This window comes from Dolichospermum sp. DET69, from assembly GCA_017355425.1.
In the GTDB taxonomy this organism is placed as follows: Bacteria; Cyanobacteriota; Cyanobacteriia; order Cyanobacteriales; family Nostocaceae; genus Dolichospermum.
Map to the genome: position 1 here is coordinate 2,678,604 of CP070233.1, position 461,373 is coordinate 3,139,976.

The 461,373-nt window shown below is 37.9% G+C and carries 388 protein-coding genes and 30 pseudogenes (2 of these 418 running past the window's edge); 186 read left to right on the forward strand and 232 right to left on the reverse strand.

Annotated features, from left to right (window positions below; all coding sequences use genetic code 11):
• Together EZY12_12300 and EZY12_12305 are read left to right on the forward strand one after the other, a co-directional pair.
• Positions 1–140 carry the 3' portion of a hypothetical protein gene (locus EZY12_12300; GenBank protein ID QSX70875.1) on the forward strand. It extends 10 nt beyond the left edge of the window, so 140 of the gene's 150 nt are visible here — the last part of the coding sequence; the start codon falls outside the window, past its left edge; it ends in the stop codon at positions 138–140.
• A 36-nt stretch (positions 141–176) separates the two neighbouring features.
• Complete coding sequence (locus EZY12_12305) at positions 177–362, forward strand: hypothetical protein (protein QSX70272.1); 186 nt, start codon at positions 177–179, stop codon at positions 360–362.
• Positions 363–408: 46 nt separating this feature from the next.
• Here EZY12_12305 and EZY12_12310 read toward each other — a convergent pair whose 3' ends face one another.
• Together EZY12_12310 and EZY12_12315 are read right to left on the reverse strand one after the other, a co-directional pair.
• The gene (locus EZY12_12310; protein QSX70273.1) at positions 409–1,743 is read right to left on the reverse strand and encodes a hypothetical protein; all 1,335 of its coding nucleotides are present in this window, start codon (positions 1,741–1,743) and stop codon (positions 409–411) included.
• The gene (locus tag EZY12_12315; GenBank protein ID QSX70274.1) at positions 1,724–2,170 is read right to left on the reverse strand and encodes a hypothetical protein; all 447 of its coding nucleotides are present in this window, start codon (positions 2,168–2,170) and stop codon (positions 1,724–1,726) included. The genes EZY12_12310 and EZY12_12315 overlap by 20 nt, the downstream gene beginning before the upstream one ends.
• Before the next feature lie 280 nt (positions 2,171–2,450).
• Here EZY12_12315 and aspS point away from each other — a divergent pair, with 280 nt between their 5' ends.
• On the forward strand, positions 2,451–4,238 hold the full coding sequence (gene aspS, locus EZY12_12320) for an aspartate--tRNA ligase (protein QSX70275.1): 1,788 nt from the start codon (positions 2,451–2,453) through the stop codon (positions 4,236–4,238).
• Between the two features lie 280 nt (positions 4,239–4,518).
• Here the strand turns inward: aspS and EZY12_12325 are convergent, their stop codons facing one another.
• The gene (locus tag EZY12_12325; protein QSX70276.1) at positions 4,519–4,902 is read right to left on the reverse strand and encodes a hypothetical protein; all 384 of its coding nucleotides are present in this window, start codon (positions 4,900–4,902) and stop codon (positions 4,519–4,521) included.
• Positions 4,903–4,905: 3 nt separating this feature from the next.
• Entirely contained in the window at positions 4,906–5,229 is a 324-nt protein-coding gene (locus EZY12_12330) for a hypothetical protein (protein ID QSX70277.1), read from the reverse strand.
• A gap of 216 nt (positions 5,230–5,445) precedes the next feature.
• On the opposite strand from EZY12_12330, the pseudogene EZY12_12335 reads away from it, so the two are divergent.
• From EZY12_12335 to EZY12_12350, 4 genes and pseudogenes are all read left to right on the forward strand, one after another.
• Positions 5,446–5,880: pseudogene (locus tag EZY12_12335) on the forward strand (restriction endonuclease).
• Between the two features lie 21 nt (positions 5,881–5,901).
• Positions 5,902–7,074 (forward strand): DNA (cytosine-5-)-methyltransferase, encoded by a 1,173-nt coding sequence (dcm, locus tag EZY12_12340; GenBank protein ID QSX70278.1) that lies wholly within the window; start codon positions 5,902–5,904, stop codon positions 7,072–7,074.
• A gap of 7 nt (positions 7,075–7,081) precedes the next feature.
• A complete protein-coding gene (locus EZY12_12345; GenBank protein QSX70279.1) occupies positions 7,082–7,264 on the forward strand; it encodes a hypothetical protein in 183 nt (60 codons plus the stop codon).
• Positions 7,265–7,282: 18 nt separating this feature from the next.
• The gene (locus tag EZY12_12350; GenBank protein ID QSX70280.1) at positions 7,283–7,717 is read left to right on the forward strand and encodes a hypothetical protein; all 435 of its coding nucleotides are present in this window, start codon (positions 7,283–7,285) and stop codon (positions 7,715–7,717) included.
• A 177-nt stretch (positions 7,718–7,894) separates the two neighbouring features.
• Here the strand turns inward: EZY12_12350 and EZY12_12355 are convergent, their stop codons facing one another.
• Positions 7,895–10,213, reverse strand: a complete 2,319-nt coding sequence (locus EZY12_12355; protein QSX70281.1) for a fimbrial biogenesis outer membrane usher protein — start codon at positions 10,211–10,213, stop codon at positions 7,895–7,897.
• A 6-nt stretch (positions 10,214–10,219) separates the two neighbouring features.
• On the opposite strand from EZY12_12355, the gene EZY12_12360 reads away from it, so the two are divergent.
• Positions 10,220–10,732 carry a spore coat protein U domain-containing protein gene (locus tag EZY12_12360; GenBank protein ID QSX70282.1) on the forward strand — a complete coding sequence of 171 codons (513 nt, stop codon included), beginning with the start codon at positions 10,220–10,222 and terminating at the stop codon, positions 10,730–10,732.
• A gap of 283 nt (positions 10,733–11,015) precedes the next feature.
• Here EZY12_12360 and EZY12_12365 read toward each other — a convergent pair whose 3' ends face one another.
• From EZY12_12365 to EZY12_12380, 4 genes and pseudogenes are all read right to left on the reverse strand, one after another.
• Entirely contained in the window at positions 11,016–11,690 is a 675-nt protein-coding gene (locus EZY12_12365; GenBank protein QSX70643.1) for a molecular chaperone, read from the reverse strand.
• A 231-nt stretch (positions 11,691–11,921) separates the two neighbouring features.
• Positions 11,922–12,470 carry a spore coat U domain-containing protein gene (locus EZY12_12370; protein QSX70283.1) on the reverse strand — a complete coding sequence of 183 codons (549 nt, stop codon included), beginning with the start codon at positions 12,468–12,470 and terminating at the stop codon, positions 11,922–11,924.
• 310 nt (positions 12,471–12,780) lie between these two features.
• Positions 12,781–13,069 (reverse strand): annotated as a pseudogene (locus EZY12_12375) (transposase family protein).
• 500 nt (positions 13,070–13,569) lie between these two features.
• Positions 13,570–13,773, reverse strand: a complete 204-nt coding sequence (locus tag EZY12_12380) for a hypothetical protein (GenBank protein QSX70284.1) — start codon at positions 13,771–13,773, stop codon at positions 13,570–13,572.
• Between the two features lie 259 nt (positions 13,774–14,032).
• On the opposite strand from EZY12_12380, the gene mnmG reads away from it, so the two are divergent.
• From mnmG to EZY12_12410, 6 genes are all read left to right on the forward strand, one after another.
• Positions 14,033–15,946 carry a tRNA uridine-5-carboxymethylaminomethyl(34) synthesis enzyme MnmG gene (gene mnmG / locus EZY12_12385; GenBank protein ID QSX70285.1) on the forward strand — a complete coding sequence of 638 codons (1,914 nt, stop codon included), beginning with the start codon at positions 14,033–14,035 and terminating at the stop codon, positions 15,944–15,946.
• Between the two features lie 247 nt (positions 15,947–16,193).
• Positions 16,194–17,456, forward strand: a complete 1,263-nt coding sequence (locus tag EZY12_12390) for a hypothetical protein (protein ID QSX70286.1) — start codon at positions 16,194–16,196, stop codon at positions 17,454–17,456.
• Positions 17,457–17,876: 420 nt separating this feature from the next.
• Complete coding sequence (locus EZY12_12395; protein QSX70287.1) at positions 17,877–19,514, forward strand: alpha/beta hydrolase; 1,638 nt, start codon at positions 17,877–17,879, stop codon at positions 19,512–19,514.
• A gap of 490 nt (positions 19,515–20,004) precedes the next feature.
• Positions 20,005–20,190, forward strand: coding sequence for a hypothetical protein (locus EZY12_12400; protein ID QSX70288.1), 186 nt, complete (start codon positions 20,005–20,007; stop codon positions 20,188–20,190).
• 7 nt (positions 20,191–20,197) lie between these two features.
• Positions 20,198–20,668 carry a type II toxin-antitoxin system VapC family toxin gene (locus EZY12_12405; GenBank protein QSX70289.1) on the forward strand — a complete coding sequence of 157 codons (471 nt, stop codon included), beginning with the start codon at positions 20,198–20,200 and terminating at the stop codon, positions 20,666–20,668.
• Positions 20,669–21,161: 493 nt separating this feature from the next.
• On the forward strand, positions 21,162–21,809 hold the full coding sequence (locus tag EZY12_12410) for a DUF2281 domain-containing protein (protein QSX70644.1): 648 nt from the start codon (positions 21,162–21,164) through the stop codon (positions 21,807–21,809).
• Positions 21,810–21,892: 83 nt separating this feature from the next.
• On the opposite strand, the gene EZY12_12415 is transcribed toward EZY12_12410, so the two are convergent.
• The 3 genes from EZY12_12415 to EZY12_12425 form a co-directional block, all read right to left on the reverse strand.
• The gene (locus tag EZY12_12415; protein ID QSX70290.1) at positions 21,893–22,909 is read right to left on the reverse strand and encodes a GUN4 domain-containing protein; all 1,017 of its coding nucleotides are present in this window, start codon (positions 22,907–22,909) and stop codon (positions 21,893–21,895) included.
• Between the two features lie 136 nt (positions 22,910–23,045).
• Positions 23,046–24,449: a UDP-N-acetylmuramoyl-L-alanine--D-glutamate ligase gene (locus tag EZY12_12420; protein ID QSX70291.1), complete on the reverse strand. Its 1,404-nt coding sequence runs from the start codon at positions 24,447–24,449 to the stop codon at positions 23,046–23,048.
• A gap of 81 nt (positions 24,450–24,530) precedes the next feature.
• Positions 24,531–26,681, reverse strand: coding sequence for a glycine--tRNA ligase subunit beta (locus EZY12_12425; protein QSX70292.1), 2,151 nt, complete (start codon positions 26,679–26,681; stop codon positions 24,531–24,533).
• A 752-nt stretch (positions 26,682–27,433) separates the two neighbouring features.
• Here EZY12_12425 and EZY12_12430 point away from each other — a divergent pair.
• The 3 genes and pseudogenes from EZY12_12430 to EZY12_12440 all read left to right on the forward strand — a co-directional run bounded on the left by EZY12_12430 (position 27,434) and on the right by EZY12_12440 (position 28,722).
• Positions 27,434–27,706 (forward strand): hypothetical protein, encoded by a 273-nt coding sequence (locus tag EZY12_12430; GenBank protein QSX70293.1) that lies wholly within the window; start codon positions 27,434–27,436, stop codon positions 27,704–27,706.
• A gap of 534 nt (positions 27,707–28,240) precedes the next feature.
• Positions 28,241–28,333, forward strand: a pseudogene (locus EZY12_12435) (prevent-host-death protein).
• Positions 28,330–28,722, forward strand: coding sequence for a type II toxin-antitoxin system VapC family toxin (locus EZY12_12440; protein QSX70294.1), 393 nt, complete (start codon positions 28,330–28,332; stop codon positions 28,720–28,722). The pseudogene EZY12_12435 and the gene EZY12_12440 overlap by 4 nt, the downstream one beginning before the upstream one ends.
• 345 nt (positions 28,723–29,067) lie before the next feature.
• Here the strand turns inward: EZY12_12440 and EZY12_12445 are convergent.
• A pseudogene (locus EZY12_12445) lies at positions 29,068–29,514 on the reverse strand (HNH endonuclease).
• Positions 29,484–29,753, reverse strand: coding sequence for a hypothetical protein (locus EZY12_12450; GenBank protein QSX70295.1), 270 nt, complete (start codon positions 29,751–29,753; stop codon positions 29,484–29,486). The pseudogene EZY12_12445 and the gene EZY12_12450 overlap by 31 nt, the downstream one beginning before the upstream one ends.
• Positions 29,754–30,274: 521 nt before the next feature.
• Between EZY12_12450 and EZY12_12455 the strand changes: the two genes are divergently transcribed.
• The 5 genes from EZY12_12455 to nth all read left to right on the forward strand — a co-directional run bounded on the left by EZY12_12455 (position 30,275) and on the right by nth (position 40,054).
• Positions 30,275–33,442 carry a hypothetical protein gene (locus EZY12_12455; GenBank protein ID QSX70296.1) on the forward strand — a complete coding sequence of 1,056 codons (3,168 nt, stop codon included), beginning with the start codon at positions 30,275–30,277 and terminating at the stop codon, positions 33,440–33,442.
• Positions 33,443–33,516: 74 nt separating this feature from the next.
• Positions 33,517–37,338: a helicase gene (locus EZY12_12460; GenBank protein ID QSX70297.1), complete on the forward strand. Its 3,822-nt coding sequence runs from the start codon at positions 33,517–33,519 to the stop codon at positions 37,336–37,338.
• Positions 37,339–37,424: 86 nt separating this feature from the next.
• Complete coding sequence (locus EZY12_12465) at positions 37,425–38,063, forward strand: Uma2 family endonuclease (protein QSX70298.1); 639 nt, start codon at positions 37,425–37,427, stop codon at positions 38,061–38,063.
• Between the two features lie 66 nt (positions 38,064–38,129).
• Positions 38,130–39,224, forward strand: a complete 1,095-nt coding sequence (gene rseP, locus EZY12_12470) for an RIP metalloprotease RseP (protein ID QSX70299.1) — start codon at positions 38,130–38,132, stop codon at positions 39,222–39,224.
• A gap of 149 nt (positions 39,225–39,373) precedes the next feature.
• Entirely contained in the window at positions 39,374–40,054 is a 681-nt protein-coding gene (gene nth, locus EZY12_12475) for an endonuclease III (GenBank protein QSX70300.1), read from the forward strand.
• Positions 40,055–40,361: 307 nt separating this feature from the next.
• Here the strand turns inward: nth and EZY12_12480 are convergent, their stop codons facing one another.
• The 4 genes from EZY12_12480 to EZY12_12495 form a co-directional block, all read right to left on the reverse strand.
• Positions 40,362–42,656: a pentapeptide repeat-containing protein gene (locus EZY12_12480; protein QSX70301.1), complete on the reverse strand. Its 2,295-nt coding sequence runs from the start codon at positions 42,654–42,656 to the stop codon at positions 40,362–40,364.
• A gap of 13 nt (positions 42,657–42,669) precedes the next feature.
• On the reverse strand, positions 42,670–43,665 hold the full coding sequence (locus EZY12_12485; GenBank protein ID QSX70302.1) for a zinc-dependent alcohol dehydrogenase family protein: 996 nt from the start codon (positions 43,663–43,665) through the stop codon (positions 42,670–42,672).
• Positions 43,666–43,815: 150 nt separating this feature from the next.
• On the reverse strand, positions 43,816–44,481 hold the full coding sequence (locus EZY12_12490) for a biopolymer transporter ExbD (protein QSX70303.1): 666 nt from the start codon (positions 44,479–44,481) through the stop codon (positions 43,816–43,818).
• Positions 44,471–45,277: a MotA/TolQ/ExbB proton channel family protein gene (locus EZY12_12495; GenBank protein ID QSX70304.1), complete on the reverse strand. Its 807-nt coding sequence runs from the start codon at positions 45,275–45,277 to the stop codon at positions 44,471–44,473. The genes EZY12_12490 and EZY12_12495 overlap by 11 nt, the downstream gene beginning before the upstream one ends.
• 186 nt (positions 45,278–45,463) lie before the next feature.
• Here EZY12_12495 and EZY12_12500 point away from each other — a divergent pair, with 186 nt between their 5' ends.
• Positions 45,464–45,778, forward strand: a complete 315-nt coding sequence (locus EZY12_12500; protein ID QSX70305.1) for a DUF1232 domain-containing protein — start codon at positions 45,464–45,466, stop codon at positions 45,776–45,778.
• A gap of 276 nt (positions 45,779–46,054) precedes the next feature.
• Here the strand turns inward: EZY12_12500 and EZY12_12505 are convergent, their stop codons facing one another.
• Positions 46,055–46,285 carry a hypothetical protein gene (locus tag EZY12_12505; GenBank protein QSX70306.1) on the reverse strand — a complete coding sequence of 77 codons (231 nt, stop codon included), beginning with the start codon at positions 46,283–46,285 and terminating at the stop codon, positions 46,055–46,057.
• A gap of 123 nt (positions 46,286–46,408) precedes the next feature.
• Here EZY12_12505 and EZY12_12510 point away from each other — a divergent pair, with 123 nt between their 5' ends.
• On the forward strand, positions 46,409–47,281 hold the full coding sequence (locus EZY12_12510) for an S-methyl-5'-thioadenosine phosphorylase (protein QSX70307.1): 873 nt from the start codon (positions 46,409–46,411) through the stop codon (positions 47,279–47,281).
• 176 nt (positions 47,282–47,457) lie between these two features.
• Here EZY12_12510 and EZY12_12515 read toward each other — a convergent pair whose 3' ends face one another.
• From EZY12_12515 to EZY12_12570, 12 genes and pseudogenes are all read right to left on the reverse strand, one after another.
• Positions 47,458–49,587 (reverse strand): caspase family protein, encoded by a 2,130-nt coding sequence (locus EZY12_12515; GenBank protein QSX70308.1) that lies wholly within the window; start codon positions 49,585–49,587, stop codon positions 47,458–47,460.
• Between the two features lie 77 nt (positions 49,588–49,664).
• Positions 49,665–50,846 (reverse strand): sulfate adenylyltransferase, encoded by a 1,182-nt coding sequence (gene sat, locus EZY12_12520; protein QSX70309.1) that lies wholly within the window; start codon positions 50,844–50,846, stop codon positions 49,665–49,667.
• A gap of 73 nt (positions 50,847–50,919) precedes the next feature.
• Positions 50,920–51,203, reverse strand: a pseudogene (locus EZY12_12525) (DUF2887 domain-containing protein).
• Between the two features lie 317 nt (positions 51,204–51,520).
• Positions 51,521–57,133 (reverse strand): hypothetical protein, encoded by a 5,613-nt coding sequence (locus EZY12_12530; protein ID QSX70310.1) that lies wholly within the window; start codon positions 57,131–57,133, stop codon positions 51,521–51,523.
• A gap of 1,629 nt (positions 57,134–58,762) precedes the next feature.
• Positions 58,763–59,236: a calcium-binding protein gene (locus tag EZY12_12535; protein ID QSX70645.1), complete on the reverse strand. Its 474-nt coding sequence runs from the start codon at positions 59,234–59,236 to the stop codon at positions 58,763–58,765.
• Positions 59,213–59,458: pseudogene (locus EZY12_12540) on the reverse strand (hypothetical protein). The gene EZY12_12535 and the pseudogene EZY12_12540 overlap by 24 nt, the downstream one beginning before the upstream one ends.
• Positions 59,459–59,491: 33 nt before the next feature.
• Positions 59,492–60,406, reverse strand: a pseudogene (locus tag EZY12_12545) (calcium-binding protein).
• A gap of 129 nt (positions 60,407–60,535) precedes the next feature.
• Positions 60,536–60,859 (reverse strand): annotated as a pseudogene (locus tag EZY12_12550) (calcium-binding protein).
• A gap of 228 nt (positions 60,860–61,087) precedes the next feature.
• Positions 61,088–61,354: pseudogene (locus tag EZY12_12555) on the reverse strand (hypothetical protein).
• 210 nt (positions 61,355–61,564) lie between these two features.
• Positions 61,565–62,134, reverse strand: a pseudogene (locus EZY12_12560) (cadherin-like domain-containing protein).
• Between the two features lie 666 nt (positions 62,135–62,800).
• A pseudogene (locus tag EZY12_12565) lies at positions 62,801–63,958 on the reverse strand (SdiA-regulated domain-containing protein).
• Positions 63,935–68,515 (reverse strand): annotated as a pseudogene (locus EZY12_12570) (ExeM/NucH family extracellular endonuclease). The pseudogenes EZY12_12565 and EZY12_12570 overlap by 24 nt, the downstream one beginning before the upstream one ends.
• Before the next feature lie 1,144 nt (positions 68,516–69,659).
• Between EZY12_12570 and EZY12_12575 the strand changes: the two are divergent.
• Positions 69,660–70,235, forward strand: coding sequence for a Uma2 family endonuclease (locus tag EZY12_12575; protein QSX70311.1), 576 nt, complete (start codon positions 69,660–69,662; stop codon positions 70,233–70,235).
• A 214-nt stretch (positions 70,236–70,449) separates the two neighbouring features.
• Here the strand turns inward: EZY12_12575 and EZY12_12580 are convergent, their stop codons facing one another.
• The 3 genes from EZY12_12580 to EZY12_12590 form a co-directional block, all read right to left on the reverse strand.
• Positions 70,450–71,196 carry a creatininase family protein gene (locus EZY12_12580; GenBank protein QSX70312.1) on the reverse strand — a complete coding sequence of 249 codons (747 nt, stop codon included), beginning with the start codon at positions 71,194–71,196 and terminating at the stop codon, positions 70,450–70,452.
• Positions 71,197–71,307: 111 nt separating this feature from the next.
• On the reverse strand, positions 71,308–71,523 hold the full coding sequence (locus tag EZY12_12585) for a DUF2839 domain-containing protein (GenBank protein ID QSX70313.1): 216 nt from the start codon (positions 71,521–71,523) through the stop codon (positions 71,308–71,310).
• 86 nt (positions 71,524–71,609) lie between these two features.
• Complete coding sequence (locus tag EZY12_12590) at positions 71,610–73,157, reverse strand: ATP-dependent DNA helicase (GenBank protein ID QSX70314.1); 1,548 nt, start codon at positions 73,155–73,157, stop codon at positions 71,610–71,612.
• A gap of 114 nt (positions 73,158–73,271) precedes the next feature.
• Here EZY12_12590 and EZY12_12595 point away from each other — a divergent pair, with 114 nt between their 5' ends.
• On the forward strand, positions 73,272–74,225 hold the full coding sequence (locus EZY12_12595; GenBank protein QSX70315.1) for a M48 family metallopeptidase: 954 nt from the start codon (positions 73,272–73,274) through the stop codon (positions 74,223–74,225).
• Positions 74,226–74,294: 69 nt separating this feature from the next.
• Here the strand turns inward: EZY12_12595 and EZY12_12600 are convergent, their stop codons facing one another.
• The gene (locus EZY12_12600; protein QSX70316.1) at positions 74,295–75,221 is read right to left on the reverse strand and encodes an AAA family ATPase; all 927 of its coding nucleotides are present in this window, start codon (positions 75,219–75,221) and stop codon (positions 74,295–74,297) included.
• Between the two features lie 307 nt (positions 75,222–75,528).
• Here EZY12_12600 and EZY12_12605 point away from each other — a divergent pair, with 307 nt between their 5' ends.
• A complete protein-coding gene (locus EZY12_12605; GenBank protein QSX70646.1) occupies positions 75,529–76,401 on the forward strand; it encodes a Uma2 family endonuclease in 873 nt (290 codons plus the stop codon).
• Positions 76,402–76,612: 211 nt separating this feature from the next.
• Here the strand turns inward: EZY12_12605 and EZY12_12610 are convergent, their stop codons facing one another.
• Positions 76,613–79,744: an efflux RND transporter permease subunit gene (locus EZY12_12610; GenBank protein ID QSX70647.1), complete on the reverse strand. Its 3,132-nt coding sequence runs from the start codon at positions 79,742–79,744 to the stop codon at positions 76,613–76,615.
• A 120-nt stretch (positions 79,745–79,864) separates the two neighbouring features.
• On the reverse strand, positions 79,865–81,169 hold the full coding sequence (locus EZY12_12615; GenBank protein ID QSX70317.1) for an efflux RND transporter periplasmic adaptor subunit: 1,305 nt from the start codon (positions 81,167–81,169) through the stop codon (positions 79,865–79,867).
• A 420-nt stretch (positions 81,170–81,589) separates the two neighbouring features.
• Here EZY12_12615 and EZY12_12620 point away from each other — a divergent pair, with 420 nt between their 5' ends.
• The 4 genes and pseudogenes from EZY12_12620 to EZY12_12635 all read left to right on the forward strand — a co-directional run bounded on the left by EZY12_12620 (position 81,590) and on the right by EZY12_12635 (position 84,278).
• Positions 81,590–81,994 (forward strand): hypothetical protein, encoded by a 405-nt coding sequence (locus tag EZY12_12620; GenBank protein ID QSX70318.1) that lies wholly within the window; start codon positions 81,590–81,592, stop codon positions 81,992–81,994.
• A 457-nt stretch (positions 81,995–82,451) separates the two neighbouring features.
• A pseudogene (locus EZY12_12625) lies at positions 82,452–83,372 on the forward strand (hypothetical protein).
• 243 nt (positions 83,373–83,615) lie between these two features.
• Positions 83,616–83,804, forward strand: a pseudogene (locus EZY12_12630) (hypothetical protein).
• A gap of 186 nt (positions 83,805–83,990) precedes the next feature.
• Positions 83,991–84,278 (forward strand): annotated as a pseudogene (locus EZY12_12635) (hypothetical protein).
• 215 nt (positions 84,279–84,493) lie between these two features.
• On the opposite strand, the gene EZY12_12640 reads toward EZY12_12635, so the two are convergent.
• Positions 84,494–85,090 (reverse strand): glyoxalase-like domain protein, encoded by a 597-nt coding sequence (locus tag EZY12_12640; protein ID QSX70648.1) that lies wholly within the window; start codon positions 85,088–85,090, stop codon positions 84,494–84,496.
• Positions 85,091–85,415: 325 nt separating this feature from the next.
• Here EZY12_12640 and EZY12_12645 point away from each other — a divergent pair, with 325 nt between their 5' ends.
• The 3 genes from EZY12_12645 to EZY12_12655 all read left to right on the forward strand — a co-directional run bounded on the left by EZY12_12645 (position 85,416) and on the right by EZY12_12655 (position 89,442).
• On the forward strand, positions 85,416–86,039 hold the full coding sequence (locus EZY12_12645; GenBank protein ID QSX70649.1) for a sigma-70 family RNA polymerase sigma factor: 624 nt from the start codon (positions 85,416–85,418) through the stop codon (positions 86,037–86,039).
• A 565-nt stretch (positions 86,040–86,604) separates the two neighbouring features.
• On the forward strand, positions 86,605–87,675 hold the full coding sequence (locus tag EZY12_12650; protein QSX70319.1) for a tetratricopeptide repeat protein: 1,071 nt from the start codon (positions 86,605–86,607) through the stop codon (positions 87,673–87,675).
• 306 nt (positions 87,676–87,981) lie between these two features.
• Positions 87,982–89,442, forward strand: coding sequence for an efflux RND transporter periplasmic adaptor subunit (locus tag EZY12_12655; protein ID QSX70320.1), 1,461 nt, complete (start codon positions 87,982–87,984; stop codon positions 89,440–89,442).
• A 14-nt stretch (positions 89,443–89,456) separates the two neighbouring features.
• Here the strand turns inward: EZY12_12655 and EZY12_12660 are convergent, their stop codons facing one another.
• Positions 89,457–90,305, reverse strand: coding sequence for a hypothetical protein (locus EZY12_12660; GenBank protein ID QSX70321.1), 849 nt, complete (start codon positions 90,303–90,305; stop codon positions 89,457–89,459).
• Between the two features lie 189 nt (positions 90,306–90,494).
• Between EZY12_12660 and EZY12_12665 the strand changes: the two genes are divergently transcribed.
• The gene (locus EZY12_12665; GenBank protein QSX70322.1) at positions 90,495–91,712 is read left to right on the forward strand and encodes an ABC transporter permease; all 1,218 of its coding nucleotides are present in this window, start codon (positions 90,495–90,497) and stop codon (positions 91,710–91,712) included.
• A 90-nt stretch (positions 91,713–91,802) separates the two neighbouring features.
• Complete coding sequence (locus EZY12_12670) at positions 91,803–92,507, forward strand: ABC transporter ATP-binding protein (protein ID QSX70650.1); 705 nt, start codon at positions 91,803–91,805, stop codon at positions 92,505–92,507.
• 32 nt (positions 92,508–92,539) lie between these two features.
• Here the strand turns inward: EZY12_12670 and EZY12_12675 are convergent, their stop codons facing one another.
• Positions 92,540–93,157: a hypothetical protein gene (locus EZY12_12675; GenBank protein ID QSX70323.1), complete on the reverse strand. Its 618-nt coding sequence runs from the start codon at positions 93,155–93,157 to the stop codon at positions 92,540–92,542.
• An 82-nt stretch (positions 93,158–93,239) separates the two neighbouring features.
• Here EZY12_12675 and EZY12_12680 point away from each other — a divergent pair, with 82 nt between their 5' ends.
• The gene (locus EZY12_12680; protein ID QSX70324.1) at positions 93,240–93,413 is read left to right on the forward strand and encodes a hypothetical protein; all 174 of its coding nucleotides are present in this window, start codon (positions 93,240–93,242) and stop codon (positions 93,411–93,413) included.
• A gap of 73 nt (positions 93,414–93,486) precedes the next feature.
• Positions 93,487–94,926: a GTP-binding protein gene (locus EZY12_12685; protein ID QSX70325.1), complete on the forward strand. Its 1,440-nt coding sequence runs from the start codon at positions 93,487–93,489 to the stop codon at positions 94,924–94,926.
• A gap of 41 nt (positions 94,927–94,967) precedes the next feature.
• Here EZY12_12685 and EZY12_12690 read toward each other — a convergent pair whose 3' ends face one another.
• Positions 94,968–95,423, reverse strand: a complete 456-nt coding sequence (locus tag EZY12_12690) for a DUF29 domain-containing protein (protein ID QSX70326.1) — start codon at positions 95,421–95,423, stop codon at positions 94,968–94,970.
• A 48-nt stretch (positions 95,424–95,471) separates the two neighbouring features.
• Positions 95,472–96,287, reverse strand: coding sequence for a SirB1 family protein (locus EZY12_12695; GenBank protein QSX70327.1), 816 nt, complete (start codon positions 96,285–96,287; stop codon positions 95,472–95,474).
• A gap of 227 nt (positions 96,288–96,514) precedes the next feature.
• Here EZY12_12695 and EZY12_12700 point away from each other — a divergent pair, with 227 nt between their 5' ends.
• Positions 96,515–96,769, forward strand: coding sequence for a TIGR03643 family protein (locus EZY12_12700; GenBank protein QSX70328.1), 255 nt, complete (start codon positions 96,515–96,517; stop codon positions 96,767–96,769).
• A gap of 180 nt (positions 96,770–96,949) precedes the next feature.
• Here EZY12_12700 and EZY12_12705 read toward each other — a convergent pair whose 3' ends face one another.
• Positions 96,950–97,894: a hypothetical protein gene (locus EZY12_12705; protein QSX70329.1), complete on the reverse strand. Its 945-nt coding sequence runs from the start codon at positions 97,892–97,894 to the stop codon at positions 96,950–96,952.
• Between the two features lie 45 nt (positions 97,895–97,939).
• Positions 97,940–98,113 carry a hypothetical protein gene (locus EZY12_12710; protein ID QSX70330.1) on the reverse strand — a complete coding sequence of 58 codons (174 nt, stop codon included), beginning with the start codon at positions 98,111–98,113 and terminating at the stop codon, positions 97,940–97,942.
• Between the two features lie 15 nt (positions 98,114–98,128).
• On the opposite strand from EZY12_12710, the gene atpD reads away from it, so the two are divergent.
• From atpD to EZY12_12740, 6 genes are all read left to right on the forward strand, one after another.
• A complete protein-coding gene (atpD, locus tag EZY12_12715; protein QSX70331.1) occupies positions 98,129–99,577 on the forward strand; it encodes a F0F1 ATP synthase subunit beta in 1,449 nt (482 codons plus the stop codon).
• Between the two features lie 108 nt (positions 99,578–99,685).
• Positions 99,686–100,099: a F0F1 ATP synthase subunit epsilon gene (locus EZY12_12720; GenBank protein QSX70332.1), complete on the forward strand. Its 414-nt coding sequence runs from the start codon at positions 99,686–99,688 to the stop codon at positions 100,097–100,099.
• A gap of 161 nt (positions 100,100–100,260) precedes the next feature.
• On the forward strand, positions 100,261–102,357 hold the full coding sequence (locus EZY12_12725) for a hydantoinase/oxoprolinase family protein (GenBank protein QSX70333.1): 2,097 nt from the start codon (positions 100,261–100,263) through the stop codon (positions 102,355–102,357).
• Between the two features lie 83 nt (positions 102,358–102,440).
• Positions 102,441–103,121, forward strand: coding sequence for a Uma2 family endonuclease (locus EZY12_12730; protein ID QSX70334.1), 681 nt, complete (start codon positions 102,441–102,443; stop codon positions 103,119–103,121).
• Positions 103,122–103,196: 75 nt separating this feature from the next.
• Entirely contained in the window at positions 103,197–104,738 is a 1,542-nt protein-coding gene (locus EZY12_12735) for a hydantoinase B/oxoprolinase family protein (GenBank protein QSX70335.1), read from the forward strand.
• A gap of 401 nt (positions 104,739–105,139) precedes the next feature.
• A complete protein-coding gene (locus tag EZY12_12740) occupies positions 105,140–107,233 on the forward strand; it encodes a flotillin family protein (GenBank protein QSX70336.1) in 2,094 nt (697 codons plus the stop codon).
• A 184-nt stretch (positions 107,234–107,417) separates the two neighbouring features.
• On the opposite strand, the gene EZY12_12745 is transcribed toward EZY12_12740, so the two are convergent.
• A complete protein-coding gene (locus EZY12_12745) occupies positions 107,418–107,870 on the reverse strand; it encodes a DUF29 domain-containing protein (GenBank protein QSX70337.1) in 453 nt (150 codons plus the stop codon).
• Between the two features lie 351 nt (positions 107,871–108,221).
• Here EZY12_12745 and EZY12_12750 point away from each other — a divergent pair, with 351 nt between their 5' ends.
• The 3 genes from EZY12_12750 (at position 108,222) to fabG (ending at position 109,708) form a co-directional block, all read left to right on the forward strand.
• Positions 108,222–108,485 carry a type II toxin-antitoxin system Phd/YefM family antitoxin gene (locus EZY12_12750; protein ID QSX70338.1) on the forward strand — a complete coding sequence of 88 codons (264 nt, stop codon included), beginning with the start codon at positions 108,222–108,224 and terminating at the stop codon, positions 108,483–108,485.
• Complete coding sequence (locus EZY12_12755) at positions 108,460–108,804, forward strand: type II toxin-antitoxin system RelE/ParE family toxin (protein QSX70651.1); 345 nt, start codon at positions 108,460–108,462, stop codon at positions 108,802–108,804. The genes EZY12_12750 and EZY12_12755 overlap by 26 nt, the downstream gene beginning before the upstream one ends.
• Before the next feature lie 163 nt (positions 108,805–108,967).
• Entirely contained in the window at positions 108,968–109,708 is a 741-nt protein-coding gene (gene fabG / locus EZY12_12760) for a 3-oxoacyl-[acyl-carrier-protein] reductase (protein ID QSX70339.1), read from the forward strand.
• Positions 109,709–109,748: 40 nt separating this feature from the next.
• On the opposite strand, the gene EZY12_12765 is transcribed toward fabG, so the two are convergent.
• Positions 109,749–110,897 carry an undecaprenyl/decaprenyl-phosphate alpha-N-acetylglucosaminyl 1-phosphate transferase gene (locus EZY12_12765; GenBank protein QSX70340.1) on the reverse strand — a complete coding sequence of 383 codons (1,149 nt, stop codon included), beginning with the start codon at positions 110,895–110,897 and terminating at the stop codon, positions 109,749–109,751.
• Between the two features lie 163 nt (positions 110,898–111,060).
• Between EZY12_12765 and groL the strand changes: the two genes are divergently transcribed.
• Positions 111,061–112,752, forward strand: a complete 1,692-nt coding sequence (gene groL / locus EZY12_12770; protein ID QSX70341.1) for a chaperonin GroEL — start codon at positions 111,061–111,063, stop codon at positions 112,750–112,752.
• 199 nt (positions 112,753–112,951) lie between these two features.
• Here groL and EZY12_12775 read toward each other — a convergent pair.
• Together EZY12_12775 and EZY12_12780 are read right to left on the reverse strand one after the other, a co-directional pair.
• Positions 112,952–113,176 (reverse strand): annotated as a pseudogene (locus EZY12_12775) (flagellar assembly protein H).
• A gap of 420 nt (positions 113,177–113,596) precedes the next feature.
• On the reverse strand, positions 113,597–113,809 hold the full coding sequence (locus EZY12_12780; GenBank protein ID QSX70342.1) for a hypothetical protein: 213 nt from the start codon (positions 113,807–113,809) through the stop codon (positions 113,597–113,599).
• A 279-nt stretch (positions 113,810–114,088) separates the two neighbouring features.
• Between EZY12_12780 and EZY12_12785 the strand changes: the two genes are divergently transcribed.
• Together EZY12_12785 and EZY12_12790 are read left to right on the forward strand one after the other, a co-directional pair.
• Positions 114,089–117,445 (forward strand): Eco57I restriction-modification methylase domain-containing protein, encoded by a 3,357-nt coding sequence (locus EZY12_12785; protein ID QSX70343.1) that lies wholly within the window; start codon positions 114,089–114,091, stop codon positions 117,443–117,445.
• 131 nt (positions 117,446–117,576) lie between these two features.
• Positions 117,577–118,026, forward strand: coding sequence for a DUF29 domain-containing protein (locus EZY12_12790; protein ID QSX70344.1), 450 nt, complete (start codon positions 117,577–117,579; stop codon positions 118,024–118,026).
• A gap of 4 nt (positions 118,027–118,030) precedes the next feature.
• On the opposite strand, the gene EZY12_12795 is transcribed toward EZY12_12790, so the two are convergent.
• The 7 genes from EZY12_12795 to murG form a co-directional block, all read right to left on the reverse strand.
• Positions 118,031–118,168 carry a hypothetical protein gene (locus tag EZY12_12795; protein QSX70345.1) on the reverse strand — a complete coding sequence of 46 codons (138 nt, stop codon included), beginning with the start codon at positions 118,166–118,168 and terminating at the stop codon, positions 118,031–118,033.
• The gene (locus EZY12_12800; protein ID QSX70346.1) at positions 118,165–118,476 is read right to left on the reverse strand and encodes a hypothetical protein; all 312 of its coding nucleotides are present in this window, start codon (positions 118,474–118,476) and stop codon (positions 118,165–118,167) included. The genes EZY12_12795 and EZY12_12800 overlap by 4 nt, the downstream gene beginning before the upstream one ends.
• Positions 118,477–118,582: 106 nt before the next feature.
• The gene (locus EZY12_12805; GenBank protein QSX70347.1) at positions 118,583–119,968 is read right to left on the reverse strand and encodes a PP2C family protein-serine/threonine phosphatase; all 1,386 of its coding nucleotides are present in this window, start codon (positions 119,966–119,968) and stop codon (positions 118,583–118,585) included.
• A gap of 1,182 nt (positions 119,969–121,150) precedes the next feature.
• Entirely contained in the window at positions 121,151–122,638 is a 1,488-nt protein-coding gene (ftsY, locus tag EZY12_12810) for a signal recognition particle-docking protein FtsY (GenBank protein ID QSX70348.1), read from the reverse strand.
• Between the two features lie 119 nt (positions 122,639–122,757).
• Positions 122,758–123,405: a transcription antitermination protein NusB gene (gene nusB, locus EZY12_12815; protein QSX70349.1), complete on the reverse strand. Its 648-nt coding sequence runs from the start codon at positions 123,403–123,405 to the stop codon at positions 122,758–122,760.
• Between the two features lie 112 nt (positions 123,406–123,517).
• A complete protein-coding gene (locus tag EZY12_12820; GenBank protein QSX70350.1) occupies positions 123,518–124,219 on the reverse strand; it encodes a DUF502 domain-containing protein in 702 nt (233 codons plus the stop codon).
• A 520-nt stretch (positions 124,220–124,739) separates the two neighbouring features.
• On the reverse strand, positions 124,740–125,813 hold the full coding sequence (murG, locus tag EZY12_12825) for an undecaprenyldiphospho-muramoylpentapeptide beta-N-acetylglucosaminyltransferase (protein QSX70351.1): 1,074 nt from the start codon (positions 125,811–125,813) through the stop codon (positions 124,740–124,742).
• A gap of 85 nt (positions 125,814–125,898) precedes the next feature.
• Here murG and EZY12_12830 point away from each other — a divergent pair, with 85 nt between their 5' ends.
• The 3 genes from EZY12_12830 (at position 125,899) to EZY12_12840 (ending at position 128,393) form a co-directional block, all read left to right on the forward strand.
• Complete coding sequence (locus EZY12_12830; GenBank protein QSX70352.1) at positions 125,899–126,711, forward strand: nuclear transport factor 2 family protein; 813 nt, start codon at positions 125,899–125,901, stop codon at positions 126,709–126,711.
• Positions 126,712–126,980: 269 nt separating this feature from the next.
• Positions 126,981–127,745 carry an SDR family oxidoreductase gene (locus tag EZY12_12835; protein QSX70353.1) on the forward strand — a complete coding sequence of 255 codons (765 nt, stop codon included), beginning with the start codon at positions 126,981–126,983 and terminating at the stop codon, positions 127,743–127,745.
• Between the two features lie 162 nt (positions 127,746–127,907).
• Positions 127,908–128,393 (forward strand): DUF2996 domain-containing protein, encoded by a 486-nt coding sequence (locus EZY12_12840; GenBank protein QSX70354.1) that lies wholly within the window; start codon positions 127,908–127,910, stop codon positions 128,391–128,393.
• A gap of 15 nt (positions 128,394–128,408) precedes the next feature.
• Here the strand turns inward: EZY12_12840 and EZY12_12845 are convergent, their stop codons facing one another.
• Positions 128,409–128,900 carry an NINE protein gene (locus EZY12_12845; protein ID QSX70355.1) on the reverse strand — a complete coding sequence of 164 codons (492 nt, stop codon included), beginning with the start codon at positions 128,898–128,900 and terminating at the stop codon, positions 128,409–128,411.
• Between the two features lie 110 nt (positions 128,901–129,010).
• Here EZY12_12845 and dusB point away from each other — a divergent pair, with 110 nt between their 5' ends.
• Positions 129,011–130,066 carry a tRNA dihydrouridine synthase DusB gene (dusB, locus tag EZY12_12850; protein ID QSX70356.1) on the forward strand — a complete coding sequence of 352 codons (1,056 nt, stop codon included), beginning with the start codon at positions 129,011–129,013 and terminating at the stop codon, positions 130,064–130,066.
• 143 nt (positions 130,067–130,209) lie between these two features.
• Here dusB and EZY12_12855 read toward each other — a convergent pair whose 3' ends face one another.
• The 10 genes from EZY12_12855 to EZY12_12900 form a co-directional block, all read right to left on the reverse strand.
• A complete protein-coding gene (locus EZY12_12855) occupies positions 130,210–130,872 on the reverse strand; it encodes a Na(+)/H(+) antiporter subunit B (GenBank protein QSX70357.1) in 663 nt (220 codons plus the stop codon).
• A complete protein-coding gene (locus tag EZY12_12860) occupies positions 130,869–131,435 on the reverse strand; it encodes a DUF4040 domain-containing protein (protein QSX70358.1) in 567 nt (188 codons plus the stop codon). The genes EZY12_12855 and EZY12_12860 overlap by 4 nt, the downstream gene beginning before the upstream one ends.
• Positions 131,428–131,706 (reverse strand): monovalent cation/H(+) antiporter subunit G, encoded by a 279-nt coding sequence (locus EZY12_12865; GenBank protein QSX70359.1) that lies wholly within the window; start codon positions 131,704–131,706, stop codon positions 131,428–131,430. The genes EZY12_12860 and EZY12_12865 overlap by 8 nt, the downstream gene beginning before the upstream one ends.
• Positions 131,703–131,960, reverse strand: coding sequence for a hypothetical protein (locus EZY12_12870; protein ID QSX70360.1), 258 nt, complete (start codon positions 131,958–131,960; stop codon positions 131,703–131,705). The genes EZY12_12865 and EZY12_12870 overlap by 4 nt, the downstream gene beginning before the upstream one ends.
• A 2-nt stretch (positions 131,961–131,962) precedes the next feature.
• Entirely contained in the window at positions 131,963–132,343 is a 381-nt protein-coding gene (locus EZY12_12875) for a Na+/H+ antiporter subunit E (protein QSX70361.1), read from the reverse strand.
• Positions 132,340–133,773 (reverse strand): cation:proton antiporter, encoded by a 1,434-nt coding sequence (locus EZY12_12880; GenBank protein ID QSX70362.1) that lies wholly within the window; start codon positions 133,771–133,773, stop codon positions 132,340–132,342. Before EZY12_12880 ends, EZY12_12875 begins: the two co-directional genes overlap by 4 nt.
• Positions 133,770–134,105, reverse strand: a complete 336-nt coding sequence (locus EZY12_12885) for a cation:proton antiporter subunit C (protein QSX70363.1) — start codon at positions 134,103–134,105, stop codon at positions 133,770–133,772. Before EZY12_12885 ends, EZY12_12880 begins: the two co-directional genes overlap by 4 nt.
• A gap of 711 nt (positions 134,106–134,816) precedes the next feature.
• Entirely contained in the window at positions 134,817–136,463 is a 1,647-nt protein-coding gene (locus EZY12_12890; protein QSX70364.1) for a lipoxygenase, read from the reverse strand.
• A gap of 256 nt (positions 136,464–136,719) precedes the next feature.
• A complete protein-coding gene (locus EZY12_12895; GenBank protein ID QSX70365.1) occupies positions 136,720–137,895 on the reverse strand; it encodes an ISH3 family transposase in 1,176 nt (391 codons plus the stop codon).
• Positions 137,896–138,169: 274 nt separating this feature from the next.
• Positions 138,170–138,739, reverse strand: a complete 570-nt coding sequence (locus EZY12_12900; GenBank protein ID QSX70366.1) for a Uma2 family endonuclease — start codon at positions 138,737–138,739, stop codon at positions 138,170–138,172.
• 128 nt (positions 138,740–138,867) lie between these two features.
• On the opposite strand from EZY12_12900, the gene EZY12_12905 reads away from it, so the two are divergent.
• Positions 138,868–139,536: an ATP-dependent Zn protease gene (locus tag EZY12_12905; GenBank protein ID QSX70367.1), complete on the forward strand. Its 669-nt coding sequence runs from the start codon at positions 138,868–138,870 to the stop codon at positions 139,534–139,536.
• A 12-nt stretch (positions 139,537–139,548) separates the two neighbouring features.
• On the opposite strand, the gene EZY12_12910 is transcribed toward EZY12_12905, so the two are convergent.
• A complete protein-coding gene (locus EZY12_12910; protein ID QSX70368.1) occupies positions 139,549–139,776 on the reverse strand; it encodes a type II toxin-antitoxin system HicB family antitoxin in 228 nt (75 codons plus the stop codon).
• A gap of 501 nt (positions 139,777–140,277) precedes the next feature.
• On the opposite strand from EZY12_12910, the gene alaS reads away from it, so the two are divergent.
• On the forward strand, positions 140,278–142,920 hold the full coding sequence (gene alaS, locus EZY12_12915) for an alanine--tRNA ligase (GenBank protein ID QSX70369.1): 2,643 nt from the start codon (positions 140,278–140,280) through the stop codon (positions 142,918–142,920).
• A 42-nt stretch (positions 142,921–142,962) separates the two neighbouring features.
• On the opposite strand, the gene EZY12_12920 is transcribed toward alaS, so the two are convergent.
• Together EZY12_12920 and EZY12_12925 are read right to left on the reverse strand one after the other, a co-directional pair.
• Complete coding sequence (locus tag EZY12_12920) at positions 142,963–143,178, reverse strand: type II toxin-antitoxin system HicB family antitoxin (GenBank protein QSX70370.1); 216 nt, start codon at positions 143,176–143,178, stop codon at positions 142,963–142,965.
• Positions 143,178–143,369 carry a type II toxin-antitoxin system HicA family toxin gene (locus tag EZY12_12925; protein QSX70371.1) on the reverse strand — a complete coding sequence of 64 codons (192 nt, stop codon included), beginning with the start codon at positions 143,367–143,369 and terminating at the stop codon, positions 143,178–143,180. The genes EZY12_12920 and EZY12_12925 overlap by 1 nt, the downstream gene beginning before the upstream one ends.
• Positions 143,370–143,498: 129 nt before the next feature.
• Here EZY12_12925 and EZY12_12930 point away from each other — a divergent pair, with 129 nt between their 5' ends.
• The 5 genes and pseudogenes from EZY12_12930 (at position 143,499) to EZY12_12950 (ending at position 146,478) form a co-directional block, all read left to right on the forward strand.
• Complete coding sequence (locus EZY12_12930; protein ID QSX70372.1) at positions 143,499–143,942, forward strand: pentapeptide repeat-containing protein; 444 nt, start codon at positions 143,499–143,501, stop codon at positions 143,940–143,942.
• A 97-nt stretch (positions 143,943–144,039) separates the two neighbouring features.
• Entirely contained in the window at positions 144,040–145,134 is a 1,095-nt protein-coding gene (locus EZY12_12935; protein QSX70373.1) for an AAA family ATPase, read from the forward strand.
• Between the two features lie 2 nt (positions 145,135–145,136).
• Positions 145,137–145,412: pseudogene (locus EZY12_12940) on the forward strand (hypothetical protein).
• Positions 145,413–145,560: 148 nt separating this feature from the next.
• Positions 145,561–146,145, forward strand: coding sequence for a Uma2 family endonuclease (locus EZY12_12945; GenBank protein QSX70374.1), 585 nt, complete (start codon positions 145,561–145,563; stop codon positions 146,143–146,145).
• A 72-nt stretch (positions 146,146–146,217) separates the two neighbouring features.
• A complete protein-coding gene (locus tag EZY12_12950; protein ID QSX70375.1) occupies positions 146,218–146,478 on the forward strand; it encodes a hypothetical protein in 261 nt (86 codons plus the stop codon).
• Between the two features lie 20 nt (positions 146,479–146,498).
• Here the strand turns inward: EZY12_12950 and EZY12_12955 are convergent, their stop codons facing one another.
• Positions 146,499–147,437, reverse strand: a complete 939-nt coding sequence (locus tag EZY12_12955) for a 1-aminocyclopropane-1-carboxylate deaminase/D-cysteine desulfhydrase (protein ID QSX70376.1) — start codon at positions 147,435–147,437, stop codon at positions 146,499–146,501.
• A gap of 69 nt (positions 147,438–147,506) precedes the next feature.
• Here EZY12_12955 and EZY12_12960 point away from each other — a divergent pair, with 69 nt between their 5' ends.
• From EZY12_12960 to rnhA, 3 genes are all read left to right on the forward strand, one after another.
• Complete coding sequence (locus EZY12_12960) at positions 147,507–148,070, forward strand: pyridoxamine 5'-phosphate oxidase family protein (protein ID QSX70377.1); 564 nt, start codon at positions 147,507–147,509, stop codon at positions 148,068–148,070.
• 103 nt (positions 148,071–148,173) lie between these two features.
• A complete protein-coding gene (locus EZY12_12965; protein ID QSX70378.1) occupies positions 148,174–148,581 on the forward strand; it encodes a GNAT family N-acetyltransferase in 408 nt (135 codons plus the stop codon).
• Positions 148,582–148,614: 33 nt separating this feature from the next.
• Entirely contained in the window at positions 148,615–149,523 is a 909-nt protein-coding gene (gene rnhA, locus EZY12_12970; GenBank protein ID QSX70379.1) for a ribonuclease HI, read from the forward strand.
• 193 nt (positions 149,524–149,716) lie between these two features.
• Here the strand turns inward: rnhA and EZY12_12975 are convergent, their stop codons facing one another.
• Together EZY12_12975 and EZY12_12980 are read right to left on the reverse strand one after the other, a co-directional pair.
• On the reverse strand, positions 149,717–151,597 hold the full coding sequence (locus EZY12_12975; GenBank protein ID QSX70380.1) for an ABC transporter ATP-binding protein: 1,881 nt from the start codon (positions 151,595–151,597) through the stop codon (positions 149,717–149,719).
• 47 nt (positions 151,598–151,644) lie between these two features.
• On the reverse strand, positions 151,645–152,109 hold the full coding sequence (locus EZY12_12980; GenBank protein QSX70381.1) for a hypothetical protein: 465 nt from the start codon (positions 152,107–152,109) through the stop codon (positions 151,645–151,647).
• A 641-nt stretch (positions 152,110–152,750) separates the two neighbouring features.
• Here EZY12_12980 and bchI point away from each other — a divergent pair.
• On the forward strand, positions 152,751–153,869 hold the full coding sequence (bchI, locus tag EZY12_12985) for a magnesium chelatase ATPase subunit I (GenBank protein QSX70382.1): 1,119 nt from the start codon (positions 152,751–152,753) through the stop codon (positions 153,867–153,869).
• Between the two features lie 16 nt (positions 153,870–153,885).
• Here the strand turns inward: bchI and EZY12_12990 are convergent, their stop codons facing one another.
• Positions 153,886–154,209 carry a hypothetical protein gene (locus tag EZY12_12990; protein QSX70383.1) on the reverse strand — a complete coding sequence of 108 codons (324 nt, stop codon included), beginning with the start codon at positions 154,207–154,209 and terminating at the stop codon, positions 153,886–153,888.
• Between the two features lie 13 nt (positions 154,210–154,222).
• On the opposite strand from EZY12_12990, the gene EZY12_12995 reads away from it, so the two are divergent.
• On the forward strand, positions 154,223–154,540 hold the full coding sequence (locus EZY12_12995) for a hypothetical protein (protein QSX70384.1): 318 nt from the start codon (positions 154,223–154,225) through the stop codon (positions 154,538–154,540).
• On the opposite strand, the gene EZY12_13000 is transcribed toward EZY12_12995, so the two are convergent.
• The 6 genes from EZY12_13000 to EZY12_13025 form a co-directional block, all read right to left on the reverse strand.
• Positions 154,535–155,218 (reverse strand): Uma2 family endonuclease, encoded by a 684-nt coding sequence (locus EZY12_13000; GenBank protein QSX70385.1) that lies wholly within the window; start codon positions 155,216–155,218, stop codon positions 154,535–154,537. The two genes, EZY12_12995 and EZY12_13000, sit on opposite strands and share 6 nt — an antisense overlap.
• 21 nt (positions 155,219–155,239) lie before the next feature.
• Positions 155,240–156,004, reverse strand: coding sequence for a Uma2 family endonuclease (locus EZY12_13005; GenBank protein ID QSX70386.1), 765 nt, complete (start codon positions 156,002–156,004; stop codon positions 155,240–155,242).
• Positions 156,005–156,024: 20 nt separating this feature from the next.
• Positions 156,025–156,735, reverse strand: a complete 711-nt coding sequence (locus tag EZY12_13010; GenBank protein ID QSX70387.1) for a Uma2 family endonuclease — start codon at positions 156,733–156,735, stop codon at positions 156,025–156,027.
• Positions 156,736–156,755: 20 nt separating this feature from the next.
• The gene (locus tag EZY12_13015; protein ID QSX70388.1) at positions 156,756–157,487 is read right to left on the reverse strand and encodes a Uma2 family endonuclease; all 732 of its coding nucleotides are present in this window, start codon (positions 157,485–157,487) and stop codon (positions 156,756–156,758) included.
• Between the two features lie 102 nt (positions 157,488–157,589).
• Positions 157,590–161,531: an Eco57I restriction-modification methylase domain-containing protein gene (locus EZY12_13020; protein QSX70389.1), complete on the reverse strand. Its 3,942-nt coding sequence runs from the start codon at positions 161,529–161,531 to the stop codon at positions 157,590–157,592.
• Between the two features lie 353 nt (positions 161,532–161,884).
• Complete coding sequence (locus EZY12_13025; GenBank protein QSX70390.1) at positions 161,885–162,601, reverse strand: Uma2 family endonuclease; 717 nt, start codon at positions 162,599–162,601, stop codon at positions 161,885–161,887.
• A 188-nt stretch (positions 162,602–162,789) separates the two neighbouring features.
• Here EZY12_13025 and EZY12_13030 point away from each other — a divergent pair, with 188 nt between their 5' ends.
• The 3 genes from EZY12_13030 to EZY12_13040 all read left to right on the forward strand — a co-directional run bounded on the left by EZY12_13030 (position 162,790) and on the right by EZY12_13040 (position 166,393).
• On the forward strand, positions 162,790–165,225 hold the full coding sequence (locus EZY12_13030) for a phenylalanine--tRNA ligase subunit beta (protein QSX70391.1): 2,436 nt from the start codon (positions 162,790–162,792) through the stop codon (positions 165,223–165,225).
• A 51-nt stretch (positions 165,226–165,276) separates the two neighbouring features.
• The gene (locus EZY12_13035; protein ID QSX70392.1) at positions 165,277–165,438 is read left to right on the forward strand and encodes a hypothetical protein; all 162 of its coding nucleotides are present in this window, start codon (positions 165,277–165,279) and stop codon (positions 165,436–165,438) included.
• Positions 165,439–166,123: 685 nt separating this feature from the next.
• The gene (locus EZY12_13040) at positions 166,124–166,393 is read left to right on the forward strand and encodes a YciI family protein (GenBank protein ID QSX70393.1); all 270 of its coding nucleotides are present in this window, start codon (positions 166,124–166,126) and stop codon (positions 166,391–166,393) included.
• Positions 166,394–166,723: 330 nt separating this feature from the next.
• On the opposite strand, the gene EZY12_13045 is transcribed toward EZY12_13040, so the two are convergent.
• On the reverse strand, positions 166,724–166,912 hold the full coding sequence (locus EZY12_13045) for a hypothetical protein (protein QSX70394.1): 189 nt from the start codon (positions 166,910–166,912) through the stop codon (positions 166,724–166,726).
• Between the two features lie 274 nt (positions 166,913–167,186).
• Here EZY12_13045 and EZY12_13050 point away from each other — a divergent pair, with 274 nt between their 5' ends.
• Entirely contained in the window at positions 167,187–169,715 is a 2,529-nt protein-coding gene (locus EZY12_13050) for a mannose-1-phosphate guanyltransferase (GenBank protein QSX70395.1), read from the forward strand.
• 134 nt (positions 169,716–169,849) lie between these two features.
• Here EZY12_13050 and EZY12_13055 read toward each other — a convergent pair whose 3' ends face one another.
• Positions 169,850–171,265: an LCP family protein gene (locus EZY12_13055; protein ID QSX70396.1), complete on the reverse strand. Its 1,416-nt coding sequence runs from the start codon at positions 171,263–171,265 to the stop codon at positions 169,850–169,852.
• Between the two features lie 166 nt (positions 171,266–171,431).
• Positions 171,432–171,791 carry a hypothetical protein gene (locus tag EZY12_13060; protein QSX70397.1) on the reverse strand — a complete coding sequence of 120 codons (360 nt, stop codon included), beginning with the start codon at positions 171,789–171,791 and terminating at the stop codon, positions 171,432–171,434.
• Between the two features lie 328 nt (positions 171,792–172,119).
• On the opposite strand from EZY12_13060, the gene EZY12_13065 reads away from it, so the two are divergent.
• Positions 172,120–173,250 (forward strand): AI-2E family transporter, encoded by a 1,131-nt coding sequence (locus tag EZY12_13065; protein ID QSX70398.1) that lies wholly within the window; start codon positions 172,120–172,122, stop codon positions 173,248–173,250.
• A gap of 347 nt (positions 173,251–173,597) precedes the next feature.
• Here the strand turns inward: EZY12_13065 and EZY12_13070 are convergent, their stop codons facing one another.
• From EZY12_13070 to EZY12_13080, 3 genes are all read right to left on the reverse strand, one after another.
• A complete protein-coding gene (locus EZY12_13070; protein ID QSX70399.1) occupies positions 173,598–174,806 on the reverse strand; it encodes a NupC/NupG family nucleoside CNT transporter in 1,209 nt (402 codons plus the stop codon).
• 1,263 nt (positions 174,807–176,069) lie between these two features.
• Positions 176,070–177,779, reverse strand: a complete 1,710-nt coding sequence (locus EZY12_13075) for a protein kinase (protein QSX70400.1) — start codon at positions 177,777–177,779, stop codon at positions 176,070–176,072.
• Between the two features lie 216 nt (positions 177,780–177,995).
• Positions 177,996–179,600, reverse strand: coding sequence for a carboxylate-amine ligase (locus EZY12_13080; protein ID QSX70652.1), 1,605 nt, complete (start codon positions 179,598–179,600; stop codon positions 177,996–177,998).
• Between the two features lie 209 nt (positions 179,601–179,809).
• On the opposite strand from EZY12_13080, the gene EZY12_13085 reads away from it, so the two are divergent.
• Together EZY12_13085 and EZY12_13090 are read left to right on the forward strand one after the other, a co-directional pair.
• Entirely contained in the window at positions 179,810–180,067 is a 258-nt protein-coding gene (locus tag EZY12_13085) for a hypothetical protein (protein QSX70401.1), read from the forward strand.
• A 556-nt stretch (positions 180,068–180,623) separates the two neighbouring features.
• Positions 180,624–182,099: a site-2 protease family protein gene (locus tag EZY12_13090; GenBank protein QSX70402.1), complete on the forward strand. Its 1,476-nt coding sequence runs from the start codon at positions 180,624–180,626 to the stop codon at positions 182,097–182,099.
• 337 nt (positions 182,100–182,436) lie between these two features.
• Here EZY12_13090 and EZY12_13095 read toward each other — a convergent pair whose 3' ends face one another.
• Positions 182,437–183,654: a glycoside hydrolase family 10 protein gene (locus EZY12_13095; GenBank protein QSX70403.1), complete on the reverse strand. Its 1,218-nt coding sequence runs from the start codon at positions 183,652–183,654 to the stop codon at positions 182,437–182,439.
• A 203-nt stretch (positions 183,655–183,857) separates the two neighbouring features.
• Here EZY12_13095 and EZY12_13100 point away from each other — a divergent pair, with 203 nt between their 5' ends.
• The 6 genes from EZY12_13100 to EZY12_13125 all read left to right on the forward strand — a co-directional run bounded on the left by EZY12_13100 (position 183,858) and on the right by EZY12_13125 (position 188,567).
• The gene (locus EZY12_13100) at positions 183,858–184,109 is read left to right on the forward strand and encodes a DUF4365 domain-containing protein (protein QSX70404.1); all 252 of its coding nucleotides are present in this window, start codon (positions 183,858–183,860) and stop codon (positions 184,107–184,109) included.
• The gene (locus tag EZY12_13105; protein ID QSX70405.1) at positions 184,106–184,360 is read left to right on the forward strand and encodes a DUF4365 domain-containing protein; all 255 of its coding nucleotides are present in this window, start codon (positions 184,106–184,108) and stop codon (positions 184,358–184,360) included. Before EZY12_13100 ends, EZY12_13105 begins: the two co-directional genes overlap by 4 nt.
• Entirely contained in the window at positions 184,357–185,538 is a 1,182-nt protein-coding gene (locus EZY12_13110) for a hypothetical protein (protein ID QSX70406.1), read from the forward strand. The genes EZY12_13105 and EZY12_13110 overlap by 4 nt, the downstream gene beginning before the upstream one ends.
• Positions 185,539–185,574: 36 nt before the next feature.
• Entirely contained in the window at positions 185,575–185,799 is a 225-nt protein-coding gene (locus tag EZY12_13115; GenBank protein QSX70407.1) for a type II toxin-antitoxin system HicB family antitoxin, read from the forward strand.
• An 873-nt stretch (positions 185,800–186,672) separates the two neighbouring features.
• Positions 186,673–188,244 (forward strand): reverse transcriptase N-terminal domain-containing protein, encoded by a 1,572-nt coding sequence (locus EZY12_13120; GenBank protein ID QSX70408.1) that lies wholly within the window; start codon positions 186,673–186,675, stop codon positions 188,242–188,244.
• A gap of 62 nt (positions 188,245–188,306) precedes the next feature.
• Entirely contained in the window at positions 188,307–188,567 is a 261-nt protein-coding gene (locus EZY12_13125) for a prevent-host-death family protein (protein QSX70653.1), read from the forward strand.
• A gap of 255 nt (positions 188,568–188,822) precedes the next feature.
• On the opposite strand, the gene coaBC is transcribed toward EZY12_13125, so the two are convergent.
• The 7 genes from coaBC to nagA all read right to left on the reverse strand — a co-directional run bounded on the left by coaBC (position 188,823) and on the right by nagA (position 196,076).
• Entirely contained in the window at positions 188,823–190,031 is a 1,209-nt protein-coding gene (gene coaBC, locus EZY12_13130; protein ID QSX70409.1) for a bifunctional phosphopantothenoylcysteine decarboxylase/phosphopantothenate--cysteine ligase CoaBC, read from the reverse strand.
• Between the two features lie 23 nt (positions 190,032–190,054).
• Positions 190,055–190,852 (reverse strand): hypothetical protein, encoded by a 798-nt coding sequence (locus EZY12_13135; GenBank protein ID QSX70410.1) that lies wholly within the window; start codon positions 190,850–190,852, stop codon positions 190,055–190,057.
• Positions 190,853–190,869: 17 nt separating this feature from the next.
• Entirely contained in the window at positions 190,870–191,967 is a 1,098-nt protein-coding gene (locus EZY12_13140) for a DUF3696 domain-containing protein (protein QSX70411.1), read from the reverse strand.
• Complete coding sequence (locus tag EZY12_13145) at positions 191,961–193,100, reverse strand: DUF262 domain-containing protein (protein QSX70412.1); 1,140 nt, start codon at positions 193,098–193,100, stop codon at positions 191,961–191,963. Before EZY12_13145 ends, EZY12_13140 begins: the two co-directional genes overlap by 7 nt.
• A 375-nt stretch (positions 193,101–193,475) precedes the next feature.
• Entirely contained in the window at positions 193,476–193,688 is a 213-nt protein-coding gene (locus EZY12_13150; GenBank protein ID QSX70413.1) for a DUF2555 domain-containing protein, read from the reverse strand.
• Positions 193,689–194,192: 504 nt separating this feature from the next.
• Positions 194,193–194,819, reverse strand: a complete 627-nt coding sequence (locus tag EZY12_13155; protein ID QSX70414.1) for an alpha/beta hydrolase — start codon at positions 194,817–194,819, stop codon at positions 194,193–194,195.
• Positions 194,820–194,912: 93 nt separating this feature from the next.
• Positions 194,913–196,076, reverse strand: a complete 1,164-nt coding sequence (nagA, locus tag EZY12_13160; protein ID QSX70654.1) for an N-acetylglucosamine-6-phosphate deacetylase — start codon at positions 196,074–196,076, stop codon at positions 194,913–194,915.
• 65 nt (positions 196,077–196,141) lie between these two features.
• Here nagA and purE point away from each other — a divergent pair, with 65 nt between their 5' ends.
• From purE to sppA, 3 genes are all read left to right on the forward strand, one after another.
• Entirely contained in the window at positions 196,142–196,654 is a 513-nt protein-coding gene (gene purE / locus EZY12_13165; GenBank protein QSX70415.1) for a 5-(carboxyamino)imidazole ribonucleotide mutase, read from the forward strand.
• Between the two features lie 200 nt (positions 196,655–196,854).
• Positions 196,855–197,901, forward strand: a complete 1,047-nt coding sequence (locus tag EZY12_13170; GenBank protein QSX70416.1) for a type 2 isopentenyl-diphosphate Delta-isomerase — start codon at positions 196,855–196,857, stop codon at positions 197,899–197,901.
• Positions 197,902–197,985: 84 nt separating this feature from the next.
• Positions 197,986–199,803 carry a signal peptide peptidase SppA gene (gene sppA, locus EZY12_13175; protein QSX70417.1) on the forward strand — a complete coding sequence of 606 codons (1,818 nt, stop codon included), beginning with the start codon at positions 197,986–197,988 and terminating at the stop codon, positions 199,801–199,803.
• A 144-nt stretch (positions 199,804–199,947) separates the two neighbouring features.
• Here sppA and EZY12_13180 read toward each other — a convergent pair whose 3' ends face one another.
• From EZY12_13180 to EZY12_13225, 10 genes are all read right to left on the reverse strand, one after another.
• A complete protein-coding gene (locus EZY12_13180; GenBank protein ID QSX70418.1) occupies positions 199,948–203,190 on the reverse strand; it encodes a type 2 lantipeptide synthetase LanM family protein in 3,243 nt (1,080 codons plus the stop codon).
• Between the two features lie 570 nt (positions 203,191–203,760).
• Positions 203,761–204,927, reverse strand: coding sequence for a hypothetical protein (locus EZY12_13185; protein QSX70419.1), 1,167 nt, complete (start codon positions 204,925–204,927; stop codon positions 203,761–203,763).
• 23 nt (positions 204,928–204,950) lie between these two features.
• Complete coding sequence (locus tag EZY12_13190; protein QSX70420.1) at positions 204,951–205,334, reverse strand: 2OG-Fe(II) oxygenase; 384 nt, start codon at positions 205,332–205,334, stop codon at positions 204,951–204,953.
• 241 nt (positions 205,335–205,575) lie between these two features.
• The gene (locus EZY12_13195) at positions 205,576–206,823 is read right to left on the reverse strand and encodes an RRXRR domain-containing protein (protein QSX70421.1); all 1,248 of its coding nucleotides are present in this window, start codon (positions 206,821–206,823) and stop codon (positions 205,576–205,578) included.
• Positions 206,824–207,026: 203 nt separating this feature from the next.
• Positions 207,027–207,284: a hypothetical protein gene (locus EZY12_13200; GenBank protein QSX70422.1), complete on the reverse strand. Its 258-nt coding sequence runs from the start codon at positions 207,282–207,284 to the stop codon at positions 207,027–207,029.
• 65 nt (positions 207,285–207,349) lie between these two features.
• Complete coding sequence (locus EZY12_13205) at positions 207,350–208,228, reverse strand: phytanoyl-CoA dioxygenase family protein (GenBank protein ID QSX70423.1); 879 nt, start codon at positions 208,226–208,228, stop codon at positions 207,350–207,352.
• 16 nt (positions 208,229–208,244) lie between these two features.
• Positions 208,245–209,144, reverse strand: coding sequence for a phytanoyl-CoA dioxygenase family protein (locus EZY12_13210; protein ID QSX70424.1), 900 nt, complete (start codon positions 209,142–209,144; stop codon positions 208,245–208,247).
• Entirely contained in the window at positions 209,137–210,219 is a 1,083-nt protein-coding gene (locus EZY12_13215; GenBank protein QSX70425.1) for a hypothetical protein, read from the reverse strand. Before EZY12_13215 ends, EZY12_13210 begins: the two co-directional genes overlap by 8 nt.
• Positions 210,220–210,233: 14 nt before the next feature.
• Complete coding sequence (locus tag EZY12_13220; protein QSX70426.1) at positions 210,234–211,310, reverse strand: hypothetical protein; 1,077 nt, start codon at positions 211,308–211,310, stop codon at positions 210,234–210,236.
• Positions 211,311–211,480: 170 nt separating this feature from the next.
• Positions 211,481–211,777 carry a hypothetical protein gene (locus tag EZY12_13225; GenBank protein ID QSX70427.1) on the reverse strand — a complete coding sequence of 99 codons (297 nt, stop codon included), beginning with the start codon at positions 211,775–211,777 and terminating at the stop codon, positions 211,481–211,483.
• Positions 211,778–212,459: 682 nt separating this feature from the next.
• Here EZY12_13225 and EZY12_13230 point away from each other — a divergent pair.
• Complete coding sequence (locus tag EZY12_13230; GenBank protein QSX70428.1) at positions 212,460–213,422, forward strand: GNAT family N-acetyltransferase; 963 nt, start codon at positions 212,460–212,462, stop codon at positions 213,420–213,422.
• Positions 213,423–213,519: 97 nt separating this feature from the next.
• Complete coding sequence (locus EZY12_13235) at positions 213,520–214,083, forward strand: Uma2 family endonuclease (protein ID QSX70429.1); 564 nt, start codon at positions 213,520–213,522, stop codon at positions 214,081–214,083.
• Between the two features lie 61 nt (positions 214,084–214,144).
• Here EZY12_13235 and EZY12_13240 read toward each other — a convergent pair whose 3' ends face one another.
• Together EZY12_13240 and EZY12_13245 are read right to left on the reverse strand one after the other, a co-directional pair.
• On the reverse strand, positions 214,145–215,014 hold the full coding sequence (locus EZY12_13240) for a GDYXXLXY domain-containing protein (protein ID QSX70430.1): 870 nt from the start codon (positions 215,012–215,014) through the stop codon (positions 214,145–214,147).
• 128 nt (positions 215,015–215,142) lie between these two features.
• Complete coding sequence (locus tag EZY12_13245; GenBank protein ID QSX70431.1) at positions 215,143–217,194, reverse strand: DUF2157 domain-containing protein; 2,052 nt, start codon at positions 217,192–217,194, stop codon at positions 215,143–215,145.
• Positions 217,195–217,426: 232 nt separating this feature from the next.
• On the opposite strand from EZY12_13245, the pseudogene EZY12_13250 reads away from it, so the two are divergent.
• Both EZY12_13250 and EZY12_13255 read left to right on the forward strand, forming a co-directional pair.
• Positions 217,427–218,194: pseudogene (locus EZY12_13250) on the forward strand (RsmB/NOP family class I SAM-dependent RNA methyltransferase).
• Positions 218,195–218,526: 332 nt separating this feature from the next.
• Complete coding sequence (locus EZY12_13255; protein ID QSX70432.1) at positions 218,527–219,765, forward strand: peptidase C2 calpain; 1,239 nt, start codon at positions 218,527–218,529, stop codon at positions 219,763–219,765.
• 594 nt (positions 219,766–220,359) lie between these two features.
• Here EZY12_13255 and EZY12_13260 read toward each other — a convergent pair.
• From EZY12_13260 to EZY12_13270, 3 genes are read right to left on the reverse strand one after another with little or no spacing between them, the layout of a single operon-like run.
• On the reverse strand, positions 220,360–220,725 hold the full coding sequence (locus tag EZY12_13260; GenBank protein ID QSX70433.1) for a clan AA aspartic protease: 366 nt from the start codon (positions 220,723–220,725) through the stop codon (positions 220,360–220,362).
• Positions 220,722–220,994: a hypothetical protein gene (locus tag EZY12_13265; protein QSX70434.1), complete on the reverse strand. Its 273-nt coding sequence runs from the start codon at positions 220,992–220,994 to the stop codon at positions 220,722–220,724. Before EZY12_13265 ends, EZY12_13260 begins: the two co-directional genes overlap by 4 nt.
• Before the next feature lie 57 nt (positions 220,995–221,051).
• Positions 221,052–221,342 carry a DUF3349 domain-containing protein gene (locus tag EZY12_13270; GenBank protein ID QSX70655.1) on the reverse strand — a complete coding sequence of 97 codons (291 nt, stop codon included), beginning with the start codon at positions 221,340–221,342 and terminating at the stop codon, positions 221,052–221,054.
• A gap of 42 nt (positions 221,343–221,384) precedes the next feature.
• Here EZY12_13270 and EZY12_13275 point away from each other — a divergent pair, with 42 nt between their 5' ends.
• The 3 genes from EZY12_13275 (at position 221,385) to EZY12_13285 (ending at position 222,736) form a co-directional block, all read left to right on the forward strand.
• Entirely contained in the window at positions 221,385–221,633 is a 249-nt protein-coding gene (locus tag EZY12_13275) for a DUF4160 domain-containing protein (protein QSX70435.1), read from the forward strand.
• A 13-nt stretch (positions 221,634–221,646) separates the two neighbouring features.
• Entirely contained in the window at positions 221,647–221,952 is a 306-nt protein-coding gene (locus EZY12_13280; GenBank protein QSX70436.1) for a DUF2442 domain-containing protein, read from the forward strand.
• A gap of 478 nt (positions 221,953–222,430) precedes the next feature.
• Positions 222,431–222,736, forward strand: a complete 306-nt coding sequence (locus EZY12_13285) for a hypothetical protein (protein ID QSX70437.1) — start codon at positions 222,431–222,433, stop codon at positions 222,734–222,736.
• A 170-nt stretch (positions 222,737–222,906) separates the two neighbouring features.
• Here EZY12_13285 and EZY12_13290 read toward each other — a convergent pair whose 3' ends face one another.
• From EZY12_13290 to EZY12_13360, 15 genes and pseudogenes are all read right to left on the reverse strand, one after another.
• Positions 222,907–223,464 (reverse strand): SocA family protein, encoded by a 558-nt coding sequence (locus tag EZY12_13290; GenBank protein QSX70438.1) that lies wholly within the window; start codon positions 223,462–223,464, stop codon positions 222,907–222,909.
• Positions 223,465–223,631: 167 nt separating this feature from the next.
• The gene (locus EZY12_13295) at positions 223,632–223,901 is read right to left on the reverse strand and encodes a hypothetical protein (protein QSX70439.1); all 270 of its coding nucleotides are present in this window, start codon (positions 223,899–223,901) and stop codon (positions 223,632–223,634) included.
• Positions 223,902–223,910: 9 nt separating this feature from the next.
• The gene (locus tag EZY12_13300; GenBank protein ID QSX70440.1) at positions 223,911–224,180 is read right to left on the reverse strand and encodes a type II toxin-antitoxin system YafQ family toxin; all 270 of its coding nucleotides are present in this window, start codon (positions 224,178–224,180) and stop codon (positions 223,911–223,913) included.
• Positions 224,180–224,386, reverse strand: coding sequence for a hypothetical protein (locus EZY12_13305; GenBank protein ID QSX70441.1), 207 nt, complete (start codon positions 224,384–224,386; stop codon positions 224,180–224,182). Before EZY12_13305 ends, EZY12_13300 begins: the two co-directional genes overlap by 1 nt.
• Before the next feature lie 129 nt (positions 224,387–224,515).
• On the reverse strand, positions 224,516–224,806 hold the full coding sequence (locus EZY12_13310; protein QSX70656.1) for a hypothetical protein: 291 nt from the start codon (positions 224,804–224,806) through the stop codon (positions 224,516–224,518).
• Between the two features lie 103 nt (positions 224,807–224,909).
• Positions 224,910–225,203: a DUF3349 domain-containing protein gene (locus EZY12_13315; GenBank protein ID QSX70442.1), complete on the reverse strand. Its 294-nt coding sequence runs from the start codon at positions 225,201–225,203 to the stop codon at positions 224,910–224,912.
• A 27-nt stretch (positions 225,204–225,230) separates the two neighbouring features.
• Complete coding sequence (locus EZY12_13320; GenBank protein ID QSX70443.1) at positions 225,231–226,292, reverse strand: hypothetical protein; 1,062 nt, start codon at positions 226,290–226,292, stop codon at positions 225,231–225,233.
• A gap of 15 nt (positions 226,293–226,307) precedes the next feature.
• The gene (locus tag EZY12_13325) at positions 226,308–227,501 is read right to left on the reverse strand and encodes a DUF262 domain-containing protein (protein QSX70444.1); all 1,194 of its coding nucleotides are present in this window, start codon (positions 227,499–227,501) and stop codon (positions 226,308–226,310) included.
• A 526-nt stretch (positions 227,502–228,027) separates the two neighbouring features.
• Positions 228,028–228,207 (reverse strand): annotated as a pseudogene (locus EZY12_13330) (hypothetical protein).
• A 3-nt stretch (positions 228,208–228,210) separates the two neighbouring features.
• Positions 228,211–228,393, reverse strand: a complete 183-nt coding sequence (locus EZY12_13335; GenBank protein ID QSX70445.1) for a hypothetical protein — start codon at positions 228,391–228,393, stop codon at positions 228,211–228,213.
• A gap of 165 nt (positions 228,394–228,558) precedes the next feature.
• On the reverse strand, positions 228,559–231,030 hold the full coding sequence (locus tag EZY12_13340) for an ATP-dependent Clp protease ATP-binding subunit (protein QSX70657.1): 2,472 nt from the start codon (positions 231,028–231,030) through the stop codon (positions 228,559–228,561).
• A gap of 608 nt (positions 231,031–231,638) precedes the next feature.
• Entirely contained in the window at positions 231,639–232,373 is a 735-nt protein-coding gene (locus EZY12_13345) for a DUF4276 family protein (GenBank protein QSX70446.1), read from the reverse strand.
• The gene (locus EZY12_13350) at positions 232,361–233,674 is read right to left on the reverse strand and encodes an AAA family ATPase (protein QSX70447.1); all 1,314 of its coding nucleotides are present in this window, start codon (positions 233,672–233,674) and stop codon (positions 232,361–232,363) included. The genes EZY12_13345 and EZY12_13350 overlap by 13 nt, the downstream gene beginning before the upstream one ends.
• Before the next feature lie 158 nt (positions 233,675–233,832).
• On the reverse strand, positions 233,833–234,783 hold the full coding sequence (locus EZY12_13355) for a protoheme IX farnesyltransferase (GenBank protein QSX70448.1): 951 nt from the start codon (positions 234,781–234,783) through the stop codon (positions 233,833–233,835).
• 93 nt (positions 234,784–234,876) lie between these two features.
• Positions 234,877–235,836 carry a heme A synthase gene (locus EZY12_13360; GenBank protein ID QSX70449.1) on the reverse strand — a complete coding sequence of 320 codons (960 nt, stop codon included), beginning with the start codon at positions 235,834–235,836 and terminating at the stop codon, positions 234,877–234,879.
• A gap of 416 nt (positions 235,837–236,252) precedes the next feature.
• Here EZY12_13360 and EZY12_13365 point away from each other — a divergent pair, with 416 nt between their 5' ends.
• The 3 genes from EZY12_13365 (at position 236,253) to EZY12_13375 (ending at position 239,912) form a co-directional block, all read left to right on the forward strand.
• Positions 236,253–237,218 (forward strand): cytochrome c oxidase subunit II, encoded by a 966-nt coding sequence (locus tag EZY12_13365; GenBank protein ID QSX70450.1) that lies wholly within the window; start codon positions 236,253–236,255, stop codon positions 237,216–237,218.
• Between the two features lie 266 nt (positions 237,219–237,484).
• Entirely contained in the window at positions 237,485–239,149 is a 1,665-nt protein-coding gene (gene ctaD, locus EZY12_13370) for a cytochrome c oxidase subunit I (protein ID QSX70451.1), read from the forward strand.
• 145 nt (positions 239,150–239,294) lie between these two features.
• Positions 239,295–239,912, forward strand: coding sequence for a heme-copper oxidase subunit III (locus tag EZY12_13375; protein QSX70452.1), 618 nt, complete (start codon positions 239,295–239,297; stop codon positions 239,910–239,912).
• A gap of 156 nt (positions 239,913–240,068) precedes the next feature.
• Here EZY12_13375 and EZY12_13380 read toward each other — a convergent pair whose 3' ends face one another.
• From EZY12_13380 to EZY12_13405, 6 genes and pseudogenes are all read right to left on the reverse strand, one after another.
• Entirely contained in the window at positions 240,069–240,254 is a 186-nt protein-coding gene (locus EZY12_13380; protein QSX70658.1) for a hypothetical protein, read from the reverse strand.
• Positions 240,255–240,409: 155 nt separating this feature from the next.
• On the reverse strand, positions 240,410–242,011 hold the full coding sequence (locus EZY12_13385; protein ID QSX70453.1) for an HlyD family efflux transporter periplasmic adaptor subunit: 1,602 nt from the start codon (positions 242,009–242,011) through the stop codon (positions 240,410–240,412).
• 272 nt (positions 242,012–242,283) lie between these two features.
• A complete protein-coding gene (locus EZY12_13390; GenBank protein QSX65866.1) occupies positions 242,284–245,283 on the reverse strand; it encodes a peptidase domain-containing ABC transporter in 3,000 nt (999 codons plus the stop codon).
• 56 nt (positions 245,284–245,339) lie between these two features.
• The gene (locus EZY12_13395; protein QSX65867.1) at positions 245,340–246,044 is read right to left on the reverse strand and encodes a peptidylprolyl isomerase; all 705 of its coding nucleotides are present in this window, start codon (positions 246,042–246,044) and stop codon (positions 245,340–245,342) included.
• A 689-nt stretch (positions 246,045–246,733) separates the two neighbouring features.
• Positions 246,734–247,495, reverse strand: coding sequence for a COP23 domain-containing protein (locus tag EZY12_13400; protein ID QSX65868.1), 762 nt, complete (start codon positions 247,493–247,495; stop codon positions 246,734–246,736).
• 251 nt (positions 247,496–247,746) lie between these two features.
• Positions 247,747–247,878 (reverse strand): annotated as a pseudogene (locus EZY12_13405) (transposase).
• A gap of 408 nt (positions 247,879–248,286) precedes the next feature.
• Here EZY12_13405 and EZY12_13410 point away from each other — a divergent pair.
• Both EZY12_13410 and EZY12_13415 read left to right on the forward strand, forming a co-directional pair.
• The gene (locus EZY12_13410) at positions 248,287–249,102 is read left to right on the forward strand and encodes a type 1 glutamine amidotransferase (GenBank protein QSX65869.1); all 816 of its coding nucleotides are present in this window, start codon (positions 248,287–248,289) and stop codon (positions 249,100–249,102) included.
• Between the two features lie 267 nt (positions 249,103–249,369).
• A complete protein-coding gene (locus EZY12_13415; protein ID QSX65870.1) occupies positions 249,370–249,933 on the forward strand; it encodes a GAF domain-containing protein in 564 nt (187 codons plus the stop codon).
• A gap of 1,256 nt (positions 249,934–251,189) precedes the next feature.
• Here EZY12_13415 and topA read toward each other — a convergent pair.
• Positions 251,190–253,355, reverse strand: coding sequence for a type I DNA topoisomerase (topA, locus tag EZY12_13420; protein QSX65871.1), 2,166 nt, complete (start codon positions 253,353–253,355; stop codon positions 251,190–251,192).
• Between the two features lie 257 nt (positions 253,356–253,612).
• Between topA and EZY12_13425 the strand changes: the two genes are divergently transcribed.
• On the forward strand, positions 253,613–254,920 hold the full coding sequence (locus EZY12_13425; protein ID QSX65872.1) for a GUN4 domain-containing protein: 1,308 nt from the start codon (positions 253,613–253,615) through the stop codon (positions 254,918–254,920).
• Positions 254,921–255,480: 560 nt separating this feature from the next.
• Here the strand turns inward: EZY12_13425 and EZY12_13430 are convergent.
• On the reverse strand, positions 255,481–255,819 hold the full coding sequence (locus tag EZY12_13430; protein QSX65873.1) for an XRE family transcriptional regulator: 339 nt from the start codon (positions 255,817–255,819) through the stop codon (positions 255,481–255,483).
• Between the two features lie 4 nt (positions 255,820–255,823).
• Positions 255,824–256,186: a type II toxin-antitoxin system RelE/ParE family toxin gene (locus EZY12_13435; GenBank protein QSX65874.1), complete on the reverse strand. Its 363-nt coding sequence runs from the start codon at positions 256,184–256,186 to the stop codon at positions 255,824–255,826.
• 158 nt (positions 256,187–256,344) lie between these two features.
• On the opposite strand from EZY12_13435, the gene EZY12_13440 reads away from it, so the two are divergent.
• From EZY12_13440 to EZY12_13470, 7 genes are all read left to right on the forward strand, one after another.
• A complete protein-coding gene (locus EZY12_13440) occupies positions 256,345–256,842 on the forward strand; it encodes a hypothetical protein (GenBank protein QSX65875.1) in 498 nt (165 codons plus the stop codon).
• Positions 256,843–256,845: 3 nt separating this feature from the next.
• Complete coding sequence (locus EZY12_13445; GenBank protein QSX65876.1) at positions 256,846–257,748, forward strand: GUN4 domain-containing protein; 903 nt, start codon at positions 256,846–256,848, stop codon at positions 257,746–257,748.
• A gap of 424 nt (positions 257,749–258,172) precedes the next feature.
• A complete protein-coding gene (locus tag EZY12_13450) occupies positions 258,173–258,523 on the forward strand; it encodes a hypothetical protein (protein QSX65877.1) in 351 nt (116 codons plus the stop codon).
• Positions 258,520–258,921 carry an HNH endonuclease gene (locus EZY12_13455; protein QSX65878.1) on the forward strand — a complete coding sequence of 134 codons (402 nt, stop codon included), beginning with the start codon at positions 258,520–258,522 and terminating at the stop codon, positions 258,919–258,921. The genes EZY12_13450 and EZY12_13455 overlap by 4 nt, the downstream gene beginning before the upstream one ends.
• Positions 258,922–259,100: 179 nt before the next feature.
• Positions 259,101–259,664, forward strand: a complete 564-nt coding sequence (locus EZY12_13460; GenBank protein ID QSX65879.1) for a Uma2 family endonuclease — start codon at positions 259,101–259,103, stop codon at positions 259,662–259,664.
• A 61-nt stretch (positions 259,665–259,725) separates the two neighbouring features.
• Positions 259,726–260,934, forward strand: coding sequence for a class I SAM-dependent methyltransferase (locus EZY12_13465; protein ID QSX65880.1), 1,209 nt, complete (start codon positions 259,726–259,728; stop codon positions 260,932–260,934).
• Between the two features lie 483 nt (positions 260,935–261,417).
• A complete protein-coding gene (locus EZY12_13470; protein ID QSX65881.1) occupies positions 261,418–262,296 on the forward strand; it encodes an NAD(P)-dependent oxidoreductase in 879 nt (292 codons plus the stop codon).
• Positions 262,297–262,343: 47 nt separating this feature from the next.
• On the opposite strand, the gene EZY12_13475 is transcribed toward EZY12_13470, so the two are convergent.
• Positions 262,344–262,865: a single-stranded DNA-binding protein gene (locus EZY12_13475; GenBank protein QSX70659.1), complete on the reverse strand. Its 522-nt coding sequence runs from the start codon at positions 262,863–262,865 to the stop codon at positions 262,344–262,346.
• Between the two features lie 529 nt (positions 262,866–263,394).
• Here EZY12_13475 and EZY12_13480 point away from each other — a divergent pair.
• Positions 263,395–263,826, forward strand: coding sequence for a hypothetical protein (locus tag EZY12_13480; GenBank protein QSX70660.1), 432 nt, complete (start codon positions 263,395–263,397; stop codon positions 263,824–263,826).
• 142 nt (positions 263,827–263,968) lie between these two features.
• Complete coding sequence (locus EZY12_13485; protein ID QSX65882.1) at positions 263,969–264,406, forward strand: helix-turn-helix transcriptional regulator; 438 nt, start codon at positions 263,969–263,971, stop codon at positions 264,404–264,406.
• Between the two features lie 7 nt (positions 264,407–264,413).
• Here the strand turns inward: EZY12_13485 and EZY12_13490 are convergent, their stop codons facing one another.
• From EZY12_13490 to EZY12_13510, 5 genes are all read right to left on the reverse strand, one after another.
• Positions 264,414–265,163 (reverse strand): DevA family ABC transporter ATP-binding protein, encoded by a 750-nt coding sequence (locus EZY12_13490; protein ID QSX65883.1) that lies wholly within the window; start codon positions 265,161–265,163, stop codon positions 264,414–264,416.
• Positions 265,164–265,270: 107 nt separating this feature from the next.
• Positions 265,271–266,452 (reverse strand): FtsX-like permease family protein, encoded by a 1,182-nt coding sequence (locus EZY12_13495; protein ID QSX65884.1) that lies wholly within the window; start codon positions 266,450–266,452, stop codon positions 265,271–265,273.
• Positions 266,453–266,487: 35 nt separating this feature from the next.
• Positions 266,488–267,777, reverse strand: coding sequence for an ABC exporter membrane fusion protein (locus EZY12_13500; protein QSX65885.1), 1,290 nt, complete (start codon positions 267,775–267,777; stop codon positions 266,488–266,490).
• Positions 267,778–267,814: 37 nt separating this feature from the next.
• Positions 267,815–268,417 (reverse strand): TetR/AcrR family transcriptional regulator, encoded by a 603-nt coding sequence (locus tag EZY12_13505; GenBank protein QSX65886.1) that lies wholly within the window; start codon positions 268,415–268,417, stop codon positions 267,815–267,817.
• 97 nt (positions 268,418–268,514) lie between these two features.
• Positions 268,515–270,134, reverse strand: a complete 1,620-nt coding sequence (locus EZY12_13510; GenBank protein QSX65887.1) for an RluA family pseudouridine synthase — start codon at positions 270,132–270,134, stop codon at positions 268,515–268,517.
• Between the two features lie 89 nt (positions 270,135–270,223).
• Here EZY12_13510 and EZY12_13515 point away from each other — a divergent pair, with 89 nt between their 5' ends.
• Positions 270,224–271,054 (forward strand): GUN4 domain-containing protein, encoded by an 831-nt coding sequence (locus EZY12_13515; GenBank protein ID QSX65888.1) that lies wholly within the window; start codon positions 270,224–270,226, stop codon positions 271,052–271,054.
• Positions 271,055–271,389: 335 nt separating this feature from the next.
• Here the strand turns inward: EZY12_13515 and EZY12_13520 are convergent, their stop codons facing one another.
• From EZY12_13520 to EZY12_13530, 3 genes are all read right to left on the reverse strand, one after another.
• The gene (locus tag EZY12_13520) at positions 271,390–271,578 is read right to left on the reverse strand and encodes a hypothetical protein (protein QSX65889.1); all 189 of its coding nucleotides are present in this window, start codon (positions 271,576–271,578) and stop codon (positions 271,390–271,392) included.
• A gap of 393 nt (positions 271,579–271,971) precedes the next feature.
• Positions 271,972–273,123, reverse strand: a complete 1,152-nt coding sequence (locus tag EZY12_13525; protein QSX65890.1) for an alanine--glyoxylate aminotransferase family protein — start codon at positions 273,121–273,123, stop codon at positions 271,972–271,974.
• Between the two features lie 171 nt (positions 273,124–273,294).
• Complete coding sequence (locus EZY12_13530; GenBank protein QSX65891.1) at positions 273,295–274,653, reverse strand: NACHT domain-containing protein; 1,359 nt, start codon at positions 274,651–274,653, stop codon at positions 273,295–273,297.
• A gap of 435 nt (positions 274,654–275,088) precedes the next feature.
• On the opposite strand from EZY12_13530, the gene EZY12_13535 reads away from it, so the two are divergent.
• The 5 genes from EZY12_13535 to EZY12_13555 all read left to right on the forward strand — a co-directional run bounded on the left by EZY12_13535 (position 275,089) and on the right by EZY12_13555 (position 281,344).
• Entirely contained in the window at positions 275,089–275,760 is a 672-nt protein-coding gene (locus tag EZY12_13535) for a hypothetical protein (GenBank protein ID QSX65892.1), read from the forward strand.
• Positions 275,761–275,771: 11 nt separating this feature from the next.
• Positions 275,772–276,860 carry a hypothetical protein gene (locus tag EZY12_13540; GenBank protein ID QSX65893.1) on the forward strand — a complete coding sequence of 363 codons (1,089 nt, stop codon included), beginning with the start codon at positions 275,772–275,774 and terminating at the stop codon, positions 276,858–276,860.
• Between the two features lie 16 nt (positions 276,861–276,876).
• Positions 276,877–279,756, forward strand: a complete 2,880-nt coding sequence (locus EZY12_13545) for a hypothetical protein (GenBank protein QSX65894.1) — start codon at positions 276,877–276,879, stop codon at positions 279,754–279,756.
• A 29-nt stretch (positions 279,757–279,785) separates the two neighbouring features.
• Complete coding sequence (locus EZY12_13550) at positions 279,786–280,298, forward strand: hypothetical protein (GenBank protein ID QSX65895.1); 513 nt, start codon at positions 279,786–279,788, stop codon at positions 280,296–280,298.
• Between the two features lie 191 nt (positions 280,299–280,489).
• Entirely contained in the window at positions 280,490–281,344 is an 855-nt protein-coding gene (locus tag EZY12_13555; protein ID QSX65896.1) for a lipase family protein, read from the forward strand.
• Between the two features lie 229 nt (positions 281,345–281,573).
• On the opposite strand, the gene EZY12_13560 is transcribed toward EZY12_13555, so the two are convergent.
• From EZY12_13560 to EZY12_13570, 3 genes are all read right to left on the reverse strand, one after another.
• The gene (locus EZY12_13560) at positions 281,574–281,924 is read right to left on the reverse strand and encodes a DUF4263 domain-containing protein (protein QSX65897.1); all 351 of its coding nucleotides are present in this window, start codon (positions 281,922–281,924) and stop codon (positions 281,574–281,576) included.
• 162 nt (positions 281,925–282,086) lie between these two features.
• Complete coding sequence (locus EZY12_13565) at positions 282,087–282,506, reverse strand: PIN domain-containing protein (GenBank protein QSX65898.1); 420 nt, start codon at positions 282,504–282,506, stop codon at positions 282,087–282,089.
• On the reverse strand, positions 282,496–282,753 hold the full coding sequence (locus EZY12_13570; protein QSX65899.1) for a hypothetical protein: 258 nt from the start codon (positions 282,751–282,753) through the stop codon (positions 282,496–282,498). Before EZY12_13570 ends, EZY12_13565 begins: the two co-directional genes overlap by 11 nt.
• A gap of 219 nt (positions 282,754–282,972) precedes the next feature.
• Between EZY12_13570 and EZY12_13575 the strand changes: the two genes are divergently transcribed.
• From EZY12_13575 to EZY12_13585, 3 genes are all read left to right on the forward strand, one after another.
• Positions 282,973–283,119, forward strand: coding sequence for a type II toxin-antitoxin system HicB family antitoxin (locus EZY12_13575; protein ID QSX65900.1), 147 nt, complete (start codon positions 282,973–282,975; stop codon positions 283,117–283,119).
• Positions 283,120–283,371: 252 nt separating this feature from the next.
• The gene (locus tag EZY12_13580; protein ID QSX65901.1) at positions 283,372–284,205 is read left to right on the forward strand and encodes a peptidoglycan-binding protein; all 834 of its coding nucleotides are present in this window, start codon (positions 283,372–283,374) and stop codon (positions 284,203–284,205) included.
• An 88-nt stretch (positions 284,206–284,293) separates the two neighbouring features.
• Complete coding sequence (locus EZY12_13585; protein ID QSX65902.1) at positions 284,294–285,298, forward strand: peptidoglycan-binding protein; 1,005 nt, start codon at positions 284,294–284,296, stop codon at positions 285,296–285,298.
• Positions 285,299–285,333: 35 nt separating this feature from the next.
• On the opposite strand, the gene EZY12_13590 is transcribed toward EZY12_13585, so the two are convergent.
• The 5 genes from EZY12_13590 to EZY12_13610 form a co-directional block, all read right to left on the reverse strand.
• Positions 285,334–285,816 carry a DUF3368 domain-containing protein gene (locus EZY12_13590; protein ID QSX65903.1) on the reverse strand — a complete coding sequence of 161 codons (483 nt, stop codon included), beginning with the start codon at positions 285,814–285,816 and terminating at the stop codon, positions 285,334–285,336.
• 5 nt (positions 285,817–285,821) lie between these two features.
• Positions 285,822–286,106 carry a UPF0175 family protein gene (locus EZY12_13595; protein ID QSX65904.1) on the reverse strand — a complete coding sequence of 95 codons (285 nt, stop codon included), beginning with the start codon at positions 286,104–286,106 and terminating at the stop codon, positions 285,822–285,824.
• Between the two features lie 271 nt (positions 286,107–286,377).
• Positions 286,378–286,782 (reverse strand): type II toxin-antitoxin system VapC family toxin, encoded by a 405-nt coding sequence (locus EZY12_13600; protein ID QSX65905.1) that lies wholly within the window; start codon positions 286,780–286,782, stop codon positions 286,378–286,380.
• On the reverse strand, positions 286,763–287,026 hold the full coding sequence (locus tag EZY12_13605) for a hypothetical protein (GenBank protein ID QSX65906.1): 264 nt from the start codon (positions 287,024–287,026) through the stop codon (positions 286,763–286,765). Before EZY12_13605 ends, EZY12_13600 begins: the two co-directional genes overlap by 20 nt.
• 142 nt (positions 287,027–287,168) lie before the next feature.
• Positions 287,169–288,338 carry a glycosyltransferase gene (locus tag EZY12_13610; protein QSX65907.1) on the reverse strand — a complete coding sequence of 390 codons (1,170 nt, stop codon included), beginning with the start codon at positions 288,336–288,338 and terminating at the stop codon, positions 287,169–287,171.
• Between the two features lie 679 nt (positions 288,339–289,017).
• On the opposite strand from EZY12_13610, the gene fbp reads away from it, so the two are divergent.
• The 3 genes from fbp to opcA all read left to right on the forward strand — a co-directional run bounded on the left by fbp (position 289,018) and on the right by opcA (position 293,449).
• Entirely contained in the window at positions 289,018–290,055 is a 1,038-nt protein-coding gene (gene fbp / locus EZY12_13615) for a class 1 fructose-bisphosphatase (protein ID QSX65908.1), read from the forward strand.
• A gap of 365 nt (positions 290,056–290,420) precedes the next feature.
• Positions 290,421–291,950 (forward strand): glucose-6-phosphate dehydrogenase, encoded by a 1,530-nt coding sequence (locus EZY12_13620; protein QSX65909.1) that lies wholly within the window; start codon positions 290,421–290,423, stop codon positions 291,948–291,950.
• 125 nt (positions 291,951–292,075) lie between these two features.
• Complete coding sequence (opcA, locus tag EZY12_13625) at positions 292,076–293,449, forward strand: glucose-6-phosphate dehydrogenase assembly protein OpcA (protein QSX65910.1); 1,374 nt, start codon at positions 292,076–292,078, stop codon at positions 293,447–293,449.
• A 482-nt stretch (positions 293,450–293,931) separates the two neighbouring features.
• Here opcA and EZY12_13630 read toward each other — a convergent pair whose 3' ends face one another.
• Entirely contained in the window at positions 293,932–294,306 is a 375-nt protein-coding gene (locus EZY12_13630) for a hypothetical protein (GenBank protein ID QSX65911.1), read from the reverse strand.
• A gap of 583 nt (positions 294,307–294,889) precedes the next feature.
• On the opposite strand from EZY12_13630, the gene EZY12_13635 reads away from it, so the two are divergent.
• From EZY12_13635 to EZY12_13675, 9 genes are all read left to right on the forward strand, one after another.
• Complete coding sequence (locus tag EZY12_13635; GenBank protein ID QSX65912.1) at positions 294,890–296,092, forward strand: type IV pilus twitching motility protein PilT; 1,203 nt, start codon at positions 294,890–294,892, stop codon at positions 296,090–296,092.
• 62 nt (positions 296,093–296,154) lie between these two features.
• Positions 296,155–296,925 (forward strand): circadian clock KaiB family protein, encoded by a 771-nt coding sequence (locus EZY12_13640; protein ID QSX65913.1) that lies wholly within the window; start codon positions 296,155–296,157, stop codon positions 296,923–296,925.
• Positions 296,926–297,883: 958 nt separating this feature from the next.
• Positions 297,884–298,246, forward strand: a complete 363-nt coding sequence (locus tag EZY12_13645; GenBank protein QSX65914.1) for a CTB family bacteriocin — start codon at positions 297,884–297,886, stop codon at positions 298,244–298,246.
• A 521-nt stretch (positions 298,247–298,767) separates the two neighbouring features.
• Positions 298,768–300,273: an HlyD family efflux transporter periplasmic adaptor subunit gene (locus tag EZY12_13650; protein ID QSX65915.1), complete on the forward strand. Its 1,506-nt coding sequence runs from the start codon at positions 298,768–298,770 to the stop codon at positions 300,271–300,273.
• A 139-nt stretch (positions 300,274–300,412) separates the two neighbouring features.
• Positions 300,413–302,581 carry a peptidase domain-containing ABC transporter gene (locus tag EZY12_13655; GenBank protein ID QSX65916.1) on the forward strand — a complete coding sequence of 723 codons (2,169 nt, stop codon included), beginning with the start codon at positions 300,413–300,415 and terminating at the stop codon, positions 302,579–302,581.
• Positions 302,582–302,862: 281 nt separating this feature from the next.
• A complete protein-coding gene (locus EZY12_13660) occupies positions 302,863–303,117 on the forward strand; it encodes a hypothetical protein (GenBank protein ID QSX65917.1) in 255 nt (84 codons plus the stop codon).
• Between the two features lie 263 nt (positions 303,118–303,380).
• A complete protein-coding gene (locus EZY12_13665) occupies positions 303,381–303,617 on the forward strand; it encodes a hypothetical protein (protein ID QSX65918.1) in 237 nt (78 codons plus the stop codon).
• Positions 303,618–304,398: 781 nt separating this feature from the next.
• Positions 304,399–304,602, forward strand: coding sequence for a hypothetical protein (locus EZY12_13670; GenBank protein ID QSX65919.1), 204 nt, complete (start codon positions 304,399–304,401; stop codon positions 304,600–304,602).
• Positions 304,603–305,449: 847 nt separating this feature from the next.
• Positions 305,450–305,605, forward strand: a complete 156-nt coding sequence (locus EZY12_13675) for a hypothetical protein (GenBank protein QSX65920.1) — start codon at positions 305,450–305,452, stop codon at positions 305,603–305,605.
• A 41-nt stretch (positions 305,606–305,646) separates the two neighbouring features.
• On the opposite strand, the gene EZY12_13680 is transcribed toward EZY12_13675, so the two are convergent.
• The 6 genes from EZY12_13680 to EZY12_13705 all read right to left on the reverse strand — a co-directional run bounded on the left by EZY12_13680 (position 305,647) and on the right by EZY12_13705 (position 312,963).
• Positions 305,647–306,549 carry an alpha/beta fold hydrolase gene (locus EZY12_13680; GenBank protein QSX70661.1) on the reverse strand — a complete coding sequence of 301 codons (903 nt, stop codon included), beginning with the start codon at positions 306,547–306,549 and terminating at the stop codon, positions 305,647–305,649.
• 52 nt (positions 306,550–306,601) lie between these two features.
• Entirely contained in the window at positions 306,602–307,201 is a 600-nt protein-coding gene (gene kdpC, locus EZY12_13685) for a K(+)-transporting ATPase subunit C (GenBank protein QSX65921.1), read from the reverse strand.
• A 69-nt stretch (positions 307,202–307,270) separates the two neighbouring features.
• Entirely contained in the window at positions 307,271–307,489 is a 219-nt protein-coding gene (locus EZY12_13690) for a potassium-transporting ATPase subunit F (GenBank protein QSX65922.1), read from the reverse strand.
• 448 nt (positions 307,490–307,937) lie between these two features.
• Entirely contained in the window at positions 307,938–310,037 is a 2,100-nt protein-coding gene (kdpB, locus tag EZY12_13695; GenBank protein ID QSX65923.1) for a potassium-transporting ATPase subunit KdpB, read from the reverse strand.
• A gap of 68 nt (positions 310,038–310,105) precedes the next feature.
• Positions 310,106–311,791 carry a potassium-transporting ATPase subunit A gene (gene kdpA / locus EZY12_13700; protein ID QSX65924.1) on the reverse strand — a complete coding sequence of 562 codons (1,686 nt, stop codon included), beginning with the start codon at positions 311,789–311,791 and terminating at the stop codon, positions 310,106–310,108.
• Positions 311,792–312,465: 674 nt separating this feature from the next.
• On the reverse strand, positions 312,466–312,963 hold the full coding sequence (locus EZY12_13705) for a hypothetical protein (protein ID QSX65925.1): 498 nt from the start codon (positions 312,961–312,963) through the stop codon (positions 312,466–312,468).
• A 56-nt stretch (positions 312,964–313,019) separates the two neighbouring features.
• Between EZY12_13705 and EZY12_13710 the strand changes: the two genes are divergently transcribed.
• From EZY12_13710 to EZY12_13745, 8 genes and pseudogenes are all read left to right on the forward strand, one after another.
• A complete protein-coding gene (locus EZY12_13710; GenBank protein ID QSX65926.1) occupies positions 313,020–314,096 on the forward strand; it encodes a hypothetical protein in 1,077 nt (358 codons plus the stop codon).
• A gap of 1 nt (position 314,097) precedes the next feature.
• Positions 314,098–314,940: a hypothetical protein gene (locus EZY12_13715; protein ID QSX65927.1), complete on the forward strand. Its 843-nt coding sequence runs from the start codon at positions 314,098–314,100 to the stop codon at positions 314,938–314,940.
• Between the two features lie 18 nt (positions 314,941–314,958).
• On the forward strand, positions 314,959–316,080 hold the full coding sequence (locus EZY12_13720) for a DNA cytosine methyltransferase (GenBank protein QSX65928.1): 1,122 nt from the start codon (positions 314,959–314,961) through the stop codon (positions 316,078–316,080).
• 120 nt (positions 316,081–316,200) lie between these two features.
• Complete coding sequence (gene deoC, locus EZY12_13725) at positions 316,201–316,887, forward strand: deoxyribose-phosphate aldolase (protein ID QSX65929.1); 687 nt, start codon at positions 316,201–316,203, stop codon at positions 316,885–316,887.
• A 259-nt stretch (positions 316,888–317,146) separates the two neighbouring features.
• Positions 317,147–318,046 carry a DNA repair protein RecO gene (recO, locus tag EZY12_13730; protein ID QSX65930.1) on the forward strand — a complete coding sequence of 300 codons (900 nt, stop codon included), beginning with the start codon at positions 317,147–317,149 and terminating at the stop codon, positions 318,044–318,046.
• Positions 318,030–319,652, forward strand: coding sequence for an MFS transporter (locus EZY12_13735; protein ID QSX65931.1), 1,623 nt, complete (start codon positions 318,030–318,032; stop codon positions 319,650–319,652). Before recO ends, EZY12_13735 begins: the two co-directional genes overlap by 17 nt.
• Before the next feature lie 296 nt (positions 319,653–319,948).
• Positions 319,949–321,091, forward strand: coding sequence for a glycosyltransferase family 4 protein (locus EZY12_13740; protein QSX65932.1), 1,143 nt, complete (start codon positions 319,949–319,951; stop codon positions 321,089–321,091).
• Between the two features lie 233 nt (positions 321,092–321,324).
• Positions 321,325–321,834, forward strand: a pseudogene (locus tag EZY12_13745) (transposase).
• Between the two features lie 207 nt (positions 321,835–322,041).
• On the opposite strand, the gene EZY12_13750 reads toward EZY12_13745, so the two are convergent.
• A complete protein-coding gene (locus tag EZY12_13750; GenBank protein QSX65933.1) occupies positions 322,042–324,693 on the reverse strand; it encodes a DUF3536 domain-containing protein in 2,652 nt (883 codons plus the stop codon).
• 218 nt (positions 324,694–324,911) lie between these two features.
• Between EZY12_13750 and cax the strand changes: the two genes are divergently transcribed.
• Positions 324,912–325,997, forward strand: a complete 1,086-nt coding sequence (cax, locus tag EZY12_13755; protein QSX65934.1) for a calcium/proton exchanger — start codon at positions 324,912–324,914, stop codon at positions 325,995–325,997.
• A gap of 1,239 nt (positions 325,998–327,236) precedes the next feature.
• Positions 327,237–327,773, forward strand: a complete 537-nt coding sequence (locus tag EZY12_13760; GenBank protein ID QSX70662.1) for a peptidoglycan-binding protein — start codon at positions 327,237–327,239, stop codon at positions 327,771–327,773.
• A 271-nt stretch (positions 327,774–328,044) separates the two neighbouring features.
• Here the strand turns inward: EZY12_13760 and map are convergent, their stop codons facing one another.
• The 5 genes from map to EZY12_13785 form a co-directional block, all read right to left on the reverse strand.
• The gene (map, locus tag EZY12_13765; GenBank protein ID QSX70663.1) at positions 328,045–328,872 is read right to left on the reverse strand and encodes a type I methionyl aminopeptidase; all 828 of its coding nucleotides are present in this window, start codon (positions 328,870–328,872) and stop codon (positions 328,045–328,047) included.
• A 162-nt stretch (positions 328,873–329,034) separates the two neighbouring features.
• On the reverse strand, positions 329,035–329,514 hold the full coding sequence (locus tag EZY12_13770) for a cupredoxin domain-containing protein (GenBank protein ID QSX65935.1): 480 nt from the start codon (positions 329,512–329,514) through the stop codon (positions 329,035–329,037).
• A gap of 53 nt (positions 329,515–329,567) precedes the next feature.
• Entirely contained in the window at positions 329,568–332,423 is a 2,856-nt protein-coding gene (locus EZY12_13775) for an insulinase family protein (protein ID QSX65936.1), read from the reverse strand.
• Between the two features lie 146 nt (positions 332,424–332,569).
• Positions 332,570–332,998: a VOC family protein gene (locus tag EZY12_13780; protein QSX65937.1), complete on the reverse strand. Its 429-nt coding sequence runs from the start codon at positions 332,996–332,998 to the stop codon at positions 332,570–332,572.
• A gap of 103 nt (positions 332,999–333,101) precedes the next feature.
• Positions 333,102–333,617: a TIGR02652 family protein gene (locus tag EZY12_13785; protein ID QSX65938.1), complete on the reverse strand. Its 516-nt coding sequence runs from the start codon at positions 333,615–333,617 to the stop codon at positions 333,102–333,104.
• A gap of 236 nt (positions 333,618–333,853) precedes the next feature.
• On the opposite strand from EZY12_13785, the gene EZY12_13790 reads away from it, so the two are divergent.
• Positions 333,854–334,357 (forward strand): gamma carbonic anhydrase family protein, encoded by a 504-nt coding sequence (locus tag EZY12_13790; protein QSX65939.1) that lies wholly within the window; start codon positions 333,854–333,856, stop codon positions 334,355–334,357.
• A 97-nt stretch (positions 334,358–334,454) separates the two neighbouring features.
• Here the strand turns inward: EZY12_13790 and EZY12_13795 are convergent, their stop codons facing one another.
• Entirely contained in the window at positions 334,455–335,663 is a 1,209-nt protein-coding gene (locus tag EZY12_13795) for a transposase (protein QSX65940.1), read from the reverse strand.
• A gap of 426 nt (positions 335,664–336,089) precedes the next feature.
• Here EZY12_13795 and EZY12_13800 point away from each other — a divergent pair, with 426 nt between their 5' ends.
• Together EZY12_13800 and EZY12_13805 are read left to right on the forward strand one after the other, a co-directional pair.
• Positions 336,090–336,215: a photosystem II protein Y gene (locus EZY12_13800; protein QSX65941.1), complete on the forward strand. Its 126-nt coding sequence runs from the start codon at positions 336,090–336,092 to the stop codon at positions 336,213–336,215.
• 156 nt (positions 336,216–336,371) lie between these two features.
• Entirely contained in the window at positions 336,372–337,631 is a 1,260-nt protein-coding gene (locus EZY12_13805) for a bifunctional folylpolyglutamate synthase/dihydrofolate synthase (protein ID QSX65942.1), read from the forward strand.
• A 396-nt stretch (positions 337,632–338,027) separates the two neighbouring features.
• On the opposite strand, the gene EZY12_13810 is transcribed toward EZY12_13805, so the two are convergent.
• Positions 338,028–339,323, reverse strand: a complete 1,296-nt coding sequence (locus EZY12_13810) for a sugar ABC transporter substrate-binding protein (GenBank protein ID QSX70664.1) — start codon at positions 339,321–339,323, stop codon at positions 338,028–338,030.
• A gap of 26 nt (positions 339,324–339,349) precedes the next feature.
• The gene (locus tag EZY12_13815; protein QSX65943.1) at positions 339,350–339,679 is read right to left on the reverse strand and encodes a hypothetical protein; all 330 of its coding nucleotides are present in this window, start codon (positions 339,677–339,679) and stop codon (positions 339,350–339,352) included.
• On the opposite strand from EZY12_13815, the gene EZY12_13820 reads away from it, so the two are divergent.
• The 6 genes from EZY12_13820 to EZY12_13845 all read left to right on the forward strand — a co-directional run bounded on the left by EZY12_13820 (position 339,663) and on the right by EZY12_13845 (position 345,680).
• Positions 339,663–340,769 (forward strand): pilus assembly protein PilM, encoded by a 1,107-nt coding sequence (locus tag EZY12_13820; protein ID QSX65944.1) that lies wholly within the window; start codon positions 339,663–339,665, stop codon positions 340,767–340,769. The two genes, EZY12_13815 and EZY12_13820, sit on opposite strands and share 17 nt — an antisense overlap.
• A 4-nt stretch (positions 340,770–340,773) precedes the next feature.
• Positions 340,774–341,580 (forward strand): PilN domain-containing protein, encoded by an 807-nt coding sequence (locus tag EZY12_13825; GenBank protein ID QSX65945.1) that lies wholly within the window; start codon positions 340,774–340,776, stop codon positions 341,578–341,580.
• Positions 341,577–342,353 (forward strand): pilus assembly protein PilO, encoded by a 777-nt coding sequence (locus EZY12_13830; protein QSX65946.1) that lies wholly within the window; start codon positions 341,577–341,579, stop codon positions 342,351–342,353. The genes EZY12_13825 and EZY12_13830 overlap by 4 nt, the downstream gene beginning before the upstream one ends.
• Before the next feature lie 161 nt (positions 342,354–342,514).
• Positions 342,515–344,815 (forward strand): AMIN domain-containing protein, encoded by a 2,301-nt coding sequence (locus tag EZY12_13835; GenBank protein ID QSX65947.1) that lies wholly within the window; start codon positions 342,515–342,517, stop codon positions 344,813–344,815.
• A gap of 315 nt (positions 344,816–345,130) precedes the next feature.
• The gene (locus EZY12_13840; GenBank protein QSX65948.1) at positions 345,131–345,451 is read left to right on the forward strand and encodes a BrnT family toxin; all 321 of its coding nucleotides are present in this window, start codon (positions 345,131–345,133) and stop codon (positions 345,449–345,451) included.
• Positions 345,426–345,680, forward strand: a complete 255-nt coding sequence (locus EZY12_13845) for a CopG family transcriptional regulator (GenBank protein QSX65949.1) — start codon at positions 345,426–345,428, stop codon at positions 345,678–345,680. The genes EZY12_13840 and EZY12_13845 overlap by 26 nt, the downstream gene beginning before the upstream one ends.
• A gap of 17 nt (positions 345,681–345,697) precedes the next feature.
• Here EZY12_13845 and EZY12_13850 read toward each other — a convergent pair whose 3' ends face one another.
• The 4 genes from EZY12_13850 to EZY12_13865 form a co-directional block, all read right to left on the reverse strand.
• Positions 345,698–346,030: a XisI protein gene (locus tag EZY12_13850; protein QSX65950.1), complete on the reverse strand. Its 333-nt coding sequence runs from the start codon at positions 346,028–346,030 to the stop codon at positions 345,698–345,700.
• The gene (locus EZY12_13855; GenBank protein ID QSX65951.1) at positions 346,021–346,428 is read right to left on the reverse strand and encodes a XisH family protein; all 408 of its coding nucleotides are present in this window, start codon (positions 346,426–346,428) and stop codon (positions 346,021–346,023) included. Before EZY12_13855 ends, EZY12_13850 begins: the two co-directional genes overlap by 10 nt.
• Before the next feature lie 216 nt (positions 346,429–346,644).
• Positions 346,645–347,181: a bifunctional pyr operon transcriptional regulator/uracil phosphoribosyltransferase PyrR gene (pyrR, locus tag EZY12_13860; GenBank protein ID QSX65952.1), complete on the reverse strand. Its 537-nt coding sequence runs from the start codon at positions 347,179–347,181 to the stop codon at positions 346,645–346,647.
• Between the two features lie 763 nt (positions 347,182–347,944).
• Positions 347,945–348,910, reverse strand: a complete 966-nt coding sequence (locus EZY12_13865; GenBank protein QSX65953.1) for a cobalamin biosynthesis protein — start codon at positions 348,908–348,910, stop codon at positions 347,945–347,947.
• Here EZY12_13865 and EZY12_13870 point away from each other — a divergent pair.
• Positions 348,880–349,029, forward strand: a complete 150-nt coding sequence (locus tag EZY12_13870; protein QSX65954.1) for a hypothetical protein — start codon at positions 348,880–348,882, stop codon at positions 349,027–349,029. The genes EZY12_13865 and EZY12_13870 overlap by 31 nt on opposite strands.
• Before the next feature lie 13 nt (positions 349,030–349,042).
• Here EZY12_13870 and EZY12_13875 read toward each other — a convergent pair whose 3' ends face one another.
• Positions 349,043–349,486, reverse strand: a complete 444-nt coding sequence (locus EZY12_13875) for an Rrf2 family transcriptional regulator (GenBank protein QSX65955.1) — start codon at positions 349,484–349,486, stop codon at positions 349,043–349,045.
• A gap of 384 nt (positions 349,487–349,870) precedes the next feature.
• Here EZY12_13875 and EZY12_13880 point away from each other — a divergent pair, with 384 nt between their 5' ends.
• Positions 349,871–350,281, forward strand: coding sequence for an AbrB family transcriptional regulator (locus EZY12_13880; GenBank protein ID QSX65956.1), 411 nt, complete (start codon positions 349,871–349,873; stop codon positions 350,279–350,281).
• A 61-nt stretch (positions 350,282–350,342) separates the two neighbouring features.
• Here the strand turns inward: EZY12_13880 and EZY12_13885 are convergent, their stop codons facing one another.
• Positions 350,343–352,211, reverse strand: a complete 1,869-nt coding sequence (locus tag EZY12_13885; GenBank protein ID QSX70665.1) for a chloride channel protein — start codon at positions 352,209–352,211, stop codon at positions 350,343–350,345.
• Between the two features lie 527 nt (positions 352,212–352,738).
• Between EZY12_13885 and EZY12_13890 the strand changes: the two genes are divergently transcribed.
• On the forward strand, positions 352,739–353,116 hold the full coding sequence (locus tag EZY12_13890; protein ID QSX65957.1) for a hypothetical protein: 378 nt from the start codon (positions 352,739–352,741) through the stop codon (positions 353,114–353,116).
• Positions 353,117–353,295: 179 nt separating this feature from the next.
• Here the strand turns inward: EZY12_13890 and EZY12_13895 are convergent, their stop codons facing one another.
• The 5 genes from EZY12_13895 to EZY12_13915 all read right to left on the reverse strand — a co-directional run bounded on the left by EZY12_13895 (position 353,296) and on the right by EZY12_13915 (position 362,689).
• Complete coding sequence (locus EZY12_13895) at positions 353,296–354,087, reverse strand: flagellar motor protein (GenBank protein ID QSX65958.1); 792 nt, start codon at positions 354,085–354,087, stop codon at positions 353,296–353,298.
• 54 nt (positions 354,088–354,141) lie between these two features.
• Entirely contained in the window at positions 354,142–355,770 is a 1,629-nt protein-coding gene (locus EZY12_13900; GenBank protein ID QSX65959.1) for a hypothetical protein, read from the reverse strand.
• 65 nt (positions 355,771–355,835) lie between these two features.
• Entirely contained in the window at positions 355,836–359,084 is a 3,249-nt protein-coding gene (locus tag EZY12_13905) for a hypothetical protein (protein QSX65960.1), read from the reverse strand.
• A 16-nt stretch (positions 359,085–359,100) separates the two neighbouring features.
• On the reverse strand, positions 359,101–360,246 hold the full coding sequence (locus EZY12_13910) for a VWA domain-containing protein (GenBank protein ID QSX65961.1): 1,146 nt from the start codon (positions 360,244–360,246) through the stop codon (positions 359,101–359,103).
• A gap of 835 nt (positions 360,247–361,081) precedes the next feature.
• Entirely contained in the window at positions 361,082–362,689 is a 1,608-nt protein-coding gene (locus EZY12_13915; GenBank protein QSX65962.1) for a glycosyltransferase family 39 protein, read from the reverse strand.
• Between the two features lie 246 nt (positions 362,690–362,935).
• Here EZY12_13915 and EZY12_13920 point away from each other — a divergent pair, with 246 nt between their 5' ends.
• Positions 362,936–364,462, forward strand: coding sequence for a hypothetical protein (locus EZY12_13920; protein QSX65963.1), 1,527 nt, complete (start codon positions 362,936–362,938; stop codon positions 364,460–364,462).
• Positions 364,463–364,509: 47 nt separating this feature from the next.
• On the opposite strand, the gene EZY12_13925 is transcribed toward EZY12_13920, so the two are convergent.
• The 14 genes from EZY12_13925 to EZY12_13990 form a co-directional block, all read right to left on the reverse strand.
• Positions 364,510–365,802, reverse strand: a complete 1,293-nt coding sequence (locus EZY12_13925) for a recombinase family protein (protein QSX65964.1) — start codon at positions 365,800–365,802, stop codon at positions 364,510–364,512.
• Between the two features lie 27 nt (positions 365,803–365,829).
• Positions 365,830–367,047 (reverse strand): thioester reductase domain-containing protein, encoded by a 1,218-nt coding sequence (locus EZY12_13930; protein QSX65965.1) that lies wholly within the window; start codon positions 367,045–367,047, stop codon positions 365,830–365,832.
• 56 nt (positions 367,048–367,103) lie between these two features.
• Positions 367,104–367,961: a sulfotransferase domain-containing protein gene (locus tag EZY12_13935; protein QSX65966.1), complete on the reverse strand. Its 858-nt coding sequence runs from the start codon at positions 367,959–367,961 to the stop codon at positions 367,104–367,106.
• Between the two features lie 340 nt (positions 367,962–368,301).
• Positions 368,302–370,080, reverse strand: a complete 1,779-nt coding sequence (locus tag EZY12_13940) for a thiamine pyrophosphate-binding protein (protein ID QSX65967.1) — start codon at positions 370,078–370,080, stop codon at positions 368,302–368,304.
• Between the two features lie 50 nt (positions 370,081–370,130).
• On the reverse strand, positions 370,131–370,868 hold the full coding sequence (locus EZY12_13945; GenBank protein QSX65968.1) for a sulfotransferase family 2 domain-containing protein: 738 nt from the start codon (positions 370,866–370,868) through the stop codon (positions 370,131–370,133).
• A 51-nt stretch (positions 370,869–370,919) separates the two neighbouring features.
• Entirely contained in the window at positions 370,920–372,278 is a 1,359-nt protein-coding gene (locus EZY12_13950) for a flippase (protein ID QSX65969.1), read from the reverse strand.
• A 122-nt stretch (positions 372,279–372,400) separates the two neighbouring features.
• Positions 372,401–373,765, reverse strand: coding sequence for an aminotransferase class III-fold pyridoxal phosphate-dependent enzyme (locus EZY12_13955; protein ID QSX65970.1), 1,365 nt, complete (start codon positions 373,763–373,765; stop codon positions 372,401–372,403).
• Positions 373,766–373,775: 10 nt separating this feature from the next.
• Positions 373,776–374,348, reverse strand: coding sequence for a DUF98 domain-containing protein (locus EZY12_13960; GenBank protein QSX65971.1), 573 nt, complete (start codon positions 374,346–374,348; stop codon positions 373,776–373,778).
• Between the two features lie 264 nt (positions 374,349–374,612).
• A complete protein-coding gene (locus EZY12_13965) occupies positions 374,613–374,885 on the reverse strand; it encodes a hypothetical protein (GenBank protein ID QSX65972.1) in 273 nt (90 codons plus the stop codon).
• Between the two features lie 103 nt (positions 374,886–374,988).
• The gene (locus EZY12_13970; protein ID QSX65973.1) at positions 374,989–376,164 is read right to left on the reverse strand and encodes an ISH3 family transposase; all 1,176 of its coding nucleotides are present in this window, start codon (positions 376,162–376,164) and stop codon (positions 374,989–374,991) included.
• Between the two features lie 198 nt (positions 376,165–376,362).
• Positions 376,363–377,424, reverse strand: coding sequence for a sulfotransferase (locus EZY12_13975; protein ID QSX65974.1), 1,062 nt, complete (start codon positions 377,422–377,424; stop codon positions 376,363–376,365).
• Between the two features lie 6 nt (positions 377,425–377,430).
• Entirely contained in the window at positions 377,431–378,720 is a 1,290-nt protein-coding gene (locus EZY12_13980; GenBank protein QSX65975.1) for a coproporphyrinogen III oxidase family protein, read from the reverse strand.
• Between the two features lie 104 nt (positions 378,721–378,824).
• Positions 378,825–379,094 (reverse strand): hypothetical protein, encoded by a 270-nt coding sequence (locus tag EZY12_13985; GenBank protein QSX65976.1) that lies wholly within the window; start codon positions 379,092–379,094, stop codon positions 378,825–378,827.
• 1 nt (position 379,095) lies between these two features.
• Positions 379,096–380,526, reverse strand: a complete 1,431-nt coding sequence (locus EZY12_13990) for an AMP-binding protein (GenBank protein ID QSX65977.1) — start codon at positions 380,524–380,526, stop codon at positions 379,096–379,098.
• Positions 380,527–380,708: 182 nt separating this feature from the next.
• Between EZY12_13990 and cysC the strand changes: the two genes are divergently transcribed.
• The gene (gene cysC, locus EZY12_13995) at positions 380,709–381,248 is read left to right on the forward strand and encodes an adenylyl-sulfate kinase (protein ID QSX65978.1); all 540 of its coding nucleotides are present in this window, start codon (positions 380,709–380,711) and stop codon (positions 381,246–381,248) included.
• Positions 381,249–381,444: 196 nt separating this feature from the next.
• Here the strand turns inward: cysC and EZY12_14000 are convergent.
• A pseudogene (locus EZY12_14000) lies at positions 381,445–381,672 on the reverse strand (recombinase family protein).
• Between the two features lie 439 nt (positions 381,673–382,111).
• On the opposite strand from EZY12_14000, the gene EZY12_14005 reads away from it, so the two are divergent.
• The gene (locus EZY12_14005) at positions 382,112–383,485 is read left to right on the forward strand and encodes an MFS transporter (GenBank protein QSX65979.1); all 1,374 of its coding nucleotides are present in this window, start codon (positions 382,112–382,114) and stop codon (positions 383,483–383,485) included.
• Positions 383,486–383,903: 418 nt separating this feature from the next.
• On the opposite strand, the gene EZY12_14010 is transcribed toward EZY12_14005, so the two are convergent.
• The 4 genes from EZY12_14010 to leuB all read right to left on the reverse strand — a co-directional run bounded on the left by EZY12_14010 (position 383,904) and on the right by leuB (position 387,500).
• Positions 383,904–384,857, reverse strand: coding sequence for an acetyl-CoA carboxylase carboxyltransferase subunit beta (locus EZY12_14010; protein QSX65980.1), 954 nt, complete (start codon positions 384,855–384,857; stop codon positions 383,904–383,906).
• A 354-nt stretch (positions 384,858–385,211) separates the two neighbouring features.
• Positions 385,212–386,033, reverse strand: a complete 822-nt coding sequence (locus EZY12_14015) for a prepilin peptidase (protein QSX65981.1) — start codon at positions 386,031–386,033, stop codon at positions 385,212–385,214.
• A gap of 26 nt (positions 386,034–386,059) precedes the next feature.
• Positions 386,060–386,320 (reverse strand): hypothetical protein, encoded by a 261-nt coding sequence (locus tag EZY12_14020; GenBank protein QSX65982.1) that lies wholly within the window; start codon positions 386,318–386,320, stop codon positions 386,060–386,062.
• 85 nt (positions 386,321–386,405) lie between these two features.
• Positions 386,406–387,500, reverse strand: a complete 1,095-nt coding sequence (leuB, locus tag EZY12_14025) for a 3-isopropylmalate dehydrogenase (protein ID QSX65983.1) — start codon at positions 387,498–387,500, stop codon at positions 386,406–386,408.
• Positions 387,501–387,671: 171 nt separating this feature from the next.
• On the opposite strand from leuB, the gene EZY12_14030 reads away from it, so the two are divergent.
• Complete coding sequence (locus EZY12_14030) at positions 387,672–388,526, forward strand: mechanosensitive ion channel family protein (GenBank protein ID QSX65984.1); 855 nt, start codon at positions 387,672–387,674, stop codon at positions 388,524–388,526.
• A gap of 36 nt (positions 388,527–388,562) precedes the next feature.
• Here EZY12_14030 and EZY12_14035 read toward each other — a convergent pair whose 3' ends face one another.
• The 5 genes and pseudogenes from EZY12_14035 to EZY12_14055 all read right to left on the reverse strand — a co-directional run bounded on the left by EZY12_14035 (position 388,563) and on the right by EZY12_14055 (position 392,166).
• The gene (locus EZY12_14035; protein QSX65985.1) at positions 388,563–388,787 is read right to left on the reverse strand and encodes a DUF167 domain-containing protein; all 225 of its coding nucleotides are present in this window, start codon (positions 388,785–388,787) and stop codon (positions 388,563–388,565) included.
• Positions 388,788–389,108: 321 nt separating this feature from the next.
• Complete coding sequence (locus EZY12_14040; protein ID QSX65986.1) at positions 389,109–390,047, reverse strand: hypothetical protein; 939 nt, start codon at positions 390,045–390,047, stop codon at positions 389,109–389,111.
• A gap of 151 nt (positions 390,048–390,198) precedes the next feature.
• Positions 390,199–390,513 carry a chromosome segregation ATPase gene (locus EZY12_14045; protein ID QSX65987.1) on the reverse strand — a complete coding sequence of 105 codons (315 nt, stop codon included), beginning with the start codon at positions 390,511–390,513 and terminating at the stop codon, positions 390,199–390,201.
• Between the two features lie 176 nt (positions 390,514–390,689).
• Positions 390,690–391,877: an amidohydrolase gene (locus tag EZY12_14050; protein QSX65988.1), complete on the reverse strand. Its 1,188-nt coding sequence runs from the start codon at positions 391,875–391,877 to the stop codon at positions 390,690–390,692.
• A gap of 202 nt (positions 391,878–392,079) precedes the next feature.
• Positions 392,080–392,166, reverse strand: a pseudogene (locus EZY12_14055) (TetR/AcrR family transcriptional regulator).
• 87 nt (positions 392,167–392,253) lie between these two features.
• Here EZY12_14055 and EZY12_14060 point away from each other — a divergent pair.
• Positions 392,254–392,460: pseudogene (locus EZY12_14060) on the forward strand (ABC transporter).
• 34 nt (positions 392,461–392,494) lie between these two features.
• Here the strand turns inward: EZY12_14060 and EZY12_14065 are convergent.
• On the reverse strand, positions 392,495–393,337 hold the full coding sequence (locus EZY12_14065; GenBank protein QSX65989.1) for an acyltransferase family protein: 843 nt from the start codon (positions 393,335–393,337) through the stop codon (positions 392,495–392,497).
• A gap of 347 nt (positions 393,338–393,684) precedes the next feature.
• Here EZY12_14065 and EZY12_14070 point away from each other — a divergent pair, with 347 nt between their 5' ends.
• Positions 393,685–394,113: a hypothetical protein gene (locus tag EZY12_14070; protein QSX65990.1), complete on the forward strand. Its 429-nt coding sequence runs from the start codon at positions 393,685–393,687 to the stop codon at positions 394,111–394,113.
• 448 nt (positions 394,114–394,561) lie between these two features.
• A complete protein-coding gene (locus EZY12_14075) occupies positions 394,562–395,053 on the forward strand; it encodes a cytochrome c-550 (GenBank protein ID QSX65991.1) in 492 nt (163 codons plus the stop codon).
• A 65-nt stretch (positions 395,054–395,118) separates the two neighbouring features.
• On the opposite strand, the gene EZY12_14080 is transcribed toward EZY12_14075, so the two are convergent.
• The gene (locus tag EZY12_14080; GenBank protein ID QSX65992.1) at positions 395,119–396,270 is read right to left on the reverse strand and encodes a DNA polymerase III subunit beta; all 1,152 of its coding nucleotides are present in this window, start codon (positions 396,268–396,270) and stop codon (positions 395,119–395,121) included.
• A 167-nt stretch (positions 396,271–396,437) separates the two neighbouring features.
• Entirely contained in the window at positions 396,438–397,172 is a 735-nt protein-coding gene (locus EZY12_14085; protein QSX65993.1) for a DUF1995 family protein, read from the reverse strand.
• A gap of 154 nt (positions 397,173–397,326) precedes the next feature.
• Here EZY12_14085 and EZY12_14090 point away from each other — a divergent pair.
• The 3 genes and pseudogenes from EZY12_14090 to EZY12_14100 all read left to right on the forward strand — a co-directional run bounded on the left by EZY12_14090 (position 397,327) and on the right by EZY12_14100 (position 399,983).
• Positions 397,327–397,791 (forward strand): annotated as a pseudogene (locus tag EZY12_14090) (hypothetical protein).
• Positions 397,792–397,910: 119 nt separating this feature from the next.
• Positions 397,911–398,408: pseudogene (locus EZY12_14095) on the forward strand (DUF4351 domain-containing protein).
• 234 nt (positions 398,409–398,642) lie between these two features.
• The gene (locus EZY12_14100) at positions 398,643–399,983 is read left to right on the forward strand and encodes a DEAD/DEAH box helicase (GenBank protein QSX65994.1); all 1,341 of its coding nucleotides are present in this window, start codon (positions 398,643–398,645) and stop codon (positions 399,981–399,983) included.
• Between the two features lie 289 nt (positions 399,984–400,272).
• Here the strand turns inward: EZY12_14100 and EZY12_14105 are convergent, their stop codons facing one another.
• The 3 genes from EZY12_14105 to EZY12_14115 all read right to left on the reverse strand — a co-directional run bounded on the left by EZY12_14105 (position 400,273) and on the right by EZY12_14115 (position 401,129).
• Entirely contained in the window at positions 400,273–400,590 is a 318-nt protein-coding gene (locus EZY12_14105; GenBank protein QSX65995.1) for a hypothetical protein, read from the reverse strand.
• 66 nt (positions 400,591–400,656) lie between these two features.
• Positions 400,657–400,866: a hypothetical protein gene (locus EZY12_14110; protein ID QSX65996.1), complete on the reverse strand. Its 210-nt coding sequence runs from the start codon at positions 400,864–400,866 to the stop codon at positions 400,657–400,659.
• Positions 400,867–400,931: 65 nt separating this feature from the next.
• Complete coding sequence (locus tag EZY12_14115) at positions 400,932–401,129, reverse strand: hypothetical protein (GenBank protein QSX65997.1); 198 nt, start codon at positions 401,127–401,129, stop codon at positions 400,932–400,934.
• 476 nt (positions 401,130–401,605) lie between these two features.
• Between EZY12_14115 and EZY12_14120 the strand changes: the two genes are divergently transcribed.
• The 3 genes from EZY12_14120 (at position 401,606) to EZY12_14130 (ending at position 406,122) form a co-directional block, all read left to right on the forward strand.
• Positions 401,606–404,014 carry an exonuclease gene (locus EZY12_14120; protein QSX65998.1) on the forward strand — a complete coding sequence of 803 codons (2,409 nt, stop codon included), beginning with the start codon at positions 401,606–401,608 and terminating at the stop codon, positions 404,012–404,014.
• 9 nt (positions 404,015–404,023) lie between these two features.
• Positions 404,024–405,235 (forward strand): acetate kinase, encoded by a 1,212-nt coding sequence (locus EZY12_14125; GenBank protein ID QSX65999.1) that lies wholly within the window; start codon positions 404,024–404,026, stop codon positions 405,233–405,235.
• A 101-nt stretch (positions 405,236–405,336) separates the two neighbouring features.
• On the forward strand, positions 405,337–406,122 hold the full coding sequence (locus EZY12_14130; GenBank protein QSX70666.1) for a hypothetical protein: 786 nt from the start codon (positions 405,337–405,339) through the stop codon (positions 406,120–406,122).
• An 80-nt stretch (positions 406,123–406,202) separates the two neighbouring features.
• Here the strand turns inward: EZY12_14130 and EZY12_14135 are convergent, their stop codons facing one another.
• Positions 406,203–407,324 (reverse strand): transposase, encoded by a 1,122-nt coding sequence (locus tag EZY12_14135; protein QSX66000.1) that lies wholly within the window; start codon positions 407,322–407,324, stop codon positions 406,203–406,205.
• A gap of 51 nt (positions 407,325–407,375) precedes the next feature.
• On the opposite strand from EZY12_14135, the gene tnpA reads away from it, so the two are divergent.
• The 4 genes from tnpA (at position 407,376) to EZY12_14155 (ending at position 411,431) form a co-directional block, all read left to right on the forward strand.
• A complete protein-coding gene (gene tnpA, locus EZY12_14140) occupies positions 407,376–407,774 on the forward strand; it encodes an IS200/IS605 family transposase (GenBank protein QSX66001.1) in 399 nt (132 codons plus the stop codon).
• A gap of 314 nt (positions 407,775–408,088) precedes the next feature.
• Positions 408,089–409,933 (forward strand): ATP-dependent zinc metalloprotease FtsH3, encoded by a 1,845-nt coding sequence (gene ftsH3, locus EZY12_14145; protein ID QSX66002.1) that lies wholly within the window; start codon positions 408,089–408,091, stop codon positions 409,931–409,933.
• Positions 409,934–410,104: 171 nt separating this feature from the next.
• Positions 410,105–411,274 carry an NDP-sugar synthase gene (locus EZY12_14150; GenBank protein ID QSX66003.1) on the forward strand — a complete coding sequence of 390 codons (1,170 nt, stop codon included), beginning with the start codon at positions 410,105–410,107 and terminating at the stop codon, positions 411,272–411,274.
• A gap of 4 nt (positions 411,275–411,278) precedes the next feature.
• Positions 411,279–411,431: a hypothetical protein gene (locus tag EZY12_14155; protein QSX66004.1), complete on the forward strand. Its 153-nt coding sequence runs from the start codon at positions 411,279–411,281 to the stop codon at positions 411,429–411,431.
• Between the two features lie 17 nt (positions 411,432–411,448).
• Here the strand turns inward: EZY12_14155 and speA are convergent, their stop codons facing one another.
• Entirely contained in the window at positions 411,449–413,461 is a 2,013-nt protein-coding gene (speA, locus tag EZY12_14160; GenBank protein ID QSX66005.1) for a biosynthetic arginine decarboxylase, read from the reverse strand.
• Between the two features lie 237 nt (positions 413,462–413,698).
• Here speA and ndk point away from each other — a divergent pair, with 237 nt between their 5' ends.
• Complete coding sequence (gene ndk / locus EZY12_14165; GenBank protein QSX70667.1) at positions 413,699–414,148, forward strand: nucleoside-diphosphate kinase; 450 nt, start codon at positions 413,699–413,701, stop codon at positions 414,146–414,148.
• A gap of 131 nt (positions 414,149–414,279) precedes the next feature.
• Here ndk and EZY12_14170 read toward each other — a convergent pair whose 3' ends face one another.
• Positions 414,280–415,002, reverse strand: coding sequence for a TerC family protein (locus tag EZY12_14170; GenBank protein QSX66006.1), 723 nt, complete (start codon positions 415,000–415,002; stop codon positions 414,280–414,282).
• Between the two features lie 694 nt (positions 415,003–415,696).
• Between EZY12_14170 and EZY12_14175 the strand changes: the two genes are divergently transcribed.
• Positions 415,697–415,891, forward strand: a complete 195-nt coding sequence (locus EZY12_14175) for a DUF2811 domain-containing protein (protein QSX66007.1) — start codon at positions 415,697–415,699, stop codon at positions 415,889–415,891.
• Between the two features lie 579 nt (positions 415,892–416,470).
• Here the strand turns inward: EZY12_14175 and EZY12_14180 are convergent.
• On the reverse strand, positions 416,471–417,169 hold the full coding sequence (locus EZY12_14180) for a response regulator transcription factor (protein ID QSX66008.1): 699 nt from the start codon (positions 417,167–417,169) through the stop codon (positions 416,471–416,473).
• A 911-nt stretch (positions 417,170–418,080) separates the two neighbouring features.
• On the opposite strand from EZY12_14180, the gene EZY12_14185 reads away from it, so the two are divergent.
• A complete protein-coding gene (locus EZY12_14185; GenBank protein ID QSX66009.1) occupies positions 418,081–418,704 on the forward strand; it encodes a CPP1-like family protein in 624 nt (207 codons plus the stop codon).
• A 46-nt stretch (positions 418,705–418,750) separates the two neighbouring features.
• On the opposite strand, the gene EZY12_14190 is transcribed toward EZY12_14185, so the two are convergent.
• The 5 genes and pseudogenes from EZY12_14190 to EZY12_14210 form a co-directional block, all read right to left on the reverse strand.
• Positions 418,751–419,431 (reverse strand): HAD family hydrolase, encoded by a 681-nt coding sequence (locus tag EZY12_14190; protein ID QSX66010.1) that lies wholly within the window; start codon positions 419,429–419,431, stop codon positions 418,751–418,753.
• A 108-nt stretch (positions 419,432–419,539) separates the two neighbouring features.
• Positions 419,540–422,566 (reverse strand): SMC family ATPase, encoded by a 3,027-nt coding sequence (locus EZY12_14195; GenBank protein ID QSX66011.1) that lies wholly within the window; start codon positions 422,564–422,566, stop codon positions 419,540–419,542.
• Positions 422,567–422,880: 314 nt separating this feature from the next.
• A pseudogene (locus EZY12_14200) lies at positions 422,881–423,378 on the reverse strand (IS200/IS605 family accessory protein TnpB-related protein).
• 109 nt (positions 423,379–423,487) lie between these two features.
• The gene (gene ltrA, locus EZY12_14205; protein ID QSX66012.1) at positions 423,488–425,176 is read right to left on the reverse strand and encodes a group II intron reverse transcriptase/maturase; all 1,689 of its coding nucleotides are present in this window, start codon (positions 425,174–425,176) and stop codon (positions 423,488–423,490) included.
• A 707-nt stretch (positions 425,177–425,883) separates the two neighbouring features.
• A pseudogene (locus EZY12_14210) lies at positions 425,884–426,393 on the reverse strand (transposase).
• Between the two features lie 96 nt (positions 426,394–426,489).
• Here EZY12_14210 and EZY12_14215 point away from each other — a divergent pair.
• Positions 426,490–427,173 (forward strand): conjugal transfer protein TrbI, encoded by a 684-nt coding sequence (locus tag EZY12_14215; GenBank protein QSX70668.1) that lies wholly within the window; start codon positions 426,490–426,492, stop codon positions 427,171–427,173.
• 445 nt (positions 427,174–427,618) lie between these two features.
• On the opposite strand, the gene EZY12_14220 is transcribed toward EZY12_14215, so the two are convergent.
• A complete protein-coding gene (locus tag EZY12_14220) occupies positions 427,619–428,992 on the reverse strand; it encodes a sensor histidine kinase (protein ID QSX66013.1) in 1,374 nt (457 codons plus the stop codon).
• Positions 428,993–429,351: 359 nt separating this feature from the next.
• On the opposite strand from EZY12_14220, the gene EZY12_14225 reads away from it, so the two are divergent.
• A complete protein-coding gene (locus EZY12_14225; GenBank protein QSX66014.1) occupies positions 429,352–429,669 on the forward strand; it encodes a DUF3155 domain-containing protein in 318 nt (105 codons plus the stop codon).
• A 455-nt stretch (positions 429,670–430,124) separates the two neighbouring features.
• On the opposite strand, the gene EZY12_14230 is transcribed toward EZY12_14225, so the two are convergent.
• Complete coding sequence (locus EZY12_14230) at positions 430,125–430,658, reverse strand: cofactor assembly of complex C subunit B (protein ID QSX66015.1); 534 nt, start codon at positions 430,656–430,658, stop codon at positions 430,125–430,127.
• A gap of 123 nt (positions 430,659–430,781) precedes the next feature.
• On the opposite strand from EZY12_14230, the gene EZY12_14235 reads away from it, so the two are divergent.
• Positions 430,782–431,363, forward strand: coding sequence for a DUF3611 family protein (locus tag EZY12_14235; GenBank protein ID QSX66016.1), 582 nt, complete (start codon positions 430,782–430,784; stop codon positions 431,361–431,363).
• A gap of 186 nt (positions 431,364–431,549) precedes the next feature.
• Here EZY12_14235 and EZY12_14240 read toward each other — a convergent pair whose 3' ends face one another.
• On the reverse strand, positions 431,550–432,128 hold the full coding sequence (locus EZY12_14240) for a Uma2 family endonuclease (GenBank protein ID QSX66017.1): 579 nt from the start codon (positions 432,126–432,128) through the stop codon (positions 431,550–431,552).
• 427 nt (positions 432,129–432,555) lie between these two features.
• On the opposite strand from EZY12_14240, the gene serS reads away from it, so the two are divergent.
• Together serS and EZY12_14250 are read left to right on the forward strand one after the other, a co-directional pair.
• Positions 432,556–433,836, forward strand: coding sequence for a serine--tRNA ligase (gene serS / locus EZY12_14245; protein QSX70669.1), 1,281 nt, complete (start codon positions 432,556–432,558; stop codon positions 433,834–433,836).
• Between the two features lie 336 nt (positions 433,837–434,172).
• Positions 434,173–434,613 (forward strand): hypothetical protein, encoded by a 441-nt coding sequence (locus EZY12_14250; GenBank protein QSX66018.1) that lies wholly within the window; start codon positions 434,173–434,175, stop codon positions 434,611–434,613.
• A gap of 415 nt (positions 434,614–435,028) precedes the next feature.
• Here the strand turns inward: EZY12_14250 and EZY12_14255 are convergent, their stop codons facing one another.
• Positions 435,029–435,430: a transcriptional regulator gene (locus EZY12_14255; protein ID QSX66019.1), complete on the reverse strand. Its 402-nt coding sequence runs from the start codon at positions 435,428–435,430 to the stop codon at positions 435,029–435,031.
• Between the two features lie 122 nt (positions 435,431–435,552).
• Positions 435,553–435,840, reverse strand: a complete 288-nt coding sequence (locus tag EZY12_14260) for a type II toxin-antitoxin system HigB family toxin (protein QSX66020.1) — start codon at positions 435,838–435,840, stop codon at positions 435,553–435,555.
• A 474-nt stretch (positions 435,841–436,314) separates the two neighbouring features.
• Between EZY12_14260 and EZY12_14265 the strand changes: the two genes are divergently transcribed.
• From EZY12_14265 to EZY12_14295, 7 genes and pseudogenes are all read left to right on the forward strand, one after another.
• On the forward strand, positions 436,315–436,788 hold the full coding sequence (locus EZY12_14265) for a type II toxin-antitoxin system VapC family toxin (protein ID QSX66021.1): 474 nt from the start codon (positions 436,315–436,317) through the stop codon (positions 436,786–436,788).
• Positions 436,789–436,791: 3 nt separating this feature from the next.
• A complete protein-coding gene (locus EZY12_14270; GenBank protein ID QSX66022.1) occupies positions 436,792–436,959 on the forward strand; it encodes a hypothetical protein in 168 nt (55 codons plus the stop codon).
• A gap of 320 nt (positions 436,960–437,279) precedes the next feature.
• The gene (locus EZY12_14275; protein ID QSX66023.1) at positions 437,280–437,507 is read left to right on the forward strand and encodes a type II toxin-antitoxin system HicA family toxin; all 228 of its coding nucleotides are present in this window, start codon (positions 437,280–437,282) and stop codon (positions 437,505–437,507) included.
• 2 nt (positions 437,508–437,509) lie between these two features.
• Positions 437,510–437,731, forward strand: a complete 222-nt coding sequence (locus tag EZY12_14280; protein QSX66024.1) for a type II toxin-antitoxin system HicB family antitoxin — start codon at positions 437,510–437,512, stop codon at positions 437,729–437,731.
• A gap of 368 nt (positions 437,732–438,099) precedes the next feature.
• Positions 438,100–438,186, forward strand: a pseudogene (locus EZY12_14285) (DUF2281 domain-containing protein).
• Positions 438,175–438,309, forward strand: a pseudogene (locus EZY12_14290) (hypothetical protein). Before EZY12_14285 ends, EZY12_14290 begins: the two co-directional pseudogenes overlap by 12 nt.
• An 831-nt stretch (positions 438,310–439,140) precedes the next feature.
• Complete coding sequence (locus EZY12_14295) at positions 439,141–439,530, forward strand: DUF1815 family protein (GenBank protein QSX66025.1); 390 nt, start codon at positions 439,141–439,143, stop codon at positions 439,528–439,530.
• Positions 439,531–439,668: 138 nt separating this feature from the next.
• On the opposite strand, the gene EZY12_14300 is transcribed toward EZY12_14295, so the two are convergent.
• Positions 439,669–440,496, reverse strand: coding sequence for an alpha/beta hydrolase (locus tag EZY12_14300; protein QSX66026.1), 828 nt, complete (start codon positions 440,494–440,496; stop codon positions 439,669–439,671).
• Between the two features lie 731 nt (positions 440,497–441,227).
• Here EZY12_14300 and EZY12_14305 point away from each other — a divergent pair.
• The 3 genes from EZY12_14305 to lptC all read left to right on the forward strand — a co-directional run bounded on the left by EZY12_14305 (position 441,228) and on the right by lptC (position 444,910).
• Positions 441,228–442,823 carry a methionine--tRNA ligase gene (locus EZY12_14305; protein ID QSX66027.1) on the forward strand — a complete coding sequence of 532 codons (1,596 nt, stop codon included), beginning with the start codon at positions 441,228–441,230 and terminating at the stop codon, positions 442,821–442,823.
• A gap of 213 nt (positions 442,824–443,036) precedes the next feature.
• The gene (locus tag EZY12_14310; GenBank protein QSX66028.1) at positions 443,037–443,666 is read left to right on the forward strand and encodes an NYN domain-containing protein; all 630 of its coding nucleotides are present in this window, start codon (positions 443,037–443,039) and stop codon (positions 443,664–443,666) included.
• Positions 443,666–444,910: an LPS export ABC transporter periplasmic protein LptC gene (lptC, locus tag EZY12_14315; GenBank protein ID QSX66029.1), complete on the forward strand. Its 1,245-nt coding sequence runs from the start codon at positions 443,666–443,668 to the stop codon at positions 444,908–444,910. Before EZY12_14310 ends, lptC begins: the two co-directional genes overlap by 1 nt.
• Before the next feature lie 125 nt (positions 444,911–445,035).
• On the opposite strand, the gene EZY12_14320 is transcribed toward lptC, so the two are convergent.
• From EZY12_14320 to trxA, 3 genes are all read right to left on the reverse strand, one after another.
• Complete coding sequence (locus tag EZY12_14320; GenBank protein QSX66030.1) at positions 445,036–446,358, reverse strand: D-alanyl-D-alanine carboxypeptidase; 1,323 nt, start codon at positions 446,356–446,358, stop codon at positions 445,036–445,038.
• Between the two features lie 768 nt (positions 446,359–447,126).
• Positions 447,127–448,197, reverse strand: a complete 1,071-nt coding sequence (locus EZY12_14325; GenBank protein QSX66031.1) for an LOG family protein — start codon at positions 448,195–448,197, stop codon at positions 447,127–447,129.
• Between the two features lie 513 nt (positions 448,198–448,710).
• Complete coding sequence (gene trxA, locus EZY12_14330) at positions 448,711–449,034, reverse strand: thioredoxin (GenBank protein QSX66032.1); 324 nt, start codon at positions 449,032–449,034, stop codon at positions 448,711–448,713.
• Between the two features lie 224 nt (positions 449,035–449,258).
• On the opposite strand from trxA, the gene EZY12_14335 reads away from it, so the two are divergent.
• Complete coding sequence (locus tag EZY12_14335; protein QSX70856.1) at positions 449,259–449,432, forward strand: hypothetical protein; 174 nt, start codon at positions 449,259–449,261, stop codon at positions 449,430–449,432.
• 85 nt (positions 449,433–449,517) lie between these two features.
• Here the strand turns inward: EZY12_14335 and EZY12_14340 are convergent, their stop codons facing one another.
• The 3 genes from EZY12_14340 to EZY12_14350 form a co-directional block, all read right to left on the reverse strand.
• Positions 449,518–450,681, reverse strand: a complete 1,164-nt coding sequence (locus EZY12_14340; protein ID QSX66033.1) for a GuaB3 family IMP dehydrogenase-related protein — start codon at positions 450,679–450,681, stop codon at positions 449,518–449,520.
• Positions 450,682–451,487: 806 nt separating this feature from the next.
• Entirely contained in the window at positions 451,488–452,018 is a 531-nt protein-coding gene (locus EZY12_14345; protein QSX70670.1) for a YdcF family protein, read from the reverse strand.
• Between the two features lie 266 nt (positions 452,019–452,284).
• On the reverse strand, positions 452,285–453,499 hold the full coding sequence (locus EZY12_14350; GenBank protein QSX66034.1) for a transposase: 1,215 nt from the start codon (positions 453,497–453,499) through the stop codon (positions 452,285–452,287).
• Between the two features lie 279 nt (positions 453,500–453,778).
• On the opposite strand from EZY12_14350, the gene EZY12_14355 reads away from it, so the two are divergent.
• Together EZY12_14355 and EZY12_14360 are read left to right on the forward strand one after the other, a co-directional pair.
• The gene (locus tag EZY12_14355) at positions 453,779–453,991 is read left to right on the forward strand and encodes a hypothetical protein (protein QSX66035.1); all 213 of its coding nucleotides are present in this window, start codon (positions 453,779–453,781) and stop codon (positions 453,989–453,991) included.
• Positions 453,992–454,454: 463 nt separating this feature from the next.
• Positions 454,455–455,555, forward strand: coding sequence for an AI-2E family transporter (locus EZY12_14360; protein QSX66036.1), 1,101 nt, complete (start codon positions 454,455–454,457; stop codon positions 455,553–455,555).
• 36 nt (positions 455,556–455,591) lie between these two features.
• On the opposite strand, the gene EZY12_14365 is transcribed toward EZY12_14360, so the two are convergent.
• From EZY12_14365 to EZY12_14385, 5 genes are all read right to left on the reverse strand, one after another.
• A complete protein-coding gene (locus tag EZY12_14365) occupies positions 455,592–456,710 on the reverse strand; it encodes a geranylgeranyl reductase family protein (GenBank protein QSX66037.1) in 1,119 nt (372 codons plus the stop codon).
• A 384-nt stretch (positions 456,711–457,094) separates the two neighbouring features.
• A complete protein-coding gene (frr, locus tag EZY12_14370; GenBank protein QSX66038.1) occupies positions 457,095–457,643 on the reverse strand; it encodes a ribosome recycling factor in 549 nt (182 codons plus the stop codon).
• Positions 457,630–458,358, reverse strand: a complete 729-nt coding sequence (locus tag EZY12_14375) for a UMP kinase (GenBank protein ID QSX66039.1) — start codon at positions 458,356–458,358, stop codon at positions 457,630–457,632. Before EZY12_14375 ends, frr begins: the two co-directional genes overlap by 14 nt.
• Before the next feature lie 487 nt (positions 458,359–458,845).
• Complete coding sequence (locus tag EZY12_14380; protein QSX66040.1) at positions 458,846–459,964, reverse strand: transposase; 1,119 nt, start codon at positions 459,962–459,964, stop codon at positions 458,846–458,848.
• Positions 459,965–460,239: 275 nt separating this feature from the next.
• Positions 460,240–461,373 carry the end of a PAS domain-containing protein gene (locus EZY12_14385; protein QSX66041.1) on the reverse strand. It continues 3,087 nt past the right edge of the window, so 1,134 of the gene's 4,221 nt are visible here — the last part of the coding sequence; its start codon lies off the right edge, out of view — the gene reads right to left on this strand; the stop codon is at positions 460,240–460,242.

Consider the following 461,373-nt stretch of genomic DNA (forward strand, 5'->3'; position numbering starts at 1 on the left):
ACTATTGCGGCGAACTCCGAAAAAAACATATTGGTGAAACTGTTACCTTTTACGGATGGGTAGACCGTCGCCGCGATCACGGTGGTGTGATATTCTTAGATTTGCGCGGTTCAGTTCTTAGTTGGGCTTACACTATTTAATCCATATCAAAATCCTTAACTAAGGAGATAAATAAAATGTCAGAAGAAGAGTTTCAACAAAAAATATTAAATTCACTGGAAGAATTAAAAACTGATGTGGCAAAATCAAATGAGAAATTTGAGGTATACAGGCAAGCTACACAGTCACTGGTTAATTTGGCTTTCGGTTTGATTGCCAGCGCCACGATAATTACGGTGGTGTCGTCGGTTTTTAAGAGGTAATTTCTGAACGCGTTCTGAACACCAAGAAGGCATCGTTAAAAATAAGCTAATAGGGAACACTAGATTCTAAATCATTGACTCCGTGTGAGGAGAAAATTAAGCCGTTATTAATTAGGATTGTTTCGATTGTTTGTTGACTCACCATGAAATATTCGGATGCGTCTTCTATCGCAGATTCTGAGTAGTCGTTATTCAAATAAGTCTGCAAGCTATCAATGGGACAAAGAAACTCTGCTGCAAAAGCTCGCTGATATTTTTGCCTTGATGTTCTGATGTCAGTGCTGGCAAGCCATGATTTCCCACAGTTGCCATAAAGCAAATAATCACCAATAAGCCTGGCAAATTCAAATCTTTTAGCCAGTGGATGGCTTTTTCTCGGATGATAGTGAAACCCATTGTTCTCTAATGGGACTGCAACTGAGATAGGTTGTCGCTTTTGAGGCTGCCAGGCATCATATTCAGATTCCTGTAAACCAAGCAAATCGCAAAGGATCTTGTTGGTGAGAGGTTTTTCTTCGTTGTCAATTTTCTTGTGCACAAAAGATACAACTCCCTTTGCTCGTTGCCAAGGCGCTTTTACCGTATCTTGATTTACAGGCAAATTACTCCAATTAACGGGCTTTCCTTTGAGTCCAGTGGATTCGATGAGTTCTTTAATTGCGCTGAAAGGTTTGGTTTCTAATGATTCTTTACCGCAAGTGGGAGCTAGTTCAGAAAGCGTTTCATTTCCAACTCGTTTAGCGAGATCCAGAGCATCTTTCACGATCTCATCGGGACATTCATCGGCATCAAAGCCTAATTCTGCTTCACGACGACGGTACATTGTTGAATATGGGTCAGATCGTTCTTCCTGAACTTCTTCCCAAAGGTGAGCTAAAGACGTTCCATAAACTCCTGTTTCATTAAGACGGGATATAACAGACTCAATAAATGCTGCTGCTATGCTATCAAATTCAAGGAAGTTTTCGGAAACTGCGCGCTCAAGACCATTTATGTATCTAACTGACTGTTTATCAGTAGGATGTGATGGAGTAGCCCATATTTGCATAGATTCAGTATCTGAAGCGCATAAGACCCTCGGACAAATAAACCCTTGATTGGATGCAGTTAGTTCATGCGCCATTTTCCAATCAACTGAGGGTTTGATTCCTGGGGGTGGAAGAGGCTCGAAAAGTAATCGCCACCATGACGATGCCATCCATAATGCAAGGGGATAGGCAGAAAGTAAAACGGTAGGGCAAATCTTTTGAGACCAAATATTCTCATTCTCCGTCAGATTAACTTCTCCCACTTGCAAACTAAACATCCCCATAGTTTGCTGAATTTCGGGCGAATTATTACCATTAGGCGACCAGTCAAAATTAAGATTTAGCTTTTTCACTCCGAATCCCCCATTGCTTAATGACCTCTTCACAGAAAGGATCTTCTTTTTGCATAGGATAACCATGATACGATCCTTGCTCAGACGACTCAAGCTGTGCTTCTAGTGGAATTCCATCATCCATGACAGACCAAACGTTTTTTGGCCACAAACCTGTAAAGCGATCGCTAACTAATCCGTTTTCAATGCCTTGCCTGAGCAGAGCTAGAGCCTCCTTTTTGGTGAAAACCTTAACGGAGTCACAAAGGGACTTACCGGGTCTAGGATAACTAGGGGGCGTAAGATTGAAATCACCTGGATTCATTTTATGTTCAGGATTTCCGCCATATTGCGCTTGTGATGCAAGGTTTAAAAGGTCTTGAAAATCACATTTCTCCAAATCAAGCATTTTGCGTTTGGGGTTGAATCTGCCGTTACGTTTTTTCATAAAAATAAAGTTATGGCTAAACTTTAGCACATTTCAGTCATCCAGTAGCTATCTCACGGTACTTTCAGTTTTAAACTCTCTTTAAGTATGGATTATACAGAAATTTTTCAGATAATACCCCTAAAGGGAAGATTATAAACACTGAACTGCCATTTTCGACATAATCCATAATGTCGTTGATTTTTCTTCAACTAAAACTACTACAATGACTGTTGATGCTAGATAATGGGAAAGCCTTGACATTTACCCAACCTAGCCCGGAACCAAAGAACTAATAACTATGCGAACTCACTATTGCGGCGAACTCCGAAAAGAACATATTGGTGAAACTGTTACCTTTTACGGATGGGTAGACCGTCGCCGCGATCACGGTGGTGTGATATTCCTAGATTTGCGCGATCGCTCTGGTATTGTCCAAATCGTTAGCGACCCCCAGCGCACCCCAGACTCCTACGAACAGGCTAACTCACTCCGAAACGAATACGTTGTCGCAATCACCGGTACAGTTAGCCAACGTCCCCCAGAATCACTAAATCCCAGGCTACCCACAGGCGAAGTGGAAATCTATGCTGATAAAATAGAACTCCTCAACGCCGTCCGCAAACAGTTACCTTTCCAAGTTTCCACCGCAGACACGGAAAATGTGCGCGAAGACTTGCGGTTAAAATATCGTTATTTGGACTTACGACGGGAACGTATGGCGCAAAATATGCAATTGCGTCACCAAGTCATCAAATCCATGCGGCGCTACCTGGAAGACTTAGAAGGTTTTATCGAAATCGAAACCCCTATTCTCACCCGTTCTACCCCCGAAGGGGCGCGAGATTATATTCTTCCCAGTCGCGTCAATGAAGGTGAATGGTTTGCTTTACCGCAATCACCCCAACTATTCAAACAATTATTGATGGTATCGGGAATGGATAGATACTATCAAGTAGCGCGATGTTTCCGGGATGAAGATTTACGCGCAGACAGACAACCGGAATTTACCCAATTAGACATGGAAATGAGTTTCATGTCTGAAAATGAAATTATTGAACTCAACGAAAAGTTAGTTTGTCATATTTTCAAAACTGTGAAAGGAATTGATTTACCTCGTCCTTTTCCTCGTCTTCCCTACGCCGAAGCCATGAATCGCTATGGAAGCGATAAGCCTGACACCCGCTACGATTTAGAATTAGTTGATGTTTCCGACGTTTTAAAAGATTCGGGTTTTAAAGTGTTTCGAGAAGCTGTTGCTAATGGTGGGATTGTAAAAATTCTCCCCATTCCTAACGGTAACGATGCAATTTCTAATGTTCGCATTAAACCAGGTGGCGATATTTTCCGAGAAGCCGCAGAAGCTGGTGCAAAAGGTTTAGCTTATGTCCGCGTCCGGGAAAATGGCGAAATTGACACTATTGGCGCAATTAAAGACAATTTAACACCGGAACAAAAGCAGGAAATTTTAACAAGAACAGGTGCAAAAGCTGGACATTTGTTATTATTTGCGGCTGCTGATACGGTCACTGTCAATAAAACTTTGGACAGAATTCGTCAATTTGTGGCTAAGGAATTTAAGTTAATTGAAAAAGATAAAATTAACTTCCTCTGGGTGACAGAATTCCCCATGTTTGAATGGAATGCAGATGAAAAACGTTTAGAAGCATTACATCACCCTTTTACAGCACCTCATCCTGATGATATCAGCGATTTAAAAACCGCCCGCGCTCAAGCTTATGATTTAGTTTTAAATGGGTTTGAAGTTGGTGGTGGAAGTCTGCGAATTTATCAGCGAGAAGTTCAAGAACAGGTGTTTACAGCCATTGGTTTATCAACGGAAGAAGCACAAAGTAAATTTGGCTTTTTGTTAGAAGCTTTTGAATATGGTACTCCTCCTCATGGTGGTATTGCTTACGGTGTAGATCGTTTAGTAATGTTGTTATCTGGAGAAGAATCTATTCGTGATGTGATTGCTTTCCCCAAGACTCAACAAGCTCGTTGTTTGTTAACAGATGCTCCTGCAAATGTGGACGTAAAACAATTGAAGGAGTTGCACGTTGCTTCGACTTTTAAACCTAAGGTGTAATTCAATGTTATATTAAACCCCCTGCTAAGTTTTAGTAGGGGGTTTAATTTTGGTTGGGAAATTTCCCATATACAATTTTTTGATTATTAATCTTACTCGTACTTACAAAACCCGTAGTTATACTTCGTGTTAATAGAAGTTCAACTACGGTATTATTTGATTCAGTTTATGAAAAGTTAAGGCTGGTAATGGGTGATGAAATCCTTCTTTTCATCCTGTTCATCCTTTAATCGGTGGACATCCTGATTCTGACATTTTACCTAATTAGCAACTTACGTTATTAAATTAATTCTTTTTCAATAACTTCAATTAATTCCAGAATATTATGAGATTGGCTAGGTTCTACATTAGACTCTTCAATTATGTGGACATGATGGGGAAAATTAGGTAAATTTGGAAAATGCTGCACATTATCCCAACGTTTTCTTAATTTTTCCTTTTGTTCATCCATCCACTGATAACGATAACCCAGGGTTACAAAATGTCCCTCAATAATAGTAAAGGACTCTGCTATTTCTAAGAAATCATTATTAACTAAAGTTAGTCTAGCACGAAAATAGCCACGATCCAATAAAATCTTTTCTTCCACAATAGCGATTTTAATAATGATGCGGCTAGTTGCTAACTTAATTTTTACTGTATTAATATAATCTTGTATTTCCATTGTTTAACCAGCTATTAAATTTGTATTTATCTGCATATTATTTTGAGCATTAGTCCACATTTCATAAAATACGCTCCATTCAAAAAAATCTATTTCATCTCCTAATTTACCTGCTTTAAACTCTTGATAAAAGTCACTAGAAGACATTTGATATTTTGTCTCAAAATTCTTTAGCCGTTGTTCTAAATCTGAAATATCTTGTTGTATTGAATTTGCTAAATGCGAAGATGATTTGACATTATTAATTTTGCTTTCTAAAAGCTGCCTTTCTTCTGGAGATAAAGAGAGGATGATTTGAGTGATAGATTCAACTAGTTGGGTATTCATAAGACCTCGCGGTATGCGGGAAACTCAGTGTCTTTAGACCTGAGAGGGAAGCGACACGGGCGGTTTTAACCGCATTGAGTCTTATTTATTATAATATATTTCTTTAGCACGGTGATGTAAAAATACTGCAAAAAAAATACAAAAGTATGGTATAAAAAAGTAATACATTAATTTGGGAAAAATGACTATTCCTGATTTTCAAGCTATTATGCTTGTTCACCTGATTTTTTTGAAAGATTAGTGGTAGATTTACTCGTAAAAATGGGTTATGGTGGCTCAAGACGTGATGCTGGCAGAGCAATTGGTAAAAATGGTGATGGTGGAATTGATGGTATAATCAAGGAAGATAAATTAGGTTTAGATATTGTTTATATTCAAGCTAAAAGATGGGATAATACTGTTGTCGGTAGACCAGAGATTCAAAAGTTTGTCGGGGCTTTACATGGACAAAGAGCAAGAAAAGGTGTTTTTATCACTACTTATAGATTTTCCCAAGAAGCTAGAGAATATGTATCTATTATAGATAGTAAAATTGTGTTAATAGATGGACAAGAATTAGCCCAATTAATGATTGATAATCATGTAGGGGTTTCCACTGTCTCTATTTACGAAATTAAAAAAATAGATTCTGACTATTTTACAGATGAATAATTATTAAACAATATACAATACATGAGAACAAACAATTTAAAAGCTGTAGAATTATTTGCTGGTATCGGTGGTTTTCGCTTAGGGCTGACAAATGCTAATATTGAAACTATATGGGCTAATGATATTAATGAATTGAGTTGTCAAGTTTATGAAAGCAATTTTGGTAAAGATTCTATAGTTTTAGGAAATATTAATAAAATTCCGATATCAGATATACCCAATCATGATATTTTAATGGCTGGTTTCCCTTGTCAACCATTTAGCCCTGCTGGTAAAAAATTGGGTGTGAGAGATAGTGTTAGAGGAACTTTATTTGAACGTATTGTAGAAATTATAGCCGAAAAACAACCCCAATATTTTTTCTTAGAAAATGTTAAAAGACTTTTAACAATGGAAAATGGCTATCATTTTCGAGTTATTTTAAATGCGCTATCGGAATTGAATTATTTTATAGAATGGAGAATCATTAGTCCCATTAGCTTTGGTATTCCTCAAAATAGAGATAGGATTTTTATTTTCGGAACTAAGTTGAATGAAGATAATATAAATTCTCAACTTTTACAAAATAAATCAGTTTTCTTAACTCAATCAGATTTAATTAATTTACAAAATATAGAAATATTAACAGAAAAAGATATGATGCCTATAGTTGCAAATCAAGGTAAGAATTATAATTGGGGAATTGCTTATAAAAATAAAATGTTAACTTTGAATCTTCCTGCTTTACCGGATATCAAACCTAGACAAAAATTAAAAGATATTCTCCAAGATGATTTAATGGTAGATGCTCAATTTGATTTTACATCTGATACTTTAGAACGAATTAAGCAAAGTAAAGCTGTAAATCGTTATTGTCAAGGTGTGGAATTATTATATAATCAAGATGGAGGTGCAAGATTAGGTTATACAATATTTGGAATTAATGGAATTGCATCAACTTTAACTGCTTCTACATCAAGACATTATGAACGTTATCAAGTAGGTGATAAATATCGGCGTTTAACGAATATTGAATATGCGAGATTGATGGGGTTTCCTGATGATTGGTGTCGGGTAGCTAGAATTTATGATCAATATGCTTTATTTGGTAATGCAATTGTTCCTACTTGTGTAGAATGGGTATGTCAAAGAATTGGTAAAATAAATATCGAATTTACTAAATCTTCTTGGCAACAATTAAGTTTGGCTATTTAATTTAAAAATGGAATTACTAACACTAGAATCTTTAAAAACGGCAGCACGTAATTTTTGCTCAGAATTAAGTGTAACACAAATTCATAATCTGTATGGGGTTACAGATGGTAAAGCAGTCGGTACTTATGTTGAGTCTACTTTTAATCAATATTTATCTACAAGGTATGAATACACTCTTGGTAGTGCTTAATACATTAATTTGGGAAAAATGACTATTCCTGATTTTCAAGCTATTATGCTTCCTTTATTGCAATATGCAAGTGATGGTAAGGAACATTCTTTAAGAGACGCTATTACATTTTTAGCTGATGTTTTTAATTTAACTGATGACCAAAGAAAGGATTTATTACCTAGTGGACAACAAACTGTTTTTGATAATAGAGTAGGATGGGCTAGAACTCATTTAAAAAAAGCTGTTTTATTGGAATATCCCAAAAGAGGCTTTTTTCAAATTACTGACAGAGGTAAGGATTTATTAATTCAAAATCCTACGAAAATCAATATTAAGTTTCTTAATCAGTTTCCAGAGCATATAGAGTTTCTAAATTCTAAAAAAGATAATAATAAACAAGAAACGGAAATTATAGAAATAGCGGAAACTACACCCCAGGGGAAACGCATCTTATCAATAAGGACTATTTAATCTCAATAATGACCCAAAAATTCGCATTAACGTCTACTTATTGACAATAATTTAAACCATCACGATGACTCTGAAAAAATCAATCAAACGATAAATACCGATTCCTTCCTTTATACACAAAAATGGTGTTTTGTCAATAAAATTTAGATGCGTTTCCCCTGTACAATACTGTAATCGTTAAGGAATAATACACTTTAAATTACCTAAATTAACCATTTGTTCCTGAGACTGGGGAATAGTTAGCTCAAAATTACAAATACCCCCTTCATAGTCCACATTAGCTGGATATTTTCCCGGAGAAACACTGTCTAAATAGAAATCTCCTTCCTTACCAATAGGTGAGTTAATAATTTGATTATTCACAGTTATATTTAATTGACCATAGGACGGAATCACAGTTTTTCCTGATGTTTCTACCGACAAAGTACCGACAAGACTCTGAATTAGTCGCACAGGAAAACGCACAACCGCCCCACCTCGAAAAGGCGGAGTAATTACTTTTTCATTAGCATCAATTTTGTAGTTTAAAGGAATATCCTGATCTTGGATTTTCAAATTATTACCATTGTAGGGGCGCAGATTAGTAATCATTAAATTACCCTTAGAACCAGTGCGTCCAACTTCCTGATTATTACTGTAACCACGCACACCCCTCACCCCTGGAACTTGTATGAGTGCAAAGCTTTGGGTAACAGGAGGGGCAAAGAAGACATTATTCCCTATGCCGATAATACTACCAGAGACATTAACAGAGCCGCTATTTGTACCATTACTGCGGTTGAGGTTTAACTCATAAACGCCAAAAGGAGCGCGATACTGGATATTACCATTGGCGGGAATTTTTTCCCCGTTGGGGTTAACCTGAAGACGGTAGCCCAAGCCATTACCAGCCGGTGGAGATTTCTGCACAGATACAGTTGAGTTAATTGCAGTTTTACCATTGGTATTTTGCCGATTAATACTAGCTCTAGCATTACCTAAAGTATAATTGAAACCTAGAAATAGTTCATTTGTGGTTGGTTGTGTAGGTTGGTCAGACCGGCTGAGATTCATAGATAAATCTGCATGGGAATTGAGACGCAAACTACTAGTGAGAGCTAGGCGGTTACTGTGTCCTTTATCACGGAAGTCAGAGGACGCATACTGCAAACCTAAGCTTAAATTACGGGTGGGAGAGACAGAAACAAAAGCATTATTTTCTAACTTGGCTCTGTCATCTAATGCTGTCAAACTTAAATTAGCATATCGGTCACTCAACAGCCGCACCGAACCACCAAAACCGATATTACGACGAGAATAGCTATAAGTCAGAGCAGCCGCAGCCCCCGGTATTCCTGATTCACTACTGGCGGCTAGGGATAGTCCTAAAGCCCCAAAGGGCAGGGTAGTGGTTAGACTAGAACCACCACTAATTAAATTACTAGCAACCTCCAAGCGCCCGCCCAGGGTCAGGGAGTTGGTAATACCCTGACGATAGCGACCGAGAAAAGCCGGAGAACCATAATTAAAATTATCAGAGTCTAGTTTAAATCGCCGTAAACCTAAATTAAAACTGTAGTCAGATAAACCGGGTTTTAGCAACCCCGCAGCAAAATAAAAAGGTGAAGTAATTACCTCTTCTCGACCTAAAGCATCACGAATTACAACTTTTGTAGAACCACTACCAGTGGGTAGGAGTAAATTATCAAATTGAAAGCGACCGGGGGGTACTTCTATTTGATTTACTCTTTGTCCATTAACAAAAACCTCTACTTTGGCAGGTGTTAAGGCCGCACCAGATAAACTAAAAGTTGGTTGTTGGATGACATTAGGATTTAGGCCAAAATCCCGTGACCCACTCACACCAGCCATAAACATTCCTCCCCCTAAATCGCCAGTGCTGACAAAGGAATCACCAACTACCCATTTAGTCAATTTGTGGGGATTATCTAAGGTGAAATTTGTTAAACCTCGCAGCCAAGAACCATCAGTTTTGCGGGAAAAACTGCTATAAAGTAAATTTTTATGAATGCTTAATCCTGATTCTCCAAAAAATGTATAATTGTTGAAGTTGAATTTTTCAATGTCAACAGGTAAGTTAAAAGCATAATTAAAGAAAACACTAGTGTTTTGACTATAAGTAATATTTTTCGCTGACTCCCGACCTAAATTAAATGAATTACTGCTTAATAATTCAGGTTGGGCTGTTATCTTTAAAGTTAAGGCTTTTTCATCAAAAATATAGCTCACCTGGGGAGATAATGAAACCAGAGAAACATAAGTTTCATTATTAATAGTTTCTCGACTACCAGCGAAACCTTGTAACCCGGCTTTTTCTAAATCGGAACGAGTAATAAGAATATCCTGGGGGCGTAAAATCACAAAAATTGCTTCTTTAGCTACCTGATTAACGGTAAGTTCCAAAATGGCATTTTGTTCTTGTGCTGCAACCTGAGAACAGACTACAAAACTCCAAGCAGAAACCAACAGCAACAACCAGCCATTATTTACAGACATAAAACCATGAAAGTGCGCCCTTCTTTATTAACTGTTTTGCTACTTATGGCTAGTTCCTCTGCTCCCGTAATGGCAGGTAGCGCAAATGCTAATTTGAATGTTTCTGCTTCAGTAGTTCCTAGTATTATAATTACCCCACCTGCTGCTCCTGTGCCAATACCAGTGGAGAACATAACTAATCCGTCTACTCCGGCAACGGCAACAATACCAATTGCTATCACTTTACCGAGTAATACTACTGGGAAAATTACCCTTGGACAAGGACAAAATGCCTCTTCTGTCTCCAATGACACTAACCCCGTGCGCCGCATGACTGATGGTGCAGGAAATTACTTATTGTATGAATTATATCAAGATGAATCTAAGACAATAATTTGGGGCAATACTGATAACACTGGTTTGTCATTGACTGGTACGGGTTCAGCCAGTAGTATCAATGTTCATGTTAAAATTCCGGCGGGGCAAAATGTGCCAGCGGGAAATTACCAGGACACGGTGCAATTGAAGGCGACTTTGTAAGTATTTTTAAATTAACCCCACCCTAACCCTCCCCTTGCTAAGGGGAGGGGACAAGATTCCAGTCTCCCCCCTTGGCAAGGGGGGACTAAGGGGGGTAATTCCCACAAACAATACCCCACCCTAACCCTCCCCTTGCTAAGGGGAGGGGATAAGATTCCAGTCTCCCCCCTTGGCAAGGGGGGACTAAGGGGGGTAATTCCCACAAACAATACCCCACCCTAACCCTCCCCTTGCTAAGGGGAGGGGATAAGATTCTCCAGTTTCCCCCCTTGGCAAGGGGGGACTAAGGGGGGTAAGCAGCAGCACAAGCGCCCTGGGGAGTGTCTAGGGTTTCTTTAAAGGTGGTTTTTGCGGTTTTGACTTCCACTACCAGTTTCTTGACCCCATTACATTTTTCTTTAGGTGGTAATTCTACACTGTAGGATTTAGTATTACCCGCTAAAATATACCAACTATTAACAGCAGTTTCAATAATTTTTTCCCCTGTGGCACTTACTCCTTGCACTGTAATTTGCTGTGGACGAAGATTGACATTACCAGTATTATTAATCTCAAAAGATAAATTACCTTTTTTGATTGCTAGTTGTCCCATTTTTCCTGACTGGTTGATTTGGCTCGGTTGTAGAAAAATAGGAATACTTAAATTAGTTAAGACTTGGATGGCATTCTGAGTGGATTGACTGGTTTTTATCGGTAGTTCTTCCACAATCAGTCGGTAAGTCTTTTCGACATTATTAATGGGAACTTTAGAACCGAGTCTAATTTGCCGTTCTGCCTGGGATTCTACGGAAAGTAGAGATGGAAACAGAATAATATCTTCAGTAGGAGTGAGTTTGTCTTCTCCTTGGGCATTTTGTTCCCATTTGAATACTTTGAATTGAAAACTGCCAGCAGTGGTATCCTGATTACGTAATTTCAGCAGCACAGTGGAAACTTTGGGAGAAAGAACAACATTAATTGGATTAACGCCATAATTTCCCGCGTCGGCTTGGGATGTTTTAAAACATAAGCCCAGGAATAGGCTGAGAAACAGCAGTAATTTTAAGCGGGAACTGAGGGTAAACACGAGAATTAACCTTATTTGTAAGGTGCGTTAAGACAAAAGCCCGTAACGCACCAAGATTTTGCATCGTGGGTTACGGATATCGCTTGCGTAATTTTTACCAGATGTCTTTTGGATGATCAGGGCTTAGAAAGTAATAGTAGCTACTACAGTATCATAATAATTACCCGATGCAACGGTCTGACCTGCGGGAATTACACCGTAAACAGATTTAGATTTATCAAAACCCTCACCCGTAATGTCTACACCAGTGCTGGAACTATTTCCCCAAGTCGTAGTCTTTTGGTTATCTTGGTAAAGGGCATAATTGAGATGAAAATCGGCATAACTATGTTTAAGCCTACGCTGTGATTGTTCAGGATAGACGCCTAGACTTAACGTAATTACTGCATTAGCCAACACAGTACAATTTGTTGTCACAGTTCCAGTTACACTTGAACCCGTTCCTGGATCATAAGAACCAAAATTCAGCGCACTAGTTGAAATAGTGCAGTTACTAGGTACATTAGATGAGATACTAAGGTTTGAAGTAGCAGTATCAGCAACAGCCATTGAGGGAGCAGCAGAACCAACAGCGACAAAGAGCGCGGAGGCTAAGGCTAAACGACGCATCATAGTGTAAGTTCCTTGGAAAAAATATTGAGTTAATAAAATCTGTCTTTTGGTAGATGACAAAATTTAAAAATTTTATCTATCTACTGTATCTGTATCATGCTACCCCCCCCCAAAAAACAGTATATATACTTAAATTAAATAGTACATATATTTAAGCTATGGATATATTAAATACATATTTTTGTGGACACATCCTACATATATAGTAAGGACAAAATACTTTATTTATGAAGACTTGTGGCGATATTTACCTCTCCCCATTTTTGACAAATAAATATTTGCGTATATTGTCAAATAAGTGACATAGCTTGCATTGTCTATCATAATGTAACAGCTTAATCGCTACATCATAGATACGGAATTAATTCCCTTTTCCATAGGTCTCTATCAATACCCAACTATCTACCCCACAAATTACTGCACAAATCGCAATGGTAACTATAGGAATCCTAAATTATTTTTGAACAATATCTAAGTATTGTAGGGTGGGCAATGCCCACCAATAGTATATGTTCAAAAATCAAATAGGAGTCCTATATATCTATTAATTTATGCCTTTTTGTTCTCTCAACTCTTGTGTCTTCTAAATCTTTAAAGTGATCTACTATTGTGATTTTTGGGTGAACAGCATCAACAGAACCTGATTGATCACTATATATTATTTTATTAAAGCTATCCTGTACAGGCGAAATATCTTCTTCTTCACTTAATATTGATACTGCACTTTGAAATGGAGACAGCTTTGGTAGTGGTTGATTCTTGAATTTTATTTCTTTATCATTTCTTTCAATCAAAATTTTACCATCAATTGATAAAACTTCATTGATTATTTTGAATTTATCTTTTTCATTCTCTCCGTCATCTAAAATGAGAGGAGCGATTTTCTTAGTTTCAAATTCTCCATACCAATGGTATTCCAGATTATTATTACCTATAAAATAAATATCCCATTGTACATTGATTTTTGAACATATACTATTGGTGGGCAATGCCCACCAAAACCCGGATATTGTGGGCATTGCCCACCCTACAATACTTAGATATTGTTCAGAAATAATTTAGGATTCCTATAGATGTCTAGTAAATTTGATTACCCATTACTACAGTTCAACCATCAAGAAACCTTATATTTGCTACAATTAAACAATAACTGATACTTTTAACCGAGACATTCCCCGACATCTGAGATATCGTGAATATCCAGTATAACATCACCAACTGAGTTAGTGAAGGTGGTATCCCACATTGCCACAGAACATAATTCTAAGGCTCTTGATTGTCTATCAACGAGTTCAATACCCAAATTTTCTCTAGAACTACCAAGTTTTCTAAGGAAAGGTTTATTTTCTTTGTAGCCATTCAAGTCTATTCGGAACCATTACAGTTACTCAAAATATTTATTGACTTTAAATTAACTACAAAACTCTCGTATATTTATAATATTATGAACCTATTGTCGGGAAATGTCAATAGATGCCTGAAGATTTGATGTCCTATTCTTTGCTCTCTCGTCACTACCTCTGTAACTAAGCTAGTAAAAACTGCGATCGCCTCTAAATATACGCTAAAATACTGAACGTAACTAGCTTTTTAAACTTTTAATTTTTAATTCTTAATTGGTTATGACCATGCACAATTCCCCTGAATTCCGAGACGCTTATGATGTGATTGTCGTCGGTGCAGGTCACGCCGGTTGCGAAGCAGCACTTGCTACTGCCCGCCTCGGTTGTCGGACACTGCTATTGACCCTAAACTTAGATAAAATCGCTTGGCAACCTTGTAACCCCGCAGTGGGTGGTCCGGCCAAGTCTCAATTAACCCATGAAATAGATGCTTTAGGTGGGGAAATTGGTAAAATAGCAGACCGGACATACCTACAAAAACGCATCCTCAATTCTTCACGGGGTCCTGCGGTATGGGCATTACGGGCGCAAACTGATAAACGGGAATATGCGGCAGTAATGAAAGGAATTGTCGAAAATCAAGAGAATTTGACAATTCGAGAAGGCATGGTAACAGATTTAATCTTAGACGCTAATGATGAAATCATTGGTTTAGAAACTTATTTTGGCGTATCTTTTCACTGCAAAGCCGTCATTCTCACCACAGGCACATTTTTAGGTGGCAAGATTTGGGTCGGGAATAAATCAATGGCCGCAGGCCGCGCAGGAGAATTTGCAGCGGAAGGATTAACACAAACTTTGAATCGTTTGGGATTTGAAACCGGCAGACTCAAAACCGGCACACCCGCACGGGTTGATAAGCGTTCCGTTGATTACAGTAAAATGGAACTGCAACCAGGAGACGAAGCGGTGCGTTGGTTCAGTTTTGACCCGGAAGTCTGGGTAGAACGGGAACAAATGCCTTGTCACATGACCCGCACTACTACAGAAACTCATCGTTTAATTAGAGAGAATTTGCATCTGTCCCCAGTTTATGGTGGTTGGGTAGAAGCAAAAGGACCCCGCTATTGTCCGAGTATTGAAGATAAAATTGTTCGCTTTGCCGATAAAGAAAGTCACCAAATCTTTATTGAACCAGAAGGCAGAGATATTCCTGAATTGTATATTCAAGGTTTTTCCACTGGTTTACCCGAAACGCTGCAAATTTTCATGTTGCGGAGTTTGACCGGTTTAGAAAACTGTGTCATGTTGCGTCCTGCCTATGCGGTAGAGTATGATTATTTACCCGCAACTCAGTGTTATCCTACTTTGATGACCAAGAAAATACCAGGGTTATTTTGTGCGGGACAGGTAAATGGGACTACCGGTTATGAAGAAGCTGCTGCTCAAGGTTTGGTAGCGGGAATTAATGCAGCGCGGTTTGTACAGGGTGAGGAAATGATTATTTTCCCCCGTGAACAAAGTTACATTGGCACTTTAATTGATGACCTGTGTACGAAGGATTTACGCGAACCTTATCGAATGCTTACCAGTCGCTCAGAGTATCGTTTGTTACTGCGTTCTGACAATGCTGATATCCGCATGACACCGTTAGGAAGGGAAATTGGTTTAATTGACGACCGCCGCTGGGATTTATATACTAAAAAACAAGAACAAATTACAGCAGAGAAAAAACGCCTGCATTTAACTAGAATAAAAGAGAATGAGGAAGTTGGGAAAGCGATCGCTCACGATACCCAACAAGCCATTAAAGGTTCTGTCACTCTGGCTGATTTACTGCGTCGTTCCGGTATTCATTACGTTGACCTAGAACGTCATGGACTCGACAACCCCACCCTCAAACAAGCGGAAAAAGAAGGAGCAGAAATTGATATTAAATACGCTGGTTATTTAGCAAGGCAGCAACAACAAATTGACCAAGTTGCCCGTCAAGCAAATCGCCAACTACCTGGTGATTTAGACTACTCAACCATTGAAACTCTATCTAAGGAATCTAGAGAAAAGCTCAACAAAGTTAAACCCCTCACTATTGGACAAGCCGCAAGAATTGGAGGAGTCAACCCAGCCGATATCAATGCTCTCTTGATATATTTAGAAATATCTAAAAACAAGACTCTGCTATATAAAACATAGATAAAGAAGTAGGGGCGTATTGCAATACGCCCCTACTTTGCCCCTACTGACTCGGTGACTCCTCCTATAAATTTTTTTAACTAATTTCACCAAAATTTCCATAACAGAGTACAATCTAATACCATCAGCTAATCAAATCCTGAACTCTGGCAAGAAAAATCAGCTGTTTAATTAAAAAAGGTAGTTGATTTCCACAGCAGTAGCGACTTTGTTTCCCCATTATTTTTAGCTACAACCGAAAAAGCCTATGTTACCCAAGTCCAGCACTGATTTACTTGTTTCAGAAGCATCTGATAGCACCAGCATGGCCTTAGCCATAGATTTCGTCAACAACGAGCCTTGGACGATAGAAAACTATGCTGAAGGCTTAATGGACGAACTTTTTAATGATATTGACAACATTTTAGATGGTCGAAGTAAGCGGAATCATCATAGGGACAGGAACGAATCTATCCCCGTACAAACCATGACATTTCAAATGCCAGATGTAATTTTACCATCAAAACTTAATCGCCCATTACAGTCTGCTGAACCTATTAAAAACGTTCAAACCACAACACTGGTAGTTAATTCGCCTACTGTCAGAGCAATTACGACCACAACAAAACAACAAACTAGTGATTTAAGTAAACTCATATTCGTGGGATTAGGCTTAACTGTGGCCTCCTTCGGTATGCTCTACTTAACGGAGTCTGGTTTATTAACTACAATAAATGCCCAATTAACTTCCCAAAGGTTGCCAAATTCCCAAATACCATCACCAGTGTCTGTAACAACAGATCCTCAGTTGGAACTGGTAAATTATATGTTAGAAGCCTTGGCAGTTATAGAACAGCAAGGGACCACTAATGATAAAACAATTACCAAGCCAGGATTTCCTACTGTTAATCTCAACCAAACAACTGCCTTAGCTTTACCAAATACCCAACCAACTGAAACTTTGCCTTTGCCTATAGCAGCAAACAATATACTAACTGCTACTAGTCGGCTAACTCCCCCTAATGTGGTTGAGCGCATATATATTCCAGTTTATCAGTCTTCTACGCCCCAATATCAAATACCAACTGTTCCCGCAGTCCCCATACCACCAACTTTACCTTCATCTTCATCTTTAGTAGTGAATCATTTCCCTATCAATACTATACAACCAGCAACTAGACCTATAGCAAAAACGACACAGGTTAATTTAAAACCAGCAGCGGTTAATTCTCAATCGCTGAAAGTTGCACCACCAAAATTGCCTATTGTTGTACCTGCACCAGTAAAAGAACCTGAGAACAAACCACAACAGGTTTCGACACCAATGATCTACTCCGCACAATTAGACGGATTATTGGAGTCGGGTAATAAATCTGTAGCTTTGTTTAAAGTAGATGGTATTAGTCGCCGGATTAATCTAGGTGAAAATATTGGTGCTACAGGTTGGACATTAGTAGAAGTCAGTAATGGGGAAGCTATTATTCGTCGTAACGGTGAGGTGCGATCTATTTATACAGGACAAAAGCTTTAACTCTCCTCTAGCTTTCTTCAGTACCTTAATAAGCTCTAATTATACATTTTTCAAGCAATAAGAATCTCTGTATTCATTGACTACTACCTTGAAAATTTCCCAAAAAGCCTATGTAATTTGCTTTGTTAGTTTTTAGTACCGGACTGGGGTGCTATCTTTTTATAATCTTTCAATAAGAATCAATTAAAACAAGATTGTGAAAATTATGTGAAAATTTAAAGATTTCAATAAAAGTGATTACAGTCGCGCCCGCCATAGTAGAGATAATTGGGAAACCTATCGGTATTAAGATAATTAATAGCCGGACTCTATGTAGTCTATTGTATCTATAGGAGTTGCTGATTCACAAATGGGGTTTCTGAATTCAGGGTAAAAGCCGTAAAATCAGGTAGAATCTCCTAAGTTGAGATGCAATAAAAGATGTTCACAGAGAAAAGCTGGAAGAATTTTAAAGTATTTGCAGGTGTATTTTGTACTGTTGCTCTGACACCATTTTTTGGAGTTAACACCTCTGCACGTGCCGCAGATACAGTTGTGATTCGCTATGGGTCTTTAGAGGAATCTGTATCTTTAGAAGAGTTAAAAAAGTCGATAGAAACTGGCAAATTACCAGATAGTTTAGGAACTTATACCAAAAGAATGACGGAAGAACAACGTCGTTTCTTGGTGGAGGGACTAAAAATCCGCATCCCCATAAATGTTGTTACTTTAGATAGATTAATCAATACCCAAATTGGCACTACGATTCTGAGTGATATCTCTACAGCTATTACCCGTCGGGATCAAGCTGGGTTACAAGCTATGAGAAGCGGATTGATTTTAGGTGCTAATTCTCCACAGGGTTTATCTGTGCTGAGTTTTATTGCTGCATATCCCAGCAAACAGCTAGGAATTAACTTACCCCAGGCTATCACCGTAGCACGGAGTATGAACAGTGCATTTATCCGCACTCAGCGGTTTATGTTTGGTCTTTCACCTCAAGTGAACCCCAAAGATATCAAAGTTGCCTCTTCTCTAGATCCCACTCAAGCGGGAAGCGCACAGGTACAGACAATCAAGTTAAATTTCAATGACCAAAAGCGTCAACGGCAAATTCCCCTAGATGTTTATTCCTCCACCGCTGCAACTGCAAACAAACCTCTAATTGTCTTTTCTCACGGTTTCGGTTCGGTGCGGACTGACTTGCGCTACCTAGCCGAACATTTAGCCTCTCATGGTTATGTTGTGGCTGCTTTAGAACATCCTGGTAGTAATGAAACCAGTTCTAAAGTAGTCAGCAAAGGTAAAAAACTACTGGTTGAACCCCAAGAATTTTTAGACCGTCCGCGTGATATCAGTTTTATTCTTGATGAATTAGAAAAACTTAACCAAACAGCTAATAATCCTTTACAGGGAAAACTGGCAACTAATAATGTTATGGTTGTGGGTTATTCCTTTGGTGGGGGAACGGCTTTAGCATTAGCTGGGGGTGAATTACAAATCGAAAACCTCAAACAACGCTGTCAACAGAACTCAGCTAAGACTAATTTGAGTCAAGGTCTTCAGTGTGTAGCGCAAGCATTACCAGAAAAAACTTATCAATTGAGAGATTCTAGAATTAAACAGGCGATCGCTCTCAATCCTACCACGTCTTTAATGTTTGGGGAAACTGGTTTAACAAAAGTACAAATCCCCACATTAATTCTCTCCAGTTCCGCAGATAAAATCACCCCACCATTAACTGAACAAGTCATGGGTTTTGCCAAAATTCCCTCTCCAAAATGGTTAGTGGGTGTAGTTGGTGCTTCTCATTTAAGTGTGATAGATCCTAGTATCACCCCATATCAAGAAGGGAAACCACCTATCTTGAATAAAGAAGTAACTGGAGAAAAAGCTAAAGACGTGCGGAAGTTTCTCAAAGGTATTACCCTAGCAATGGCAGCACAGTTAACCCCTGAAGCTAGTCAATATGCTCCCTTTCTGACTTCCGATTATGCTCAAATTTCCTCAACTCGTCTATTTCCATTGCGGACAGTGAGAGAACTTTCTCCTGAGATGATAGAAGGAATGGGTAATTGATAATGGGTAATTGGTAATAGCAAAAGAAATAAAAAGGCTTGGAGGGTAAGCCAAGCCCAACTTCACTCAGGGTAAAATATACAATCCATCTTATAGATTATTTATATTTTCAGAATCCTTCTCAAGAGAGAAATTTGAAAATCTCAACCTCTGCACCTGAAGCACTAAAATTATTGGGTGAGTATACTAGAGACTGTGACACGCTTATTTAATATATTGATATTCATTTAATATACTGCAAACGGTTTATAATTTAACCAAATATGGAACCCCTCTTGTAAACCTCTCCCCGTTGCGGGGAGAGGCTTTGAGCCTGTTCGTTGTATTATAAAAAAGTCCAAGTTCTAGCCGTTTTGAGTATAAATAACAGGATTAATAAATTGAAATTTAATTTACTCTCTATTACGGATAGCAACATAATTTAGCTACCAAAGTGAAAGTTAATGTACAATAATATAATAATCTGTAAATTAACAAAGTGGTGATAATTATGTTAGAACAAGTGTTGTTAGTGGCTTTTGCTCAAGCTCAAGCAATTTTAGAAATTGAACAACAAAAAAAACAGTATCAAAATACTGTAGAATCATTGTTAGATTTCCTAAAAACATCCCCAGAATGGGCAGGAGACGATTTTGAAGAATGTTTAGAATATGTCAATCAAGTGAGAAGAGAGTGAGGTTGGGGTGTATTTGCTAGACACAAATCATTGTAGTTTTATTATTATTCAAAAAGACTTAACCTGCATACAAAAGTTAGCTTCGCTACCCAAAGAAACCAGAATATTTATCAACGCCATTATATACGGTGAATTGATATTAATGGCGGAAAAGTCAAACCAGAGAGAAGAAAATATCCAAATAGTTAATCGGTTTAGTCAAAGTTTAACAAAGATACATCCCATAGATGAAGAAACATCTCAAATATATGGTCAATTTCATGCAGAAATAATTCATACTTATGCACCTAAAGAAAAGGAAAAAAGAAGAAAATTTAAAATCAAAGATGCAGGAATACATCCCAATGATTTATGGATAGCTTGTACAGCAATACAACACGATTTAATTATTGTATCTCAAGATAACGATTTTAAACAGATGAGTAAAGTAAGACATCTAAAATTAGAATGTTGGAAACCTGAAAATACATCAATTTGATTGATGTTGGGTTGCGCTTTGCTTAACCCAACCTACGGTACTAATTTCCGAAAATATTTGCTTTTGGAATGTTATATTTTAAAAATAGATTACATAGAAAATAAACATGAAACCTAATAGCCAATTTGAAGAAAGGGAAATAACAAGTTTTTGCGCTTTAAGATTTGATGGGTACAAATACGAACGAGAAACAGCTTTTAATCAAGACTTAACATTTGACAAACTTTTTTTGGGTGAAGAGGTAGGAGAGTTAGACGGTTTAGCAGCAATGTTTTTTCTTCAGCGAGGGCTTTGTAAATGGGGTTTAGTATACGAAACAGAGGACAGTAAATATTACAAACTTTACAGAAAGTTATTTCTTGAATATGTAGATTCAGAAATTCCAGCACAATACAGAAACGAAGAATGGTATAAAAGATGGCAAGATGAGTATAAACCTCATATTGTAGAAATTAAAAAATTTGTACAAAACATTTATCTAAATAGCATGAAAATGAGCATGGAAGAAATCATCATAGATAAGGTGAAAATGTTATCTCCTAACAAACAACAAGAAGTATTGGATTTTGTAGAATTTTTATTAGTAAAACATCAAAAATCAATGATTAAAAAAGGCAAGTTTATTGATTTTTATCTCCCTTATAGCCAAGATGGTAATCATATTTCTGCGAAAAGCCAAGCGGAAAAAATTTTGCAGGAAGCCGATACTTTGCTGAAAAAAGGTTCTTTTGGAGTTGCTATCATATATTCTGCCAATTATGACCAGACTAAAACTATTAGAAAAACCTACACAGAAGGTAAATATAAAACAGGAACTTCAGGAGCAAATCAGGCTAATGTGATGACTGAGATGGAAAAACTGTTAGATACTCCAAATTATCAGCATTTACAAGGTAAAATTCGCATAGCTCCTATTACTACTATGACCAATTTAAACTTTGATGGAAAAGATCATATAACAGTGGTAAAAGATGATTTAGCTCAGATTAAACAAATGCTGGAAAATGGATGGGATATACTGGGATGGCAAAATCAGACTACTAAGAAATACGCTGTGGGTGGCGGTATTGCCAACTTATCTCACGATATTTCAGATAAAATTCAATCTACTTTGCTTTCCCTATCCTCTCAATACAAATAAAATAAATTGTGGGTCAGAATAATTCAGTTAGCTGAACTTGGTTAAGACTGTCCTACAATTATCAGAAAACTTGCCAACTATATTTAAAGATTACATTCTTCACATCGAGAAAAAAGACGGATGTAAGTTTTTATAGCGTTTCTTGGACTAGTTGCAATGCCCCAACGCACAATAGCAGGAAGATGACCAATAGGAGCTTTGAGTGTAAAATTTAAAACAGAAGTACCTGTATTCCATTTTATTTTGTCCATAAAATTTTCTAAACATTGTGACATTTGCTCATCATTTCCATTTTTTTGAAAACCAAGTTTTCTTAAAATATTTAACTGAACGCTGTAACCAAAACGCCCCTTACTGTATTGAACCCAAAGATTATTAATAGTATGTAGATGTGAGCATGGTATATTAACGATTTCCTCTATATTTAACGACCATGCAGGATGTTGATCAGTCTCATAACCGCATAAAGATTTCAAAATTTCAAATGTTTCTAGGTCAGCTTCCCGCCATTTCTTGGCTGCTAATAAATTTTCTAAATTGTTGTAGTTTACATAATTTTTCAATTCAAATAAATGAGATACATGATTACCACCATTAGACTGTAGAGTGGCGATATGAATTAAATCTGTATAACCTATAGGTTCTCCTGTCCGAAACCAGCAAAATGTCCTTTTTTTACCATATATATCATCATCATCTTTTTCCTTTTGAGAGTCAATCAACATCCATAAACACGGTTTATCCTTTTGCATTTGTACCGCAAGAATTTGAGCATCAATGGGGATATCAAGGTCAAATTCACCACTATCAGGTAATTCATATTTTTTAATAGTTTTTAAATTTTGTGTAATTTTTTTTGGCTTGTCATAAAAAACGTATTCATCTGGAACATAGGAAAATTTTAGTAATGACCAAAGTTCGATAGGGTCTAAATCTTCATTAATTGGATTATCTGTCTTAGCAAATGCAACTATAGGACAATCACCGTCTGTACCGATTTGAATAATTTTTTCCCCCGTGTTTCTAGTTCCTAACTCTAAGAAATTATTTGGACTAAAAAATACGCTATCTGGCCATTCATCTCTATTGATTATCGGCATCTTATCTCTCCAATGCTTCTTCTACTAATAAATCATATCAAATCCGTTAGAACAAATACACTAAAAACGAGCTACAAACCCTGTTATTACAAGATTGAAACTGTCTGCAATTACCCGGATTTGATGTAATTATACCCTATGGAAGTAGATACTTTTGACACAATTGCCGAAAGTCTTCGCCCCGCATTTCAAAGTTAGGATACTGGTCAAAACTAGCGCAAGCTGGAGATAGTAATACTACTGAGGCTTGATGTTTTTTAGCTAATTCCGCAGATATGGATACGGCGTTTTCCATTTTTTCAACTATATGATAATTGCTATATCCCACCTCTTGCAGTCGTTTCGCAAATGCTGGTGCTGCATTGCCAATCAGTAAAACAGCGGCGGCTTTGGCTTGAATTTGGGCTAACCAAGCGCTATCATCTCCGGCTTTGGCTTCTCCACCAGCGATTAAAATGGCAGGACTTTGCACAGATGCTAGTCCTACTTCCGCTGCATCGTAGTTGGTAGCTTTGCTGTCGTTAATAAAATCAATGCCTTGCCAATTGCAGATATGTTCTAAGCGGTGAGGAACGCCGGGAAATTCACGGACAGCCTGAGAAATAGCAGTAACATCTATGTCTGCTAATCTAGCAGCAGCGACAGACATGAGGAGATTTTGCTGGTTATGTTCCCCTACCATTCGCAATGCAGATACTTCAACAATTGGTTGGGCTGTATCACTAATTTTTTCTATTACCCAGCCGTTTTCTATATAAAAGCCTTTTTCACCTATTAGGAATTGTTGACCTTTAACGCTTGTCCAATAGGCGTTCGGCCAATGATTTAAACCTAATTTGCTCAAATAAGCATCATCACCGTTAAATATTTGAATTTGGGAATTATGTAATAATTTGGCTTTGATATTATAGTAATTTTCTAAGGTTTTGTGTCGGGCTAAATGATCTGGCGTGAAGGTTGTCCAAATCCCGATTCGTGGCGCTAGAGTAACAGAAGATTCAATTTGATAACTACTAACTTCACCAATTATCCAATCAACGGAATTTTTTTCTGTATTCCCTCTTGCCTCTTGCCTCTTGCCTCTTGCCTCTATTGCTACCTCACAAGCCGCGTAACCGATATTACCACAGGCGGGAGCGTTCAATCCTGCTGTTTGGAAAATGGCCGCAGTTAAAGCGGTGGTGGTAGTTTTACCATTTGTACCGGTGATTCCTACCCAGGGGATATCCTGCATAAATCGCCAAGCGAGTTCCATTTCGCCAATAGTTTCTATGCCTATTTCTCGCGCTTTGGCTAGGATAGGAATATCCCAGGGGACTCCGGGACTGACAACTATTAGTTTGGATAAATCAGAATTAGTAAATTCTGGTGTGTTTCCTAATTTGACGGTAATTTGTTCGCTGGCGAGTTTTTGTTGTTGTTCGAGGAGGGTTGGGGAGGTGCTACTATCGCAAAGTTCAACCTCCCAGCCTTCCTGTTTCAACAATCTTGCCGCAGCAACACCGGACTTTCCGAATCCAATAATTAACGCTTCTGGCATAGACTGTATAAGCATCCCTGGTTAAGCTTTCCTATAGTAGCGTTAATTGGTGCAAATTACACAACTTTTTGTTGCTTTAGGCTACAAATTTTTAACGATTGCGCCAAAATCCGCTAAAACACGGGCGTTATTTCGCAGTAATCCCAGCAAATTTAAGCGATTTTGCTTAATATCTGGATTTGCGTCCATGACTAAAACGCTGTCTTCACCATCAAAAAAGGTGCTAACGGTAGGGGCGATTTTTGCTAGTGCGGTTACTAACAGTTGGTAATCCCGGTTTTGTTGTGCTGCTTGGGTTTGAGGAACTAACTCAATTAAGGCGTTATAAAATGCAGATTCGGATTTTTTCTGGAAGAGTTCGGGATTAATTAAAGACTGTGGTTCTAGGGTTTGAAAGTCTAGATTTCCCTGTGCTGCTAACCTTGTAGAACGGTTGACGGTTTCGTAAATTTTATCTAATGTACCATCTTTGCGGATTTGTTGTAAATAAAGAGAGCGATCGCGCACATCTAATAAATCCGTTAATGCCCGTTCTGTATATTCTGGATCATTTTCTCCCAAAACCGCATTTACCAAATCGTAATCTATCTGTTTTTCATCTTGTAATAAGGTGCGAATCCGTTGCAGGAAAAATTCTTGCAAGGTTTTAATTAAGGATTTGGCATCTTTATTAAAAGCTGTAGCGAAATCTGTGGCAATTTCTTCTAACAAGGATGATAAATTTATTTGCAAATTCGCCAACCAGGTAATATTAATTATCGCATTTGCAGCGCGACGTAATGCAAAAGGATCTGATGAACCGGAAGGAATTAAGCCTAAGCCGAAGATACTAACTAAAGTATCTAATCTATCAGCTAAACCAACAACTTGACCTGTGAGAGTTTGGGGGAAAATATCATCAGCATTTCTAGGTAAATAATGCTCAAAAATCGCTTGAGATACTTCTGGATTTTCGCCGTTAGCTAGGGCATATTTTTGCCCCATAATTCCCTGTAATTCGGGAAATTCATAAACCATTTGCGTGACTAAATCGGCTTTACAGAGTAATGCAGCTCTTTTGATATTTTGGGTTTGGTCTGGATTTAGTTGTAATTGAGTAGTAATTTTTTCGGCGTTTTTAACAACTCTTTCAACTTTGGCACGAACCGAACCTAAATCTTCTTGGAATGTGACTTTTTCTAATTGGGGTAAATAGCTTTCTAAGGGTTTGACTAAATCAGCTTCGTAGAAAAATCTGCCGTCAGCTAACCGCGCTCGAATGACTCTGGCATTACCGACAGCAATAATATCAGATTTAGCTGGATCTCCGTTACTAATTGTGATAAAATTGGGTAATAATTCCTGACATTCCGCATTTTTGAAAACAGGAAAATAACGCTGATGACTTACCATGACTTCGGTAATTACTTCCGTTGGTAAGTTGAGAAATTCTGCTTCAAATTGTCCGATAACTGCGGTGGGATATTCAACTAAATTGATAACTTCTGCTAGTAACTCGGGGTAAATTGGTGTATATCCGCCTAACTTTTCTGCGGATGCTTTGACTTGATTTGTGATGATTTCGGCTCGGTTTTCTGGAGTTACATTAACATAACCAGAAGCCAAGGTATTTACATATTCTGTAGCGTGGTCAATGCTGACAGGTTCGGGGTGTAATACTCTATGGGTGCGAGAAATGCGATCGCTCTTGACAACTTTTGCCCCATTCTCTAATTGTAATGGTAAAATTTCCCCATCTAACAATGTGACTAAAGTGCGAATTGGCCGGGAAAATCGTCCGTCACCATGTCCCCAGCGCATTAACCGCTTACCTTCTAAGTTCCAGACCCATTGGGGAACAAGTTCGGTTAAAATATCAGCTATGGGACGACCGGGAATTTGTTTGTTAACAAAGACGAAATCCCCTTTGTCTGTAGGACGAATTTCTAAAGCAGAAATATCTACACCTTGCTTAGTCGCAAAACCAATGGCGGCTTTAGTGGGTTGTCCATCTTTAAAAGCTGCTTGTGCGGGTGGTCCTTTAATTTCTTCTTCTCTGTCTGCTTGTTGGGAAGGTAAACCGGTAATCAGAACCGCTAACCGTCGGGGTGTTCCATAGACTTCAATAACAGTGTCAGAGAGACTGTGAGCTTCTAAACTTTGGGGAATGCGCGATCGCCATTGTCCAATAGCATCACTCAAAAAACCTGCGGGTAATTCTTCTGTACCGACTTCTAATAAAAATGCTGGCATAAGATACTGTTTTTAACTTGATGTGGCTTCATCTTAATCAATTCCAGCATTGTACGCTAAGTCAGACCCCATATTGTATGTAAGATGGCAGAGAATCACGACATCCATCTTTATCTGCGTTCAATTATTTGTCTGAATCAGGATGTCCAGGATTTTAGGATTTACAGGATGATAATTCAAATATTATAAACTTCCGTAAGTTTTTGGTTTTATCGGCAGACAGGTTTTAGGGTATGTTTAGGTTCGCGGGAGGTTTCTGCGATGTTACCACTTGTCAGAATCAGGATGTCCAGGATTTAAGGATGTAGAGGATTAAAACTGGTATTTTATTACCAATCACTAAACTCACTTGGGTTAATATTATCTCATAAATGAGATAAAAAAAGAGGTGAGGCGTTAATCAATTTTTTTATCATCTATGAATAATTATTTGATTTGTTAATTCTCAGAGATATCCTAATTATGACAAATTAAATTTTTTTATCCTGAATCTGCACCTCCCATATATCTGGAAATAAATAATATAGAAGTACATCCTACCAGTCGAGGAGATGCTACTGTAAGGTCAATTGAACCTATTGGTAAATGGTTAATTTGGTATGCAATTAAGGTTGCTTTCGAGTTTTGTAAACCAAAGACAGAATCACCGCTAGTTATACTAGATGCTTTAGATAAAGCTGTGCCATACTATAGAGATAAGATACAAATGGAGTATCTTGGCTTATCACGTAGCACTCCTGGAGAAGATTTATATGGCTTCAGATTTTCACGAACCGCAGCAGCAGAATTTTGTCAGCGACATGAAACAAGATGGGGAGAACCCAAGCTATATGAGTAGTGAGGAAATAATGGCAGGGTCAAAACAGATAATGACTCATGCTCAAAGACAAGCTTTTCTGAAAACATCTTATGCAGGAAAGTTATTTGGTGTTGCACATTTACTTCCTGAAGTTATAGAGGTAACAGAAGAAAGATCAGAAAATTTACCACACTTAAAACGAGTGCTTACATCGGAAACAACTTAATCTCTTGGCATAAAGATTTAAAGCTATTTTTATTTGATGATTATAACTCAAAATATTTGTATCTATAAAAATCGCTTTATCTATCATATAAATCTTCTCTATTAAATGTGAAATTATCAGCAACCAACCCCACAGGATAAGCTGAAAATTTCAATGTTTTTATTTCATTTTTTGCATTATCAAATCGCGTTGCTAATTTGCATGAACAATTACCAAGATTTTGGTAGAAGCGGCAAAAAATGCGATTCCTGCGGAGCGCTTCGCTATCGCTTCTGGTGTGTATAAAAACAATATTGGGGAATAATAAAAAGTAAAAGAAAGCACAACTTCACATTTGTTTATGAGATTCAGAAGTAAATCAGGCGAGAATGGGTTTAAAAGCAAAGGAGATAATTAACTATGCTACAAACTGTTAAAGGAATCTACCGCAATGGAAAAATTGAGTTAGCTGAAATTCCTGCAAATATTTTGGAAAGCCAAGTTTTAATCACTTTTATAGAAACTAAAACTTCAGAAAATATGGATGTAAAAAGTTCAACAGAAAAATTATTTAATCCCCTACGTGGTAAAGTCAAATATTTTGAAGATATAACCACACCCACAACTGAAGAATGGGGCGAAATATGACCTTTGTTTTAGATACTTGTGCCTTAATTTGGTGGAGTCTTGATCCAGATCAACTTTCTATTTCCGCAAAAGCAGCTTGTGAAAAAATGGAAGTCGAAAAAAATGGTTTAGTTGCTTCGATTTCACTTTGGGAAATTGCTATTAAAATTAAAAATCAAAAGTTAGATTTAGGAGTTTCTGTAACAACTTATCTGGAGGCTTTACAAAAATCTGATGTGATTACAATAATTCCCATTGATGAAAATTTATGGTTAGAAAGTGTTGCTTTAGAATGGAGTCATAAAGACCCCGCAGATCGGGTTATTGTTGCTTTAGCTCAAAAATATCAGGCTGATTTAATTACAGCAGATAAAATAATCATGGGATTTTATGATTCTGTTATTTGGTGAATTTTAATATTTTGTTTCTAGCATTACCCCTATGGTTTTGTATGTTAATTAGGATTATAAAATTAAATTCAGTAATTTAATTGTCAGAATCAGGATATCCAGGATTTAAGGATGTACAAGATGTTTGTTTGAGTTGTGTTTTTAGGATTTGAGGATTCTATACTTTTCAGTTAGACTCAAAATACTGCAATGTGATCTAGATTAGTGCTTTTTGCTGCTTGATAGGGAGGACAACTATTATGTCAGCAAAAATCCTGTAAATCCTCAAATCCTGGACATCCTGATTCTGACAAATTAAATATCCGGTTCAACATCAAGCACTCTCAAACAAAAATCTGATAAATTTTATTCTTGACGAGGATCTGATTGTGGTGGATGCCAACCCGCTTCTACCCAAAAGTTACGAGCAACTTGAATAGAAGGCTCATCACGTCGTTCATCATTGAAGTCAAGGTGACTAATAGTAGCTCTACCTGTAATAGTTATACCTACAATTTTTATACCATCTTTTGTCCATATAAAATGTTCAGACCATTCTTGTTGACGGGGATGAAATAAAAAAACCTGTTCTTGGGTTTTGGGATCAATACCCACTATAAAATTATAATGACGCTCATTACAGCGATGACAAGCTAAAGCCAAATTATCCAGTTCATCTGAACCTCACAAAGACTGCGGCATAATATGGTCAATGGTAAAACGGTCTGGACTCAGGTATTCTGGAGAGTCGCAGTATTCACAGAGTAATTTAGCTCGTTTTCTTACAAATTTTCTAATTTGTTCGGACACCATTTACTTTTTGCTGCTAATTGAGCGTTAATTAAGGTAAATATCCGCTGTAACTCCGAAATACCTGTATATTCAGCTTCTTCTTCCAGAGTGAGCGTATCAGCTTTTTTCTTATCTAAAAGTTCTTCAAAACGGGACTGTAACTCATCGGTAAATCTAAATAGATAAATATTACCAAATTCACTCATCTTCATCCCAGCAGATATTAAAGATGAAGGTTGAACCATTAATTGAGTAGTCATTGTGTTTTCACAGTGTCTTTATTTCCATTGTGCCAGAAAAAATCCTGTAAATCCTCAAATCCTGGACATCCTGATTCTGACAAATTAAATATCCGGTTCAACACCAAGCACCCTTAACTAGCGCAGAGAGAGGAATATGAGTACAATAGCATCACTCAAAAAACCTGCGGGTAACTCTCCTGTACCGACTTCTCATAAAAATGCCAGCATAAGATACTGTTTTTAACTTGATGTTGCTTAATCTTAATAAATCCCAGCATTGTACGCCAAGTATGACCCTTGCGGAAACCCCCATAATGCAGTATTTCTGCTTGGGAAATTATTATAAACTTCAATATCTCTCAAGACAGGAAACACGGTAATCAAAATTGATTAAAGTTGATAACTATTAATTTTTATGTTCTTAGTCTTGACAAATCAGGTATAGTTGACTTACCTCTAAGAATGATTCCATTTGTTTAAACTATACGACTTGAACAGGTGAAGCAGTAAAAAACTGGTGTTAAGGAAAAAAACAAATTATGTCTTCACAAAACAATGGTGGTGCTAAAATTGAAGCACGTTCACCAAAGCCTTGTATTGATTTAGCAACCCTTGTAGAATTACTAGCTAAAGCTATTCCTCCCAAAAATAATAGTACAACTCCTAATAAATTGCATCCTGATGATAGAGAAGCATTTATTTTTGATGATAAAAATAAACGTCTTAGAATATGTACCTCAGCAATTATTCGGAGATTATTTGGAAATAAAGATTTCAAAGCAGCTTTTAATCCCAGTGAAGGTGGGGGTTTTATTCAAGATTTCCCAACTTCTCGTTATGGTTCTAGGATGCGAATTGGTGGTACTTTAAAAGAAGATAATGCAGATAGATTACCAAAAGCTTTAGATAAATTAATTTCCGCTATTGACGCAGCATTACCTCCAGAAACTCAATTATCAGCTTTGTTGTTAGATGAAACTCTACAAAAACTTCAACAACTAGCCAAACAAACAGGCACTTATTTTCAGAATAAAGCTCATAGTGCGACTCTTGTACCTATAGCATTTCCTAATCAAGAGAAAAATCCTGAAAATAAACCCGTTGCTAAAGTAATTTCTGCATTAGAAAAAATAGATGCTAATGATTACTTTTTGCGAATGTCAAATGCAGTTAAAGAATATTTAGAAAAGCGAGCAGAAGATGATGATGATATTGAAATAGCTCTTGATAGTCTCAAAGCAGCAAAAAATGGCTTAGAAAGTCAGTTAAATCGGTTTTTGACCTTTTTAGATGACGAAGCATTAGCGCGAGTAAGATTGTTAATAACTTTGCGGATAATGGAAGCAATTTCACAATACAGTTCCGCTAAATATACAGTATTAACAGAATATGTTCATCGAGTCAATACTTTATTTAATACTGCAAAAGAAGATATTTTTGAAGTTGATTTATCTACTCATTTTGGTAGTGGTGGTGAATTTAAACTATCGGAATATTTGAATACAGCAGGTTTCTATTTTTGTCTTCCAGTTTGGCCAGAATGTCAAGCACAACTATTTGAAGATAAAATTTATGATGAAGAAAAAACTAGCTTTGGTGTTATGCGCGAAGTTAGTTATCATTTTCGGATAAATGGAGAAAATCCTATAGCAGGGAAACCTGCTTTTGATGCACGACTTGGTAAAATTGTTGAAGAATTAATTCCAGAAGATGAAGACTTATTTATTAACGAAAATGTAGTTAGTCGTAGGTTAGCTGAATTGATATTTTTAGCAATTGTTGTTCCTGATGAAAATTCAGAACATTTAAGTTCAGAAGATTTATCAAATTCAGTAGAAAAAATTTTGCAAAGATTAAAAACAGATGGTAAGAAAGCTATTAAAGAAATTATAGATGATTTGCAGAAACGTACTAAAGTAATGCAAAAGATAGCCTCATCTTTAATTACTGTTATTAGTACCAAAGGTGAAAAAATAATTTCTCAAGTGCAGCGTGAATCTTCCCAACAATTTATCTGTGTGAAACGTGGTATTATAGAATGGTCAAGATTAACTGGAGGAGGATCTGGCAATTTGCTTGTTGGTTCAGAAAATCCTGGACGAGAAACAATGGAATGGTTCAAAAATATTGAGATTTGTGATACTCCAGAAACACCAGGACTTTTATTTTCTGTTCAGGTAAATATTCAACTTTCTGAACATAATTTAATTCCTAAAGGTGATCAATATTCAATTCAAGCACAAAGGATATTACCAAAACATATTTTACAGATTTTTTGGATGCCATCTTTTTTTATAAAAGATAAAAATAATCAATGGGATTATCAATATTCTCTAAATACTCCTCAATTAAAAGAACAAACCCAAAAATGGATATTACCAGCATCAATTTTTGTAGAGTATGAAGTTAAAACTCTAACTCGACAAGAGAATAATAAAGGAAGTGAAGAAAGTAAACAATATCATGCGGCTGCGGTTGCAGCTTTTGAAGTATTAGTTTATTGTTGTTTATGGCGGATTATTAACAGATTGAAACAAGAAGTTAGTGATGATTTTACAACTTTAATGTTGCGATTACAAGAACAGGGAAGAGAAAGTGATGATAAAAGTGGAGATGCTTATGTTTATGCAGCCGCGCAAACTTTAGAAGCGATATTAGCGGAAGATACTAATATTAGAATGCAAGGAATTGTGCTAAAAAACTTAGCTAAAGCATCATATATTAAACAAGGAGTTTTTAATGCTTTATTGAGTGCATTTCCTTTAGTTACAAGTACACCAAAACCGCCAGAAATTCCTAAAATTGGTTTGATTTCTTACTCAACTCGTCCCTGTGATGAATCTGGTTTATTGAATGCAGATGAAAAAAGTTATCTTTTTCTCACACAAAGCTATATTGCTACTGCTGTAAATCAACCATTTTCAGGTTATGAAATTAAAGCAGATAGGAAACAATCTGATATTGTTGATACTCTCGAAAATTTGCGAAAACAAAGATTAGTTCAAGAAGAAATCCGTTATTTAGAAAAACAAGGATGTCAACATATCATTTTACTTTCTCATGCTTATGGTGGTAGAAGATTTAACCGCGTTGCTGATTATAATTCTTCTTTAACACCAAAAGAATTTTTGGAAGATATTTCTGAAACTTTTCCAAATTCAACTATTTATACTTTACTCCGTGATGTTTTTCCTGGTACAAGATTGCGTAAACGTGATACAAATGAAGCTGCATTTGAAATTTCCCAAGCAGGAGATTATACTAATTTTTTACATTCTGTGGAAAAAATATTTACTCGTGAATTGATTCCAGTTTATACTTTCGCTACATTGTCTGCAATTCAAGAAGATAAACGGCCACAATCAGGTTTTTGTGTTTATTTCCTAGTCTCAGATAAGCGTGTGAGTGATTTGAATTGGACTGAACGCGCACGTCAAAATTTAGTTGTTCCTGAACCAAATACATCTAATATTCATCCTTGTTTAATTTCAGTATTGCGTGGGTTGCATTTTATTGAAGCTGAACGTGGAGTTAATAAATCTGGACAACTTCTCCCTGTTTTAGATCCCTTTTCTTGGATATCTCCTGATACTGTAGAAGCTGCGGGAGATGTGCGAATTTTGCATACTCGTCGTGGTGGTAAAGTATATTTGAGTTATCCGGCTTTGCTTACTCACGTTTCACAAGTTTTACATCGAAGGAAATAATACCAATACCAGAATACCAGATCCCCGACTTCTTGAAGAAGTCGGGGATATAAATCTCTTAGGAAATTAATTAAATGCAAATATCATTTTTAGATCAAGCTTCTTTATGGGGACAGGTATTTGAAATTGCTGTAAAACGTGGTGTTTTACGAAAATTAGTCCATGCAAAATTACTTTTAGAAAATCATCCAGTTGTTGAAGAATGGCAAAAATATAAAAATGCTGATATTAAAAACAATTTAATAAAAAGCCTGAAATTAACAGATCAAAATTCCCAAGAATGGGTAGAAAGTATGCTCAGTCATCTGTTAGTTTTAGGTTATGGTTTAGGGTGGACAACTACAAGGGAATGTCTGAAAAAAACTCCAGTTGCTAAACTGAAATTAGAAGCTATTTGGTGTCCATTATTATTTCCTGGACAGGAACAAAAACCTGATGTAGAACCAGAAGTAACTGCTAGGGAATTTAAACAAGCTTTTAATTTATCAGGAAATCCAGATTCAGGATTAGTTAAACAAGGAAAACCAGCAAGAGCCGATTTTTTGTTATGGTTATCTCCAAATCAAAATTCAACTTCCAAAAAATGTAGTGATTTTATTTTCTGTTTTGAATTTTCTTATAATGCTCCTAGAAAATTAGCAGATTTTAGAAATGAAACTGCTCATAGAGAAGAAGTAAGTCGTTATGCTCGTTATATTGATTCTAGGGGAGTTTTTTCTAGGGTTTGTGCTGAAGTAGAAGGTGAGGAATTTTCTATTTCTTCAGATATAAAAAATCACTTATTACCTTTTAGTGGCTCTGATAAAACTTTGTACAAACTTTGTCAAGCATCCTCTTATACTGAAAATTTAGTTAAATTATTAAAAAGTCAGGAAAAATTAGAAAGCGGTTGTATTGCTCGCGCAATAGCCATAACATCAAATGGATGTGAAAGTATCGCGGCTAATTTTTCTAATCCGTTGGATACTAGAGTTAAATTAATGACATCTTTAGGTGAAGTATATCATAAGTTTCCGAAATCAGATAATGACCCACCTGATAAATTTGCAAAAGAAACTCTATCTGCATTTAAAACATTAATAAAATCACTTCCCGCTGATTTCAGAAAACAAGCAAAGCAACTTATTCCAGAACCTGATTTAGCCGCAGATATTAACTATAGATTTGAGGAAAATATAGAGGAATTTTATAATCCTACTCAGGAAATATTACGGGAAGATGCAATTTTAGCAGTTGAAGAAACAGAAGCATTACATAAATTCTTCTCTGGTAGTCCTCAAAGTCATTTCACTAAAGAACTTTTATCAGCAGAAAAAATACCTTTAAGAGAAATTCATCAAGCAGCAGTCACCGCAGGTTTAAATTCTGCTCAAATCGGAAAAATTAATGTCATTGCTTTAGAAGGAAATCCAGGAATTGGTAAAACGACTGCGGTGATCAAATTTCTAGAAAAACAGTCTCAAGGTTTTATGTTTTTATATATTAGTCCGCGAGTTGTCATTAATAGAGATGTGACTGATAAATTATCTAAAAAAGGTGGTATTTTAACTCTAACAACAAATTCAAATTTGATTAATTTAGCTTCTAAATGGTTTAAACAACAAGGTATACAAAGTTATATTGATAGTGCTGTGGTTGTTGATGGTGTTGAAAGTCTCAATTATCCTGATGGGACTACAAAATTCATTACACCTGCACAAGAAAATGAAATTATTGATAATACTATTTCCGCTAGTAAAACTAAAAATTCCCTCAATGAACGTGATGATAAATTAGAATCAATTCGTCGTCCAGGAGTGTTAAAAACCCTCGCAACTTCTGCTAAAAAATTACTAGAAGTTAACCCCAAAATCAATCAATTAGTAATGACTGCTGCTACTCAAGGTTATCGTTCTCTTGATGACAAAACCACAATTGATGCTTTAGGAAAGTTATTTAAAAATAAAGCTAATACTAAACCAGGACAAAAAGAACGTTCAGAGTTTGCAAAGCGTATTCCTACTATTATTGCAATGGTTGATGAAGTAACTGGTGATGGTGCAGGAGCATTATTTGTCCATAAATTAGGAGAATGGTTACATCAACAATTTATTGAACCTTTTGAGGGGATAAAATCACCTTTTAAAGTTGTTTTAATTTTGGCTGATGCTTCTTTAAGTAATGAAGTAGTTTTAAATAATTATTTAAGTCATAAAAAAGCCCCTGATAAAGTTTTGTTAAGTAAAAGTAGGGGTAATGAACCATTTAGAATAACAGGAACTGATGTAAAAGTTGGACTAGGAAAATATCCAACTTTGCATATTATGACTAATAGTTATCCAGCTTCTCAACTTACTGTTGAATATAGTATCCAATTGGCAAAAGTTAATCCTGGATTAACAAAAGATGGTAAAAAACAAACTATTCGTCAAGCAATTCGAGAACAATTAGAGCAAAAAAATTTAAATAATGCTTATAGAGAAATTGAACGGGGTTTAAAACAAGGATCTGAACAATTGATTTTCTTTGCTCAGGATAAAGCGTTTTTGAGACAATTACGAGAAAAGTTAATTTCAGGAAAAGATGCTCTTTGTCAACAGCAGGAAGTAGCAGTTTTAGATCAAAGTGTACTTGCTAATAAACGATTAGAATTAGTTCAAGAAAAGACTAGAGATAAAAAGCGAGTTTTCTTGATGACTTCTTCAGGTTCAAGAGGTGTTTCTTTTCCAAAAACTGATTATATAATTGCCACAATTCCCCGATTTAATATTGAATCTGCTTTAATGGAAGTTGCACAACTTATTTATCGTGGGAGAGGAATGTACACAGATTCAGAAACGGGTTTACAAGTTTCTGGAGATAATCAAGCTAGAACATTAGTAATGTTGATTAATGATTATATTATTGAAGATGAAGATAGTGATTTTCCTAAACGTTGGTTACGTCAATCAAGTGATTTATTGACTTTATTAATGATGTTACGTTCGACCATTCATACACGCATTAAAGGTGATGCAGGACTCAAAAGACAACGGATTGCATTTGTTCCAGTTGGTTCTATTGGAGATGAAGAATTATTAAATTTAATGTCTGATGATGTGCAAAGTTTTTTACAGGAAGCACGAGTTTTTATCTTTGATAGTCACTCTGATGAGTCTAAAAGAACTGTGAAAAAAACACAACAGCTAATAGAGGAAATATTTGCTGATTTTAAATTAACTGGTAAAGCAGCAGATAGAAATACTAAATCTTATACTGATTATCGCACTTTAGACACATTCATACAAGTGGTTTCCAGAATTTCTAGTCAATTATTACCATCTTTAGAAAATGCAGATTTAATAATTCCTGAAAATTTAACTTGTCTTGGTGCTTTTTGGATAGAAGATTGGGGACAAAGAAAAACAGAAGAAGCATTCATTTTTGAAGCATGGCGTAAAAATATTGGACAAAAAATTGAAAATCTTGGAAAGTTACTTTATGTAATTTATAAAGATGATCAAAATAAGTTTCCTCCTAAACTTAGACATCCAGCGGGGGAACTATATACAATTTTAAAGAAAGAACAGGAAGATTTAACTCAAGAATATTCAACTTTACAAAATCTAAAAACAGAGAATATTTTAGTCAGTATTCCTTTAGATTATCCTCATTTTTGGCGTAAATTTGAAGATGAAAATAGTCCCAACCTAAGATTAGAAGAACCAGATTCATGGCAAAAATCTTTAGGAAGAAGTTTAACACCTCAAGGTTTAATAATGCCTGTAATTCCCCAATATAATGATATTCCTTGGGTAGCTGTGGCTGGTAGAAGGGTTTTAAATCAATGGGAAACTATTTTTAGCGATCGCTATTTTATGGCATCAAGTGAATTAAATTTACTCAATACCATCTTATTAGAAGATAATTTAGAATAACACATACAGATCCCCAACTTCTTCAAGAAGTCGAGAATCTAAATGAATGAAATGATATACTAATAAAAAATACAAGGTGAAGTCTCATGCTAACTATAGCACCTGCTAATACCCATCACGCTATACTTCCTAACATTTCTTGGCAGACTTTTGAAACCATTTTAACAGAGATGGGGAATCATCGTACCACCCGTCTAGCTTACGATATGGGAATACTAGAAATTATGACTCCTTTAATGCCTCATGAACATAATAATCGTCTTTTAGAACATTTAGTTTTTGCTTTAGCACAGGAACTTAACCTCAATTTAAAAAGTACAGGTTCGGTCACTTGTAAACGTCAAGATTTAGCTAAAGGTGTAGAACCAGATTCTAGTTTTTACATCCAAAATGAACCGATAATGCGAAATAAACAAAATCTGGATTTGACACAAGATCCACCACCAGATTTAGTTATAGAAGTTGATTATACAAGTGCTTCTATTGATAAATTACCTATTTATTTAGCTTTAGGAGTTCCTGAAGTTTGGCGTTATGATTACCCGGTAATGCAGATTTATCAAATGGGTGATGGCGTTTATATTCCCTGTGATGTTTCCCCTACCTTTGCAAATTTGCCCTTAACCACGGAAATTCCCCATTTTCTGGCTCAAAGTTTGGAAATTGGCGAAATTCCCATGATTGAAGCCTTTCGGGATTGGGTGAGACAAATAAAAGCCGATTAAGTCTCTAAGTCCATTCCCAAACTACAATAAGGATATATATCTCAATATTTTGATTTAATTTGCTCTATGTCAGTTTTAGCAGCGATCGCAGTTTTGGCTATTTTGATCTTAGTACACGAGTCTGGACACTTCATAGCCGCCCGTTCTCAAGGCATTTACGCTAACCGCTTTTCCTTGGGTTTTGGTCCAATTCTGTTAAAGTACCAAGGATCAGAAACGGAATACACTCTCCGCGCTTTCCCCTTGGGTGGCTTTGTCGGCTTTCCCGATGATGATCCAGATAGCGAAATTCCCCCCAATGACCCGAATTTGCTGCGTAACCGCCCAGTTTTAGACCGTGCTATTGTTATTAGTGCCGGTGTAATCGCTAATTTAATCTTTGCTTATTTAATGTTGGCTTTACAACTGGGAATCGTCGGTATACCCCAAGAATTTCAGTATCAACCCGGTGTACTTGTCAAACCCGTAAATGAACAATCCGTTGCTTACCAAGCAGGGATTCGGGAAGGAGACATCATTCTCGCAGTGAATGGCCAGGAAATTCCTCTTGGTAAAGATGCAACTACATTATTAACCAAAGAAATCCAAACCCATCCTAATCAAGAAATTGACCTCAAAATTCAACACGAAACCCAACAAACCAACCTGAAACTAACACCAAAACAAGGTGCTGATGGTAAAGGTGTGGTGGGAATTGAATTAGGCCCAAATGGTAAACCAGTTTATCGCCGTCCCCAAGATATTGTGGAGATTATCAAAGTTGCTGCTAATCGCTTCCAACAATTAGTAGTGGGTACATTTCAAGGTTTTGGGCAGTTAATTACTAACTTTGGGCAAACTGTAGGACAAGTTTCAGGTCCCGTGAAAATCGTCCAAATTGGCGCACAATTAGCCGCTAGTGATACCACTAATTTATTGTCTTTTGCAGCAATTATTAGTATTAACTTGGCAGTTATTAATATTTTGCCTCTTCCCGCTTTAGACGGTGGACAATTAGCATTTTTACTAATTGAAGGTTTATTTGGTAAACCTTTACCTAATAAAATTCAAGAAGGTGTGATGCAAACTGGTTTAGTCTTACTTTTAGGATTAGGTATTTTTCTAATTGTCAAAGAAACAACCCAGTTAGAATGGATACAACAATTATTGCAGAAATTGTAACTCCATTAAATCGGCGGTTATAAACCTCATCTACACAGGCAAAACCCACCTACGTGGGTTATTAATTAGTCCGCGAAGGCGGACTTTGTTTGAATAGCTGCGACTGACCGTCGCCCCAACTAGAAAATAAATCCAAAATCTAAAATTAATTGACTCGTAAATCATTAACTAAAAAACAACGGGCTTTAGAAATTCTTTCCCGTATCCAGAATCTTTATCCAGATGCAACCTGCTCCTTAGATTACTCAACTCCTGTACAATTATTAGTAGCAACAATTCTATCCGCTCAATGTACAGATGAGCGTGTGAATAAGGTAACACCAGGATTATTTGGGCGCTTTCCTGATGCTGAAAGTTTAGCAAATGCAGATTTAACAGAATTAGAAGAATTGGTACATTCGACGGGTTTTTATCGCAATAAAGCCAAGAATATTCAAGGTGCTTGTCGCATGATTGTTAGTGATTTTAATTCCGTTGTTCCTAACACCATGACAGAACTATTAAAGCTGCCAGGAGTAGCCAGAAAAACGGCAAATGTAGTTTTGGCACACGCTTATGGTATCAATGCTGGAGTCACTGTAGATACTCACGTAAAGCGATTAAGTCAGCGTTTAGGGTTGACAAAAAATACTGAACCTGTGGGAATTGAAAAAGATTTAATGGCATTATTACCCCAACCAGATTGGGAGAATTGGTCAATTAGATTAATTTATCATGGTCGCGCTGTTTGTAAAGCCCGTTCTCCTGGTTGTGATATTTGTGAGTTGGCTGATTTGTGTGATATGAATTTGTCTCACGCAAAGTCGCAATCTCTCTTAGAGGGTGTTTAAAAAGTATTAAATAAAACCAGTAATCTCCAAAAACCTAACCCCCCTACCCCCCTTCCCTACGAGGGAAGGGGGTTTTCAAAGCCTCACCCCGCTTCGGGGAGAGGTTTGGAGAGGGGTTAATTTATACCTTGAAAACTTTTAAAACATCCTCTTAGAGATATCGAAGGGTAGTCGCAAAGAAAAGGCTTAACGCACTATTTGAACTTCGGAATAAGTTGGGTTTCCCTTTCTCAACCCAACATTATCAAAACTTTGTTGGGTTTGGTCTTCGTTCTACCCAACCTACAATTTTCGTTTTCTATTAGACTTATTTCAAATAAATCAATAGATTTAATCCCGGAATTGTGCGCGAGAGAGTCCAACCAGCGAGAATAATATAAAGTATACCTAAGCTCCATTGATACCAAGCTAAAGTAGAGATAATTCCTGGTAAATGTTCATCTCGTAAACGAATATCATTAAATCCTAATCTCACTAAATTATTCAAACTAAAATCATAATAATTCAGCCAATTCCAGCGTCTATCCCATAATAGCGGCATATATCTTTCCCGAAAACTAGGATTTCTAGGAATAACTGGTAATCTCCCAATTAATAATCTTAGCTGTCTTAATGTTCCATCTTCTCTAAAATAGGAAATATCCATTAAATCATGATAACGTCCTTGTTCATAAAGTTGCCATAATAAAATCCCAGGTAGGGGGAAAATGATAAAGAATAAGCACAGCAAAGTTAACCAAGGACTACCAGAATTACGAAAAATTGCTAACAAACTACCAGATATTAAACAAGTAAAACTAACTAATATACAAACAGTTTCATAATATTTAGGAATAATTGCTACAGGAGACAAACGACGATAGCGATCAACTAACCAAAAGAATACACCAAAACAAGAAATAACTACACCACCTACGCCGAATACTAACCAAAAGTTTGTACCATAACCACTTAATAATAATAACAAACTCAATAACAACCAATTTAAAGATTTAAATAACCACCCACTTAAAACTAGAGGTTCAGTGGCAATAATTCTATCACTTAACTGATTATATATTTCTAAATCCACATCTGCTAAAATCAATAGTTCACTAATATTCCGAAAATATTGGATTTGACGATATTTACTAATCTCAACCGCTTGAGTTGCTGAAAAACCCAAATTTATCAACCTATTAATAGAAGCAGTATTAATATTAATAGCTGTTAACTGATGACTCAATTCAATTAATCTTAAACGTTGTTTTGTATATTCCAACTGATTTGCATCACTAACCTGCTGCTGTAACCGGAAATTTTGACTTAAATTCCGCAAAATATTTTGATTACCTCGTAATGTCGGGACAATCAACTTTCTACCAATTTCTCCCACATTACCTAAAATTTTCGCTTGATTAGAATTAAATACCAACCCGGACACATTTAAAAATGCTCTATCTGCAAACTTGACATCACTAAAATCAGCTTGATTCAGAATACTTGCACTTTGTAAATCGACAGATTGATTAAACTCAGATTCTCGAAAAATTAGCACTTGTTTAAAAATCGTATCTTTCATAAATAAAAATTTATGAAAATTAACTTTATTGAAATTTACTTGATTATTAAAAATTACACTAGAAAAATCAACATTTCCTTGCCAAGAACTACTATTAAACTTAACTACTTGTTGAAATTTTCCTTTTGTAAATTTTGCATCATTACAGAATATATCACCTTGAAAATCAGCAGAATCTAGAAATTTTACTTCTTGAAAATTAGCCTTATCAAAAAAAATACTCCCTTGAAAACTACTAGGAGCGTGAAAAATAGCCCCACTCAAGCTCACAGTTCTACCAAATCTAGATTCATCCCAATTAGTGGATTTTAGAAAATTTGCTCCTTGAGCATTTACAGATTGAAGAAAGAACGTATTAGAGAATTTAACTTCCCCATTAAAACGACTTTCTACCATGATTAAAGCTCCACGAAATACGGAAATACTACTAGAATTATTTGACTGATTATTTAACAAAGATTTACAATCTTTAGAATTAGGAACAGCCTTTGATAAAGACTGCAAACATACAGAACGTAAACCTTCTAACTGTTCCTGTTCAATAGGTGTAAAAATTTGAGCTATACCTTGAGCATAAAGAGGAGTTCTTAAACCCAAATCATTCCCATAAAAATCACCTTCAATTACGGAATTACTCAAATCTAAACCCAAAGCTTTTGCACCAGTTTTTTGCAATTCTTTTCTGAGTAATTGGTAAAAATTATCGCGGAAAACGGCATTTTCAGGACGTAAATCAATTACCATCTTCCTTAAATCTACCGTCAAATTACCATCTCGTAAAATTGGGGCTTTAACCCTTTCTTGTAATAATTCCCAAGTTAAAATTATGGGTTCGTTCTGTACTGCAAAGGTAGGAACAGGAAATAAAAACAAAACCGTAACAAATATACAAATAAACCATATTACCGCGAATTTAGATATGATGCTTTTTCCTAATTCCACAGATAATAAATTTATTTGTTTAACTATGGTTCTTATTTGCCAAAGTGGAGTAAATTCCCATCTTTGTAAATAGCTAAATTGACAAAATAATCTCAACAAATTCCCTACTTAATTATGAATTCAATAAAACAACCTTACCCAACATAGAACCAGCTTCAATTAAAGCGTGTGCTTTGGCTGCTTCCGCTAAAGAAAACGTCTGACTAACTGCAATTTTTAATTTACCTTCATCTATCCAATTAGCGCACTGTTGGAGAATATCTCCATGATGTATTAATGCTTCCACATTTCCTAATAACATTGGTGTGAGCATTAATTCCAAACTAATGCGGAGATTTTTATTTCTAGCAACTTTCCAAACAGTATTAGCTTTGGGTTCAAGAATAGTCACAATATCCCCATAAATTCGCACTGCGGGAAAAGATTTTTCAAAAGTATCACCACCAACAGTATCAAAAACTAAATCTACACCTTCACCATTAGTCCACTCTAATATAGATTCGACAAAATCATTTTCTTGATAAAAAATTACCTTATCAGCACCAATTTGAGTGACAAAATTGGCTTTTTCTGGAGAACTAACTGTAGTTGCTACTTCTGCACCCTTGAGTTTAGCTAATTGAATAGCCACATGACCAACGCCACCCGCACCAGCATGAACTAATACCTTTTCTCCTGGTTCAAGTCTGCCGCGTTCATATAAAGCTTCCCAAGCAGTAATTAAAACCAGAGGTGCTGCTGCTGCTTCGGTGAAAGAAACTGATTTGGGTTTAAAAGCCACAAATCTTTCATCAACAATCGTATATTCAGCATAATTTCCGGGATTTGCACCCAAACCACCATAGCAAAAATATACTTCATCCCCAACGCAAAATTTCTCCACACTACTACCCACAGCTTCCACTATACCCGCACCATCACATCCTAAAATAGCCGGCATTTGTTCCGGGTAAAATGTCCCCCGTTGACGTAACTTAGTATCAATGGGGTTAACACCAGCCGCTAAAATTCTCACTAAAATTTCTTTATTTGCTGGTATGGGTTGGGGAACTTCTTGTAACTCTAAAACTTCCGGTTTACCCGCTGCTGTCATTAATATTGCTTTCATGATTTTTTCTCCTAAATGCAATTATAGAACTAATATTTGAAATCTACGTAGGGTGGGCATTGCCCACCCTACTAAAAATATCCCCATAACTTCCTATAAAATTGAGGAAAGTATGGGGAGAAAATAGCCAAAATTTCTCACAAAATGTTTTTAATTTTGCGGAGAAGAATTATTTGTGCCTGGTGTTACAGGTGTTACAGGTGTTACAGGCAAAGTGTTATTAGGAATTACAGGTAAAGTCCCTGGATTAATTCCGCTCCCTGGTACAGGAAATGGATTTGGATTAGCTGGTGGTAAAGACCTCAAGTTTCCTAGTGGGTTAACTTCTGGGTTGGTAGGATTATTAGGTATGGGAGGAATAGGGAAACTGGGTGCATTCATTCCCGATTGAGATGAACCGGGGATAATTCCCAAAGAAACACGATTTCCGCCTACTTGTCGCAGCAAATCCAATGTTTGAATCACGTCGTTGTAAGTAGCTGTCCGCGACGCATTCAATACTAAAATCCCATCTGGATTTGCTTGGATATATGTCTTTAAACGTGTTTCTAATTCCTCCCGTTTCACAGGTTCTTTTTCTATGTAAATCAACCCAATAGCATCAATTGTTACGGGTAATATCTTGTTTTTACTTTGAGCATTAGCAGCAGAATTTTCACCTGTACTAGCTTTGGGTAAGTTAACATTAATTGCTTGTTGACGAGTAAATTGTAAAGCTGCCAATAGAAAGAATGTCAGAATACAAAAAACAACATCAATTAAGGGGATAATTTGAATCTGAAGGTCTTCACCGGAGTTATCTAGCTTAACTTTCATTTTCTTGTTTTTCTACAGAGTGCAAACTAGAATGATCAATTGTATCATCTGATTCAATTATGTCATCTGCTGAAATTGTCGGTTCTTGAATAACTGTTTTTGATTCTAAGTGAGAAGATGAATCGAAGTTTTCAGGAGTACGTTTTGAGAATTTTCTGGGGTTAATTGTTTTAGGTTCAGGAGGATATTGACGGTAGAGCAGTTCCATTTCATTGCCGGCTTTGTTGAAAACTTTGACTTGGTTAACAACAAAACTTTGAAATAGGCGATAGAATACCAAACTAGCGATCGCTACTATTAATCCTGCTGCTGTACTAATCAGCGATTCCCCGATTCCTGTAGTCACACCGGCTGTAGATTCAGTTCCCAAATCACCAATGCGAATTGAACCCAAGGAATGAATCAAACCGAGAACAGTACCCAACAATCCTAAAAGTGGTGAAAGAGCAATCACAGCCTCTAGCAGTTTTTCACCCCGGCGCATTCCGGCTATCTCGTCGGCTGCGGTTGATTCTAGGGCTAATCTAAAGGTTTCTGGATCACCTTTTTGTAGGCGTAAAGGTGCGTATAAAAATCTGCCAATGGGCTGATTTACCGCTTTTTCCGCGATCGCTTCCGCTATTTCCCAATCTTCACCAGCAGCATCAAGCACACGATTGACGATTTCTTTTTCCTGGGTCAGAATTCTTACCCAGAACCACAGACGTTCAAAAATCACACTTACTGATAGAACGGATAAAACCAGCAAAGGCCACATGGAGGGCCCGCCCTTCTTAAATAAAACTAAAATATCCACTGTGTGGGTTTCCTCTCTCCATTCCTAGTAGTCAAAGCATTTTCATTTTAGAGAGTAATGCAAAACTCACAACATTTTCTCATTAATTACTCAGGAGTAACATCTTCTATACACAATATGACGGTTATTCCCACCGGGAGTTTAGAGGATTATTTGCCAAAATAAAAAAATCACTGGAGGTTAAAAATGAACTTCTCAATTCAATCCCTGTATACATGGTATCGGAACACGCTACGCAATCCTAAATACCGTTGGTGGGTAATTATCGGCACAGTAGCCTATTTAATTAGCCCTTTAGATATTTCTCCAGATTTTATTCCTATTATTGGCCAAATTGATGATGTTTTACTGTTAACTTTATTCGTTTCTGAAGTTTCTAGTTTAGTGCTTGATGGTTGGAAAGCTAAAAAAGGGACTGTAGAAAATAGTACCAGTAATCCAGCTAATCATCCGCCTTCCCCTGGCGAAACTGTGGATGTTGATTCTATCCCTGTTAAATAGTATTACAGTAGGTTGGGTTGACGCTCATGTTACCCAACAAAATCTTGAATAATATTGGGTGATGCCGATGGAAAGTTGAGAATGAAGAGAATAAGGTTCTGAAATTTTAGATTTAGTCAATGATATTTATCAAAAAGTTCGTGAGTTACGCCGAATATCTTCATTATGTTGAATGGTATAACCCTGGAATCTAAATCTAAAAATCCAAAAAGTTTTTGCAATTTAATCTGCTGAATGTGGGTTACATAATTTTCTTGATTTATCCAGCCATAAAAATTAATCTACTACTTTAATAAATCCACTGCATAACCCGTCAAATACACGGGTGATTTGTTTACGTTCATCTTCGTCTAATTCTTCTTTTGATAGGAGAGTAGACATGAGTAGCTGCTGATCTTGTCTAGTAATTCTGCGAATAGAAAATATGCGTTGCAATACCGTTTCCAATAGCATTTGACCTGAATTACTATTATCGCCTATCAAACTAAGGTATATTAATTTAGACATTTTTTGTACTCGTATCTCTACGGAATTGTCAAAAATAAGTATTTTTATATTTTGTGCATCTTTAATTAAGAAGATTTCCAGTAAAATTACTTGTTAGTTCAATTAATCATCGGTTGATAATTTATGACAGTAGCTAGAATTGGGATCATTGGTGGAAGTGGTTTGTATAATATGGAAGCACTGAAAAATGTGGAAGAAATAGAAGTTTCCACACCTTTTGGTTCACCGTCAGATGCAATTATTCTGGGAACTTTAGAAGAAACAAGAGTTGCCTTTTTAGCGCGTCATGGTCGTAATCATACCCTGTTACCTTCAGAGTTGCCGTTTCGGGCGAATATTTACGCAATGAAGCAGTTAGGTGTGGAATACTTAATCTCTGCAAGTGCTGTGGGTTCTTTGAAGGCTGAAGCTAAACCCCTAGATATGGTAATTCCCGATCAGTTTATTGATCGAACTAAGAATCGTGTTTCTACGTTTTTTGGTGAGGGGATTGTGGCACATATTGCTTTTGGTGAGCCGATTTGCCACAATTTAGCTAAGGTTTTGGCTGAAGCGATCGCATCTTTAAGTTTACCAGATGTTACATTACATCAGGGTGGTATTTACGTATGTATGGAAGGCCCCGCATTTTCCACCAAGGCTGAATCTCATCTCTATCGCAGTTGGGATGCAACGGTAATTGGCATGACAAATGTACCTGAAGCGAAGTTAGCACGGGAAGCAGAAATTGCTTATGCAACGTTGGCGCTGGTGACAGATTATGATTGCTGGCATCCAGATCATGATGGTGTGACGGTGGAAATGGTGATTGGTAATTTACATAAAAATGCGGCAAATGCTCAAAAGGTAATTCAAGAAACTGTGAAGCGCTTGAGTGCAAATCCCCCTGTTAGTGAGGCTCATTCGGCTTTGAGGTATGCAATTTTAACTAATTTGGAGAAAGCACCGGCAGCAACGAAAGAAAAGCTAAGTTTGTTATTAGACAAGTATTTGTAAAAATATCTTTGTCTAGAAAACTGGGGCTATTTAAATCAAGCCTGCTTATGCAGGCTGAAGTTTTTTACCTTTGAGTGCTTTTTTAAGAAAGAGAATAAACGAACCACTCCAGGCACAGAGAAAAGAAGATAGAGAAGTAAGTGTCATCTACATATATAGAATACCGCATTGCGTGTTTACACTACTTGAAAACTAAAATTCAAACTTGCCCAATTATTGACATCCAAAATATAGGCATCATTAGCAGTAACATTAATATCTGTTGTTACCTGACTAGCATTATGTAAATCTTGTAATAAGGCTTGGGCAACTTCTAAAGGATTGACAATGGGACTAATAGCTTGTTGATCTGTGGTGGGATATTTAGCGATCGCTAATGCCGTGAGAGTTTCCTTAAATGGTGCTGTACTCAGAATAATTTGGTGTTCACAAAAGGTATAACGAGTAGGAAGCAACCAACCAGCTATCGGGTGATTTTCTGGGATTTTGAGAGTTTTACCACCAGGAATGAGAATTTCTATTAACTGAGGTTTTGTAGGTGGAATATCAGTCTCTGGAAAAACTTCCCAAGGATAAAAAGCAAAGGCATTTTGATTATTATTTAAACCTACTAAAATTAAATATACAGGGCGATCGCTCAAATTTTCAATTTTATATTGCAAGCGACTACCTACGGGAATTGTCGGCATAGCTATTTCGTCATAGCTAGGTGTTTGCCAAGTATTATCTTTACTAGCAGTTCCTAAAGTGTCCCTCACCATAAAAACTCGGGGTAAAACGTTATTAACAATCTCTAAAGTCGCCCTCACTGGTAAACGCGAAGAACCTTTGTTTTCTGTAAGTTGCCACAACTTTGATGCTAACAAAGTCGAAAATGTTGGTTTTAATCGCTGTACAGCCACTTTCACCGCTTCCCCAACTTCCCCAATAGTATTAATAATCAGTTCACCACCCAAGCAAAACAGACCATAACGGCTGGGTAATTGGGCAACTTTACCAAACACATAATCAGCAGTTTCTTCTATAGTAGTAATATTCGCAATGCGGCTAATCCCTGAAAAAATACTAGTAGCATCTACCCGTTCAATTCTTTCCAAACCCTGATCTAAAGCCACATTAATATGAATATTTCGGGGTAATACACGCACAACTTCTTGAACTAATTGCCCCACTGAAGGTAAGTTAGTAATTTCTTTACTTGTAAATTGGGCTTTAGCGATTAATCCATTCCGTGATCTGATAATTAATTCCTCTCCCGTATCCAGAATTAAACGAGAATTTACCCCATAATTTGTCAGCACTTGGGGAGGTAATCCTCCTAGCCATAACTGGATAGTTTTTCCATCCTCTTCTATAGCTTTAACTACACCAATACTTCTTAAATTATCAATAGGGAAATAATTAGTAACTAAAGTATTTTGAGATTTGTTTTGCTCACTTAATAAACTTGGTTGTTGTTTTCCACCTAGCTGATACATGGAAGTAGCAACACTAGAAAGAAACACTTGGATGGTTTTAGCAGGGATAGTTTCCCACAAATATTGAGTTAAAGCATAAGTCAATAATCCCGCAGTCCAATTAGAAAAAATAAATTCTCCGGCTTGCTGATTTAGTTCTGAAGTAGCATTGATAATTAGAGGATTATTAGGGGATGCTTGCTGATTTTTTAGTTGCGATAGAAATTCTAATTCTGCTATTTGTAAAGTTGCTGTTGATAATTCTGGACGGCTACGAGATTTTAAACCAGTGAGTTTTAATTCACGAGGATGATAATAACTAGTATCTAATATTGCTGTAACTTGATTTGTAGGGAGCGATCGCAATAATAATAACAGCGTTTCTTCTAATAAATAATTAACAGATTTTGTCCCTAGTAAATTATTTTCATCAACAGGAACTATGGCATTTTGGAATATTCCCCCTCCCAAATTCATGCGAGTACCATAACCGGAAAAATGGAAAATCACCACATCTCCAGATTTGGCTTGCTTACCCAAGTGATCTAAAAAAGCATTTTCAATAAATTGTCTGCTGGCTTGTTCATCAGTTAAAGTTAGAATATCTGATGCTACAAAGCCACAGCGATTAATTAACAATTCTGTTTGCAATTCCACATCAGTTACACAACCACCAAGGGCAGGACTTTGTGGATACTGATTAATACCTATCAGTAATGCTAACTTACGCTGGTTAGATTGTGCTAAAGCTTGGTAATAGGGATTCCCCAAACTTAACCACTCAGTTTCCGCTAACCCCAATGCCGCTAATAAGCCGCTAATCTTTTGTAAAAACCTACGCCGTTTCATAATTAACAGTCAGACTCCAGCCTACTAGCTAATAGCTTAAAGGCTAAAGTCCGGAGAGTAAAGTTTCTAATTTTAAACTAAACTAAGACAGGTGCAATTTTCATAGCCCTTGTCAACTCTGCCGCTACCTCTGGACGAGAAAATTCTGGTGGTGGTAACTCACCCCGACGTAACATTTCCCGTACCTTTGTTCCAGACAAGTGAACCCGTTCCTCTGGTTTGCTAGGGCTGGTTTTAGTTGTAGCCATTTGTTTGGTGCGCTTACAGTAGAAAGCGTGTTCAAACTTCATAGGCACAATCCCCAACTCTTCAGCGGTAAACTCATCAAATATATACTGAGCGTCATAAGTGCCGTAGTAGTCACCTACACCAGCATGATCACGTCCCACTATAAAATGTGTACAGCCGTAATTTTTTCTGACTAAAGCATGGAAAATTGCTTCTCTAGGACCAGCATAACGCATTGCAGCCGGGTTAATTGCCAAAATGACTCTATCTACAGGGTAATAGTGTTCTAGTAAAATTTCATAACAACGCATCCGCACATCAGCAGCGATGTCATCTTCTTTAGTTGCCCCTACCAGTGGGTGCAAAAAGAGACCATCTACAGTTTCTAGAGCGCACTTTTGAATATATTCATGGGCGCGGTGGATAGGATTACGAGTTTGGAAACCAACAATTGTTTTCCAACCTTTTTCTCGAAACATTTCCCGTGAAGCCGCAGGATCAATTTGATAGCTGGGAAAATGGGGATGAGAGTCACGTTGTAATAACCAGATATCACCAGCCAGGTTAATAGAACCTTGGTTATAAACTACCTGCACCCCAGGATGTTTAGCATCATCAGTGCGATAAACATTGATGGCTTCGTGTTGTTTGTCGTAAGTATACTTTTGGGTCAGTTCCAATACCCCAATAAACTCGCCGTTGGAGTTATCCAGACGGACTAAACCGCCTGTTTGTAGAGGGGTTGCTACTGCTTCAGTGACAGACAGTGTAATCGGAATTGACCAGACAATACCGTTAGCTAACCGCATTTCGGTTACTACTCGGTTGTAGTCTGCTTGGTTCATGAAACCTTTAAGAGGACTAAAACCACCAATGGCAATCATTTCTAAATCAGAAACTGCTCGCTCATCAAGTTCCACACGCGGTAAAAAGTCAGCTTTAGAGATAAATATTTCTCTTTGTGCTGAAGAAGCAACCCGGTTAATTAACTCTCCACCGTGGGGGGCAATGGCATCTGGATGGTAACTCAACGTAGTTTTTCCCTAATTGTTGCAAACTATGTATATAAGTTATCAAATTGTTGGGACAAAAACTTAAATTTCTCTAAAATTTTTTCCCTTGCCGGTCGGAAAGGGTGAGATTGGGAAAATCAGTAAGTCCAAATCTTTTTTCGCCAGACAATACTATTTTAAAATCTTCAGAATAATTAACCGTAGATAATAAAAAGAGTAAAACCCTTAAAATACCATTAAATCTAAATGCTTTTCCTTGACTTCTACTGATGTAAATTGATAGCGTTTGGCTTTCTTTAATGGTTGACCAATTAGTTCAAACAATAGACTATGAAAGGTTAAAAATAACTGATAGAAAATGGTGTCAGTTCGCACGGAATTATTTTTTTATAGGCTGCATTTCTGCATTTAATTGGGTTACACCTAGCCTCTAATAATAACATAGAAATCAATATTTTGCACTCATGGAGCGAGAAGCAAGCTAGGTTTCGTCGCTGTAGCCTTCTTTGTTTTCGCTATGCTCAAAGACAATTTGGGCTACGCAACTCAACTCACGCGTATTCATGAGCCAGTGCTGTAGACGGGTTTCCCGTCGCAGGCGACTGGCATCCCCACGCTCCGGTATAGTGAGACGTGGGGATTCTGCTGATTAAGCTAACCAGATGTTTTCATCTGGTTAGTCTCCTAAAAAATTAGCTGAAGAAGAAATTAGCACCAAACAAGTTTTGATTTACATCAGCGCTGGTAAAGCCAGATGTACCAGATAAAGTAACTAACAATGAACCTGTTGTCCCAAAACCAGTATTACCAGTAATACCATCGCTAACTCGTAATTGGGTACTTGTTCCAGATGTAATTACATCAATATTGGTAATGCCAGTGAACTTTAGTTGATCACCCAAAACAGTTCGCTCAAATTGGTAAATAGTATCTGCACCATTACCAGAGGCATAATTGACAATATCAACAGCACCATCATGCAAACCTAAGTAGAGGGTATCATTACCCAAACCACCTGTAAAGGTATCTGCACCACTGCCACCATTTAGGATATTGATACCAGCATTACCTGTAATGATGTTATTCAAGCTGTTGCCAGTACCATTAATACTGCCAATACCAGTTAAAGTCAGGTTTTCAACGTTATCACTCAATGTATAGGTAACACTGGAGTTTACAGTATCAGTACCTTCGTTCAATAACTCAAAAACGTTATCACTGGCATTATCCACAATGTAAGTATCATCACCAGCACCACCAATCAGATTGTCTGCTCCAGTACCACCATTGAGGATATTATTACCGCTGTTACCAGTTAAGGTGTTATTGAGGGTATTACCAGTCCCATTCAGATTGTTAATCCCTGTGAGGACTAGGTTTTCTACATTGGTTGCCAGTGTATAAGTTACAGATGATTGAACAGTATCTATTCCAGCATTAGCAGCTTCAGTCACAACATCATCAACAGAATCAACGATGTAAGTGTCATTTCCTGCACCACCAATCAGGGTATCGTTACCGACCCCTCCGTCAAGAATGTTACTGCCAATGTTAGCAGTAATGATGTTATTCAAACTGTTGCCAGTACCATTAACACTGCCACCACCAGTTAAAGTCAGGTTTTCAACGTTATCACTCAATGTATAGGTAACACTGGAGTTCACAGTATCAGTACCTTTGTTATCTAACTCAACAACGGTATCACTGGTATTATCCACAATGTAAGTATCATTACCATCATCACCAATCAAGGTATCTGCTCCAGTACCACCATTGAGGATATTATTACCGCTGTTACCAGTTAAGGTGTTATTGAGGGTATTACCAGTCCCATTCAGATTATTAATCCCTGTGAGGACTAGGTTTTCTACATTGGTTGCCAGTGTATAAGTTACAGATGATTGAACAGTATCTATTCCAGCATTAGCAGCTTCAGTAATGGTATTGGTTAAGGTACTAATGATATAAGTATCATTACCAGCACCACCTGCTAGAATATTTGTTCCCGCCCCACCATCAAGGGTATCGTTACCAGCACCACCAGTAATAGTGTCATTACCTGTGCTACCAGTAGCGTTGAGATTTCCCAAGAAGTTAGCAAAATTGAAGCTCTCAAAGTTTTGAACTACCAGTCCTGAAATACCGCTTAATTGATTGCTAGTATTGGCAACATTCAATGTTAAAGCGGTTGATGCTATTCCACCAGATATTACTAAGGTATCTGTTCCGTCTCCACCATCGAAAAGGTCATTTTGTCCAGCGTTAGCAACAGTTGAGGTGATAGTATCATTACCTGCTTTACCGAAGATGCGATCTGGGTTAGTAGTAGCTATGAGACTATTGTTACCACTTGTACCATTGATTAAATTGTAGACGGTTAAAGCGATCGCTTTACTATCAGTCAACGCACCACCACTGCCCGTATTGCCCTGATCATTTACAGAAAGATTAATGGTGTCATTACCAAAGAAACCAAAATTACTGCGATAAGACAAGTTATTCAGTGCAGTATTAATAGCACTCAGTGAACCACTAAAGTTCATATATGTGTCTTGATTTCCATCACCTACTGCAAAGTTCAGCCCGCTAGTTGAACCAAGAGTCGCTGAACCATCATTGAGAGCAAGAGTTACTTGCAAAGAACTATTGCCTGCATCTACATCTGTTAAACTAATACCCGAAATAATTTGGCTAATGTTGGAATTTGCTGTTTGGGTAGCTGGTGCTATCAACACAGGTGCTTCGTTGACATCATTAAGGGTGACAGTGAAAGTTTTATCAGTGTAGAGTCCACTTGAATCTGTTGAGCGTACCTTGATGTTGTAGTTGTTCTTAGCTTCATAGTTGAGAGAAGCATTGGACTGGAGTTGATTTCCGACAATCTGAAAAGCTGTATTATCCGCGTAGTTTGTGTCATCAACTAAGGTATAGGTGAAGGAATCATCTACATTCGGATCAGTAGTGTTGAAATTGCCAATTACAGTCCCAGTATTAACATTCTCATTGACACTGAAGGAACTGAGACTAATCTCTGTTGGAGGGAGTTCATCATTAACAATTGTTAGTACAGCGTTGGGTTGATTCGTTCCTACTAAACTGCCTGTACTAGGATTGGTTAAAGTGAGGTTGACAGTTTCATTACTTTCTACATTCGTATCTCCGGCAACTGAAATCTGTACATCCTTGTAAGTTTCACCAGGAGCGAATGTAACGGTAATTGGACTATTGATGTAGTCTGCTTGGTAAGATTTGTAGGTATCTGGATTGAAAAGTGCTTGTAATTGACCACCTTCTACCAATTCCCCAGAAATACCGTAGTGTGCTTGGGTATTCAACAAGAACCAACCGGGACCGAGGATATCTTGAGCATCAATAATCCCAGAAGATTCTTCATCGTTGCTGAACGGTGCAGTTGCTGCAACCCCAATATCACCAAAGCGGGCTGGATCATGTTTAGCCAAAAGTTTCAAGCTATCAGTAGCGATGTCGTACTGCCAAATTTTGCCGTTGTGAGCAGCACCCCCCACATCTTCCTGGAGCAAAATGTGACCATATTTATCAACAGTCATGTTGTCGAACATATTGCCACCCTCAGTACCATCGAGCAACATATCAATGGTACCGCCAGCATCAGGATTGGTAATATCGCTGAAATTCAAGCGCCAGAGGCGAGTACGACCAATCTGACTACCAATACCGTCGTTCACGTCATCACGACGGTCTGTGGTGACAAAAAAGTATTGACTAGGATTAAGGGGATTCCATGCACCATCTTCGGGACGTGAGAAGGCGGTTGAGGCTGTACCACTAAGAGTGAAGGCTGTGCCACTGGTGATATTGGTAGCGCGGGTTGTGGTGTTGACAATTTCCGCAGGGCTGCCTGTTACATTCACAAACTTGAGAATGCCATTAGTTAAACCAGCTTTATCAATCTCAGTGCCAGTGTTCGTCTTTGTGCCGACATAAACTGCTAGGGATTGGCTCATGATGCCCGTACCACCATCATTGTTGCCGATAACGATGGTCTTATCTTGGACATAAGGATTGGCCAGGGCGTTTTCCCAACCACCAACACCTGTTAAACCAGAGCCATTGGTGCTGAGATTGAACTTGCCAAGGACATAAGTATTTCCTTTGTTAGCACCAGTAGCGACTATGGCTAGTTGATAACCATTACTACCACCTTCTTCCCCACTCATAAAAATCCGTTCTTGAGAGCCGAGTCCAGTTGCAGCGTTGTAGTAAGCTGTGGGATTCGCCAAATCAGCAGAGCAGAAGCGGTTAAAGTTGATGATGCTAGTGGTGGTGTTGGATTGCTGGTTGGAAGCATCCCAGTTGTAGACATTTTTGATCAGATCATCGCCACTGACAACTGATAAATCGGACTTGTTAATTATCCAACTAGAAACGAATGCTCCTTTACCACCGTGAGCGCGGGTAATGCCAGATGTACTGCCAATTTCTTGGTTCATCAATAAGGTGAATGTGCCATTACCATTGTCGAAGGCTCCCAAACCATCGGGAATACCTACCATCTTATAGGGTGTGCCGTCTGATTTGTTGTTGACTGAATCTCCAACTGTGAAGATGGAGGTTAAATTCACACCTGACCCTGGTGTTGTGGGGATGATGTAAGGGGTTGCAGAACTGCTTAGTCCTTTGATTGTGTCTTGGGTGGGAGCAGTAGCACTACCTTTAGCTGTACCATCAGTCAATTGTAGTGTTACTGTGTCTGTACCAGTAGTATTGCCTGTGCGAGTTACTCTGACAGTGGCATTGGTGTTGAAACCAGAGGTATTACCTTCCACAGTGGCATAATTAGCATTATCAAAATTGAAGGTAGCAAATGAATTTTGATAAGCATTATAGGTGTCAGGATTGAAAAGCGCTTGTAATTGACCACCTTCTACCAATTCCCCAGTAATACCGTAATGTGCCTGGGTGTTGAGTAAGAACCAACCTGGACCCAAGATATCTTGAGCATCAATAATCCCAGAAGATTCTTCATCGTTGCTGAACGGTGCAGTTGCTGCAACCCCAATATCACCAAAGCGGGCAGGATCATGTTTAGCCAAAAGTTTCAAGCTGTCAGTAGCGATGTCGTACTGCCAAATTTTGCCGTTGTGAGCAGCACCCCCCACATCTTCCTGGAGCAAAATATGACCATATTTATCAACAGTCATGTTGTCGAACATATTGCCACCCTCAGTACCATCGAGCAACATATCAATGGTACCGCCAGCATCAGGATTGGTAATATCGTTGAAATTCAAGCGCCAGAGGCGGGTACGACCAATCTGAGTACCAATACCGTCGTTCACGTCATCACGACGGTCTGTGGTGACAAAAAAGTATTGACTAGGATTAAGGGGATTCCATGCGCCGTCTTCGGGACGTGAGAAAGCGGTTGAGGCTGTACCACTAAGAGTGAAGGCTGTGCCACTGGTGATATTGGTAGCGCGGGTTGTGGTGTTGACAATTTCCGTAGGGCTGCCTGTTACATTCACAAACTTGAGAATGCCATTAGTTAAACCAGCTTTATCAATCTCAGTGCCAGTGTTCGTCTTTGTGCCGACATAAACTGCTAGGGATTGGCTCATGATGCCCGTACCACCATCATTGTTGCCGATAACGATGGTCTTATCTTGGACATAAGGATTGGCCAGGGCGTTTTCCCAACCACCAACACCTGTTAAACCAGAGCCATTGGTGCTGAGATTGAACTTGCCAAGGACATAAGTATTTCCTTTGTTAGCACCAGTAGCGACTATGGCTAGTTGATAACCATTACTACCACCTTCTTCCCCACTCATAAAAATCCGTTCTTGAGAGCCGAGTCCAGTTGCAGCGTTGTAGTAAGCTGTGGGAGTCGCCAAATCAGCAGAGCAGAAGCGGTTAAAGTTGATGGTGCTAGTGGTGGTGTTGGATTGCTGGTTGGAAGCATCCCAGTTGTAGACGTTTTTGATCAGATCATCGCCACTGACAACTGATAAATCGGACTTGTTAATTATCCAACTAGAAACGAATGCTCCTTTACCACCGTGAGCGCGGGTAATGCCAGATGTACTGCCAATTTCTTGGTTCATCAATAAGGTGAATGTGCCATTACCATTGTCGAAGGCTCCCAAACCATCGGGAATACCTACCATTTTATAGGGTGTGCCGTCTGGTTTGTTGTTGACTGAATCTCCAACTGTGAAGATGGAGGTTAAATTCACACCTGATGCAATGGGAACAATATAAGATGTTGCAGAACTGCTTGGTCCTTGGATTAACGCTTGGTTGGGAGCAGTATTACTTGGCATTTTTAAGTAGTCCTTGAATGTTGCAATAGTGAATACGTAAAAATTAAAGCTAGAGAAAGTTATAATGATGGCTCAATGGCTTAATATTCGGTAATTTGCCAATAGACAAACCTGTATTAAAGTCTATAGTAAAAATCAGTGATGAAGGTTAAGGTCTATTTAGCAATTATTTAAGATTGTTTATATTTTGTATTATTTAAATCCCCGACTTTTTCAAGAAGTCGGGGATCTGGCGGCTTTAATGCAGTTTGTTGAGGACTATAAAGTTACCAAAGGGTATAAATCGCGCTTTCAAGTAACCTACTTGGTATGGGAAACGAGTTAAGGGGTTTACACCGTAAACCCCTACGACTGACAAATTAAGGAATATGAATTAAATAAAGTGCAAAAGTAGGGTGTGTTAGCGACAGCGTAACGCACCATTTCAGGTGAAGTGCGGAATGTGGGATTAAATTTGCGTTCCTTACCTGCTTAAATCAAATAATTAAGCCGTTTTGAGTATAGATCCCCGACTTCTTGAAGAAGTCGGGGATCTGGCGGCTTTAATGCAGTTTGTTGAGGACTATAAAGTTACCAAAGGGTATAAATCGCGCTTTCAAGTAACCTACTTGGTATGGGAAACGAGTTAAGGGGTTTACACCGTAAACCCCTACGACTGACAAATTAAGGAATATGAATTAAATAAAGTGCAAAAGTAGGGTGTGTTAGCGACAGCGTAACGCACCATTTCAGGTTAAGTCAGAATTGCAGGTTATTAAATTTGCGTTCCTTACCTGCTTAAATCCAATAATTAAGCCGTTTCGAGTATAGATCCCCGACTTCTTGAAGAAGTCGGGGATCTGGCGGCTTTAATGCAGTTTGTTGAGGACTATAAAGTTACCAAAGGGTATAAATCGCGCTCTCAAGTAACCTACTTGGTATGGGAAACGAGTTAAGGGGTTTACACCGTAAACCCCTACGACTGACAAATTAAGGAATATGAATTAAATAAAGTGCAAAAGTAGGGTGTGTTAGCGACAGCGTAACGCACCATTTCAGGTTAAGTCAGAATTGCAGGTTATTAAATTTGCGTTCCTTACCTGCTTAAATCCAATAATTAAGCCGTTTCGAGTATAGATCCCCGACTTCTTGAAGAAGTCGGGGATCTGGCGGCTTTAATGCAGTTTGTTGAGGACTATAAAGTTACCAAAGGGTATAAATCGCGCTCTCAAGTAACCATAAGAATGTCACTGTCGGAATATAAAAACTTGAAACTCTTATTCATCAAGGCTTTTACTGATTTAACAAGGTTTTGTTTTTTCTATGAGAAATAAAATGTTGAAACCTTGAACAAATCTAGATTTCAAAATTAGGGAATAATTTTTTCCTACCTGGATCGACAAAAAACGAGTAATTATACTGCGAACGGTTCATAGTTTAACCAAATATGAAACCCCTCTTGTAAACCTCTCCCTGACCCTCCCCTACAAGGGAGGGAAAAGGAGCAGCTTTTATGATTGGAGAGGCTTTGAACTTGGTTGTTTGTATGATAAAAAAGTCCAGCTTCTAGCCGTTTTGAGTATAACCAAGTAGCAAGATATGTTGATCCCATTTTGGGAATGGCTAGGCTTTGCCTAGCCAAATTAGCAATTAAACAGTCAGAAAATTGCTAGTGATGAGAGTTGTGGTATTGAAACCAGTTAAAGTTGCGAGAACTTCATTAGTAGAAGTTAACAGGATGTTGTTACCAGAGAAAGACAGTTGACCAAAGGTTAAACCTCCTGACAAACCAATCTTGTCATTCTTAACAACAAAATCAGTAAAGGTATCTGTTCCTTGCCCAGCAGCAATCACGAAGGTATCATTGCCATTACCACCAGTGAGGATATCGTTGCCAACACCACCAGAGAGGATGTTATTGCCAGCGTTGCCAATAATGGTGTTATTCAAGCTGTTACCAGTACCATTAATACTGCTACTGCCAGTTAAAGTCAGGTTTTCTACGTTCTCACTCAATACATAAGTAACACTGGTACTAACAGTATCAGTACCTCCGTTCAATGACTCAAAAACGCTATCATTGGCATTATCCACAATGTAGATATCATTACCAGCACCACCCATCAGGATATCTGCTCCAGTACCACCATTGAGGGTGTTATTACCACTGTTGCCAGTCAGGGTGTTATTGAGGGTATTACCAGTTCCATTCAGGTCGGTAGTTCCTGTAAGAACTAGGTTTTCTACATTGGTTGCCAGTGTGTAAGTTACAGATGATTGAACAGTATCTAATCCAGCATTAGCAGCTTCGCTAATGGTATTAGTTAAGGTACTAATGATATAAATATCATCACCAACACCACCTGCTAGAGTATTTGTTCCTGCACCACCATCAAGGGTATCGTTACCAGCACCACCATTGACAGTATCATTGCCATCATCACCATTGAGAGCATTGTTACCACTATTACCAGTGAGGATGTTATTGAGGCTATTGCCTGTGGCATCAATATTATCAGTACCTGAGAGGGTAAGATTTTCTAGTTCTGCACCTAATCCCCAACTAATACTAGCGTTGACAGTATCAGTACCCTCTCCTGCGAACTCAGTCACAACATCATTAACAGAATCAACGATGTAAGTGTCATTTCCTGTGCCACCAATGAGACTATCGTTACCAATACTACCATTGAGGGTGTTATTACCACTGTTGCCAGTCAGGGTGTTATTGAGGGTATTACCAGTTCCATTCAGGTTGTCAGTCCCTGTAAGAACTAGGTTTTCTACATTGGTTGCCAGTGTGTAAGTTACAGATGATTGAACAGTATCTACTCCAGCATTAGCAGCTTCGGTAATGGTATTAGTTAAGGTACTAATGATATAAGTATCATCACCAACACCACCTCGTAGAGTATTTGTTCCTGCACCACCATCAAGGGTATCGTTACCAGCATCACCATTGAGAGTATCATTGCCATTATCACCATTGAGAGCATTGTTACCACTATTACCAGTGAGGATGTTATTGAGGCTATTGCCTGTGGCATCAATATTATCAGTACCTGAGAGGGTAAGATTTTCTAGTTCTGCACCTAATCCCCAACTAATACTAGCGTTGACAGTATCAGTACCCTCTCCTGCTAACTCAGTCACAACATCATTAACAGAATCAACGATGTAAGTGTCATTTCCTGTGCCACCAATGAGAGTGTCGTTACCAATACTACCATTGAGAATATTATTGCCAGTGTTGCCAGTAATGATGTTATTCAAGCTGTTGCCAGTACCATTAATACTGCCACTGCCAGTTAAAGTCAGGTTTTCTACGTTCGCACTCAATGTATAAGTAACACTGGTGCTAACGGTATCAGTACCTCCGTCAAATAACTCAGAAACGCTATCATTGACATTATCCACAATGTAGATATCATTACCAGCATCACCCATCAGGGTATCTGCTCCAGTACCACCATTGAGGATGTTATTACCACTGTTACCAGTTAAGGTGTTACTGAGGGTATTACCAATTCCATTCAGGTTGTCAGTCCCTATAAGCTCCAGGTTTTCTACATTGGTTGCCAGTGTGTAATCTATAGATGATTGAACAGTATCTACTCCAGCATTAGCAGCTTCGGTAATGGTATTAGTTAAGGTACTAATGATATAAGTATCATTACCTTTACCACCTACTAGAATATTTGTTCCTGCACCACCATCAAGGGTATCGTTACCAGCACCCGCAGTAATAGTGTCATTGCCTGTGCTACCAGTAGCGTTGAGATTTCCCAAGAAGGTAGCAAAATTGAAGCTCTCAAAGTTTTGAACTACCAGTCCTGAAATACCGCTTAATTGATTGCTAGTAGTGGCAACATTCAATGTTAAATCGGTTGATGCTGTTCCTTCAGATATTACTAAGGTATCTGTTCCGTCTCCACCATCGAAAAGGTCATTTTGTCCAGCGTTAGCAACAGTTGAGGTGATAGTATCATTACCTGCTTTACCGAAGATGCGATCTGGGTTAGTAGTAGCTATGAGACTATTGTTACCACTTGTACCATTGATTAAATTGTAGACGGTTAAAGCGATCGCTTTACTATCGGTTAACGCACCACCACTACCTGTATTGCCCTGATCATTCACAGAAAGAGTAATGGTGTCATTACCAAAGAAATCAAAATTACTGCGATAAGACAAGTTATTCAGTGCAGTATTAATAGCACTCAGTGAACCACTAAAGTTCATATATGTGTCTTGATTTCCATCACCTACTGCAAAGTTCAGCCCGCTAGTTGAACCAAGAGTCGCTGAACCATTATTGAGAGCAAGAGTTACTTGCAAAGAACTATTGCCTGCATCTACATCTGTTAAGCTAATACCCGCAATAATTTGACTAACGTTAGAATTTGCTGTTTGCGTAGTTGGTACTATTAACACAGGTGCATCATTAACTGCTGTCACCGCAAAGGATTGAGTTGCATTTACAGAACCACCTTGACCATCAACTACTGTGTAAGCAAGGTTCACAGTGCCGTTAAAGTTAGCTGTAGGGTTGAAGGTGTAAGTGCCGTTATTGTTAACGAGTGTGCCGTTAGTAGCAGTTAAACCAGTTACAGCCAGGGTGCCTCCATCTACATCACTGAATCCGGTCAAGAGATTAGCAACGTTGATGGTGTAAACTGTGTCTTCTGTTCCTGCTGTCAATGTAGCATTTGCAGTTCCTGTGGGTGGTTGATTCGGATTTGCAATCTTTCCAGGAGAGCCAATTAGTTGACTTGTTACAGCACTAGCACCAGTGCCAACGGTATCGGTAATACCATAAGCACCCTTAGTTCCGACGATACTCAGGGTCGAAATTGTGGTGTTGGCCAGACCGACTGAATTATCAAAGGTGGGGAATGTTCCTGTTGGCGATGCGCCAAAGCTAACTCCTGTAATCTTCGTACCAGAAGGGTTAAAGAGATTCACCGCATCGCCACCGGTACTTAGACCCACGCCCGATCCAGTGTAGTTGCCGATTTGCAGTCCAGCGGGTTGGTTTCCACCAAACCAAACATTGACGAATTTAGCCTTCGTAGTAGCGAGATCGGAAGTTTCCAGGAAGATCACAGACTCCCCAGCAGCAATGGTGGTGATGCCACTCAAAGCAACTGATAAGGCAAAGGAGTTTGAGTTGTCGTCCATCTTCCAGCCAGTTATGTTCACAGCACTGGAGCTACTATTTGTTACCTCGAACCAATCTGCCGCAACGGAGCTATTACCGCTAGACCAAGCTGATACTTCAGAGATAATCAGCGGAGAAGAAGCTTCATTTAAATCGTTTACAGCTAAAGTAAAGGCGGTGGTTGCATCAGGTGTACTGCCAACGGTTGTGTCGTCTACATTGACATTGATTTTGTAGCTGGTTTGGGTTTCATAATCTAGAGTAGTTCCAGCTTTGAGATACAATTCTCTGCCAGAAATCTCAAAGAAACTGGCATCTGCTCCAGTCAGAGTCAGGTTATTTGTTCCCAGAGCGTCATCACTGATGATAATGTTGCCGACTTTGATGCGGGTCGCCGTACTGGTATTTTCCGCGAAGCTGGCATTAGTGATATTCAAACTAACGGCAATGGGAGCTTGGTTTGTATAGGTAAAATTAGCCGGTGCATAAACCCAAACCTGTGGGTGATCGATGTCACCGCCGCCATTTTCACTGACTACATAAAGCAGTCCGTTGTTATCCATTGTCAAACCTTCATACTGCTGGTCTGCAACGGACAATGGATTACCTGTATCGGATGTAATTGTCAGGGAACTGGAGATATTTCCAGAACGATCTATATTGACAATCTTGCCTGATTCTTGACTGAGTACCAGCAGTTTGCTGTAATCGGGTAATCCGTTCAGGAAGGACAGATTTGACAATGCGTAAACATCAGCGAAGTCTGCAAGGTTAGCTAATGCTGGATCAAAAAGGTTAGTGGAGTTAACTGTAGTAGATGAACCATTGGTAGCAGTACCTGCGGCAAAATCAATGCCAGTTTGAAAAATCCCTTGTGGTGATATTTCCTTAACTGCGATGAATCCACCTGTCAAGGGGTCATAAGATATGCCTTCAATCCCAATGTTTCCGATTGTCGTACCAAGCTTGACAGTTTGGACATCGCTCTTAGTCAGGGTAGTACCTGGAGCATAAGTGAATAAGTTAGCCTGGCGATCGCGCTCTTCTACTAATACAAATTTACCACCACCGACATAAGTAAGTCCTTCTAGATCATAGAAGGCTGTTCCTTGAGGACTGGTTCCCAGAGCCAAGGTCATGGAATTGATTAATTGCCCGTTCTTGGTTACTTGAACGATGGATCTACCACCGTCACCAACTACAAACAGAGTATCAGTATCCCAGTTGTAGGTAACAGCAGAAGCTTCTTGAGCCAATAAACTGTTGGCAGGTGCTGTACTTCGTTTGGGTTCTGGCAGATCATACCGACCAATGCGGGTATAGGTGGATAAATCCACGTTCTCAACTTTTTGATCCTGGAGGGTTAGAGTATAGGCAGTAGTAGCATCTGGTGTAGAACCGACGCTGCTATCATCCACTGCTACATCAACGTTGTAAATGGATTTGGTTTCATAGTCCAATACTGTGTTGGCTTTGAGATATAACTCAGTTCCAGATATCTCAAAGAAACTAGCATCCGTCCCAGTCACACTCAGAGTATTTGTTCCCTTTCCATCATCGGTAACGGCAATGTTTGCCACCTTAATCCGTGTTGCAGTGTTGGTATTTTCTACCAAAGTGCTGATGGTGTTGCTGAGAGTTACCGCTGTAGGAGCTTGGTTGCTATTAAGATTCAACCCAATAATTACGGGGTCGTGGTCGGAAGTACGGAATTGATTAGCACTATATAAACTGCTGATTTGTCCCGTTGACTTGAATTCGGTATTGTAGTCCAGCACACTGGGTTCATCGGCATTGATGTGCCATTTATCGGCGACCGTTACTTGTCCTGCTAAACTCGAATTTCCTAAAGCATGATCAAGAGCACCTACTTGACCATCAAAGACGTAGGAATAGGAACTATTTGGCAACAGATTTCCATATCCTGCACTGGCCAAGGTTGTCAGTGGGTTTTCTTGGGCATAAGCATTAAAATCACCAAGCAACAGATAATCAGGATCAGTTGTACCTGTGGGATTTGTCCCTAACCATGTTGCCAAATCTTGTGCTTGACGAGTCCGAGTCCCATTAGACAAGCCTTGACCGTCCCCAGCATCAGCATCACCAACACCACCGGAACTAGAACCTTTAGATTTGAAATGATTGACAACGGCAGTAAATCTTTCACCATTGGCAATTTGTTGGAATGTCTGCGCTAGAGGTCTGCGTCCCACTAGATCAAATGCTGCTGAATATCCAACAGTCATGGTTGCGGCAGAGCCAACTGGGGTAACTTGGCTGGCTTTGTAGATAATGCCAACAGTAATGGCATCAGTGGAGATATTGGTTCCTGGATTAATGAAGCTATAAGTTCCAGCACCAGCAACTGCATTCAATCCATTGACTAAATCTTGAATCGCACTGGTAGATCCAAAACCATTATTTTCAATTTCATTCAGTCCTAAAACATCAGCACCAGAGTTGATGATGGCTTGAATCGTTTTGTTGCGCTGACGGGTAAATTCAGTAGCAGTGTTTGCACCACGAGGCTCAAAAGTGAGTCCGTTCGGGGTGTTAATGTTGACATTTGTGTCTAAGTCGTTAAAGTAGTTGAGAACGTTAAAACTGGCAACTTTTAGGGTCGCACTACTACCTAAATCTGGTGGTGTATCAGGGCGGGGATTGCTGGCTGTAAAGTTAACAGGTGTGTTAGTTTGGATGCGATAACCTTCAAATCGCTGGTCTAAAATTCCTGTAATGTTATTTACGGTGTCACCACTGCGTAAGGTATTAGTAGCACTGAGAGAATTACCGCCACGACCAAAAAGAATTGGGTCTAAGTTTTGTGTACCGCTACCGTCATCAAGATAGATCTTGCGTTTGGCAAGTTCGGCTAGATAGGCAGCATTTCCACTGACGCTAGGAGCGTTAAATTGGGTGTATTGGTCAAGTCGAGCATCTGTTCCAGTTTGATTGCTTGCACCTGTAGCAGCCAGAACTACTTGTCCATAACGTCCTAACTGGTAATTTTCGGTAACGGTGAGGTCGCCGCTGCCAGCACTGATATTAACCAACATTCCTTCGTAGCGTTCTAGGTCGCTGACGCTATTTACAGGTAACTGGATATTTGTAACTGTCGGTAAAGTGCTTGCACCTAAATTGACAACGCTGGTAATGCTAGAAAGTTGAGTTAAGCTGCTACCTGTAGTTCCAGTGGTAAATTCTCCAGCAGTTCCAGTCACGCGGACTTTATCGCCTACATTGCCAGTAAATAATCCTGATGGGTCATAAACAAAGATAGCTTCTGAAGTGGTAGCGTCGTTATCAGCATCAGCATCTTCTTCTTGAACATAGAAGCCATTGAGTTTGGTAGAACCTTGGAAAGCGCGGGTAACAATACCTTCAATGGTTTGTGTCCCTGTCAACGCTGCTGTTGTACCGCTACCTTGAATGTCGTGGATGTAAGTAGGTACTTTAACTTCAAATATTGCAACGGTTTTACTAACTTCGCTGGCAGTTACTAACAGGGGTTTACCTGTGGGACTGTCTGCTGCGGAAATAAAAGTTAATCCTTCAGTGCCAGTATCTTCCGGCGTGTTGATGTACTGGACAAATGTTGGCTGATTAGGATTGGTTACATCATAAACAACTACGTCCCCTGTACGTTCTAGACCTATAAAGGCATAGGTAAGACCGTTAATAACTCCAACTACAACACCTTCTGGTTCTGGTCCTTTGTTATCGCTACGAGTGTTAAAGGTTGCGGCTGTACCATCGGAGTTAAAGAGGGTGGGTGTTTTGGCTGCGGTAATTTGTTCAAGTTGATCACCACTATCAAAAACCTGTGTCCCGTTAGCATTCCAAATGGAGAAGGAACGCGCCCCAAATGATTCTATCCGATCAATATCTCCATCTCCGTCAATATCACCTGTGGCGTTAGTGAGTTGCAATCTTCCCAAATTGGCGTTTTGTTTAAGGGTGGTTGCATTGGGAAAAGCTGTTGGATCTAATACATATCCGGCTGCACCAACCCGAATTTCTTCGTTAAATCCTGTATAGGCACGAGAATCACCTTCGTTAGCAGTGATGTAGTAGGCTTGTCCGTTGATGCTGAAGCTGGCGATCGCATCTGGTTGATATAATCCAAATACAGGCCAGTTCTGAATATTAATCCCACCATTGATGGTGCTATCCTGATCACTGGCATCTATGCCATTACCAGGGAGATTATAATTCTTTGCACCCAAAGGTAAAATTTGGGTAATAGTCGCACTGGCAATATCCAGAATAGCGATCGCATTATTTTCCTGTAAAGTAATTGTTGCTGTTAAACCGTCTGGGGATACAGCAATGTATTCTGGTTCTAAATCTTGGGCAACCGTTGAACCGGGTCCAGTAATTCTCACACCAGCCGCTTTTAAGGATGCAATCTGACTGTTAAAGCTGGTGAAATCAGCAGTTTGGACTGTAGCGCTGGCAACACCACCAGCTATGTTAATGATACTAACAGAACCTTCTGGATCAACGGAGTTGCCTTGTCCGTAGCTGTTGGGTTCACCTTCATTAGCTACTAATACCTTTGTGCCGTCGGGTGTAAAGGTGAGCATATCAGGCAATGCACCCACATCTACAGCATTGATAAAGCTACCATTTCCAGCATTAAAGAAGGCAACTTTACCAGTTAGTTGGGCAAGGGTTGTACTGTTTTGCACTGCATAAGCTACAGCAACAACGCCATTTTTTACTGCCACGCTGTTGGGAATTAATACTGTACCCGCAGAAGGTATAATTGTAGGAGTTAAACTACCAGCTAAAGCGAGAGTCCCTGTAGTGCTGACGGTATAAAATTCAATGGTATTGCCAGCAACGACGAATAGCCGATTACTTCCCGAATCAAAAGCCGATATTTCTGCACCATTAGCACTGGTAGCACCACCGACTTTAGTTAAAAAGCTGTTGTTGTTGTTGGTAATGGTGATATTTTGGGTAGTCGTCCCACCCAAACTTAGACCTGTAGAGGGATTAGAAATAGTTAATGTGGCGGTTTCTGTTCCTTCAGCTATAGCGTCATCAGCAACAATGAAGTTAACTGAACCTGTGGTTTGTCCACTGGGGATGGCAATTGTGGGATTGCTGAGGTAGTAATCACTGGTGGTGATACCTGTTCCTGATACTGCCAATGCAACAGTTTGATTACTAGAAACTGCACTAGAAGCCGTTGCTGTGACGGTGATTATTGTTGTTCCTGCTTCTGTACCAGCGTTGGAACTTACAGATAAGTTAACTGTAGGTGTTGCAGGAGTATCGTTATCAGCGATAGCAATATTTTGAGATGTAGTGCCACCTAATGTAATTCCAGAAGAAGGGCTACTGATGGTTAATATTGCGGTTTCTGTTCCTTCTACTAAAACATCATCAACCACAGTAAAAGTAACAGAACCTGTGGTTTGTCCATTGGGGATAGTAATTGTGGAATTGCTCAGGTTGTAATCCCCTGCGGTGATGCCTGTTCCAGTTACACCTAAGTTAACTGTTTGGTCGCTGGAAACTGAACTAGAAGCTGTAGCAGTGACAGTAATTACTGTTGTACCTGCTTCTGTGCCAGCATTGCTACTGACGCTTAGGTTAACTGTAGGAGTTGCTGCGGTGATCGTGAAATTTGTAGTATTTGGAACAGTGTTAGTATAAGTACCATCATTTTGATCGACAGTCCAGTTGGCAACATTAAAGACTGAGGATTTATAATTTGCAAAGCTTGATTGTCCAGTTCTAGAGCCAGTATATTCACCATAGTCAGCACTAGTTCTTAATAATATCGCGTTAGTTCCAACTGTTAATCCTGCATTTGTAATTGGATCGCCAGGAGTTACAGTATCTCCTGATGATACAGCAGTTAAAATCTTAGTTGGACTAGCCGCGCTAGAGCCAAGAAAAGCGTAGACAATTTCACCACTTGCAGAGAGACCATAGTTAGTGCTATTTGAGACTGTAGCACGAGAGAGAGTTCCAACTGATGAAGCAAGCAATGTAGAACTATCAACTGCACTAAAACGAATTACCGTACCAGCACTTATTGTACTAGTTCCTGATACCCATTGTAAATAAGATTCACCAGTATTAAAAGCTGTGGTGCTAGTAGCTTCGTTATCTGTGAAATAAATACTTGTATTTGGATCTATGTCTACAAATGTGACAATCGCCCATCCATCTTCATCGGCATTGAAGGATATAAATGCAATATCCCCTGTTGTTAAAGTTGCCATAAATAAAATTCCCTAGAATTGTAGTTGTGAGAAAACTTAGTCTCGAATTGGATACGACTACTTTTAGTAATCATCCCAAATTACTCCTACTTTTTGATTTGCTATGTGATATTCTCGACTAGCGAGTTATATCAACAGAAATCAGAGTCATGTTGTTTTAAAAAGCAAAAAACAACTGCAAAAACGAGCTTTGCAGTTTGAGAGAGCGATCAGTGTGCCGATATTCGTAATTTTTGGTAAAAACTATTAATTAGGATGATAAAATTTTTACCAAACTATTTAGTAATTTATATTAAAAACCTTAAAAACAAGCTATGAGATAGTTAAAACTAAGTTAAATAACATTTTTATTACGTAATTCATTAAAGACACCCTATTTTTTAACCATAATTATTGATTACTATATCTTATACAACTTAATGAAAAGGTTTAAGTAATATGACAGAATTAATTACACAATGTTATTGCGAATGCAGCAAAATGAAGCAATCTCAGTTCTTGCCATTGCTTCGATACACCTTGTTTCGCTGGCAATGACTGTTTGCAAAGAATTGGGTGATTGAAAGCTGAATGAATTTGTAGGGGTTTAGAGGATGAATGAACAAGTTTTTAATGTATAAACAAACCCCTCTTGTAAACCTTTCTCCGAAGCGGGGAGAGGCTTTGAAACCCCCCTTCCCTCCTAGGGAAGGGGGGCAGGGGGGTTAGGTTTTTGGAAATTATCGGTTTCATCTAATACTTTTCAAACAACCTCTTAGCAGTACTGATATGTGTCAACTTAACGTAAAATCATGGATCACCTGGGAATGAATTCCCAGTCTAATAGCCAAAGTTATCTAAAGATAACTAAATATAAAAAAAATCTTTAGTCCACTTCAGTAGACTTTGGTTATTATACTCAAAACGGCTAGAAGCTGGACTTTTTTATCATACAAAGAACCAAGTTCAAAGTCTCTCCAATCATAAAAGCTGCTCCTTTTCCCTCCCTTGTAGGGGAGGGTCAGGGAGGGGTGCGGGGAGAGGTTTACAAGAGGGGTTTCATATTTGGTTAAACTATGAACCGTTTGCAGTATACCCTTGAAATATGGCTTACGCCACGCTACGCTCACGCGAACAACCCAACCTACAAATCAAGCATAAAAAAATGATTGTTTCACCCGAAATCTATATTACCCCAGAACAATACTTGGAACTGGAAGAAAAAAGCCCCATTAAACACGAATATATTAATGGTTATATTTACGCAATGGCTGGCGCACTTGATCCTCATGTGACTATAGCTCTAAATACAGCAATGCTACTGCGGAATCATCTCCGTGGGTCTGGTTGTCGTGTTTATATTTCTGATATGAAAGCCCGAATTGAATCTTTAAATCGTTTTTATTATCCTGACGTGATGGTTACTTGCGACCAAAAAGATCAAGCAACACCTGGATATAAAAGATTTCCCTGTTTAATTATTGAAGTGCTTTCTAATTCTACCCAAAGTTTCGATAGAGGCGATAAATTTGCAGATTATCAAAAACTAGATACTTTACAAGAATATGTTTTAATTAATGCTAAAAAGCAAAAGATTGAATGTTTCCGTCGCCAAAATGATGGACTATGGCTATTACAAAATTATACAGAAGAACAAACAGCTTTTAATTTCCAAAGCATTAATTTTGAAGGTAAAATAGCTGAATTATACGAAGATGTGAGTTTTGATTTACTTTCCTAAGAGTCAGATTAGAGAACTCCACAAAAAAAATTATCCAATCTTGTGGGATGGGCATCTGGTCCCTCCTTGTATTATTAGGGGACCAGATGCCCGCACCACAAGAAATTTTAGGATATTTTTTTTAGTTGGAAGTCTCTTAAATAATGAGGTGGATTAAAAAACCCACCCTGATTTCTTCAAGTCTAACTAAAGATAAACTGACACATTTATATTTTTACTCGGCTTTCACAAATTCCAAATATCCTTTACTCAATTCTTCTACAGACAAATCATAAAACTGTTTACCATGTTCGGGAGTTGCTAAATCTGGATTTGAACCCATGCGGCCATCTGGATAACGGGAACGAAAATCAACAGCACTATAAATTTTATGTCCACCAGCAATTTCTGGAGAAAGATAGGCTTTTTTAATTGCTTCTGGATAAATATATTGAGTAACTGCTACTTCACTAGGAGTAGCATGAGAACCTTCTTGATCACCATACAATTCTTTGGCAAGTTTGTACACAGAACCACCCATAAACCAATTAGCAATTTGACATTGTACTTTTGCAAAATTGGGAATTTGTAAATCTTCTAAATGAGCATAAGTTTCAGAAAAAGCAGCTTTGAGGGTAGCGATATTTCCCCCATGTCCATTGATAAAATAGAACTTGGTAAAACCAGCTTTTGTTAAACAAGTGAGATAATCTTTTACTACTAAAATTAAGGTGCTAGGACGCAAACTAATTGTGCCTGGAAAGGCAGTATGATGTAGTGCCATTCCTACATTAATTGTTGGTCCTACCATTGCTTGTGTTGCTTCACCTACACCTTTTGATATAGATTCTGCACAAATTGCATCAGTCCCAATTAAACCAGTTGGTCCATGTTGTTCTGTCGAACCAATTGGTAAAATTATTCCTTGAGATTTTTGTAGATAAGTTTCAACTTCCGGCCAAGTGCTTAAATGTAAGAGCATTTTGAAGAATTTAGAATTTAGAAGGAAAGAAATAAGGAAATAAGGAAAGAAGGAAAGAAGGAAGAAGGAAAAAAATTACCTAATGACAACTGACAACTGACAACTGACAAATTAACCAACAATTTCCCACCAATGGAAAGCGGGACCAATAAAGCGGATTATTATCCACGCGACAACCATCATGCCAATGCCTATCCAAGCACCACGAGTAGTGATAGCTACAAATTGTCCAGCTTGGGTTTTAGTGATGGGAACCCAAGGTAATATTTTTGTAGTGTCTTCCCCGTATTCTTCTGGTGAGTTTTTACGGCGTTTTGCTTCACCCATAATTTTAATAATTTAGTTTCTTCAGAGTGCAATTTAAATTTTAATAGAAATTAGCCATGAAAAATGAATAACGCAAAAATATTGAATTAAGCAGAATCATCCTCATTATGAGCAGAAAATAAACTAGGATCAAGATAGTTTAAGCGGGCTAAGGGACTGAGAGCGGAGAGAATTTGCACGCCATAGCTGCGGTTAACGACACGACTATCTAGTAAAGCGACAATACCTTGATTTTCGCGTACAGGTGCGATCGCTCTTTGTAATTCATTCATGGCTGTGGGTAACAAGTACAGACGAAACCAGTCTTGGTGCGATCGCTTATAATGAGCTACTCTACCAGCGACCAAAGGATTTTCTAAAGATGGTAAAGGTAAAGTGGCAATAATTAACAATCTGGGTGATGGTAAAACACTTTGATTTTCTCGCCAAAATTCCCAACCAGTAATCAAAATGCCGTTTTCATCTAAACAAGTTTTTTCCACCTGTACCCGTGAACCAAATTCAGAAGCTAAAATTGCCCCTACCCTAGCCTTTAGCGGCACATCTCCGATTAATATTACAGTCATTCCCGGTGCAGTTGCACTCAAACAGACCAAAGTGCGAACTTGATGAATTAAGGCTGGTTGAAATTCCGGTGTATTCGGTAAAGGTAACTTATAAGGGACATATAATTGAATTGCTTCCCCTTGACTATCAGCGGCAAACTTTAAGCAAGTAACATCTTCTAAACCCAAACGTTGACGGAAAAGAGGCGCTTCCGTTTCGGGTTCTAAAGCACTACCAATTAATACTACAGGTTGACGTTGCCAAATGGGGGCGAGAATTTTACCCAATTCAATGGGAGCATAATTTAAAGAAAATAACCCTTGACGACGGGCAATAGTAGACCAAAACAGGGGATACTCGGCAGAAGAATCTTCTAGATTTGGGAATTGTTGCCAAAAATTTCGCCAAGCATCTGGGAGATTATTTTTATCCAAAGCCAAATATAGACGTTGTAAAATCTCAATTTCCGGCTGGGAAATTAGATAACAGTGATATGGATTTTCTGGATGCTGAAATAATTCGTGAGTGAGTTGTACTTTAGCTTCCCGAATTATGTCCGCTTCGTAGGGATAAGCCAGCATTAAATGATCCCAATCTTGGGGTTGAATCGTTTGCGTAAGCTGAGAACGCACCCACTTTTCTAAATCGTCAACACCATCAATAATTGTGGGAATATTGGCAGGAAATGAATTGTTATCAGCTAATTGTCCTTTTAACCAAGCTTCAGGAGAAGTCAACAGCAAACCCTGAAAATCAGGACTTGGCCAAGTGTCACCGGTTCTAATCGGCTTATTCGCTGGTAGCCATTGCTGTAGTCGGGGAATTTCTACCTTTAACAACCGTTGTTGTCCAGTTTCCGAAGCGACAATAATTACAGAACCATGCCACATTAAGGCAGAAGCGATAAAACTGGTGCGATATCGCCCTTGATGTCCACAAACTGCCCCTACTTGAATTAAAGCACTACGCCCCAAACGCAAAGCGCGTGCCACCAATCTAGCCATTGTCAAATGATGTGGCCAGGAAGGGAAACCCGCCTGCGATCGCAGGAAGTTATGTAATGATAAATGAACTTCTGCTTCAATCACGCACTTTTAATTCCATAAAAATTTGTCAGTTGTTAGTTGTCAGTGGTCAGTTGTTCGTTGTTTTATCTTTAACACTAACCAATCACAAATTACAAATTACCTCTTCCCTAAATTATGCCAAGTTATCCAGGAATTTCCAGCGAAGCCTTTAGACATCCATTAGATCGTCAAGCAGAGGAAGCTTTACGCAGTTTACCGGGATTTGATTTAATCGCCCGTAAGTTTGTGGAATTTGTCTATGAACGCCCTCAATTTGTCTATCTCATGGGTAACTCCATTCAAGTTGGCCCCCGCCAATATTCCACCATTTACCAGATATTCCGGGAATGTGTCCGAGATTTGGACATCAGTGGTGAACCGGGATTATTTATCGCTCAAGATGCCCAAGTTAACAGTTATGCGCTAGGACAAGAACATCCTTACATAGTTGTCAACACGGGGTTACTAGAGTTACTCAATGAAGATGAACTGCGGACGGTGTTAGCTCATGAACTGGGACATATTAAATGTGGTCATACTATTTTAATTCAAATGGCGATGTGGGCGATGAATGCCGCTTCTGTAATTGGTGAATTAACCTTTGGTTTAGGTAATTTTGTCAGTCAAGCCTTGATTTATGCCTTTTTTGAGTGGAGACGCAAAGCTGAGTTATCGGCAGATAGAGCGGCTTTATTAGTCATGGATGATTTAAACCCAGTTATGTCATCTATGATGAAACTGTCTGGAGGTAGTAACAAATATGCCCATGAATGTAGTTTACAAGAATTTATTCAGCAGTCGGAAAAATATCAGGAACTAAATGATGATGGGCTGAATCAAGTATATAAATTTCTGCTATACAATGGCGCACAAGGAATGATGCTAAGTCATCCTTTTCCGGTTGAGCGCTTACATTATTTACGCGGTTGGGCAGTATCAGAAGAATATCAGCAAATTAAAAAAGGAAACTATCAGCGTTCTGCTGCTGGCTCGGTTAATGTTACACCAGAAACACCTGATTATGAAGCGGAAACACTACGCCAAGAAATTGAAAAATTACAAGCAGAAATTAACAAAATGAGAAAATAAATCACAAGAGGGGCAACCACAGGGGGATTGCCCCTACTCCTGTTCGGGGATCTGAAAATCTGAATTTAATCAACTTTCTGTCTCGCAATCAGGAACACCTTCTCTAAATACTCGACTAGCAAGAATATCTACTGCTTCAATGGTAATTAAATCTTGCTTGTTTAAGAGTTTACCACTGCTTAATAAACGATTTGCTTGACGTAAACGCGCTCTATCTATAGCATTACGCACACTTCTAGCATTAGCAAAATGGGGCATAATTTTCCGTTTAATTAGATATTCGCGGAAGGCTTTTTCAGCATCGGGACTAAAGCAATAGTTTTGCGCTTGAACTATGGATTGGGCAATAGTCATTAAACTATCAACACCATAATCGTTAAATTCAATATGTAGTCCAATGCGGGAATTCATCCCTGGATTACTGTGAAAAAATCTGTCCATGTGGTCTTTATAACCAGCCAGAATGACGACTAAATCATCACGCTGATTTTCCATGACCTGCATGAGAATTTCTATGGCTTCTAAACCAAAATCTCCTGGATAATCTGGACGGTATAAAGTATATGCCTCATCAACTAATAAAACTCCGCCCATGGCATTATTTAATACTTCCCTAGTTTTTGGCGCTGTTTGCCCCATACCTTGCCCAACTAAGTCATCTCGCGTCACCAACATGACATTTTCTTTACGGATATATTCTAACCGGTAGAGGATTTCTGCCATTCGCATGGCTACGGTGGTTTTACCCATACCGGGATTACCCAAAAATGTCATGTGTAGACTGGGCGCACCTGCATTTAATCCCAAACCTTTGCGGATACGGTCAACTAACAATAAAGCTGCCATTTCTCTAATTTTGTTTTTGACAGACTTTAAACCAACTAACTCCTGGTCTAATTTATCCAGAATTTCTTGAATATGAGATTCTTGGAAAGCTGCTTCCAAATCTATTCCATCATTTTGATCTATTTGTTTTTCTAATATCTTTTCCGTCATGACTATCACCTTTGCTAATGAATTTGATGATAGCGTTAAGTCGGGAAATATAAAAGAACATAATGTTTATATGTCCGATACATTTTTCTTTCTTATCAATTCCTGAGTTTAGTCATAGAGAAAACATTATGGCAGGAAAAGCCATACAGTAGGGATGCGTTAGTGCCAGCGTAACGCACCGTTAATCGAGTTTAAGGTGCGTTACGGCTATGCATAACTCACCCTACGAATACTTAGAGTTTTCAATATTGAAATGTTATTACTATATATAATAGAAATAGAAATTCTATCTTTAGGATTGTCAAAAATGTATCAAATAGACCCACCACTTTCTCCTAAAGAAACATTACCAACAATGTATGATCTTCCTAGCGAAGACCCGGAGGAACCTGGTTTGCCAGATCAATTTCATCTATTACAACCACAATTATTAGCAGACACATTCCAACCAGTAAATTATCCCAGTCAAGAGATATTTACAGGAAGTGATCTAAATCTTTACTATGATTTGCGTCATCCTTCATGGTATAAACGCCCAGATTGGTTTGCAGTTGTCGGTGTTTCATCTCTGTACGAAAAGAGGGATTTACGGTTAAGTTATGTAGTATGGCAAGAAGCAGTTAATCCTTATATTGTCGTTGAATTACTTTCACCTGGAACAGAAAAGGAAGACTTGGGAAAAACATTAAGAGATGTCGAAAAACCTCCTGGTAAATGGGAAGTTTACGAACAACTTTTAAGAGTCCCCTATTACGCCATTTTTGATCGTTATAAATCTAAATTTAGAATGTTTCAGTTAAATGGCGCTCGTTATACTGAAGTAAATTTATCAGATTTGCGTTTTTGGCTTCCCGAAATAGAATTAGGTTTAGGAGTGTGGCAAGGAAGTTATAAAAATGTGGAAATGCTTTGGTTACGTTGGTATGATCAAGACGGTAATTGGATTTTAACTCCCACAGAACAAGAAAGGCAAAAAGCTGAACAAGAACGACAAAAAGCTGAACAAGAACGACAAAAAGCTGAACAAGAACGACAAAAAGCTGAACAAGAAAGGCAAAAAGCTGAACAAGAACGACAAAAAGCTGAACAAGAAAGGCAAAAAGCTGAACAAGAACGACAAAAAACAGAAAGATTAATTGCCCAACTGCGAGTGCTTGGCGTTGAACCTGATTTAGACTAGATGCAATCTCTCATCCTCTCGTTCCCAGTCTCCGGCTGGGAATGCCCTATAGAGGCTCTGCCTCAGTTTTGATGCTAAAATAAAACGACCACTTATTACGAAGAAAGACATCAATACAGGTTGATTTGATTGATTTGTGAGGTTTGAGGCAGAGCCTCTTGAAGGCATTCCCAGTCAGAGACTGGGAACGAGTGAAATCCTGTTTACAGATTTATGAATGCGGATACTTATTAATAGGTTGCAAACGCTGACGAATTGTACCAACGATGATGTAGAGAATGGGGACAATAAATAAACTCAAAAAAGTCGCCACAAACATTCCCCCAAATACAGCAGTACCCAGAGATTGACGACTTGCTGCACCTGCTCCTGTGGCAGTTGCGAGGGGAAAAATCCCCAACAAAGTAGAAAAAGCCGTCATGAGAATGGGACGTAAACGACCTTGTGCTGCTTCTACTGCGGCTTTAGTAATTGATAAACCTTGCTCTTGTAATTGGTTAGCAAATTCCACAATTAAAATCGCATTTTTACTAGCTAAACCTATTAACATTACTAACCCTACTTGGCAAAATACATCATTATTTAAACCTCTTAATGATTGTGATGCTAAAGCTCCCATAATCGCTAAAGGAACTGAAAGCATAATAATTAAAGGATCAACATAATTTTCATATTGAGCAGCTAAGACCAAAAAGACGAAAAGTAATCCCAAACCAAAAATGATTGGTGCTTGTCCACCAGATTGTTTTTCCTCAGCAGTAATACCTGACCATTCATATCCCATACTTGTGGGTAATATCTTTTTAGCTAGTTGTTCCATAGCCAGGGTTGCTTGTCCAGAACTAGCACCAGGAGCAGGAGAACCGTTAATTTCAATGGAACGAAATAAGTTGTAGTGATTGATAGTTTGCGCTCCTGTTGTGGGAGTTAATTTCACTAAACTACTCAAAGGAATCATCTGATTAGTTGCAGAACGCACATTTAATAAACCGATATCATCAGGGTTAGAGCGAAACTGAGCATCTGCTTGGATATATACTCGATATGTGCGAGACAGGAAATTAAAATCATTGACATATCGTGAACCTAAGTAAGTTTGTAGGGTTTTAAAAATATCGTCAATGGCAACTTGCAGAGATTTAGCTTTATTGCGGTCAACTTCAATTAAAATTTGTGGTGTATTGGCTGTAAAAGTGCTAAATACAGCTTGCAGTCCGGGGGTTTTATTACCCTGCATCATGAACTGTCCAACCGTTTGCAGCATCGAATTTAAGCTGTTTGTTCCTGCTATATCTTGTAACTGGAATTGGAAACCACTAAAACTACCTAAACCGCGAATTGCGGGGGGATTCACTGGGAAAACTCTGGCTTCGGTAATTCCTGAAAAGCTTTTTCTTAAATTACCAATAATGGCTTGTACAGATTGATTGGGTTGTTTCCGTTCATCCCAGGATTTGAGGGTTGTAAAAATTATGCCACTGTTAGCGGTACTACCACTAAAACCAAAACCACCAATGGCAAAAGTACCTGTAACTTCGGGTAATTTGAGAATTTTGGCTTCTACTTCACTCATAACTTTACTGGTGTATTTGAGTGAAGAACCTTCTGGACCTTGGATAATGGTGATGAAATAACCTTGGTCTTCGTCGGGAAGAAATGCTGTGGGTACAGTCATATAAAGCCAAGCTGTGAAACCCAATAAACCAATAAATGCGAGAACAACTATTGCTTTAATTTTTGTCAAAAATTTTAAAGATCTTTCATATCCCCCACGCATGGCTTCTAAAAACCAGTTAATTCTCCCAAATACCCAACCAATAATCCCTTTAGGTGCGGGTCTTTGCCTTAATAACAAGGCAGAAAGAGACGGTGTGAGGGTGAGAGCCAAAAATGTGGAAATGGCAATAGAAAAGGCAATTGTCAGCGCAAATTGTTTGTAAATTTGTCCCGTTGAACCAGGGAAAAAGGCGACAGGGACAAATACTGCCATTAATACCAATGAAGTCGCAATTACAGCCCCAAATAGCTCTTGCATGGAGACTGAAGCCGCTTCACGAGGTGACATTCCTTTTTCTTGGATTAAGCGGGAGATATTTTCCACTACAATAATTGCGTCATCAACTACCATTCCCGTTGCTAGGGTTAAACCAAACATGGTTAAGGTGTTGACAGAAAATCCAAAGGCTTTGACAAAGGCAAAAGTCCCAACTAAAGATAGAGGAATGGTGATAACCGGAATTAACGTTGTGCGCCAATCTTGTAAGAAGATAAAGATGACAAGAATTACCAGAGCGATCGCTTCTAAGAGAGTTTTTACTACTTCTGCCAGAGATTCTTCTACAATGGTAGTGGTGTCAAATGCCACTTGATATTTCATCCCTGGAGGAAAGCTTTGGGACAATCGCGCCATTTCCTTTTTGACTAAATTAGCAACGTCTAAAACATTACTTCCCGGTGTCGGAAATATCCCTAACCCTACACCTTCATTACCCTTAAAGCGAAGAAATGAGCTATAGTTTTGAGCGCCTAGTTCTGCTCTTCCCACATCTTTTAACTTAATCAAACTACTGTCAGCAGCAGTTTTAATGACTAAATTATCAAATTCCTCAACTTCTGTCAGCCTACTAACTGCCCTCAAATCAATTTGATACATTTGACCATCTACGGCTGGCTGTTGTCCAATTTGCCCCGCACCTATCTGTAAATTTTGTTCATTAAGGGCATTAATTACATCACCAGTAGTTAAATTCCGACTAGCCAGTTTATTGGGGTCAAGCCATAGCCGCATTGCATAGCGGCGTTCACCAAAAATCCGCGCTTCACTGACACCTTTGATGCGTTTGAGGGAGTCTACTAAATATAAATCTGCATAATTACTTAAAAAGATATTATCTAAGGCTTTGTTGTCACTGTATAAACCCATCGCTAACAGAATGTTATTAGACTGTTTACTCACAGTCACTCCCGTTTGCTTGACACTATCTGGTAATTGGGGTTCAGCGGAGGTAACGCGATTTTGCACGTCAACAGCAGCAATATCCTTATCCTTTGAGGCATCAAATGTCACAGTAATTATGCTACTACCATCATTACTACTGCTCGAAGTCATATATTTAATGCCTTCAACACCGTTAATTTGCCGCTCTAAAATGGTTGTTACGGTACTTTCGACAATTTCCGCACTAGCGCCAACATAATTAGAACTGACAATAATCTGCGTGGGACTAATTTCTGGATACTGGGCTGTGGGTAATGTGGGAATACTGATTGCCCCGACTAGCAAAATGATAATAGCGCAGACACTAGTAAATACAGGTCGCTTAATAAAAAAGTCAACAAACATAAATTGGTAATAGGTAATAGGTAATAGGTAATAGGTAATAGGTAATAGGTAATAGGTAATTGGTAATTGGTAACTGAACAACTGACCACTAACAACTGACCACTAACAACTGACAACTGACTAATTCTCAGGAATTACTGGAAGTCCATCTCTGAGATTTTGGATTCCCGAAATAATCAGTTTTTCATCTTGTTGTAATCCTTCAATCACTTGGTAATCATTACCTCTAATATTGCCTAACTTTACTTGTTTTTGTTTAGCTATTAATTGAGAAACACCTTGAGGAGATTTTTCTGTTTTGGCGACAAATACAAAGGTTTCTCCAGCTATGCGAGATATGGCTGTAGTCGGAACTACTACCCCAGAACGTTGATTCCAAATTACTTTAGCCCGAATTATTTGATTTGCTCGTAGTAGTCCGTTGGAGTTGTTGTAAAGGGTTTTAACTAATATTGATTGAGAGTTATTTGTGATATTGGGAGAAATAAAGAATACGCTAGTATTAGCAATGATTTGACCTTGGGCGTTAATTAATTCCACTGGTAATCCTTGGCGCAATTGCGTGCCTTTTTCCAAGGGAACAGGAATTTTAACTTCTAAAGGTTGGTTTTGGGTAATAGTAGCTAATGGTGTGGAAGTATTGACAAAATCACCAACTTTAACGGGAATATCACCAACAGTTCCCGCAAAGGGAGCAGTAATTTTATAATATTGAAGTTGAACTTGTTGTTGTCTAATATTAGCATCAGCTTGTTGTAAGGATTTTTGTACCTGGGATATGGTAGCTATTTGCGCTTGAATGCGGGAATCTATCGCCCCTAGTTGGGCTTTTGCTGTAGCCAGTTTGTTGGCATATAAATCTTGAGTTTGACGCGATACAGCCCCTTGTGCGGCTAATTCAGAATAGCGATTATAATCTTGTTGGTTTAAGCGGACATCTGCAATATTTGCTAACCGTTCTGCTTGCAAAGATTTCAGGGTAGCGCGAACATTTTCTAATTGCGCTTGTGAACCTTGACCAGCAGCAGATAAACTACTAACTGCGGCTTGTTGTTGTCGAGAATCTATTTGCAGAATTGCAGTACCAGGGGTAACTGAATCTCCTGACTTGACGAATATTTGCGAAACTTGACCTTGAATTCTGGGTTGAAGATTGACTGAACGCCGAGATTCCAAACTGGCTATATATTCTGTACTATCTTCGACTGTACCTGTTTGTACTGGTGATAGTTTAACTTTAACTCCTGGAGGTGGAGCATTAGCCACTGCTGGATTTGGTTTTTCAGGAGTTAGCAATTTCCAAGCAATTCCACTCACACCCCCAATCAATAATAGTGCAGCTAATAGTAAGCGCGGCCACCGTCTTGATTTAGGGAGAGACGGAGAAATTTTTTTAACATCAGTTTGAGGCTCAGGTAATGTCATAGTTGATAATAATTTGAAGTAATAAATAGTTAAAACTCTATCTCTATCTGTAATGATGTTGATTTGGCAATTCCTCATTGAAAAGAATCGCAGTGCCAAAAATAATGTGTTAACTAATTTTAATATACAGGTTTTACAATTTTTTACAATTTATGGGAAAAATAATTATTTTCTGAATTTAGTCATAGAGAAAACATTATCTACTTTAGCTCACCTTCAATATAGAAACAGCCTGATTTGGTTGTTAGTGTCTTAAATTGCTGGATTTTTGCTGTTTTGTACTAGTAGAACTATTCTATAAATAAGTAGGGATCAATATTTTTATCTGTGGAACTTTGTAACCATAAGTAGGAAAATTATTGCAGCTACTATTTCCCCGACTAAAATTTGAATCAAGCTGTTATTAACATCAAAATCAACATGATTAATAAATTAACACAACGGTTATTGACTTTGGCTCTGATTTTTGCTATTACTTTTTTCTCCTGGGAAGTTCCTGTTGCTTGGGCAAATCACTTTTTCAGTAACTCTGGAGAAATTAGCGATAATATCAAATTATCTGAATATGATTTTACTCCCCAAGAAAATCAAGCACTGCAAGCTATTCGTCAGCGTCGAAATAAAGAAATTGCCGCAATTTTAGATGTATCTCAACGTAATTTACTGGCACATGAATTACACGATGGTAATAATATTGATCAAGCTTTAGAAGCAATAAATTTAAGTTCTGAACAACGAGAATTAGTAAGTTCTATAAACGTATTCACTAATTTAAAATTGAAGGGAATTTTTTCTCGGCATGATTTACTTGATAGTCATAGATAAGGTTAGAGATTGGCAATGATCAATTATGCCAGTTGTGGGAAATATGACTTTTCTACAACTGGTAATATTAGGTAAACTGTCTGAATCAGGATGTCCAGGATTAAAGGATGAACAGGATGAAAGCAATCAATTGTAAAGTATTTATTTATAGAATTTAGTTCTTTATTAATCGCACCTTAATTATCCAAGTAGGCGCAAATTAAATTACTTTTTGTTACAGCCAGTCTGTGTCATATAAAGCAAACATCCCACCGTTTAGGTATAGATGGCTTCCCAGATTTATAGTAATTTTTATACAAAGTTTCTTTCCGTTAATCCATATTGTAATAAAATATATGAATCAACAACATACTTCACTGGTATAATGTTTTAATACTTGTAAGCAAAATGACTTTCAACCATATCATCTGCTACACCAAAACATTTGATATAAAAATCCCATTATTAATTAAATTAAATGACCCGTCAATCTCATGACCAATTTGCCAAAGAATATTTAGAGGAATTACTAACACCTCTAGGGACAATTAAGAAAAGCGAAAAAGTCAAAAGTGAAATTCAAGAAATAGATGTATAGTTTGAACCATTTTCTCCACAACCTCAAAAAAATCTACCTTTAGGGTTATTAGGAAAAATGGCAACAACTCCCTGTTTGTTTGAGCCTTTTCGCAACCCACCATTTGAGGTAGAAATTCGTAGTTGTTTCCTGAAACTATATGCTGTTCATGGTGATGTATTAAGGAAATCTAAACGGGAAAATAGAACTATTCCTGAAGCTGAATTACCAATATTATGGATTTTAACACCAACATTTTCACCTCGGATGATCGCAGAATCAGGGGCAATTGAGCGTGAAGAAAATTGGTGTAAAGGAGTTTATTTTCTGCCAAATATTATGAAAACAGCAATAGTTGTTATTCATCAATTACCAGAAAATGAAGATACATTATGGTTGAGAGTATTAGGAAAAGGAGGAACACAAAAAAAAGCGGTAGAAGAGTTAACTCAAATACCAGAACAGAACCCTTTTAAGGAGAATTTATTGGTAATTTTAGCCGATTGGCGCAAAAACTTAGAATTGAGAGATAATTTAAGTAGAGATGAAGAGGAAGTAATTATGAACTTATCACCAGCTTATTTACAACAAATAGAAGATTGGAAGCAAGAAGGAAAGCAGGAAGGAAAGCAAGAGGGAAAACAAGAGGGACAACTTTTAATGATCACTTTTCTTCTAGAAGGGAGATTTGGTACTTTAGATTCTGAATTATCTAGTTTAGTAGAAAAGATTGCCCAAATGCCTATTTTAGAACGCACTCAGTTACTACTTTCTTTGGTGAATTTATCTCGTGAGGAATTACTAGAAAGATTGAAGAAATAACGTAAATTTAATCAAATCCCCCTTTTTAGGGGGATTTAGTGTCATCAAAAAACCTGATAATTATAACTAATTTTACTCCTGATTTCTCAACTTTGCTTATTTCTGCAATTGTTAAAAATAGTAGTCAGGCAAATAGCACATTGCCACTGCTAATAGGCATTTATGAGAAATTGAAGTTATAGTTTTGATTCAGTTGGATTGATGGTTTTTGTAGAATGATTCTTTTAAAAGAGGTGAGTGATTATGGTTAATCAACAAATAAATGACCGTCAACAGAGATTAGAGAATTTTTTACAATCTGTAGAAGCAGCCCGTCAATTAGAGCATGATATTATGAAACATGGGCTAGATGCAGCCTATTTGTATTGTGATGATGTTGAGGGTGATTGGTTAGATACTTGGGGAGATGATAATGATGAACCAACTTATATCCTATCTTCCGCACCCTCAACTGTCACAATCGGTTTTTACTGTTTTTTATGATGAAATGAGGATGTATTGTATACCGAATCTCGATGAATTAACGGATACATGATGCCGACAAGGCATAATTTGTATCCAAAAATCAAGAGAAAATCAAGTGATAATACTATGTGACACCCCAGGGTGCGGAATGTGGGTTATATTGAAAAAATGACAACTTTCTTAGAAAGTGATGATGCAGTTGCGGTAAAGGTGCGGGAAAAGTTACAGAATAAATCTGTTTCAGAAATTATAGAAGGCTTAGAATATTGTTTGAGTCAATTAACAGAGAATAAGAGAATTTTTGCTGCTAAGGATTTGTTATTTGGTGGTGTTGCAGTTGCAGGAAGTAATCGTAGTTCTAGTGATACTAATATTGATGAGATTGAGTTGTTAGATTTAGCGGAAGATTTGTTAGAGAAGTTGACGAAGATTTTGGGGTAATTATTATTTAAGGGTGCTGGAATAAATATGGCTAAGGGATTTGGTATTAAACAGAAAAAATGCCACGGGTTACGATAAAACTCTCTTCTTCCCTTCTTCCTTCGTGTCCTTCGCTCCTTCGTGGTTAATTAAATCAAAAATTTAGGGTGCGTCAGGAAAAACCCCAACGCACCCTAATAACTAATGACTGGGCGCAGGCCCTGCGCCCCTACTGACTAATTAGCAACTTCAGCCATTTCAATTACCCTGCCGTCATAATCCTTAACTAAAAAATTCAAAGGCTTTTGGTTGCGAATTTTGAACTTCAAACCTCGCAATTCTACCCGCATTAAAATTAATTCTAGACAATCATGATCAAAACAAACATGACGATGTTGATCTTTTTTGCCTAAACTTGCACCTGTAATGATATGTAATTGTGTATTTTTCTTGAGTTGATACCACAGCCCGTCATTAGCATTATTCATAGTGCTGTTAGACCAACTCGGACTAGCGGACATATAAAGCGGGTCAATACCTGTTGCACCAATGGTTTGCTCGTAGTTGTAATAGTAGTGCAAAGGTACTTCAGCTACTGGTAAATCTAGCAATCCTGCATATAACTGTCGGGCAACTTCTAAATCCGATACCATAACAGTATAAACTTTAGGTGCGCTACTCAGGAACATCCACATAGCACCAGCGTAAGCTGCCAGCAACATAATCATAATCCCCTGGGTGGAGAACAGACTATCCAAGGGCAGGGAAGGCAAGAAAGAGCCTAAAGTAAGTGGACTCAGCAGGGACATTATGGAACTAGTTTCTATAACCATGAACACAGAGGATAAAAATAAAGGAACTGCTTTTATATTGTCAGTTAAGACTAACATTAAGTCCTTGCTTCTAGTTTATCAATAGTCTAGTAGTCTGAACATTTACAAACTAACTGACTTCTGGATATTATTTAGCCATAGCATTAACCATTCCCTAGTATATTTTAACAACTATCTAAGTAGGTGAACCGAAAAAATTTAAATGTATGTGAAGAAAAGTAAAATCGCCCAAAACTCTCTTCCTCTTCCCTGTTCCCTGTTCCCTGTTCCCTGTTCCCTTGCCCCAACGACAATTTTTAACGCCAACCTACTTAGTCCAGAGATTGTGCAAATTCCCCATTTTCCCGAAGCTAATCACCCATTGGTGAAGTCGCTATTTCATCATAGTGATCAAGAACTACTGAGTTTATTTCAGCAATATCCAGATTATGGCAAATATTTTACGGTGATTTTTTGCCGTTATAGCCCTATAGTCTACACCTTAATTCGACATTCTGCGCGATCGCCTGTACAAGCTGATTATTTATTTGCCCTCATTTGGCGAAATATCTATTATGAATTAGGTGGACTGGATTTAAACCAAGCAACCACAGAGACAGAATCCTTAACCCTACAAAACTGGTTAATTAACATCACTGCATTTCATATTAACGAGATTAAACTACCACCCACAGAAGCCATTCATTATGCCCTCAAGGATACATCACCACCACTCTGGTGCTATGTAGAACAAGCGTTAGATCAATTACCACCAATATCACGGTTAATCGTCTTAATGGCGCAAACTTTCCATTGGAGTGAAACCAGAATTGCTGCGTATTTACAAGCTGAAGGAGAACAAATTTCCCCGGCTGAAGTCGCCAGTTCTCTTCAAGAAGGTTATGAGATGCTAGAAGATAAATTACCTGCGGATATTCGAGCTATTTACTTAGGCGAAGAGGGGATTTAGTTATAACTTCAACTATAATAATTACCATAGCTCATCTACGGCACAGAACCAAGGATTAAATCCTGATTCTGCTTACTCCCATAAAATTGGTATTATACCATTTATTTACAGCCGGAATTGCACGGTTATATCTTGTCAGTAACTCAGCCCTAAAGGGACTGAGCTTGTAAGAAATTGCAAGCTGTACTGACCAGTCTAAGTCTTAACTGACTACGTTTTTTGAGTCACGACACCCACCGAATGCGAAGCTAGTTCCCTGCCCTGTCGCTTGTGATTAAACAGTTTCAAAGTCACTGAAACAGTGTTGCAAGCCTAACAAGCTCTTAAAACATTGACGAAGCTAACATTACCCCAGAAATGGGAGGCTCTTTGGAGCAAAACATTATGCGTACAGAGTTGGAAAATTTGAATCGGTAATTGTCCCGCTGAAAGTACATCACAAAAGTACCCCGAATTTCCCAACTCCAAGGCGGTAATGAAAAAATATTCAAGGCGGTTAAAACCGCACGAGTCGTTTCCCTCTCAGCCCTAAAGGGACTGAGTTTCCCACTTACCGGGTATTCTTATGAAACAGCGGCATTTGTTATCAGGAAATCCGATTAATCTAGCCAATTTCCCAAAATTGCCAGTTTTGACTTTTTATATGGTACTATTCACCTGTTTATTGACTACTACAGGTGTAAAAGCAATTGATATTACCCAACAAATTCACCGTCCTTTAAATAGTTCTGCTGGTAAATCATCACGAGATGTAGCGGATAGATTACTCAGAAAAGGTAGACAGCAATTATCCCAAGGGTTTCCCGAAAAAACTCTAAAATTATCTTTAGCGGCCTTAGAAATTTATCACTCATTGGGTGATTTAAAAGCCCAAGGTTCAGCTTATGATTTACTAGCTAATACCTATCTGAAATTACGTGATACCAAAAACGCTGAAGATGCTATCCGGCGACAGTTAGCAATTGCCCGCGATAATCAAGATTTTCAAAATCAGATTTTTGCCCTAAATAATCTAGCTACCTTATTTCTAGAAAAAGGTGAAAATATTGCCGCCGAAGAAACTCTGGAAGATGCTTTAGTAGTTGCCCGGAATATTATTAACATTGAGGGACAGGGGTTATCTTTAAGTAATTTAAGCTTGGTTGCTATGAGAACAGGTGATTATAATAAAGCCGTCAAAATTGGTGAATATGCCTTGACTTTTCGCCGCCAAATTGATGATGCTATTGGTGAGGCTAATACCCTAAATAATCTTGGTGATGCTTATTTAGCTATCGGTGATTATGAAAATACTATTGGTAGTTATGGTTCGGCAATGAAGTTAGCTAAAAGAAGTTTTGAGCGTCCTAATCAATTACGAGCAATTGATGGTTTAGTCACAGCTAATACTGCATTAGGGCGTTATGATCTAGCTTTGGAACTATTGAAAAACCGGGTAATACTTACAGATTCTATTAAAAATCCCGCAGAAGATTTAAAATATTTAGTCGTCTCTGGAGATATTTATGAAAAAATGGGTAACTTTAACAAAGCCAAGGATTTCTATAAACAAGCTATTTCCTTGGCACAGAAATTAGAAGATAGTAAGCAACAAAGTTTATTAGTTTATAAAATTAATGAATTAAAAGGACGTTAATAATCAATCAAATCAAGATCCCCGACTTCTTCAATAAATACATCTAGCAGGTTTTGGTGGGCAATGCCCACCCTACAATACTTAAAATTTACAAATATCATTGATGATTCCTATCGTAAAAATAGGAAATAAGTCATGATCACGAATTAAAGAAGAATATGCTAATATATCTAAGAGGGTGATGGAAATTCAGAAAAGTTGAAAATTCACCCAATTGGGTGATGAATTAGATAAATCGCATGATTATCATATAAATCTGAACCATAAAATATTCTTGCTAACTGCTATTCCTAACCTTTTTCAATCATGATTTTTTACATAGAAATTCCCTTTATTGGCAAAAAAGTTAAATATCCATGGCGTTGGTTAATGGGTTTAATAGCCAGTGGTGTCTTAATTGTGGGAACAACAGCCACGATTAAAAGCATACAGCAAAAAAATCGTCCCATAGATGTTACTAAATTAACTATTCCTGTAGAAACAAAAAGCGTAACTGTCCGCATTACTGCTAGTGGGAAAGTCCAACCAGTTCAAAGTGTCAATATTAGTCCTAAAAGTCCAGGATTATTGGCAGCTTTAAATGTTGAACAGGGGGATACTGTCAAAAAAGGACAAATTATTGCTCGTATGGATAATTCGGAAATTAAAATGCGAATTATCCAATACAAAGCTAATTTAGAACAAGCAAAAGCACAATTAGCAGAAAGTCAAGCCGGAAGTCGTCCCGAAGAAATTGCCCAAGGAAAAGCCCGTGTAGACCAAGCACAGGCACAATTAGCGATTACCCGTGATGGCAATCGTTTGCAAGAAATTCAACAAGCACAGGCTCAAGTAGACTCAGCAAAAGCTTCTGTAGAACTAACTCAAGCTAGGGTGAAACGTTATCAAGATTTGGCTAAAAATGGAGCTATTTCTCAAGATAGTTTAGAACAATATATCAGTGAAAATAGTAAGGCCAAGGCTAATTTAGAAGAAGCTCAACGGCGATTATCTTTACTGAAAGTAGGCAACCGCAACCAAGATATTCAAAAGCAAGAAGCAATAGTTAATCAGGAAAAAGAAGGATTACGAAAATTAGAAAATGGTAATCGTCCCCAAGAAATTGCTAGATTCAAAGCAGCGGTAGCTAGTGCAGAAGCTCAGGTAAAACAACAACAAGTCCAATTAGAAGATACAATTCTCCGCGCTCCTTTTTCAGGTATTGTTACTCAGAGATATGCCACTGTGGGGGCTTATGTGAGTCCGGCAATTTCCGCTTCCAGTGATGCTTCAGCTACCTCAACTTCCATAGTTGCTTTAGCAAAAGGTTTAGAAATTATAGCTAAAGTTCCTGAAGTTGATATTCCTCAAATTAAACTGGGACAAAAAGTAGAAATTTTGATTGATGCCTATCCTGAAGAAATTTTTCAAGGACAGGTACGTTTGATTGCTCCCGAAGCAGTAGTTGAGCAAAATGTGACATCCTTTCAAGTGCGCGTGGCCATTAATACGGGAGCAGGTAAACTGCGTTCAGGGATGAATGTCAGTGAAGTTACATTTATTGGCAATAAAATCGAAAATGCGCTATTAATACCTCAAGAGTTAATTGTTACCCAAAAAGGGAAAACTGGAGTTTGGTTACTGGGTGAAAAAAATAAACCTCAATTTCGGATTGTCACAATTGGAGCTAATATTGATAACCAAATTCAGGTTTTAGATGGTCTTAAAGCTGGAGAAAGGGTGTTTATTGATCTCCCTAAAGAGAAGGGAGGTAAGCCAGAAAAATAGTTAGAGGTAGTTAACTAAATAGATTCTCTCAATGCTTGTGCTAATTCTGCTGAAAGTTGTAAAATGTTAGCCCATTGTTGAAGATAAATAAAATCAAGTGCTGATTGTTGAAGTTTTAATATACCTAAAATGTCACGCCATTGTTGAGAAGATTGTTTTTGCGTCATCCGATACCAGATAAGTTTTTGTAAAATTGTATCTTCTGGAGTGTAAAAGTTGAGAGTTCGTCCCATTTCATCAACGGAAATCTGTTTTCTTCTAGCAAATTTAGATTGCTCAAAAGGATCTGGAGTGAGGATAAAAATATCAATTTTCCAACCAGTTTGATTATCAATTAGATTAAATGAATAACCTGATCTTATAGCTTCTCGAATAGCAATTTCACTAATATAAAATCTAGGAGAAAAAGCATTAATTAATAATTCAATTTGACTCTCTTGAATATCAGCGACTAAATCAATATCTTGGGTATAACGCATTTCTCCCCAAATGCCACTGGCAACAGAACCACCCACAAGATAAGGAATATCTAAAGATTCTAAAATTTCAGCAACAATTAAGGCTTCTTCAATCGCTCCAGTCATTTTTATTTCTCCTTGTATCTCTAGGTAATCAATCAAATTATGATCTAATACTTTTTTTAGAAAGTAACGAATTTGTTGGGTTTTATTTTGGGTTGCCAAAGTGGTTTTAGCAATGTACCAAGCTGTAGAACGTGCGCTACGGGTGTTATAATTAATATGAGTAGCTCGTTGTTCAGTATTCCATGATCTCCAAATGGCAAATAAAGCAAGTTCAGAGGCAATTGCAGTATCGGAGGATTGAGTTTTATAATTGTTAGATATTTTAATTATGGAAGTCATAAATTTACTGTAAATGATTAGGTAAACTCTATTGTGTGTATTTTATAAAATAAGCTGTTTTTATTTTGGCAGAATTTAGGTGCTTTTGACAACAAAAATAGAATATTGTACAATTATTCTTTACCAGATAATCTTAATTAAATAAACCACATATATTAGCAAAGAATAAATCTCACATTTGACAAAAATATGGACATCTTAGAAAGCGTGAAAATGGCGACTACTACTTTATTAGCTAATAAGCTCAGAAGTAGTTTGACTATGTTAGGAATTATTATTGGTAATGCTTCAGTAATTGCCATGATTGGGATTGGGGAAGGTGCAAAAACATTAGCAACTAAGCAATTTGAATCATTGGGACCAAATACCTTATTTATTATTCCTGGTAGTCCAGAAGGTCGGGGAAGAGTGACATCAATACCCAGAACTTTGGTTTTACAAGATGCAAAGGCTATAGCGAAACAAGTTCGTGCAGTTAAAGAAGTTGCTCCAGAAATTAATAATAGAACCACAATCAACTACCGGAATAGAAATGCAACTACTACAGTTATTGGTACTACCGCTAGTTACCCAATACTTCGGACTTTAGAAATTAAGAACGGACGGTTTTTTAATGACTTCGATATTAAACGTAGTAAAACAGTAGCCGTATTAGGTCCAGACTTAGCCAACAAATTATTTGACAATCAAAATCCTGTTGGTCAGAAAATACGAATTCAAAATACTACTTTTCAAGTAATTGGCTTAACAGTAGCTAAAGGTTCTTCCTTTGGAAATAATAATGATGATACCGCATATATTCCTATTAATACAATGTTTAGTCGGTTGGTAGGGAGAACATCCCCCTTTGGTATTAATGTTTCTTTAATTTCTGTATCCGCTAAAGATGAAAATAGTATCTCAGCAGCAGAATTTCAAATGACAAACTTACTCCGTCGCAGACACAAAATTGTCCGTGAAGATGATTTCACTATTCGAACCCAAAAGAACCTCTTAGAAATCACTAATACAATTACCGGAGCATTAACAATTATGTTGGCAGCAATAGCCAGTATTTCCTTATTTGTGGGTGGGATTGGGATTATGAATATTATGCTAGTTTCTGTCACCGAACGTACTCAAGAAATTGGACTGCGTAAAGCTATTGGTGCAACTCAAGAAGATATTCTTTTGCAATTCATGATTGAAGCCGTGATATTATCAATAGCTGGTGGTGTAATCGGCATTGCTTTAGGCGGTGGCAGCATTCTTTTAGTTGGGATATTTAGCCCTTTACAAGCTACCATTTCACCAAGTGCAGTTATATTAGCTGCTAGTGTTTCTGGTGGGATTGGTTTATTTTTCGGTGTAGTTCCTGCCCGTCGTGCCGCTCAACTTGACCCAATGGTGGCACTAAGAACAGCGTAATTTTTAATTAAAAAAGGAGGATAAATATTTATGTCCAATACTTTGACTTTTAATGATACGAATATTCCCCAGGCTGCACCAGAACCAGTAATTATTCGTTTAGAGGATATTTCTAAACTTTATGGCATTGGAGAAATAGAAGTTAAAGCCCTTAATAATGTTAATTTGGTCATCGAAAAGGGTGAATATTGTGCGATAATGGGGCCTTCTGGTTCGGGAAAATCTACAGCCATGAATATTATCGGTTGTTTAGATCGTCCTAGTACCGGAGATTATTATTTAGATAATTTGAATGTTGCTCAAATGAGTGATACAGAATTGGCGCATATTCGCAATAAAAAACTAGGGTTTGTATTCCAGCAATTCCATTTATTAAATCAGTTAACAGCCCTAGAAAACGTCATGTTACCAATGGTGTATGCTAGTGTTAAACCTGGGGAAAGAAAAGAACGCGCTACAGCCGCATTAATCAAAGTCGGTTTAGAAAAACGCCTCAATAACAAACCTACCCAATTATCAGGGGGACAACAACAAAGAGTAGCGATCGCTCGCGCCATTGTCAATAACCCCGTTGTCCTGCTCGCAGACGAACCCACCGGCGCACTTGACTCTCATACTACCCAAGAAGTATTAGACTTGTTTCATGAACTTAATAGCAGTGGTATCACCGTGGTAATAGTTACCCATGAATCAGAGGTTGCGCGTCAAACCAAGCGCATTGTGTGGTTTCGTGATGGTGAAGTTGTTCATTCTCATCTTACTCCTAATGAATTACATCAAGTTGTCATATCCTAGTCAATTAAAACCTAAAAATTAAAACATATTTTCTAATCTTCCATTTGCAGAATACCAACCAATATATGACCAATTTCTTCAATATCATCAGGTATTCTTAAAAGTGTCATATCTTGGGTAATTTGTTTTTGTTGACGGTCTAATTTACCAAAACGCCAAATTTCTCCAGTAGTTACAGCACCATAAAATATAGATTTATTTTCTTCAATTTCCGATAAAGCAATTAATTCCACAGCAAGCTGAGTAAATCCCCTAGATAAATCATCATTTTTAGCCTCAATTACTAATAAACTTTGCTGAGAACGTAACAAATAATCTAGATTTCCTTTTAGCCAATTATTCACATTAACTGCGTATTCAATTTTCATCTGACATTGACAATAAGTAATAATCTCTAATAAAAGAGGTGAAACTAAAGTTTCTCGTCTAGCAGTCTCATTATTTAAGCTAACTAATGGTAAAAAAGAGATAATTTTATGTTTGAGTTCGGCAATTTTTTCTAAAGTATGAGAAGTTTTGGGTAAATCAACTGCTTTTTTAACAAATGAGTAGCCTAATTCAGCTAAAATTTCCTCTATATCGTAAGGTAATTCAAAATAAGAGCGAAAGGTGTAAGATTGTTCCTCTTGGAGTATTTTTTTCTTAGTCATAAGATATATAAGACCTCTAATTTTCAAAATATACTATTGGTGGGCATTGCCCACCCTACTTAAAATTTTTCAAATATCATTTATGATTCCTATATTGTTTACTTCATACTACCCAGAAATTTTCATAGATCATTTAGTATTATTATATAGTTGGGTGGGCATTGCCCACCAAAACCCGGATATTGTGGGCATTGCCCACCCTACAATACTTAGATATTGTATGGCTACGCCACGCAAGCTATCAGAAATAATTTAGGATTCCTATAGATCATTTAGTATTATTATATATTATTTCAACTTCATTCTTCCATCTTTCCCATTTCCCCAAAATGAATACTATCCCTGAACCTATCCCCAACTGGGAAGAAGAACTAGATAACGCCATTTTTACCTTTGATGATATTCAAGCCGAACTTAACTATAAACAAGCTAAAACTGCACTACGAAACTTAGTTAATAATATTGATCTTTCCTCTGCGGAAAAATCAGGTTTAGAAGCAGAAATTCACGATTTAGAAACCATGCTAGATAAACTAGAAAGCATGGTAGTCCAAATTGCTGCTTTTGGCATGGTAGGACGTGGTAAATCGTCTCTTCTGAATGCTTTAGTCGGTCAAGAAGTCTTTATTACCGGACCATTACATGGTGTGACTCGTGATGCTCAAACCGTCAATTGGAGTATTAGCGAAGAAGCTTTAGGAACTTTCAAAGCCACATTACCCAGCAATGGCCAATCCCAGGTCGAATTAATTGATACTCCTGGATTAGATGAAGTAGACGGTGAAACTCGCGCAGCTTTAGCTGAACAAATTGCCAAACAAGCAGATTTAATTCTTTTTGTAATTTCAGGAGATATGACCAAACTTGAACAAGTAGCTTTATCACAATTACGAGAAATTGGGAAACCGATAATTTTAGTATTTAATAAAGTTGATCAATATCCTGAAACTGACAGAATCACAATTTATGAAAAAATTCGAGATGATAGAGTGAGGGAATTACTTTCACAAGATGAAATTGTCATGGCTTCCGCTTCACCATTGGTCAAAATTGCCGTACAAAATTCTGATGGTTCTAGAAATATAAAATTGCAAAAAGGCAAATCTCAAGTTGAAGAATTGAAATTGAAAATTATAGAAATTCTCCACCGTGAAGGTAAAGCTTTAGTGGCTTTAAATAGTATGCTTTATGCTGATAATGTCAATCAGCAATTGGTACAGCGTAAATTAATCATTAGAGAAGAAAATGCTAATCAATTAATTTGGAAAGCAGTCATGACTAAAGCATTAGCGATCGCCCTCAATCCTGTTACAGTAGTTGATATATTAAGCGCTGTCATTATTGATATTTCCTTAATTTTAGGTTTATCTAAACTTTACGGTATTCCCATGACAGAAGCAGGTGCTGTTAAATTACTCCAAAAAATCGCCCTGAGTATGGGTGGTATTGGTGCTAGTGAACTATTAGCAAATTTGGGTTTAAGTGGCTTAAAAACCTTACTGGGTATCTCTGCAACCGCAACCGCCGGCATGACAATTGCCCCCTATTTATCCATAGCCATAACTCAAGCAGGAGTAGCTGGTGTATCTTCTTATGGAATTGGACAAGTTACTAAAGCTTATTTAGCAAATGGTGCCACTTGGGGACCAGATGGACCAAAAGCAGTAGTTAGTCAAATTCTATCAACTTTAAATGAGACTTCTATTTTGAATCGGATTAAAGATGAATTGCTGATTAAAGTTAAACTCAGAAAAAAATATGAAGTCTGATCAAATTTTTATAACGCACCATCTTAATCTATAATGTAGACTTAGGGAATGAAATCTGCATTGAGAACCTGAATTAAAGAGAAAGATGGCTCTTTGGGGAATAAAGTCGAGGGGAGTTGATATTTATTTATTGTATCATTTCTAGCATCTGTATAACAATCTAAAAATACATCATTTAAAATCCCTTTTAAACTAGGACTATCTGCTAGAGTATAGGCTATTTGTCGTCTTTGTTCAACAACAGTATTCCGCCAGCCTCTAGCATTATAATCTTTTTCCTGGGTCCAATATTGTAGTTTTAATAAGTGTTCAATTAAGACAACAAGGCGAGTTTTTAATTCTTTCTTTTCAGTCCTGCCCATACTATCAATTTCTTCAATCAAATTCTCAATATCTAATTGTTCTAATTTTCCTTCTCTCAAAACTGTAAGTGTAGTTTGTATCCATAGGTAAAAATCTTGCTCATATAATGTTTTATTAGTATCAATGGTCAGCATAACAAATTCTCCTGACTCGATAGACTGTTAAGGAAATTATACAACTAACTAATTCAACTTAGCAAGTAATTGACGAATTACATCTCCATCTCTAGCATCAGGAACTTTAATTAAATAAATTTGTAAATCTTCCGCAGCTTGAGAAAACTGTCCTAATTGATAATATAATAAACCTCTATCTCTTAATTCCGAACTTGTTCCAGGAAACAATAGTAAAATCCGTTCTACTATTCCCAAACTTCTTTCCAAATCTTGTTTCTGAAGATAAATATATTTTAAATTTGTCAATATCCTTGCCAAAAATTGCCGATTACTCACAACGGCTAAAAATTCAGGTTTTAGCATCACTGATTGGTGATAAATTTGTGAAAGTCTTTCTTGGCAGTCTTGAGTAAACATCACCTCACCACCATTAAAAGCATCCACAAAAATTCCGATATCTTCCACATCTGGACGAATCAGGAAATGTCCCGGCATTCCTACACCAACCATGGGAAAATCAATCCTTTTTGCTATCTCCATATAAACTAATGCCAAAGTAATAGGAATACCCGTTTTTCTTTCAATGACATCATTAAACAAACTATTGCGGGGATCATAATAATCAATTTTATTGCCATCAAAACCCAATTCTTCGTATAAATACTGATTAATACTTTGAATAATCCGCAGGGGATAGCGAGAAGAGGGCAAACGTTCCTCTAACTCCATTGCCATTGTATCAAGAGCATTTAAATATTCTTCAGTGTCAATATCTGGATATTCTTCCTGGGCAATATACAAAGCTGCCTTTGCGAGATTGATATCCTCGTCAGGTTGTTGAATCTCTTGGTAAAAATACTGTCGTGCTGACGAGAAAGTCATAAGTAATAAAGATGAAGCGACTGGAGGAGAGTACAGAGTTTTTTGTACCTACTCTTATTTTAGAGCATTCTGGCGATTTATTTCTCGTCTTCTCGTTCCCAGTCTCCAGACTGGGAATGCTATCTTAGAAGTTCTACCTCCTTAGAGAAAACAAGAGAAAAGAGAGTTGTGATAGTATAATCAATATAGATTTATAATTGTGACATTCTTATTCAAATTCTTAAAGTATGAAACTACCTGACTTAGATACTGAAACCATAGATCGGATCATCGAAATGGCCTGGGAAGATAGAACACCATTTGATGTCATAGAAAAACAGTTTGGACTTTTAGAAAAACAAGTAATTGCTCTCATGAGAAGAGAAATGAAATCATCCAGTTTCCAAATGTGGAGAGAAAGAGTTACCAAACGCAAAACTAAACATTTAGAAAAACGCGAATTTATTGCAGGTAGATTCAAATCTCAAAATCAAAAAACTTAAATTCGTATAAAATAATCTCCCTGAAAAGGCATTTTTACTAATCCTTCCCAGGTTGACATAGAAGATAGGAATAGTTCATCTTTCTTTTGAGTGATTGTCAAAAGATTACTAAAATCACAGGTAAGGGTTTAGCACTGCTAAATCCCTAACTGATCATTATTGATTTTTATTTTGCAAAATTCACACAAATCTAGCTAATAATTCTTCACGAGATAACTGTAAAAGCAAAGGAGTAAATTCTTCTCTACTCATAGCAATCAGAGGGTTAATAATTGTTGCTAACTGTGGATCAACTTCCCCAAAACGTACTTGTAAAATACTTTCAATCATACCCCTTCTTTCTCTTTCTACACCTTCTTGTCGTCCTTCTTGTCGTCCTTCTTGTCGTCCTTCTTGAAGTCCTTGTTTCTTAAGTTCTTCCAATTGTTGCTGATATATTTCCGATAATTTCATAATTAACTCCTGATCATCCTTATCAATATTTTGTTCTTGACGCTGACGAGCCGATAACACAGCAATTAGGTTCTGTACTAATTGTATAATATCCCCAAGGAACGGACTATTATTCGCTAGTGCTTCTAATTCTTCTACTGCTTGTCTTTGTACTTTTCCTCTGCCTAATATCCGCAAAAACAGGGTTTGGGGTGTGCTGGGTAGCTGATGAATAACCACAAGTACAGTTTTAAATCCTTTTGGAAAAAAATAAATTCCTTGTCCCCAGTTTTCTTCATCCAGATTACCATTAAAGCTTTCTAAAATTTCTACTGATGCTGTAGGAGTAAAAATCCACAATTGGAATAATTTGGTTTCGTTGATTCGCGTATCATTGCGTTTAGCCTGCCGTTCTAGTTGTGCATGAGTGTCAAATAATTTACCTATACAACTGCGAATTTCACTTTTGCTGACTGGGTTACGGAATGGTTCAAATATGGCAGAAATTTCCGCCATTTTCCCTAATAAACCTAGTATTTCTAGGCTTTGTGTGGGTTGGGGTGAAGGTATAAATAATACGTCAATTTGTCTGACTTCGGCGGTAATATCTTTACTTGTTTCTACTTGTCCATAAGGTGTTAATAGTTCTGTGAGATACTGTTTGGCAAATTGATCATGTATAAAACGAGTCATTTATAGGGTGCTTGAATAATACAGTATTGATTAATTTAACATTCTTTAGCTGATGGTTATCGCATCTTCGCAGCCCCGATAACCAACTTGCTCTAGAAATTGGGGATCTAGTTTTAATAATGAATTTAAGGCAAAGGTGGAGTCGTTAAGTGCTAACCTAAAAGATGATATCGCTTGACTTTTTGGTCTTTGACGACCGACTCTGAAAAATAGCTTCATTCATTTAGGCGCAGCATGGTCACCACCGCAGAAAAAACAAACATTGGTTACATTACCCGAGTAATTGGTCCGGTTGTAGACGTTAAGTTCCCTGGCGGTAAATTACCCCAAATCTACAACGCTTTAACCATCACTGGTACGAACGAAGCTGGACAAAGCATCAGCTTAACAGTTGAAGTACAGCAACTCTTAGGCGACAACCAAGTCCGGGCTGTGGCTATGAGTACCACAGACGGTTTAGTTCGTGGTTTAGAAGTAGTTGATACTGGCTCTCCCATCACTGTACCCGTTGGTAAAGCCACCTTGGGACGGATTTTCAACGTTTTAGGCGAACCAGTAGATCAGCAAGGTCCTGTAGACGCGGAAGCATATCTACCTATTCACCGTGACCCTCCTAAATTCACAGATTTGGAAACCAAACCTTCTGTGTTTGAGACTGGGATTAAAGTTGTTGACTTGCTAACTCCCTACAAACGCGGTGGTAAAATCGGTCTGTTCGGCGGTGCAGGTGTTGGTAAAACTGTGATCATGATGGAATTGATCAACAACATTGCTACCCAACATGGTGGTGTGTCCGTATTTGCGGGTGTGGGTGAACGCACCCGGGAAGGAAATGACCTCTACAACGAAATGATGGAATCTGGAGTTATCAATAAAGATAATCTCAATGAATCCAAAATTGCTCTAGTTTATGGTCAAATGAACGAGCCACCTGGAGCAAGAATGCGGGTTGGTTTGTCTGGTTTGACAATGGCTGAGTATTTCCGTGATGTCAACAAGCAAGACGTATTGCTGTTTGTTGATAACATCTTCCGGTTTGTTCAAGCTGGTTCTGAAGTATCCGCACTCTTGGGTCGGATGCCTTCTGCGGTAGGATATCAGCCTACTTTGGCTACAGATGTAGGTGCTTTACAAGAACGGATTACCTCCACCACCGAAGGTTCTATTACTTCTATTCAAGCTGTATATGTACCTGCCGATGACTTGACTGATCCCGCACCTGCAACCACCTTTGCTCACTTAGACGGGACAACTGTATTGTCTCGTGGTTTAGCATCAAAAGGTATCTATCCAGCGGTTGATCCTTTGAATTCCAGTTCTACAATGTTGCAACCCAACATTGTTGGTAGTGATCACTACGATACTGCCCGGGCGGTACAATCAACTCTACAACGGTACAAAGAACTACAAGACATCATTGCCATTCTTGGTTTAGATGAATTGTCTGAAGAAGACCGTTTGATTGTGGCACGGGCGCGGAAAGTTGAGCGTTTCTTGTCTCAGCCTTTCTTCGTAGCTGAAGTATTTACTGGTTCTCCTGGTAAGTATGTGAAGTTGGAAGACACCATTAAAGGATTTCAACAAATTCTTTCTGGTGAATTGGATGCTTTACCTGAGCAAGCTTTCTACTTGGTTGGTGATATCACCGAAGCGAAAGAAAAAGCAGCAAAGCTGAAAGGTTAATGGGTAATGGGTAATGGGTAATGGGTGATGGGTAATAAATTTCTCCCAATTACCTTTTTCCCAATTACCAATTACCAATCACCTATTAATAAGTAGAAACTAAAAAATATGACTCTGACCGTTCGTGTAATTTCCCCAGACAAAACCGTTTGGGATGCTGAAGCTGACGAAGTAGTTTTACCTAGCACTACTGGTCAATTAGGTATCTTGAGTGGACACGCACCACTATTGACAGCTTTGGATATAGGTGTAATGCGTGTTCGTGCTAATAAAAATGCCAACTGGCAAGCGATCGCTCTTTTAGGCGGTTTTGCTGAAATTGATGCAGATGAAGTCACAGTTTTAGTCAATGGTGCTGAACGTGGCGACAAAATTAAGATTGACGAAGCCCGAACTGCTTTGACGGAAGCACAAACTCGTCTAAATCAAGTTAAACCAGAAGATCGTCAAGCACAAATCCAGGCAACGAAAGCATTTAAACGCGCTCGCGCTCGTTTTCAAGCTGCCGGTGGTTCAGTATAAATTGACAATTCAGATTTTTTTGCAATTGCATGGTGGTATTGTCCATCATGCAAATTTTTTGGCTGCTAATAATATCAGGAGGGACCAGATGCCCATCCTACAAGATTGAATCATCTTTTTTGTGCAGTCCTATTATAGGATAAATACCAATAAATAGAATAATGTTGAAAATTTTTGCAGATAGAGGTGGCACATTTACAGATATTGTTGCTGTCACCAATAATCAGACAATTATAGACAGATTATCAAACAATACAGAACGGTTTTTAATTGTTACTCTTCCTAACCAAGAATGGGTAATAGTCTATAAATTATTATCAGAAAATCCTGAACAATACGAAGATGCAGTTATTCAAGGGATTCGGGATATTATCGGCATTTCTAGTTATGAACCCATTCCCTATCAAACAATAGAAGTAGTGAAAATGGGAACAACAGTAGCTACAAATGCGCTGTTAGAAAGACATGGAGATAGGGTAGTTTTGCTCATTACTAAAGGCTTTCAAGATGCCTTGAGAATTGGCTACCAAAATCGCCCAAATATCTTTGCCAGGCAGATAATTTTACCTACTATGCTTTATGAACAAGTAGTTGAGATAAATGAAAGATATGATGCTCATGGAAATGAATTAATTTCCGTCAATATTGAACAAGTTAGCAATGATTTACAAACAATTTACAACACAGGAATTAGAAGTTGTGCCATTGTTTTCATGCACAGCGATCGCTATCCCCAACATGAACAACAAGTAGCCCAAATTGCCCAAGAAATCGGCTTTACACAAATCTCCATATCCCATCAAGTCAGTCCCTTAATGAAACTCGTTAGTAGAGGAGATACCACCGTCGTTGATGCCTATTTAACTCCTATTCTCCGTCGCTATGTTAACCAAGTAGCTAGTCACTTACCCAACGTTAGATTAATGTTTATGAAATCAGATGGAGGGTTAATCGACGCAGACCAATTTCAAGGTAAAGATAGCATTTTAAGTGGACCGGCTGGTGGTATTGTCGGTGCAGTTGAAACTAGCAAAAGAGCAGGATTTGATTTAATTATCACCTTTGATATGGGAGGAACAAGTACAGATGTGGCTCACTTTAAAGGAGAATATGAAAGAGAACTAGATTCAGAAATTGCAGGTGCAAGAATGCGAGTTCCCGTATTATCAATTAACACCATTGCAGCCGGAGGTGGTTCAATTTTATATTTTGATGGTTCGAGTTATCGTGTTGGACCCGAATCTGCGGGATCAAATCCAGGCCCTGCTGCTTATCGGCGTGGTGGACCATTAACAGTGACAGATGCTAATATCATGTTAGGAAAAATTCACCCCCAATATTTTCCCGCAGTTTTTGGGAGTGAAGGTAAATTACCTTTAGATCAAGAAATTGTCATTCAGAAATTTAGAGAATTAGGAAAACAGATTAAATCTGTCACTAAAAATCATCAAACTTCTGAACAAATAGCATCAGGTTTTATTGCCATTGCTGTGGAAAATATGGCAAATGCTATTAAAAAAATCAGCCTTCAACGAGGTTATGATGTTAGTGAATATGTACTTTGTTGTTTTGGTGGTGCAGGAGGACAAGTTGCTTGTTTAATTGCTGACACTTTAGGAATGAAAAAGATATTTCTTCACCCTTTTGCGGGAGTTCTTTCTGCCTATGGAATGGGTTTAGCTGATGTCAGAGTTAACAGAGTTACAGGAGTAGAACAACCTTTAAATCAAACATTAATTCCTCAATTACAGAAATTAATGGTATCTTTAGAAACCCAAGCTCGGAGTGAGTTAAACCAGCAACAAAAAACAGCACTTGAAGAAGTAATTAAAAAAGTTAATTTAAAATATGAGGGAACGAACTCTATTTTAACCGTTGCTTTTACCTTAGATATCACAGGAATGCAACAACAATTTGAAATTGAACATAAATCACGTTATGGTTTTATGCAAACAGAAAAAGTCTTAATTGTTGAATCTATTTCTGTAGAAGTAATTCAAAAAATGGATACTCCTGAAGAACCTATAATAATTCGTCAACGCCCTATAGAGGAAAAACCCCAACCTGTTAAAATCGTGAAAATGTTTACTGCTGAAAAATGGCATGATACACCAGTTTATCTGCGAGAAAAATTACAACCAGGAGATAATATAAATGGTGCTGCAATCATTGTTGAAAAAATCAGTACAATAGTAATTGAACCGAATTGGCAAGCAAAATTAACTGAACGTAATCATCTAATTTTATCTAGAAAGTAAACTTATAGCAATTTTATGGAAATCTGCGTTTATCTGCGTTCAATTAATGCTAAGATCAATAAACAACTACTTGGTATCATATCATGATGATTACTCAAGAATTAGTATCTGAACAAAATATCTTCCCAGATGTAATTTTTCCTCCCAGCGATTTATATAGTGATGAACCTCCCGTGGAAACAGAACTACATTTAGAGCAAATTATGCTCTTAATCAAATGTCTTAAATGGTTATGGAAAGATAGAACAGATTTCTATGCTGCGGGAAATCTGAGTATTTATTATAGTCCTCACCAAAGAAAAACAGAAAATTTTCGGGGTCCTGATTTTTTTGTAGTTTTAGGAACTGAACTTAAAACCCGTAAAAGTTGGGTAGTGTGGGAAGAGAATGGTAAATATCCTCATGTAATTGTCGAAATTCTCTCACCAACAACAGCAAAGACAGATAGAGAATCTAAAAAACAACTTTATCAAGATACTTTCCGCACACCAGAATACTTTTGGTTTGACCCCTATACATTAGAATTTGCAGGTTTTCATTTAGTAGATGCTAAATATCAACCTATCAAAGCCAACGAGCAAGGACATTTATGGAGTGAACAATTAGGCCTATTTTTGGGAATTTTTAATGGTTTATTACGTTATTTCACCCCAGAATCAAGTTTAGTACCCACACCTGAAGAAACCGCAAAACGTGAAACTCAACGAGCAGAACGTTTAGCTGCAAAATTGCGGGAATTAAATATTGATCCAGATACCATCTAAAAAACAATTTGTAGGTTGGGTAGACGCTCATGTTACCCAACATATCCTTAATCTTAAAATTAATTTAGTCAAAAAATGTCCACCACATCTCAACCAGATCCCGTTCGTTTAGAAATATTTAAAAATCTTTATCAATTTATCGCGGAACAAATGGGAATTGTTCTCCAAAACACAGCAACATCAGTCAATATCAAAGAACGACTAGATTTTTCCTGTGCTATTTTTGATGCTGCTGGTTTATTAGTTGCCAATGCTCCTCATATTCCCGTACATTTAGGCTCAATGAGTGATAGTGTTCGCAGTCTAATTAATGATCAAGGTGACAATATTAAACCGGGAAATATTTATTTATCAAATAACCCCTATAACGGGGGAACACATTTACCTGATGTCACAGCAATTACCCCAATTTTTAATGCAGAAAATCAAGAAATTATTTTCTATGTTGCATCTCGTGGACACCAAGCAGATATAGGTGGCATTACTCCCGGTTCTATGCCTCCTCATAGTACCACAGTAGAAGAAGAAGGAGTTATATTTGATAATTTTCTCTTAGTAGAACAGGGAGAATTTCAAGAAACAGCCGTGAGAAATTATTTATTAAATCATCCCTATCCTAGCCGTAATCCTGACCAAAATATTGCCGATTTTAAAGCCCAAATTGCTGCTAATGCCAGGGGATTGCAAGAACTTGGCAAAATGGTTAATCAATATGGACTAGAAACAGTCCAACTTTATATGCAGTTTGTTCAAGAGAATGCAGAGGAATCAGTCAGACGGGCAATTGATATTTTGCAAAATGGCTCATTTATTTATGAAATGGATAATGGGGCAAAAATTCAAGTTAAGGTAATAATTAATCGAGAAAATCGCAGTGCTAAGATTGATTTCACTGGTACATCTGCACAACTAAATAGTAATTTCAATGCTCCCAAGGCTGTAACCCAAGCAGCAGTTTTATATGTATTTAGGACATTAGTTGATAATAATATTCCCCTCAATGCTGGTTGTCTCAAACCTTTAGAAATTATTATTCCTCAAGGTTGTATGTTGAACCCAACTTATCCAGCAGCAGTAGTAGCCGGAAATGTTGAAACTTCCCAAACTATCGTTGATGCTTTATATGGTGCTTTGGGTATCATGGCCGCTTCCCAGGGAACAATGAATAATTTCACTTTTGGTAATCAAAAATATCAATATTATGAAACTATTTGCGGTGGTTCAGGTGCAGGAATTGATTTTGATGGGACTGATGCAGTTCATACCCACATGACTAACTCACGTTTAACTGATCCAGAAGTTTTAGAAACTCGTTATCCTGTCCAGGTAGAAAGTTTTAGTTTGCGTCCCCATAGTGGAGGAAAAGGCAAATATTCGGGAGGTAATGGGGTAATCCGTCGGATTAAGTTTTTAGAACCAATGACGGCTAATATTCTTTCGGGCCATCGTCGTGTTCCTCCCTTTGGATTACATGGTGCAGAAGCAGGAAAAGTAGGATGTAACTGGGTACAGCGTCAAAATGGCACTGAGGAGATTTTAAGCAGTACCGCAACTGTAGAGATGCAACCAGGAGATATTTTCGTGATTGAAACTCCCGGAGGTGGGGGTTTTGGTTGATGCACATTTTGCACCATGATCTTATGAACCTTGATTCCGTAGGGTGGGCAATGCCCACCACACTGTTATGGAGAGGGGTAATATATGAGTTGATTCGTGACAACTTAGGTTTTCTGATTAATTGTTACAGTAGGGTTAAGAGTTAAGAGGTTGTTTGATAGCGAAGCGTGGCGTTAGCCATAAAGTATTAGATGAAACCGATAATCTCCAAAAACCTAACCCCCCTGCCCCCCTTCCCTACTAGGGAAGGGGGGTTTCAAAGTCTCTCCCCGCTTCGCGGAGAGGTTTACAAGAGGGGTTTGTTTATACATTAAAAACTTTTTCATTCATCCTCTAAGAAAAATCATTCCCTGCTCATGTAGTGATAACTTGGATAATTATTTGCTGAAAAAGGTACATATATGAAAAGCTTTCCATTTTCCCTTGGTAAAAGTAAGCAAAATAAATTTGTCACCTTGGCTACATCTGCAATTGCAGCCTTAGCCTTAGTAGGTGGTGTTAATGCTGCCAATGCCACTTCCATAAAAGTGCTGACAGAAAAAGAATTAACTTCCGGATCAATTCCCTATAATCAAAAGCAACCCGTAGTTACTCAATCAGTAACTCGCCAAATTCCCTATCAAGCCATGGGGATTGAACCGTTGATCATTATTCCTGTGATCATTATTGGTGGTTGTTTCTTCTTTGGGGGACTGGTAGTTATCGGTGAACGGGAAGTGGGGATTGTGGTGAAAAAATTCACCCTTTCCGGTAAAGGACTACCTCCTGGGAGATTAATCGCCCTCAATGGTGAAGCGGGTTTACAAGCCGATACCCTCGCCCCTGGTTGGCACTGGGGTTATTGGCCTTGGCAATATGCAGTTAAAAAAGAGTCGGTAATTGTTGTCCCCCAAGGTCAAATCGCTCTGATTGTCGCCGCCGATGGGGCTTCTAACCCACCAGAACGGATTTTGGGCAAAATTGTCGAATGTGATAATTTTCAAGATGCTCGCAAATTTTTGACCAAAGGTGGGGAAAAAGGCCGACAAATTGCTTTTATCACCGCAGGTACTTACCGGATCAATACCGCATTATTTAAAGTTATCACATCTGCAAATTCTAGTAGTGATGGTATGCGACCAGAACAATTGCATATTTATGAAATAGCACGAGAAAAAGTGGGTATTGTCACTACTTTAGATGGTTTACCAATTGCCACAGGTGAGATTGCTGGAAGGATTATTCCTGGTCATAATAATTTCCAGAATGGTCAAAAATTTATTGATGCTGGGGGACAACGGGGTTTGCAAGAACAGGTATTATTATCAGGTTCTTGGAATCTTAACCCTTGGTTGGTAAATATTGAACAAGTGGCAATGACGGAAATTCCTATCGGTTACGTCGGTGTGGTAATTTCTTTCGTAGGTGAAGAGCAAGAAGATGTCAGCGGCGCATCTTTCACTCATGGTAATTTGGTAAATCAAGGACATAAAGGTGTTTGGGTAGAACCTCTGTATCCAGGTAAACATCCACTCAACACTAAGGTGATGAAAGTTGAATTAGTCCCAACAACTAACATCGTCTTGAATTTTACCGATAGAATTAGCGGTCAACATGGATACGATAGCAATTTAACGGCGCTAAAACTCCTGTCCTTTGATGGTTTCAGCTTTGATTTAGAGATATTCCAAATTATTCACATTGGTGCTTCAGATGCACCGAAAGTGATTTCTCGCTTGGGTTCAATGCAAAACGTCATTGATCAAGTTTTGCGTCCAATTGTGGGTAATTATTTCCGCAACTCTGCTCAAGAATACACTATTTTAGATTTCTTGATTGCGCGCAGTGAACGTCAAGTAGAAGCATCTGAATATGTTAAAACTGCCTTGCGTGCTTATGATGTACAGGCTGTAGATTCTTTAATTGGTTTGATTACACCACCAAAAGAGTTGATGCACACATTGACAGATCGTAAAATTGCGGAAGAACAAAAGAAAACTTACGAAGTTCAGCAAATGGCAGAAACCCAACGGCAAATGCTAGTGAGAGAAACTGCTTTAGCCGATATTCAAGAAGAGATGGTAGAAGCAGAACAAAATGTGCAAATAGCAGAGTTGAAATCTCAAGCTGCAATTAAAGAAGCTAATGGTGAAGCCGAAGCAACTAAACTCAAAGACTTAGCTAAGGCAGAAGGTATTCTTGCCACCGGTAACGCCAAAGCAGAAACCTACCGGACAGGGGTACAAGCCTTGAGTTTACAGGGTTACACGGCTATGCAGTTAATGCAAATTGTAGGCGATCGCAATGTCCGCATTATTCCTGATATTATAGTTGGTGGTAATAATGGTAGTAATAACGGTTTAGCAGATGGTTTGTTGTCTATGATTCTTTTGAATCAAACTAATAGTAAAACCCATCTAGAATCGAAAATCCCTACACCCCCACCTCTTCCTAATTCTGTAGTTGCTAAAGCTGAACCAACTCATCAGAATGGTCAGAATATAGGTTTAAGTTGAAATATTACAGCACTTCCCGGTATTATCAAGCATAGATATTAAGGATAAAACTCTTGTGGTGCGGGCATCTTGCCCGCTAATAGTGTACCTCACAAAAGATGAAATCCTCTGTAACTAGATTATACCAATTCACAAAAATCTTGATATACTAATAACTATCTACCATCCAGGTGCGCCTATCCTTTTACACATCAATGGGTAAATAATTGTTATCTAATAATTGTGCCAGAGTGTAAGGACATTTTTCTGGGAAAATAGTTAAATCAGTTTTAATTTTCACAAAATCAACCGCACTTTCATAAATATTTTCTAAATCATCCTCTAACTTATTCCTTAAATTCGTCGTTAAATGATTATTCAAATCATATCTAAAAGTTTTAATTTCTCCAAGCCAATGACGATAGTTTCTTTCATATTCTACCTGCCAATATTGAAGTAATAATAAATGAATAATAATCTGTCTTAAAAGACTTTTGGCTTTAGCTAGATCTCTTTTACCCAAACTGATTAATTCCTCAATTAAGTTTTCTATATCGAGTTGATTAAACTGTTTTTGTTTTAATAATTCAATAGTTTCTTCTAACCATAAACTATCATCGGTTTCATAAAGTTGTTTTAAGTTGGTAGTAATTCTCATATTTTTACCTTTTCAAATTCTCAATTATCTGCAATCTCTATCAAAGAATCCTCTAGAATAAAGGAAAACAAGCATCGCTGAAACTGTTGTGTAGTTAAGATTCCAGTTTTAGCAGACAATTTTCCCGTTTTGTTCAAGTTATGTCCTCACCAAATTATTCTAAAATAATTAGCGCGGTATCTCCAAGATTGAGGCAAAATAGATGAGTTTATTAAAAGATCAGGTTGCAATTGTCACAGGTGCATCACGAGGAATTGGTAGAGCGATTTTTCTATAAAATTAGACTGGCTTTAGGTTGGTTTCTCAAATAAGTGATATAATAATATTTAATTATTATTTATCAACCAGAATATGTTAAAATACCTAACGATTACGGAAGCGCAAGAGCAACTTTTAGATTTACCAGATGATATAAAAGAAGAGCCAATAATTATTACTAAACATGGTAAACCAGTAATAGCAGCAATTAGTTTTGAGCAATATGAATCTTTACTAGAAACTCTGGCAATTTTATCTGATAAAGAATTTACCCAGCAACTACAAGAAAGTATAGCTCAAGGAGAGAGGGGAGAAACTATTAATTGGCATGATGCAAAACTCAAACTCGGACTCTGAACTACCACAACCCGATAATATTGAATTTCAAATCCAGTTAACACCTCTAGCAATAGAGATGTTAGCAAATATTAAAGATAAACGTCACCAGCAAGCGATAAATTCACGTATTGATAAGTTAAAAATAGACCCAGAAAAACAAGGAAAGCCTTTAACTGGAAAGCTGATCAATTATCGCAGTGTTAGGGCTGTTAGTCAACGCTATCGGATACTTTATAAAGTAGAACTTGATCAAGTGGTGGTTTTAGTAGTTGGTGTTGGCTTACGAAAAGAAGATGATAAAGGGGATGTTTATAATCTCCTTCAGAAATTATTATAGAAATTTTATTGAATCAACTATTTTTAACTGGTTTTAATAATTCAATAGTTTCTTATAACCATAAATTGTCATTTTTCTCTCTAGTGAAAGCAAATTCGTTCATTCCTTACCAAATTATTCTAAGATAATTAGCGCGGTATCTCCAGAAATTGAGGAAAATGAGATGAGTTTATTAAAAGATCAGGTTGCAGTAGTCACAGGTGCATCACGGGGAATTGGCAGAGCGATCGCTTTACAACTAGCAACTCAAGGTGCAAAATTAGTTGTTAACTACGCTAGTTCTAGCACAGCAGCAGAAGAAGTAGTAGCCCAAATCACAGCAGCAGGGGGAGAGGCCATTGCTGTTCAAGCGGATGTTTCCAAACCAGCAGAAGTAGATACACTATTTAGTACCACCTTAGAAAAATTCCAGCGCGTGGATATCTTAGTCAACAATGCAGGTATTACCCGTGACACCCTCCTACTAAGAATGAAATTAGAAGAATGGCAAGCAGTCATAGATTTAAACTTGACTGGTGTATTTTTATGTACAAAAGCCGTTAGTAAAATTATGCTTAAACAACGTTCTGGACGGATTATTAATATTGCTTCCGTTGCTGGACAAATGGGCAATCCTGGACAAGCCAACTACAGCGCCGCCAAAGCTGGTGTAATTGGCTTCACCAAAACCGTCGCTAAAGAACTTTCTTCCCGGGGAATCACTGTAAATGCCGTTGCTCCTGGTTTTATTACCACGGACATGACCAGCGATATCAAAGCCGAAGGAATCCTGCAATATATCCCACTGGGGCGTTTTGGTAAACCAGAAGAAATTGCCGGCATGGTGCGGTTTTTAGCATCTGATCCCGCAGCAGCTTACATTACAGGACAAGTCTTTAACGTTGATGGGGGGATGGTAATGTAATTTGTCAGTTGTCAGTGGGAAGAATTTATGCTTCTATTCCCTATTCCCTGTTCCCTGTTCCCTGTTCCCTGTTCCCTATTCCCTGTTCCCTGTTCCCTATTCCCTGTTCCCTGTTATTTAACATTCTTTGCCAAACGGTAAGCCCTAATAGCAAGATAATACCAACGGCAGTAGTCAGCATTACTGCTAAACTCATACCCTGTACTCTCATAGCCAGCAAATTACAACCCAAAGTAATTGACCATAAGATAAAAGCCGCATTGCGTTGAGATAGTCCCCAAGCCAACAAGCGGTGATGGATGTGGTCTTTACCTGGTGTACTCAGAGGGTTTTTCCCTGCCATGAGACGGCGCACAAACACTTGAGTAGTGTCAATAACTGGCAACAGCAGAAATAAAACTGTAGGGATTAGGGCATAGATTGTATTGAGTTGGAGTTTGCCTAAAATGCTGGTTGCTGCTAAGACATAGCCAAAAAAGTATGCTCCAGCATCACCCATAATGATCTTTGAAGGATGAAAATTATGGCGTAAAAAGCCCAGTGCCGCCCCTCCCAAAGCCGCTAAAACTAAAGTTGCAGCGGCACGATTATCAAACTGGGCAGAAACTCCTAACAAACTGATGGCAGTAATAAAGCTGATGCCACCAGCCAAACCATCCATCCCATCCATGAGGTTAACAGCATTAGTGATCCCCACCACCCACAGCACAGTTAAAGCCATAGATAAGAGAGAATCAATGGGTGTACCAAAGGCAACTTTGATGCTAATACCATTACCAACCAGCAAAAGTGCTGTTGTTACCTGCGCCCATAACCGCACAGATGGAGGTAAGCCAAATTGGTCATCAATAAAGCCCACCAGCACTAAAATTGAACCACCGAGAAGAATCGTTAACACCTGAGCCAAAACCCCTTGCAGTTCAATAGGCCGCAAGAGACTAGCTAAAACCAAAGCCGCAATTACCCCTGCGTAGATTGCCAAACCTCCAGCATTAGGTAAAGGTTCTTGATTCAACCGGCGGGCATTGGGTTGATCTGCCCAACCTACTTCTAAGGCAAATTTGCGAATTGTGGGAATTAAACGCCAGGTAACAATCAAGGCTAATAGAAACGTGAATACTACAGCTAACCAGCCGGAGCCGCTAGGGTCAGCAATGCCAAGGGATTTAAGGGAGTTTGCTAAGTTCATCTGCTCCCAATATAATCATTAGTTTTATGGTCAAACATAAGTATCAACTGTTAATATTAATCAATTTTGAGATTTTGATTGTTAATCTAAATTGGGGAAAGGGATTAGCACTCTTGGTCAGTGAGTGCTAAATTGTCTAATGGAAGCAATAGAAAAATAAAACATGACTAAGATTATTGCATTTAATGAAGAAGCACGACGGGCATTAGAAAGGGGTATTAACGCCCTAGCAGATGCAGTGAAAATCACTTTAGGACCAAGAGGTCGTAACGTTCTATTAGAGAAAAAATTTGGTGTTCCCCAAATTGTTAACGATGGTATCACTGTTGCTAAAGAAATTGAACTAGAAGATCCACTGGAAAATACTGGTGCTAGACTTATTCAAGAAGTAGCATCAAAAACCAAGGATGTAGCTGGCGATGGAACTACCACTGCCACAGTTCTAGCACAAGCCTTGATTAAGGAAGGTTTAAAGAATGTTGCTGCTGGGACAAATCCCATTAGCTTAAAACGGGGTATTGATAAAACCGTTGAGGCACTGGTAGCAGAAATTGCCAAGATTGCTAAACCAGTAGAAGGAAGTGCGATCTCTCAAGTTGCCACAGTTTCCGCTGGTAATGATGCTGAAGTGGGACAAATGATCGCACTGGCAATGGAGAAAGTGACTAAAGACGGCGTAATCACCGTTGAAGAATCTAAATCCTTCACCACTGAACTAGAAGTAGTTGAAGGGATGCAGGTTGACAGAGGTTATATTTCTCCTTACTTCATCACCAACAATGAACGGATGATAGTAGAGTTTGAAAATGCTCGCATCTTGATTGTTGATAAGAAAATCAGCAGCATTCAAGATTTAGTCCCTATCTTGGAAAAAGTTGCCCGGTTAGGTCAACCTTTGCTAATTATTGCTGAAGATGTAGATGGTGATGCTTTAGCAACTTTGGTTATCAATAAAGCTCGTGGTGTATTAGCGATCGCTGCTATTAAATCTCCTGGTTTTGGTGAACGCCGCAAAGCTATGTTAGAAGATATTGCCATTCTCACTGATGGACAAATGATTTCTGAAGACATTGGCTTGAGCTTAGATACCGCTACTTTGGAAATGTTGGGAACTGCTGAGAAAATCTACATTGACAAAGAAAACACCATCATTGTAGCTGGTAATTCTGCTAAACCAGAAACCCAAATCCGGATTGAGCAAATTCGTAAACAGTTGGCGGAAACTGACTCCGATTATGATACCGAAAAACTGAAAGAACGCATTGCTAAGTTAGCTGGTGGTATTGCCGTGATTAAAGTCGGTGCAGCTACAGAAACCGAACTCAAAGACAAAACATTGCGGATTGAAGATGCACTTAACGCTACCAAAGCAGCGGTAGAAGAAGGAATTGTTCCTGGTGGTGGTACAACCTTAATTTATCTATCTAGCAAGATAGATGCTATTAAAAACGGCCTCACTCCTGAAGAAAGAATTGGCGCTGATATTCTTAAAAAAGCTTTAGAAGCTCCCCTGTGGCAAATCGCAGACAACGCTGGAGCAGAAGGTTCTGTAATTGTTGCCAGAGTTCGGGAAACTGATTTGAATATCGGCTACAACGCAGCTACAGGCGAATTTGAAGACTTAATTGCTGCTGGTATTATTGATCCTGCGAAAGTGGTTCGTTCCGCTTTACAAAACGCTGCTTCTATTGCCGGTATGGTACTAACTACCGAAGCCATTATTGCTGAAAAGCCTCAGAAACAATCCGCTGGCGCTCCTGATGGTGGTATGGGCGGCATGGGCGGCATGGGTGGTATGGGTGGTATGGGTGGTATGGGCGGCATGGGCGGCATGGGCGGCATGGGTATGTTCTAGTTTGCCATTCAACCACATCCATAATTAATGAATTACCCACCCCTGGAAACAGTAGGGGTGGGTTTTTTATTAATCTAATAGAGTCTTACAGCAAATTGTCATCAAACCTGGAACAAGAACCCCACCCCCAACCCCCTCCCCGCAAGCGATGAGGGGGCTAAGATGTACATTATATGATTGAAAATCGCTGTAGTTAAAATTAAGATTCTTGAATTTCCTTTTGTAATAAACCAGGAACAGTTAGAAATTTATCTGTCGGTTGTTCCCACAAGCGAATAATATCAAACTCATGGTAAGTCCTCTCTAATTTAAAACTGTTTTCATTGGCTAATTCTGATCCTGTTTTTCGCAAATAGACGACTATTTGCCGCATTTGTTTGTGAGGAAAGCGGCGATACACCCTCACCCGATAATCTAACATCCTAAGAGGATGTTTGAAAAGTGGTATTCCGTAATTTTCATCACATTGCTACCCCCCTTAGTCCCCCCTTGTAAAGGGGGGAAACAATAAAAATCCAGTTCCCTCCCCTTTACAAGGGGAGGGTTAGGGTGGGGTAAAAAATATTTGATACATCAACCATAACTTTTCAAACACCCTCTAAAGGGCATATCTTCATCTGTGCCGGTTTGAAATTCAGTATGTAGAACTAATTGATCAGATTGTAATAAAATTAATGAATCGGCTCTAATTGGATCATTTGATAATTCGGTGGGGCTAAGTTCTGTTAATTTGATTGGTGAACCTAGTAACCATTTGGCTAAGTCTTATTTGAAGTTTTCAGCAAGGAATTTGCAGATGTTGTCATACATGAGAATTTGAAAAAATGGGATCAGTTATTGTTGATTAATAATGATTAATTATCGCTATATGTTGCCATTCACTTTCCCAACCTAATTCTAATTCATCAACCAAAGTGCAAGCAGCCGCTAGTGCTTTATCTTGTTGTTTTTCTTGCCATTGTTTCAAGAGGCTTTCAATCAACGCACTACGGTTTTCAACTTTTTGATCAATGTAATTTACTAGTTCATCTGGCAATGAAATTGAGATTTTAGCCATATATTACCCAAGGTCATACTATAAGTAGTATAGCTTGATTTTGATATTTTTAATCTAGTTTAGAATATGGAATTTGATTTTGATTTAGTTCGGGTGGTAATCCTCCCGTAAGATTAATTTTTCTATATGTATCCGTCATGGTTATATTTCTATATCTTCTCTTATTTACATGATAGTTGGTGATGGTAGTATGATGTATACTATATGTTATGCTTGTTTTTGTCTACGACTCCCGTAAGGGATATGTTTCTCAACTCAACCTACTGAAAATGTGAAGATATGAGTCAGCAAGTTTCTAAAGCTTTATTTCAGAAAAAGGTGTTAAAAAATGCCTTGGTTAATTTTAAGTTTCCTTCAGATTTAGAAGCACGTCACCAAATTATTACAAAATGGGTTGAGGCTTTAAATTCAGGGACTCTTAACCAAGAAAAAGAGGTTGCTTTACATGGTGATTTTCTCAAAGATATATTTCAAGATGTTTTAGGTTATTCTTCCATTATTGCAGGTGGTGGTAAACTTTGGGAAATTAATGCTGAACAAACTATTGCTAATGGTAGGGGTTATGCTGATGCTGCTTTGGGATTATTTACCGCAACGGAAAATAACAAGAGAAAGGTACAGGATAAAGTTGTTGCACCAATTGAGTTAAAAGGTACAAAAGATGATTTAGATAGACCCGCACCAGGCAGAAAAGAATCCGCAGTTGAACAAGGTTGGCGTTATGCTAATTATACACCTGATTGTCATTGGATTATTATTTCTAATTATCGAGAATTGCGATTATATCATACTAATAAGACTCCGGCTTATTATGAAAAGTTTTTATTAGTTGATTTGGTAGATTTAGAGGAATTTAAAAGATTTTATTTTCTGCTTTGTCGAGAAAACTTTTTACCAGTTAAAGATGTATCTAAAATTGATACATTGTTAGTAACTTCTGAAGAAGCACAAGAGGACATTACTAAACAACTTTATGAAGAATATAAACAAGTTAGATTAAGTATAGTTAAAGATTTTTGGTTTCGCTTTGGGAGTAAGTTGAATATTCCTAATCCTGACCAAGTGTTAATTGAAAAAGCACAAAAGACATTAGACAGAATTTTATTTATTGCTTTTTGTGAAGATAGAGGATTATTACCAGAAAAGACAATTGCTAAAGCTCATGATAGCAAAAATGCTTATAATCCTCGGTCAATTTGGGAAAATTATCAAGCTGTTTTTCGCTGGGTTGATCAAGGTAATGAAGATCCACCAATTCCCGGTTATAATGGTGGTTTATTTAAACATGATCCAATTTTAGATGAACAATTAAATATTCCAGATCCTTTATGTAAGCAACTTAAAGAACTAACGCGCTTTGATTTTGATTCGGAAGTTTCTGTAGATATTTTGGGGCGGATTTTTGAACAATCAATTACAGATTTAGAAGAATTAAAAGCGGATGTTGCTAAACAGAAATTTGATAAAAAACAAGGTAAACGGAAAAAATTAGGCGTATTTTACACTCCTGCTTATATTACTCAATATATTGTCGAAGTTGCGATTGGTGGATATTTACAAAAACGTGAAGATGACTTAAGACAAAAGCTTAAATTAGAGGAATTTGCAGATACACCCCAAAGCCAAAAAAAAGAAATTGAATTTTGGGAAAGTTACAGAGATGAAGTATTAGTAAAAACGCGAGTTGTTGATCCTGCTTGCGGTTCTGGTGCGTTTTTAATTGCGGCTTTTGATTATTTTGTAAGTCAGTATCAACGAGTTAATGATAATTTGCGATTTCTGAAACATCAAATTACAGAAAATATTGAATTAGATAAAACTATTCTCAGTAATAATCTGTTTGGGGTGGATTTATCGCCAGAGTCGGTAGAAATTACTAAGTTATCTTTGTGGTTGAAAACTGCAACTCAGGGAAAAACTTTAACTTATTTGGATGATAATATTAAAATCGGTAATTCTATAATTGCTGATTTGCAATTTACAGATTTACCTTTTGTTTGGGAAAGTGAATTTTCTCAAGTGTTTAGTGAAGGTGGTTTTGATGTGGTAATTGGAAATCCTCCTTATATTCGTCAACTTTTATTATCTGATATAAAATCTTATTTACAAGAAAAATATAGATGCTATCATGGGTCGGCTGACTTGTATGTTTATTTCTATGAGAAAGGTTTAAATCTTCTGAAATCGGAAGGAATACTTTCTTATATTGTGACTAATAAATGGTTGCGTTCTGGTTATGGTGAACCTTTACGACGCTTCTTTTCTCAGTCAAGTGTGTTTGAACAAATTATTGATTTTGGACACGCACCAATTTTTGAAGACGCTGATACTTTTCCCTGTATTATCGCAGCGAGGAAAATCACCCCACCCCAACCCTCCCCGCAAGCGAGGAGGGAGGAAGAGAAGGTTTTAGTTTGTGCTGTTCCCCGTGAGGAATTGAAAAATATTAATCTCACTCAATATGTGCAGAATCAAGACAACAGTTACACTATTTATTGGTCACGTTTTACTGCTAATGCTTGGAGTTTAGAACCTCCTGCGATTGATGATTTAATGCGGAAAATTCAACGGGTAGGAGTTCCGTTAAAGGAGTTTGCTGGAGTTAAACCTTATCGGGGAATACTTACAGGTTTTAATGAGGCGTTTTTAATAGATGAAGCTACTAAGAATAAGCTAGTTCAAGCTAATCCGAAATGTGCGGAAATTATTAAACCTTATTTAAGAGGTCAAGATATAAAAAGATGGGTTTCTCAATGGGAAAATTTATGGATTATTTTTACTCGTCGTGGAATTGATATTGATGCTTATCCTACTATTAAAAATTATCTTAGTCAGTATCAAAAGCAATTAGAACCTCGTCCTAAAAATTGGAATACAAATAAAGATGGTAATTGGGAAGGACGAAAACCAGGTGTTTATAAGTGGTATGAGATTCAGGATAGTGTTGATTATTGGCAATTATTTGAACAGCCAAAAATTATTTGGAAAGACTTATCTACATATTCAGAGTTTTGTTTTGATAATAGTGGTATTTTTACTAATGACTTGTGTTTTATTTTTAGTTCAAGTGATCTTTGGATATTAGCAGTTCTGAATTCTCCTGTAATGTGGTACTACTTGTCTCGCACTACAATTCATGGACTTAATGAAACACTTAGGTTAAAAAACATTTATACAGAAAATATTCCTATTGCAAAACCTACAGAAGAAATTCGCGCAGAAGTAGAAGCAATTGTCATGCGGTTAATTGAAATTACCAAACTCAACGGACAAGTTTATAAAGATGTTCTCGACTGGTTGCAAGTAGAATACAAAATTGAGAAACTGGGAAATAAACTAGAAGATTTCGCAACTTTAGAATTTACAGACTTTGTAGAGGAAGTTAGAAAAAGAATGCCAAAACCAAAAACTGCTAAAAAAGCTTCAGATCCTTTAAGTATACCAGCATTTACAGCTTTACGTAAAGCACATAATGATTATGTTCCCGAAATTAAAAGCCGGAAAAATGAAGCTTTAAAATTAGAATATCGTCTTTCTGATTTAGTTAATCAAGCTTATCAAATCACACCGGAAGAAATTGATTTAATGTGGAAAACAGCACCACCAAGAATGCCGATTTCCAGAGTTGATAAGTAATAGAACTGGAAAGAATTAGATACCCAACTCCCCCACTTATCAAAGAAGTCGGGGATTTATTTTATTTTCTACAGACTTAGAGTTAAAATAAGATTATTAATAACCCATCCAAACAAGATTGCAAAAATATCATGGTTTCTATTTCCAAGACAGCAATCCGGTTGTATGATACTGATTTCGTAACATGGACACAGCAAACCGCTGAGTTAATCCGTGCTGGAAAATGGAATGGGGTAGATTGGGAAGCGGTTGTTGAGGAGATTGAAAGCTTGGGAAGGTCAGAGCGAAGAGAGTTAAAAAGCCGATTGGAGGTATTGTTACAGCATTTGCTAAAATGGCAATATCAGCCCGGTTTGCGAAGTGGCTCTTGGCAAAATACAATTACAGAACAACGAAACCGTATTGAAGATTTACTCCAAGATAGTCCCAGTCTTAATCCCTATTTAGAAGAAGTTTTAGTTGAGTGCTACCGCAGAGGAAAAAAACTCGCAACTAACGAAACTGGAATTTCTCAAAATACCTTTCCAACAGATTTACCTTACACTATCACTCAAATTCTAGATATAGAATTTTTACCATAAACCATCACACAATTTGCAAAACAACTAATGTCATATCATCAGTATTTTGCCGCTCAGAACCGATAAATTGCTCAACTTGATCAAATAGATATTCCACTTCAAAAAATAATTGTTTTCCATCGCCAAAATAACCCTCGATCATATTCTACCAACTGCTCCAATTTCATTCAACCGAAACATACAATGTACAGCATGAGGATGTTTATCGCGTGCTTGTTGACTAGCAACTTCCTTATCTTGATCAAAGAAATAATCACCACTATCCGGTTCTACGGCAATATACCAATTATAATGTTCCTTCATTAACTCAGGACGGACACGCTCAAAAATTGCTCGACAACGTTTATGAAAAGCTTCTTTTTCCGCTTTACGTTTAGCTAGTTCTTCCGGTGATAATGTCAACTCAGGAAAGATTCTGCCTCTTCTTCTGGGTGGTTGTGATGTTAACATATTTGTAAACTCGCTTTTGACAATTAACTATTTTAATAGTAACATTTCCAGCAGATTTACCTGACACTGTTAATCAAATTATAGATATAGAATATTTGCGATAAAATCACACAATTTGTAAAACCACCAACGTCATATCATCAGTATTTTGCCGCTCAGAACCGATAAATTGCTCCACTTGATCAAATAGATATTCCACAATTTCCTGGGGACTATTACAATACTTACAAGCTGTGCGGAAAGAGGTAACAAAATTATCTTCATCAAAGCGATCGCCACCAGCCGCCGCCGCATCAGTTAAACCATCAGTATAATAAATAACTGTATCCCCAGATTCTAACTGTGCCTGAGCATCTTCATATTCACTATTAGCATCTAACCCAATTAACATCCCCAAAGTATCCAACTGGCTTACAGTTTTTGTAGCTGCGTGCCACCACAAAGGCGGATTATGGGCGGCATTACTATAAGATAAAATCCGCGTTTGTGGGTCATATTCTGAATAAAACATAGTTACAAAGCGGTGGGAATTTTCCAAATCCGCATACATAACCCGATTCAAATTTTGCAAAATTCCTGCTGGGGAATTACCATGCAATACTTCACCCCGGAGCATTCCCCGCAGCATCGTCATAATTAAACCAGCGGGAACACCTTTTCCCATGACATCCCCAATTACCAAACCCCAACTAGCATTTTCTGTAGATTCTTGAAGCTGGGATTTTAACTGGTTTTGACTAGTAGGAATAAAATCATAGTAGTCACCACCAACCTGATTAGCCGGTTTACAACGGGCTGCTAAAGATAAACCAGGAATATTTGGACATTGACGCGGTAAAAGTCGGCGTTGAATTTCCGCACCAATTTCTAATTCTTGGTCTAAACGTTCTTTTTTTCTTAACTCTACAGATAGTTCATCATTATCAATAGCAACTGCTGTTTGGTCTGCCACTAACCGCACTAATTTCTGTCTAGTTTCTGTCCAACTATATTCAGGATCACGACTCAAAACATACAGCCAACCCCGTTCTGTATGCTTGACTAAAATAGCTGTCCCAAAGATTTGTACATCTGGACCTAAAATAGCGTGCATCTGGTCATCTAAAATACCTGTAGAAATAGCAGCAGGCCCTGAGTTAGCCAAAAGAGTAACTTGACTACTAGCAGTTTCTAAGGCTTTTCTAATATTTTTTCTTTGCTGACTATCTTGCCAATGTAGTTGTTCTAATCTAATTTGTCCATTGGGTTTATAAAGAAAAAGTGCGCTACCTTCCGCATCTGTCACTCTGGTAGCCATGAGAGGAATCAATTCCAAAAACTGATTTAAATTATTAAAACTTCTCAGAGCAAACCCCAAAGAACTTAGCAAGTCTTGAATTTTATTTTGTTCTCTGTGCAGCCTGGACACAAGTTCCTTAAGTGCCACCACAGGAGTGACATCTGTAGTGACGCTGCTATTACTATCAGTAGAATGAGGGGGAAATTGTGACACAGGTTAATATTGCAGTTAAGAATAGCAAATGTGGATTCTTTATAAATACTCTTTCTTGATAAATTGTGAAATCATATTGAACGAAATTCCTGATTTTAGCAAGAGTAGAATAACTGTTTAAAGTAATTTTTTAGGTCTTAGCTCATGCTGAGGACATTTTCAATGGTTAATTTTCCCTGCGGAGGAATTGTCTAATTTGTCAAAAATAAGTCTTTAGCAATCAGTGATTTTTATGATTAATTAGTAGCCTCTAATCTTTCCATAACTGAATTAGCTCTTCATATATCTTGAGAAATAAAAATTTGGAACTAGCAAAATCACCTCTATTCCTAAAAGAGTAGATATTAAGAATCATCAAACAAAAAACCAGATGGGTTTTGAGTAACTGGGGTTTTGGTCAAAACATAGATGTAATTATCCTTTTAATCAAAAATGTCCAAATATTGACTGTAAACATTTAACCTATATACCATAAATTCTCGAAATGTTTCCTTAGATAGATTTCTTTTATAGAAAATTTATCCCTTTTTCTAGAAAATATATATCAAACTTACTCAGCTACCAATCAATGATGAATAACCCCACCCCCGTTTTACTGGCGTAAAACTTCCTCTCCCCTCATGAGGGGCTACGGTGTACACACATCTCTAGACAGGATGCTAAACGTGATCCGATCCCCCTAAATCCCCCTTAAAAAGGGGGACTTTGAAGAATTTAGCCCCCCTTTTTAAGGGGGGTTGGGGGGATCTAAACGTTGTGGGGCAACTTTAGAAGACTTGTGTGTACACCGTAGCATGAAGGGAGGGGATTGAGGGGTCTGACAAGTGTAGGTTTTTTACATTGTCTTGAGGACAAGACTTGGTGGACAAGGTAGACAAGGTGACAAGGGAGGAAAACCGGACAAATGAATGTATAGTTAGTAACAAAATAACCCATGAATTGAGTATTTTGTGGATAAAATCCTCCTTGTCTACTTTCCTTCCTTGTCTTCCCGGTCTTGCCTTTACAGAGAATATTAAAAACCTACACCTGTCAGGATTGATGGGTGGGGTAGAATGGCTGTGGGACAACGGTTTGAGCTTGTGCTTTACCCCTACGGTAAATATGGTTTTTACAACCATACATATTTAGTTTTTTTGTCAATGCGTAAGTCCTAGTAATGATCAATTTTGAGCCACACTATCAACCGCTTAACAATGCTTCTACAAATTCGTAACTAGAGAATGGACGCAAATCTTCAATTCCTTCACCAGCGCCAATAAAGCGAATGGGTAAGCCTAACTGCTGGACAACGGCGAGCGCTACCCCTCCTTTAGCCGTTCCATCTAATTTGGTTAAAACCACGCCACTCAGTTGGGCTGCTTGGGAAAATACTTCAGCTTGTCGCAGTCCATTTTGCCCTAAAGTAGAATCGAGAACTAAAAGCGATTCAACGCGGGCATGGGGGGCTTTTTTAGCTATAGTTTTGCGAATTTTGCCCAGTTCGTCCATGAGGTTTTTCTTATTTTGCAGTCTCCCAGCGGTATCTATTAATAGTAGTTCTGTTCCCCTGGATTGGGCTGCGGCGATCGCATCAAATACCACTGCGGCTGGATCTGTATTTTTCCCTGGATTGGCGATAACTTCTACACCGCTTCTATTTCCCCAAACTTTGACCTGTTCTACAGCCGCAGCCCGGAAGGTATCAGCCGCACCAATTAGGCATTTATAACCAGATTTTTGCGCTAGGTGAGAAATTTTACCAATGGTAGTAGTTTTCCCAGCTCCATTAACTCCTGTAATTAACCAAATAGTGAGTTGGTCTTTTTCCGGTGCAAAGCTAGGTTTTGTCTGGTTTTGCAAGGGTGTATCTAGCATATCCCGAAGAATTTCTTTGAGATAAGAAATAGCTTGTTCTGGTGGAGTAACTTCTGCGAGGAGTTTTTTCTGTAGCGCACTAATAATATAATCTGTTGCCTCTACACCAACATCAGCCTGTAAAAGCAAGGATTCAATTTCATTAACAGCATCTTGATTAAGAGGTCCTTGACCAACAATTGCTTTAAGTTGGTTGAGAAGATTTCGCCGAGTCTTATCCAAACCTTGACGGAGTTTTTTCAACCAATTAATTTCTTCTATAGAAATATCTTCGGCTTTTCTTCCTTGGGCGGCTAAAACCTTTGCTGACCATTTAAACCCGTCATCAAATACTAGTTCTGGAATCTCAATTTCTGGTTCTGTCGTGATTATTGCTGTTTCTGGTGCAACCGTTTCTATCGCACTAGCGATTAATTTGTCTTGTTTGGCTTGTCTTTCGGCCTCTGCTCGTTCTAAAAAAGATAAATTAGCTGTTTCTGGTTCTGGCGCTATTTCTGGTTGTAATTCACTGACAACATCTTCAGTAATTTCTGCGCCCGTTGCATCTATTTCTATTGGTGCAGTTAATTCCTCAACTTGAGTTTCTACTATTTCTTGAGTAGTAGTATCTTCGTCAATAGCTACAGATGATTCTGTTTCTATTTGTTGTTTTTCTTGAATATTCTTATAAGCAGCTTTAGCAAAAGCCAGCAAATCCGCAGTATCTGGAACTGTTATTTCTGGTTGAGTTGCTTCTACTGCTGGTGTTTCTTCCTGGGTTGGGGGAGTATCAGCAGGTTCATTATTTGGACGACGAAACCAATTAAAAGCCATTGTACTTTATTAGATAAGAATTTAATTAGGAGTCAGGAAGAAGGAGTCAGGAAGAAGAAGAAGAAATAAAAGTCTTACCACTGACCACTGACCACTGACCACTGACTAATGACCACTGACTAATGACCACTGACCAATTTTTGTTCGCTAACTCGACGAAGAACACCATTAATAAAACGGTGGCCATCTTCTCCACTGTAACGTTTAGATAATTCTACAGCTTCGTTAATGGCGATGCTGTCAGGAACTTTCATAAATTTTATTTCTGCGGTAGCTATTTGCAGGATATCCCTGTCAATTTGAGCTAAACGGGTAACTTGCCAATCTATTAAGGCATGAGAAATAAATTCTTCGATAGCCTGACGGTTTTCGCTGACGGTAATAATAATTGCTTTGGCGTAATTACGAACTTCTTTATCTTGATTAGCTAACTGAATTAATTCAGGAAAATCAACAGATGTACCTAATTGATTGATAGCCGTTTGCGTGTAGGAGATTGCCTCTTTCAGCATGGTTCTAGCTGTATTCAAATCGGCGGCTCTAGTTTCGCTAGTTAATAGGCGATCATTGCTCCGTTGCAGTTCTCCAGCGGCAATATTCAATGTGTCCTGTACTTCTACTGTGAGGGTACGGACTGCCCCTAAAACTAGTTTAGATACCAATTGATCATCTGAGAGAGTTTCTAGTTTTTTGGGGTTGATTGGTAACTGGCTCAAGGCTAACAGTGCCAATTCACGGGCTATTTGTTGGGGTTTACGACGTTGCATAGGTTGGGATTATAAAAAATATGTGAGTTCTAGTACAGATGAACAATTAGCTTATCTATTTTTTTACAGCAAAGCACTCTGTAGTAATTACTTTACTAGGTTGCTGTCAAATTTATTCTGCGGCGGGAATTTCCTGCGGTTTGATTTCTAAATTTGACACTGCTGACAGTGCAGGGACGTGAGATGACTGGATATTGGGGGCAACTATCCCACCGGAGACAACTATTTTAAAAGCATCTTCAACGGATATGGAGAGGTTGATCACATCTGCTTCTGGTACTACTGCATACCATCCTGTTGTTGGGTTGGGGGTAGTGGGGATAAATAGGCTAATTACGGGACGAGACATTTGATTTTGGATTTCATTGCTCATTGCTCCTGTCACAAATGCGATCGCCCAAATACCCACACGAGGATATTCTACTAAGACTACTCGGCGAAATTTACCATTAGAATCTTTTAGGAGAGTTTCTAATAGTTGCTTGAGGGTTTTATACACTTGTCCAGCTAAAGGAATCGCCTGTAATAACCGTTCACCTAAATCTAGTAACCATCGCCCAGCAATATTTCTGGCCATTAAGCCAATAATGAGAATACTTAATAATGGCACGGCTAAACCTACCAAAAGATTAAGTACATTCACCAATATTGGGTTTAAACCGTCAAAGGGATTGAGTTGCTTAGGAACTTGGGTGAGAAAGTTAATTACCCAGGTGGCTATGGTAATTGTTAACCAGATAGTGGTTGCAAGGGGAATTACCACCAACAAACCAGCAATCAGGTCATTTTTTAAGTCTTGTTTCAACCGTTCCATTACCAAACTCTGATTCTCCTTGTTTAGCTGAGTAAAACTGTTATGATGATTTTCTATACCAGCAAATTATTCATATTGCGAATATCAGAAACTGATAACAGCAGGTTTCAGTATCTTACAACAGGCTATTTCTCACTGCTAAAAAATGCCTTTCATCCTTTTCTCTAAGGGTAAAAAGTCAAACTATTACTACAAAAGTCCGCAATTTTCCTAGTCCAACGTAAATATAGGTATCAGTCCACCGTGATGATGACTGGTTAATCTTTTAAGTAGATGGGCTGAAATAAATATCAAAATAATATTGTTGATTAGGGCAGGCTAGAAGCCCACCCCACAATAAGTATAATATTTTTGTGGGGTGGGCATCCTGCCTGCCCATATTATATTTAATTGTGCCTATCTACTTATCTTCGTAATACTTGTAATTGATTGTTGCAAGTCTGAGAGATATTATCTATCCTACCGCGCCATATCACCAAATGCTCATAATTTGGCAATAGTGATTTTTAGCTAATAGGAACTAATTTTCCAGCACTTCTCGGACTAAAGTTGCCAATTTATCGGCACTATCAGGAACAGAGATCGCTTTGGACTTCTCTCCCATCTTCGCCAATTCTGCTGGAGATTGCAACAAATTCAAAACCTGAGTTGTAAATATTTCCTGGGTCAACTCCGATTGTTTAAAAGACAAAGCCGCACCAGCCTTAGTAAACACTTCTGCATTATAAGATTGATGATCTTCCGCTGCAAAGGGATAGGGAATCAAAATTGCTGGCTTACCACAAACTGCTAATTCTGTCAAGCTACCAGCGCCAGAACGACTAATTGCTAAATTAGCCCTTCGCAACAACGCCGCCATATTATTATAAAAAGGCAAGGCGATATACTGAGGATGTTGAAGACTGTTAATATCGGGATCATTATCACCCGTTAAATGCACTATGTAAGCCCCAGCTTCAAACAAAGCAGCCGCAGACTGACGCACCAACTTATTTACAGCTACAGCCCCCTGACTGCCACCAAATACCACAATTAGGGGAACACCATTAGGGACAGGTAAGTCTAAGGTGTTATTGCTGCCCTCATCCAAAAATTGAGAACGGACAGGAGTACCCACACAGACAGTTTTAGTCTGAGGTAAGTATTGAGTAGTAACATCAAATCCTATCGCCACGGCATTACACCAAGGACCAAAAAAGCGGGTGACTTTACCTGGGAGAGCATTAGATTCATGGAAAACCACAGGTAAACCCAAAGAACGCGCCGCAATCACCGCAGGACCTGCAATGTAACCCCCTGTTGTGAAAACCCCTTGGAACTTGCCCTGTTTGAGAATCCGTCTGACTGTCAGCACCGACCTGATAAGTTTGAATAAAATGCGGATAGAATTAAGACTCAAACTTTGCTGAAAACCCTCGACAGCGAGCGTATTTAAAGGATATATCTCTGGAACTAACTGAGTTTCTAGCCGATTTGGCACACCCAGCCATTCAATATTGTATTCTGGCAATTTTTCAGCCAAAGCGATCGCGGGAAACAAGTGTCCACCTGTCCCACTAGCTGCTATAAGTAATTTAATTGGTGGATTTACCATTCCCGGCTATACCATTTATCTCCCAGTTTCATTAAGATAAAACAAATTCCTTATCTTGTATCATCAAATCAGTAAAATCTTACTTATGGCTAAAATTATCCCTTTATTAATGAAACGTAACAACACATTAACAGTTAGTATATCTCTTATTTCCAGTTTACTAGCAATGAGCTTATCCAGCACTGGGGAATTAGCTCAAGCGGGTCAACCCGGAACCGCACCTGCTACACTCACCAACCTATTAACACAAATTGACAGCGCCGCTAATCAAGGTAATGTTAATGGTGTCATGCAATTTTACAGTCCTACATTTACTCATGGTGATGGCTTAGATCGTAAAGCAATGGAACAATCCTTAACAGGACTGTGGAAGCGATATCCTAAATTACGTTATACCACCAAACTAGAATCTTGGAAATCTGAAGGCAATACGATTATTGCGGAAACAGTTACCAACATTAGCGGTGTAACTGCATCTGGTAATAATAATTTAGCTCTTCAGTCTACAATTAAATCGCGTCAAAAAGTCACAGGTTCAAAAATAGTTCATCAAGATATTTTATCAGAACGGACTCAACTAACCACTGGTAATAAACCACCCCAAGTAGAAATTAAATTACCACAACAGGTAAAAGTTGGTGAGAAATATAGTTTTGATGCCATTGTTAAAGAACCATTAGGTGAGGATCTTCTGCTGGGAACAGCTATGGAAGAACCCATTCAAGGTAATAAACTTCTCAACCCCACAATTGCAAATTTAGAATTTCTTAATTCTGGAGGACTGTTTAAAACAGGACGCGCACCTTCTACTCCTGGTCCTCAATGGGTTTCCGCAGTAATTCGCAGAGGTGAAGATATGACTATTATTACACAGCGATTACAAGTAGTTAAAAAGTAGGTAATGGGTAATGGGTAATGGGTAATGGGTAATGGGTAATGACTAATGACTAATGGGTAATGACTAATGACTAATGACTAATGGGTAATGGGTAATGGGTAATGGGTAATGGGTAATGACTAATGACTAATGACTAATGACTAATGGGTAATGGGTAATGACTAATGACTAATGACTAATGACTAATGACTAATGACTAATGATTAATGACTAATGACTAATGATTAATGACTAATGACTAATGACTAATGACTAATGACTAATGACTAATGACTAATAACCAAATTGTTTTAATTACTGGTGCAAGTAGTGGTATTGGTGCTGCTTGTGCCAAAATTTTTGCTCATGCTGGTGCAAAACTGATTTTAGCTGCACGACGGTGGGAACGGTTACAGCAATTAGCTGATTCTTTGGATATTGCCTCTGACAAAATCCATTTATTACAACTTGATGTATGCGATCGCGTGGCGGTAGAATCTGCTATTACTAACTTACCTACCTCCTGGTCGAATATTGATATTCTGATTAATAATGCTGGTTTAAGTCGTGGTTTAAGTAAATTGCATGAAGGCGACTTTCAAGATTGGGAAGAAATGATTGATACTAATATCAAGGGTTTGCTTTACCTGACTCGCTATATTGTACCAGGAATGGTGGAACGGAATTTTGGTCATGTCATCAATATCGGTTCTATTGCTGGACATCAAACCTATCCCGGTGGTAACGTCTATTGTGGGACAAAAGCGGCAGTTAAAGCCATTTCTGAAGGGTTAAAACAAGACTTATTAGGAACTCCTGTGCGGGTGACTTCTGTTGACCCTGGAATGGTAGAAACAGAATTTAGCGATGTGCGTTTTCATGGTGATACAGAACGGGCTAAAAAGGTTTATGAAGGAATTAAACCCTTGACTCCTGATGATGTGGCTGATGTAATATTTTTCTGTGCTACTAGAGCTAGTCATGTTAATATTAATGAAGTCGTACTTATGCCAGTTGACCAAGCCAGTGCGACTTTAGTTAATCGGCGGGTGTGAATAAACTCGACTGCTAATAGACATCTCCAGAAATAAATGTAGAGACGTTCCATGGAACGTCCCTACAAAGGTTTTAGCTAAATTCTAAATTCTAAATTCTAAATTCCGCCCTGCGGTACTAGTATGTCAAAATAAAAATAACTGACTACCCCAATGTGAGCAATGGCAGAAGAAACCAATCAAAATCAAGCGGGAGATGTAGCTTCTAATCCTGCTGCAACCGCCTCAGAAAACCCTCCAGCAGAGGCTAAAGCTGCCAAAAAGGAAAAAGCCCCAGCCTTGGAAGATAAGCCTTTTGAGGAATTTATGCAGCAACACTATCTACCAGCGTTGCAAGAAGCAATTACTAAAGAAGGTGTGCCAGATGTCAAGTTGACTTTTGCCAAACAGAAGTATTCTATCATTGGTTTTAACTCAACGGAAGAATGCTGGCAAGTTATCGGTTCTTGGCAAGGGGGACAGCGCCAGTTTAACGTATATTTCCCTGATGAAAATATTCAAGGTAAAAAGGGATTTTCCTGTAATGAGGGTAAAAAAACTAGTACCTTAGAATCATTTTTAATTGATGAGCGGAAGACTACCCTAGAATTGTTGGTATCTCGCTTAGTGTATCGTTTGAATGGTCAAAAATGGCTAGGTAGAAATTAGTCAGAACTAGCGACTTTACAATTCATCAAAATAATAAGTCACGACTCCAGAAATGGGGTCGTTACCTATTCTAATATGATTTGATTTTAGCATTTCTCTGAGTGCATTTTCCACTTCTAGAAAGCTGGTTTGTGTAGCCTTGACACCTTGAGTTACAGTTAAACTACCACCGTTAGCCTCTGCGGCTTCTATCAGTTTGACAATGAATGGTTTCTCAGCGGGTTTGTAAACTTGGGAAATAAATATCCGTTCATTAGATATACCTACAGATGATAAACCTGCTTTTAGTCGCAGTTTTTCCTCATATTCGTCAACCATATTCGGTATAATCAATAGATCAAAAATTTGCCCCATGTAAAAGAAACCGCAGGTAAATAGCCATAATAAACCAGTAGCGGTTTTGCCATTATATAATCTATGTAACCCGGCTATACCAAAAAAACCAGCACCACATAAAATGTAAGAGGCAACAAGACGGTCTTTATTTTGATTATTTTTTATAGTCATCTTAATTTATGCCCATTAGGATTTACTGCATTAAGAATCCACACTCTAAGTAACTACCTCTCCTCAATCCTCGATTCCCTAATTAACGATTGTATTTTTAATTCTAAACTATGATTTCCCTTTCTCCTGAACTCCAAGCTAGACTTTCCACCCCTTTGAAAATTGGCTCATTTGAGGTTAAAAGCCGTGTTTTACAGTCTCCTTTGTCGGGGGTGACTGATATGGTGTTTCGGCGTTTGGTGCGGCGTTATGCGCCAGAATCAATGATGTATACAGAAATGGTTAATGCTACGGGTTTACACTATGTTAACCAATTACCAAAAATCATGGAGGTAGATCCCAAGGAAAGACCTATTAGTATTCAATTATTTGATTGCCGTCCTGATTTTCTCGCGGAAGCTGCCATAAAAGCGGTTGCAGAAGGTGCGGATACTGTTGATATTAATATGGGATGTCCTGTTAATAAGATTACTAAAAATGGTGGGGGTTCTTCTTTATTGCGTCAACCGGAAATTGCTGAAGCAATTGTACGAGAAGTGGTAAAAGCGGTAAATGTTCCTGTAACTGTGAAAACCCGTATTGGTTGGAATGATCATGAAATTACCATCCTTGATTTTGCGAAAAGAATGGAAGACGCGGGAGCAAAAATGATTACTGTTCATGGACGCACTCGCGCTCAAGGTTATAATGGTAATGCTCGATGGGAATGGATAGCTAAAGTTAAAGAAGTGCTATCCATTCCTGTGATTGGGAATGGAGATATTTTTTCTGTGGAAGCTGCGGTAAAATGTTTAGAACAAACTGGTGCAGATGGGGTAATGTGTTCTCGGGGAACTTTAGGTTATCCGTTTTTAGTTGGGGAAGTTGATCATTTCTTAAAAACTGGAGAACTATTACCAACACCCAATCCAGTTCAACGTTTAGAATGTGCGCGAGAACATCTTTTTGCTTTATGGGAATACAAGGGAGATAGGGGAGTCCGTCAAGCTCGTAAACACATGACTTGGTATGCAAAAGGCTTTATGGGTGCGGCTGATTTGCGGGGTAAGTTAAGTTTAGTAGAAACTGTCCAACAGGGTTTAGATTTGATTGATGCTGCTATAGAAAAACTCGCTCATGGTTATGAAATTGAGGAAGACACTGTAGATAGTATTATCTTAGTATAATGCAATACTACAAGTTTAAGTATTTGTAGTATTTGTAGGGTGTGTTAGGCATAGCCGTAACGCACCTTAAGCTTGATAAACGGTGCATTACGCTGGCGCTAATGCACCCTACGTACTACCATATTTAATACCAATAGCTTCTTTTACAATAAACCCCGATAACGAATAAAAATCAAAAGAACTGCCCAAGAACCCAATGCTACTTTAACAGCAACTAGGATATTTAATATCGGCAAAATTCCGCCACTAAAAAGCGTTCCTAATTCACCGTGTGGTAACTCAAATCCTGATAAAGTTATCACTGCTAAAACAATAAAAACTAATACCGAAATCTTTTCCCACATTGCAGCGTGCCAACGTTGATAAATATCCTGCATCCACTGATATGATGAAGTAATTGCGATTAATCCAATTGCTGTTCCCCCAGCCACACCAGCCGCAAAACCACCCCCAGGACTCAAATGTCCTCTAATTGCTAATTCTATAGCCACTAACGCCGCAATTGTTGCCCCTAGACGAGCTAAAATGATGGATGGTTGATCTTGGAATTGATAGATACTACAAGATGGTTTTTCATTGGCTAGTAAAAAATTTGCTCCGAGAATGGCGATAGTAAATACAATTACTTCAAAAATAGTATCATATAGCCGATTTCTAAAAATAATCCCTGATACTGCATTGGGAACACCACTTTCTTTAACCACTGTTTCCACAATGGAAATATCTAATATGTTTGGTTCTGAATCAGGCATTATTAGCATTTTTACAAATAAAGCTATTCCGGCTAAAATATAAACCCATTTCATAGATATTTCTCCTCTGAATCTAAAACATTGATATAGTTTAAACTTGTTTTTTCTGTGGAAAGTGCGCTTTCCATAATGTTATAAATGCGTTGAACTCTAATAGTAGTTTGATATTTTTTGTGGGTTTGCTCAGTTTCTTTTATTAGCGCACAAGTTGCATGAATCTCTTTTTCTATTAATGCCCGTTGTAAAGTTTCCCTATTGCTATAAGGTACAAGTTCCAACCGCAAATAATATTTATTGAAAACGTTACGGAACTCGTTTATAAGTTGTTGAAAATCGCCATCTTGATTTTTGGCAATTGTTTGATTTGCCATGACTCCTAAACGCAAAACTAAAGATGAACGGACTGCTACTGCATATAAAGTAATTGATAGCATCGTTCCCATTAATGCTTCTGTTAAAGCTACATCTGCTGCACCTAAAACTGCCTCTACCATTGCAGCTACCGCACCAAGTACCCCACGAATTACTAAGGCATGATAGGGGTTAGTTTGAGTGATTAATATCCCCGCAGTTAAGGGTAATAAAGCAATGATTAAATAGAGATAGGTATCATTCATTTTTTGCGTCCTCAGTTGAACAGTATGCTAATACATAACCCAGCATAGTATTCCAAATTGCTAAGGAAATAATGCCCAAAATAAGTAATGGCCATTCGCTAGGTATTTTCAGTAGAAGTCCCACAATAATCATCATTGAACCTAGTGTATCAGCAACAGAAAGACCATGTAATTTGAATAATATTGATCTGTCACTGACTAAATGAAAAGTTCCCCAAAACCAAAAAACTATGCCTATGAATATACAAACATAACTAATAATGTTGATCATGCTTCATTCACTCTTCTCAAAATATGTGCTAATAACATTAAACCCGCATTTCCTACACTCAAAATAATTGATGCTACTACACCAATCATCCAATCGTCTCGTAAAACTGAAATCACGAGAATCATGATTGATACTTTACTAGAAATACTACCAAAAGCTAACATTTTCTGCCAGGTATCATCACTTTTCCAGGCTTCATAAATGGGAATAAGTAATGCTAAAATCATGGCTATTAAAACTATTTCTAAGTTCATGATTATTTTTTCCTTGGTTTAATTTGGTGAACCTCATACCAACCTTCTTGGTGATATTTTACAACTATAGTTTTTGGTGTGAAGGTAATCAAAAATATATCTAGAAAAATCAGCAATGGTGATCTTTTTAATTTGACTTTTTCCATGATTATTTCTTCTTGATTATGGGGACGCAAGATAATTTCAAATGCCTCTACAAAAGCTACTGGAATAGCAATAAAGATTTTAATGATCACCTTTACCCAATCTTTTAGTTTTTCTGGAGATGTATAGCCACGTGGTAATACCAAGGCAATAATTACACCGATGATAATATTTGTTAGACTCACATCAGATGTGAGTAAAAACCAAATTGATAATCTTAATATGAGATGTCCAATCATGGGAAAGCCATCCAAAATAGCAGGATTAAAGTTAAACTCATGACACCAACTAAATGTTCAAATTCTTCAAACACACGGGGTAAATAAATTGATAACTTTTTAAAGATGAGATGATATGCTAACCAACCAATGGCAATAGTCGTAATTGCTTTAGTAATATCAGCAATGTCATAAGCTTGCAAATATATCAAATTTACTGCAATTAGACCAGTAATCAAAAATATAATTGCTGTCCAAAAACCAGATTTTATATTCTGTTCCGCATCTTTTATATGGGGTAAGAAAATGAATTTTGCAAAAGATATAGAAGTTCCCACTGCGGCAACATTCATAGCAATAAATTGCCAGGATTCTAAATTTTTCATAGTTAGGACTTTTGCCCCAAATCCTGCCAATAAAGGAAAACCAGAAATTGATAAACTCGCTATGACTAAAGGTATCCAAATTGTTGTATTAATCGGTTTATTTTGTAGTTCTTTAAAATTACGACTGGGCAAAGAACCTGCAATTAGAAATAAAGATGATTTGACTAATCCATGAGTAAGTGCATAAAACCCACCTACTGCCGGTGCAACCAAAATAAAGCCTAATTGGGATATTGTATGAAACGCTAACATTCGCTTTGTATCTTTTTCTAAAACTGCATAGGATACACCCATTAACGCAGTTCCTACACCGAAAATACTGACTATACTATTAATTTCCTCGGAAATTAAAGCGCAACGCAACAAGGGTAAAACACTGGCTTTTACAACAATTCCTGACATCAATGCGGAAACTGGCGTTTCTGATTCTGAATGCGTTAAAGGTAGCCATAATCCTGATACAAAAATTCCAGCTTTAATGAATAAACCTAGAAAAATTAATGCTAATGCTTCTGGGGGTGATCCCTTTAAACTTGCAAAACTAAAGGAATGATGTGTTTGATAAACTAGCACCGCACCAACTAGATAAAATAACATGGAGGTATTGCTAACAAAAAGATAGCGTAAACCTACCCAAATTGAGCGATCGCTTCGAGGATAAGCAATTAATAAAAAAGCCGCAATACCGCTTACTTCTAAAGCGACATATAAACTCACAAAATCCGCACAAATAAAAGCAGCATTTAAGCTACCATGAACAAGAATAGTTTGGGCAAAGAAAAAAGCAGTTTTATCACTATGCCAACAATAAATAACAACAGCAGCAGTTACTAAAGCATTAGTCAAAATAAAATAACCGCTTAACTGATCAGCTATTAAGGTCACACCAAAACTATCGAGTAAATTCAGTTTTATCGGTGATGGTTCAAGAAATAACTGGAACGCATAAGCAGCAGAAGCAATAGTCCCCCAAAGTGTCAAATGTCGGTTAAGTTTGGGGATTAAAAAAATCATGAACCCTAGAAAAAATGGTATTGCAACCCAAATAATAGTAATCGTATTCATGGTGTATTATTTTTCTCGATTTCGTCGCATTCTAATGTAGGATTATCTCGTGCTAATTTCATCACACCAACAAGCATTAAAGCCTGAATAGAAAAGCCAATAACTATTGCTGTTAAAATCACTGCTTGAGGAACGGGATCAGCATAAGCAAAATTTTTTACTTCGGAAATAATGGGAGTAAATAAACCATCTCGTGATGCAATTAGTACATAAAAGGCAATCACACCTGTACTCATTACATCCATAGAGACTATTTTCATTACCAGGTTTCTCTTGAGAATAATCCCAAAAAATCCGCATAATATGGTTGCCAGTACACACGCTTCTAACACGGGAATTATTGAATTTTAGGATAAAGTGCTAATTCAATATAAGCACGAATTTTTAGTGCTGAAACAATATCAACACTAAAATATTCTTATGATTACGATATTTATACTTAATGGTTTAAGTGCGGGTCTTTTAGGAAGACAATTTTAATCCTGGTACAAGGGCTATCCATTACCCAACAACTTTCTGAACATAAAATTTGACAAAAGCTAGAAATTGTGTATTTTATATGTCAGTCCCTAACCCTCCCCTTTCTAAGCTACGGTGTACACACAAGTCTTCTAGAGTTGCCCCACAACGTTTAGATCCCCCCAACCCCCCTGAAAAAGGGGGGCTAAATTCTTCAAAGTCCCCCTTTTTAAGGGGGATTTAGGGGGATCGGATCACGTTTAGCATCCTGTCTAGAGATGTGTGTACACCGTAGCCTTTCTAAGGGGACTTGATTTTATTTTCTGTTATCCCCTTTCCAAGGCTACGGTGTACACACAAGTCTTCTAGAGTTGCCCCACAACGTTTAGATCCCCCCAACCCCCCTTAAAAAGGGGGGCTAAATTCTTCAAAGTCCCCCTTTTTAAGGGGGATTTAGGGGGATCGGATCACGTTTAGCATCCTGTCTAGAGATGTGTGTACACCGTAGCTTTCCAAGGGGGGTAAACAATCATAGCTGATATCACTTTTCAAACAGCCACTCAAGCTATCACCCAAAGATGGGATTAAATGCTGATGCTATTGAGAACAAGTCTTGGTTGTAGATATTCGTAATTTACTAAACGTCCTTTATTGCTCAACTCAATTTTTCTCTGTACCAAATTCAATTCTTGCTGGAATTTATTCACAACATTGTCAGCATTGGGATCTGCAAATTCTTCATCTTCATAATATCCCAATCTGTCATAACGATAGGCTGAGAGAGTAAATACAGTTGTCAATTGGCTACTTGTTAGCTTCGCAGGTGGAAGAAAATCTATGAGGGCTTGACGGTCTTTAAGATCGCCCTTTTCTTGAATTGGTTTATAAGCAGCCAAAGGCATATTAGGAATAAAACCCATGTATTCATATTGGGGGAAATTCACCGCCGAATGCAGGGGTCCACAGGTGTAGAGGATAGTAGTAACAATCTCAACTAATTGTTCTAAGGTATCAATGCTATTTTTCATCCCCTTAACTCTACCACCATCTTGAGCAACTAATTCTCGCGCCCAAGCTTGCAATTCCACATCTGCTTTCAAGTCTGCGGGACTCTTGTAGTAAAGCTCCAAATAGTTAAACACATACTTGTTAATCGCGTTCCACAACAAGATTCCATCATCCCGATAAGGATAGTGTGGCAAGTTTTTCACATCATCCATACCGCGATTTTTAAGTTCTCTTGGTAGGGCAAACTGATCCAAACTCCAATCTTTATAAGTATCTACAACAATTTGTAGTGATTCTGCCAGAGTTCCCGCTAATAATTCATCAACAGGACCACCCCTAATAACCAGACGTTTACGGGCTAAGTCATTGTTAGCCAACATGAACCGGAAATGGGGTTTTAGTAATATTCTCAGAGGATGGTTTTGGGCTAGTTGACGAGGGGTAACAACAGCAAAGGGTTCCATGACAAAGTGAGTCCGGCATAAATGGCTGCTCATTTCATGATGATTACTATCAGCAATTTGCACACAGGACTTGGCATAAAACCAGGTTAAAGCGTCATCAAAAGGAGTCAGCAATGGGCTGGCTTTACCCAAATTTGGCTTGATTTGAATGGCTATAGGGACCAATTGACCACGATCTTGAAAGCCTGAACTCCGCCAACAGAAAAAGGCTATGGGGGCTGGTAGGTACTTTTTACCTTTAGCGAAAGTGCCACCTTGAATGAATGTCAATGGTCTATAATCAGCTACATAGAGATTTCCTGTTGCCAGTCTTTCTATCAAATTGATAGAGTTGCCAAACTTAGCTTGCAATTCTTCGATAGTAAAGGCAAAGTTAACTGGCATTTGCTTAATCTGCCGTATAACCACAGGATTTACCCCACAAAGCCGTTGTTCCGCGAAGGAATCATCGGTTTCAAAAGTTTTCATCACATTGGGTTTAGGCAAAACAGGAAAAAAGTCTTCATAGTCTTGCAATTCGTCTAGAGGATCCCAAATAGCATGAGCTTTAACGCCCATCATATTGACACCAAGTTCGGCTGTCTCTAATGTCCGTTCAGCAATATACTTGGTAGAAAAATTCTCTGAAGGAGGTACGCTTTTGAGCATGGCCAGGGGAGGCAAGAAATCATACCTAAATTCATACTCTTTCCGGCCTTTCTCTAGGGAAGATTGGCGTTGTGCCTTGTTGGGATCATTTTGAGGCAGAAATGGCTTCATGGGTGTTGATCTCAGTAATTTAATAGGCAATATCTAATGCTGGTATGCAATAGACTGTATTAAATTGTCTAACATCATGGTTACTGATATAAATGTAACTTAATAAATATTTACAGTAAACCAAAAAGTTTTTTCCTGAAGGGAGATCGCCAAATACTGTGTAGTATAAAATACTTTTTTATTCCCGATACTCTAATCAGCAGACATAGTATAGATAATAATTACTTATGATTAGCTGGTTAATAATTTCTTGACGCTAACCGGATGGAATATAAATGCTTTCAACGACTTGATATTTCTTCTGTAGGGCTTGAGATAAAAAGGCTAACATCTGTTTGAGTGTAAAAAGTGTGCGATAAATTAATCTACTACCTTTCCTTTTACGACTGATTTTGAGCCATAGTAGATTCACCCAGATGTTAATTAGAAGAAAGGATATTCCAATGAATAGTAATCTCAAGACTGGATTTTTGTTATTCGTCTTAATTCGACAAATATTTTTCAGACGATAACTGGTTTCAATGCCAAATCTTTTTCGATAATCTTGATAGATATAATTTAAATTTGTTTTGACCTTATAAGCAACATAAACAAAGTATTGAACCCCATGCTTTTTATGCTTTCCCTTTCTATATTTACAGACGATCCATAAATCAAATGTGACAAAATCATCTTTGTCTCTTGTAATAGTATAGGTAGTTTTATAACTTTTTTTACCCTTGAGGAATTGTTTGATTCCTCCTTTTTTTCCAGTCTTGATAGCAGGCATAAGAAAGGGAATATCTAATGCCTGTAACCATCTAATTACAGGAGTATTAAAAAATCCCCTATCCAAATAGAGTTTTTTTACATTTATTTTTAGGGATTCAAGTTCTGCTAATAAATAAGTAATTAAAGCCACACTAGTATCTAATTGGCGAACACCTCTTATTGCTAGAGTTACACGCTTATTATTACTAATAACATATAAAGTGGCATAGGCATAAAATGAATTAGTACCAGATTTAGCTTCACTTCGATATATGTAGGGTAATTCTGACGATGTTGGTTGACCATAATAACAAATTAAATTTAAATCAATCGCTATTTTCAAACACCCTTTTTTTAATCCTAAAGGAATTCGACTTTTTAATGCTTGATTTATTTGCGCTTCTAATTCCTCAAAATTGTTAATTTTATTGAGATGATATCTAATATCATTAGCTGTCGGAATATTTTTTAACAATTTAGCTGTGTTTTCAATACTGTCTCCAGTGCTGGCTGCTTTAACCAGAATCTCGAATAAAGTTTGTTGGTCACAGGCTCCTTGCGTTTCAATCGAAAAATTTTCTACTAAACACTGAATAACCTCATCAAGAGTTTCTGAGTCGGTTAAAACGAGTTCTTCTGTAGACTCGCCCCGCGTGGCTTTTGTTAGAGATGAAACAGTCAATTTTTTCAGCCAATATGCTACACACTACTTTCATCATTTCATATTTTGATCCAGTGCAAATTATGATAACTATTTCTTATATATTTGGTATTCTATAGTACATGAGTATCTGTCGTATTTTGTTAGTGATGCCTGCTGCGTCTGTAGCAATAGCGTCAGCACTCCGTAAAAATCACTCTTTGGGAAAAACTTTTTGGTTTACTGATTTAAGTATTTTGGATAAATAAGGCTGGAAATAATACTTTTCTTTTGTAGTACAGATGAAAGCATCCAATTACCAATTACCCGTTACCACATCTTCATAAATATCTGCTATTGTTAAAGTTAAATCTACTGAATCTAAACGTAATTTATCATCTTTTCCTAAAACTTCCGTTAACCAATTTCCTTGATCATCTTGACGATAAACTTCTACTTTTATTTGGCTTTGGTAGACTAAAATATATTCTTTTAAACTATCTATAGTTTGATAATTGATGCGTTTTTCGCGTTTGTCTGTTTTTACTGTAGAACTAGATAAAACTTCTATAATTAAGTTCGGACGAGTTTTAAAATACCTTTCATTATCTTCAGGATCACAAGTGACAATCAGATCAGGATAGTAGAATATATTAGCGTTTCTGATTTTGACTTGTACTTTCATATCTGAAACAAAAGCACGACAGGAACTTCCGCGCAAATGAGGACGTAATATGGCGTAGATATTACCTGCTATCAAGTTATGTTCTTCGCTTGCACCCGCCATTGCGAAAATTTGTCCGGCTACATATTCATGGCGAATATCGCTTGATTCTTCTGCTTCTAGGTATTCTTCTACACTAAGAATATTTAATGGAGATTGCATAATTTTGATTTGCTGCTTGAGGAATTATTGTATGCTTTTATTATAGTCAATTCATTCAGATCCCCGACTTCTTTAAGAAGTCGGGGATCTATGTTCTCAAATAAATTCAAAGAATTAAAAAACTTCCCATGAGTCAAACTGCCATAAATCTTGTTGCTATCTTTGTCTTCTTGATGACTTTTTCTAGCCTATTAGGACCATTGATCCATCTTTCTCCAACAATTCCAGCTTTAGCTACGGTGACATTTTTGGGAATTGCGACTTTAGATAATTTCAGCTTTCAAGGAAAGGGAGGAACGATAGTATTAGACTTCATGGCGCGATTTTCTCCAGAATATAAAGAACGAATTTTACATCATGAAGCAGGTCATTTTCTCGTTGCTCACCTGTTAGGAATTGCGATAACTGACTATACTCTCAGTGCTTGGGAAGCTTGGAAAAAAGGACAACCAGGACAAGGGGGAATAAGTTTAGAAGATAGGGAATTAACAGCGCAAATAGAAACAGGTCAAATTAGCGCCCAAATGCTCGACCGTTATTGTACTATTTGGATGGCGGGAATTGCTGCGGAAACTTTGGTTTTTAAATCATCTGAAGGTGGCAATGATGATAAATTTAAGTTAACTGAAATGTTGCAAGTTCTGGGTTTCTCAGAAGCAGTTTATCAGCAAAAACAACGGTTTCATCTTCTCCAGTCTAAAAATCTGATTGAGGAAAATTGGGATAGTTATCAAGCTTTGGTGACAGCAATGAGAAAGAGGGTTAGTGTTGAGGAATGTACAAAAGTTATTGGGTAGTGCATAAATCAATTAAGCTACATGAATCAATTGTTCTAAAGATTTAGCTAGAGGTAAAGGTTTTCCATCTTCTTGATATTCAGCAATTAACATTTCTATCACTTCTTGAGCATTTTTAACAGCTTCTTCATAAGTATCACCATGAGTATGATATTTTTGCGTAGGAAATTCAGGTAAATGAACTAAATAACATTTATCTTCACTACTCCATTGAATAATGATAGTATAAGGTAAATTCATGCTTCTAACTCCTCTTCTTGAATTGATTTTAATTTCGCTAACTTCTAGTTAACTTCCTTTTCTATATAGAGTTTAGCCTCATCTCTATCTTTACCAGATATAGTAATAGGATGTCCTGGTAATAAAGGATGATATCAGCGGGTATGACTTCCCTTTGCTGAACGGTAAATAAACCCGGCTTTTTTAAGTAAACTTTTTAATTCTCTGATTTCTTTGGGCATTTTTGCAACGGCAATAGACATCTCCAAAAAAGAATGTAGAGACGTTCCATGGAACGTTTCTACAAAGGTTACGGGTCACGTATATTTAATTTTTGGAGATGTCTAATATTATCAAAATATATCAATTGATATTAATTTGATACCAATGAGCAATGAGAAAGCCTGACGCAAGAGACTGAAAGCTGACTATATTTCTTATTTCCTGTCATAAGTTATAAACTAGAAAGGATGCTTTTTGCAGATTTTCCCCATTTAATTAAATTTGATTTCTTAAAAACTCATGTCTTCAATTCCCCAGTATCTTAGCGGTAACGATATTCGTCAATTATTCCTCGACTTCTACAGCCAACGGGGACACCAACCGCTTCCCAGCGCTTCCCTTGTACCAGAAGATCCGACTGTTCTGCTAACTATTGCGGGAATGTTGCCATTTAAGCCGATTTTTCTGGGACAGCGCACGCCGGAATTTAAACGCGCTACGACATCGCAAAAGTGTATTCGTACCAATGATATCGAAAATGTGGGCCGGACTCACCGCCATCATACATTTTTTGAAATGTTGGGTAATTTTAGCTTTGGTGATTATTTTAAACCACAGGCGATCGCTTGGGGTTGGGAATTATCCACTCAAGTCTTTGGTTTCTCTCCTCAAAATCTCGTTGTCAGTGTGTTTGAAGATGATGATGAAGCTTTTACCATCTGGCGCGATACAATTGGTGTAAATGAAAAACGCATTAAGCGCATGGGTGCAGATGATAATTTTTGGGTATCTGGAATTACTGGACCCTGTGGACCATGTTCGGAAATTTATTATGATTTTCATCCAGAACGAGGTGAAGATAATATTGATTTGGAAGATGATACCCGATTTATCGAGTTTTATAACTTGGTATTTATGCAATATAATCGGGATGCGTCAGGAAATTTAACCCCGTTACAAAACAAGAATATTGACACGGGAATGGGTTTGGAAAGAATGGCGCAAATCCTGCAAAAGAAGCCGAATAATTATGAAACAGATTTGATTTTCCCGATTATTGAAACTGCGGCGAAAATTGCCAAAATTGATTATTACGAAAGTGATGAAAATACAAAAGTTTCTTTAAAGGTAATTGGTGATCATGTGCGTTCTGTGGTTCACATGATAGCCGATGAAATTCGCGCTTCTAATGTTGGTAGAGGTTACGTTTTACGGCGTTTGATTCGTCGCGTTGTTAGACATGGCAGATTAATTGGTATTTCTGGGGAATTTATTAACCAAGTTGCAGAAACCGCAATTTCTCTTTCTGAATCAATTTATCCCGATTTACGACAACGGGAAACTGCTATTAAGGCTGAATTACAAAGAGAAGAAGTTAATTTCTTAAAAACTCTGGATAGAGGAGAAAAACTGTTAGCAGAAATTATCCAAACGGGGAAACAACAAGGACAAACTTCTATTAGTGGTGAAAGTGCTTTTACCCTTTATGATACCTACGGTTTTCCATTAGAATTAACCCAAGAAATTCTAGAGGAAAATAACCTCACTGTTGATGTCGATGGTTTCAATGCAGAAATGCAAAAACAGGTAGAACGGGCAAAAGCAGCACACGAAACTATTGATTTAACTGTACAAGGTTCTTTAGATAAACTTGCAGAACATATTCACTCTACACAATTCATTGGATATACCCAATTAACAACAACTGCAAAAATTGAAGTTTTATTAGTTGCTGGTGTTTCTGAAGAAGCAGCAGAAGCAGGAACAGAAGTGCAAATTGTTTTAGATAAAACACCTTTTTACGCTGAATCAGGTGGACAAATTGGCGATAAAGGATATATTTCCGGTGATGGTGTTTTAGTCAGAATTGAAGATGTGAAAAAAGAATCTGATTTCTTTATTCATTTCGGACGTATTGAACGGGGAACAATTAGAATTGGTGATGAAATTACCGCGCAAATTGATCGGGGTTGTCGTCGTCGCGCTCAAGCTAATCATACAGCAACTCATTTATTACAAGCTGCTTTAAAAAAAGTTGTTGATGAAGGAATTTCTCAAGCTGGTTCTTTAGTTTCTTTTGATAGATTGCGCTTTGATTTTAACTGTCCTCGCGCTTTAACTATTGAGGAAGTTATCCAAATTGAAGAATTAGTAAATAGTTGGATTTCTGAAGCTCATCCTGCTACAATAGAAGAGATGCCCATAGCAGCAGCAAAAGCTAAAGGTGCAGTAGCAATGTTTGGGGAAAAGTACGGTGATCAAGTGCGGGTGATTGATTTCCCTGGAGTTTCGATGGAGTTATGCGGGGGAACTCATGTTAATAATACTGCGGAAATTGGCGTTTTCAAAATCATTTCTGAAGCGGGAGTTGCTTCTGGGGTGAGAAGAATAGAGGCGGTTTCCGGGGCTGCGGTGTTGGATTATTTGAATGTGCGTGATATAGTTGTGAAGGATTTGTGCGATCGCTTTAAAGTCAAACCAGAAGAAATACCCGACAGAATCACAACTCTACAAACTGAACTTCGCAACAACGAAAAAGAAATTCAAAGCCTGAAATCACAACTAGCAATAGTCAAATCTGACAGCTTATTACAAACTGCGAAAATCATCGGAGAACATAAAATTATTGTTTCTCAACTGGAAGATATTGACGCAGAATCATTAAAAGCTGCTGCGGAAAGATTGCTGCAAAAAATCGGTAATGGTGCAGTGGTTTTAGGTTCTATTCCCGAAGCAGGAAAAGTGAGTATCGTTGCAGCTTTTAGTTCTGAAGTGAATAAAAAAGGTGTCCAAGCTGGGAAATTTGTGGGAACTATAGCTAAAATTTGTGGTGGTGGTGGTGGTGGAAAACCCAACCTCGCGCAAGCTGGGGGAAGAGACGCAAGTAAGTTACCGGAAGCTTTGGAAACTGCGAAAAATGATTTATTAGCAGGGTTGAAATAGGATTTAGATCCCCGACTTCTCAAAGAAGTCGGGGATCTGGATTTATATAGTCACTGCAACTTTACCAACTTCTGTAGAAGGTCTAGGTATAGGTTTTCCATCTTCTTTCAATACTTCCAAATACAATTCTATAGCTTCTTTAATATTTTCCTGTACTTCTGCTAAAGTATCCCCAATGCTGACACAACCGGGTAAGTCAGGAACATAAGCACCCCAGTTTGTTTCACCACGTTCATAAATTACTGTGTACTCAATCATTATATTTCTCCTAATTTTGCTTGTTTCCAAATTGATGAAAGTGTACCTATGGGAATATCATCACTTGGTTTTCCAGGTACAACTACAATACCTGATTTATTTTCATTTTTGAGGATACGGTGACTACCTCTAATGCGATCTATATACCAACCATCATCTTCTAGGATTTTCAGAACTTCTTTAACTTTCATTGTTTACTATCATAGCGTGATTAGTAATTTGATAAATTAAGCGTAATAACACTAATTTATTAAGTATAATGTATTTAATCTACAGAATAGAAAATTTTAGTTATTTATTAAATTAGTTTAAGGAGTTGTATGATTTTTAATCAGGTGGAAATGGAAGATATAAAACTTGTAAAACTCTATAACAGAGGTGAGAGAGATTTTAGTAATCAAGTATTATACAAAATTTATCGAAGAAACTCTAAAAGACGTTCAGTGAAAGCTGGCAGTATTCATGAACCTCCAAATTTTAGCAATAAAATATTGACAGAAATTAATTTAAGTTATTCAACCTTAAAAGGAGCAAATTTTACTGGTGCAAACCTTACTGATGCAAATTTTACTGGTGCAAATCTCACTGGTACAGATTTTACTGAGGCAAACCTATCTGGGGCTGATTTAACGGATGCTTGTTTAGATTATGCTCTTTTAAAAGATGCAATTTTTGATGAGCAAACTAAAATCCATGAAAAATATTATTTAATTTGGGAAATTATTAATAATAAAGCAATAGGATGCTCTAGGATATCATTGTGAGCAATGTAATTGGATAGATAAGCGACTTCTTGAATAAGTCAGGGATCTGATATAATAAACTTGGTCATTATTTCTCTATTATCTTCATTGATAAACCATGCTAAAAAGTGTAAAAATAGAGAACTTTCGCTGCTTCAAATCTTTTGAACTTCAACAACTAGGAAGAATTAACTTACTAGTTGGTGAAAATAATAGCGGTAAAACATCAATACTCGAAGCTATTCAGCTTTTATGTTCACGTTGTAATTTAGAAATACTGCGTGAAAGAATGAATAACCGCAGTGAATATTTTTATGATGATGAACTGAGGAGAGAAGGTGAAATTGGAAGAGATGGAGAACTTGATATTCGTCACTTGTTTTATGGTCACGAAATTGAACCAGGAAGTCAATTATCTATCATAGATAATAATCAAAATAACCTAACTTTATCAATAGAATTACTTCCTAGTGATGAGGAAATACCAGATGAACTTAAAGAACTTCAATTTAGAGTTTCTTGGATTCCTGAATTAGAAGATGAACCTTTAATAATATTACCTGTATCATCCAATGGTGGACTTCCCGCATTTTATATACGTAAATCTCGTACAAAAAATGGTAAAAATCCAATAACAAAAACACTATTTATCACATCATCATCTTTGAAAACTGATCAAATGATAGAGTTATTTAATCAAGTGGTACTAACACCTGATGAAAAAATTATTGAGCAGATACTTAATAAAATAGATTCAAAAATTCAACGGATTGCTACGGTTAATCCTCAAAGATTAAGATATTCACCATACTCACGAAGTGGTTTTGTTCTACTTCTTGGAGACAGTAATCAGCGTGTACCTATTGGAAGTATGGGAGATGGAATTTGGCGAATTTTAGGACTCGCATTAGCTATAGTATCAGTAAAAAATGGATATTTATTTGGAGATGAAATTGATACTGGACTTCATTTTACTGCAATGTCTGATATGTGGAAAATGATTTGGGATACAGCGAAAAAATTAAATGTCCAGGTTTTTGCAACTACACATAATAGTGATTGTTGGAAAAGTTTAGCTGAAATTGCAGAACAAGAAAATGTAACTGATGATGGTATTAGAATTCATAGAATTGAAAAAGGTAAAGAAAAAAGCATAGTCTTTAATGAAGCACAAATTGTCATTGCTGCTGAAAGAGAATTAGAGGTACGATAGCAATGGCAAAACATTATCACCCCAAAAGGCTATTAGTTGAAGGTCAAGATGATTTACGAGTCATACCAGAATTAATTGAAAAAAATGGAATTTTTTGGGGAGCGAAAAAAGAAGAAGCAATTATATCAATTCAAGAATGTGGAGGTTATGAAAATATTACTTATGACCTGATATATACAGAATTACAAACTGGGAGATGTACACATTTAGGTTTGATGGTAGATGCAGATGATAATGCTTCTTTACGTTGGCAAAGTATTAGAAATGCTTGTTTGCAAAAATTTAAGGATAACAATATCACCATAAATTTTTTGTCTTGATCACTCATTTTTTGTCAATTCCAACAAACTGCTAGACTATAATTATAACCTAGTCGAGAAATTTGTAGAAGCGATCGCTCACCCATAAAACCTATAAATTAAAATTATGACTCTTGCACAAGAAACACGCTACTATTCCCCTGAAGAATACCTAGAATTAGAGGTAAATTCAGAAATACGTCACGAATATATCAACGGATTAATTATACATAAGACAGGTGGAACACCCAATCACAACCAACTTGCACTTAATTTTAGTGGTACACTCAATTATCTTCTTAAACGTCAACCGTATCAAGTTTTTGTCACAGATCAACGTCTTTGGATTCCTGCCACAAAAATTCATACATACCCTGATATTATGGTTGTGAAAATCCCCTTAGAATATGAACAAGGAAGAAAAGACACCTTAGTAAATCCTGTGATGATTGCAGAAGTATTGTCAAAATCTACCAAAAGCTATGATAGAGATGAGAAATTTGCAGCTTATCGGACAATTCCCAGCTTACAAGAATATATTTTAATTGACCAATATACAATGCACGTTGAACAGTATTTTAAAACTGATAATAACAAATGGATATTTTCTGAATTTACAGATGCAGATGTTAGCTTAAATCTAGCTTCTATTTCCTGCCAAATTATGTTATCAGATATTTATAATAAAGTAAATTACAACACAGAAGAATAAAAAACTCAATCTTCCTCTCTGCGCCTTTGCGTGAGATAATCATAATTATAAATACCCAAGGAGTCAATAAAAATGAGTCGCATCAATCCTTACACATTACAAATGCAAATTACCCAAATGTTTGCCCAAGGACAATCATTTTTTGCCCTTACCAAAGTTCAAGATTGGTTAAAAGAACATAATCAAAATCCCTTAGATTTTGAGATTATCTTTCATAAAAAACCTGCACCTCCTGGTTCTAAAGAAGTCATGGTAATAGAAATAGAATTAAAACGTAGAGACGGACAACCTGTAGATCCTTGGTTACAAGAACAGGCTAATTTACACGCTTAATTTGTGAAAAAGGATCATTTCTAGATCCCCGACTTATGGGATAAATCAGGGATCTTATTATTCTGATTTCCTTGTAAACCTCCAGTATGAATTAACAATAAAGATTCTGACTTAAAAAAACCTTTAGCGATTAAATCCATAACTCCATAAAACATTTTCCCTGTATATATATAATCTAAAGGTATATCATGTTGTGCTTGAAAATCTTGACAAAATAACTTTAATTCATTATTTACCTGAGCATAACCACCAAAATGATAATTAGATACAAGTTGCCAAGGTGCAGGAGAATTAACAGGTGCAGGTAAGCCAGAATTCAGATAACTTGTTAATAAGTTATTGATATCTTCTTTGAGAAAATCACCACCTTTCAAAACAGGAAAACCAATTACCTTTTGTTCTGGACTTAATGATAATGTCATACCTGCTAATGTTGTTCCTGTGCCGCAAGCTAAACAGATAGTATTAAATCCTTTAACTGTTTGTAATATCTCTATACAACCACGCATACCATTTAAATTACCACCCCCTTCAGGAATAATAAATACTTCCCCAAATTGTTGTGTTAACTGATTTTGTAATTCCTTTGTATGGCGTTTTTTATATGTTTGCCGATCAATATATACTAATTCCATACCCTGTGCTACTGCAAATTGTAAAGTAGGATTGAGAGGGATATTTTCCTCTCCCCGAATTACCCCAATAGTCCGAAAACCAAATAGATTTCCTGCGGCTGCGGTAGCATAAATATGATTAGAATAAGCACCACCAAAAGTAAGAATTGTGGATAAATTTCTCTCTTTAGCTTCCACAAGATTATATTTCAGCTTAAACCATTTATTACCGTTAATTTGCGGGTGCATGATATCCAAACGTAAAACGTATAATTCAACACCTGCATTAGTCCCAATATCACTATTAATTTGTTGAATAAGTGGAGGAAAAAAAGTTGAGGACATTTTCCAAAAAAAGTTAAGATTTATGAGAATAGTATAAAATACTAAGGTTACAAAAAATATCCATCAATTATGACTAAAGTTTTTGACTTTATCACAGAAGAATTAGAAAAATTTATTGTTACTCAAAAGATGTTTTTTGTCGGTACTGCACCTCTAAGTTCGACAGGCCATGTCAACCTTTCTCCCAAGGGTTTAGAAAGTTTTCGCATACTCTCCCCCCACCGAGTGGGTTATTTAGATGTTACAGGTAGTGGTAATGAAACATCTGCTCATTTGCAGGAAAATGGGCGGATAACCTTGATGTTTTGCGCTTTTCAAGAACCTGCTTGTATTCTTCGTCTTTATGGTCAAGGACAAACTATTTTACCAGATTCTCCTGAGTGGAATTCTCTCTATCCGTTATTTCCTCCTCTTCCGGGAACTCGACAAATTATTATTGCAGATATTGAACGAGTCCAAACTTCTTGTGGTTTTGGTGTCCCGTTGTATGAATATCAAGGACAAAGAGAAACTTTAGTTAATTGGGCTAGTAAAAAAGGAGAAGAAGGAGTTAAGGAATATCAACAAAAAAACAATCTTATCAGTATTGACGGTTTATCTACTCCTTTGAATAAAGCTCAGAATTCGGTTTGATTTTTGAAAAGGTAGGGTGGGCATTGCCCACCAGACTTAATATTTTTCAAAAATCACTTACAATGCCTATAGATTAATTAGAGGCTTAATAAAATTTAAAAAAATGAATTACCAAGTTATAAACCAATTAGATGAAAGTCAAGTTTCTCAACTGGTGGAATTATACAAAAATGAATTCTGGAGTCATAACCGCACATATCAAGGAGTTGTCAAAATGTTGGCTGCATCTGATATGATTATCGCTTTAGTAAACGAACAAAAAGAACTAATTGGTTTTTGTCGGATTCTTACTGATTTTGTTTATCGCGGAGTTATTTATGATGTTATTGTGAAACCAAGTTATAGAAAAATGGGATTTGGTGCTAAATTATTAGATGAAGTCGTTAATCATCCCCAATTAAAAGAAGTTGAAAATATTGCTTTGTTCTGTTTACCAGAGATGATACCATTTTATCAACGTTGGGGTTTCACTGATATTGTGAAATTGGAATTAATGTACCGTTATCAATAATATAGCAATCCTTGAGAAATTCATAATTTGATCATGTCTAATCAACGCATAATTCAAAGTATATATACAGATGGTGCTTGCACAGGCAATCCTGGACCTGGTGGTTGGGGTACAGTTGTCTATTTTCATGATGGTTCAGTGCATGAAATGGGTGATTCATCTCATCACACCACCAATAATAAAATGGAAATGCAAGCTGCGATCGCTGCCTTGGAATTTTTCAAATCATCTCAACAAAATGAACCTATTACTCTGTACACCGATAGTAAATATGTAATTGATTGTGTGACAAAATGGGTGAAAGGCTGGAAAAAGAACGGCTGGAAAAAGTCAGATGGGAATCCTGTACAAAACCAAGACCTTTTAGAAATCCTAGATGAACTCAACAGCCGACTGGTACAATGGCAACACGTCAAGGGGCATTCTGGTAATGTTGGTAATGAACGTTGTGATGTCATTGCTCGTTCCTTCGCAAACCATAAAATCCCCCACCTCAAACAGTCATTACCCGAATTTCTTCACGAAACTTTACCTAAAATTGGGCAAACAAGCGTAGTCAAAGTATTAGATGATCCCATAAACTCTACAATAACCAATAAAAATACACTGGAAAGCAGTCCGTCTGCATTAGATACAAGCACTATGGAACCATCTACTACACCAACTGCGACTACAACCAACGAACAACCCACTGAAATTAGGGTTTTACAACTTCGCAACTTGGTGGAAACTTTGCGTATTGCGGACGAAATAGCCACAAAAGGCTATTTAATTACCAGTTCAGAATTAGCAGACTTGATGAGTGTCCACTCTAGCGCCGTTACCAGCCGGGGTGACGAATGGCGTTGGCGAAATTGGATAGTTTCACGGGTAAGACGGGAAGGTAATCAAATTCTCTGGGAACTTGAACGTGGGGACAAAGTAGAAACAGAAGTAGATTAATTGGGAATTTAGAATTTAGAATTTAGAATGAATACAGCATAAGCTTTTCATAGATTCGGAATGGTTCATTAACTTACGCCCTACTGTACTAGGATATAAATATTTTTATATCACTGAGGTACATTTTTCAACCCCAACAACGTAGGGGCGCAGGGCCTGCGCCCTGAATTGCGTCCTGAATTGTGGCCTGTAATTAAGCTCCTAACATTTGTAAATTGTGCAAAGTGGCATAAAATCCTTGTTGTTGTAACAATTCTTCATGACTTCCCTGTTCAATCAATTCCCCTCGTTTCAACACAAAAATCCGGTCTACATTGCGAATTGTAGACAAACGGTGAGCAATAATAATAGATGTCCGTTGAACTAACAACTGATTTAAAGCTTCTTGAACCAAAGCCTCCGTCCCCACATCCAAACTAGCTGTAGCTTCATCTAACACCAAAATTTGGGGGTTACGAATAGCCGCCCGCGCAAAGGCTAAAAGTTGTTTTTGTCCACTAGAAAGATTTGTCGCCCGTTCCCGCAATTGAGTATCATATCCTTGTGGTAATTGGTTAATAAATGTCGCCACATTGGTTTTTTCTGCTGCTTGTTGAATTTCTGCAAAACTGTAATTATCACCCAAGGTAATATTACTTTTAACATCACCAGCAAACAAAAATGCCTCTTGCAAAATTACCGTCATATAACGTCGTAATTCCACTTGGGGAATCTCACGGATATCCACACCATCTATCAGAATCCGTCCTTGAGTTGGTTCATAAAGACGACACAACAGACGAATAATTGAACTTTTACCCGCACCAGTCGGACCAACTAAAGCCACCTTTTCTCCGGGGTGAATAGTGAAGTTTAAATTCTTAATAACGTAATCATTATCCTTATAAGCAAAAGCAACATCTTCAAACTTAATTTCTCCTAAAGCCGGAATAGGCGTAAAATCTTGAGATTCTAACTTAGGAACTATCTGATTTATATAGCCAAATTCAGAATTTACATTTGCAGCTTGAGTCCGAAAAGAATCTTTAATTTCTATCGGTTCATCTAAAATATCAACTACTCTTTCAATAGCCGTAAACCCAGATTGAATCACCGTAAACTTTTCCGCAAAATTCCGCAAGGGTTCAAAGAATTGTTGGGCATATAAAATAAATGCTGATAAAATCCCAAAAGAGATTTGTTTATCTAACAACAACCAACCACCTAACCATAAAACTCCAGCAATAGCCATTAAACCAACCCATTCCAAAGTTGAAGAAACTGCTGAATCATACCAAATGCTAGTATCTACTTCTTTGACATAACGTTGATTGGTAGCCCGAAATAACTCAGAATTAAATTTTTCGCGGCGGAATAATTGGACTACATTAATCCCGACAATATTTTCTTGCAGTTGAGAATTGAGTTTAGAAAGTTCTTCCCTGGTTTTATAATTAGCACTTCGATATTGCTGTTGAAAATAAATCATCAACCAAGTTACTGGAAACAGAATTAATATCAACAAAGAAGCAAGTTGCCATTGAATTGAAAACATCAATCCCACAATGACTACCATAGATAGTAAATCAGAAACAATGCCTACAGCCCCAGTGGAAAAAACATCTCCTAAACTTTCCACATCACTTGTTAATCTAGTAATCAACTTCCCTACAGGTGTGCGATCAAAAAAACGTACAGCTAAAGATGTAACGTGATGAAATAAATCCTCACGAATAGCCGCCGTCATTTTTTGTCCTAGTTTCTGAACTAAATAACCTTGTACACCTGTTAAGACTAAACGGAGAGTAGTTGCTATTAGCAACATGCCAATGAGAATATTTAAACCTTGCCATAAAGGTATATTTTGGAGAAATTGATATGTGTTAGGTTCTTTACGAATTAAAGAAATTGCCTGTCCCACTAATAGGGGTTTGATAGCACTAGCCACAGCAATAGGAACAAGCAGCAACATGGATACTGCTAATAGTTTGCCATGACGACGACCATAGGGGACCAAACGCAAAAATAACCGCCAGTCATTTTCTCGACGACGATATTCTGGATCTGATTTAACTGGAGATGGGGAGATGCTCATAAATGAAGATTTAGAAGGAAAATAATTTTAAATTCTGCCCTGGGAGACTAGTTTTTTTCAAAATTTAAGCCATTGATTTCTTGACATTTTGCCTGTGCTGCTTGATAAGCTGTCAAATATTCTAGACCTCCCAACATAACATCACCATAATAATCATAGGGGGCTTCACCATAAATAGGTAAAGGATCATCTTCTGGATAATCTTCTTTGGATTCTTCAATGATAGCTTTTAGCTTTTTGGCACTGAAACTTTGAGCAGAAAAATAATAAAGTTCCTGGGGATTTTTTTGCAGATAAGGGAATGTAGGATCTATGATCACATCATTAACTTCAATCCAACCATGTTCAATGGGTTTATATGGTTGACCAGCAAATACTAAAAAGCCTTGGACATACTTTGCCCCCTCAGTTATTAAAACAGCTTTATAAGCATTATCAAAAGGTTTTTTGGCCTTGCTTTTGATGGTTTTAGCAATTTCTTGGGATAGGGTTTCATCTAATAATTTGTTCATGGTTCAAGTTTTCCTTAACTTATCTTCCTAATCATTTCATAATTTCTGCTTCTCTAAGAGGTTGTTTGAAAACTTTTTCGTGTGGTATCTAACACCCGCAGATCCCCCTAAATCCCCCTTAAAAAGGGGGACTTTGAGGAATTTAGCCCCCCTTTTTAAGCTACGGTGTACACACATCTCTAGACAGGATGCTAAACGTGATCCGATCCCCCTAAATCCCCCTTAAAAAGGGGGACTTTGAGGAATTTAGCCCCCCTTTTTAAGCTACGGTGTACACACATCTCTAGACAGGATGCTAAACGTGATCCGATCCCCCTAAATCCCCCTTAAAAAGGGGGACTTTGAAGAATTTAGCCCCCCTTTTTAAGGGGGGTTGGGGGGATCTAAACGTTGTGGGGCAACTCTAGAAGACTTGTGTGTACACCGTAGCCTTTGTAAGGGGGGTTGGGGGGATCTCGATTAATTCTGATACTTTTCAAACATCCTCTAACTGATTTTAGATGATTAGGTTTTTAACCTACATGATCAGGATTATACCCAGATCCCCGACTTCTTGAAGAAGTCGGGGATCTAATCTACCTCCTCAGCCCAAATGTGTCAAAATAAAGAATTGTAATAAAAAATATTGTTAAGGTAATTTAGTGACTTCAACTGCTCAAATTAATGCAAGTGCGCGTCGTGCGGTCTTTCCATTTACAGCCATCGTCGGTCAAGAAGAAATGAAACTGGCATTGCTGCTAAACGTCATAGACCCCAAAATAGGTGGTGTAATGATTATGGGCGATCGCGGCACCGGAAAATCTACAACTATCCGCGCCTTGGCGGATCTTCTTCCAGAAATCCCTGTTGTCGCCAATGACCCCTTCAACAGTGACCCCAGCGACCCAGACTTGATGAGTGATGAAGTTCGTCAACAGGTAGCCCAAGGGTTAGAAATTCCCATTGCACACAAAAAGGTGCAAATGGTAGATTTACCATTGGGCGCTACAGAAGACCGGGTTTGCGGCACAATTGACATTGAAAAGGCGTTATCTGAAGGTGTCAAAGCTTTTGAACCCGGACTACTAGCCAAAGCTAACAGAGGGATTTTATACGTTGATGAAGTCAACTTGTTAGATGACCACTTGGTAGACGTACTCCTCGATTCTGCTGCTAGTGGTTGGAATACTGTAGAACGGGAAGGAATTTCTATTCGTCACCCAGCCAAGTTTGTCCTTGTCGGTTCAGGAAACCCAGAAGAAGGGGAATTGCGTCCTCAACTCCTCGACCGTTTCGGAATGCACGCGGAAATTCGCACGGTGAAAGAACCAGCTTTACGGGTGCAAATTGTGGAAGAACGAGGAGAATTTGACCAAAATCCTCCTGTGTACTTAGAAAAACACCAAGCCCCTCAAATAGCATTACAAGAGAAAATTGTCAATGCCCAAAACTTATTACCACAAGTTAATTTAGATTATGACTTCCGGGTAAAAATTTCCGAAGTTTGTTCAGAATTAGATGTGGACGGTTTGCGGGGTGATATCGTTACCAACCGCGCTGCTAAAGCTTTAACCTCCTTTGAAGGCCGGACAGAAGTTACAGTTGACGATATCCGCAGAGTAATTACTTTATGTCTGCGTCACCGTTTGCGGAAAGACCCCTTGGAATCCATTGATACTGGCTATAAAGTGGAAAAAGTCTTTTGTCGCGTATTTGGTGTCGAACTACCTGAAGATTCCACACAGAAAAATGGTGCAGGGATGAAAGCCGGAGTTCGTTAGTTAAGATAGATGTAAGTCAGTGATTAGTAAAATAACCACTGACCACTGACCACTGACCACTGACCACTGACCACTGACCACTGACCACTGACCACTGACCACTGACCACTGACCACTGACCACTGACCACTGACCACTGACCACTGACCACTGACCACTGACCACTGACCACTGACCACTGACCACTGACCACTGACCACTGACCACTGACCACTGACCACTGACCACTGACCACTGACCACTGACCACTGACCACTGACCACTGACCACTGACCACTGACCACTGACCACTGACCACTGACCACTGACCACTGACCACTGACCACTGACCACTGACCACTGACTAATAAATTATGAGAACGTGGAATTTTTGGTTAAATAGCTTGATTTTATCTAGTCAATATCATCCACCGCGATTTGTGGAATTATTAATGTTGACATTAGCGATCGCTATGTTGACAATCTCCATTATCGTACCAGACCGACCTTATATAATCTTAGGTTTAAGTTTTGTAATTGGGGCATCAACTTCTATATTAGTCCGGGAAGCAATTTCTCCCCATGGCCACAGCCATACAGCTATAACTCAACAACGCATTACCCAATTAACAGCATTACTCTTATTAGGAATTAGCATTTACGGTTTTGCAGATTTAATTCACACGCTATAAATTTTCAGGATCAACACCTAATTTCTTTAATATTTCTGTTAATTTATGAGCTTTTTCCTCACTTTGTAGAATCCGTTCTTCCGGTGTTAAAAATCTTTTCCCAGTTTCATCAAACCAATATAACCATTCCCTAGTTATACCTTGATAAGTTCCTATTTCTTTACCAATTCCTAAACCTATTTCGGGTAGCCAAACGGGATTTCTTGGTTGTAAGATATATTCTCCATTTGTTAATTTATAAACCTCTAATTTTTCTTTTATTGTTCTTAGGGGACAATATATTACATAATATAAAATTCCTATTTCCTGAGCATATATTCCCCCTTTAGTTATATGTTCTTCTCGATAAGTTTTAGATACTATTTCTAATGCTAAAATTGGGGACTTTTTCTCTTCCCATAATACATAACTCGGACGTAAATCTTCATGAATACCTCTAACTCTAGGAACACCAATACTTAAAAACCCTTCTGGGACAATAGCAGGTTTCTTAGGATCATAATATATTCCCATACCTGCGCCAAAAAACCAATCCTGTCTTTGTGACCAAATTAAGGCTAAAATACTTTCTAATAATCCCGGAACAAGATGCTGTAATTGATTATCAAGTGGTGTGTCTTTAGAGTCAGGTAATTCCCAAGATGATGGTAAATAACGCAAAGAGTCGTAATCTAGCATGATTGATAACACCAATTTTACTTAAATTAAACTTTCAGGATCAACACCTAATTTTTTTAACATCTCTGCTAATTTCTGAGCTTTTTCATCAGATTTTAATCTTTTTCTTTCAGATTCTAACCTATTTCTTTCAGATTCTAACAGGTTTCTTTCAGATTCTAACCGTTGTTCTTCACTTTGTAGAATCCGTTCTTCCGGTGTTAAAAATCTTTTTCCCTGTTCATCAAACCAATATAACCATTGTCTAGTAATTCCTTGATAAGTTCCCTTTTCCCAACCAATTCCTAACCCTATTTCTGATAACCAAACGGGATTTCCTGGAATTAAAACATATTCACCATTGACTAATTGATAAACTTCCAAAGATGCTTGTTTACTTACTAAGGGATTATAAACTACATAATATAAGACCCCCAACTCTTTAGCATAGATATTTTTTTTAGTGCTATATTCGTTTCTATAGGTTTTAGAAACTACTTCTAATACTAAAGTTGGTAATTTTTTCTCTTCCCATAATACATAACTTCGACGTAATCTTTCATTAATAATTCTGGGAACACCAATACTTAAAAACCCATCTGGGACAATCGCAGGTTTATTTGTATCATAATAAACTCCCATGTCTACACCAAAAAACCAATCCCATCGCTGCGACCAGATTAAGGCTAAAATGCTTTCTAATAATCCTGGAATGAGATGCTGTAATTGATTATCCACTGGTGTGTCGTCAGAGTCGGGTAATTCTTCAGATGAAGGTAAACAATGTAATGGGTTATATTTTAGCATCAATAGTTCTCCTTAATTTATCAGAGATCAACGCCTAGCTGTTTTAACATTTCTGTTAATCTTTGGGTTTTTTCTTCAGCTTCTAATCTTTTTCTTTCTGATTCTAAACGTTGTTCTTCACTTTGCTGTATGCGTTCTTCTGGCGTTAAAAATCTTTTCCCAGTTTCATCAAACCAATACAACCATTCTCTGGTTATTCCTTGATAAGTTCCCTTTTCTGTTCCTATTCCTAAACCTATTTCCGGCATAAAAACAGGACTTCCTGATAATAATTGATATTCTCCATTTACTAACTTATAAACTTCTAAATGTTCTTTTCTCTTGCGTTGGGAATTATAAACCACATAATATAAAATTCCCAATTCTTTAGCATACATTTCTTTTTTAGTAGTATATTCTCCTCTATAGGTATGAGAAACTACTTCTAATACTAAAGTTGGTAATTTTTGCTCTTCCCACAGTACATAACTCCTACGTAGATCTTCATCAATAAATCTGGGAATACCAATGCTTAAAAAGCCATCTGGGACTATTGCAGGTTTATCTGGATCATAATATAATCCCATATCTACACCAAAAAACCAATCCCATCTTTGAGACCAGATTAAGGCTAAAATGCTTTCTAGTAATCCTGGAATGAGATGCTGTAATTGATTATCCACTGGTGTGTCGTCAGAGTCAGGTAATTCTTCAGATGAAGGTAAATAATGTAATGGGTTATATTTTAGCATCAATAGTTCTCCTTAATTTATCAGAGATCAACGCCTAACTGTTTTAACATTTCTGTTAATCTTTGGGCTTTTTCTTCAGCCTCTAACCTTTGTTTTTCTGATTCTAAAAATCCTCTTTGATATTGTAACCGTTGTTCTTCACTTTGTTGTATGCGTTCTTCTGGCGTTAAAAATCTTTTCCCAGTTTCATCAAACCAATATAACCATTCTCTGGTTATTCCTTGATAAGTGCCTTTTTCTGTTCCTATTCCTAAACCTATTTCCGGCATAAAAACAGGACTTCCTGATAATAATTGATATTCTCCATTTACTAACTTATAAATTTCTAAATGTTCTTTTCTCTTGCGTTGGGAATTATAAACCACATAATATAAAATTCCCAATTCTTTAGCATACATTTCTTTTTTAGTAGTATATTCTCCTCTATAGGTATGAGAAACTACTTCTAATACTAAAGTTGGTAATTTTTGCTCTTCCCACAGTACATAACTCCGACGTAGATTTTCATCAATAAATCTGGGAATACCAATGCTTAAAAAGCCATCTGGGACTATTGCAGGTTTATCTGGATCATAATATACTCCCATATCTACACCAAAAAACCAATCCCATCTTTGAGACCAGATTAAAGCTAACATGGCTTTTAATAAGCCGGGAATTAAATCTTGTAGTTCATTATCCACTGGTGTGTCGTCAGAGTCAGGTAATTCTTCAGATGAAGGTAAATAATGTAACGGGTTATAATTTAGCATGACTGATGCTACCAATTGTATTTCTAGTATAGTTCATATCCCCAGCTTTTACCAAGAATTAATAATTTACTTAGGAGGTAAAAAAAACAAGTTGGGAATATTTCATGATTGTTCAATAATCGCTTTTTCTTCCTCTGTTAACCCATATAAACGATAAATAATTTCATCAATTAACCAATCACATTGTTTAAGTTGCTTTTTGATTGGTAAGAGGGTATTTAAACTTGATTGATATTCTTTTTCTAAAATTTCCTGTTCTTTCCTAGTAGTAATATCAATTTTCAATTTTTTCTTATTTTTATTGAGGATTTCTATTAATTCATCAAGGGTTAAATGGTTATCTGACTGGGTTTCTTTATAATAATCACCTAAATAATTTTGAATTTTTGATTTATTGGTAAGATTATCTATGGGAGAACTGATAAATCTTTCTAACCATGTGATAAATCCTTTTATTTCTATTTGTTTTTGTTTATTTAATTCAATCATTTGTTCAGCTAAATATGCCAAAAAGTCATGAATGACATCGGCTTCTGATAGTTGCTGGTTGAGGTGGTGATCAATTTGGGTAAGTATGGTATCTGATTTATTATTGATTTGATATTGTTGGTAAAGGTTAATTGTGTTTTCTAGATATGCTTGGCGGTTTTCTGGGGAAGTTGTAAAGGAGATTTTACGAATAGGTAGCGGACGTAAATCATATAATTTAACTTGAGCAAAAGTTCTACCTTTTTCTCCTGTTTGACAACGATAAATATAAGTTAATAATTTGCTATTTAAAATAGAAATAATATACCAAGCAGAATAATTTGCATTTTTAACAATTGTTGTATGAATAGATTTAGAAGTGATAAATTGCTGATAATCTACTGATGCTTGAATTGAATCTGAAGTTTGACGGCTTATAATTTTAGTAGGTACAATATTTAGATCAAGATAAACAGCAACAACACTTTGAGAATTTTTATACTTTTCAAAATCATGAATTAAATAGTTATCGTGATATTCTATTGAATAACGATTTATATTTTCTCCTTTTAATAGTTGATAATCCTGTTGATTTTTTATTGTTCCATGATAAAATAATAATTCAGATAATGAACTTTTTTCTCCTCGATTTTGCCAGCCTACATTTTTCCACTTGTAATCTACTCCTGCATCATGACAAGTAGCTATTTCTGGTTCTAACTTTACACAAATATTAGCATTTTCAATTTTTGATATAATTGCATTAAAAGAACGCCAAGGATTTTCAGAATTTATCAAAATTTCCATGTCTTGCAGGGAAAAAGTTTGATTATCTTCATCCCAAATATCATACTTGGTTAGGTAATATAGCTGTTCAGTATCTACAATCTTTTTAAGAACAATAATCATTGTAATAACATCAGCATCATTAAAAACATTCTTGTTTCTAAAGTCTACAATATTAACTATTTCTGTAGAATTAGTAATAATTTTTCTAAAACCACTAAATTGGAATCCATCCAAACAAGTATTAGGAATAATAAATGATTGATATCCATACGATTTTGTAATATGTGTTGATAATACTATAAAATTAGTGTAAATTTCTGCTCTTCCACCTGTTTTCATCCCAGTCACAGTAATCAAATAATCTTTAGATTTCTTATCTAAAATATCTCCATAAGGAGGATTTCCAATCACAGCATCAAAACCAGGATTTTCTTTCCAACTTGCATTTTCTAAATCAATGAAAACCTCTGGAAATTCCAAATCCCAATGAAAAAACCGCTTTTCTTCAAATAACTTTCTCGCGTCTTCATATACCGCAATATCATCAGTATTCATATTTTCAGGGTTAGCATTAATCGCATTTATGCCATAAACCCGTAAAAAACGATCAGCTTGTTTCACACCAAAATATTTAGAAACATAAATATCTAATAACCGTTTATAAGGTTTTGCAGCTTTATCAAACTCCTTAAATAACCTTTCGCTAGTTTCCACTTCCGCAAAAGTTGCATCACTTAACGTACTTACACCGCGCATAATTTCCGCAGCAAGTAACAGCCCCACAAACGGACCAGTTAATAAACTTAACTGTCCACTTTCTTCCTTTTGCATTTTCGCTTCTGCTTTTCGCGCAGTCGTCCCAATAAGCGAGTTACCACAGCGTAAATGATGATCTAAAAAACTCAAAGGAGCGCCAATAGTAAAAGAATGTAACCATAAACTCACCTTTGCTAATTCTACCGCCATTGGGTTCAAATCCACACCATAAATACAGCGTTTCATGACCACCCGTTGCAAAAGTTGCGTGTCTTCTAACTTATTAACATCAATAGTAATTCCCTGCTGTTGCAAATTTCCTAAAATACTCTCGCGGGTTTGTTTCAACATCTCCAGAACTGGATTATGTTCGGGATATTCATTTAAAATAGTGATTAATTCATCAGTAAAATAATCAACAGCTTCTACTAAAAAATGTCCACTTCCCATAGCAGGATCACAAATTTTAATATCAAGTAGAGTATTTTGTGCCTTTCTTTCTAACCGTTGTAAATCTTTTTGTAAACCATTGCGGCTTTGTATTCCTAATCTACCATCTTGAAATTTTTCATGTAATTGGGTAATTTGCGTCATTAAATCAGCAAATCGTTGTTTTCTTTCTTCTAAAATTGGTTTGAGTGTGTGACTAACAATGTATTTTACAATATAATCTGGTGTATAATAAGAACCTGTAGCTTTACGTTCACCTTTATCATTTTCTAAATGTGCTTTTCCACTACTTTCATCTTCAATAACGACGCGATATTCTAATAAACCTTCATAAATTGAACCCAATTGTCGCACCCCTAAAAAGCTGTAATCAATAGGTAATTGTTCAAATCTGGCTAATTTATCCAAAGCTGATACTAAAACCGCATCAGATAATTGATATTGAGATAGAAAATAATTATCTGGATAATCTTTTTCATCTCCAACTTCATGAAAATCAAAATGAAATAACCCACCATTATAACGAGGTACTTCTAAAGCTGGATCACCTCTATCTACGATTTCAAATAAACCTAACAAACTCTTATATATTTTTGTAGAAGTTTGACTCCAAGTTTTTTCTTTATCAATACTTTCAGCTATTTCTTGAGTAATTTTAATTAAACTATAATCACGGTAAGCTGCGGTAATTGGTAACAGGTTTCTGGCTTCTGCATATAAGAGAAATAACAATTTATATAAAAATGACAAAGTAGCAGCATAAACTTGTTTTGATTCTACTGTTTTTCCCCGTCGCATTGCGTCTGCGACAAAACCTCCTGCTAAGTCAGGAAATATTTGCTCAAATACCAATTTTTTTAATTCGTTTCCTACTTGAGTTGCATAAGTTGTACTTCCTTCCCTGACTCTTTCTAGAAAGTTTTTATTGTAGTTATCTTTCTCAAAAGCTGCACTTCTAAAAAATAACCAGAAATATTTGAACTTTTCTAAATCTTCACTTTCTAATAATTCTACTAAATCAATAGGATAAAATTCCGTTGCGGTAGAAGATGCTTGACGATAATATAAACGCCATTCTCTACCATTAGTTAAAATTCCCCAATCAACATTTGTTCCTGTCAGATAACTAGAAATCTGAAAAGATGGATTTTCATTCTTGAAAATATCCCGTTTATCATTCGCAGAAACCTTACTTAACGGACGTTCCCAATATTTAGCTTCGGCTATTACTAATACTCTTTCATAAAAAGCAGTTTCATTATTTTGTAAAGTATAAGCTGTATCGCGTTCCTCTTCATTTGCAAACAAAGCATAATCAGGACGTTCTGCTCTACCTTTACCACGAGTAACAACTTGAGGAATATTTTTAAACCCTAAAATATCTAACACTCGTTTAATAAATACATCTTCAGTTTGTGCTTCATTGAGTGTAGGTAAAATCGCTTTTTTTGACAAATAGAGTTTATTTAGTTTCTCAAAATCTGAATTAATATCTAATTGCCATTCTAGACATTCTTGCAGACGATATTTTAAATAATGTTGAGAAAATAATGGTTTATTTAGATTTTTTGTATCTGTCATAATTCTCCCTATAAATAGTAAGGTGTGTTAGGCTTTAGCCGTAACGCACCATATTATATATGTTTAAGTAATTTATTCACATTTTTCTGACACACTTTCAGAGGGAACAGGGAACGGGCAATAGGGAACAGGAAAAACTCATGTTTAAAAACATGAGATTGAAATAATGACACTGTTTTTTTTCGGGCTACGCATCTTAAAAAACATCTTTTTTTTGACTGAGCTTTAAACTCAGCAACTTTTGTTTCTTATCTGTTCCCTGTTCCCTGTTCCCAGTTAAGAGTTCCCTTCTTGAGTAAATATACACTTAGTTAAAAACGGTGCGTTACGCTGCGCTAACGCACCCTACATGATTACAAAGTTTCTAAATCAATTCCTTTTGCTTGTAATTTGGCTAATAATTCCTGATATTGCCCAATAGCTATTTCTTTTCCATGACGTTCTTGTTCAGCACGTTGATATTCCTGTTCAGCACGTTGATATTCTTGTTCAACACGTTGATTAAGTTCCAAAGATGTGAGAAACTTTCTTCCGTCAGGATAATAAATTTCTAAATTATCAGGTGTAATTTGAAAACATATTCCCAATCTTGGACTTACCCAACCATTAATATCTTCGACAACTGTAAAAGCATCTTCCGCAAGTATAAATCCAGATAATTCTATAGTATCAGGATCATAAATATAATATTCTTCCACACCATAACGTTGATAAAAAAGCGATTTATTAATCATTTTGGGAGTACGATTTCCCGGTGATAAAATTTCAAAAACCACTTGGGGAGGAATATTATTTTCTTTCCATTGTTGATAAGAACCTCTATCTACTTTTGGTCTACCAAACACCACCATAACATCAGGTGCTTGACAAGTTTTGACACTTCCCTCGATAGGATACCAAAGTAAATCTCCAGCAATAAATACATCATCTCGTGATGCAAATAATATTTCTAAATTTTCTTTAATTTTAACAATCCATTGATATTGTTTCGTATTATCTGCCATTGGTTGACCGTCGCTGTCAGGATAGATGATTTCTGGTGCGCTTGCTGGTGCTAATTGCTGTACCATAGTGGATATCTCCAATAGGGATAGATTCCTATACTGCATTAATTATAATTGGTATCTAGTAAAAAAGAATGTCTTGACATTTCAGGGAACGTCTCCACAAAAAAACGGTTATGTAATTTTCTCAAAATATCTAATAATTTTCACTTAATATATAAAATTAAAGCAAAAGACAAATCCAAACAGACTCCATGCGTATTTCTCTAAACTGGTTAAAAGAACTCGTAGAAATCAAACTCACCCCCGAAGAACTAGCGGAAACATTGACAATGGCAGGGTTTGAAGTAGAAGATATAGAAGATCGTCGCACTTGGGCTGATGGTGTAGTTGTGGGACGAGTCCTAGAACGTCAACCACACCCTAACGCAGACAAATTGAGCGTTTGCACAGTAGATATTGGTGCTGCTGAGACTGTAAATATTGTCTGCGGTGCTGGGAACGTCCGCGCAGATATCTATGTTCCCGTAGCCACCACAGGAACTTATTTACCCAACATTGATTTAAAAATCAAACCTGCAAAACTGCGTGGTGTTCCCTCCAATGGGATGATATGTTCTTTAAAAGAACTGGGTTTACCCACTGATATTGACGGTATTCATATCTTCCCTGAAGAAAATATGGTTTTGGGTAGTGACGTGCGTCCCCTGTTGGGTTTGGAAGATGTAATTTTAGATGTCACCGCTACCGCTAACCGTGCTGACGCGTTATCTATGGTGGGTATTGCGCGGGAAGTTGCAGCTTTAACTGGGGGAAAATTATCAATTCCCCAAATTGCAGAAGTGGAAAATAGCAAAACTGCAAAAAATCTCACTTTAAAAATTTCTGAAACCCAAGCCTGTCCCGCTTATATTGGTACTGTTGTCGAACAAATAAAAATTGCCCCTTCTCCTGAATGGTTACAACAGCGGTTACGGGCTGCGGGAGTCAGACCAATTAATAATGTCGTAGATATCACAAACTACGTTTTATTAGAAAGAGGACAACCTCTCCACGCTTTCGACAAAGAGCGTTTACAATCTGTAGCTGGAACAGAAAATTTAACAATTGGTGTGCGGTTTGCAGAAACGGTCGAAACTTTAAAAACCTTAGATGGAAATAACCGCACTTTATCCACCCAAAACTTATTAATTACCGCTGGTAATCAAGCAGTGGCTTTAGCAGGTGTTATGGGTGGTGAAGAAACAGAAGTTCATGAAGGTACACAAAGTTTAGTTTTAGAAGCTGCAATATTTGATTCTGTCGCTATTCGGCGTTCTTCTCGCAGTGTGGGGTTAAGAAGTGAGGCTTCTGGCAGATATGAAAGAGGCGTAAATCGCGCAGAATTAGAAATAGCTTGTAACCGCGCGTTAGCTTTAATTAGTGAATTAGCAGCCGGGGTAATTGTTCAGCAAGAAATTTCTGATTCTCGTCCTGATACTTCTACCTGGTCCCATTCTATTAGCCTGCGTTTAGATAAAGTTAATGAAGTCCTAGGCCCCATTGAATTAGGAGCGGAAACAGGAGAACTACAACCAGAAGATGTAGAAAAAATTCTCACCGCTTTAGGCTGTGAATTGGTAAAAACTAATGACCGGAATTGGATAGTAAAAGTACCTCCCTATCGTTACCGAGATTTAGAACGGGAAATTGATTTAATTGAAGAAATTGCTCGTTTATATGGTTATGATAAATTCTGTGATACTTTACCAGAAAAATCTGAAGCTGGTTATCTATCTTTCGATCAAGAATTAATTCGCAGGTTACGCAGTTATTTACGGGCTGAAGGTTTGACAGAATTAATTCATTATTCTTTGGTCAAACCAGGGGAAGATAAACAGATTGTTTTAAGTAACCCTTTATTTGCCGAATATTCAGCATTGCGAACTGATTTAATTTCTGGTTTAATTGATGCTTTTCAATACAATATAGCCCAGGGAAATGGAGCATTAAATGGTTTTGAAATCGGGCGCGTTTTCTGGCGCGAAGAAGATGGTTTAGAAGAAGCAGAAATGCTGGCTGGGATTATCGGTGGTGATATAACTTCTGGTAAATGGTCACGGGGTGGTAAGGAAGAACCATCAACTTGGTTTGAAGCCAAAGGTATTTTAGAAAGTGTCTTTAAACAACTGAAATTAGTGGTAGAATTTCAACCCGAAAATAGAGATTCTCGCTTACATCCTGGACGCACAGCTTCATTGTGGGTAAAGGGTAAGAGACTAGGGACATTTGGACAAGTTCACCCCCAATTACGCCGCGAAAAAGATTTACCAGAAGCCGTTTATGTGTTTCAATTGGATTTAGATACCCTGTTAGATGCTTGGGATCATGATGATTTACTAGTTCCCAAATTCAGTTCCTATTCTACCTATCCAGCCAGTGATCGGGATTTGGCATTTTTTGCCCCGATAAAGGTGACAGTTTCTGAACTGGAAAAGGTGATTAATAAAGCTGGGAAGGGGTTATTAAATTCGGTGGAATTATTTGATGAATATCGCGGTGAACACGTTCCCACAGGACAACGCAGTTTAGCCTTTCGTTTAGTTTATCGTGCAAGCGATCGCACTCTCACGGAAAATGAAATTGAACCAGTTCATGATCAAGTAAGGACAGCTTTAGTTGAGAAATTTGGTGTTAGTCTCAGAAGTTAATTAATTAATAATTGATCTGGGCTATTTCATTCTTATTTAACCCGCTTCAGAATGAATTCTGATAGCTTGCGTGGCGAAGCCATGTCTCATAGCAAAAGTCGTCTCAAGACGACTAAAGGAAAGTTTATAGTCCGTTTTAACGGACTTGAATTATTAGCCCTGAACTATGGCTTACGCCACGCTACGCTATCAGTTCTGGGCGGATTATGTTGAGAATGAAATAGCCCTGAATAATTGATAATTAACATTATTAATTATCAATTAAATTGTATATTTATGTGCTTTTGAAAATCGCGCACAAGGTCTGTTGACACCATAGTTGATTTTTAATTACTATTAATATTGTCTCATAGCCCTTTTAAAATTGCGGCGAAATCTTCTATTAACGCAAAATAAAACAGGCCATAGCGACGTAAGTTTGATCCGATTAGACAGAGTTTTATGATAAGTAGTCCACCCAAACCCATACCAAAATTTCCAACCATAACCAAGATAAACTATTAAATAAATAGGTATGACGAAAACCAGTAATTTAATCATGAATGCACCATCTTTACTTGTTTACTTGTTTACTTATTTACTCACTTACGTATTCACGCATATTAATTTATATATCACGTATTTATGATTTTGAATAATTTTTTTTGTATTTTTACGTACTAAACTGGTCTGTATTTGTCATAACGCCTAGTATCACGTTATTCATAATCCACTATGGTTAATTAGTACAGTGCGTCAGTTCTAAAAGCATAAAAGTTGACAATTTTATGTATTAAAAGTGTTAAAATGACAATACTTAAAAGAAAAAATCACCAAGTCTGGTAGAATTTTCCTGAAATAGTCAAAAATTCAGATAAAGTTGCTGTATTCTCCTAACAAATATCAATAACAAATAATTATGACAAAATACATTCTATGGGGAAGCTATTGCGAAGACGTTTTAAGCAAACGTGAACCCTATCGTCAAGCCCATTTAGCTGGATTAGCCAAACAGAAAGAATCTGGGATTTTGATTACCATTGGCCCCACAAAAGATGTAACTCAAGTTTTTGCCCTTTACGAAGCCCAAGACGAAAACACCGTTCGTCAATTAGTAGAATCAGATCCCTATTGGCAAAACGGCATTTGGACAGAGTATTTTGTTAAAGAATGGATTCAGGCTTTTTAAGAGGATGAATGAACAAGTCCTGGATGATGTATCAAATATTTATTACCGCCCTTAATCCCCCTTTGATAAGGCTACGGTGTACACACAAGTGATCTGATGACTATTATTTCTTAAATTACCCCACCCTAACCCTCCCCTTGTAAAGGGGAGGGGACTTGATTTTCCGGTTTCCCCCAAATACATCGGGGGGATTAAGGGGGGTAATTTAACTTGTGTGTACACCGGAGAATGTGTTGGGGAGGGAACTAATTTTTCCGATTTCCCCCATTTCCAAGGCTACGGTGTACACACAAGTGATAGAATCGCTATTATTTCTCAAATTACCCCGCCCTAACCCTTTAGTGCCTTTTGAAAATTGCGACGATAGGATGGATTAGCTAAAAATAAAGCAGGCCATAGCACAGCCAAACCGATACGATTAAATAAAGTTTGATTAAAATTAGTTCTGCCAAATCCAGTTGAGAATTTCCATACACCACCGATGTAAACTACAATTAGGCCAAAAATAAGTAAATTCATGATAACTATAGCTCCTATTTGATTTTTGAACGAAACTCAGTATTCCTTTATTCCTTCTTTCCCTGTTCCGGTGTTCCCTACCTCTATGAGTAGGCTCACCGAATCAAACCGGATTCCTATATCAACTTCCTTAATTACTGATCTTATATTATATTAATATTGAATTTTGAATTATTTTAACAGATATTTCTAGCGGAAGTTCCTTAAATCCTAATATCTGTATGAGACTAAAGGAAGAAAAACATCATAATTTTAGTCAAGTTCAGGAGGATTTATGCGTGCAGTCTTAATGGCAGGTGGTTCGGGAACGCGATTACGTCCTTTGACTTGCGATTTACCCAAACCAATGGTGCCGATCTTAAATCGTCCCATTGCTGAACACATTATCAATCTCCTCAAAAGACATCAGATTTATGAAGTAATTGCTACATTGCATTATTTACCAGATGTTCTGCGTGATTACTTCCAAGATGGTGGTGATTTTGGCATACAAATGACCTATGCAGTTGAAGAAGATCAACCATTGGGAACAGCAGGTTGTGTCAAAAATATCGCTGAACTGTTGGATGAAACTTTTTTAGTTATTAGCGGTGATAGTATCACAGACTTTGATCTGACTGCGGCTATTGAATTTCATAAACAAAAACAATCAAAAGCTACTTTAATTTTAACCCGTGTGCCTAACCCTATTGAATTTGGGGTAGTAATTACAGATAAAGAAGGACGCATTAACCGATTTTTAGAAAAACCTTCCACCAGTGAAATTTTTTCTGATACCGTCAACACTGGCACTTATATTTTAGAACCAGAAGTTTTAGACTATTTACCAGAACATACGGAATGCGACTTTTCTAAAGATTTATTTCCCTTATTACTAGATAAAAACGAGCCGATTTATGGTTATGTTGCCGACGGATATTGGTGTGATGTGGGTCATTTGGATGCATACAGAGAAGCCCAATATGATGCTTTGGATAGGAAAGTCAAGCTAGAGGTGGCTTATCCAGAAATCGCTCCCGGTTTATGGGTAGGACAAAATACTTATATTGATCCTACAGCCAAGATTGAAAGCCCAGCGGTAATTGGTAGCAATTGCCGCATTGGGGCGCGGGTACAAATTGAAGATGGAACGGTGATTGGTGATAATGTAACAATTGGTGCTGATGCTCATTTGAAGCGGCCAATTATTTGGAATGGGGCAATTATTGGGGAAGAAGCCCATTTATCAGCTTGCGTAATTGCCCGTGGAACTCGTGTAGATAGACGCGCCCATGTCTTAGAAGCGGCTGTAGTGGGTTCCCTGTCTACAGTAGGAGAAGAGGCGCAAATTAGCCCTGGGGTGAGGGTGTGGCCCAGTAAAAAGATTGAGTCCGGGGCTATTTTAAATATTAATTTGATTTGGGGAAATACTGCCCAACGGAATTTATTTGGACAGCGGGGGGTACAGGGATTAGCAAATATTGATATTACCCCAGAGTTTGCAGTGAAGTTGGGGGCGGCTTATGGTTCAACTTTGAAACCTGGTTCAATGGTGACAGTTTCCCGTGACCAACGCAATGTTTCGCGGATGGTGACACGTTCTTTAATTGCTGGTTTAATGTCTGTAGGTGTGGATGTCCAAAACCTAGATACTACAGCTATTCCCATCGCTCGAACTGTGATCCCCACAATGTCAGTAGCTGGGGGTATTCATGTCCGCGTTCACCCAGAACGCCGCGATTATATCTTAATTGAATTTATGGATATTAAGGGAATTAATATCTCTAAAGCCCAAGAAAAGAAAATTGAAGGGGCGTATTTTAAAGAAGATATGCGGCGTTCTCAAAGTCATGAAATTGGTGATGTTGTATATTCTAGCCAATTAATGGATTGCTATGGCAAGGCTTTTGAAAAGTTATTGAATGTGGACACTCTGCGTAATAGTCGGGCAAAGGTGGTAATTGACTATGTTTACGCGGTGTCTGGGGCAGTTTTACCGCAAATGCTGGATAAATTTGGGGCTGATGCAGTGGTGCTAAATGCTAGTGTGAATAAAACGGCAATTTCTAACACTGACAGGGAAGGACTGCTAACTCAATTAGGCCACGTGGTGGAAGCGGTAAATGCTAATTTTGGGGTGCAAGTATCCGCTAATGGGGAACAACTGATTTTAGTTGATGAATCGGGTTTTTCTATTCGCGGGGAAATGCTGACGGCATTGATGGTGGATATGATGTTAACTGCTAATCCTAGAAGTTCCGTAGTTGTCCCGGTTCATGCTTCTAGTGCGGTGGAATTAGTCGCCCATCGTCATGATGGTAAGGTGATTCGCACTAAGGCTAATCCAACGGCTTTAATGGAAGCTTGTCAGAAAAATCCCAATGTGGTTTTAGGTGGTAGTGGTGAAACTGGATTTATTTTCCCCCAACTACATCCAGGTTTTGATTCCATGTTCTGTATTGCCAAGCTGATCGAAATGTTAACCATTCAAGAGCGATCGCTGGCAACCGTGCGTTCGGAATTACCCCGTGTGATTCATCGCACCTATACAGTCCGCTGTCCTTGGACGGCTAAGGGGGCGCTCATGCGGTATTTGGTAGAAACTCACCCCGCCCAAAATTTGGAATTAATTGATGGTGTGAAAATCCGTCAACCCTATGATGACAATTGGCTGTTAGTTTTACCAGATGCCAGTGAGCCGCTAGTTCATCTCTATGTTAACAGTAGCGATCGGGATTGGGTTGACGAAACCCTCAAAGACTACCGCGCCCGTGTCCAGTATTTTGTGGAACGAGAACAGGAAAATTACCGATTAGATATGTAAGAAGATACCAAAAAATAAATGATCCAATCTTGTGGGATGGGCATCTTGCCCGTCCTTGATTATGAGCAGGGAATATGTGCGTTACATTTCATTAACGCACCCTACAAGCTTTTTGTGATTAGGGACGGGTAGAATTAATTGTTAAAAATAGCCTGGTTTTGAAGCCAATCTTTACCCACTTGAATAGTAATATCTGAACCAATATTACCAGTGCTTTCTACGCGCACTTCCCCAAATCCCAACAAACTCCGCACTGATTCCGCGCTATCTCCATCTCCTTGTTGTGCCACAATATGGGTTGTATCTAAAGGTTGTCCCCAGGGTTTAGAGAAAAAGATATTGGTATATCCGGCTTTTTCCAATGATTTAATTAGAGGGCGTAACTGAGAGCGGTCGCCTCCTGTACTATCTTGAATAGCTACACGTAGACGACTAGGATCACTGGACGATGTTTCTGCCGTCTTGGCTTCTAAACCAAAGTGCTGTGTCATTAATTTAGCAATATTCCGCCCATCTGGAACCCAGTAGCTGGCATCAAACTCATGATTTTCGCTAAAGCGCCCAGGTAGCATTAACATTTGCATATTCGAGCGATTGATTTTTGAGCCAAAACCAGTTAGTGCTACTAATTCCTCGACAGATAAGTTAGTATCAATATTTTCTTTAACAACATTGAGAATATCTGGTAATCGGGTGATGGTTGTCGGGTTCAGAGTTTGTTCAATTAAGGACCGCAATACCATTTGCTGGCGCTGAATGCGACCAATATCGCCCAGTTCATCATGACGATAGCGCAGTAATTGCAACGCTTGTTCACCATTGAGATGTTGTTGACCCGCTTTTAAATTGATGTATAAATGCTGGGAATCATCCCGATATTTCATATTTTTGGGGACATAGATATTCACTCCCCCCAAAGCTTCAATTAGCTTACTAACGCCCAAAACATTAATACGGACGTAACGATCAATTCCTACCCCACCCAAAAGATTACTAACGCTTTTCGCAGTTAAAGCCGGACCCCCCTCCGCATTAGCAGCATTAATTTTCTTCACCCCATGGCCTTCAATTTCTGTGCGGGTATCTCTAGGCACAGAAAGCATGACTATTTTCTTTGTCTCTGGATCAAATTTGATCAACAGCATCACATCAGAAAGACCGTCAAAAGAATTAATTTGCGGATGATATCTCAGATTTTTAGTTTCGGCAGGTGCGTTTTGTACGTCTGGAGGTAGCACACTCATACCCAGTAGGAGGATATTAACAGGGCGAGTCAGTTGGGAAAATTGTAACCCATTACCAGAAATACTATCGCCATCAAATACCGCCTCTTCCTGAGGACTGAGTTGAGCTTGTTGCAAAGGCGTACTTTCCCAAGAAACCGCCAATAGCGCCCCAGCAATTCCTGATACTATGGCAATCCCCCCCATACCCACCGCAAACCATAGCCACCGTTTCGATTTTGATGGGCGAGACTTTTTCCCTTTACCCTGATTATATTTAGCTTTTGCGGCTCTTTGTTGTGCTGCTGATGTTTTTTGACTAGTCACAGACTTCCTCTCACCTACGATTTTAAATAAACTCAATTTGCCGACTCAACATATCTAAGACAAATCAGACTATAATAGCCAACTCCTCATCAGTTTGCTATATAAAACTTCTAAATTTCAGGATTCACTGAGTTAGGAGAAAGAAGAATTACCAATTATCATTCTTCTACTTACGCCATACTCGTTCCGCTAAGTTACTAAATCCTGGTAAACGGGAAGATTTGCCTTGAATAATCCGAAAAATTAACCACACACTTACTAAAAAATAACCAGAAGTCAAGAAACTATTCAGGATTAACAAGCGCAGTGTCAAAAAATCTGTTGCCGCCCCAGTAGTTAACAATAGATAACCTGACATCCATATAAAAGCTAAGGTAATAGACAAACGACTGACTGTCAGTTGTTCCCGGCTACCCTGATGCTGGTACAGAGTCCAAAGTGAGGGAAAAAAGCCGACAATGGGAATCAAATATAAAATGAGTTGTGTTTTTGATATGTCTGTATCTTTTGGGGGCAAGTTATTCATAGTGGTTGATGTGATCATAAACTAGAGATGGTAAATAATAGTTATTAAATTAGAGATATAGAAATCTTAAACGATTCCTAAACAATAATAACTAGTGTAGGGTGGGCAATGCCCACCTTATGTGGGTTTTAATCAGCAATACTCACTCTACCTACAGTATGGCTACGCCACCCAAGCTATCAAAAATCAAATAGGAGTCCTATAATAACCTAAGTTACCCATGAGGCAAGGGGCAATTGTCAACTTCAATTACCCATTACCAGCCTCAATGGGATTGATACTCTGTACAGAAGAAATCGCCTGAGTTCTATAGTGTAATTATTTAAAAATGCAGACACGCAAGCTACTCAATTGGTGGCAAACACTGACACCTATAGCCAGATTTTTAGCGATCGCCCTACTTGCGCCCCTATTAGTTCTTAATGGTTGGGCTATTGCCGCAATTTTCAATTATTTTCATTCCCTGATTGTTATTTTAGTCGGCGCTTCCGTATTAGCATTTCTCCTCAGCTACCCCGTGAGTTGGATGGAAAATCACGGAGCAAAACGAGAACAAGTAGCCATCTTGGTATTTTTGTTAGCATTATCCATTTTATTAGCTCTAGGTGTCACCCTGTTTCCTCTCGCCCTGACTCAAGCCCAACAACTGGTAGCACGTCTACCAGAATTAATTGATTCAGGACGTTCTCAATTAATGATCCTCAATGAAAAAGCAGAAGGTGCCGGTTTACCAATCAATCTTGATGCTTTAGCTGCACAGATCAATGATCGCGTCAAAGGACAATTACAGGCGATCGCCGGACAGGTACTAAATTTAGCTGTCATAACTGTTACCAGTTTGCTAGATTTCCTCCTGACAATGGTATTAACCTTTTATTTATTACAACATGGTGGAGAACTTTGGCAAAGTTTAGTAGAATGGCTACCCGCTAAATTTCGTAATCCCTTTTCTCAAACAGTCCGTTTAAGCTTTCAAAACTTTTTTATCACCCAATTAATCTTATCAACCTGTATGGCTTCAGCCCTGATTCCCACCTTTTTGTGGCTGAAAGTTCCCTTTGGTCTATTATTTGGGTTAACTATTGGCATCATGGCACTTATCCCCTTTGGTGGTTCTGTGGGTATCGCCCTGACAACCACTTTAGTTTCACTTCAAGACGTTTCTATGGGAGTGAGAGTATTAATAGCTGCCGTAATAGTGCAGCAAATTCTCGAAAATCTGATTGCACCTCGCATTTTAGGAAGTTTTACGGGTTTGAACCCCGTTTGGATTTTAATTTCTGTCTTAACTGGAGCGAGAGTTGGCGGACTTTTAGGAGTAATTGTTGCTGTCCCCTGCGCTGTTGTCATTAAAAGCATCATCAGTGCCATTCGTCCCTCAGCGCTTAATCTTGATACACAAGACTCTTCTTTAATAGAAAATAATAATTCCTTGAATATTCCTCAAATCAACTTGTAACAGGAGTTAGCAGTAAGGTGGGCAATGCCCACCGGATATTTCCAAAATCCAATATTATTTCTATCTAAGTAGGTAAACAGAAAAAATTAAAGGTATATGACGAAATGTAAATTCAATGAATGCCTTGCAAATACGTCGTTTCACGGTTTTCACAAAACTAAACATATATCGTTTTTATTATGTTTACTTTGTTAAGAGACTTTCAAATAAAAAAATATCCCAAAATTTCTTGTGGTGCAGGCATCTTGCCTGCTCATAATATGAGGAGGGAGCAGATGCCCATCCCACAAGATTGGATAGCGTAGAACTAGTGCCGCTGCAAGCAGTTTATTTTTTTGTGGAGTTCTCTAAATCAAAATTCCCGCAATTCCCGCAGTAATAAAACCCGCCAATAATCCGCCAATCATTGTCCTTACACCCATCCGGGCTAAGTCTTGTTGGCGGTTAGGTGCTATTCCTGTCATTCCACCAATAGTAATTCCAATTGAGCCAATATTAGCAAAATTACATAAAGCATAAGTCGCAATAATTGCTGAACGTTGAGAAATTTCTTGTTTCTTAATCAATTGTCCTAAATCCAAATAGGCGATAAATTCATTAAGAATCGTCTTTTTACCCAATAATGCCCCAACTTGTCCACAGTCAGCCCAAGGTATACCCATCAACCAGGCTACAGGAAACATAATAAAAGATAACATCCATTCTAGTGATAATTGCGGACAACCTACAAAAGTTCCTAACCAACTTAAACTAGCATTAACAGCGGCCAATAAACTCAAAAAAGCAATGATGATTACCCCAACGTTAACTGCTAATTTTACGCCATCAATTGCCCCAGAAGTCGCAGCATCAATAACATTAACATAATTATTCTTGATATCTATATTGATTTTTCCAGTAGTTTCCGATACTTCTGTTTCTGGATACATTATTTTTGATACTATCAAGGCAACGGGAGAAGTCATAAAAAAAGCAGCAATTAAATGTTCTGGGGGAATCCCAAAGGACAAATAAGCACCTAGTACACCTCCAGCAATGGTAGCAAAACCACCAGTCATGACAGCGTGTAATTCAGATTGCGTCATACTTGCTACATAGGGTTTGACCATGAGTGCTGCTTCTGTTGGTCCTAAGAAGATATTTCCAGCACAGGATAAAGATTCCGAACCCGATGTTTTCATGGTTTTCATCATTAACCATGCTAGGACATTGACAACTCTTTGCAAAATGCCATAGTAGTACAGAACACTAATAAATGATGAGAAAAAGATAATTGTGGGCAGAATTTGAAATGCAAAAAGATGATCTTTGAAGTTTTCACCAAAGACAAATTTTGCACCGACATCAGAAAATGCTAAAAAATTACCAACTATATTTCCTAATGATTTAAATACATTCAAACCCCAAGAAGTTTTGAGAATGACTACAGCCAGTATAAATTCTAACCCTAATCCCCAGGCGACTGTTCGCCAACGCACACCATGACGGTTAACAGAAAGGGCGTAGGATATACCGATAAAAACGCAGATACCTAGAAATGAAATAGCGCGTTCCATGTTTGATATTTTGTTTCAATATTTTTGGCGAATACGCTTGAGAATAACTTAATTTGAGATTACTATTCCTTTGCTACCGGAAGAATATAGATTAAATGAACCACGTATCCCTGACGGGACCGGCTACGGTGTACACACAAGTCTTCTAGAGTTGCCCCACAACGTTTAGATCCCCCCAACCCCCCTTAAAAAGGGGGGCTAAATTCTTCAAAGTCCCCCTTTTTAAGGGGGATTTAGGGGGATCGGATCACGTTTAGCATCCTGTCTAGAGATGTGTGTACACCGTAGGACGGGACCGGAGGGATATAGGAGCGAAGAACGCGAAGGAAGAGGGAAGAAGGAAGAAGATAAGACAGGATATTTGCTGGTTTTATGACCGTAAATATAAAAAAATAATTAAAAAGATACAAAAATTAAATAAATTGTTATTACAGAACTATGCAAATGGGAATAAAGAGTGTATATTAGTTTCAACTTCAGTATACCGAAAGATTTATAGTCTACCAATTATGGGATGCCCCGGGTTCACAGCAAAAATGAACCTGGGGTATCTGTATTTTAGCTTAATCAGCAGAAGCCCCACGTCTCATTCTTAGGAGCGTGGGATGAATGCACGTGAGTTGAGTTGCGTAGCCCAAATTGTATTTGAGCGTAGCGAAAACAAAGAAGGCTACAGCGACGAAACGTAGCTTGCTTCTCGCCCTGCGAGTACAAAATATTGATTTTATGTGATTATGACCAGAGTAGGTGTAGTCCAATTAAATGCTCCAAATGCAGCCTACAAAACAAAAAACAAATCTCAAAACCAAAGAACCGTGGGGCGCACGGTCTAGGGGCGTATTGCTATACGCCCCTACGTTAATGTCCGGATTAGGAGTCACGCTCGTTGCCCACACTCACCTGAAAGGGAGTGTGTGGAGTACGTCACGGTCTGCTCATTGGTGTCAACTTAAGTTAAAAATAGTTTATCTGTTGGCTTCTGCACCCGCCCAGAAATGAATTTCAGGGCTAATAACCAAAGTAAACTAAAGTTTACTAAAGATTTTTTGGGATATTTAGTCATCTTTAGATGACTTGAGCTATTCTAAGCAAGTTTGTCCAAGTCCAAAGGTGGTTTTGTGTCCTGTTCTACTGTAATTCCCACTTAGGCAAAATCTTAACAGAACACATCCAGTTATTGAAGAATTAGTTGACACTCTCAGCACTAAAGTGACTGAGCTTGACGCATACCGAGTAATCTTGTCATACCAAATTTTTAATTGTTTATCTCCAACCAAGCCACCGTAAGCAAGGGACAATTAGGTAATGGCTTATACTCAGGGAGAAACTAATTAAAATACTCACCAAGCTAAAAAAACCTATGGGTGAAAATACATCAAACCCGTGAGGTTGACTGGAAAAATGGAATAAATGTAGTTTCAATCCTAAACGCACGAAAATAGCTATCAAGTTAGCGCTACCTAAACCAGCAACAACAGCGTAAGCTATTTGATGACTGCGAAGACCTAAACCGAGGGTTAAGAGGGGAAGTGATATTAAAATCCATGTTACCAAGCTTTCCGCAGGATTCTGACTAGTGATGAATTGACAAGCTATCCACCCTAAACTATAACCAATTAAGCCCATTGAAGCTGTGATCAGAAAACGGCGCTTTTGTTCAAAACAGCCTGATAAGGTGAGTCCCCAACCTGTTCCTAAACCTGCAAAACCATAAACTATACTTTCGGCTGCTATATAAGGTTGCTTTTCGACTAATGTTGGTAATTGATATGCTAGTAATTCTAACCAGCGATCGCCTAAACTAGTATGGTAAGCCAGGAAAAAGCCCATTATTGTCCCGATTCCCGCACAGATACTAGTCAGAGTCATGACCCAAATAGTCGCCAAACAAGCTGATAAAAATTTGAATATTCCCTGAATTATAAATAAAGTAGTATTAGTTACAGCTTGAGTAAGTTCTGTTACTGATTTTATTGCAGATTTACCTGTTTTACTCAATAAACCTTCCCGTGGAGATGGGGCTGAAATACTTAGTAACCGTTTATGAATAATGGCTGCATTGGCTGGACGTAATTGCACATCATCTTCTACCATTTCATCCAGTAAATCTGCTAATTCTGGTTTAATTTGTCGGTAATTACGCCAGCGCAATTTCCCAGTCAAACCATCTTCCAATTCCGACGGATACTTGGCCGTAAGTAATTGAATCATTGTCCGTCCTAAGGCATAAAAATCTGCGGTTGGTCCAATATTTCCGCCGCGAACTTGTTCTTGAGGACTATAGCCGGAAGAATACAAGCGTGTAGAGGTGGAATGCGATAGCGAAGCGCGACCTAGGAATCGCAAACCTGAACCACTAAATTGTTTAGCACCGCCAAAATCAATTAGTACCAATTGATCACTTTTGGCAGGGTTTACGGGTGTGGAAGTCCGCAACATTAAATTAGAAGGTTTAATGTCCCGGTGAATAATTTGGCGTTTATGTAATTCCTGCAAAATCAACATGGCTTGAATAAACCAACCTACCACTAAATCTTCTGCACAACCTTGAGGAGAATTAATTAATACTTCTTCTAATGTGTAGCCATTGATTTTTTCCATCACCAAACAGGGTAATTGATCAGGTTTAGGATTAATCAAGTTAACTTCAAAATAACCATCAGCATCAACTTTAGGCACGCCAAGGCTACGGAAACTACTTAAAACTTCCGCTTCTTGAATGAACAATTCCAGAGCCTTGGGTGCAGTCTCTACCAGCACCTTTAGCACTTTTTCCGTCTGTGTCTTTTCATCCCAAATCGCGTAAATTTGGGCAAATCCTCCCGCACCTAGCGGTTTAATAGCGAAATAGCGATCTAACAGATGCAGCGGTGCGCCACAACTGTTACAGAATTTGTTTCCCCAGGGTTGAGGATAGGGACGTTGACAATGAGGATTTATGCAGTAAATTGCACTCTGAGTTATCTGGGTCAAAACCACGAAAATACAAAGGCTGGATCGATTTTAGCGTCTATTTTGCTTTAGTTGTAGATATTCCTGTGAATCAGAGATAAAAGTTTTACATTCAAGCTTCTATACGGAAAGTTGCTAGTCTCCAAATGCCTTATTATATATAGAAGCGAAGTAGTAAATCAATAAGGGTATCAGAACATTTGAAAATGATCTGATATCAGAATTTCATACTTTTTGTTAACAACTATATCCATCTCCAGTCATAGGAAAATTATAATCAGAGAATATAGCATGATTATTATGATCACCGCTAGTTTCTTGATCAAGAACTTCAATGACTTTATTATAAATATCTTCCGCTTCTTGGGGAGAATCACCAATACTTGTTAATCCTAATTTACCAAACTGGGAAAGACAACCCATGAGATGAAATACTGTACCTGTTTCTGTACCACTATCAAAATGTAATCTGTGGTGGGCAATAATATCCATTAAATCATTGGGTAATAATCCCTGATAACTAGCTTTTTGTAAGTTGTCTGTGGCAATATAATATTTAGGTCTGCCTTGCTGACTATAAAATAAACCAGTGGAAAAATCATAACGTCCGTTGGTTAGTAATTTTAAAGTCATGAATGGGTGAGTTGTTCCCCCTTTGCGGAGGTTAATTTCAATGGCTTGAATATCCCATTGACCATTACCTTTGTCAACAGTTACAAAGTCAACTGCAAATCTTTCTAAAGCCCCCTTTTCAGCTAATTTTTCCCCAACTTTTAAACCTAACTCCTGTAATTCACAGCGATAATTCTCATCCGCAGGAAAGCGACAACCTATATAAATTTGTCCGTCAGGGCCCCCTAAAATTTGATCATGGGTAGAAAGAATTTCCACTTCTCCAGTTGGGGTAATTCTGCCTTGCACACTAGGAGAATGTTTGATTTCTCCTTCGATAAAAGCTTCCACAATTGCCCCTAATTCAGGAATGCGTTGAGAAAAATTTGCCCAGGTTTCTTGTACAGATTGAAAACGTAAATTGGGGAAGCGATCACTAATAACTGCTACCCTTTGAATATGATCAGCTTTTCCCGGTGCAACATCCATTATTGGTCTTAAATCTAATAGTGCATTTCCTTCTCCAGAAAAACCTTCATTTAACTTGATTACCATTCTTTGTAATGTCGGTTGACGTTCCCACAAATCAGCCGCAACATTAGCTAAATCTTCCGAATTTTTAACCAATTCACTACCGTCTGGCAGCGGTACACCACTTTCTTGGAAAATTTGTCTACTCCCACTTTTTGTTCCCCAAATTTGCAAATCTGGTGCAGCCGCATATAAAGGTACACCCAATTTTAGAGATAATTCTGATTCCCAAAATGTAGAATTATAACACACCATAAAAGCTTTATCTAATCGCAAAGCTTTATGAATTCTTTCCAATAAACGAGGACGTTCTAATATTTTTTGACTAAGAGGTTTTAAAGAAGCATCATAAGTAGAAAGTAATAATAAACGATGACGGGCATGAGAAAAAGGAATACCAGGAAGTAATTGGAGATAATAGTCAATAATGCTGGGATGAAGTGGCATTGATGTTACATAAATTAATCTGGTGCGGGGATTTCGTAACCGCATTAATGAAAAAAGTAATCTTTCTTCGTAATGTTCACATCCTTCAACTTTGAGCATTTCTCCTTGATCTATACTCAAAGAAGGAATAATTAAAATATCCGCTTCGCTATTATCGAATAACTCGCTAGTTTTCCAGCGATCGCGTAACGTTAATTGTAAACCCCGAAATTTGCCAATTTCCTGAAAATTATGAATATTTAGTGACACCATATTACTTCTCGTACTCATTCCCTACCTAATATATACCCCAGGGAAGAGCGCCAATAGAAATTGTTAATGTATCTTTTTGTAACTTGTGAATAACCAGATCCCCGAATTCTTTAAGAATTCGGGGATCTGAGACTAGAGAGAGATGAATAAATAGTCAATAATTAATATTATCGGCGAACGGGAATATATAAATACTAAAAAATTCACTTATGGCATCTCCAAAACCATTACATGATACAGAATTAGTAGATTGTGCCAGAGCAAATGCTAACCAAGGAATAGAAACCGCTACTTATCAGTGTGGTTATGGGAATGACATTAATAGATTTGCTCAAGAATTACGCCAAGCTTGTGAAAAAATGAATTTACAAGTTAAAGAACTCAAAGAACTGATTACCGATCAGGATATGATATTAAAATTAGGGACTGGAGAAATTATTGCTCCTGAAACAGCATCAGAACTTTAAGAGGATGTTTTAAAAGTTTTCAAGGTATAAATTAACCCATCTTGTAAACCTCTCCCCTATAAGGAGAGAGGCTTTAAAATCCCCATTCCCTTGTAGGGAAGGGGGGTAGGGGGGTTAGGTTTTTGGAGATTATTGGTTTTATTTAATACTTTATGGCTAACGCCACGCTATGCCTGATGCCTCCGGCTCCCGCAGGGATACGGCACACTTCGTGAACGCTATCAAACACCCTCTAAGAACTTCCTTTTATGCCGAATTTTTGTAGCATGAAAGTCGTATTCTGTCAATTTTATTTTTACAATACAATATAGATTGGGCGCAGGCCCTGCGCCCCTACCTCCTGACTTGGTGAATTCTGCCAGATATTGTGCATTTTATCCTCAAAAATGGTAGAATATATAAAAAAACAGACTTATACTAGTACACAATGGCGTAAGTCCAACAACTATTAAAAATTTGCCGAAAGCTTGTGTAATCTGCTTTTTTAATTTTTAATTTTTAATTTTTAATTCCGCACTGCGGTACTAGCTTCAGTCTCAACAGCAAAGGTTTAGCAATGTTTACTTCATCAGAAACCCCTATAATTGCAGCCGTTGTGCTGATAGCGTCCGGCATTTTAGGCTGGGGCTTTTATCGCGCCCGGCCTTTTGGTAAACTAGGCATTTTAGCCTGGTTACAGTCTGTCGTCTTAATGACTCCCTGGCTTTTGTTCTTTGGATTATTCGCCGCTGGGATTTATATCAACATCGTTGGTATCTTATTCTTAGTGGTAGCCTCCGCTTTTTTGTATATTTTTCTGGGCAGAAAATTACGGGAAGCGGGTCAAGATGATATTCTCAAACAACGGGCAACAGAGCGACTCGCAGCCGAAGGTGATAAAGACAGTTCAGTTGTAGTCTCAGAAGTGCAATTAGAACCAACCCCCATACCAGAAGCAGATTTAAGCCAGATTCGAGGCATTTTTGGGATTGACACATTTTTTGCTACAGAAACTATTCCCTACGAAGAAGGAGTGGTTTTTAAAGGTAACTTGCGCGGAGAACCAGAAGCCGTTCATAACCGACTGACAAAAAGTTTACAAGAACGGTTAGATGATAAATATCGGCTGTTTTTGGTAGAAAATACTGATGGTAAACCTGTCATAATTATTCTACCTAGCCGGACTGACCCCCGGACAACCCAGTTAGGACAAAAAGCTTTTGCGGTAATTTTGTTAATAGCAACCATCGCTACAAGCTTAGAAGTAGGGGGGTTATTACAGAATTTTGATTTATTCAGTAACCCTGAACGGTTTGCAGAAGCTTTACCTATTGCCTTGGGTTTATTTGTAATTTTGATATCTCACGAAATCGGACATTGGTTATTAGCGCGTCGTCACCAAGTCCAGTTAAGTTGGCCGTTCTTTTTACCAGCGGTGCAAATTGGCTCTTTTGGAACAATTACTCGGTTTGAGTCCCTTGTCCCTAGCCGGAACGCCTTATTTGATATTGCTTTAGCCGGGCCTGCTTTTGGTGGTATTATGTCTTTATTGCTACTAGTAATAGGGTTGCTACTTTCCCACCCAGGTAGTTTATTTCAATTACCTAACCAATTTTTCCAAGGTTCAATTTTAGTCGGTAGCTTGGCACGAGTTGTCCTCGGTTCGGCTTTACAATCTCCTGTAGTGAATATTCATCCTTTGGTGATTATTGGTTGGTTAGGATTAGTTATCACTGCGTTGAATTTAATGCCCGCTGGACAACTAGACGGGGGGCGGATTGTGCAAGCAATTTATGGACGCAAAACCGCAGGTAGAACTACTTTTGCGACGATAGTTTTACTGGCTGTGGTATCTTTGGGTAATCCTCTGGCTATGTATTGGGCAATTGTAATTTTGTTTTTACAACGCGATTTAGAACGCCCCAGTTTAAATGAAATCAGTGAACCAGATGATGCTAGAGCGGCTTTATGTCTGTTAGCTTTGTTTTTAATGATTACTACTCTTTTACCTCTTACTCCCGCTTTAGCTGGACGTTTGGGAATCGGTAGTTAGAGGTTGAAAGAACAAGTCTAATTTATTACTTCACCTAGCGACTGGAAGTCGCGTCTACACAGACAAAACCCACCTTCGTGGGTTAAAAAATTTTGATTTTTCATTAGTCCACGCAGGTGGACTTTGCTTATCTAGTGGCGTATCCCTGACGGGAGGCGAAGCCATATTATATTTGCCCAAAACTTTTAAAACATCCTTTTACTGAAGAATTCTGGTGTTGCTAATAATAGAAAATAGGAATATACCGGGCTATGCCTTGCTACGATAATATGCAAAGGCGCAAAGGTAGAATTTCCTAATTTTAATTCAGCAATACTAGATTTTCTTGACTAATTCCTTACCGTTTCCAATCTGCTAATAAGTTAGGGTAGGTTGTGGGTGTGGGGAAAATTTTCTGCCATGCTAGTTGGCGTTGTTGGGGTTTTTCTTGGCTCATGTTCCAGAGGGTTTCGTAGAAGAAGAAGGAAATACCTGCAAATTTTCTCTCTCGCACTTTCTCTATTTGGGTTTGAATTTGTGTCATGGGAACTGAGCGATTTTTTAACCCACTCAAAATTCCAATACTCACAGGAATATGAGTTTGAGCTAATTTGACTTCTGGATATTCTAATTCGCTAGTAAAAACGTTTAAATCATTCCGATAAATTTGCAAAACTAAGTCTTCAATTATTCCCATTCTTTCCCATTTTTGCCAATCTGCAAGAAAGTATTCATAGGAAAAACGTTGAGGATTGGGAGCAACAGAAACGATACAATCTTTTTTATTAGCTTTAATTGCTGTAAATACCCGCTTCATAAAGGCGGTAATTTTGTTCGCTCTCCAACTTACCCATTCTGGATCTTTAAAGTCTGCGGGTGGCAATTTACCTTGATGCTCTTTTTTGTATAATGCTGTAGTGTAGGCATCATATCCTAGTTCTGATGGTAATCCGAAATGGTCATCAAATTGAATTCCATCAATGTCATAGTTTTTGACTATTTCGACAATTAAATCTTGGATAAATTGTTGCACTTCAGGACGAAAGGGATTTAACCAAACTCGGTTATGTATGCCTTCTTTAACTATTTTTGTGCCATCTTTGCGGTTTGTCAACCAAGTAGGACGATTTTTAGCAAGCAGGGAATCAGCAGGTGCCATAAAGCCAAATTCAAACCAGGGAATCACGGTTAAATCTTGTTTATGTCCCTCGGTGACTATTTCTTTGAGCATATCTCGCTTTTGCAGTCCGGGGGTAGGGTCAACTGCTTTACCAATGACTTTGGCGGCTACTTTGCTAGGATAAAGTGTATATCCCCAATTCCATACGGCGGGATAAACGGTGTTAAAGTTGAGTTGGTGTAAATTTATTAAACTTTGTTTTAGACGTTCTTTCTCAAATAAAACATCACTATCAATATTCGTTAACCATACTCCCCGTAATTCTGTGGATTTAGGAATTTGAGCATTTAAGGGGAATGATAGCATCACGAAAGCGACCATACTCACGGCCATTATAACCGCTAAAAATCCTAGTTTTTTAGTTTGACGGTGCCATTTTATCAATATTTTTTTCATTGGTTATCCTATTTTGGATTGTTAAATTAAGTTATTTTCATTACTGATGCTTCTATTTTACAAGCGATTGCAGAAGAGTTCAAAGAAGCACTAGAAAAAGCTCGAATATTCAGGGTATAATAAACGACTGTGCAGTAAATTACACATAACTAAGTCATTATCTCTTTAACAGTCTGAAACCTCGATTATTTCCTAGAATCTTCATGTATATCACTCACCGTCAAGAGCAATTTAGCAAAGCTTATATTCGTGCTGTTACGGCAGTTGCAGGTTATGACATTTACGAGCCAGGAGTAGATAATGACAGCATTGACTTAGTTATTGCAGCCAAAGGAGCTATTGGAACTTTTCGCTCACCTCGTTTAGAACTACAGTTAAAAGCCCCTTTTAGAAGGAATGTAGTTGGTGCTAAAAGTATAAGTTATTCCTTAAAGAAAAAAATTATGATGATTTGAGATATACTGATATTTATGTTCCGCGTATTTTAGTTGTTGTTATTTTGGCTGATGATATAAATAGCTGGTTATACCAATGCGAAGAAGAATTAGTTATGAAACATTGTGCTTACTGGACATCACTACGAGGAGAACAGGAATTACCTACTGGTCAAGAAAGTAAATCAGTTCGTTTATCAAGAGATAAAATATTTAACGTAGAAGCTCTAACAAATTTGATGCAAATAATCTCAAATGGGGGCGCTCCATGAAAACAACTATCCGAGATATTGATATTCTTAAATCTATAAATCCTCTAGAAGTTGCTGGCTATTTAAAAACTCAAGGTTGGCAACAGCAAAGGCAAATAAATGATATTGCATCAATTTGGACATTAGAAGTATGTGAAGGAGAAATTGTTGAAATCCTATTACCCCTAAATTCTGATTTTCGTGATTTTCCTACTCGAATGAGTGAAGTTTTACAAAATCTGGAAATTGTAGAGCATCGTTCTCAGTTAGAAATAATAAATAATTTGAGAAATCCGTTAGCAGAAATTATCCAAATTTCAGTTAATCATGCAGAAATTATCAATGGTAGTATTCCTATATCTCAAGGAATTCAATTATTTGCATCAGCACAAAAGCTAATGCGGTCTGCTGCTTCGTCCGCTGTAGAACCTAGACCTTACTTTAAAGGTTCATTTAGTGAAGTAACTGACTATATGCAAAAATTACGTCTAGGCCATACGAAGGAAGGAAGCTATGTTTTAACTATTATTTCTCCATTACAGGTAGAAAATTATCAATCTGAAGATTGCTTTGAAAGAAAAGTTACTAAAACTCTGTTTCAAGCTTTAAATATTATTAGTTTAGCTCCTGAAAAAAACCTTTTTGAAAGAGAAGATGTTTTAGATGAAGCAATAGAAGAAGGAGTGAGTGCTAATTTATGTGCTGCGCTATTAGATATGATAAATACTGCTAGTGAACCCAACTTGAGTTTTAATTTAACGTCTACAAAAAGAATAGAACATACATCTAATTTTCCTTTAGAGATAAAATTAAATAAACAAGTTTTACCTGTGATTACAGAAGTTCAGAATAAACTGAATTCTCGTCAAGCTACTTGGGGTAGAAAGAGAAAAAATATTCAACAGGATACGATTGTATTGTCTTTATCTTCTCCATCAACCCTAGTCCGGTCAACAATTACAGGGTTAGTTATTAAGTTTGAATGGTTTGGTGGAAATGAAAAAGCAAAAGTTATCGTTATAACTATGATAGAAAATAAAGAAAAAGAGGTGATTATTGAAGTTAATCGTCAAGAGTATCTCATCGCATTTGAAGCAAATTTAGATCAGCTTCCAATAATATGCAATGGTAGATTAATTGAAACAAATGAACAATTGATTTTGAAAGATGTACAAAATTTTTCTATCTCTCGAAAATAATAGAATTGAAGCAGATGAACGGGAGAAACCAAAACAATGAAATATACAATAATTATTCAATGGTCTGAAGAAGATAAATGTTATGTAGTTTTATTACCTGATTTTACTAATGTAATGCAGCCTTGTACTCATGGTGAAACTTACGAAGAGGCTTTAAAAAATGGTCAGGAAGTGTTAGAAATGCTGATTGAGTCATGTTTACAAGATGGTGAACTGCTTCCCGAACCGCAAGTTTTAGGCAAATCTTTGAAAGTGGCGTAATTTTTACATTGATGTAGGTTGGGTTGAATAAAATGAAACCCAACATTGATTAATTACAGCTTCAATAAATAACTGTAACTGTTCCTAAACAATCTTTGATAAAATCAATAATTATCTTAAAATCAACAAAATCCTCAGCCTGTTTTCTTTGTTCACATATCCATTTACAAAATTTCATTTTTTGAAATTCTTGAATTTGGCTTCCTTGTTTATCTAAAAACACCGCTTGATTATCAATAACTCAAAATCCATGTTATAGTGTACTCAAGTGTACACAAGTTGTCAATTCACTATTACGGACATCCAATCTGTAGGAATTGTGCGATTCGTTGTTAGCTGAATCACGGTATCCAGCCCGTACATAAGCTAACCAACCCAACTCTAGTAATAGAGGAAAGGTTGAACTCTCGGTCTGATATGGGTGAAAGTCCCATCTACCAGACTCAGGTATGAATCCCTATCTGCCTACGATGACCCGACTCGGTTTCGGGAGGTCGAAGCTAGGAACAGGACGCAATCAGACATCCGTTGCGGGGTGACACTGGCGTTAATGGGGAGTTCCCACGGTGAAACAGAGCCTAGAAAAGCGACTTAACAGAGAGCAGGACGCAACATCAAAATCCTGACTCCACTGGAGCAAAACCCCGCCGCATTTTAATTCGGATAGCGGTAAGAGTCTAGGGATTTCAGTGGTCGAATTGGCTACACCTAACGGAACGAACAATCTAACCGAGGGAACGAATAAAAACGGATTGAGGGTCTGAGGGCGGTCGAACCCTAGGTAGGCTGGACGAGCAGCGGAATCCCCTCAATTCGGGTAGGACAGACCGTAATTGGTCTGAGGTGTTCAGAATACACAGACTGGAGCAGAGCATGATTGGACACAGAGAAAACTCTAGTGAATCTTGGAAAACGTTGCCCTGGAAGAAATTCCGTCGTGACTTATTCCGCCTACAAAAGCGCGTGTACAAAGCGGTTCAAGTTGGAGACAAGCGCAAAGCTAAGTCCCTACAAAAGCTGATTCTGAAATCTACCGCAGCAAGATTACTGGCTATCCGTCAAGTATCACAGCTAAATGCCGGGAAAAAGACAGCAGGAATTGACGGCAAAAAGTCCCTTAACTTTAAGGAACGCTTTGAGCTTAATGAACTGTTGAAGGCATCCGTTAACAACTGGAAACACCAGGGGTTAAGAGAAATACCCATCCCCAAAAAGGATGGTACTACTAGGATTCTGAAAATCCCTACTATTGCTGATAGGGCTTACCAATGCCTTATCAAATACGCATTAGAACCAGCGCACGAAGCAACTTTCCACGCGCACAGCTACGGGTTTCGGACGGGACGCTCGGCACATGATGCACAGAAAATCTTGTTTCGTAACCTATGCTCAAACGCCAACGGAATAGATAAACGAGTTATAGAACTCGATATTGAAAAATGCTTTGACAGGATAAACCACACCGCCATAATGGATAGACTCATCGCTCCTTATAGCATAAGACAAGGTATTTTCCGATGTCTCAAAGCCGGAGTCAATCCAAAGTTCCCCGAACAAGGAACACCTCAAGGGGGCGTGGTAAGTCCACTTTTAGCTAACATCGCCTTAAATGGGATTGAAAGTATTCACAGATACCAGAATCATGGGTTCAGAATTACGGACAAAACCCCAAAGGAAAATATTGTTGAACCAACAATCCGTTATGCGGATGACATGGTAATAATACTCCGACCCCAAGACGATGCCACAGAAATACTCGACAAAATTAGTCAGTTCCTAGCAGAGCGGGGAATGAAAGTCAGTGAGAAAAAGACAAAGTTAACCGCCGCGACAGATGGGTTTGATTTCCTGGGCTGGCATTTTAAAGTCCAGAAAAACGGAAAGTTCAGAAGCGTCCCATCAGTGGACAATTTTAAAGCTTTTCGCAAGAAAGTAAAATACATCGTCAACAACTCGAATTATGGTTCTACCACAAAGGCTGAAAAATTAGCCCCCGTAGTTAGAGGCTGGAGGAATTACCACCGCTTCTGCAAGATGGACGGGTCAAGAAACTCGTTATTTCACATCCAAAACAGAGCATTTAGGGTATTCAACAAGGAAACTAAACAGAATCGCTATACCAGTAAGCAATTACTAGATAAGGCTTTTCCAGCAGTCCCTTTCTCCGAAAATAAACATATCAATGTCAAAGGTGAGAAATCACCCTACGACGGAGATTTGAGTTATTGGAGCGAGCGTAACAGCAAGCTCTATGACAACCATACCTCTAAAGCCCTCAAACGGCAAAACCATAAATGTGGTTATTGTGGGCTAAAAATGCTCAGTGACGAGAAGGTACATTTACATCATGTTGATGGAAACCATAAGAATGGTAAAACTAAAAACCTTCTAGCAATTCATGAAAGCTGCCACGACTATATTCACATGAGCAAAAGCGAAAGTTAAGAACATCGGAAGCTGGGTGCGGTGAAAGTCGCACGCCCAGATTTAACAGAGAGGAGCGCGGGATAATACCCGCCTTCGACTCTACCAAAGAATTTCGTGCCAATTTACATAAGTACACACAACAATCATCTGAACCAATTGCAATTACTTCTCATGGAGTGCCAATAGGTTACTACATACCAACACAACCTACTCCTCAAAAACAAGATTTAATGGCTTTACAAGAAGCAGTCCAAAAAATCAAACAATTGCTGGAAACAAGAGGTATTAGTGAAGATGAATTATTTGCGGATTTCCAGAATGCTAAGGAAAGTACAATATAACGATGAGAAAGTTAATTGTTCTGGATACTAATATTTTGATTCGGGCAATATTAGCAGAACGTGTTCCCAACTTATTAGATAAATACCATTATAACTATACAATTCTAATTACAGCAGTATCCACTTTAATGATGTACATCATAGCCCCCTCCTCGCTTGCGGGGAGGGGGTTGGGGGTGGGGTTCTTGTATCTCACTCAAACGCTATATTAATCTATCAGAAGTAGAAGAACAATAAAAATGTGATTTTATTCCATTAAACAACAAAATCAAACAAATAATGCGCCATTTCCAACTTAGAACAAGCCGGAATTTCTATCTCCCTTCCCTGCTTATCTAAAAACACCGCTTGATTATTATCACTCCCAAAACCACTATCAACTTTATCAATAGGATTCGCTACAATTGCATCTAATTTCTTCCTTTGCAATTTCTCTTTCGCAGGAGTAATAATATCCCCTGTTTGTGCTGCAAAACCAATTAAATATTGATGGGGTTGTTTGCGATTTCCGATTTCAGCCACAATATCCGGTACTGCTGTTAGAGGTAAATTTTCTGGAAGCGATCGCTTGGGCAATTTTTCGCTACTATAATCTTTAGGCTTTACATCTGCAACTGCGGCTGACATGATAATTATATCTGCATTGGCTAAATGCTCTAACATTACCTGCTGCATTTGGTCCGCACTCACAATCGCAATTGCTTCTACTCCCAAAGGTACATCCCAACTCCCAGGACAATGGACTAATATTACCTTTGCTCCTCGGTGCAGTGCAGCCTGTGCCAATGCTAAACCCATTTTACCAGTTGAGGGATTGCCAATAAAGCGCACCGGATCTAAATATTCTCTTGTTCCCCCAGCACTGATTAAAACCTGTTTCCCCATTAAATCTCGTTTTCCTTGGGTGTGTAATAAAGATTGAATATAAACAAATATTTGGCCGGGTTCTGCCATTCTACCAGTTCCAATGCGATCGCACGCTAATAACCCCGAACCAGTTTCCATACCATAAAATCTATTATCTGTCAATAACTGCCGCCAATTTCTTTGTACCGCCACCTGTTCCCACATATCCGTATTCATCGCTGGTGCTAACAACACCGGACAGGTAGAAGCGAGAATAGTATTTGTTAGTAAATTATCCGCCATACCATAAGCTAACTTCGCCAAAGTATTAGCCGTTAAAGGCGCAATCACAATTAAATCAGCCCATTCACCCAATTCAATATGTAAAGGACGAGAATAGATTGGTTGCCAAAAATCATCATCTGTATAAGCTTGATGACGAGATAAAGTGGCTAAAGTTAAAGGAGTAATAAATTTTTGGGCAGAATTAGTGAGAATAACCCGCACTTCTACCCCAGACTTAAATAGTGTGGATACTAATTCACAAACTTTATAGGCGGCAATACCACCGCCTACACAGACAAGAACTTTTTTAGTTAAATTTGTGGATAATGGCATTATTTTTTGATTTTAATTAAAATTCAATCACGGACTTGATCACAAGGAATGGGAAATCCATGATAGGTTGGATAACCTTGTTCATCAAAAAAATCACCATCTGGAAGAAATACATAACACTGATCAGTTTTCTTGTGATATCCATAACGTTTTTTACTATTTTTATTACTACTAGGTACAGAACTATTTAAAACTTTTTGAGCTTCTTCATCTGTTAAATCCATAGGAGTACCTCTTTCCCAATGACCTACAAGATCATGTTTATTAGAGGAAATCTTATAACAAGGGCATATTTTTCTAGCCTGTTTAATTTCAGTTAAATTATTGATTATTCGAGTTTCTTTGGAATTTGTACCTTCTTGAAATTCAACTTCGATATTTTCTTGAACAAAATCAGGATTATTTTGTAAACTAATTAATATTCCTGGAAGTTTAGCAGCACCAGCTAATGAACTCGATGAAACATCTTTTTGTTGATAAAAACATTGACAATCATCTATTAAATATTTATAATCTGTATCTATATAAGGTCCCTTACTTAAAAGCTTAAGTAAAATTTCTAGTTTTGTTTGTTTCTTTGTTTCTTCATCTGTTTGTACGTTTGATTTTTGCCCTTTAATTTGGCTAAAAAGCCATTCGCGTACCGTTAAATTTAAACATAGTTTTTGATAAGTAAAACTACTATGAGTTAGGATTGGATCATCATTTGCAATATCCTTTATCTCATAAATAATTTCAAGAATATTATTCATTAATTCATCTGCTTCGTATTTATTTATAGCTTGTCCAATAAAAGAAAGCTCATTAATTAAAAAGTGCATTGATGGTAGAACCTCGTTTATAGTAAATCCATTAAATCTTTTTCAGCTTGATCAAAAAAGCCATCAGGCCATTTATCAATTCCCCCGCTTTGATAAATTCTGGGAGTAATAATTTCTGTGGTTGGTTGTCCTTTTTTTAAATACCTTTCAAAATAGTTAATTTGCACTTTCTCAGCATCAAGTTTCTTATGACGTACTGCTTTACGAATACCATTGAGAACATGATCACTATGAGTTTCTAAGATTATTTGAATACCACAATTTGCTGCCAAAGCAATTAATTCTCCCATCTTAGATTGTCCTCTAGGATGGAGATGAGCTTCTGGATTTTCTAACAAAATCAATGTATCTGAAGTAGCAGATAATATAGCTACAATAATCGGTAAAGTATAGGTAATTCCAAAACCTACATTAGTTGAACGATAGGAATTATTGTCTTCATAAGAATATTGTAAATTAACTAAATCCATTGCTGAATGCAATTCTATATCAACTCTTGTTCCAGGACTGATTTCTCCAAGCCAAGCTTCAACTTGATTTCTTAAATTATCAGACTTTATTAATTCATGTGATAGTTGATTATGTGGAATTTTTGTAAATTCATTTATAGATAAAAAATGAGCAGTAAATTCACCTTGACTTCCAATCTGTTGATGTTGTTTGACTTGAAAATCAGACATTTGGAAATAATTTCTAGGTGCTATTCTTTCTGCTTTTAAGTAATGAAATTTATCTGTAAAAAGACTTGAATTATAAATTTCCACATCAGCATTTGATAATGAAGATATTTGCATTACATCTGATTGACTATCATAATTGAAAACCCAAGTACCTTTAATATTATTATTCATGAAAATTTCAAAAGTGATTGAATCTTCCTTTGCTCTCTTACAAAGAGCATCTTTGGCTGTGCCTATAGAGACTAAATCACCATTTAGTGCTAAACCTACATTATCTAATAAATTCTGTTGAGAGGATTGACGTAGTAGTAATAGAGATTGAAGTAAGGAAGATTTACCAGTGCTATTTAGTCCAGCAAGTAATGTTAATGGTTTTAAAGAAAAAGACTGATTTTCAAATGGTTTAAAATTTTTTAAAGTCAAAGAACTTAACATGATAAAACCTCTTGAACTATTTCATTAACTTTTTCAAAACGATACTGAACTTTACTCGATGCTTGAGATACCGATTTCAGGAAATCAGGATCTTCTGCCATTTTTTGTTTAAATTTATCGTTCAAAATTTCTTGATGATTGATTAATTTTTCAATATCTTGAGAATTCAATTTACCGAAAGTAACTGACCATGCTTCAAAAAGAGATTTATTAACAGGTGATCTTTGAGATTTAGATTTACGAAAAGCGAAATCTCCAAAAATATCATAACTTGCCCTCATTGCTATATTAAAATTATGTTCTATTTTTTCTATTAACTTATAATCTATTTTATTTAATTGTTTCATTGACTCATATAAAAAATATTTGCGTCCTTTGCGGACTGGATAATCTTCATACTTATTTAAAGTAAAAGCTATAAAGCCGAGTATAAATTCATGGTCATCCATCCGTTGTTTTTTCTTTGGACTTAAATTTGTTACTCTTTTAAATTCTGGTAAATTAGCTAGTTTTTTCAGAATTTCTATTGCTTGTCCAGGGTTCATTGCTTGACGAAGTTCTTGAGGATTAAGAGGCAATCCTCCAGTGTTAACTCTTTCAAAAATATTATATTTTACTTCAGAAGGAGTTCCAGGTTCAATTAGATAAACTGTTAATTCAGTTTCATCTATTCGTCTTTGATAATGACGAGGTAAATCATCATATTTATTCTTTTCTAAGTCTGTTAAAAATTGTAATCCTGTTAATTTGAGAGATTTATCTATAATAAAACTTTTGAATGTACTAATTCTTTGTAAACCATCTATAATAATCCATTTATCATCATCCGTTGCATCTATATAAAATGCTGGAAGTGGAATCCGAATTAAAAGAGATTCAATTAAGCGACTTTTAGCTTTAGGTGTCCAAATATCAGATTGTCGCTGAAAATCAGTAGCTAAATCAATTTCATCATGTTGAATTCTTTTAAGTAGCAGATCCATTGTCATAGGTTTAGTTTTAACCCTAATCTTTGTTGGATCAAATGGTTCTAGATTTTCATCTTCATCTTGTTCAAAATTAGAATCTTCATCTAATTCATTTTCTTGATCTAATAATTCCATCTGTTGATTATTGAGTTTATTTGTTACCATTATGACAACTATTTCTAAAAATTTACTTAGGCAGAATTAGATATCATTAAATCATAATAACAAACAAATTATCTAGGCGTTGATTGAATAGAATTGTCAACGACTTATGAACAGTAAGAGAACTCCATAAAAAAGATGAACCAATCTTGTGGGATGGGCATCTTGCCCGTCCTAATATTATTAGCAGGCAAGATGCCTGCACCACAAGAAATTTTGGGGTATTTTTTTATTTGGAAGTCTCTAATCTCACTTAGTTGTGAAAGTTTTATTAAATTGGCTATCGCAGCCAAACGCATCTAAATTAAATTAGACGTAACAAATCAGGATTTAGCAATGCTAAACCCTGAGCGACTCCTGAATTTTTGCCTAAAATTGTTAGGCTTCGTCGTAAGCCTCTAAATCTAAGAGGTGGATATAGGCTTCAACTAACTCTGGACGCTGAAAAGCAATTGCCCGCAGTAGATGCCAATCATTCAAACCCTCAAAAGCATTACTATAATTATCTAGTTCCAGACGTGTAGCCAAATCCCTTACCTCTGTTGTCGTCATAGCAGAAATTTCTGTTTTGGAAATGCTTAGAGTTTTCATAAGACCTCGCGGTATGCGGGAAACTCAGTCCCTTTAGGGCTGAGAGGGAAGTGACACGGGCGGTTTTAACCGCATTGAATCTTAAATTTTAGTCAGGTTTTTTGATTGGAAACCTGAAAAACCAACTCCCATTTCTGGGGTAATGTTAGCTTCGACCAGTTATAAGAGCTTGTTTTGCTGGCAACACTGTTCCAGTGACCTTAGAACTGTTTAATCACAAGCGACAGAGCAGGGAACTAGCTTCGCATTCCGGGGTGTCGTGACTCAAATAACGGCTACCTATTTCTAGGTGGTCTGGTCAGTACAGCTTGTTTGATTTCTCTTGCAAGCTCAGTCCCTTTAGGGCTGGGTTACTGACAATGCTTGCCCCTCCCTTTTGCAGAGCTTACATTCAGCTTAGGGTGGAGTTGTTTCCACCTGTTCTATCTTACTCATTAATGAGCATTAAATTTGTAAAAATTCTTCTGAATTCTACCGAATTTTATAAATTTTTTGTAACTTTAGCTAACCAATTGTGTTGATAACAAAAGTTCGTAGCACTTCTAACATTTGTAAATTAATTTCATGTCCCATGGCAAATTCATGATATTCCACTGCTACTCCTAGAGATTTTGCCACGTCTCTCGACTTAATCGCCGCTTGCAGAGGAACAACTTCATCCTGTGTACCGTGCATGATTAATGTAGGCGGAAAATTGCCTTGATTCAGCGTTGCCACAGCAGGATGTAAATACCCACTCATTACCACTAAACCAGCTAAGGGTAAGCTTAATCCTACATCTAAAGTCATCGCTCCACCTTGAGAAAATCCGCTCAAAATCGTGCGTGATAACGGCACACCTGTATTACTTTCTAAAGATTTCAACCAATCTATGAGTAATTGTTTACTTTCTGTTAGTCCATCATACATATTTTCTGCCCGCAGGTCATACCATGCCCTACCCATATCACCATGAGGATAAGGATAGGGGGCATTTGGCAGCAGAAATTCGTACTCAGGTAAATTGACATGAGGTATTAAAGATGCTACATCCTGAGCATTTGCACCCCAACCATGTAAAGTGACGATTAAAGCATCCGGTGCTTGTCCTGTGGGTGGAGAAACCCTGATAAAGTCTAATGTTTGAGTCATGAGTAATTGAGTTAAAAATTCAAACAGATACAGTATACCGCGTCTTAATCTAGTACATATTTCTCAACTTTTTTAGCTGTTCTGAATGTTTCTTTATAATCGTTTCCAAGTAAGTTCTTTACTAACTTCATCCCATTTCCAGCGCAATAAATGGGCGGGTTGATTAGCGGCAAATATTGGTAAATTAATAGCTTGTCTGGGTGCGTCTGTAGCTAGACTAATGGCGGTTTCTACATCACAAATCCCCCACTTCACCAAATTTTGTACTCCCACTAATAAGGGTAGGGTTGTTCCCGTTAAAGTCCCATCTTGTAATCTGGCTGTACCATTGATTACTTCAATTTGTCGGTTATCCCAAGGATAAATCCCATCAGGTAGTCCTAAAGGTGCAAGGGCATCACTAACAATAAATAACCCTTCACTGGCACGCAGAAGAATTTTTAATATCATCGGATCAACGTGCTGACCATCGGCAATAAAAGCACAGAAGACATGAGGATCGTTCATGGCTGCACCTAATAACCCTGGTTCACGGTGGTGTAAGGGTGGCATAGCATTGAAGGCGTGGGTGATCATTGTTGCCCCTTGAGCAAAGGCTGCTTGGGCTTCGGCTGCGGTGGCTTGAGAATGTCCTAAGCTGACAGTAATTCCCAAGGAACGTAAATAAGGGATCACTTTACCTGTGCTATCTAATTCTGGTGCTAGGGTGATGACTTTGACTAGATGGGCATAGTCACCTAGTACCCGTTTAACTTGATCAAGGGTGAGAGGCAGAAGATATTCGGCTGGATGTGCGCCGCGTTTGTAGTAGTTTAAGAATGGACCTTCGAGATGGACTCCCAGAATTTGGGCAGATGTATCAGAATTGGGGGTATAATTAGCTAATATAGCAAGCGATCGCTGAATATTTTCGATAGAGGTTGTCACTAAGGTTGGTAAATAACCATCAACTCCTGCTTCCCAGAGAAATGAGGAGATTTTTGGTAACATATAGGAGTTTTCTGCTGTTAATTCAGGAAATGCTAACCCCAGTCCACCATTAATTTGTAAATCTACACCACCTAAAGAAATCCAGTCTCCAGCCACATCTGAAACTTGTAACTCCTGTGGTACAAATTTTCCCCATGCTGTATTCATGGGCATAATTTGCTCAATTATGCCTTCTTGGTTGACTAAGATTCTCTGTAAATCTTGATAACCGGGTACTTTTGCATTGATAATATCTACATTTGCCAGCATGGGTGTTATTTTAGTCAGTTGTTAGTTGTTAGTTGTCATTGGTAAACTTCTTACCTGTTCCCTGTTCCCTATTCCCTAATTGTATGAGTCTCGAAATTGGTATTATTATGGGTAGCGATTCCGATTTGCCTACCATGAAGGATGCGATCGCTATTTGCGAAGAATTTGGTATTGTATGTGAAGTTGCCATTGTCTCTGCCCATCGTACCCCAGAACGGATGGTTGAATATGCAAAAACTGCACATCAACGCGGGATTAAAGTAATTATTGCTGGTGCTGGTGGTGCGGCTCATCTCCCTGGTATGGTAGCATCTTTAACTCCTTTACCTGTGATTGGTGTTCCTGTCGCTACTCGAAATTTACAAGGTGTGGATTCTTTATATTCTATAGTGCAAATGCCAGCAGGAATACCCGTCGCGACTGTCGCCATTGGTAATGCGAAAAATGCTGGACTTTTGGCTGTGCAAATTCTCGCCACGTACCAACCGGAATTACTCCAAAAAGTTCAGGCTTATCGGCAAAGTCTATGTAATATGGTCATGGAAAAGCAAATAAAATTAGATCAGCTTGGATATGAACAATATTTGCAGCAATAGATATTCATACATTCTGAACTAGGCTAGTGCAAGTCGCGGAACCATACAGACAAAACCCACCTATTCCTTCAGTCCCGTAAGGGATACGTGGGTTTCAAATTCTTTTAGTCCGCGGCGGTGGACTTTGTTTGTTTAGCTGCGATTTATAATCGCCAGGACTTGATGCGATAACAAATATAAACATAGCTCTATATTAAGCCGTGAACCCTCCTATTAACACCTCAGCTCAAACCCAAAATCGCAAAGCAGATCACATCCGGATTTGTTTAGAAGATAATGTCCAATCTCCAGAAATCACTACTGGCTTAGAAAAATATCGCTTTACTCATGTTTGTTTACCGGAACTTGATGGTAAAGATATTGATGTGAGTACGACTTTTCTGGAAAAACATCTAAATGCACCGTTATTAATTTCCTCCATGACTGGAGGCACAGAACAAGCGGGAATTATTAACCGTCGTTTGGCTGAAGTCGCCCAAAAATACAAATTAGCAATGGGTGTAGGATCTGTACGAGTAGCGGTGGAAAAACCTCAAGTTGCGGATACTTTCGCCGTTCGTAAATATGCGCCTGATATTCTCCTCTTTGCTAACTTAGGCGCGGTGCAGCTTAATTATCAATACGGCATTGATGAATGTTTGCGAATTATTGATATTACTGAAGCTGATGCTTTGATTTTACACATTAATCCTTTGCAGGAATTTATTCAACCCAGGGGTGATACCAATTTTCTGGGTTTGCTTGACAAGATTCAGGATTTATGTATTAAGTTGCCAGTTCCTGTAATTGCCAAGGAAGTAGGTAATGGGATTTCAGCGACAATGGCAGAAAAACTCATAGCCGCTGGAGTTCAAGCTATTGATGTCGCTGGTGCTGGTGGTACGTCTTGGGCTTTGGTTGAAGGTGAACGGGCAGAAACTTCCTTACAGCGGCGGTTAGGGCAAACATTTGGAGATTGGGGTATACCCACAGCCGATTGTATTACCAGTATTCGGACCCATGATCCCAATATTCCGTTAATTGCTTCCGGGGGCTTACGTCATGGTTTAGATGTAGCCAAAGCGATCGCTTTAGGGGCAGATATTGCTGGTTTAGCAATGCCCTTCCTCAAGGCAGCAGCAGTATCCGAAGCGGCTGTAGTAGAATTAACAGAGATATTAATAGCCGAAATCACCACTGTATTATTTTGTACGGACAACAACAGCTTGTATGATTTAAAGCATTGTCAAAGTTTATACCGGATTTAATTAAGATCAAGCTACCTGAATTTGGTTTTGTGCTAATAACTAATAACTGGGCGCAGGCCCTGCGCCCCTACTAACTAATAACTAATGAACAATTTTATTAAACAAACCTTAGCAAGTCTAGTTGGCAGTTTAATGGGACTGACTATTTTTTCTGGAGTCAGTACACTGGGTTTCTTATTAATATTGATTGCAGTGGCTAGTTCCCAAAGTTCAGCCCCAACAGTTAAAGATAAGTCAGTGTTAGTTTTTGACTTGTCTATGAAAATTACCGATAGTGAACCTGATTCTGGTCAATTATTGCAAAAAACGTTTAGCGGTGTTGAGGAAAATAGTATTACACTCCGTAAAGTTGTCAAAACCATAGAAAATGCAGGCTATGATCAACGCATTGTGGCTATTTATCTAGATGGAACTAATGCTAATAGTGCGGTTGGTTATGCTTCTTTGAAAGAAATTCGCCAAGCACTGGAAAAATTCCGCAAAACTGGGAAGAAAATTATTGCCTATAGTACAGATTGGAGTGAACGAGAATATTATCTAAGTTCCGTAGCAAATCAAATTGTAGTTAATCCTATGGGAGCAATGGAAGTGAATGGTTTAAGTTCACAACCCATGTTCTTAGCAGGAGCATTTCAAAAATACGGTGTTGGTGTGCAGATTGTGCGGGTGGGTAAATTTAAGGGAGCAGTAGAACCGTTAATTCTTGATAAACTCAGCCCAGAGAACCGGGAACAAACGCAGAAATTATTAGATGATGTTTGGGGAGAATGGCGAACATCTGTGGGTACAAGCCGAAATATTTTACCACAGAAGTTACAAGCGATCGCTAATAGTCAACCAATTTTAGAAGCCACAGCAGCTAAATCTAATGGTTTAGTAGATACGATTGCTTACCAAGATCAAGTATTCACTGATTTAAAAAAATTAACTGGTAAGAATGAAAAAGATAAAACATTCACAAAAATAAGTCTGGGTGATTATGCAGAAGTTCCTGGAAAATCCTTAGATTCAGATCGTAAAATTGCCGTTGTTTATGCAGAAGGAGAAATAGTCAATGGTAGCGGTGATAATGGTCAAGTCGGAGGTGATAACTTTGCAAAAATATTCTCAAAAATCAGGCAAAATGATCAAATCAAAGCTGTAGTTCTCAGAATTAATAGCCCTGGTGGTAGTGCAACCGCAGCCGAAATCATGCAGCGAGAAATCAAATTAACTCGTCAAGTTAAACCTGTCATCGTCTCCATGGGAGATGTAGCTGCTTCTGGTGGTTATTGGATTGCTAGTGATTCCAACCGCATTTTTGCCCAACCTAATACCATTACAGGTTCTATTGGTGTCTTTGGTGTATTATTTAATGGTCAAAAATTGGGCAATAATAATGGCATAACTTGGGATACTGTAAAAACAGCCCAATATGCAGATCAACAAACCATTTCCCGTCCTAAATCACCCCAAGAATTAGCATTGTATCAACGCAGTGTTAACAACATTTATAATCTATTTTTGCAGAAAGTATCCCAAGGACGTAAATTACCAACTGCAAAAGTAGCAGAAATTGCCCAAGGACGAGTTTGGTCAGGAACAGCAGCCAAACAAATCGGTTTAGTTGATGAAATTGGTGGTTTAAATGTAGCTATTGAATATGCAGCTAAACAAGCAAAATTGGGTACTAATTGGGAGTTACAAGAATATCCCCAAGTGAGTAGCTTTGCAGAACGCTTTTTTGGTAAAAAATTAGATGAAACAAAAGCAAAGTTAGGAATAGAAACAACTCAAACTAAACCCAATAACCCCTTAATAAATGAGTTAGGAAAACTTCAACAGGAAATTAAGACTTTACAAACAATGAATGATCCTCAAGGGATTTATACTCGCTTACCTGTTAATTTCAAAATTGAATAGGTAGGGGTTGCTGAATGAACCGAAAGCCTTGATAATACTCGCCTTCGACTCTACCTAGTTCATAAACTTCTGAGAAGTCCAAGTTATGGAAACACCGTCACCTGTTACCGAGTATTCCTGTAATTGTTAGCATTTTTCTATCGGTTATTCTAGCAACAGCACTGATGGTAGTAAATCTGGCTGAGTAAGTCTAAGTAACTGATAGCCGATACCGGAAGTTCCTTGAAAGAAAGAGGGATGGAATATACCCTGAATAAATGTGTCGAATAATTGATAGGAACCCCGTTCTTTGGCTCTGTGTACTATCCATGAAGCTTGTTTTATGGCTAAATCAGCTAATTCTTGCCTAGAGAAAGTTTGGGCAGCAATTTGCAGGACTTCTATTCTGCCAAAATTCCCACAACAAAGATGATCTTTTCCCCGTAAGCTGAAATTGCGGATAGTTTCCAGAGCTGCTAACACATCTTTTTCAATCTCGGCTGTATTTAAAACTGAAAGTCCACCCATTCTTGCTAAAGCAATCCCCGGCGCACCGTGACACCAAGCGGTCATAAACCTAGAATCACTATTTATTTGCATTGCTTCTCGATAGTCAGGCCAGTTCCCTGCTAATTTGTCAAATACGCTTTGTTCATAAGCAACAGATTCTCTAGCCATTTTGAAAAATCTATTGTCATCAGTTGCTTTGTACAATCGTAGTAGAGCATAAGCAATGCCAGCCGCACCATGAGAAAATCCAGTTACGAAGTCTGCACCAATTTGATGCCAAGCTCGAAATCCCTTATTGTTTGACGTGCGAGTGTGTAATAAATGTTCACCACAGCAAATAGCTTTTGCCAAAATTTCGGCAGCGTTCGTTTTTTGATATAAAGCTAATAAAGCTAGAATCGCGCCTGCTGAACCACTTACCACATCCAAATGTTTATCTTCGTTAATCCATTTAGGAGAAATTAAAGATGCAGCCTCTTGAGCATCTTCCAGCAAAGAGGGCATTTCTAAAAACTCGGAAATGCGGGTAAACGCGTAGATGAGGGAAGCAATTCCAGCCACACCGCCGATAGTATATCCATTTTTCGATAAAGTTTGAACTGGGATTGTGGTGATTGCTTCTCGTAGAGGGATGATTGCTCCTTGAATAAGTTCTGCATATCCAGCACCACCAGTTACTTTTTCTAGAGCTGCTAGAAAAACTATAATGCCAGCAGCACCGCCATAAATATCTAATCGTAGAGGCTGTAAGATATATTTTTCGGCTTGCAGTTGGGGCGCAATCCAAGTAATGCTACCATCATGGCAGTAAAAAGCTAATTCTTGTAATTGTTGAGCAATCATAGTTGCTTCTGCAATCATTTCCTGCGGCGAAAGTACAGCAACCGCATCAAAGTTATCATCTTTTTCTTTTTCTAAAGAAGTGCTGTGTTTACCAGAGATACTACTCAAACGCAAAATACTTTCAGTTAACCGAATTTGCGTCTTTAAATCTTGTTCATTAAAAGAATGCAACCGATTAATAACGTTATCAATACTTGTATTTTCACAAAAGCTTTCTAAAATTTCTCCATTGGGTAAGTCTATAGAAGTACTATTTGTATCCATACTAAAAAATGGAATATCCATTTGTTCCAAGGCTGCGGTTTCAAACTTGACTAAAGGCCAATGGATAGCTTTTTTGCCAGTATCTAAAGATATCCGACTAACAACATCAATCTCGATACTTCTATCAACTCCGTCTCTGAGATATTCTGGTTCAAGCAGTGTTTGCAAGATAGAATTATAAAATTTAGTGTTACGTAAAATGTAGCGAACTTTTTGCCGAGCCAAGTTGTGAAAAGGACTTTGGGGCGCAAGTAATTCATCTTTTTTATTCGCTAGAAAAAGATACATTTGCTGGAAACCTGTCACAACTTCATCCACATAATCAGTTGCTTGTAAGTATTCATCATTTAGCCTTGGTACACTCGACTTCACATCAATAACTATCTGTTGGCTGTCGCGCTTCATCGCATCCGTATTTGGATGACACCATACGGTTTTGAAAAATGGCAATACTAATTTACCAGCTTCCCGCAAACCTCCAATATTATAAGCTATTTTCCAATCAGCACTCGGTCGCCACGTAGGCAATAGTCCTACACGAAATACTGAATTCCACCAAATTAAATCAATCGGTCTAATCTGATAGGATTCTGAATATTCCCTCTCTAATTTAAAATTATTATGTAGCAAAGTTTCCATATCAATTAGCAATGGATACTCCCCATTAGCAATGATATTTTCGTAATAACAGTCTACCCCTTCCAATAAATACATTAGACACAGCAGCATCCCCGCACGCTGATAAAATTGATGAGCAGCATTAGCATCTTTAGAAGGTAGATTCTCGGCATATTCTACCCATCCGTAGCCTTTTTGGTTGAGAAGTTTTAGCGATTTAAAGGCTAAAGGTATTCCTTGCTGATTCAACCATTCTAAAAACTCAAAATAGGTGCGGTCAATACTTAAATTTTTAGGTTTATAAACAAGTTTATCACCTGATTCAAATTGCAAAATTATCACTGCACGTCTGCCGTTATGATAGTCAGAAAGTGCAGGCTTTAATTCTATTACTCGCCCCAGATTTTGATTATTAAAAATCCTACTTTGAATGCTGACTATATCTGAAGATAACCTCAAAATAAACTCTACATTTGCTTCTATCCATAATTTGGTTATTGTTGATAGTAAGCGAGCTAAAACAGCATATTCTTCCAGGAATATCCATAACTTACCTTCAAATAGATCAGAAATAAATTCTGCATATATTTTTGGACTTTTTTGTTCACTTTTTTCCAGAAGTAGGCGTTCTAAAGAAGATAATTTTCTCGAACGAAAGATAGAAAATTCGAGATAAAGCACATTACTGGCTATCAACGAAAGGTCTTGAAGCAAATTTAATTCGAGACAAGATATTGCCTCTGGAGTTAACAGTTCATAAACAGAACCTACTTGGGCGATTAATTTTGTTTTAGCAATTAAAACAAAAGGACATAAAATTTCTACAAATGGGTATTTAGTTTGAAAATGCTGGTATTCTTCTACAATCATATCAGTATCTGTATTTTGCATATAGTCAAATACTTCTTGTAAAAGATTAGCCCATTCTGGTAATTCCTGTGGATTTTTTACAGTAACTGAACCTAATAATTGCTTAACTTGATTTAATTCAATTTTATCCCAATCAAAACGCCTATTAAATAATTCCCAGTTGCCTTTGGCAATTTTTTTACACCATTGTTCTATGCGTTCGTCTATTAAGTTTTCATTTTGGTTAATTACATCTGTCAAAAAATTGCCATTTAATCTTTCAAAGATTGAACTAGCTTTTGCTACAATTTTAGCAATATCCATAATTTTATACCTATGTATAGGAATCCAATTTGATGACTAAAATTATTCGTAGGGGCAGGGAACTTTTAACAGGAAAGCAGGAATAAACGTATACTGAGTTTTGTGAGCGCAGACTAGTACCGCTTGCTGAGAATTTAGAATGAATACAGCATCAGGTTTTCACAGATTCGGAATGGTTCATTAACTTACACCGTACTGTACTAGTGGTCTGTCAATTTTGATTTTGTGCGTTACCGATTTCCAGAATTATTGTGGAACAGTCAATACAGAATAATACTACTCACAATTTTAAGCTTGACAGACCACTAGGACAACAAAAATAAATTAGGAGTCCTATAATTATAGGACTTACATACTGTACAAATTAATCATTTTATGATTTCACCAAAATAGCTCGTTTGGGGCTTGGATTAATGATATTTTCACCCATAAATTAATCGTGGGGTAGGGGTTTAGCTTTTGCTGTACCCCTACGATAAATGTTATTTTCTCGTTTATTCATGCTCGGTCTTTTCTGTCAATGCGTAACTACTAAATTATTTTTTAATTTTCTGATCATGGTGTTTTTAGTTATTTTTTATTAGTTGAAATATTAGGTTTCCAAATCTGAGTAAAAGACTCAACAGCTAAACGGATCATCTCAGATTCAACTTGATTTTGCTGCTGAAAATTAGCGAGTAGGTATGCTTTAGCTTGCAAACCAATAAGTGGATGAAAAACCAGCTTCAGGTGACTGAAGGTTGGCTCACAGATAGAGTAATTTAAAATAGATTGCTCATTGGAAGACGGTGCTTCCAGAGGTAGCTTGGCCTCAATGTCCCAAGGGAAGAGTGCTTGAGCTTTTTGTCTGCTAGATAGCGATCGCTTTTCTAACCAATTTGTAAACTCCACCAGCCATCTACTTCTGTTTTGGCTACTATCTCCGACGGATGTAGGGTAGCACTCCAAGCCAATTCTCGGTCCGATGGTTGCAGCAATATCTACAGTAATGATCGCCCTCTTTAATAAATTGGGAATCTGTTGAATTACACTGGTAAGTTCTGCCGCAACTGCATTGCAGCCTAGAGTTTGCAGCCAAGCAGCTATATCTCCTACTTCTTCCCATCTACCAAAGTTAACTCTGATAGAAGACACAGGAGCAGTTCCTTCTTTCCTAGAGAGCATCACCCCAAAATGAGTACAATAGACACCTTTCGGCAGAGTATTGAGGAGAGTTTCTAATCCTTGGTGCAGAGAGTCAGCAACCTTCTCTCCTCTGAGTATCGAAGTTGCTCGACATAGCAACTGGGTGAGGAAACTCTGATTTTCAGACTGGGAAAGTTCCGGGGAGACATCAAGAAACACCCCAGGTACGGGAATAGCTTCGAGCATTTGATCGCTGTCGAACTCGCACCAAAATACATGATTTCCCATGAAACCAGCCAACTCTCCCTCGTTTTGGCAAGCGCGATGCAAAGAAATAATTCCTTGCCAAGGAGAAACAGAACCCCATTCTAGGGCGTGGGAACTGAAATTTTCGGGAAACGGTAGGGAAAGGTCAATAGTTGAATCCGATTCCAACATTCTCAATTCAAACAACAAGGAATCTGTGAGCGGTAGCTTCGCCGTCAGGGAACGGATCAATTCTAGAGAATGGGGTGGGAATAGAACGGAATTGAACTGTTCCTTCACTGCATCTAAAATTTTCACAAGCTGCGGTTGCTGTATCAAGCCAAGCGATCGCGTGCTATCAGACAAAGTTCGTACTCCTATAATCGCATTCAGCTAAAGTAATAAAGCGTTTTGTCGTCTTTAGAAAAGCTAATAAATCCGCCAATAGTCATCCGCGGAATTGTCCCCTTAACTTCAGAAATCTGATGCCAAATCTGCCCAGCATCAAAAATTATCAAGTCTCCTTCAGAAATCGGAATCGAGGTAGGATTGTAGTGGGAGTTTAGATATTTAAGGTCTGTTTTTTTCCCTCCGCCATTACCGTTTTGATTCTGCCAATTGAAATTGTAGAGAACAAGTTCCCCACCAGCTTCTGGCTTCGTCATTACCATAAAGAAACTAAATATAGTGTCTGCTGATGCTATCTGATTCAGAAGCTGGAATGGCAACGATCCAGTTTGGAAATAAACTTTTTCACAGTGAGGTGCAATCATCCCAGCAGGATCTACCCACCTAATAGTAGCGGGGGAGTAGGGACTACCATCAAGTCCAAGGGGTAGAGATACCTTTCTACCGCCTGCTATTTTTGAGAGTAATTGCCCCAAGTGCGCTTCAAAACTGTCTTCAGACCCGAAAAATTGCTCACACTCACTTCTAAATACCTGCGCGTCCTCAAAATATTGCTCAGATTGGTTGCCTTACGTCCTAATCCCAGAATAATGTAGTGTTTCGTAGTCAAAAGTAGGAATAAGCATCTTTGCTGTGGAGTTTTTTGAAATCAGTAAGTTTACCGCCAATTCTTTTCCCGTCTACCCTTATCTCTAGCCTAGTCGCAGATTGCACTACAACTCGACCTGAGACACCTTGACAACAGGCGATATCACCTGTGTTCCATTTGTGTTCATACTTTTGTCGGGGGTTAGAGCAAGGGAAACCGAACTTGTTTATACGGCACAATCTTCTTGTTCCCTGTCCAGTAGATTTCACTTTTAATATATTTGTTGTTAATATATTTAAGTTTTCTACTACTCCAACACAAGCCGCATCTATCCAGTGTTCCTTGGGGAGATTTAATTTTCTCCTATTAAATTTTGTCCTTCCACCAGAAGCTGTCGTAATTGGTAATCCAGTTTCTTTTAAAGTGTGGAATAAATCCCATCTTGTAGAGTTAACAGCAGCCGCATCCTTTAAAGGTCTTTTTGACTGAAACTTAATTTTTGTTAAGAGTTCTGGTTTTTTAGCCAAAAACTTTTCAATGTCCTGTGTTCCTTTTTTTTGATTGCATTTTTCACAGGATAAGCATAAATTACTTATTCTGTTACTTCCTTCTTTCGCTTTAGGTTGAATATGTTCTATTTGAAGCGGGATATCTTTTGCATCACAGTAGCTACATTTTCTCTCCCATTTCTCTAGTAAATACTCTCTAACTTCGTAACCTTGTAACTCCCCTTGCTGATACTCTATTCCCGATATCTCAGGGTTCTCTAATTGTTGTAAATCAAATCTAACTAACTCTTGAGTAATAGCTGCAATTGGGGCATATTTTATTAATCTTTTGACCCAAGTGTTAGTAGTCAATACCCGATGTTTTAAACTTGGAGCTAACCAACTTCTTGTGCGGGTTCTATTCAAAAACCGTGGCTTTCTATAGCGAGTATGGCGGTTTCTTCTACTACGCCTAATTCCTCTGCGTGTTTCCAACTCACCTTTGATTACATCACCACGATGCTGTAATTCCATTCCCCAAATAACCTCATCTCGGTTATTTACCAAGGAAATACCTGTAAATTTAGAGCCGGGATCTATCTTTAAATCAATGGGACAAGTAACGATATTTTCGACTACACGATTCATGATTAAGACAAACGGGAAGCGGCGAAATACTGCTGCTTTACCGCTATTCAAAAGCTTTTTAGCTTGTGCTGGATGAATAGGATTCATCGGCGTTTTGTTAGCATCAATTAGAAAAACGAAATTTGACATTGTTAAATTTGGTCTGTTTGACCAATCCTTATTTCTAAGTAAAGTTTGCTTCAACCTGGTTATCTAAGCTTGTTAAGGTAAAGACACTTTCCTTTCGGAATGTTTAATCAGTACCGACAGAGCATGGAACTAGCGAATCCCAAGGTGTCTTGACTTAAATAACAGTTACCCTTTGATTACGCTCAGGGTGGTCTGGTTCACATCTAATCCGTATTACTACGTTTTAGAATGATCCCTATACCAATAATAGTCCGTGCATATATGCGACCGTAAGGACAGAAAGTGCTTCGCATCAAAGATGGATTATGCCTCAAAATTTCGCCACGGGAAAGGGCGATTTCTGCGGGCATGAAATCTTTAATGAGGATGCCATCAATTTTCCCATTTCGGATACTGCCCATGATATCACCGCACCCATGTAAGGACTGGGGATTAAGTTCTAAGAGTTTACACTTGCCCATTGTTCACCGATCCTTTTTTGCTAACGTTTGCTAACAAATGCCTAGAGAGATTTAAGCTGTCATTTTCAAGCGTCTTTGCGGTAAATCAGCGGGTTCATGGATGTCACCGCCAAATCTCCTGGTTTTAGTCCCGGAAAGCAACTATTTTTTGTTTGTTGTCGCATTTGTTCAGCAAAACGCTCTGGGAGTGGAGTTTGAGAATTTAATTGTTTTGGTTGAGCAATCCGAGTGCCATGGGCATAGTAAACCATTACCAGCACTTCACGGGTGCGATCACTCTTATTGGTTGGTGCGCTATGAAGTGTCCAGCCGGAATGAAAAGTCACATCACCTGCGGCAAAGCGGTTGTAAGATGTAATTTCATACCCATTTTTAATAATTAACTCAGCAAATTCACTCATTTTTTCTGGCTGTGGCATGGAGGTACCAAGGTATTTCGCCCCGCAATGGGAACCTGTGACAAAGTTCATGGGAGCCATTTCTGGTGTCACTTCTACGAGGGGAAGCCACATGGTAATAATTTTCTCTGTATCCAAGGGCATAAAGTACCCGTCTTGATGCCAAGGGGTATCTGTACCACCAGGTTTTTTAAAATAAGTTTGGTCACGAAACAGCCGCACAGCATCTACACCCAATAATTCAGCAGCAATTTGCCCAAATCGCGAGGCGAGAATAAAGCGACGGGCGATGTGATCCAGACTCCATAAGTTGTTAATATATATCCAGTTTTCTTGGCTGCCTTGAACTAATTTTTCTATAGCATGATTTTCCTGGATATTGCGTTGCATAGCTTTTAAAATGTAAGGGCGATAGGCATCAATCTCGGCTTGAGAAACCACACCAGGCAAGAAAATATGACCTTGTTTTTCAAATTCTTGAATATTCTCGGATGAAACTGGGTAATTACTCGATAATTTGGGGAGATTTAGTTCAATATTTAACATTATGTTATGACACTTCCTATTTATGATAAACAACAGGATTTGTGGGACTACAAGCCAAATCTCCCGACTGTAAACCAGAGAAATATTGATTAAGAAAATGCTCACGATATTTCACAGGTGGAAATATCCGAAAAGATGATAAATCAAAATTGTCCGGTTCGCCAATGCAAGCACCATCGGCGTAGTAGCTGATGGCGATCACCTCCCGCATCTGATTACTAAGATTCTTGGGGGCGCTATGGAGGGTAAAACTGCTGTGGAAAGAAACATCGCCCACAGCCATACCGCCGATACTTGTCAACGGAAAGCCTCGATCTGCCAACATCTGTGCGATCCGTTCCGGTGAGTATTTATTTGTATTGGCAAAGTCGCATAAACCAAACTGATGAGAACCGTTAGCAAAGGTAAGCGTCCCCATGTCTGGAGATAGTTCTACTAATGGTATCCAGGCTGCTATTACCTTATCGGTGTTTAAGGGAATGTACAAGCAATCTTGATGCCAAGGCGTTTCCATGCCTTGGGGCGGCTTGAAAAAACAGTTGTAATGCAGTAGCCTGACACTATCAACTCCTAACAGTTCAGCAGCGATTTTGGCGATCGCTTCTGATGTAATAAACTGCCAGACCACCTGATCTACTTCTCGCAAATCATACACAAATGTGGAACTACTCGTACCTATGGCTCGTTCGGAATCATTGAGTTTTGTCAGTTCGCGGTTAGCTACTGCGACGATGAAAGGACGATAGGCGGCGATCTCCGCAGGCTCTAAGGCTTGAGCAAGGACGAGATAACCGTCTTGTCCATACTTTGCCACTTGTGCAGGGGATAAAGAACATCTTTGGGACAGTTGAGGTAAGTTTTTCACTTCCTGCATCCCCAAAAAATGTTCTTTGTTGTCCATTGTCTGTTTATTCATGCTTCCACACCCTCGACTCACTAACGCGTTGTAATGATTGCAATACGGTTGCTGTGGTAAAAATGCCGTTTTGATCGATAGAGTAAAGATTAAAGGTGTTTTCCAGCAGCTTTTGCAGTGTCAGAGGGGCAGCGAATTTTCCTGTCCACAACTGCCAATGCTCAATAGTTTTGGGATCTACCGTATCAGGACGGGGTACGCGCAATCTGGCAGAGGGTGGCCAAGAACCATCTACTTTTTGGCTATCAAGCAGGTACTGTACTCCTGCCAAACAAATCTTGCGGACTGATGTGAAATTTTGTGTCAGTGTCAGGAGTTGTAAACACCAAGCGATGGCAAATTCCCCCGGCTGCGTGTCACTGCCTAGTTGCTGTAACCGTTCCACAGCCCAGTTAACTGCTTTTTGTACCCGCTGATCATCACTTTTTTCTCGACTATGAAGCGATAAAGCAGTTGTAGCTAAGGCTGTGCAATACTCATCCTCAAACCACCAATAACTGCACCATCTACCGTCTGCTTGTTGCTGTTGCCGCAGATATGGCAAAATTTGGGCGCTCAGTTTTGGTAAGGAAGCTGCTGCGGCTGTCACACAAGAGTGAGAACTACACCAGCCCTGAAAGGAGATAACGCTTTGACCTATCCCAATATAGTTTCGGATTGGCGTTTCTTCTGCGTAGGTAGATACGCCACTATTGCTTTTGAGGTGGCGTGCCAAAAAGGCGTAAGCTTGTTGGTAACGTGCCGAATGTTCTTGTCCCAAAGCTTCAGCTAATTGCAAACTCCACAGGGTTGTATCTGCATCGGCTGGGACTTTGATGTGGTATCCCCAACCACCTTCATCAGTTTCTCGTTGTTCCAAAAGCTGCCAAGCTCTAGAGGCTGCTTCTCTAGCATTGGCATCTGGGATGCGAACTAAGGAAGTTCCCACAAATCCAGTCACCCAAGCATCGCTGACACCTGCGGGTGTGAAAAAATCTTTCCACCACCCTTCTTGATCCCGCCCTTGCAACAAAAAATTGACGGCTTTACCCACAGTATGATCCAGGTGTTTACCTATCTCTGTACAATTTGTCATCAGGTTTTAGTGAATTACGCTTTCTTCCTAGATAAGGGATTAAAGGCTGCACCAAAGTAGGCTTTTGCTTCTGGGGGTTGATTGGGGCAGAACACAAGTTTGATATGCTGCAAACCACGCAATAAAAGCCCATCAGGCATTAAAGATTGGCTCATGGGTACGTAGCCAGTCCAGGTGAGTAATGCCTCTCGCTTTTCGGGTGTACATAGATCACGCTCCACAAGCTTATCGAACAACTGAAACCATCGGGTTTCTTTGTTGGGTTGGCGTTGCCAAGGGTGAAGATGGTCATATAAGAGTTCTAAGCCAATCCGGGGGTAAACAACTTGACCAATATCTAAGTGTAAACACAGTGAGTCTACTAAGCCTGCAAAGTCTGCGATCGCCTGCTCTATTTCTGATCTACTTTCCTCAACGCCAATGCGAGATAACACCTTGAGAATTTCATCCCCGCTGAGATTAAACATACATAGCCTCAGCACGTCGATTTTTCGAGAGAGCATTGTCCCCACCTGGAAATACGATGCAGGCTCAGTCAATTCCATGCAATGCAAAAAGTTTCGCTCTAAGTAGTCTGGTAGCGGACTTCCTCGCAGCATCGGCAGAATAGTTCGTGTTAACCAAGTAAGAGGACGATTAACTACCATTTTACTCTCCATCTGATCTAGCCAGTAGGCAAATAAGATGACACTGGGAACGAGTTCCGCTGCTGACAGCCGATCCATATCAAATTCCAACCACACACTGTTGGCATCTGCAAATGGCGATTCGTTGGTTTCTCCCCATTCTCGGAAAAAATGGCTAATCCTCTGCCATCTTTCGTCTTGACGGAATACTTCTGGCTGGGGTTGATCAAACAGCCTCCTAGCTAGTAATTCGCTGCCTTTTGCTGTCATGTTGATGGCAAAATCTGTGCGCCCAGAGTTGCTGTTAAGCCGCGATTCAAAGCCAAACACATTGGGAACGTAGGTAGGAAACAAACTAGCTACTCGCCGAATAGCAGATAAATACTCAGCAGAGATTAAAGTTGACTGAATATCAGGTTCTAATACCCGGAAATAACTATCTAATGTTTGCGGTAGGGTGTTCATGATAAAATTCAGCTCAAACTAACGCTGAACTCGGTAGGAATCAGAGCTTGAATGTCAGGCAGCCGGATCTAAATTAGTTTTGCTCAAAAAGCCTAGTTATTATCAACATAAAAATCAAAATTATTAGTTAATTGATTTTACTAGGCTTGTAATTATCATCTAAAATCTTGTCAATTAGAAGAGCTTTGACAGCTAACTCCCCAAGTACATCCTGCTAATATTTCATCATCCACTATATCTATTTCTGATTTCTGTGGTGTATTAAAGTCAGGCAGAACAATATGCAATTTATTGGGAGACTCTTGGTGAATCAAAATATCTAAATCTGAGGGAAAATCAATATTTAATAAACTTGACAAAGTTTCTTTGGGATTTTCAAGTAACTGTGTTGCAAAATCGGGGTCTTTTATAGCTCTTGCTGTTAACTCAGTTTGCCAATCGGCATTAATGGTAGATTTCATCATCATTTTCTTCCTTTAGAATGTAGATTAAACTAACGCTGATGTTGCTGATACTTTTGTTTCATCGCTACTAAGTAAGTTAGCGTTAAAAAATCCACCTATGTAACGAAATATAAATCAATGAATACCTAATAAATAGGGTATTTCACGATTTTTATAAAACTATACATATATGGTTTTTATTGTGCCAACTTACTTAACTGTAAACTTAAGTTATTGGACATTTAACTTGCATAACTGGGACGAGAAAGATGACGACAATACAAGAGTTTTTTCTAACTGAGCTATTGCAAATTAACAGTTTATTAGCTTAATTGTTTAAGCCTTACTTACCTTAACCCTAATGCCATATTATATTTTTTATTGAAATGATTACTCACTCTGTTGATAGAAATCTTATCTATTAATAAGAGGATATTAGGACTTACCCATTGATAGAATAACAAAATATACAGGTATCGGGCAATTAGAGAAATTAGTAAACCATCCACAGGACAATAAAAATTTTGGTTTAATTAATCTTTAGTTAGATTTAAAAATTATGCTGATATATGAGATAATGAAAGGGTTAAATTGGGAGTATCCCAAACGTGTAAGTCCACTTTCTTTTATCTGATCTTGTAATGTATTCAAAGGATGAAACAAACTAATCATAAAGTTAGAAGCAAGAATTAAAGAATTTGATTTTATGACTACTCTAAGCATACGTCTTTATGCTGGTGAAGCTGATTTAGAAGCAATTGCAAACCTCTTTAGTGCTTGTGAAGCAGTTGACCAACTGAATGAAAGTATATCAGTTTCTGAACTACGGCAAGCACTTAACCAGCCATCAATACACAAAGAGCCTGCTCTTTGCATCTGGGAAGACACAGATGATCAGCTAGTAGGTTGCGGTTGGTTGTCAATTCTGCCCTTGAGAGGCAATGTAATTGACGGCTATGTTGGGTTTCGTGTCCACCCTAAGGCAAGAGGAGGCAATTTAGAGCGGCAAATTATTGCTTGGAGTGAAGAGCGAATTCGCTTGATGAGCCAAGAACATGGTTTACCAGGAAAACTGCTCTCTAGCACGCGTGCAGAAAAAGCTGATGAGATTGCTGTGTTTAAAGATAGTGGATTCGTAGAGAATCGCTACTTTTTTTCAATGGCGCGTTCGCTTACTACAAGCATACCTCAAGCCCTATTTCCAGCAGGCTTCACCCTGCGTCAAGTCAGAGGCTTAGAGGATGCCCCGTTCTGGGTGGAGATGTTTAACCAGTCATTTATTGACCACTGGAATCACCACAATATCTCAATTGAAAACTTTATTAATTGTCTGTCTGAACCAAACTACAGACCCGAATTAGATTTGGTAGCTGTTGCCGCAGATAATATGTTTGCAGCTTTCTGCCGTTGTTGGATTAATTCAGAACGCAATAATCGCAGTGGACAGTTGGAAGGCTATATTTCTACCTTGGGAACACAATGTGGATTTCGTCGGCTGGGAATAGGACGAGCCATGTTACTTGCCGGAATGCAACAACTGAAAGTTGCTGGTATGAATATAGCAACGCTTATGGTCGATGCTGATAATTCTAACAGGGCATTAAAATTGTATGAATCAGTTGGCTTTTCTAAAGTTTCTACCCGGATTATCCTTGTCTTTGAGGTTTAAAACTGTACCTCACTGATATAAAAATCGCTATATAATCTTTTCGTATGTCTATTGATTCTGAAAATTTAACCCAGAACAATTACACTAATAAACTGACATGAACACTGTTACCTTAAATCTAGATCCAGTTGTTGTCCTTACAGATGATCAGTTTTACCAACTCTGTATGGCTAATAAAGATGTAAATTTAGAACTCAATGCACAGGGAGAATTAATTATTGTGCCACCAGTAGGAGGAGAAAGCGGCCGGAGTGAAGCTGACTTAATTATTAAAGTAGGTAATTGGAACTACAAAACCCAATTGGGAATAGTGTTTAGTTCCTCAACTATATTCCGACTTCCTAATAGTGCAAAACGTTCTCCTGATGTTGCTTGGATAAAATTAGAACGCTGGGAAGCATTAACTATTGAAGAACGAGAAAAATTTCCCCCACTTGCACCTGATTTTGTCATTGAACTGAGATCAAAAACAGACAGATTAAAAACTCTGCAAGAAAAATGCACCGAATATATAAATAATGGTGTGCGCTTATGTTGGTTAATTAATCCCTACGATAAACAAGTAGAAATTTACCGACTGGGACCACCTGTAGAAATTGTTCAATTTCCTGTATTACTGTCTGGAGAAGATGTTTTATTAGGATTTGAATTGCAGTTTTGAAATCCGTATTTCTCGGTGACATGATTTATCTTCAGGTGGGCATTGCCCACCCTACATGATGCTATTGAAAACGATAATTGCGATCTCTACGTTCACCTGAGGCATCTTTGATTGACAAACCTAGAGGAACAGCATTACCTTGAGGATCTACTTTTACTCTCACGAATATTGGTTGTTGTCTACCATTTCTGTTTTCCCGAACTTGTGCAATATCCTCATTAATCTGCCGTCTTTGTTCGTCAGGAATGAAATAGTTTTCCAAGCCATAATTAACTAAGCCGTCTTGATAATTACCTTTTAAAGCTACCTGATTATTAGATAAAGAAACAGGACGATTACTACTTACCCGGATAGGTTTCCACGACTGAAGTTCATTCCTGTCAAAAGATGTTCGTTCTTGATTCCTGTCAAAAGATGTTCGTTCTTGATTCCTGTCAAAAGATGTTCGTTCTTGATTCCTGTCAAAAGATTCTCGTTCTTGATTCCTGTCAAAAGATTCTCGTTCTTGATTCCTATTAAAAGATTGTCGTTCTTGCAAAATCAGATATAAGATACTTCCTTGGGAGATTTGTCTACCCCTGCGGGAATTTCTTCGCAACCATTCATTCCAACCTGGTAATCTTCTCAAAGTTTCGGGACGGGAAATATTATAATCCAAGTTTAAGGAAGTACCCCGTACCACATCATTAGGATTTATAGGTACAGGTTGCAAAATTACCGTCTTACCAGTCATGTCTGTATACATTGCTTGGGAAGGTACACCCAGAATTAAACCGACTTGAACGAATAAAGGGGCAATTAATCGCCAAATTGGTAAAGGTTTATTTGCCTTCTGTTCTGTAGCAATGAGATAATCCCGAAAAGTTAATTTTTCGGAAAATTCCATTTCTGGAGTTAAGGTTTTTTTTGATTCAGGGAAGTCATTTTTCATGAGATTAATTTAGTAATTGGTAATAGGTAATGGGAAAAGTATTTTTTCCCATTACCTCTAGATTTTTGATAGGAATTTATCCGCAGAGATTTATAAATATGTCTTCATTTTAGTTGAAAATTGCCCTATTATCTCCTACTACTAGTACCTCTATCATCTCTATCATCTCTATCGTCTCTATCGTCTCTATCGTCTCTACTGTCTCTACTGTCTCTACTGTCTCTACTGTCTCTACTATTTCTACCGTCTCTACCGTCTCTACTATCTCTACTATCTCTATTTCCACTATTTCCGCTATTGCCGCTGTTACCACTACCTCCAGTTTTCACACTATTGCCGCTGTTACCACTACCTCCAGTTTTCACACTATTGCCGCTGTTACTAGTACCTCCAGTTTTTACACTATTTCCACTATTTTCGCTGTTACTAGTACCTCCAGTTTTCACACTATTTCCACTATTTTCGCTGTTACTAGTACCTCCAGTTTTCACACTATTTCCACTATTTTCGCTGTTACTAGTACCTCCAGTTTTTACACTATTTCCACTATTTTCGCTGTTACTAGTACCTCCAGTTTTTACACTATTTCCACTATTTTCGCTGTTACTAGTACCTCCAGTTTTTACACTATTTCCACTATTTCCGCTGTTACTAGTACCTCCACTATTCCCACCACCTCCGCTATTCCCACTATTCCCACTACCGCCGCTGTTACCACCACTATTGCCACTATTACTAATCTTAGAAGTAGTAAAGCGACTTTCAAACCAAAGTCCGGCTGCAATGAGAGAATAACCACAAATCCCAAATACTAAAGCCCGGAAAAGTACATCAGTGTTATACTCAAAAACACGGCTGATAATTTGCAAAGTAAATAATAGCATCCCGCACCAAAAAGAGGTTATGTTGCGTAACTTTAACCCGTCTTGAACTAATCCCCAGGCTAATATTGCTAACAAAACATTGAAAATAAAAATGCCTAGTTCAGTAATTTGGGTGATAGCTTGATGCCAAAAGGGAGTAATCAGAATGAAGCCCAAAAAAGTGGTAATAATGCTGATTCTGAAAAATACTTCCCGGCGCAGAGGACTGTTGCTTTGACGAATCAGAAACAACCATTGCAACACTGCTAAACCACTGAGAATTCCTAAATCAATAATTGGTAAAGACGGCAAGACATTGGATAAATTACTGGATTGATCAAAGGGATTTAAGAATGATGAAACGCCACTAGAATCTACAGCTTCCCATTGCCAACGGAAGGACAAAAGATAAAACACTACACCAAAACATATCAAGCTTAAATTGCGGGCTAGGGGTTGAAACAACCTATAATTAACAGTGGGAAAAAGTAAATCGTCATAACTCCAAAGTAAAGCAGGTGGTAGGGCTAAAGCAAAGGAAGCTATCCAAGAAACTACATCAGAAAATGTCAACAGTGGCAAAGGTCTGAGGTTATATTGCAAAGATAGAATAAATGCCATAACCCCCAGTCCAAAAATCCACCGGGATCTGCAAATATAAGCTAGGGGAACAAATAGCAACCATGATAATATGGGCATATGACGCACAGCTAACCGCGCCCAAGTCACGTCCCCAGACACAGACGAGAAATCACCAATTCCTATCCAATAACCGATTTGAATGAGGATAATAGCCATAATTCCCAAGGAATTGAGGGAAAGACTATAAGCCATGACTAACACCCCAAACCCCCAAGCTAAAAATAACTCAGAAGCTGAACCGCTAATATTGAATATTTGCCCCATTAACATGAGGGTTGTCCCTAAAATGAAAGCACTGAGAATTAACAATGCTTCTCCGAGTATCCGTTTACTCTCTTGTGATTTTTTACCTTGATTTGTGATCAGTGTAGGTTCTCTCCAGGTTAAAAAACCCGTAATGGCTGTGGAGAGAAACAAACTCATTAACAAGATAAACTTAACTTCCCGTGACCAACCCTGCCAATTTGCGCCCACAAGGGTCATTAAACCTAACCCTAACAGTAAACCACCTATGACAATGGCAATCACACCGAAAGCATCACGGGTAGATTCTTCTAGGTTATTTAATTGATGACGCTTGGCGATTTGGTCATACTGAGAAGAACTAATAATTCCTTCATCTCGCCAATGTTGTGCTTCTTGGCGCAGTTTTTGCTGAAAATTGTTAAATATCATGACCTCTCCGGTACATAGGTGTAATACCAAATCTAAAATCCTAATTTGGTATGAGTTTGACAAGCATTAAAACAAGGTTGGCCTCTAGCCAAAAGCCAGAAGCCATACCGGACGCACTTTGCAAACGCCATCTGAATATCGGTCATTGTTTTTTTAGTATGCAGCCAAATATATTGATTGCATTGTTCTCGTGTAACAGTTTCTTTTCTGATTTAATTTTGTAGAAATTTATATGGAAAAACCTTCTAATTTATTGCTTAAAGTTACCCGACAGTTATTTACAAATGTAGATGAATAAACAAAGTTTATTGATGCTTTAGTTCATCCCCAACCTTTTGCACCTTGTATTCTTTGGTGTCAAGATAAACCCGATATTTCGCCTTTTAATATGTAAACGCCAACACATTGGCAAACGACCGTCTAACCTAATGTTAAATTACATCCATCAAGATTTGCACTTTATTTAATCCTCATTCCTAAGCGTTTGGGGATGTTAATTTCTAATTTAAAACGTTGTCAAATTAAACCCAGTGGAGTAGTAAATAGGGATTCGAGTATTTTTGCAGAATTATTGCCAGCTTCGAGTAATTTAGTGATAGTTGATGCCCCTTGTACTGGTCAATCTTTACTAGCTAAAAATGAGAAAGCACCGGGATATTTTCACGCGACTTCAATTAATAAAAGTGCCAATCGCCAAAAACGCATTATTGCTAATTCTGCCCAAGTTGTTGCCCCTCAAGGTTATTTGGCTTATATGACTTGCACTTATTCTGCTGAAGAAAATGAGCAGGTTTGTGAATGGTTTTTGGAACGGTTTCCGCATTTTAAAGCGGTGGAAGTTGAGCATTTATCTACTTTTCAATCTCGGTTAACTAGTGTTCCTTGTTATCGGATGTTTCCTCAATATCGGTTGGGTGCTGGTGCTTTTACGGTGTTGTTTAAAAATACGATGGCAGGTGATATGAACGGGATTGATTTAGATTCTATGTCTGCTATGTGAAGATATCAAAGTATGTAATATTCTTGGATGCTATCCGAATAAAGCCCACCTGCGTGTGATTGACATTTTATTTCTCACGCAGAAGCACGAATAAGTATTAAGATTTACAAATTAAAATCAGTCGTCATCAGGTAAATCAAGGCTTTTACGTCTTTTTTGCGTAATTATTGCACAATTTAGTATAATTTTTTTAATAAAATAGTATTTTTTACTGTATTCAAGTTAACATAAATCATTTTATATTTATGTAATGAAAGTAACAGTTTAGGCAAAATATCCGCCACAAAAGCAGTAGTTTATCCTAGATTCTCAGTGATACTAATATTTCACTCTTGAAGTACACCCAAGATGAGCCTATATATGGTACTACTTCTGAATCCATTAGTAGTCAGTTGAGTGCAGGTACTTATTATACGCGGGTAAATCGCTATAGTGGTGATACTACTTACGGCTTGTCGTTAAATGCCACTGAGGTTACACCAACTCCAACTCCCACACCAACTCCCACACCAACTCCCATTCCGACAGATTGGTATACTCAAAATCTAGTAGATGCTCAAATTACCACTTTAACCCGTTCCTTAGCTGCTGATGGTAATTTGAGTCGCAATGATATGATTTCCATTTTCCGTGATGCTAAAGATGGTAGTGTAATTGATGCCAGTGAGTTAACTGACTTACGGACTCTTGTTAGTAACTCTACCCTCTTCACCATGGCTGATTCGGTGAAGGTCTTATCTAATAAGATTGCCAATAGTGACGTTGCTAACACTCGTTCCGGTATTGGTAACTTGTTTGCCGGTAGTAGTGATACCCAAATGGAAAATCTGATTGGTAAGTGGTTCTTAGGTACTGCTCGCCCAGATGCAGATTCAGGTTATACCTATCAGTCTGTTAATGGTTCTCTGTTCCAAAATGGACCTAGTGCTGATGACATTTACCAAGGACAGGTGGGAGACTGCTATTATGTAGCAACTTTAGCTTCTATTGCCCAGGAAAAACCTGATTACATTCAGAATATGTTTACGGACAATGGTGATAATACCTTCACCGGGCGTTTTTATAACAATGGTGTAGCTGATTATGTCACAGTAGATCGTTACTTGCCAACTTCTGGAAACTATGCCGCTTATGCTGGTTGGGGAGGAGGTTCTTCTACTTCCACTAGCAATGAACTTTGGGTAGCTTTAGCAGAAAAAGCCTATGCCCAGTTAGCTGAATCTGGTTGGAGTCGTTCTAGCACTTCTACTAACTCCTATGCAGACATTTCAGGGGGTTGGATGGATACAGTAATTCGTCAGGTAACGGGATTAAGTGCTACTTCCCAATCTGTCAGCAATATGACTCAAACTCAACTGATTAATTTGGTTAATTCTAATCAGGTGTTAACAGCGGGTTTCGTCTATGGTGCTGGTTATGGTGTTGTTAATGGTCATGCTTACACCATTACATCTTATAATGCCACTAATCAAACTTTCCACTTACGGAATCCTTGGGGTTCTACCCATGCTGATGTCACTTGGTCTCAATTATTATCTTTGAGCGCAATTATTCAATGGTCTAATACCTAGACATCATTGGCAGCAGTACGAATATTAATTATTTGTACTGCTGTTTATGGATGTAATCATGATTTCAATAATATCAGGTGATGTGGATGAAGTCCCGGTTCACCTTATGTAATAAAGATTGATTTTCATAAATGATTGAATGATTTAGGAGTGCATTATGTTTGATAGTCAACACTATTGCCAAATTACGAGGGTGAGATGATAATGCTTTAACCATGAACTCCCGTTTTTCACTCTTGCTTGGCAAAAACAATCAGCCTTAAAAATTCCTTAAAGGTTTCCGACAAGGATTTTTTAAATGTATTGACGGGGTAGATAAGGGTTTTAGATTCTAAATTACCTTTTTCTCGAAACGCTTATGTATGCTTATTTTTGCCGTTTTTGCCAAAAATTATCAAGGCTCTTATTTTGGCAACACTATTGATAGTTATTCAAATTTACTTAAAAGCGATTCCTGCGGAGCGCTTCGCTATCGCCTTTGGTACTGCGCCCCACACAATCGCACATCTCCACCATAGTCTAACTAAGAGTGATCGCCTTTGACACTGAGTTCCGCACAATTGCACATCTCCACCATCATCTAACTAAGAGTGATTATAATTCTTGAATTGTGACTAAACCACCTTCTGTAAATTGGATAGATAATTCATAACCATCAAGTAAACCAGTTCCTAATAATGGTAGCTTTCCTGTAGCTAATACATTAACTGCTCTTTCCTCACCATTCCAAATAATAGTAGCCTGATGTACTGGTAAAAGCACACGGCTATTATCTGCTAAATTTGCGTACATATCATAAACAAAAGGGAATCCCAAAAGATTCACGGCTGCGGGAGGTAAGGAAAGAAATTCTGTAAAACCTGTATCAATCACAAATTCAATTGTAAAATCTGGTTGTTCTGGCAATCGAAATATAACATTGACAGTTGCACGCCCGTTTTTAATAATACCAGTTATCACCGATAATCACGCTCCATTTCTCCACTAAAGGAGGCAGCAACTTTGTAACCAATGCGAATACCAAAAAGTCGAGCAAATCTGTTTTTATTCCGTAAATAATGCGCTGATTCTATGCCTGTTTTATCAATTGCATATTCACCTGTTTCTATATCAATAATTATCATTTTCCCGATGTTTTCTTCGGTGTCTACTTGCTGACGAATGCTATTTTCATATAATTCTTTGGCACGTTTTGCGACTTCTTCGCTGCTGAGGAGAATGGCTTGCATTTTATTTCATCCTTTTTCGTGATTATGTATTTATTGTACTTGATTTAGTAGTACAGTTTATCCTTCCTCAAGCCACTGTTCATAACCACATATCAGCAATCTTTTCTTTAAATTAGCGATCGCTTCAGATGTGGGTATATCAATTGACTGTACCCGGTATACATCATTGAGGACAACACTATAATCTTTACCGCTATCGTAAGCTACAACTTCAGCTAAATTCTTATCTGACATTTCTTCACTGAGTAATGCTAAAAGCGGTAAATAATATTGTGATTCTATCCCCTTGGGAAAAGCACATTGAATTAATTTATATGTACTTTGTAAATTTTCTTTATCTGTAATCATGGGATGAGCTACAATTACTATTAAATTAGTTAGCATAACTTTATGCCAGAAATTACACGATTTTACGGGATAATTATTAAAATTTTCTTTGGTGATCATCCTCCTCCACATTTTCATGCTGTTTATGGTGAATATAATGCTTTAGTTAGTATTGAATCTTTACAAATTATTGAAGGAGATTTACCCAGTCGGGCAGAAAAAATGGTAATAGAATGGGCTACATTATACCAGAAAGAACTACTCAAGATGTGGAACAGCCAAGATTTTACTAAACTTCCACCTTTAAAGTAATGGAGAATTTTTTATGAAACCTGATCGTATTGTTTCGGCTCAAGCTATTGATGATCGTACCTTGATTGTTAAGTTTACAAATAATGAAATCAAAAAATATAATATTTCTAAATTATTAGATAATCCTATGTTTGATCCTTTAAAAAATCCGGCATTTTTCAGGAATTTTACCATTGAGTCAGGCGGTTATGCTCTGGTTTGGAATGAGGACATTGATATTAGTGAATATGAACTTTGGCAAAATGGAATTAGTATTACCAATGAGGAAATAGTTGATAAATTCGACTCGGTACATCGCACTTCATTCACCATTCACTAACCAAGAGCGATCGCACAACTCCCACTATCATCAAACTAAGAGGGATCGCATTATCTAGCTTTAAATCCCAGCTTCCGCACCCTAAACTGTCACACAACGAAAAATGGTCGTTTGGGGATTTGAGATTGGCGATCGCCACCTGAGATTTCGACAATTTTGTATCAAAATTATCATTAAAGGTATTCAAAAATCCGAAATTACCGATTGTGACACTAGGGGGTGCGGAATGTGGGTTAAATTTTATTAAATTTTTAAAATTTTTACCTCCCTATAAAGGGAGGTTTTCAATTGAGTCAGTATTACTGACTTAGAACCTCAGTAGAGGTACTTTTTTGAGACTTAAAAATGAAATACGTGATATATTTTACTCTAGGGTCATCACTTGCCGTCAACTTATAAGCAAGGAGGGGAACTCCATAGAATCTACGTTTTCTATTATAGTCCATTCATCTTTATTTTGTCAACATTATTATCAATTATGACAATCCCACCCAGTCTTATTCGTCCTAATTTTCCAAAACCAGATCCTATTGATTTTTTTCAAAAAGCTTTTTCAACTGCAAGAATAGGAAAATATTTTGAATTTGTATCATCTACAAAAGAAACAACTGACAAAGATATTAAGAAAGCTATGAGGCTTTATGAAATTAACATGATATATTGTGAATGTTTGTATCCAAGCTTACATACATTAGAAATAGCTCTCCGCAATTACATAGATATAAGTTTAATTAATAAATATTCATTAAACTGGTTTATTTGTAATAATGATTATTTTGAATAAGTAGGTAAACAGGAAAATTTAAAGGTATGTAACGGTATGTAAAGTTGTCTAAACGCGAGATTATGATTGAGTTTCAGCCATTTTACAAAACGCAATAAATTTCGCTTTTATAATGTTGGACATTAGGAGGTGTATCAATTAAAAATACATCTCCTATGTTAATAGAAATACTAGACACTTAGCACCTCATCTAAATATGCTTCCCTCAGTGCTATTTGTCTAATTTCCTCAATTTCTTCCTGACTTTTACCAACATTTTTCAGAATATCTTCTACTGAAATGGGAATAGCAGAACCATGAGGATCTTTCCACTCTGGTAAATCATGAGTCCATTCAGCAACATGAAATGGATCAAGATGTCCAAAGCTTTGATATACCTCTTGAAGAATCTCTTCCTCTTCTTCACATAGTTCATCATTTCCTGGATCTTTGACTAAGTAAACAAAGTTCTTATCACCAGGAGAAATATACTCAGACCACAGAGGTAGAGCATCATCAACAGGTTTACCTTTAATTAAATCATAAACACCACTAAGAACAGGACCATATTTCATTGATACATAATGATTACCTGTAATTGGTTGTTCTATTCTTTCTAACGCAATACGATCAGCTATATAGAGCATTTTTAGCAAGCCTAAATACTTCATAGGCTTACCATGCAGCTTTATAAGTATAGCTGCTGCTTCTACAGCTTTTTCTGGGTAAAACCGAAACTGGATAGGCATAATTATCCTTGAGTAGCAGTGTAGTACATCTATATTATAAATCTTGATCTGAAAACGCGAAAATTTATTATACAAATCTCAGACTATGTCATTACTCAGTTTATTTCAACTTTGATCTTTTCCCTTCCCCTCTCTGCGTCTTTGCGCGAAATAAAAAATCTACTAACTCACACTAATTCAGCAGCTAAAAGCCTACCTTCCAATGCTTCATACTCATCTTCTAGTAACCATAACTTGGCAGTTTCATAATTATCACTAGAAAATACAACCTTATTACCCTGTTTAGGATCATAAATTTGACAATTTCCCTCACTGTCACAAAGTAATAACAGAATATAGGTCGGTGATAACATCGGATCAATCCATACTTCTGTAAATTCCCAGTTATTCTTCAATAGGTCTGGTGCCGGGTATGACGTGGTATTGGTTGTCTGCATTGATTTTATCTAGTAAACTTCATCATGACTGCCAATATCTACAAATACAGCACCTCCATCATCAGTGAAGTAAAATATCACCCTTGCATCATAATCTATACTCAAACTCCAGGAATTTTTAAGAGTTCCTGATAATTTATGAGTTTTTAAACTGGGTTCAAAAGGATCTGCTGTAAACTGCTCTAACTTTTGCCAAAAACGTGCTTCTAAATCTAGATTACCCTTAATACGTTTTTTGAAAGCACGTTTAAATGAAGAACTAAAACTTACAATAATCATCACTCTTCCATCAATTGTTTTAATTCATCAATATTTGCGGAAAAAGTGAGTTCACCATTTTCTTCTTCTCGCTTCGCACTTTGCAAATTTTGATAAATTTCCTCGCGGCGTTCTTCCCTCAAATATTGCTGCAATAACAATTGAATTTGTAACTTTTCTTCAATTGAAAACCCTTTTATTGCTTCTACCACATCAGTAAAAATCATAACTAGCAATACCTCCTGTTACCTATCTCATCTATTTAATATTTTAGCTGTATATAGGTTAAGTTGCGAAAACCCAAAGCTAATAAGGTATTATATTTTGGGTTTTATTACGTTTGCACCAACCTACAACTAAAATTCTTTATTACATGAGTTTGAGTTATAAGGAACAGAGTTTGTTCCTGTTTTGTAGTTACCTTTAAGAAATTTGGATTCTGCATCTTTTAATAAATTGTCAGCATCTGATTCATTTAAGTCAGAACCAGCCACTAAATAGTACAAGCCTTGGCTGTCTGAGCAAATTTGCATATTTTTATACAATTCAGGACTGTAACCCTCAGTGATCAAGCGATCCTTGAAGCGGTCTGTGACTTCTAAGACAATGCCTTTTTCCGTCAACCGACCAAACACTTCCTTGAGCATGATTTCGGCAATTTGGGTAACTTCCAGCTTATTCAACTGACGGCAAAACGAATTTTCCAACCTTGTTTGTCTTTGAGTTCATCTAAAAAACGGGTAGCGAAGTTTATCCTTCCTCAAGCCACTTTTCATAACCAAAAATCAGCAATCTTTCCTTTAAATTAGCGATCTCTTCAGATGTGGGTATATCAATTAACTGTACCCGATATACATCATTGAGAACAACACTATAATCTTTACCGCTATAGTAAGCTACAACTTCAGCTAAATTCCTGTCTGACATTTCCTCACTAAGTAATGCTAAAAGCGGTAAATAAGATTGTGATTCTATTCCCTTGGGGAAAGCATTTTGAATTAATTTATATGTACTTTGTAGATGTGGTGAAATAGTGATTTGCATGATTAATTGGTAAGCTTCGCTAAAGCACTATTTTTTGAGTATGTAAAATGTGTGATTATCTTTAATTCTATGGTCTACAATTACAGCAATCTCTGTTTTTTCTGTAATTGGAAGTTCTTGATGATCTATTTTATTTAATTGGATTTCTAAAATAGGCTTTTTATAAAATCTATCTTCTTGCGTTTCAATTATTAGCATATCTCCGACTTTTATTGTATAATTTTTAATCTCAAATGCCAATATTTTATGATTAAAAATTCTAATCACTTTTTCTATTTTTTTAAAAGTACATATTGATTCTTGCTTGATTAGTTGTTCAACTAATATTTCAAAAATGGCTTGACAATATTTTTCTAGAAATTGAATATAAGGTTCTAATGCAGAAATACCTAAAATATCTAAAACTTCCGAACCATGAGCGATTTGGTTTCTTCTTTCCACTAAGTCATTAATTTTATTATATAAATCATCCTTGCTTGTTTGAAAAATAGTAGTTTTATCTAAACCAATTTCATTATTAAGGTCTTCATTATTTAATAATCCATTGTTCAAATCTAAGTGTAAATATTTAAATAGCTCTACAATTTTGTTATGTTTTAAATTACCTGATAAAAGAACAAATGCTTCAGTGTTAATTTGATAGTTAGTAGGATTAACGATACATTCATTTAGCTTCTTTAATACCTCCTCTTTTGTAAGATGCTGATATTTAGCACTTTCCCTAGTTGTAATAGTATTGATTAATTTTAAAGAAAGTTCAAAATGATTATCTCTAATCTTTTTATCCAGTTGATTATATTCAGATACTACTCTAGATAGGGAATCAAGATATTCTTTAATCCATATTTCTACATATTTTTCCAGCAGTCCATAAAGTGAAATAATAGAAGCTTTATATTCAAATATTCGTTTATCTGTTCTAAAACTTCTGTCGTGATCTTTTAGAGTATTCAGTAATTTCTTAATTTGTTCATTATCACTTTCTAGAACAGAATAAGCAGTTAGATCGTTTACATATTGAATATGTTTTAAATATTCTTTAATTTGATTTAATTCTCTTTTGAAGTTTTCCAATGATTGTATATTCATAATTTCTACTAAAGTTTATTTAATATAGCTTTGTAGAAATTTTTGAAAATATTGAATGCGTGCTTCTACATCTTTTTTGTTATTATAGCTACCATCAAAAAGATTTTTACTTTTTTCCTGTTGTATAAATGGTGATTTTCTACCGGAATATAAACTCCTCTCTATAGTCCCTTTGTGTTCAAGAAAAATTTCTTTGTGAGAAATATTATTTGCAAATACCTGCATTATTGGATCATAAATAGTTTTTAATGGCGTTTTTCTGTTACGCCCTTCTTGTGGAGGGATGAAAGCTAAATTTCCTAATATTTGATAAATTAAGTAAATAGTCTCATTAAAAAGATTTTCAAGTTTATTCATTGTTTCATCAGGATAACTATTTGCTTGTTTTAAATACTCATCTAAAAATTTATCTACTGGGGATTTTAACTTATCTATATGACGATAAGCAAAGAACCGTAAAACTAATTCAACATCCTCCATTTTGCGATAAAACTCACTTTCAAGTAATTTTTTTTCTCCTTCACTTTCTAAAGGTAAATTCCACATTTTACGAAAATATTCATTTTGAGAAAGTTTTATACATAATTGGTTAAATTTACCATTGTGTAAAGCATTTCTTGTTTCCTGGGGAGTTAACTTTTCTCCACCACTGTTGAGTCTTTCAAAAACTATCTGTTTAAGATATTCCGCTTCTTCTTGACTTTTAGCTGTTTCTTGTAACAAGACAATAGAGGACAAATACCGTCTATCTATACCTCTTCTAACTTGTTCAGGTAAATTTTGATAGTTTCGTCCCTCAAGTTCTCGCCAATATTCTAATCCTTCTAGGTTAAAATTTCCTTTATAAAAATCATAAATAGCATTTAATCTTTGTTGTCCGTCCATTACTTCATAAATAGAGTATTCTATTTCATACAGAAAGATAGGTGGAATTGGTACATTCATTATGAATGATTCTATCAAACGAGATTTTCGAGCATTGTCCCACCTTTTTCTACGTTGGTATTCAGGATTGAGGCGATACTTTTTACTATCAAGCATAGTTTCTATACTATCCAATGGGTAACGAGCTTGTTCTGTAACAATTCTAATTTCTCCCTTTTTATATTTTTCATTAATTTCATCATCTGAAAGAGGAACTAGAAAAATAGGTAACTTATCTTGAAAAGTAAAAGTTTCACCTGACATTAGATAACTATTTGTACTCATATTTATTCTTCCTTATATTTTTACTAATAAAATCTAAAACTTGAGGATTCTATAATTTTACAGTTTTCTGCAAGCTAGTATATCATATCTATCCACAAGTGCCTCGTTACTGAAGCATTATTCTTCACTTTCAATTAATCTTTTACCATTTGTGGATGTATTAGACTGTTTCCACAGAGAAAATAAAAACTCCCGATGTATTTGGCCAGACAAACAAGTTTTGTTTATCAATATCTAAATCAATAGCAACTGCTTCTATCTGAGTGATAGAATTATCTTGATCTTTGTATTTCACTAATGTAGTGAATTCACCAATTTCTAAAGTTGGTTCGCCAATTTTCAATCTTACTGGTTGATCAAGTTGATCTGGTTTCCATCCAGCTATTCCGGTATGTTTTATGCTTTCAGTATGATATTTTATAACTATCTTGTCATCTAAATTTTTCCACCATTCACTAATTCTTTGAGCTTGAGGTTGACGATTTTTTGTATCATCACAATACCAACGAATAGAATTTTCACTATATCTGATTGCTTCTATAACTTTTTCTTCCCAATGTTCATCATTTGGTTTTATACTAACCATGCGACCTTCAGATTTTGAGCGATCTACATAGGCATAAAATGCTTCATTATCTTCTCGGTGAGTAAGAACATAGCGACGTAGTTGATCGAGATTCATGGTTTGATAATTAGCTAAAGTCATGCTTTATCCTCCAATAATTTTATATTCTCCACTCGGTTCAATCTCGAACTCTATATTTTCTCCGGCAAGTATATATAAATTACCTGTACGTTTATCTATTCTAACTAATTCTATGCTTTTGAACATTTTAGTAAGGTCATAGCACACATTATATAATTTTTGAGCTTGTTCATTCGTAGGTTTCATTTTTCCTTTAGTTCATCCACCTATTATAACGGTTGGTAATACTGATGGTACTATAAAAAACACTAAATAAGTTTATTTTCTCCTCTCTGCGCCTGGAGCGCGAAACAAAAAAAACGGCAGAGAACTGAAATCCTCCACCGTTCAATTAACAATTAAAAAACCTAACTAAGACTCAACACCTTGGGGTAACAACTCCCGTGTTCGTTGAGAACTAACTTGCACAATGCCATTTTCATCAACGTCAACAAGAGCAGTATCGCCATCTTTGATGCGTCCAGACAGAATTTCTTCCGCCAAACTATCTTCCAATAAGCGCATAATTGCCCGACGTAATGGCCTTGCACCGTAGCTAGGACTATAACCCTCAGTGATCAAGCGATCCTTGAAGCGGTCTGTGACTTCTAAGACAATGCCTTTCTCCGTCAACCTACCAAACACTTCCTTCAACATGATTTCGGCAATTTGGGTAACTTCCAGCTTGTTCAACTGACGGAAGACGATAATTTCATCTAACCGGTTCAGGAACTCAGGACGGAAGTATTGCTTCAGTTCCTCATTCACCAAAGAGCGAATTCTGTTGTATTGTGTCTCAGTCGCATCTTCAGAGAACTCGAATCCGATACCGCTACCACCTTTTTCAATTACCTTAGAACCAATATTGGAAGTCAAAATCAGCAAGGTGTTCTTAAAGTCCACCGTGCGACCTTTTGCGTCAGTTAAACGCCCATCTTCCAAAATTTGCAAAAGCATATTGAATACATCGGGGTGTGCTTTTTCGATTTCGTCAAACAGCACCACAGTGTAAGGACGACGACGGACAGCTTCAGTTAACTGACCACCTTCGTTGTAGCCGACATAACCAGGAGGTGAACCGATCAATTTACTGACGGTGTGACGCTCCATGTATTCGGACATATCCAAGCGAATCATGGCTTCTTCGGCACCGAAGAAGTATGAAGCCAAAGATTTGGCCAATTCGGTTTTACCTACCCCAGTTGGTCCAGAGAAGACAAAACTAGCGATCGGCCGATTCGGATTCTTCAAGCCAACACGAGCGCGACGAATAGCGCGGGAAACAGCCTTCACAGCGTCTTCCTGACCAATTAGGCGCTGGTGTAAGGTATCCTCCATGTGCAGCAACTTCTCAGACTCAGATTCGGTGAGTTTGTTCACCGGTACACCTGTCCAGGAAGCGACAATGTGAGCAATGTCTTCTTCTGTAACTACAGGTTCAACACCGTCACCACTAGCACCGTTACTCTTAGTTTGAGCAATAGTGCGGATTTCAGCTTTGATTTCCATTTCCCGATCGCGCAATTCTCCAGCCCGATCAAAGTCCTGGGAACGGACTGCATCATCTTTTTCTTTTAAGATCTGCCGTAGTTCCTTGTCTAATTCCTTAGCTGCTGGGGGCAGTTGGGAGTTAATCAAGCGCACCCGTGAACCGGCTTCATCCATCAAGTCAATGGCTTTATCTGGCAAAAAGCGATCGCTAATGTAACGATCAGACAACTTGGCAGCCGCAACCAATGCTTCATCGGATATCTTCAGCTTGTGGTGTGCTTCATAGCGATCGCGCAAACCATATAAAATTTCTATTGTTTCATCAACAGAAGGTTCACCCACCATCACAGGCTGGAAGCGTCTTTCCAACGCTGCATCCCGTTCAATGTGTTTGCGGTACTCATCCAATGTAGTCGCACCGATACATTGCAATTCACCCCGCGCCAAAGCTGGCTTGAGGATATTTGCCGCATCAATCGCCCCTTCGGCTGCACCTGCACCAATTAAGGTGTGAACTTCGTCAATAACGAGGATGACATTACCCGCAGAGCGGATCTCATCCATAATTTTTTTGAGACGTTCTTCAAATTCACCCCGATATTTAGTTCCTGCTACCAGTAAACCAATATCGAGAGTGACAACACGCTTATCTTCCAAGATATCGGGGATATCCTTACTGGCGATGCGTGAAGCTAAACCTTCAGCGATGGCGGTTTTACCAACACCTGGTTCACCAATCAACACGGGATTGTTTTTAGTCCGGCGACCCAAAATTTGAATTACCCGCTCAATTTCCTTGGCGCGTCCCACCACAGGATCGAGCTTGTTATCAATGGCCATTTGGGTCAGGTTTGATCCAAACTCATCGAGAGTTGGGGTTTTAGTGCGACCAGAGGGGCCACCCGGCGTAACTTCCGCCGTTTCTCCCAACATCCGAATCACTTGGGTTCTCACCTTGGTCAAATCTACACCGAGGTTTTCTAGCACCCTGGCTGCGACACCTTCCCCTTCGCGGATCAGTCCCAACAGCAGATGCTCGGTACCAATGTAGTTATGCCCCAATTGGCGTGCTTCTTCCAAGGATAGTTCTAAAACCCGTTTTGCCCGTGGCGTAAACGGAATTTCTACGGCGACAAAGCCTGAACCCCGGCCTATGATTTTCTCAACTTCAATGCGAGCATCTTTAAGATTAACTCCCATTGATTTCAGCACCTTGGCGGCCACTCCTGTACCTTCGCCAATCAGACCCAAGAGGATCTGCTCAGTTCCGACAAAGTTGTGACCTAAACGGCGGGCCTCTTCTTGGGCCAGCATGATTACCTTAATGGCTTTTTCTGTGAAGCGTTCAAACATGGCATTTTTCCCATCACCTGCGTCGTGCCGGTACGTTGATTTTAGCACAGGCTAAAATTTTGGATATCTATATCAACAATAGTAGATATCCAATTACGATGACACAGATTGATGGGTTAATGAGTAGCTATTAATTAATATCTATGTAGCTAGTGTACTGAGGAGGGTGATATTACCAGCATTTTGGGTACTAAATCTAAACAATAGACTATTGATGTGGCGATTTTAGTTAATTGTCCCAAACACAACCTAGTTAGCATAGAATGTGTATCAATGTCAATCCCATTGGCTTAATGATAAGTTTTTTTTATCAATAAAGATTTTAACAAAATATATTTTGATAGAAAATCAGGTCAAAAAATTTATTTTGTCGTAACTGCCTAGCTAGTAGTGATAGGGGAAAGAAAAACAGAGACATTACCAAGTATTACCCAATTAATAAGGGTTTGAGGCTTTTGGTGAGAAACCTGGGTTGGATGTTCTATATTCCGTCTGAGTCGAAACCTATAGTTTTTTTAGTAAAAACTCAAGTTTTCAAGATGAATGGGATTTATAATATTTTCTGGCTCTAATATTTGTTTTCATATTTGCCCTGAAATAGAATTCTCTTAGACATCGCTTAACAAGCAAGACATAAGATAATTATACATTTCCCGAAATAAAGGGCATTTTCTTTGCACTTCATCCGGTCGAATTTCTAATAAAAGTAAAGGAGTATGATAACCTTTAGAAAATCTTGTTGTACTACTATCAAATTCTTCAAGGATGCTTGAGTCAATTAATGCTTCTGATAGCTTTTCTTGACAACAATCTCTTGCAGGATCATACTCACTAAAAGATTCAGGATGATCAAAGGGAATATTCCTTTTTGTACTTAACCACCAACGCATTTTTTCATGTCTACTACGAAAATCTGGATGTTTACCTATTGTATTACTCCAATCTGCAATAATCCAAGATTCTATTTCAGGTGCAGCAAAACCAATAAAGTGCTTAATATTATCACTTGCAGGTATTTTAGATATTATTTCTTCGATACTGTCTTTGATACTTTTTTTCTGTTGAATTGAATTTCGACAATCTAAATCATCAAACACTAAAATCAAATTACATCTGTTTGGCTCATTTTTTAAAGCTCTGGGTAATTCCTTACTAATTTGCTCAATTAAACTTTTCCCAGTTTTCCCATAGCCAACCATTTTACCAGGTTTAGGTCCTGGCTTTTGACGTGCTGGTGTTTTACGTTCAAATCTATAACCAGGAAAGTTCTTTTCTAAAAATGGAATTAGTCCGATAACTTCAGCCACACCACCACCAGCAAAAACCCATACTACCACGGCCATCCTCCTATATTAGGATCACCAACACGGTATAAGTCACCTAATTCCCATCCTTCCTCCAAACTTGGAATAAGGATTTCTTTTGAAAGTGTTTTCATGGCAAAATGGGTTTTATTTTCAGAATAGAAACAATAAACATTTTCTAAACAATCTGTGAAATGATCTAAAAGATCGGGACTGTGTGTAGTAATAATGATTTGGGTTTTTCTTGCTGCTCGCTTAATCCATTCTGCTAAAATCCGCATCCAGGAAACGTGCAAACCTAATTCTGGTTCATCAATGACTAATAAGGAAGGTAGTGCAGGAGAATGTAATATAGTTGCCCAACATAACATTCTTACAGTTCCATCAGACATTTCGGTCAAATAAAATGGTTCTTGATCTTTACTATCTTCAAAATACCATCCTACAGTTAATGATAAACGACCAGAACGGATAGAACGAAGACGACGAGTTTTAGGTAAAATAGACTTCATTGCTTGATTAATACTATCTTCAAAGTCAATATTTTCCTGAATCAAATTATCTAAAACTAATGGTAAGTTATCACCAGAAGCAGATAAATAAATATCACTTCCTCCTATTTTGGGTTCTGAGGTTCTAATTTTATTTAAATCCATATTATTGGCATTATAAAATTGCCATTTGGAAATAAATTCTACTAAATCTCTTCTAGTTCTGTAGGCAGGTGTGTTTTCAGGCGAATATTGGCTATCTTCAAGCAACCTAGGAAGTATAGTCAAACCTAAAGAATTTGTAGGTATGTTATCTAAACCTTCAAAGTGTGTTCCTGAATTTTGTCCAGGAGTATTATAAACTGATACAGCACCTTTACCAATTTCTCTATCATGGAATTTATAATGGTAAAAAGGTTGTGATTCCAATTTATTTAAATCTTGTCCACTAAATAAAAACTCCTGAGAAATAATTAGTTTATTTTTCTTTCTGTCTACGAAAAGAGTTAAGGTAAGGATCGTGCTAAATTTTTCATGCAGCGGCTCACTCAATGATATTTGCGAAAAACAATATGAAAAACGGATAACAGCAGGACTTTCCACGCTATTATCTAAAATTCTATCAGCCCCGATTTTGCTAACTGCATCTTCAAAACTACTAACACCACGACTTTCATCAGGAATACTAGTTAAACAATCTTTTAAAAATTTTAAACAACTGATAAAATTACTTTTACCTGAACCATTAGAACCTATAAAAATATTGAGAGTGTCTAATTCTACTGGCTGAGGTAAAGACAAATTTTTATAATTTTGAGTAACGATAAATTGCAGAATAGGTTGATTCATAATTTTTCAAACTTATTTTTATAGTGTCAATCCTGGGTTATATATTACCAAGAATTTGCCATTACACATTAACTAACATTATTAAAACTCTGATTGTGTAGGGGTAATTCATGAATTACCCCTACTTTAGTCTTACAAACAAGTTACATGAAACTTCTCTACAAATGCAAGTGTTCAATCACTGTACTCAGAACGTGCTGAGTCACTGGTAAACTATCCACTACCATGCCTAAACACAACAGCATCATGTAGGAAATGGAATACAAAAATAACTCCCTCGCTATGGTCTTATCTTCAGGATTTTGTAATAAGAGCCAAGACTTATGGACAAATACCCCACCTAAAGTCAAGGCAATAACAGCATAGACAATACCGCTGGTGTGTAAGGGATAAAACAGTAAAATAGTAGCAGTCACGGTAATCACTGTATAAAACCAAATTTGCCGAACGGTTGCTTCATTGCCCGCTACGACAGGTAACATCGGGATGCCTACCTTAGCGTAATCATCACTAATCATCAAAGCCAAAGCCCAGAAATGGGGAGGTGTCCACAAAAAGACAATGGCAAAAATTAGCCAAGCTGACCAGCTTAACGTACCTGTCACCGCTGCCCAACCTACTAAAGCGGGAATTGCCCCGGCTGCACCACCAATAACGATATTTTGCGTACTATGGCGTTTAAGCCAGTGAGTATAAACTAAAATATAGAAAATGATGCCAGAAAAGGCTAAAAATGCAGCTAGAAGATTGGCGAAAACGGTGAGGAGAGTGAAAGAAAGGACAGCCAGTGCGATCGCGAAAATTAAAGCATCACGGGGTTGTACTTTGCCAGAAGGTATAGGACGGTGGCGCGTCCGTTCCATATCATAATCTATATCTCGATCATAGATACAGTTAATAGTTTGGGCGCTGGCTGCCGCCAAAGTTCCACCAATCATTGTAATAATTAACAACCAGGGATCTACCTCACCCTTAGCAGCTATCCACATACTCCCAGCCGTAGTAATTAACAACAGGGGAATAATTCGGGGTTTGGTTAGCTGGTAGTAACTTTGAACTACTTGGAGAAATGTGTCGTGCTGACGACGAGAGACATTAGTCTCAATCATGTTAGGTCTTTTTCCTTATTTTTCAAGAACTTATCAGCAAACTGCTTGCTACTTGGGAAATGAATATGAAGTTTTTCCCTTGTCAAATCTCTTTTATGGATTTATGCCATGAGTTGTTGTCACCGAGGAAGCCTGCACTTCCCGATTAGTCAACGAATCCCGCACCGATAAAACCGTAAATACTACCAAAGTACCCAGTAAAGTCGCACCGATAGCTTGGTGAGAGACGGTGAGAGGTTCAACTTGTAGATGTAAACGGAAAGTAGCCACACCTAATAAAAGTTGTAAAATTAACAAACCACCCGCCATATTTGCCAGTTTCCGCAAAGCTGGGTGTAAGGCTGGTGTCCGCCAAGAAATCAAAACCACTACCAAAGTAGCAATAGTAGGCGGTACTACGCCAAAAATATGACTGTACATGACATCACACAATTGTTCACTTGCCAAACATTGGTGTAAAGCCCAGCGAGAACCGACTATTGCCCCGAGTAAACTTTGTAAGTAGACAAAAACAGCAGCAGTGAAACCCACCCAAGGCAACTTACCCACAGTTCCCGTTCCTTGATAGGGAGTCAAACTTGTACCGATAATTAACAACGTGGTAAAAAATAACAGCGCTGTTCCCAAATGGGCCGTAACAATATCAAACCGCAACAATTCAGTCACAGTCAGCGCTCCCAAAATCCCTTGGCAGACAATTAAAAACAGGGCAAATGTAGATGCCCAAGGTAGCCACTTAGGTAGGGAACGACGATGCCACCAGGATAAACCAGCAAGGGCGATCGCACTAAAGCCGATTAAAGCTGCATCAAGGCGATGAAACCACTCCAAAAACACTTGGAGATTCATTTGTTTGGCTGGAACTAATTCCCCATAGCACAAAGGCCAATCAGGGCAAGCAAGTCCAGCATTCATTACGCGGGTAGCACTGCCTATAGCCATCAAAATCAAGGTGGCTACGCATATTTTCCACACCAAGGGACGAATCATCTCCTGGGGCTGTTGTGCTACTGTTGCCGCTTTATTTTGTTGTTCTAGGACAAATTCGTTCATTAACAATACCTTCAGACCGCTTGTGCTGGAAATAGAAAATTTTCTATTTTGATTTAGTACCAACTTCTAATCACCCTAACGCATACGTCAGAATGTAGAAATCAGCTTTCCTTTATACTTTGGATCACTTTAGCTAGTTTTTGCTGTAAGATTTCGTGCTGTTTTGCAGATGGAAAAAATTGATCAATAGTAATTGATAGAGATTTCTGCAAATTTTTGGCCTAATTGTCATCTACCCTGGGCAACACAACTCATTCCTCTTCTCCTCAAAATTGTGATCTTAATCAAAAAAATTAATAAAGATTTCAGACCAGCCGATGATATATCCCATTACCTGCACTACCTTAGTAAGTAGAGTTACTTTAATAAGTGCAGTAACTTTCCGATAAATTAGTCAATTCATCAAAAAATCAGCCGTGAAAATTCCAAATGCAATCTGGACATTACTCATTGGCATTGTCCTCACCCTCATCAGTCTCTGGTACGGTCAAAATAACGGTCTGTTACCTGTAGCAGCCACCGATGAAGCTCCTTTGATAGATGGTCTATTCAACACCATGATGACTGTTTCTACAGGCATATTTTTCATTGTTGAAGGTGTTTTAATTTACGCTGTTATTAGATATCGTCGTCGGGCTGGTGACAATGAAGATGGTCTACCAATTGAAGGTAATGTACCACTAGAGATACTCTGGACGGCGATTCCCGCAATTATCGTCATCGGTATTTCTATTTACAGTTTTGATGTATACAACAACATTGGTGGCTTTGATCCCCATTCAGCTCATGCTGCACCAATGATGGAAGAGGCGATGAATATGCCCGGAACGGCAATGGCTGCCACTTTAATAAATACAGAAGCATCTACACAAATATCACAGCTAGATAGCAACTCTGATGCAGTTAATAAACCAGCAGAATTAATCATCAACGTGACTGGAATGCAATATGCTTGGATATTCAACTATCCAGATACGGATTTAACTACTGGTGAACTTCATGTCCCCATTGGCAAAAAAGTGGAAATCAACATGACAGCCAATGATGTCATCCACGCCTTTTGGGTTCCAGAATTTCGGATTAAACAGGATGCTATTCCTGGTAGAAGAACCAATCTCAGTTTTACTCCCAGAAAAGCGGGTGATTATCAACTCATTTGTGCTGAACTATGTGGCCCTTACCACGGGGTAATGAAAAGCCAAGTAGTGGTGGAGTCACAAGAAGCCTTTGATAGTTGGATGCAAGAACAGTTACTTGCTAGTAAAGATATGCCCAATCAAACAGTAGCGATGAATTCAATGGCAATGACTGCCGATGAATTTCTCTCTCCTTACACTAAGGATATGGGGATTCACCCAGAAATTCTGCATCAAATTAAGTAGTTTAGAAATTACAACAGTTGTGGAAGTTACAAAATCAATTCCCGGCGAATAGAATTCGCGGCTACACTAACAAAGTCCACCTGCGTGGACTAATGAAAAATCAAGATCATTTAACCCACGAAGATGGGTTTTGCCTGTGTAGACGCGGTTTTTAACCACCTGCGTGGACTAATGAAAAATCAAGGTCATTTAACCCACGGAGGTGGGTTTTGCCTGTGTAGACGCGGTTTTTAACCGCCGATTTAATTGCTAAACTTTTTTAAAATATGACACAAGCACAGTTACAAGAAACGGTTAATATCCCCAACCTTCCTGAAGAACATGAGGAAAGGCATTGGCGCGACTTTTTTGGTTTTAGTACCGACCATAAGGTGATTGGGATTCAATACTTAGTCACCTCGTTTATTTTTTACTGCATTGGCGGTGTCATGGCTGATTTGGTGCGGACAGAATTACGCACTCCCGAAGTAGATTTTGTCACGCCGGAAGTCTATAACAGCCTGTTTACACTCCATGCCACAATCATGATTTTCCTGTGGATTGTGCCAACAGGAGCAGGATTTGCTAACTATTTGATTCCGCTGATGATTGGCGCGAGAGATATGGCTTTTCCTCGCCTAAATGCTGTGGCTTTTTGGATGGTTCCCCCAGCGGGTGTATTACTGGTTGCTAGTTTAGCGGTAGGTGATGCCCCTGATGCTGGTTGGACTTCCTACCCACCTCTGAGTTTGGTAACAGGCCAGGTGGGAGAGGGGATTTGGATTATGAGTGTGTTGTTATTGGGGACTTCTTCGATTTTGGGGGCGATTAACTTTCTCGTTACTCTTTGGAAGATGCGTGTTCCCAGTATGGGCATTTATCAAATGCCGTTGTTTTGTTGGGCAATGATAGCAACTTCGGCTTTGGTGCTGGTATCTACACCTGTTTTAGCTGCGGCTTTGATTTTGCTGGGTTTTGATTTGTTGGCAGGAACAACATTTTTTAATCCTTCTGGTGGGGGAGATCCTGTGGTGTACCAGCATATGTTCTGGTTTTATTCCCACCCAGCGGTTTACATTATGATTTTGCCTTTCTTTGGGGCAATTTCGGAAATTATCCCAATTCACGCCCGCAAACCGATTTTTGGCTATAAAGCGATCGCTTTTTCATCCCTAGCTATCAGCTTTTTAGGGTTAATCGTTTGGGCGCATCATATGTTTACCAGCGGTGTTCCCGGTTGGTTGCGGATGTTCTTTATGATCACCACCATGATCATTGCTGTTCCCACTGGGATTAAAATTTTCGGTTGGTTAGCAACTCTCTGGGGTGGCAAAATCCGCTTCACTAGCGCCATGTTGTTTGCTATCGGCTTTTTAGCAACTTTTGTGATTGGTGGAATTAGTGGCGTAATGTTGGCCGCAGTTCCTTTTGATATTCACGTTCATGATACTTACTTTGTAGTAGCGCATCTTCATTATGTTCTATTCGGTGGTAGCGTATTAGGTATCTTTGCGGCTATTTACCACTGGTTCCCGAAAATGACGGGACGGAAAATGAACGAGTTTTGGGGACAGATGCATTTTGCCCTCACCATGATTGGTTTAAATATGACTTTCTTACCCATGCACAAGCTGGGACTCATGGGCATGAATCGTCGGATTGCCGAATATGATCCCAAGTTCACTAGTTTGAATCAAATCTGCACCTACGGGTCTTATATATTGGCGGTTTCCACATTACCATTTATCGTCAATGCTGTTTGGTGTTGGTTCTATGGAGAAAAAGCCGGTAATAATCCTTGGCAAGCGCTGACTTTGGAATGGATGACTACTTCTCCTCCAGCTATTGAGAATTTTGAAACCCTTCCGGTTTTGACCACTGGCCCTTACGATTACGGCGTGAGTCATGAACGAGTTGAAGTTCAACCTGTATTAACTCCCCAGACTGAATAAGAATCTTGTTCCCAGTCTCCGACTGGGAATGTAATCATAAAGGCTGGTGCCTCTACTGGCACTAAAGGCAGAGCCTTTTAGAATTCATCCCCATACAGAGTATGGGAACGAGAATTACCAATTACCAATTACCAATTACCAATTCATGCAAAGTCAAATAATTGATACCGCAAAAACTGAAATAAATCATGACCATATAGCCGTTTCTCATCACGAAGCACATCCAGATCATCGTTTGACTGGTCTATTTATGTTTTTGGTGGCTGAAGGGATGATTTTTATGGGTTTGTTTGGTGCATACCTTGTTTTTCGTTCTACTATCCCTGTCTGGCCACCGGCAGGAACACCAGATTTAGAACTGTTGTTACCGACTGTGAATACTTCTATTTTGATAGCCAGCAGTTTTGTCATGCACAATGCTGATACTGCTATTAAAAAGAATGATACGAAGGGAATGCGGATTTGGTTGGCAATTACCGCAGCTATGGGGGCAATTTTCTTAGCAGGTCAGGTTTATGAATATGCTCATTTAGAGTTTGGTCTGACTACCAATTTATTTGCAAGTTCATTTTATGTGTTGACTGGTTTTCACGGTTTGCACGTGACTATTGGCGTTTTAGCAATTTTAGCAGTGTTGTGGCGATCGCGTACTCCCGGACACTACAGCAATGAACAGCGCTTTGGTATTGAAGCAGCAGAAATTTACTGGCACTTTGTAGATGTAATTTGGATTATTTTGTTCGGATTACTGTATTTACTCTAGGTATTAATTACTTAGTTGTTCACTCCACTCGAATAACCGACAATCCCCCTCTTGGGGGTTTTTTTTGTTTGGTGAGAGTTTCAGATCCCCCACTTCTTTAAGAAGTCGGGGATCTTATATCTTATGGTAAAGAGAAATAGATTTTTTCAATGTTAACTATGCCAAACTTTCTAAAGCTTGAACTTCCTCAAGAGATAATTCCGTAACTTCGGCAATTTGTTCTAAATTCATCCCAATTCGTAACAAATTTAAAGCCAATTTTCTGGTTGTTTCAGCCTTACCTTCAACTTTACCTTCAGCTTTACCTTCAGCTTTACCTTTAGCTTCACCTTCTTGGAGGATTTCTTGATAAAAGGTTGTTTTGTCAAGGTTTTAGAAGCTAATAAAGTAATGTAGCATATTAAATCCATACAGGAAGACTCCTGAATTATGCCAGATGAAACAAAGTAGGGGTAATTCATGAATTACCCCTACTAAAGACTTGATTTTACCAATCCCTAACGTACCTCATTTAAACTCTCGATTTGGTTGGTAAACATCTCCGTAAACAAACTCATGACTGTACGTTCTTCACGGACTTTGATATTAGCAGTAATAGACATTCCCGACTGTAAGGATATTTTTCTACCTTGACCGATAAGATTTAATTGTTGTTTATCTAATTTGATTTTAGCGGGAAATCTATAAAATTGATGGTTTTGATCTGGAGGTAAAGCATCTGAACCAATATTAACTACTTTACCTTTGATATCGCCAAATTCACTAAAAGGAAAGGAATCAATTCTCACATCTACATTCATGCCTTTTCTAACAAAACCAATATCCTTATTGGTAATGAAAACTTCCGCTATGAGGCTATCTTTAGGGACAATTTGCATTAATTTTTGGGTAGCATTGGCAACAAAACCCGGATTTTTAGCTTGAAGATCGAAAACTATACCTCCTACTGGAGCGCGGAGTTTTTGATATTTAACATTTAACTGTGTTTGCGATATTTTGCTACTGATATCTGCTAAACGTTGTTCATTTTCTAAAATAATCTTTGTGAACTGACTATCAATATCAGCAATACGTTGTTTGTTAGCACCTATTTTTTCCAAAATAATTTTATCAGAACTCGCAACTGTATTAGTTAATTGCTCTTTTCCTTTATCAATATCAAATGTTAACCGTTTTTCTTCTTCCTGTAATTGTGATATTTCGGCTTTGAGCGTTTGTACCTGTTGTTTTTGATTTAGATACTGTAGTTTAGAAATACCACCCTCTTCAGCCAAGGTTTTAAGACTTTCTAAAATCTGACTTTGAATTGCTAAACCATTTTTAGTATCTTGCAGTTTAAATTCAGTTTGAGAAAGTTGTTTTCTAGTTTTTGAAACTTCCAAATCTGCGGCTTTGGAACGAGATGCTAATTCTGTTTTAGCAACTGATAATAGTTGTGTTTCATCAATTCCCGTCCCTGCTGCTCCAGGTAAATTTCTTAATTGAGAACGTAATAATTCATTGTCTGCTACTAAGGAAGCACGACTTTTGAGCAGGAAGGCTGATTCTCCTGGTAGTTTACTGCGTAAAAATGCTAGTTCGGAATCTATGCCCGTACTTGCTCCCATTAAGCGCCGATAGATATTATTTTCTTGAATTAAAGCTACGCGAATTTTATTCAATGAATTTAATTCTGCTAGGGTAGCAATAGAATCGAAGGTTAATAATAAATCCCCTGCTTTTACCTCTTTTCCATCTTTCACATAAAGTGATTTTACAACTCCATTAATGGGAGCTTGGACTTCTTTTACTGTTCCTTCTGGTTTTAATTGTCCGGTTGCGGGAACTACTTGTTCAATTTTCGCTAAACAAGCCCAAATAATCCCAAAACAAGCTAATCCCATGAGAGTAATCATGATGGTTCGTGACCACATTGGGGATTGACGGAGAACTACAGATTGCTCAAAGTTATCAAAATTGAAGTCGGGTTTTGGCTGTTTGGGAGTAGGTTTGGGAGATGTTAATACTTGTGCATCTTTATCTTTGTATGATCCTTTGCCATTTCCGTTGCCGTTGCCATTGCCGTTTCCGTTGGTGTATTTACCATTAATTTGAGTCATAATAATTTTGGAATTTAGATTTTGGATTTTAGATTGAATATTTAGAGGACTCCACCAAATAGATAATCCAATCTTGTGGGATGGGCATCCTGCCCGTCCTGATATTATTAGCAGGGACAGATGCCTGCACCACAAGAAATTTTGGGATATTTTTTTATTTGGAAGTCTCTTAGTGGTGTGTAATTTTATCTTTAATTCAGTTATCAGTTGAATTTTATTTAAACAACTGACGGGGTAAAGCAAAAGCTAAACCCCTACGAATAAATGACAAATTACAAGTTTACTTCCTGTTGTTGATAAAGGTAGAAATAATGACCTTTAGCTGCCATGAGTTCTTGATGATTGCCTTGTTCAATCATTCTACTATTATCCATGACCACGATAGTATCTGCATTACTAACAGTATTCAAACGGTGGGTAATGAAGAAAACTGTATTACCTTTAAAAGCGCGAGCTAAGTTCAGACAAATTTGTCTTTCTGTCGGATAATCTAGGGCGCTGGTGGCTTCATCTAAAACTAATATTTTAGGTCTTTGCAGGACAGAACGAGCGATCGCAATTCTCTGTCTTTGTCCACCAGAAAGGGCTGATCCCCGTTCCCCAACTCTTGTATTATAACCATTTGGTAAGGTCATAATAAATTCATGAGCAACGGCAATTTGAGCAGCTTCAATAATTTCCTCAGTTGTGGCATCAGGATTAGTTAAAGCAATATTTTCTTGAACTGTGCCATCAAATAAGAGCGTCTCTTGGGGAACTACTCCGATTTGCCGCCGGAGGGAATAAAGTTCTACTTTGGCAATGTCATAACCATCAACTAAAATTCTGCCAGATTCTGCATCATAAAGTCTGAGCAGTAATTTCATCATTGTACTTTTTCCTGAACCACTTTGCCCGACAATACCCACAAATTCACCTGCGGTAAATTCGACGCTGACATTGCTTAGTTGTAGTGGTCCACTGGCAGCAAATCGGAAGGAAACATTGTCAAATTTAACTGCACCGGTAACGGGAGGAAGAGAAATATTATTCTTGTCTATTTCTCCTTCTTGTGGTGTGTCAACGATATCACTTAATCGTTCTAAAGACAAACCAGTTTCTTGGAAGTTTTGCCAAAGTTGTGCCAAGCGTAAGATTGGGGTAGTAACATAACTAGAAATAATCCGAAAGGCAATTAATTCTCCTAATGTTAATTCTCCTTTCAACACTAAATAAGCACCCACCCACAAAACTAATAAACTGCTGAGTTTACTCAGAAACTGACTGGTTGAGTTAGCTAATGTGGAAGTAAGAACAGTTTTAAAACCTGCGGCCACAAACTTAGCATATTTCTTTTGCCAGGAAAAGCGGGAGCGCAATTCAATATTTTGGGCTTTAACTGTTTGAATACCTGACATTACCTCAACCAAATAAGATTGAGTTTCGGCATTACGTTCAGCTTTAGTTCTTAATTGTCTACTCACTGTGGGAGCAGCAATTAATGTAACGACTATAAACAGAGGAATTGTCCCTAAACCTACGAGAGTTAGTTGCCAACTGTAAAACAGCATGACAACTATATAAACTACGGAAAATAGGGCATCTAACACTACTGTTAAAGCCGTACCTGTGAGAAACTGGCGGATATTTTCTAATTCATTAATTCTGGTTGATAGTTCACCAACTGGCCTTTTATCAAAATAGCGGAGTGGTAACCGAAGTAGGTGGTCAATAATTTCTGACCCCAAACTCATATCAATGCGGTTAGTGGTATCTACAAACAAGTAAGTCCGCAATGTGGTCAATACGGCTTCAAATACACCCACTGCTAATAGTAAGACCCCTAAAATATTCAGGGTATTAATACTATTTTGAACGATGACTTTATCAATAATTAGCTGAATAACTAGAGGATTAGCTAAGGCAGCTAGTTGGACGAAGAAGGAAGCAACAAATACTTCTATTAAGACCCGACGGTAACGTGATAAATAGGGAACAAACCAAGATAAACCAAAGCGTTCTTTAGGTGTTTCTTTTGTCTCGCTAAGTAACAACAATCTAACTTGTGGTTGTAAGTTAGCTTCGTCGGTTTCTAATTCTTCTAGCAATTGACTAATTTGGCAGGTGATAATACCTTGAGATGGCACACCTAAAACGACTTTTTTTCCATCTACTGCATAGAGGACAGCAAAACTATCACGATAGCGAATTAATGCTGGTGTAGGAATGCGGTTAATGGCAACAGCCGGCACATCAACTAGCTGGGATTTAAGTCCAATTAGTTCTGATAAATAAGCGCAAACTTGAAAAGATATACTACCTTGACGCTTAATTTGATCGGTTAAAATGCGCTTAACTACTTCTTTCCGAAAGGGAATTTCTAAATGCTTGGATAGCATTTGAAAACAAGCCAGACTGGCATCTAATTCTCCTTGTCCCCGGACAAATGGATAGTTTTTATTTTTTGATGACTTGTTTGATGTGGTTGGGGGAACAAATTCCTGTTCTTGGGCGTAGGGAATTTCACTAGTTCCGGTGCTATCTGATTCTGGTATAATTTCTAATGTTTCTGATTCTACGGGAATACCATCAAGTAATGATAAATCATCAGGACTGATACCCAATAAACGAACAGGAATGTTTCCTTTAACTTCAATTACTTCGGTTTCTATGCGAGAACCAGTGGGGAAATCTGCCAAAGAATTACCCGCACTTACAAACCAAATCCGACTGCTTTCTAGTTCTTTTAAGGAAGTTTTTCCTGGTGATAAATAATGAATTTTTGACTCTAATTGAGCTTGTTGGGTAATGTCTTTGAGGTTGTGATTAACTAAAGCTTTTTGTGCTACCTGTGAACTCAAAACATCAAATATTTCAATTAAGTGACTTTGACTTCGACGAGCTTTAGCAAAGGCTGGATTTTGGGTGAGGAATTGTAAATAATCTTGGACTTTCCAGGTTAAACAGACTAATTCTGTGGAAGCGATCGCTGTTTCACAAGGAATCTGACGCAACCAAGCAATTTCGCCGATTATTTCCCCTGGTTGTAGTAATTTTAAAGTAATGGGTAATTGAGTTTGGGGGTCATATCCCAATAGTCTGACATTACCTTGATAAATAATTGCTATCCGTTCTGGTAGTTGTTCTTTACCAATAATTTTTTGCCCTATACGATAACGTAAAGGCTGGAGAATTTGTGATGATGAGAGTTTGCTGATTTCCTGAGTAGGTAATTGATCAAACCCTTCAATACTGGCAATGAATTCGTCAAAGGTACTCTGAAGATAAGTCATATTGATTGAGTTAGTTATTTCACTTTATATCGGCTAAAAGGTTGATATTTGGCGATTTACACTGTCTGAATTTGACATTTTTGTTCTGTCATTTGTGCTTGTAACCACTGATTATACCGTTCATTTAGTAACCGTTGTTTTGTGGCACGATCTAGTTGGGCTGGTAGTAATTTTTCTAAGCGGACAATTACTATCAAATTACCAATTTGAGTTGGTGCTGATAGCTGTTGTGGTTGGCTTTTGGAGAGGATATTTGCCAATGTGGGATGGAGGGATTGTAAATCTATTGGTCCGACTAAGCCATCTGTCTGGGATTCGGGACCTTGAGCATATTCCCGCGCTAATTCGGCAAAAGACTGTTCACCCTCTTGGATGCGGAAGTAAATTTCTTGAGCAATGCCAATTTCTGAGGTAGTAATCAGGGAATAAATTACCTTATCTAACTGGGCTTTCCGTTGAAAGAAGTAAGAGTTTAAATCCCCTTCCCAGGTGGCTTCTTTGAACTTTTCTAGTTTTAATTGTCTTACCCCCATAATCCGCAACTTTTGGAAACTTTCGCTCTGTTCTTCTAGTCCCTGATATTGTTGGGCTAACTGTTCACAGACTAGTTGTTCTTCTTCTGGGGTACAGGTAATTTCGGCGATCGCTTGATCAATGATGATTTCTTTAAATAATACTGGTAATAACTGGTATTCCGACAATAATGATAAAACCTCTGTGGGCTGGAGAATGCGATCGCCCAATTGTAGAACTTGATTCATATTGCTTGTGATCAGCTTGGTCGACATTGTTAACTTCTCTTAAAAAGATAATAGAACTAGATTATCACCAAGTTATATTTTGGTTAAAACTAGACAATTTATGACAACTTTACTCTGTATTGGTTTACGTATAGTATTTAAATACTAATTATTTTCCAATAATCAAGAGTTGATTTTTTGAATTTCTAAGTAATCACGGCGTTAATATTTGGATATTATCGTACCAAAATACCATAAATTGATAATTTTGTCACATCAAACTGACTCTCACTCCGTCAAGCTCTACCAATTTGACCTATTGCATATTTGTCCATCGGCTAGTACCGCAGGGCGGAATTTAGAATTAATACAGCATAAACTTTTGAGAGATTTGTAATGGTTCATTGACTTACGCCGCATTGTATTAAATTACTCACGAGTAAATAGGGCATAATTACGAATTACTACCCTAAACTAGATAACCAGTAATCTCCGTTATCGCGTACTTTTCACTTAACTAACTAATCTTCAAAAATCAATCTAACCTGACAAATAATTACAACACCTAATAAATGAATACAGGACAAAAATTATATAAGGGGTAAATTTAATTTCTCTAAAAAGGTAAATATAGTTACAAAAATCAGGAGGGAGGGAGAAGGGAGAAGGAGAATTACTAAATTCCCAATTCTCGATTCCCCAGGCTTAAATTAACGAAATTTACCAGGATTTAAACGATTAGAAGGTTGAGGCTGATTATTTCGGCGGATTCCTACGCCATTTTTTAAACCTCTCCCAGTACCACCATCTTTAACATCAAGGTATGGCTTCAAATTAATCCCACCTTTTGCAGAACTAACCTGATTTTTACCACCTAAAAGTGTTTGCCCTAGGCTGTATAAGCTATCTCCATTACCTCTATTACGATTAGTGTAGGTATTGACAGCAATAGTTTGTTGTCCACTATCAGCGGTAGTTAAATTTTGGAAGACACTATTGCGAACAGTAGTAGGATCTTTGCCGCGAGGAACTGTCAAAACAATCCGACAACTGGGGTTGGCTTCAGTGGTAACACAGATAATATTTTCGCTATTTTGAAACCCTATTTGTAGTTCTTGTAATCCATCTGGGCGATATTGTTCTAAACGGGTAGCAATCGTTTCACAACGTTTTTGAGCATCCCAGCCCCCTCCTAAATTTTGAGGTGCAGCCCAAGCAAAGAATTGTCCAGGTTGACTTTGGGGCTGATACATGACGGTAGGCTGTCCATTGTTATATTGACAACTAAACCTTTTATTACTGTCAACTGTGGTAGAAGTCGGTATGGTATTTGATGAACCTGATGGGACTGTAGTGGATGAACCTGATGAACCTGTAGGAACAACAATGTCAGCAAAAACTACAGCATTACCAAAAAATAAGGAACATCCAAAACTACTCAACAATAAAAATCGCAGCGATTGTAATGACATAAATATAACCTCTCTTAGAAACAGGTAAATAGCTGATATCTCTAGTGACGGAGAATATATGTTTTTGATTCTTAAAAAACCTGTTTTTTTATTTTTAGCATACATAGTAGAAACCGCTACAAGCTACGAAGGATTATCAGCAGCTTACAGCGGTTTCTTGATTAGGTTGTGATTCAATAGAAAAATATAGAGGTGGACTTGACAGGCAATCAATTAAATCTAGTCTAAATTACGCTTCCGCTCTGTTAAACCTACCCAAAGCTACCCAAGTCTATAACTAACTGGACATAGATAGTTTTGGCGTTAACTTCCTGCTTCATCGTAGTCTCAAGTTGACACTTGAGAGGCTTGTCTACTCCACAGGCTATCTCGGTAGAGCTTACCGTTTCAATTCTTTCTAGCACTTCTAGCTGTGAGTTCCAACACCTCCAATAACAATTTGGTGAGATTCAGGCGAAAACACTTTGAAAGGAAGCTAAAACCTAAAATTGATTGCCGGGACACTAGAGCAGGAGGCACAAACTCTAATGAGAAAGTTTGGATTTAAGGTTTGACTTTTAACCTTTTTGTACCATGCCCTTAATCTAGCATGAGGTTTTTTGTTTGTGTTGTCTGTTTACTAAACTTGAAATTCATTAATATATTGCAACAATTCGGAAATCTTTCTATCGGACTGAGAATGCAAAGGATGGGCATCTTGCCCATCCCACAAAACTAGTAACATAATACTGTCACACCTGACTGGACACACCCCCTCCGTTCCTACGTCCTCCTGCTATATTAGAGGTTTTATGAGTTCTGCACCGATGGAAATTATTATTGGTTGGCTATATCCTAAGTTGATGAGTACCTATGGCGATCGCGGAAATGTGATTACTATCCAACGCCGCGCTCAATGGCGGGGATATACTGTGACTGTATTACCCTTAGACCAAGACTCCACCGCAGAGGATATCAAATCAGTAGATGTGATCGTTGGTGGTGGCGCACAAGACCGTCAGCAAGAGATTGTGATGCGGGATTTACAAGGTGCAAAGGCTGAGGCAATGCGTGATAAAATAGACAGTGGTACACCGGGAGTTTTTACCTGTGGTTCTCCCCAACTGCTAGGAAATTATTATGAACCAGCTTTTGGACAAAGAATTGAAGGTTTAGGAATCTTAGATTTAGTTTCTATTCATCCTGGTGAAAATACTAAAAGATGTATTGGTAATTTGGTTATAGAAGTTACGGCTTCCCGGTTAGCACAGGAATTAGAAGCAATGACAGGAACAAAAGCTTATTTAGTCGGGTTTGAAAATCACGGTGGCCGGACTAAATTAGGGAAAGTGGAAGCTTTGGGACGTGTGGTGTATGGTTTGGGGAATAATGGAGAAGATGGCACAGAAGGCGCGTTTTATCAAAATGCGATCGCTACCTATTCCCACGGGCCATTATTACCAAAAAATCCTTTCGTTGCCGATTGGTTAATTCAAACCGCGTTAAGGTTGAAATATCAAGAAGAAATTAAACTTTCACCTTTAGATGATACTTTGGCAATGCAAGGACGAGAAGCAATATTGAAACGGTTGAAAGTGAATTTACCCAGTGCGGCTGGAGTTAGTTAAGATGTGTAGGGTGGGCAATGCCCACCAAAAACCAGCTACTAAGCTAATCAGCATTTAATTTACATAAGTCTTGTGGGATGGTCATCCTGCCCGTCCTGATATTATGGGCAGGCAAGATGCCTGCACCACAAGAAATTTTGGTATATTTTTTATTTGCAAGTCTCCTACAGATTATTTTTTTGTTAAATTAAGAGCAATTTTACCTAAAATGTCTGATAAGTTACTATATAAATCTGAAATTGTTCACTTAATCATTATTTTAAATCTGTGCAACTTCCTTTCGACTTCGCTCAAAGTAAACCTTCTTTCCCAGAATTTGAAAATCGATCAAATCAACACTCTGATAAGGGGTTAGAAAAATTACTGAATCGTCTTGTCATCAAAATCGAACGAGATGAATTAGTCCGACAAACAACAAATCAACTGCGAGAATCACTTCAGGTTGATCGGGTAGTCTTGTATTATTTCTATAAGCAATGGGAAGGACAGGTAACATTTGAATCATTGAGTGCTGATGAATATTCGATTCTCGGTTCTACGGGAGCAAGTGATTGTTTTAACCAGGAGTATGCTGGTTTGTATTTAGAAGGACGGGTAAAAGCGATCGCTGATATAGAATTAGAAGCAATTCAGGATTGTCACCGTGATTTTCTTCACAGTATCCAAGTTCGTGCCAATTTAGTAGTACCAATTTTGATACCGAGAGGATTATGGGGACTTTTAGTAGCTCATCATTGTCAACATCCCCGTGATTGGAGTTTAGCAGATATTGAATTGATGCAAACAGGAGCGCGAACTTTAGCAACAGACTCGAATATTTTGGAGAGTTAATCAATTATAGGAGGGCAATATATCAATTGTCAGAATCAGGATGTCCAGGATTTAAAGATTTACAGGATTGTGATTGATAAATTTTCTGTGAACATTTAAAGATAGAAAATGTTAATTACAATAACAATATCAATTGTCAGAATCAGGATACCCAGGATTTAAAGATTTACAGGATTGTGATTTATCAATTTTCTGTGAACATTTAAAGATAAAAAATATTAATTACAATAACAGTATATTCTCTATCATTCTAAAAACCGCTATTTTTCATAAACAATAAAAAATAACAGGATATTGTCAGAATCAGGATACCCAGGATTTAAAGATTTACAGGATTGTGATTTATCAACTTTCTGTGGACATTTAAAGATAAAAAATATTAATTACAATAACAGTATATTCTCTATCATTCTAAAAACCGCTATTTTTCATAAACAATAAAAAATAACAGGATATTGTCAGAATCAGGATACCCAGGATTTAAAGATTTACAGGATTGTGATTTATCAACTTTCTGTGGACATTTAAAGATAAAAAATATTAATTACAATAACAGTATATTCTCTATCATTCTAAAAACCGCTATTTTTCATAAACAATAAAAAATAACATCCTGTACATCCTGAAATCCTGGATATCCTGATTCAGACAAATTCAGATGGTGGATATGTACTTTTAAAGATAAACAATGTTAATTACAATAACAGTATGTTCTCTATCATTCCAAAAACCGCTATTTTTCATAAACAATAAAAAATAACATCCTGTACATCCTGAAATCCTGGATATCCTGATTCAGACAAATTCAGATGGTGGATATGTACTTTTAAAGATAAACAATGTTAATTACAATAACAGTATGTTCTCTATCATTCCAAAAACCGCTATTTTTCATAAACAATAAAAAATAACATCCTGTACATCCTGAAATCCTGGATATCCTGATTCAGACAAATTCAGATGGTGGATATGTACTTTTAAAGATAAACAATGTTAATTACAATAACAGTATGTTCTCTATCATTCTAAAAATCGCTATTTTTCATAAACAATAAAAAATAACATCCTGTACATCCTGAAATCCTGGATATCCTGATTCAGACAAATTCAGATGGTGGATATGTACTTTTAAAGATAAACAATGTTAATTACAATAACAGTATGTTCTCTATCATTCCAAAAATCGCTATTTTTCATAAACAATAAAAAATAACATCCTGTACATCCTGAAATCCTGGATATCCTGATTCTGACAATCAGACAATCAAATTCCCAAGTTTAGGACTCCACCACCCTTTTGCGGTATTAAAATAAGCTACATCCTTATGTTTCTTATCCTTCCAAGACTCCTGACCAGAACACCGCAACATAGTCTTATTTTGCCCATCCTTCATATAACTATATTCCTCCAAAGGTTTCTTACATACCGGACAGGGATAAGCAGTAACCTTTACCGCAGGTTTAGGAGTATTTTCAACTTCAGATGTTTTCGGTTTTGGTGCTGACCAAGTTTTATTAAAATCACTCCAAAACAAAACAATGTTTTCACAACCACTCACACATTTAAGAAAATATTTCTTCTTAACCTTACTACTAGGAATTTTAGCTAAAAAGTTATTACATTCAGGACAACGAGTTTTAGAAGTTTCATATTTGCGCTCAACTAAACCATTACTTTTAACTGTAGTTGATGAATTAATAACCACAGTTTTAGCTTTAGAAAGCGCAGGGATAAAATAATTTTGATTCCAAGTAGTTAGATAATGTTGCCAAGAGTTTTTTCCTTCAGCAATTTTATCTAATTCCTGTTCCATCTTGGCTGTAAATTCTGCTTCTAATAAATCCGGTAACGCCTTTTGTAAAAACTCATCCACTTCTAACCCTAAAGCTGTCGGTTGCAGATTATCTTTTTTCAATTCCACATAATTGCGTTTTTTCAAAGTAGCAACTGTAGGAGCATAGGTACTAGGACGACCAATCCCTTTTCTTTCCATCAATTGTACTAATTTTGGTTCACTGTATCTTGGTGGAGGTTGGGTCTGTTTCTGCTCATGTCCAGCATTTTCTAAAGTCAGAGTTTGTCCCTGTTGAAAAAGAGGTAAAACCGCATCTTTACCAAGATTCGGCCAATATTTTGCATAACCATAAAATTCCACAACTTGCCCTCTGGCTTGCCATAAAATATTACCTGACTGGGTAATGATCACAGTTTTTCTAACTTGAGCAGGACGACATTGGGAAGCGATCGCTCTTTTCCAAATCATTACATATAGGTTAAACTCATCTTCAGGTAATTCTATCCGTAATTGTGCTGAAGGACGAAAGACATCTGTAGGACGAATAGCCTCGTGTGCCTCCTGAGCGGTTTTACTACTGCGCTGCTTGGCTACTTGCTGGGGGACATTTTGAGGATCATTTTGTTCCAACCATTGACGCGCACTAGCACAAAATTCAGGACTTAACATGACTGAATCTGTTCGCATATATGTGATTAACCCAGCCTCATATAGCTTTTGTGCCACTTGCATGGTTTTATCTGGGGCAAATTTCAGCTTAGAACCGGCTGCTTGTTGCAGGGTAGAAGTGATAAACGGTGGAGGGGGTTGACGATAAACGAGTTTTCCTTCAATTTGAATAATTTGATGAGGATGACGTTTTGCTTCTTCAACTAATCTTGTGGCTTCTGCTGCTGAGAGAACGCGCTTAGATTCTGCTTTTTCGGTGTTATTACTAGCAGCATCATCATGAGTTTGTGTTTCTGGTTCTAATGTTTCTGTGGCAGAATTTACCGCACCGTTGTAAAAAGCCCGGAATCCTTCTTGATAATCTACCCAAACACTCCAGTAATCTTGAGGGACAAAAGCCAGAATTTCTCTTTCTCGCTGACAAATTAAGTGTAAGGTGGCGCTTTGGACTCGACCTACACTTTTTGCACCGTTATTTAATGCCCAAACTAAGGGACTACCTTTGTAACCTACCAGTTTATCAAGGCAATCTCGACATAATCCCGCACCGATTAAATTGGTATCAAGTTTTCGGGGATGAGCGATCGCATTTCGCACGGCAGATGGTGTAATCTCAGTATAAACTACTCGTTTGGGGTCTCTTAATCCTAACGTTTCTTTAAGATGCCAAGCAATAGTTTCTCCCTCTCTGTCTGGGTCTGTAGCTAAAACTACTTCATCAACTTGCCTAACAGCGGCTTTTAATTGTTGAATTGTTTCTTTTGCTCGTTGATCACGAGGAATATAATTGCAGTTTACACTATTGCCCTCCATAGTAAAACCCAGTGAATCATCACCCTCGTTACTGAGTTCGCGGATATGTCCACAACTAGCGCGAACAATCCAATCTGCACCGAGAATTTGACTCAGTTTTTTGATTTTTCCGGGAGATTCAACCACTAGGAGACGTTTGGGCATGGAACTTGTTTTTTAGATGCTTTATATAGGATAAAATAAATGACAATATTTTTACAATAGTCGTGGAATTTGAATTTCTTAATTGTCAGAATCAGGATATCCAGGATTTAAGGATTTACAGGATTGTAGCTGAGTATGATTGTTTATTAGTTGAACGCAGATAAACGCAGATGAACACAGATGATAAATGCTAATTTTGTACTTCATTAGACTAGGAAATGTTATAATCACGGATATACTGAATTATCTCTCTGTCTATGCTGAAACCAGGAAAGCCATTAAAACAACGTCCCCAATATGTCGTAGAAACAGAAATTGGAGAAGGAGGTTTTGGTGTTACTTATAAAGCTAAACATCAAGAATTGAATTTTCCCGTTGTTATTAAAACTCCTAATAGTCGTTTGTGTAGAGATGCTAATTATCCTAGATTTGTGGAAGGTTTTCGCAAGGAAGGAAGAACATTAGCTAAAATATCTCAAAATCATCATCCTAATATTGTCAGAATTATAGACTTTTTTGAGGAGGATAATTTACCATGTTTAGTCATGGACTTTGTTAAGGGTGAAAATTTATATGATTTAATCCAAGATAAGGGCATTTTATTAGAAAAATTTGCTATTGATTATATCAAACAAATTGCTGATGCTTTATCTATTTGTCATCAAAATGGAATTATTCACCGGGACGCACATCCTGGCAATATGATATTAAGAGAAAATAGCAATACTGTAATTTTAATAGATTTTGGTTTAGCAGGAAATGTGAATAGTCAAAGTATTAACCAAGCTGCTAATCTGGCTTTTGCACCTTGGGAACAAATGCTAGAAACGGAAAAATCAGCAAGTATTGATGTTTATACTTTAGCTGCTTCTTTGTTTTATTTGGTGACTGGAGATACTCCCACACCTTGTTTAGCAAGGAAGATGTTAAATAATGATTTAATAGAACCAAAAAGGATAAATTCAAGGATTAGTGATAGATTAAATAAAGCGATTATTAAAGGTTTAGAATTAGAACCTAAAAACCGTCCGCAAAGTATGAAGGAATGGGTGGGTTTATTTCCTAGTCCTGATGATGGTAGTCAAGAGGTAGAATTAAAATCAGATGTAGGAATGGATTATAGTAAACTGCGTGAATTACTCAAAGCAGGAAAATGGAAAGAAGCGGATGAGGAAACAGCACAGGTAATGTTAGAAGTTGCAAAACGGGAAGAAGAATATTGGTTAAGAGTAGAAGATATTGATAATTTCCCCTGTGAGGATCTCTGGACTATTGACCAATTGTGGGTAAAATATAGTGATGGTAAATTTGGTTTCTCTGTACAGAAAAAGATTTATCAAAGTTTAGGTGGAACGAGAGAATATGATAAGAAAATTTTCGATCAGTTCATAGACAAGATAGGATGGAGAAAAGGAGGTATAGAGTTGGACTATGAAGATATTAATTTTGATATAAAAGCACCAGAAGGACACCTTCCAGGGGAGATGCGGTGGCAAATGGGGGAGTATATTGAAGAAGAGTCTTGGTATGTAGAATGCTCTCTTCTCTCGCGTCAAGACTTGTAAATTGTAACATTTAAAGATTACAGAAAATTATTAAGTCAGAATCAGGATAACCAGGATTAAAGGATGAACAGGATGGTAATTTTGAAATTGTTTGTTGGTGATGAAAGTTGTATTTGTCAGAATCAGGATAACCAGGATTAAAGGATGTACAGGATGGTAATTTTTAGATTTTTTATAATCATTTAAAGACAACTATTAAAAAATATCCTGAAAATCCCAAAATACCCACACACCATCATCAAAAAACATCCTGAAAATCCTATAATCTTGGACATCCTGATTCAGACAAATTAGATTGTAGGGTGCATTAAGCTGTCGGACAACCAGGATTAAAGGATGTACAGGATGGTAATTCTTAGATTTTTTATAATCATTTAAAGACAACTATTAAAAAAGTATCCTGAAAATCCCAAAATACCCACACACCATCATCAAAAAACATCCTGAAAATCCTATAATCTTGGACATCCTGATTCAGACGAATTAGATTGTAGGGTGCATTAAGCTGTTGGATAACCAGGATTAAAAGATGTACGGGATTTTAAGACTTGACAAGACGATTATTCTAGTACAGAATCTTCATCTTCTAATTCTCCTAATGCGGAAATAATCACAGAAGGTCTATCAGGAAATTCTGCCACAAGTTTTAAATCTCCTCCCATTGCTTTTACATAACTACGTAATGTAGAAAGTAAAAGATCCGTCCGTTTTTCTAATCTAGAAACACTATCTTGACGGATTCCTAATAATTCTGCCATAGATTCTTGAGTTAATTTTCTGGCTTTTCTCATATCTTGAATAGTCATGTTTTCCAGAATTAGTTCTTGGGCGCGGGCTTCAATTTTTGCCCGTCGTTCCGGCGGTAATTGTGACATGATATCACTTAATTTTGTCGCCATATTTTTATTCTCCTTTGTCTTTTAATTCCTGAAGATGGGAGTCAAATCTTTTATCTGCTTTTGTAATTAATTGTTTGTAAAATCTTTTTTCACTTGTTCCAGCTTTATTACCAGCTACAAGTAATATTGCTTTCTTTTTTGGATCAAAAGCAAAAGCTATTCGCCATACACCATCGTCCGCATAAAAACGCAGTTCTTTCATATTTTTATGTCGAGAACCTTTAAGTGTATCAGCATGAGGTCTGCGTAGGAGTGGACCGGCGGATTCTAGTAATTTTGTGTGTGCAAGAAGTTCTTCCTGTACTTCTGTTGTTAGTTCAGAAAATTCAGGTAGAAATTCGTCATGAAATAAAATTTCCCATGTCATGAATTTATTATGGCTTAGAATCCATATTTATTCAAGTATCAGATAAATCGCTTTTATTGTCATCAAAAAAGACCATTATCGAGTAATTTCAGTGGTGCTGCCAAAATATGCTACTTTTGAGGTAGTATAATTTAAATATTTATTTCTAGTAGTCGTTTATGCCCAAGCACGACCCCGCAAAATTAAAAAAAGTCGCTATTAGTCTTCCTTTCGGTATTGGTTCTGCGGAATGGGAAGCTGACACAACAGAACGAAAAGCCGCTTGGTCGTTGTACGTGGAACTTGTGACACGCATTGCTGTCCAGTCCTTAGAAGTTGACCAAGGGTTAGTGCGGGAAGCATTAAACTCTCTGTATAGTTTATTCGGAACTACCCGCGAAGTTCTTAAAGCTGCTGGACCTGATGTGGGTGCTTCTAAGAACTCGGTTGGGGGTATTGCTATTGCGGTATTGAATAATGGGTTAAGACCGTTTTTAGCTAAATGGCATCCCGTGTTACAAGCGTGGGAAGCAAGACGACCTATGGGGGTGAGTCCCAAGGAACATGAAGTGAGTTGGTCTGAGGAAGCAACGTTGCGAAGTGAGTTAGCTACGTTGCGAGGTGGTTTGGAAGAGTATGCGAAGGCTTTGGCTGTTATTTCAGGTGTAGAGGAGTAATAAATGGCAATTAAATATGATATATTCCTCAGCCATGCGTCCGAAGATAAAGAGACATTTGTTGAAGAATTATGTAACAGACTTAAAGAGGCTGACTATACAGTATGGTATGACAAAAATGAACTCTGGTGGGGAAACCACTTAAAAACAAAAATTAAAGAAGGTCTAGATAACTCGCAGTATGGAATTGTGGTAATTAGTAAGCATTACTTTTCTACACACAAAGAATGGACTTTTCAGGAGTTCAATCACATATTAACAGATTTAAAGATTCTGCCTATTTTACATCATATAACGATGGAAGATATAAGAATTAACCACCCAGAACAGTATGAAAAAATTAAGAATTGGAAGGCAATCAGTAGCGACAAAGGAATTGATTATATTATTGAGCAATCACTGAAAGAAATTGGCAACCGCTGGTCTGAAAAGGAAATCAACTACAGCAAACTGCGTAACCTATTAGCAGCACAGAAATGGAAGGAAGCAGATGAAGAAACTTACGAAGTTATGATTAAAGCTGTGGGTAAAAAGTCAGGTGATTGCTTTACAAGAGATGAACTATTAAATTTCCCATGCCAAGACCTCCGCACAATTGACCGATTGTGGGTACAATACAGTAAAGGAAGATTTGGCTTCAGCGTCCAAAAGGAAATTTATTTGAGTGTCGGTGGAAGGCTTGGTAGGTATGAATCTGAAACCTTTTTGAGATTTTATGAAACTGTGGGCTGGGGAGATGTTATAAAGTATAATACATTGCCAGATGGACACTTACCAATTAAAGTACCAATTGGGGCAAGAGGGAGTGGTGTTGGTGGGAGGGTTGCAATGGTGGAGGGTCCGATGTTTTGGGTTTGGGTGGGTATCTCTTCTCTCGCATCGAGACTTGTAAAGTGTAACATTTAAAGCTTTCAGAAAATTATTAACTCAGAATCAGGATATCCAGGATTTAAGGATTTACAGGATTTTATTTTCTGATGAAAGCTTCCCCAATTCTAACATAATTAATTAGATGAACGAGAAAAATACTCCCTTCGCACACAAAGATAACTGATATTTTTTCTCTGTGTCCTCTGTGGTTCGTTTAAACAAATTAGTAATCTAACAGTAATATCAAGAATAATTGAACCCAGATAAAGATGGAAAATCAAAAATCAAAACATGATACTTTCAAACAACATCCTGTAAATCCTAAAATCCTGGACATCCTGATTCAGACAAATTAAAATATTAGTACACCACAAATAAAATCAAAATCCCGTAAATCCTTTAATCCTGGATGTCCTGATTCTGACAAATAATAAAATAACAGATTTTGGAAAAATACACTATGCCCAAAATTACCCTAGAAATATCAGAAGAATTATCTCAACAAATAGCACAAATAGGGATAGATACCTTACCCGAACTACTGGCTTTGAGTCTCCAACAATCACCAATATCAACACAAATTTACCAATATATCCTTAATTTTCTGGCCAGTAACCCCACTCCTCAACAAATAGCAGAATTTAAACCTACACCGGAAATGCAAGATAGGTTATGTACTTTGCTAACACATAGTAAAGTAGGTAAACTCACACCCAGAGAATTAAAAGAACTAGATGAGTATGAACGTATTGAACATTTAATTGTGATGATTAAAGCTGGTAATTTATCTTATTTGAGTAGCAATCTGTGAGTGTATCCTATATTCCGGTTGCACTTCGCCGCTTAGTAGAAGAACGGGCAAAATATAAATGTGAATATTGCTTACTACCCGCAAAAATAGCATTTTTTCCTCATGAAATTGACCATATTATTGCTGAAAAACATGGTGGTGAAACCAACGCTGATAATTTAGCACTTACTTGTTGGCGTTGTAACCGTTATAAAGGTAGTGACTTAGGTTCATTTGATCCAGAAACAGGCTATTTTAGTTTTCTATTTAATCCACGTAACCAGGAATGGAAATCACATTTCATATTTTCAGAAGTGGTAGTAGTTGGTTTAACGGCTGAAGGACGGACAACAGTGAAGTTGTTGCAAATTAACAGTGAGGAAAGACTAGCTGAACGAAGAAAATTAAGGTTAGAATAGCAAGTTTTTTATAAGTTTTAGTGTAAGTAATTAGTTTCTAGTACATCACAAAAATCTTTACATCTAAAAAACCTTAACGCAAACCAACATCCTGTAAATCCTAAAATCCTGGATATCCTGATTCAGACAATAATTAAAAAATGGTACAATATCTACAATCAAAATAACCCGAAACGGTAATGGTTCAAACCCCTATCAAAACCTTAACCCTTGATGAATTTCTCAAATTGCCAGAAATCAAACCAGCAAGGGAATTTATTAACGGTGAAATCATTCAAAAACCTATGCCCCAAGGAAAACATAGCACAGTTCAGCTTGACCTTGGTTCTAATATTAACCTAGCACTCAAGCCCCAGCGTATAGCCCGGGCATATTCTGAATTACGCTGTACCTTTGGTGGTAGATCCATTGTACCTGATATTACAGTCTTCACTTGGGAACGCATTCCCCGCGATGAAAATGGTGAAGTTGCTAACACCTTTGCTATCCCTCCTGACTGGACAATTGAAATACTTTCTCCTGAACAAAGTCAAACTAAAGTTGTTCGGAATATCCTCCATTGTCTGAGTCATGGTACTCAAATGGGCTGGCTAATTGACCCCGCAGAAAAATTAGTTTTTGTGTATTTTGCTGATCAACGGACTCTATTATTTGAATTAGAGACAGATAGCTTACCTGTCCCATCTTTTGCGGAGTCGTTTAATCTTACAGTAGGTCAACTTTTCGGTTGGCTAAATGAATAAATATTCGACATATTCTTTTATTTGAGTTAGAAGCATTAGTTAACAATCAACTACAAACTTTATGGATTCTCATTCCCCGTTATGTCAAATTATAGCTCATCGGATTATCACCAGTCCTCAAAAACGCATTACCTTTGCCCAATACATGGATACGGTATTATACCATCCAGAACATGGTTATTATTCCAGTGATGCTATCAAAATCGGCTTTCGGGGGAGTGATTTTTTCACATCTGCCAGTTTGGGGGCTGATTTTGGGGAATTATTAGCAAAGCAATTTTACCAAATGTGGGAGATTTTAGATCAACCGATACGTTTTGATTTAGTAGAAATGGGAGCAGGACAAGGCATCTTAGCATCCCATATCCTCAACTATTTAAAGCAAGAATACCCAGATTTTTTTGCCGCAGTCAAATATATTATTGTTGAGAAATCACAAAGTTTAAAACAAGAACAACAACAACGGTTACAAGATTTTGCTGTAGATTGGTGTAACTTAGAAGAAATACCACCTCACTCTATTACTGGCTGCTTCTTTTCTAATGAATTAGTGGATGCTTTTCCAGTCCATCAATTTACTTTAGATGCAGGGGAATTGCGGGAAATTTACGTCACCATTGACAATCAAAAACAAGCAATCAGTGAAATCAGTGAAATCCCAATAATCCCTGATCCTGTATTTGTTGAAGTAATAGGAGAACCATCAACACCAAAATTAGGAGAATATTTTAAGTTAGTAGATATTGATTTAAGCCAAAATACTTATGAAAATGGCTATCGCAGTGAAATTAATTTAGCAGCTTTGAACTGGTTGGGTATAGTGGCAGACTGCTTGCAACGCGGGTATGTGATAACAATTGATTATGGCTACCCTGCTCATCGTTATTATCACCCCAGGCGATCGCAGGGAACTCTCCAGTGCTACTACCAGCATCGTCATCATGATAATCCTTATATCAATATTGGGCAACAAGATATCACTGCCCACGTTGACTTTACAGCCTTATCAGCTTGGGGTGAACGGTGCGGACTCAAAAAAGTTGGTTGGACACAGCAAGGTTTATTTTTGATGGCATTGGGAATAGGTGAAAGACTGGCTGCACTCTCCTCTGGAAAGCAATCAATATCACAGTTGCTACAACGACGGGAGGGACTACACCAACTCATTAACCCATCAGGATTAGGCAATTTTGGAGTTTTAGTTCAAAGCCAGGGACTAAGTGAACAAGAAGCATCACAACCACTCCAGGGATTAGTCGTACCAGAGTAGATATCAAGGGGAAAGGTTAAAAATCTCTTTAACAATCCTGTATCAGCCTTGATTGCACTAGCATAACAACAGATGACATTCAAGTCAAAAATCTACCCAAGAGAAATAATTATGACTGCTCATGATCTGTTAGTGCTAGTAACTCTACTGTCCCCCGGACTCTTACTTTCCGTAATTATTATGGTAACTTTTGCCGCTGGAGGCTGAAGACTATATACATTACTGGGTAATAGGTAATTGGTAATAGGGAACTCTTAGAGAACTCCATAAAAAAGATGAACTGCTTGCAGCAGCGCTTCGCTATCCAATCTTGTGGGATGGGCATCTTGCCCGTCCGAATATTATTAGCAGGCAAGATGCCTGCACCACAAGAAATTTTGGGGTATTTTTTTATTTGGAAGTCTCTTCACAGCGTTTCCAATTACCACTAACAACTGACAACTGACAACTAACAACTGACCACTGACAAAGGAACGTAAAAAAATGAAGGTGGCATTTCTGGGAACTGGATTGATGGGACTACCGATGGCTCAAAGGTTATTAGCTGCCGATATAGAGCTAATTGCCTATAATCGCACCCCAGAAAAATTAGAACCGCTACGGGCAGCAGGAGCGCAAATTGTGACCAAACCCAGGGAAGCAATTCGCTCTGCTGATTGTATAGTGCTAATGCTTTCTAACGCCGCAGCGATTTATCATGTGTTGCTGACAGATACTTCTTCGCATACTTTATCAGGACGCAGCATTATTCAAATGGGGACAATTAATCCCTTAGAAAGCCAAGAAATCAGAGATACAGTAGTTGCGGCTGGTGGTGAATATATAGAAGCTCCTGTCCTCGGTAGTATTCCCGAAGCTCAAACTGGCAATTTAATTGTCATGGTAGGTGGAGAGGAGGAACAGTATCAACGGCACTTAAAGTTATTGCAAAACTTTGGCAAAGATCCTGTGTATATTGGACCAGTAGGTTCTGCCTCAAATCTTACCCTGGCACTCAATCAACTGATTGCTTCGCTCACAACTAGCTTTGCTTTAAGTCTGGCTTTTATCCAGTTGCAAGGCATTGATGTGGATTTGTTTATGCAAGTTTTGCGTCAAAGTAAACTGTATGCTCCCACTTTTGATCAAAATTTGCGGCGGATGTTAGATGGGAATTATACTAACGCCAACTTACCGACAAAACAACTGATCAAAGAAATAGATTTATTTATCTCGGAAGCGAAATCCTTGGGTTTGAATCTCAACAGTATTGAGGGTGTGAGACAAATCTTACACGCAACTATGAAAATGTCTTATCCTGAAGATGACTATTCATCCGTATTTCCAGCGATTCGGGAATGGGGTGAAGTCAGTGGAGGTTGAAAAAGAATGTAGAGGCGTTATATCGAACGTCTCTACAAAGGTTATCCCTAAAACGGGATGTCATCTGGATCGGGTTCTGGCGTAACTCCTACAGGGGATGGAGACTGAACAGGTGCAGGTTGATATGTTGGTTGCAGGGCTGTTACCTGTGGGGCTGATGTGGGATAGTTTGATTCATAATTAGTCTGGCTGTAGGTTGGTGGCGCTACAGGGGTTTCATTGACTGGTGTGGTTCTTGTGGCTGCTGGTAGTGAACTGGTATAAGTACCTTGTCCGATGGCGTGAATCCTTTGGACTGTTAATTCTGCGCGTTTTTCCTTAAATCCTTCGGGGCGATCAATTGTATTCATGCCTAAGCGCCCTTCAATAATAACGCGATCGCCTTGATGATAACTTTGGTGAATCTCTTTGGCTAAATTTCCCCAACCTACGACTTTTAAAGGATGGGAAGGATCTTCTGGTTTTGCTCCGGCTACATGAACTATCATTTCTGTAATTTCTAACCCGTCTGGGGTATGTCGCAGTTGGGGATTATCGTAAATTTCTGCCATCAAAATACAACTGTTCATCAATTTCTCCTGATTTTTAATACTTTTTCTCGCGGTGAATTTCACCTCACGAGAAAAGTCAAGCATAATTAGTTAGGGCAATCATCACACGGATCATTGTTTTTCTATATTACACCTGACTAGAACGAGCATTATGTTTTGTCTGTATAGAACAATTGTACTATATTACGGTCTGGACTGTGATTTATATGATTAATTGGATTTATGTGATTGATAGTTCTGTTTGTTACAGGTATCGCAATTGGCTTTGACTGAAATATCTCATTCGCTCAAGTCTGCTCTTTTGAAGATGAGATATAGACACAACAAAATTGTTGTGCTATTATTAATCATAGAAGGATTTTGTGGTTGAATACAACGAAATTTTTCTATTAACACCGATAGGCTCATTTATTAACAAGCACTAAAGCCTTGTAAATCACAATCTAAGGTCTAATTTATATTTAAGTCTAATTGGTTAATTGTACACAAAGAACATGAGGTGAACGCATTCTTAAAATTTCAATACACAATATAATATATGATTTATATGATTTTTACATTCGATAAAAACGGCAATTTATTACCAGGAATCCATTTAGTTACTTGGGAGGAAATTGAAGAGTATCTAGCTTACAATAAACGCCGACAAAATCTTTTATCTGGACTCAAACAAGGGTGCGAGATATTAAAGCAATGCGGTTGTCAGAGAATTTATATTGGTGGAAGTTTTGTAACTACTAAAAGATGGCCTAACGACTTCGATGTTTGTTACGAAAAAAATCAGGTAGATTTTAAACTCTTGCAAAAACTAGACCCTATTCTATTAAAGTCTAGCAACGGAAGGTTTGAACAGAAAAATAAGTATCGTGGTGAATTTTTTATAGCTAATTTACAGGTTGATCCTTTTACTACGTGGTTAGATTTTTTTCAGCAAGACAAGAATAAAAATATCAAAGGTATCGTAGCAGTTGATATTTAACAATAGGCGGCGAAATATTTTTCGCTGCGGTTGATTATTCAACATTCAACATCAGCAATAAAGGAATACATTGGCATTACCTAATTAATTTTATTTATTAGGTAATGCTACACACAAACAAATGATTTGTAGGTTAAACACTATGATTTTAAATGAATGGCAATACAGTATTACTAAGGCAGAAATGAAAAAATTTGAGTTAGCAATAGCTCAACTTAAAAGTAACCTAGTGCCAGAAGATGAAAATGAAAAAATATGCTACGAAGCTTATTTAGAATCTTTACAAAGCCAAATTGAGGAATTTACTCAAGAGATAAAAGAGTACGAACATCTCAAAAATAATCAAAGTCAAATTGAGCGATTGGAATATGATAGTTTAGAAAAATTACCAGAAGCACTCATCAAAGCGCGGATTATTCGTGGACACACTCAAGAGAGTTTTGCCAAACTTTTAGGAGTTAAACCTCAACAGGTGCAACGTGATGAAGCAAATGGATATGCTAGTGCTAGTTTAACAAAACTTTTGAAAATTCAACACACTCTCAATTTAGAGATTCGGGAGGAAATTATCTTTAAATAAATAAGTGTCAATTTACTTTGACTTCCATATCTACACCATCATTTTTCAATTGTCCATCTTCCATGTAAATAATCCGATCAGCTATATCCAGAATGCGGTTATCATGGGTAACTAATAAGATAGTACAATTTTGTTCTTTTGCTAACATTTGCATTAATTCCACCACATCTCGTCCAGATTGTTTATCTAATGAAGCTGTAGGTTCATCTGCTAATACTATTTTAGGATGACTAACTAAAGCGCGGGCTATGGCTACCCGTTGTTTTTGTCCACCCGATAAATTCTCTGGATAGTCATTAATATGTTTTCCTAAACCAACGTGTTCTAACATCGCTGTAGCTTTGCCATTAATATCACCTTGGAGGTAATTTTCATGCAATTCTAAAGACATTCTGACATTTTCTTTAGCTGTTAAAAAACTCATCAAATTATGTGCTTGAAAAATATAACCAATTTGGCAACGTAATTTAGTTAATTGTCTTTTACTTGCACCAGACATTTCCTGTCCTAATATTTGTAAACTGCCATTTTGGGCAGAACGTAAACCCCCCATTAATGATAGTAGGGTAGTTTTGCCCGAACCAGAAGGACCAGTCATAATGACAATTTCCCCTGCCTTAATCTCTAAATTAATGTCGAATAATACTTGTTTTTGCAGCGCACCTTTACCAAAACAATGATTAAGATTACCAACAGAAATAACCGTTTCTGAAGTAGAACTAACTGGGGTAGCAATGCTGGAAAAATCTAGTGACATAGTTCCTTACCTTTGAATTTTAGTGCGAAAATAATAATATTGAATTTCTGTCGTAGGGTGGGCAATGCCCACCCTACGTATATTTAAAAAATCAAATATTAGTAATCTTAAAAAATATCCGCAGGATCAGCAGAACGGAGTTTTTGCATAGCAATTGCTCCAGAGATAGTACACATAATTACAGTTAAGATAAAAACATTAATTGCTCGATCTACCTTCATATAAATTGGTAAAAGAGTTGCGGCAAAAGTTACTTGATATAGTCCGAAAGATAGAAAAAATGCAGGTAAATAACCCAAAGCAGCTAATAATAATGCTTCTTGTAATAAAACTCCTAATAGATAATTATCTGTATAACCCATTGCCTTGAGAGTTGCATATTCTGGTAAGTGATCAGAAACATCGGCATAAAGAACTTGATAAACAATAACAATACCCACAATAAAACCGACTATAACACCCAACCCAAAAATAAAACCAATACCTGTACCAGTAACCCAATAAATTCTTTCTTTTTGGGCAAATTCTTCAGGAGTACCAACTTCAACAAAGGTATTTTGGGGATCTGGATTTAATCCTTTTTTCAATTGTGCTTTGACTTGTTCAATATCAGCACCGGGTTGAAGTGTAATTAAACCAATTTCAATTTTATCTGCTTTATGAGTAGGAAATAATTGCAAAAAAGTAGAATCACTAACCATAACATTCCCATCAGCAGCAAAGGAAGCACCATTTTTAAATAAGCCCTTGACACTGACATTTTTGCCGCTTAATTCGGCGTTAAACTTCCCAGTTGCTCGAAAAATACTGCCAATTTCTCCATATTCTGGACGACCAGCTTCATCAAATAAAACTTGATTCAATTGTTTAAGATAATCTTTATTTGCTTGCAATTCAGGCAATTTCAAACCAGCGGTAGTTGGATCTACACCCCAAACTAAAATAGCTCGATCAAGTTTTGTTTTAGGGTTACGCCATTGTCCCGTACCAACGTAAATAGAACTAACTGATTTTACGCCGTTATAACTTAATGCTTGATAAAGTCTTTCTCTAGAAAAGCTTTTAACTGAAATTAGAGTTTGAAATTGGGGATTAATTAATACTAAATCTGCTTGTAAATTGCGATGAGGTTGGACAGCAGCATCAAATAAGGCACTTTCAAAACCCATTTGAATAAATATTAGCATATCCGCAAATGCAATTCCTGCCACTGCAACTAATAGCCGCGTTTTTTCCTTCATCAACTGTCGCCAAGCTAGGGGCGTTTTCCGAAACATTTTATTAATCATGAATTTTCTTTTGTTGCGCCTTGATGGGAAAAAAATTACAATTTAATTGCTGTTTGCACTTGTAAATTAGTTAAGCCGGAAACTTTTTTACTATCTTCAGGATTGAGGTGAATTTTTACTTCGACAATGCGACTGTCTAAATTTTCTCCTGGTTGATCACCAAAAACATTTTGGCGTTTGACTTGTAAACCAATTTGCTGGACTGTACCTTGTAATTCTCCAGTAAATCCTTGACTGGTAATTATGGCTTTTTGTCCTAATTTGATTTTGCTAATATCGGTTTGATAAACTTCTGCTACTGCCATCATTTTACTAGTTTGGGCAAAATCAACAATGCCTTTATCATCAGTTTTTTCACCGACGTGGGTATGAATTTTGAGAATTTGTCCGTTTATGGGAGCGCGAATATAAGCTGCTTCTAGTTCAGTTTTTGCTCGATTTAAATTAGCGATCGCACTTTCAATTTCTGTTTGCGCTAACTGCACATCTACAGGACGAACTTCAGCAATACTATTGAGTTTACCTTGAGATTCATTAATTTGTTTATTACTAGTAGCATTAATACGATTGAGAGCAACTTTAGCTTCTGCTAATTGTTTATTGGCTGTAGTATTAATGCGGTTGAGAATAGCTTGAGATTCACTTAATGTCTGTTTAGCAGTTTCTACATTTAAACGTTTACTATCAATTACAGAATTAGAAATTGCCCCTTCAGAAAATAACTTTTTATAGCGTTTATATTCTGACTCTGCATTTTTAAATTCTGCGGTTAGTTTATTAATAGTTGCTGTTTGGGCAATTATATCACCTTCCCATTGGGCTGATATGCGGGCAATATTTTCCTGTTGGGATTGTTGATCTCCTGCATATTGTGCCTTAATTCTCTCCACAATTGCTGACTGTTCTTGAATTTCTCCTGATTTAGCACCAGCTTTAATTTGTGCGAGTTTAGCTTTAGCAACTTTCACTTGTTGCTGGGATTGAATCACAGATTTTTTTAATAGATCACGGGATTGTAAAATAGCAATTACTTGTCCGATTTTAACATTATCACCTTCTTTAACTAATACTTCAACAATGCGATCGCCATCTAATGCTAAAGGTGCAGATAACTTAATTACTTCTGTGACTGGTTCTAGTCTTCCTAAAGCAGTAACTATTTGCCCAATAGGGACAATAGGTTTTGATTCAGTTACAGAAGTTTTACCCATTTGACCAAAATTAGAAACTCCATAAACAGCAACTCCTATGGGAATTGCACTAGCTGCAAGCATTAAACCAATTAAACCTGGACTTGGAGATTTAAACAACAGTTTATAACTCATCTGAATTCCTCAAATAATAAAATAAATTTATCTGCATTTATTGATGGTTAATTATTGATTTTAACCGGAGTTTTTGGTTTATATATATTGTCACCATCTCGCCTAAAAGTTGGCATTGTTGAGGAAAATCAATGTTTTCATTTCCCCATAATTTTTCGAGAACGACACCATTCACAAAACTCAAAACAAAAGATGCTAACACCACATCTGGAACACCTAATAAATCACAGGCTACTTGCTGACATCGTTGATTAGCTCGTTTAAAAACAGTGCTATTACTCAACATTATTTTTGAGTCTTGATGTTGACAAAAATCCACCCAAACATAAGTCCACTTAATTAAGTAATCCTCATTTTTAACCAGGTATTCTCCCAAGGCTGTCATCAATTCTGATAAGTTATTTTTGTCTCTAAACTCTGTTAAAGCTGCAATAATATCCTGCTGACAAATTTCTTCTACCAATTGCTCAAATAAAGCTTGTTTGTTGGGAAAGTAATGATACAGCGTCCCCGTTGAAACCTTTAAACCCCCAGCAATTTGCCGCATAGTAATGGCCGCATAGCCTTTTGCAGCAAATAAATCAAAACATTGTCCGAGTAGTTCTTTGCGGTATTGTTCATGATCAACAATTTTCGGCATAGTATGCCTCGGTTTTATATTGAACGTTTGTTATATTAAATAATAAATTAGTTCTTAAGTATTTGTCAATATATCTTTACAAATTAAATGTCCTCAATTAAAACGGGGTTTTTACCTGTAAGTGCAAGATTTTTTCTACATGGGGATGCTGAAACCTCAACTCCCTTGCGTGCAGATATAATCTACTAAGATGATGATGATTACCATAGAGTTTATCCCCTAAAATCGCCATTCCCAGTCCTCTTGTATCCGCAGCATGAACCCGTAATTGATGAGTCCGTCCAGTTAAGGGGACAAATTGCACACGAGTATAATCTCCTTCCCTATCCATAACGCGGAAGTGAGTTAAACTAGGTTTACCCCGTTCTAAATCCACTTCTTGATAAGGGCGATTGTCAGGGTTTCCCCACAAAGGTAAATTAATTTCACCTTCTTGAATATTTAGAGAACCTGCAAGCAAAGCTTCATAAACTTTATGAACTTGTCTTTGCTGAAATTGTTGACTTAATCGAGAATAAGTAATTGTATCTTTAGCTATTAAGAGAATTCCAGAAGTATCTTGATCTAAACGATGTACCGCGATTATTTCTTGATGATATAGAGAACGTAAACGACTAATTACACTATCTTGATTATGAGAATAACGTCCAGGAACAGATAATAATCCTGATGATTTATTCACAGCAATTAGCCATTCATCCTCATAAATTATTTCTACTTTATTTGGCTTTAATCCTGATAATAAAAATCCCATTAATGGCTGACATCTTTCTAAACAAGCACCGTAGAATTCCCCTTGTCTTTTATCATCGCTCGGAGAATTACCCCACCAAAATTCAGCCATTGCTAAAGGTTTTAGTTGATGAGTAGCCGCATAATGTAATAATTTAGGAGCGCAACATTCTCCTGTTCCAGTTGGTGTTCCTTTTGGTAATAATTGCTGTAAAGATAAAGATTGTCCCTGAAAATTAGTCAGGCTATAAGCGGCGTGCATTTCTGTTTGTAATTGTCGAGATAGTTGTTTACGCTGTTGTTTTAGTTCCGTGATTTTCCTATCTGCGTCCGCTATGATTTGCTGTAAAGGCTGTAAAATTTTATTTTGACGACGTTTAATATTTCGGCGGTCAATTCCCTGCTGACGGCTTTCTGTTTCCAGTCTTTCTAGGGCAATTTTTAGAGCTTCATCTGTAAGAGTGTGACAAAATTTTTGGCGTTGTTCCTGTCGTTGCAGTTTGCTATGATCATGGTGTAAACTAATAGCTTGTAACTCTTGGGTATATTCAGTAGACAGAGTTTTATATTCTTCTCTTTCTGGAAGTTGCCCAAGGGTAATCATTTCTTGTTTAATGGCTGCTAATTTTGCTAAAGTCTGAGTTTCTAATAAAGCCACCTGTTCTCTACCAGAAATTGGTAAAACCCAACCTGTAACCATACTATTACCATTTAATAAACCAGAAAATGCTTTAATAACTTTTTGTTCACCATTGGGTAATTCAACTAACAAAATACCATACATTTTTCCTTCATGGGAATAAAGATGATTTTGCTCAAGTTGTTGCATTAGACTATTAGCTATAGCTTCGGCTAAAGGGGTGCGGGGTAATCTTAGTATTTCGCCAGTTTGGGGACACCTTCCTTCATAGTAATAGTTAGGACGTGCATCAGAAAGGGTAAAATTAGATCTGATAAAATCTGAAAGCGGATGAAGAACAATCATAGAATATATATAGTATGATAAATCATTTTATAATTAACAAATTTTTGTTTAGATTGCTTGTTCTCATCAGCAAACTTTTCTTGATATGGATGTTAGTATATTTTACCATACCTCTAATTATTCTCACACCAGAAGCTATCAATAATCCTATCGGTAATTTTATTATGACCTTGGGATTTTTGTTTTTACCATTTTTCCTCATATATTTTTTTGTAGAGGAGGATATGAAAAAAGTTTCTCAGTATATTGCTTTATTCACAAATAATCAACTTTATCAAAAAAATATTTCTAAATTTATTGCTTCTATAGCTAAGTATGCGATTCTGATAATAATATGTTTAATTCCCTTCTTATCTTTTTTGTCCTCATATCAAATTCAAGATTGGATTTATTGGCATCCTCAACATAGACAAGAAAATTATACTAAATTGGGTCAATATTTACAAGCTAAAAACTGGGAAGATGCTGACAAAGAAACACAATCATTAATGTTGAAAATCACTAATAGAGAAAATAAGAACTGGTTAAGTACCAGAGCTATAGAAACTTTTCCTTGCGAAGCATTACAGAATATAGATAAATTATGGTTAAATGCTAGTCAAGATAGATTTGGATTTAGTATACAAACTGAAATTTGGAAACGTGAAAATAGTGGTCAAATTAATTTTTATGATGAAATAGATCATAAATTTCATCAAAAAGTAGGATGGAAACAAGAAAGTATAAATAATACAAAATCTAATTTAAAATTATCCACAGATACCCCAATAGGACATTTTCCTAAACCTGTGGGAACATCTTTTGGAAAAGCCTGTGTAGGTAGTTTAGATAGGCTTTGGTTTGGACAATCAATGGGTTGTTATCAAAAAATATTTATTCGCATAGATAATTGTCAACCCTTGGGGGGAATTAAAAATTAAATTTATATTCCCTCTTGATCAAGTTAACATTAAATCGGCGGTTAGAAACCGCAACTACACAGGCAAAACCCACCTTCGTGGGTTAATATTCAAGTAAATTTAATTAAGCCTGTGTTAAAATAAATATTTATCGGAACTTTGCCAAATGCGTAATCCACAAAATAACCACATTAAAATTGATCCGGCTACTCTGGTTTTAATCGGGTCTGCTTTGATACTATTACCACTATTACTCGCTGGTTTTTTAGGTCAATAGACTATCTGCAAAATCAAAATTTGGTTATTTCCATTGACTGAAAATAACCATCAATTACAAGTAATTTTTTTCGTAACATTTAAATATCAACATTGATCTTTTCTATTTGTCTAGCTGCTTTATCCCACAGCTTCGCGGTTTCCTCATCATTCCAGTGAGTTCTCAGATTTTCCGCTTTTTTGTGGCATATCCGCTCTAGCATTTCTAAAATTGCAGCTAGTGTTAATTGCTCGACTAACCCTTCTAAAGCACTCATGTATTCTTTCATTACAAACACCCCTTTAATTTCTACTGGAAATTGAGGCAATTTTTCAAAATTTCTGAGTTCAACATCAATACAAGAAGTATAAATTCTCGTCAATTAGTTGTAACTTTTCTATTATCTACCTAATGAGTTGTAGAATCTGCACTTCTTATTAATTCTCTACATTATTTAATGTCTGATATAGCGGTTCTTTTGTTGAGTGAGATACAAGAACCCCACCCCCAACCCCCTCCCCGCTTGCGAGGAGGGGGCTATGATGCAGCTCATAACAGCAGAAAGTGCTGTAAGCTGTTCCGCATTTAAATTATATAACCTGTTAGGAGTCTAAATATTGTGGGGTGGGCATCCCTGCCCGCCCGAATATTTAAATTAGGTGCGTTTTAGCTTACAAACGAACTAATTATTAGAGATCATTGTTCCTAGTGCAGCTATAAACTTATCCACGCTTTCAGGACGACTATTAAAACCCATCAAACCCACACGCCAAACCTTACCAGCAAGTTCACCCAAACCGCCACCAATCTCAATATTATGCTCAATTAACAACTGCCGAGCCACAGACTTACCATTTACTCCTTCAGGAATACAAACAGTCGTTAAAGTTGGTAATCTGAATTCCTTCTCCACGTGCATTTTTAAACCGATATCTTCCAAACCTTCCCACAGATACTCGACATTTTTTTGATGCCGTTGCCAACAACTTGCTAAACCTTCTTCTGCCACCAAACGCAAAGCTTCCCTTAAACCATAATACAAATTAATTGGCGCGGTGTGGTGATATGTGCGATCGCTTCCCCAATATTTCCCCAACAAAGTCATATCTAAATACCAGTTTGCCACCTTCGATTGACGCTTGTGCAACTTCTCCATGGCCCGCGCACTCATGGTAAACGGTGACGCACCTGGAGAGCAACCCAAACCCTTTTGGCTACAACTATAAGCCAAATCAACGCCCCACTCATCCAAAAAGATAGGAACACCACCCAAACTGGTAACAGTATCTACTAACAACAAAGTTCCATGTTGACGACACAATTCCCCCACACCCTCCAAGGGTTGACGAGCGCCTGTGGAAGTTTCTGCATGAACTAAAGCTAAAATTGCTGGTTTATAGGTAGCTACTGCGGCACTGATTTCCTCTAAATTGAAAACTTGTCCCCAGGGTTTAGTAATAGTTCTGACATCTGCGCCATATCTGCCTGCCATATCTACCAAACGATTACCGAAATAACCAGCTACACAAATTAATACCACCTCACCCGGTTCGACAGAATTAGCTAAAGTGGCTTCCATTGCGGCTGTACCCGTGCCACTGACGGCGATAGTATGGGGGTTTTCTGTTTGCCATGTGTAACGCAACAGAGATTGAATCTCATCCATCAGGGTTAAAAAAGCCGGATCTAAATGCCCTACAGGTGCAGTATTCATCGCCTGTAATACCGCTGGATGAGTGTTGGAAGGACCTGGCCCCAATAAGAGACGGTGGGGAACATCTAGGGGTTCGAGTCCTAAACGCTGACTATCGTTGATGGAAAAAGCGAATGTCATAAACTTAATTTATGTGAGATGAAATTGTAATTAATCGCATCATATAGCGGTATGTGGTCAATGAGTATGCCGAAGTGCGACTAATTAATTAAGTTCCATATTTTCTCTCGCGCTATTCAATTATACGTTTTGTTAAAAATAGAAATCTCTATAATCTTGTTTTGTTCCCTGTTATCCAAACTGATTGGTAACATATTCTATCACATCGTTTTGTATTGTGAATCCGTTTCCATTGAATTCAATCAAAGATCGCAATTTCAAACTCTCTAGTATTCCCAATAGTTTCTGGGAAGTAACAGGGGGAATAATCTCGTTTAGTAATTCTGGCATTAATATGGGTTTGCGGTGAATTGCTAAGGAATAGATCACGGTTTTATCTAAATCTGATAAGCGTTGAAATTGTTGATCTAATAAATCGTAAATATCGCCAAAGACGGTGACATCGTGGGCTAAAAAAATATCAATTTTGCTAGAAAATAGAAAATGAATAGTGGTGGCGACAATTTTCAGCATGAGGGGATTTCCGCCATAGTGATTATGTAATGTTTGCCATTCTGCTTGAGTTTCGTCAATGCCTTCTGATTGTAAAATCTTGAGTCCGTCTTCAGGAAGCAGCCCTTTCAGGATCAGTAATTTAATCGAATTGGCTTTTTTCTCTAGTAGACTAAATGCGATGGGTGGTTCTCGACTGATGATAATTAAACAACTTTTGTGGGTAGACTCCCCAATTGTTCTAATCAGTTGTCCATAGCTTTCAAACCCTTCTCGATAAGATCCCCCTCGTTCTCCCCATTGCAGAATGGATTCTAGATTATCCAAAACCAGCAAACAACGAGTTTGATGGAGATACTGCATTAACTTTGATATTAGTTGATCTGGAGATTTTGGTAAATTAATGGCTTTCTGGTCAGAGAGGATGTGAATTAGATCAGTTAAGGTTTCTTGGACAGTGGGAGCATGATGAAGAGATCGCCAAATGACATACTTAAATTCTGATAATGACGAGTCTGTGCTTTTGGTAAAGCCTTGCATTAACTTGGCTATGAGAGTGGTTTTGCCCATACCACCCATACCTAACACCATGATTAATTGACAGCGATTAACCTGAATCCACTGGTTCAATGTTGCCAGTTCTGCGGTGCGTCCATAGAAAACGGAGACATCGGGGGCTAAACCATAATTTCCATAAGGCTGAATTTGAGGCTGTAGAGGTTGGATAGGGAATTGTGTTGAGTGTGTTTCTTGTTTAACTAATGGGACGGGAAGAGATGATTGATAATCATCAGCCTCTAGCACCAGATTAAATGCTTTGAAGCATTTGACTAGAGACTTTGTATCAACTCTGACGTTGCGGTTAAAAATTTTGCATAAAGTATGAGGGTCTAAGCGAGTCTGTTCATAGAGATTGTTTAGGGTAAATCGCTTGCCGTTATTTTCACTATATTCCTTTATTTTTATGGCGTTCTCAAGTTTATTTAAACCTTGAATCGTGAGGATTGACCCACGTTTACGTTTTCTTGGTAGATCCATGAGTATAAAATATAAATTTTTTTAAGCAAGGCCGAATAGGGCAAGAGGATTAACTCTAACCGTCGGAAAAATGACTGATTTCCGGGAAAACGGTATTAATCTGACAAGAGTATAAAGATACAACTAAGAGATTGAACAGAGTATAGCGGTTGCTTGATGTGTTTATCAATACAGCATTTTGCAAAAAGGGGAAGTTTTAACAATTTGAAATAATTCTACGGTCTAATTTGCTTACAGTCTCAACGCTTGAAAGGGTTGTGGTAGAGGAGTGAGAGCGATTATTTGTCAGGATTCTTAAGTTCCGTTGCTTAAGTTGGCAAACTTCCATTGCTAAATGGCGTGTTAAGTAAGAAACTGGTGCGGTTAGTCTAATAGAAGACAAAATAAAATGTTAATGCGTGTAGCTATTAGAAATTAGCAAGGAAGTACCCATTCATGACAGAGCCAAGTAAATTGCCTGATCAAGCCGCTGTAACTGATTCAATCAAAGCGCCCGGTCAAGAGGTTGTAACTGAGGGAATGAAAACTGTAAATGAGTTAGCCAAAAAGCTAACCAATGAGATTTTAATCTTTTTGTCCGTCTACCTAATACTGCTAGTTATCCTGACGATACTTGGAAAACCAAATGAAAAACTTAATATAGTATTCTATTTTGTACCTATTCTGGCTGTTATTTCCTATTTATATCTTGAGAGTAAAAAGTTTGAGGATAATGACAAGATAAGAGACCAAGCATACAAGTTGAGAGAATCAGATAGTGGAAGTAACAAAATAGATATAGATAATGCAGAAATAGTTGTAGCACGTCTAATAGAGTCCAATATTAATTTAACTCCAGACCAAATAAAGGCGATACGGGCGATTGTGAATATTAGAAATGCAAAAAACGTTGACGCGCGTGCTGCTGTACTCAATGCAAGTGAACTATCACAAAATATAGAAAAACTACCGGAAAAAACCCGTATAAATTTGGCAAGTTTAGTATCCGATATTGAAAAGTTGGATGATAAAGATAGCGATATCATGGGCATTGTGATGAAAAATATAGGAACAATACCTAAAGAAAAATTACCTGATTTAAAGAATGCTGTGATTAAATTACTTTAAAAAACATTTTTATGACTGATTCAGTTAAGACTAAGACAATTACAACTCACCAAGAAACTATTGCATCTCTCTTTAATCCTGGTGATTTTGTGGAAAGAAAATGGCTTTTAAAAGAGATTGAAAGGCATTTTGAAGAAAATCCTGGCAAGCAGCATTTGATTATAGTTGGTGAACCAGGAAGCGGTAAAACTGCTTATCTAGCTTATCTAGCTAATCATTGGAATTGTCCTCGTCACTTTATTCGATTTGATGCTGTCAGTAGTGTAACTGGCATTGATCCTCGGTCATTTCTACTTTCTATTGGTTCACAACTTTACGAAAAATATGGTGAGCAGATTTTTGATGAGGCAGGTTCTTTAGATGTTTCTTTAACAGGTGATTCTATTACCCAAGGAAGTGACGTTAACTCGGTTATTATTAAGAACTTATTCCGTTTACCCTGGCAAGAACCTTTAAAAGCTAATGTAAAAATTGAATTAAGAGATGTATCAAATACTAAAGTAACTGGTGTACAGATTCAAAATGTAGTAAATACAGCATTAGCTCTTGATGAAGAAACATTGCTGCACTTGGCTGTACTCGATCCTATTAAAAAAATTCAAAATCTGCCCCTAGCTGAAAAAGATAAAGAAGTAACTATTTTGATTAATGCTCTGGATGAGTTATCTGAAGGTTCAGGTAAGAGCATTTTAGATGTTATTCCACGTTATAATGATTGTCCAAAGAATTTGCGTCTAGTGATGACTTCTAGACCGATAGAAAAAGTAAAAACAACATTTTATAAAACCGAAGATTTTATTGATTTTAACCTGCATGAAACACAAGTTAAGGCTGACATAATAGAATATATCCAGAAACGTATAAATGAAGAGCGGCTTTGTAAATTAGTTAATAATGAAATAAATAATACAAAAAATACAAAAGATAAAATTATTGATGAAATTCAAAAGAAGAGTGATAATAATTTTCTATATCTTTATCATTTTTTTGAGCAGGTAATACAAGAAGGTAAATTAGATATAAGTAAAATTCCTAAAGGACTTGATGAAATATATAGATTTTTCGTACTGAATAAAATCCGCGAAAACATACATACCTAATACAATTAAATTTAGTGTGAAGTTTACAAGTGGAAGGCTAAGGATTCCATCGGGATTAATTACGGCGTGGAAGCAAGACAAAGATAACATTTTTGATGTTAATGATAAGGAATCTGAATGTGGAACAAAAGTAACTGTAATAGTAAAAAATCCTGACACTATACAGCAATACCTTTCTGATGAAGCTAAAAGATTCGGTACTGAGATTAATCAAAATAGCATTATTAGTACAAAACCAACGGATGATAAAGATTGGGTAAAAAATTATTTGCCAATTGTAGGCATCCTTGCCGTTGCTAAAGAAGCCCTAACTCAGCAGCAAATAGCTGATTTTTCCACTATACAGATTGGCTATATTTCTTCTATAATTATTACCATTAAGCAATTTTTAAAAGAAACTGAAGGTGATACAGCATTTAGTTATCGCTTTTATCATAATTCGTTAAAAGAATACTTATTAGACAATAAACGTAATAGGGCTTATCTATTAATCGAAAAAGACTATCATGATAAAATTGCATCCTATTACAAAGAAATATCTAATTCCTGGAAAAACATAAATTTAATAGACCACTATGGATTATTGCATTTACCTCAACATTTAGCTGCTGCTGGACGGGAAGAGGAACTTTACACGCTGCTGACTGCTTCCCCAGACTGGATGAACCGGAAACGTGATGTATATAAGAGCGATCGCCCTTATGTCAATGATCTGGAATTAGCGATCGCTAAATTTAAAGATACTGTACCCCCAGAACAATTGCTAACCATCATTAAGCTTAATGCTGCTCTGCAAGTAGTATATCAGCGCGGAAGTAGTTATGACGATAGGGCTTTAGAAACTTTGGCGTGGTTAGGAAGAAAAGATGAAGCATTAAGTTATGTTCGTTTACGTACTGATCCTGAGCAAAAGTTGAACGCTTTATTGATTATATATCATGGGTTGCAAGGTACTGATCAATCTGATTCTACTATTTTAGATGAAGCGACAAAACTTGCAGAGGATGAAATTGAAGACGATTCATGGTCAATAACAAAAATTTTGCGAGATTTGGTAATTGCTTTAATTAGAACTGGACGATTAGTCAAAGCAGAAGAAATATTAAATAAAATTAGAAATGAGAGTTTTGAAAAGATAGAAGTATTAGTAAAGTTGGCAACAGGTTTAGGAGAAATTGAAAAACTCAACGAAGCTGAAAATATTATAGAAAAAATAAATAACGCTGACTCTAAATTTAAGGCTTTTTTATATTTAGCAACTACTTTAGCTAACACTAAAGAAGCTAAAAAAGCCGAACACCTGTTTAGCTTGGCTAAAAAACTTATAGAAACAGCAGACTGGAGTAACGTCTTCCCAGAATTATCGCTAACTTTAATTAAGTCTGAAAGATTGCTAGATTTAGCAACAGCTTTAGCCCGTGCAGGATATAAAAAGGAAGCGAATTTAATATTAAATAAAGTTCAGGAAATAGCAGATAAAATTGAAGATAAAAATAATGAAGAACGATTAGTAATTTTGGGAAATCTGGCAATTTCACAAGCACAACTTGGGGATAAATCGGCCAGTGAAGCCTTGTTGGTCGAACTAAAAACACTTGCCGATGGAATTAAAGAAAACAACAAAAAGAAAGCAGAATTGTTACAGTATCTGGCAACTGTCTTAGCAAAAGCTGGGAATATACAGCAGTCGAGAGAAGTTTTCGAGGAAGCCATGAATATTTCCAACGTCATTGAGGATGCTTGGGACAGAACAGCAAGATTACGGACATTCACCGAAAATTTAGTCGAGGCTGGGTTTATAGAGGAAGCATTCGCATATTTTTTAAAGGCAAAGGAAGCTATACAACATATTCCTAATACCAATAAATTTGCGAAAGCAGAGGAATTACGAAGATTGGCAATAGCTATAGTTAAAAGTAAGTATCTTGAAGAAGCCCGTAAAGCTTTTAATGAAGCCGAGGAACTCGCACCGAATATAGAGCAAGGTGAGTATACTGAAGAAGTTCTAAGTCAATGGTCAGTAATCTTAGCAGAAGCTGGTTTTAGGGAGAAAGCACAAGCACTTTGCCATAATATTCAGAACTCCGCAGCAGCGAAACAAGAGATGGATAAATTCAGGAAACGTGCGGAAAGAATGATAGAACTAACTGAAAGGTACGATCATGATAAAACTTTAAGAGAAGAACGGGATATCTTTTTACAAGAAATAGATCAAGCTGTAAACTCAGAAGTGAAAAAAATTGCTGAGACTGCCATAAAATCCAAATATTTTATTTGTCAAGATTTGCTAGGTTTGGTAATAAACATAGCTCAAGGAAGGGAATTTCGTATAGCCAGAAAAGTTGCATACGCTATTGAAGAAGACTGGAAGCAGATAGGGGTACTGAGAGAATTGGCGGACATTGTAGCTTGGCTTGGTTACTTTAAGGAAGCATTTATCATTAGTGGACTAAAAAATGGATTGATTCAATTTTTAGATGACTTAAGCCACTGGATCTGCTCTTATAAAACCGTTGAGCAAACGTTATCCCTGGAGATACTGCAAGAAACTACACGCATTTTTGGTTGGACATATCCATATTGGGCAGGAATTTCCAAACAGTTAATTTCTAACAGTAATGAAGCGGAGTTTCCAAATAGGAAAAAAACCTTAACAAGTTTCAATAGCCAAGAAAAGGAGGAGCTAGATCCCCCAAAATTATACATTATCAATATTTTCCCCACTATCCCTCTTGAACAGATTCAACGCTTTGAATCTTGTATTGAGGAAGCTGTTGATATTCTTTACCAGAATATCGAATCAAAAAGTCTTGAAAATTTTGAAGAAGCTGTACTGAAGCAAATTATCCAGAGCCTTAGTACGAAAATATCTTCTAACAATTCAATTCGATATTAATTTTAATTCCACAAATGGAGTAAAAACACATGAAAAAATCACAGTCTTGTTTGCTTCTTGTATCTTCAATTGTCACCCTATCTATTTTGAGTGTGGCGGATATTGGTTCTGCTTTTCCAGCCCGTGTACGCAGAGACAATCAGGTTAAATTAGGTTGGGGTAAGTTTTATGGAAAAAACAGAAGACTTGAGATAGATCGATGCGATCAACGTACTTGCACCGTCATACGTAAGGGAATGATTTATTCCGATAAAATTGAGAAAACATATCTTTGTAGTGATGTCAGAGATATTCAAAACTTTAGTGGTATTGGTCCTTGTAAATTTTTCACAAATGCTTCAGATCAAACAATCGAGATAAATGATCAAGATTGTAAGAAAATCTCCAATATATCAAAGATTCAGATTGATCGGTTACTAATCAAGCTGGAAAATGAAAACATAGCACCATCTGACGAAAAAAGTTCCAAATTGGAGAAAAATATCATTGAGACTCTTTATCCTCGATGCACACTCCCCGACCAGCCCAATAATTCAATCTAAAATCAAGTTCAGGAATGAGAATTACAGCATTTTGCATCTAAATTGAACATATTGTAGAGACGTTTTATCAAACGTTTCTACAGAGTTTCATTAAACAGAGCCACTATTCCAAGTGACATTAATGTGTGTGCAATTTCAGTGGAATGGAAAAGATCAAAAATTTGTAACCCAATTAGAAATAGGAGAAATTCATGTTTTATTCTGAAGGTTTTGATTTAGATATCGCTCTTGAATTAGGTCAACTAATTAATAATGCTTACCAACAATACGAACAACGCGATAATGATTCCCAGTCACAGACATGGCAGCCTGATGGTTACACTATAAGAACCACATTTAAATCTAAGCAAAATGAAGATACTGTCCCTTTTGGATTTGTTGCAGAGAAAAATAGTAATGTCTATATAATTTTCAGAGGAACAAGAACAGCTTCTGAGTGGACTGATAATGCCGAGATAAATCAAACAGAATCACAATCCATTGCTGATTGGGGTGAAAGTAAAACAACTGCTGGGTTTAATGACATTTACAGTGAACTATCCCCAAATATTATTTCAGATTTAAAAGATTTAAAGAAGATATCAGCACAAAAGAAAATCTTTGTTTCTGGACATAGTTTAGGTGGAGCTTTAGCTACTTTATGTGTCGCAGACATTTTGACAAAAACTAACTTTAAATCAACTGATTTAGAACTATATACTTTTGCTAGTCCACGGACAGGTAATATAGAATTTGCTACAGAATTTTTATCTCGCAAAATATATTCTTGGCGTATTTTTAACACTGAGGATATTGTTCCTTATTTACCATTGGCAACACTGAATCTAAAAACAGAAGCATTCGGCTTGCAAAAATTTGGCGAAAAATTTGTTGCCAATATTTTAGAAAAAGTCTTCAATTTACCAGAGTCCATAATGGGTAGTGATTTGACTTTTCAGCATATTGGTATCCCGATTGCAATTACGTTTCAATTAGGGAACATTCCTGACAATCATAACCTAGATAAATATCTGGAAATCTTATCTAAATCTTCTAATTTATATTAAATCAACCAAATCTCAAAGAGAATAACAAATGAGCAATATAGCAAAAACTGAACCAAATAATCGTCCCAACCTCCAAAAAGGAGACAAAACAGAGTGGGTTGTCTTTCTTCAAGATATATTAAATGGATGCATTTTAACCAAATCAATCCATTCTTAGACAATCCAGAATTAGTTATCCAACGACTCATTTTACCACCAGCATAATTATCGCAATTTCAACAAACCCTATTTAATTGTCTAGTTCCGCTGCCAACTGATACTTTTCAAGTCGGAATAATAGATCATCATATAATTCATCAAAAGTCATACAGTAGACTTGTTTAGAATTTAGAATTAGGTTTTTCTGTCGCCATTCCAGCCTCTTTTTCTCTCTAGGTTCTAAATGCTCATTTCTGCCAATAATTAGCAATCCCATATAGTCAATATTTCTGGCAGTAAACCTATCTTCAAAAGCATCTGTTTTTTCTAAATCGTCCAGTTTCCAAAACCAATCTAAAATCTGGGTGAATCCTTTTTCAAATCTGGAAGACCATTCAGGAGTATTTTGATCTGGAAACAAATATGCTGTTAGATGCAGCATCTTCAAATTCCACAAAACAATAGGATTTTTTAATAGAATCTCCAATTACTAAGTAGGTTGGCGTTAAAAATTGTCGTTATGACAAGGGAACAGGGAACAGGAAGAGAGTTTTGGGCGATTTTACTTTTCTTCACATACATTTAAATTTTTCGGTTCACCTACTTATTTTAATAACCGAATATAACCAGCTTGTTCAAAATGATTATCTGTAGTTAATGCTTCTTGAATATCAAATTGTTTCATGATAACAAAAGATGTACTATCTACCAAAGACCAAGTTTTATCCTCCCTTGTTTTCAGTAAGTCCCAAGCTGCTATATCAATAGATATATCAATATGAATTAAGTGAATATAAGAAGCTGTTCTCACAGCATCCACATACTGAAATAACTGTGAACGCGGTACACGCAAAGGACTATTCAATAATGCAACTAATTCAAGAACGACATAATTAGTTGTGATCATTTCTAACTTTTGTCTTCGTGCTTCTTGAAACCACAATTTTGCTTTTTCATGATAAGACTCAGTAGCAACAAATAAATTAGCCCACCCTGAAGTATCTATAAAAACCTTATTTGTCAACTTTTAATTCCTGTTGTAAATTTTCTCTGAGATAATTATCATGATTTTTCCCAATATCAGAATTTTCAAATCTTAATGTACCCAATAAAGGTAAAATAGGATCATCTTCATAGCTATCTATCAATTTTATTGATTTGGTTAGTGATTGTAAAATTAATTCCTCTAAAGATAAATTGAGTTTTTTAGATTGAATTAATAACTTTTCTTCTAACTCATTTGATAACTGAATTGTTAATGCTTTACTCATGATATTTACGTGACCTCCATTTTCAAATCAAAACTTGAGAGTTAGTAATTTTGCACTAAAAAATAATTTTCCTTAAAAATTAAATTTTCAAACATCCTATTCACAATTATATCATAATAATCATTTTATATGCACGGATTATTGTCAAGGAATTTTAGAAAAGGAAACTAACCCAAAATCCTCTAATATAAAATATATCAACACAATCCCCATACCCACATGAGTAGAGAATTTAATGTAATTATTGAACGAGATGCTGATGGTTATTTTGTCGCATCTATGCCTAGTATTCCTGGTTGTTACACCCAAACAAAATCTTTAATTGTAGTTGATAAGTTATCGGTTGACATATTTGTTTTCTCCTAAATTCTGACTCACTAGGATACTGTAACGTACCATCGAAGACAAAGCGTTAATTATTTGATAACCTGTAACAGTATCGTTTGTCAGGATTCTTAAGTTCCTTGCTTAAGTTGGCAAACTTCCATTGCTTTGGGGCATTGGAAAGTATACTCTGTGACTTTAGTGATCGCTGAATGAGTTTTCGGAGTGCTGCAAAAAAAAGCAAATTAAAGTTCTTCTGTCTTCAGAAATATCTGTTTCTCAACACAAAAATATATGCCAACCGTAAAACAAGTAATTGCCAATCAGTCTAATGGTTCTTGTAGCACAGCTATAGTTAGAGGTCTAAGCCTACAAATTATTGCTGAAATGAATCTTCTCATTCCTAATGTGCTAGTGAATTTTGAAGATTTGAATATCAATCCTACCAGCCAAGCAGTTAATCCTTTTCTTCAACCCGCAGCCAAAGAAGCACTCCGACGTGCTATACAAACACGCGGAACAACTCTTAAAATAAATTCTGCTTATCGGACAGTTGCTCAACAGCACCTTCTGCGTAGCTGGCATGAGAATGGTCAGTGTAACATACCACGTGCAGCCAGGCCAGGTTTAAGTAATCATGAAGATGGTTTAGCTTTGGATACTCCTGATTTTCAGGCTTGGATATCTGCTTTAGAAAATGAAGGTTGGGATTGGTTTGGTAATGCTGATTCAGTTCATTTCACCTATAGAGGTAGCGGTGTTAGGGATGATATTGGCGATATTGGGGTAAAGGCTTTTCAGCAACTCTGGAACAAAAACAACCCCAACGATCAAATAACAATAGATGGTACATTCGGACCCCAAACAGCAGCACGACTGGATATGTCTCCAGCCGAAGGTTTTGCTACGGCTAGACTTCTGAAACTTACTAATCCTAATTTGCAAGGTGAAGATGTTCGCAAAGTTCAGCAAGCGTTAGTTAATGCTGGTTTTCTAAACGCAACCCAAATTAATAGTATTTATGATGACAATACGGAATCTGCTGTAGAGAAGTTTCAGAAACAAAAAGGTTTAAGTCAAGATGGTGTTGTTGGACCTCAAACCCGCAGATTATTAGGTATATCTTAAATAGCAACCTCTGATGTTAAAGGTATGGCGATCGCTCCCTCAACAAGCCAAACTGGAATAAACATATTAAATATCAAAAAAATACCAAATGAGCAATATAGCAAAAACTGAACCAAATAACCGCTCCAACCTCCAAAAAGGAGACAAAACAGAGTGGGTTGTCTTTCTTCAAGATATGTTAAATGGATGCAAATGTAACCCATTAAACCTTGATGGAGATTTTGGTAATAATACAGAAAATGAAGTCAAACGATTTCAGCAACAAGTCGGCTTAACAGCAGATGGTAAGGTTGGTGTAAATACATGGACAGCCCTTGATAACCATGAAAAATTATTTGGATGGCAATGTGAGTGGCCTAGTTCATTGAGTTTAACCGGCATCGGTGGTGTTGATACCTTGGAAAATGTCACAGCTAAAATGATTCCCAAAGCAACCACTTTTATGGAAACACCTCCACGTTTTTGGGGACGATATTTCCAAGGCAATAGCAACGATGGTGAGTACCTTCGCGCAAAAGAAAATAAGCCCCTCCACGATGCTAAAATTCGACTTTTACCAATTTCCAGACAGACTAATAAAGTTGATGGTACACAACAAAAAGGAAAAGAAATCGGTAATAGTCATGCACAAGATTTGATATCAACCTTTGGGGAAGATTATCTAGCTGCACAGGGAGATGGCTTATATTTCTTTCTTGACGTTGAAGGAATTGAAGGACAACCATCATTATCCAAAGATTTTTATTTAGGATGGTCAGAAGCCGTTTTAAATGCCAGTAGTAAAGTGAAATTGCTTCCTTGCGTTTACCTGAGTGCCAAGCAAGATCCAACTTCAAAACAAAATCTCAGTGCTGCTATGAAAGCCGGCGCACAATGTCATGGTTTATGGGTTGCCAATTACGGTAATAACCTTACAAAACTCCGCAATTGGAATCGAGATCAAGTAGCACCTGCAAACCCAGTTCCTTGTAAAGTTTTAATTCATCAATATGCTGGAGATATTGCCAATGGACTATTTGATTTTAACCAAATTAATCCATTCTTAGATAATCCAGAATTAGTTATCCAACGACTCATTTTACCACCAGTATAATTATCGCAATTTCAATATTGAATCATTGTTAAAAGTTATTCCTTGGCCATATCCAAAACTTCTTGATAAAGTTGTTGACTAATACGTTTACCTTGAGCCATCAATTCATCTAGCACTGGTTTGACACTTTCAATCAATCCCTGGTGTTTGGCAATTAATAAAATACCAACAGTACCAGTTACAGGTAAATGTCTGGATTTTGCTACTTTTCGCGCCGCCCATTCATCAATCAAAACTCGATCTGCGCCCAATTCTTCAGCTAAAATAATCGCAGCACATTCACCTAAGTCTAGATTGGTTTCTGATTGCAAAATAGAGACTTGCTGAGAATTGCGAATTGATAAAACCTCAATCCAGTTTGCTGATTTTACTGCATTGACTGCTGGATGAGTTCCTGTTGTGATTTCGTCGTAAACCTCTTGGGGAATGATAACTTTTCCAAAAATATCCCCTAATAAGTTCATTCGTCCTACTTTTGCCAATTCACTGAAGGGGGTGGTGTTAGAAACAACAATCACTTTTGTTACTTCTCCAGCATAGCTAGGGTTTCAGCAACTTCTTGTTCTAATTCTTCCTTGCTTTGGGGTGAAAAAACAGATATTCCATAAACTGCCATTAAATCTATCACTTCTAGACGAGAAATTCCTAACAATCTGGCGGCTAGTCCACTACTAATCTCTCCGTATCTAAGTAAAGTTATAATGTAGGCTTCTTTGGCTTTATATTCTGCTTCTTTGCGGCTCGATTCAGAAATATCAGGAATCTGGACACTAAGTTCGATTGTAGTTGATAAGTTATGGGTTGACATATTTGTTTTCTCCTAAATTCTGACTCACTAGAATACAGTAATGTACTATCGAAGACAAAGTGTTATGCCAGCAGCGAGAAAGTTGATTATTTCTTCATAAGCTGGATTAATGCTGATTGATGTTTCCATGATGATTAATTACCTCCTTTTTTAATCTCCTGAACATTGGGTATCTAAGCACTTATCGAAGGCTTCCACCGCTGGGGATTCTCTCATTCTACTATGGCGATTGAGCAAGTGCTGATTGGTAAATTCGCTTTGCATTCACTAACTACTGACTCCAATCTTCAATTTGCAAACCTTCAATTTTCTCAAAATGTTTCACATTATTAGTAACAATAATCAAATCGTTAGCTATAGCAATTCCAGCTATAAGAATATCAATATCATCAACTGGTGTTCCTTTATTTCGTAAATTGGCGTAAATATCAGCAGCAATTGTTGTAGAGTTTGTATTTAGAGGTAAAATTGTATGATATGAGACGAATTTCAAGAAAGACTTCAGTTGTTTTTGTGCATCACGATGCTTTAAACCACTGAGAATTTCATAATAAGTAATGATGCTAATGTTAATTTTACTATAAACTCTTAAATATGCCTCAAACCGCTCAACAACTAAGCTATGATTGCGGAAAAAAAATGATAAAATATTGGTATCAATCAAAGCTGGTTTCATCACTTCTCCTTTCAAAAAATGCCTGTTGACGACGGATGTTGATTTCTTCACTGAAATTAGCAAATGTTTCATCTGACATATCATTCCAACAGCCAGCAAACTGCATAGTTTGTTCTAGTGAACCTGGAGATGATTCTCCATTCAATCGCCAATAATGAATAAAATTATATAATTCTTCTAATTTATCTTCGGAAATGAGATTAATTTCTGTGATTACTTTGGTGCGGATGTTTAAGAAATCCATAGAGCAAATAAATGTAGAGAATTGACAGATACACTAATTATATAGCCTGTGTTCTTTAAGAACCAAGATATTTTCTAATGATTGCGATCGCTCTCCCCAATAAGATAAAGAGCGATACACTCCGTCAACACCCTATATAGCATTAATCACCGTATTTCCTGCCGCGCCATTCTTTGGGAGTGTGAAATGCAGATAAAAAGATTCGCAGCACCGCTAAAGGGTCAGCTAAGGGAGAAAGCCAGAATAACCAGCCACCTGTAGCATCTTTACGATCATAAGAGGGAGCGATCGCTAATAATAAAGCAAAACGAATCACCACCAAAAATATATTTAATCCTAACAACAGCAACGCTGGCAGTGAAAGCACTACGGCAGGTAGAAATAAATAACTGAGTAAGATGAATAGGGGTAAACCCTGCACCGCAGACAATAACCATAAATCCCCCCACACCTGAGCGCGGGTAGAAGCATCTTTCAAATCTAGGCTGCGTCCCCATTCCTTCCAAGTTTCTAACGCCCCTTCATACATCCTCACCTTGAGTACCTTTGCCCCATCCAAAAAGCCCACCTTAAAGCCCTCAGCGGCAATATTCCGCGCTAAGGTCACATCATCACAAAAAGAACCTTTGGCGCTGGTATAACCATTCACAGCCTTCAAAACAGACCGACGACATAAAAAACACTGTCCATTGGCCATTACCCGTGAAGGTTGTTCAGTGTAAATACCTGTAGGATCAAATCTATACAGTAACGTCATCAACAAAGCCGGTTGTAACCAACATTCCCCCGGATACTTGAGAATAAACTGCGGTGATAAAGATACTAAATCATAACCTTGAGCGATCGCAGTTTTCACCAAACTTGCTACCAAACCGGGATGGGGTTGAATATCCGCATCCATTCCCAAGAACCATTCACTCCCCTGGGAAGTGAACAAAAACCCATTATGCAACGCCCAAGGACGACCAACCCAACCGGAGGGTAAAGGGTCATCTGTCATCACTCGAAAACGCGGATCTTTTAACTGTGCGGTTTTCACCAAATCGGGAGTACCATCTTGAGAGCGACTATCAACCACAATAATTTCCCGAACTTCGTAACTTTGGCGACTCAAACCCTCTAACAGCGGACTAATCCGTAATGCCTCATTTAGTGTCGGTACAACCACACTCACAGTTCCCAAAAGTTCCGGTGTGGGTTGTTGTGGTTCGAGGGCTGGATAACGTCCTGGACCTTTGAGCAACCGGGAAAGTAAAATGGCTGTTGCAGGTACTTGGATAAGTAGCAATAGGAGCGGAATAATATTTAGCAATTGTCACCCTGACTTTTTGTATAAACTAGATAGTTTAAATATTTTCGCAATTTATCTAAATTAACTCAAGTTATAGCTAAATGCAATTGATTGAGAGTCTAAGCCTGTCTGGAAACTGAGACTGTCAAGGGTAAATTGCTTGCTATTATTTTCACAAGAGAGAACGAACGGCACGGAAGCCACTTGGCAATAGATGCGTGGAGGAAGTGCCAACTTAGAATTTATTCGCCGTGACATGATAGAATTAATTAGGTTTACGTTTTCTTGATAGCTCCATGAGTATAAAATATATTTTTTTTAAGTATCACTGAATTGGGCAAAAAAATTAGCTCTAATCAGTGGAAAAATGACTGATTTGAGGAAAACCTGGATGAATAAGAAGATTTACATCTGAGAAAAGTATAAAGATACAGCTAAGAAACTGACTATAAAGTACAGCTACTTCTTGATGTGTTTATAAATACTATTGTATAGTCAATAATCACTAAAATAATTATTTCTTGTCTAGGAAAATACTGAAAAAACCAGATCCCCGACTTCTAAAAATTAAAATTTCAATTCTTTAGTTTATCTAAAATCACGCTTAAGTTATGAAGTTACCTTTCTAAGATAGAAGCAGCGACCAAAAATCGTTACAGGTAAACATGACCTCACAGTCAACTGCTAGGAAATAACTAATATGACTCAAATATCAGAATCTTTAGATTTGTCCACAGATAAAACCCTAGATCGTGATTGTACAACATTATCCCGCCATGTTCTCCAACAACTACAGAGCTTTGGACCCGATGCCCAAGATTTAAGTGCGCTGATGAATCGTATCGCTTTAGCGGGTAAACTGGTAGCTCGGCGTTTGAGTCGTGCTGGTTTAATGGAAGGGGTTCTAGGATTTACTGGAGAAGTCAACGTCCAGGGAGAATCCGTCAAAAAGATGGATGTTTACGCCAATGAAGTATTTATCTCTGTCTTCAAGCAAAGCGGCTTAGTCTGTCGTCTGGCTTCCGAAGAAATGGAAAAACCCTACTATATCCCAGAAAACTGCCCCATTGGTCGCTATACTCTTCTTTATGACCCCATTGATGGCTCATCCAATACAGATAACAATCTCAGTTTAGGTTCTATTTTTGCCATTCGTCAACAAGAAGGAGAAGACCTTGATGGTGAAGCTAAAGACCTATTTACAAATGGACGCAAGCAATTAGCAGCGGGATATATTCTTTATGGACCAAGCACCATGCTGGTTTATACCATAGGTACAGGAGTGCATTCCTTCATTCTTGACCCTAGCCTGGGTGAGTTTATTCTATCTCAAGAAAATATCACCATGCCAAATCACGCTGCCACTTATAGCGTTAATGATGGCAACTTCTGGCAATGGGATGAACCTTTTAGAGAATATATCCGTTATGTTCATCGCACAGAAGGTTATAGTTCCCGTTACAGTGGGGCAATGGTGAGCGATATTCACAGAATTTTATTACAGGGTGGGGTATTTCTCTACCCAGGAACACTACAAAAACCAGAAGGTAAATTACGTCTGTTATATGAAACTGCTCCTTTAGCATTTTTGGTTGAGCAAGCTGGGGGGATAGCGACTACAGGAACAATGGATATTTTAGATGTAGTTCCCACTAAATTACATCAACGCACACCCTTAATTATTGGCAGTAAAGAAAACGTGGACAAGGTGATGTCTTTTATCAAAACAGGTAATTAGACAAAACTCTGATTAATTAAAAATCAAACTTCATGTTCTCAATAGAACAATTAACCGAAAAATAGTCGGTTTCAACCGACTTTAGCTATTAGACAGGGAATTTATTCCCTGGATTCCTGGATTTGTGGATTCTCAATCCTAGATTCTGATTCTGTACTTATATATCTGCAATATGCTGTCCGTATTCTTTCTGTGTCATTCATGAACTCTTTAAAAGCTAAAGTCAAGCTATTCTCACCTGTAAAGGGAATTGGGAATTAGGGACTAGGTAATTTTCCTTCTTTCTCCAGACTCTGTGACTGGGCGCAGGCCCTGCGCCCCTACGTGTTTATCACCTCAATCCAAAATCTAAAATCTAAAATCCTATGGTCAGTTTGTTAGAAAATCCATTGCGGGCTGGTTTACAACAGCAAGGAATGCCCGAACCACAAATAATTGTCATCTTTGGCGCGTCTGGAGATCTAACCTGGCGGAAGTTAGTCCCAGCATTATACAAATTGCGGAGAGAAAGACGGATTCCCGCAGAAACAACCATTGTCGGCGTAGCCCGTCGGGAATGGAGTCATGAATACTTCCGCGAGCAGATGCAAAAAGGCATGGAAGAAGCTCACGCTAATGTAGAACTAGGCGAACTGTGGGAAGATTTTTCTCAAGGTTTGTTTTACTGTCCTGGGAATATAGATGACCCAACCGGCTATCAAAAACTCAAAACATTATTGGCTGAACTAGACGAGAAACGAGGAACACGGGGAAACCGGATGTTTTACCTTTCCGTTGCTCCTAATTTCTTCCCAGAAGCTATCAAACAACTAGGGTTAGCAGGAATGTTAGATGATGCTGAAAAACATCGTCTTGTGATTGAAAAACCCTTTGGACGTGATTTAGCTTCTGCCCAAAATCTTAACCAAGTAGTCCAGAAGTTTTGTAAAGAAAACCAAGTTTATCGGATTGACCACTACTTGGGTAAAGAAACAGTCCAAAACTTGTTGGTGTTCCGGTTTGCAAATGCCATTTTTGAACCTTTGTGGAATCGGCAATTTGTTGACCACGTACAAATAACTGTAGCCGAAACCGTAGGCGTTGAAGACCGGGCTGGTTATTATGAAAGCGCCGGCGCATTGCGGGATATGTTGCAAAACCACCTCATGCAGCTTTACTGTTTAACAGCAATGGAAGCACCTAATGCTATGGATGCTGATAGTATCCGTACAGAAAAAGTTAAGGTACTACGAGCTACCCGGTTGGCTGATGTGCATAATTTATCAAAATCAGCAATTCGTGGTCAATACAGTGCCGGCTGGATGAAAGGTCAACAAGTGGAAGGGTATAGAAATGAACCGGGAGTCAATCCTGAATCTAGCACCCCCACTTATGTGGCTATGAAGTTTATGGTGGATAATTGGCGTTGGAAAGGTGTTCCTTTTTACCTCAGAACTGGTAAGCGGATGCCCAAAAAAGTCAGTGAAATTGCTATTCACTTCCGCGAAGTTCCTTCCAGAATGTTTCCTTCTGCTTCTCAACAAGCCAACCCCAACGTTTTAACCATGCGGATACAACCCAATGAGGGTATTTCCATGCGATTTGATGTGAAAATGCCTGGTGGTGATTTCCGCACTCGTTCCGTAGATATGGATTTTAGCTATGGTTCTTTTGGGATTACTGCTACAAGCGACGCTTATGATCGTCTCTTCCTTGATTGTATGATGGGCGACCAAACTCTATTCACACGGGCGGACGAAGTAGAAGCAGCTTGGCAAGTAGTTACACCAGCCCTATCTGTATGGGATTTACCAGCAGATCCAGCAACTGTTCCTCAGTATGAAGCCGGCACTTGGGAACCAGAAGAAGCAGAATTATTAATTAATCAAGACGGCCGCCGCTGGCGCAGACTTTAATTGGTCATTGGTTATTAGTCAGTGGTCATTAGTCAGTAGTAAAACAACTGACAACTGACAACTGACAACTTACAACTGTCAACTGTTAACTGTCAACTGTCAACCGTCAACTGTCAAAATTAACTATGATTTCCCAAGCACCGACAATTTTTTCTTTGCAAGCGCCTAAGGATGTTTCCCTCACCGAAATTGAGGTGGAACTCAATCAAGTTTGGCAAAGTTATGGTATTCAAGGGGAAGACGGTGGTTTACCCGCTGCTACCCGCGCTACAACATTTACTTTGGTGGTTTACGAACCTGAAGAAACTCAGTATTTGTTAACTGCTACAGGCTTTTATAATGGTCCAATTGATGGAATTTTGGGACCACAAACCAAAACAGCCTTACAGGAATTACAGAAAAAGCATCATCTTCCAGAAACTGGTACTGCGACACCAGAAACTCTGACTGCTTTACGGGCAGAATATTTCCAACAGCAGCACACCGGACCCAATGGAAATAGTCATGGTGCCGCAATGGGCTATACTTCCAGTCCTACCAGTCCCACCATTGCTGATGAAATTGCTATCCGTAACCCTTGCCGGATCATTGCTTTATGTCCCATTGCTGGGGATGATGAAGGGGTAAAGGCTCAAGTTTCTGCCTATTGCCCAATTCAAAAGCAGTCTTCTAGCACTCTTATCTGCTGCGAATATATTACTCTGACTGGTACGGCTGCGGCTTTAGAACGCATTGGCGGTATGATTCCCGCTTTGTTAATTGGTGGTTTGCCTAAGTTCCTCTGGTGGAAAGCTACACCCGATGCTGCTAACCCTTTGTTTAAAAGATTAGCGGCAGTTTGCAATAATGTCATTGTTGATTCTTGCAACTTTAATACACCAGAAGATGATTTACTCAGCTTGCAACGGTTAGTAGAATCTAGTATACCTTTGGCTGATTTGAACTGGCGGCGCTTGTCAGCATGGCAAGAGTTGACAGCACAAGCTTATGATGCTCCTGCTCGTCGCGCTGCGCTCAAAGACGTTGATCGTGTCAATATTGATTATGAAAAAGGTAATGCTGCTCAAGCATTGTTGTACTTGGGTTGGCTGGCTAATCGCTTAGAATGGCAGCCAGTTTCCTATCAACACGAAACCGGTGATTATGACATTACCACCGTTCAATTTCTGTCTCAAGACCAAAGACATATAGAAGCTGAGTTAGCCGGTGTTCCCATTGCTGATATGGGGGAAATTATCGGTGATTTAATTGGTTTACGCTTGAGTTCTACTAATGTTCAAGCTAATTGCGGAACTGTGATTTGTTCGGAAACTGGCGGTTGTATGCGAATGGAAACTCATGGTGGCGCTCAGTCTTCTGGATTGTTCCAACAGGTAACTTCACTTGCAGAACAAAAGGCAGAAGCGTTGTTAAGTCAACAGGTACAACGCTGGGGACGTGAAGCTTTATTTGAGGAAAGTCTGGCTGTAATTGGCGAGACTATTAAGTTACGGAAATAGTGAATTGGTAATTTTCCTCGTTCCCAGTCTCTGACTGGGAATGCCATTGAGAGGTTCTGCATCCAAGATTTGTTATCCTCGATTTCCATCAATTAATTTAATTTTAGGCGATCGCATTGACAAAAATATCAAATATGTATTGCTATAAAAACCACGTTTATCGTAGGGGTAAAGGTATGGAAGCCAACGGATAAGTAGGGGCGTATTGCAATACGCCCCTACTTAACTATTGCAATACGCCCCTACTTAAGTTGACACCAATGATCACTGCTAAACCCCTACACCACGGTTGATTTATCGGTAACAATACAATTCCTTCCAGCCGGAAATAAGGTATTTTGGTGAACGCATATCATGATTGATTTGTACAATGCGTAAGTCCTAAGAAATATGAGTATGGGAACGAGAAACGAGAAATAAACATGAAAAAACCCGGCTGAACCGGGCAGATGTACTGTTTATCGAGTTTTAGTAAATGATAATTATTGGTTAATTTCACAAGTTAAAGGACAAGCTGCGTAAACAGTGGTTGGGGTTTTCTCAGCTTCATCATGTAACCAATTCAACCATTTTATCTGCTTAGGATGAATCCCTTTTGCAGTTAGCACTCCAGCAGCAATTAATACTGCCATGACATTAAACATTACTAAACCACCTGCCACAATTAATACAGCACTAGCGGGCATCACAGATTGCAAAACAATGGAAAGCAGACATCCAACCGTGGCCATCAATACAACTAATGGAAACCCGACAACTAACAAGCACACTGCCAACGTAAATGTCCAGATTAAAAAGCTTCTCATCATTAACAAGGAGTGGGTCTGACCTAGATTAGAGCTTTGAGCCGAAACCATGACTTTTTCTCCTAAATACACAGCAAGTTTAAATTTCAGTTATTTATTGCCAGAAAGCCAATAAACTGATTTTTTTTGTTTCAGTGAAATTTAGTATATAAAATCTTTGTTCTAAAATGAGCATTTCTTTACTAAAGTTTACAGTTGATTTTTTCGCCCTATGAATGAGAATTCACCTATACCCACAGGTAGGGAAAAGAGTTTTGGTATATACCTTTAGAAGTAGAACTTAACGATAGATGAGAAGCAGAGATTGATCCCCGCAATCTGATTACCAAATGCTTAACATTTCTTATGGAAAACGATATTATTTCTCATAATTCATCAAGAAGTGATCAAAAACAGGTTGTAGGTAATGGGTAATTCTGAATTTTCCTCGCTTTCATCAGTCTCTCTGCCTTTAATTACTGAATATTATTAGTTACTGTTATATTAGGTAAATCTTACGGAAAATTAAGGATAATCCGTATGTGTTAAAAAATATGTATATTGGTAAATAACCCACTCAAAAGACTGCATAACAGAGGTAGGGCGCAAGGGAAAATGATTTTTACCAATTACTAATTAACAAAAGTAAAAATATATGACAGAACCACAAACACACAGAATGCCACCGCCACCGCCACCGTTACCCACGGCACAGCGACCATCAGCCCCAGCCGCACCACCTGTAGGAATGCGACCACTAGCCCCAGCCGCACCAGCAGCAATATCTTCTAAACCTTCAGGACTTACTTTGGCGCAGCTGATCAAGGAAGCATTTGATGAAGGTTACTCTGATGTTCACGTGGGAATAGGAGAAATCCCTCGCTTCCGCAGTCGCGGGGAAATTCAAACTACAAGTTATCCCGAAGCCGATAAACCGACTTTTATGGGTTGGTTGCGGGAGATTCTCTCTGATGCAGAAATTCAAAGGTTTCAAGAACATCTAGAATTTGATGGTGCGACTCAGTATGATTTCGCCCGGGTGCGGATTAATGTGTTCGATTCCCTGCGTGGTTACGCCATGGTACTGCGGTTAATTCCTCTCAAAATTCTGTCTATGGAGCAGTTGCGATTACCACCAGTGTTTAGAGATATTTGTCATCAGCATAAAGGCTTAGTTTTGGTGACAGGTCCAACTGGTTCAGGTAAATCCACAACAATGGCGGCGATGGTTGACTATATCAATCGGGAGATGGCCAAACATATTATTACGATTGAAGACCCGGTAGAATTTGTCCACCAAAGCCGTAAGTCTCTAGTCAAACAACGGGAAGTAGGAATGCACACCCTGAAATTTGATAACGCCTTAAAAGCAGCTTTACGGGAAGATCCAGATTTGATTCTGGTGGGGGAAATGCGGGATAAAGAAACTGTGAATACTGCCCTAAAAGCAGCGCAAACAGGTCACTTGGTCATGGGAACTCTGCACACTAATAGTGCTGTAAAAACTATTGAACGGATTCTCAATTTGTATTCAGGTGAGGAACAAGAGGCTATGCGTGTGGCACTTGCTGAATCCTTGGTAGCAGTAATTGCTCAGGGTTTATGCCGCACTACAGATGGTAAACGGGCAGCTTTTCATGATGTTCTCATTAATACTGAAGCTGTTAAGGAATGGGTGAAAGATGGTAAGTATGATGAAATTGGGGAGTTAATGAAACAAGCGGGCTTTGATGGCATGGTGACGATGAATCAGTCATTGCTGAATCTCTATCAAGAAGGGCGCATTACTGAAGAGACAGCTTTAGAAATGTCCCCCACTCCTAACGAAATGGCGCAATTCCTCCGAGGTCGTGTTTAATGGATAATTGGTAATTGGTAAAATTCCAGTCTCAAATCTCCAGTCCCCAATCCCCAACACCTGTGACTCAGTTAAATTTAAATAAACTCTCTAAACCTCAGTTATTCAAAGGTATTGCTTTGTTTACGCCTGGAGGGGATTTAATTTATTGTATTGACCCTAGTAAACAAGGACGATGGCATTTACATTTGTGTGCGGCTTTGCAGGAAATTCTCGATTTACCAGAGCCGCCACATTTTTTAGTCCCTTGTTATACTGCAACTATTGATCACTGGTTAAATCCTCGGACTCAACAAGTCCAGATTTTTGCGGAGGCTTATCCAGCGGTGATCCGGCATCAAGCTGTGTTGAATGCGATTTTTGGAAAAGGGGACTTAGCGTGGCAATCAGCACCTTGGCAGGATGGTTTGTGCGATCGCTTGGTATTATCAACTTATCGGACTACATTTGAGCAATTGTGGGAAGATCATGATTTAATTGTCCGGCTAGATTTAGCTGATTTTCCCTCACAATATCAGCAACCAGTTATCAGTAAAGAACCTGTACCACCAAATAGCCAAAGTCCTCCAGGTTATGTTTTACGCTTGTTTGTTGCTGGTCATAGCGCGAATACAGAAAAAATATTACAAAATTTGCACGAATCCCTAGAGCGATCGCTAGGATATCCTTATACTCTTAAAGTTATTGATGTTCTCACAAATCCAGAACAGGCGGAAATTGATCAAGTTTCCGCTACTCCGACTTTAGTTAAAGTTTGGCCGCATCCAATCCGGCGGATGGTTGGTAATTTAGATAATATGGATAAACTGTTACAAATGTTAGCAGGAAAGTAGATAACTATTATGCAGATTTTATAAATCTCTCGGTAAGCGTAAAACTCAGCGTCTTCAGACCTGAGATATAAGCGACCCTTCGGCTACGCTCAGGGCATCGCTCGTGCGACTTTAGTCGCCTACGTTCTTCTTGATTGATTTATCATAAAAATACCCGGTAAGTGGGAAACTCAGACACTTCAGTGCTGAGAGGGAAACGACTCGTGCGGTTTTAACCGCCTTGAATATTTTTTCATTACCGCCTTGGAGTTGGTAAATTCGGTGTACTTTTGTAATGTACTTTCAACGGGACAATTACCGATTCAAAATTCCCAACTCTGTACGCATAATGTGTTGCACTCGATGTGCCTCCCTTTCGGGGTGATGTTAGCTTCGTCAATGTTTTAAGAGCTTTTTAAACTTGCAACACTGTTTCAGTGACTTTAAAACTGTTTAATTGCAAATGACAGAGCAGGGAACTAGCTACGCATTCCGGGGTGTCGTGACTCAAAAAACGTAGTCAGTGAAGACTTAGACTGGTCAGTACAGCTGGCAATTTCTTACAAGCTCAGTCCCTTTAGGGCTGAGTTACTGACCATCTAGGACTTACGCACTATACAAATTAATCATGATATGCGTTCACCAAAATACCTTATTTCCGGCTGTAACTAATTCTATTGTTACCGATAAATCAACGGTGGAGTAGGGGTTTAGCACTGCTAAACCCCTAGGATGAACGTGGTTTTTACAGCAATACATATTTGATATTTTGGTCAATACGTAAGTCCTATATTTGTCTTATTTTACTAAATTAAAACTATTTTGTCTCTACTTTTAGAGGCTATTTTGTCTCTACTTTTAGAGGTAAATTTGCAAACTCTACTTTCTACCTGTAGGTTTATGAATTATTAGGCAACAATGCTTATAGTTAAGTTGTTGGGTGGTGAAACACCTAATTACGTAAGTGAGGCTAATAATCGTGTTAAATCAAATCAATGCATCCGATTTACTTGTTGCTTTATCTGATCAACAACAAGAAATAGTGACTGGTGGGGCTGACTTTGAACTAGCTGCTAGTAATTATGCTAACAAAGGGTCAGTTTTAATGGGAACAAGTGTCTCCGGTCCTCAAGGTAGCAGTGCCACCTCCGCAGGTCGGGCTAATACCATCCTAACTGCGGGACAAGATTTCTTAGGTCTAGGTGCAGACTTGCCCGCTGGTGTCGGAGCTTTAGGTCCAGCAACACTACCAGGAGACGCAGGAACTGCACCTACACCTGCCGTTGCAACACCTGTACCTCCTATTAATACTGGAGTTGGAAGTGTAGGAGTTCTTGCGTAAATATGTGCTACTAACCCTATCCGTTGCTCTATCTTAAAACAAGATTGAACTAGGGCGACAGACTAGTAATGCGGAGCAGAATTGAAAATTAAGCATTAAAAATTTAAAAAGCAAATCACACGAGCTTTTTAGGGGCTTTTAATGATTAGTTATTTTCGCCTCTCTGCACTGCTAGTCAACGGCTTTTTTAGATGATAAAGGGGGTTGGGGGAAATAATTTGAGCTTGCTCAACGTAAGTGAGGACTTTGAGAAAGTTTGAGCTTTTCCCCGCATTTTCTTAACGTTTGATCCGCGTTGAAGATTTGAGAAAGATAATTCCCTTCTTTAGGGCATAACTATCTCCACCCCCTTTACTAAATTATAACCTATCATCAAACTATTTTTCACGATGTGAACAAAAAAATTTGCTTGTTTTTATTTCCACTATTTTATTCCCTGAGATAGTTGATTTTAATTGCATGATCTTAGCAATTTCTATCTTAGGTCAGACTATTTTAGTCCTAACAGAAGGTGTAATACCGTGAACTCCTTACAGAGTCAAGATAATAATTCCACATATAAGTTCAATAATCCAACTACAGAGGATTTGCATATACTAGAAGCTAATGAGTTTCTTCCCTATATCGGTAAATGGATTCATATCGGTGGGGGGGTGATGATTAGTATGTTTGTAGTTGCTGTGAGTCTTACATCTGTTCTCTATTACAATGTCACAGTCAAAGTCCCTGCAACTATCCGACCATTGGGAGAATTACGGTTAGTTCAATCTGCAATGACGGGAACTGTAAAAAAAATTGTAGTCAAAGAAGATCAGGTAGTAAAGAAGGGAGAAATTATTGCTTTTATTGATGATTCTCAACTGCAATCTCAAAAAAGACAACTACAAAATACTATCCAGCAAAATCAATTACAACTTATTCAAGTTGATGCTCAAATCAATCAAATCAATACTCAAATAATTTCTCAAATTAACTTAAATGACCGCACCATTATAGCTGCACAGGCTGAATTAATTGGAACTGAACGCAACCATAAAGATCAGCAAATTAAAGCTAGTATGGAAATGACACAAGCTAAAATAACTATAGATTTAGCAAAAGAGCAACTAGCAAGATTACAACAAGAAAAGGTATTAATAGCCACGGTACAAGAAGCAGAAGCAGCCTTAAAGCTGGCTATTTTACAGCGCGATCGCTTACAAGGTATAGTAACATCAGGAGCAGTATCTCGCAGTTTAGTCGAGGAAAAAGAACAGGCTGTGAAATCGGCTCAAGCCAAATTAGAACAAGCTAAATCTGCTACTAAAAATCTCCAAGAAGAAAAAGAACAAGCTGTTAAATTAGCCCAAATAAACTTACAAAAAGCGAAAATTGCTGTTAATCCTAGTAATGCAACTGTAACAGTAGCAATGGAAAGAATTCAACAAGAAAAAGCCAGAGGTGAAGGTAATTTAGCTACTTTAAAAAAAGAACGAGAACTATCACTTCAACAACGTTTAGAGTTACAAAAACAACAAATTCGTACTCGTCAAGAATTGCAACAGCTAGAAAATGAGTTAAATAAAAGTGTGATTCGCTCCCCAACTAATGGCACACTAATGCAACTTAAACTCCGCAACCCTGGACAGGTTGTACAACTCAGTGAAGCTCTTGCTCAAATTGCTCCTGTGGATGCTCCTTTAATCATCAAAGCTAACATTTCGGCTAAAGATATTGACAAAGTAAAAACAGGTCAAGCAGTGCAAATGCAGGTTTCAGCTTGTCCCTATCCAGACTATGGAACTCTCAAAGGAACTGTAAAAACAGTTGCACCAGATGCTCTAGCAATTACGCAAAATAATTCGATTATCAGTACACCCCAGATAGCTACTTACGAAATCAATATTGAACCAGAAAGTCTATTTTTAGGAAAAGGCAATCATTTATGTTATCTCAAATCTGGTATGGAAGGACGTGCTGATATTATTTCTCATCAGGAAACTGTCATGCAATTTATTCTGAGAAAAAGCAAGTTGATCACGGATTAAATGGGATTAAAGGATTACACAGATTTAATAGATAGATAATATCAATTTTGATCACGGATTTAAATGGGATTACGGGATTGCACGGATTTAATACGTAGATAATACCAAGTTTATTAATTTTTGAAGTTCGATTTTTTTTATGCTGAATATCTTCAAATCTGATCGAAATTATCAGTGTACTTTACAGTTAAGTGAAGAAGACTGTGGAGCAGCTTGTTTAGTTTCTATCACTAAGCATTATGGACGCTTTTTAAGTATGATTAAAAGTCGAGAAGCTGTTGGTACCGGACAATTAGGAACGACATTATTAGGTTTGAAACGAGGTTCAGAAAATCTCGGTTTTAATGCTAGAGCCGTCAAAGCTTCTCCCGAAATTGTAGATAGAATTACAGAAATTACATTACCTGCAATAATTCATTGGCAAGGCTATCATTGGGTAGTTTTATATGGTAAAAAGGGAAAAAAATACGTTATTGCCGATCCTGCTGTTGGACTTCGTTATTTGACAAAAAAAGAACTAACTGATGCTTGGAATGGGGTAATGCTCTTATTAGAGCCAGATCCAGATCGCTTTTCTGAACAACCCCAAGAAGAATCAAAAGGGGGAATAACACGCTTTTTTCGCCGCCTTTTACCCTATCGTGGTTTGCTAAGTCAGGTTTTAATGATCAATGTTGTCCTGGGTTTACTAGCTCTAGGAACTCCTGTTTTAATTCAATTATTAACAGATGATGTTCTCGTGCGTGGAGATGTACAATTACTCACTGTTGTAGTTTCCGCAGTTGTCGTTATGAGTTTATTTGGTGGAGGGTTGCAAGTATTTCAAGCCTTAATGATTTCTCATTTTGGACAAAGATTACAATTAGGTTTAGTTCTAGAATTTGGTCGTAAATTACTGCAATTACCTTTAAATTATTATGAATCTCGTCGCAGTGGGGAAATTACTAGCCGACTCCGAGATATTGGGGAAATTAACCAATTAGTATCACAGATTGTAATTGTTTTACCTAGCCAGTTTTTTATTGCTGTTATCTCTTTATGTTTAATGTTATTTTATAGCTGGCAATTGACAATTGCAGTTCTGTTAATCGCTGCCGTAATGACTTTATCTACTTTGCCTTTTTTACCAATTCTGCAACAAAAAACCCGCAGTCTCTTAGTTTTAGGGGCAGAAAATCAGGGTGTTTTAGTAGAAACTTTTAAAGGCGCACAAGTAATTAAAACTACAAATGCTGCGCCTCAATTTTGGGATGAATTCCAAAGTCGTTTTGGTCGTCTAGCTAATCTTGCTTTTAGTACCGTGCAAATAGGAATTATCAACGGTACTATTGCTAAAATTTTGTCTACAATTGGTGGTGTTATCTTGCTAGGATTTGGGAGTATGTTAGTAATTAAAGGCAATTTAAGTATTGGACAAATGTTAGCTTTTAATGCTTTACAAGTTAATGTTTTAGCTTTAATTAACTCATTAGTTAGCTTTGTTGATGACTATTTTCGTTCCCAAACCGCAGTTTCTCGATTATTAGAAGTTATTGATGCTACGCCGGAAGTAGTAGGAGGAAGTCTCAAGCCAACTGCACAAATTTCTAGTGTGGCAGATATTAATTGTTCCCATCTCCAATTTCATCACGCAGGTAGAATTGACTTATTAGATGATTTTTCTATTCAGATTCCGGGAGGAAAAGTCATTGCTTTAATTGGTAAATCAGGTTGTGGTAAAAGCACTTTAGCTAAATTATTGGCTGGGTTATATGTACCAGATTCCGGTAATATCCGCATTGGTTTTTTAAATATCCAAGATATTGCTTTGGATTGTTACCGACAACAAGTAGTTTATGTTCCTCAAGAACCTCATTTTTGGAGTCGGACAATTTTGGAAAACTTCCGTTTAGGAATACCTTCTATTTCCTTTGAAGACATTGTTCAAGCTTGTGATATTGCAGATGCAGATGGTTTTATCAGTCAATTACCTAATAAATATCAAACCGTTTTAGGAGAATTTGGCGCAAATCTTTCGGGAGGACAAAGACAACGATTAGCGATCGCTCGCGGAATTCTCACAAATCCACCTATACTAATTTTAGATGAAGCTACCGCAGGATTAGACCCCATGAGTGAAGCTCATGTTCTAGATCGTCTTTTGGAATATCGCGCAGGTAAAACCACAATTTTAATTACTCATCGTCCCAGTGTTATTCAACGCGCTGATTGGATCGTTCTCATAGAAAAAGGCCAGGTACAAATTCAAGGAACTCCTGAGACATTTTTATCGAAACCCGGAGAGCATTTACAGTTTCTAACTGTATAAGTAGCCGGACAAAATTAAATTCACTCGTTGAGAGAGGGAACACCGGAACAGGGAACAGGGAACAGAAAAATCAGTTGTGTAATTAATTGTGTCCCATTACTTAAATCAATGTTTTCAAAAATTTCCTAGCGATATGCACTCTTCGTAAGATCCAGTCAGTAAATCGCAAACGCCGTAGGGGCGCAGGGCCTGCGCCCTCAATAATATTCCATCAAAGGCGATAACCGCTATATTAGTCTATCACCTAACCTCAAATAATGACTTATACAAGGAGTAATAATATGTCTAAGAATACTCAATTATTTAGATATCTTTCTAATGCAGAACAAGAATCTTTTGTTGGTGGACAAATGTTTCCTATGTTAAATCTATTTACTGAAGGTAAGTTATTCTTCCAAAACACTGATCTGGAAACTGAAGGAAAAAGTGATTTAACTCTTGCTTCAGGTGATTCTACTTCACAAACTACCAAATATAAATTATCCCAAATGACCATGGCACTTTCTTTCACATTTGGATTGTTAATGAGTTGGTAATTTATTACCCTATTTTCTAAATAATTTCTTTTCATGAAATAGCCAAAATTGAATTTAAACATTTTTTGTAGAGAGAAAATTTTATTTTTCTCTACATTTTTGTCGCTGAGTTAAATAAATAGTTTTATTTAAATATAACTATACCCTAAGAGAAATTTAAGTTTTGCAAATTTATAACCAAAGAATCATTTTTTTCTAATTATTAATAGTTATAAAAGAAGCATAGGTGTTATTGATCTATTCATAACTTGAGGCTAACAATCATGTCAAACCACATCATTCAATCTGATTTAATCGTTGATTTATCGCTAGATGAACAAGAAATTCTCACTGGAGGAATGTGCAGTAAGGAAGACAATAAGAGTGATGGGGATAAATCTAAGATTTCTCCCTCTAATGATCAAGAAGATAGTTTAGATAAAAGTAGTAACCCTAAATATCAATTCTTGGTCTATCGTCCCATAGTAAACAATCCCAAGACTTATATCCGAGCTAGTTAAACTATCTCTTTTCATTATGATTCATAAATGACTTTGATGAGTTGACACGTAGCAACTTTAAAATATTCAAAGTTATAGCTCTAATTTTGCACCCATCAAAGTATGTAAATATCATGGGTGCATTTTTCTTGGCAAAAAAAGTTAAGTAAAATTATTTAAACATGAAATAGCCTTAAATGCTTATTACAAATTTATTCCTATATGAAGGCATTAATTAATATTCCCAAAGAAATAAGAATATTTCTATATATATAACTAAGGGATAATTCTAATTTTATAAAACATAGTTATAAATAAATTAACAGAAGATAAGGTGATCCACCTAAGAGATTATTTAATTCGATTATCCAAGCTCTGAACTATTAATTGAGGGATCATTCTAAAAAGTAGTAATACGGATTAGATGTGAACCAGACCACCCTGAGTGTAGTCAAAGGGTAAACGTTATTTAAGTCATGACACCTTGGGATTCGCTAGTTCCATGATCTGTCGGTACTGATTAAACATTCTGAAAGGAAAGTGTCTTTACCTTAACAAGCTTAGATAACTAGGTTGAAGCAAACTTTACTTAGAAATAATGACTGGTCAAACCGACCGCAAACGTCAATAGTAGGAAATATTTTTCTGCTATTGACTACGAAACACTACATTATTCTGGGATTAGGACCTATGGCAACTACTAGAGACAACCATACCCTTTCTCTTTTCTCCTAATCAACTTTCTCTCTTTCCTAATCAATAGGAAAACAATTTCACTTTCCAGTAAGCAAGGAACATAATTATGTTAACCCAAAATATTGCAACTGATTTACTTGTAGAACTAGCCCCAGAAGAACAACAACTTTTATCTGGGGGATGTCAACAATCCCTCCCTTGTTGTAAACCTAAAAAACAAAAATGTGGATGTGGTGAAGAATACTCAAAATCTGATCAATTTCCACCCTCTGACAAGTATGAGACCTATCCTAATAATGGCGACAGTTGACACTCCCCGGTCTAAAGACACGGGGATTCTATAGAGAGTTTCAGTCTATATCCCTCAGTTATCCCAGTTTCAGGCAGGGATCCTTAAATATTTGGGTTCTTGCCCTGATCCTGTTTGCCATTACTGGCAGAATCATATCTGACAAGGACTTGTGTGTACACCGTAACCTCGCTCTTCGAGAGGGGGCTATGATATACCTCATAAGAGCAGGAAGTGCTGTAAACTTCCTAAAAGGACGGGGCTTGACCCATGTTTCGCTCCGCTCCACACAAGGCTTGCTACCCCCGCTCCCTGCTCCCTTTCCCTCTGCCTCTTCCGATGAGGAGAAATTTTCAATTACTTGATGTAAAGAATTAGCAATATCTTAGTTTCTGATCTTCTCAGAAATATTTACCTCCACGGCTGAGAAATAAAATAGGATCTGCTAGAATTCTTGCCATAATTTTCTCCTCTATTCTTTTTTTATCAAACAGAATTCAGGAGTCACAGAGTCAGAATTCAGTTGGGTATTCTGTGCGAGTGGCGGATGAATAACCGGCGTTTTTGCACCCCCACCAAATCGCAGATTTGGTGGTCTTTAATCAGTCGCAGGTCTGAATCCTCGACTGATTGATTCTGACTCGGTGGCTACTGACTCGGTGACTCCTTCTTCAAATTGGGCTTTTAATTTGGGAATTACCCATAATTGTCAAAGTCTATTGTCAGTAAGAAAATAAATTTATTTGAGTCAAAAGATAGAAATTGTAAATTAATATTTATAACCATAGAATCATTAAAAATATTAAAATAAGGTTTATAAAAAGATTGTAGGTAAACAATATTTATCAACCAATGGAGCCAAATAATTATGTCTGTTAAAATTCAAAACATCAAATTAGATTTGCTTGAGGAATTATCAACTGAAGACCAACAACTTATTTCTGGTGGTCATGGTCGTTGGGGCAGTGGTCGTGGTCCTAGGGGCGGTAGCTGGGGCTGGGGTCCCCGCCGCCGATGGTGGTAAATTAGCCCAAAGAACAAATTCAAGAATGCCCTAATATACATTTAATTTTTCTGAATTTGCTCTTTTTTCTCAGCTAGTAATTCACCAATCCAATCAAGTAAAATCGGATTTACTAACTCAGGAGCTTCATCTTGAGGACAGTGTCCCACTCCTTCTAAAGAAATAAACTTTTCTACAGTGGGAAAATCGGCTAACTCTTTACCTAAATCAATAGGTTCCCAAGGGTCAGCCGTTCCCCATAAAATAATTACTGGACAAGATAATACAGGTAATAAGTCTTCCGGTAAAGGGCCACTGGAATAAGCAGTAAAAGCCAGAAATACAGCCGCAGCACCAGGATCTTTTGCTGGTGTCATCAAAATATCTATTAACTCGTCTGTCACCGTTTCCCTATTAGCATAGGCTTGTAAAAGAATCTTTTTAACGGTTTGCGGTTGTGCCAGGCGATTAAAAAAGAAATCACCTACTGGTTTAATTGCCAAAAAGTTTTGGAGAATTGGCGCACCAAACCGCTTTATCCAAGGTAAAGCCACCCGTTTACGATCATGTAATAACCGCAAAGAACAGTTAAGCAAAGCAGTTCCTAAAGCCATATCTGGGCTAATTACCGCAGCTTGCATAGCGACAATACAACCAATAGAATTTCCCACCAAAAAAGCCGGTTCACCTACCACTTCTTGACAAAAATCCGCTACTTGTTGTCCCCAAGTTTCTAGGGTATAGGTAATTTTTTCCCCTGGGTTGGGTTTAGCTGAACCCCCAAAGCCAATTAAATCAATCGCATAAACCCGGCAATTTGTAGCTAAAGCTGGGATATTTTTCCGCCAATGCCCCCATGATGCACCAAATCCATGTATTAAAATCACAGCAGGTCCAGTAGTACCTTGTGTTTGGTAACAAATAGGGAAATCTTGCCAAATCCAGGTTTTTGTAGAAGTTCTCATCATAAATACAATTCTGAATAAATAAAACTTGATGCTTCTTCTCAATAACTAACTAATTTTGCTGACGATTGATATCTTGTAAATCCAGAGCATAATTTAAGCGTAAAAGATTTACCCCAGGTTCACCGAAAATTCCTAAAAATCTACCATCAAGATATTTACTAATTAAGGGAATAATATCATCTTCCTTAATACCCCGTGCCTGTGCCACTCTCTCTATTTGTTGTCGTGCTGCTTTCAAGGAGATATGGGGATCTAAACCAGAGCCTGAAGTATAAATCAAATCAGCCACAGGTTGCTTATTCTCATTCTGAAATTCTTCTGCTTGCTTGAGAATGCGTTCCTTGAGTTCTGGATTCGTAGGAGCGAGATTACTACCACCAGAAATACCACCAGGTTGAGCTTTTCGCCCCTGACTATATCTAACAGCACTGGGACGACCATGAAAATAACGGTCTGATATAAATCCTTGACCAATCAAAGTCGAACCAATAGGTTGATCATTGATATTTAACATCATACTGCCATTAGCTGAAACTGGGAAAAGAGACTGACCTACTAGCAATATAAAAAGAGGATATACAATTGCTGTTAATAACCAAATTACCAAAGTCATTCTGATGGCTTTAAAAGCTTCTCTAAAAATAGACATAATTTAATGTTGAATTTTATTTTAGGAGTCAGGATTGAGGAAAAAAAGAAAAAGAAGTAATGCCAATTATTAAAAGCGTTCTGGCTGAAAAATAACTATTAACAAATAAACTACTAACATTAAAGTAATAAATCCTAAAACCCCAATTGCCCAAGTAGAAACTTTATCTAAGCTAATACCAGTATTAGCATAAACCAATGGAGTAATAAATAAATTTAAACACATCACCATCAAAATAGTGAGCGGTAATTGATTTTTAAACTTGAAGAATCGAATAAGTGGGATCATTTTCAAAGAAGTAAAAGGTAAGAGGTTGTTTGATAGCTTGCATGGCGTTAGCCATAAAGTGTTTCGCTGTGACTTTAGGCACTTTTAGATCCCCCCTAACCCCCCTTAAAAAAGGGGGAACCAGAATCGAAGTCTCCCTTTTTAAGGGAGATTTAGAGGGATCTAAAACTTTTGATCCCGACAAAAGGACTTTTAAAACATCCTCTAAGGGACTCTTAAAAAAGGGGGAACCAGAATCAAAGTCTCCCTTTTTAAGGGAGATTTAGAGGGATCTAAAACTTTTGATCCCGACAAAAGGACTTTTAAAACATCCTCTAAGGGACTCTTAAAAAAGGGGGAACCAGAATCAAAGTCTCCCTTTTTAAGGGAGATTTAGAGGGATCTAAAACTTTTGATCCCGACAAAAGGACTTTTAAAACATCCTCTAAGGGACTCAAGAGATAATTATTTACGCTAAACCTACAAATGTGATCATCATATCTATTAATTTAATCGCAATAAATGGAGAAATTACCCCACCCAAGCCATAAATTACAATATTTCGTTGCAGAAGTTGATTAGCTGTCAAAGGTCGAAACTGAATACCTTTTAATGCTAAAGGAATCAAAGCCGGAATAATTAAAGCATTGTAAATCAATGCCGAAAGAATAGCCGAATTAACACTGCTTAACTTCATCACATTCAAACTTTCTAGATTAGCAGCAGTGAAAAGTACCGGAATAATCGCAAAATATTTAGCAATATCATTAGCGATAGAAAACGTTGTCAACGCCCCACGGGTAATTAACAGTTGCTTACCAATACTAACAATATCAATTAATTTGGTGGGATCAGAATCTAAATCCACCATATTAGCAGCTTCCTTAGCAGCTTGCGTTCCTGTATTCATCGCCACACCTACATTAGCTTGTGCTAAAGCGGGAGCATCATTAGTTCCATCCCCTGTCATCGCTACTATTTTACCCTCAGCCTGTTCCTGTTGAATTACAGCGATTTTATCTTCTGGTGTAGCTTCAGCGATGAATTCATCTACTCCGGCTTCCTTAGCAATCACAGAAGCAGTAATGCGGTTATCTCCCGTGAGCATGATTGTCCTCACTCCCATGCGTCGGAGTTGGTCAAATCGTTCGCGGATACCAGGTTTAACAATATCTTTGAGATAGATAACACCGTAAATTTCCTGATCCAGACAAACAGCTAAGGGTGTACCACCTTGGAGAGAAACCTGTTCATAGGCAACATCTAATTCGGTTGTATCCTGTCCATGACGCGAAAGAACAAAGCTTTTAATTGCTTCTACTGCACCTTTCCGCACTTCCCTACCTCCAGGTAAATTAGTGCCACTCATGCGCGTTTTGGCGGAAAATTCTATACCCTGTGCTTGTTTGCGGTCTAAATCAAAGTTTGCACCTAACTTTTCTGCCAGTCGGACAATGGATTTACCTTCGGGAGTATCGTCAAAGATACTAGCTGCCAAAGCCACATTAGCAATTTCTGTCATTGAATGGCCGTTAATGGGAATAAACTCCTCTGCCAAGCGGTTGCCAAGGGTAATTGTCCCAGTTTTGTCAAGAATGAGGGTATTGATATCTCCACAGGCTTCTATTGCCCTGCCAGAGGTAGCAATGACGTTAAATTGTGCAACCCTATCCATCCCCGCAATACCGATGGTACTCAGTAAACCGCCAATAGTTGTGGGGATGAGTGCTACCAAAAGAGCAATCAGAACAGGTACACTAATGGGACTATTGACATAGTAGGCAAAGGCGGGAAGAGTTGCCACGACAAATAAAAATACTAGGCTCAGAACTGCTAATAATACTGTTAAAGCAATTTCATTAGGTGTTTTACTGCGTTCTGCTCCTTCCACTAAAGCAATCATCCGGTCAATAAAGCCTTTGCTTGGTTCAGCAGTAACGCGAATAATCAGGTCGTCAGAAATGATCCGTGTACCACCCGTAACTGAACTGGCAACGTCTGAACCAAATTCTTTGAGAACTGGGGCAGATTCGCCAGTAATGGCTGATTCATCCACAGACGCGACACCCATGATCACTTCACCATCTGCGGGAATAATATCACCGGAAACGACGTATATAGTATCTCCCCGTTTCAAGTTATTAGCAGGAATTTCTGTAATTGTGCCGTCTACGGTGATAGTTTTAGCAACTGTAGCTGACTGAGTGGAACGTAAAGTATCAGCTTGGGCTTTACCTCGTCCCTCCGCTACAGCTTCCGCAAAGTTGCTAAATAAAACTGTGAATAATAAAATTCCTGTTAATAGTCCGTTAAAAAGATGGGGGTTTTTTTGATTTATTGGGCCAAACAATTCGGGATAAATGGTAACAGAGAAAGTAATAACTGTTCCTATCCATACCAAAAACATCACGGGATTTTTGATGGCATATTGGGGATACAATTTAATAAAAGCATTACCAATTGCCCGAAAATACAGTCCTTTGTTAGTTACCCGTATTTTTCTGCGTTTCTTGTGACGATAACGAGGACGAGGAGCTTTAGAATTGGAGTTAGTTCCGTTTGAGTTCATATATTAGTTATTAGTTATTAGTCATTAGTTATTAGTCATTAGTGGAGATTGGAAAAAATGATCTTTATCTAACTACCAGCAGCGAGTTTAAAACCTTCGGCGATTGGTCCTAAAGCTAGAACGGGGAAGAATGTCAAAATTCCTAAAATTAGGGTGATACCAGCGGTAATCCCAGTAAATAGCAAAGAATCAGTTTTCAAAGTTCCGCGACTTGCACAGACTACTTGTTTTTCAGACATACTATCAGCTAAGAGAAGCAGGGCAATAATAGGTATATAACGTCCTGCAAAAATACTGACTGTTGTACTTAAATTCCACCATAATGTCCCGTCATTTAATCCCTCTAAGCCAGAACCATTATTAGCTGCTGCTGAGGCATATTCATAAACTACTTGGGAAATACCATGAAAACTTGGGTTACTAATTCCTGATAAAGATATAGGATAAGCCAAAGCGATCGCACTGGGAATTAAAATCATCATGGGGTGAATTAATAGCACTACACTAGCCAGAACAATTTCCCGTTTTTCAATTTTGCGCCCAAAAATTTCCGGGGTCCGCCCTACCATTAACCCAGTGATAAAAACGGTAAGAATCAGGTAAATGAAAAGATAAGCTGTTCCTATTCCCTGTCCTCCCCAAATTATTTGTAAAAATAGGTTGAATAAGGTAGAAAATGTGCCATTGGGCATGAGAGAATCGTGCATTCCATTCACAGCACCGCACATAGTAGCGGTAGTTGTAATTGCCCATAATGCAGTTTGCGCCCAATCAAATCTGACTTCTTTACCTTCTAAATTGGGTAATTCTAATCGCAAAGCATTGTTAATCAAGGGATTTCCTTGTAATTCTCCTGTGGCTGTAACGCCAATGAGAACAACAAAGATCATAAACACCATTGAGAATAATAACCAGGTTTGTTTAAGGTTGTTGGCAAATACCCCGTAGGTGTAAATTAAGGATGTGGGAATGGCCAGCATGGCGATGATTTCTATTAAGTTAGAAGCGCCATTAGGATTTTCAAAGGGGTGAGCGGAATTAGCTGTAAAAAAGCCGCCGCCATTTTCACCTAACATTTTGATCATTTCCCAGGATGCTACTGGACCCCTAGCTATATACTGAATTCGCCCTTCTAAGGTTTCTACTACGAGGGTTTTGGCTAAAGTTTGGGGTACACCTGAGATAATGAGAGCGATCGCCCCAATAATAGATAAAGGTAGTAAAATTCTGGTGATAGCCTGGGTAAAATCAACATAAAAATTCCCCAACTTTCTCCCTGTCAAACCTCGGATAAAGGCAATTCCCACTACTAAACCACTAGCCGCTGAGGTAAACATCAAAAAGCCTAAAGCCGATGTTTGGCTAAAATAACTAAAGGTATTTTCTGTTGCGTAGTGCTGTTGGTCCGTGTTGGTCAGGAAAGAAATGGTGGTATGTAGTAATAAATCCCATCTCATTCTCCCCAGTTCATTGGGATTCCAGGGCAAAAATTTCTGATAATAAAGCAGGGCATAAACCATCACACCCATGACGACGTTGCTGGATAATAAGGCTTGAATATACTGCCAACCAGTCATATCATTTTTTTTGCCCACACCCCCTAAAATATAAATTATTGCCTCTATGGGCTTCATAACAGGATCAAGGATTGTCCTTTCTCCCAAGAAAACGCGAGCTATGTATTTTCCTAGTATTGGCGTAATTAACACGACAATACACAGCGTTAAAGCAATTTGTAAAAAACCTTGTCCCATGTAGTTTGCACTCTATTCAACTGAAGTTTTAGCCAGTTAATACTCAACAGTAATGCTTAAATTACTAATAAATTGAATTTTTAGTGATGAGATGATTTTTCATCCCACCGCAATCAATATAGTATTGTTTTATCTGAGTTTAACTAAATATTTTATCCAGTATATTTTTAATTCATAAAACCTCGCGGTATGCGGGAAACTCAGTGGCTAAAGCCGGTGAGAGGGAAGCGACACGAGTGAATTTATTCACTGTGGTATTTAAATGCTGATTTTTGAATGGATATAATCCCGGGAACCAGCAAACCCGTTCAAGTCCCCTCGCCCAACTAATCCAAAATGTCTTGTCTTTAACCAACGACTTAACAAACAGTCTTGCAGATAATCCGATAGCGTAGCGTGGCGTAAGCCATACTGGGGAAGTATTCGGAAGTGCGGATCAGGATTAGTCTCAATGGGCTAGTCGCTGCTTGTGTTGTAAAGTTTGTTCTTTACAAGCTCAATCCCTTTAGGGTTGAGTCAGTGACTTAACTGCACATCAGATTATAGTTTACCATTCCCTAAAAATATGCTTTTAATTATAGTTAAGTTTGTCTAAGTAAAAATCATCGAGTAATTAGTATATTTTTAGACATAAATTTGGGGCAGATAAATATATACTGATGATTATAGGCTAATTAGCTCAACTGACGATGAACTGCAAATAAACAATCATTATATTGCTTGTCAACCTCAAGATTTGTAAATGCCCAAGCCGCTTTATATGGCTTTTGGTATTCTCCTAAGATATTAATACGGTGACAAATATCAGGAATTTTAGTCAAATATCTAGCAGTTAAGGGGAAATCAGCAGCAAATATACCTTTAACTCTTTGTGCTGCACCTGTGTCATATTTAATCATGATTGCTATACAGTAGGTATCTTCTGATGTATGCAGGACTTGAACTGACCCATCATGACTGATATTTACTAGATGATCAGGTAATTTCAATGCTTGGCTAGTATCTAATGGTATATTTTGAGTTTTCACCCAATGGAGAATTTCTTGATGTTTTGCTAGTGCTGTGCGTTTTTGGTAAAAGTATTTAACGTTAACAATTGAACTGATGATCCAGTATGGTAAATATACGAGTAATAACACAAATCCGCTGAAGATTCTTTGTAGTTTATACATTTTGGTTATAATTGATTTGATTGAACACGCTAATTAAACAATATTTTTAATATGCTATGCAACCGAAACATCCTTGGTTACAAAAATGTATACAAAAGTTGGAAGAATTACCCCAGATAGAGACAACAACGATTATAGAACCTTTTTTAGAAAACACTCTTGCGGATGGGTTGTTAACTATTTATACGCCTCAAAACCGAATCAAATATATCGTTGAAATCAAAGCTCCTATCACTTTAGAAACACTTGATTCAACCATTAATTATCTCCACCATCTCAAAGAAAAACTCAGCAATGGTAAAAGAACACTGCTTGTTACATATAAACTTTCTGATGAAGTTTTTAATCTCTTAGTAAAAAATAATATTGAATTTATTGACACGACAGGTAATATTTATCTTAACAATTCATCACTATATATTTTAATTAGAAGTAGTTCAACGCCGAGCAGAAAATTATCATCTACTCCCAAGATTACTAACAGCACTTTTAAAGTAGCTTATGCTATACTTCAAGACCCAATCATTTTAGAATATCCTACTTTAGAACTAATAGCAAATGCTGCGGGAGTTGACGGAAAGACAGTTAAACGCAGTTTAGAAAGTTTGTATCTACTAAATTATTTACAGCGTCAACGCAGTGGAAAATATCGCATTAAAAATTACAGAAAACTCTTAGAAAGATGGGAAATGGGGTATATAGAAAATCTACGTTCAGAACTTCTGATAGGTACATTTAATTCTAGAGAGAATATAGATTTTAACGATATATCAAACCAAATATTAGCAATAGCCCAAAATCAAAAAATAATAATTGGGGGAGAATTAGGTGCTACAATTATCACAGGTTATTTAAAGCCAATTAGCATGATTCTTCACATTCCAGAAGAAGATAATTATCGTGTTATAACTACTATGCTGCGCCTCAAACCAGATCCAAAGGGTAATATTAGCATTTTCAAGCAATTTGGTAATAAAAATCAGCCTAAATATCCCTTGTCTGAATTTGTTGCAGACCCGTTACTCATTCATGCAGAATTGTCTCTACATCCAGATGAAAGACTAAAAGAAACGGCTAAACGTCTGTACGAAAAATATATTATCTTTTATCAAGAAATTTCCGAAATGGTATAATATGAGCGACTCAAATTCTCCACTTAACTCAGAAACTAAAAAATTTCTTACTGATTTTAAATCTATTATTGATTTACTAGAAGTTCCTATGCTGTTGATAGGCGCTCAAGCTAGACTTTTAATTTTTGACAGTCAATATCAAGTTCAAGGTCGAGCAACAAATGATTGGGATGTGGCGGTAAAATTGGATAATTGGGATAAATATAATTTACTGATAACCACAATGACGACTGGACAAAATCCTCTATTTAAAAAAACCAGAGTTATTCACAAATTTATACATATTGAAACTGAATTAGAAGTTGATGTTGTTCCTTTTGGCGATATCAGTAAACCAAAAGAGGAAATTAACTGGCAAGATGGTAATCAAATGAGTGTTTTAGGCTTAGAAGATGCCTTTGCAAATACAGAGATTATAATAATTGATAACATAGAAATTCGGGTAGCTGATATTGATGCTTTTATAGCTTTGAAACTACTAGCTTGGAATGAAAGAAGAGCAAATAAAGATTTAGAAGATATTATAACAATATTGCTAAAGTCTGCCAATGAAGAAGATGAACAGCGTGTTTATGATGAATTTGTTGATGAAATTATAGAAGGGAACTTTGAAGTAGATGAAGCTGCAATAATTTTTATAGGAAGAAATATTCAGAATAAATTCAAACCTGAATCTTTTAACAAAGTTAAAGAAATTGTTGTTATTATCCTGCATAATCAAGATAGATATATTCCCCAATTTGTATCTAAAAATTTAGAGGAGCAAGAATGGGATACAGCTTTTGATAAAATAGTGAAACGTTTTGAATCACTACAATATGGATTAATAAATGATCATAAATAATTAAATAGTTATTAGTAAATGACAATTAAACCTACCATATTCTCCTTCTTCTCCGGTTCAGGATTCCTCGATTTAGGCTTTGAAAACACAGGTTATATAATCGCTTATGTCAACGAAATATTCCCCCCATTCATCTCCGCATATCGCTATTCAAGAGAAAAACTCCAACTTCCACAACCTGAATATGGATATCATGAAGGAGAAGCCGCAGACGTAAGTAAATTAATAGCAGGAACACCTACACAAAGATTAAATGAATTAGTCACAGATTCCCGTAAATCAAATAATATAATTGGCTTTATTGGTGGTCCACCCTGTCCTGATTTTTCCATTGGTGGTAAAAACAAAGGATATTTAGGGGATAACGGTAAACTCTCATCTGCTTATGTTGAATTAATTTGTCAAAACTTACCCGATTTCTTTTTATTTGAAAATGTCAAAGGTTTGTGGAGAACAACCAAACACAGATTATTTTTTGAAGAACTAAAAATCAAATTACAAAAAGCAGGCTATATATTAACAGAACGGTTAATCAATTCGATTGAATATGGTGTACCTCAAGATAGAGATAGAATTATTTTAATCGGCTTTAAAGATAATTTTCTCAAAGACATGAAAATCAAAGATAACTTTACCTTTCCTTGGGAAAAATATATTTTATATCCTCAAAATCAAGTATTTGCTTATCCTTGGCATAAATGGGAACCATTTCAAGAAGATTCCCTAATTCCTTGTCCTGAAAATATTCCTCAACAACTAACCGTTGAATATTGGTTTAGAAAAAATAACGTTATTAATCATGCCAATGGTCAACATCATTTTCAACCAAGAGCAGGTAAAATTAAATTTGCTACTATTGCCGAAGGAGATGATTCCAAAAAATCATTTAAACGTTTGCACCGTTGGCGTTATTCTCCCACAGCTTGCTATGGTAATAATGAGGTACATTTACATCCTTACAAAATTAGACGGATTTCTGTAGCGGAAGCCTTAGCAATTCAATCGTTACCCGCTAATTTTTCACTTCCCGAAAATATGTCACTTACCAATATGTTTAAAACCGTTGGTAATGGTGTTCCATACTTAGCAGCAAAGGCATTAGCGCAAACTATACTTGACTTTTTAAATACTGACTCATAAGACTTCAGATCCCCGACTTCTTCAAGAAGTCGGGGATCTTGTGGTTGTTAATGGTTTAATATAAAAGAAATACTTTAATTTTCATCAAGTTTAATAAACTCTACACCAAAAGAAAAAACGATGGCAGCAGACTATCCAAACATTGATATTGCGCCATTTATTGACCACTCTCTGTTATTACCAATTGCAACTCCAGAGCAGATAAGTCAATGGTGCGACGAAGCATATAGATATAACTTTGCAGCCGTATGTGTAAATCCCTGTTATGTCAAGCAAGTAGCAGAACTGTTGTATAAAAAAAATCCTCAAATTTGTACAGTTATTGGATTTCCCAATGGTGCAAATACTTCCGCAGTGAAGTTATATGAAGCTAAGGAAGCAGTAGATAATGGCGCTACTGAGTTAGATGTAATGATTAACTTGGGGTGGTTAAAAGCCGGGAAAACCGAAGAAGTTCACCGAGAAATTGCCACAATTTGCGAAGAAGCCGGACAGCCTGTTAAGGTAATTTTAGAAACTAGCCTTCTCACGGATACAGAGAAACAAATAGCTGCGGAACTAGCTATGGATGCCGGTGCAGCATTCTTAAAAACCAGTACAGGTTGGAATGGTGGTGCAACTGTAGCAGATATTAAGTTTTTAAAGGAAATCACAAAAGATCGAGTAGGCATCAAAGCATCAGGAGGTATTCGTACACACAACGAAGCCTTAGATTTAATTATAGCTGGTGCGACTAGATTAGGCACATCTCGTGGTGTGGATTTACTTCGTCAACGCCATAACCCAGAACAAGAAAAAAGCGAGTAGCTCGGTCATCTTTTGTCAGTTGTTGGTTGTCCTTGATTAGTTAACCACTGACTAATAACTAAGTAAATGAGCAGAAATAAATTCTGGGCAGGCTAGAAGCCCACCCCACAAGAATATTATATTTATTGTGGGGTGGGCATCTTGCCTGCCCAGAGCCAACAACATCATTTTGATATTATTTCAGCCCATATATCTAATAACTAATGACTAATAACTAATAACTAATAACTAATAACTAATGACTAATGACTAATAACTAATGACTAAAACCTATAAAGCAACAGGTATTAATCTCAAAGCGCAGGCACTGGGAGAATCAGATAAAATAGTCACAATTTTAACTCAAGAATTTGGGCTGATTCGAGCAATTGCGACGGGAGCGCGGAAACAAAATTCCAGCTTAGGTGGAAGAATGGGGATGTTTGTCGTCAATGAATTACTCATTTCCCAAGGCAGAAACCTAGATAGAATTACTCAAGCTGAAACTATAAAAACTTATCCCGGTTTATCTAAAGATTTGGGTAAACTAGCTGCTAGTCAATATTTAGCTGAAATAGTTTTGTGTCAAGCTTTAAGCGAACAACCCCAAACAGAAATTTATGAGTTATTTAATAAACATCTTCAGCGGCTAGAGGATATACCCAAAACAGAGATAAAATGTGTAGTCGCTCATCTAGCTCAGGGCGTATTTCAGCTTTTAAATTTAGCAGGACTCACCCCACAAGTCGAAGTTTGTTGCTTAACCCAGCGTCTGTTAACTCCAGACTGGACGAATCCTCAATGGCAAGTTGGATTTAGTATTCCCTCCGGTGGGATAATTTGTTTAGATGCTTGGAAAAGCTTGCGAAAAGAAATAGAGCAGGGGAAATGGGAAAATGGGGAAATAGCCCAAACCTGTGCCTCTAACCCTAGCTATGAAACAGTTTTTCATCAGCAGGAGTTACCAATTATTTCTCGTCGGTTAAATGGGAAACAACTGGTTATGCTTCAACATCTGTCGGAAACAGAGATAATGAAAATAGATGCAGCCTCAGATTCTGGATGGTTAGCTGTTGAGCAAATTTTGCGTCAGTACGTCCAGTATCATTTGGGGCAGCCTATTCGCTCTGCCACTTTGATTGACTCCTATTTTGCCGCCAACCATGATGCAATCGTCTGATTTAGATAAAAAAAGCCGAACTCACTCACCTAGCGACGCTAAAAAAAAGCATAGAGCATCAGATCATAATGTTGTCTCTTCACCTAAACTTAGTCATATTCATAGTCCAGAAATGTCACTAACTGATGTTTCTAAGGATGGAAATTGCACTTCAGAAATTCCAGTAACTGATATTCCCAAACCATCAGAAATTATACACACAAATGATAAAACTAATGGTATTCAGGAAAATGCCCCAGTTACAACGGAATTAACACCGGAAACACTACCATTGATAGATGCTGATTCTGAAGATACATCTTCAGTAAATAATCAACAGGTGGGTTTTTTACCTGTATTAAAAAACCCTAACTTTCTCGCTCTTTGGGCAGGTCAAGTTTTCTGTCAACTAGCTGATAAAGTTTATTTAGTATTAATGATTGCTTTGATTAATAGCCAATTTCAAGCTAGTGATCAAAGTATTAGCGGTTGGGTTTCAGCTTTAATGATGGCGTTTACTATTCCAGCCATATTATTTGGTTCTGTAGCTGGAGTTTTTGTAGATCGTTGGTCAAAAAAAGTTGTCTTGGTAGCATCAAATATTTGGCGTGGTATTCTGGTTTTGCTCATTCCTCCCTTGCTATGGTTAACCCACGATTGGCAGCCTGTGGGAGTTTTACCAGTGGGGTTTTTGATTATTTTAGGTGTGACCTTTTTGGTTTCTACCTTGACACAATTTTTCGCGCCGGCAGAACAATCGGCTATTCCTTTAATAGTGAAAGAACAGGATTTGCTTTCAGCTAATTCTCTCTATACAACGACAATGATGGCTTCGGTAATTGTTGGTTTTGCCGTAGGAGAACCAGTTTTAGCATTAGCAGATGGACTTTGGACAAAATTAGGTGGTAGTGGTGGATTAGGTAAGGAAATTTTAGTAGGTGGCAGTTATGCGATCGCTGGGTTAATATTATTTCTACTGCGAACTAATGAAAAACCCCACCCCCCAGAAACAGAATTTCCTCATGTTTTCTCAGACTTGCGCGACGGGTTTCGTTATCTCCAAGAAAATCATCGCATCCGTAATGCTTTACTACAACTAGTTATCTTGTTTTCTGTCTTTGCAGCCCTGACTGTGCTTGCAGTTCGGATGGCAGAAATTATCCCAAATATGAAAGCCTCTCAATTCGGCTTTTTACTGGCATCTGCTGGTATAGGTGTAGCGATTGGGGCGACAATTCTCGGCCAATTTGGGCAACGCTTTTCCTATAAACAACTCAGTTTTTGGGGTTGTCTCGGTGTGGCAGGATCTTTAATTGGTTTATCACTGTTTACTACCCAACTCTTACCTGTGCTGCTATTCATTGCTTTAGTGGGAGTATTTGGAGCTTTGGTGGGTATTCCCATGCAAACTGCAATCCAAACGGAAACACCCGCAGCTATGCGCGGTAAAGTATTTGGACTGCAAAATAATGTAATTAATATTGCCCTCTCCCTACCTTTAGCTTTAGCTGGTGTAGCTGAAACCTTTATTGGCTTGAAAGCAGTATTTTTTACCTTAGCTGCCATCGTCTTAGTCGGCGGTCTGTTTACCTGGTATAATTCGGGTGATTCCTCAGATGGCAAATAGCCAAAAACTGCATCAAACTCTTGAGTTTCGTGCTAAACTTAGTCCAGCAAGATGCAAAATACTTGCTGGGGATCAACTAAATAATCAGCATATTAATTTGTAATCAAGTTAAAAAAATTTATAACTTATTAGCATCATTAATAAAGCTATTTATTGAATTTTTAATTGCCAAGATTATTTGAGGTTTCAAATTAGAGATATTTGAGTTTTTGTGATCAACAAAAATTCATTTATGCCAACTGGATTAATAAAAACAGTATAGTTTACACTCGCTTTTTTTTATAGATAACTGAAGAATGCGTATAGCTTGGATTGGAAAAAAAACCCCCTTTTGCGGTAACGTCACCTACAGCCGAGAAATTACCAACGGATTGCTAGACAAAGGACATGAGGTTAGTTTTCTCCACTTTACTGAAGAAGAAACCACAACAGATAACTGGCCTAATGAAGTTCCTTTGCCATTTATTTACAAGTCCCAGGTTTACACAATTCCCTCTTTTAAAGCCACTAAGGTTTTGAAAGATTCTCTGCGGGAAATTAAACCAGATATAGTTCACGCTTCTCTGACTCTCTCAACTTTAGACTTTTTTTTACCAGAGATTTGCGAAGAATTAAATTTGCCCCTAATTGCGACTTTCCACACTCCATTCGCAGGTAAGGGAGCAAAATTATTATCCAGTACCCAACTTTTAGCTTATCAACTTTACGCTCCTTTTTTGGATCATTATGATCGCGTAATTATCTTTTCCCAAATTCAACGGGAATTGTTATCAAGTATGGGAGTTAGAGAAAAAAAGATTGCTGTTATCCCTAATGGTGTAGATCCTGTTAAGTATTCTCCCGGTACTTCCCAAGTTAAAGCTGAATTTGGGGCTGAACGTTTGTTTGTTTATCAAGGGAGAATCGCTCAGGAGAAAAATGTTGAATCTCTCCTCCGGGCTTGGAAGCAATCAGATATGGGAGTTAAGACCAAATTGCTAATTGTGGGTGATGGTCCATTAAAGCCTTCTCTAGAGTCATTTTATGGGCGAGAACATGGCATCATCTGGTTAGGATTTATTGCTGACGAAGATCGCCGCATCGAAATTTTACGGGGATCTGATGTATTCATTTTGCCTTCTTTGGTAGAGGGTTTATCCTTGTCTCTATTAGAAGCAATGTCTTGTGGTTTAGCCTGTTTAGCTACTGATGTCGGTGCAGACGGGGAAGTTTTAGAAAAGGGTGCTGGTGTTGCAATTAATACAAGCAGTGTGCGATCGCAGTTAAAAACCCTATTACCACTATGCCAAGATCATCCAGAGTTAACAACATTATTGGGAGAAAAAGCGAGGAAGCGGATATTAGAACGCTATACCCTGAATGATAACATCACGCAATTAGAAGAGCTTTATAGCCAAGTTCTGGCACAGCGTCCTTTAACACTGAGTTGGGGCGTTTAACCCTCCGTAGGGGCGGGGTCTCCCCGCCCTCTGGGGTCTCCCCGCCCTCTGGGGTCTCCCCGCCCTCTGGGGTCTCCTCTGGGGTCTCCTCTGGGGTCTCCTCTGGGGTCTCCCCGCCCTCTGGGGTCTCCCCGCCCTCTGGGGTCTCCCCGCCCTCTGGGGTCTCTCTCTACTGCCCTTTGTCTATCCTTTCCCCGCCCTTTGTCTATCCTTTAATATTATTCTTTCATTCCATGAAATATAATCCCAAAATTCATCATCGCCAGTCAATTCGCCTGCGGGGTTATGATTATTCACAGCCGGGGGCATATTTCATCACCCTGTGTACCCAAAACAGTGAATGTAATTTAGGTGAAATTATGAATGGGGAAATGAAATTCACAGTTCGGGGTCTGATTATTGATGAATTTTGGTTAAAAATCCCTGACCATTTTCCTAATGTGGAATTAGATCAATTTGTGGTTATGCCTAATCATATTCATGGAATTATTGTGATTAATGATGAATTGTTGGGCGAACAGAACATAAAGGAGACAAATACAAATACAAATACAAATACAAATATAGAGGGCGGGGAGACCCCGCCCCTACGGAAGAAAACGACGTTGGGACAAATTATTGCTTATTACAAATATCAAACAACAAAAATTATTAATCAAGTTGATAATACCCCTGGACTGCGTATATGGCAACGCAATTATTATGAGCGCATTATCCGCAATGATAAAATTTTAAACCTTGCCTGACAATATATTTTCCAAAATCCTTTCCGTTGGCATAAAGATCCTAATCACCCCTGTAAACTGAGTAAAAGCTATTGACACCGACGGAAAAATTTGTTATCATAGAAACGACGAGGAAGAACTATCTTTGATGTATAAGCGTAATAAATAAGGTATTAAAGTAATTAAGCAAATAATAATTCTTTGGTGGGCATTGCCCACCTTACATTACGCTAATTTATCTAGGTAAGGACTGACATCAACAGCTAATTTTTTGCCCAACTTGAGTAATTGCCGACATTGAATAGTTTCGGCTTCACTGTCAATACTGGTAATACGTGGCAATATTTGACTGTGTAAACAACTCCAATATAGTTCTTGGGAATGGTTTAAATTAATGCCCAGATGTAATTCATGAGCAACATCAATTAATCTTTCTAAACGTTGAATATCAGCATCCATTTTGCTATTGGCAGCATACAATAATTGCCACAATAAATGGACTATTAATTGTTCGATGATTTGGTTGCCATTGGGAATATTTAATTGACAACGAAGATGTTTGGCTTCAGTAGCGATCGCTTCTAATTCTCCGATATGATTCCAACTTAATTGCAGTTCACTAATATCTTGTTCTAGGGATCTCAATGTTGTGAGACAACGATACCCCAAAGCAATTTCCGCTGCTACCTGTAATTCTCGTGGTACTTCCAACTCATCCCGATGAAAGGCCATAATCACACCGTAATTATCACGGTATGCCTGAGTATATAACTGGTCTAATCGTGCCAGTGTTTCCTGACTTAACAACCGCATAATTCGGTGACGTTCTTCCGCAAATAAAGTCTGTAAACTAAAGGTATCATCCCCAAATAATTGAGTCATTACCAAAATTACATGAGCAATACTAGCCTGTTGCAGTGCCGTAAACAGCTTTTCTTTAATTTGACTATAGTTACGCCGTCCTTCAAACTTTTGAATACAGCAATGAAAATCCCAACCACCCAAATGCAAAACGGCAAATACTAAATTTTCACTTTCCCAAGTAATATCTGACACTAGCTGCAAATGCCCCACCGCCATAGTTAATGGTCCGAAGCTCTGCTTATGATAATCTAATTCATGGGCATCATAGCAGTAGACACGCTGATGATGAGGATGGGCGTTTTCTGGTGTCTCTTGTCCAGGGATAGTATTTTTGTGATGATTAAATAAGGAAGTAATAGCGTAATGGGCAGCCACTTGTTTGAACCCAATTTGGGCAGTTAACACCAATTGACGATATATTTCTGCTCCATGTTTAAATTCTGGCACATTACTAGGAGCTAAACCGAGGCGTTTAATAAAACCCTTTTCTAACTGCACACCTGCCACATCTTCTGCTAATTCTAAGGCCCGGGAGGCATAGCGCAAAATCTGTGTTCCCTCTGGGCGAGAAAGTTCTTCAAAAAACCAGCCGCAACTGGTAAACATCAGTAAAGAGTGCCGCTGCATTTCCAATAAGCGTAAAGCTTCTACCTGTTCAGCAGCTTGAAGTTTGCGAGTTTGATGATGAGCCAGAAAACGGTTAATATTAGCGGGGGTGCGATCGCCCATTACCTGAATATATTCGTCCCTTGCTTGCCAATGATCACGGAATAATGTCCCACCATATTCCTCATAGACATTACCTAACTGATCTCGCAGCCAATTCAACGCATTTCGTAACGGCCGCCGCCATTTTTGATGCCACACGCCCCCTTCACCACCACAACCACAATCATCTTGCCATCTATCCACACCATGAGCGCAACTCCAAGCCGTCACCGACTTTAATTTTACTTCCCAAGAGGGAGGATTTAAACTCAAATAGTGGGCGAAATTGGTAACAGTCCAACCATGACGGGGAAACTCACCAATAAAGGCATAAGCTAAAGTTTTTTCTGTTCCCTTTTTGTGATGTCCAAAGGTTTCCCCATCTGTAGCTACAGAAATTAGTTGGGACTGACGATGATCTCCGCGAATAGCTGCCCCAATTCGTCCCGCAAAATGATGGGAATTGTAGACAACATCACTAAAACCCATATCCCGTGAAATCGGACCATCGTAGAAAAAGATATCAATATAGGGAGTTGATTTTTTGGCCGACTCCTTACTATCCAAATAACAACGATAAGGCCGGGTAGGATCAATCTGATTACCCCCTACCTCATGCCATTGATGATCACAACCATCTTCTGTGGAGATAGGACGACAACGCTGGGCTTGAGAAGGGGCTAAAATAATAAACTTAATCCCTTCGGCCACCAATGCTTCTAAAGTGGCATAGTCTACGGCTGTTTCTGCCAACCACATTCCTTCAGGATCACGGCCAAAGCGAGAACGGAAATCTTCCTTACCCCAGCGAATTTGTGTATGTTTATCCCGTTCATTGGCTAGAGGGAGAATAATGTGATTATAGACTTGAGCGATCGCATTCCCATGACCATTCAAGCGATCGCAGCTTTTAGCATCAGCCTCCAAAATCCGCTGATAAACTTCTACATCGTAGCGTTCTAACCACGACATCAGCGTCGGCCCAATATTAAAGCTCATGTATTCATAATTATTCACAATCTTCACAACTTCGCCCCGGTCATTGAAAACCCGCGCAAAGGCATTAGGACGATAACACTCCCAATCAATGCGCTCATTCCAGTCATGAAAAGGACTAGCGCTAGGTTGACGTTCAATCGCATCAAGATAAGGATTTTCTCTAGGAGGTTGATAAAAATGACCATGAACCGTAACATAAACACCCTGAGCAGTTTTTAGGGGATCATGTTCAGGACTGGATTTAGCCTCTTTATCTAACGGTAATACTAAGCTAGAACTACTTGGTATTTCGGCAGTCGAAGTCATATATTTTTATCCAAATAAATGTGTAATTTTGCAAAATATTCTGGCTATATCTACCTTTCTACAATTGTTTTCTCATAAAATCATTGATAAATAACACATAAGAAACAAAACTAAATTTTGTTACCATTATTTCCAAACAGCCTTGACAGATATGATAGGTATTTAAATGCACATGATTTTTAGACATCGTGCAGATATCCCCTGAACTCAAGGTAAAAATGTCAATCAAGAACATTATTTTCACCGTTCTGCTGTTGTTTATACCCATATCTCTAGCAGCCCACTTTTTAGAATGGGGAGACTTGGTAGTTTTCATCACTGCTGCATTAGCCATACTCCCCCTAGCAGCTTGGATGGGTACAGCTACCGAAGAAATTGCCGTAGTTGTCGGGCCAGGAATTGGCGGATTTTTAAACGCGACTTTTGGTAATGCGACAGAATTAATTATTGCCTTAGTTGCCCTCAATGCAGGCCTAATTGATGTCGTTAAAGCCAGTATAACTGGATCAATTATCAGTAACTTACTTTTAGTTATGGGTCTATCGATGCTATTAGGCGGTATTCGTTATAAAGAGCAAACATTTGAATCAGTTATAGCTCGTGTAAATGCTTCTTCTATGAACTTGGCGGTAATTGCGATTTTGTTACCAACAGCAATGAACTATACCTCCATAGGGATTAGTGAAGCAACCGTACAGAATCTTTCCCTAGCTGTGGCTGTCGTCTTAATTCTGGTTTATGGCTTAACACTGCTATTTTCCATGAAAACTCATGCCTATTTGTATGAAGTTGGTGTGGCAGATATAGAAGAGGAAGAAGAAGTTTCCCATGAAAAACCAAATATTTGGTTGTGGAGTGGTGTACTTTTAGTTTGTACCCTGTTAGTTGCCTTTGAATCAGAATTGCTAGTAGGTTCTTTAGAAGTAGCTACATCTAAACTAGGTTTAACTGCACTATTTACCGGGGTAATTTTAGTCCCTATTATTGGTAATGCTGCTGAACACGCTACCGCAGTTACTGTAGCTATGAAGAATAAAATGGATCTAGCTATGTCTGTGGCTGTGGGTTCAAGTATGCAAATTGCCTTATTTGTAGCTCCGGTTTTAGTAATTGCCGGTTGGGTAATTGGTCAACCAATGGATTTAGATTTCAACCCCTTTGAATTAGTCGCTGTTGCTGTATCAGTTTTAATTGCTAATAGCATTAGTTCTGATGGTAAATCTAATTGGTTAGAAGGGACATTACTCCTAGCAGCTTATGCTGTCTTGGCTTTGGCCTTCTACTTTCATCCAGTTACGGTATGAGTTAATTGCACTATAGCCTTTCTTTTGTTGAGTGAGATACAAGAACCCCACCCCCTAACCTCACAAGGGTAGGTTTTTTACATTGTCGTGAGGGCAAGACTTGGAAGACAAGGCAGACAAGGTGGCAAGGGAGGAAAAGCGGACAAAATAAACCATAAACTGAGTATTTTGTGGATAAAATCCACCTTGTCTACTATCCTTCCTTGTCCTCCTGGTCTTGCCTTTACAGAAAATATTAAAAACCTACATCTGTCAGCCCCCAACCCCCTCATCGCTTGCCGGGAGAGGGCTATGATTTAGCTCATTCGAGTGCATACCGCTATATACCGCAGTGCTAAGATCTTTCTTTACTCCTTGGTAAATACTGCAACAAATTTATTAAAGATTTGATAATCCCAATCTAATTAATTGGGATTTTTTATAAGTCTCTCATGGTGTATCAAATATTTTCAGATCCCCCTAAATCCCCCTTAAAAAGGGGGACTTTGACTAGTGTGTTAATTCTGAATCCCTTATCCCATAAGACTTCATGCACAAAATGTGTCGCATATTTTCATGAGGAAGTGCCTGGAAAAGATGCTTTCGGTGTAAACTACGGTAACACCAATAATTTTCTAGACAATCCCTCCAAAATACACAGAATTAACATACTAGACTTTGACTCTAGTTCCCCTCTTAAAAAGGGGGGTTAGGGGGGATCAGTAAGTACCTAAAATTACCACTCAAAACTTTTCAAACAACCTCTTAAGATAGATGAATAAATCTAATAATTATCATAGTCTCAAATTAGATCATCCGTTTGATATCAACCACTAGGTTTATTGGTATCTGCTCAATAAATGGGGGCGAACTACCTGTTCGGGAACGATTTTACGCCATTTGAGGCTTGTCATGGAAGGATTTACCCCGGATTATTGAGCGGTTACGTTTATTGTTACTATCTTTACTTGTAATTTCAATTCAAGGTATAGTAAAAGTCAAAAGCTTATTGTAAATTGGTTTTGGCGTTTTAGAATATCCTAACGTCCTTGTCTATTGCTGTATCTTGATTATTAGGTTGCAATTTTATATATACTACATTATTTTCAACTATTTGATGGTAGTAATTATATACAAGAATAATATTTGATTTTTCAAATAATTCAACAACATTCTATATCACTTCTTCTCTTATTTTGCTATTTCCTACTTTATAAATAAACACGACTATAAAATACAATGACTCTAATCGGACTGGCAATGATGGATGTATTAAATCCAAAATCACTAAATACACCCAATATTTTAGCACAGAAAGTCTTTACTATAGAAAATGGTATCCGTTCAAAAAATCATCAATCAAATAAGTTAGTTGCTTCTGCTCAAATTACACCACCAGAATTTACTCAGATAGGTAAAACTTCTCTAAATAATCTTTCAAGACTCTCGTTTCGACGACACAAAATCATTGAGCAAATAGCACAAAAACAGATGTCCGTCAGTTCTTTTGAAATAGCTGATGCTGGCAATATCCCCTTAACAAAGAAAAAAGGTGTTCAGGTATCAACAAGATATGCTGAAATCTATAACCAACCTATGCCCGTCATTGGTTTTGGTAGTTCTGGTATATCTGTGAGAGCTTTACAAAAACTTTTAATTGCTAATGGTTATGGAATACCTATTGATGGTGTTTTTGGACCAATTACCGAAACTGCTGTCAAAGCTTTTCAAAATCGTCGCAGTCTATCAACAGATGGTGTAGTTGGTCAAAAAACTTGGTGGGAGCTAACAATGTGATTGGTAATTAGTAATTAGTCATTAGTCATTAGTCATTAGTCATTAGTCATTGGTCATTAGTCATTAATCATTAGTCATTGGTCATTGGCAGGGCAAACGCATCTTATTTTTAGAATGCTTACTGGACAAAGGTTTTGACGATTGTTTAGTTTTGTAACTAAAAGTTGAAACCCTTGCTGGACATGGATTACAGAATTTAGGTGCGTTTGCCCTGTGGTCATTGGTCATTGGTCATTGGTCATATAAATCATCTAAATCACAAGAATCATAGTTAAAGAAAGGTTCTATCAGTCAAAATTTCATAGCCACTATCTGTCACTAATACAGTATGCTCAAACTGAGCAGATAAAGCATTATCAACTGTTACCGCAGTCCATCTATCAGCTAAAACTCTGGTATTTTTAGAACCAGCATTTAAAATTGGTTCAATAGCTAAAGTCATTCCTGAGCGTAACTTCACATTCGGTATATCACGAGTCCGATAGTTAAAAACTGCTGGTTCTTCGTGTAAATTTCTACCAACACCATGACCAGTAAATTGTTCTACCACTGCATAACCATTAGCTTTTACATGGTCTTCAATTGCACCTGCAATTTCCACCAAATGCACACCAGCTTTTACCTGTTCAATCCCTTTATATAAAGATTCTTCCGCTATTTTAATCAGTCTCGCGGCTTCAGTTGTCACATTACCTACAGCGATAGTAATACAGGAATCACCGTGAAAACCTTGATAATAAGCTCCTGTATCAACTTTTAAGACATCTCCAGCCCGAATTACCTTTTTCCGGCTAGGAATACCATGAACAACTTCATTATTAATACTAGAGCAAATAGAAGCCGGAAACCCATGATAGCCTTTAAAACTAGGAGTTGCATCCATTTCGCGGATACGTTTTTCAGCAAAAGCATCTAAATCAGCCGTTGTCATTCCTGGCTGGACTAGTTCAGAAATTTCTTTCAGCACAGTTGCCACAATCCTCGCTGATTGCCGCATAATTTCGATTTCACGGGTTGATTTAATTTCAATCCCTCGGCGTTGTCGTTTTTCGGCTGTTGGCTGGGCTGGTTGAGAAAGCAAGTTAGTGAAAATATTCATCATGAAGTTTAGAAATTACAGGCGCTTAACCGATAATGTGTGAAGTTGTTGAGATTTATTGCGAAGAAATATCTATATTTTAACGTATTTTCCGTCTCTAAAGAAACACAGATGTTCATCTGTGTTAATCCTGTAAATCCTGATTCTGACAGTGAGAAATTATCAATTAATTACAATCTCTCCCTTCATTCCTGCTTCTGTGTGTCCAGCTATAGTACATCCTAAAGCATATTTACCTGGTTTAAGAGGAACAAACACCCATTCCGCTTCTGCACCAGGTTTAAGTTCTAATTCGTGAATATTACCTTTAATTTCTACATTGCCGGCTTCGACTTTTTGTGTCCAAATTGCATCAGCAAAGTCTTTAGCTGTAAAATAATGTTTTTGGGAACTAGGATTATTGAATTTGAGATTGTAGCGTTTACCTGAGATAAATTCTAAATGATTTGGCTCAAATTTTAATTCATTAGCAGCATTACCCAAGCTGACTGTAATTTCTATAGGTGGTTGTTTTAGGAGATTATTAGATAAATTCTCTGCTGTTGCTGGAAATGCACCCATGATGACTAGACTAATTAGGAGGGAGAATATATAGATAATTCGCGGTAGATTGTAGTTGACCTTAATTAAAAAGTTACTCATGGCTAAATAGATTATTTTAAATCACACCTATCTCTATTATCCATGACTAATGTTCATTTAATTTTCTTATGTGCCAGAATTTGTGGCCCTGCTGTGACAACAACAATTTTATCAGGATGAAGTAATTCACGAGCAGCCTGATTGACTTGATTGAGGTTAACTTGCTCTATTTTGCTGATAAATGAGCGCAATTCCCCCTGATTTAAGCCATAAACTTGATTCATTACCATTCTCTGACTTAACTGTTCGGGATTAGCCAAAGAAATATTGTAATTACTGATTAAATTACGTTTGGCTGTTTCTATTTCCTGTAGAGTAACACCTTGTTGATGAACTTGTTTCAGGAGGTTGCGGGTACTGGAAATTGCTTTGGGTGCGTCTTCTGGACTAGTTTGCATTTCAATCAGAAATGTGCCGACATTCTTACCTGTGATGAAATTGCTATAAATTCCGTAGGTTAGTCCCTGGCGATCGCGCACTTCTGCCCCCAGTCTACTCGATAATGTATCACCTCCGAGAATTTGATTCAAGATCATGGCGGCATAAAATCGTTTATCCTGACGATTAATTCCCGTATAACCCATGTAAGTAATCGCTTGGGGTTTACCAGGAATAACAGGATTAACATTAATGACATTTTTCGGCATCCCCACATTAGGATATTTTACCGTTGGTGGTTGCCCTTTAACTCGCCAATCTCCCAATTGTGCTTGAATGAGCGATCGCACTTTGTTAACATCAAAATCCCCCACAATTGCTAAAACTGTAGTATCAGGACGATAATGTTGTCCTTTAAAAGCAATCACATCTTGACGTTGAATTTGTTCAATACTCTCCGCTGTCGGAAAGGTATGTAATGGGTGTTTCTTGGGATAAATAGACTGAACAAAGATGCGATTTGCAATCTTTTGAGGATCATCCAAATCTGAATCTAGGGAAGTTAAAGCCTGTTGACGTGAAAGCGCAAACTCTTTTTCTGGGAAGGTACTATTTCTAATTACGTCCGTCAATGTTCCCAGCAAAACTGGTAAATCCACCGCTAAACTACTACCTTTAATCCGCACACCTTCACGAGAGGCTTCAAACTCCAAATTTGCGCCTTTTGCGTCTAATCCTTGGGCAATAGTCCGCATATCTTTGTTTTTCGTACCATTCATCAGATTTTCTGCCACCAAAGAGGCCAATCCCCCTTGATTATCTGACTCAAATTCTGTTCCCGCTTTAATATATCCGCTTAAAGTGACTGTAGGTGTAGTTTTATCTGGCAACAGTAATATGCGTAACCCATTAGCCAGTTGTAATTGCTGGGGTATTTGTCTTTTTTCCGTTTTGGGTAATATATCTAAAGGTGGTAAATATTTCTTTACCTCCGTGGGAACTACCGCAACATCAACAGCAAAATTATCTGGTGTTACAGTTGAATAAGATTGAGTCTGATTGTTGGGTGAAATCGAAGCACGGGTGGTTTCTGCTGGTTTAGTAGGTTCAAAAAATCCCACTTTCCGGGCTTCTGGTTGTAGATATTTATTGATGACATTCATCACATCAGCCACTTGAACTTTCTGAATATCTACCAAGTGGTTATCTGTATATTGATAATTATCCGTTGTGATGTGATCATTACCCAATTGCATAGCTTGATTGGTAATATCACGGTTATTCAAAATCACTGAAGCTGTTAATTGGGTTTTTGCTCTTTCTAGTTGCTCGGCTGTCACACCGATTTTAGCAAGTTTCCCTAAGGACTTCATGACTACTGCATCAATTTTAGTTAAATTCTGATTTCCTCCAGCCGTCACCAATATTTCATACCAGCCACCCGCACGTAAACTAGCGACATTTCCTGAAACATTATTAGCTAAACCCGATGCTACCAACTCTTGATATAAGTAAGAATTTTTACCCGCAGTCAAGATATAATCCACCACTTCCAAAGCTGGGATATCTGGTTGATTGATTTGGGGAAGCGGATAAATTAGTTGTAGTAATGGATTCCCCCCCGGTTCTTGCAATCTAATCGGAGGTGTAGGTTTAGTGGCAGGTAATGGAGTTATCAGCTTATGGGGTGAATATTGACGCTTAGGAATTTTACCAAAAACAGCTTGGACATTTTTTAAAGTTCGTGCGGTGTCAAAATCTCCCGCAATTACCAAAACAGCATTGTCAGGACTATAGAATTTTTGATAATATTCCCGCATTTGGGCAACTGTGAATTTTTCCACATCAGCCTTAGTCCCACCAATAGGTAATCTATAGGGATGATTAGGAAAAGTGGACATCATCACAGCGCGATTTAGACGATATTCAGGGCTATTTTCATAACCTTGTAATTCAGAAATTACGACCCGTTTCTCACTAGCTAACTGTTGAGGATCAATCAGCGAGTTTTGCATTCTATCCGCTTCTAACGTCAACAGGGCTGTAAGTTTATCACGTTCGGCCGTATTGTAATATGCAGTTTGGTCATAACTGGTGAAAGCATTAGAATCACTGCCTAAAGCACTAAATAACTGCCCAAATTGAATGGGACGATTTTTAGTACCTTTAAACATGATATGTTCTAACTGATGAGCAATACCATTAACTCCAGGTGCTTCTTGACCTGAACCAAATTTGTACCATACCTGCACTGTCACCACAGGAGCATTATGAACCTCCTTAGTGATCACAGTTAAACCATTATCCAGGACTGTTTTCCGAACATTTGCTGTAATAGCGAAATTTGGTGTTTCTTTAGCAACTGGTGTTTTATCAGATTTTTCTGGATTGGAGTTGTCGGAAAGAGCAAGAAAACCCACTTTTTCCCCACTAACAGCAGCATCTTGATTGAAGACAAAAGCCGCTATTACCCAGATACTCAAGATAAATAAAGAAAAGCGATGTCGTTGTGCGAGCGAAGAAAAAGGCATATCTTTGGCGAATAGCTATATGTAATTTAAGTTACATATATTGATTGACTATAAAAATTGGGCAAATGTTTCTGCACCTCACGGAAATTTAAAATGTACCTGAAAAGGAAAAAAGTTATATCACCCAAAAGGCATTAATAGTAATTTCAAGCCGATTTATGCAAAAACCGTAAAAATTCCAGAGGCAATCCGTCAAAATCAGCGATAAATGCGACTTCTAGGATATTATCGCCGATTTGCTGCTGTGTAGGTTCTAAAAGAATTTTCAGAGGTGGTAAACTTTCTATTCCAGCTAACCGTGTTTTTAAACTTTCTAACCAAGTAGGCAGATCTGGTGTGATCTCTGTCACATCGAAAGCAAGATGATAATAGCCCACATAATGTTCATCATCAAAAGCATCGGGGGCTGGTTTAGGTTGGGGAATTTGGATGAGTTCAATTCTCCCACCTAAACCTTCCATCCAGCAAGCTAGAGTATAACCGGTGGTGAAGCGATCGCCCACCGTAAATCCTAGTTGCTCATAAAAAGCGATCGCTAAATGGATATTTGCCGTTCTAATAGAAGCATGGTGCATAGGATTTTGTCAGTTGTTAGTTGTTAGTGGTCAGTTGTTAGTTGTTAGTTGTTAGTTTTTTATTATCATGAACTATGAACCACTGACCACTGACCACTGACAACTACTCAAACAAGCGGAAATAGGGGTAACGCACCGGCACACCAGGTTCTTTATCCAAATCAAAGTTAATTACTTCCCAGCAAGGTTCGGCAACAGAATCAGGGCTAAACTCTACAGGTAAGCCATATAATTTAGCCCCCGTAGTCACCTCACCTTGTCCAGAACGCCAAGGTGTACTGCGTTCCAGATAGCCACTCATCAACTCCTGATAACGTTGAGCAACAATGATTCTAGTGGCACGATATCCTTGGGTATAAAGCTTATCTAAAGCTTCGTGAATTTCAAACCGAATCCCATCAGGATGAGTATGTTGACGATACCATTCACCATCCCATCTGCGCCAATGACGACCAGACTGTAAATGAACCAACTCCCCAGTTTTGGGTTCAGCTTCAAAAGCGCCATGACGGGGACACAGATAAGTATCCGTCAATGTCAACGCCGAAATAGTTTGGCGACAGTGAGGACACTGTATTTCAGGGCCAAAAATCGGGTACTGAAAGCCTGGATTTATCATGAAGTGCGTATAAACATAGTATTGTTTTTGTGTCAGCACCAGTAGGTTTAAGTTTACACTCCTGCTCCAACTTTAGATAACTTGTTCTCTGCTACATAAAATGAAGATAGTGCCTGAAAACAAGTTTTACAACTGCCTGACGATAGAAGTCTCCAGCGTGATATTCTGATTTTACAACCAGCCCTAAAGGTTGAAGTCTCTCCAGTGTTCCACAGGTTCCATATCCATATTCTATCGTGTCTATCTCTTCTGACTGGAAATCTCCAGAATTTTCTCAAGCTGCTTTTGTGGCAGCCAACGCCACAATTGTTGGTTCTGTGACTATAGCAGCCAGAGCCAGTGTTTGGTATGGGGCTGTGGTAAGAGGTGATGTAGAACGGATTGAAATTGGCGAATGTACAAATATTCAAGATGGAGCAATTCTCCATTGTGATCCAGGTGTCCCCACAATCTTAGAAGATCATGTCACTATCGGCCATCGGGCTGTGGTACATTCTGCCCACATTGAACGTGGTAGTTTAATTGGTATTGGTGCAATCGTTCTAAATGGTGTGAGAGTCGGCACAGGTAGCATTATCGGCGCAGGTGCAGTAGTCACCAAAAACGTACCCCCCGGTTCTCTAGTCGTCGGCCTCCCCGGTAAAGTAGTCCGTCAACTCACAGACACCGAAATCACCGAACTCATCGAACACGCCGAAAAATACCATCAATTAGCCCTTCTTCACGCTACTAATGAGTAATTAGTAAAAATTCTTCCCAGACAACTGACTAATGACTAAGAGACTTTAAATTGACATCCTCCCCACCTTACTTCGTTGAAGGTGGGGATTCCAAAGATCACTCTTTGGGCTTCCTCTTTCCACGAGTTGATTTGCTTGAAGGAGTTTCCCCACTCAAGTATTGATCAGTCTCTCCCGAGGCGTTAGTTCCGACGTGACCCGCCGTACTCAATCCTTTTTCTAATATGTTACGCGCTGCGTTCCAATCACGGTCTTGGATATGCCCACAATGAGGGCATACATGGGTTCTGATGCTCAGGGTTTTCTTCACCACTTCACCACAATTCGAGCAGTTTTGTGAGGTGAAATGAGGCGGCACAGCAACCGTGACTGCGCCAAACACTTTACCAAAATACTCAACCCATTCACGGAACAAAGTCCACGCTGCGTCACTAATCGACTTGGCAAGGTGTCTGTTCCTTACCATATTCCGCACTTTCAAATCTTCATACGCCACGAGGTCGTTAGACTTCACTACGCACCTTGCTGTTTTTACAGCAAAGTCTTTACGTTGGCGACTTACTTTGAGGTGCTTACGTGCCAGTTTATTTCTCAACTTGACTCTATTTTGAGAACCCTTTTTAGTCTTGGACATCCGGCGTTGCCATCGTTTTAAAGACTTCTCGCTCTGGCGAAGATGTCTAGGATTGGCGACTGTTTCACCGTTACTGTCGGTGTAGAAATGGTTCAATCCCACATCAATACCAATAGTCTTACCCGTTGGTTCACGCCTTTCTACTCGTTCTTGGTCAATGCAAAACTGGGCATAATACCCATCAGCCCGACGCACAACCCGCACTCTTTTAAACTGTTTGAGTTGGTAGAAGTGCAAGTCACGGGTTCCCCAAAGTTTAAATGTTCCTGCTTCAAATCCATCGGTGAAAGTGATGTATCTGCGGTTGTCAGAAAGTTTCCATCCACAGGTTTTGTACTCTACAGATCCGTGTGTTTGTTCTTTCTTAAACTTTGGGAATCCCTTTTTCCCTGGTTTACCTTTTTTGCAGTTATCAAAAAACCTAGCAATGGCAGACCACGCTCTTTCAGCGCTGGCTTGTCTTGCCATCGAGTTGAGTTTCGATACCCAAGGAAACTCAATATTGGCTGCAAGCACAGCGCAGAATTTATTCAGGTCATAGCGTCCAATCCCCTTGCTATCCATCCAGTATCTCAGGCAACTATTCCGCACAAAACGAGCAGTTCTAATCGCTTCATCAAGCGCTCGATACTGCTCGTCAAGTCCTTCAAGTTTTGCCTCAAATACGATCATTTATGTCTAACTTTGGTATATAAATAGTATATCATGATTTGTTAAAAACTTAGCTACTATGCAGATTCTATTTCGCTAACGCTCAATATTTATCTGCCTAGTGCTGCGTTTTGAACCGCTTTACATCCCCCGCCTAGGAGACCTTGAGGCGGGGGTCTTACAGCGATTCGATAAAAAAATACTCCAAATTCTCTTGTGGTGCAGGCCAAACAGCCTGCTAATAATATCAGGACCGGACCAGATGCCCATCCCACAAGATTGGATTATCTTTTTTGTGGAGTTCTCTAATGACCAATGACTAATGACTAACAACATTTAATCAATCTTTACAGAGAATCTGGGAAAACATCCGCACTTTAGATAAAAATAAAAGTGAGAACTGTTGACAAAACTTAAACTTTTTTAATTTACAGAGGGATTCTAGATATGGACTTTGATAATCGCGTAGTAATTGTTTTAGCACCTGTAGTGATTGCTGCTAGTTGGGCTGCTTTCAATATCGGCGCTGCTGCTATCAGACAAATACAAAACTTTTTGAGTAAAGAAGCTTAATTTGGTTAATTGATATAGCGGTATGCACTTAGATGAGATACAGTTATTAAATTACAAACCCTGTAGGGGTGGGGTTTCCCCGCCCTCGATTGTATTTCATCCGACCGAGAACCGCTATAATTGATAATTAATAATTATTATTAATTATCAATTACCATGAATATAGATTCTCTACTCCAATCTTTTCAGCATTTCGGTGTGAATTTGGGGTTGTCCCGCATTGTTGATTTATTGGCAAAGCTGGGAAATCCCCATCACCAAGTACCAATTATTCATGTAGCTGGAACTAATGGTAAAGGTTCTGTTTGTGCTTACCTGTCTGCGGTACTTACTGAGGCTGGTTATAAAACCGGACGCTACACATCGCCCCATTTGATTAATTGGACAGAACGCATCTGTGTTAATGAACAGCCAATTGATGATGATAAACTGTGTGAATTAATACAGCAAATTCAAGCCGCTATTAATCCCGAAGCAGAATCACCGACTCAATTTGAAGTTATTACTGCTGCGGCTTGGTTATATTTTGCCCAGCAACAAGTTGATCTTGCTATCATTGAAGTAGGATTAGGTGGGCGTTTAGATGCTACGAATGTTTGTGATCAACCGTTAGTAACAATTATTACTTCTATTAGTCGGGAACATTGGCAACAACTTGGCCCGACTGTAGCCCATATTGCCAGAGAAAAAGCGGGAATTATTAAACCAGGCTGTCCAGTGGTAATGGGTTCATTGCCAGAAGAGGCGGAAAGAGTAGTGCTTTCGCGTATCCTAGAATTACAATGCCCGATTTATACCCCTCAACCATCTCATCGAATTAACCAAAATTGGGCAGAATATCAAAAACTGAAAAGTTCCGAAACAATTAAATATCCCTTACCATTACAGGGAGAAATTCAACTCCATAATTCAGCTTTAGCAATAGCAGCTTTGGAAATATTGCAAACACAGAATTGGCAAATTTCCGAACAAGCTATTATTGACGGAATGGGTAAAACCAAGTGGCCAGGAAGAATGCAATGGGTAACTTGGCAAAACCATAAACTCCTCATTGACGGCGCACATAACCCAGCCTCAGCCACAGTTTTACGTCATTATGTAGATAGTCTCAATACCAAAAATATAACTTGGGTAATGGGAATGTTGGCCACTAAAGATCATGGTGATATTTTTCAGGAACTTCTCAAACCAGAAGATAAATTATATTTAGTACCAGTCCCCGATAGCAATTCAGCAGATTTAGAAGAATTAGCAAAATTAGCAAAATCAATTTGTCCAGATTTACAACTTTGCAACACCTATTCAGATGTTTTTTCAGCCTTAGATAATGCTTTTATTGCTACAGACAATCAAGTCGTATTATGTGGTTCTTTGTATTTAATTGGTTATTTTTTTGGCCAATCGAATTCACGTTAACTTAAAATTCTTGGTTTGATTTTGTGTCTTTTTTTGTCTGAATCAGGATGTCCAGGATTCGAGGATTAACAGGATGTTATTGATTACTTTTTTGTTGGCATCAGAATTTAAAGATATTATATGATCACCAAACTTCTATTTCTAATGTTCTCATCAACAAAAATATTATCCTGTACATCCTATAATCCTGGTTATCCTGATTCAGACAATTACCAATTACCAATTACCAATTAGAGGGTGTTTGAAAAGTATTAAATAAAACCAATAATATCCAAAAACCTAACCCCCCTGCCCCCCTTCCCTACGAGGAAAGGGGGGTTTCAAAGCCTCTCCCCGCTTCGGGGAGAGGTTTGGAGAGGGGTTAATTTATACCTGGAAAACTTTTAAAACATCCTCTTACCGATTATCCCACTGCTGCGCGGCATCTTCCACGGCTTTATCTACCGTTTTTTGTCCTAACATTGCTGCTTGTAAATTTTCGTAAATTGCCTTTTGCAAAACTTTAAAATCTTTGAGTTTGGGGGTTAATACCTCAGCTTGTTGTAATTGTGCAGCACTAATTACCCGTCCCTTTTCCGCTGTAGTAGCATTAGCGGGAACTTCCTTAAAGTAAGTATCAGACAATGCCTTAATTGTAGAAGGTAAGACATTAGCAGCTTTAGCAAAAGCTAATTGGTTTTCATCATTAGTAACAAATAAAGCGAATTTAACAGCTTCAACAGGATATTTACTATCACGAGGAATAACGAGATTCATGACAGCGACATTTTTCTTGCCTGTATCACCTGTAATTTGCGGGGCAATTGCGGAAGCTTGGGCAACCTTGGGGGCATTATTCGCAATGGTTTTGAGAAATTCAGGACCAGAAGCTAAAAAAGCTGTTTCTCCTGATTGGTATAAATCTATCGCATGACGATGACCTTGAGTTAAGGATTCTTTCGGCAACAAACCTTTTTTATACAAATCTACCCAATATTGAAAAGCGGCTTTTCCTTGAGGAGTATTAAACCCAGCTTTACCTTCCGCATTAATTAGGGTGACACCCATTTGTACTAAGGATTCCAGCACTTCACCAGAGTCTTGGGGGACAAAGGTAGCGAAGAAAGCATACTTACCAGTTTTATCTTTAATTTGTTGCGCCATTTTCCCTAATTCTGCGTAAGTGGCAGGAGGTTTTGCAATACCCGCTTGTTTTAACAAATCGGTGTTATAAATAGTTAGTCTCGTAGTTAAATACCAAGGAATCCCAAAACTCTTACTATTGAGGCTACTTGCTTGCCAAATATTTGGCAAATAGGTGGAACGGACTTGATTGGGAATTTTGGCATCTAAATCTAACCAAGCATTTTTTCCCGCTAATTGGGAAGCAAAGTCTGGATTAAGGTTAACAACATCTGGTGGCGTTTTTGCTGAGACCGCTGTTAAAATCTTGTTCTCCATTGCAGACCAGGGAACATCTACCCATTTAACTTTGATACTTGGGTTTTGTGATTCAAAGGTCGTAATTAGACTTTGGAAGTAGTTGGTAAATTGCGGTTGGAGTTGCATTGTCCAAAACTCAATTGTGGACACAACCGTTGCGGCAGGTTTGGAATTATTCACATTGCTTGTGCTACAACTAACAATCCAGCTAGTAAGTAAGCCTAGTAATGCCAAACAAACCAGTTGTTTAAATTTTTGCAATCGAATCATCATAGTAGGTGGTAATATTTTGAGAATTAATCTGGGTAAAAAGAAGATGGAGCATTGTGGAGATTATAGGATATATCAATTTTGGTAATAGGTAATAGGTAATAGGTAATGGGTAATAGGTAATAGGTAATGGGTAATAGGTAATAGGTAATGGGTAATAGGTAATAGGTAATGGGTAATAGGTAATAGGTAATGGGTAATAGGTAATAGGTAATAGGTAATAGGTAATGGGTAATAGGTAATATTCTTCCTCCTTCTTCTTCCTCCTTGTTCCTCCTGACTCCTGACTCCTGACTCCTGACTTTAATATTTTTCTTTAGTAATCTAGCGGGTAAAACTGTGGTTAAAGCCTTCACTAGTTTTTTTGGTAAATCCAATAAAGGTATTGGTATTGAACTAGCACCAGAACGGGTGAACGTAGTACAACTACGTAAACAACGCCAAAACGTAAAAATCGAATCTTTGACAACAGTACCAGTACCAGAAGGTATCTTTACTGATGGTCAAATCACTGATTCGGTGGGAATGTCCGAAATTATTCAGCAAGCGATCGCTCAAAGCAAAATAAAAGCTACCCGTGTTGCTACTTGTATACCGGGACGGGACTCTATTGTGCGATTGATTCCTGTGCCATCTGAATTAGATGACAAGGAATTGCGGGAGATGGTACTCAACCATGAAGCCTCTTTATATTTGCCTTATGACCGGGAAGAAGCTGATGTTGACTATCAAAAACTTGGGTATTTTATAGACGAAGACGGCATTGAGAAAGTTCAGGTTTTGTTAGTTGCGACTCGTAAAGATGTCACACAAACCTATTTAAATACCTTTGAACAGGCAGGATTAACTGTTGATGTCTTAGAAATAAATAGCTTTGCCCTCATTCGCACTATTCGTGATCAACTGCGGTTATTTGGACCAGAAGAAGCAGCGGTATTAGTTGATATTGAGTTTGATAGTACGGAAATTGCCATCATTATCAATGGTGTGCCACAATTTTCTCGAACAGTACCAATTGGAACTTATCAACTACAATCGGCACTGTCAAAGGCTATGAACTTACCCGCATCACGGGATATGGATATGTTAGAAAGTATGACTATTCCTGCAACTTCAGTAGATTCAGGCAATAGTGGGATAACTGGCAGTAATCCTGGTATGGCTTCGATGTTGAAAGTTCTGGGAGAATTAGCTGATGAACTGCGGCGCTCTATTGATTTTTACCTCAATCAAAGTGAAAATCTGGAAGTCGCACAGATTCTGTTAGCAGGACCAGGGGGAGGATTACCACAAATTGATGAGTTTTTTACTCAAAGACTGGGTTTACCAACTACCCAAATAGATCCGATTACTTCTTTGTCTTTGGAGGTAGATGCCGAAAAATATCCGTTAATTAAACGTCCTGGGTTGGGTATTATCCTGGGTTTAGGAATGAGAGGGGTGTAATCCAATGTACAGTCTAGATATTAACTTTCTTAAAGACCGTCCAGAATATCAAAAGCAAACTACAACAGGGGCTACAAAACCTTCTATTCAACTAGGAAATTTAATCCCAGTTTATATAGGAGTAGGAGTAGGTTTAGTATTACCGGCTTTGGTATTTATTGGTTTGTCAGTCCTGGAAGGAAAAACTGCTGAATTAACACAGGAAATAGCAAAAATAGAGGAAGAAGGTAAGAGTTTAGATGGCAGAATAGCCAACATTAAGAAAATTAAAGAGGAAACAGCCGGCATTAATAGCCAAACGAAAGCTTTAGTAACGGTGTTTGATCAAATACGTCCTTGGTCAGCAATGTTACAGGATTTGCGCGATCGCATTCCTAACAAAGTCCAAATCGAAACTATTAAGCAAATTGCCGCTCCTCCTCCTGGTAAAGATCCTGTAGCTGCAACCCCTGGTGCAGCACCCCCTAGTAATACCTCTGGATTCTTAGAAATTTCTGGTTTTGCTATTTCCTATGCCTTAGTCAATGATTTTGCCCTCAGTCTAGGACAATCGAAATTTTTAAATGATCACGAAACCAAAATTATCACAGCAGAATTAGTAGATGCACCAGCTATTACAGGTTTTCTTCCCCCAAAAGCTGAGAAATCTAATATAAGAATTAAACCTCTTCAAGTAGTTAAATACACTATTAAAACAGGTTTAAGTAGTGTGCCAGCATCCGATTTAATTCAAGAGTTAGAGAAAAAAGGCACAGTTGGATTAGTAGATAGACTTCGTAATATCAAAAAAGTAGGAGTCATTTCCCAATGACATATAGTGATGATTTAAATTTTTCCAATCAAGGTACAGAGACTCAAGATTCTGGGCCTGTTGTTTTTGGTATCACCTTAACACCAACTATTATTGGTGGTGTAGTCGGCTTTTTAGGGGTAGCAGGTGCAGGTTATATGCTATTTAACATAGCAATGCCCGCTTGGGATACCTATCAACAACTACAAACCAAACGTGATCAACTGCAAACAGAAGTTACTCAAAAGAAAACCCAAGCCCAACAAATCGGTAAAGTAGAAGCAGATTTAGCCACATCTAAACAACAACAAACACAAGTTTTAGCTTTATTTGCAAATGAAAAAAGTTTGGATACCTTATTACTAGATACCAGTCGGTTAATAGATTCTAGTAATAGTAAAGCTTTTGGTAATGCCATTAGAGCCAAGCTGAAAAGATTTGTTCCTGTTTCTGAAAAACCTGTTCTTATAGAAGATGGCAGTTTTGGGGCAGAAGTTAACAATAAACTCAAACGCAGTATCGTCAATGTGGATATTGAGGGAGACTTTGAACAAACTCAATCAATTATGCGGAACATTGAACGATTACAGCCTTTATTGTTAGTCAAAAACTATGACTCCAAATTAACTCCACCAGAGATGTCAGACGATAAAGATAACCCCGTGCAAATTGGTATTGGTAAACTGACAACAACTTTTGCACTAGAAGCTTTAATGCCACTAACTTCTGAAGAATCAACAAATTTAGCAGCTAAAGCCGCAGCCGCAGCCGCAGCCGCACCACCGAAAAAATAAGCACATTTAAGGCAATTAATAGTATATTTACGCAAAAGGAGGTTATGCAAAAATCCCAGATAATGACTATATAGACAATCAAAAACCGCCAATTTAAAATTAGCGGTTAAAAAATAGAAATAGATGACAATTTAGACTTTTATTTATGTGAGGAATGAACTGTGAAACAGTTTCATAATAATGTTTTCGTTTCAAGTGCAGCAGCTTGTGTACTCTTAGCAGCCCAACCAGTCTTAGCACAACTAACACAAGTTACTGATGTCAAACTCAATCCCATTGAGGGCGGAGTCAGTGTCATTTTAAAAACTGCGGCTGGAGATCGTCCCCAAGTATTCACAACTAAAAAAGACAAATCTTTAGTTGCAGATGTGATTAATGCTCAACTGCGTTTACCCAAAGGTGATAACTTCCGTCAAGAAAATCCAGCGCCGGGTATCGCATCTATTGAAGTTAAACAGTTAGATACCAATAGCATTCGGGTGACAGTCGTAGGTATTGATGATACACCCAAAAATCAGCCCGTAATGCGAAAGGATAACAATCTTACCCTAGGCTTTACCACCACAACAAATTCAACAGCAGCAAACGCTACTAAGCCTACAGAAAAAGTATCAGCAGTATTAGCTACCACTACCCCCACGGAAAAAGTACAAGTAGCACCAGCTACTACTAACTCTACGGAAAAAGTATTTGTAGCACCAGCTACAACATCTGAATATAAACCAGATCAGCCAGGTAAACGCCCAGATGTTTTAGTACCTAATCCTCAAGTTACCATTGACGGTAAAATTGCCCAATCCGCAGGGCCAAATCAACCTTATAATCAAGCTCCTCCTTTCTTACCTAGAGCCGTCGCGCCACCAGTAGGAGATATTACTCAATCGAATATTGATACATCTCCTACTGTGATTGATTTAGGCACTCAGGAACGAGTTCCCCGCTTGGTATTGCGTGATGCACCTGTGAGAGAAGTTTTATCACTGTTAGCGCGGGCTGCTAACTTAAACGTAGTTTATAGCGGTGGTGAAGCAGAAAAATCACCAGGTGCTGCTGCTGGTGCGGAAGGTGCAACTAAGACATCTCAGACAATTTCTCTAGATATAGAAAACGAACCTGTGCAAGATGTCTTTAACTACGTCTTGCGTTTGAGTGGTTTAGAAGCTAACCGCACTGGACGCACTATTTTTGTCGGTGCTAAATTACCTAACTCCACTCGTGATACTGTCATGCGTAGCCTGCGATTAAATCAAGTAAATGTGGGAGTGGCATTAAACTTTTTAGTAGCTTTAGGTGCAGAAAGTGCAGTTAGCCGGGAACGACTTGTTACAAGTGTCAATGCTGTAACTGTTGGTGCTGGTGTAGCTCCCGTGAGTACCCAAACTCAAACTACCACAGAGACAAAAGTTGAAACTCAACGGATTGAATATAAAGACTCCACACCTTTACTAAGAGGGTTACAAGCTTCAGGAGATGAACGTACCAATTCTGTCACATTAATTGGTAATCCTAAGATGGTGGAGATGGCAATCTCTCAATTAGTACAGCTTGATGTCCGTCGTCGGCAAGTGGTGGTGAATGTCAAAATTATTGATGTCAACCTTCAGGGTATTCAAGAGTCTAACTCTAGTTTTTCCTTTGGTCTTGGTAATAGCTATTTTACCAATGATGGTGGTGCAGCGACTTTCAATTTTGCTGGTTTTCGTCCAGCTACAGGAAGTGAAGTAGCAAGTAACGTTAGTGGTGGTCTACCTGTGGTTGCTACAACTACCGCAGCAGGAACTCAAGGAACAGCAACATCTGCTCTGCCTTCTCTCTTCCAGTTCCCTAAAAAGTTTCTGGCTAGTTTGCAAGCACAGGTCACGAGTGGTAATGCTAAGATTTTGACTGATCCAACCCTAATTGTCCAAGAAGGACAGGAAGCTGTAGTTAAGTTGTTTTCAGAAGTTTATGCAGGAATAAAAAGCTCGGCACAAACTACAGGTACTTCATCTATCTCCACTACAGAACCTATTATTAAGGAATCAGGTCTATCCCTAGCGGTGAAAGTAGAAAGAATTGATGATAATGGTTTTGTTTCCTTGTCTGTTGCCCCTACTGTAACTGGGGTGGGAGGTACAGCAGCAGCAGGCGGTAGTAGTGGTACAATTACTCTGTTATCCGCAAGAACCCTTACATCTGGTCAAATTCGCTTACGAGACGGTCAGACGCTGATTCTTTCGGGGATTATCCAAGACTCAGACCGTACAACTGTCTCCAAATTACCAATTTTGGGTGATATTCCCTTGTTAGGTTCGCTGTTTAGAAAGTCCAATAGAACGAATGAGCGCAGAGAGGTAATTGTCTTACTGACACCTCAAATTATGGATGACTCAGAGCGTTCTAGCTATGGTTATAATTACAATCCTAGTCCCCAAGTCCGACAAATCCTGGAACGTCGTGGGTTGAAAGTTCAGCCTCGGTAGTTCGTTATTAGTGATTGTTTTGCAGATACCCGATTTATTGGGGGAAGTCGGGTATTTAGCGGTATTCAGTTTATCAAGCTTGTGATAAGTTAAATAATGTTCATATTTGTATATACAAATGTCATTTTTATCGCTATGCTAGAAACTGTAAATCCTATCTTCCGCACCCTCAACTGTCACAATCGGTTTTTACTGTTTTTTATGATGAAATGAGGATGTATTGTATACCAAATCTCGATGAATTAACGGATACATGATGCCGACAAGGCATAATTTGTATCCAAAAATCAAGAGAAAATCAAGTGATAATACTATGTGACACCCCAGGGTGCGGAATGTGGGGTAAATGGCTTTGATTGGGATGAAGGAAACTCTGCAAAATGCTGGAATCGTGTTTCTCAAGAAGAAATCGAGTATTTATTTCATCAAAAGGATGTTTTTATTACCCCAGATATTAGGCATTCTGAAAATGAAGATAGATATCTTGCTATAGGAGTTTCCTGTAAAGGAAGACACATTTTTGTAGCCTTTACCTTTCGCAATCAGCAAAAAGAAAACCTGATTCGACCAATCAGCGCCAGATATATGCACGAAAAAGAGGTACTTTCTTATGAAGAAAACTTTCCCAAGAATTAAAACGGATGAAGAAATAGAAGCACTTTTAGAAGATGATTTATCAGAGTATCTTCATCCCGGAAATTTTCAGCCAGTAACTTTTGAGTTTAAACCTAAAGACAAAAGCGTCAATGTCAGAATGTCCGAACAAATGTTGGAAGCAGTTAAGAAGGTTTCACAAAAAGAAGGTATCCCCTATCAACGCTATATTAGACGGGCTATAGAAAGGTCATTGGGTACTGAATGTTAGTGATATAACTACAGCTTTTAATGTGTAGCAAACTCTGTAAATTCGCGCATATCAGGGGAGTGGAATCCCAAAACTATATCTTCTTTAGGTACACCCTTTTCTAGCAGTACCGTAGCAATTCCCACTTCAGTCCCATCATGCTGTATCCAGATTTTGCCGTCTTTGATATCAATGTGTATACTACATCCATGAGTACGATTATTCCCGCGCCAACCAGTATGTAATAGAAGATAATGGTCGTGTTGTGTATCTATGACCGCTTGGGCTTCGATTTTTTCTGGAGAAAATCGCCTTTGCGCTTTTTCTAAAATTAAATTCTGAATGATTTGACGGTATTCTTCTACTGCCATTGGACAATTATCTCCTGTTTTGGCTCATAAACAAGTAGGTTAATTTGATTTCTGGCAATTACTGACCTGGTAAAACGACGTTGAAAGAATGACTTATAAACTGAATCGGGTATTGCCAGATACAATTTTCGTTGCGGATCAAATTCTTCCAGAGCATACTGGTAGTTAAGAAACTGCCCAAGGGCGGTATGAAATTCGGAAACATTTGACCCTCCAATAAAACTTTTGATTTCAACAGCAATCTTTTCTTCTGCTCTTTCAGCCGCTAACATCTCTGCTGCTAGGTCAATTTCAAAATCTACATCTCCAACGCTTACCTCATAGGGGTCAGCAGTGATTGTCCATCCTTCTTTCTCTAAAGCAGTTCTTACTGCATAGTGAAACCGATCTTTGGCCATGTAATATTTCCTAATTCCTAACCTCAAAACATTATTAACATTTTAACCAGAAATATTAGTAGCAGTTAAAAATATCAATAAGTTAACTTGATTACCCACCTCAGTATATTCCGCAGGAAAAAATTAATATATTGATTGTGGGGTGGGCTTCTAGCCTGCCCTAATCAATAATACTATTTGTTTTATTTATTTTTGCCCATCTACTTAATAGAAATCTTAGCTACTAATTAACTCTACAGCATCTCGTCCATCACTATCTTGCAGATAAACTTTGACAATTTCTTCTTTTGCTGTCGGTAACTTTTTCCCTACAAAATCTGGATGAATTGGTAACTCCCGATGACCCCTATCTACTAATACAGCTAGACGAATTACTTCCGGTCTACCATACTCAGTTACGGCATTTAAAGCAGCACGAATAGTTCTGCCTTTAAAAATGACATCATCTACGAGTACCACCGTTTTTCCAGTCAAATCAAAGGGAATGTCAGTTTTTTCTGGAGTTCTCAACCCAATTTTATCAAGATCATCTCGATAAAATGTAATATCCAAAGCACCTACAGAAACGCTGATATCTTCTAGAATTTCTATTTGCCGAGCTAATGAATAGGCTAATGGGACTCCTCTCGTATGAATACCCAAAAGTAACAACTGAGATAAATCTCGTGTCCTTTCTATAATCTGAGAAGCCATCCGAGTTAATGTCCGACGCAATTCTTCTGATGAGAGAATTTCAACTACTTTGGTAGACATGAGATTAGTAATTAGTAATTGGTGACGGTAGGGGTAAAGCAAGAGCTTCATAGATGTCAACTTAACCTAAAACCTATTACCCGACTGGGAATGAATTCCCAGTCTCAAAGTATTATTCTGTAATTTTTATCACAGTTATACCCCACCCTAACCCTCCCCGATGTGTTGGGGCTACGGTGTACACACAAGTCTTCTAGAGTTGCCCCACAACGTTTAGATCCCCCCAACCCCCCTTAAAAAGGGGGGCTAAATTCTTCAAAGTCCCCCTTTTTAAGGGGGATTTAGGGGGATCGGATAACGTTTAGCATCCTGTCTAGAGATGTGTGTACACCGTAGATGTGTTGGGGAGGGGACTAGATTTTCTTGTTTCCTCCCTTCACAAGACTACCGTGTACACACAAGTGATTGAATCGCCCCCTAACCCCCAAAATTGGGGAACAAGAATTTTCAAAGTCCCCCAAAATTGGGGGATTTAGGGGGCGAAATAGGCCGAAACGAAGACGGGTAGGACTTGTGTGTACACCGTAGCTTGATAAGAGGGGAACTAGAGTCAAAGTCCCCCTTTTAAGGGAGATTTAGGGGGATCTGAAAATATTTGATACACCACGAAGGACTTTTAAAACACCCTCTTAGTCTACTTCAGTAGACTTGAGCTATTAGACAGGGAATTTATTCCCTGGCTGACTGACGGGTGTGTAAGTCAACGGATGAGTAGGGGCGTATTGCAATACGCCCCTACTTAAGTTAACACCAACGAGCATTGCTAAACCCCGACAACTAACAACTGACAAAATATTGCTATTCCTAACCACAGTAAGAACGCATATTGGGTTAATTGTAAAGCTTTATAAATAGAATCTGGAGTAATGGGATAAATAGCATCTCCTAAAAGTGGTTTATCTTTAGCTACTCCACGATACCAATTTATGCCTCCCATTTGTACACCTAAAACCGCAGCATAAGCGCATTCACTCCACCCAGAATTGGGACTGGGATCTTTAATTGCGTCGCGGCGACAAATTCGCCAAACATTTAGAGGTTTCAATGATATTAATGATAAAGTTATCACTGTTAACCGACAAGGCAACCAAGTAAAACCATCTTCCCACCGCGCACTAAACCAACCAAGATAAGTATAAGGTAGTTCTTTATAACCAATCATTGAATCTAAGGTGCTACTAGCTTTATATGCTAAAGCCAAAGGAGCAGCACCGATAACAGGGATAAATGCCCCAATAATAGTATAAAAAAGAGGAGCCATTACCCCATCAGTCGCATTTTCTGTGACGGTTTCTAAGATTGCTCTGAGAATATCCACTGTGGAAAGATTGGCTGTATCTCTACCGACATAATTACTTAAAACCTGTCGCGCTGGTTCTAATTCTCCATTTATTAAAGGTTGCAGAACTTCTGTAGCTGCATTTCCTAAACTTTTGAGAGCAAAACAACTAGCAACCAGAATGCTTTCTACGACAATTCCTAAAAATGGATGTATCCACTTGGCACTTTGAACTAGAATCCAGCCAACTAAACCACTACCAATCATCACAATTATCCCTAGGAAAATTCCGGACAGACGCTGAGAAAGAGGATTTTGACAATATTGGAGAGCTAGTTTACTCAAGCGAGAAATTACCCATCCCATAGCTCGCACGGGGTGAGGCCAACCCCAAGGATCTCCGATTAAGTAGTCTAACAATGCAGCCAAAATCAAAACAGCAGATATCATTTTTTCTTTGTCAGTGGTCAGTGGTTAGTTGTCAGTTGTTGGTTGTCAGTGGTCAGTGGTTAGTTGTCAGTTGTCAGTTGTTGGTTGTCAGTGGTCAGTGGTTAGTTGTTAGTTGTTAGTTGTCAGTTATCACTAAACTACAAAATTGGCTTCTTCACCTTGAGATGCTTGCCAACTGCGAGCGTCATAATAAAGATCTGCCAGGGTAATATTGTACAAGGCTTCTTTTAGCTTTTGGTTGAGTCTGTGCCAGAGACTGGATGTTACCCAATCTGCTGTTTGAGTAGGTGTGGGATTGTTCAGGGGTAAGTTAGTTATATTTTCACCAACTGCTTCTAAAATTTGTCCAATAGATATTTGTGCCGGTTTTTTTGCTAATTGGTATCCACCGACGCTACCACGAATTGATGTTACTAATCCGGCTCGACGCATTTCTATGAGCAACTTTTCTAAATAAGGAGCAGGGATATCTTGACGTTTGGCGATCGCTCTGACCGATTCAGGCCCATATTTTGGACGCAAACTCAAATCTAGTAATGCTTTTACACTGTAGTGTCCCCTCGTCGTTAGTTTCATATTTTGCTAATTATAAAATTTCCTTTCTTTAATGGCTCTTCCCTCTTCCCGGTCTGATTGTGTAATGAGTGCGAATTAAATCAGAATACTATATAAGACTCCTAATTGATTCTTGAAAAGAATCCCTTTGCCTTTTACCTGCCTATCCAAGTAATTTGCAGAATCAAAACCGGATTCCTATCTATAGTAGCTATCAGCATCATTATAATTATATTTTTGAAAATTTTTGAAAAAAATTGATAATAGTGCAACAATTTTGTCAATGAGTGTAATATACTTGGTCAGGCTGATAAAAAAACGCAAGGATACTGTTCCTATTAGTTCAATATCAGCTAAAATAAAATCCACTTGACAACTTCAAAAAATCATTTTCGACCTAAGTTGATGCCTAAACAGAAAAAAATTGAACTCCTAGTCGGTGACGAACTGCTCAAAAAAGTTAAAGAGCTAGAAGCCATTAGCAAAGACGAAAAAGCTAAACAGTGTGGCTACTATACTGTTACCAAAAATGGTATAGAGCGCGTTAACATGATGAAATTCTTGAATGCCCTAATTGATGCCGAGGGTATTCAGTTGGATAGTTCTCCCAGTGCGAATGGGCGTGGTGGACGGAGTGCCAGCTATAGAATTAGTGTGCAATCAAACCACAACCTGCTAATTGGTGCAGCTTACACAAAACAGATGAATCTTCAACCTGGTGATGAGTTTATCATCACTTTAGGGAAAAAGCATATTCGACTCCGACAAGTAGATTCAGAATCTGTAGAAAATGCTGAAGTAGAAGCTACAGCTTAAGGAATATTCATTAGTTTTATCAGTTGTCAGTGGTTTACTTTTACCTCTGATAGCTGACTAATTACCAATTCCCAATTTCCTCTATATATTCGGTGGTTGGGATCACTGGTAAATATTGGTGTAGTACCTTAGTGATTGCTGTTAAATTACAGGTTAATTCAATTTGTTCTCTCTCTAGCAAACCCAGAATAAAATCAGGATTGTCTTTAGCTACCACTGGTAATTGATGTAAACCACGTAATGCCATCCGGTCTAAAGCTTCAGATAAAGGTTCATCATCCCTGGCATAGAGAATATCTGTAGTACAAATATCTATCAGTTTTTGAGTAGATAAATATTCCTGAATTTCAGTAGATGAATTAGGAAGGTTTTGGCATATAAACAAAGTCCGTTTAATATCTTCTAGAGAAAGAATTCCCACCAGCTTGCCAGCATCATCATCAATAATCAAAGCACTGCGTATTCGTCCCCGTGTCATTACTACCGCAGCCTCTAATACTCCCAGACTTGCTGATAATTTTTTGGGGTAAGTGTGCATAGCATCTGCTACTAACATTTGCTGCCAAAGTTCTACCTTTTCATCTTTCAATTCTGGTAAACCAATCTGTTGGAGATTAGAATTAGCGTCTAAAGTTGGTTTAATTCGTTCTACTAACCAAACACTTAAACCCACCGCTGCCATTAAAGGTAAAACAATGCGGTAATCACGGGTTAATTCAAATAACATTAAAATTGCTGTTAATGGCGCTCTCACACTACCTGCTAAAACCGCTGCCATACCTACCATGGCATAGGCTGGAGGAGCGGCCATATATTCTCCTATTGTCGGTGCAATCAAAGCCAAAAATTTAGCATAAGCAGACCCAAAGGAAGCACCTAAAAACATAGCTGGTGCGAATAATCCACCCACAAAACCACTCCCTGAACTTACCGCTGTTATTAGCAGTTTTAACACCAGTAATATTAGTAAGAGGTTGAGGGAAAAATCCTCATCCTGTAGCATAGCTTCTACAGTTCCATAGCCAATACCCAAAATTTGCGGATAGCGCCAACCGACTATACCAATAATTACACCACCCAAAATTGGCTGAATTGACTGAGGAATTTGCCCTAATAACGTTAATCCTGGTAAATTTCCAGCAAAGCCGGCTTTAGCTAACCGAATTGATTCAGTATAGGTGAGAGAAATTAAACTTGCACCCAAACCTAAACCCAGATAAAGTGGTAATTCCATGTAACTGCGAACTTGATAAGCAGGTAAAGCAAAAGCCGGTTGTGAACCTAAACCAATTTGAGCAATTAAGGCAGCGACAACGGCGGCAAGTAATACCACACTTACAGCAGAAGTAGCAAAATAGGTACTACCCATGACTACTTCTAAGGCAAAAAATACTCCGGCAATGGGGGCATTAAAACCAGCCGCTAAACCAGCCGCAGCCCCAGCACCTAAAAGTAACCGTTGACGCTCTTGAGAAACTTGTAATATATCAGACAACAAAACTCCGAAATTAGTACCAATTTCCACACTTGGACCCTCTGGACCTAAGGACGCACCACTACCGAGAGAAACGGCCGCAGCGATCATTTTTGTCACCGGTCGGAGGGGTTTCTTCGCTTCTTTGCCTTGAGAAATAGCTATCAGAGATGAAAGCCCTGGCCCAAAATCTTGAGTTTGCCAACGCATGAGGCCCACAATGATGCCACCGAGAGTAGGAACAGCCGCTAAGGTCCAAGCACCCCATCTCCCGATCTGTCCCATCAGATTTTCCAACATGAAGTTGTTAATTAGCTCGATTAAATAGTGAAAAGTGACTACACCCATACCTGTGCTACCGCCAATTAGTACGGCTAAAAACAGCACTACTGTTTCTGGGGAGGGTTGAAAACGATTAATTAACTGAGTGAACCGCATGGAAGATTGGGGAAATATAGGGTTTTATGAGTTTCGTCGTCAGCTAGGATGTAAAGCTGAACTATATTGATATAGGACTAATATTTGATTTTTGATAGCTTGCGTGGCGTAGCCATAATATCCGTAGAATGGACAATGCCAATCGGATAAGGGTTTTGGTGAGCATTGCCCACCCTAAACTACTTAAAATTTTTCAAATATCAGTTATGATTCCTATAAATGTATTGATAAAGGGGGGAAATGCCAGAAAAATCTATTTCTTCGCTATTATTTCTTATTTTGGTTTATTAAAGGAGAAACTGCCTACTCAATAATTAATTAACAAAAATTACAAAATAGTTAGAAAAAAATAATTCCTTCCTGCGGTACTAACAACTTGGGTTAATATTGAAGGGAGTATGTCATTAGGTCAATTTATTTCTCAGAGTCCATTATAGTATTTTACCAATCACCATCAGTGATTATGGCATAAATACTAGATATCCAGTAAAATTCAATACAGATATTGTTATAAATAGAATCAAGGGACTAGGCGGACGAGGTAGATGAGTACAAATACTTTTCATGATCATTATGTTACTTGCCCAATTTGCCAAAGAAATAACAGAACAACGCCAATAAAATCTTATATTGGTTTGTTTACTTGCCCTTATTGCCAAGAAAAATTAGTTGTTTGCCAAAGTGGACACTATGTGCGTGATCCATTTATTTGGAGACAAATGATGATCTCTTCGGCTTTACGTCGTCAAAGCCGACCTTTATCCAGGATTATCAGAGATTTTATCTTTATTAAGCGTCCTTTCTTGTCCTTAGTTGTGGGAAGTGCAGTTTTTTTGGGTATTGTCACTATGACTCAAGACAATATGAGTCATAATGGCCAAGAAATTCCCAAGTTGGAAAGAATTGATAATAGAGGGAAGTAAAATCTGATGGCTGCAACTAATTCTATTTTCACCGATAAATTAACCGTGCAGTAGGGGTTTAGCTTTTGCTTTACCCCTAGGATAAATGTGGTTTTTACAGCAATACATATTTGATATTTTTTGTCAATGTGTAAATCCTAGATAAATTGGCATACTATATACTGAAGAGCCATTATGTCCTACCTCACTTTAACTTCACGGACTTCTCCCAAGCGAGTAAAGCGGATTTCAATTCGTCGTCGTGTGACATCTTCCTTCCTTGCTATGTCGGCAAATTGTCCATTTGGTAATATTAATTGTGCGGCAGAATAAGCACGGAATGAGAGTCCTTGTAGTCTATTTTGTTGCTTTTGGATATCACGCAACACCTTGACGACTGATAAAGCTCGCATGATTCCTAAGTCAGCATTAGAACCTGACTGAAGTTTTCCTATTGGTAATGTCCCATTAATGACTTTTTCTAAATTTACATCTAAATTACTGGTGACTTTACCATTAGGTTGTCCGTCTGTGTGTCCGATAATTTCGACAACATTGATTCCATATTGTTTAGTTCTATTTTCTATTTCTGGTACTATTTGTTGCAATATATAAATTGACATTTTTGACGGTATTTCTGCACTACCGGAAGCAAATCTATAATCACCTTGATCTTTGATAATGATAATTGGTGGTGCGTCTGTTCGTTGTTTTTTAATTTTGAGTTCTGCTTGTAAATTTTCTACTTGTTGTTTTAGCTTGTTTTGAGATTTTAATTCTGTTTGTAAGTTTTTGATTTTTTGTTCTAATTGTTTTGTTTTCTCAGGTAAATTAAGTGAATTCTGAGCAGATTTTTTAGTAATTTGTGATATGACAATAGTTAGAAATAAAAATAAAACTAATATCATAAAAGCATTAGACATCAAATCAGTAAATGCTTGCCAAACATTTAAATCTTCATTGTATTCAGTATATCGTGAACGACGTGCCATAAGTTAAGATTTCAATTGCAAATGCTATTTCAAAAGTTGATCACAGTAAATTTATTATTCCGGCGTTTTCATGACTTGTCTGAGTTGGTTAATAGAATTTTTGGTATCATTCAAATGTTTGTTACATTCTTGGATGTTCTTAATTACCATTGCTAAACCTTTTGTGTTTATATTGGTTTGCTTGTCAATACCTTGAACAATAATATTACTAACGTTTTGATATTCAGAAGTTAATCGAACATTGTTATTTTGTAATAACTCTATTAAATCTAATTTAATAGTATCAATTTTAATGATAAATTGATTGGTATATCCTTCAGTATTGCTGATAAAAGTCTGAAATTGTTGATGATTATGATCAATTTGTTTATCAAATGCTAAATTCATTTGTTCTGTATTATATTGTAAAAACTCTAGCAATTGATTCAGCGCAATTTCTACATTATTCAAACTATCAGCTTTGTCGCTAATTTTTATTTCTAATTGATCAAGTTGGTTAATAGCTTCAGAAAAACTATTAGCACCTTGTTGGAGTTTAGGAATAATTTCACTCAGAGCATTTTGGTTAGTTTGATGTAAATCTAATACTTGAATTGAAGTTTGATTAATATTCTTAATATCTTCTGATAAATTAATTAAATTTTGACTACAATCTTCAATTTTTATTAACACCGTTACCATCAAGTTACTTGTTTGGGCAAACTTTGCAGCCGATTCAGAAAATTTCTGTTGTGTATTGCTCAAATCTGCTGTAGCTGCTGATAATTGCTGAGGAAACTGACTTTGATGAAAAATATTAGCTGACTGTTTAAATATCTGAGATGCTGCATTTAATTCTGGAATTGAGTTTTTAAATTCATTAGCAGCACTAGATATAGTTCCAGCAGCAGCATTAAATCTTTCATAAACTTGTCTAGCTAAATCTGTAGTTTCTTTATTTCCATCAGCAATTTGTTGTGCTACTTTTCCCATAGATTGTTCTACAGCTTTTCGCACTGTTTCACCAAAATTTGTTAAAAATTCATCTTGCTGGGATACCATTTTATTAACTATTTTATCCAGACGGTTATCACCCTGCACTTCAGGAAGATAAATATTATCTAGATAGTCTTCTAAAGAACTAATCAAGCAATATTTAGCAAGTCCTGCATTAAATATAAAATTGAATACCGTTAACAAAGCACTAAAAAATAGTCCTGTCAAACTGGTGGTAAATGCAATACTCATTCCTTCCAATGGTTTCTTTAATTCAGTAACTAAATTGCTGACATCATTAGCATTAGCTTGATTAATTGTTTGACTCAAAGTAGATAAATTAATAGTGATACCTAAAAAAGTACCAAGTAACCCAAATGCTAACAATAAATTTGGCAGAATCCGACATAAATAATCTATTTGTTCACAGGTAAATCCCTTAATTTTTTCTTGACTATAAACTTGATCAATTAATGCTGCTGTATTTATCTGATCTAATTTTCTAGAAGCTTGCTGAAATCTATCTTCTAATGTTATAACAATTTTCGGTTGTTCTCCCCTTACTCCTGTTTTGATTAATCTTTGGACTTTATTAGTCAACTTTATCAAATAGCGGTAAAGAGATATGCGAAGGAAAATAGTAAATATCGAAGGAATGATAACCAGAACAACAGTGATAAAAATTAAGTAAGGTGGTAGTGGTGGCATAAAATTTACCTTTGGTAGTGCAGGAATATTGTTGAAAGTGGGTAGATGTGAACTACCCAAAAAAACTATAGGGGATATTGCAGAAATATTTTTTGTTTTTCTCGTTCGTATTCTTCTGAAGTTAGAAAATCTTGATCTAAATCTTGTTTAAGTTGTTCTAATTCTTGTCTTCGTTTTGAACGATTATCAGTATTATTTAGAGAAGAATTAGGAACTATTTCACCAACAAGGGCTTTTTGATTTCCTATATTGTCTCTAGCTGAAAGTGAATTTTTTTGGTTCAATTTTGCTTCCATTTTTTTCACAAAACGATTGATAACTCCTTCTCTAACTGTAGGTTGTATATTATCTGGTGAGACGTATACTCTTTGTATATAGGGAAAATTGGGACTATCTTCGGGAATTGTTCTCAGCTTATCTGGAAATTGACGAAGTTTAGGTAGATATTGATTTTCCCATAATTGTGGATTATTTTCTATTTCAGATATAATATCATCTAAAATTTTCTTCAAAGTTTCAGCCATATTGCGGTTATTGGCCAAATCTTCCAAAGCTTCCATCCAATTTGCACTGACAGCAGCAGTATAATAACTGTTTTGGAAAGTGTCATAATGTTGAAATTCTAATTCCTGGGTTTCCTGATTTTCTGTTAACAATTCTAATGCTAAACAAGGGTAAAAAATATCCTCCAATTCTTCCATTCTTCTAGCATCAGGGGGAATAATATCGGGAAAAGCAGTGCGAGAATCATTATGTAAAAAAGATGTACCAGAATTGTGTTCTCGTATATATGGGTTTCTCATTCTTTCCAAACTATTAATTAATCTCAATGGAAACCCAGCATACTCATTCACAATTAAAATTTCATCATCTGCTTGTATTGCTTTTAAAACAGTTGTAGAAACTCCTAAATCTTGTGTGATCAATTTTTTAAAATCTCTCACATCTGATTCATCTGTATCTTTATATCCTACTAATTTACTACTTTTAGCAGGATCATCTCGGAAATAAGGATCACTTAAATTTAAACGCAGTAATGGTTGAGCTTCCTCCATAATTTGTTTTAAACGAGTAGAACGTGCAGCTAATGAATATTTCTGCATGAAGCGTTTAATCACAGAACTCACAATATTCCTACCGCGAAAAGCAAATAAACTATCAACTTTCAGATCAATCTCTTGTTTTATTTGGGGGTGAGTAGTGCGTTCCATGTTCAGGAAAAATGCTAAAGATACTCCTCTACCAGTTTCTTCGGTAAGTGTTGAACTTGCTAAGACTAATTGCGGACGCAGATCATTTTCTGGTAACATTGTTTGATAGCAAAGTTCTATATCTTCAGTATCAAAAATTGCTTCTCCACTCATTTCATCAAAATTCAATTGTTTTAATTCTCGTTCCTCTTTTTCATAAGCACTTTGTAAGTCTTGTACTAAACTGCTAAAAGCAGCAACTTGTTTTTCTCTTTCTTGAACGTGCTTTTGTAACTGATTAACAATTTTTAGTGTTTCTTGTATAACTGTTAAATCAAAATTATGCCTGATCAATTTACAAACTTCTTGGATGGCTTTTTTACATTCTTCTTGAAATTGGCTATTCTTTAAATTGCCAATCAGCATAAATTTATTTTCTAATTCTTCAATTATTTGTTCAATATTATCCCACTTCCTTTCTACATCTTCTATCCGTTTTATTCCCCCAAAATCAGTGATTGATTCTTGTAAATCTCGTTGATATTTGTGCAATTCATGTTGTAGTGCTTCTAACCAGTTACGGCTATTTTTAATAGAAAAATTAACTTCTATTGGTGTAAGTAGCTGAATCAAATAATCATCAATATTAGTGCTAAGTTCTTTGATGATTTTAGGAGCAGTTTGAATTAATTTTGTCAACCAATAACCGCGAATACTTTCCGTTTCTCCTGGTTGAATAGTCCGAAATTGTTTATAAAATTCTGTCGCTAACTGTTGCCGCACGTTTGCACGATCATCTTTATTTTTACATTCAGAGATTAACTTTGATAATTTATTTTGCCAAGTTTTGATACTATTACTAAAAGTCTTATTAGATTCTTCTACAGATTCTGCTAATTTATTAGTTAATCCATCTCGTTTTACTAAATCATTATGCCAGTGATGTTGAATCAAAAATTGTTCAAGTAAGTTTATAGGATCTGGACTTTGACCTTTACCATTTAACCAAAATTTAACTAACGCTGAACTGACTTTTGTTAAGGCTATTTGAATGATAGTATCACGAGGAAAATAAATTGCTGATAGTCCAAATGTTAAGTATCTTTGGCTATTAGGACGGGGGTGTTTATCGGGTTGAATTATGTGTTGCAGAAAATTATCTCGATTTCCTTTAATTACTGGACCCAATTCACCAGAAAATTCTAAAGCTATTTTATGGGCAATTACATTACATAGTTTACCTTGGGTAAGGATTTCATATTCACTCCCTGTTTGATGAGATAGTAAATAAGTATAGTCAAAGGGTGGACGTTTTTCTTGAATAATTGCCAAATTTGCAATATCATAACAAGCTTCAAATTCTGTACCAGGATTGCTATAATGATTTAATTCTTTTAAGGCAGCATAAGTATTAGCACTCATGTTAGGAGCATTGCCATACAATTCTGGACTAATTACTAAATAACCAAAAATCCGAGATCCTTGTTCACCATAAATATTTCTTAGACTATAAGCAACATCTAAAAACATTCCACTTCCTGTACCACCGCAAAGAGAACCAACTACAAAAATACTTAATCCCGGTTCTATTTTTAAACCCGAACTTAGTAATAAAGATTCATGTCCTCTGGTTCGTCTTTCTGCGGTTTCAATTGCTGTTTTTACTTTTTGATAGTTATGAAAAAATGCCAGTCTTCCTACAGGTCTAATTCCTTTTGCACCTTCTTCAATTGCTTTAATATTCCGCAATAACTGAGGAGGAAACCAAATCCCAATATGGTCATAAGGTCCATAACTATTATATTCTGAACGCCGTTCTAGTCCATCTACAAACATGGTGACATCTTTGGATGACATTGTAGCACTGACTTTCTCAGCTTCCTGAAAACTTAAATCAATACCATGATAGGTACTCCCAGTTCTAATACCTGTAACTTGGGTGGCAGCTTTATCTGTGTCTATGTGAACAAAACTGACAATTGGTAAATTATTTAAATCTCCATAACGGTCAACAATTAACCGTCTAATTCTCATCAAAACATCTCTACCTGTCCCACCTAAACCAATACAAATTGTCCGATTAATACCTCTATATTGCGTTTCATTTGCAGATGCTTGAGTCATGTTTTTTTCCTGAAAACTATTTTTTTACTTTAACATTTATTTGGTAATCACGCTGGCGTGAATCTGGACAATTTAGGGTAAACTTGTTATTTGCCATGAGAGTTCGTGATGTAATTTTTTTATTATTTATTTGAATGTTTCCATTTTCTATTGGTATGACATAAACCTTGTCTCCTTTACGTTCTAAATAAGCTCGTAATTCTCCACCAGGACAATCAATAGAATCTATGCATTTAGGATCATATTCACCAATAGCTATTTTTCTATTATTGGGTAATCTTATGATTTTTTGATCTTCTTCATCATCTTCTAACTTAATTTGCAACTCCCATTTTTTTTGTGATTTGGCAAATTTGAATATACTCCAAATTCCCACAGATATTATTAATAATAAAATCAAACTAGGTAGCCATAATTGTTTAATTAAATAAGGATTGACTAAACAAGTTTCTTCACCTCCTGGTGCTGGTGTACAAATTTCTTGAACCGTAGAATTAATATCAACTACAGATAGTTTATAATCTTTATTGTCTTGATTTTTAATAATTAGCGATCGCTCTTTTAAAGGTAAAGCCTTAATCCAATTCTGTCTTTCCTGACTTTCCGGCGATTCTGCTATTCTGAAAGGACTATTAGCAGGTGTTTCTATCCAAACTTGTGAATTAATTCCGGGTTGGGTAAATAAAGGTGCATCAGTAATCCAAACAATAGACTGCGGCTTAATTTGTTGATGGTTGGAAAGGCGATTTTGATTAATTTGTGCAATACCTTGATATACTGTTAACTCTGCTTTTTGAATATCTGTTCCATAGCGGTTAGGGTCAGAATTAAAAGGAATTTTTGCTAATACTTTATTAATATTTTCAGAATTTTTCTGACTAAAATATATAGGTGTTCCTAACGGATTTTCAACAGATATAACATCATTGAAAACTATATTTTGAGCAAAGGTCACAACATAAACAGAATCTCCCGGTTTGAGACTGTCTTCAACTATCTGACGTAACCGAATCCGTCCTTGATCATTTAAACCCACACTTTCTGTAACATCAATGGCTAAAACCACATCATGTTTACCCCCACCCCACAGGGATACTAACTGTAAGCCATTTTTCTGTGTATCAGTCAGTGATTGTCCAGGAGTAATTTTTGTTACACTCACAAACCCTATAGTCCATTAAATAATGTATGTATCAGACTTACCGCATAAATAGGCAGTAAGTCTAGTTTAAAGTATAAAGAACTATTTAGAATGTGTAGTAAAGAATTTATCCTTCTTCCTGGTCAGGGTTTACCGGGAAGAGTCTAGTGTCACAGCAAGCAACTAGTACACGACGGCGTAAATAAACCAACCATTCCAAATCGTACCAAAAGCTTACTCTGTATTCATTTTTAATTTTTAATTCTTAATTTTTAATTCCGAGAAAGCGGTACTAGCAGAATTAACAATGGCAATGGTGATGAAAATACCAAGCTATTAGAGCGTGTTTGATAGCTTGTGTGGCGTAGCCATAAAGTCATGATTGATGTATCAAATATCTTTTTACCCCACCCTAACCCTCCTCGATGCATTGGGGAGGGAACTTGATTTTCCGGTTTCCCCCATTTATAAGGCTACTGTGTACACACAAGTCCTACTTATCTTCGTTTCGGCCTATTTCGCTCCCTAAATCCCCCAATTCTGGGGCAAGACCAGGAAGACAAGGAAGGATAGTAGACAAGAAGGATTTTATTCACAGAATACTCGGTTTATGGGTTGTTTTGTTACCAATCATCCATTCGTTTGTCCGGTTTTCCTCCTTTGTCACCTTGTCTGCCTTGTCCCCCAAGTCTTGAATTTTGGGGGACTTTGAAAATTCTTGTGACCCCAATTTTGGGGGTTAGGGGGCGATTCAATCACTTGTGTGTACACGGTAGCATTTATAAGGGGGGATTAAGGGGGGTAAAAAATCACAATGTATTACTTTGCAAACATCCTCTTAAAAACAACTTAACAATTACTCATTCTCTTTAGTAATTAATTGCCAATCTCCTACTTGATCTACTACTTTGATAGACTTGAATTGGAGGTTTTCTAAGGTAGAGGTGTTGAGGAGAAAATAAGGTTGATCATCATATTGCCAGTAATATTGTAGCTCACCAATAGAAGCAGGAATAATGGTGCGATCACTATAAAAATCCAAAGAAGGACGATGGTAGGGAAAAGATGTATAGATTTCCTTAATCGCTGGATCTATTTTAGTGATCATCGCTGCCACTGGTTTGACGGAATAAGCTGTATTTAATTCCCAAATCCAGTAATTAGATTTCATCAACAGCAGTAGAGAAATATAACTTCCCCAAATTAAAATTTTCAGAAATTGTTTATCACCTCGTGCTGCTAAAATTGCGGCTAAAGTCATAGTTAAAGCCACCGCAGCAAAAATGATTTGTAATTCTAGATTGTCTAAAGTTCTCCCACTAAAATAAATACTTGCTGCCGAAGCTACTACCGCCAACATGGCTAAACTCGTTACCCAAGCGTGGGGATAGCCTAAGGAAGAAGGGATATTTTCCATTTCTGCTAACTGAAATCCCAAAGCTAAAGCCAAACTGGGATAAATGGGGAATATATACCAGGGAAGTTTCCAGCTAATCAGAGAAATGATCAATAAATAAACAACACACCAGACAATAATTAGTTTTGCCCAACTTAAGTTATTGTTATCCCAAGTGATGCGAATAGTTTGTGGTAAAAATATTAACCAAGGCCATGTCCACTTACCGATTTCAAAAAGATAATACCAAGCTGTTTCGGAACTGCCATTACTAATAGTTTTAATATGGCTTAAAGATGTATTCACATCAATACTGAAGGGATAGCCATAGTTCCATACTTGAAACCCATACCAACAAAATACAGGTAGACAACCGATAAAAATACCCATCCAGAAATAATAACTTGTCAGCAGTCTAGGTGTATCCCAATAGAGAAAGACTAAAACAACTGCACCTAAATAAACACCCATTATGCCTTGAGTTAGACAAATTAACCCAAAACTAATACCTACACCTAAGCAGTAACGTAAATCCCGGCGCGATCGCAAGACAAACCACATCATCAAAATCAAAAAACCAGCAACTGCCCCATCTAACATCGCTAACCTGCCATAACGGACCACAGGCAGCATTGTTAAATAAATCAAAGAACTATAAATAGCCGCCCAACGTTGACGAAATAGCTCTCTCCCCAGGCAATATAACAAGGGTACAGAAATTGCTGTCAAAATAGCACTAGGTAGCCGTGTTGTCCATTCATTGACACCACCCACAGCATAAGCCACAGCAATTAATAAGTGCATAAGCGGCGGTGTCTGATGATATGGTTCACCACCCAAAGTGGGGTAAAGCCAGCGCATTGAATCTGCTGGAGCTTGCCAAATTTCCCGCGCTACCCTGGCCACGGTTGCCTCATCGCCATCTTGTAAGGGCAACCCGCCAAGATTGATGCTAAACAAGACCACCGCTGCCAACAACAATAGAATTAGCCATAGCCAATCAATCTTTTTTTCAACCACACGGTGCTGTTTTTCTAGATGAGTCCAAATAAAGCTTCCTTCTGGCATATTCTATGCGAATCTTATGACTGCTAGGTTTAATCACATAGAGATCAAAGCGAATCTTCCATGTTGCCATCTATAATTTTGACCAATGGCTAAATCCCAAATTAGCTCAGTTTCTCAAGAACAGAGATAATTTTTTAGCGAAGATTTTCTTATTGATTTTTTAAGGAAGTTTACAAGCATTTTTCCAATTAAATGATATAAATACTACCATTAGCATTTGGTCAATTACCCTGAAGGAGAATGTCAATGAACCTACCATTTATTTTAGATGTGGCGCTGGGTTTAATTTTTATTTACTTAATTTTAAGTTTACTGGCTTCAGAAATTCAAGAACTATTAACGACAGTGCTGCAATGGCGAGCTGAACATTTGAGGAGATCAATTGAAATTCTTTTAGCTGATGATACTCAAACTTCAGAAAATCCCAAAGTAATTCAACTAGTCAATAAGATTTATGCTAATCCTTTAATTCAAAGCATTAATCAAGAGGCTAAAGGTTTAATGGCAACCTTACCTCGGAAGGCAACTTGGGTAATAGGTTCATTATTTAGTTCCTGGAGAAAGTCTAGTTCTAGATTTAAAAAAGAAACTGTGTTTGGTAATCAAAAACGTAGTGCGCCTTCCTATATTGGTGGTGAAAGTTTTGCCAATACTTTTATGGATACACTACAACTGCCCATATTAGTCAAAAAATTAACTCAGATCAGAGTAGAACAATTCAAAAATGAACGTTTAGATGATGTTAGACAAATTTTGATTCAGTTGCAAGTTGACATTAATAATCAGCAATTATCTAGTGAATTTGCCACCGATATTGCCGCAGATTATAGACAATTGGAATTAGAGTATAACCGCATTATTGATGAATTCAATAAAGATAAATATGATATATACATGGCCATGAATCGGATGAGAGATAGTTTGGACAAATATATAGATAGTTTTCAAGCACATATAGACAATTATGAAGATATTTTAGATAAACCTTTGCGGGAACTAAAATTCTTAAGAAAAGATATTTTTGAAGATGCAGAAAAAGCGATAGTGATAGGAGGATTAAAACCTAATATTAATGAAATTGTCAAATCTATCAAAAAAGGTAGTGATATTCATGATGAAGTTATAGCCGCTATCCAAGATAAAGATAGTGAAACCTATAAAAAAGTTAAAGAACTGATTGATATTCTGCCAGATTCTGTAGTTACTAATATTGAAACCATGGCAAAACGCGCCCAAATGAGAGCTAAAAGCACTGAAGAAGGCATTAATCTCTTGCAAAAAGAAATTGAAAATAGTTTTGATAGCTCCATGGAAAGAGCCGGTGGTGTTTATAAACGTAATGCTAAAGGAGTGGCAATTTTAATTGGCATAACTTTAGCTATCACAGCCAATGCAGATACTTTTCATATTATCAATCGCTTATCTAAGGATTCTTTATTACGAGAAATAATTATTAACAAAGCTGTACAAGTAGTACCACAAGGATCTAATTCTTCAGATATCAATAAAATAGATCCTAACGAGATTTTAAAGGAAGTTGAGTTACCAATCGGTTGGACAAATGCTAACTTACAACAGCAAATTAACGGCACAAAATATAGAATCAATGGGTTGCCTGTTTTCAGTATTTTGAGTATGATTGCTGGTTGGCTTGTTAGTGGTTTTGCTATTGCTATGGGTGCGCCTTTTTGGTTTGATTTACTAGGAAAAGTCATGAATGTCCGAAATACGGGTAAAAAAGGTAAACAAGCTCCTAAAAATCAAGATGAGTAATTGAATTTAGATCCCCGACTTCTTGAAGAAGTCGGGGATCTGAGTATTTAGATAATAAAAATTATCTGTAAATCCCATTCTCCACTTTGGCGAATAATTTGAATTTTCTGGATAAATTCGCGGAAGTAAAACCGTCGTTCTACTTCTGATAAATCTAACCAAAATTGGGGAATGGAAACAGCTTGAGCTACGGAATATAAATTCACAGGAGGAAGAATTGCTAACTTGGCTTGAAGTTCAGAGATTTCTGTACGAAGTTTGTAAGCTCTTAATTTTGCAGTTTCTGAATCTAAAATTCCAGTTTCTATTAAAGTGGGTAATTGTTGAAGGATTTCTTGTTGACGAGATATACCATTCTCTAAACTATTTTTAATTGCATCTAATTGGGGAAAATTCATTCCCGCTACAGCTAAAGGTAAATCTCGACAAATATTATCAATAGTTTTTTCTAAAACTACTTGGTAAGGGATAGCACGACATTTTGGCTGTTGAGGACAGTTGGTTGCTCGTAAATATAGATACTCTTTATCTTGATGACGCTGAGTAACACTGGTGACAATCATCTGTGACTGACATTGATTACAAATGACTAAACCAGCTAAAGAACGGGGCGCACTAGCTGTCCGCGATGGTAAACGGCTGTTGCGACGCAATAGTCTATCAACCTGCGCTGCTGCTGCTCTAGATATGATTGCTGCATGGGTATTAGAGATAGTTTCACTATTTTGATAAGCGGTATCACCGCGATAAACTGGATTAGTTAACCAGCGTCTACCTGTAGTGACAGAGATATTTTTACTGTATTTTTTAGCTAAATAACGAACAGCAGCATGGATAGAAGCATAGAGTAAAAAGTGATCAAAAAAATCTTTGACGACAGGTGAGGTCGTACGGTCAATAATATATTTACCCTGTCCTCTGCGGTAGCCATAGGGGGATTTTCCCGGTGGTGGTGAGGATTCTAGGCGATTGCGCGCGTGTCCTTGACGAATGCGACGGCTGCGTTGCTGATGTTGAATTTCTGAGGATAATTCCAGAAGTTCGGCGCGAATTTGACTAGATTTAGAGGTGTATGCTTGTTGTGTCGCAATTACCACGACTCCCATTGTTTCTAGTTGATTCAGGCGATCGCTTACTTCTACTAAAGTATCACCTAATTCTTCTAATCGGCGAACCAGTAGATAATTTACTGTTTCTGTTTGACAATCAGTTAATAATTGTTGTAATTGGCTACGTTTCCCTAAATCTTCATAAATTTTATCTACTTCCCAACCCCAATCATTTTGATTGGGAACGGTATCAAGTAATGGATCAGTATAAATATAAACTATTATTTTCATAATGTACAATGAAAACTTGTTTTTAACTTATATTTTATTGTCATTCAACACTTCCGGAAAATAACCAATTTTTTGAAAGTAGGAAAAATACACATTCAGTAATTCCTCATTGATAGCAGGACAGAGAATAGATATATTTCCTAACTCTGCAATGGTTTGGTCAGCATTAAATTCTACTTTGTCCGGTGAAAATATCTTTGAGAATTTCAAAAGCAGTAATAAAGACGAGTATAACTTATCCTTGGGATACTTGGATATTTGATTCTTTGTTTCCGCTAAAAAATCATCATAACTAACCTTTTCTAAAGGGTAGCCTAGAAAACACATTGAGTTAAAAAATTGCTCCCAAGAAGTTGACTGAGGATTAACTAAATGAAATGTTCTGCCAAAATATTTTTTTTCCAGAGATAAACTTACAATTGATTGACTGACATAATCAACTGGAATCATATTTATTTGTGTTTTTAAATTCGGAAATCTTCCTAATTTAATACAACCTTTGAGCAAAATACATAAGAAATCTTGAATATTGCCATTGATTCCTGTTTGACTATGTCCACTAATTCTTGAAGAACGATAAATACAAGCAGGTAATCCTCTTTGTTGTGCTAATATAATTAATTGTTCTGCTACCCATTTAGTTTGTTGATAACCTCCTTTGATAATAGAAAAATCAGCAATATCTGTTTCCGTTATTTTTTCATTATCAAGATTAGTTTTATTGAAAAAGAATCCCAGGGTAGAAATAAAATGAACAGGTTTAGTTTGCAGAATACTTGCTAACCGAATAACCTCTTGTGTTCCTAACACATTCGCAGGTTTTAAAATTGAATAAGGACGTGCCGAGTTAACCCATGCTCCATTATGATAAATAATATCAATTATCCCTGCTAATTCATTAAAATCTCCCTCAGAAAGACCCAACAAAGGTTTAGATAAATCTCCCACAACGGGAATAATTCGAGAACTAAAAGTTTCTTCCCAAAGTAAATAAAATTCCAAATGTTTTTGGAGACGATTTTTACCATCTTCGCTATTACCACAGCGAATCAAACAATAAATATCTGCCGTAGTTTTGTGGAGCAGTTCCCTAAGTAAATCAGCACCAAGAAAGCCAGTTGCTCCTGTGAGAAAGATAGATTTTGGCTCTAGTAAATTATCTGACAGAGGATTGATAAATTGGATAGAGGAATCTAAAATTAATTCCTCTGCTAAATCTAAACTATTACCAGTAGTGTTAATCATAAATAATGGGTTTTTGCCTATTTCTTGAATACCTTGTGCATAAACTTATGAGAAAACTATCCGATTGTGTATCCAGCTTCCTCACATAAAGGTTGACAATAAATATTTAATTTTTCTACATCTTCTGCGTTCATTGAGCTTTTCCAACCATCTATTTTACCTGTTCTAAATGTTCTAGCACCAGGATTATAAATTTCACCTAACTGAGAAAGAATAGTATCATCAAAAGGAATATCTAAATAAGAGCAGATTTTGTAGACAACAGCTTCTTTTTTTTCCTTAGTTCCTCCACCCTGTTCCCCAACCAAATCTTCAAAGTGGATAAATAAACAATTTTCTTCATTACGCCAAGCTAACATAGAACGATACACTTCGGCAAAATTTTTGATTTCTACTCCTACTTTTACAGCATACCCTCCCTCTAAAATAAAGTCTAAGCGTTGGGTAGGAGACATTAAACTAAAATCATCTTCTAAAAAGTGTCTTCCTGGCATTTTACCTGTATCTAAAACAAAGGGAATTAAAGAAAAAACGACAGCGCGAGGATCACGAATTATAAAGACCTGTTGATAATTTAATTCGTTCAAAATTGGCGTTAATAGAGGTGTCCAAGGAATATGACCTAAAATATATTGCTTTGGGGAAATCAGTGTTAACCAATGTCGAAAAGTTGCGGAATCTACATAACATGGGGTTAAAGCACCGATACTAATTTTCTGATCTGATTCTGTTTGATGTTCTAATCTCTTTTTGACTTCTCCATAATTAAAGAATAGAGGTGTTTCTGTGATTTCTCCTGGTTCAAAATGTTCTTTATACCCCAAAATTTCTACAGCTTTGGCTAATAAATGAGTACCACTTTTAGGCAAAGAATTAATTAATAGTCTCTTGGTTGCAGATTGTTCTTCAGTCATGATCTTAGTGGGGAAAATTAAAAATTGACAGTTGGTAGTAATTCAGGAGTATTTGGAAGATATAGCGTTTTCTGATCTAATGAGGTACAAAATTATCTGCGTTCAATTCTTACTTCCTCTAACATACCTCTAAGATACAAGGTTGGGTTGTGGAACGTAAACGTTCGCGGAGCAATCGGAACGAAACCCAACAAAATCCTTGGTAATGTTGGGTTTCGCTGTCGCTGAACCCAACCTACATTTCCTTAACCGACAAGTATTGTATGGTAGATAGGTTTTCTAAGCCATAGCCATATTTAGGGTAAACTTTCAAAAATCAAATAGTAATCCTATATCAAGTTTAGAACATTCCGATGGGTGGGACATAATCACCATCAATTCGCACATCTAATACTGTTGGTTTGGAATCGTTATAAATTGCCTCATAATCTAGATTTTTTAAATCTTGACCATTATGAATAATATAACCATTTGCCCCCATTCCTTTGGCTATTTGACTAAAATCAACTGAAGGTAAAATAAACTCCAGTTTTTCAGTTCCTGTTTGCTTATGTCTATGTTTCACCATACCGAAAGATTGGTCATTTAAAATAATAAAAATGACTGGTAATTTTTCAGCCACAGCCACAGCCAGTTCGTTTCCGTGCATTAAGAAGCAACCATCTCCTGTTAGGCAAACAATGGGGGTATTTTTAACGCCAAAAGCTGTGCCAACTGCACTACCAATTCCCCACCCCATCGGGGCTGTTACTGCTCCTAGACGGTAATTTTCGGGACGATGGGGAAATAAATAATGAATACTCCAAGTTAACCAATTACCTACATCAATTAGATAGCGAGTTTCTGGGGGGAAATGCTGTATAAGTTCACTGATTAATTGTTGGGGTTTAACTGGGGATTGATCATTTAATAGTTTATAACTATCTGGATCTTTAACTGTAATTTGAGTGGGTTGATATGGATGATGGTTTAATAATTCGGGGGAGGTTGTTGATAGTTTTGGTTTTAAGTGTCCTGTTTTCTGAGCATTTTCTAGGCGTGTATGTAATTCTTTAAGTATGGTTTTAATAGTTCCTTGGATGTGCAATTCTGCCATTGGAGAACTGTTAAAACACTGATCTGCATGATGGATATGGACTAATTTTTTAGTTAATACTGCGTTATCCCAATTGGAGGTTTCCCATTGTCCTAAGTTCATACCTACAGCTAAAATTAAACCGACAGATTCATCGGTGAGGGCTTGACGGGCTGTTTGATGGCCAGCAAACCCAAATACGCCTTTTGCTAAGGGATGATAAGGATTAACGCAGGTTTTGCCGCTTTGGGTTGTAGCTATAGGAGCATTAATTAATTCTGCTAAGGCTATAATTTCTGAGGATGCTTGTTTACAATCTTGACCAATCCAAAGGGCGATAGTTTGTCCTTGATTTAATACATTGGATACGGTTTGAGAAAGATGATCTAAGGCTTTTAAATCAACTAATGCTGGGGGTTGGGTTAATAGTTGAGGTATATGAGGATAGGTAAGAGATGGTGGGGCTTCAGCGCGGAAGAGATTTACAGGAATGCTGAGATGAGCCGGTCCAAAAGGCGATCGCAAAGCTGTTGTTAAGGCCGCAACTAATTTTCTTTCTAGTTGATTGGCATGAGTAACGAGGGTGTTATAACGAGTACAGTGCTTAAACATCGCCATTGTATCTATCGTATCGGGTGATGATTCTTGAAAGGCACTCCAGCTAAAATGGGATAGCATGGTTTGGGCGGTGATTACAAGCATGGGGACTCCTTCACCATAAGCGGAAGCTACCCCTGTAATTAAATTGGTGCTACCTGGACCTGTTGTAGCACAGCAAACTCCAATTTTTCCAGTTTCACGGGCATAGCCATCAGCCATAAAAGCCGCACCGGTTTCATGACAAGTCAAAATTGCCCGGATTCCCCCACGTTTTTCGCTACGTGCTAGGGCTTCATACAATGCGCTGTTGTGTCCTCCAGGTATGCCAAAAACATATTCCACTCCTAATTGTTCTAAATAATCTACGATTAAATCACTCAGTGTTCTGGATTGATTTTGCTCAGGGGAAGTCAGTTGGAGAGAAGATGGAGTTTGTGAAATCATTCTATTTAAGTTGGTAATGTTAACAGAGGTTGAGGTTTTTAAACCCTGACTTATACTTGAACAGTGGTTTTGAGTCCTTGATCAAGAGAATTTTTTGTTTTTCTGATCCCTTGACCAATTTGATCGGAATACCCATCAAAGGTGTAGCCAAATAATGCTATATCTTCTTGAAAATGCTCTTCTACTAATTTTATGGTTTTGGGGTTGTAATATTCTTGATAGTTTCTATGTTTCGACTTATTCAAATATGGTAAAGAAGTTTGTAAACTCAGTCTTTGACAAACATAATTAAAATCAGTTTCCAATGTTTCATATCTACCAATAAAATCAATTATTAATCTACCTTGTGAGTCGGTAATAAGTTCTTTTTGTAGTTTGGTTGCTCCTTTTGAAAAGGGGTTTTTGGTGTTAATTACCCATTCTAAATATTCCTCAAATCCAGCCATTGATTTTACTAATTCATGTCTGATATGAGCTTTTTCTTTGAGAATGAAGTGATAATAGGATACTTGCCAATCCCAAGGGTTTCTAACAAAAGCAAATTTATAAAAACTGTTATAGATTTCTGGTGACAATTCCTTTTGAACGTCCTTGGCTTTAGCGTGCCAAAGGGAAGATGCCCATATTTCATAAAAGGGATTAATTTTGTCTCCTAACATTCTTTGGGGACGATTAATTTTGAATTTTTCGGGTTCTTGAGCATAGGCTTGTAACGCCTCTTTAATACTCGAACCCGCAGCTTTAGCGATGTGAAAAAAAATGAACTTGTGACTGTAAGATATTAACATTGGTATAGGTCTTTGTATTTATAAATTGCTTCTAAATTTGGTTGAATGAAGTTATTCAGCTTCAGTAGCTGATTTGCTCTCAGGCTTAAATAGGACGGAAAAAATCGAAGGATTAACCTTAACGTATTTGATGACTAAGACACTCAGCCAAATATTCCATGTAATCATAGTAATGCTAGTGGCGATCGCTGCCCCTACCATCCCCAAATAGGGAATAGCGATCGCATTTAAAACTATGTTCATTAAAGCACACCAACCAAACACAGGCAAGGACTTATTTTGATGACCTGTCATTACCATTAAAGAGCCAACCGAACCACATAAAGCATCAACCAAACGTCCAATCACCAAAACTTTCAAAGTCCAATTAGCCGTGATAAAATCCGAGCCAAAAATACTGAGAACAGGTTGAGTAAACAGCAATAAGCAGACAGAAATCAACACTGTAGGAATAAATATCCAGATATTGGCCTCAGACACCAGTTTTTGTAACCCCGAAGAATCTTTTTTAGCATAAAGGGTTGCAAATCTGGGTGCAGCCACTATATTTAATGTTAGCAAGGCTAAACCTGGCCACTGAGCAGTTTTTACCGCCGCATTGTAAATTCCGGCTGGTTCAGGCCCTATCAAAGAACCCACCATCAGAATATCAGATTGATCTAAAATCACAAAAAATGACTGTTGAATCAACAAAATCAGCGATAATTCTACCCACTCACGGTAAGCATAAACAGGAGTTGTCGGTGTAAATTCTTGATTAAACTTCCTTCTCACTAACAGAAGTTGCACTGTCGTCACCGCAAACAATATCACTCCAGCTAGGATAATCAAGGATAAACTATTGAGGCTATGGTGATCTCTCCAGATTATAAATCCTGCTCCTAGCACTAAGATAGGATAGATAATATCAGCAGGCATATAGGCTAGAGCAATTTCCTCTAAGGCTGTGGCGACTCCCTTGTACAAACTAACTAAAGCCTGTAGGGGTAATATCCAGATTCCCATTAATAGAGGAATTGCATAAACAAATTCATGGTAATTATTTATTGATAAGACGATTCCGATGACAATTAAGGATACAGTTAGGCTTCCTAGTAAGATTAATAGCCAACTTCCCCTCACAATGCCGTGCAAACTGCCCAAATCTTGTTTGACTTTATATTCTGCAATTAAGCGGACTGTCGTGCGAGGTAATCCTAATCCTGCGGGTAGCGCCAAAAATATAGTCCAAGCCGTCACATATTCATAAATTCCATATTCAATTCTCCCCATCCATCGCGCCAACAAAACTTGCAACAGATAGGTAATAAAAAGACTACTAATTTGTACAACCAGAGCTACAGTAGCATCTTTGGTAAAGCCCTTGAAGCTGATATTTTGGGGAGACTGTGTAAAGGTTGATTCAGTCATAATATGAGTTTAGGTTAAGAGTTTTTGTAGGTTGGGTTAAGCGACAGCGCAACCCAACAAAAGTCTGTAAATGTTGGGTAACAAGAACGTCAACCCAACCTACCTGATTTCACATTTTTAGATTATTCAGCACAGACCAAATTAAGAGCCTGTTTTACTTCTTTGAAAGTCAATTCTAATTTTTCCACTAATTCATCACATTGAGTTTCTGTAATAATAAAAGGTGGCGAAATTAAAATGTGATCTCCATCTACTCCTATTCCCGTACCAAATCTACCTCGGAGAATTAAGCCATTTTTTAAGCCTATTTGCATGATTTTTTCAGTTATGCCCAGGGAACGGGAAAATGGTTGATGAGTCTCTCGGTTTTGGACAAATTCAATCCCTATTAATAACCCTTCTCCGCGAACATCTCCAATGAATGATTCCCGTGCAGCCAACTTTTGTAATTCATTTTTCAGATATTTACCGATGACTGCACATTTTTCAATCAGATTATGTTCAGCAAGATAGTTTTGTACAGCTAAGGCCGCAGCGCAACTAATGGGATGTCCCGCATAGGTGAACAATGATAGGGGTATATTTTTAGTGGCATGATCAAATATTTCTCGAACCCTTTTGTGAATAATCACGGCTCCAATGGGCGCGTATCCACTACTTAAGGCTTTTGTGGCTGTGATCATATCCGGGATGACATTCCAGTGGTCAATTCCAAAATTCTTACCAGTGCGACCGAAGCCTGTGATAATTTCTTCGGAAATGAAAAGAATATCGTAAAAATCACAAATTTCTCGAATTTTTTCATAGTAACCCGGTGGGGGAACGATCGCACTACCGGCACCACCAATAATCGGTTCGGCAATAAAAGCGGCTATGGTATCGGGGCCTTCTTGTTCTATTGTCCTGGCTAGTTCATTGGCACAAGCGAGTTGACAACTGGGATAGGTGAGTCCATAGGGACATTGATAACAGTGGGGGGCTTGAATATGGGGAAAATTTAATAAATCAAAGGGAGGTAAACTGCTGCGAACAAACCGACTCCCGGACATGGCTAGGGTAGCAATTGTATGACCGTGATAACTATGCCAACGGGAGATAATTTTATATTTGCTGGGTTTTCCTCGGAGTTGATGGTAATAAAGTGCTACTTGAAAAGCCTTTTCATTGGCTGTTGAGCCACCGGTAACGAAACCAACTCTATCCATGCCCTCTGGAGCCATTGCTGTGACGACATCAGCCAAACGTTCTTGGGGTTCGCTGGTAAATTGAGCTTTATGGATGAAACACAGTTCACGAGCTTGTTTAGCGATCGCATCAGCTACTTCTGTAACACCATGGCCAATGGAAATAACATGAGTTCCCCCGATGGCATCTAGATAGGATTTACCTTCGGAATCATAAACATAAATCCCTTTGCCATGAGTTGGCATCAAACAGGTTTTATGCCAGCGAGGTGTATTAAAAACGTGAGATTGTTTTTCGTTCATTTTATATTTTTTAGATGAAAAAACTAGTGGGGAATTTTTCGGTAATCATCATTACAGGTTGATTTTGTGAAAACACTCGATAAGTCCGTGAAAAGAGGTTTTCATCTTTGTTAATTTTAAAATCCTCAGCTAAATTACCAGCAAGTTCTTGAGATAAATCAACAATTTCTTTAAAGGTTTCCACGCGATATTCTAACCAGAGTTTACCAATGGGTTTTACTGAGTTGAGTAACTGTTCTTTAAATCTTGGATCTAGTCGGTCGGGAACCACCATAGATTCAGCGTAAACCCAGTTTTTTTGGCTAATTCTTCCTTGGAGAAATATTCTTCTTTTAATAACTTTGTTGCCAACTTCCAGATTTAAAAGAGGGATACTTTCAGTAATGTTGACTATTTCTTCAGAAAGTTTAATAATTGCAATCTTTTCTAATAGATAAATTTCCAGAATATCAGTTAAAGTTCCATCAGTAATTAAGATAATTCGCTGAAGTGTACTTAATTCAGCAAGTTCAATTGGGCTTCTGCTTAAACTATCTTTCAATAATTCAATTTTACATTTATCAAGTTCTTCTGCCTGTAGCATGAAGATAATTCCTTAATTTACTAAATAATTAACCCGGTGTTATGAGGTACAAGAACCCCACCCCCCCTTCGGGTTCACCAGTCGCCTATGGAGGGAAACCCACCTACAGCGCTGGTTCACCGCAAGCGAGGAGGGGGCTAAGATGTACCTCACAAGAGCGGAAACCGCTGTATAATGGTGCGTTATGAACACACCCTACGAAATTGGATGATTTATTTTTTGGAAGTCCCTCAAGTCCCACCCATGCAAAATTTCAGATCAAACTCAAAAATTGCCCCTTTCTAGAATATTAATGAGGTTTTCTAAATCTGGCAGGACTGTAGCCAGTTCCCTGGCGTTTTTGCGCCATTTTTCCGCCGACGGGGTGGATAAGGTTCGTTGAGCGATCGCTAAAGGTTGAGAAAGCATTTGCTCAATATGTTGATCTTGATGGAGTTGGGCAAATTCGGCGATGTCGTTGATGGTTTTTTGCGATCGCTCAACCAAGTCCTGATAATCAGTAAACCAAAAAGTTTTTTCCTGAAGGGAGATCGCCAAATACTGTGTAGTATAAAATACTTTTTTATTCCCGATACTCTAATCAGCAGACATAGTATAGATAATAATTACTTATGATTAGCTGGTTAATAATTTCTTGACGCTAACCGGATGGAATATAAATGCTTTCAACGACTTGATATTTCTTCTGTAGGGCTTGAGATAAAAAGGCTAACATCTGTTTGAGTGTAAAAAGTGTGCGATAAATTAATCTACTACCTTTCCTTTTACGACTGATTTTGAGCCATAGTAGATTCACCCAGATGTTAATTAGAAGAAAGGATATTCCAATGAATAGTAATCTCAAGACTGGATTTTTGTTATTCGTCTTAATTCGACAAATATTTTTCAGACGATAACTGGTTTCAATGCCAAATCTTTTTCGATAATCTTGATAGATATAATTTAAATTTGTTTTGACCTTATAAGCAACATAAACAAAGTATTGAACCCCATGCTTTTTATGCTTTCCCTTTCTATATTTACAGACGATCCATAAATCAAATGTGACAAAATCATCTTTGTCTCTTGTAATAGTATAGGTAGTTTTATAACTTTTTTTACCCTTGAGGAATTGTTTGATTCCTCCTTTTTTTCCAGTCTTGATAGCAGGCATAAGAAAGGGAATATCTAATGCCTGTAACCATCTAATTACAGGAGTATTAAAAAATCCCCTATCCAAATAGAGTTTTTTTACATTTATTTTTAGGGATTCAAGTTCTGCTAATAAATAAGTAATTAAAGCCACACTAGTATCTAATTGGCGAACACCTCTTATTGCTAGAGTTACACGCTTATTATTACTAATAACATATAAAGTGGCATAGGCATAAAATGAATTAGTACCAGATTTAGCTTCACTTCGATATATGTAGGGTAATTCTGACGATGTTGGTTGACCATAATAACAAATTAAATTTAAATCAATCGCTATTTTCAAACACCCTTTTTTTAATCCTAAAGGAATTCGACTTTTTAATGCTTGATTTATTTGCGCTTCTAATTCCTCAAAATTGTTAATTTTATTGAGATGATATCTAATATCATTAGCTGTCGGAATATTTTTTAACAATTTAGCTGTGTTTTCAATACTGTCTCCAGTGCTGGCTGCTTTAACCAGAATCTCGAATAAAGTTTGTTGGTCACAGGCTCCTTGCGTTTCAATCGAAAAATTTTCTACTAAACACTGAATAACCTCATCAAGAGTTTCTGAGTCGGTTAAAACGAGTTCTTCTGTAGACTCGCCCCGCGTGGCTTTTGTTAGAGATGAAACAGTCAATTTTTTCAGCCAATATGCTACACACTACTTTCATCATTTCATATTTTGATCCAGTGCAAATTATGATAACTATTTCTTATATATTTGGTATTCTATAGTACATGAGTATCTGTCGTATTTTGTTAGTGATGCCTGCTGCGTCTGTAGCAATAGCGTCAGCACTCCGTAAAAATCACTCTTTGGGAAAAACTTTTTGGTTTACTGATAATTAACTAAGTGCCAACAAGAGGAATCCAGGGTTTTTAAGTCTTCTATCAGGCAAGAATTCGCTGTTTTCCACTGATGAGCAGCAATTTCGACCAATGAGGACTTTTGCAAAGATGACCATTCGGGAACGAGGAGAAAACTCCAATTGCGATAAGGCCAACCTGGTAGGGGTTGATAGGAAATAAACCGCTGCGATCGCCATCCTTCCATCAAACTACTGATATTTTCTTTAGGATCTCGATAGAGATAGATAAAGAGAGCATCAGGAAATATAGCCTTTATAAAAGGAACTCTGAAGGCATTTTTGGGTGTTTTCTCCAAAAAACGAATTTTATTTGGCCGTTCTGACTCAGGAAGATGGAGATATTTCACTCCTTCCCGATTTTGCAATTGTTGAACAAAGCGTTTTTTCAGATTTAAACCAATTTCTGAGGTAGCATCACTTTCTATCAAGCGATTAGAACTAAAATTTCGCGCTCTTGGGTGTAATGCAGGGATTCCTTCGATAATTTCGTGACTTTCATCGCCAATTGTCCACAAATCGGGAAATTGAGCTAGGGTTTCAAATAATAAGCTACTCCCGGCTCTAGGTGCAGAAACGATAAAAATTGGCTTTGTAAACTCTGGAATCAGGAAATTTTGGTTTTCATCTCCCTCTAACTTGGCTTTGAGCTTGCTTCTGGCTATAGATAGCTGCTTATTCAAGGGTACGGAAACAGGTTTGGGTGTTGACAACATGGAAATAATGACGTTAACTGCTCTATTTGCTGTTCCTGATGGGGGTAGCCATTTTTTCGCCACGGGGGCTATTCTTTCGCCAAAATCTGCGATCAAATCACTATAGGCTAGTTCCCCTCGGTAGTCTTTTCCAAAGTCTGTAAAAGCCTTTTGCCATTGATATTTAAAGTCTTCCAACCTCTGGATCAATTGCTCTATATCCATTTGAGGAATTGGGGAATTTTTGATATCCCCCAAAATTGCGATCGCTTGTTCCTCAATTTCCGAGGGAGTTAAAATTGGTAAATCATTGAGTTCGGACACCGGTAAATTCATGTGACTCTATCTGATATTTTTCAAAGATGCTGCTAAGGTTTCCCCTACATAGTCTCCATACAGAATGCCTTTGGAGGTTAATTCAATTTCTGTGTCCGATACTTTGATAAAACCTCCGCTTTCCAGTTGGTTTAAAGTTCCACCGCAGAGAAATTGTAATTTAAATCCGTGTCTTTGCTGAAATTTAGCTAGATCAAAGCGTAATAGCTTCATACCCAGCAAAACCTCTCTTACCATCCTATCTAAGCTGGTAAACTGATAACCACGCGCTAAGGGTAGTTCTCCTGTTGTCATCAGGCTGGTATATTTTTCCATGTCGCTGGTATTTTGCAGCAAAGAATGGCCTAAATATCCGAATGCAGACACCCCAAAGCCATAAAAGTCCACTTCTTGCCAAATATTGAAGATGTATTCGCTGCGATCGCTTGGGTTCTTGGTATAAGTAAAATGACTCCAAGGGTGATAATTCGCTCGTTCAAACCGTTCCATCGCTAACTGCATAAACTGCATTTCTAGCTCTTCTGATGGTAATTCTATGGTTTCTTGACGGACACCTTGCTGAAATACCTCTGTATTCGCAAAGGCTTCCATTTTGTAAACTGTAATACTTTCTACCCCTGTTTTCAGAGCGCTTTCTAGGCTTTCTTTCCAGGTTTCTGTGGTTTCTCCAGCTAATCCACTCAATAAATCAATATTAATTGACCATTGCCCATTACCGGCTTTTTGAGCCACATCTATCGCTCGATAAGCCTGTTTTTCATCATGTCCCCGGCCACTTAATTTAATGATTTCATTATTAAAAGACTGGATTCCTAAACTCAGACGATTTACCCCTATTTCTCTGAGAACATTCATTTTTGATGGAGAAACACTCAGAGGTTCTGCTTCCACTGAAAACTGGATTCTTTCATCAAAAAGATGGAAATTTTCCCGTAAAGCTGAGACAATTTGCACCAGGTGATTTTCTTCTAATACTGTGGGCGTTCCTCCACCAAAATAAACGGCTTTAATGGGTCTTTTACTTAAGTTAAATTTCTCTGCAACCATTTTAATTTCTTGGCAGAGCGCATCTACATATCCAGGGATTTCCGGTCTTTCTTTGAGATCAACGGTTTTGTAATAACAGAAAGCACATCGTTGGGTACAAAAAGGAATATGAATATAAAGACAAAGAGGATCTTCTTGGAGTTTTTCATTCACTACGCCTCTTTTCCACTGCCGAAACGGGGGATAATTAGGATTTAGTGGCAGACGCTTAGGGGTTTGGATTTCCGAACGTTCAACTGTTAAAGTCATGATTTTTAATAACCTAGTGTGTATTGAGAAATGCTGATTAACATTGGGTGTAGAAAACCACGACTACAAAGGTATTTCTGCGAACTCCCTATCATGTTTAGTGGTTAACTTTTTACATTTTCTGGCATTTTCTGAGCAATACAATCAGCTAAAACATTGAGGTTACTAAAGGATTCTAGATTTAACTCAGAGTCAAAAAACTCAATATTAAAACGCTTTTCGGTTAAGGCAATTAATTCCACAATGGCGATGGAATCTAATCCTAATCCGTCTTCAAATAGGGAAACTGTTTCATCAATTTCTTCTTCTTTAAGGTTGACATCCAACTCTTGGGCGATAACAGTTTTCAGTTGATTAACGATGGTTGTAGTCATTTCAAGACCTCTTTGGTAAAACACTAATTAATTTTTGTCTATCAATCTTACCATTGGGTAACATTGGTAAGGTTTTGATAATAAGTATTTGATCGGGAATAGCCCGCTTCAATAAGATATTAAAACATGATGCTTTAATATCAGTTTCATCAAGATTGGCACTCTTTGACAAGATACAGAAAGCAACTAAACCTTTCCCCCTTTGACTTTCCCCGTAGGATTCTACCACAACGGTTTCAATTCCCGTAATCTTTTCCATATTCTTTTCAATATCAGAAAATAATACTAAAAATCCATCACGGTTAACGCTGCGATCGCATCTTCCCCAAACTTCTAGATGACCTTCTGCACGGAGTTTTCCCAGGTCTTTCATGGCTATATAACCATCTGGCTCTGTTTGTTCGGGTATAATTGGCTGACCTGCTGTATCAACATAACCATCAAAACCATAAGGATGATGACAGTAAATCTCTCCAACCCCTTGTTCTTGAGCGTCTACAGACTGGGGTTTTATTCGTATTTTTACCCCAGACATAGGTAAACCCACAGTTTGACAACGCACATCTTTTTCGTCTTTGGGACTACCAGCAGCGATCGCTCCCATTTCTGTACTACCGTATAATTTAACTAAACAGCCAAAATTCTGTTCATACTTCGTAAAGGTATCCTCTTTAATCCCATCTCCCGCAATTACCGTCAGTTTATAATCTCTAGCTGATTTTCGTCCTTTAATTAAGGTTTTGCAAAAGCTAGGAGTCATAAAAGCGACATTAGGATTAAAGTCTTTTTCTCTTTGCAAATATCTGAGTAGGTTTGCACCTTTTTGCAGATCAATAGCAGCACCAACGGCTACACTGGGAAGAAAAGCAGCCCCCAAACCATACATATGATAAAGAGGGACAGGAATAGCAACTCGATCATTAGGGCTTAATGTCAGTCTTTCCACACAATTAAGAGCATTTTTTAGCACTTGCTCATGGGAGTGAACAACCATTTTGGGATTTCCCGTACTCCCAGATGTCCGCATATACAGCTTTTTTCCCCCATCATTAATCGGTTGATATTCCTCGTTTTCGGTGATTTTTAACCAACTATCAAATTTTGTGAGGTCATCTATTTTTCCTAGATTTTCCCTAGTTGGGATCATTTGATAGTGACAAAATGAAGGAATAACAGCAGGTTGATCTGCTTGAGGTAGCAAGAGAAAACTATACCCTTTTTCCAGCAAATACAACAAAGTTAAGGCACTAGGCAGGGAATTTTCACATTCTAGAGCTAAACAGTCTGTAATACTAATCTTGTTTTTTTCCAAGAATATTGATAAATCCTCGAAAATGTCTATAACATCCTGCCAAGAACAGGTTAATTGTCCATCAGTTAGGGTGCTTTCTGGCTGTAAACTCAGAGCAGGGGTATTTTGAGTAAAAAACATGATTAATCAATTTCGGCGCTTAAATTTCAGCACTTTAACACCTGAGATAACAAAATTTTCGGGCGATCGCTGCTAAAAAAATTTAAAAAATACAATTGTTTAGATATTTTGACAAAATCACGTCCGTAGTATAACATACGTCCGTAGTATAACCTAAGCAAGCAAACATACCAGGTACTCTTATGGAAAAAAAACGGGGTTTTATACTGTGGCTGACAGGACTCAGCGGTGCAGGTAAAAGTACACTTTCTCACGGCATAGAGAGTGTACTCAAGGAACGCGGAATTTCAGTAGAAGTTCTAGATGGAGATATAGTCAGAACAAATCTTTCCCAAGGTCTGAGCTTTAGCAAAGAAGACCGCGATACTAATGTTTATCGTGTTGGCTTTGTTGCAAATCTACTGAGCCGAAATCAAGTAGGAGTAATTGTTTCTTTAATTAGTCCCTATCGGGATGTGAGAAATAAACTGCGTGAAACAACAACAAATTTTATAGAAGTATATGTTAGTGCCTCTTTAGAGGTTTGTGAAGCCAGAGATGTGAAAGGTCTTTATTTAAAAGCTAGAAGTGGAGAGATTAAAGGCTTTACTGGCATTGATGATCCTTATGAAAAACCAATTAATCCTGATATTGTTTGTGATACGTCAGTTGAAACTATCGAGGAAAGTATAGCTAAGGTAATTGGTTTTCTCACAGAACAAAATTACCTTACAGATGCGTAAGCTGTCACGGATTTAAATTGTTGCTTGAGACAAGGGAACAGGCTTCGCTGTGAGCGTTAGTGGTCAGTGAGCCTCTCCAACTGCCGAACGGGAACAGATAAGAGTTTGATGGTTTAATTTTCTCACTTCACTAAATCAAATTTAGCTGCGTATTAGCTTAATTCATAATTGCAGTAGTTCAGAGTGGAGTTGAGTATAGTTGGTTGAGGCGATCGCTTACTTCTACTAAAGTATCACCTAATTCTTCTAATCGGCGAACCAGTAGATAATTTACTGTTTCTGTTTGACAATCAGTTAATAATTGTTGTAATTGGCTACGTTTCCCTAAATCTTCATAAATTTTATCTACTTCCCAACCCCAATCATTTTGATTGGGAACGTTATCAAGTAATGGATCTGTATAAATATAAACTATTATTTTCATAGTGAGAAATAGGGGAGAATTACATCTTTTTCTCAATTATTAATGGCAAAAACTTGCTCATTCTCCTAATTATAAGATACGGATGACATTTTTGGAGGTGTTGCCTAAACTGTGAGTCTGAAAACTGATCAAGCTATTCCCCTTTAAGAGGATGTTTGAAAAGTTTTTAATGTATAAATAAACCCCTCTTGTAAACCTCTCCCCGAAGCGAGGAGAGGCTTTGAAACCCCCCTTCCCTCGTAGGGAAGGGGGGCAGGGGGGTTAGGTTTTTGGAGATTATCGGTTTCATCTAATACTTTATGGCTAACGCCACGCTTCGCTATCAAACAACCTCTAAGTGAGGTATAAGAAGTCAGAATTAAACGCAGATAATTTTGTAGTTTAAATGATAGAAAATTATATCCACTCTACGATTGATGATCAGTAGTCATCATAATGTATGAATTCTCTTCCGGTTGACATAGTTGAACCACTAGATATTCAAATTCCCAATCTGGGTTCTTCATTAACTAAACAGTTTCCACCAGTATTTTCTAAAAATACTATTCGTACCAGTCTACAAGCTTCTACAATAGACGCTGTTTTTGCATCTATTTTTTCTTTGAGTACCGGTGGAATTTTAGTCAGTAATTTGTTAGTCGAGTTGGATGCTACTCCAATCATATTTGGAATGTTATCCTCAATTCCCATGCTGGTAAATTTCATTCAACCTGTGGGTGCTTACATTTCTGAACAGACTACCAGTAGATTTCAATATTCTCTATTAACCTTTGGAACTTCTCGGTTATTGTGGCTAATTCTGGTAATTTGTATTTTTGCGAATAATTTCAGTTTACTAAATTCCCAACAGTTAGTAATATTAACACTGTCAATTGTCTTTTTTACTCATCTTTTAGGAGGATTAGGAAGTGCATCTTGGTTGAGTTGGTTAGCAATTATTGTTCCCCGCAGGTTACGAGGTAGATATTTTGGTATTCGCAATAGTGTCTGTAATCTGACGAATTTAATATCTGTACCTTTGGCTGGATTAGTAATATCAAATTGGGATGGTGGAACTATCCAAGGTTATGGATTGGTTCTCTTTTTAGGGATTATTTGTGGGATTGTTAGTTTGTATTGTCAATATTTTCAAGCAGACGTAAATCCTCAATTACAAAATCAGAACAGTCTAAATTTATATGTAAATCCGACTGAAGATGTTACCAAAGATGAGACTAATTGGACTAATATTATTTGGCAAAATTCTAATTTTTTAATATTTCTGCTTTATTCCAGTTTATGGATGTTAGCTGTACATTTGAGCGCACCTTTTTTTAACTTCTATTTATTAGATACTTTAGATTTAGATGTGACTTTAGTAACTATTTATAGTAGTCTTCAGACGGGGGCAAATCTGTTGATGTTGATTATATGGGGTAAATTAGCTGATAGAATTGGTAATCGTCCCATTCTCATCTGTGTTGGTGTTTTAGTAGCTATTACACCATTATTATGGTTAGGAATTGGTGATGATCAACTTGATTTTTGGTTGTGGTTGCCGCTTTTACATATTTTTACTGGTATCACCTGGGCAGCAATTGATTTATGTATGACTAATATGTATTTGGGAATTGTCCCAATGAAAAATCAATCTATCTATATTGCGATCGCTGCTGCTGTAGCGGGAGTGAGTGGAGCTTTAGGCACAACAATCGGCGGTTTTGTCGCCCAAACTCCCGAATTTGGCGGTTTATTAGGCTTATTTGCCATATCTAGTATATGCCGACTATTAGGGCTAATTCCCCTGATTTTTGTTCGAGAACAGAGGAATTAGGAGTCATGGAAAAGGCAACAGATATATGTAAGAGGATGTTTAAAAAGTCCTCATGTCGGTATTAAAAGTTTTAGATCCCTCTAAATCTCCCTTAAAAAGGGAGACTTTGATTCTGGTTCCCCCCTTTTTTAAGGCTACGGTGTACACACATCTCTAGACAGGATGCTAAACGTGATCCGATCCCCCTAAATCCCCCTTAAAAAGGGGGACTTTGAAGAATTTAGCCCCCCTTTTTAAGGGGGGTTGGGGGGATCTAAACGTTGTGGGGCAACTCTAGAAGACTTGTTTGTACACTGTAGCTTTTTTAAGGGGGGTTAGGGGGGATCTAAAAATGCCTAAAGTCACAGCGAAACACTTTATGGCTACGCCACGCAAGCTATCAAACAACCTCTAAGAGTTTTTACCAATTACCCATTACCTATTCAACAGCAGTAGAACTTAATTTCATTGTTTCCCACAAAACCATGTTTGGTGTAGTTGTGGGTAAGGGTTGATGCAGAGCAATTAATTGTGTCAGAGTAGTTTTTAATTGTGTCCGGGGGACGATATCATCAACAAATCCGTGTTTAAGTAAGTCCTCAGCGGTTTGGAAATCTTCCGGTAGTTTTTCTCTGAGAGTTTGTTCAATTACCCGTCTTCCCGCAAAACCAATAGTTGCTTTTGGTTCAGCGATGATGATATCACCCAACATGGCAAAACTGGCGGTAACACCTCCGGTAGTGGGATTAGTTAAAATGGGAATATATAATAGTTTAGAATCTCGGTGACGTTGGAGTGCTGCGGATATCTTGGCCATTTGCATTAAAGACAGCATTCCTTCCTGCATTCTCGCACCGCCTGATGTGCAAATAATCACAACAGGATAACGCCGTTGGGTGGCTTGTTCAATCATGCGGGTGAGTTTTTCACCAACAACAGAACCCATGCTTCCACCCATAAATCGGAAGTCCATGACTCCTAGGGCTAAGGGTAAAGTATTAATTTGTCCTAACCCAGTTTTAACAGCATCTATAAGTCCGAGTTTTTCTTGTGTTTCTCGCAAGCGATCGCTATAGAGTTTGCGATCGCGGAACTGTAATGGATCCGTTGGGCGTAAATTTTCATCCAATGGTTTCCAAGTATTAGCATCAATTAATTGACGAATTCGTTCATCACTATCAACCCGATTATGATGACCACAATCAGCGCAAACCATTTGATTAGCTTTTAAATCCTTTGTGTAGCTAAGAACACTACATTTAGGGCATTTATGCCACAAACCATCGGCAATTTCCCGTTCTTGGCGTTCTAAATTGGAACTTCCTGATTTGCGCCGATTTGCAAACCAATCAAATAGAGACTTTAAACCGCGTGATTCTTCGTTGTTTGCCATTTTTTATTTTATGTAATTATGTCGGGACTATGATTTATTTGATTTAGATGATTCTGTCGGAACTGTGATTTGTTTGATTTGTTTGATGGGGATGAAAAGTCAGAACTATGATTTGTTTGATTTGTTTGATTTAGATGATTAGTTAATGACAAAAATCACAAAAATCATCAAAATCACAAAAATCATAGTTCGTATTTTTATTTGCTCTGACTGGGAGGATGTTATATTGTGACTGCTTAGATATTATCAAGATATTAAATCTCAATGGGGTAATAGCAGCTACAGTCAGGGAGAATACAGGTTACTGTTGATAAAATCATCGGCATGAGACAAAAAAAGATTTAAAAAATGATGTTAATATCCAGGCAAAAATAATCTCATATAGTGGGACAAAATAGTTTCACCGCTAAACACAGTGATTACTGCTCCTATGGCTAGGAAAGGTCCAAAAGGCATTTTTTGTCCCATTTGGTGACGGGAGAAGAGAATTGCGCCCCCTCCTATAAATACTCCCAAGATGCAGGAGATAAAACCCGCTAGTAGCAAATAACGCCATCCTAACCATACTCCCATCATAGCAGCTAATTTAGCGTCACCTGCACCCATGACCGTTTTGCCAAAAGCCATAGAACCTAAAAGGGCGATCGCGTCAAACAGATATAAGCCCAGAACCGCACCGGCTATAGCTGTTATTAAGCGTTTTGATAATCCCGCCAAAGTCGGTTCTGATAACCAAGCAATAGCCATTTGAAAGACTATCCCTAAGATTAAACCGGATTTAGTCAGGGGGTTAGGTAAGGTCATTGTATCTAAATCTATGAGAGATAGAGCTAATAACCAACTAAAAAAAGCCCAATAGCCGATGGTGAAAATTGAAAATTGAAAAACCCAAAATACTATTAAAAATATTATCCCTGTTAACGCCTCTACTAATGGATAACGGCGGGAAATCTGAGTTTGGCAATAACGACACCGCCCTTTTAACCACAACCAACCGAAAACCGGGACATTATCATAGGCTTTTAACCTATTGAAGCACTTGGGACAGCGAGAAGGTGGCCACAGCACTGACAAACCAGCCGGTAGCCGATAAACTACAACATTAATAAAACTACCGAGAGATGCACCTAAGACAAAGACAATGATACTGATGAGAATATTAATCAAAATGTCCATATTATTATTTGTCAGTTGTCAGTTGACTAATACATATAGGATTCAATTTGATTCAATGCTACAAAACATTCCTGGGGTAACAGCACGGGGTACTTAGTAAAAATTACTTTACCTCGATGAGTTACTCGACTAATTGCTACTCCTGTAGCTTTTCCTACTATTTCTGGATGAACTTCACAGTAGGTATAGTAGATATGACTAGCTGCTCTAATTACAGTAGGGTCAATCAAGGACGGGGGCTTTTTTGGTGAAGTAAAGTTTGTTTGTTCTTGTTGTAAGGCGTACACTATTAGCTTTTATGTAAGTTATAGATTTGCTTTTAGTTTATCTGAAAGTTTTAACAATAGGTGCTAAAATTTCCAGATTTATCCTTTAATTTGATTTTAGTGCGAGAATTTGCATCAGTGCCTCGCCCATAGCTCGACAACCAACAAGTTTCATTCCTGGGGACATAATATCTCCTGTGCGATAGTTTTGTTGTAAAACTTGTAACACACTATTCTCAATTAATTCTGCTGCTTCCGGTTGGTTTAAAGCATAACGCAACATCATTGCGGCACTTAAAACCTGTGCTAAGGGGTTGGCTTTATCAAGTCCAGCAATATCTGGGGCTGAACCGTGAACTGGTTCATAGACACCGGGACCATCAGCACCCAAACTGGCGGAAGGTAACATTCCTATACTACCAGTTAACATCGCCGCAGCATCGGAGAGAATATCACCAAATAAGTTTCCTGTAACTATTGTATCAAATTGTTTGGGAGCGCGAACTAATTGCATGGCGGCATTATCTACATATAAATGAGATAATTCCACATCAGTATACTCTGCGGAAAGTTGAGTAATGCGATCGCGCCACAATTGAGATACTTCTAACACATTGGCTTTATCCACAGAACAGAGTTTACCACCTCGTTTCCGCGCCGTTTCAAAAGCCACACGCCCGATTCTTTCAATTTCTGATTCTGTGTAAACCATCGTATTTACACCACGTTTTTCTCCGGTTTCTGTAGTAAAAATACCTTTAGGCTTACCGAAATAAATTCCGCCAGTCAGTTCCCGCACTACCATAATATCTACACCTTCCACAACTTCGCGTTTTAAGGTGGAAGCGTCTATTAACTGAGGGATAATTTTCGCAGGACGTAAATTAGCAAATAGTTGTAAACCTGCTCGCAGCCCTAATAAACCTGCTTCTGGGCGTAAATTCGAGGGGAGAGAATCCCATTTGTAACCACCAATAGCAGCGAGTAAAACAGCATCGCTATTGCGGCACATATCTAAGGTAACAGCGGGTAGAGGTTCGCCGGTTTCGTCAATAGCAGCACCACCGATTAAAGCTGTGGAAAATTCAAAGCTCAGATCAAAGCGTTTACCGACGACGTTTAGCACGTCTACCGCTACGGACATAATTTCGGGACCAATGCCATCGCCGGGAAGTAGAGTAATGCGGTAATTTTGAGTCATAGTCAGATTTTGCTGGGTAAATGTTTACAGATAAAATATCATACCTAGCAATTGTGTTAAATGGATTGGTTAATTTTTTTAGTCTTCATGCAACTAAAAATTATCTCTGTTTGTTTTTGCTAAAATTAGCTTTATCTTGATTGTGTTAAAAATACAAAAAAAGCATAATTTATGGATTTCCAACAGATTAGTAAAATTGCTGCCGAACTGTTAACTACTTTTGGACTGAAAGTTGTCGGTGCAATTCTTCTCTGGCTGATTGGTCAAAAATTGATTGAATTTGCAGTAAAACTTTTAAAACGTGCTTTCAGAAGCCAAAATCTTGAACCAACACTCATTAACTATCTGCTAAATATCATTGAGATCACATTGAGAGTTATTCTCATTGTGGCAATTCTTGGCTTCTTTGGTGTAGAAACAACTACCTTTGCGGCATTACTGGCTGCGGTTGGTATTGCTATTGGTGCAGCATGGGGGGGATTGCTGGCTAATTTTGCAGCAGGAGCATTTTTAATTATTTTCCAACCTTTCAAAGTTGGTGATTTTATTACAGCCGCAGGTGTGACAGGAACTGTTGTCGAAATTGGACTGTTTATAACTTCTTTAAATACACTTGATAATGTGATGACAATTGTGGGAAATAACAAAATATTTGCGGACAATATTCAGAACTACTCAACTAATTCTTATCGTCGGGTTGATTTATTGGCTCAATTAGCTCATGATGTAGATCATAATCAAGCGATTGCTCTTTTAAAAGCTAAAATTAGCTATATCCCTAATATTCTCCAATCTCCAGCCCCAGATGTAGAAATTCTCACATTCAACTTAGCCGGTCCTGTACTAGCAGTCCGTCCCTATTGCAATAATGCTCATTATTGGCAGGTTTATTTCGATACGAATAAAGCCATTCGTGAAACTTTTGGAGAAGCTGGTTATCCAGTTCCTGAAAAGCGTTATACAGTTAATAGTTTATCTCAAAATCCAGGACATGGTGTTATCCCCAATTCACCAGAATTAGGTTAATAATTGGTAATTGGTAATTGGTAATTGGTAATTTTCCTAAATTCCATCAATTTCAATTACCTTTTGTCGAGATGTTGTCCCAGATTTAATTCTGATAGAGGATTTGGAAACATCAAAATTTTTGGCTAGTAATTTAATTAATTCCTCATTAGCTTTACCATCTACTGGTGGTGATTTGAGATGTACAATTAAACTACCATCTGCTAATTCTTCAATTTTTTGCTGTTTGGAATTTGGTTTAACTTTTACTCTTTTTTGCATTATTAGCATCCAGAAATCATTAATTCTTGAATCACTTGATAAGCGCTTAACCATGCCAATTTAAAGATTCAAAATCAAACTTTAATAAATATTCTGCATAAAGTGATTTAAAAAACTCATTCATGAAAAACTGATTACCCGACGTGGTTTAATCTGGTAAGTAAGTTACTGGAAGAATCTTGAATGTGATCAGGTGGTAAGTTACTTAATTGACGGACAATTTATTCTCTAAAAGATGAAGTTAAACGTTGAATTTAGCAAAATTGTCAATGGGATATAAAGTTGGGTTTTCTTGCGTCAACCCAACGGACAAAAGACAGGTTAACTTATGAGGAATTTAGCTAATAGTTCTTGACGAGAAAGATTAGATAAATGCAGTAATAAATCAGTTCTCGCTGTGAGGGAAAGTTCCGCAATAGGAGTAATAACAGCAGATAATTCAGCATCTAAACTACCAAAACGTGCTGTTAATAAACTCACTACCATTAAACGTAGTTCTTCTTGTCTTCCGGTTTGTAGTCCGGTTTGTAATCCTTCTTGTAATCCTTCTTTTAATCCCTCTTTACGCCATACTTCGCGTTGTCTAAGATATGCTGGTGATAAAGCCATCATTAACTCCCTATCTTCATCGCTAAGATTACTGTTCATTTCCATATTTCTACGCCAAGACGCTAAAATTTCCAGTAGATAATCCTGGTGACTGTCTGTGGATATTTTAATCAATTTTTCTACTGCTTGTTCCTGGATTCTACCCTTTCCTAACACCCTTAACCATAGTGTATCTTGATTTATGGGTAATTGATTAATAACTACAATGGCTGTTTTTTGAGATTTTCCCAGAAAATAAACGCCTTTTTCCCAATCATCTGCTTGTGTAGCTCTAAATCCTTCCAGTATCTTTTCAGAGCAGGTTGGTGTTAAAACCCATAAATACGGTAATTCTGGTTCTGAGATATTGCGGTTTTCTCGTTTGGCTTGTCTGATTAATTCTCCATGAACACTGTATAATTTCAACAAACAACTTCTAATCTCTATTTCATTGGGAGCATTGCGAAAGGGTTCAAATAGACAGCTTGTAACTGCCATTTTTGTTAATAATCCTAATTCGGAATTTTCTGGTTTTGATTGATTAGGAACAAACCAAACATCTATCTCTCTGATTTCGCTTTTAACTTTTTTGCTAGTTTCTACACTACCCAAAGATGTTAATAATTCTTCTAAATATTCTTTAGCAAATTGGTCATGGAGTTGTCGGGTCATAAAAATCAATAATTATGTCCTAGTTGTGGTAAAACATTTATTGCTAGAGCGATCACAGATTAATTTGGAAACTGTTCGCTTACAATGTCGCTGGGTAGGAGATTTAGAAAATCTGATTATCTCAGCTTAATCTTAATTAAGAAATCAACCCTTACCCAATACCCAACATTCTATTTACTTGTGCTAATCCTAAAGGTTTCCGTTCGATATTTTGGAAACATTCAATTTTTTTAAGTTGTATATAAGCAGTTTTGAAATTACTAGTTTTTAATAAAACAATATCTTGATAAACTGAATCTTGGGGACTTTTGATATCTATTACTAAATCTTGTAGTTGATTTTGACTAATAGCTAGATTCAGATATTTCAAAAATACCTCTCGTTTTTTGGAACGGACACTTACTAAATACCAATTATTAGTGCTTTGTTCTGATGAGTTTGAATCTATAACTTCGATTGGTGGCATGATTAACAGTGTAATTTTCTTAAATTTATTTAAACACGAAACGCTCTAATTTTACTTAAAGCTTGTATAAATAAGATAATCCTGATTTTCCTGACTGACTAATCATCTAAATCATAAAAATCAAAAGAATCATAGTTCCGCCAAATTAATCATCCAAATCAACTAAATCACATAAATCATAGTTCAGACTTCAGCCAATATTTATAAGCGGCATAAGCCAAAGTAACTACTCCAGTAATAATAGCAGATTCATCAACTTCAAATTGCGGATGATGCAAGGGATGATTAATCATTCTATCTTCATAGCCTACACCCAAACGAAACATTGAACCAGGGGCGTGTTCTAAATAAACAGAAAAATCTTCTGCACCTAAAGATGGTTCTGGTAAAATTTGTACACGCTCATTACTCCAAGCTTCTTCCGCAGATGATTGCAATAATTGTGTTAATGCGTTATCGTTTTGTACACTAGGTACACCTTGACGATAATTAACTTGATATTTTGCATTATAAGAATTACAAACATTAGAAACTATATTTTCAATCCATTGTGGTAGTTTATCACGAGTTTCAGGGTGAAGCGATCGCACCGTCCCCAATAAATGAACTTTATCAGCAATTACATTTGGCGCTCGTCCCCCATTAATTTGTCCAATACTCAATACTACAGGGCGCAAAGGATTTTGAGTTCGACTAATCGCTTGTTGTAATGATGTAATCACTTGAGCAGCAATCCAAATTGCATCTATAGCTTCATGGGGACGCGCACCATGTCCAGATTCACCAATAATAATAATTTCTAAATTATCTGCTGCGGCAGTTAATGCGCCATAGCGAATACCAACTGAACCAGCCGGAATGGAAGGAAAAACGTGTAACCCTAAAATAGCCGCAACATTATTCATTACTCCATCTTCTACCATCCAACTTGCACCTTGGGCAATTTCTTCGGCTGGTTGAAATAAAAACCGCACCTTTCCCCCCAATTCAGGGGCGATTTGGGAAAGTACCATCGCTGTCCCCAAACCTACTGTAGTATGAATATCATGTCCACAAGCGTGCATGACTCCCTCAATCCGAGAGGCATATTCTAAACTTGTGCGTTCTTGAATAGGCAAAGCATCCATATCAGTGCGAATTGCCAGTATCCTATCACTAACTTGAGTCCCTTGTAATTCACCAATAACACCTGTTCTACCAATTCCTTCTTCTACGTGCAAGCCATTGGCAGATAATACACCTGCGATAAAAGCAGCGGTTTGATATTCTTTGCCACTAAGTTCTGGATGTGCATGAATATGGCGACGGATTTCGACCAATCGAGGTGCTATATTTGTTGTTAAGTCTTTAATTCGGTTCAACATGACAATAATTTTAACTGATATTCTAGTTTAAAAGTTTGACAACTTTCATTACTACCCGCATTCTGACCAATTTTATCGGCTTATCTGCTAACTTTTCAGCAACGAGGAATACACCCCAGTTAACCATAATGGGATTGGTGGAATCATGTATATACAAAATTACTGTATCTGTAAGCCTGACAGACCGCAGCTTTTTAGACTCAGCACCAGTCAGGATAGCATCAACTTTCTCTACTAATAGTGATCTTTCTCCAGGACTTTCTTCAACTTCTTTACTCTTTTTTTGCATATCAGCTACACGGATTAATTATTTTAGCAATGACTATTGACAAGAGTCAGTAACCCAGCCCTAAAGGGACTGAGCTTGTAAGAGAAATCAAATAAACCAACAGCCGCATTAGATAAACAATCAGGACGGGATGTAGTGGAATTAATGCAAAAACTAGCAAAAGAGCATGGTTGTACAATTTTACTTGTCACCCACGATAACCGCATTTTAGATATTGCTGACCGCATTGTTTATATGGAAGACGGCCATTTAGTCAAAGAGGAAATGGATTTTTTACAGAGTATCGCTGGTTAAAATACCTGGCGATAAAAGCACCGCCAGGATGATATTAATAGGTAGTTTGTTGAATTAAATTATCCAACTCTTGCTGCATTTTGCTTCTAACTAACTCATAACATTCATTAACATAAATGCGATCGCTTGCAGCTTCTTTTCCATACCGTTCAAATACTATCGGTGGACAAACCCTAGTATGGATAGTCACGGGCAAAGGAATATTAGGCCAAGGACCCAGAGCCAATCCCCAAGGTAATCCCAGATAAATAGGAAAAACTAGAGGATCAACGCCAAACAGCCAAGGCATCCCCATCTTATGAAATTTCTGCATAATTTCATACATATCAGCCAGGACAATCAGAGTATCATGTGATCCCCAGGAAATCGCTGGCACAATCGGCACATTTTCCCGCAGTGCCAACTTAATAAACCCTTTCCGTTCGGCAAAATAAATTTTATCCCGCATCTCATGGGGTCGAAAGACATCCTCAGCCCCACCAGGATAGACTAAGACACTAGCGCCAGCCCGCAAAGCAGCATAACCCATTTTGGGATGCGCTCTCACTGCGCCCGCTTTCATCGCCATTTCTGCTGCCGGAGGGAATACATCCCAAACTTTAGGGTGCATCAAACCATAAATTGGTCTTTTCACACCAAAGCGACGCAACCAATCATACAACATCATGGATGTATCAGGAGAGGCAAGTCCGCCATTATGAGAACCGACAATCAGGATTTTTCCATCTGGGACATTTTCCCAACCACTGGTTTGGACTCGAAAATACAAGTTATATAACAAGCCCAAGATGGGCATCATAGATTCAATGAACTGGGGATCTCGTTGATCCAAAGACCACCCTGTATTAGTGTTTTGAGAATGTTTTAGTTTGAACATCAGGATATTTTATCAGGACTTATACGGATGAAACAATTTGTTGTTTTGCGGTTTTATCCAGCCTAACGTAATCCTTTGATTGTTTTCCTGACTTTGCACTAAAACATATTCAGTAGGAACATATATTTGATGATCCCCGTCTTATTCATAATACAATGAGTATTGTTATAAATTGCATTATCAATAGTATAAGGTCATAGTCTACCAGGGGACTTAAACAGGTTTGCTGATTCCTGGGATTATATCCATTCAAAAATCAGCATTTAAATACCACAGTGAATAAATCACTCGTGTTGCTTCGCTCTCAGGGCTAAAGCCACTGAGTTTCCCACATACCGCGAGGTCTTATGAAAACTTTAGGGCTATTTATACTTGTTCCCCTAGGACTCACAATCAGTTTATTACTAACTCAGGCTAGTTTTGCCCAAACCCCAATTACTAAAATTGAAAATCCTCTGCCAATAGATCCCACAAATTTAATTGGTACTTCTGGGGGATCGGTAAAAACTGATTGCGGGAATATTTCAACTACACCCAGTCAAGTAATTGAGGTTGAAGAGCCACTGCCTTATCTACAGTTGACAGTAGAAAGCAAAGGACAGCCAACGTTATTGATTGACGGACCAGGAGGCCGCTTCTGTGTACTCAGTAATGATGGTGATAGTAAACCAAAATTTTCTGGTTACTGGACTATAGGGAAATACTCAGTGTATGTCGGTGAATTGTCGAAACAAAATTACAACTACACCCTTTCCATTTCACAACGGCAAAAATAGCGATTCTCGCTTTGTCTTCTCTCTCCTAGGCAGAAATTCAAATTTTGAGAGTATAAAGGATCGTATTTTTGGCAACAAATTGGACTCCTAACATGATATTGGTATTACAGTGACTCAATTTCTATTATAAGTTCACAAATGTTATGGGTTGTCCAAAGCTATTAATTGCCAGAGATAGCAGCCTACTACAGTCATCCTGTAGCCAGAGTGTTTTCTCTGTATAACCGCCTCTTAATTGCCTATAAATACCATCAAGCCCGCTTGGATTTAAAGGTGTTCAGGTAATTTTCCTCAACTATTGTCGGTAATATATACACAAAATTTTACTGCCAATAATTAGTAATGATGGCTATTAGCGAAGACAAATAACCCATTAGTAATGAACAATATGGAAATTTAGCATTGCAATCAAAGTTGGTGTTAAGCATCAAAATCTTTAAGGGGAAATATGTTTAGAAGACTAATTGGCGTTGTTGTCGCTACAATTTTGCTAACATTTCAGATGATTGTCGGTAGTGCAACAGCGATGGAACTAGATGAAACTATCCGCACAGTGCCATTCAATGCCCAAGGTGAAACCGTTGTCCTCAGCTTAAAACAAGTCAAAGAAGGCAAAAGATTATTTAATTACGCTTGCGCTCAATGCCATGCTGGTGGAGTTACCAAGACTAACCAAAACGTGGGGCTAGAACCAGACGCTTTAGCAGGTGCTACACCCAAACGCAATAATGTTGTCGGTTTGGTGGACTATCTCAAAAATCCTACTACCTATGATGGTGAAGATGATATCTCTGAAATCCACCCCAGTTTGAAAAGTGCGGATATTTTCCCAGTCATGCGAAATCTGACGGAAGATGATTTAACTGCGATTGCTGGACATATTCTCCTAGAACCCAAAGTTGTTGGTACTAAATGGGGTGGTGGTAAAATTTATTACTAAATAACCCTGATACAGTCATACAAATTGTCAGGGAACCCATGATAGATTCCCTGACATCTCAGAACCTAATTTCTCAACTGTACAGGCATAGCTAAATAAGTCATTTTCAAACCACCCAAAGGAGTAAAAATCACTGGAGTTAAACTTTGATTCAAGTGCATTTGAATTTCTGAAGATGGTAATTCTTTCAAACCTTCCATCAGATATTTGACATTAAAAGCAATATCTATATTTTCTCCAGATATTTGTGCCGGCATTGATTCTGTACCACTACCGACATCTTGCGCTTCACAAGATAAAGTAATTTCTTGGTTGGCATTATCAATGCTAACTTTGACAATATTATTTTTCTGATCTGCTAACACCGCAATTCGTTCCAAAGTGCTGATAAATTGCTTTCTTTCTAATGTGACTTGGCGTTCAAATTGTCGAGGAATTAATTGCCTATAAGCGGGATATTGTCCTTCCAAAGTCCGACTGGTTAACCGTTGATTTTGCCAAGCAAATACTACTTGACCTTGATCAAGGTATACGGCTACAGTTTCTTCAGAAGTGGAATTATGTCCTAACATCCGTTGTAGTTCCCGTAATGCTTTCGCGGGGACTGTCACCTCTACCTGTTCGCTCCCTTCAACAGGACGCTCATTTGTGGTTTCCAGAACTGCTAAACGGTGTCCGTCCGTGGCTGCAAACTCTAAAGTGTCTTGTTTTAGGGTTAAATGTACACCAGTGAGAACTTGCTTAGTTTCATCGGAACTAGTAGCAAACAAAGAACCTTTCAAGCCTTCAATTAATGCCGCTGTTGTCAGCGTAATGGCTTCGGTGTTTTCCAGGACTGGTAATTCAGGAAATTCTTCCGCACCCATTGCTCGCACTTGATACTTGCCGCTTTTGGGTTTGAGGGTAACGATTATACCTTCCCCACCACCATCTCCTGATTGGTCATCGAGGGTAATTTCCCCTTCTGGTAAGCGAGAGGTGATATCTACAAGAAGTTTGGCAGGGAGAGCAATTGTACCTCCTTCTAATACCTCAGCGCTAAAACTAGTTCGGATACCTAAACTGAGGTCAAAGGCTGTTAAACTGACTTGATTAGTTTCGGCATCTGCCTGTAGTAAAATGTTAGCGAGGACAGGGTGAGTCGGTCTGGACGGAACTGCACGACTGACAAGGGAAAGATTACTACTGAGATCACTTTGAGAACAAATTAATTTCATCTTTAAAATAAATAATCAGAGAATGGGTAATTGGTAATTGTAGTTGGTAATGGGTAATCAGGTGATTAACCAAATATTCAGACTAGACATTTGGTAAAAATTAAATATACGTTTTCTCAAACCCTTGTAGAGACGTTCCAGGTCACGTCTCTACATTCTGAATCATCCTAACTGCTCAAAGCCTTGATAAACCGTTGCAAACTCTTAAATATACTGGGTTTTCTTGCAGGTGTAGCATCTGTAGTATTTTCCGTTTGTCCCCCCATGAGAATCGCGTCTATTTCATCACCAGATGGTTTTGTGGGGAGTTCGGCAACTTTTTGATATTCACCCTCTGTTTCTAGCCATACTTCCCATACCCCAGGGTAGCAACGAAATAGGGCAGATTCATCATCTACAGGACGGATATAGTAACAAGATTCAATGGTACTAATGAAGCGCCGACGGGTTTCTCTAGCTGTGTAACCGATACCAACGACGCTGGAATCTTCTAGTCGGGGTGTTAACATAATCACGGGACGTTCCCCAATTAGTTCACACAGCTTTTCTAATTGTGGTACTTCTACGGATGTTGGAGCGATAAATAGGAAAATTTCATCTTCTGGTTGAATTTTCGCTTCTAAAGATGCAGCCCTACCTGTACCAATATCTGAAATCTGAAATTGTGCATCTTTCCAGTCACGACGGGCTAAAGCAGCCGCACCAGCATCAGCAAAGAAGACTTTCAGCCGGGATTCATATTCAGTAAACTGGGGGAGAAACTGTTCTGCAACTGTCATGAATTTGAGTTCTGGGAATAATAACTCAACTTGAATGCGAGACACACCATCAGCCAAAGCTGATTTTACCGCATCACAAGATTGAGCGATCGCATCTTCTAGGGTTTTGGGAAGTTCAGCCATAGTTTACAAAGTCTCTATATCAATCTTTAATTATCTCACTATAGTTATTATTAAGAGTTGCTTGAAGAAATCATTTTCTGCAACCATTTTCATAAAGTTGTTGAAAAACAGATAAAATCTGAGTAATTAGCACATTGTCCGATATTATTTTGAGATGACGAGATTCATTCATGACCAATTTTCTAAAGACTATTTAGAAGAATTACTCAAACCCTATGGAGAAATTCAAGCCCCCAGTCGCGTTGCTGCCGAAGTTCGAGAAATAGATGTATTATTTTCCCCTTTTTCTCAACAAAATGCTAATTTATCAGCATTAGGATTGTTGGGGAAAATGGCCACTAAACCTGCTATTTTTGAACCCTTTCGCAATCCAGCAGCCAAAGAAGAAATCTGTGATTGTTTGTTAAAATTACTAGAAGTACGGAGTGCATTACAACGAGAAGCAAACCGCAATAAAACTTCTATTCAAAATATAGAAGTCCCGCAATTATGGATTCTCACTCCTACCGCATCTGTCACCATATTATCAGGATTTGGTGCGGTACAAAAACCGGACTGGGTAGCAGGAGTACATTTCTTACCTCAGTATTTACGGACAGTCATAGTTGCCTTAAGTAGGTGAACAGAATAAAACCAATCTGTGTAAAGAAAAGTAAAATCGCCCAAACCCTCTTCAATCTTGCCTTTTGCCTCTTGCCTCTTGCCTTGCCATAACGACAATTTTTAATGCTAACCTACTTACATCAGTTACCATGTAATCAAGAAACATTATGGTTGAGAGTATTGGGGCGTGGCACAGTTCAAAAACAGGCAATTGATGAATTAGCAGCACTACCAACAAATCATCCATTTCGGAAAGTGACGCTAGAATTGCTGTACAACCTCCAGAAAAATTTAAACATTAATCAACAGATAGAAACAGATGATAGGGAGTTAGTTATGAGATTAGCACCGCTTTATCAAGAGGATAGAGAAAGAGCTAGACAAGAAGGAAGACAAGAAGGAGAACGAGAAGGAAGACAAGAAGGAAGACAAGAAGGAGAACGAGAAGGAAGACAAGAAGGAGAACAACAAATAATTCTCCGATTATTAAATCGCCGATTTGGGCAACTTGAAATATCCTTAATAGAGCAAATTCAAGGATTATCTACTGATGAATTGGAGTCACTAGGAGATGTATTATTAGATTTTTCAAACATTAGTGATTTAGAAGTTTGGTTAAGGGAAAAGCCTTAAACAATTCAAAATAGTTTCCTACGGGTATTTTTCAGTATTTAGCAATATCCCGTAGGACTGATTTTAATTTTAGATGCACATAGTTTCAGATTTCCAGATAATTCTGCTATAGTAGGAGACTGTGGCATTTGCTCCTAGTCTTGGTGTTTATTGCCCACTTAGCATTTTAAACCATTCGTCCGCCTAAGACTGAAGCCGTGATTGGCGACAGGCCGATGTTATTTCTGGAGTTCTATGTCTTTTTCTAATCTCGGCTTGTCCCCTGAAATTATCCGTGCTGTTAGTGAGCTAGGATACGATAAACCTACACCAATCCAGATGCAGGCAATCCCTGTGGCATTGGCTGGAGGTGATATTATGGCTGGAGCGCAAACTGGTACTGGTAAAACTGCCAGTTTCACTCTACCGCTACTACAGCGGTTATCCGCTGACCAAAACGTTAAAAACAACGCTAATGGATTTCCACCAATTCGGGCGTTAATTCTCACACCTACTCGTGAACTTGCAGCCCAGGTGCAGGAAAGTGTTCGTGATTATGGTAAATACTTAAATCTAAATTCAATGGTGATGTTTGGGGGCGTGAGTATTGGACCCCAAAAACAGAAATTGAGACACCGCGTAGATATATTGGTGGCTACCCCCGGACGACTGCTAGACCATGTACAACAAGGAACTGTGAATCTGTCCCGTGTGGAAGTGTTGGTACTGGATGAAGCAGACCGGATGCTGGACATGGGTTTTATTAATGATATCCGCCGTATTCTCTCGCTGCTGCCCAAACAGCGCCAGAATTTGCTATTTTTTGCTACTTTCTCCGATAAAGTCAAAACCCTCGCGGCTGGGTTACTAAATAACCCGACAATGATTGAAGTAGCCCGTCGAAATGTGACTGCGGCCAAAATTGTCCAAAAAGTTTATCATGTAGACCGGGAACGGAAGCGCCAATTACTGGCTCATCTCATTCAGGCAAATAAATGGTATCAAGTATTAGTATTTAGCCGCACCAAGTATGGCGCTGACCGTTTAGTCAAACAGTTAGGTGAAGACCGCATTCAAGCTATGGCTATTCACGGGAATAAGAGTCAAGGGGCGCGGACACACGCTTTGGCTAAGTTCAAAGATGGAACTTTACAGGTATTGGTAGCAACTGACATTGCCGCCCGTGGTCTGGATATCAGCGAACTACCCCACGTGATTAACTACGATTTGCCCAATGTCCCAGAGGATTATGTGCATCGCATTGGTCGGACTGGACGCGCTGGGGCGGAAGGTCAAGCGATTTCTTTGGTATGTGTTGATGAACATCACTTGTTAGCGGATATTGAGAAGCTAATTGAGCAGCGTTTACCGAAAGAATTTATTCCTGGTTTTGCAGTCAACCCGGAAATTAAGGCTGAACCTATTCCCAATGGCCGCAAAGCGCCTTCTGGTGGTGGTGGCCATAAAACTCGTCGTTCTGCTCCTAAATCTGCTTCCCAAAGGTCGGCTAAACCGCCTTCTTCACGCACAGCAGCAGGTGAGAAAAAGTCTGGACCTAGTTCTTCTGCACCACGTCGCGCTGGTAAACGCAAGTAATAGTACCAGTTCATCTGGCGATTCCTGCTGAGGGCTTCGCCATAGCTGGCAAAAACCTCCGGTATTTCACACTTTAATTCATAGGCTACAACAGTTTCAATCCTTTTTTTCTAGATGGAAACTCCCTCTGGGTAAGGATGTGTGTACACCGTAGGTTTAGATAACTAGGGATTTTGTAGAAATATAATATAGCAGTATCTCGCTACGCTAATACTCAGCCTAGATATTGCAAAAACATCACCAGAAAACCCCGATTTCTAATAAAACCGAGGTTTGAATCCTAGAAATATTAAAATTCAGGGTCATCACGGCCAATACCAAATTCTCTCAACTTGAGTTTTACATCCTGCCATTCAGTTCCACAGTAATAGTATTGTTTTTTGCGGAGGTTTGTCAAGTAGTAGCCAGCTTTTCCGCCATTAATCCGAAACATTTCAATCATGATTGTTTCTGTAGTTAAACCAAATTTTTCTAACCTGCTTTCTAGTGCAAGATTAACTGGTTTATTAGTAGCATTATAAAAAACTTTATCCCCTGGTTTAAAGAACCAGGCAGTTGCTTCACGCTCAACAATTAGGTAATTTGATGGATGAATAATAGTAGACATAGGTTAATATTAAGTTAGAGATGGTAAAAAAAGCCCCCAGTTGTGAGCTAGGGGCTAATCAGTTACTTAGTTGCTAGAGTTGCCAGATTCCGGTTCTTCACCTTCCTCCAAGGCTTCTTTAACATCTTCAGTATAAGCAACAGTTTTGTTACCTTTATCATCTGTCCCAATCCAGACATCAGAATCTAGGTATTCAAACTCAACTTCAGGATTATATTCCTTCTGTCCGTTACCGTTGCTGTTTCCGTTATCACTAGACTGAACGATCTTTATCACCTCCTGATCAGGGGTATTTTTTTTCATCCCTTATCACAAAAGTGTAACCCAGTTATTCTAAGTTTTCAACTACTTTTAGTAGATTTATTCCCAGCAATTAAAATAATTTCACCATCAGCGATCGCATCTAAAAGTTGTCCTGCTGATCCTTCTTGATTATAAATATAGCCTAATTTGTAAGCGATTTCCTTGAGTTTATCGTTAGTGTTTGGGGCAACTCTAGCGTGTAAACTATAACGGTCTAGCTTTTTTCTACCTGGCATACAATTAAATTCAAAATTCTAATAGTAGGTTACAGATTTAGGATAGCATCTGAATCATGGTGAGTAGGAAACAATGTCCTCATGAAAAACATTGATCACCAATAAATATTTGAGAAAAAACCCTTGACAAACCCTTGCGAATAATATATTTTTAAGAATAATGACTAACTTAAAAGAGTGCTGACGTGTGGCGGGTGAGTCCATTGAAGTCTAAGATACAAGAAACCGAACTCTTACGGAAAAAGTTAGATGTAATCTCGAATTGTGAACGTAACCGAGAGAACTACCTCATGGAACAGCGTTAAATGGAAAAACGCATCCAGAGTAGTCAGGAGACTGAGATAGAGAATCTTCAAGGCAACCAAAGACGGTAGTTACCCACTAAAGATAAGTAGATATTTGGTGAAATCAGTGCTGTATAGTTTATGATGTGATTATACCAGGTGTGATGATTATCTACTTACCAATAAACTAATATGGACTTTGTTGTTTTAGATACGGAAGGCAACCCAAATTTAACTGAATTAGCTATTGTTGATAGTCAAGGTGCTGTAATTTATGAAGGTTTTTGTGATGGTAATTCTCATGGTTTTCAAAATGTTTTAAATCTCAAAAGTCTGAAAACCTTATTAACAGAATTTCTGACTATTGTTGAAGATAAAAAAATTATCTGTCACTATGCAGAACATGATATTGATATCCTCAAGCGGAGTTTTCAACAGGTTGGTTTACCTTGGCAAAATTTAGAATTTGATTGTACTTGGATTTTGGCTAAAGACTGTTTTGCAGGTTTAGAAAGTTATTCTTTAGAGTATCTGAGTAAATATTTTAATTTGCGAGCTAATAATCAATATTTTCTGCCGAATATGGCACATACCGCTAGTTATGATGCCACATTTACTTATCATCTTTATCGAAAAATTATCTTAGAACGTCTCAAGAAACAACCTAATCCATTTAGCAGCAGTCGAGTTGATACTCCTTTTCAACATCACCCAGATTATACTGATACTTATCATCGAGAATTTCAGACTTTACAAACTGCTTTAAATAACATCAAATTAGATCCTAATCATCAAAGTAAAGGTGTAGTTGTTATTGGAGAACCAGGAACTGGTAAAACTCATTTAATGATGCGACTTGCTCATGAAAGATTATCAAGTAATAGATTATTGTTTATCCGTCAACCTAATAATGCTCAATCTGTACTTTATCATATTTATAGTAGGATTTTAGAATCTCTAGTTGAAAAAACCGTAAATTTGCCTCAATTAGATTCTTTAATTATTAATACTTTTCGGAAAATAATTACTCTTCCCAATAGAGAAGCCAAACAAAAGGATATAGAGATTTTAAAAGCCTTATATGATTTAGAAGATAACAGTATTAATGCTTTAGGTAGAGAAAATACCCAACGAAAACGGGAATATTGGCAATATATAGAAAAGACCATTAATGAATGGTGGCTGAGTCATTATGCTGCGGGAAGTTTTGCTTTATCTATTATCAAAGGCATGGTTAAATATTGCAGTTATACAGATTATAAATATAGAAATATTACCACTCGTTGGTTAGCAGGAAATATTTTAACTGACAAAGAAGCGGAAACTATTGGTTTACCAAATTGGGGAGAGGAAATTAGTAAAGAAGCTTTTTCTCTAGAAGCTATTTCAGTTTTAGGTAAATTATCTGTTTTAGATGAACCTTTAATTATTATTTTTGATCAATTAGAAGGTTTAGGACTTGCTCACAATCAAGAAATCTTGTTGAATTTTGGGGAAGCTATCAAAGAAATTTTTACTCATGTTCCTAATAGTTTAATTATCCTGAATTTATTTCCTGATAGGTGGGAAAAGTTTCAAACAATATTTGATCAATCTATTATTGGTAGAGTATCTGGATATCAAGTTTCTTTACGTCAACCAACAGAAGCCGAAGTTAAATCTATTCTCAAGGTAAAAATGCAATTTGTAGATATTACCTTAGAACAGTTATTTTTACCTGAAGATTTAGATGATATTTTAGGAAAAAAACCTATTCGTGGGGCTTTAAATCGGGCTGCTAAATACTATGACTATCGAGTTAATGGCATTTCTTTGCCAGATGAAAGAAAACCAATTCGGGAATTAGATAGTAATGAAAAAATAGAGCAGCAATTAAAATTTTTACAGCAACAACAACAAATATCTATAGAAGTTTTAAGTCAACTAATTAAAGCCATACAATTACCTGATTCTGTCGAGTTAAGCAACTTACAGGAGAAAATAGCACCTTACTTATCCGGTGAAACTGTAATTGGGGTAAATCCTGTAATTGAATATCTCCATGAGCATAGAATTGAGTTAGAACAAAAATATCATAATCCATCTATTATTAGTGATGGTGATGATGTTGGTAAATTGAAGAATATTGCTGAAGCTTTAACTCATATTCAGTCATTTAAGTTAACACAATATCGTTTAGGTAAAAAGGTATTACCAGAACATATTGTCATAGAAAAGGGAAATCAATATCATGTAATTGCTTTTCTGGAAATTAGTGGAACTCCGTTTACAAGTCGGATTAATAATTTTAATGAATTGGTGATTAATAATCCGCAAAGTAAGTTTGATTTAATTAGAGATGAACGTCAACCAGATATTACTGGTCAAGTCGGTAAGGAAAGAATCACACAACTGGAAAATAGTGCTAATGGTAATTTTGTTCTCTTTAATAAACAAGATAGAATTCTCTTTGATTTAATTTATGATCTAATAATCAGCATTTATAACAAAGATTTAGATATAGATTTAGATTTAGAATCAGCTTTAAATTTTGTTACCACTCATCAAGAATGGTATCACTGGATTTTTACAAAGTTTGGTTTTACTCCACCCAAAAAATAATTTTAATTTATGAAGATACTCATTCTCAATGCCGGTTCTAGCAGCCAAAAAAGTTGTCTGTATGACATAACAACCCCAATTCCTAATGTAGCACCCCAACCTCTATGGGAAGGGAAAATCAATTGGAGTCAAGACCAAAATCAGACAGAAATTACAGTCAAAACCGCTACAGGTGCAAAACTTCAAGAAACCCTTGCTAGTGATTCTCGACAGGGGCAATTTGCGTATCTGCTATCTACTCTCATTAATGGTACAACCAAGGTAATTGATGATTTATCAGCAATAAAAGTGGTAGGACATCGGGTAGTACATGGTGGACAAGATTACCGAGAGGCTGTAATAATTACTGAGGATGTTAAACAAGCGATCGCTCACCTATGCAATCTAGCCCCAGCCCATAATCCAGCCGCTTTAGCTGGCATTGAAGCCATTGAACATAGTCTAGGGAATATCCCCCAAATTGCAGTTTTTGATACCGGATTTCACAGCACCTTACCCGATGCCGCAGCCATCTATCCCATCCCATATCAATTAGTAGAGCAAGGTATTCGGCGTTACGGATTTCATGGCATCAGTCATCAGTATTGTGCTAATCGAGCCGCGGAAATTCTTGGTCAAGATTTACGATCTCTGCGGATAATTACCTGTCATTTAGGTAACGGTTGTTCTCTAGCTGCTATCAAAAATGGTTGCAGTATTGACACAACAATGGGATTTACCCCCCTGGATGGTTTAATGATGGGTAGCCGCAGTGGTTCCATTGACCCAGGGATTTTAATTTATTTATTACAGCAGTATAATTACTCTAGTCAAGAATTAGATAATCTGTTGAATAAATCTTCAGGATTATATGGTATTTCTGGAGTATCGAGCGATTTAAGAGAGGTGATAGCCGCCCAAGAGCAAGGTAATCAACGCGCCCAACTAGCTTGGGATATATACGTACATCGTTTACGGGCTGGTATTGGGGCAATGCTGGCTAGTTTAGCTGGTTTAGATGTTTTAGTCTTTACCGCTGGAGTAGGAGAAAACTCCGCAGGAATCCGTGAAGCAGCTTGTACAGCCTTTGGATTTTTAGGACTGAAAATTGATCTAGAGAAAAACCAACAACAACCTATTGATGTTGATATTGCCACATCTGATTCAACAGTGCGAATTTTAGTCATCGAAACTCAGGAAGATTGGGCAATAGCTCAACAATCTTACCAATTGCTGCAATAATTAATAATTTTCACCCTATTACCTATTACCTATTACCTATTATCTATTACCTATTACCTATTACCTATTACCTATTACCTATTACCTATTACCTATTACCTATGTTTTTATCTCGTGAAGCTATTACCACCCCCTTAGTTGCTTGCTTGTGTATTGCCAGTATTAGCTTAATGCAAATACCAAAACTGCAAAAATTATTAATCAATAAACAATCTATTTCCGCAGAAACTCTGGAAAAAGACCTCAAAAAAGAAAGTCTTCGCTTGAACTTACTCCAAAATCTACCCAGTTTTAGTTATAAAAACTTAATTGCAGATTGGGTATATATTGATTTTTTGCAATTCTTTGGAGATGATGAAGCTAGAGATAAAACAGGATTCAGTCTCAGTCCAGAATATTTTGAAGTTATTTTAGGACGTGACCCACGATTTTTAGAAGCTTACTTAGGGCTTTCTGTAAGTACATCTTTATACGGTGGTATGCCAGATAAGACTATAGCTTTAATGGAAAATGGTTTAAAATCTCTATCCCCACAAGTGCCAAAAAAATCCTACTATATTTGGCGTTATAAAGGCACAGATGAGTTATTATTCTTGGGTAATGCTCAAGCAGCAGAAAAATCTTTTCTCAAAGCCGCAGAATGGGCAGACACTTATACTGATCAAGAAAGTAAACAAGTAGCATTTGTCTCTCAAAAAAGTGCCAAATTCCTGAGTAAAAATCCTGATAGCAAAGCAGCGAGAGTTGCCACATGGGCAATGGTTTTAAACAATAATGTAGATGCAAAAACGCGCAAACGAGCAATTCGGGAAATTGAAACTTTAGGAGGAAAGGTAGTTACTAATCCCGACGGCACAACCGGTATTACATTACCAGCAAAAGATTAATTGTTGACATACTCACCGACCTGAAGGTGCGGTGATTCTTGACGCTTCACTGACTGACGCTAACCGTTGCTAGTCTTACTCTATCTCTGCGCCCGTTTAGAGTCGTGGCAATGCCCTATCCCGACTTTATTTATATTTTTTGCGGCGTTCTCGTCTCGGTCGTGTTCAGTCCCACAATTCAGGCACTTAACCGACCGAATTTTTAGATCAAGTTTTCCCCATTTGTAGCCACATTCAGAGCAAATTTGGCTGGTCGGTTCCCATCTACTAATGACGTGAAATGTCCTGCCAAACTTCTGTGATTTAGCTTCACATAACGTCCGAAACTCTCTCCATCCCTGAAGACTAATCGCCCTAGCAAGTTTGCGATTTTTAACCATGCCCGATACATTCAAATCTTCTAAAACGATAACTTCATTTTCGCTAACTATTTTGGAGGATAATTTGTGCAAAAAGTCTTTTCTGGTATCAGCTATTTCGTTATGTAGTTTTGCAATTTGAATTCGGGTTTTATTTCTTCGTTGTGAGTCTTTTGGTTGCCGTGCTAATTTCTTCTGAAGTTTGCGAATCTTCCTGTCTAATTTTGAGTAATCGGGGCTTTGGGCTTTTTCTCCATTGCTCATGACAGCAAAAGTTTTTATCCCCAAATCAATACCGATACTTTGGTTTTTAGCATCAATATTAACGGGTTCAACTTCTACTACAAAACTGATAAAATAACGGTTAGCACAATCCTTTATTACTGTTACAGAGCTAGGAGCGGAGGGTAAATCTCTTGACCAAATCGGGCTAACGTTACCAATTTTGGCTAGATAAACCTCATCCCCTTTGATTGAAAACCCACCGATTCTAAATCGTGCTGACTGCTGATTAGTCTTCTTTTTGAACTTAGGACGACCTAATTTTTTACCTTTGCGTTTCCCTGTTAGAGAATCAAAAAAGTTTTTATAGGCAACTCCCAAATCTGCAACCGATTGTTGCAAAGGAATATTAGAAACATCAGACAACCATTGCCGCTCAATAGTTTTTTTTGCTTGAGTAATAACCAACTTTTGCAAGTCGTTGTTACTTGGTAGTTTTTCTGCTTGTTTACAAATAGCCAGTGCATCATTCCAAACCACGCGAACACAACCAAACAATTGAGCTAAAAGCTTTTGCTGTTGGTCTGTAGGGTAGAAACGGAATTGATATCTGGCTTTCATGGTTAATGCTATAATTGGGCTGTAAATTAATTATATATTGGTCTGCACAAAATGGCAAGTCCCCTCAGAAGAGAAAGACACAGCGTTACAGACTTAAAGATTCATTTGGTCTGCGTTACGAAATATCGTCGGGCTGTGTTTACTGGTGAAAGTCTTGATTTAATTGAAAAAACATTTCGTGAGGTGGCTGAAAAAATGAATTTTAAAGTGCTTGAGTTCAACGGTGAAGGAAATCACGTCCATGCACTGATTGAATATCCTCCTAAATTATCTGTTTCTCAAATAGTAAATGCTCTAAAAGGCGTATCTAGCCGCAGATATGGACAAGCCGGATATAAAAAACCCCACAAAGAATCTCTATGGAGTCCCAGCTATTTTGCCACTTCAGTCGGTGGTGCGCCACTAGAAATATTAAAAGAGTATATTAAGAATCAAGAAAAGCCGTCCTAGAAGGACGGGGCTTGTGTCCCGTCATTTCGGTCATTAGTCAGTAGTAGTTGTCTTTCTTCCTTCCTTCTTCCTTCGTGTTCTTCGTGCCTTCGTGGTTCATTAACTCCTGACTCGGTGACTCCTGCTGAAAATAGCTACAATAGAACTCCTACTATCCGCACATTTTAGACCTGTGGGAGGTGGGGGATTATTTTTAGCATGACAGGAGGATTATTTTGAGATATCTTAAAATAAGTTAACATAATTATCATAATGTCCTCTTTCTTAGAGAAGCTAAGTATAAGCAGCAAACAAGTACAGGAGAATAAACATCGGTGAATAATAAAAGATGGAGAAATACGGGGCTTTACGCGCTCCTTTTTATAGTTGTTATTGCCCTAGGAACAGCATTTTTTGACAAACAACCCCAAAGCCGAGAAACATGGCGCTACAGCCAGTTTATCCAAGAAGTTGACAAAGGCAGAGTTGAGAGAGTTAGTTTGAGTTCCGACAGGTCTACAGCCCTAGTGACCCCCAAATATGACCCTAACAAAAAGATTGTTACCTTAGTTAACGACCCAGATTTAATCAATACTCTGACCAGTAAAGGTGTTGATATTGCGGTATTACCTCAAGCAGATGAAGGATTTTGGTTTAAAGCCCTCAGTAGCTTATTCTTCCCTGTATTGTTGCTAGTTGGTTTATTTTTCCTTCTCCGTCGCGCTCAAAGTGGTCCTGGTAGCCAGGCTATGAACTTTGGTAAATCTAAAGCCAGAGTGCAAATGGAACCCCAAACACAAGTTACCTTTGGGGATGTTGCAGGTATTGACCAAGCTAAATTAGAACTAAACGAAGTTGTAGACTTTTTGAAAAATGCCGATCGCTTTACCGCAATTGGTGCAAAAATTCCTAAAGGTGTACTTTTAGTTGGTCCTCCTGGTACTGGTAAAACCCTCCTCGCACGGGCTGTGGCTGGAGAAGCCGGTGTACCATTCTTCTCAATTTCCGGTTCTGAATTTGTAGAAATGTTCGTTGGTGTGGGCGCTTCCCGCGTTCGGGATTTATTTGAACAAGCTAAAACAAACGCTCCTTGTATCGTCTTTATTGATGAAATTGACGCTGTAGGTCGTCAACGGGGTGCTGGTTTAGGTGGTGGTAACGACGAACGGGAACAAACCCTCAACCAGTTGCTGACGGAAATGGACGGATTTGAAGGTAACACTGGTATTATTATTATTGCTGCTACCAACCGTCCTGATGTATTAGATGCAGCTTTATTACGTCCCGGTCGTTTTGACCGTCAAGTTGTGGTAGACCGTCCCGACTACGCTGGACGTAGCGAAATCTTGAGAGTTCATGCTCGTGGTAAAACCTTATCTAAAGATGTAGATTTGGATAAAATTGCCCGTCGGACTCCTGGTTTTACCGGTGCAGATTTATCTAATCTATTGAATGAAGCCGCTATTTTAGCCGCACGTCGGAATTTAACTGAAATTTCGATGGATGAAATTAATGATGCAATTGATCGTGTATTAGCTGGTCCTGAAAAGAAAGACCGGGTAATGAGCGAAAAGCGCAAAACCTTAGTTGCTTATCATGAAGCTGGTCATGCTTTGGTTGGTGCATTAATGCCTGACTATGACCCAGTCCAAAAGATTAGTATTATTCCTCGTGGTCGTGCTGGTGGTTTAACTTGGTTTACTCCTAGTGAAGACCGCATGGATACTGGTTTATATAGCCGGGCTTATTTGGAAAATCAAATGGCTGTGGCTTTAGGTGGTCGTCTGGCTGAAGAAATTATCTTTGGTGAAGAGGAAGTGACTACAGGTGCTTCCAATGACTTACAACAAGTCGCCAGAGTAGCTAAACAAATGATAACTCGGTTTGGGATGAGCGATCGCTTGGGTCCAGTTGCTTTAGGTCGTCAACAAGGCAATATGTTCCTGGGTCGAGATATCATGTCTGAACGGGATTTTTCAGAAGAAACCGCCGCTGCTATTGATGAAGAAGTTCGTAAGTTAGTTGATACTGCTTATCTTCGAGCTAAAGAAGTGCTACTCGATAACCGCAAGGTATTAGATGAAATTGCTCAAATGCTGATTGAAAAAGAAACCGTAGACGCTGAGGAATTACAAGAAATTCTTGGTAATAACGATGTGAAAATGGCTGCTTTTGCTTAATTCTGCGTAAGAGTTTAAAATAGGGGTAATTCTGGATTTTCTGGAATTACCTCTATTTTTTTATCTCACGCATAGGCGTAAGAGTTCTCCCTAATGATCAATCACTAATTACCCATTACCCATTAAATTGAAAAGTAAACTGGCTTGTGTTTAAGGAAAAATTTTTGAATTATGAAAGCGATGATTCTTGCAGCGGGAAAGGGTACTCGTATCCGTCCCATTACGTATACAATTCCCAAACCTATGATTCCGATCCTGCAAAAGCCAGTGATGGAATTTCTACTGGAGTTATTACGTCAACATGGCTTTGACGAAATTATGGTCAATGTTAGCCATTTGGCGGAGGAAATAGAAAGTTATTTCCGTGATGGTCAGCGGTTTGGGGTGCAGATTGCCTATTCTTTTGAAGGTAAAATTGATGATGACGGTAAACTTGTCGGCGAAGCTATTGGTTCGGCTGGGGGTATGCGTCGGATTCAAGACTTCTCCCCATTTTTTGATGATACGTTTGTAGTTTTATGTGGTGATGCTTTAATTGATCTAGATTTAACTGCGGCGGTAAAGTGGCATAAATCCAAAGGAGCGATCGCTACTATCATCACTAAATCAGTTCCCAGGGAAGAAGTTTCTAGCTACGGTGTGGTAGTTACTGACGACGATAATCGCATTAAAGCCTTTCAAGAAAAACCGACCATTGAAGAAGCACTGAGTACAAATATCAATACAGGTATTTATATTTTCGAGCCAGAGGTTTTTAAGTATATACCCTCTGGAGTAGAGTATGACATTGGTAGTCAGTTATTTCCCCAACTGGTGGCTGATAATGCTCCTTTCTACGCCATTCCTATGGATTTTGAGTGGGTAGATATTGGTAAAGTTCCAGATTACTGGCGAGCAATTCGTGGTGTTTTATCAGGAGAAATTAAGAATGTCCAAATCCCTGGACATGAAGTTCGTCCCGGTATTTTTACTGGGTTAAATGTATCTGTAAATTGGGATAAAGTTGATATAACTGGACCAGTTTATATTGGTGGGATGACCAAAATTGAAGATGGGGCAAAAATCATTGGCCCGGCAATGATTGGTCCTAATTGCTGGATCTGTAGTGGTGCAACTGTAGATAATAGTGTAATTTTTGAATGGTCGCGTTTAGCTCCAGGTGTGCGTTTGGTAGATAAGCTGGTGTTTGGGCGTTACTGTGTAGATAAGACGGGAGCATCAATTGATGTCCAAGCTGCGGCTTTGGATTGGTTGATTACTGATGCTCGTCAAACTCCACCTTCGCAAATACCTGTAGAACACCAAGCGATCGCTCAATTGCTGGGAACAAGTTTAATTTAGTCAGTTGTCAGTTGTCAGTTGTCAGTTGTCAATTGTCAGTTGTCAGTTGTCAGTTGTCAATTGTCAGTTGTCAGTTGTCAGTTGTCAGTTGTCAATTGTCAGTTGTCAGTTGTCAGTTGTCAATTGTCAGTTGTTTTTATTTGCCACTGACCACTGACCACTGACCACTGACTATTAACTATTCAAGTAAGTATACCGTTGTAAACTTTGCTCGTAGGTTTGTAGTAATCGCTGAGATTCTGCTATGGTAATTTGCTTTTCTTCTAAAGCTCGTTCACAACGTTGGCGAATGTTTTCTATCATGTCTTCGGCATCATACTGGACGTAGCTAAGAACTTCACTCATGGTGTCGCCCTTAACAACGTGTTCAATTTGGTAGCCCTTGGGAGTTAAATTAATGTGAACGGCATTAGTGTCACCGAAGAGATTATGTAAATTCCCCATAATTTCTTGGTACGCTCCATTCAGGAACATTCCTAGATAGTAGGGTTTTCCTGGCTCAAATTTGTGGAGTTCTAACACTGATTTGACATCCCGCAAGTCTATAAAACGGTCTATTTTTCCATCACTGTCACAGGTTAAGTCCGCTAAAATGCCTCTGCGGGTTGGTTCTTCATCGAGGCGATGTATAGGCATAATGGGGAATAGTTGATCTATAGCCCAACAATCCGGCGCTGATTGAAATACGGAAAGATTGATATAGTAAATGGAAGCCATAATTTTCTCTAGGTCTTCCAACTCATCAGGTACGTATTCTTCCTGACGGATGAGAGTTAAAACTTTTTGACAACAAGCCCAGTAAAGACGCTCGGCTTTAGCGCGTTCATTGAGGCGCAAAATTCCTAAGTTGAAACGACTGATGGCTTCTTCTTTGAATTGAGCAGCATCGTGATAGAACTCTTGGTAATTTTCTTTGTTGATGGATTGGTAGGTTTCCCAGAGATATTTAATGATTGGGGATTCTCCCTCTTGATGAGGGGAAGGAGGATCAAGGGGGACATCACTAGTGCTGAGAACGTCAAAGATTAAAACCGATTGGTGGGAAGAAATCGCTCGGCCACTTTCACTAACTAATGTAGGTACGGGAATATGCTTTTCATCACAGGTGTCTTTTAACTCTGCCACGATGTCGTTAGCATAGTTTTGCATATTGTAGTTTTTGGAAGTGTAGAAGTTGGTTTGAGAGCCATCGTAATCTACACCCAAGCCGCCACCAACATCTAAGTATTTCATGTCTGCCCCTAACATTGCCAACTCTACGTAAATGCGGCTGGCTTCTTGGATGGCATCTTTAATGACATTGATAGCAGAGATTTGAGAGCCGATGTGAAAGTGTAATAATTGCAAAGAACCGAGTAAGTCGGCTGTACCTAATTTTTCCACAGCTTCCATAATTTCGGGAATTGTCAAGCCAAATTTAGCGCGATCGCCTGTGGAAGTTCCCCACCGTCCCATCCCTTGGGTGCTTAATTTCGCTCTGATTCCCAAGATTGGCTTAATTCCTAATTGACGACTGACCGCAATGGCTAAATCTACCTCTTCAATTTGCTCTAGGACGATGACTGGTGTTTGTCCTAGTTTCTGGGCTAACATCGCTGTTTCGATGTATTCCTGGTCTTTGTAGCCGTTGCAAATTAACAATGCTCCTGGGGTATCCAATAACGCTAGAGCAATCATTAATTCTGGCTTAGAACCTGCTTCTAAACCAAATTGATGGGGTTTACCAAATCGAACTAAATCTTCGATGAGGTGGCGTTGTTGATTGCACTTAACCGGAAATACCCCCCGATATACACCAGGATAGTTATAGCGAGCGATCGCTTTGGCAAAACAAGCGTTTAGTCGCTCAATTCGATCTTCCAAAATATCGGAAAAGCGAATTAACATAGGTAGCCCTAAATTACGCTGCTTTAAAGCATTTACCAACTCGAACAAGTCTAATGAACCACCACGTTCGCCCCTGGGGGAAACTGTAACATGACCAGCAGCATTAATCGAAAAATAAGGCTGTCCCCAACCTTCAATGCGGTAAAGGTCTTCACTGTTCTCAATTTTCCAAGGAAGAGATAAATCTCCCGCACTTGTACTAGGTACTAGCTGTTGCTTCTGTTTTTTGCTTTTTAATTCGGCTTTATGCCCATTAGATGGCATTTTCACAATCTCATCAGCGGTTGATTCGACACCCATTTCTTCCTGACCTCTCTGTTTCGCCCACGAAATAACAATTTAACAAAATAGTCTAGTAAAGGATATACGACTAGAAATAATTTCTGATTAAGAATTAGGTTTTTGACTTAGAACACCCTTCGTTCTTTTAGCTGATATCTCCAATTTTTAGGGAAAATTCTCAGACTACTAGACAAAAGACATCAAAACAACTGACAATTAACCCATCAAAATTTGATTATGTTTTTGGAGACAGATTTGGAACGCACATTTTTAGCAATTAAGCCTGATGGTGTACAGCGCGGGCTTGTGGGTGAAATTATCCGCCGATTTGAAACTAAGGGCTTTACCCTAGTCGGCTTGAAGTTTATGAAAGTCAGTAAGGAATTAGCGGAAAAACATTATGATGTTCACCGTGAAAGACCTTTTTTCCCTGGTTTAGTCGAATTTATCATTTCTAGTCCAGTGGTAGCAATGGTTTGGGAAGGTGAGGGCGTTGTTACCGCCGCCAGAAAGATTATTGGCGCAACCAATCCCCTAACAGCAGAACCAGGCACAATTCGCGGCGATTTTGGCATTAATGTTGGACGTAACCTAATTCATGGTTCTGATGCTCAAGAAACTGCCCAAACAGAAATTGCTCTGTGGTTTAAGGAAGAGGAATTAGTTGCTTGGCAACCTCACTCAAAAGCTTGGTTGACTGAGTAAAACTGTTCACGGTTGACGGTTGACGGTTGACGGTTAACAGTGTAAAACTGTTCACGGTTGACGGTTGACGGTTGACGGTTAACAGTCAACAGTCAACAGTTAACAGTCAACAGTTAACAGTCAACAGTTAATCACTTCAATACTTCAGTTTTTTCCCTTTCTTCTGGAACTAATTCAACAACGGTGCGTTTAGAGAAGCCCCAGGCTAAGATGGCACCAATGGCTGTCACCATAAGCCATTGTGGTGGCACTAAACCATCGTTGATGACTTTTAACAATAGACGTAAACCTACAAACGCTACAGTCACATAACCTGCGTCTTCTAAATTTTCATATTCATCTAACCAGCGAATAAATAATCCGGCCATGAATCGCAAGGTGACAATCCCAATGGTTGTGCCGGTGATTACCAACCATGTTTCTTGAGAAACGGCGATCGCTGTGGTGACACTATCCAAAGAAAAGGCTAAGTCCGTAAAAGCCAGCACGGGTATAGCTTGCCATAGAGACTTAAACCGTGGCCCGTGATGATGATTGTCTTCGTCTTCTTGGGAACTAAAGTGTTGGAATACTAGCCATAAAAGATAACCAGCGCCCAATAGTTCAAATTGCCAAAATTTCTGTACCCAAGTAGCTGTTAACAATAGGGTAATTCGTAAAACATAAGCGAAGACTAAACCAATGTTTAGGGCTTGACCTTCTAGTTTTTTGTCTTCTAGTCCTTGAGCGATCGCAGCGAGAGCGATGGCATTATCAGCCGATAGCACCGCCTCTAAAAACACTAATATTAAGAGGACTATAGATGCTTCAACGCTAAAATGAAAATTTAGGTAATTAAATATTTGGTCTAACATTCCAATTTCTCAGCCAAAAATGCAGAATTTACAAAGATTAGGGATTAGAGATTTTTATTGTCGAAACTACAATAAATTACTACTTCCATCTATTTTAACGTGCATTTACTCCAATTTTAACGCCGTACTCCCCTATTAAGATTTTCCTGTATTCTTCTTGGTCAAAATCTCTACAACCAAAAGTCTGTATAAAATAAAGTGCATTTATAAATTTACATTACCACCTTACTTGCCTGATATGTCATATCTTCCTGACATTATAGTAATTCTTATTATTAACTATTGTTTTCCTCATTTATTCCACAGGATTTCCACAGGTAATTCGGCACTTTTCCACAGATGTTCTACGAGTTAATCAGCTATTGCTGACTTATTGGGGATTGTTAATTTTTTACTACTAACAGGCTTTATAACCGAGTTTTCATGAAGTTATGTAACAAAAATATAGTTGTAAACCTGATTCATTCGTCAAAATTTATTTTTGACTGCTAATTGTTAACATTTCGCATCATTGACAAATCCACCCCTGATGAGCGCAAAATGATGAGTCTTATGTTTGATTCCGTTCGGCATCTGCATCTTGTGTTCTGGTTTATTTTAATTTCCCATCCCCACTTTCCTAACAGGGTATGAATCAGCCCTTAGTAAAACTGAACACAAATAACTTCTCTTGATTGATATACAGGAAAATTTTATGAACACAACAGTCCCTATCTTTACCGAAATTCCAGAAACATTACAAGAATCCATGAACAACTACTTAGAAAGCCATCCAGATTGGGATCAAACCCGTGTATTAACAGCGGCTTTATCACTATTTTTACTCCAAAATGGCGAAAGCGATCGCCGGGCTGCTCGTGTTTACTTGGAAACTTTATTTCATCAATAATCAATAGAAATACTGAATTAAATTAATAAACCAACTCAGTTTCTTTTCCACATACTTAGCACTGATATCATGAATCTTGAATCACTTAATTCAGGCTATAAACTGTAGTAGGGGCATAATTTATTCAATCATCCCACGCTGTGAAGGCGTGGGAGTCGTGGCAATTTACAAATGTTTTGACTATGTTTTAGCTTAATCAGCAGAAGCCCCACGTCTCACTATACCGGAGCGTGGGGATGCCAGTCGCCTGCGACGGGAAACCCGTCTACAGCGCTGGCTCATGAATGCGCGTGAGTTGAGTTGCGTAGCTAGAATTGTATTTGAGCGTAGCGAAAACAAAGAAGGCTACAGCGACGAAACGAACAAAATATTGATTTTATGTTATTATAAGAGAGTAGGTGTAGTCCAATTAAATGCTCCAAATGCAGCCTACAAAACAAAAAACAAATCTCAAAACCAAAGAACCGTGGGGCGCACGGTGTAGGGGCGTATTGCAATACGCCCCTGCTCAGTTAATGTCCTCATAGAGGAGTCACGCTCGTTGCCCACACTCACCTGAAAGGGAGTGTGTGGAGTACGTCACGAAGAAATAGCGCATTCAAACTTATAGCCGACACCACGGATAGTATGAATTAATGTTGATTGAGTCGGATCGAGTTCAATTTTCTTCCGAATTTGACCAATATGAACATCCACAACCCGTTGATCTCCAACATATTCATAGTCCCAAACTTCTTGGATGAGTTCGGACCGTCGCCAAACCCTGGCTGGATGACTAGCTAAAAAATACAATAGGTCAAATTCCAGAGCTGTTAAGGGAATAGGTTCGTTACTAATTATTACTTCCCGTCGCATAGAATCAATCGTTAACTTGTCAAAAACTAGGCGTTGCTGTTCTGCATTAGTCACAACTCGCTGCCGCCTCAAAATTGCTGCTACTCTCACCTCTAACTCTCCTAACCCGAATGGCTTAGTGAGGTAGTCATCAGCACCTTTAGAAAACCCGCGAATTTTATCAATTTCGTCGGTTCTGCTAGTCAGAAGGAGCACAAATACACCGCTACGACTCTGCATTTCTTGACAGAGATTAAAACCAATTACATCCGGTAAATTAACATCTAGAATTACCAAATCGGGGTTAAATTGCTCAAACATACTCACACCAGTCTTACCGTCTTCGGCAGACTCAACTTGATAATTTTGTTTCAGCAAAAAGCGTTGGATTAAATTCCGAACCGCAGGATCGTCATCAACTACAAGAATCTTGGCAGCAGCCATAGTTATTATTTTTTACAAAGGTGTATAGAATTAACAAACCTAAGAAGGTAGGTTCTACTTTGGTAGTAAGTTAAAATTTACAAGGGATAGAGATGATTATCCTGATTATTTCCATAACCTGTAATTTTTATGCTGGATATTGAAAAAGTAAATATGCTGGTATAGCAGAAGTTAGAGAACAAGTTTCCGCTGTGAGTTTCAACAAGTATTGGACGGATGAAGTGAACCTTCCTGGAATGAAAATAGGAAGATAGTGTGTAAATTACCATCAATCTCAAAATTACAATTTTCTTATGTGCGGTTGCCCTGACTCATGTTATTATTTTGTTAGACGGATAAAATCGCCTAAGACAAATAATATAGGTAGTTACTTATCTAAATTGTTGTCTTTATTTCTATAAAATCTAAAGTTGTTTTTCTGTAAAATAAAAAGTGCCGCTGATTAAGGCTAAAGTAATAACCTCCCGTCAGTAACCCAGCCCTAAAGGGACTGAGCTTGCAAGAGAAATCAAACAAGCCATACTGACCAGACCACCCTGAGCGTAGTCGAAGGGTAGCCGTTATTTGAGTCACGACACCTTGGAATGCGTAGCTAGTTCCCCGCTCTGTCGCTTGTGATTAAACAGTTCTAAGGTCACTGGAACAGTGTCGCAAGCTCAAGCAAGCTCTTATAACAGGTCGAAGCTAACATCACCCCGCAAGGGAGGCACATCTCGTGCAAAACATTATGCGTACAGGGTTGTGAAATTTGAAATAGTAACTGTCCTATTGAAAGTGCATTACAAAAGCACACCGAATTAAACAACTCCAAGGCGGTAATGGGATCAGAATATTGACAGCGATTAAAATCGCTCGTGCCGCTTCCCTCTCAGCCCTAAAGGGACTGAGTTTCCCGCATCCCGTATATTTCTATGAGTAATCAAAGTCCCTACGAAAAACTTGGGGTATCGGAAAATGCAAGCTTCGATGAAATTCAGGATGTTAGAAATCGCCTGTTAGAACAACATGGTGGTGATGGCAATATCCGAGAAGTTATTGAAGCTGCTTATGATGCAATTCTGATGGAACGCCTACGGATGCGCCAAGAAGGCAAAATCAAAGTGCCTGAGCGAATCCGGTTTCCAGAAATGCGAGTTCCATCTTCTCCCCAAGCCAGTCAACCCCTGGGTCGGCAGTCTCCTGCATGGCTACAGCAGAGTTTGGATCAGCCCACATTAACTGATGTACTACTACCAGGAGCTTGGTATCTAGGCTTAAGTGCAACTAGTTTGTTGTATCCTGGTGTTAGCGGGCAGGTTTTGCAACTGTCATTGGTCCTTGGTGTGGGTATTGGTATTTACTTCCTTAATCGCAAGGAAGGAAAATTTGGTCGAGCAGTTTTATTCACGCTGGTTAGTTTAATTGTTGGCTTAATTGCTGGCGGTTTGATTGCTGGCTTGATATTACCATTACCAGGGATAAATTTAACAGCGAATCAGTTTTCTACGCTGTTAACTTTTATATTGATGTGGTTAGTAAGCAGCTTTTTGCGTTAGGACTATGGGTAATTGGTTGATGACCGATTACCCATAATTTTTGTAGCTACTGGTTGAGGATAAAATCTACAGCGGTTTTTAAATCGGTAACAATCATATCCGGTTGATAAGATGCTAGTTGTGAGCGATCGCGGATACCAGACTCAACAGCAATAATTTTAATATCGTGTTTTTTAGCAGCAGTAATGTCTGCTTCTGTGTCTCCCACCATCCAAGTATCAGCCGCTGGGGGGAGTTCTGCTAATGCTCTAGCCATTAGCAAAGGTTTATCTTCAACATCACGGGTTTTTACATAGTCGTTACTTAGACAATAACGGCGATTTTCTGGGAAAAACCGGCTTAAATTATATTGATTAAAAGCATAGTCCAGTTCTCGCAATCTCCGCATCGTCATCACGGCTAAATCAACACCGGCTGCTTGAACTTTGATGAGTGTCTCTAATGCAGTAGGGATAATTACATCATACTGAAAATAAGGCAAGGTATGAACTGTTTGTTTGCGGATTTGGGAAAATTGTTGCCCTTGCTGTGCATCTAAACCTGATTTTAAGGCAATTTCGATTTCGGGAGTGTGCGATCGCTTGAGTTGCCAAAATTCAGCCTTAGAAAGTTCTATAATTGTTTGACCAGAATATCGGGTTTTTTCTAGGCACAACTGATAAACACGGTAGTACCGTTCCGAAACATCCATAATTGGCCCGTCAAAGTCAGTAATTAATCTCAGCATCAGCAGATAATATTAATTTTTTTTACATTATCTCAATCAATTGGTACTTTTGACGTTGCTGATAAAAAATATGAATATGTCTCGCGCAAAGGAAGAAAGAGGAGATTTTCACATTAATAATTGTATTTGTGAACCTTGCTGATTTTTACTAACTTCAATTCTCGCTTGGAAGGCTTCTTTGAGGTGAGGCATATGAGTTACAGTGAGGATACAGGCAAAATCTGAGGATATGGCGTTAATTGCCGCAATTAAGCGATCGCATCCTTCCACATCTTGAGTCCCAAAACCTTCATCTATTACTAATAATTGTAATGATGCTCCTGCCCTTTGAGCCAATAATTTGGCTAAAGCTAAACGAATCGCAAAGTTAATTCTAAAAGCTTCTCCTCCTGAATAAGTTTCATAGGATCTCGTTCCTCTGGAATCAGCAATTAAAATATCTAATGTGTCTATCAATTTAGCATTTTTCTTACTAGATTTACCACTACGTCCCGCTTTTTGAGTAATAAACTGGACGTGAAATTGATTTGCACTCAATCGAGAAAGCAATTGATTAGCTTCTGCTTCCAATTGAGGTAAAACATTTTCAATCATTAAAGCTTGAATCCCATTTTTCCCGAAAGCTTGGGCTAATTCTTGATAAACACGCTGTTGTTGTTTACAAGTTTGCAACTGTTGGATATCTTGTTCATATTGATTTTGCAAAGTTGCTAATTGCAGGGACATTTGTTTTAATTGTCCCAACTGAGATATTTTATGATCTAGTTCTCTTCTGCGATTTGCTAATTGCTGTTCTAAAGTATTAATTTGGGTTGCTGGGTTAGCACTGTCAGATAACTGTTTAACGATGTTATCAATTTGTTGAGTTAATATTTCTCGTTCTTTGCCTATTTTTTGGCATGAATCTCCTAAATCTTGCCATTTATTATTTAATTGGGGATATTGTTCTTGTGCCGACAATAATTGCTGATGACGTAATTGCCAACCTTTTCCTTGTCGGATACCTTGACGCAGGTAATTATGCTGTTCTGAACTATAGGCAATTTCCCCAATTTGCTGTTCTAAATTAGCGATTTCTTTGGCACAATCAGAATCAGTTTGTCCCTGTTGAAGTTGCAATTGCAATTGAGCAATATTCGCTGTTAATTCTGGTTTTCTTGCTATTAATTGTCTTTGGCGTTTTAAGGCATCCTTAATTTGTCCTTGTTTAATTTCTGCCCACCGCCATTTTTCCATATCATTACGAGCGAGGGCGTGGTCTTGTTCGCTATAATTAAGTTGTTGAAGATATTGATCTAATTCCTGAATTTCCGCTTGTTTTTCGGGTGTATAATTACCAGTTTCTAAAGAGTGTTCTAACTGTTGTTTTTCGGCAATAATTTGCAGTAACTGTTGTTGGACATCACTTGTAGCTTGCAACTGTGCTGCTAATTGTCCCCGTTGTTCACGTAATGAATCATAACCGGATAACTTTTGGGATATTTCCCGATATTCTTGTCTGAGTACCTGAATTTCTCGATCTGAAACTGCGATTTGTTCTCGGACTACCCAAAATTGTCCTTGGGTATCCTGATATTCTAATTGCGTTTTTTCGACAACTTTACCCCAATGATGTTCGTCTAAAGGCCGTTCACATAAGGGACAATTAGCATCGGGATTTTGTAACATCTGCAATTTTTGTTCTAGTTCTCCTAACAACCTTTCATAATCTCCTTGGTGCGCTTGCAAACGTTCCAGAAAATGTCGTCTTTCCTGTCCTTTGTCCTTTACCCTTTGTAGATAAACTCGCTTTTTTTCTAATTCTTCAATTTGTGTTCCTATCTCTATTAATGCTTGTTGTAATTGGGGTTGACGATGATGTTGATTTTGCAGTTGCTTTTGGGTGGCTTGCATTTGCTCTAATCGCGCTACTAAACTAGCATGAGTGCGATCTAATTGAGTTTGCAAACTTGCCCTTTGTTGTAATAATGGCGTTACCTGCATTTGCAATTGATCTAAATTAGCTAAATGCTGCCGGGCGTTATTTAATTGTGATAAAGCTGTTTCTATATCTCCAGATTTACTCAGAGTTTGGGCAATTTCTTGTTCTTGCTGTTCTAAAGCTGCTAATTGAGCTTCAGCTTGTTGTAATTGCCGCTCTAAATCTTGAGTTTGTTTATATAGCTGTTGTTGTTTTTGTTGTTTTAAATTGGTAGCGCGGGTATGTTGTTCAAATTTCGCGGCAAAAATTTCTTCTTGGGATTGTAGATTTTGATATTGAGTATAACCAGTTTGAATATCAGCTTGTTGATTGATAATCTTATCTAAATCTGTTAATTGGGATTTGACAGCTAATTGTTCTTGTTGCAAGCGATCGCTATCTTGGCTAAGATGATCATATCGTTGGCGAACAAAATTTAATTGTTGTTCCCAATTTTGCCGTTGATTTTGGATAACTTGCAAACTTTGCAATTGAATATTTTCAAAAGCTTGTACTTGTTGTAAACTGTTCAGTTGCGCTTCTAACTCGGCTTGTTGGCTTTCTGTTGTTTCCCGTTCTTTAAGTTGAACTTTGATATTTTCTAAGGAACGTTCTAACTCTTCTGCACGTCCTTTATAAACTTTAAAGCTATCCTTGGCTCGTTCTTCCAACTCATCATACTGATTTAGTTTCAATAACTCTGCTAAAATTTCCTTGCGTTCAGCGGGACGTTTGAGCATAAATTCATCGGCTTTCCCTTGACGTAAGTAAGCAGAATTAATAAAAGTCTCATAATCTAGCTTAATATGTTCTAGAATTACATCCTGAGTGGCTTTTAAGCCCTTACCAGTTAAAGGACGAAACCCAGAAGGAGTTTCAATTTGAAATTCCAAAATGCTAGTTCCACCCCGCACTCGGTCACGAATTACCCGATAAGTTTGCTGACCACTTTGGAAAGTGAAATCCACCCGGACTTCTTTAGCTCCAGAATGAATCACATCATCTTCAACAGTCGCACGGCTTTCACCCCAAATTGCCCAAGTAATAGCTTCTAAAAGGGAAGATTTTCCTGCACCATTAGAACCACAAATACACGCCGTATGCAAGCCGCTAAAATCTAAAGCTGCATCACGGTAACTGAGAAAATTTTTAATGATAAGTTGAACTGGGATCATTCAGGCTATAGTGCCATATTTACAATTTTGATCATTAACAGTACAGATGCACTTAATTTTTAGTTTAGCCATCTAATTAGCTGGTTTCTAGTCTTGAAGACATCAACTTTACAAAATTTTACAATAGAAATAGGATTTTTTTGATATTTCCGGAAACAACAAGGAAAAAATATTTAATTTTTCAAATACACGTAACCTACCAAAATCCTCTCACGGTGGGCATTGCCCACCCTACAAGACCTAAAATTCTGCAAATATCATTGATGATTCCTCCAATAACTGCGACAGTTGGCAAAACGATCAGCATAATGATGTTAAGCTTCCCCGGTCTGAAGACGCGGGGATTTCTGAAGAGTCCATAAAAGAACTTTCGTAGGCTGACTTAAACAACCTCTACCTACTCCAATTAAGTCAAACTTAAATATCGCAGCTACTTTTCTGATTATGTTGACCGCACCGTTGCAATCTGCATTAATTTTTGTGCCGTCCTGAGAACGGTACAAACCCCGGCTAATTCTTTTCCCTGATTCTTTCCACCCTTCGGGTTTTGCACCAAATGTAGGTAGAAAATCATTATCTAGGAACGACGTTTTTGAGGTATAGGATTCTTCAGTTTCAACAAACTTGATACCGTATTGTTCACACAGTTGAGCAATGCGGTTTTTTAGTTTTGCAGTAGGGATTTGAACAAACTTTTGATTAGTTTTTGATCCAAGATTTATAGAGTCTTTTTGTCCAATATTCCAGCCAAAAACAACAGTACCAATTTTATGATCGATGCAATGGTTGATTACGATTCTAGCCGCCTTATTAGGTCGGGTGGGAAGGAGATATTACTATCCCCGAAACCCCCCTAGAAACCGTACATGAGACTTTCGCACTCATACGGCTTGAGCCTTACTTCTAGCCTTTAACTTGGATTTAAGAGTGTTCCTGTTTATGACACGTTTTGTGTAAGTGGACGAGGTTTTGGGTGTCATTCGTTCCCCCTTCCTTCACAGGAACTATGTGATGGGTTTCGATATCCTCTCCGTTGAAAAGGTAATCTCCGCAGACAGGGCATTTCCAACCTTGGTTTTTACCTACTTGATAGTATTTACTACCTTTTGCCCAATATTGTTCGCCTTGTTTATTTCTACGGTCTTCCCAGTATTCTTTTAGTTGTGGATTATCTGGTGAGGCACTTTCTTTTACCTTGATATGTCGGATTATGGGAGTGTCGCCAACTTCAAATAGTTTGAACCACTTTTCGCTGCCTCTTCCGTCTACACCCTTACAGGTGAAGACCCATTTTCGTGTTCCAACACAGTGAAAATACTTGTCCTTAACCCATGTTTCGGTTTTTGATGGGTGTCTGCGTTTTGCCCATTGCCAGAGTGATTGCCATACCCGATGTCGGATATAACTAAAGGTATCTTTGCTACATACTCCTCTGTAGTAGTTGGCAAAGCCTCGGAGAATTGGGTTTAGTTTGGTGATAACAGTTTCCTGTGTGGCTCCGCTGAGTGAGGCTATAACCCGCCCGATGTTCTTACAGAATTGGAGAACTTTAGTCTTAGCTGGTTTGATAAGAGCCTTTTCACTGTATGTTCGGATGTTAAAACCCAGGAAGTCAAAACCATCTTCAACCTGTACTATTTTTGTTTTCTCCTCGCTTAATTTCAGGTTGCGGTCTTCTAGCCATTTCTCGATTTCCTTCTTCGCTCCTAAGATATCCTCTTTGGAGTTTGCCATGACAACAAAGTCATCGGCATATCGAATTACCCCCATACCCTTCTTGTTAAGTTGTCCTTTTGGATGACTTTTTCTGGGTCTATCTCTGTAGGGGATTGCTCTTATAGCTGTTTCTAGTCCATGTAGACCTATGTTGGCTAATAAAGGGCTAATCACACCACCTTGGGGAGTTCCTTGGGTAGTTTCATTAAACGTTCCTTTATCCATGAAACCGGATTTTAGCCACATCTTGATGAGTTTTCGTCCAGGGGTGTTCCCTATTGATTTCTCAATCTGGCTATGTGAAATGTTATCAAAAAATCCTGAAATATCTGCATCTAGAACCCACGTATCACCCTTTGCCGTCCCTTTACTGGTTATTCTGTTGAATATTTGGTCAATAGCATCGGCGCAACTACGTCCAGGTCTAAAGCCGTAGGAATTAGGTTCAAATACGGCTTCCCATTCAGGTTCTAGTAGATTTTTGACTATTGCTTGCATGACTCTATCCCTGATGGTTGGGATACCAAGGGGACGCATCTTACCGTTGGATTTTGGGATATACAACCTTTTTGTTGGTTTAACGGTATGAGCCGTGTTTTCCATATCCAATGTAAGTTTTACGCGCTGCTGGGGAGTATTAATAACCTCCTTATCAATCCCAGCCGTTTGCTTTCCGGTGTTAACCTGCGTAATTTGTCTAATGCTAAGTAATAGGTTCGCATGACTTCGTAGCATCAACTTCTGCAAATTTCGCAATTTGCGGAAGTTACCAAGTTGTCGGGCGCGAAAGATTCTTTGTCGTAGATTCTTCACGGCTTTTGTAGCTTTACGCCAGTTAATGTCGTTCCACTCTTCTAGCCGTTTATTTTGTCCGTTTATTAGACGTTGCCGCATAATATCTAACTTATCAAAACAATTAGGTTTCGTTGACTTGTATCTGTCGCATAAGACCAAGGACACGTCTGCTTTGCTTTCGCTCGGAGGCAAATTTTGAACCTCTATCCTGATTCATTACAAATCGGCGTTCGCTTGTTGTCCCTTCCTACTCCCTCCAGAGGGTTCCATCTTCCTTACGGTTGATTTACCAAAGATATTGACTTTCTTTGGACTCTGTAGGGGTTTTCCTGTTGTATCGGTTGGTTTTCGCGTTCCTTTTAGGTGGTAACTCTCCTGCGGTGGGGTTTGTATTCACACGTACATAGGAACGCAGAGCCTATGGACTACCCACTTACCTTTTGGTTCAAGCCTATCAGCCTGATTTGGCTTGTCATGCGATGACGCAGTTTAAACGCTACTTCACTTGTGTTCACCATGAGGAGCATCCCTCTTGCTCCCAAACCACATTAGGCTAGTAGTCTAGGTTACTTTCGTGGTCTGCATATTCTGGTTGGATTACTCCTTCCTTCTGACCGGACTACTGGCGTAGTCTTTTACGTGAGGGTCTGAGGTGTGAATCTCAGAGTGGAATTGGAAGGATGTTATGGTGCATCTTTTCCCACTTAGCGTAGGTTCCACAGACCATTGTAGAGATGGAAGAATGGGTTACACCCGTTTCCTGGCAAGGGCTAGGCTCTACTTAACCGACCAGTTCAGGTCGCACTCGCATCTCTCATCTGGCGATTACGCTTTTCTGTAATCGCTGCAAGCCTGTTTGACCAAAAACCCTGCGGTTTATTTTCCTTGATTTTAGCTACAGATTTGTTATACCACTGGTTGATGCTTTTTAAATGTAGTCCGTCAACTATAAAGGATGTACCAATATTAGAAACACAAGTTAACCAATTATTTAACCCGTGGTCAATTCCTAATACTTTTGATGCGTCCACCTCGGAGATTTTAATATCTTGTTGGTAAACAAATTCTGCATAAAAGCATCTGTTCCTTGGCAGGATACGGACTTCTCTTATTGATTTATAGTCCAGATTTGAGGGCATAGGGATATAAAAAGCGTCTATTCCAAACCACGCTTTCACCTTACTACCTAAAGGGAATCTCAATATTCCGTCCTTTAATTTTAAATAACGCCCCGTAAAGGTTGCAATAGACATTACACTTTTACAGTAATTTGGTGGTTGAGGTTTTTGAGTTACCGTACCTTCTTTTATGTGCCTTTCGTTCTATTTGGTGAAAACAGCAAATATTTTTTCAGAAACTATCCTAATTAATCCACGTCATCCCACATATAACATATTATTGGCAACCCCATGATGAGTCGTTCTATCCGTTGGCAATCTAGTACCGCTGCACTCATGGCCATAGCCATTACAACTGGTGCAGCTACCCCCTTATTATCCTTTGCTCCGGCTTTTGCCCAAGGATACAATCTCAATCAATCGCGGACAATTAGTATTCCCGCTAATGTAACTTTACCTATCACCTACGAAAAGGAGAAAGTTATTGTCAAACCAGGCGAAACATTAGCCCTAACTCTGAAAATAGCTGACAATATTACTGATAGTAATAGAAATATTTTAATTCCTGCCAATACTGAAGTTATTGGTGAATTACAACCAGTAAAATTAAATACTCAATCTTCCCGTAATAACCAGCAAGGTGTCCGTTTTGTAGCTAGAGAATTAGTATTTCCTTCTGGACAAAGACAACAGATTTATGCTAATTCCAAAATTATCACCAAAACAGAAACAATCTCTAAGGGAGCAAGCACTGGACAAATATTAACTGATGCTGCTATTGGTGCCGGTGCAGCTAGTCTGATTTCATTGGTAACAGGTAATAAGAAAATTGAAGTTTTAGAACCTGTAGGTGGTGCAGCAGCAGGTGCTTTGGCTAGTGTATTATTGCGGAAACCAAAAGCTGATGTTTTTGTCCTCAGACCAGAACAGGATTTAGCTATTACCCTGACTTCAAATTTAGTGATAACTCGTCAATAGATTTAATAGTAGTAATTAGGGCTTGCTGAATAAAACTGAACCCTTTTATTAATAAGGGTTTCGCTGATTTTTATCACAAGAAAGTGCAAGGTTTTGGCAAATGGAGTCTCAAAATTGGTGCATTTTCCTGGGTCAGATTTAGAAAATTGAGGATATCCAGATGGCTGAAACTGTTCCCTGTTCCCTTTTCCCTGTTCCCTGCCCTCGCGGACAACTTATTCAGCAAACCCTAATTATGTTGTGAATTTGATGATCTAAATAAAGCGGTTGTTTCCTAAATTATGGTGAGCGATCGCTTTATTTTATGTATCAATCTCTAGAGGTATATGCCACTCAATAAGAAATGTTAGTTTAGTTTATCAAACAGAATTCATCCGCCACTCGCACAGAATACCCAACTGAATTCTGACTCTGTGACTCCTGAATTCTGTTTGATAAATGAATTTTAAGTCTGTTCTCTATTATAACCAACAGATTGCAACCAAATTATAAACGTTGTCCCTGGGATATGCGGTAATGTGATCATTGAGTTAATTGCTGGACTGAAAACCTCTATGTTTCCCTGCATTTCTGCTATCAACTGTTTAGCAATAGCAATTCCTAAACCAGTCCCAGGAATTTCTGTTTTTGCCTGTACACCCCGGTAATGTCTTTCTCCTAGATGTTCTAAGTCTTCTGGGGGAATACCGGGGCCTGTATCACTAATAGCAATACCTTGTAAATTTCCTTTTTGTGACCCACATTGGACTAAAACTTTACCACCAGATGGAGTATATTTCAAAGCATTATCAAGGATATTATTCAAGACTTCTCGCAATGCTTTCTCATTGACTCTTGCTAACGGTAAATAACTGGGAATTTCCGTAATTAATTGTAAATTTCGTTCTTGGGCAATTGCTTGACCAGATATTAATAAAGGTACTAATAAATCTGCTAGGGAACAATCAGTTAATTTTTCTCCTGTTCCGGGCAATAATAACGCAGGTTTAGTTTCCTTTTGCACATTTTGGTTAATAACTACCTTGGACTGGGCTAATGGTAAAGCGGCTAAATCTGCTGTATTTAAATCAATCACTTGATCAAACTGTTTCAATAATTCTTGTAGGCGATCGCTCTCTCGGACTATACTAGTTGCTACCTCACGATTAGGATCAACCGGTCGCATTCGCTTCAATAGTAATTTACCAAAGGTGCGGATAGCAGTTAAGGGGTTACGAAACTGATGCAAGAGATTATCCAATAAATCCCGTTGTCCCTCTTGCAGAATTTGTTCTTGTTGAAGTTGGTGTTGCAACCAAGCCCTACGTTGGTCTAAAATGCAAGCGATCGCTAAAGTTTTGGCAATTCTTTTAATTTCCTGCTCCTCCCGTTCATTCCATTGCCTATCATCTCTAGCCGTCACCAATAACCCCACCATTACACCCTCATACATCAGGGGTAAAACAATTTGGTTATGACTAAGTAAATATTCATCTTGTCCATTATGTAAATTTTGTTTTCCTGTTGCTGCCGATTCCGCGGATGGATGAGAAGATACTGAAGTCGGTTTTAACAATCTCGTTTGCTGATTTGGTAATGCTAAAACATTAGCAAGCCTTACAGAATAACTATCCTGAGTTTCACCATATTCATCACTCGGATTTAATGCTATAGTTTCTGGATACACTATTACCGGAATTAGTCGCGCCTCACCTGTAGGCTTTTCTACCAGTTCCTGTGTTAAATAAACTACAGTAAAAGAAGCTCCCATCCCTTGGGTTAGCAGAGCCATTTGCTCTCGACATAGAGCAAGGAAATCAGAACTGGCAGACATTAGCATGAGTTCAGGAATCTAGGAGGTCAATAGCAGGAGTCACCGAGTCAGGAATTAGGAGTCAGGAATTAGGAGTCAGGAATTAGGAGTCAAAAAGTAGAAAGAAGAAGTTTAGCTTTTGCTTTACCCGTATAGCTATAAACGCTTCTAACTATCTAGTTTAGTCTGGTAATGGTTGATTGGTAACAAGTAATGGCTGAAAAGGCAGCAGTTTTTTTAATTTTTAATTCTTAATTTTTAATTGTTTTCCTAAAGTTGTATCAAAACATTAAAAACCATTGATTTTTTGAGATAGAACCTATATAATGACGACGGATTTTGTAGTTATAACTACAATCTATAGCTTGAAACAGGAGGACAATAGGTTGGCAAGGAGACGCAAGCGGAAGAGTCGTCGTCGGCAGGAAGGACGGCGTATACTTGAACATATTCCTCAGTACAGCATCGAAAGTGGCGAAGATAAACCTGTGACAGCAGCAAGAAAGTTTATTCAAGCTGAAGGTATTTTACCACCCGCGCTGCTACTCGTAAAACGTAATGAACATACAACAGACCGTTATTTCTGGGCGGAAAAAGGTCTGTTTGGCGCTCAATACGTAGAAGAAAATCATTTTTTGTTCCCTAGTCTTAGGATTCTAGAATCACCAACAGCACAAGAACCTGTTGCTGTGGCTAGTAACTAAACAACAAATGACTATCATATCTTGCAAGTGTGACTTCTGACTCTGTGAATAATTAATTGGTAATTTTAACCAGATTATTCAAAAATTCCTTTTTTAAATTTTTTAGTTGAATTTGCCAGTAGGGTTTAAACGAATTCTCTCAAGTCATAGCATAATTAATTTCTCATCAATCTGCTTTGGTTAGATGAATCAGTTTTTTATCAGCTTATACAAAAGAGGATAGCGACAGAGCTAATTTCATCCAAAAAATGAGACATGAATTTATGCTCTCATTAATTTGGACTACTATCAAGCTCTGTCCATCAATTTAGATTTTTCCTCATGACATCCCAGGCATCAGGAAGATTAACAGCACCAGCAAAATTTCCCTTCCTCCCTACTGCCGATTTACTCAAAAGTTTAGTCAGAAGCCTACATAAATGTAGATAATGCTGGTTTTCATTCCCAACAATCAATCAAGTGTCAAGTGTCTTTAGCTGTAGTGCCCTTTGTAACTCAGCAAGTTCATCTCTATGGGCAGTCACAGTAATTGTACTTGAGAAGTTTTGTCCACTTGGGATATTTTCCATCTTGAGTGACACCTTCTCAAGTCTCCCAGATTTTTTCCAGTAGAGAAAACCGCTTAAAGGCGAAAACAGGATTAGTAATGGGGAAAATTGCCCCAAATCGGGGAAAAGCATCGCTAATACCAATCCTAGACAACCAAAGCCCACAGCAGCTAATCCAGTCAAAAATACAGCTAAAAACCAGCTAGGACTAACAAACCCTTCAAAGGTGACTTGATTTTTGGCAGCATCTACCGCTAATACTTGATAAGCACGAGAGCGAAAATACTCTTTTAATGAAGTCATTAATGTATTTTCGTCCTGTTCTGAAGTCAAACGCATCATTTCTGTGCGGTCTTTAGTTGAAGCGCGGATAAAGAAAAATAAACCAACTGATAACAGAAAAGTTAACAGAAAAGTAGATTGGGAGACAGTAGAATCCATAATTAATTTTTAAGTCTGAAATTTTCACTCTTACTTAAACCATTATCAATTATTCTGGAAACAGGCAACAGACAACAGACAACAGACGGAAGTTGTTTTTAATTTTTAAGTTTTAATTTTTATATGTCGCAAAACTCCGAAACACCATCATCTAACATTCGGGCTATAGCCCAACAATTTCGCCTAGCAGGTTGGATTAGTTTATGGATTCAGTTAGTATTAGGTGTCATATCTGGGATAATTGTTTTATTATTTGGTATTTTTAGTCAAAAAGCCAACAGCCCCAACAATAATCCAGGAACAGGCTTTGGTGTATTTTTAGCAATTTGTGGCATCTTGCTTTTGGGTGGTGGTATTTATTTAGCTTATCGTTACACCAGAATTGGTAAGCAACTTGCATCCCCTAATGCTAGTAACCGTCCCCGGAAGACGGAAACCGCGCAAGTATTACGTTTAGGACTATGGGTGAATTTAGCAGGCATATTAGTCACTTTGCTAGGAGCGCAAGCGATTGTCGGTACATTAGTAGCTAGATCCATATCTCCACAAGCCGCAACTACTCAATTATTTGACCCGACTCGGATTATTAGCGGTTTGGATATGCTCATAGTCCAGGCAAATACTAATACTGTATCAGCGCATTTTGCGGGTTTATTAGCATCCCTGTGGTTAATGAATCGGATTAGTAAAGGAAATCGGGAATAGTAAGTGAATCCCAGCATTACTACTAATCACAACCTATCAAAAATCGTCAAAGTGGGGGCGAATTTTTTTTTCAAGCCCTTGACATTTCCGAAAAAGTTTGTTATCGTGGACTTGATGAGGAAGAACTATCTTGTATGTATAAGCAAGTCTTGTCAAAACCCTTGTAGTGACTATCTATTCCCCATCCTAAAAAACTACTAATTCTAAAATAAATCCGGGTAAAACATTTTCTCCAGATAAAGTCGTGGGTAATGATACTATTTCTACAGGTTGATTTTGACGATAAATTTCTATTTGTTGATTTTGAGGATCAATTAACCAACCTAACCGTAAACCACTATTCAGATACTCCTGCATTTTCTCTTGTAATTGACTCAAAGAATCGGTACGAGAACGCAATTCAATGACAAAATCAGGACAGATTTTTGCAAATTTTTCTCTTTCTTTAATGCTTAAAGATTCCCAACGTTCATTAGCAATCCAAGCCACATCAGGAGAGCGTTTACCACCATTAGGTAGAGTAAAAACAGTAGAAGAACTAAATACTTTTCCGAGTTTAGTTTGAAGATTCCATAACCAAACATAACCATTAAAATCTGACTCTCTATTACCACTAATTGCACCAACTGGAGGCATAATTATCAATTCTCCCTTAGCAGTTTGTTCAAGTTTCCAATCTTCATTAATTTGACATAATTGATAAAATTGATCATCACTTAACCCTACATTTTTGATGTTTAAAATAACTGGTTTAGATATAATCATTACTGATAATCTCCTTCAAGGTTAGGGAATGGATAAGAGGTTGTTTGATAGCGTTCACGAAGTGTGCCGAAGGCATAGCGTGGCGTTAGCCATAAAGTATTAGATGAAACCGATAATCTCCAATAACCTAACCCCCCTGCCCCCCTTCCCTAGGAGGGAAGGGGGGTTTCAAAGCCTCTCCCCGCTTCGGGGAGAGGTTTACAAGAGGGGTTTGTTTATACATTAAAAACTTGTTCATTCATCCTCTAAGAGTCTCTGAATTAATTATCTACAATATTTTGTTAATTTTCCACTTCTGGTTATTCTTGTAGTAATTTATTATTGAACGCAGATAAACGCAGATAAACGCAGATGAGAAAGGGATGATTTGATCAATTTTATTCATCTCCATCAAGTACAATTTACCAAAACTTACCAAAACTTACCAATGCTGGATATTAAACAAATTAGAGAAAATCCCCAACTTATACAAGAGAAGTTGAATACTCGTAGTGGCAAATACGAGATTCAGCCGATATTAGATTTGAGTCAAAAACAACGGGAATTGGAAGTAAAACGGAATGAACTCCAAGCCCGGAGTAATGAAATTGGTAAAATAGTCGGACAAAAGGTAAAATCTGGTGTTAATCCTCAAGATCCAGAAATACAGGCTTTAAAGGATGAAGGAAATAGTCTCAAAATTACTTTAAGTGAGTTAGAACCCCAGGAAAAAGAATTAAAAGTCCAAATTCACACTTTATTATTAGCACTTCCTAATCTTCCTAGTGATTCTACTCCCATTGGTACAAGTGAAGATGATAACCAAGAAGTGAAAACATGGGGAGATGAATATATACCCCAAAATCCGAATATTGTCCCTCATTGGGAAATTGGGGAAAAGTTGGGATTTTTGAACTTTGAAAGAGCGGTAAAAATTGCCCAAACTCGCTTTGTGAGTCTTGTCGGTGCGGGTGCGGCTTTAGAAAGAGCATTAATTCAGTTTATGCTCAGTACACATATTCAAGCTGGGTATATAGAAATTAGTCCACCGTTGTTAGTAAATACTGATTCTTTAACAGGTACGGGACAATTACCTAAGTTTGCAGAAGATAGTTTTAAATGTGCAGAAGATGATTTGTGGTTAATTCCGACTGCGGAAGTTCCTGTGACTAATTTTTATCGCGGGGAAATTATTAATGCGGAAGATCTACCAATTTATCATACTGCATATACGCCATGTTTTCGTCGAGAAGCGGGAAGTTATGGCCGGGATATGCGGGGTTTAATTCGGTTGCATCAATTCAATAAAGTTGAGTTGGTGAAGTTAGTAAAACCGGAAAGTTCTTTTGATGAATTGGAGAAGTTGCTAGTCAGTGCGGAGAGTATTTTACAGGCTTTAAAGTTGCCTTATCGGGTGATTAATTTATGTACTGCTGATTTAGGTTTTGGGGCAACTAAAACTTATGATTTAGAGGTATGGTTGCCTTCTGCTGGGAAGTATCGAGAGATTTCTAGTTGTTCTAATTGTGTTGATTTTCAAGCGAGAAGGGCAGATATTCGGTTTAAGGATGCTGGTAAGAAAGGGACGCAGTTTGTGCATACTTTGAATGGTTCTGGTTTGGCTGTGGGTAGGACTATGGCGGCTATTTTGGAGAATTATCAGCAAGCTGACGGGACGATTAAAGTACCGGAGGTTTTGCAGGTTTATTTGGGTAGGGAGGTTTTGTAGATATTTTACCTATCTGAAATTCTGTATAATCACTGTGAATGGTGGTTATACGGGAATGTTTTGTGATACTTTATAAAAAGTTGTGTTAATACTACATTTCGTGTTTCATTTGATAGAGAAAATTATCTCGCAGGAGATAAAAACATACTAGAAGTTATTCGATCTCTTTATCTTGAACCACTGTATGAATATGTAGATGAAAAATTAGATGACCAAGGAGAAATATTAAGTCTTTTACTTCGTTATAAACATCGTAGCGAATGGTTTTATCAAGATAAACTCTTTAAATTAACTGAGGACAATACACAAAACGCAGAGAAATTACTGGCACTTGATTTGTACTCTTATCTTTATGATCAAGGACTTGATTTTAGTTTTGAGGCATCATCTCCCAGGGGAAAAATTGATTTAATAGCTTCACAAGGTTCAGATGATCCACTTCTTGCTGATACTAAAATATTTGATGCAAAAAATCGTGGTAAAAAATATCTTCTCAAAGGTTTCCGTCAAATTTACACTTATACTCAACAATATAATGAACCATTTGGTTATTTAATAATATACAAAATAACTGAGAAAGACCTAAAATTTTCGTTAGGAACACCATCTCGTAATATTTCTGTCATCACTTATAATCACAAAACTATTTTCTTTATAACTATAGATATATATCCACATTCTAAAGCCGTTTCACAGCGAGATCCACTGAAAGCAATCTCAATCACTGAACAAGAATTAATCCAATCGGCTGAGGAAGAAATTACCCAAGATGAGTAATTAGTGCGATCGCTCATCTTGTAAGGTGCGTTAATAAAATGTAATGCACCATTTTTTATTAATATTTAACTGTCTGAATCAGGATAACCAGGATGAAAGGATTAACAGGATTGTATTTGAGTTTGATAAGTAGGTTTACATAATAAAAGCAACATTTATTGCGTTTTGTAAAATGGCTGAAACTCAATCATAATCTCGCGTTAAGATAACTTTACATACCGTTACATACCTTTAAATTTTCCTGTTTACCTACTTATTATGGGATATTTGAATTAGCGCAATTTCAGAAAATGCAGATTAATTTTAAAAAACATCCTGTACATCCTCAAATCTTGGACATCCTGATTCTGACAATTTTTAGCTACAATTAAAGCATTAGAAGTGATTCAGAAAGTAAGCTATTATCCCCATTTGCTTACAAAAACAAAGAATATGATACATGAAAAAAATCTCCCAATGCTTTGGCTTGATTTTTGCTAATACTTCTTTTACCATTTATTACTTCTGAAGTAATACCTTTTGAGCCAAAAATCTCGACAATATCCTTTTGTTTGAGTTGTCTTACTGACATTAACTCATGTAATATATCTAGGGGAGTTACAGCTTTCATTTGATAGACTTTATTTTCATATTGCTCAATTAGTGTTACTAGCAACTGTAAAACTTCAGCTTGTTCGTCTGTCAAATTTTCCCCTAAATCCATAAGCTTATCTACTTCATTTAGTAGCCGCTTATGCTCTATTTCTGTGTCAATTATACGTGGCACAGTTTCAGAAAGTAGCTTAATGTATTCTTCCTTGTTTAGTGTAGTTGTCATATACAACCCCCTTTGGGGTAGAATGTTTTCACTAGGGACATAGTAAAGCTATGTCCTAGATATTTATTAGCTTCTCAGTAGTGTAATTAGACTATTGAAAAGCGAAGTCTCCTAATTAGTCATCATTTTTTCCACTTATCTTCATTATATTCACTATGAGTTAATACATCTTCAATCTTAATAGTCTTGACTTTATAGGTAATTTTAGTAATTAACCGAAATTTATTTCCTCCTATATTAAAAACTGTGTACCCTTGTACAAAATCTGCGTGTGGATAAACTTCCCTTACATCTATAATGTGTTTCCATTCTTCCTTTTGAGCAGTTTGGAGCCAAACATTAAGACTAGTTTCAGAATCTGGATGAATCTTAATAAATTCATATAGGCCTTCGATACCAATAACTTTCATAATTTTTTAATTTTAATTTTTTAAACAATTTTTTAAAGATCATTATCAATTCCTCTTGCTTACCTTCGTTTTAACTAATTCCATGTTCTCATAAAGAGAACCAAATGTCAAAACTCTGTACAGGAATTTTTGGAAATTCATTTTAAATTAGGCGAAGTGTTGCATTTAGCAGCGCGTAAATATTACGCTACTGCAAGCAGATAGCTCATCCTGTAGGGTGCGTTAATGAAATATAATGCACCATTTTTATTAATATTTAACTGTCTGAATCAGGATTAAAGGATTAAAGGATTAACAGGATAATATTTGATATTAATATTCTGGAATATTTGAATTAGCGCAATTTCTGAAAATATAGATGAATATTAATAAAACATCCTGTACATCCTCAAATCCTGAGCATCCTGATTCAGACAAAAAGGATTAACAGGATACAGTATAGTAAATTTACCAAAGTAATCGCATTGGAATAATATGACCAAAACAATATACATAGAAACAAGTATTATTGGTTATTTAACAGCAAGACCTAGTAAAAATTTGATAGTTGCTGCTAATGCAGAATTAACAAGAGACTGGTGGGACAATCAGCGAAACTCCTTTACTATTTACATTTCTCCACTGGTATTGCAAGAAGTAGCAAAAGGTGATGCAGAAATGGTGAATAAAAGACTAGAAGTTCTAAATAACTTTCCTTTACTTGATATCACAGAATCAGTACAAAATTTAGCACAGGAATTTCAAAAACAAAGTAATTTACCACCCAGTGCTGCTTATGATACTGTTCACATTGCTACAGCTACCGTCTATGGATTGGATTATCTGTTAACATGGAATTGTAAGCACATTGCTAACCCCTATATTCAGAAAAAACTCTCACAGATTGCTGATAGTTTAGAGTATGAATTGCCAACAATATGTACACCTTATGAAATGTTAGGAGAATAATTTATGTGGAATGATGAAGTTTTGGCAGAAATTCGTAAAATAAGAGATGAACAAGCTAAGTCATTTAATTATGATTTGGCTGCTATTTGTGCTGATTTAAGAAAACAACAAGCAACAAGTGGAAGAAAGATTATTTCTATTCCATTGAAGAAAGTAGTTCTCTCACGCTAATTTTGTAGGGTGCATTAATACAAGATGATGCACCTTTTTCTATTAATATTTAACTGTCTGAATCAGGATATCCACCGATTAAAGGATTAACAGGATTTTATTTGATATTGATATTATAGAATATTTGAATTAGCGCAATTTCTGAAAATGTAGATAAATATTAAAAAAACATCCTGTACATCCTCAAATCCTGGACATCCTGATTCAGACAAAATGCAATTTCTGAAAATATAGATGAATATTAAAAAACATCCTGTATATCCTCAAATCCTGGACATCCTGATTCAGACAAATAATGTTAAAATTTTTATCAGCAGAAAATGGTCAAAAAAGATAAACTAATTGAAAAATTAAAAAATAGCCCCAATAATGTAAAGTTTAGTGATATTCGTAAACTTTTAGAGTTAGAGGAATTTTTCTTAGATAGAATTACAGGTAGTCATCACATATTTATCAAAGATGAAACAATCTTAGTAATTCCAGTTCATAATAATCGGGTAAAATCAGTTTATGTTAAACGAGTATTAGAATTAATAGAAGGAGCGTAATCATGAATTATCCCATAGTTGTTTATCCTTGTGAAGAAGGCGGTTTTGTAGCAGAAATTCCCGCATTAAAAGGATGTTTAGCACAGGGTGAAACTTTAGAAGAAACCTTACAAGAATTGATAATTGTGCGAAACTTGTGGTTAGAAACAGCCGAAAAACATGGTCAAAAATTGCCAGATATTGAAGGTGCTATTGCAAAAGTGAAAGCTCTAAGTAGCGTATAAATTTTAGAATCAGGATTTCCACCGATTAAAGGATTAACAGGATTGTATTTGATATTGATATTCTGGAATATTTGAATTAGCGCAATTTCTGAAAATGTAGATAAATATTAATAAAACATCCTGTACATCCTCAAATCCTGAGCATCCTGATTCAGACAAAATACAATTTCTGAAAATGTAGATGAATATTAAAAAACATCCTGTACATCCTCAAATCCTGGACATCCTGATTCAGACAAAATACAATTTCTGAAAATGTAGATGAATATTAAAAAACATCCTGTACATCCTCAAATCCTGGACATCCTGATTCAGACAAAAAGTGATAATCTATAATATAATTACATTATAATCCTAGAGGTAAAACTATGACTATTGAACAAGCAGTTTTAGAAAACTTGCGGGAATTACCAGCAGAGAAACAACAAGAAGTTTTAGATTTTATTCAATTTCTCAAATATAAATTACCAGCAAAAAAACGCCGTACTCCTCCTGCTTCTATTGCTGGTAAAGGTAAAACATTGGGTGATATTGTTAGTCCTATTGTGAATGAAGAAGAGTGGGAATGTCTCAAATAATAATTCTTGATCCTCATATTTTCACTAGAGATCAACTTCCTCTTGATAAGAGAGAGGAATTTTAAATGCAATATCTTCTGTTTATACCTTACGGCACAATGCATGGACGTGCCTCAATCCAACCTACTAATCAAGGATTTTTTGATTTGGCTAGGCTAATTGGTAATAAGTGATGATTGCGCCCACAGGGAACATAGCGGGCAGAATTTTCCGGTTCTTTCTCTTCACACTCCCTTGTCTACTTTCCTTCCTTGTCTTCCAAGTCCAGCATAAAACCCAATTGTAAAAAACCTACACCTGTCAGGGGGGTGGGGTTCATGTACCTCATTAAATCAAGAACCGCTGTAAGCTGTGTTTATTGGGAATATTAAAGAGTAAGTATATTCCACAATTGTATTAGTTTGATTAATGTTATACAATGCGAAGTTTATTTGAACTGGAGATAAAAATACAAGCAACGAAAATAGGCGTTAGAGTTAGTGAATTACCTGAATTTGGCTTAATATCATCGGTGAGTCTGCCAGATAGAGGTTTAACGAACTTGACTATAAGTGGATTACTCTTAGGCTGAAAGCGTCTCAATTTTATCAATTACAATTGTGAATAGATAGGGGAAGCTCAAATATAAATTTTAGTAACTCTGTTTTCTCAGATTACCTGAGCAATTGAATTGTGTGATACTGCTGAAAGTATAATTATCCACTAACCTAAGCAAAACAACTCATGAACAACTAAAAATTGTATTTTATATCCTACAATGCCAGTTCATGAGAGAATCTAAAGAAAATATAAAATAAACTCAAATGACTGTAGTGTCTGGAGAAAAAAAAAGTGTTTTTAAGACTAGCAAACGAACATAGACAATTTGTGCAAGATTTGGTAATGAACCTGCAAGCCTTGGCGGTTGTACTAGAACGGCACGGTTATCCGGCTTCCTGCTATACTTGCGGCAATCAGATGAATAGTGCATCTTTTATGGTGAGCTTAGGGGACAATCATCTAATTCGCTTTTTAGTATCAGATTATGGTATTACCTGGACAGAGATGCGTGATGATCGAGAATTAATGAAGCTCGAAGGCGCAGAAGCAATTAGCCAGTTAGAAGAACTAGCTACCCTTGTAAAACAAGCAACGCACACTGTGAAAGATATTGAATATTCATCTCCAAAGAGTAAGCGGATTTTACAGAATACGGTGGGAAGTGTAAAAACCCAACGATAGCAGACTGAAACTATGTTTAAATTTCAGTCTGCTATTTTCTACCACCTGTTAGGAATAAGTGTACTAAACATCCTGGAAACTATTGATTTTACAGGCTAACAAACTTCTCTGTTGGCCTGTTATAAATTCATAGTCAGTCTAATTATGAATAGAATGTACTGATGTGGGAATTTGAGGGATCTTAAGTTCTAGAAAATCGTTATCTTTGAGAATTTGATAAAGATTGACATTTTCCTCTAACAAACAAGCATGACCACTATTGGCTAGGATAAACGTCTGAGTATTTGGTATTATATCTGCTAATCTGACGATTTCACTCACAGAAGGTAATAAGCGATCGCCACCACTACCAATAAGTAATACTGGTTGTGTTAACTGCTTCAATGCTTCTTGATCAACTTGGAAATCTCGCAATAATGACAAATGCCAATTAACAGTTGCTGGAGGAAGGGAACGCATTGCTGTTAGTAACATCAAGCGATCGCTTTGAGCAATCCGTTCTAATGATGCCAGAAACGGTAACAAACCCAATGCACCAATATTAAATAGGGATGATGGCACAAAGTGAGTAACCTGAGTTATCCAATTAAACCAAGGGCGTTGCTGCAAAGATGAAGCAGGATTAATTAAGATAATACGTTTAAATAACTGCGGTGATTGGGTTGCTACTTTCATTGCTAAACAACCACCAAAAGATTCGCCACAGAGGTAAATTGTCCGTTGACAGCTTTTTTCCAACTCGGCATGAATCAAGTCTAAAACATTCTTTGCTAAAACATCCCAGGTAGTCAGGTAATTTCTGGGTATAGCCAAGCAACGAACATCTAAACTTTTTGCTAATTCAGGGATTTGGGTTTGCAACAGTTCACCAGTTCCATCCATTCCTGGCAAATAGATAAATAAGGGAGAATCTGATTGTACTGGTTTTGGAGTCAAAAAACAAGGTTTAGGTTCAACTGCTGGCATTTTATTGATTTTTATTCATCTACTCTATTTTTAACTTTACCGTTTCTGTTATCTAAATGGGCATTGGTGCAGAATTTTTATTTTTTTTCTCTTCACTAAAATCAACCTTTCCAGACAAAAAACAACCCACTCTGAAACTATGATTACAGAATTTATGGCGATTTGTATTCATCATATATAAGTATGTGGAAGCGTTAAATCCTTCTAACTGGCAATAGTGTCATATTGGCATTGCAAATAATAATATATCCTTCCGAAACGATTGATCAACTTCAATCAAATAGGATTGCTATATATAAAGCAGTGATAAATCTCTATGTTGCTAGTACAGCAAAGCCGAGTTAAAAATTAAACCTTCCTCTTGTTTTATTGGGGAAGATATTTAATATCGCAACTAACAGTTTTGTCAATTATTACTTGGAGTATCTGATATGCAAAATTATAGCTACACAATTGGTTATATCCCTAGAGTTTAGATTAGTGTATTCTCTGTAACTACTAATCAAACAAACAGGTTTTACCATGATTATTAGTAAATACTTTCTCTGATTTAGCAAGAAATCAGGTGAATTTATAGAAGTAATCAAGCAATTCTTCAGTTTAGAAACTTATTATCATTCAGGAGGAATTTGAAAAAAACAGTAGCAATGTTATATAATTGCGTAGTTTTGTCTAGTAATCTAGATTATTAATAGAGAAAACTGATTAATAATAATTTGCTTTTATTTTCCATGAATCTTGTGAATAAAACAGAAAACACTTTTGCACTGACAACACCACTATACTATGTCAACGATATCCCCCATATTGGCAGTGCTTATACAACTATAGCAGCGGATGTAGTAGCCAGATTTAATCGCTTACAGGGAAATCAAGTGCTACTAATTACGGGTACAGATGAACACGGACAAAAAATTCAGCGTTCAGCAGCAAGTTTAGGAAAACCACCACAAGATTTTTGTGATGAAATTGTCCCCAGTTTTGTCAGCTTGTGGGATTTACTCGATATTCAATATGACCGCTTTAGTCGAACTACCGCACCTCGTCACCAAGCCATAGTCAACGAGTTCTTTCAGCGAGTTTGGGAAAAAGGTGATATCTACCAAGGAGAACAAAAGGGTTGGTACTGCGTTTCCTGTGAAGAATTTAAGGAAGAGCGGGATTTACTAGCAGATAAACACTGTCCTATTCATACTAACAAGCAAGTAGAGTGGCGAGATGAGCAGAACTATTTCTTCCGCTTGTCTAAATATCAAACCCAGCTAGAGGAATTTTTTCAATCCCACCCAGATTTTATCCAACCTATCAGCAGACGAAATGAAGTTTTCAATTTTGTCGCTCAAGGTTTACAGGATTTTTCGATTTCTCGGGTAAATCTTGATTGGGGTTTTCCTGTACCTGTTGATTCTAAACATACCTTATATGTCTGGTTTGATGCTTTGCTAGGTTATGTAACAGCATTGTTAGAACCAGACGCAGAGCCAACCTTAGCCAATGCTTTACAAACATGGTGGCCGATTAATTTGCACTTGATTGGTAAAGATATTTTACGCTTTCATGCTGTTTACTGGCCAGCAATGTTGATGTCAGCGGGGTTACCTTTACCAGAAAGAGTATTTGGACACGGCTTTTTAACTAAAGATGGTCAGAAAATGGGGAAGACTTTAGGTAATACCCTTAATCCTATCGCTTTAGTTGAAAAATATGGTAGTGATGCCGTTCGTTATTACTTCCTTAAGGAAATCGAATTTGGGAAGGATGGCGATTTTAATGAGATTAGATTCATTAATGTTTTAAATGCAGATTTAGCGAATGATTTAGGTAATTTGTTAAATCGCACTTTAAACATGGTGAAGAAATACTGCGCTAGTCAAGTACCGTCTATTAGCCAATTAGATATTCCGGCTGAAAATCCTTTGAAAGCAATGGGGTTACAGTTAGGAGAAAAGGTGAAACAAGCATACACAGCATTAGCTTTTAATGAAGCCTGTCACTATGTTTTATCTCTGGTGCAAGCCAGTAATAAGTTTATTGATGATCAAGCTCCTTGGTCATTATATAAACAAGATAAGCAGAAGGAAGTGGAAGTAGTGCTATATACGGTTCTGGAATCGGTGAGACTAGCAGCTTATCTTTTATCCCCAATTATTCCTAATATCAGCAGTGATATTTATCAGCAATTAGGCTGGGGAATTGATTTTAATAAACAAAAAGAAAGTGCAATTTTAACTCCTTTTTGTACCCATTCAACTTATGGAATATTATCCGATAAACAACAGTTGGGAACACCTAAACCAGTTTTTCAACGGATAGAAACATCAAAATAATCAAAATTTTTTGGGAACTGCGACTTCCTTTCAAAAGATTCGGGGGACTTATTTACAGCTTATGGCTAGTTAAGGAAGTAAATAATTGGGGTGGTTTTACTACTGATTTTATTACTTCTGATGTATTTTCCCCGAAGACTTATCATCAGCGATTCTAACAGGTAGTTAGGATTTTCTATCATAACAGGGATAACAACACAAGGTATGACAATAATGTTGAATAATTTTGAAAACGACTCAATATTTACACCAGAACAAGTTTTGGAAAATCGAGGTCGGGTAGCTATCTTTATTGATGGCTCGAACTTATTTTATGCGGCGCTGCAACTAGGAATCGAAATTGATTATACTAAGTTATTGTGCCGTTTAACTGGCGGATCAAGGCTGTTACGGGCTTTTTTCTACACAGGAGTAGATCGGACAAACGAGAAGCAGCAGGGCTTCTTATTGTGGATGCGTCGCAACGGTTATAGAGTCATTGCTAAGGATTTGGTACAACTACCAGATGGCTCTAAAAAAGCTAACTTAGATGTAGAAATAGCTGTTGATATGATGGCCTTGTGCGATTCCTATGATACCGCAGTTTTAGTTAGCGGTGACGGCGATTTGGCTTATGCGGTTAATTCTGTGAGCTATCGTGGTGTTAGAGTCGAGGTGGTAAGTTTACGTTCTATGACTAGTGATAGTTTAATTAATGTGAGCGATCGCTATATTGATTTAGAAGCTATCAAAGAGGATATCCAAAAAACTCCCCGTCAAAGTTATCCATATCGGCCATTGTCTAGTATGAGCTTTTTAGACGATCATCGAGATAGCAATAGACATTTAGAAGTTCCAGAATAATGCAATATTCACAAGGTAGGGAGAATAGAAGACAAGATGTAAAACATCAGAGGGGAATTAAAAGTCATTCTCCCCACTTCTATTCATTTTTTGGGTTAAAATTACCAAATAATTTAGTTTACCTGCCTTTGATATTTTGCTTGAGTTTATGTTTATCTGCTTGCGGAAATCCATCAACTACCACATCAAAAACTGCTGCTTCATCTCCCAAAGAAGACGATACTAAGTTAACTTTTTTTGGTGTGGCTTTAGAACAATTTGATGAGGTAGGGAGGCCAATTTGGAAAGTTAAAGCCAAAGAAGCAAAATACACTACAGATAAACAAATAGGTCAGGCACAAAATCCTGAAGGGGAACTTTACCAAGATGGAAAAGTTGTTTACCAAATTAAAGCAGAAAAAGCTGACATTAAGCAAGATGGTAAGCAACTATTTCTGCAAGGTAAAATTGTCGCTACTGATCCCCGGAATGGGATTGTCTTCAAAGGTAATGAGTTAGAATGGCGGCCTCAAGAAGATTTATTGATTATTCGCAATCAATTAAATGGTAGTCACAAGCAATTACAAGCAGTAGCCCAAGAAGCTAAGGTGAAAACCCGTGAACAACGGGTAGAATTTTCAGGAGGAGTAGTTGCAAAATCCACAGATCCACAGTTGCAAATGCAGACTGAGCATTTAATGTGGCATATTAAGGAGGAGAAATTATTTAGCGATCGCCCCATTCAAATAGAAAGATATAAAGATAACAAAATTACTGGACGTGGTACTGGTAAGGCGGCAGAAATTAACTTAAAAACTCAAATTGCGACTCTTAAACCACAGGCACAATTAGAGTTAATAGATCCACAGATCCAAATTACCAGTAATTCCATAACCTGGAATATTAACAAAGAAAATATCACGACAAATTCTCCCATTCGGATATTCCAAGCTGCTGACAATGTAACTGTCACTGCTAATCAGGGACAAATGCAAATACCAACAAAAACAGCATATCTAACAGGTAATGTTAATGCAGTTGGGCAACGTCGTCAAACTTTAAAATCAAATCAACTTATCTGGTATTTAGATAAAAAATTGTTAGAAGCCCAAGGAAATGTAGTTTATAGTCAAATTGAACCAAAATTAACTTTTCAAGGGGAAACAGCCGTCGGTAATTTAGAAACAGAAAATATTGTTGTTAAAGGTGGTAATTCTTCTGGACGCAGAGTGGTAACGGAAATTATCCCCCAAGAAAATAGGTAATTGGTCAGTTGTCAGTTGTCAGTTGTCAGTGGTAATAGGGAGAAAAATTTTCTTCTTCCTTCTTCTTCCTTCTTCCTGACTCCTTCTTCCTGACTCCTTCTTCCTGACTCCTGACTCCTGACTCCTTATGAGGGTTTATACAAAACTTCATTGCGATTAGCTGCACCAAAGTTCGGTAAGGAATTATCTAAATGAGGTGTGAGGGGATCAGGAACGTCTGTAGATACTTCTAATTCTTTTTCTAAATGTTGGAGAAGTTTATCTTGTTCAACCCGAAAAGCTGATACATTTGTACCACGATTAATGATTGTAAACCAAACCAAACCGCGATCGCGTGTGGGGACAACTCCAGCTAAAGCACTAACATTATTAAGAGTCCCAGTTTTCATGACAGTGGCTTTTGGCATATGTCTAGAATGTATTGTCCCTCGGTGGTCTAATCCAGAGGTAGGAAATAAATCAGCTAAAGTCAATTGATAGAAATTTCCTTCTCGTTGTAATGCCATAAACATAGCCGAGACTGCTCTAGGAGAAATACGATTTTCTACACCTAAACCAGAGCCATTAATCAGGAGAATTTCTGACTTGGGAACTCTAGCTAGTTGGGCTGCGGTGGTGCTAACTACATCTGCTCCTCCTACAGAATCAGCTAACATTTCCGCAATGTCGTTATTACTAAAAACGTTCATTTCCTTAATGATTTTTGGCAAAGGTAAGGAAAGATGACGGACTAGTAAAGTTTGTCCAACTTTCGGTTGAGTATCTACCTTGATATTACCAGCAATAATCACTTGGGGTTTAGGTGTTCCTTTAGGCATCACTGAGTATTGAAAAAGCACAGAGCGAGACCAAGTTTTGTAATTTAGTGCCTGTTTGAGTAGTTGACCCGCAAGTAAGGGATGACGTTGGAAATTCATAGCGAAAGCACCAGTAATCACTAAATTTCCCTTAACTTGCTTAATACCCATTTGATTGAGAGTATTTCCCAGAGCGATCGCTTCCTCCCCCACAAACATGGGATCACCACTACCAGTAATGACTAAATCACCCTGTACTACCCCATTGACTAAAGGTCCGGTGCTACTAACTAAAGTTTCAAATTGGTGATTTGGGCCCCAAGCTTTAAAAGCGACTAATGAAGTAGCAACCTTAGTTAAGGAAGCAGCGGGTAAAGGTATAGTACCTTGATGATTAGCTATCAGCATTGGGCCAGACTGCAACCAAATCCCCTGAGAGGACATGAGAGTTTGGTCAATTAATTTTGATTTGATTAAACCATTAAGATATTCTTGGACTGTGATAGCACCTGCTGGGCTTGGATCAGGGATAAGAATCAAGCTAGAGCTACTTTGCCAAGCCAAGACACTCAAGGCTTCTAAAGGTTGAATCTGTGCCTTAGCCATTTCTAGCCATAGAGAAAACAAACCTGATCCTAATAATTCCAGCATAGTTAAATTCCTTTATTCGGTAATTGGTAAGAGTTTTCTTTAATTGTTTAGACGTAAGCCATATCATCAGATTATTTTTAATTTTAAGTTCCCTCTTTTTCTAGCAACTTCTACTAATATACGAGCCTGATTATATTTATCAGTATTGAGTCATCACAAAGCAATAATTCAGGAGTTAATAGATTTAAAGTTTTATCGAAATTATCACCCATGATAGAGGAATAATAAATAATATTTGAAAAATTTTAAGTAATGTCGGGTGGGCAATACCCACGGGAACCAGGATATCCTCGGTAATACCTGCCCTACGTAATATTATGGCTACCCCACGCAAGCTATCAAAAATTAAATATTATTTCTATAAGCTAAAAAACATCTAATTTGCATAATCGAATTAAATATAACTCTTGCGGGCTGGGCAACATGAGCGCCCAGCTTATGCAACTTAAATGCTGATTAGCTTATAGCGCTATGCACTTAAGTGAGATACAGTTATTAAATTACAAACCCTGTAGGGGCGGGGTTTCTCCGTCCTCGATTGTATTTGATCCGACCGAGAACCCCTATATTACAAGTCTTATTTATCAGGAGTAAAATTGGCTTAATATTTTGATAGCACAGAGCAGCTTATGCCTACAGCAGCTATGCCAGAGCCATTTTTTAGGTTAAATTTTCTACTTAATTTATCTGTAATCTGCTGTATAAAAAACTTGCAAATCTGCCTCCCATTTTTCGGTATATTTTGGCTGATTAATAGATTGGTATAGTCTACTTCCTTTCTGGATGTACTGCTTCTTCTGGAGTGGGAATACCCACTTGATTAATTACGCCAATCATTTGATATAAACGCCCTAAATCTCGTTGATTAAAATTTAAAACTAACCGAGGTAAATCAGATGTTTCATCTTGCCCTTCTTGCAGTAATGCTTGACTTTTGGTAATTTTTCCAGTCACCAAGATATCATTGAAGTTCATATTTAGTAATTCCACTTGATCATCGGATAAATCTTCTTTCAACCGGATCACCAACTGCTCACCAACATAACGACTAGAGTGATAAACTTGGTAAAACCTAGTAATAGTATGACAAGCAACTTCCAGATTATCTGTAATAGTGTATAAACTAGGATCATCTGGACTAACAAGCCCTGTTTTTACCAATTTGTCATCAATATATTGACTCCAAGAACGCCAATAATCACCCCCTGGTTGATCAATCAATACTAAAGGAACTGGACCAAATTTACCTGTTTGGCTTAATGTCATACATTCAAAGGCCTCATCTTGAGTGCCAAAACCACCAGGAAATAGAGCCACAGCATCACTTTCTTTGAGGAGAAATAACTTGCGAGTGAAGAAGTATTTAAAATTAATAAGTTTAGCATCACCTTCGATAATGTGATTAGCTTGTTGCTCAAAAGGTAACTGAATATTTAAACCAAAGGAATTTTCTTTACCAGCACCTTCCTGACCAGCTTGCATAATACCACCACCACCACCTGTCATAATCATAAATCCTAGCCTAGAAACAGCGCGACTAAATTCTAGAGCCATTTGATATGCTGGTGTATCTGATGCTAGACGGGCAGAACCAAAAATAGTAATTTTCCGAACATGACGGTAATTATAAAACAATTGGAAACCACATTCCATATCGGCTAAAGCAGCAGATAATATTTTCCAATCAAGACGTTCAATGTCACTATCAGCAAGACGCAAAATGGTGGTTAAAGATTGCTGAATAAATTGCCGATGCTTTAGTGTTGGTAAACGGTCTATTAATTCAGCAATCTCCGCTTGGAGAGAATCTAATAAAGAAAACGACGGTTCAGAAGTCATACGTACTGCCGCAATAATAGCATTATATTTTAACCAAAGTTACTAGTAGTCTGTCAACCAGAAAATGACGGGTTGAGTCGTCAGATGCCAAATTTCTGTTGCTTGTTGATGAATTATCGAGTCTGACACACCCTAAAAAGCAAGCCAATTGGGTAAGTCCTAAATCCGTCAATAGTTCTTGACAGACTACTAGTACAGTCCGACGTAAGTCAACTAACAACAATTAAAAATCCCTAAAAGGCTTATGTAATTTGCTGTTGGCATTTTGCCTGGCAGTACTAGCAACTGATGTTACTTTACATGATATTTCCTATATTGACTGTAATTATGACAATATAGGCTGCTCAATAAATAAGCTTTACTGGACTAACAATCAGCATAAAAATGCCCGAAAATGGTACTGACACCAGGCTTTTTCTGTTTTAAAAAAAAAGATAGAGGAAGTACCATTTTTGTCCCGTAATTTATCTTGTAAATTAATGCCTCAAGAGAGGTTTGTGGCAAGATTGAGCTTTAAAGATACTTTTCCAAAGTGTTAGATAAAGTGGTTTTGGGTACAGCACCGACAACCGTATCTACTTTTTGTCCATCTTTGAAAATCATTAGTGTGGGAATACTGCGAATACCATACTGACTGGCAATCTGTGGATTTTCATCAGTATTAACTTTCACAACCTTGAGTTTTCCTTCGTACTGAAGCGCAATTTCTTCAACAACAGGGGCTACCATTCGGCATGGGCCACACCAAGGAGCCCAAAAATCCACTAAAACTGGAACTTCGCTGTCGAGTACATCTACCTTAAAACTTGAATCTGTAACGTTTGTCGCTGCTGACATACCTAAAAACCTTACCTATGATATTTCTGAGCTTGGTGAAAATTCTACCATAGCAAAAACATCCTCTTAGAGATAAAGGATATACATTTGCAAAGAAACTAGAAAATTAAAACCTACCATAAGGAACCGCCCGAACATTAGTCCGGGCGGAGTGTGGTGTGAGGAGTGAACGGAAACATTTGTCTCCGCCATCTCTATTGTAGGCTAGATATGTGATTTTTCCAGTGATTCTTCAAACGACTAAAAAAGTTTTTGAATTTGTCAGTTGTCAGTTGTCAGTTGTCAGTTGTCAGTTGTTAGTTGTCCGTTGTCAGTTGTTAGTTGTCCGTTGTCAGTGGTCAGTTGTTAGTTGTCAGTTGTTAGTTGTTAGTTGTCCGTTGTCCGTTGTCCGTTGTTAGTTGTCCGTTGTCCGTTGTCAGTAGAAAACCCTTAACGATGACTAATGACCACTGACTAATGACCACTGACTAATGACCATTTGAGTTATTTACCCATGCCTAACTGTTGGGCTTTTTGGTAAACTTTGCCTTCAGTTAGCAGGGAAGGAGCAATGACAACTTCAACTTGCTGCATTTCTTTAATGTTTTTAGCACCTAAAGTTCCCATACTGGTCTTTAAAGCTCCTAAGAGATTATGAGTCCCGTCATCTAAACCAGCCGGTCCTCTGAGGATTTGTTCTAAAGTTCCCGTAGTCCCAACCCGAATCCGAGTCCCACGAGGTAATAATGGGCTAGGAGTTGCCATACCCCAATGATAACCACGCCCAGGGGCTTCGGCGGCTCTGGCAAATGGAGAACCAATCATCACACCGTCTGCACCACAGGCGATACATTTACAGATGTCTCCACCGGTGATTAAACCACCGTCAGCGATGATGGGGATATATTTACCAGTTTCCCGGAAATAATCATCTCTAGCGGCTGTACAATCAGCGATCGCTGTAGCTTGAGGTACGCCCACACCCAGGACTCCACGAGAAGTACAAGCAGCACCTGGTCCAATGCCCACTAATACTGCTGCTGCACCAGCTTTCATTAACTCCAAGGTGACTTGATATGTGACGCAATTTCCTAATGCCACAGGGATAGGCATAGAACGGCAAAACTCCGCTAAATCAAGGGGAGTAATAGATTCTGGAGATATGTGATCAGTAGAAACTACTGTAGCTTGGATAAAAAATAAATCTGCTCCTGCTTTAGCTACTATTTCACCATATTTGCTTGCACCTGCTGGAGTTGCGCTAACTGCCGCAATACCACCTTGTTGTTTAATTTCCTGAATACGTTTTTCAATTAATTCCGGCTTTATCGGTTCGGCATAAAGTTCTTGCATCAGACTGACAAATTCATCTTTGCCGACGGAGGCAATCCGATCTAAAATTGGTTCGGGGTCAGCATAGCGAGTCTGGATACCCTCTAAATTAATTACTCCCAATGCCCCCAACTGGGACAAGCGAACAGCCATTTTTACATCAACGACACCATCCATTGCACTGGCAATAATGGGGATTTCTCGCTCAATATTGCCAATTTTCCAGTGAGTATCAGGTAAACTCGGATCGAGTGTTCTGTTACCAGGAACTAAAGCAATTTCATCAATTCCATAGGCTCTTCGAGCCACTTTTCCGCGCCCAAGTTGAATTTCCACGCTTTAACTTTTCTCAACACTGTTTAAGATAGGGTATCAAATTGTGGTGATATTGGAAACAATTCAAAATTCAAAATAAGTTATTGCGGATTTAATCTACAGCGTATTACAGGTTTTTGAAGTACAAATATGAATAACAAAACTCTTGTGGTGTGGGCATATTGCCCGCTAGTGGTGTACCTCACTCAAATAAAATCTGCACCTGAACCATCTAGAAAAGTTGGTAAATTCGCAATTATGATATAAACACAACTGTTCAAATCGGTGCGTTAGGTACCGCACCCTACATAATGTCTTGTTAGTTTTGAGCTAGTAATTGTTCAAAATTCTCTAAGAGGTTGTTTGAAAAGTTTTGAGTGGTGATTTTAGGTACTTACTGATAGCTTGCGTGGCGAAGCCATTCCCTCCTAACCCCCCCCTTAAAAACTATCCATTACCCACATCTTTCTTAACAATCTTGAAACATTTATGTGGCAACGGTTTCAACGCTTGAAAATTTCCCTACTCTTGACAAAATGTACCTTATTCTTCTTGATAAAACCCTGATTTTATTGAGAATCATCAACGGAGGATTAAGGTTTGGGGTTTGAGAGCGATCGCTCTTATCGAATGTTAAGAAAGATCCCGGTAATGGATAGCTTAAAAAGGGGGGCTAAATTCTTCAAAGTCCCCCTTTTTAAGGGGGATTTAGGGGGATCGGATCACGTTTAGCATCCTGTCTAGAGATGTGTGTACACCGTAGCTTCACAAGGGGGGATTAATGGGGGTAAAAATCATTCATCAAATGATCAAAAAAGATCCAATAATTACTGTTTATTTTTGCCATGATTAGCACCTGTATAACCTGTGGCTACCCAAATAACTGCCCTAGCACCATCCCGAATGGATTTTTCAATAGGTTCTGGTGAATTTTCTGAAGGAACAGATACAGGTTTAAAATTCATACCTCGACTACCTAAAACAATTTCACCAACGACGCAAGCACGACGCATATGAAAATCAGATGTAATTAAATAAACACTTTTGATACCACGAGATTGTAATTCATCCACTATGGTCGTAAAGTTAGTAACTGTGTCTACAGCTTCATAATCTAAGGTTAAACGCCGGGTATCAATACCTGCTTTAGCAAATATTTTTTTAGTATACTGAGGTGGACTACCGCCAGAAATCCAAATGGGTATATTTGGATATTGATGAGCTAGTTGGGCTGTAAACTTTTCTCTTTCTAATGAGCGAGTAGAACCGCCCAAAACTAAGATTGCTTGTGGTTGAACAAATTGGTTTTGTACTGCTTTGTACCCCCACCAGATGAATAAGGGTAAGATGCAAGCTATAAACCGTATAGATTTACCTGTCAACAGTAGCTGATTCAAGGTTCTATGGGTATGTCTATTCGGACTAGAATTTTCTTTAAAAATCAGCACAATGACGCACAAGGATGATGGTTAGTATAAGTTTTTGCGAAGTATGCTTAGAAAGAATTTGGTAACTTTGCAATCATAGTACATGAATCTACATTGCTGTAATTTCTGCCCTATCCTAAACTATCTGAAAAAATTAATCAAAGGTGTCTCACCACTCATTTTTGACACTCTCAGGGCTAAAGCCGCTGAGATTCTTTGATCAAAGACATGACTTGCTCAGACAGGATTACTCCAACCTGAGTAGAGGACTCATCTCCTAAAGCGTTACTCATGTCTAGCATGAAGGTTTCGGTATGCCCTACCGTACCCAATCCCCGACGAAGGATATTTCTAGCTGCATTTTCATCTCTATCCATGACACAACCACACCGACAAACGTGGGTGCGAGTAGATAGAGTTTTCTTCACAATTTCACCGCAACTAGAGCATTCTTGGCTCGTGTATTGCGGATTAACCGCAACTGTGAGCTTCTTGAAAACCTGACCAAAGTATTCCAGCCAGACACGAAACTGATACCAAGATGCGTCGTTAATAGACTTAGCTAAACAATGATTTTTCACCAAATTTTTAATTCTCAAATCTTCATAAGCTATCAAGTCGTTAGACTGAACTACGCACCGTGCTAACTTCACAGCATGGTCTTTACGTTGCCTACTTATTTTGAGATGGCGTTTTCCTAAAATCTGTCTAGCTTTGCCCCTATTTTTTGAACCTTTTACCTTTCTGGAAACACGACGTTGCGAACGTTTAAGAACCTTTTCTCCAATCCGGAGAAATTTGGGATTCTCAATCATTACGCCCTCAGAATCGGTGTAGTATTCTTTCAAACCTACATCCAACCCAATTGTATTTCCTGATAGTGCTATATCTTCTTGACGGTTGACATTAATACAAAATTGAACATAAATACCGTCCGCACGTTTTACCAATCTTACCCGTTTAATTTGGTTAATTTGGTAAAAATGCAGATCACGAGTTCCTTTAAGTTTTAATCGCCCAATCCCTTTTTTATCGGTGAAGGTGATAAACTTACGGTCATCGGTTAGTTTCCAGCCAGAAGTTTTGTATTCGACAGAACGACAATCTTTCTGGAATTGAGGAAAGCCCTTTTTACCGGAAACCCCTTTTTTGCAATTATCATAAAACCGAGAGATAGAAAACCATGCTCGTTCTGCACTGGCTTGTCTTGCCATTGAATTGAGTTCATTCGCAAAGGGGAATTTAGCAGCAAGTACGGCACAATATTTGTTTAAATCATTTTTGCCTGTGTTTTTCACATCTATCCATAGCCGAATACAGCTATTGCGAATAAACTGTGCAGTCCGAATTGCATCACCTACTGCTTTTATTTGCGCTGACTTCCCGTAAGCTTTAAACTCAAAAACAAGCATCTTTTTCCCTCCCATTTTGATGCTACTCTGTCTAAAATAAAATAGCAAGCCCAGTAGAAAGATGACTGCGACTAAAGTCGCAGGAGTCGCTTATATCTCAGCCCTAAAGGGACTGAGTTTTACGCTTACCCAGTTATTTTATAAAATAATTTTATTAGTTTCTACAAGCATCATGTCAGATAGATGGGAATATTGATTTCTAATAACTATTGTAGAAACTGGACAGTCACGTTTAAATTAGTAGATACCCTATAAAATTATGTGTTTTGCCACACTATCATGGAAAATCAACATAGCCACACCACCCAAACTATCAGATTTTTGCTGAAGTTGCTATTATTTTCGGCTTTGTTATCGGTATTAATTAAATATGCTGCTCCATTTTTATTGCTGCCAGCAACGGTGACAAATGTACTAGTTATGGTTTTATCACCAACTATAATTATGGCAACTGTTCTATTGTGGCGAGTCCCCAGAGAAAAGCAACATTAACAGCAAAATATCAGCAATGTTGCTAAAATCAGCTAATCTAACAGCATTTCTATAAAGAAAGCATCTTACAGTATTACCCGGTAAGCGTAAAGCTCAGTCACAAAGCGTGCTGAGATATAAGCGACACGGGCAAAAATATTTAGCCTAACTCATTGACTGATAACAGTAGATGTAATACAATCTAAATAATTCTAGAATTTAAGTATAACTAAACGACGTAAAAACTTAACTTATTTGGTTGAGTGCGTAGTCATACCTAACGGTATTGCTGTTTAGGAAAGCTAAATTTAGTGAAAAATGAAATGCAAAAAACGAGTCCGGTAGGGCATATCGGAATTAACGCTTTAGGAGAATCGACCTCTGTTTTTGTTGGAGTAATCCAGCAATTGTAAGTTGGCTCATTGATTAAAGAATCTCAGCGTCTAAAGACGGTGAGAGTGTCAACAAGCTGGGAGTTTTGCTTGTGAATCTTGGTCAGTGGATAGGCTTAATTGCTTTAGTTATATCTTTATATATATTGTGGCAGCTTCGGGACGTTTTGCTACTAATATTTGCTGCTGTTGTTTTAGCAACGACTTTAAATCGTCTGGCGCGACGCTTCCAAAGCTTGGGAATAAAACGGGGATTAGCAGTTTTATTAGCTGTGGGGATTTTTTTTGCGGGTGTTATCTGTTTTTTCTGGTTGATTGTCCCACCTTTTGTCCAGCAATTTCATGAACTTACTTATAGAGTTCCCCAAGGATTTCAGCGTTTAAATAGTTGGATTGATCATCAAAGAACTAATATTCCTCCACAATTATTACCCTATATACCTGATTTAAATAGTTTAATTGCACAAGCACAACCGCTATTTAATCGCTTATTAGGTAACTCCTTTGCTTTTGTTTCTGGATCGTTAGAAGTAGTTCTCAAAATTTTATTAGTCCTGGTTTTAACAGGAATGTTTTTAGTTGACCCTGATGCTTATCAAAAAGTATTTGTTCGTGTATTTCCCTCCTTTTATCGGCGGCAGGTAGGGGGAATTTTACAGCAATGTGAAGCTTCTTTGGAGGGATGGGTGACAGGGGCAGCAATTGGGGTTTTTGTAGTAGGTTTGATGAGTTTGATAGGCTTATCAATTTTAGGTGTAAAAGCAGCGCTGGCTTTGGGAGTATTAGCAGGATTTATGAATTTAATCCCTAATTTGGGTCCAACTATGAGTGTAATACCAGCAATGGCGATCGCTCTTTTGGATAATCCCTGGAAAGCCCTAGCTGTGTTCATTCTTTACTTTTTTATTCAACAGTGTGAAAGCAATTTCATCACCCCTGTAGTTATGGCCCATCAAGTATCCTTATTACCTGCTGTCACCCTGATTTCTCAGTTATTTTTTGTGACATTTTTCGGATTTCTAGGATTATTTTTAGCACTTCCTCTAACTGTTGTTGCAAAAATTTGGGTGCAAGAAGTGTTAATTAAAGATGTGTTAGATCAATGGCATAATCATGAGGCAGATAATACAGAATTAGTGATAGTTGAGAAATATTCTGATATCAATGACGCTGATATTCAAGAAAATAACTAAAGATCACCGATTTCTTGAATAAATCGGGAATCTGGATTAACCAAGACCCGGAATTAAGCGTTTCAATGCCCGACCGGCGACATCAGCATAGCGCAACTCACCACAAAGGATTTTACTCATAATTTGAGCGCCAGAGGGACGTTTAAAACCAACTTGATAGCCAATACTAGGGAAGCGGTAAAATGCTCCGGCGAGTTTTTGCGCCCAAGCCATATCAGTTCCCCATTGCTCGTTAATAGCGTCGCTATATTCTTCTAAAGCGTTACTATTGCCACTTAAGGCATCATTAATAGATGCTGCGGCTAAAACACCGCTAAAAATGGAGGGACGAATTCCTTCAGCGGTAAAGGGATCAACTACACAAGCGGCTTCACCGGCTAAAATTGCGTTTTGGGTATGTAGCTTTTGATTCCCATCCCATGAGCAGATGGGGTGACCATATTGCTGACTATTTTTAATATCTACATCAAAAGATTTGGCATAATCATCCACAATTTTCTTCAAATCTTGAGGTCCACCACCCATAAATGCTCCAGCACCAATGGAATAACCATCAGCTTTGGGAAAGTTCCAAAGATAACCATTTTTGATTAAACCAAACTCTAAATGACCCAAATTTTGATTGGGGACATCAGTAATAACTTCGGCTTCTAATGCTCCAGCTAGACGACGTTTACGGTCTTTAAAGCCGAGCCATTTAGCCATTGGACCTTTTGCACCGTCGGCGGCGATGAGGTAACGACCTGTGACTATTCCTGTGGCTGTAGTAACTTGCCAATAATCGGTTTTAAATTCGATCCCTTTGACTTCTGTATTATCTTGTAGTTCAGCCCCTTGCTTTTGAGCTTGCTGCACTAAGAAATGGTCAAAAATTTCTCTGCGTACCATCCATAAGGGGTCTTTAATACCGATTTTAGCTTCTACCACATCTCCTAATTTCCAGGTGAAGCGGAAAGAATCTACTTTAACGGAAATGGCTGGGCTAAAGTCAAAATCGAACCACTGAGCGATCGCTGGGGACACACCACCGCCACAAGGCTTATATCTGGGTAGGGACTCTTTTTCTAAGACTAAGACCGATCGCCCTTTCTTGGCTAAATGATATGCTGCTGTTCCACCGGCTGGGCCTGCACCGACAATTAGACAATCGTACATAATGATGATTTTTAGGTTAATTAAGTTGAATTTTCAGTATATATAAGGGTTTATAGCAGGGAATAGGGAATAGGGAATAGGGAATAGGGAATAGGGAATAGGGAATAGGGAATAGGGAACAGGGAATAGGGAATAGGGAATAGGGAATAGGGAAGAGAGGGAATAGGGAACAGGGAATAGGGAATAGGGAATAGGGAATAGGGAATAGGGAACAGGGAATAGGGAATAGGGAAGAGAGGGAAGAGGGAAGAGAGGGAATAGGGAATAGGGAAGAGGGAAGAGGGAAGAGAGGGAAGAGGGAAGAGAGGGAATAGGGAAGAGGGAAAGCGAGGGGCGAAGAGAAATAATTATCCTCTTGCCTTTTGCCTCTTGGTTTTGATCAACTTAGACAGTTGATATCTCTTTTTCCTTTTCTACTAACAAGTGGTCGATTTTCTCAGTGTGCTTGTTAGTCAGTTTTTGGAGTTTGTCCTGTTGATCTCGTGATTCATCTTCAGAGATTTCCGCACTTTTTTCCTGTTTGCGAATGGACTCAATAGCATCCCGGCGGATATTGCGAATTGCTACGCGACCCTCTTCCGCGTACTTAGCCGCAAGTTTGACAAATTGCTTCCGGCGATCGCTCGTTAATGGCGGAATATTCAACCGAATCACAACACCGTCGTTACTGGGAGTTAAGCCCACATCCGACAGAGAGAGAGCTTTTTCAATAATGTTCAAGCTGCCCTTATCGTAGGGCTGAATCAGGATGGTTGAAGAATCTGGCGTGCTAATGCTTGCCAGAGATTTTAAGGCTGTTGGTGTACCGTAATACTCCACTTGTACCTTATCTAATAAACTCGCATTGGCGCGACCAGTACGAATTGTATTAAAAGCGCGTTGAGTAGACTCAACGGTTTTTTCCATCGTCTCTTGAGCTTCAGCTAATTTCACAAGAACCTCCCACAAGCGTGCCAATAGATTCTCCCATAATTGCCCGGTGGATGTTACCTCGCACCGTTAGGTCAAATACTAAAATAGGGAGATTATTTTCTTTACATAGAGCAATTGCGGTACTATCCATAACTCGCAAATCCTTAGCCAAAACGTGGGCGTAGGTAAGGGTAGTAAAACGCTTGGCATCAGGATAAAGTTTGGGGTCAGCATCGTAAATGCCGTCTACTTTGGTAGCTTTAAAAATCACGTCTGCTTCAATTTCTGCGGCTCTTAAGGCCGCAGTGGTATCTGTGGTAAAGAAGGGATTGCCTGAACCAGCACCAAAAATTACCACCCGCCCTTTTTCAAGATGACGGATAGCACGACGGCGAATATATGGTTCTGCTAGTTCTTGCATAGCTATGGCAGTTTGTACTCTGGTTTGAATTCCCATCCTTTCTAGGGAATCTTGCAGGGTCATGGCGTTCATGACTGTGGCAATCATGCCGATATAGTCGGCGGTTGCCCGATCCATACCTGCTGATGCGGCTTTAATGCCTCGAAAAATATTGCCACCACCAACAACGATGGCCACCTGTACACCAGTGGCTATCACCTCTCCTATTTCCTTGGCTATTTCCTCGACCACTTCTGGGTCAATGCCATAGCCTAAGTTGCCCATTAAGGCTTCACCGCTCAGTTTAAGTAAAACCCGTCGGTAATTCGTTCCCATGAAGTTCCGCTTTCTCAAAAAAGTTGCAATTGCCTCCAATTTAAGATAGCAGTAGAGTGACAATCTGTAACTAATTGGGGTCTTTTCGTTAGGAGTCAGGAGTCAGGAGTCAGGAGTTAATGAACCACGAAGGAACGAAGGACACGAAGGAAGAAGGAAGAAGGAAGAAAAGGGTTTTTCGTTCCCTAATAGACTTCCAATTAAAAAAATATCCCAAAATTTCTTGTGGTGCGGGCATCTTGCCCGCTAATAATACAAGGACGGGCAAGATGCCCATCCCACAAGATTGGATAATTTTTTTGTGGCGTTCCGTTCTATAAAACTTACCCAAAATTACCAAAGTCTAGACACATCTGGACAGCGATAATCTTAGTGTTTATTTCCTGCTTCATCGCGGTCTTGGAATGACTTCCAATCTTGTTTGCCCGCTCCACAGACAATCTCGGTAGAACTTACCGTTTCTGACCGTAGTTCCTAAAAGGAACCGCTACGCTACAGGGATAAAAATATCCGCAAACCATCGGTCAATGTTTTTAGCGGCGTTGAGGTCACGATCCTCTGTATGTCCGCAATCAGGACAAATATAAACGCGGTTTTTTAATGGCATTTTATGACGATGATTACCGCAGTTAGAGCATATTTGAGAACTGGGGAAAAACCGATCCACAAGGATTAGTTCACTCCCGAATTTCTCAGTTTTATACTCTAACTGCCGTTTAAATTCATACATACCACAGTCAGCGATAGCACCCGCTAATTTATGGTTTTTCAAAAATGCCTTAACGTGCAAATCCTCTATCCTTACAATGCTGTGATTTTTAGCTAGATAGTAGGTTAATTTGTGTATGGAATCCTGGCGAATATTAGAAACTTTGGCGTGTAATTTAGCTAATTTTCTCACAGCTTTTTTACGGTTATTAGAGCCTTTAATTTTCCTGCTCACACTACGCTGTAAACGTTTCATGCGTTTACTCATCCGTCGGTAGGCTTTAGGATTCCCGAATACTTCACCATTACTGCAAACTGCTAACTCCTTAATTCCTATGTCAACGCCAATGGTCGGTCTGTCTGCAAGTATAGGAGGTTTTTCAACTTCGTATTTAACAGAAATAAACCATTTATCAGCCTGTCTAGAAATCACGCAATTATGAGTTGCTGTAATCGGTAAAGGTTCTGCTAAACGTACCCAGCCAATTGACGGTAATTTAATTCTTTTACCATCATTTTTAATCGCTGGTTTCGCCTTAGTTCCTGATTCTAAATAGAAAGAATCGTGTTGTCCTTTTTTCTTGAATCGTGGTTGTTTTGATGTTTTTTTGAAACACCTATCCCAAGCCTGGCGTAAATCAGCTAACGCCTTCTGAGGAACATTTTTATTAACTTCGTAATACCAAATATGCTCAGATTTTACCTCAGCAACTAACTTTTTATGCAGGTCAATCGCTGATGGTAATTTAAGTTTTTCGCCTTCTTTTTGAGTAGCTAAGATATCTATAACTTGAGCATTTGCCCAGTTGTAAGCGTGTCTAGCTACTCCAGATGCTTTACGAAAAGCTGTAACCTGTCCGTTATTTGGAATTAACGCGGTTTTGAATGATAAAAGCATTGATTCGACCTTTCAATGTTGTGTTATAATACCTAGTATACCCGATACTCTAGGATTTGGCAATACCTAAAACTAAATTTAAACCACAAAATCAAGTAGCGGACGATAAATCACCTTTGCAGTTTAAGGTGTTGCCTGGGGTCAGAGAAAAAATTAAAACCGTCCCTAACACAGCAGCAACGGTTAAGGGAATTTGTTGATCAACTAATTGAAGACTTGGACAAACAGTAATATATGGATAGTTATGGGGAGAAATTATCAAGCTGTTCCTACCCCTAATTTATTTGTCTGCCAGATAATTCTGCAACTACACTCAGCAATTGATCTGGTTCGATAGGTTTATTGAGATGCTTTTGAAATCCTGCTGATAGAGAGTTTGCCTGATCTATTTCTCCAGTATAACCACTTAGAGCGGCTGCGGGAATTTGTCCGCCTTCTTCAACACTCAACGCCCTTACCTGACGCATCAAAGCATAACCATTTTCATGGGGTAGACCAATATCAGATAACAGGATGTCATATCCACCAGGATTAGCTTTGAGTATTGATAAGGCTTCTTGGGCTGATGTGGCTGATGTGACTTCTACTCCGTGGTCTTCCAGGATGATGTGAAATAATTGGCGGATATCTGGTTCATCATCTACCATAAGCACACGCACGCCTGACAATGATGGGTATTCCGCAGGGGCAGTAGGGGGGGTAGGAACAGGTTCTATTGCTATGTTACTTTCTTCGACGGTCGGTTCTGGGTCTCTTTGGATAGGTAGTCTGATTGTAAAGGTTGTACCTTGACCCTCTCCTGGACTGGTAGCTGCAATTGTCCCACCGTGAAGTTCTACCAAGTGACGGACAATCGCTAAACCCAATCCCAATCCAGGATTTGATTTACTTGTAGTCCCATCAGCTTGACGGAAGCGATCAAACACATAGGGGAGAAAGTCGGCACTAATACCCATGCCAGTATCCCTAACTTGAATCTCTGCTTGAAAATCACTGTACTTTAAAGTGAGATCAATTCTTCCTCCTGTGGGAGTAAATTTAATCGCGTTAGAAAGTAAATTCCAGACGATCTGCTGTAAGCGAATCGGATCTCCTGGTAAGGTTTTAGAGGTAGGATCTAAGTCCAATACAATTTCAATATTTTTCGCTTCTGCGGCCAGATTTACAACCTCTATCGCTGCGGAAATTACAGCTACAAGCTGCACAGGTTGAATATCTAGATTTAGCCTACCAGCGCTAATGCGAGAAATATCCAATAAATCCCCAATCAGCAGGTTTTGAGCTTGAGCAGCGCGTTCAATGGCTTCTAATGCTTGATTGGTCTTGGTTTCATCTAGCTGCTTTTTTCGGAGTAATTGCGTCCATCCAATTAGGGAACTCAGGGGGTTTCGCAACTCGTGAGAGAGAAT

Coding starts and splice junctions, on each gene's coding strand:
- EZY12_14135 (QSX66000.1), bottom strand. CDS start 407,324: ATGAAAGCCAGATATCAATTCCGTTTCTACCCTACAGACCAACAGCAA.
- EZY12_13340 (QSX70657.1), bottom strand. CDS start 231,030: ATGTTTGAACGCTTCACAGAAAAAGCCATTAAGGTAATCATGCTGGCC.
- EZY12_13110 (QSX70406.1), top strand. CDS start 184,357: ATGAAAACAACTATCCGAGATATTGATATTCTTAAATCTATAAATCCT.
- EZY12_12655 (QSX70320.1), top strand. CDS start 87,982: ATGATTTTTTACATAGAAATTCCCTTTATTGGCAAAAAAGTTAAATAT.
- EZY12_12595 (QSX70315.1), top strand. CDS start 73,272: ATGCCAAGTTATCCAGGAATTTCCAGCGAAGCCTTTAGACATCCATTA.
- EZY12_14125 (QSX65999.1), top strand. CDS start 404,024: ATGAAGATACTCATTCTCAATGCCGGTTCTAGCAGCCAAAAAAGTTGT.
- EZY12_12425 (QSX70292.1), bottom strand. CDS start 26,681: ATGCCAGCATTTTTATTAGAAGTCGGTACAGAAGAATTACCCGCAGGT.
- EZY12_13485 (QSX65882.1), top strand. CDS start 263,969: ATGATTTTAAATGAATGGCAATACAGTATTACTAAGGCAGAAATGAAA.
- EZY12_12750 (QSX70338.1), top strand. CDS start 108,222: ATGTTAAAATACCTAACGATTACGGAAGCGCAAGAGCAACTTTTAGAT.
- EZY12_13940 (QSX65967.1), bottom strand. CDS start 370,080: ATGATTTCACAAACTCCATCTTCTCTCCAACTGACTTCCCCTGAGCAA.
- EZY12_13070 (QSX70399.1), bottom strand. CDS start 174,806: ATGGAACGCGCTATTTCATTTCTAGGTATCTGCGTTTTTATCGGTATA.
- EZY12_13430 (QSX65873.1), bottom strand. CDS start 255,819: ATGGCGACAAAATTAAGTGATATCATGTCACAATTACCGCCGGAACGA.
- EZY12_13135 (QSX70410.1), bottom strand. CDS start 190,852: ATGCACTTTTTAATTAATGAGCTTTCTTTTATTGGACAAGCTATAAAT.
- EZY12_12505 (QSX70306.1), bottom strand. CDS start 46,285: ATGTCTAAATTAATATACCTTAGTTTGATAGGCGATAATAGTAATTCA.
- EZY12_14320 (QSX66030.1), bottom strand. CDS start 446,358: ATGCTGGAATTATTAGGATCAGGTTTGTTTTCTCTATGGCTAGAAATG.
- EZY12_13595 (QSX65904.1), bottom strand. CDS start 286,106: ATGTCAACCCATAACTTATCAACTACAATCGAACTTAGTGTCCAGATT.
- EZY12_12660 (QSX70321.1), bottom strand. CDS start 90,305: ATGACTTCCATAATTAAAATATCTAACAATTATAAAACTCAATCCTCC.
- EZY12_12740 (QSX70336.1), top strand. CDS start 105,140: ATGAAAAGCTTTCCATTTTCCCTTGGTAAAAGTAAGCAAAATAAATTT.
- EZY12_12925 (QSX70371.1), bottom strand. CDS start 143,369: ATGAAAGTTAAAGAAGTTCTGAAAATCCTAGAAGATGATGGTTGGTAT.
- EZY12_13925 (QSX65964.1), bottom strand. CDS start 365,802: ATGAAAATAATAGTTTATATTTATACTGATCCATTACTTGATACCGTT.
- EZY12_14235 (QSX66016.1), top strand. CDS start 430,782: ATGTCGCAAAACTCCGAAACACCATCATCTAACATTCGGGCTATAGCC.
- EZY12_13040 (QSX70393.1), top strand. CDS start 166,124: ATGACAAAATACATTCTATGGGGAAGCTATTGCGAAGACGTTTTAAGC.
- EZY12_13290 (QSX70438.1), bottom strand. CDS start 223,464: ATGCCTATCCAGTTTCGGTTTTACCCAGAAAAAGCTGTAGAAGCAGCA.
- EZY12_13560 (QSX65897.1), bottom strand. CDS start 281,924: ATGCTGCATCTAACAGCATATTTGTTTCCAGATCAAAATACTCCTGAA.
- EZY12_13095 (QSX70403.1), bottom strand. CDS start 183,654: ATGAAAAAAATATTGATAAAATGGCACCGTCAAACTAAAAAACTAGGA.
- EZY12_13760 (QSX70662.1), top strand. CDS start 327,237: ATGATGGATGTATTAAATCCAAAATCACTAAATACACCCAATATTTTA.
- EZY12_13735 (QSX65931.1), top strand. CDS start 318,030: ATGATGCAATCGTCTGATTTAGATAAAAAAAGCCGAACTCACTCACCT.
- EZY12_13395 (QSX65867.1), bottom strand. CDS start 246,044: ATGAATCAAGTTCTACAATTGGGCGATCGCATTCTCCAGCCCACAGAG.
- EZY12_13030 (QSX70391.1), top strand. CDS start 162,790: ATGCGTATTTCTCTAAACTGGTTAAAAGAACTCGTAGAAATCAAACTC.
- EZY12_13510 (QSX65887.1), bottom strand. CDS start 270,134: ATGATTGTTCTTCATCCGCTTTCAGATTTTATCAGATCTAATTTTACC.
- EZY12_12830 (QSX70352.1), top strand. CDS start 125,899: ATGGCTAAAATTATCCCTTTATTAATGAAACGTAACAACACATTAACA.
- EZY12_13845 (QSX65949.1), top strand. CDS start 345,426: ATGAAGAAAACTTTCCCAAGAATTAAAACGGATGAAGAAATAGAAGCA.
- EZY12_12610 (QSX70647.1), bottom strand. CDS start 79,744: ATGTTTGTTGACTTTTTTATTAAGCGACCTGTATTTACTAGTGTCTGC.
- groL (QSX70341.1), top strand. CDS start 111,061: ATGACTAAGATTATTGCATTTAATGAAGAAGCACGACGGGCATTAGAA.
- kdpB (QSX65923.1), bottom strand. CDS start 310,037: ATGAACTCAAACGGAACTAACTCCAATTCTAAAGCTCCTCGTCCTCGT.
- murG (QSX70351.1), bottom strand. CDS start 125,813: ATGGTAAATCCACCAATTAAATTACTTATAGCAGCTAGTGGGACAGGT.
- EZY12_13780 (QSX65937.1), bottom strand. CDS start 332,998: ATGCACCATGCTTCTATTAGAACGGCAAATATCCATTTAGCGATCGCT.
- lptC (QSX66029.1), top strand. CDS start 443,666: ATGCAATATTCACAAGGTAGGGAGAATAGAAGACAAGATGTAAAACAT.
- EZY12_12845 (QSX70355.1), bottom strand. CDS start 128,900: ATGACTATAAAAAATAATCAAAATAAAGACCGTCTTGTTGCCTCTTAC.
- fabG (QSX70339.1), top strand. CDS start 108,968: ATGAGTTTATTAAAAGATCAGGTTGCAGTAGTCACAGGTGCATCACGG.
- EZY12_12535 (QSX70645.1), bottom strand. CDS start 59,236: ATGGGTGGTGCTGGTAATGATATCTACATTGTGGATAATGCCAATGAT.
- EZY12_13010 (QSX70387.1), bottom strand. CDS start 156,735: ATGCTAAAATATAACCCATTACATTATTTACCTTCATCTGAAGAATTA.
- EZY12_13580 (QSX65901.1), top strand. CDS start 283,372: ATGCCAACCGTAAAACAAGTAATTGCCAATCAGTCTAATGGTTCTTGT.
- EZY12_13000 (QSX70385.1), bottom strand. CDS start 155,218: ATGCTAGATTACGACTCTTTGCGTTATTTACCATCATCTTGGGAATTA.
- EZY12_13425 (QSX65872.1), top strand. CDS start 253,613: ATGCTGAAACCAGGAAAGCCATTAAAACAACGTCCCCAATATGTCGTA.
- EZY12_13435 (QSX65874.1), bottom strand. CDS start 256,186: ATGACATGGGAAATTTTATTTCATGACGAATTTCTACCTGAATTTTCT.
- EZY12_13490 (QSX65883.1), bottom strand. CDS start 265,163: ATGTCACTAGATTTTTCCAGCATTGCTACCCCAGTTAGTTCTACTTCA.
- EZY12_13360 (QSX70449.1), bottom strand. CDS start 235,836: ATGAACGAATTTGTCCTAGAACAACAAAATAAAGCGGCAACAGTAGCA.
- opcA (QSX65910.1), top strand. CDS start 292,076: ATGATTTCCCAAGCACCGACAATTTTTTCTTTGCAAGCGCCTAAGGAT.
- EZY12_13785 (QSX65938.1), bottom strand. CDS start 333,617: ATGATAAATCCAGGCTTTCAGTACCCGATTTTTGGCCCTGAAATACAG.
- EZY12_12980 (QSX70381.1), bottom strand. CDS start 152,109: ATGAACAAATTATTAGATGAAACCCTATCCCAAGAAATTGCTAAAACC.
- EZY12_13955 (QSX65970.1), bottom strand. CDS start 373,765: ATGAACGAAAAACAATCTCACGTTTTTAATACACCTCGCTGGCATAAA.
- EZY12_14040 (QSX65986.1), bottom strand. CDS start 390,047: ATGACCCGACAACTCCATGACCAATTTGCTAAAGAATATTTAGAAGAA.
- EZY12_12900 (QSX70366.1), bottom strand. CDS start 138,739: ATGCAATCTCCATTAAATATTCTTAGTGTAGAAGAATACCTAGAAGCA.
- sppA (QSX70417.1), top strand. CDS start 197,986: ATGAACAATTTTATTAAACAAACCTTAGCAAGTCTAGTTGGCAGTTTA.
- EZY12_14310 (QSX66028.1), top strand. CDS start 443,037: ATGTTGAATAATTTTGAAAACGACTCAATATTTACACCAGAACAAGTT.
- EZY12_12440 (QSX70294.1), top strand. CDS start 28,330: ATGACCTTTGTTTTAGATACTTGTGCCTTAATTTGGTGGAGTCTTGAT.
- EZY12_12330 (QSX70277.1), bottom strand. CDS start 5,229: ATGAATACCCAACTAGTTGAATCTATCACTCAAATCATCCTCTCTTTA.
- EZY12_12605 (QSX70646.1), top strand. CDS start 75,529: ATGTATCAAATAGACCCACCACTTTCTCCTAAAGAAACATTACCAACA.
- EZY12_13870 (QSX65954.1), top strand. CDS start 348,880: ATGCAGCCAAAATCAAAACAGCAGATATCATTTTTTCTTTGTCAGTGG.
- EZY12_13990 (QSX65977.1), bottom strand. CDS start 380,526: ATGTTTTTTACTCAAAATACCCCTGCTCTGAGTTTACAGCCAGAAAGC.
- EZY12_12950 (QSX70375.1), top strand. CDS start 146,218: ATGAGTCGCATCAATCCTTACACATTACAAATGCAAATTACCCAAATG.
- EZY12_13660 (QSX65917.1), top strand. CDS start 302,863: ATGTCTAAGAATACTCAATTATTTAGATATCTTTCTAATGCAGAACAA.
- EZY12_13855 (QSX65951.1), bottom strand. CDS start 346,428: ATGGCCAAAGATCGGTTTCACTATGCAGTAAGAACTGCTTTAGAGAAA.
- EZY12_13015 (QSX70388.1), bottom strand. CDS start 157,487: ATGCTAAATTATAACCCGTTACATTATTTACCTTCATCTGAAGAATTA.
- EZY12_12450 (QSX70295.1), bottom strand. CDS start 29,753: ATGACTACTCAATTAATGGTTCAACCTTCATCTTTAATATCTGCTGGG.
- nusB (QSX70349.1), bottom strand. CDS start 123,405: ATGCAACGTCGTAAACCCCAACAAATAGCCCGTGAATTGGCACTGTTA.
- EZY12_13465 (QSX65880.1), top strand. CDS start 259,726: ATGGATTCTCATTCCCCGTTATGTCAAATTATAGCTCATCGGATTATC.
- EZY12_12325 (QSX70276.1), bottom strand. CDS start 4,902: ATGGAAATACAAGATTATATTAATACAGTAAAAATTAAGTTAGCAACT.
- EZY12_12500 (QSX70305.1), top strand. CDS start 45,464: ATGAACTTCTCAATTCAATCCCTGTATACATGGTATCGGAACACGCTA.
- EZY12_14105 (QSX65995.1), bottom strand. CDS start 400,590: ATGTCTACTATTATTCATCCATCAAATTACCTAATTGTTGAGCGTGAA.
- coaBC (QSX70409.1), bottom strand. CDS start 190,031: ATGCCATTATCCACAAATTTAACTAAAAAAGTTCTTGTCTGTGTAGGC.
- EZY12_13810 (QSX70664.1), bottom strand. CDS start 339,323: ATGATTCGATTGCAAAAATTTAAACAACTGGTTTGTTTGGCATTACTA.
- EZY12_13385 (QSX70453.1), bottom strand. CDS start 242,011: ATGACTCAAATTAATGGTAAATACACCAACGGAAACGGCAATGGCAAC.
- EZY12_12580 (QSX70312.1), bottom strand. CDS start 71,196: ATGCTCTTACATTTAAGCACTTGGCCGGAAGTTGAAACTTATCTACAA.
- dusB (QSX70356.1), top strand. CDS start 129,011: ATGATTTCCCTTTCTCCTGAACTCCAAGCTAGACTTTCCACCCCTTTG.
- EZY12_14365 (QSX66037.1), bottom strand. CDS start 456,710: ATGTACGATTGTCTAATTGTCGGTGCAGGCCCAGCCGGTGGAACAGCA.
- atpD (QSX70331.1), top strand. CDS start 98,129: ATGGTCACCACCGCAGAAAAAACAAACATTGGTTACATTACCCGAGTA.
- EZY12_13530 (QSX65891.1), bottom strand. CDS start 274,653: ATGGATCTACCAAGAAAACGTAAACGTGGGTCAATCCTCACGATTCAA.
- EZY12_13390 (QSX65866.1), bottom strand. CDS start 245,283: ATGACTTATCTTCAGAGTACCTTTGACGAATTCATTGCCAGTATTGAA.
- EZY12_13035 (QSX70392.1), top strand. CDS start 165,277: ATGAATTCTGATAGCTTGCGTGGCGAAGCCATGTCTCATAGCAAAAGT.
- EZY12_13400 (QSX65868.1), bottom strand. CDS start 247,495: ATGTCATTACAATCGCTGCGATTTTTATTGTTGAGTAGTTTTGGATGT.
- EZY12_12510 (QSX70307.1), top strand. CDS start 46,409: ATGACAGTAGCTAGAATTGGGATCATTGGTGGAAGTGGTTTGTATAAT.
- EZY12_13895 (QSX65958.1), bottom strand. CDS start 354,087: ATGGCACGTCGTTCACGATATACTGAATACAATGAAGATTTAAATGTT.
- EZY12_14120 (QSX65998.1), top strand. CDS start 401,606: ATGGACTTTGTTGTTTTAGATACGGAAGGCAACCCAAATTTAACTGAA.
- EZY12_12400 (QSX70288.1), top strand. CDS start 20,005: ATGTTAGAACAAGTGTTGTTAGTGGCTTTTGCTCAAGCTCAAGCAATT.
- EZY12_14005 (QSX65979.1), top strand. CDS start 382,112: ATGAATTCTCTTCCGGTTGACATAGTTGAACCACTAGATATTCAAATT.
- EZY12_14080 (QSX65992.1), bottom strand. CDS start 396,270: ATGAAATTAATTTGTTCTCAAAGTGATCTCAGTAGTAATCTTTCCCTT.
- EZY12_13825 (QSX65945.1), top strand. CDS start 340,774: ATGTACAGTCTAGATATTAACTTTCTTAAAGACCGTCCAGAATATCAA.
- EZY12_13045 (QSX70394.1), bottom strand. CDS start 166,912: ATGAATTTACTTATTTTTGGCCTAATTGTAGTTTACATCGGTGGTGTA.
- EZY12_13950 (QSX65969.1), bottom strand. CDS start 372,278: ATGACTGAATCAACCTTTACACAGTCTCCCCAAAATATCAGCTTCAAG.
- EZY12_12465 (QSX70298.1), top strand. CDS start 37,425: ATGCTAACTATAGCACCTGCTAATACCCATCACGCTATACTTCCTAAC.
- EZY12_13205 (QSX70423.1), bottom strand. CDS start 208,228: ATGTTAAATATTGAACTAAATCTCCCCAAATTATCGAGTAATTACCCA.
- EZY12_13675 (QSX65920.1), top strand. CDS start 305,450: ATGTCTGTTAAAATTCAAAACATCAAATTAGATTTGCTTGAGGAATTA.
- EZY12_13480 (QSX70660.1), top strand. CDS start 263,395: ATGATTTTTACATTCGATAAAAACGGCAATTTATTACCAGGAATCCAT.
- EZY12_12390 (QSX70286.1), top strand. CDS start 16,194: ATGTTACCCAAGTCCAGCACTGATTTACTTGTTTCAGAAGCATCTGAT.
- EZY12_12920 (QSX70370.1), bottom strand. CDS start 143,178: ATGATTGAGTACACAGTAATTTATGAACGTGGTGAAACAAACTGGGGT.
- EZY12_13115 (QSX70407.1), top strand. CDS start 185,575: ATGAAATATACAATAATTATTCAATGGTCTGAAGAAGATAAATGTTAT.
- EZY12_12720 (QSX70332.1), top strand. CDS start 99,686: ATGACTCTGACCGTTCGTGTAATTTCCCCAGACAAAACCGTTTGGGAT.
- EZY12_13210 (QSX70424.1), bottom strand. CDS start 209,144: ATGAATAAACAGACAATGGACAACAAAGAACATTTTTTGGGGATGCAG.
- EZY12_13555 (QSX65896.1), top strand. CDS start 280,490: ATGTTTTATTCTGAAGGTTTTGATTTAGATATCGCTCTTGAATTAGGT.
- EZY12_14195 (QSX66011.1), bottom strand. CDS start 422,566: ATGATCCCAGTTCAACTTATCATTAAAAATTTTCTCAGTTACCGTGAT.
- EZY12_13020 (QSX70389.1), bottom strand. CDS start 161,531: ATGACAGATACAAAAAATCTAAATAAACCATTATTTTCTCAACATTAT.
- purE (QSX70415.1), top strand. CDS start 196,142: ATGAGTCTCGAAATTGGTATTATTATGGGTAGCGATTCCGATTTGCCT.
- EZY12_13265 (QSX70434.1), bottom strand. CDS start 220,994: ATGCAAGCCATTCTCCTCAGCAGCGAAGAAGTCGCAAAACGTGCCAAA.
- EZY12_12765 (QSX70340.1), bottom strand. CDS start 110,897: ATGAACTTAGCAAACTCCCTTAAATCCCTTGGCATTGCTGACCCTAGC.
- EZY12_12460 (QSX70297.1), top strand. CDS start 33,517: ATGCAAATATCATTTTTAGATCAAGCTTCTTTATGGGGACAGGTATTT.
- EZY12_13300 (QSX70440.1), bottom strand. CDS start 224,180: ATGATTATTGTAAGTTTTAGTTCTTCATTTAAACGTGCTTTCAAAAAA.
- EZY12_13775 (QSX65936.1), bottom strand. CDS start 332,423: ATGCCTTTTTCTTCGCTCGCACAACGACATCGCTTTTCTTTATTTATC.
- EZY12_13140 (QSX70411.1), bottom strand. CDS start 191,967: ATGTTAAGTTCTTTGACTTTAAAAAATTTTAAACCATTTGAAAATCAG.
- EZY12_13575 (QSX65900.1), top strand. CDS start 282,973: ATGAGTAGAGAATTTAATGTAATTATTGAACGAGATGCTGATGGTTAT.
- EZY12_12730 (QSX70334.1), top strand. CDS start 102,441: ATGATGATTACTCAAGAATTAGTATCTGAACAAAATATCTTCCCAGAT.
- EZY12_12935 (QSX70373.1), top strand. CDS start 144,040: ATGCTAAAAAGTGTAAAAATAGAGAACTTTCGCTGCTTCAAATCTTTT.
- EZY12_13710 (QSX65926.1), top strand. CDS start 313,020: ATGCAACCGAAACATCCTTGGTTACAAAAATGTATACAAAAGTTGGAA.
- pyrR (QSX65952.1), bottom strand. CDS start 347,181: ATGTCTACCAAAGTAGTTGAAATTCTCTCATCAGAAGAATTGCGTCGG.
- EZY12_14275 (QSX66023.1), top strand. CDS start 437,280: ATGGTCAAAAAAGATAAACTAATTGAAAAATTAAAAAATAGCCCCAAT.
- EZY12_12955 (QSX70376.1), bottom strand. CDS start 147,437: ATGTCCTCAACTTTTTTTCCTCCACTTATTCAACAAATTAATAGTGAT.
- EZY12_14280 (QSX66024.1), top strand. CDS start 437,510: ATGAATTATCCCATAGTTGTTTATCCTTGTGAAGAAGGCGGTTTTGTA.
- EZY12_13225 (QSX70427.1), bottom strand. CDS start 211,777: ATGATGATGAAATCTACCATTAATGCCGATTGGCAAACTGAGTTAACA.
- EZY12_13410 (QSX65869.1), top strand. CDS start 248,287: ATGAGTTCTGCACCGATGGAAATTATTATTGGTTGGCTATATCCTAAG.
- EZY12_13450 (QSX65877.1), top strand. CDS start 258,173: ATGCCCAAAATTACCCTAGAAATATCAGAAGAATTATCTCAACAAATA.
- EZY12_14015 (QSX65981.1), bottom strand. CDS start 386,033: ATGGACATTTTGATTAATATTCTCATCAGTATCATTGTCTTTGTCTTA.
- EZY12_13090 (QSX70402.1), top strand. CDS start 180,624: ATGTTTACTTCATCAGAAACCCCTATAATTGCAGCCGTTGTGCTGATA.
- EZY12_13680 (QSX70661.1), bottom strand. CDS start 306,549: ATGAGAACTTCTACAAAAACCTGGATTTGGCAAGATTTCCCTATTTGT.
- EZY12_14265 (QSX66021.1), top strand. CDS start 436,315: ATGACCAAAACAATATACATAGAAACAAGTATTATTGGTTATTTAACA.
- mnmG (QSX70285.1), top strand. CDS start 14,033: ATGACCATGCACAATTCCCCTGAATTCCGAGACGCTTATGATGTGATT.
- EZY12_13920 (QSX65963.1), top strand. CDS start 362,936: ATGAACCTACCATTTATTTTAGATGTGGCGCTGGGTTTAATTTTTATT.
- cax (QSX65934.1), top strand. CDS start 324,912: ATGTCAATCAAGAACATTATTTTCACCGTTCTGCTGTTGTTTATACCC.
- EZY12_13270 (QSX70655.1), bottom strand. CDS start 221,342: ATGATTACAGATAAAGAAAATTTACAAAGTACATATAAATTAATTCAA.
- EZY12_13190 (QSX70420.1), bottom strand. CDS start 205,334: ATGATTGCACCTCACTGTGAAAAAGTTTATTTCCAAACTGGATCGTTG.
- EZY12_13375 (QSX70452.1), top strand. CDS start 239,295: ATGCAAAGTCAAATAATTGATACCGCAAAAACTGAAATAAATCATGAC.
- EZY12_14045 (QSX65987.1), bottom strand. CDS start 390,513: ATGCCACCAATCGAAGTTATAGATTCAAACTCATCAGAACAAAGCACT.
- EZY12_12795 (QSX70345.1), bottom strand. CDS start 118,168: ATGATCGAGGGTTATTTTGGCGATGGAAAACAATTATTTTTTGAAGTG.
- EZY12_14215 (QSX70668.1), top strand. CDS start 426,490: ATGAGTCGTTCTATCCGTTGGCAATCTAGTACCGCTGCACTCATGGCC.
- EZY12_12790 (QSX70344.1), top strand. CDS start 117,577: ATGGTTTCTATTTCCAAGACAGCAATCCGGTTGTATGATACTGATTTC.
- deoC (QSX65929.1), top strand. CDS start 316,201: ATGGCAGCAGACTATCCAAACATTGATATTGCGCCATTTATTGACCAC.
- EZY12_12965 (QSX70378.1), top strand. CDS start 148,174: ATGAATTACCAAGTTATAAACCAATTAGATGAAAGTCAAGTTTCTCAA.
- EZY12_13865 (QSX65953.1), bottom strand. CDS start 348,910: ATGATATCTGCTGTTTTGATTTTGGCTGCATTGTTAGACTACTTAATC.
- EZY12_12675 (QSX70323.1), bottom strand. CDS start 93,157: ATGACTAAGAAAAAAATACTCCAAGAGGAACAATCTTACACCTTTCGC.
- EZY12_14375 (QSX66039.1), bottom strand. CDS start 458,358: ATGGGAACGAATTACCGACGGGTTTTACTTAAACTGAGCGGTGAAGCC.
- cysC (QSX65978.1), top strand. CDS start 380,709: ATGGAAAAAAAACGGGGTTTTATACTGTGGCTGACAGGACTCAGCGGT.
- EZY12_12355 (QSX70281.1), bottom strand. CDS start 10,213: ATGTCTGTAAATAATGGCTGGTTGTTGCTGTTGGTTTCTGCTTGGAGT.
- EZY12_13540 (QSX65893.1), top strand. CDS start 275,772: ATGACTGATTCAGTTAAGACTAAGACAATTACAACTCACCAAGAAACT.
- tnpA (QSX66001.1), top strand. CDS start 407,376: ATGGCAAGTCCCCTCAGAAGAGAAAGACACAGCGTTACAGACTTAAAG.
- EZY12_12835 (QSX70353.1), top strand. CDS start 126,981: ATGACTAATAACCAAATTGTTTTAATTACTGGTGCAAGTAGTGGTATT.
- EZY12_12840 (QSX70354.1), top strand. CDS start 127,908: ATGGCAGAAGAAACCAATCAAAATCAAGCGGGAGATGTAGCTTCTAAT.
- EZY12_13180 (QSX70418.1), bottom strand. CDS start 203,190: ATGGATATTGCTAAAATTGTAGCAAAAGCTAGTTCAATCTTTGAAAGA.
- EZY12_12665 (QSX70322.1), top strand. CDS start 90,495: ATGGACATCTTAGAAAGCGTGAAAATGGCGACTACTACTTTATTAGCT.
- EZY12_14085 (QSX65993.1), bottom strand. CDS start 397,172: ATGGCTGAACTTCCCAAAACCCTAGAAGATGCGATCGCTCAATCTTGT.
- EZY12_12945 (QSX70374.1), top strand. CDS start 145,561: ATGACTCTTGCACAAGAAACACGCTACTATTCCCCTGAAGAATACCTA.
- EZY12_13315 (QSX70442.1), bottom strand. CDS start 225,203: ATGCAAATCACTATTTCACCACATCTACAAAGTACATATAAATTAATT.
- EZY12_14380 (QSX66040.1), bottom strand. CDS start 459,964: ATGCTTTTATCATTCAAAACCGCGTTAATTCCAAATAACGGACAGGTT.
- EZY12_13145 (QSX70412.1), bottom strand. CDS start 193,100: ATGGTAACAAATAAACTCAATAATCAACAGATGGAATTATTAGATCAA.
- EZY12_13355 (QSX70448.1), bottom strand. CDS start 234,783: ATGATTGAGACTAATGTCTCTCGTCGTCAGCACGACACATTTCTCCAA.
- EZY12_14115 (QSX65997.1), bottom strand. CDS start 401,129: ATGCCAGGTAGAAAAAAGCTAGACCGTTATAGTTTACACGCTAGAGTT.
- EZY12_13310 (QSX70656.1), bottom strand. CDS start 224,806: ATGCTCAAGGAAGTGTTTGGTCGGTTGACGGAAAAAGGCATTGTCTTA.
- EZY12_12700 (QSX70328.1), top strand. CDS start 96,515: ATGAAACTACCTGACTTAGATACTGAAACCATAGATCGGATCATCGAA.
- EZY12_14150 (QSX66003.1), top strand. CDS start 410,105: ATGAAAGCGATGATTCTTGCAGCGGGAAAGGGTACTCGTATCCGTCCC.
- EZY12_12650 (QSX70319.1), top strand. CDS start 86,605: ATGAAACAGCGGCATTTGTTATCAGGAAATCCGATTAATCTAGCCAAT.
- EZY12_13065 (QSX70398.1), top strand. CDS start 172,120: ATGCAGACACGCAAGCTACTCAATTGGTGGCAAACACTGACACCTATA.
- EZY12_13285 (QSX70437.1), top strand. CDS start 222,431: ATGACAATCCCACCCAGTCTTATTCGTCCTAATTTTCCAAAACCAGAT.
- EZY12_13600 (QSX65905.1), bottom strand. CDS start 286,782: ATGAAACCAGCTTTGATTGATACCAATATTTTATCATTTTTTTTCCGC.
- EZY12_12695 (QSX70327.1), bottom strand. CDS start 96,287: ATGACTTTCTCGTCAGCACGACAGTATTTTTACCAAGAGATTCAACAA.
- EZY12_14010 (QSX65980.1), bottom strand. CDS start 384,857: ATGGCAAACAACGAAGAATCACGCGGTTTAAAGTCTCTATTTGATTGG.
- EZY12_13975 (QSX65974.1), bottom strand. CDS start 377,424: ATGAATTTACCGGTGTCCGAACTCAATGATTTACCAATTTTAACTCCC.
- EZY12_13715 (QSX65927.1), top strand. CDS start 314,098: ATGAGCGACTCAAATTCTCCACTTAACTCAGAAACTAAAAAATTTCTT.
- EZY12_13220 (QSX70426.1), bottom strand. CDS start 211,310: ATGAACACCCTACCGCAAACATTAGATAGTTATTTCCGGGTATTAGAA.
- EZY12_13200 (QSX70422.1), bottom strand. CDS start 207,284: ATGGGCAAGTGTAAACTCTTAGAACTTAATCCCCAGTCCTTACATGGG.
- EZY12_12455 (QSX70296.1), top strand. CDS start 30,275: ATGTCTTCACAAAACAATGGTGGTGCTAAAATTGAAGCACGTTCACCA.
- EZY12_13120 (QSX70408.1), top strand. CDS start 186,673: ATGATTGGACACAGAGAAAACTCTAGTGAATCTTGGAAAACGTTGCCC.
- EZY12_12880 (QSX70362.1), bottom strand. CDS start 133,773: ATGAATACGATTACTATTATTTGGGTTGCAATACCATTTTTTCTAGGG.
- EZY12_13150 (QSX70413.1), bottom strand. CDS start 193,688: ATGAAAACTCTAAGCATTTCCAAAACAGAAATTTCTGCTATGACGACA.
- EZY12_13325 (QSX70444.1), bottom strand. CDS start 227,501: ATGAGTACAAATAGTTATCTAATGTCAGGTGAAACTTTTACTTTTCAA.
- EZY12_13550 (QSX65895.1), top strand. CDS start 279,786: ATGAAAAAATCACAGTCTTGTTTGCTTCTTGTATCTTCAATTGTCACC.
- EZY12_12585 (QSX70313.1), bottom strand. CDS start 71,523: ATGGGTGAAGCAAAACGCCGTAAAAACTCACCAGAAGAATACGGGGAA.
- EZY12_14260 (QSX66020.1), bottom strand. CDS start 435,840: ATGAAAGTTATTGGTATCGAAGGCCTATATGAATTTATTAAGATTCAT.
- EZY12_14305 (QSX66027.1), top strand. CDS start 441,228: ATGAATCTTGTGAATAAAACAGAAAACACTTTTGCACTGACAACACCA.
- EZY12_13100 (QSX70404.1), top strand. CDS start 183,858: ATGTATATCACTCACCGTCAAGAGCAATTTAGCAAAGCTTATATTCGT.
- EZY12_13050 (QSX70395.1), top strand. CDS start 167,187: ATGCGTGCAGTCTTAATGGCAGGTGGTTCGGGAACGCGATTACGTCCT.
- EZY12_13985 (QSX65976.1), bottom strand. CDS start 379,094: ATGACTACAACCATCGTTAATCAACTGAAAACTGTTATCGCCCAAGAG.
- EZY12_13060 (QSX70397.1), bottom strand. CDS start 171,791: ATGAATAACTTGCCCCCAAAAGATACAGACATATCAAAAACACAACTC.
- EZY12_12820 (QSX70350.1), bottom strand. CDS start 124,219: ATGGAACGGTTGAAACAAGACTTAAAAAATGACCTGATTGCTGGTTTG.
- EZY12_13240 (QSX70430.1), bottom strand. CDS start 215,014: ATGAAAAATGACTTCCCTGAATCAAAAAAAACCTTAACTCCAGAAATG.
- leuB (QSX65983.1), bottom strand. CDS start 387,500: ATGACTCAAAATTACCGCATTACTCTACTTCCCGGCGATGGCATTGGT.
- EZY12_13215 (QSX70425.1), bottom strand. CDS start 210,219: ATGACAAATTGTACAGAGATAGGTAAACACCTGGATCATACTGTGGGT.
- EZY12_12350 (QSX70280.1), top strand. CDS start 7,283: ATGACTATTCCTGATTTTCAAGCTATTATGCTTCCTTTATTGCAATAT.
- EZY12_14070 (QSX65990.1), top strand. CDS start 393,685: ATGAAAACTTTAGGGCTATTTATACTTGTTCCCCTAGGACTCACAATC.
- EZY12_13505 (QSX65886.1), bottom strand. CDS start 268,417: ATGCCGAAAATTGTTGATCATGAACAATACCGCAAAGAACTACTCGGA.
- EZY12_13460 (QSX65879.1), top strand. CDS start 259,101: ATGGTTCAAACCCCTATCAAAACCTTAACCCTTGATGAATTTCTCAAA.
- EZY12_12890 (QSX70364.1), bottom strand. CDS start 136,463: ATGAAGCCATTTCTGCCTCAAAATGATCCCAACAAGGCACAACGCCAA.
- EZY12_12420 (QSX70291.1), bottom strand. CDS start 24,449: ATGCCAGAAGCGTTAATTATTGGATTCGGAAAGTCCGGTGTTGCTGCG.
- ltrA (QSX66012.1), bottom strand. CDS start 425,176: ATGCGGCAACGTCTAATAAACGGACAAAATAAACGGCTAGAAGAGTGG.
- EZY12_13960 (QSX65971.1), bottom strand. CDS start 374,348: ATGCTACAGGCAGAAGAACTTGATAAATGTAAAATTGAATTATTGAAA.
- EZY12_12905 (QSX70367.1), top strand. CDS start 138,868: ATGAGTCAAACTGCCATAAATCTTGTTGCTATCTTTGTCTTCTTGATG.
- EZY12_13770 (QSX65935.1), bottom strand. CDS start 329,514: ATGAGTAACTTTTTAATTAAGGTCAACTACAATCTACCGCGAATTATC.
- kdpA (QSX65924.1), bottom strand. CDS start 311,791: ATGGGACAAGGTTTTTTACAAATTGCTTTAACGCTGTGTATTGTCGTG.
- EZY12_13705 (QSX65925.1), bottom strand. CDS start 312,963: ATGTATAAACTACAAAGAATCTTCAGCGGATTTGTGTTATTACTCGTA.
- EZY12_13635 (QSX65912.1), top strand. CDS start 294,890: ATGACAGAACCACAAACACACAGAATGCCACCGCCACCGCCACCGTTA.
- EZY12_14175 (QSX66007.1), top strand. CDS start 415,697: ATGAACACAACAGTCCCTATCTTTACCGAAATTCCAGAAACATTACAA.
- EZY12_13570 (QSX65899.1), bottom strand. CDS start 282,753: ATGAGTAAAGCATTAACAATTCAGTTATCAAATGAGTTAGAAGAAAAG.
- EZY12_13915 (QSX65962.1), bottom strand. CDS start 362,689: ATGCCAGAAGGAAGCTTTATTTGGACTCATCTAGAAAAACAGCACCGT.
- EZY12_12430 (QSX70293.1), top strand. CDS start 27,434: ATGGCTTCAGATTTTCACGAACCGCAGCAGCAGAATTTTGTCAGCGAC.
- EZY12_13025 (QSX70390.1), bottom strand. CDS start 162,601: ATGGTACAGCAATTAGCACCAGCAAGCGCACCAGAAATCATCTATCCT.
- EZY12_13470 (QSX65881.1), top strand. CDS start 261,418: ATGAAGGTGGCATTTCTGGGAACTGGATTGATGGGACTACCGATGGCT.
- EZY12_13155 (QSX70414.1), bottom strand. CDS start 194,819: ATGACTCAAACATTAGACTTTATCAGGGTTTCTCCACCCACAGGACAA.
- EZY12_12860 (QSX70358.1), bottom strand. CDS start 131,435: ATGAATGATACCTATCTCTATTTAATCATTGCTTTATTACCCTTAACT.
- EZY12_13585 (QSX65902.1), top strand. CDS start 284,294: ATGAGCAATATAGCAAAAACTGAACCAAATAACCGCTCCAACCTCCAA.
- recO (QSX65930.1), top strand. CDS start 317,147: ATGACTAAAACCTATAAAGCAACAGGTATTAATCTCAAAGCGCAGGCA.
- EZY12_12930 (QSX70372.1), top strand. CDS start 143,499: ATGATTTTTAATCAGGTGGAAATGGAAGATATAAAACTTGTAAAACTC.
- EZY12_14355 (QSX66035.1), top strand. CDS start 453,779: ATGGAAAATCAACATAGCCACACCACCCAAACTATCAGATTTTTGCTG.
- EZY12_13750 (QSX65933.1), bottom strand. CDS start 324,693: ATGACTTCGACTGCCGAAATACCAAGTAGTTCTAGCTTAGTATTACCG.
- EZY12_12680 (QSX70324.1), top strand. CDS start 93,240: ATGATTCCTATATTGTTTACTTCATACTACCCAGAAATTTTCATAGAT.
- EZY12_13085 (QSX70401.1), top strand. CDS start 179,810: ATGGCATCTCCAAAACCATTACATGATACAGAATTAGTAGATTGTGCC.
- EZY12_12910 (QSX70368.1), bottom strand. CDS start 139,776: ATGAATTTACCTTATACTATCATTATTCAATGGAGTAGTGAAGATAAA.
- EZY12_13235 (QSX70429.1), top strand. CDS start 213,520: ATGAACACTGTTACCTTAAATCTAGATCCAGTTGTTGTCCTTACAGAT.
- EZY12_13275 (QSX70435.1), top strand. CDS start 221,385: ATGCCAGAAATTACACGATTTTACGGGATAATTATTAAAATTTTCTTT.
- EZY12_12875 (QSX70361.1), bottom strand. CDS start 132,343: ATGATTGGACATCTCATATTAAGATTATCAATTTGGTTTTTACTCACA.
- EZY12_12410 (QSX70644.1), top strand. CDS start 21,162: ATGAGCATGGAAGAAATCATCATAGATAAGGTGAAAATGTTATCTCCT.
- EZY12_13345 (QSX70446.1), bottom strand. CDS start 232,373: ATGGCCGTGGTAGTATGGGTTTTTGCTGGTGGTGGTGTGGCTGAAGTT.
- EZY12_12755 (QSX70651.1), top strand. CDS start 108,460: ATGCAAAACTCAAACTCGGACTCTGAACTACCACAACCCGATAATATT.
- EZY12_12315 (QSX70274.1), bottom strand. CDS start 2,170: ATGAAAAAACGTAACGGCAGATTCAACCCCAAACGCAAAATGCTTGAT.
- EZY12_13665 (QSX65918.1), top strand. CDS start 303,381: ATGTCAAACCACATCATTCAATCTGATTTAATCGTTGATTTATCGCTA.
- EZY12_13805 (QSX65942.1), top strand. CDS start 336,372: ATGAATATAGATTCTCTACTCCAATCTTTTCAGCATTTCGGTGTGAAT.
- EZY12_13520 (QSX65889.1), bottom strand. CDS start 271,578: ATGAAAGAATACATGAGTGCTTTAGAAGGGTTAGTCGAGCAATTAACA.
- EZY12_13500 (QSX65885.1), bottom strand. CDS start 267,777: ATGAGTTATAAACTGTTGTTTAAATCTCCAAGTCCAGGTTTAATTGGT.
- EZY12_12865 (QSX70359.1), bottom strand. CDS start 131,706: ATGATCAACATTATTAGTTATGTTTGTATATTCATAGGCATAGTTTTT.
- EZY12_14035 (QSX65985.1), bottom strand. CDS start 388,787: ATGCAAAAAAGAGTAAAAGTTAAACCAAATTCCAAACAGCAAAAAATT.
- EZY12_12305 (QSX70272.1), top strand. CDS start 177: ATGTCAGAAGAAGAGTTTCAACAAAAAATATTAAATTCACTGGAAGAA.
- EZY12_14255 (QSX66019.1), bottom strand. CDS start 435,430: ATGACAACTACACTAAACAAGGAAGAATACATTAAGCTACTTTCTGAA.
- EZY12_13305 (QSX70441.1), bottom strand. CDS start 224,386: ATGATTTTTACTGATGTGGTAGAAGCAATAAAAGGGTTTTCAATTGAA.
- EZY12_12530 (QSX70310.1), bottom strand. CDS start 57,133: ATGCCAAGTAATACTGCTCCCAACCAAGCGTTAATCCAAGGACCAAGC.
- serS (QSX70669.1), top strand. CDS start 432,556: ATGCTGGATATTAAACAAATTAGAGAAAATCCCCAACTTATACAAGAG.
- EZY12_12575 (QSX70311.1), top strand. CDS start 69,660: ATGATTGTTTCACCCGAAATCTATATTACCCCAGAACAATACTTGGAA.
- EZY12_12995 (QSX70384.1), top strand. CDS start 154,223: ATGAGAACGTGGAATTTTTGGTTAAATAGCTTGATTTTATCTAGTCAA.
- EZY12_13280 (QSX70436.1), top strand. CDS start 221,647: ATGAAACCTGATCGTATTGTTTCGGCTCAAGCTATTGATGATCGTACC.
- EZY12_13800 (QSX65941.1), top strand. CDS start 336,090: ATGGACTTTGATAATCGCGTAGTAATTGTTTTAGCACCTGTAGTGATT.
- trxA (QSX66032.1), bottom strand. CDS start 449,034: ATGTCAGCAGCGACAAACGTTACAGATTCAAGTTTTAAGGTAGATGTA.
- dcm (QSX70278.1), top strand. CDS start 5,902: ATGAGAACAAACAATTTAAAAGCTGTAGAATTATTTGCTGGTATCGGT.
- rseP (QSX70299.1), top strand. CDS start 38,130: ATGTCAGTTTTAGCAGCGATCGCAGTTTTGGCTATTTTGATCTTAGTA.
- EZY12_13740 (QSX65932.1), top strand. CDS start 319,949: ATGCGTATAGCTTGGATTGGAAAAAAAACCCCCTTTTGCGGTAACGTC.
- EZY12_13605 (QSX65906.1), bottom strand. CDS start 287,026: ATGGATTTCTTAAACATCCGCACCAAAGTAATCACAGAAATTAATCTC.
- EZY12_14190 (QSX66010.1), bottom strand. CDS start 419,431: ATGCTGAGATTAATTACTGACTTTGACGGGCCAATTATGGATGTTTCG.
- EZY12_12710 (QSX70330.1), bottom strand. CDS start 98,113: ATGAAGCTATTTTTCAGAGTCGGTCGTCAAAGACCAAAAAGTCAAGCG.
- EZY12_13930 (QSX65965.1), bottom strand. CDS start 367,047: ATGATTAACACTACTGGTAATAGTTTAGATTTAGCAGAGGAATTAATT.
- EZY12_12690 (QSX70326.1), bottom strand. CDS start 95,423: ATGCTGACCATTGATACTAATAAAACATTATATGAGCAAGATTTTTAC.
- EZY12_13890 (QSX65957.1), top strand. CDS start 352,739: ATGAGTACAAATACTTTTCATGATCATTATGTTACTTGCCCAATTTGC.
- EZY12_13440 (QSX65875.1), top strand. CDS start 256,345: ATGCCCAAGCACGACCCCGCAAAATTAAAAAAAGTCGCTATTAGTCTT.
- EZY12_12360 (QSX70282.1), top strand. CDS start 10,220: ATGAAAGTGCGCCCTTCTTTATTAACTGTTTTGCTACTTATGGCTAGT.
- EZY12_13350 (QSX70447.1), bottom strand. CDS start 233,674: ATGAATCAACCTATTCTGCAATTTATCGTTACTCAAAATTATAAAAAT.
- ftsY (QSX70348.1), bottom strand. CDS start 122,638: ATGGCTTTTAATTGGTTTCGTCGTCCAAATAATGAACCTGCTGATACT.
- EZY12_12490 (QSX70303.1), bottom strand. CDS start 44,481: ATGAAAGTTAAGCTAGATAACTCCGGTGAAGACCTTCAGATTCAAATT.
- EZY12_12485 (QSX70302.1), bottom strand. CDS start 43,665: ATGAAAGCAATATTAATGACAGCAGCGGGTAAACCGGAAGTTTTAGAG.
- EZY12_13195 (QSX70421.1), bottom strand. CDS start 206,823: ATGTCAAATTTCGTTTTTCTAATTGATGCTAACAAAACGCCGATGAAT.
- EZY12_12960 (QSX70377.1), top strand. CDS start 147,507: ATGACTAAAGTTTTTGACTTTATCACAGAAGAATTAGAAAAATTTATT.
- EZY12_12620 (QSX70318.1), top strand. CDS start 81,590: ATGATTAATAAATTAACACAACGGTTATTGACTTTGGCTCTGATTTTT.
- EZY12_13880 (QSX65956.1), top strand. CDS start 349,871: ATGCCTAAACAGAAAAAAATTGAACTCCTAGTCGGTGACGAACTGCTC.
- EZY12_13525 (QSX65890.1), bottom strand. CDS start 273,123: ATGACATTCGCTTTTTCCATCAACGATAGTCAGCGTTTAGGACTCGAA.
- EZY12_13630 (QSX65911.1), bottom strand. CDS start 294,306: ATGGTTTCGGCTCAAAGCTCTAATCTAGGTCAGACCCACTCCTTGTTA.
- EZY12_13445 (QSX65876.1), top strand. CDS start 256,846: ATGGCAATTAAATATGATATATTCCTCAGCCATGCGTCCGAAGATAAA.
- EZY12_14350 (QSX66034.1), bottom strand. CDS start 453,499: ATGCTTGTTTTTGAGTTTAAAGCTTACGGGAAGTCAGCGCAAATAAAA.
- EZY12_14130 (QSX70666.1), top strand. CDS start 405,337: ATGTTTTTATCTCGTGAAGCTATTACCACCCCCTTAGTTGCTTGCTTG.
- EZY12_13295 (QSX70439.1), bottom strand. CDS start 223,901: ATGCAGACAACCAATACCACGTCATACCCGGCACCAGACCTATTGAAG.
- alaS (QSX70369.1), top strand. CDS start 140,278: ATGTCTTCAATTCCCCAGTATCTTAGCGGTAACGATATTCGTCAATTA.
- EZY12_12515 (QSX70308.1), bottom strand. CDS start 49,587: ATGAAACGGCGTAGGTTTTTACAAAAGATTAGCGGCTTATTAGCGGCA.
- topA (QSX65871.1), bottom strand. CDS start 253,355: ATGCCCAAACGTCTCCTAGTGGTTGAATCTCCCGGAAAAATCAAAAAA.
- EZY12_14100 (QSX65994.1), top strand. CDS start 398,643: ATGTCTTTTTCTAATCTCGGCTTGTCCCCTGAAATTATCCGTGCTGTT.
- EZY12_12395 (QSX70287.1), top strand. CDS start 17,877: ATGTTCACAGAGAAAAGCTGGAAGAATTTTAAAGTATTTGCAGGTGTA.
- EZY12_14170 (QSX66006.1), bottom strand. CDS start 415,002: ATGTTAGACCAAATATTTAATTACCTAAATTTTCATTTTAGCGTTGAA.
- EZY12_13515 (QSX65888.1), top strand. CDS start 270,224: ATGTTAGTATATTTTACCATACCTCTAATTATTCTCACACCAGAAGCT.
- EZY12_14030 (QSX65984.1), top strand. CDS start 387,672: ATGGATTTCCAACAGATTAGTAAAATTGCTGCCGAACTGTTAACTACT.
- EZY12_12785 (QSX70343.1), top strand. CDS start 114,089: ATGAGTCAGCAAGTTTCTAAAGCTTTATTTCAGAAAAAGGTGTTAAAA.
- EZY12_12345 (QSX70279.1), top strand. CDS start 7,082: ATGGAATTACTAACACTAGAATCTTTAAAAACGGCAGCACGTAATTTT.
- EZY12_14270 (QSX66022.1), top strand. CDS start 436,792: ATGTGGAATGATGAAGTTTTGGCAGAAATTCGTAAAATAAGAGATGAA.
- EZY12_12705 (QSX70329.1), bottom strand. CDS start 97,894: ATGACTCGTTTTATACATGATCAATTTGCCAAACAGTATCTCACAGAA.
- EZY12_13080 (QSX70652.1), bottom strand. CDS start 179,600: ATGGTGTCACTAAATATTCATAATTTTCAGGAAATTGGCAAATTTCGG.
- EZY12_13980 (QSX65975.1), bottom strand. CDS start 378,720: ATGACTTTAACAGTTGAACGTTCGGAAATCCAAACCCCTAAGCGTCTG.
- EZY12_13670 (QSX65919.1), top strand. CDS start 304,399: ATGTTAACCCAAAATATTGCAACTGATTTACTTGTAGAACTAGCCCCA.
- EZY12_13690 (QSX65922.1), bottom strand. CDS start 307,489: ATGATCCCACTTATTCGATTCTTCAAGTTTAAAAATCAATTACCGCTC.
- EZY12_14065 (QSX65989.1), bottom strand. CDS start 393,337: ATGTTCAAACTAAAACATTCTCAAAACACTAATACAGGGTGGTCTTTG.
- EZY12_12725 (QSX70333.1), top strand. CDS start 100,261: ATGTTGAAAATTTTTGCAGATAGAGGTGGCACATTTACAGATATTGTT.
- EZY12_13005 (QSX70386.1), bottom strand. CDS start 156,004: ATGCTAAAATATAACCCATTACATTGTTTACCTTCATCTGAAGAATTA.
- EZY12_13900 (QSX65959.1), bottom strand. CDS start 355,770: ATGCCACCACTACCACCTTACTTAATTTTTATCACTGTTGTTCTGGTT.
- EZY12_13245 (QSX70431.1), bottom strand. CDS start 217,194: ATGATATTTAACAATTTTCAGCAAAAACTGCGCCAAGAAGCACAACAT.
- EZY12_12870 (QSX70360.1), bottom strand. CDS start 131,960: ATGAACTTAGAAATAGTTTTAATAGCCATGATTTTAGCATTACTTATT.
- ctaD (QSX70451.1), top strand. CDS start 237,485: ATGACACAAGCACAGTTACAAGAAACGGTTAATATCCCCAACCTTCCT.
- EZY12_12735 (QSX70335.1), top strand. CDS start 103,197: ATGTCCACCACATCTCAACCAGATCCCGTTCGTTTAGAAATATTTAAA.
- EZY12_12685 (QSX70325.1), top strand. CDS start 93,487: ATGAATACTATCCCTGAACCTATCCCCAACTGGGAAGAAGAACTAGAT.
- EZY12_13830 (QSX65946.1), top strand. CDS start 341,577: ATGACATATAGTGATGATTTAAATTTTTCCAATCAAGGTACAGAGACT.
- EZY12_14300 (QSX66026.1), bottom strand. CDS start 440,496: ATGCCAGCAGTTGAACCTAAACCTTGTTTTTTGACTCCAAAACCAGTA.
- EZY12_13875 (QSX65955.1), bottom strand. CDS start 349,486: ATGAAACTAACGACGAGGGGACACTACAGTGTAAAAGCATTACTAGAT.
- EZY12_14050 (QSX65988.1), bottom strand. CDS start 391,877: ATGTTGAACCGAATTAAAGACTTAACAACAAATATAGCACCTCGATTG.
- map (QSX70663.1), bottom strand. CDS start 328,872: ATGAATATTTTCACTAACTTGCTTTCTCAACCAGCCCAGCCAACAGCC.
- EZY12_12600 (QSX70316.1), bottom strand. CDS start 75,221: ATGACGGAAAAGATATTAGAAAAACAAATAGATCAAAATGATGGAATA.
- EZY12_13795 (QSX65940.1), bottom strand. CDS start 335,663: ATGATCGTATTTGAGGCAAAACTTGAAGGACTTGACGAGCAGTATCGA.
- EZY12_13495 (QSX65884.1), bottom strand. CDS start 266,452: ATGATTAATAAAATGTTTCGGAAAACGCCCCTAGCTTGGCGACAGTTG.
- EZY12_13620 (QSX65909.1), top strand. CDS start 290,421: ATGGTCAGTTTGTTAGAAAATCCATTGCGGGCTGGTTTACAACAGCAA.
- EZY12_13320 (QSX70443.1), bottom strand. CDS start 226,292: ATGAATATACAATCATTGGAAAACTTCAAAAGAGAATTAAATCAAATT.
- EZY12_12780 (QSX70342.1), bottom strand. CDS start 113,809: ATGGCTAAAATCTCAATTTCATTGCCAGATGAACTAGTAAATTACATT.
- EZY12_14220 (QSX66013.1), bottom strand. CDS start 428,992: ATGCTAATGTCTGCCAGTTCTGATTTCCTTGCTCTATGTCGAGAGCAA.
- EZY12_14230 (QSX66015.1), bottom strand. CDS start 430,658: ATGGATTCTACTGTCTCCCAATCTACTTTTCTGTTAACTTTTCTGTTA.
- EZY12_12615 (QSX70317.1), bottom strand. CDS start 81,169: ATGACATTACCTGAGCCTCAAACTGATGTTAAAAAAATTTCTCCGTCT.
- EZY12_12855 (QSX70357.1), bottom strand. CDS start 130,872: ATGAAATGGGTTTATATTTTAGCCGGAATAGCTTTATTTGTAAAAATG.
- EZY12_13475 (QSX70659.1), bottom strand. CDS start 262,865: ATGAACAGTTGTATTTTGATGGCAGAAATTTACGATAATCCCCAACTG.
- EZY12_12745 (QSX70337.1), bottom strand. CDS start 107,870: ATGAGAATTACTACCAACTTAAAACAACTTTATGAAACCGATGATAGT.
- EZY12_14185 (QSX66009.1), top strand. CDS start 418,081: ATGAGTAATCAAAGTCCCTACGAAAAACTTGGGGTATCGGAAAATGCA.
- EZY12_13905 (QSX65960.1), bottom strand. CDS start 359,084: ATGACTCAAGCATCTGCAAATGAAACGCAATATAGAGGTATTAATCGG.
- speA (QSX66005.1), bottom strand. CDS start 413,461: ATGGGTGTCGAATCAACCGCTGATGAGATTGTGAAAATGCCATCTAAT.
- aspS (QSX70275.1), top strand. CDS start 2,451: ATGCGAACTCACTATTGCGGCGAACTCCGAAAAGAACATATTGGTGAA.
- EZY12_13535 (QSX65892.1), top strand. CDS start 275,089: ATGACAGAGCCAAGTAAATTGCCTGATCAAGCCGCTGTAACTGATTCA.
- rnhA (QSX70379.1), top strand. CDS start 148,615: ATGTCTAATCAACGCATAATTCAAAGTATATATACAGATGGTGCTTGC.
- EZY12_13850 (QSX65950.1), bottom strand. CDS start 346,030: ATGGCAGTAGAAGAATACCGTCAAATCATTCAGAATTTAATTTTAGAA.
- EZY12_14180 (QSX66008.1), bottom strand. CDS start 417,169: ATGGCTGCTGCCAAGATTCTTGTAGTTGATGACGATCCTGCGGTTCGG.
- kdpC (QSX65921.1), bottom strand. CDS start 307,201: ATGTCTATTTTTAGAGAAGCTTTTAAAGCCATCAGAATGACTTTGGTA.
- EZY12_13945 (QSX65968.1), bottom strand. CDS start 370,868: ATGTTAATATCTTACAGTCACAAGTTCATTTTTTTTCACATCGCTAAA.
- EZY12_13335 (QSX70445.1), bottom strand. CDS start 228,393: ATGAAACCTACGAATGAACAAGCTCAAAAATTATATAATGTGTGCTAT.
- EZY12_12800 (QSX70346.1), bottom strand. CDS start 118,476: ATGTTAACATCACAACCACCCAGAAGAAGAGGCAGAATCTTTCCTGAG.
- EZY12_14240 (QSX66017.1), bottom strand. CDS start 432,128: ATGATTATATCTAAACCAGTTATTTTAAACATCAAAAATGTAGGGTTA.
- EZY12_13720 (QSX65928.1), top strand. CDS start 314,959: ATGACAATTAAACCTACCATATTCTCCTTCTTCTCCGGTTCAGGATTC.
- EZY12_14075 (QSX65991.1), top strand. CDS start 394,562: ATGTTTAGAAGACTAATTGGCGTTGTTGTCGCTACAATTTTGCTAACA.
- EZY12_13655 (QSX65916.1), top strand. CDS start 300,413: ATGCTGAATATCTTCAAATCTGATCGAAATTATCAGTGTACTTTACAG.
- fbp (QSX65908.1), top strand. CDS start 289,018: ATGACTCAAATATCAGAATCTTTAGATTTGTCCACAGATAAAACCCTA.
- EZY12_12975 (QSX70380.1), bottom strand. CDS start 151,597: ATGAGCATCTCCCCATCTCCAGTTAAATCAGATCCAGAATATCGTCGT.
- EZY12_12415 (QSX70290.1), bottom strand. CDS start 22,909: ATGCCGATAATCAATAGAGATGAATGGCCAGATAGCGTATTTTTTAGT.
- EZY12_14325 (QSX66031.1), bottom strand. CDS start 448,197: ATGACTTCTGAACCGTCGTTTTCTTTATTAGATTCTCTCCAAGCGGAG.
- EZY12_12640 (QSX70648.1), bottom strand. CDS start 85,090: ATGGTTATAGAAACTAGTTCCATAATGTCCCTGCTGAGTCCACTTACT.
- EZY12_13230 (QSX70428.1), top strand. CDS start 212,460: ATGACTACTCTAAGCATACGTCTTTATGCTGGTGAAGCTGATTTAGAA.
- EZY12_13935 (QSX65966.1), bottom strand. CDS start 367,961: ATGACTGAAGAACAATCTGCAACCAAGAGACTATTAATTAATTCTTTG.